Genomic DNA, 461373 nt, shown 5'->3' on the forward strand with positions numbered 1-461373 from the left:
CACTGTCCTGATATTTCATATCCGAAATACCTCGGCCAGCGCCCACACGAATTACTTGGTCAACTTTTTAAAGAGCGTTTGAGCTGTTGCTCAATCAAGGTGGCGTATTCTACATCGTTCCGCCGCCCTGTCAACCGTTAATCTGAAGAATTTTAAAACTCATTTTCTTCAGTACTTTCAAACAGTTGCCTTTCGAATCCGGAGCGGCCTGAGTGGCTTACCCCTCGAAAGAGATGCGCATTCTACAGACCTCTCAGGATGTGTCAACGATTGGTTCTGATTTTTTTCGTGAAACGTCGAGATTGCTGTTTATGACACCAAAATTCGATAAAGATTCATGTTTCAACAACAACCGATTCTGCAGCAGCGCGCGCTTTTTTCCGCGCTTCCTCCACGGAGGCACCCTTCGCCAACGCGACCCCCATTCGACGGCGTCCTTTCAGCTCGGGTTTGCCAAACAGGCGTAACTGGGTATCCGGTTCGGAAAGTGCCGATTCAAGGCCTGAGTAGGAAACCTCTGCCGAGTCCCCTTCTGGAAGTATCACCGCCGATGCCGACGGTCCGGTCTGACGAATCGAGGGAACCGGCAGCCCCAGGATTGCTCGCGCATGAAGGGCAAATTCAGAGAGGTCCTGAGAAACCAGAGTGACCAGCCCGGTATCATGAGGGCGTGGCGACACCTCAGAGAACCAGACGTTGTCTTCTTTAACGAAAAGCTCTACACCATAGATGCCATATCCCCCAAGATTTTCGACCACAGCCCTGGCCACTTCTGCCGAACGCTCATACGCCAGCGACGCCATTGGCTGAGGTTGCCAGGACTCTCGGTAGTCTCCATCTTCCTGCCTATGCCCTATGGGCTCACAAAAAGACACCCCATCCCGGTGCTTTACGGTCAGCAGGGTAATCTCGTAGTCGAAATCCACGAAACCCTCAACGATCACCCTTCCTTTGCCAGCGCGCCCGCCAGACTGGGCATATTCCCACGCCGCTTCAATATCATCTTCGGTCTTGACGGTACTTTGTCCTTTGCCCGAGGAGCTCATCACCGGCTTTACTACGAGTGGCAGTCCTATTTCCTTCACGGCTGCAAGGTATTCCTCCCGAGAACCGGCAAAGCGGTATGGTGAGGTTGGCAGTCCCAGCTCTTCAGCCGCAAGTCGCCGGATTCCCTCACGGTTCATTGTAAGATTCACCGCCCTGGCCGTTGGGATAACGTGATAACCCTCTTCTTCCAGCTTAACCAGCTCCGGCGTGGCAATGGCTTCAATCTCCGGAACAATCAGATCCGGTTTTTCCTGCTCGATAACGCGGCGCAGGCTGACGCCATCGAGCATGTCGATGACGTGGCTCCGGTGAGCCACTTGCATGGCAGGTGCATCTGCATACCGGTCCACGGCAATCACCTCAACGCCGTAGCGCTGCAACTCGATGACCACTTCTTTTCCAAGCTCACCGGATCCGCAAAACAGAACCCTGAAGGCGTTGCCTTTGAGGGGTGTACCAATTCGAACTGAGTCAGTCATGATCTGCCCGCACCTATATTAGCCGTGAATCAGGGATTTCTTTTCGCGCTCCGCCACCTTTCGTAGCACTTCGCGGCGTTCTTCATTATCCATCCGGGTCCACCGGGTGATTTCGTCTCCACTCCGATGACAGCCAACACAGACATCATCTTCATCAAGTGCACAAATGCTCACGCAGGGCGAGCGCACTTTGTCAGAGACACTCATCTCTTCGGCTCGCATGGCTTGAGCTCATCGGCATAGCGTGCTGCATTTTGCACATAGTGCTGCGCACTCATTTCCAGCATCTTCTTCTGGTCGTCATTAAGGTCCCGCTTAATCTTGCCGGGAGAGCCAACAACCATGGAGCCATCCGGAACTTCCATCCCCTCCGGAATCAGAGCATTAGCACCAATCAGACAATGCTTACCGATCTTCGCGCCATTAAGGATCACCGCGTTGATACCAATCAGGGAATAATCGCCAATCTCGCAACCGTGAAGCATTACCTTGTGACCAACAGTTACGCCCTTTCCGAGAGTTAGCGGCATACCCGGGTCTGTATGCAGAACGGAACCGTCCTGAATATTCGTGTCTGGCCCTATCGTGATTAACTCATTATCACCGCGAATAACGGCGTTGAACCAGACACTGGCATTTTCCATGAGCCTTACCCGGCCTATCACCGACGCATTGTCGGCCACGAAGTGCCCCTCCCCCTCCAATTCCGGCGTCCGGTCATTCAACTGGTAAAACATTTCAGCCTCCCTCAGGCGGTTCAAGCAGGTCAATTCCGGCATCGTACACAGCGTTCAGGAAATCAACCAGAACCACTGCCGACAGCCCCCAGATCTCGTAGCGCTCCCACCGATAGCAGGGCACGTAAAACGTATGGTTTAGGAAATTCAGAGCGTCCGTGCGCTCTCGTCGATCCTCAAGAAAAAAAGAGAGAGGTACCCGAAATACGCTTTCAATCTCGTGAGGATTGGGCTCCAAAGGATGATCCCCGGGGATAACGCCCACGTAAGGAGTAACAAGAATTCCGTAACGGGACATTACCTGGCTGAGAGGCGCAATAATCTGCACCTGGTCTGGCGGAAGCCCTATTTCTTCGTGGGTTTCACGCAGCGCGGTCGCTGCCAGAGACGGGTCTCCGGGATCACGTTTCCCCCCAGGGTACGCCACCTGCCCCCGATGAGTGCTCAAATTTTCGGACCTGAGCGTAAAGATCATTTCGGGATTTCGGTGATCATCGGTTACCGGAACCAGTATACCGGCCTCGGGATAATCCAGCGCCAGCTGCCGCGGCGCATAGCCGGCGAGGCGCTCGGCAAGTAAATCACGCAATGTTCATCTCCACGGTACATCCGGAGGTTGGATGAGACAGAGGCAGCCGGGATCGTTAAACTGACTACCACACCAATTTTAGTATACGGGGAAAATCATGAAGTACTGCAGCACATGCGGCCAGCCGGTTGAACAGCGCATCCCCGAAGGCGATAACCGTCACCGCTATGTCTGTGTCAGCTGCGATACCATACATTACCAGAACCCGCGCATTGTCGCCGGCACGGTCCCCGTGTGGGAGGGCCAGATACTCCTGTGCCGAAGAGCTATCGAACCGCGCTATGGCTACTGGACACTACCCGCGGGATTTATGGAGAACGCAGAAACCACCATTGAGGCGGCTGAGCGTGAAACTATGGAAGAGGCCCTGGCTGAAGTACATATCGAGGGACTCTACTCCATCATCGACGTTCCACACATCAATCAGGTTCACATGTTCTACCGAGCCACCCTCAAAGATGGTCAATTCGGCGCCGGGGAAGAGTCACTGGAATCGAAGCTGTTCGGGCTGGATGAGATCCCCTGGGAGGAGATCTCCTTTCCAACCGTCAAGCGGACCCTGGAACTGTTCCTGTCCGACTATCGGAGTGATTCTTTCGGTGTTCACGTGAGCGACATTCGCCACCCCATGGCAAATGACCGAAAATAAAGCCGCCGACTACAGCTCCTCCATTCGATAGACTTCGTAAGCAGGCTCCTCGTAGGGGTGAGCCTGCTTAAGCGCTGCGAGGGCATCCTGTATCACCTCATCGGCACAAACCAGCTCAACCCTGTACTCATCCACCGCTTCAATCTCACCGGCTTTGCCGAGAAATGGATCACTTCCTTCAAGCGGACGAAACTGCCCCCGTCCGAGACATTGCCAGGCACAACAATCGTAATCACCTATACGACCAGCTCCGGCATCGAACAATGCCTGCTTGGTCTGCTCAACGTGAGTTTCCGGAACGAAATAACACATCTTGTACATCGAAAACCCTCCCTCGGATCGGATATTTTTTGTACAGATTAATAGCTTAGACACTTACCCACAGAATCTGTGGATAACTCTGGGGAAAGTTTTTGGGAACACGTCTCCAAACCCCGTAATCACTGCACTTTCGTTAAATTGGCGACAAAATCACCTGATTCATTTATTATATATTTTTCAATAACTTACATCTTATGCGCAAAAGTTGAACCGAATTCCCGGTCTTTGTTCACAGAACAAACAGGCAGGCACCGGAAATGTGCATAAAAATACTGAGTCAAGGGAATTTTTGCCATTTTCGCCGATTTTTTCCCTTGAAAAATGCCCAGAAACGGAGCAAGCAATAAAAAAGCCGGCTTTGGAGTAAACACTCGTATTGAGCGTATCCAAAACCGGCTCGTTCCTGGCGGGGGGAAATTAACCGAACCAGCGTCTCGCATTGCGGAACATGCGAATCCAGGAACCATCTTCTTGCCAGTCTGACGGGCGCCAGGAGTGCTGAACTGCCCGGAACACACGCTCCGGATGCGGCATCATGATCGTGACCCTGCCGTCGCGGGTCGTAACCCCGGTAATCCCGGCTTCCGATCCATTCGGGTTGTAAGGGTAACGAACCGTTGCCTGACCCCGGTTATCCACGAAGCGCAGAGCCACGAGCTCACTCTCAGAGAGCGCCTCCGCCGAGGTACCACTGGCGAATTCAACCCTCCCCTCGCCGTGGGCAACGGCGATCGGCATACGAGACCCGGCCATGCCATCCATGAACGCAGACGGCGATGGCATCACTTCAACCATGGCCAGCCGCGCTTCGAACTGCTCGGATTGGTTGCGCACGAAACGAGGCCAGCCTTCGCTGCCTGGGATCAGTTCGTGCAGGTTTGAGAGCATCTGACAGCCATTGCACACCCCCAGCGCCAACGTGTCCTGGCGATTGAAGAATTCCGCAAACTGGTCCCTGACTCGGTCGCTGAACAAAATCGATTTGGCCCACCCCTCACCGGCGCCCAGAACGTCACCGTAGGAGAAACCGCCACAGGCGACCAGACTATTAAAGCCATCCAGCGTAACCCGGCCAGAGAGCAGGTCGCTCATATGCACGTCAACAGAATCGAAACCGGCGCGATCAAATGCAGCCGCCATTTCAACCTGGCCATTCACGCCCTGCTCCCGCAGGACCGCAACCTTTGGACGGGCTCCCTTATTGATATAGGGGGCAGCCACATCTTCATTGATATCGTAGGAAAGCTTAGCGTGAAGACCGGGATCCTCTGCATCAAGCAGATTATCGAATTCCTCACGGGCGCAATCAGCGTTATCCCGGAGAGACTGAACGCGGTAACTGGTTTCAGCCCACAGGCGCTGAAGCTCCACGCGAGATTCGTCCACCACCGTGCCGCCTTCGAAGGTGAGGCGAAGGCTGTCAGTGTCATTCGGGCTACCGATCACACTGATATAGTCTCCAAGGCCCGCGGCAGAGAACTGCTGCAAGACAAAACCAGTGTCTTCCCTGCGCACCTGAATAACGGCACCCAACTCTTCGTTAAACAGTTCCCTGGCAAACTGGCTGCGATCTTCGGCCAGGCCATCCAGCTTGATATCAACACCGCAACGGCCGGCAAAGCACATTTCAGCGAGCGTGACGAACAGGCCACCGTCCGAACGGTCATGATAGGCCAGCAGTTTACCGTCGGTGTTCAGACCCTGAACGACCGCGAAGAAAGCCTTGACGTCCTCCGGGTCATCCAGGTCTGGCGCCACGGCACCGACCTGACGGTACACCTGAGCCAGAGCCGAACCACCCAGGCGGTTCTGGCCCGCGGCGAGATCCACCAGGATCAGGTCGGTCTCGCCAGCATCTTTAACCAGTTGGGGAGTCAACGTTCTGGCAACATCAGTTACCGGCGCAAAGCCGCTGACGATCAATGAAAGCGGTGCAGTTACGCTCTTCTGTTCGCCGCTGTCTTCTTCCCACATGGTCTTCATGGACATGGAGTCCTTGCCCACGGGGATCGTGATTCCAAGCTCCGGGCACAATTCCATGCCTACGGCGCGAACGGTCTCATAGAGATTTTCATCTTCGCCCGGGTGGCCAGCAGCGGCCATCCAGTTTGCAGAGAGGCGGATATCAGACAATTTGCCGATCGGCGCCGCGGCCATATTGGTAATCACTTCACCCACAGCCATACGACCGGACGCGGGCGCATCAATCGTCGCGACCGGCGTGCGCTCGCCCATGGCCATCGCTTCACCAGTGCGAACATCGAAGGAGGTGGAAGTCACAGCCACATCAGCAACCGGAACCTGCCAGGGCCCAACCATCTGATCCCGCGCAACCAGGCCGGTAATGGTCCGGTCACCGATGGTGATCAAAAAGCTCTTGGAGCCAACGGACGGCAGACGCAGAACGCGGCGAATGGCGTCATCCAGATCGATTTTGGTGGAGTCGAAAATGGGCTTCGTGAACGAAGCGCGGCTGACACTCCGGTGCATGCGTGGCGGTTTGCCGAACAGCACTTCCATCGGCAGATCAACCGGCTTGTCGTCGAAGTAGGAATCGCCCAATTCAAGGTGGTGGGTTTCCGTTGCCTCACCAATCACTGCATAGGGGCAACGTTCGCGGCGGCAAAGGGCATCAAACCGTTCCAGATTCTCCGGAGCGACTGCCATCACATACCGTTCCTGGGATTCGTTACACCAGATCTCCAGCGGCGACATCCCAGGCTCATCACTGGGGATATCGCGAAGTTCGAATTTGCCGCCGCGGCCTCCATCTTTTACGAGCTCCGGCATGGCATTGGAGAGACCACCGGCCCCAACATCGTGGATAAACGCGATGGGGTTCTCGTCACCCATCTGCCAGCAACGGTCGATCACTTCCTGGCACCGACGCTCCATCTCCGGGTTGTCCCGCTGAACAGAGGCAAAATCCAGGTTTTCATTACTGGAACCCGAGTCCATGGATGACGCAGCGCCACCGCCGAGACCAATCAGCATGGAAGGCCCACCCAACACGATAAGCTTGGCGCCAACCGGTATATTGCCCTTTTCTACGTGGTCCTCACGAATGTTGCCAAGACCACCGGCAATCATGATCGGCTTGTGGTAACCGCGAACCTCTTCGCCCGCGGCACCCGGCACTCTCTCTTCAAAGGTGCGGAAATAGCCGGCCAGGTTGGGACGACCAAATTCGTTATTGAATGCGGCACCGCCAATGGGGCCTTCGATCATAATGTCGAGCGGGGAAGCAATCCGCTCTGGTTTGCCATAGTTGATTTCCCATGGCTGGGGGTCGTCCGGCAGGTTCAGGTTCGACACCGTGAAACCCGTCAGGCCGGCCTTGGGCTTTGAACCCCGACCAGTGGCACCTTCGTCGCGGATTTCGCCGCCAGAACCTGTTGCGGCACCGGCCGCAGGGGCAATCGCTGTCGGGTGGTTGTGCGTCTCCACCTTCATCAGAATGTGAATATCTTCTTCGTTGTAACCGTAGACACCCGTCTCCGGATCCGGGAAGAAGCGGCCACCGCGGCTGCCTCGGATAACAGATGCGTTATCCTTGTATGCCGAGAGGACACCCTCGCTGTTCATTTCAAACGTGTTGCGGATCATGGCGAACAGGGACTTTTCCTGGCCCTCGCCGTCAATATCCCAGGACGCGTTGAATATCTTGTGCCGGCAGTGCTCAGAGTTCGCCTGTGCGAACATCATAAGCTCCACGTCGGTCGGATCCCGCTCAAGATCGGTGAAGGACTTCACCAGGTAGTCAATTTCATCTTCGGCGAGCGCCAGACCCAGGCGCGAGTTCGCCTCAACCAGGGCATCACGCCCACCCGCCAGAACGGGGACCCGCCCGAGGAGACGCGGCTCTTCATGACTGAATAGCAGTTCGGCACCGCCCATTTCATGGAATACTTTCTGGGTCATGCGGTCATGAAGCAAGGCTGCGATTTTTTCGCGCTGCTCCAGGCCAAGCTTACGGCCAGAACGAATATAGAAAGCCGTGCCACGTTCGATCCGATGTATCTGACGGAGTCCGCAGTTCCGGGCGATGTCCGTTGCCTTACTGGACCAGGGTGACAGCGTCCCCGGGCGCGGCACGACCAGGAAAAGCACCCCATCCGGGTCTTCCTCCGGCACGCTGGGACCGTACGTCAGTAGCCGGTCGAGTATAGCCTGCTCTGCGTCAGAGAGGTCTGCCTCCAGATCGACAAAGTGCATGAACTCTGCATAAACGTGCTCGACTTCAGGCACGATATCCTGAATCCGGGAATGCAATTTGCGGGAGCGGAATGGCGAGAGCGCGGGTGCGCCGCGAAGTTCAAGCATGATATCAACCTGTATCGCGCGAAACGGGGAAGTCTGGGTGCAATTTGAAAGGCCGCCATGATACTCGAAAGCGGGGTCAGGATACAGCGCTTGAAGCGTTAATCCCTGACCGTACAATTGACATTGTTTTGCATATTAATTAACCAGATTTATTGACCAGACATCCGACACCAAGGATCATTGACCGTGTGGAAGGGAATTCCACGCTCAGGATAGAAAGGGGTGCGGGGCCGCCAGCGACTCTGCAACCAGATGATCCAGCCGTGACGGAGATCAGGGATCTTGCCTAGAATACTTGCTGCTCTTAAAAGCGCATCCGCCAAGACGGTTGTCGTGCTTGGCACCGCCCTAATACTGACAGGATGCTCACAACCCAGCACTCTCCAGGAAATCCGGGACGAGGGTGTGCTGCATGTGATCACCCGCTCGGCTCCCTCTATCTATGTGGAAAGCGAGGACGAACCCACCGGTTACGACTATGAGCTGGCAAAGCTGTTTGCCAACGAGCTGGGCGTAAAGCTCCGCATTCGCGTCGCCGATGACAATACTGAAATCCTGTCGGTGCTGGAAAAAAACTACGCCCACTTGGGCATGCTGGGGCTCTCCAGACAGCCGGACACGACCGATCAGTACCACACCGTGGCTACCGGCATTACCGCACAGTCGATACTGGTTTATAACCGGGATGTGGAACGCCCGGATTCACTGAAAGACCTCGCCGGAAAATCCCTTCACGTGGTGGCTAACAGCAACCATGAGCATCGCCTCAACGAAGCCCGAGAGGAAATCGCGGAGCTTCAGTGGCAAGTGCATCCCGGGCTCGACGCTGCTGGCATTCTGTCCCGGGTCGAAAGCGGTGAGTTCCCCTACGGAATGGTTTCCTCTAACGAACTCGACCTCAACCACGTGTTTTACCCAATGGTAAAAGAGGCATTTACCGTTGGAGAACCTGGCGAGCTGGCCTGGTTTTTCCCGTCGACGCAGGATGGATCCCTGGCAAAAGCTGCCCGGCAGTTCCTGGACACTCTCGAGGCCGACGGCACTCTGGCCCAGATTGCCGAGCGCTTCTATGGCCATCTGGACCGGCTCAATTACGTCGGCGCGCGCACCTTCATGCACCATGTTGAAAACCGCTTACCCAAATACGAGTCCTTGTTTCGCAACTATGCCACGGACTTCAATATGGACTGGAGGTTGCTCGCGGCCATCGGTTATCAGGAGTCCCACTGGAGGCCCAATGCGGTATCTCCCACCGGGGTCCGTGGCCTGATGATGCTAACCCGGAACACGGCCAGCCACATTGGTATCAACAACCGCCTGGATGCCGAGGAAAGCATCCAGGGCGGCGCCAAGTATTTCCGGATCGTGCATGAGAAAATCCCGGAAAGAATCCCCGAACCGGACCGCACCTGGTTCGCCCTCGCCTCTTACAACGTGGGTTTCGGGCACCTTGAAGATGCCCGCCGCCTTACAGAAGGTGCTGGAAAGGACCCCGACCGGTGGATGGATGTGAAGGAGTTCCTGCCACTGCTGGCTCAAAAGGAATGGTATACCAAGACCCGCTTCGGCTACGCCCGGGGCCATGAACCGGTGATCTACGTTCAGAATATTCGACGCTACTATGATGTTCTGGCGCGGCTCAACGAACCGACCACTCCTGCGCAAGATCAAGAAGAGCAGATCGTGCAAATGGAAGAAAGCCAGACACCTGGGATCCTTGCAGACGAACTGCGGTCGGACGAAAAGCTCCGGGCCGGCCTTCCGGCAGAGCTCGGCATGATCCCGCCGACCCTCTGAAGTACCCGACCTGAGAAAGATTAGTTGGAGCGAACTTCAAGGGCCCTTTCCACCTGACTGGCGGAATATCCCCGACGATTCAGAAAACGCGCCTGACGCATTTTTTCGTCCCAGTCTTTACTGAGATCCGTCAAGCCGAACCGTTTATCCCTGATGCCGATAGCCCGCTGACACCAGTCCTCCTCGGTCATGTCGTCGACACACTTCGGCGTCTTATGCACCCCGCGTTGCTGGAGTTCGCCCAGAATCCGCAGCGGCCCGTAACCAAGATCCATTCTCTGACGAGCATAGACGTCGGCAAACCGGTCATCGTCAAGCCACCCCTCTTGCTCATAATCATCCAGAACGGCGTCAATAATGTCCCCCGACACCTTTCTTTGGCGGAGTTTCAGGCTCAGCTCAAGGCGGCTGTGCTCCCGTCTGGCCAGCAATCTGAGCGCCGTTGCCCGGGCCTTGTATTCCTGATCGTCCTGATTTTCCTGATTTGCCATACAGACCCTTTCCGCACACGCACACAAAACGCTAGACTAGCCGCGAATTTTTCCAACTGGCCAGCACCTCAGGCTGACCAGTCAAACTACCCGGCACCCCGAACCGGAGGCCGATGGCCGGTGGCGGTCCAACTTTGCCCGACACCGTGAACTGGTTTCAACACCCAAGGATACTCTTATGGCCGCGTTCATCCAGAAACTGTTCAAATCCCGCAAGACAACCGAGGTAGCTCCGAAACACCGCAAAGCCACCCAGCCCGAGCCTGCCGAACAGGAAGATACCCGGGCCAGCCAGAGAGAGGAACAGCTCGCAACACTGGAAGGCTCGCCGTCGCAGAGTGTCCTGGCCAAACTCGCCGTTGAAGGGGTCACAGCGGATATCCGACAGACCGCCGCCGGCAGATTGACCGACGACGCCAGTCTTCAGGAAGTACAGAAACAGGCCAAAGGCCGAGATAAAGGGGTCTATCAAACCGTCAAATCAGCCCTTCAGCAACGCCGTGAAGAACTGGCGCGACTGGAAAGCATTAGCCAGACCATTGCCACTCTGACCCGTCACGCTCAGGACCAGGCGAAAAGCGACGACACCAAGCTTTACGAGGCCCGGCTTGATGCCCTGCTGAAGCAATGGGCAGAGGTGGAAGAGCACGCCACACCGGAACAGGCGCAGGCGTTCCTGGAAGCGGTACACCAGTGCAAAGAGCGGATCGCTGCCCTGCAATCCGCTGCGGAAGATGAAAAACGCCAGCGAGAGCAACGGCTGCAACGCAAGGAAACCCTCGACCTGCTGACCCGCACACTTGATGAACTCAAGGCCCAACCGCCAGAGACCCTGCCCTCTTTAGCCTCTCTGGATGCGCTGCAGAAGACCCAGGAAAACCGCTGGCTGGAAGCAACCCGGGATACTGCAGTTGAAAAGCAGGAGCAGAAGTCCTACGAGACCGCCATGCTGGCACTGCGCAATTACCTCAGCTCTGTCCGTCGGATTACCCAGGACCGGGACACCATCGTCGAACTCGGCGCACTGCTTGACGGTGAAGGCGATGCCACCGACGACCAGCGCGAACAGGCGAAAACCCTGATTGCCGAGATCAACTGGCCGGAAGGCTATCCTATCCCTGCTCAGTTGGAGCCATTGCGGAAGCTGGCCGGCAAGCGAAAGGCACCAACCGAGCCCCGTGTTGATCAGGATCAGCAGAAAGCCCTGGCAAATCGCCTGGAAACCGACCTTAACAAACTGGAAGAGGCCCTTGAGGCGAAGCAGCTGAAAGAATCCAGGCAACTTTTCAAGACCGCCCAGCAGCACTTCCGGGATCTGGATCAGCGCCACGCCAAACCCTATCAGGCCCGAATGCAACTGCTTAACGGACAATTGAGGGAGCTCTCGGACTGGCAGGGCTTTGCTACCGAACCGAAGCAGATTGCCCTGTGTGAGCAAATGGAATACCTCGCAGACCAACCCATGGACCCTGAAGCCAAAGCAGAGCGGATCAAGGAATTGCAGAACGAGTGGCGGGATCTGGGCGGCTCTTCCGACCGCAGCCTCTGGTCTCGCTTCAAGGCTGCCTCCGACAAGGCCTATGAGCCCTGCAAAGCCTACTTTTCTGCGAAATCCGGCCTGAAACAGGCCAACCTGGAGAAGCGGTCTGCCATTTGCGAGCAACTCGAGAGCTTCCTGAACAACGCAGACTGGTCGTCGATCGATTGGAAAGCCGCCGAGCGCATCCACCAGACCGCCCGCCAGGAGTGGAAAGAAGCCTGGCCGGTGGAATTCCGGGACAATCGTGCCGTTCAGAAGCGCTTCGATGAGCTGCTTAAGAGACTGGAAGCGCCGCTGGATGAGGAACGCCGGAAAAACGAAAAACTGAAACAGGCGATCGTGGAAAAAGCCGAAACACTGGTTGACCACGAACCGCTTCAGGAGGCCATGAATCAGGCCAAGGCCCTGCAAGGGGACTGGCAAGCCATCGGAATTACCCGTCATCGGGAAGACCGGAAACTGTGGCAGGCTTTCCGCAAGGCGTGCGACCAGATCTTCGCCCGCCGCGATGCCGAGCGCACTGAACAGCAGCAGGCTTCCCGGGCCGCCGACGAGTCCGCACAAGCGGGCCTGGAGCAAGTCTCAGGGGTATCCGAAGACAGTGATGAGCAGGCAATAACTGTGGCGCTGGCGACGCTCCGGGAGATCGACGGGTCCACCCTGTCCAGGGGAGTCAGAGATCAGGTCCAGAAGGAAAAACAGCGGCTGAATCAGATTCTTTCTACCCTGAAGCTTCGGGCAAAAATGGCGTCCTGGCAGTCTCTGGTGACCACGGCCACAACCGGCGAAACCGCCAGTGATTCAGTGCCGCAACACTGGAACGCGCTGACAGGGAACTCAGACTCCAGTGATCCGGTCGAGCTAGTGATCCGAGCGGAAATACTGTGTGGTGTCCCGTCTCCCGAGGCCGACCAGCAGCGCCGCATGGAAATCCAGGTCCAGCGCCTGGCCGATGGCATGGGTTCCGCGGACAGCAGCAACGATCAAACGCAGGACGTGGAAAAACTGCTCGCGGACTGGTGCCTGGGCGGAATCGGCAAAGACGCGGACATCGAACTGGCTGAGCGCCTGAATAAGGCTCTTTCCAACCTGAACCAGACCTGAAGCACCCGACGGTTTAATCCCGCTGATGCTTTCTGACGAACTCCCTGGCTTCTTTCACAGCGGCCAGGGATTTCTGTTTCATTCCCTTGAGCTCCTCGTCCGCCAGATAAAACATCATATCGATTGAGTGACGATAATACCGCGTGGGCAGGCGGTTGAGGGCCACGCACATCACGTCGGTGAGATAGTCCATTGTGTCCGACTCCTCCCGCGTTGCCTCAATGGCATCCACCACCAGCCGCTCGTAAAAATTGTCGATCGCATCTCGCAGAGACATGGCTTTCGCCTCCTGAATTCGTCTGCGGTTTCTAACACCATAGAAGCCGCGCCCCTCCTTGTCATGGTTCATGAGCAATTTCGCCAATGCGATTGGCAGCCCCCGTCATTACCTCCCGCAACTGCAAACGGCTATGGTTATGTCATCGGTTAATCAATCCCGAAAATAATGTGACCAGAGGACAAGCAATGACCACCGAGGCATATATCTTCGATGCAGTCCGCACCCCCAGAGGGCGCGGAAAGAAAGACGGATCACTTCACAGCGTCAAACCCATCACGCTGTTGACCACGGTGCTCCATGCGCTGCAGGAGAGAAACAGCCTGGACACCGCCCAGGTGGATGACATTGTGATGGGCTGCGTAACCGCGGTGGGCGATCAGGGTGCGGATATCGCCAAAACGGCGGCTCTGGCGGCCGATTGGGACGAAAAAGTGGCGGGCGTTACTCTTAACCGTTTCTGCGCCTCCGGGCTCGAAGCCGTCAACCTGGCCGCCATGAAAGTACGCTCCGGGTGGGAAGACATGGTGGTTGCCGGTGGCGTGGAAGCCATGTCTCGAGTGCCTATGGGCTCCGACGGCGGTGCCTGGGCCACGGACCCTGAGACCAACCTGCATACCGGTTTCATGCCCCAGGGGATCGGCGCGGACCTGATTGCCACACTCGAGGGATTCAGCCGTGAAGATGTCGATGGTTTTGCGGTGAAATCCCAGCAGAAAGCCGCCAATGCCTGGCAGAACGGCTACTTCGGAAAATCCATCATTCCAGTCACAGACCAGAACGGTGTGGTGATCCTGGATCGTGATGAGCATGTGCGTGGCAACACCAGCCTGGAGAGCCTGTCTAGCCTGAAGCCCTCCTTCCAGATGATGGGAGAAATGGGCTTCGACGGTGTCGCCCGGGAGAAATACCACTACGTGGAGAAGATCAACCACGTTCACCATGCCGGTAACTCCTCCGGCATTGTCGACGGCGCCACCGCCATGCTGATCGGCAGCGAGGCCAAGGGCAAGGCCATGGGGCTGACGCCGCGTGCCCGCATCATCGCCACGGCCGTGACCAGCACAGACCCCACCATCATGCTCACCGGCCCAGCCCCTGCAGCCCGCAAGGCACTGGAAAAGGCGGGCATGACCGCCGACCAGATCGATCTGTTTGAAGTGAACGAAGCCTTCGCCTCTGTGGTTATGCGCTTCCAGCGGGAACTCTCCGTTCCCGACGAAAAAGTGAACGTCAACGGCGGTGCTATCGCCATGGGCCACCCGCTGGGCGCCACCGGCGCCATGATTCTGGGCACTCTGCTGGATGAGCTGGAGCGGCGTGAACTGCGCTACGGCCTGGCCACGCTATGCGTTGGTGGTGGCATGGGCATTGCCACCATCATTGAGCGCGTCTGAACCCGTCCACTTTTCAAGGAGAACCGATTATGAGTGCCATCCGCTACGAACTGGGTTCAGATCAGATCCTGACCCTCACCATCGATATGCCCGGCCAGTCCGCCAACACCATGAATGCTGCTTTCCGGGACGCCCTTTCGGAAACTGCCGCAAAAGTGAAAGGGGATCTGGACAACATCCGCGGGGTGATTATTGCCTCTGCCAAAAAGACCTTTTTCGCGGGCGGCGACCTGAAAGAACTGCACAAGGTCACCCGGGATGACGCCCAAACCTTTGAAGATATGGTCAACGGCCTGAAAGCCCACATGCGCTTCCTGGAAACCACCGGAAAACCGGTGGTTGCTGCCATCAACGGCTCCGCCCTGGGCGGCGGCCTGGAGATCGCCTTGGCCTGCCACCACCGAATCGCCATCGACGATGACAGCATTCAGCTGGGGCTGCCGGAAGTGACACTGGGCCTGCTGCCCGGCGGGGGCGGCACGCAACGACTGCCCCGAATGATTGGTCTGGAGGCAGCCTTCCCGTTCCTGATGGAAGGCAAAAAGGTGGATCCGAAAGCCGCCCTCAAGGCCGGCATTGTCGACGAATTGGCCGATTCTGCCGAAGACATGATCACCAGGGCCCGGGCATTTATCGATGCCAACCCCAAATGTCAGCAGCCGTGGGACCAGAAAGGCTTCAAGTTTCCCGGCGGCGCCCCTCACCATCCCGCCATGGCCCAGAAACTGGCAATCGCCCCGGCCATGCTGAAACAGAAAACCAGAGGCTGTTATCCAGCCCCGGAGCGCATCCTTTCCGCTGCAGTCGAAGGTGCCCAGGTGGATTTCGACAACGGTAGCCAGATCGAAACCCGGTATTTTGCCGAACTGGTAATTGGCCAGGTCGCCAAAAACATGACTGGCACCTTCTGGTTCCAGTTGAACACCATCAAGGCGGGCGGCAGCCGGCCCGATGGCGTCGAGAAAGAAACCTTCCGCAAGGTGGGTGTGCTCGGGGCCGGCATGATGGGCGCGGGTATCGCCTATTCCACGGCGACACGCGGTATCGACGTGGTGTTGAAAGACGTCTCCGTGGAAAATGCCGAAAAAGGCAAAAGCTACTCCGAGAAGCTATTGGCCAAGAAGGTCAGCCGCGGCCGCATGACCGAAGAGCAGAAAGCAGACATCCTGAGCCGCATTAAGGCCACCGATTCCGCGGACGATCTGGAAGGCTGTGATCTGGTGATCGAGGCGGTGTTCGAGGACAGTGGACTGAAGGCAAAAGTTACCCAGGAAGCAGAGCCCAAGCTGGCGGCAAACGGGATTTTCGCGTCTAACACCTCGACTATCCCCATCACCCAACTCGCCGAGGCCTCAGCAAAAGCCGAGAACTTCATTGGCCTGCATTTCTTTTCACCTGTCGACAAAATGCAACTGGTGGAAATCATCGTTGGCGAAAAAACCTCGGATGAAACTCTGGCGCGCTCGTTTGACTACGTTCAGCAGATCGGAAAGATTCCGGTGGTGGTCAACGACAGTCGAGGGTTCTTCACCTCGCGGGTCTTTGGGACCTTCGTCAACGAGGGCATCTGCATGCTTGGTGAAGGCATGCATCCCTCCAGCATTGAAAATGCGGGATTGCTCGCAGGCATGCCTGTAGGGCCGCTCGCCATTTCCGACGAAGTCAGCATGACCCTGATGCAGCACATCCGTGACCAGAGCAAAAAGGACACCGAAGCCTCTGGCGGCACCTGGAACGCCCACCCGGCGGAAGCGGTCATTGATGCGATGGTCAACGAGCACGGCCGCAAGGGCAAGGCCGCGGGCGCCGGTTTCTACGACTATCCCGCCAACGGCAAGAAACACCTTTGGCCGGAACTGGAAAGCCTGTTTGTAGATACCGACAAGGCAAGGACTGTTGAACTGCAGGAGCTGAAGGACCGGATCCTGTTTATCCAGGCCATCGAAACGGTCCGGTGCCTGGAGGAAGGGGTGCTACGCACGGTGGAGGATGCCAACATCGGCAGCATCTTCGGCATCGGTTACGCACCCTGGACCGGTGGCGCCATCCAGTTTATCAACCAGTACGGGGTAAGAGCGTTCACGGAACGGGCAGCGGAGCTCGCCAAGACCTACGGCGAACGTTTTGCGCCCCCCAAAATGCTGCAGGAAAAGGCGGAATCGAACACACCGTTCTCCTGATCGAGCCCTGTTGACTCAGTGCCGGGCGGGATGCACTCCCTCCCGGCACCCACGTCTTGCGTAAGTGCCCTGCACAGTCGACGCTCATCCGGTTACCAACCTGGCGCCTTCATGGACAGATTGTCACGAACCGATACGCCCTGCCTATGGCATCAGGGGTAGTGCTTGCCTACAATAAATTTAATCGCTCACGGGTAGATTAACCCAGATATCACTGGTTTCTCCCCCACACCGTCAGGTAAGCATTTATGACCATCGCGGAAAGAATTATGGCTCGTCGCTCTCCGGCCGGATCTGGTCGGTCCGGGGTGTGCAAGGCAATGACTGTCGCATTGCTGCTTTCGACGCCACTGGGGCTGCATGCCACGGTTGACACCCCAGCTGTTTACGAGCCGGTTGCGCCGACGATCGATCAGGCGCGAGCAAACATCCTGATTGCTCGTCAGCTACAGTTCACCCACTTCCGAGACCTCGGGATCAGCGACGAACTGTCCGGCGATGTATTCGATGCTTATCTTGACTACCTGGACGGGCAACGGATCTATTTGTCGCAGGACGACATTGCCAAATTTGACAAGATCCGGACCCAATTGGGCTCGGCTCTGAAAACCGGCCAACTTCAGCCGGGCTTTGATATCTACAATCTGGTTCAGCAGCGGATCATCGAGCGCCTCCAGTTCGCCCTGGAAACCATCGACAACGGCATAGATTCACTGGATTTCTCGGCCAATGAGAGCATTCTGGTCGATCGCTCAGAAGCGGACTGGGAAGCCAACGCCAAGGCCCTGGACGATCTATGGGTAAAACGCATCAAAAATGCGGTGTTGGCGCAGCGCCTGAACGGTACCGATGATGAGGCCATTCTTGAAACCCTGCGCCGCCGCTATGAAGGACAGCTCAAACGCGCCTATCAGGCCCGCAGCGAAGATGCGTTCCAGGCCTACATGAATGCGTTTACCGGCATGTGGGACCCGCACACATCTTACTTTTCACCGCGCACCTCCGAAAACTTCAACATCAACATGAGCCTTTCCCTGGAAGGTATCGGTGCGGTTCTTCAGTCAGATAACGAATACACCAAGGTGGTTCGGCTGGTACCCGGCGGGCCAGCCTCGAAGCAAGGCCAGCTTGAGCCCGCTGATCGAATTGTCTCGGTGGCCCAGGAAGACGAAAAACCGGTGAATGTGATCGGTTGGCGCCTGGACGAAGTGGTGGACCTGATTCGTGGGCCACGGAACTCAACCGTTACCCTGGAAGTCATTCCGGCCAACGCGTCCGATGAGACCATTACCGAGACCATCGCCATCAAGCGCGATGAGGTAAAACTGGAAGAACAGAGCGCCAGCAAGAACACCATCCGCCTGGAGCGCGGCAGCAAGGAATACACCATTGGCGTGATTACCATTCCCACGTTTTATGCTGATTTCCAGGCCATGCAGGCCGGTGACCCGAACTACAAGAGCACCACTCGGGACGTCCGCAACCTGATCACGGAGCTCGAAGCCGACGGCGTCGACGGCCTGGTGATGGATCTCCGAAATAATGGTGGTGGTGCACTGCACGAAGCCAATGATCTGGTCGGTCTGTTTATCGACAAAGGTCCCACCGTTCAGATTCGCAACGCCAACAACGATGTGCAGGTACTGAATGACGAGGACCCTTCGGTCGCCTACGACGGGCCGCTGGTGGTACTCACAAACCGTATGAGCGCGTCAGCGTCTGAAATTTTCGCCGGAGCCATTCAGGACTATGGCCGCGGGCTGGTGGTCGGTTCACAAACCTTCGGCAAGGGTACGGTCCAGGCGGTGCGTCCCCTGAATCACGGCCAACTCAAGATTACCCAATCAAAATTCTATCGGGTCTCCGGCGGCTCAACCCAGCACAAGGGGGTGATTCCAGACATCGAGATTCCGTCCCGTATCGACAAGACCCGCATTGGTGAAGATGCCCTGGATCACGCCCTGCCCTGGGATCAGATCGAAGCCGTCCCGCACACCCGCTACTTCGATTTCAGCGGGATCATTGATGAGCTTCGCAAGCGTCACGAAGAGCGGTTCTCAACCAACGCCGAATTCAGCCTGTTGCAGCAGGAGATAGACTTCCTGACCAAACAGCGCGCCACAGACAGTGTCAGCCTGAACCTGGAAGAACGTCGCGCCCAGCACGAACAGATCGAACGCACTCGGCTGACCATCGCGAACGCCAGACGTGAACTGAAAGGGCAGTCGCCATTCGACTCCCTGGAAGACCTTGAGGACTGGCAGGACCAACAGGCGGCTGATCTGGATTCCACCGACGAAGAACTGGATTTCGTGATCCGTGAGGGTGGGCATATCATGGCGGACATGCTGGACCTCGATAACCGCATGGCGTCTATCCTGGATCCACAACAATTCGCGGCACAGGCTCCAGCCTCAGCCGTAACCCGATAAACGGACTGATTAAAGCCCCATGACTGAGAAGGACGCCAGCGGCCAGGATAGCCGCCAGAGAGCCAGAATGCTGCAGGACATGCTGCTGGACGCTCTCCATGCCATGCGCTCGCTGGAAGAAGTCGAAGGATTGGAAAAACCGGCGACCCGGGAACGGACGCCGGAGGGTCTGATCGATCGCTTGGCCGGCCTGACCGGCTCTGCGCTTCGCTTCGGGGTCAAAGCTACCGATACCTCCCTTCGGGTTGGTCGGGCGCTGATCAACTCTCAGGATCAGTTGCGGGCGATGCTCACAGCAGGCCAGTCTCTAAAGGACATCCGGGAAGTCGCCGGACTAACCTTGTCAGAGATGAGCGAGGCCCTGAACCTGCGAGACAAGTCGGTTCTGGAAGCTATTGAGAACGGCACCTCCACCCTTTCGTTCGAGCTGATTCTCCGACTCGCTGCCCTCATTGCCCGAAACGATCCCATTCCTTTCATCATGCGCACCACGCGCAACTACAATCCCGAAGTCTGGCAGATTCTGAACGACTGGGGCGTGGCACGACTGCCCCTGCAGTTTGAGCGAGAACGGGAATTCATCAACATCTTTCGCCGGCATGACGACGCCCGCACGCTCTCGGATGAAGGTTTCCGGAAAGTGCTGGAGTTCACCCGCCAGAGCTTTGAGATGTCCCTGCACTTTATTGAGGAGCAGGAACAGCAGGTGGCCGAGCTTCGGGCTGCCTACGAAGAAAAGCATCCTGACGCGAACACACCGCCTGACAAGCCTGCCGCCAGAAAGTAACAGCCGGAACTTACTCCGCCGTCAACCAAATAACGCCCGCATACCGGTAATATTCGGGTTATGCACCACCCCCTTTTCGGTGACGATGGCGTCAATCAGGCTGGCCGGTGTCACATCGAAGACCGGATTGAACACGTTGACGCCTTCCGGCGCCAGCCCAATGCCGCGTATCTCCCGGATTTCAACACTCTCGCGCTCCTCAATGGGGACATCCGCCCCTGACGCCATGGCCATATCCACCGTGCTCGAGGGCGCGACTACCATAAAGCCCACATTGTGATGGCGAGCCAGAACCGCCAGGCTGTAGGTGCCGATCTTGTTAACCACATCGCCATTGGCGGTGATCCGATCCGCGCCGACGATCACCCAGCGCACGTCTTTAAGGGCCATGATTGTAGCAGCGGCACCATCAGCATTCAGCGTGACAGGAATGCCCTCCCGGGACAGCTCCCAGGCCGTCAGTCGGCTGCCCTGAAGCCAGGGTCGGGTTTCATCGGCATAAACTTCTTTCAGCAGTTTTTTCTCGTTCAGCCGACGAACAACGCCCAAAGCTGTGCCATAACCCCCGGTAGCAAGGGCGCCGGTGTTGCAATGCGTTAGCACCGAAAGGGGTTTCGTTGCTCCGATAACTGCAAGAGCATGGTCCGCCATGGCAAAATTGGCTGCCAGGTCTTCCTCATGGATCGCCTCGGCCTCCCGGGCCAGCCGTTTTACCGCCTCGTTCAGAGAGTGACAGGCGTGAAACACCCGCTCCATGCGCTGCAGTGCCCAGAACAGGTTCACCGCCGTCGGCCTTGATGCTGCAAGCTCTCGGATGGCTTGCTTGATTTCTGCCTTCCAGTCGCCACCACCGGCGTGCCTCGCTGCCAGGGCCACGCCGTAAGCTGCGCTGATACCGATTGCAGGCGCGCCCCGAACCACCATATCCCGGATACTCTCCGATACTCCGGCCGCTCCTTCCAGCGTTATCCAATGCTCCTCTCCTGGCAGCAAGCGTTGGTCAAGCAGCTCAAGACTGCCGCCATGCCAACGTATTGCAACGGTGCCAATGCCACGTTCAGAAGAGGGGTTCGGGGTTGTTGCCATAGAAAACTGCTCCGGTTTTTCAGCGCTGAAAACTGTGATTATAACGGTTATACTTCCGGGCTACATTTTCAAGGTGCGGCAGCTCCGCGCCAAGCGCTGCAAGGCAGGATTAATGACGGCAGACACCATCACAGCGGCCGATATTCGCATCAACGCACGCTGGCTGATTCCAATTGAGCCGGCTGGCACGGTGCTTGAGAATCACGCAGTCATTATCCAGGGCAAGCGCCTTGCTGCAGTGATCCCCCAAGAACAGGCGGACCGGACGTTCCGAACCCGTGAAACCGTCGACCTTCCGCACCATGTTGTCATGCCTGGCCTGATCAATATGCACGGCCACGCGGCTATGACGCTGTTTCGCGGCATGGCGGATGATCTCCCGCTAATGACCTGGCTGAATGATCACATCTGGCCCGCCGAAGGTCGCTTTATCAGCGAACAGTTCATCGCCGATGGCACCCAACTGGCGATGGCCGAAATGCTGCGAACCGGAACCACCACGTTTTCGGATATGTATTTCTTCCCGGAAATTGCAGCTCAGATGGCGCACGATGCGGGCATTCGCGCGCAAATCTGTTTTCCGCTGCTTGACTTCCCGACACCCTGGGGTGCCGGCCCGGACGAGTATCTGAGCAAGGGTGCCGACTTTATAGACACCTGGAAAACCGATGGCTACATCATGCCGGCCATTGGCCCCCACGCACCCTACACCGTGTCCGACGGGCCGATGATTGAAGCCGTCCGACTGTCGGAAAAGACCGGCGCGGCCATCCAGATACACCTGCACGAAACCGCATTCGAAGTGGCCGAGGCTACTGAAAAGCTGGGGCAACGGCCGACTGCCCGACTGGCGGATCTCGGCTTGCTTCGCCCAGAGACCCAGTGCGTACACATGACCCAGATTGATGGCAGCGATATCAGTTTGCTTAAACAAACGGGCGCCCATGTCATCCACTGCCCGGAATCGAATCTGAAGCTGGCCAGCGGCCTTTGTCCGGTGCAGGAACTCCTTGATAACGGGGTAAACGTCGCCATTGGCACCGATGGCGCCGCCAGCAACAACGACCTCGATCTGTTCGGGGAACTCCGGACCGCCGCCATGATGGCCAAGGTTGTGGCCAATGATGCCTCGGCGCTATCGGCACACAGGGCCCTCGAGATGGCCACCATCAACGGAGCAAAGGCCCTGAGGCGGGACCATGAGCTGGGTTCTCTGGTCGAGGGCAAACTGGCGGACATCATTGCCGTTGATCTGAGCGACCCGTTTTTACAGCCGGTCTACGACCCGGCCTCGCACCTGGTCTACAGTAACCATGGTCGATCAGTAAGCCACAGCTGGATTAACGGCGTACCACAAGTACAGGATGGCCGGCTTACCCGCATTGACGTTGCCGATCTCATGCTTCGAGTTGAGGACTGGGCCGGGCGAATCCGTACAAAGGCTGACTAACCGATTTCCTATTGATTCACCAGGCAGAACCAACCATGACAAACCAGAACGTAGACCGGAACGAGATCGCCAAATTCGAAGCCCTGGCCAGCCGCTGGTGGGACCCTTCAAGCGAATTCAAGCCGCTGCACGATATCAACCCGCTGCGCCTGAACTACATTGACGAAAGAGTTTCACTGGCCGGAAAACGGGCTCTGGATGTAGGCTGCGGTGGCGGCCTCCTGTCAGAGGGCATGGCCCAGCGTGGGGCCCATGTTACCGGCATCGACATGGGCGAGGCCCCCCTCTCGGTCGCGCGGCTGCACGGCATGGAGAGCGGCGTGAACGTAGATTATCGGCAGATCACCGTCGAGGAGCTGGTACAGGACAGCGGGCATGCCGGCCAATACGATGTCGTTACCTGCCTGGAAATGCTGGAGCATGTGCCGGATCCGGCATCGGTAATCAGGGCCTGTGCCGCCATGCTGAAACCCGGCGGTCATCTGTTTGTCTCAACTATCAACCGCAACCCCAAGTCGTTCCTGTTTGCGATTGTCGGGGCGGAATATGTTCTCCGGTTGCTGCCCAAGGGCACCCATGAATGGAAGAAATTTATCCGGCCTTCGGAAATGTCCGACCACCTGCGCCACGCGGGGCTGGATGTCCGGGAACTGACCGGGATGACCTACAACCCGATTACCAAGGTCTACAAACTGGGCCGGGACGTAGACGTCAATTACCTGATGCACGCCAGGGATATCCGTGAAGCCTGAAAACACTCAACAAACCTCGGCGGTCCTGTTTGACCTGGACGGGACGCTGATCGACACGGCGCCGGACTTTATCCGGTGCCTGAACCAGTTGCGGGAACAGCACGGACTGCCTGCCCTGCCCCCCGAGCATATTCGACGTTCGGTCTCAAACGGCGCTCGCGCCATGATCCGGGTCGGCTTCGACCTGGAGCCTGAACATCCGGAGTACCTGGAGAAGCACACCGCGTTCCTCGACCTCTACGAGGCCGGCGTGGCGGTAGAAACCAGCCTGTTTGAAGGCATGGACGAGCTCCTCAAAGCGCTTGAGGCGCGAGGTATTCCGTGGGGCATTGTCACCAACAAGCCTGCCCGATTCGCGGTTCCGCTAATCGAAGCCCTGGACCTGGCAGATCGGTGTGGGGCGCTGGTGTGCCCTGATCATGTCGCTCAGCGCAAACCTCATCCCGAAGCCCTTTTGCTCGCCTGCCAGCAGATGGGGACCGAGCCCGGTTCAGGGATCTATGTAGGCGACCACGAACGGGACATCGAGGCCGGCCGCAATGCCGGCATGAAGACCATCGCGGTCCGCTACGGTTATATCGAGCAGCCGGAAGCCATTGACCTGTGGCAAGCGGATCTCATTGCAGACACCGTCACGGACCTGGCAAAGCTGTTACAATAGCGCATCAAATTTAGGACCCGGTGTTCAGCCGGTAACAGCCTGACACGGAGACAGGTTATGCATGATTACCAAGCGCCCGCCGATCTTCTGAAAGACCGTATCGTTATGGTGACGGGTGCCGGCAGCGGCATTGGCCGGGCAGCGGCGAAGGCCTATGCCGCCCACGGTGCGACCGTCGTACTGGTTGGCCGAACTGTCAGCAAGCTGGAAACGGTTTACGACGAAATCGAGGCCGCCGGTCACCCGAAGCCCGCCATCGTACCCATGAACTTTGAGGGTGCGGCGGTGAAGGATTACGAAGAGCTGGCCATGACTCTCGAAGACAACTTCGGCCAGCTCGATGGTTTGCTTCACAACGCGGCTATCCTGGGCGATCGCAGCCCGGTGGAGTTGTATGACCCGGAAACCTGGAACAAAGTCATGCATGTAAATGCAACGGCTCCATTCCTGCTCAGCCGGGCCATGATCCCCCTTTTGCGAAAATCCGATGATGCTTCGGTGATTTTCACATCGTCTGGTGTTGGCCGGAAGGCGAAAGCCTACTGGGGTGCCTACGCAGTGTCCAAGTTCGCCGTCGAGGGCCTGAGCCAGTTGCTATCCGAAGAACTGGATGACGAGCGTCACAATGTCCGGGTAAACAGTCTGAACCCCGGCGCCACCCGTACCAATATGAGAGCCCACGCCTACCCGGCGGAGAACCCACAGCAGAATCCGGCACCGGAAGACCTGATGCCGATATACCTGTATCTCATGGGCAAGGACAGTCAGGGCGTTAACGGCCAGAAACTGGACGCACAGCCGAAATAATGGAACTGCTTTTCTACACAACATCCCAGTGCCATTTGTGCGAACTGGCAGAAGCCCTGCTTGTAAATACGCCCATGCCGGAGCCGATCCCGGTAGACGTTGTGGACATTGCCCAGTCCGAAGAGCTGGTGGAACGCTACGGCACCCGGATACCGGTGCTTAGACGCAACGATACCGGTGCGGAACTGGACTGGCCTTTTACCAGGGATGAATTACTCACATTCCTGCAATGAGGATTGCCTGACATGCTGATGGTTATTTCCCCTGCCAAAACGCTGGACTACGAAAGCCCGCTGGCGACCAACACGTATACCCAGCCGGAGTTCCTCGAGGATGCCTGCGAGCTGGTCGACCAGCTCAAGGGGCTGGAGCCGCATCAGATCAGCAATCTGATGAGCATCAGCGACAAGCTGGGCCAACTGAACGCTGAGCGCTTCAGAAACTGGCACACACCGTTTACCCCGGAAAATGCCCGCCAGGCTGTACTGGCATTCAAGGGCGATGTTTACACAGGGCTGGACGCCGAAAGCTTCAGCGAGGCCGATTTCGAGTTTGCCCAGCAACACCTGCGCATGCTGTCGGGCCTCTACGGGGTTCTGAAACCGCTGGACCTGATGCAACCCTATCGTCTGGAAATGGGTACCCGGTTCGAGAATGACCGTGGCAAGGACCTCTACGCATTCTGGGGCAACAAGATAACTGACGAGATCAACCGGCTGCTGGCAGACGACGACGGCGTACTGGTAAACCTTGCCTCCAATGAGTATTTCAAAAGCGTAAAGAAGAAAGACCTTGAAGGTCGGTTGATTACCCCCCAATTCAAGGACTGGAAGAATGGTCAGTACAAGATGATCAGCTTCTACGCCAAGAAAGCCCGCGGCCTGATGTGTCGGTTTGCCATCGAGAACCGCATTACCCAAGCCGACGACCTCAAGGGGTTTAACCTCGAAGGCTATTACTTCAGCGAAGACCAATCCGATAAGAACAACTGGGTTTTCCTGCGGGATGAACAGTAATCCACGTTGATATCGGAGTAAGCAATGAACGAAGCAGTGTTTTCCCAGATCGCCATGCTGGTGTTTCTGACCGGCCTGATTGTCTGGATGGGTATCATCGTCTGGGATCTGGCCAAGAAATCCCAGGCCGGAAGGTTCGGCACCATCGCCCTGTTTACGGTGCTGGGCGCAGGCGTTGTGGGCTTTATTATCAAAACCGTACTCGTAGAGATCTTGCAAATATGAAAGACAAGGACCAGCCCTGATGTGGTTTCGCAACGCCCGCGTATTTCGATTTACCAAACCGTTTGATATCTCCGCCGAAGAGCTCGAGGAAAAACTGCAGGCCGATGCCTTCAAACCCTGTGGGCCCCAGGAAACCAGCCGCCAGGGCTGGGCACCGCCGCTGGGCAAGCATGGAGAACAACTGGTGCACAGCGCCAACGGCTATCATCTGATCGCTCTGCGCAAGGAAGAGAAGATTCTTCCGGGACCGGTGGTAAAGGAAGCCGTTGAAGAGAAAGCCGAAGCGATCGAATTCGAGCAGGGCCGTAAGGTCCGACGCAAAGAAAAGGATGAAATCAAGGAACAGGTGATGCTGGAGATGCTGCCCCAGGCCTTCTCCAAAAACCGTCGCTGCTTCGCCTATCTCGCACCACAGGACGGCGTTCTGGTGGTGGATGCCGGCTCCGCCAAACAGGCTGAAGATCTGGCCTCCACTCTGCGCAAAAGCCTGGGTTCATTACCGGTTCGTCCGCCCGCCGTGGAACAGGCGCCCGCCTTCACCTTTACCGGCTGGCTGAACGAATCCATCGATCTGCCTGCCAAGGTGGTTCTGGGCAGTGAATGCGAGCTGAAAGATCCGTCGGAAGATGGTGGGGTTGTGCGCTGCAAAGGCCTGGATCTGAAAGCCGATGAGATCCGCAATCATCTGGATGCAGGAATGCAGGTGACCAAGCTGTCCCTGACCTGGGACGACAACGTCTCCTTCGTGCTGGATGAAGAACTGGGCATTCGTCGACTGAAATTCGGCGAAACACTTCAGGACCAGCTGGACGATGTCGATGTGGATGACGCCGTTGCCAAGTTTGATGCGGCGTTCACGCTGATGACCCTGGAGCTGTCTCGACTGATTCCGGGACTCCTCGAAGCGTTGGGCGGTGAAGATCGCTCAGCGATTGTCGAAGAATAAAGCCGTGAACACGGGATCAGATGAAACGTTCATCTGACCCCGTCCTGGCCCAACCCCCTCAGTGAGCGCTCTTTCCCAACCGCTCTCGCTGCCAGTCTTTTTCCGGTTCGTTCAGAACCAGCCGCAGATCCATCACTTCCTCCTCGGTATTAAACTTGACCTCAAACCCCAGATGCTCTGCCAGCTGCAACATAGGACGATTGTCCGGCAGCACGTTGCCAACCATTTCCACGGTGCCACGGGCCCGGCAATAATCGATCATCTTCTGCATCAGGGCTACGCCGAGGCCCTCCCCTTTCATTTTGTCGTGCACCATGACCGCAAACTCGCATTGCAGGTTGTCAGCGTCGGTCCAGGTGCGCACGGTTCCCAGGGTCTCCTCCCCTTCGCCGTCTTCCCGGGGCGCATTGGCAATAAAGACCATCTCCCGGTCGTAATCGATCTGCACCATCTGGGCAACGTCTTCCCGTGAGAAATGCTTGCGATACTGGAAAAAGCGGTAACGAATGGATTCCGGTGACTGCAACTCATGGAACGCCCGGTGGGCAGGCTCGTCCTCGGCCAATACCGGTCGAATGATGACCCGGCGGCCGGATTTCGGCAGAACAATCCATTCCTCCAGTTCCCGCGGGTATGGCTGAATGATCGGCCGGCCCGGCTTGTCGGCCAGATTGATAGCGATATTCACCGCCACGGCGCCCTGCTCGTTGAACAGCAAGGGCGATATCTCCAGCCCCTGAATCTCCGGGATGTCGATCACAATCTGGGAGAGAGTCACCAGGGTCTCGGATACCGCCCGGATATCCTCCTCCGGCTTCAGGCTATGCTCTTTCAGCAGCTTGTACATGTAGGTACGGCGCAGAAGCTCTCGGGCCAGCACCATGTTCAACGGCGGCAGTGCTATCTGCCGATCAGTCATGACGTTTATCTGAGCACCTGCGGCGCCACATACGACCAACGGACCAAACAGTGAGTCACGGGTAATGCCAACGCTGAACTCAATGCCCCCGACATGCTGATAGGAACGTTGAACTGCAAACCCGAGGAAGCCACTGTCCGGGAAGTGGCTCTTGTATTCCTCCATCAGGTAGCGGCAGGAATCCATGATCGCTGCTTCGCTGTTGAGCTTCTGTACCGTGCCTTTGTAACGACGCTGGGTCGGACTCAGATTCAGGAAAGGATGGCAGGCCTGCTCATGAATAATGGTTATGTCGATGGGGCGGCGTTCAACCGCAAACACCTCCAGAACCTCTTCCATGTCGTCGCAATACATGGTGTCGATGGTGTTGATACCATAGTCCCGCACCAGATCCCGGGCTTCCCGGTTCGATAGATGATAGCGACCTGAGCGCAACGCCCTGCTGACCACGTGACGGGTGTGGGTCCGATCTGCGAAGTGATCAGTAAAGGACTCAGGGGTTTCGGTCAGTAACCGCTGAACCCGCTGGTGACGAACATGCTGCATGAACGCCATAACGGCTTTTTCGGGATTGAAGAACGATGGCAGCCCGGCCCGGTAAAACTCTTCCCGGGCATCCATGACCGTACTCTGGCCGAGCCAACAGGTGAATACGTTCAGGCGGGTTCCTTTCGAAGCCTGCACGACGGCGTCTGCAATCTGGAGGCTGTCCTCTGTCAGGCTCGGCGCATACATCACCAGAACGTTCGCTACTTCCGGATCCTTGGCCAGAATCTTGATGGCCTTGCCATACAACTCCGGCGAGGCATCGTAGTTAAGGTCAATGGGGTTCTTGCGAGTCCAGTATGGTGGCAGCAGCTCAGCCAGGGCCCCGATACTGGAATTCGACAGCTCCGCCAGTTCACCGCCCAGGTCAGCCAGCCGATCGACAGCCAACACACCCGGGCCAACCCCATTGGCCATGATCGCCAGAGTTTCACGGCGCAAGGGACGCATGCGGGTCAAAGTCTCGAGCGCATCAAACATTTGGCCAAGACCGTCCACCCGAAGCACACCGGCCCGCTGGAGCATGGCGTCGTAGATCGGATCACTGCGTTTCAGACCATCGGGCAGATCGTGGGGAAACCACTCCGATTCCGGGACCCGACCAGACTTCACCGCAATCACCGGTTTGGTGCGGGATGCCACCCGAACCGCCGACATGAAACGCCGGGCATTGGGGATGTTCTCGATATGCAGAAGAATCGCACGGGTCTGGGTGTCCTGCGCCAGATAATCAATCAGGTCGTCGTGATCGATATCCATGCCATCGCCCAGGGTCAGAAAGTAGGAAAACCCCACACCCCGGGCGAACGCCCAATCTATGACTGAGCTGGCAATAGTGCCGGACTGGCCGACGAAGGCAACCCGGCCCGGAATGGCGCCCATATGGGCGTAGGTGGCGTTCAGGCTACGGGCCGGAACCATCAGACCGATCGTATTGGGGCCAAGCACCCTGATGCCGGTTTCCCGGGCGGCCTCGCGCACGGAATACATCAGGGGCTGGCCGGTTTTACTGTGAGTACGGGACATACCCCCGGTCATAACGATGGCGGTGCGTACCCCGGCTTCCCCCAGCCGCTTGATGGTCTTGGCCACGGTATCCGGCGGCGTACAGATAATTGCCAGGTCCGGGGAAAACTCCATTTTCGAGACTTTCTTGACGCAGGGTACCCCGTGCACGTTGTCGTAATCGTTCTGGTTCACGACCAGCAACCGCCCCGGATAACCGCCCCCCATAAGGTTCCGCAATACCATGCCGCCAAGGTTGTCTGCCCGCTCCGATGCACCGATCACCGCAATGGATGCGGGGTTGAACAGGCTCTCCAGATACCGGGTGCTCAAGCTGACTCTCCTTTGTGAGTGGCCGGCAGGCCGTTAAGGAAATAAACGTAATAAAACAGGTTACTTATGAGTGTAACTCTTATCTTAGGCCTTGATCCCGCGATGTGAAATGACTATCGCCCCTATAAGACCAAAGAAACACGGCATCGTGCAGTTTTCCCTGATAAGCTTGAAGAAAATATAAGCATATTGAAGGCAGTCCGAGACGTATGACCACGGCATTCTTTTCCCACGATGACTTCATGAAACACAACATGGGGCCGGAGCATCCGGAAAGCCCTGAGCGGCTGGCAGCCATCATCAGTTACCTGGCTGATACCGGCCTGGACCAGAAACTCGACTGGGTCCGGCCGGAAGAGATTACCCGCGACCAGCTACTGACAGTGCACCCTGAAAAATATTTGCACCAGCTCGACCTCATGCAACCGACCCGGGGTCGCGTGTTCACCGATCCGGATACTGCCATGATGCCGGACACCCTCCGGGCTGCCCGTCTGGCGGCAGGCGCCAACGTCCAGGCCGTGGATATGGTGATGAGCAGCCAGGTAACCAACGCCTTTGTTTGCGCCAGGCCGCCCGGTCATCATGCCGAGCGAGCGAAATCCATGGGATTCTGCTTCTACAACAACGTCGCCCTGGCCGCCATGCGCGCCCTCACCTTCCATCACCTTGAGCGGGTCGCGATCATCGATTTCGACGTGCACCAGGGTAACGGCACCGTGGATATTGTCGGTGGTGACGAGCGAATCCTGATGTGTTCCAGCTTCCAGCATCCCTTCTACCCGCACTCCCACGTTCACCGGCAGGCCGACAACATCGTGAACATTCCGATCGAGGCGAACTGTTCGTCGGAAGAGTATCGGAAGCAGGTGGAAACAGGCTGGCTGAAACGGCTAAACGATTTCAAACCTCAATTGATCCTGATTTCTGCAGGTTTTGATGCCCACAAGCTGGATCCAATGGCGGAACTGAACCTTGATACCGAGGATTACCGCTGGCTGACGGAAATGATTGCGGGTGTCGCCCACGAGCATAGCAACGACCGCATCATTTCAACGCTGGAAGGGGGATACCACCTGAGGGCCCTGGCGGAAAGCGTGAATGCCCACCTGGAAGTGCTCGACTCGGTTTACTGAAGCCGATTACCCCCTGGGTTCGCCGCCATAGCCGTTGGCCTGCTGTAGCTCCGGACGATCACCCGCCCTCTGCAGGCGGATATTGGTACGGCGGTTATCCGCCGGTCGGTTGGATACCGGGTACTGGTCGCCGTGGGCCCGAACGGTGATCATGTTTTCATCGATACCGCGTGCCTTGAGGTAGTCGGCCACGACGTTGGCCCGATCCTCGGAAAGTGCGCGGTTGTCGATACGGCTGCCAATACTGTCGCTGTGACCATCCACGAAAATCCTCTCAACGGTGGAATCGGCGTTCACATAGCTCACGATGTTGTCCAGCAACTGCCTGTCGGCGTCTGAAAGCTGAGTGCTGCCGCTGGCAAACGGGACCCGCGAACGCTGGATCTGGTCAAAATTCACCGGCAACAGGTTGGACGTGCAGCGCTGATAACGCTGGTACTCGCCAGCAAAATTGATATTGGACACCTGCACCCGCACCGGACGGCCATCAAACCAGGATTCCCGGGTAACCGTCGGGCGCATGCCATCCAGCAGGCCGTGGGCAACAACAAATGCCTGGCGGGTATCCAGAGAGACCTGACGGCGATCATCAGACACATTGACCGTGCCCAGGGGCTTCGGCGCCACACCTGGCCGCCAGGCCGGTGCTTCAACCACGAGACTGCCCCGCCCTGGTCGCATCAGTGCGGAATCAGACTCCAGGAAAAAACTCAGATTTTCACCAGCGCGGTGATTGAACACTGCCCGCCCATAGCCGGGAACCTCGTGCACCAGACGACACTCGAATACTGACTCGGCTAGATACCACTGACTGTTCTCAATGCCGGCGCCATAGCTGGCAGCTTGCCCGGCTGCCGGCAAAAGCATGACAGGAAGACTGGCAACCAGTACTGTTTTCAGAAGTTTTCCAGGGCGGAATCCCATAGTGCTTGCCATCAGTGTCCGGGAGTTAACATATTCTGACTGTTTAACGGCCTTCGTCCGCGTTTCTTTAGCCACCAACCTGAAAACAATCGCCGGCACCTTCTGGTATAATTCGCCAAATTTTTCGGGGCGCTATCCACCAAGCCCTTATAGCTCGCCTCGCCACAGGTATTGCGGACAACTGCCATGACAGAAAAGCTTACTCTCACCCGGCCCGACGACTGGCATCTTCACGTTCGGGACGGCGACATTCTCAGGGACGTGGTACCAGCCACGGCAGCCTGCTTTGGTCGCGCCATCATCATGCCCAACCTGGTGCCACCGGTGACAACCGCGGCTGATGCCAACGCCTATCGGGAGCGAATTCTCGCGGCCGCCCATGACACCGCATTCGAGCCATTGATGACCCTGTATCTGACCGAGAGCATGACACCTGAAACCATCCGGGATGCCAAAGCCGCCGGTGTTGTCGCCGCCAAGCTTTACCCGGCAGGTGCAACGACCAACTCCGATTCCGGGGTGAAGGATATCCGCAATATTTACCCGGTTCTGGAGGCCATGGCTGACTGCGGCATGCTGCTGCTGGTGCACGGCGAAGTTACCGATGCCGATATCGACATCTTTGACCGGGAAAAGGTATTTCTGGAGCGCGTCCTGGCCCCCACCCTTGAAGCTTTCCCGAATCTCAAGGTTGTGTTGGAACATATCACGACGGCCGATTCCGCAGAGTTTGTCCGGCAGCACTCCGGAGACAACCTCGGTGCCACCCTGACACCACAGCATCTGATATATAACCGTAACCATATGCTGGTCGGCGGCGTTCGCCCGCACCTTTACTGCCTGCCAATCCTCAAGCGCAACCGTCATCAACAGGCGCTGAGAGACGCGGTAGCCAGCGGCGACAAGCGCTTTTTCCTGGGCACGGATTCAGCCCCCCATGCCAAGGATCGCAAGGAAGCCGCCTGCGGTTGTGCCGGATGCTACTCTGCCTATGGCGCCATCGGCCTGTATGCAGACATTTTCGAAGAGCTTGGCATTCTGGACAAACTCGAAGCGTTCGCGAGTTTCAACGGTGCTGATTTCTATGGTCTGCCGCGGAATACCGATACCATCACCCTGGTTCGCGAACCCTGGACCATGCCGGCAGAGCTGCCTCTGTCTGACGGAACCATCGTGCCTCTCAAGGCCGGTGAAACCGTTCACTGGAAGCTGGCGTAAACCTGACTTATTCCTTCTCACACACGGCCAAGACCGGAGCTTGAGTGACTGACGAAAACAAACCACCGCACCCCATGTCCCGCCGCTTCCGCGGGTTTCTGCCTGTTGTAGTCGACGTGGAAACCGCCGGATTCAACCCCGAGCGGGATGCACTGCTGGAAGTGGCGGCGGTCATACTGACCATGGACGACGACGGCTGGGTGCGGCGAGCGGAGACCCATGTACAGCAGATTGATCCCTTCGAAGGCGCCAATCTGGAGCAATCCGCCCTTGATTTCACCGGCATCGACCCGTGGAATCCGGAGCGAGAGGCGGTACCCGAGCTGGAAGGACTCAGCGAAATTTTCAGCCCCATCCGTAAAGCGGTGAAAAACCACGACTGCAAGCGGGCCGTTCTGGTGGGCCATAACGCCACCTTTGACCACAATTTTATCTTTGCAGCGGCGCTTCGGGCCGACATCCGGCGCAACCCGTTCCACCCTTTCTCGACCTTCGATACGGCGACTCTGGCCGGCCTGGCCTATGGCCATACCGTTCTGGCCCAGGCCTGCAAGCTCGCAGGCATTCCGTTCAACAACAAGGAAGCACACTCCGCAGCCTATGACGCGGAAAAAACCGCGGACCTGTTCTGCGGCATTGTGAATCGGTGGAAGGAGCTGGGCGGCTTTCCGCCTCCGGTGATCCCCGAAGAGACCGAGTAACCGTCATAAAAAACCCGCCGCAGCGGGTTTTTTTAGTTGTGCGCCAGACATAAGTGTGAAAGTCACGCCTGGCACTCAGCTGACTTTAAACCGGGACAGCGAATCTTTGAGCTGATGAGACAACTCCGCCAAGTCACCACTGGCTTCGGATATCTGGGCCATGGCCTGTTTGGTCTCAAAGGACTTTTCAGCAATTGTAGATACGTTGCGCGTTACTTCTTCGGCCGTGGCTGATTGCTCTTCGGATGCCGTAGCAATCTGCTCGGCCATACCGGACATCCGGGCGACCTCGTCCACTGCCTCGCGAAGCTGCAATACAACGGCTTCTGCCCGCTCGGAAATACCGCTGGCCTGGGCACTGCAGCGGGTAACCACCTTTGAAGCACGCTCCGACGAATTGACCAGAGTTTCGATGGAACTACTTATCTCCTCGGTAGCCTTCTGGCTATTCTGGGCCAGGCTGCGCACCTCATCCGCAACCACCGCGAAGCCCCGGCCCTGTTCACCGGCCCGTGCCGCTTCAATGGCGGCATTCAGAGCCAGCAAGTTAGTCTGGTCGGCGATGGACTTTATCGAATCCAGAACCCTGGTAATGGATTCCATATTCTTTCGCAAATCCTCGATGCCGGCCTCTGCTTCCTCCAGTTCCCTGGCCATAGCACGGGTGTCAGCAGCGGAGGATTCCACCTCGGTGGCGCTGCGGCTGACCGCCTCATCAGTGCGCCGGGCACCGGCTGCCGATTCTGAGGTATTCTGGGACACCTCGCTGATGGCGGAGGACATTTCCTCAATGGCCGACGCCACCTGCTCAGTCTGCTCTGCCTGCTGATTCACACTGTCCAGAGTCTGCAAGGTAGTGCCGGACAACTGTTCCGATGCACTGGCCTGGCGCTGGGACGCTTCTTCAACCTTGAAGATCACTTCTTTCAGGTCCGACACCATCTTGAGCATGGAGCCGTATACGCCCGTGGCCCTGTCACTGTCGGACGAATCAATGACCAGGTTACCCGCAGCCACCTGTTCCGCCAGTGCCTGCAATTCGGCCGGGTCTTTGCCGAGGGGTTTCATGACCCGCGCCGCGGTCCAGACTGCCACGGCCACCACAGCCAAGATCACGATAGCAATGGCTATCGCCGCCAGAGTCCACATTTCACGCACCGGCGCCAAGGCCTCGTCTTCGCTGATCTCCGCCACCAGCGCCCAGTTCAGCCCGCCTACGGTAACTGGCCTGTGGGCGGAAAACACTGGCTCGCCACGGTAGGACGCAACCACGCCTTCACCGGAATTCCCAGCCAGAGCTTCATCCACCGATGTCGAACTAATGCGCCCATTCTCCGGGTCGGCAAAGGAAGCGACAACACTGCGGTTTTCCGAATCCAGGTAGGAGTCTGACCGCATCAGGTTATCCGGCCCCACCAGATAGGCATCCCCGGTTTCGCCCATGCCATCTCGTTCCATCATGATGTTGTTCAGGCTGTCGATGGGGAACTGGAAGGCCAGCACGGCCAGCCGCTCATCTTTTTCGGAATATATGGGGGTTGCCACAAATCCGGCGGGCGCGCCATAGGACGGTACATACCGAGTAAAATCAACAAAAGTCGGAGCAGTATCCTGTCCGTCAGACATCGCCTGTCGATAAGCTGCCGCCAGGCCAGAATCCGCGTAGGGACCGTCTTTCAGGGAGGTAGCAAAATCCACCTCTTTGGCTACGGAATAGATAACATGGCCTGTATCGGCATCAATGAGATAAATATCGTAGTAGCCGAAAGCCTCCTGAAACTCCTTGAACGAGGTGTGCCACTGTTTGTGAAGCGTGTTATAAAACTGCGCGATATGGACGTCAGCCGATACCAATTCGTCTTTCTGCCCCACAGGATTTGGGTTGTCCACGATGTAACCCATCTGCAGAGCCAGGCTGTTTTTGCTGAGGGATGCAACGAAGTCCGAGGCTGAACGTCCGTTAGCACCACCATTTTGCTGCAAGGGTGGCAAAAAATTCTGCTGATAATAAGCCTCGACGTTGTCTCGTAAGGTCGATTGCTCCGCTTTTACCAGTTTTTCATAATTTTGAAATGCCAAACCAAATCCCTGGGCCGCAGTTCGGGTCCCGCGATTATTGGCCATGGCTTTCAGCTGCCGGGAAATAGTGCTGAGATAATCTTCAACACTATGCTGCTTATTGGTAGCCGCAATAGAGAGTTGTTGCAGCGCCTGTTCCGTCAGGCTCTGTCGGGCAATTTCGGCGTTAAAAAACGAGATGGCAATGACGGGAAGCAGGCCAACCAGCAGCAAAGTCAGCAAAAGACGTTTCTTGAGAGTCATCAATAGCCCTTCTTTTATATTGTTCTTACGCTAACCATCGGCCATCGGCACGTTTACTTTAGCCCAGAAGAACTCATAAAAGAGGCGAATCTCGTTCAATCAATTAATATGGAGGGGGAAGTAACTCCCCCTCCCACTCGATTCAGGGGCTACCACGTTACCAGTAGATGCCCCGCATGATGGCGGCGAAAGCCACCTGCTCGCTCGACACCTTCGGCTTCTCCCCGGAACGGCTACCGGCGGCTGACGGTGAATCCGGGAACATCCGGTAACCGGTGTTCATGACGATCTCGGCCATCTTGGGCGCCAGGGCATGAAGCACCTGAGCAAAGATACCCAAGCGGGTAGCAATTCGCTTCGGCCGGTAGACGATGGCATCAGCAACCATGGTCGCAGCCTCGTCTGGCGTTAGCGTAGGAACAGAATCGTAGATCTTGGTTGGCGCAATCATCGGTGTTTTCACCAGAGGCATGTTAATGGTGGTGAAAGTGACATTGCGGTCTGACCATTCCGAAGCGGCGCAGCGGCTGAAGGCATCCAATGCGGACTTGGAGGCCACGTAAGCCGAGAACCTGGGGGCGTTGGTCAACACGCCGATGGACGAGATGTTGACGACGTGACCGCGGCGATTCTCCAGCATCTTGGGCGCAAAACCCATGATCAGACGAACGGAACCAAAATAGTTCAGCTGCATGGTGCGCTCGAAATCGTGAAAGCGGTCGAAAGACAGATCCAGTGAGCGGCGAATGGAACGCCCGGCGTTGTTGACCAGCACATCGACCTGGCCATGGTTATCCAGCACGGTCTTCACGAACTCGTCGCAGGCCTCCATATCGGAAAAATCGCAGGGATAGGCATGCACGCTTGCGCCCCGGGACTCCAGCTCTGCGGTTACTTCTTTCAGGCGCTCGAGCTTGCGGGCGCCGATCACAAGGATCGCGCCGGCGTCTGCCAGTTTCTGGGCAGTTGCCAGACCAATGCCCGAAGTAGCGCCGGTAACAACACAAACCCGACCTTCAACCGTGCCCTTGAGCGTGCGGTCCTTGAACAGGTCAGGATCCAGATTACGCTCCCAGTAGTCCCAGATCACCGGCGCGTAGTCCGGCAAACGGGGCACTTCGATGCCGGTGTCTTTCAGAACACGCTCGGTTTCACGTGCGTCGAACCGGGTCGGGTAGTTGATGAACGACATCACGGACGGCGGAATGCCCATGTCATCAAGAATGGCAGAGGTTAGCCGCTTCACCGGCGGCAGATTCTTCAGGCTCTGGCGAATAAACGGCGGGATAAAGCCGAACATACGGGAGTCGATCCGCATCCCCATTCTGGGTGCGTGCCCTGCCTCGCTGAAGATATTGAGAATTTCGCCAACCTTGTACGGATCGGTATCCACCAAATGGAAACACTTGCCGTCTTCACCTTCCAGATGGGCAATGTGATCCATGGCGTTAACCACGAAATCCACCGGAACAATGTTCAAACGCCCGCCCTCGACACCAATGGTCGGTACCCACTGGGGCAGCGCATGGCGAATTTTCTGGATCATCTTGAAGAAGTAATAAGGGCCATCCACCTTGTCCATTTCACCGGTGGCGGTATGACCAATAACCATGCCCGGGCGGTATATACGATAAGGAACCTTACATTCCTCGCGGACCACCTTTTCAGATTCATGCTTGGTCCGCAGGTACGGATGGTCCAGCTTCTCGGCTTCCTCAAACATGTCCTCGCGGAAAATGCCCTTGAACAAACCGGCAGCCGCAATGGAAGAAACGTGATGGAAGTGCTTGGCGCCCATGGCCTCCGCAGCGTTTACAGCGGCCCGGGTGCCTTCAATGTTGGTGGCCTGCTGGGCTTCTTCATCCGCCCCCATGTCATACACGGCGGCCAGGTGGAAGAAGTGGTCGATTTTCCCCTTCAGGGCCTTCATTGTCTTGGCGTCGATACCCAGGTTTTTGCTGGTGAGATCGCCTATGACGGCCTTCACCTGGGTTTCATCCGCGCCCCAGCGCTCACGCAATTTGTCCAGCTTATCCTGGGATTGTTCACGCACCAGTACGTGGACAGTACCGCCACGTGCCAGAAGCTTCTCCACGAGAAAACGGCCAATAAATCCGGTGCCACCCGTCAGGAAATAATTCATCGATCTTCCACCCTGCTTGTTGCTCTGTTGTTGTCTATCCATGCCGGCACCCATACGACTAAAGTCTTAGAGTTTTCCGGAAACGCCGGCATTGTACTTAATTGCAACCTTCATGTATCGAACTTTTTTAGAGCTTTTACTCTGTAAGCCTTTGTTTTGCATAGAGCTATTACTCTAAATTTACGATCTCACAGGCTGCACATGCCTGTCCGGTTCGCCGACACAATGATTTTGAGACTAGCACAGGAATTGCCCCGTGCATGCCCAATTTCCGGATTACCACAAAGCAATGAAAGCACCCGCCAGCAATGACATAATCGGGAACTTATCGCGCCTTTTGGCATCTCTTCTTTTCACAGGAAAACCGACCCCCGGAATCCAGACTATGCAGAAAGACAACCCCAACGCGGAACGCTACATTTCCATCGCCCGAGCTTGCCTGAAAGCCATCAACGACACGGCTGACAATGCGGGTTCACGGGAACAGAAGATTCAGGCGGTCTACGAGGCGATCGACCAGGCCTTCCAGGCCGAGTTCGCGGATTATCGCCAGTCCGTCGCCATCATGGCCACGGTTCTCGAGCGTATTGCCTCGGGCCAGCTGGACAGTGAGAAAGCCGCCGACCTGGCACGTAAAACACTTGACCAGCAGCCTGAAAGCACCCGCAACGCGCTGATGCACTGATGCACTGACACGCAAACTCTTTTCCGGATCACAGTGAGCCTATGAACACACGTACCGCCAGGAAGAACTCAATGCCGAACCCGATATCACGTCTGTTTTCCCTGCTTACACTTGTGCTGTTCAGCACCCTTGCTCTTGCTGCTCAGATTCCGGAGAAGAGTCCTAATGATGATAATCAGTACCGCTTCATCGAACTGAACAACGGTCTGAAGGTCATTCTGGTGTCTGATCAGGATGCCGATAAGGCGGCTGCCTCAATGAACGTTGCTGTTGGTAGCGGGGATGACCCGGCCGATCGGGAAGGCCTCTCCCACTTTCTGGAGCACATGCTGTTCCTGGGGACGGAAAAATACCCCGATCCAGGCGAATACCAGCAGTTCATCAAGAGCCACGGTGGCCAACACAATGCATTCACCGCGTTCCAGGACACCAACTACTTCTTCGATGTTCAGGCCGAGTTTCTGGAACCCGCCCTGGACAGGTTCGCACAGCAGTTCTCCGCGCCCTTGTTTACCGCCGAACTGGTGGACCGCGAGCGCAACGCCGTGCACTCGGAGTTCAGCGCCAAGCAGAAAGAAGATGGGCGCCGATTCTATTCCGTTAAAAAGGCTGTCAGTAACCCGGACCACGCCTTCAACCAGTTTGCCGTGGGCAACCTCAGCACCCTGGAGAACACGGAAGAGAATCCCCTCAGGCCAGACCTGATTGAGTTCTGGAAGCAGCACTACTCCTCCAACATCATGAGCCTGGCGGTTTACGGGCCACAAACCCTGGACGAACTGGAATCTATGGTACAGGGCCGTTTCGATGCCATCGAAAACCGCAACCTTGAAACCAAACGCCACGTTGCCAGACTGTATAGCCCGGATGATCTTCCAGCCAAGGTCACGGCGGAAGCACTCAAGGATGTTCGAAGCCTTTCGCTTACCTTCCCCATTCCGTCCCAGGAAGAGAACTATCGCACCAAGCCCGCCAGCTACGTGGCCAACCTGCTCGGCCACGAAGGGCCGGGCAGTCTGTTTGATGTGTTGAAACGGGCCGGTCTGGCGGAGAGCCTTTCCGCAGGCCTTGGCATGGACACCGGCGAGAACGCCACGCTGGAAATCAGCATCTCGCTGACCCCGGAAGGGCTGGCCCGCCACGAGGACATTCTGCCCCTGGTGTTTGATTACATCGAAAAGATTCGCCAGAAAGGGATCAGCGAGCAGCGTTTCCTGGAAATGCAGAACCTGGCACGCATTGATTTCCGATTCCGCGAGCAGGGTAATCCTCTGCACGAGGCCATGCGCCTTTCTCGCTACCTGCAGGACTATCCCCCGGAAGACGTTCTGCGGGCGCCCTGGCTGGTTGAGCGCTTTGCGCCGGAGCAGTACCGCGACATTCTGGACAGGCTGACGCCGGATAACCTCCTAGCCTTCGTTCTGGCACCGGAACCAGAACTGGAGAATCCGAATCGCACCGACTGGTATGACGCCGCCTGGACACGGGAAACTCTCGATCCAGAAGCGCTCAGGGCACAGACTCTGCCGGAGCTCGCTTCTCAACTGCGCCTGCCACCGGAGAACCCGTTCGTGCCGGAAGATCTGGCAATGGTATCCGGACAAACCATGGACCAGCCGACAAGGCTTGGCGCTCTCGAGGGAATGGATGTCTGGTTCGCCCGGGATACCCGGTTTGATACCCCGAAAGCCAACGTATTTGTAGGCCTACGAACGCCAGCCGCCCGCGCTTCGGCCCGCAGCTACGTGCTCACCCAGCTCCTGGTCGACGCCATCAACACCAACCTGAATGCCTGGGCCTACTCCGCCAGCCTGGCGGGTCTGGATTACAGCGTTTATCCCCATCTCCGCGGTATCACGGTTCGTGTTGGCGGCTATAACGACAAACTCCATACCCTGATGAACCGGATACTGCTTCAGGTGGCAGTACCGGAACTGACAGAGCAACGCTTCGAGATTGCCCGGCAACAGATGATCGACGGCCTGCAGAACAAGGCCAAGGATCGCCCGGTGGAACAGACCTCGGAGTTCGTACAGACGTCCCTGATCGAAGGCGCCTGGCCCACAGACGACAAGCTGAAGGCCGCCCGGGAAGTTACCTTTGATGAACTGCAGTCCTTCTCGGAAGCCCTGCTCTCACAAGTCGATCCGGTTATGTTGGCCCACGGCAATCTCACCGAAGCGTCGGCTCTCAACCTGGCACGGCAGATCGACGCCATTGTTCTGGGCGACAGCGAACTGACCCGGGTAGAGCGCAGCCAGGTACGCCAGTTGCCAGCCAATGAAACCCGGGTTTCCATCGCAGTAGACCACCCGGACACGGGTTATACGCTGTACATGCAGGGCGATAACACCAGCTTTGAAGAACGGGCCCGTTTCCGTCTGCTAGCCCAGATCATCAGCAGCCCCTTCTATGAAGAGATTCGTACCAACCGCCAGTTGGGCTACATCGTATACGCGACGGCTTTTGAAATGCTGGAAACGCCCGCCCTCGGGTTTGTTGTGCAATCGCCGTCTGCCACCCGTGCGGACATCGACCAGGCGGTTCAGGAATTCTCGAACAGCTTCGAAGAAACCCTTTCAGCGTTGCCAGCGGAACGTCTTGAGCGGGAAAAGCAGGCCGTCATCAGCAAACTGCTTGAAAGAGACCGGCAACTCGGCGAGATTTCCAGTCGCTACTGGCGAGAGATTGATCGTGGCATGGACAGTTTCGATTCGCGCCAGCGGCTGGCTAACGCGGTACAACGAGTCAGCCAGCAGGCACTGCTCGAGACGTTCCGAAAAGCGGTTCTGGAACGGGCCCAGAGCCTGCAGGTTGTTACTGGCGGCGATGGCCTGGAGGCGAGCAGGGCTCTGGGCAGGCTGACGGAACTGCCACCGGTGCCCGCCAGCTGAGAGCGTTAGCAGGTCCGCAAAAAACGAGCCCAGTCCTCGGGCTCGTCAACATCCCAGCGGGGCTCGAGTAAAAAATAGCTGAGCCCCGAAGCGTCCAGGCGCTCACAGGTTTGAGCGAGAACATCCGGCGTACCCCAGGCGATGTTATCAAGCATCCCCTCAGCCACTTTTGAAGCACCGATCAGAACATAGCCGCCATCGTCAGAAGGGCCGAGCACTACGTCATAATCCTTCAGGCAGGCAACCGCATTGCGAGCATAATCCGGATCTACCGATGGACAATCACTGCCCACCACCAAGGCCCGATCATAACTCCCAAGAGACTGGCTCAGAGCGAGATGCATCCGCTGTCCAAGCGTACTACCCTCCTGGACTCCCTCTACCAGGCCGGCGCCGTGCAGCTCTTCAATGATCGCGGCAGCTTCGCCGGGGCGATCATCCCTCGGTCTATCCCACCAGAATTCCACCGGATAGCCGGTCGCACACAGGTTATCCAGCACCGCCAGAGTGAGTCGAACGTGGGCTTCAAGTGCACCCACCGGACCGAGTTCAGGCATTAACCGGGTTTTGACCCGACCGGCCTCCGGCCATTTGGCAAACTGAAGAAATACCGCCGAGGGAGACTTACTTTGAGGCATTGCGAACGTCCGATCGATAGGTTTGTGCCAGAGACTCCGGCGATTCACCACGCCAGTATCGCCAGCGCAGCTGCCACATCAATAAAATAGTTCGCCAGGCACCGTGTTTCTGCCAGCGGCGGCTATCGGTAACAACTGGCTCATTTATACAGAACGGGCGGGATACCAGGCAAAGCCGACGTGAGAATTCCACATCTTCCATCAACGGCATGGGGTGAAAACCACCCAATGCCTCAAAGGCATCCCGACGTACAAACATGGCCTGATCACCGGTGCAGATACCGGTCAGCCGGGAGCGCTGATTCATGAACCAGCCAATGACCCGGAACAACGGCCGCTCCCCACTCAGCCGCACATCGAACCGGCCCCAGGCGTGGCGCGAACGGACGAAATCTGCGAAGTGCTCAAGGGTATTGTCCGGCAGACGAGTATCCGCATGCAGAAAGAGCAGGAGATCACCTTTTGCCGCCGCTGCACCGGCGTTCATTTGAACTGCCCGGCCCTTCTCTGACACAACAACCCTGTCGCAAAGAGGCCGGGCCAGCTCAACCGTCCGATCACTGCTGCCGCCATCAACGACAATCACCTCATGCCCCCTGGCACGAATCGGTTGCAAGGCGCGCAGGGTATCGGTAACGCCCGCCGCCTCCATCCACACAGGAACAATCACGCTTAACGAGAAAGGGTCTGGCAAAACAAACTCCGTGACAATCACCGAAACCGGGCCGCACCTTGAGCCTCAGGGCTTAGCCCGCTATCATACCGCCCTTCTCGCGATAATGCCCCCGTAGCTCATCTGGATAGAGCGTCCCCCTCCTAAGGGGAAGGTAGCAGGTTCGAGTCCTGCCGGGGGTACCATTCCCAGCTTCAACTACCCTCCGCCTCTCATGTTCACCCGGATTAAAGCACGCTAAACTGCCCCTCCCTCCTGAGATCTGGACTCCTGAATGGCACGCTTCACTGAAATCGGCACCGCAACGATCCCTGGCAAGGGAACCCAGTTACGCCTGTTACAGCGCAATGATGAATTTTCCATCAAGATCGCCGGCACCACCGGTGAATTGATGAACAGTCGCATCCACGGTTCGGAAGATGCCCTTGCCACGCTGGCATGCGAACGGATTGCCGATCAGCCCGCCCCCCGAGTACTGATTGGCGGGCTGGGCATGGGCTTCACATTGGCGGCAGCGTTGGCCGCTCTCGGAGATGATGCACAGGTTACGGTGGCCGAACTGGTTCCCGAGGTGGAAGCCTGGAATCGGGGCCCTCTGGGCTCTGCCGCAGGCAACCCTTTGCAAGATCCACGAGCCCGGGTACATATTGGGGATGTGGCCGAATTGCTCAGAAACGGCAGCGGTGAATGGGATGCCATTCTGCTGGATGTGGATAACGGCCCCGAAGGCCTGACCCGCAAAGAAAACAACTGGATCTACAGCCCGGACGGCATTGCGGCAGCCCAGAAGTCCCTCCGCCCTGACGGCATTCTCGCCTATTGGTCTGCCGGTCCTGAGCACGCGTTTACCGAGAGGCTCAGGCGCGCAGGCTTTTCCGTTGAGCCAATCACCGTAAGGGCCCTGCGCCCCGGCAAAGGCGCCCGTCATGTCATCTGGCTGGCCTGGTAATTCCTGATAAAGGCGGCGCGGACCTGCCCTAGCTCAAATTGAGTTTGGCATCTTTGTTATACACTTATTCCAAACCCAAAAGCGCCCGGGAGGCACCCAATGTCCAAGCCGATCATGACAACTGCCCTTTTATGCTCCGTCCTTTCCATGCCACTGCTGGCTCAACCACAGACGGAAGACCCGGAGGCACTGGTGACCGAAGCACGGTCACTGGTGAAAGCCTACGGTGGCTCCCTGAAGCAGGCGCTTCAGGCCGCAATCAAGGAAGGTGGCCTTACCAACGGTATTGGCGTCTGCAAAACCGTGGCGCCGGAAATTGCCGAGCGTAACAGCAAGGGCGCGTGGACCATCACCCGGACCAGTCTGAAAGTCCGAAACCCGAATAATACCCCGACAGGCTGGCAGGAGATCCAGCTCCTTGCCATGGATCAGCAGCCGGTGAGAAACGGCGACCCCGTGGAAATCTGGCAGGTATCCGAAGCGTCGGGGCAACCGTCCTTTCAGTATTTGAGGGCGATTCCAACCCAAAAGCTTTGCCTAGGCTGTCACGGCAAGTCCATTGCCCCGGAAGTTAAGGCAAAGCTGGCTGAACTCTATCCCGAAGACAAGGCAACCGGGTTTTCAGAGGGTGATCTCCGTGGCGCATTCGTTGTAACGCGGCAAGTTCCCGTAAAATAACCGGATCAATCATTTCCTTCGCCAATTGAGAACAGGTATGTCACTGAAATACAGAATCATCCCGGTCACACCTTTCCAGCAGAACTGCTCGCTGATCTGGTGCGAGGAAACCCACAAAGCCGCCGTTGTGGATCCCGGCGGGGATCTCGATCGGATCCGCGCTGCCGTGAATGAGGAAAATGTCACTGTGGAGAAGATTCTGCTGACCCATGCCCACATTGACCATGCCGGCGGCACCGCCGAACTCTCTAAGGCGTTAGGCATTCCGGTGGAGGGGCCCCACAAGGAAGACAATTTCTGGATCGTCGGCCTGCCCCAGCAGGCCCAGATGTTCGGGTTTCCGACACCGGAGGTCTTCACACCGGATCGCTGGCTGGAAGACGGGCAACAGGTCACCGTGGGCAATCAGACCCTTGAGGTGCTCCACTGCCCCGGGCACACGCCTGGCCATGTCGTTTTTTTCCACAGGGAGTCAGGTCTGGCGCTGGTGGGTGATGTGCTGTTCCACGGTTCTATCGGTCGCACGGATTTTCCGAAGGGCGACCACGCAACACTGATCCGCTCCATCCGCGAACAACTGTTCCCACTGGGAGACGAGGTTAAGTTCATTCCGGGGCACGGTCCGATGTCCACATTTGGTCAGGAGCGAGCCACTAACCCATTTGTCTCCGACCACCGTGGCTGAGCATCCCGCCAGCCCCGCTACGCCCTTCTAATGACGGCGATCCTGGCTTACCCGGAACTGTTCGATGGTTTTCCTCAGATTCTCAGCCATGGCCAGCAAGTCTCCGGCGATTCTGGCTGTTTCCTTCGCATCCCCGGACGTCTGTTCTGCTGAGCGGCTGATTTCGATCACGTTGTGATTGATGGATTCGGAGACATCGCTCTGCTCGTTGGCTGCGCTCTCCATTTCCTGATTGAGATCGGTAATCTGGCGCACGGCAGCGGCAATGGACTGCAGTTCCGACTCCACGGTCAGAATCGCTGAAACCTGATGCTCTGCCATCTCAGAAGCGTGGCGCATGGTGGCCACACAATCGACAACCTCACCCTTCAGGCCGTTGATGGTGTTCCTGATTTCCTCCGTGGAATCCTGGGTTCTTGAGGCAAGTGCCCTTACCTCATCGGCGACGACCGAAAAGCCGCGCCCCTGCTCACCGGCCCGCGCAGCTTCAATGGCGGCGTTGAGGGCCAACAGGTTGGTCTGGTCGGCAATATTGGAGATCACCTCCAGCATGTCCGACATCTGACTGGTGCGCTGATCCAGCTGTTCAATCCGCTGCGCGCCACTCTGGACTTCACTATTCAATGCCTCGATACCTTCAACCGCATTGCGGGCAAGGCTTTCACCCTTGCTGGCGGATTGTGCGGTATCTGCGGATTTGCGAGTGGTGTGGATGGCATTTTCCCGGACCTGAACCGCAGAGGCGGCCATCTCTGTGGTGGCACTGGCCACCTGATCCGTGTTGTCACGCTGGGCAAGCACTTCCCGCTCTGTAGTGTCAGCTTTCCCCGCAATGCTTCTGGCCGCCTGCTCAACCTGTTCGGCGTTGTCCATGACGGTATTCATGCTCTCGCGGATCTTCGCCATCATCCGGTTAAAGGCTCGGGAGACGGAACCGATTTCGTCGTTGCGGGTAACCTCCAGCTCAATGGTCAGATCGGAATTGCTGGAAATCTCGTCCATTCGGTCATGGAGTCTTCTCAGACGAGAAAAGACAAGCCGGGTCAGTGCCGCAGCGGTAAGGAAAAAAACTGCGGCGAAGATAGCCACCTGAATGCCGCCACTGGTCAGCAACTGTTGCTGCAAACGGGCATCGCTTTCAGCCAGGGAATAGTCCACTCGGATGGCACCCAGCACATCCCCTTCACTGGCCTGATGGCAGCCCAGACAGTTTACGCCCTGGTAATCCGCCCTTGCGATCACCGGCTCGATCAGCGTATATACCCGACCTTTTTCGTTATTGGAATACGATTCCACGCGCTCACCGGACAGCGCTTTCTCATCCAGGGGCTCCCTTTTCTGCTCCGATGCGGTGCCGGCTCCAAAGGTGCGGTTCAGATGGTCACTGCGAATCACCCGCACATCCAGAACATCCTCAGGCGCCATCACCTTATCCCGAAGTACGTCACGATTGCCGATAGTGCCGGTGACCATCATGGTGTTCAGCCCGTCGAAATAGGACTTGGCCAACCCATCCACATATTTGTGGCTGTACTCTTCGAGATGATCGCGCTGTGAATTTGCGCTGTAGAGCACCGTGAACACGAGAACCAGGGAAAAAGCTGCAGCCAGTGCAGCAAGTAACAGAAAACGAATGGAGTAGTGTTTTTTCATGATGACCCGGCAGAAGGGCCGCTGAGGCCGCGGCATAACGATTGGTTTAACTGTTCACAATGACGGCTAACTGCCGCCAAACTTTATAGATATGCGTCAAACATTTCCTGACCTAGATCAGATCCGAGCAACGTCGACCGTATTTCGCGGAAGCAACTCCGTTGAAGGCCAGCACGGAGTTGGCCTGAAATCTGCACAGATCGGATACAAGATTCATCATTCAATATACTGACTGTTCGGACACCGCCCGCCGGTTGCTCGAAGGAGGAAAACCATCCATGTCCCTACTGACCTCTCTGATCCGGGCCAGCACCCAGTTCCAGCAGGCCATGGAAAAGCGTCAGACACCCGCCGGCAGCCCGGATGCCGCAGCTACCGGGGCCCAGGCGAAGACAGTGGAAACCGAGCCAGCCGCAGGCGACGACCGCTTCACCCCCTCGGAAAACAGTCAGGCCGACCCTGGACAATTGAAAGCCCGCCGGCTGGCCATGGCAGATTACAAACAAACCGTAGGGCAGGATCTTGCCTTTGTTCGGGAGACCTTGCGGCACAAACTTGCCGAATACAATCTGCATCCAGCAACCGCTCTGAACGTGAGCAAGACTGATAACGGCAGCGTTGCAGTAGAAGGGAAAATCGCGGACAACACCCGGGCCCAGATTGAGAAAGACCTGAACGTGAACAAAAACTTCAAGGAAGCGTTCAATCGTCTCAGCGTTAACGAGCCGACGCTGCACTTTATGGATAATGCGCTCAAGCTGAACCAGGCCTACGGCGTTAACAACCCGCTACTGGACACGCTGATCAGCGAGAACCAGCAATTCAATGGTCTGCAGGACCTGGTGCACCGTTACGACACCATGCGGCGCTCGGTCAGTGCCGAGCAAATGGAAGCAGCGGGGAATAGCCGGGCGTACGCCTTCAACCTTAACGCCCGGGCCTGACATCAGGGCAAATAACGCCGATCAAACCTCGAACGGCGCCGGATCTCCTTTACCAACCCGGGTAACCACCGGCGCATCCCCGGTAAAGTCCACCACCGTGGTAGCTTCCATGCCGCAGAATCCTCCATCAATAATCAGATCCAGCTCATGTTCCAGAGTATCCCGGATTTCGTAGGGATCTGTCATGGGATCCGTCTCGCCCGGCAGGATCAGGGTACTGCTCATGATTGGCTCACCAAGCTCACCCAACAACTCTTGCACAATCGCGTTATCCGGCACGCGAACGCCCACTGAACGCCGCTTCGGATGAAGCAGTCGCCGAGGCACCTCACTGGTAGCATCCAGAATGAACGTGTAAGGCCCTGGAGTGAAGTTCTTCAGCAACCGGTACTGGGTATTGTCCACCTTGGCATATACCCCGATGTCCGAAAGGTCCCGGCACACCAGCGTAAAATTATGCTTGTCATCCAACCTGCGAATCCGCTTGATCCGATCCGCCGCCTGCTTGTCACCCAGATGGCAGCCAATGGCATAGGCTGAATCCGTGGGATACACGATCACCCCGCCACGACGCAGAATATCCACCGCCTGATTGATCAGACGCTTCTGTGGCGTCTCCGGATGAATCTGGAAAAACTGACTCATTAACCCTCTCCCTGTGCGGTCCGCGCCGCCATCGCCGGATCCTTCTTGGATCCGCCCATACAATTCGGAGACTCCGGCGCCGACTGACCGGTCGCCTCCCACTCTTCCGGTGAGTATAGGTGCAACGCCAGCGCATGAACCGGCCCCGCCAGTTCCTCGGCAAGCACCTTATAAATCGCCTGGTGCCTTCGCACTCTCATCTGCCCCTCAAACTCCGGCGACACCAGAGTCACCTTGAAATGGGTTTCAGAGTTCGGCGGCACACTGTGCTTGTGGCTCTCGTTCTCCACCTGAAGAACACGCGCATCGAAGGCGTCGTTCAGCTTGGTTTCAATTGCATTCTGGATTTTCATGTTTCAATACTCCTGCCTCCGCGTTTGAACTGGAGAGGCGAATAGCACGTTGTCAGAAGCGGGTGTGGCGATGGCTTTCCCAAAAGTGTGCGTTGCCAGGGATGGCAACGCCAAGCCCCCATGGAAGGGTTCACGGCGTCTTTTGGGAAAGCCATCGCCACAGCCGCCTCCCCTACACCGATCAGTCTACTACACATACCAGGCACCACCCGAACCTTGACAGCATAAAGCCAAAGCGCCACATTCCCATCCCGATTCCAAAACGCCCAAACCCCATGCACCTGTACATCGCCGAAAAACCAAGCCTCGGCCGCGCTATCGCCGCCGCCTTGCCTGGACCTCACCAGAAAGGCCAGGGCTGGATACGCTGTGGCAATGGCGAAAACGCTGCCACCGTAAGCTGGTGCATCGGCCACCTTCTCGAACCTGCAGAGCCCGCACGCTATAACCCGGCGTGGAAAAAATGGCGCCAGGAAGACCTGCCCATGTTTCCCGAACAATGGGAAGTCATGCCCAAGGACAGCGTGCGGCAGCAGCTCAAGGTGCTGGAATCCCTGATCCGCCAAGCCCAGACCATTATTCATGCCGGCGACCCGGACCGCGAAGGCCAGTTGCTGGTGGACGAGGTTATCCGATATTTCGGCACCAGCGCACCAGTGCAGCGCATTCTGATCAACGATCTGACGCCGGCGGCCGTGGCCAGGGCCATCCAGAGCCCCAAAGACAACCGGGAATTCCGTCGGCTTTCCCATTCAGCACTGGCCCGGCAACGGGCGGACTGGCTGTATGGCATCAACCTGACCCGCTTCTATACGCTCAGTTACCAGCAGCAAGGGGAACAAGGCGTCTATTCGGTTGGCCGGGTCCAAACCCCGGTACTCGGCCTTGTGGTTGAGCGTGACAACACCATCGAAAACTTCCAGCCCAAGCCCTATTACCGGATTGAAGCCCGATTCAAGGCTCAGGAGGAGGAAGCCGACCAGCGAACCTTCACCGCCCGCTGGATACCCAACGAGCAGTTCCACGACTATCTGGATGACGAGAATCGCCTGCTAAGCCAGGAAATCGCTGAACAGATTGCCGACAACGTCCGGAGTCGACCCGGCACCATCACGGAGTCCCGTTTTCGGGACCGATCGGAAGTTCCACCGCTACCGCTTTCTCTATCAGCCTTGCAGATCGAGGCTGGCAGACTGTTCCGGATGGGCGCCAAAGAAGTGCTGGATACCGCTCAGAACCTGTACGAGCGTCACCAGCTCATTACCTACCCGCGGTCCGACTGCCGGTACTTACCGGAAGGCCATTACGCCCAGCGGGAACAGGTGGTAAGGGCCATTGCCCGGGTGGCACCGCCTCTTGAGGAGGCCTGTAGCAGCGCAGACCTGGACCGCAGGACTCCCGCGTGGAACGACAAACAAGTCGACGCTCACCACGCCATTATCCCAACCAGCCGCCCCACGGCCAACGGCAAACTCAGCGCAGCGGAAGAAAAGATCTACGGCCTGATCAGCCGCTACTACCTGATGCAGTTCGCGCCAGATGCCGTCCACCGGGAAGGCAAATTGACGGTACGAGTGTCAGAACACCAGTTCCGCGCGACGGAAACCGCCATCCTGGTGCCTGGCTGGAAAACGCTGGAACTTAAACTCCGGGAAGGACGCAACGAGCCGGACAAGACACCTCTGCCGAGGCTGGAAAAAGGTGAACCGATATTCTGCGAAGAGAGCAGCCTTACAGAGCGGAAAACCCAGCCGCCCCAGCATTTCACCGATGCGACCCTGCTCTCGGCGATGACCAATATTGCCCGCTTTGTAACCGATACCGAACTTCGCAAAACCCTGCGCGAAACCGATGGCCTGGGCACCGAGGCGACCCGCGCGGCCATCATCGACACCCTGTTCAAGCGGGATTATCTTTACCGAGACAGTCGACACATCCGGGCCACCGACAAAGCCAAGGCATTAATCAGCGCCCTTCCCGAATCAGTCAGCAAACCGGATCGTACCGCTGTGTGGGAAGCAAACCTGGAAAGCATTCGCCGCGGAGAGGGTGACCCGAGAAAGTTCCTGGACACCCTGAAAGATGAAATTCGAGGCTTTCTGGACCGGCCCCAGGGCCAGCCGGCCCAAGACTCCGAACACAGCGGGACAGCTCCATCGGAGACATTGCCCCATTGCCCTAAATGCCGGGCACCGATGCTGGAACGAGACGGCAAGTTCGGCCGATTCTATGCCTGCACCCGCTACCCGGATTGCCGGGGCACCCGACCACTGGAAGAGGCCAGCCCCCAGGACGGCACCAGCCAGAAGCCCATTCCCTGCCCCCATTGTTTCTCGCCCCTGGTGCGGCGAAAAGGCAAAAAAGGCTGGTTCTGGGGCTGCAGTAATTTCCCCGGCTGCCGACAAACACTGGACGACGACAACGGAAAGCCTGCAGTCCGTTTACGCAAGTCTACATAACGATACTGAACGCAGATCCACATTTTGTGATAATTGCTTGATATAGCAGAGTAGTCCGCCAAAAGCTCTGCTCCATAACAGGCAAGAGAGCAACACTCCGGGAGAGGCTTAATGCGCATTGCTTTGCTTGAAGATGAAACCGAACAGGCACAGCACATCCAGTCGATTCTGTCTGAGCGCGGGCATCACTGCGACAGCTTCCCTACCGGCCAGAATTTCCTGAGCGCGGTTCTGCATCGCAGCTATGACCTGCTTATTATGGACTGGCAGATTCCGGACATGACTGGCATAGACGTTCTCGAGAGCGTTCGAGCCCAGTTGAACTGGCCAATTCCAGTCGTCTTTCTCACCCAGCGTGACAGCGAGGCAGACATTGTTCGCGCTCTGGACGCCGGCGCTGACGACTACCTGGCCAAACCCGCCCGAGCAGCGGAACTGGTCGCGCGCATCAACGCCCTGGCAAGGCGTTCCAATCCTGACAGCGAGAAGGAAGTGCTCCGCTATGGACCGTTTGAAATCAACACGCAGCAGCGAGTCATTGCGCTTCATGGTGAGGAACTGACACTGACCGACAAAGACTTTGACCTGACCCTGTTTCTGTTCCAGAACCAGGGTCGGCTGCTGACTCGCGAAATGCTACTTGAGCGCGTATGGGGTCTGGCGAGGGACATTAACACCCGCACTGTGGACACCCACATGAGCCGCCTTCGACGTCGCCTGGGCCTGAATCCTGAAAATGGCTTCCGAATCAAGACGATCTACCAGCGGGGCTACCGCCTGGAAGCCATGAAGGCACAGGAACAAGCGTTTGACGCCCACGAACCCGCCAGGGCGGCCAATGACTGACAGCCCAGCTCCGCGATTGCCTGTACTGCTGCTGATGCTGGCGCTGCTTGTTTGCGCAGTACCTGCGGCTGCGGAACTGTCAGTGACGCAAGGTTCTGCCGGGTATTCCGACGCCTCCTCCACCAACCCGGCGCCGGAGTGGATCTATACGTTGCGCCCTGGGGAGAGCTTTTCGGAGGTGGCCAGCGACCTGCTCGCTCCGAACTATCCGGCCAGTCGCCTGCTGCAGTACAACAAGATTGGCAACGGCGCCACACTGGGTACCGGCGACAGCGTTCGCATTCCACTGACCTGGCTGAAGCGCCAGCCGCAACCGGCGCGAGCGACATCGGTAACCGGAACCGTGCAGCTGATTTCCGGAAATACCGGCCGGAAAACGCCCCTTGGTGAAAACACCCTTGTTCGTGTCGGTGATGAAATTCTGTCAGCGTCCGGAACCGCCACCGTAGAACTGGCAGACGGCTCGGAAGTGCGAATTTCTCCGAATTCACGACTGATCTTCAACCGCCTGACCCAGTATGGCAAAGCCGGAATGGTGGATACTCGGCTCCGTCTCGACAGGGGCGAGATCCATACCCGGGTGAAGCCAGTCATGGAAGGTGGCGCCCGATTCGAGATTGAAACGCCGTCGGCAGTCGCCGCCGTTCGCGGAACCGCGTTTGCGCTCCAGACGTCTACGGAGGGCACCAGGCTGCAAGTAACCGAAGGCGAAGTGGACTTCGGAGCACCCGGCAAGACCCGCCGCATTCCAGCGGGTTTCGGTGCGAGCCTGTCCACCACCGACAATGACGCACTCAGCATTCGCCGCCTGCCGCCAGCGCCGGCGCTCGATCCACTTCCCCCGACGCTGACCCAACTGCCGACCACGATGACCTGGCAGGAAAGCCGTGCGCCCATGCATCGGGTAGATATTTTCGAAAGCGATACCGGCCGCTGGGTGGAAAGCCGCAAACTTACAGGTAATAGCTTTGATATCGGGCGACTTGATAACGGCAGCTATGAGGTTCACCTGGCGGCGCTCGACAGCCGCGGTACCGCAGGCATGCCCCATGTCGTCCCGGTGGAGGTTGATCTTCAGGCCAGGATCGCCACCCTGGTATCTCCCGAAGATGGCGACACGGTGAACGACGACATGCCAGAGTTCCGCTGGCAGCTTGAGGGCGACAACGAAGTGGCTCGAGTAGAGATTGCCGAGGACAAGAACTTTCGGAACCTGATCGCCACGAGCGAATGGGCGCCGGAATCGGCAGCCCTGCCCTCGCGTCCTCTTGGGCCTGGCAAATATTACTGGCGCGTCGTTACCGAAGCAGGTGGCAACTCAGTCGCTACCACCCAGCCGCGAGAGCTTGTGGTCAATGGCAGCCTGCCACCGGTTCGAATTATCAGCGTTAACTACATCGACAGCCAGGTAAGGGTGTTCTGGGAGAAGGTGAACACGGCGACAGACTACCGGCTGCAGCTCTCGGAGGAGCCTGGCTTCAACAACATCATCAAGGAAGCAACGTTGCCTGATACCACGGCAGCCTTGCGTCTGATTCCCGGAAGACGGTATTTTGTGCGCCTGAAAGCTCTTTCTGATGGTCCTTTGCAAAGCCGCTGGGGACCCGGGAGGGAATTGTACCTGGAATAATCCGTTGATCGACCGAACCACACAGCAGGGCTCATGAACCGGGATTGGCTGCCAATTAAAACGACCCCTTGGACTCTGGGCCTGATACTGCTGGCACTGCTTCTGCTCATCCAGACAACCGAACTGCCTCAGCGCCTTGATTACTGGCTATACGACCAGGCTATTACCTCAAACCCTCTGGAAGCTTCGGATGAGGTAGTGTTGGTTACCATTGACGAACTCAGTCTCAACCGACTGGGCCGCTGGCCCTGGCCCCGCAACCTGCACGCCGAGCTCATCGGCAAGCTCGAACAGGCAGGCGCAAAAGCCATTGTCTTCGACATCCTGTTTGCGGAACCGTCGCCCGATGACCAGCAACTGGCAGAACAGATGCGCAGTCACGGCAACGTAATCCTGCCGGTGTTCCTGTCTCCCCCTACATCCCAGTACCTTTTAAGTGAACAACTGCCTGTCGGAAAGCTGTCTTCAGCGGCTGCAGGGCTTGGCCATGCCCACGTGGAACTGGACAGCGACGGCGTCGCCCGCGGGCTGTACTTGTTCAATGGCCTGGGCCGCCAACTTTGGCCCAGCCTTGCCCTGGCTGCTAACGGGGTCGGGCCGCAAAGTTCACAGACGAACGAAACTCCTTCCTATGTAAATGTTCGGGATCAGTATCGCGCCGTTCCTCTGATCGGTGGCGCTGGCTCTCTGCAGGCATACTCCTTCGCACAGGTGCTGACGCAACCACCTGCACCCGAACGCTTCAGAGGCAAAACGGTCTTTATCGGCGCCACGGCCGCCGGCTTCGGAGACATACTGCCCACTCCCTTCTCTGGCCTGAGCCGTCCGATGTCCGGTGTTGAGTTTCACGCCAACGTGTTTTCAGCCCAAACCCAGGGACTTCTGATTCGACCGGCGCCGAAGTGGGCCTCGGCCCTATTGGCTATAGCAACCATCCTGATACTCGCGCTGGCCCTGCCTCCGATGCGCCCGGCACGCACTCTGCTGGCCTGTGCAACCGCCCTGGTCGGACTGGCCAGCTTTTATCTGTTCATGCTTCTGGCGATGAGATGGTGGGTCCCCCTGGCGGACGCTATGCTGGCTCCTCTTTTGGCCTTTCCGGTATCCAGCGGCCTCCGCCTGGCCATGACCAATCGTTTTCTGAACCGGCAGCTGGACGACCTGGCCAGAGGCCCCCAGGTTGCCCTGCCAGCGCCTTCGGGAAGGAACCCAACGCAGCTGCTTGAGCACTTCCAGTCACTGTTCCGTCCTACTGGATGGCTTTTGGCCAAGGAAACAGAGATCCTCTCCGCCCAGGGTTTGTCGCGGGCCGATATTCCGGATGACCTGACCACCGGCCATTGGTTCCACGACAGCAACCGCAGCTGGATTCAGCTCCTGCGCGCCGGTACACGCTATCAGCTGGGTCTGATACTGCCCAATGACCTCGGACGCGAAGCCATACAGCGCTACCTGCGCAGACTTCATCTTGATCAACCTGCGCAATCTGATTCAGTCTCAAGACCCAACGAAAACATTTCAGCCCGAATAGAACGGGTTCGCCTCGCCACGGATCGACTGAATCATATGCAGCAGTTTATCCGCAGAAGCTTTGAGCGCATGCCCGACGGCATCATCGTGACCGATGAGCTGGGTGTTATCCGCTTTGCCAACGGCCATATTGAGGAGTGGTTCCTGGAACCCATGCCTAGCCTCGGAGGCCTGCCTCTGGTAAGACTACTCGAGGGACATGACCCTCGGGAAACGCCCCCCTGGCATGAAACCGTTTCCGATACCCTGACTCTGCAGCAGAGCCGAACCGTAGACCTGAGAATCCGCGACAAGGATTTCCTGATTCATTTCGCTCCGTTTTCACTACCCGACAGCGACCAGCAGGGCATCATAGCCAATATTTCCGACATATCAGAACTTCGGGAGCAGCAGCGCCAGCATCGTGAAGCCATCGACTTTATTTCCCACGACGTACGCTCACCACTGGTTTCACAGCTTGCTCTGATTGAACAGCTGAAGCGTGACCCCAGCGACATTGAACAGGAACAACTCGACCAACTGGGGCGGCTGGCCCGAAGAAGCTATCATCTGGCCGAGGAATTCGTTCAGCTGGCGCGGGCGGAGCAGTTAACAGAAACCCGGTTCTACGAATGCGAATTTCTGGCCATTGTTGAAAACGCGCGGGACAGCGTCAGTGAGCAGGCCGTCGAGAAGCAGATACAGCTGCAGTTACAGGGCACTGAAGACCTGTGGTTGAAGGGCAATGCGGAGCTTCTGGAACGGGCCGTTATCAACCTGCTTACCAATGCAGTTCAATACAGCCCGAATGGATCAGATGTCAGTATTCAGGTATTCCGCGCCGGCCACCAAGCGTGCTTGACCATCGCGGATGAGGGCACAGGAATCGATCCAGAGGAACTGCCGCACCTATTTGATCGCTACCGGCGTCAAAAAAGCACTGAATTGGCCGGAGTGCGTGGCACCGGGCTCGGTCTTTCCTTTGTAAAAACCGTCGTAGAAAAACACAAAGGGGAAATATCGGTGTCATCGCAACCAGGCGAAGGCTCTGCTTTCACCCTCAAACTTCCGATTGCAGACCCAATGGTCTGAGACCTCAAACTCCAGACACTCGATGCACTGCCTCAGGAGCGGATGGATTTGCTTACGACATCGGAAGGCTCACTGATCAGCCCATTGGTGTCCTGAACCTGAATGGTGAAATACCAGGTACCGGCCTCCAGTCCACTTACTTCGTAAGACATTTCCGCTTCGGCCTGGGCATTGGTGACGACAACTTTTTCACTCAATTCGTCAGCGTCCTGGCCGTAACGAATCACATATCGGTCGAGTTCACCCATCGGGATGCTCTCGCCGTTCACTCGAGTCAGTGGAGCGCTCCAGCTCAATACTGCGGATCGCTCAGGAGATGACATCACTCCACTGGAACCAGCTTGTGTACTCGCAGACTCGGAAGACCCACCACCGCCACACCCTGTGAGCAGCGCTCCCAGGACAAACGCGGCGCCCCATGCTTTCGCCACTTTTATGACGTACTTCATAAGCAAAAATCACCAATTTTTCGTCTAATTTTTTAAATTTTATAAAACGGGGCGAATTATCGATGTGAAACATGTCATCCCCCTAGTTAAAAAATTGTCAATTTCTCGTCAGGGACTCGTAATGAAGTAAGGGGAGTTACTGATTAGACGGGCAAAAATTTGCCTGAGAAGCCGATAGCAGCGGGCGGTACTGTAAAAAAGTCTAAGCTGGGAAAGGTGACAGGAGTGACTTACAAAACAAAAAGGTCCGCAATTGCGGACCTTTTTTTCAAGAATGGTAGCGGGGAGCGGACGCGACTGAGCGTTTGCGGCGCCGACACTGCGGCACGCAGTGCTTAAAAACAGTCGGCGACTCAAAAGCCCCGCCTAAAAACAATAAAGCCCGCAAAAAGCGGGCTTTATTTTAATAATGGTAGCGGGGGCAGGATTCGAACCTACGACCTTCGGGTTATGAGCCCGACGAGCTACCAGACTGCTCCACCCCGCATTAAAACTGGTTGTTTACCGGGACACCCCGATCAACGTGCGCGTATATTAAGGATTCGATCTGACGCTGTCAATCCATATCTTCAAAAAGATCGGTTCGGTACTGCAGTTGTTCAGGCTCTGGACTGATATCCTCGCGATAAACTCCGACCTGCTCGATAACGTCCTGAACCGGCCGGAAAGAACGCCGGTGTTCAGAAGTTGCACCGAGGCGTCGCAAGGCTTCCAGGTGGATGGGTGTCGGGTACCCCTTGTGCTGCGCGAGGCCAAATCCCGGAAAGCGTGTCTCCAGCGCCTCCATCTCCCGGTCACGGGTGACCTTGGCAATGATGGAAGCTGCGCTAATGGCTTCTACCCGGCTATCGCCCTTGATGACCGGCTCTGACGGCCAGCGCCACTTTGGGCAGCGGTTACCATCCACCAGCACGTATTCGGGAACGATTGCCAGCCCGGCAACTGCACGTTCCATGGCCAGCATTGTGGCCTGATAGATATTCAGCCTGTCGATCTCATGAGCCTCGCAGCGACCTATGCTCCAGGCTTTGGCATGCGCAAGAATCTGCTCATAGAGGGCGCTACGGCGTTTTTCAGTAAGCTTCTTCGAGTCAGCCAGGCCAGCGATCGGTCGATCCGGATCCAGAATCACCGCAGCAGTAACGACGGCCCCGATCAGTGGGCCCCGACCAACCTCATCCACACCGGCCAGGAGGGAGCCCGTGTAACGACATTCGAAAGGTGGCAAAGGAGTCTTGGGCATCAGCGGGCACCCTGCTCTATCAGGTCTGAAATCGCCTGGGCAGCTTTTTCATCGGCACCCTGCTTCAGAGTATGGTGCAACTCGGTAAAGGCCTCCTTGAGCCGCACCCTCTCCTTTGTGTTTTCCAGGCGCTCAAGCACTGCTGTGCCCAGGCTTTCCGCTGTGGCGTCGTCCTGGAGCAGTTCCGGCACCAGTTGGCGCTTGGCAAGCAAATTGGGCAATGCGACGTGAGGCACCTTCACCAGCTTCGATAACAGGGCATAGCTGAATCCGCTAAGTCGGTAACCTACAACCATCGGCTTTTTCAGTAGCATCGCTTCAAGAGTCGCAGTTCCTGAAGCCAGTAGAACGACGTCGGAGGCGGCCATCACGTCTCTGGATCGGCCTCGCACAATTGTGACCGGCAGTTTCACCTCGAGCGCATCGACCAGATCGCGCACCTGCTTCTCACGGTCCCGATTCACACATGGAATCACCAACTGAAGATCCGGGCGCCTTTCCTGGATCCAGCGAGAGGCTTCCAGGAACAAGGTTCCTAGCCTGTCCACCTCCCCTGCCCGACTGCCGGGAAGAACCGCTAACACAGCCGCATCGGCATCTATACCAAGCGACGCCCTCATTTTGAGGGTATCCGGCTCCATGGGAATGCGATCCGCCAGGGGATGACCCACAAACGCCACAGGCACGTGATGCTCCTCGTAAAACCTGGCTTCGAAGGGGAACAGAGTCAGCATCAAGTTGACCGATTTGGCGATCTTGAAGATTCGCTTCTGCCGCCAAGCCCAGACTGAAGGACTGACATAATGGACAGAAAGAATACCAGCCTCGCGGCAGCGCCGTTCGATAGCCAGAGTGAAATCCGGGGAATCGATACCTATGACCACATCCGGAGGGGTGGTGAAGAAATACTCCAGCAGTCGAGCCCGGATGCTGAACAGCTCACGGATTCGCCCCAGGACTTCCACCAACCCCATTACCGACAGGCGCTCTATCGGCACCAGGGAATGAAAACCTTCGGCAACCATCTCCTCACCACCAATTCCCACGAATCGGGCATGAGGGTAGCGTTGACGGAGCGAGCGGATCAGACCGGCACCAAGGATATCCCCCGATGCCTCGCCCGCAATGATTCCGAATGTGATTTTACGATCGCTGATGGTCGCGTGAGAAAGATCAGTCACCGACAGGCTCCTGCCGGGTTAGCGGATGATGCCGCGGTGTGCTCCACGCAGGGAGTCAATGAGGGGCCGTATTTCCGGAATATCGGAATAGGATTTCTCGAGCTCTTCGACGGCCTGTTCCGTGGTCAGCCCCTGACGGTAGATGACCTTGTAAGCTCGGCGCAAAGCCAGCAAAACGTCTTTACTGAAACCACGGCGTTTGAGGCCCTCAACGTTCATACCATGCGGCTCGGCTGACTGGCCACTTGCCATCACATAAGCGGGAATGTCTTTGAGTACGATGCTGCCACCGGCCGCCATGCTGTGAGCACCAATATGGCAGAATTGGTGCACCATGGTGCCGCCACCCAGAATCGCAAAATCACCGACCGACACATGGCCCGCCAGGGTCGCACAATTGGCCAGAATGGTGTTGTCGCCAACAATACAGTCATGGGCGACATGCACGTAGGCCATCAAAAGGTTGCCGCTGCCAATACGGGTTTCACCGCGGTCCTGGACCGTGCCTCGGTGAATAGTGCAATTCTCCCGAATGACGTTATTGTCACCAATCACCAGTGTTGTGGGCTCGCCCGCGTATTTCTTGTCCTGGCACTCTTCGCCGATACTGGAAAACTGAAAAATGCGGTTGTTTCGACCGATAACGGTAGGCCCCTTAACAACCACGTGGGACAGGATCTCGGTGCCCTCGCCAACTTCCACATTCGGGCCAATGTAACTCCAGGGCCCAACCGTGACGTCGTCCCCGAGCCTGGCTGACGGGTCTACAATCGCCTGAGGATGGACACCCGACCAGTCATTTGTCGCCATCAAACTTCTCTCTCAGCGGTCAGAATCTCTGCCACGCAAACGACTTCACCGTCGACCAGGGCGCGACACTCGAATTTGTAAATACCCCGTTTACCGGAGATGAGTTCCGACTCCATACACAGTTGATCCCCCGGCAAAACCGGGCGTTTGAATCGGGCTTTACTTGAGCCGGCGAGGTATTGTACCACGCCGTCAGAAGGTTTCCGGCCCACGGTCACAAAACCGAGAATGCCCGAGAGCTGTGCCATGGCTTCGATAATTAACACACCCGGCATGATCGGGTTGTTCGGGAAATGGCCCTGGAAGAACGACTCGTTAAACGAAATATTCTTGTAGCCCTTGATCGATTTTCCCTTTTCGACCTCCGTTACACGATCCACCAGCAAAAACGGGTATCGGTGCGGCAGGTATTCCAAAATTTCGTCGATGTTCATCATGTTGATCGGCCTCAGCCCTCTAATTTCTTTTCCAGTTCTTTTACCCGTCGAGCCAGAGCATCGAGCTGCCGGAAGCGGACAGCATTCTTGCGCCACTGACGATTGCTATCGGCGCTGGTGCCGGATGAATAGACCCCAGGCTCACGAATGTCACCCGTTACCAGAGTCATACCAGTCAGATGAACCTGATCGGCAATGTCCAGATGGCCGGCGACGCCAGAGGCGCCACCGAACACGCAGTGCCGCCCGATGCGGGTACTTCCGGCAATGCCAACCATGGCAGCCATGGCGCTGTGATCTCCGATGCTTACGTTATGGGCAATCTGGATCAGGTTATCGAGCTTTACCCCGTTTCCAATCACAGTATCGTCCAATGCCCCGCGATCAATGGTGGTGTTGGCACCCACTTCCACATCATTCCCGATAACAACCCGACCGAGCTGTGCGATACGGTGCCATACGCCCTTCTCATTGGCGAAACCAAAACCGTCGGAGCCGATGACGGCACCGCTGAGTATGTGGCAACGCTCGCCAATTATCACGTCGTGAGCCAGAGTCACCCTTGGCCGAATCAGGGTCCCAGCCCCAACCCGGGAGCGAGCCCCAATAACCGAACCGGCTCCTACAACAACTTTTTCGCCAATAACTACCCCGGCTTCCACCACCACGTTCGGACCGATACTGGCGTCGTCAGCAATGGTAGCGGACGGATCGACCACCGCAGTCGCATGGACGCCGGGCGAAGCAACAGGGGCGGGATCAAACCAGTGGCTCAGTTGAGCATATCCGAGGTAGGGGTTGTCCAGTAAAAGGACGTTGGTCGGAGCATCTTTCGCCGAGGCCGGCGACGCAATAACGGCCGAGGCACGTGTATCAGCAAGATATTTGCCATAGGACGGATTGGCCAGAAAGCTGATCTGTCCGGGGCCGGCAGTATGTAACGTCGCCAGACCCGATACCTTTACATCAGGATCACCCCGTAGCTCCGCACCCAGGGCATTGGCAATATCCCCAAGGCGATAGGACCTTTCTGTCATTGCGAGCTCCCAAGCAACGATCAGGGCACCGGGGTGCCCATCACAGATTAACGATTCAGTTTTTCTAGAAGCTGAGAGGTCAGATTCATTTCCGGCTTTACATAAACTACAGCTTCGCTTGGCAGGATCAGATCAAGGTTATTCTCCTCGAGAAGCTCCTTGACCGCTGCGTCCACCTCGGGACGAGCCTGCTCCAGAAACGCCTGCTTGCGCTGATTCACCGTTGAATCCAGCCGTTGCTTCAGGAAGTTGAACTCTTTTACCTTTTCCTGAAACTCGCCTGCCAGCTTATTGCGCTCACTCTCGTTCATCATGGCGCCGTCCTTTTCGAGGCGCTCCTGGAGTTTGCGGGCCTCTTCCTGAGCTTCACGCACGCGGGCTTCATCTCCTGCAAAATCCTTCTGGAGTGACTCGCTGAAGATCTTGGCGTCATCAGACGAAAACAGCGCCTGACGCAAATCGACAACACCAATTCGGGTTTCGGCCATCGCCGGGAATGAAAACGCCATGATCACAGCAGCGAACATCAACACAAATCGGGACATTGGTTTTCTCCTGGTTTTCATCCGTAGATTGTTATTATCCATGCTTTAGAAGGTCTGGCCCAGTGAGAACTGGAACACCTGGGTGTCGTCGCCAGCCTTGTCGTTCAGAGGGTAGGCGAGACTGAATGCCAAAGGACCAACTGCCGTGATCCATTGGAAGCCCACACCCGCTGCCATCCTGATTTCGCTCAGTTCCGGATCGAAGCCTCTTGCCGTGTCAAAGACCTGGCCGGCATCCAGGAAAAATGCGGTTCGCATTGAGCGGGTATCGCCGGCAAACGGCGTCGGGAAAATCAGCTCCAGGCCCCCCTCGGTCAGCAGGTTGCCCCCAAAAGGATCAGGATCCGACAGGTCGTTCACGTTATTGGTTGCCCTGAGGCCCAGGGAGTTGGCTTCATAACCACGAACCGAACCATAGCCGCCCGTATAGAAATGCTCGTAAAACGGCATCTGGGTGAAATCGCCGTAGCCATCCCCGTAACCAATCTCAGACCTGGCTCGGAAGACCCATCGATTGTTGTCAGTCACCGGATAGTAGAAATCGGTTTTATGGGTGGCCTTATAGAAGGTCAGGTCACTACCCGGTACCGCTACATCCAATGACAGCGAGTGGCTATAACCATCGGTCGGCAACACGCCACGGTTCAGTGTACTGCGGCGCCAGCTTCCGAACAGGAAGAAGTTGGTGAAGGAGTCACCCTCTTCCTCAATAAACTCACTCACCTCCTGTGAGGTGAAAAGGCCTTCCTTCAGGTTTGACTGGGTCACACCGGCGCCGAAGTTCAGACGGGTGATACTGTCTGTGGGATAGCCGAAGGTTACGCGGCCACCATACTCGTCCAGAAGGAATGAGGAAATATCTTCCTCTTCATAATCAGTCTCACGGGCAAACAGACTGAAGCCGCGACTGACGCCATCAACGGTGTAATAGGGATCAAGGTAAGAAACGTTGGCGCTCTTGATCGCATCACTGACATTGACGCCAAAAGAAACCCGTTTGCCGGTACCAAAGAAGTTGTTCTCGGAGACATTGGCACCAAGAATCACACCGGAATCCTGGGAAAACCCGATAGAGGCGGACAGACTACCGGTTGGCTGCTCCTCAACGGCATAGTTTACATCGACCAGATCGTCGGTGCCGGGCACTGGCACGGTATCCACGTTCACGGTCTGGAAGAAGCCAAGACGCTCAAGCTTGGTCTTGGAGAATTCGATTCGGTCGGAGGAGGCCACGCCGCCCTCCATCTGCGTCATTTCCTGGCGAAGCACATCATCACGGGTCGACACGTTGCCGTCGAAATTAATCCTGCGCACATAGGCCCGCTTGCCGGGCTCCACAAAGAAGGTGACTGCAGCCGTGTTGTTCTCGCCGGGCTCGGGAACAGCGTTGACGTTGGCAAAGGCATAGCCCTCACGCCCGAGCCGGAATGCCAGGGATTCGGAAATTGCCGTCATACGGGACCGGGAGAACACGTCGCCTTCCTCAACCGGAATCAACGACCGCAGCTCCTCTTCCCCCACGATGAGATCACCACGCAGGTTGATCTCTGAAATGGTGTATTGGGGGCCCTCATTCAAGGCAATCGCAATGAAGACTTTTTGCTTGTCCGGGGAAATGGAAACCTGACTGGATTCCACGTTGAAATCGAGATACCCACGGTCAAGATAGAACGACCGCAACGATTCCAGATCGCCACTGAGCCGCTCTCTGGCGTACTTGTCCGAGTTGGTGAGGGAATTCCACCAACTCGTGGTCTGCAGCTCGAACAGTTCCTGCAGTTGCTCGTCGCTGAAGTCCTTGTTGCCGATCAGGTTGATATGGTGAATCGCAGCGACCGAGCCCTCGTTGATATCCAGACGAATCGCAACGCGGTTTCTCGGCAGCTCCTCGGCTGTTGCCTTTACCCGGGCATTGTAGCGCCCCTGGGCAATGTAGGAGCGCAGAATTTCCAGCTCAAGACGCTCAAGGGTTGCGCGCCGAAACACCTGCCCTTCCTGAAGCCCGGCACCCGCCAGCGCGTCCATCAACATCTCGGTTTCAATGTTCTTGTTGCCCTCAATCTCGATGTCACTGATAGAGGGACGCTCGCGAACCGTCAGGATGAGTACGCCGGCATCCCGGCTGGCCTCAATGTCGGTAAAAAGGCCGGTCCGGAACAGCGATTTGATCGCATCCGCCAGCCCGGTCTCGTCCACCTGCTCACCAATATTGACAGGGAATGCGGAAAATACCGTACCCGCAGATACCCTCTGCAAGCCTTCCACCTCAATATCCGCAACCGTGAACTGATCAGCAAGGGCTGGCTTCAGGCCGGACACGGCCACAGCGAGGCCAACGGCTACACCTAGAAGAGAACGTCTCATTCAAATATTTCGCCTGGTTAATGCGCGTAAGGAGCTCGCAATTCTCACAACCGCATCAGGTCGTTGTAAAGAGCAAACACCATTAATGTGAGGATCATTGCCATACCAATTCGTAATCCAAACGCCTGAGCCTGCTCGGAAAGCGGCTTCCCGCGGAGGGCTTCGATGGTGTAATAAACGATATGACCACCATCTAGCACCGGCACAGGCAAAAGATTCAGGATGCCCAGACTCACGCTGAGATAGGCAAGAAAACGCACGAAGTCTTCGAATCCGGAACTGACACTGGCTTCAGCAACCCGGGCAATGGTGATGGGCCCACTGAGATTGGTAGGCGACAGCAGGCCGGTGACCATCTTCTTGATGGCCACCAGCGTCAGACGGGTATCTGCCCAGGTTTCGCTGAGAGCGACCGGAACCGCAGCAAACGGACCATAGCTGACATCGCGGAGCACCTCTTCCGGCCAGGAAATGGTCTCCACACCGGCACCGACAAATCCGATTGATTCGCCGTTTTCTTCTGTCCTGGCTTCCGGCGTCACGTTTACGGATTGTTCCGTGCCATTGCGCTCAATGGTTACCTGAAGCGTCTGCTCCGGGGCATTGCGGATGAACTCTACCAACTCAAACCAGCTGCTGATCGGCTCTCCGTTGACGGCCGCAATGCGGTCCCCGGGCTGCAACCCGGCGGCCTGCGCGCGGCCACCATCTGAAATCTGCCCCAATACGGGCGGAACAGCGGGGCGCCATGGCGTAATGCCGAACTCGGCTAACGGATTGGGTGTATCATCACTCAGGCCCCAACCGGAAAGCTCGCCGCTGACAGTCCCGCGCGCGCCATTTTCCGATACCTCCATGGAAATCAGACCCTGCTCACCGGTCCGCTCCAGAATACGCATATTCACGTCACGCCAGGAACTGACCCGATGGCCGTCCACAGCGTGAATCTCCATGCCTTCCTGCAGCCCTACCCGCTCGGCCACACTCTCACCGGCAATCTGCCCGACAATAGGCGCAACATGGGTAACGCCGACCACGCTCAACAGCCAATAAGCAAAAATAGCGAAAATAAAGTTTGCTACAGGACCGGCCGCCGCAATGGCAATACGCTGACCAGGCGGCTTGGAGGTGAACGCCTGGTCTCTTAATTCCTCTGGTACCGGCCCTTCGCGCTCATCCAGCATTTTTACATAACCGCCCAGTGGAATGGCGGCAACCGCAAACTCGGTCCCATGCTTGTCGTACCAGGAAAACATCGGTTTCCCGAAACCCACAGAGAAGCGAAGCACTTTCACGCCGCAACGCCGGGCAACCCAGAAATGACCGTATTCGTGAAGGGTCACCAGGATGCCCAGGGTAAGCGCAAGTGCGAGGACGGTTTCAATAATCTGCATAGCGTTCCTGATTGAATGGCTTCAGCCGGGCAGCATTCTGCTGCGACTATCAGACAGTTAACAGACCTATCTGTTCCCGTGCACGAGCCCGTGCTTCTTTATCCTTGGCAAAAATAACGTCAAAGCTGTCGGCCGGCTCGACGGCGGTCGCAACCAGCGTTCGCTCTATGATAACGGGGATATCCGAAAAACACAGGGTACCCTCCAGAAAAGCGGCGACAGCCACTTCATTGGCGGCATTCAGAACCGCCGGCGCTGTGCCTCCCGCCTCAAAGGCTTCGGCCGCGAGGCGCAGGCAGGGGAAACGCACCAGATCCGGCCGCTCGAAGTGAAAGCGGCCGATGGCGAACAGATCCAAGGGCGCAACGCCCGCGTCAATACGCTCCGGCCAGGCCAGACCATTGGCAATCGGCGTTCGCATATCCGGGCTGCCAAGCTGGGCCAATACGGAGCCGTCGGCATATTCAACCATGGAGTGAATAATGCTCTCCGGGTGAACATGCACCTCTACTTTCTGAGGCGTTGTATTGAACAACCAGCAGGCCTCAATCAGCTCCAGACCTTTGTTCATCAAGGTCGCAGAATCCACGGAAATCTTCTGCCCCATTGACCAATTGGGGTGGGCACAGGCCTGGGCGGGCGTTACCGACCGAAGATCGTCAGCGGAGTGCTCCCGGAAGGGGCCACCAGAGGCTGTCAGCAAAATTCGCGTGATACCGGCACCGGCGGGATCCCGTATCTTATCCGCAGGCATACACTGGAAAATCGCGTTGTGTTCGGAATCGATCGGCAGCAGTTCTGCCCCGGCCTCGGCCACGGCATCCATGAACAATCTACCTGACATCACCAAAGCTTCTTTATTGGCCAGCAATACCCGCTTCCCTGCCCGCACCGCCGAGAGCGTCGGCGACAGACCCGCCGCCCCGACAATAGCGGCCATTACGGTATCAACGGCCGGGGCCGACGCGACCTCGCACAACCCATCCAGGCCGGCAAGCACCCGGGTCTCTGGCAGATCTGCCAACAACTCTGAGAGAACAGTGGCGGCCTCGGGATCGGCCATAACCGCCACCTCAGGACGGAATTCACGGCACAGCACTGCGAGCTCTTCAGCGCGAGTACTGGCCGTTAGCGCGAAGACCGAGAACCGCTCAGGGTGGCGCCGAACAACATCAAGGGTGTTTAGACCGATGGAGCCGGTAGCCCCAAGAACACTGATAGAGCGGGTTACCATAATCACCAGTGCCCGGTTGTCAGCCAACCCAGTTGGGTAATGATCAATGCAAAAACCGGAATGGCCGCCGTCAGGCTGTCGATCCGGTCCATAATACCGCCATGACCCGGAAGCATCTGGCTACTGTCCTTGATGCCACGGTGCCGCTTTAGCATGCTTTCCAGCAGATCGCCCAGCACCGAAACCAGGCCGGTAGCGAGACTTGCAACGATCAAGAGCAGTGTCTGGCCCGGGCCTGCCGAAGCCAGGAAGCTGACCATCAGGGCAAAAGCTCCCACGGCCACCAAGCCACCCCAGACACCCGCCCAGGACTTGCCTGGGCTGACCCGGGGCGCGAGCTTCGCTTTACCAAAGGCCCGACCTGCGAAGTAAGCGCCAATATCGGCGACCCAGACCACACAGAACACGTAGAGGATTAGCAGCAAGTTATTGCTGCTGTCCCCAAACTGGAAGCCACCCGTGCGCAAATGATTCAGCCCCACCCAGGCAGGCACCAACACGAACAGCCCCATCACCGCTCTTGCAGGCAGACTGCCCCATTTTTCAGAGCCGGCGGGATAGCTGCGTACCAGAAGAAAGCAGACGCACCACCAGAGTAGCGACAGCCAGAGCACTGCTACAAACGGGACGTTTAGCAGACCGTAAAGAATTAACGCGGTGGCCAGAGCGTAGCCAATCCTGCCGGCAGGCTTCCCAATGCCGGACATGTTCGCCCACTCCCAGGCGCCCACGGTGATAATGGCCCCTGTGAAGAGCGCAAACCCCAGGGGCGGGAGAAAGAAGATCCCGCCAATGGCGATAGGAGCGAGGATCAGTGCGGTGATAATTCGGGTTTTTAACACGGTTAACGTCGCTATCGTTCGTTATTGTTGTAGAGCTTTGGCCGCTATCTGATCATCTGTCTGGCCAAAACGACGCTGTCGACCGGCATATTCCTGTAGGGCCTTTAACATCTCTTCCTGCTGGAAATCAGGCCAGTACACCGGAGAAAAGTAAAGCTCTGTGTAAGCCAGGTGCCACAGCATGAAATTACTGATCCTCTGCTCGCCGGCAGTACGAATCATCAGGTCCGGCACCGGCAGGTCACCAATGCTGAGGTGCTGCTGAATCAGGTCATCGGTAATATCAGAGGGGGACAACTGCCCCGTCCGAACCTGCTCCGCAACCTTGCGCGTGGCCTGAGTGATATCCCAGTGACCGCCATAATTGGCCGCAATCACCAGCGTCATACGGGAATTATTACGGGTCAGCTCTTCAGCCACTTCCATATGTTCACGAAGCGCAGAGCTGAAGGCAGATCGGTCACCAATGATTCGCAGACGGATATCGTTCCGATGGAGCTTGCGCACCTCGCGTTCCAAGGCGAACAGGAAGAGCTTCATCAGCGCCGACACTTCGTCCTTCGGGCGACGCCAGTTTTCACTGGAAAAAGCAAACAGGGTGAGAACTTCCACCCCTTCACGGGCACAGGTTTCGACAACCGCCCTGACCGCATCCACACCGGCCTTGTGGCCCGCCACTCCTTTAAGACGACGGGCCTTGGCCCACCGGTTATTCCCGTCCATGATGATGGCCACATGCCGGGGCCGGCCGTCTGCCGACACCGGAATCTCTGCGGATACAGTTCCCGTCATGAAATCCCCTGTGCGGCCGAAGCGCTTGAGTGCTGCGGCCTTTCAATTCGCTTGCAAGTGAGCCCGGACGGTTAAACCGCCATCAGGTCCTCTTCTTTAGCCTTGAGCATCTTCTCGACTTCCGCAATGTGGCGGTCAGTCAGCTTCTGGATCTCATCCTCGCCCTTGCGCTCGTCGTCTTCGGTAATTTCCTTCTCCTTCAACAGATCCTTGATCATGCTGTTGGCATCACGACGGGCATTGCGGATGGAAACACGACCGTGCTCGGCATCGGCTTTTGCCTGCTTGACCATTTCCTTCCGGGTTTCTTCAGTCAGCATGGGCATTGGAATGCGAATGATATCGCCACTGGTAGCGGGGTTCAGGCCCAAGTCCGACGCCATGATAGCCTTCTCAATGGTCGGCATCAGATTTTTCTCCCAGGGGGAGACGGTCAGAGTCCGGTTGTCTTCGACATTAACACTTGCCACCTGCTTCAGCGGCGTCTCCTGACCATAGTAGTTCACCGTGACACTATCCAGGATAGAGGGGTGGGCCCGGCCGGTGCGAATCTTGTTGAACGCAGAGTTCAGAGACTCCAGGCTCTTTTTCATTTTCTTTTCGGCTTCTGCTTTAATGTCGTTGATCACTTCAGCATCCTCAATTCGTTCGTCATGTCATTCGGTAATGGGTCCCCACAACCCGATGGGACCGGGACAGCGATTTATTCGATCAGTGTACCTTCTTTCTCGCCGGTTACGATCCGAGTCAGCGCGCCTGCACGGTTCATGTCGAATACCCTCAGCGGCATGCCATGATCACGGGCCAGACAGATGGCTGTCAGATCCATTACGCCAAGTTTCTTGTCCAGAACCTCATCATAGGTGAGGTAATCGTATTTCTCTGCACTGCTGTCGAGGTGCGGGTCCGCTGAGTATACGCCATCCACCTTGGTAGCCTTGAGCACGGCATCAGCCTCAATCTCAATACCACGCAGGCAAGCAGCGGAATCGGTCGTGAAGAAGGGGTTACCAGTACCGGCGCAGAAAATCACTACATCGCCATCCTTGAGATCACGTACCGCACGGCGGCGGTCATAGTGCTCTACGATCCCGCTCATCGGGATTGCCGACATCACACGGGTCCGGATATTGGAACGCTCCAGGGCATCACGCATGGCAAGGCCGTTCATGACGGTGGCCAGCATACCCATGTGATCACCCGTCACCCGGTCCATACCAGCAGCATTCAGGGCTGCTCCGCGAAACAGGTTACCGCCGCCAATCACCAGACCAACCTGCACGCCGATACCAATCAGCGCACCGATTTCCAGTGCCATGCGGTCAAGAACTTTGGGATCAATACCGAAATCGTGCTCTCCCATCAGGGCCTCACCACTGAGTTTGAGCAGAACACGCTTGTATCTGGGCTGGGTTTTCGATGATGTCGGCATGATGATCCCCTTGTCGTCTGTTGGCTGCTATCCGGCGTGATACCCGTTGCAGGCTTGTATCTGACATACTCCTCATAAAAAGGGGGATCTCAGATACAAGCCCGCCACGAGAGCCGGGAATTCCCGACTAACGTGGCAGACTCAGGTGATGCAGTGGCTGAATGCCGGCTGCATCAAACGAAGGATCAGGCCTTGCCTGTGCCAGCTGCAGCAGCAACCTCAGCGGCAAAGTCCACTTCTTCCTTCTCAATGCCTTCGCCCACTTCCAGACGAACAAAACCAACCAGTTCACCACCGTTGGACTTGATCAGCTCGCCCACGGTCTGGTCCGGGTTCTTGACGAAAGGCTGCTCAACAAGGCTGTTCTCCTTGAGGAACTTCTTGATGCGGCCACCCATCATCTTCTCGACGATCTCGGCAGGCTTGCCTTCCATATCCGGCTGGGCCTTGATGACTTCTTTTTCTCTTTCCAGCTCTTCCGCTGGCATATCTTCCGGCTTGCCAACGCGCGGGTTGACGGCAGCAGCGTGCATGGCGATGTCACGAGCGACTTCAGAATCGCCAGCAGTCAGGGCGACAACCGAAGCAATCTTATTGTTGCTGTGGACATAGCCTCCAACAACCGGACCTTCAACCTTGAGGATGCGACGAACAGTGATGTTCTCGCCGATCTTCTGAACCAGCGCTTCACGCTTGGCTTCCAGATCGCCTTCCATCAGCTTGGCCACGTCGGTTTCGCCATTTTCAAAGGCAACGTTCAGGACGTCGTTGGCAAAGTTCAGGAAGTTGTCATCACGAGCAACGAAGTCGGTCTCGGAGTTCACTTCCAGAATGTAAGCAACGGTGTTGTCATCAGAAATCTTGATCAGTGAAGCACCTTCAGCGGCAGTACGGCCGGCCTTCTTGGCAGCCTTCAGACCGGAAGACTTACGCAGCTCTTCGATCGCAGCGTCGACACTGCCTTCGGCTTCCACGAGTGCCTTCTTGCATTCCATCATGCCAAGGCCGGTACGCTCACGCAGCTCTTTGACCATTGCAGCGGTAATTGCAGCCATGTTCAATCCTCTCAAATGTTCCGAATTCGGTGGGACGGTATGCCCGAGGCAACCCCGGACACACCTTACAACTCAAACGTGAAGATAAAGCGTCACTCAGCGGCTGGAGCAGCGCCTTCAGCGTCTTCGCTGACTTCAACAAACTCGTCAGCGCCGGCACCGGCAGACTGGGCTGCTTCCATGCAGGTGTCAGCAACGGCTTTCACGTAAATCTGGATCGCGCGAATGGCGTCATCGTTGCCCGGGATCACGTAATCAACACCGTCCGGATCGCTGTTAGTATCTACAACACCGATGACGGGAATGCCCAGCTTGTTCGCTTCCTTGATGGCGATACGCTCGTGATCAACGTCGATCACGAACATGGCGTCCGGCAGGCCGCCCATATCCTTGATACCACCGATGGAGCGCTCAAGGCGGTCCATTTCACGGGTACGATCCAGTGCTTCTTTCTTGGTCAGCTTGTCAAAAGTACCGTCCTGGCTCTGAGCTTCCAGGTCACGGTAGCGACGAATAGACTGACGAATGGTCTTGTAGTTGGTCAGCATGCCACCGAGCCAGCGGTGGTTAACGAACGGCTGACCGGCACGCTCGGCTTCTTCCTTGATGATCTTGGCCGCGGCACGCTTGGTACCAACGAACAGGATCTTGTTCTTGTTCTCTGCCAGCTGCTGAACGAACGTCAACGCGTCGTTCATGGCAGGAACAGTCTGCTCAAGGTTGATGATATGAATCTTGTTACGGGCGCCGAAGATGAACTTCGACATTTTCGGATTCCAGTAGCGGGTCTGGTGACCGAAGTGAGCACCTGCCTTCAGCAGGTCACGCATATTTACCTGAGCCATGATAGTTACCTTTTTAGCTTCGGGTTAGTCCTCCACGTATCCGATTATCCCAACCTGGCTCCTTGAAAAGCAGGAGCAGGCACCCTGGGATAACGTGCCGACACGTGTGTGAATTTGCTGGATTCGTTTCCAGCGGGCGCGTTTATACCATATTCGGGCCGACAAACGCCATTATTTTTGACGACCAGCTTCCTTGTACCCGGGCAGCAGGCCCCTTAAAATGCCGGTTTGATACAAATCAACGGGAAGCCCAATGCAGGTATCGATCAAGACTCCGGAAGAAATCGAAAAGATGCGCGTCGCTGGCCGCCTGGCAGCCGAAGTTCTCGAGATGATCGGCAATCACGTCAAGCCCGGCGTCTCAACCGAAGAACTCGACCGGATTTGCCACGACTACATTGTTAACGAGCAGAAGTGCATTCCGGCACCTCTCAACTACAAGGGATTTCCGAAGTCTATCTGCACCTCGGTCAACCACGTTATCTGCCACGGTATCCCGTCTGAGAAGAAAATCCTCAAAGATGGAGACATCCTTAATATCGATGTCACCGTAATAAAAGATGGCTACCACGGCGATACCAGCAAGATGTGGATCGTCGGCAAGCCGAAACCGGGTACAGAACGGCTGATTCAGATCACTCAGGAGTGCCTATATAAAGGTATCGAGTTGGTGAAGCCGGGAACCCGGCTGGGCGATATCGGGCACGTGATTCAGCAGCATGCCGAGAAGCACCGTTATTCTGTGGTTCGTGATTATTGTGGACATGGTATCGGTGCGGTGTTTCATGAGGAGCCGCAGGTGATGCATTACGGCAAACCCGGTACCGGCCTGGAGTTGCAGGAAGGCATGACCTTTACTATCGAGCCGATGATTAACCAGGGCAAGTACCAGACCAAGCTTCTGCCGGATGGCTGGACGGTCGTTACCAAGGACCACAAGCTCTCTGCGCAGTGGGAGCACACCATCCTTGTGACAGCGGACGGCCACGAGGTTTTAACCAAGCGAAAGGAAGAGTCCTTCTAAGTGGACCAAAGCGAGCTGGAATCCCGCATCAGTAACGACCCCTCTCCGGTTACGGCGGCCAGGGAACTCTTGAAGGGCCGGTACAACGCCGATGCCGAGGCCTTCCGGCAGGGCGCAGACGTTCGCGCCCTTGTCCGCTCCAGGGCCGACACTGTCGACACCGTTCTCAGACTGATCTGGAACCGTTACCCCTTTGCCGACTCACCAGACATTGCCCTGATCGCAGTCGGCGGCTACGGACGGGGAGAGTTGCACCCCCACTCCGACATTGATTTGCTTATCCTGACCCGCAACGGTATCGAAGACAGCTGGCACGAAGACCTTGGTGCCTTTGTTACCCTGTTGTGGGACCTCAGGCTGGATATCGGCCACAGCGTACGGAGCATCGAAGAGAGCAAGACGGCCGCCCGTGAAGACATCACCATACTGACCAATCTGCTGGAAACCCGCACAATCGCCGGGCCGGATGAATTGCGGTCGGGCCTGAGTGAGCAGGTGTACTCCGATGATGTCAGCACCGATCGCGACTACTTCATAGCCAAACGCGAAGAGCAGCAGCAGCGACATCAGAAATACGGCGACACCGAGTACAACCTTGAACCAAACGTCAAAGGCTCCCCGGGCGCCCTGCGGGACATCCAGACCATTGGATGGATTACCAAGCGACATTTCGGACTGCAGAACATCGCTGATCTGACCCGCTTCAGCATTCTTACAGAGGAAGAACATCAGATTCTGTTCCAGGGTGAAACCTTCCTCTGGCAGTTGCGATATGGCCTGCAGTTGCTCGCTGACCGGAATGAGAACCGGCTACTGTTCGATCATCAGCGGGCCCTGGCCCAGATGCTCGGCTACAGGGACGAGGGCAAGCGGCTTGGCGTCGAATTGATGATGCAGGCTTACTATCGTACGGTCCTGGCACTCGCCGAGCTGGCGGACGTGATTCTGCAGTATTACGACGAGGCGATTCTTGGCAGCGCGTCGGAAGACGCGATCCAGCCTATCAACAAGCGTTTCCAGATTCGCAACTACTACATTGAAGCGGTCAACAACCAGGTCTTCGCCTACGCGCCCTACGCCATCATGGAAATCTTCGTGCTGATGGCGCAGCACCCGGAGATCAAGGGCATCCGGGCCACAACAATCCGGTCGCTTCGGGCCCACCGGCATTTGATCGATGACGCGTTCCGCTCCGATCTGGCCGTGACCACCCTGTTTATGGAGCTGCTCAGAACGCCCCATTCACTGGATCAGACTCTGTCTGCCATGAAGAAGTACAACGTGCTTGGGCGCTACCTCCCGGAGTTTGGCCAGATCATTGGTCAGATGCAGCACGACCTCTTCCACATTTACACCGTGGATGCCCATACCATGCGGGTCATCCGCAACATGGTAAGGCTTGGTGGCGCGGAAGCCCGAACCGAGTATCCGCTGGCATCGCGCCTGATCCACAGGCTGCCAAAACTGGAAACGCTCTATATCGCGGGCATCTACCATGATGTCGCCAAAGGCCGGGGCGGCGATCATTCGGAACTGGGCGCCATAGACGCCGAAGCTTTCTGCCAACGACACCACCTCAGCGAGCGGGACACCCAGCTGATTTCGTGGCTGGTGGAGAACCACTTGCTAATGTCTATGACGGCCCAGCGCAAAGACATTTCCGATCCAGACATTATCCACGACTTCGCCCAGGCAGTGCCCAGCCAGGCGCACCTTGATTACCTGTATGTGCTGACCGTGTGCGACATCAGTGCAACCAACCCGAAGCTCTGGAACACCTGGCGCGCGTCGCTCTTGCGCCAGCTTTACATTGAGGCCAAACGGGCCTTGCGTCGTGGCACGGAAACCCCCATTGACCGGCAGGAATGGGTTCGCGCCACCCAGTCGGAAGCGCGCGAGATCCTGCACGCCCAGAACATGGCCGATGAACAGATCGACCCCATCTGGGACACTGTGGACGAAGACTATTTCCTCCAGGACTCTACCGTTGATATTGCCTGGCAGACCGCTGCCATTATCCGCCATGGCGACAATCCCGACCCACTGGTGCTTATTCGCGACACCCGGGGCGGCCCCACGGACGGCTACTCACAGATCATTATTTACATGAAAGACCGGGTTGCCCTGTTTGCTGCAACGACTGCGGTCCTTGAGCAACTGAACCTGAACATCGTGGACGCCCGGATCAGTTCCAGCGAAGGTCCTTACTCAATCAGCTCTTACGTAGTTCTGGATGAGCAGGGACAGCCTCTGGGCATCGACCCCGCGCGCAAGGAGAGAGTGCGCTTGCGCCTGATCGAGGAGCTCGATGACCCAGACGACTATCCGGACATCATCCACCGGCGCACACCACGGCAACTGAAGCATTTCGCCTTCCCGACGGAAGTGACCTTCTCTAACGACACCATCAATCAGCGCACCGTGATGGAAGTGATCACCCCCGACCGCCCCGGCCTGCTGGCGCGAGTCGGCCAGGTCTTGCTGGAGCATCGGGTGCGCCTGAGTAACGCCAAGATTGCCACCCTGGGCGAGCGAGTAGAGGACGTTTTCTTTGTCACCGACGAGCAAGGCGAGCCCATTCGGGACCCGGCCGTGTGCCAGGCCCTGCAGCAAGATCTCTGTAAAATGCTGGACGACATTCAATGAATCCGAATCTGGACAGACTCCACCCCTACCCGTTTGAAAAGCTGGCCAAACTGAAGGCCGGCATTGGCGTGCCTGATCACCTCCGGCCAATTTCTCTTGGTATTGGAGAACCGAAACACCCTTCGCCGGAATTCGTCAAACAGGTCATTGCGAATAATCTGGACAAACTTGCCAATTACCCGACAACCCGAGGCACGGACGAACTCCGTGAAGCCATCAGCGGTTGGGCGACCCGCCGATTCAATCTGAAATCCGGCAGCCTCAGCCCGGCGAGGAATATCGTACCCGTAAACGGCACGCGCGAAGCGATCTTTTCCCTGGTTCAGGCTGTGGTGGATGCCAGCAAGCCCGCCACCGTGGTCAGCCCCAACCCGTTTTATCAGGTCTATGAAGGTGCCGCCTTCCTGGCCGGCGCCAACCCGGTATACCTTCCCTGCGACGGTTCCAATGGCTTTATTCCCGACTTTGATTCGGTGCCGGAATCCATCTGGCAGGAATGTCAGGTACTGTTCCTGTGCTCACCAGGCAACCCCAGTGGTGCGGTGATCCCCCGGGAAACGCTGGCCAGGGTGATTACCCTCGCCGACAAATACGACTTTATTGTGGCCTCTGACGAATGCTACTCCGAGCTTTATCCGGACGAAGGCAGCCCCCCGGAAGGTTTGCTACAAACCTGCGCCGCCATTGGCCGTGATGACTACGCCCGCTGCGTGGTCTTCCACAGCCTTTCCAAGCGCAGCAACCTGCCCGGCCTGAGATCAGGTTTTGTTGCCGGTGACGCCAGCATTCTTGAAGGCTACCTGAAGTACCGCACATACCACGGCTGTGCCATGCCCATCCACAACCAACTGGCCAGTATTGCCGCCTGGAGTGATGAGGACCACGTTCGGGAGAATCGTGCAGCCTACCGCGCCAAGTTCGAGGCAATAGTGCCCATTCTCCGGGAAGTCATGAATGTAGATTTCCCGGACGCCGGATTCTACCTTTGGCCGGAAACCCCGATGGACGATGAAACCTTTGCCCGGGATCTGTCCGCCCAGCAAAATGTTCACGTTCTTCCGGGGCGCTACCTATCCAGAACGGTCGACGGTCATAATCCCGGGGAAAACCGAGTCAGGATGGCCCTGGTTGCACCGCTGGAAGAATGCGTTGAGGCAGCGGAACGCATTGTTGAATTTGTTAAGGCGAACAAGCCATGAAACTGTACGGCATCAAAAACTGCGACACCGTCAAGAAGGCCCGGAAGTGGCTGGACGAACAAGGTATCGACTACCAGTTCCACGATTTCAAGAAGGACGGTCTGGGCGACGAGCTGCTGTCCCGCTGGGAAAAGTCGTTAGGCTGGGAAGCCCTCATCAACCGCCGTGGCACCACCTGGCGCAAACTTCCCGAGGACGTTCGTGATACCATTAGCGCCCAAAGCGCTCACGCGATCATGCTGGACAATCCATCGATCATTAAGCGCCCCGTCGTAGAAAGCGGCGATGACGTGCGCGTGGGTTTCAGTGCAGACGAATGGGCTGCATGGCTGACCTGAACCTCAGGTAAACCAGATTCTAACTTTAACTCTGGAGTCAGAAAGCCCGCACTTCTGACCCCACATTCAGAACAGGAGCAACCATCAGATGAGCTTTGCATTCGGTATCGGTATCGGCACCCAGAACAACCAGGGCGAGTGGCTGGAAGTGTTTTACCAGCAGCCGGTCATGACACCCGATAACACCCTGATGGACGTCATCTCCAACGCCCTTGACTACAAGGGTGGCAACCAGGCGATCAGCGCGACCGCCGAGCAGCTCGGCCAACTCGCCAACGCCCTGCGTCAGATCGGCCAGACAGGCCAGGCATCACTGGCGGACAAAGCCGCCGCCAGCAAGCGTCCGGTGGTTGTCACCGTGCTCGAAACAGATGACACCGCCTCCAGCACGCCCGAGGTTTACCTCAAGCTTCATCTGATTTCCCATCGCATGGCGAAACCCCATGGTTTGAAGCTAGACGGTATTTTTGGCCTGCTGCCAAACCTGGCCTGGACCAACGAAGGCGCGATCGACCTGAACGAGCTTTCCGATCGCCAGCTTCAGGCGCGCCTGGAAGGCCGTACGCTGGAAGTCAAATCCGTGGATAAATTCCCGCAGATGACCGATTACGTGGTACCGAAAGGTGTCCGCATTGCCGATACCGCGCGGGTCCGCCTTGGCGCCTATGTAGGTGAAGGCACCACAGTCATGCACGAAGGCTTTATCAACTTCAACGCTGGCACCGAAGGCACCAGCATGATCGAGGGCCGTATTTCCGCCGGCGTCATGGTTGGCAAGGGTTCTGATCTGGGCGGTGGCTGCTCTACCATGGGTACCCTTTCCGGTGGTGGCAACATCATCATTGCCGTCGGCGAAAACTGCCTGATCGGTGCCAACGCCGGTATCGGCATCCCGCTGGGCGACCGTTGCAAGGTTGAGGCCGGGCTGTATATTACCGCTGGCACCAAGGTCGCCCTGCTCGACGACAACAACGAGCTGGTTGAGGTGATCAAAGCCCGCGATCTGGCCAACCAGACAGACCTGCTTTTCCGCCGTAACAGCCAGACTGGCGCAGTGGAGTGCAAAACCAACAAGTCCGCCATCGAGCTGAATGAAGAGCTGCATGCAAACAACTGATTCCCCGACCCTCGAACTTGCCGTTGACCTGATCCGCCGGCCGTCCGTCACTCCCGACGATGCCGGCTGCCAGGAGTTAATGATGTCTCGGCTGGCGCCTCTGGGCTTCACCGGCGAGAATCTGCGCTTTGGCGATACCGATAACCTCTGGGCCCGGAAGGGTTCCGAGGGGCCGGTGCTGGCCTTTGCTGGCCATACCGACGTTGTTCCGACCGGACCGGAGAAGAACTGGTCGCATCCGCCCTTTGATCCTGTGATCAGGGACGGCTATCTCCTCGGCCGTGGCGCTGCGGACATGAAGGGCAGCCTGGCTGCCTTCATAACCGCGTGCGAACGTTTCGTTGCCAGCTACCCGGACCATCGGGGCTCCATTGCTCTGCTGATCACCAGTGACGAAGAGGGGCCAGCCCAGCACGGCACGGTCAAAGTGGTGGAAACCCTCGAAGCCAGGAACGAGAAGATCGACTGGTGCCTGATTGGCGAACCCTCCAGCACCCATGAAGTGGGTGATGTGATCAAGAACGGGCGCCGTGGCTCTCTGCATGGTTATCTGACAGTGCACGGCGTGCAGGGCCATGTTGCCTATCCGCATCTGGCCGAGAACCCGGTTCACTCGGTGGCTCCCGCCATGGATGCACTGGCAAAGGAGTTCTGGGATAACGGCAACGACTTCTTCCCGCCAACCACTTTCCAGATCACCAAACTGGAAGCTGGCACCGGCAGTAACATTATTCCCGGGGAATGCCTGGTGCACTTCAACTTCCGCTATTGCACGGAAAACACAGCAGAAAGTCTGGAGGAACGGGTGGTAGCCATCCTGGACCGCCACAACCTGAAATACGATCTGCAGTGGCACCTCAGTGGCCGTCCGTTCCTGACCGACAAGGGCGCACTCGTGTCTGCCAGCCAGAGCGCCATTCGCACGGTGACAGGCCGGGAAACCGAGCTTTCAACCTCCGGCGGCACGTCGGATGGCCGCTTTATTGCGCCCACGGGCGCACAGGTGGTCGAACTTGGCCCCATCAACGCAACAATTCACAAAGTGGATGAGTGCGTAAAGGCCGAGGATCTCAACACCCTGTCAGACATCTACGAGCAGATTCTGATCGAACTTCTGGCCTAGAGTTCGAAATCGGAAGCCAACAAAAAGGGTCAGATGAAGGCTTCATCTGACCCTTTTTCATGCACCGCTTTCAGTAATGAGGCGGAGGCGTTTCTTCCTGTTCCGACTTGATATTGCACGGAGAAACACCCTTGAGCTGTTTATGCAGCAATCGCTTGGCCTCCCATAGTTCGCGGATATCCATTTCCTGCTTGGCCACCTGCTCGCTCAGGGTATTGATAACGTCATCCTGAAAGGCCAGCCGTGTCTCCAGCTCGTCCAGTCGGGTTTCCAGATCGTTCTGGCTCATCGGGTATTGGTACTCCCCTGTGTAGTTCTCTCTAGAATGTGATCGATGACACTGCTTATTCCGTTGCTTGGTCAGCGCTCGGGATAATCTGGTATCATGCCGCTTTTGCCCGCCAGCGCTCCCGTTTTCCGGGGTACTGTCGGTTTTCACCGGCCGGATGTGCGATTTTACCCGATATCCGGTTTTTATCGTTAGCGTTACAAGAATGGAGAAATTTCAGTCAATGCGTAATCCATCCAAAGCGATCCTTTTTGCTCTCATGATCGCCATTCCCGCGCCTTTGGTGCTTGCCCTGCTGCTGTCTTTCACACCGGAGCCACTGCGCCTGATCGCTGCAGGCCAACTTGTAGAGGCCCTGGGTAGCAATCGTGGCATCGCCGCCTACATTATCTCGCTGATCGTTTTCGGCATTGCGGGCTTCCTGGCGATTGCGCTCTCAGTCAAGAAACCGTCTGAACAGCGCAGCACGTCCCGGCCGAACAACCGTGCACCCAGCCAGAACCACAATGACGATGATGATGGCTATGACGAAAGCAGCCCTGAGGGTGATGAGGAAGGCACGGTCAAGTGGTTCAACGTCAAGAAAGGCTTTGGCTTTATTGTGCGCGACAGTGGCGATGAGGTTTTCGTACACTTTCGTGCGATCCGCGGCCGTGGTCGCCGGGTTCTGCGCCAGGGCCAACTGGTTCGCTTCAATGTTGTGGAGGCAGACAAAGGTCTTCAGGCCGACAACGTGTCCATCCTGAGCGAGTAATCGCCCACTGAAAACGAAGAGGCAGCCCTTGGGCTGCCTCTTTCAGTTCCAGACGACCTGTTGCTCGCCCCGGTGGTCAAGGCGCCACCACTTTTCATCCTCTACCGGCTCGCCCTCTTTCCAGTCTCCCGGACTACAGCGAATCTCGGTATCCATGGCACGCCAGGCGCTGCGCGCGCAGTCCAGATCACTGTTCCAGGGAACCCTGGGGCCTTCAATAACCAATGAGGTAAAACGTTTTCCGAAAGCTCCCGGATAAAGGGATATCCGCAGCCTTTCGCCCTCGTAGCGGGCCACGCCCTTGATCACTCTCGTTACCTCACCATCATCCAGTTCCAGTTCGTCCAGATGGTTCTCAAGCCACCCCGAAACCGCTCCTGGCCCCAGATCACGAATGTAAATTTCCAGATCCTGCACCCACTGAATCTCCGTCCTGCTGATTACAATGAAGCACATAGTGAACCGGCCCAGGCCGCGCTGCAACCCAGCGCTCCAGTTCCCGCCGCAAATCTTCAGCACACAACTGACGCAACGTGCCCGCAGCCTTACGCTCATGCCAGGCCACTTCTGCTGCAACATGATGGAGCTGGATCTCGCCGAGCGACGCCTCGATATCATCGAGCGGCTCCTTCCGGGCCAACGCCACCAGGGACTGACGCCTCAAAGTGTCTGCCTGCCCTGCCAGGGCCAACGCCTCGGCCGGCCCTCTTCGCGCAAAGAGATTAAGCCTCGCGGCCGCCCGTTCCAGCCACTGAAGCATTCCTCCGGGCGTACTCACGCAACGACTTCTGCGAGAGGCGGCAAACCGGATCACAGAGCGAGAAATCTGGACATTCCATTGCTTCTCGATTGCCGGCTGATGCGCGGTCAGAATGGCCTGACGCTGAACCACGCTTGAAACCGGCATATCAAAGATGTCCAGGGTTCGGCCAAGACGATGCTGAAGTGAGGCGGCTGTACTGCTTTCGATGGGCTCATCAGGACCCAGCAGAAGAATTGGCCCAGCCCATTGCAGTACGAGCGCTGACGCTAGCCCATCAGGAAGATCCATCAGGGCAATCAGGTCCGCAGGCGAGGTATTGTCCAGCACCAGTACCGGCCAGCGTGAACCACCCTCTCCGAGACCGCCCTGCACTGAGCGCTTGGGCAAAACCGAAAGATCACTGGCCATGATCTCCGCTTCACGCCTGAGATCCAACTCGACATAATCCTGTTCCAGTGCCGGAAGCAGCGATTGCAGCCAGGCGGTCTTGCCCGCTCCGCGCTCGCCACGCACCCAAATCATGGCTAACGGAGACGCCGCCAGACTGATAGCGACATCCTCAGCCAGGTCAACCCATGCGGAATCAGTCACTACCACGGGCGCTCTCTGGACTTCATCAATCGGCGCCGGCTCCCGCTCCTCGGAAGGATCTGGCCAGCGTGGAACCAACTCAAAAACCGCCACATAGGCTTTTTCTTGTAGCCGCTCCGCGTGGCGCACCAGTGCCTCCAGCAGTTGCGACCATCCAAGCCATGGCGAATCGCTGGTTTCCCGGGCCGCCGCGAACCAGTACATCAGCTGGGAAGATAATTGCCCCTCGCCACCAACTTCCGTCACAATCGGTTGTTCACACTGAATGGTGCGGATGAGCTCGTCCATATCCACTCCGCAGCCCCGCAGAAAGCGGGTTATAGCGGGTTCGGAATCCAGCAGGGCAAGCAGGTAGTCTTCAACGGTAATCACAGAGCCACCGCGACGCTCAACGCTTTCGCGGGCTCGTAACAAAGCGGTCTGGCACTGGGGATCCAGGCATCCTTGCCAATCGTCCATCAAACTTCTCCATGTTCTGAGTGCATCATCCTGATGCGAAAGCTCTTTTGCAGAGCCTTATTGTAACACCTTCCGGCCCTTATGGCGGCCTGCTACTGACCTCACCAGCTGCCTGTGTTCTCCATGCTGGCCCAGGGTTCTTTGGGCGGCAACGCCTCGCCTTTCTGCAGAAGTTCGATAGAAATGTTATCCGGGGTTCGGATAAAGGCCATATAGCCATCCCTCGGAGGTCGGTTGATCGTGACGCCATTGGCCTTCAGGTGTTCACACAGCCCGTAGATATCATCAACGCGGTAGGCCAGATGGCCGAAATTACGCCCGCCCGTGTATTCCTCCGGATCCCAGTTGTAGGTGAGTTCGATCATCGGCGCCCTGTCTTCTCGGGCACGTGCTTCGTCTTCCGGCGCGGCCAGAAACACCAGGGTGAATCGGCCTTTGTCGCTACTCTTGCGACTGACCTCAACCATTCCCAGCAGGTCGCAAAAGAAATGGAGGGTCTCGTCCAGGTTACTCACCCGGATCATGGTGTGAAGATATTGCATGAAGCCTCCTTCAGAACTGTATTGATCATCGTGCCTTGCGGACAGTTTACGGTATTCTGGCTATATGGATGCAAAAACAGCGCATTACTCTACTTCAGAGCTGACCACGCCAGCGGTCAGGCACCTTGCCTGGCTGTGCCGGGCACCTCAGCTGCTGCAGTCACCACTGACGTTTGAGCCGAGCCGCTATCTCCCTGACGATATTGCAGAACAACTTCAGGCCTGGGATCGAAACCCGGAAATAGCGCCTGCGCTGCTGAGAGAGACACCCCAGAAGCGACTCGGATTCTATTTCGAGCGGCTTTACCGGGTATTACTGGAAGACCTGCTGGGCTGGGATGTTCTGCTTCAGAATCGACAAATCCAGTCTCACGGTCGAACCATCGGCGAGCTGGATTTCGTGGTTCACAATCGCTCTGAAGATCGAATTGAGCACCACGAAATTGCCATCAAATACTACCTGGGGGTTCTGGAGCAAAGCGGGCGAACGCTGTGGTATGGCCCGAACGCCAAAGACCGGCTCGATCTGAAAACAGACCGGATGTTGCGCATGCAAAGCCAGCGAACCGCCTTGCCCGAAGCCCGGGCATTGCTGGCAGACGCTGGAATTGCAGAACCTGTCATTCCCCGGATTTTCATGCCGGGGTACCTGTTTTACCCGGCCGAGACTCAGGTTTTCGTTCCAGAGTCCGTGCCAGCCAGTCACCTGCGCGGCCAGTGGCGTTATCTCTCACAGATTGAGCCATCGGACCTTCCTGGCTGGGTGGTGTTGAACAAGCCCCACTGGATTGGCCCGTGGCGCCAGAAAGAGCCGCCGGCAACTGATGCCGTGACTGCCGCGCTTAATACCATCCAGCGCCACAGCATTCCGCTCTTGTTCGCGAAACTCGAACAGGATTCGGTCAGCGGCCTCTGGCAGGAAACCCATCGCATATTTGTAGTGCCGGACAGCTGGCCACAGTGAACGATCAGCGATCAATCAGCCCTGTTGCCCACCGAGGCAAGTTCTCCTGCAAGGAACGCCACTGCCCATCCTCCCAGACCGCAACGCGCACGTAGGGCTGATCAAGGCGGGAGTTATCGACCAGGTGCAATTCGTCCGCCAGACCGATGCATTGACGAAGATTCGCCAGAGTTCTTGGAATCCTCGACTCAATCTTGGCTTCAGGGACATTATGGCCGCCGGCCGTTACCCGGGACGCCACCCGCGCCTTGTTCAGAGATGGCAGTTCCAGGTGGAAGTAAAACAGCCGCACCCGAAATCCAGCGGCTTTGGCAGCTCCGACAAAATCCACTTTCGAAGGATGGGAAAAGACGGTTTCGAAGCAGAACGTCTGACGCTCCTCAAGCAGCCGGAGCCTTTCCCTTTCGGCAATCAGCGCCGCTTCATAACTGTGCTTTTCAGGCGCGTCTGGCCACACGCTGCGGGCAATGTTGTCGGCGTTTACCAGGGGAATCTTGCGGCGAGCCAGAAACCGCTCGTAGAAGGTTGTCTTCCCCGCCCCATTACCGCCAATTAGCAGCCAGAGCTCAGGCTGCGTTGTCACGGTCACTCAATGCCTCAAAACGCCCGTTGCGAAACTGGCCGACTTCGCGGCTGCCATCCGGATATATGGCCTCCAGATAGCCGGGCTTCTCTCCTGACGCCTGATACACCGTGCGTCCCCGGCTGATAGAGCGCTCCAGTTCACCGCTCTCCCTGGCCTGGTCGACCTCGGCCCAGAGGTCATCGCTGGAAACCGACTCGGCCACCACCGGCTCGACCCTTACCTGGCGAATACCCTGGAGAATGGCTATCAGGTCTTCTGCACTCACCTCACCAGCAACAGCACGCCCTATCTCGGCCCAGTACTCAATCTGCTTGGGTGTCGAGCGCCGATGGACTGCGCCCTCAGCAGCGGCGTGGCGGACCAGCGTGTCGTCAAGACGGACAGCGGTTGTCATGGTGACCTCCAGAGAAGATATCTATTCAGCGACCCAAATTATCGCATTTGTTGCAAACTGCTACAACTGATCTGAAACGTTGCAATGGCACGGTCCGGGCTAAAAGGTTGACCAACACCGGATTCTGCTGCACCCTAATCTGGTTTCATTATGCAACCGGAGAATACAAGTGAGCGAATACAAGAATCGAGCTGTTGTGCTCAAACAGCGCCCACAGGGTGAAATTCAGCAAGGCGATCTGGTGTTGGAAGAGCGCCCCGTGCGTTCCCCCAACGAAGGTGAGGTGGTTGCCCAGGTGCTCTGGCTTTCGCTGGACCCTTACATGCGTCCCCGCATGAACGATGCCAAAGGTTACATGGATCCCATCGGCATTGACGAGCCCATTGTCGGTGAGAGCGTTGCACGGGTGGTGGAATCACGTTCAGACGACCTGAAGGTCGGCGACCTGGTGACTTGCTATTCCGGCTGGCAGGAATACGTTACCTTTCCTGCCGATACTCCAATGGTGTACAAGATTCAGCAACGCGACAACGTTCCCCTGCAAGCCTACCTCGGCGTTGCCGGCATGCCTGGGCGCACTGGTTATTGCGGCCTGATGTACGTAGGCAAACCGAAAGCCGGCGAAACCGTGGTTGTCTCGGCAGCCTCCGGCCCGGTAGGCACCGTGGTCGGACAAACGGCAAAATCAGAGGGTTGTCGAGTGGTCGGCGTTGCAGGCGGGCCGGAAAAGTGCAGTTTCGTGGTCAACGAACTGGGCTTTGACGCCTGTGTCGATTACAAAGCGGGCAATCTGGAAGCGGATCTGAAATCAGCCTGCCCCGATGGTATCGACATCTACTTTGAAAACGTGGGCGGCGCTGTCACGCGGGCGGTTGCTCCGCTATTGAACGACGGTGCCAGGGTGCCTATCTGCGGTTTTGTCTCTGCCTACAATGCAAAAGATATGGCCAGCGTGGAGACTCCCTTCCACGTGCTTGGGGCACTTGATCCGTCTCCCGAGCATCGCTTTTTTCTCGTGACCGAGTGGCAAGACCAGCATCAGGAAATCACAGACATCCTGGCCTCACGGGTTGCCTCTGGTGAACTGAAGTACCGGGAGACCGTGGCCGAAGGCCTGGAAAATGCCGTTGATGCTTTCAAGGGCATGCTCAAGGGCCAGAACTTCGGCAAGCAGCTGGTTCACATCGCAGACTGACTGCAATACCTGAGGCGCGAGTGGGCTGTTTGAATCAGTCGGCGATTTTCAGGAGCACCTTCCCGGTGTTCCTGTTTTCGGCCACATAGGCCATCGCGTCTTCCACCTCTTCTATCGGCCAGGTGCTATCAATCAGAGGCTCAATCTGGCCAGCTGCGAGCAACGGCCAGACATGCCGGAAGAGCGCCTGCATCACCTCGCCCTTGTCCTCGACCGTGCGTGAGCGAAGGGTGGAACCGATCAGGCGCTGGCGCTTGATCAGCATCAGGCCCAGATCCACTTCGGCCATCCGTCCCCCCATCAGCCCGATCAATACAATCCGGCCATCGACATTCAGAATCCGCTGGTCTTCGGCAATGTAACTGCCGCCAACCGGGTCCAGAACCATGTCGACGCCACCCCAGCCCGTAACGGCATCGACAAAGGAACCCTCATTCCGGTTCCAGACACCGCTGGCTCCCAGATTGCGGCAGATTTCCAGTTTGGCGCTATCACCGGCGGTGGCAAAGACCGGGTTTCCAAAGGCGGTCGCCAATTGGATGACCGCGGTTCCAAGCCCACTGCCACCTGCATGCAGAAGCACCCGCTCGCCCGGTTTCAAGGCCGCTTCGTGATAGAGATTCAGCCAGGCCGTCGCGAATACTTCCGGTATGGCCGCGGCTTTCTCCAGAGATAATCCTTTGGGGACTGGCAGTACCTGCACCGCGGGCACCACCACGCGGGTGGCGTAACCGCCGCCGGTCAGCAGGGCGCAGACTTCATCGCCGGGCTTGAATTGGGTGACATCCGATCCAACTGAGGCTATCCGACCACTGACCTCCAGCCCCAGAATGTCAGACGCTCCCGGCGGGGGTGGATAAACGCCCGCCCTCTGCATCAGGTCCGCACGGTTAATGGCTGTCCAGACCACCTCGATTTCGACGTGATCCGCCGGGGGCTCCCCCGGCCCTTCCCAGGAATCCCAGCTGAGGTTGCCCCCGGTTACCTTGATTGCTTTGATCATGTATGACGTCTCGGCCTTGCTCATATGGGCACAGGATACCCTATGTTTTTCGAGCATTGCACAAATGACGCCTACAGATTATCAGTTGGTAATTTCAAGGTTCGATAGCCATACGCTCTGGTAAGGTTTCAGGGTAATCGAGCCGGACAGATCATCAATGGTCATTCCGGAAATCAGGTCCTGCCAATGATCGGTACCAATCAGATTGATGTCGCTCAGGGCTACCTGCTGCACCTCGTTACTGATGTTGTGAATACAGAAGATGGACTGATCCCTGCGCATACTCTGGCGCCAGAAACCGAACAGCTGAAGCCCAAGATGAAGGGTGAACTGGGTGGCGTTCGGATGAAACGCAGGCTGTTTACGCCGAATGGCGATCAGCCGTTTTAGCTCCTGGAACGCCTTGCTGTGATGGCTCAGGGGATCCGCGAGCTTCTGCTCCAGATCATCCAGTTGCCACTGGCTGCGGTTAATAGATCGAAGCCGACCGGTGTGCTCCACCCGCTCCAGATCGTTCTCGGTCGCCAGTAGACTGTGGATGTAGAACGCCGGGATCCCCTCCAGCGCAAGCATCACAGTGTGAGCGCAGACGAAGCGCTGCAGTTGCCAGTGATCCCGGCCCGACTCCGCCGTGCCCTGAAGTGCATCGTACAGGGCAATATTGATTTCGTAGGGCTGGTCCCTGCCATCCGGCGTGCGCCGGTAAGATACCTTGCCGCCGAAAGAGTCCATGGTGTTGATCAGCCGCTGCTTCTCTTCCTCCGTCAGCAGACCATCCGTCGGTCGCATACCGACGCCATCGTGGGACGCAATAAAGTTCAGATAGGTGGTCCCCATCTGCGCCGGCGGCATGCTCATCAGCCAGGTTTTCAGATGCTTGCAGTCACCGGTAACCAGGGTATTGATTAGCAGGGGCGGCAGGGAAAAGTTATAGATGACATGGGCTTCGTTGGCGTTGCCGAAATAGGTGAGGTTTTCCCGGTTGGGCACGTTGGTCTCGGTAATCACCACCGCATCCGGGCTGTGATGCTCAATCAGCAGGCGGAGGATCTTGATCAGCTCATGGGTTTGCTGCAAATGGATACAGGGCGTGCCCGGTTCCTTCCAGAGAAAGGCGACGGCATCGAGCCGGAAAATGATAATGCCACGTTCCAGGTAGCGCCTGATGATGGCAGCGAACTCAATGAGCACCTTGGGGTTGGCAAAATTCAGATCGACCTGATCTTCACTGAAGGTGCACCAGACATACCGCTCGCCATCATCGGTCTGAACCGGGTTCAGGAGTGGCGAGGTTCGGGGGCGCACAACCGCACTCAGATCATCCCTTGGATTACCCTCGAAGAAATAGTCCTTGCCCGGGTCGACCCGTTTGCGGAAATTCTCGAACCAGCGGCTGCGGGCCGACATATGGTTGATCACCAGGTCCGCCATCAGCTTGTAATCCCGGGCGATGCCCTCGATATCTTCCCAGTTTCCGTGGGACTCGTTCACCGCCAGATAGTCCATTACCGAGAAACCGTCGTCGGAGCTGTAGGGGAAAAACGGCAGTATATGCACCGACGAGACAGAATCTGACAGGCAGTCGCCCAGGAAACGATGCAGTGTCTGCAGCGGCTTTTCTTCCGCCCTCTGAACCGTGTCGGCATAGGTGATCAGCACCACATCTGATTGGTCCCAGTTGTTCTGGTGCGCGGGCGGCGGAGCCTGATTAGGCTCCAGCTCCATGGTCGTCAGCAGCTGCTCAGCCAGGACGACACAGTCAACCTCCGGATATACCACCTCCAGCATGGAAACCAGCTTCGCTTTCAGAGCCTGGGTCATGGCCGGAATTCCTCATTATCCAGCTCCACTGCCTCCAGCAACTGCTCCTTGATGTCCGGAATAGCACTTGTGACCCGGTTCCAGCTGGGAATGAAGGGCGTATCCATCGGATTATCCAGGAAATAGGCGCCAGCCCGCATCACATTCTGGGCAAACAGCTCTACCGCCTTCTCTTCCTTGTGCCGATCAAAGTTCAGACCGTTAATGATGGCGTCGTTCTGGTAGGTCTCGACGAAATCCAGGGCAATCCGGAAATAGGTGGCCTTGATGGTCCGGAATTTCTCGCTGGAGAAGATCTCACCGTTGGTCGCCAGTTTGCGGAACAGGGCCTTGGCAATGTCCATACTCATCTTCGAAAGGCCCTTGCTGGCATCCTCCGGCGACAACTCCTGATGTTTGTGATCATAAACATCCGCGATATCCACCTGGCAAAGGCGGTTGGTGGCGTAGTTGCGCTTCATCTCCGACAGCACGCCGATCTCCAGCCCCCAGTCGCTGGGAATACGCAGATCATTGATCACATCAGTACGGAAGGAGAACTCCCCGGCCAGGGGGTAGCGGTAACTGTCCAGGTAATCCAGGAAATCGTTGGGGCCGCAGACTTTCTTGAGGGCACGAATCAGAGGCGTCACCAACAGTCGGCTAACCCGACCGTTCATTTTTCCGTCGGCCACTCTGGCGTAATAGCCCTTACAGAACATGTAGTTGAAGCCGGGGTTGGCGACCGGATAGATAAGCCGGGCGACCAGATCCCGGGAGTAAGTGAGAATGTCGCAGTCATGCAGCGCGACAGACTTACTGACACCGGATGCCAGCACATAACCAAAGCAATACCAGACATTCCGGCCCTTGCCCATTTCTGTCGGTGCCAGGTTTTGCTCACGAAGCTTCAGGTCGATGTTCCTGAGGCGGGGGCCATCATTCCAGAGTACCCGGAAGTTCTGGGGCAGTCCGGAGAAGTATTCCAGCGCGTGGCGATATTGCTCCTCGTTGGCTCGGTCCAGACCAATGACCACCTGCTCAAGATAAGGCACCTTGCCCAATTCGTGCACAATGTTTTTCAAGGCCGGGCCTTCAAGCTCAGAGTACAGCGAAGGCAGCACCAGTGACATGGGCCGTGCCTTGCGAAAGCTCATCAGCTCCGCTTCCAGGTCCTCCACCGGACGACGAACAAGGTTGTGGAGGGTCGTGATAATGCCATTCTGGTAAAAGTCGCCCATGGCGGCTCTCCTTCTATATGCCCGTACTCAAACAGGTCAGTACCCATACTCAAACAGAAGATTGAGTACACACTCATTCCAGCCTTCGGGGCCGGGCTTGAGGGAACGCATGGCGTGCCTTGCCGAAGGCAACCGCACCTGTTCGCTTTTTACGCCCCGGATCACCACCGGAATATCCGCCGATTCCAGCATCTGCTGATCGTTGGGGCTGTCACCCAGGGCGATGGCCAACACTGGCTCATCGCCATGCTGCTCCCGGCATTGCTCTCTGTATTTGTTTAGCAAGAACCGGGCCCCATCGGCCTTATCGAAAATACCCATGGCATGCAGGAAACGTCCGCCCGGCACCAGCCGTAGCTGCTCGGAACCGAGAGCCACCTCAAATTGCGCCAGCTCCTCCTCTGTGCCCTGCCAGACCAATGGCTCGGTCCCAAGCCGGTCTTTGGCACGTTCAGCTGCCGCCCGATCCAGCCCAGTCTCCGCCGCCAGTTCGTCAGCGGACATATCAGCAAAGCCCTTGAACCGGGCCCCCTTCGTCCTTTGGGCGCCAAGCACCTCAAGAACCCGATCCCTAGTTGCACCAAAATTCACCACTTCTTCCACGGCATTGCCCAGGACGCGGGCCGGAATAACCACCGCTGCACCGTTTTCGACAATGAATGGATCGGTGTTTCCAAGTTCTTTCCGCAGTGCCCGGATTTCCGGCATGGTTTTGCTGGAGTTAAGTACCAGGGGAATATTCGCCGCCCGAAGCCTGTCCAGCGCTTGGCTCGCCGCCTGCCACCGGTAATCGTCGTGGTCTAGCAAGGTGCCATCGAGATCGGAAAAGATGATCAAATGGGGTCTGGCCATGGCCGGTCTCCGTTAGGCCTCGCGAAACTGCGGAAGGTCGAGGGAATGGTCCTCGGCCACGTTGATCAGAACATCAGCCCTGCCCGGCATTTCAGCGAGGCAGGCACGGGTAACCCGCTCATAGTGCATAACGAAGCGGCCGACTTCTTCGTCGGTCATAATGCGCAACTCCTGTGCACCATCATGGGGCCCGCCACTTTTTGGTGCATTACGGATTTTATTTGCCAGCTTTTGCTCCTGGAGTCGACGCCACTCAAGAACACACTCCATGGAGGGAGCCTTCAACATGATCAGAAAATCGATTTCATCAAAAAATTTCCGGTACTCCCCTTTCAACTGATCATTAACATAGCTGCGCCAGACACCGTCCGGGTCCTCGCTCTCCTCCAGGCGATTCATCGGCTGGGCAAGCGCACTGTCTTGCTCCGGTCGCGCATCCAGGCACCACCCCTCCAGAAGAATGACCTCCGCCCTTCCCCCGAAGACAGGCCACTGATCCCGGGGAACCCGGTCGTCCCGGGACTTGTCGAAGGCAGGAATCGGTGTGGCTTCTTCAGGCGCTGCACTGCGCAAACGGTGCAAGACCTGCCGCCCGAGCGCCACGTCGTGTGTTCCAGGCACACCACGAGTTATAAACAACGGGTGCACCCGTTCGGCAAGGTCCTGGCGCTCGGCTCTGGTAAGGTAAATGTCATCCAGGGAAAAGTTGGCCGCTGACCGGTTGCGGTGGCGAAGCAGAATTTCCCGTAAAAAGAGCGTCAACGTAGACTTACCCGTACCCTGGGCTCCGTGAATACCAACCACAATGGGTTGCTTTTCCGTATCATGGAGCGCACAGATTCGGTCTGCGAGCGGCAGAATGGTCTTTTCCACCGTTTCGGCGTAGGCGTCGGGAAGGCCCTCCTGTTGAATCAGGGCACTGACGGTTTGTTCTAGCGAGCGATCAGACACGTTGGACTTCCGGTTTAATGGATGACTGAAAAGAGATGGCAGCAGAATTCATACCAATGGGAGTATAGGCGTTTTATGAGTGGCAACGATTTTCGAGTGGAGCATCGCTACCTTGAGCTCCCGGACAGCTTTTATACCCGGGTTCAGCCCTCGCCTTTGAAAGACGCAAAGATGGTGTGTTTCAACCACAAGCTCGCCGAACAGATGGGCTTCCGCGCCGACTCCGAATCCGACTGGACCGGGGTGGGCGCAGGCTCTGAATTACTCGAGGGCATGGACCCGGTAGCCATGAAATACACCGGCCACCAGTTCGGCGCCTACAATCCGGAACTCGGCGACGGTCGTGGCCTGCTGCTATGGGAAACCCTTGGCCCCGATGGAAGACGATGGGACTGGCACCTCAAAGGTGCAGGTATGACCCCCTACTCCCGTTTCGGCGATGGCCGGGCCGTACTTCGCTCCACCATTCGCGAATACCTTTGCAGCGAAGCCGTGCATGGCCTGGGCATTCCCACCACCCGGGCCCTGTTCATGGTAAGCGCCAAAGATCCGGTGCGCCGGGAATCCATCGAGACAGCCGCGGCACTCGTGCGAGTAGCCCAAAGCCATATTCGTTTCGGACACTTTGAGTTCGCCGCTCATCACGAAGGACCTGAAACCGTCAAAACGCTCATCGAGCATGTGATATCGCTGCACTTCCCCCATCTGATCAACCTGCCGGATGACGAGCGATACACCCGCTGGTTTGAAGAAGTGGTTGAGCGCACCGCCCGCATGATCGCCGACTGGCAGGCGGTGGGCTTCTGCCACGGCGTGATGAACAGCGACAATATGTCGATTATCGGCGACACCTTTGACTATGGTCCCTTCGCATTCCTTGATGATTTCGATGCCGGCTACATAAGCAATCACACCGACCAGGGCGGGCGCTACGCCTACAACCGTCAGCCGCAAGTCGGGTTTGAGAATTGCCGTTACCTGGCCACAGCACTGCTGCCGGTAATGGAGGAAGACGACGTGCGCCGTGGCCTGCGCCGCTATGAAGTGGCTTACAACGAACGCTTTCTCCAGAACATGCGGGACAAGCTTGGCCTGGTCATTGAGGATGAAGCAGACCTCAGCCTGATCATGGATACCTTCAGCATGATGCACGAGCACCATGTCGACTTCACCGCCTTCTTCCGGGCGCTGTCCAATCTTTACAACCATGGCCATGGGCCGGTGCGAGACCTGTTCGTGGATCGCAGCGTGGCGGATCAGTGGCTGGACCGCTATGAAGAACGACTCCTGAACGAAACCCGCGCTCACGATGAGCGGGAGTACGCCATGCGCCGCGTGAACCCGAAGTATGTGCTGAGGAATTACCTGGCCCAGCAGGTCATCCAGGAAGCCCAGAACGGGGACTACGAACCGATGAAGGCACTACTGAAGGTTCTTGAGCGGCCCTATGACGAGCAACCGGAGAGCGAGGCTTACGCGGCATTGCCGCCTGATTGGGGCAAGCATCTGAATATCAGCTGTTCAAGCTGACGGAGCTTCGCCAGCAAACAAAAAAAGGGCCGGACGATTTACTCGTCCGGCCCTTTTGTTTTTTCGGCAGCCTACCGAGATCAGACCGCCTTGGCAGCGATGATCTTCTCGTGCCATTCGGCAGGACCTGTCTGGTGCACAGAAGAGCCGCGTGAATCAACGGCAACTGTGACCGGCATGTCCTCGACCTCAAACTCGTAAATGGCTTCCATACCCAGTTCCGGGAAGGCGACCACTTCCGCATTCTTTATGGCTTTGGACACCAGATAGGCGGAGCCGCCCACGGCCATCAGGTATACCGCACCGAACTCCTTGATGGCGTCGATGGCCACCTGACCCCGCTCGGCTTTACCAATCATGCCGGTAAGGCCGGTTTTCTCGAGCATGGTGTGGGTAAACTTGTCCATTCGGGTGGCGGTCGTCGGGCCTGCAGGACCAACCACCTCTTCACGCACCGGATCAACCGGGCCCACGTAATAAATGAACCGCCCTTTCAGATCGACCGGCAGCTCCTCGCCTTTCTCGATCATGTCCACCATTTTCTTGTGGGCAGCATCGCGGCCGGTCAGCATCTTGCCGGACAGCAGAACGGTTTCGCCCGGCTGCCAGTCCTTCACGTCTTCCGGGGTCACCGTATCGAGGTTCACGCGACGCACGTTGTCGCCCACTTCCCAGGTAATTTCCGGCCAGTCTTCCAGGCGCGGCGGCGTCTGCAAGGACGGTCCTGTGCCATCCAGGGTGAAATGCGCGTGACGGGTGGCAGCACAGTTTGGAATGATGGCAACCGGCTTATTGGCTGCGTGGGTCGGATAATCCTTGACCTTGACGTCCAGAACGGTGGTCAGACCGCCCAGCCCCTGGGCACCGATACCCAGATCGTTCACCTTGTCGAACAGCTCAAGACGCAGTTCCTCGGCTCTGTTCGACGCACCGCGCTCTTTCAGGTCGTGGATGTCGATCGGATCCAGCAGGGATTCCTTGGCCATTTCCATCGCCTTTTCGGCGGTGCCGCCAATACCAATGCCCAGCATGCCCGGCGGGCACCAGCCAGCCCCCATCTGAGGGACCATCTTAAGAACCCAGTCTACAACCGAATCGGACGGGTTCAGCATGGCAAATTTGGACTTGGCCTCTGAACCGCCGCCTTTGGCAGCAACGTGCACTTCAACCGTATCGCCCGGAACCATCTTGTAGTGGATGATGGCAGGCGTGTTGTCACCGGTGTTCTTTCGCTTGCCGTCCGGGTCATCCAGGATAGAGGCGCGCAGCACGTTGTCTGGATGGGTATAGGCGCGACGCACCCCTTCGTTGATCACATCATCCAGGGCCAGCTCGCAGTCCCACTGGACATTCATACCGATGTTAACGAATACCGTCACAATGCCAGTGTCCTGACACAGGGGTCGATGCCCTTCCGCACACATGCGCGAGTTGATCAGGATCTGGGCCATGGCGTCTTTGGCCGCCTGGGACTCTTCCTTCTGGTAGGCCTCATACACACCATCAATGAAATCTTTCGGGTGGTAGTAGGAAATGAACTGCAGCGCGTCCGCTACGCTTTCAATCAGGTCGTCCTGGCGGATTACGGTGGTCATAGGCGCCTCATCAGCTTGATATCGTTGTCGTGTCATCGAGAATCGGGAGGCGAGAGTTTACCAGAAAATCGGTTTGGCGAGTGATTCGACAGATGGCGAAGCCAGGATTAAAACTCGTGAAAAACGCCTTCAGAAAAAGGTATCATCCTAACCAAACTAGAATAACACCGCAGGAGACACCGTGACTGACCTTGTCCTCACCGAAATCAAAGATCGGATTCTCGTCGTTCGGCTGAACCGGCCGGAACGCAAGAACGCCCTCACCCACGCCATGTACACCGCCATGGGCGACGCCCTGGAACAGGCCCGGGATAATACCAACATCCGGTGCGTCCTCTTCACCGGCACAAGCGAGTGTTTCACCGCTGGCAACGATCTGGGCGAATTTGCCGCAGGCCTACCCGGTGATTTCGAACAAACGCCCGTCGGTCGCTTCCTTCTGCTGCTGGCCAGTGCAACCAAACCCGTGGTGGCGTCTGTCAATGGCGCAGCGGTAGGCATTGGCACCACCATGCTGCTGCATTGCGACATGGTATTCACCGGCAACAACACAGCGTTCCAGATGCCCTTTGCCAGCCTCGGCCTCTGCCCCGAGGGAGGTTCAAGCCTTCTGCTACCCTCCTGGATCGGCCGGGTGCGCACCGCCGAACTGCTGATGCTTGGCGGCGCCTTCTCTGCTGGTGAGGCCTTTCGGCTTGGCCTGATCAACCGGGTTTGCGAGCCTGAGCAGACGGAAGCCAATGCATTGGAGGCCTGCCAGCGGCTGGCTGAAAAAGCCCCGGCAGCGATTCGGGCCACGAAGGCAATGTTGAACCGGCCAACCATGGAGGCACTTCGTGAAACAATGCTCGAAGAGGGACAGCTGTTTGCAGAGCGCCTGAAATCTCCCGAGGCCGCCGAAGCCTTCCGGGCCTTCATGCAAAAACGCTCACCCGATTTCTCAAGCTTCGAATAAACCTCGACTGCGCCTCAATTTCCCGGTTGCCGCACCTCGACAAACCGTTATCCGGCAACTATTTTTCTCAAAGGCCGAACTCCAACCGTGCGGGGAGGATTCAATCCAGAAGAATCACACTTTTGGCTGATCAACACTTGCCATACTGTCGCTATAGTCATAGATACAGAAATTGGCTTACAGCGCTGGCTACAATTTCAGACAACAGTTTAAGCAGAACAGGCCACTGACAACGGGCTTACCGGATCAGACCGGCCCCGTCAGCTGCCGAACATAACGACACAACAACAGGAAAAGGTTTCACCCATGTTCAAGAAAACTCTAATAAGTCTTGCCGTGGCGTCTTCCGTTGGACTTACAGGCTGCTTTGACAGCGGCGCGACGGGGGCGAATGCTGATCCGGACTACCAGATTACTGATACGACGATTGATACATCAATCGTGCGCCCCATCTACGATCCCAACCCGATTGCCGCAGAGCCAAAGTTCCCGATCAATGCGGACCTGATCCTGTTGCTGGGTGCCACCCAGAGCGCCAACTATGACTTCACAGGGCTCTCTGGCGGCACTTCTCCTGCCGACGATGCGGTTAACGATCTGTCCGGTTTCTCTACGTCCGGTGCGTTCACCCTGAAATTTGACGGCTCGTTGAATGCTATGTCCGTTCAGGCCGGAGCCACCGTATTCCTGCTGCCACTGAATGTGAACGATGCCATTGAGGGCGCACCGGGCGCTCTGCCCAACACCAACCCCTCAAGCATTGATCAAGCGGACCCTTTCGATCTGGCTTCGATCCCCAATTTCCGTGCTGATGTGGTAAGCATTGACGGTGGCAGCAATAACGCGATCAGAATCGTTCCCCTGGAGCCGCTTGCGGAGGGCCAGAAATATCTTGTTGTTGCTACCAACAACATCGTTGGCGCTGACGGACAGCCGATAGAGCGGTCCGTACAGGACGTCAACCTGGCGGAGGGTGTCCTGGGCAACCCGGCCCTCGCCAACGTCAAGTCGATACTCCAGGCGTCCGACGCGCTGGCGAATGGCTTCCTCGCCCAAGCGATTCCACAGAACACCCCCGAATCCGCTCTGGCATATACCTTCACTACGAATTCCGATACCGATGTGTTGCGTGCAATGATGGCCCCTGTGGCATTCGGCACTGACCTGGGTCAGAAGATCGGTTTCACTGCTCAGCTAAAAGCCGTCAGGGATAACTACCCAGAACTGAATTTCTCCGAGCTGACAACCCAGTTAGGAGAAATTGCAGAGCTGGCAGCAAAACTCGGCGCCGGAGAGATTGATCCTGCAACGCTGACTGCTCAGGAATTGGCCGCCATCACAGCACTTTCCAATGTGCAGGATGTGTTGACTGCCGATGGCACTCAAACCCCGGAGACCACCCTGGGAAACGCTATTGCAGCTGAAGTCGGAGACACGATTCACCTTCCGGTACCGCGGCCTTCCTTCTTCTATCCGAAGACAGAAGCAGCAGATCTAGCCACGATCCAGGGGCTTGCGCTGCAGGATCCGACAAACACCATCGTTCAGGCAGCCGCTCAGGTTCAGGTCCATCAGGGCGCGATCAAGTTGCCCTATTTCCAAGAGCTTCCGGGTGAGACAGGAGCCGGTATCGTCAACGGTAGCTGGTCAGGTAACACCAGTATGGAAGCCGGACTAAACGAGACCCTGACTCCAGGAGACTCGATCTTCGCCTTCCTCCGCGACATCGACGGAACACTGAACGTGAATGGTTATTTCCCATTCCCGCAGAAAAATGCGGAGACGACCGTGCCTGTCGTTGTATTCAACCCCTCGGTCGATTCGCGACCAGTAGCATGCGCGGATCAGGACGGATCAGATGGTTTCAAACCTAACGGCGTAACCATCTTCCAGCATGGCATTACGGTAGATCGAAGTGTCTCAATGCTTCCGGCCATCTTGCTCGCGCAAAGCGCTTGCCAGACTGTCGTGGCCATCGATCAGCCTCTGCACGGACTTGCTGGAGCGAGTGTAGGCAGCGTTGCTGGTCTGTCGGAGCTGGACGAAGCGACTCTGACTGAAACCGTTCAGACCACCATTCAGGGCCTTGAGGCTCAGAACAACCCGGCTCTGGCACCAGTTATTGCTCAGTTGAATGCTCTGATTTCCGCAGACTACATTGGCGAGCGTCACTTCGGATACACAGCCAATGCATCTTTGCAGCCGGTAGAAGCTCCTTTGGCTGACATTTCCTCCGGTAGCCTGTTTATCAACCCACTCAATATGATGAACAGTCGTGACAACCTACGTCAGGGTGTCGTTGATCTCTTGAACGTCGCAGCATCAATCCAAACCTTCGACATTAATGGTGACTATCAGCCAGGAGATCTTGTTGGGCCGGGAATCAATGTAAACTTCATTGGGCACTCCCTCGGGGGCATCTCAGGAACCGTTTTTGCCTCTCTGGCAAACGACGCGACCCTGAACGCTACTCTCAACGGCACCTACGCGCAGGCCGGAGCGCCGCTTGATAGCTTTACGTTCCCATCGCTTGGCTCAGTTGTGCTCCACAACACGAGCGGTCAGGTCACTCGCCTGATCGAGAACTCACCGGCGTTCTCCGGCCAGGTTCTTGGCGGTCTGGCAAATGCTGGCGTGATGCAGGGAACCTCTGATTTCGAGAGCTTCTTCTACGTCTTCCAGTCAATCTCAGATGCTGGCGACCCGGTGAACTTTGCGAAAGGCCTTGGTGCTTCGACGAACAACCTTCTGGTCACAGAAGTTGTTGGTGACACCACTGTCCCCAACGAAGCTAACGTCAATCCGCTCAGCCCGGCCTTCTCTGCACCGCTGACAGGCACCGAGCCTCTGATGGCTCTGCTTGATCTAGGTGCTGGCGGCAGCAACCTCGCTGATGGTGCTGACCTGAACTTGCTTCAGGCGGGCGACACCTCAGGCTCACCCACCCCAGTGGCTGTGTTCTTCGATGGCAGCAACCCTTGCACAACTGCCAATCACGGAACCTTTGTCGCACCAATCGTTCCGAATGAAGCGTGCGGAGGTGTAGCAGACACCAGCGCTGCATTCAGCGTAATGGTGACCCAGACAGCCCGAGCATTGAGCGGTCAGTCGGTACCTGCAACGCCGAGCAGTATTGATGCTCTGGGAACCAGTCCGACTCTGGCAAACGCACTTGATCAGGACGAGCAGCAAGCTCCGTAAACCCCGATCAGTCAAGCGTTAGAACCAAGCCCCGGCAATGCCGGGGCTTTTTTTTGGAGATCTCACACTGGTACACGAAATTGAGTTTCCACCGTCAGTTTTCCTGAGCGGACATCGGAAGCTGCATCGGACAAGACAATGCGCCAAAAACGGTGGCCTACTGCCTTGCATAGGGCGACAGCTGGAGAGATATGAGCTGGTGCTGATGAACGAGTTGATGAATCGCAGCGCGGGCTCAGACTCGCTATCTTGGGACTATTAGCAAAACCATGACTGACAAAAAAGGGCCGCACTCTCAGGAGTACGGCCCTTTCAATTTAAACCACATCTTTAGTCTGTAGAGATCACTGTTTCTCCCTGCGGCAACAGATTCGCCTGAATGTCTTCTTCAGTGAAAAACAGCTGACGGTAATCCTTGTTGGAATACTGCTCACTCTGATCACTGAAGTACGGTGACATCGAGTCCGTAGACTGCGAATAACTCACCAAACCATAGGCTTCCGGCCCATTATCGGTAAATTCCAACCCGAAGTGCCAGCTGGTACCTCTGGCCATTAACCAGCCATCAATACCACCAGTACCGTCAGAAAGCCCCGCAGTATTCTCGATGGTTGACGGTGCAATCCGTGGGAAGCGGGTATCTTCCAGGAACGGATCTCTAATAACACCAATCGCATTGAACGCGCCATCAATATTGCCGTCACCACCGTGCCAGGGGATTGGCTGAGTCAGGAACACGGGTGTCCCGCCGGAACCAGGAACAACCCCGCCGGAAGCGCGGTAATATTGCAGATCTCCCAACGCATCAGTCGGTACAATACCCTGAGACTGCAAAGCCGTCACACCATCGGCAAGCGCCAGAAGCATGGTATCGGTCGCTGTCCCTGCATTCTCTTCGGATGGATCCGCAGGTGTGCCCACGGGGTCAGCCGGACTGAACGGAGTGGTGAGGTCAGACTCAAGGTCTTCAATATAGTTGGCCATGAACACCCGGAAGATATGAGCACCTACGCTATCCCGGTTATAGAGACCATCCCAATTGCTCAGAGACTGACACCAGGAAGACAGATCGACGCCGTTCACGGTGTTGCTTCCAATGGCAGTGCAGCGCTGCAGAAGCTCCGGCAAGAACTGCTCTGCATACCAGGCCCGGTTGTTCCAGATGACACCAATCAGTTCTTCAGCACTGAACTTGCCGTCCTGGCCAGCCGGAAGCGGCGCGTCCGGGAAGCCTGGGTCCATCAAATTTTGGAGCATCTTGATACCGAGGCGAGTACGAGCATTAATGGGCGCTTTCTCATCACCAAACAACGGCGAGAAGCCCGTCAAAAACTCGTCCGGATTGGTTGACCAGTAGCTGCTGTTGGAGTTCTGCACCCAATCCGATCTCACAAGTTTTGGCTTCTGATCATAAGTCGTCAGCGGACCACATGCGGCCTCGACCCAGTCCTCCTGGGACAGGCGGCCATCCAATAGCGTCACGCCCTGGTCAAACAGACCGGCATAGGCGTCGCTGCTTGCCCTTCTCAGATTAACGAGCGCAATGGCTTTCTCGGAGAGGTTCGGTACCGAACTGCTGTCGATGTAGAACGCGTTACCCTGATCATCCGCGTAGGTGGTGTTGGTCCAGAGGGTTGAGCCGCAATTCTGGAAAACACTCTGGAACTCTTCAAGGTTGCTGGCTCGACTCATGCCCAACCAGGTGTCCAGAAGCCCCCCAGTGTTGGCATTGGCGTCACGATAGGTGTGGGCCACCATTGAGGAGGTGTTCAGCGCACCGTTGTCGCCCCAGGCTGGTAGCTGACCACTCACAGCATTCGCAGCAATCATTGGTCCGTACTCGGAGAAGTAGAAAGTTCTCTCCAGTACAACTGTCTGAGGCCCCAGATCGACCTCGATCTGATAAGTCTCGGTGGTGATCGGCTTCTCAACCCCGTCTTTCACGTAGGTCAGATTATCTCCATCCTTGAGCACCAGCTCATACCAGGTAAAGCGACGACTGGTCGTCACCGTGTGGGACCAGGCAAGATTCTCGTTGAAGTTGATCAAAGGAATTGCTGTGCCCAGCAGGCCAGCGCCATGAACATTCAGGTAACCCGGCACGGTCATCTGAACCTCATAGAGTCGCCGATGCCCTGTGTAAGGGAAGTGTGGGTTTGCCAACAGAGCGCCACGGCCCTGCTCGGTCAACTCGCTACCAATACCCCAGGCATTGCTGGCGAGGCCCATATCCGCGAAATTCGTCTGTGATTTCGCGCCAGCCTCTGCAGTTGCCACAACGTTCTTGAGAAGCTTGTTAACTTCCTCAGCATTGGTCACCGAGTTTACCGGTGTCGGAGCCGGAGTCTCTCCTGGAGGAACTGCAAGGAAAACCGCCCCCGTGGCGAACAGGGCACCACTGGCGTACTGGCCAACAATGCGATAGTGGGCCAGCAGATCCACCGGCGTTATCGGTTTCACCCAGTCCTGATCCGCACATTCTGCAGGGAACTGGGAGGCATCGGTTTCGTTAACGTACCGGTTATACCCCTCTGTGAAGCCCTCAATCAGAGCACGGCTCTCCGGGCTCAGAGTCGGGAACTCCGCTTCAGCACCGGCATATATCTGTTGGGCCTTGTAACTGAAGTCATTAACGACATTGATACCGACGCCAAATCCTGCATCGGGTCCTGGCCCAAAATACTTGGCCCTTTCGCTTCGGGCTTTTACAACCGCCTCGGCCAGCATACAGACATTATCCTGCGCTTGAGCATAGCCGTGCCCGAACGCGGCGGATTTCAGGTCGTCAGCAACAATGTGGGGAACACCGCCAGTAGTTCGACGAATGGTCGCTTCTAGCTGACCATCCGCCGGAAAGAGATTGGGATCCACCTCAGTCTGTGAGGATCCAGATGAGTCGTTGTCGCTGTCAAAACAACCCGCCAGCAAAGTACTGCCAAGCAGGGCGACAGTGAGACTGAGGGCATGCCTGCCACTCGGCGTTTTCCTGAGATTCATAGTGTTTTCCTTGTATTTGTTCACTACGCTTTCACCATTTCCGGTGACACTTATAAAATTAGCAGAGCCCTCCTTTTCAGCCAGACGAAACTGAACACTTATTCACGTTATTTTCTTCTAAAGAAACTGATCGTTATCAGCCCCAGGCATTTTTCCGATTCGGGACGTTTCCGAAGGCGTTTTTTCAAACTTGATCGGGAACCCGATCTGCGGCTGTTGGGTGCCATCTCCCCTATCAACTCCGATTACCATGTCCCTCGCTTTGAGCTGGGGATGCTCGGCGGCCTCGGAAATGGTCAATACCGGCTCCACGCAGGCATCCTGATCAGCAAAAATCTCCTGCCACTCCGCCAGAGGTTTCTCAGCAATCTTGTCTTTCAGAACCGCTTTCAGGTGTTGTTGATGCTCAGGATTCTGGCTCATGGCGAGGCTGGTTACGTCAGAAATCCCCAGCGTGTGGAACAGGCGGGAAGCGAACTGGGGTTCGAGACTGCCAACCGAAAGCCAGCGGCCGTCGCGCGTCTGGTAGTAGTCGTAAAAGGAGCCACCGTTTAGCAACGCGCGTTCCGACTTCTGCTCCTGACCACCGGCCAGACAGGCCGCTCCGGCCATGGCGTTCAGCGCAAAGGCGGCATCGGTCATGCTGATATCAACAAACTGCCCTTCGCCGGTCTGCTGTCGGTGTATTACGGCAGCCAGGATGCCCATAACGGCGTGGTGCGAACCGCCAGCTACATCCGCAATCTGAATACCCATGGGTGGCGGTCCGCTGTCGGCTCGGCCACAGTGGCTGCTGACGCCCGCCAGGGAGAGATAATTGATGTCGTGGCCCGCGCGGTCCTTGTAGGGGCCGGTCTGGCCGTAACCGGTGATGGAGCAATAGATAAGGCCCGGGTTCTCAGCCTTCAGAGCTTCGTAGCCTATGCCAAGCCGATCCATCACCCCGGGGCGAAACTGCTCCAAGACAACATCGAACTCTTTGACCAGCTCCAGAACTTTCTCCCGGCTGCCCTTCTCTTTGAGGTTGAGCGCGAGAGACTTTTTGCCACGGTTCAGAAAACCGTGAGCCGTGCTCACGCCAGCATCGTGGGGTGGCATTACCCGGGTCAGATCCACTCGGTCCGGTGCTTCCACTCGCAATACATCCGCCCCCATATCCGCCAGCAGCATGGTGGCGTAGGGGCCGGGCAACAAGGTACTGAAATCCAGAATCTTAAGCGAAGTCAGAGGACCCGCCATGATGATCTCCTTTTTATTATCAGGGTTGTCCGAATAGCATTCGTTTCCTTCATGCTGCCCGGTTTTGCCAATGGGGCCAACTGCCGGTTCCGTCATTCCGATTGGCCGTTTCTACCAGTCCGCCCGAACGGCTTCGGTTGCATTGTTCGGCCGGGGTTTTATGATGGGTTTCGTTTTTATGGAATGGCGAGCGTGATGTCCGATCTGACGGTTTCGAAGCACTTTGTTCAGGCTGCCCTTGTGGGTGCCGAGAGACTTGGTTTTGATACCCGCGAAATGCTCCAGGAAGCAGGAATCTCTCCCGATCTGTTACGCATTGAGATGGCCCGGGTTAGCAGCGATCAGTTCAACCATCTGATGCAGGTGCTCTGGAACCGCATGGGAGATGAGTTCATGGGGCTTGGGCCCAGACGGGCCCGAACAGGTACTTTCGCTACCATGTGCGCGCTGGTGATTGATTGCCCCAATCTGGAATCGGTGTATCGTCAGGCCTTCCAGTTTTCCCGCCTGTTTGAACCCATGGTGTCGATGGAACTGGAGGTTGGCGAAGACAAGGCTCAACTGGTGACCCGGATGGAAGGTGAAATCAACGATCCAAACTTTTTCCTGCGGGAAAGCATCCTGGTGATCTGGCACCGTCTGGGCAGTTGGCTGATTGGGCAACCCATCGAGCTGGAGAAGGCCGAGTTCGATTACCCCAGGCCGGCCCATGGCGACGAGTACCGGCACATTTTTCATTGCCCCCTGGAGTTTGAGTCCGACAAGATCGCTCTCACCTTCGACAAGCGCTTCCTGTCGGCGCCGGTCATCCGTGACAAGCCGGAGATGCGACAGTTCCTGAAGACCTCCCCAGCAGACCTGCTCTCCCGCCCAGACGAGAGCAATACCTTCACGGGGCGCATCCGGGCGTTGATCGGTAGGGACTTCTCCAAGCAGCTGCCGGATTTTGAATGGATTGCTGCGGAACTACACACCAGCCCGCAGACACTGCGCCGCCGGCTGAAGCAGGAAAACACCTCGTTCCAGGAAATCAAGGATCTGTTGCGCCGGGATATGGCAATTTACTACCTGAGCCGACAGGAGCTTCCTATTAACGACATAGCCGCCAAGGTCGGTTTCACCGAGCCATCAACCTTCCACCGGGCCTTCAAAAAGTGGACGGGAGTGACGCCCGGCGCATACCGGGAGGGCGAGCGCGGCAACCTATCCGACTGAGTCAGGTTTCCGAAGGTGCCTGAAGCCTGCGAATCAGTTCTCCCAGTGTCTCTGCAATTTCCTGAGCCCTTTCCCGGTTCGCCGCCAGCTGAAGCAGGCGAGAACCGTCCCTGGGATCGTAGACCCAGCAGGTTGAAACAGCCGCCTCGCAACGCCATTCAACCATGGGATTGATGCCAAACACCGACATCGGCTCCGTGCTTCGCAGTATCCGGCCGTCCTCGGCGCGCTTGATTTCCTGAATCTGTATCTCGTCTCCCTGTGTTCCAATGCGGTATTCCGCATCCGCCGGTCGATCGAGCCGCACCACCGCCTGATCACGGCGCCAGCCCGCCAGTTCGAGCAGACTGTTGATATGAAGGGTCAAAGCCTCGCGATCTGAATTTGCCAGATATAGCTTGCGCAAGGACTCAATACGGCCTTCACCCGCAGGCTCAATGACCGCAACCTGTTCACTTTCACCGGCTGCCTGGGGCGCCAGGGCGTTCTGCTTTCTCGTCTTTTCAATAGAGGTGATGAGCTGCAGGGATTCCTGATAATGGGCACCCTCGGCGCCGGCGCGGCTCACATAGGTTTCAAGAGCAGATTGGGCTTCGTTCAGGTGGGAAGACTGCAACATCACCCGGCCCCGGTAAAAGAAGTAATCGGCTGGTTTTTCCCCTTCCAGTTGCTGCAAGCGGTTCAGATACTCGGCAGCCTCGCCCCAGTTCTCGGCAACAACGGCCTCCTGGGTAGCCAGCATCAACCTGCGGGTTTCGTGCTCCGGCGCGAGTGCCAGCGCCGGCCCCGCCAGGAGCAAGGAAGCCAGAACGGCTCCCAACGCAAAACAGCGACCTGTCCCAAATAATACTGCCATGGCATCTACTCCTGCTCGTTATCTGCACCGATCGCCTGTTCCTCTGGATCAGGCAGGTCGTCGTCCCCGGTATGACGAAATTCTTCAGTGTCGTCTACTTCAGCCTGGTCCATTATCCCCTTCGGCAATTCCTTTTTCACCCGAACACCCAGCTCAACAAAGCGGTTCGCCTGAGAGATCAGATTGCCACGCCCCCGAGTCAGCGTATTCATGGCTGAGTCGTAGGTTCCCTGAGCGGTATGCAACTGAGTTCCCAGGCGTTCCATCGCCTCCACAAATACTCTGAGCTTGTCATAAACCGCGCTGGCCCGCTCTGCGATTTGCCGGGCGTTCTGGCTCTGCCGCTCGTACCGCCAGATGTTTTCAATGGTTCGCAGTGTTGCCAGTAGCGTAGTTGGAGTTACCACAATAATCTTTCGCTCAAAGGCTTCTGCGAAAAGGTTCTCGTCCTGCTGAAATGCTGCCACAAAAGCAGGTTCTATCGGCATGAACAGTAGCACGAAATCCGGGGAATGGAGGCCGTGGAGCTGGCTATAATCCTTTTCGCTGAGAGTGCGGATGTGATTTCTCACGGCCTCAACGTGTTGCTTGAGAGCCTCCTCTTTGACCACGGAATCCTCGTCCTCCGTCACCCACTGCTGGTAGGCCACCAGTGAGACCTTGGAATCGATAATCAGGTTGCGGCTGTCCGGCAGATGCACAATGACATCCGGTCGATAGAGCTGGTTGTCGCTGTCTCGATAGCTGCCCTGGGTATCATATTCCACCCCCTTACGAAGACCGGACTTTTCCAGTACCCGCTCGAGGATCAGCTCGCCCCAGTTGCCCTGAATCTTCTTGTCGCCTTTCAGAGCCCGGGTCAGATTGGAGGCTTCTTCGGTTATCTGACGGTTCAGATCCTGCAGTGATTTGATCTCGCTGCGCAGAGCCTGACGATCGCGGGTTTCAGTGGTATAGACGTCCTCAACCCGCTTGCGGAAGTCCTGCAGCTGGTCCCTGAACGGATTGAGCAAGGTATCAAGGCTGGTGCGGGTCTGCTGGCTGAAACGCTCGCTCTTCTGCTCAAAAATTTTGTTGGCAAGATTTTCGAACTCCTGCTTCAACGCATCACGGTTGCGCTCAAGCAGCTCCAGCTTTTCATTGGCCGATCGGCGCTCATTATCAATAGTCACTTCCTGCTCCCGGAGCGAAACACGGGCCTCGCCCAGCGCCCCGGAAAGCTCATCCGCCTTTGCCTGTAGACTCTGACGCTCACTTTCCATCTGCGCCAGGCGCTCTTTCCGGCTCTCCAGGTCCGACTCAAGCCCGGCCAGCTGGTTCTCGAGGCTTGCGGCATGCTGCCGCCAATGCTCGACGTCCTGTTCAAGCCGACTATTCCTGCCCCAAAGCGCTTTCAGAATTAACAGAAGAATTAATACAACCATCAATCCCGCCATCAGATCAGGTCGGGACAAGATCAGTTCTGTGATGGCTTCAGGCACCTGGTACTACTCCTGTTGAGGGTCTTTGTTTGTTTGATTGAATGGTCGGCCATTCTCTGTTGCAGCACAGTCTACCCCACGAAAGAAACCTTTTGCCCGGTGCACCGTCAATCTGATTGGCGCTGTCCAGAGGGACCACGACTGTTTGGCAATAATTTAAAGCCCAGGCATCTATCTCTGGACGACCAACGTAATATCGTCTAAAAGGGTAAAATGTTCACCCGCCAGATGGTTATTACCCTTTGTTAACCACTGGCCGGGCCGGAACCAGATCAGAAACGGATAACAGATCATGCTTAAAGAACTGTGGCGAAAACTGGAGGCGGAGTTTCTGCACAATGACTGCGCTGGCCAGCAGAGTCAGACAGGCTTGTTCGGCACGCGCTCGACCGGTAATAAGGAAGCATTCAGGATCCTCCCGCACATCACCCACACAGGCGAGTTTCACCTGGAGCGCCTCACCAGCCTCCTGAAAGCCCGGTACGGAAAGAGTGTCGGGATACCCTCCAGCAGGACTGAAAGTGACGAGGAAATTCGGGATCTGATCAGCTTCGCCGCTCGCATTCAGGACCAGGATGTACAGCGCGAGCTGCTGCTTTTCTACCTCAATTGTTCCCCGGTTATTCAGGAATACCTGCGTGCTGAGACTGTTCTTGGTGAAGGGAATTTTCTGTCACGGTAAACACTACCGCCCCTTAACCATCTGTAAATCAACCACACAGGTTGTATGCTGTATACTCCCCTTCCGTATTTGTTCGGTTTCACTCGCTCAGACCGTCATCGCCATCTAAACTCGGTGTGACAGGCTGCCAGCTCAGGGGTTATTCATGGGTTTGAAATGTTTTCGGGCTGGACTGCCTAAACTTTCCTTCACCGCACTCGCAGGCATTTTGCTGCTTACGGGGTGCTCTGCAGACCGCTATTTCATGGTTCCCAAAAGCGACCTCAATGAGCTCCAGGGATCCGTCAAGAGTCAACGTGCGACTCTCGTCACCATGGAAGAAAACGCAGCGGCTCGACACGAGCAAGCCATCTCCCATAACCGATCATCGACTCAAACCATCCTGGACGCTATTGCTACCCAGGTAGAGAAACCCGCATGCCCGCCAGTACAGGTCCAGAAGCAATGCCCCGCGACGGACACCTCGAAAGGTCGCGCAGATCGCCTCAAGGGAAAGGTTATTGTCGGTGAGGTTGAAAACTTCTATCTCGCCGGCCCCGGACTGATCTACAAGGCTCGAATCGACAGCGGTGCAGAAACCTCCTCAATCGACGCACGCAACATCACTCGGTTTGAGCGGGACGGCAATAATTGGGTACGCTTTGATGTACCTGTTCCAGGTGCCGACAAGTTCTTGACTCTGGAGAAAGAAATTTCCCGCCGCGTTCGCGTTATCCAGGCCAGTGCGGAAGAAGCAGAGCGCCGTGTCGTCGTTGAGCTTCAGTTTTTTATTGGCGATCATCAGCAAGTGGCGGAGTTTACACTTGCCGACAGAACCAACCTGACCTATGAAGTCTTGATCGGCCGCAATATTTTGCGTGACGTGATGCTGGTCGATGTCGGCAAGGAGTACGCCACCGAGTTACCTGAGTCCATCCGCAACAGCAACGGGAACGAATCGTGACCACCCGATCGCGCCTACCTTTTTACATCGCCGTCTTGCTCCTGATCACAGCGGGCATTTCACTGGCTGTCTGGAGACATATTGAACTCGGCATTCCCTGGCTGACCGGCGAGCAACGTCCTGTCTGGATGGTCGAGGCCCGGATTGATTTCGACGCCGGCGACAGCTCGGTGCTTGCCAGCCTCAATGTACCCGAGCAGCCGCCGGGCTTCCGCATCCTGACCGAACAGGCGGCGTCACCTGGCTACGGCTTCTCTATCATCGATAGCTCCGGCAGCCGCCGGGCGGAATGGAGTAAACGGGAAGTCTCGGGGCCGCAAACCCTCTATTTCAAAGCCCAGTTTATTCCGGATCCAAACGCACAGCCGGAAATACCGACCCGGGAACCGAAAACTCCGAGGACCTTTTGGGAAGAACCTGAAGCCACAGCCGTTCAGGAAATACTCGACCAGGCCAAGGCCCGCTCGAGTACTCCGGAGAGCATGACCCGGGAGCTGATCCGGTTAATGCAGCCAGACACCCGAACCCAGAACACCACTATGCTGGTGTCGGAAGAGAACTACCTTGACCTGCTGGTCGATATGCTCAACCACAGTGGTATCGCCGCCAGAATAGCCGACGGTCTAAGGCTCGAGGATGCCCGCCGGAGGCAGCAGCTAATGCCGTACCTGCAGATCTACAACGGCAGCCAGTGGCTCACCTTCAATCCCAAAACTGCTGAGCAGGGAGTGCCAGAGGATCTCTTGCTGTGGCGCCAGGGCTCTGCCTCATTACTTGACGTGGTGGGCGGGGAAAACTCTGAAGTCAGCTTCTCCATGCTTCGGCAAACCGTTCCCGCCCTGCAACTGGCGACCATGGAATCCGCCTCCAACGGCCTGGGCTTCCTGAGCTTTTATGAACTGCCCATCGAAGAGCAAAGCATGTTTCGAATGCTGTTGCTGTTGCCCCTTGGTGCGCTCATGGTGGCTTTCATGCGGATTGTCATCGGCATCCGTACCTCAGGCACCTTTATGCCCGTGCTGATCGCCGTGGCGTTCGTCCAGACGACCCTGGTGCCAGGCTTGATCGCTTTCCTGTCAGTAGTGTCCATCGGTCTGCTCATGCGCGGCTATCTGTCCAGCCTCAACCTGCTGCTGGTGTCTCGGATATCCGCCCTGATCATCCTGGTTATTTTTATCACGGCGGGTCTGAGCATCATCGGCTACCAGATGGGATTCAACACCGGCATGACGGTCACATTTTTCCCGATGGTCATCATTGCCTGGACCATTGAACGCATGTCCATCCTCTGGGAAGAAGAAGGAGCGCACGAGGTCATGGTCCAGGGTGCCGGCAGCCTGTTTGTGGCCATTTGTGCCTACCTGCTGATGAGCGCGCCACTGGCCGGCCATCTCACCTTCAACTTCCCGGAACTGCACCTTGTCATCCTGGGGCTGATCCTCCTGATGGGCCAGTACACCGGCTACAAGCTCAGCGAGCTAAGGCGCTTTACGCCAATGAAGGCCTACGACTGACATGGACTGGATATCACCGCGATCGCTCAAGAGGCTGGGGATGCTCAACATGAACCGGCGCAATGTTGATTACATTGCCCGGTACAATGAACGATCGTCCTACCCTCTGGTGGATAACAAACTTAAGACCAAACTGGTGGTTGCCGAATACGGCGTAAGAACCCCGAAACTGCTTCAGGTTGTTCGACAGCAGCATGAAATATCGCACTTCCGGGAAATGGCTGACCACCTTGAAGGGTTTGCCATCAAGCCGGCCAAAGGCTCTGGCGGCAAAGGCATTACCGTTATTACCGGGCGGGATGGTGAGGAGTACATCAAAGCTTCCGGTTCGCGCGTGGACTCTTCATTCCTGGAACGTCATCTGACTAATATTCTGGCCGGGCTCTACTCACTCGCCGGCACTCCGGATGTGGCAATCGTGGAAAACCTGGTGGAGTCCGCTCCATCACTGGCAAAGTATTCCCACCAGGGTGTGCCTGACATCCGAATCATCGTCTTTCAGGGTTACCCCGTGATGGCCATGCTGAGACTGGCCACAACCGCATCAGATGGTAAGGCAAACCTTCACCAGGGTGCTGTGGGCGTTGGTCTGGACATCGGTTCTGGACGAGGCCTGAACGCCGTTCAGTTCAACCGCCCGATTACCCTGCACCCTGACACCGGCCTGGCTCTGGAAAACATCCAGATTGAAGCCTGGGACGAGATGCTGGAGATGGCTTCCCGATGCTACGAGGCAACCGGCCTCGGCTACATGGGAGTTGATCTGGTGGTGGATGCCAACGAAGGGCCACTGCTGCTGGAATTGAACGCCCGCCCCGGGCTGGCAATCCAGATGGCAAATGGTCGCGGTCTTCTGCCCCGACTGCGCGCCATCGAGTCGCTTAAGCGGCCACACTTCACGCCGCTGGAGCGCTCCCGTTTCGCCATGGAAACGTTCGCCAGTTCCTGAGTTTTCACCGGGCATAAAAAAACCGGGGTCGAAACCCCGGTTCTTCATTTCACAGCACTCTTAGGTGAGCTCGCCCCTGGCAAGCAAAAGTTTACGCTCATGACTCAGGCCCTTCAGAAGGCCCCAGGTCATAATCAAGAGAACGACTGTGAATGGCAGACCGGCACTGATAGCAGTCGCCTGAATAGCGCCAAGCGCATCCTCACCGCCGCCAAAGATCAAGGCGGCAGCAATCGCACCCTCAGCAACTACCCAGAACACACGCTGAGCGGTCGGTGCATCGGTCTTGCCCCCGGCAGTAATGCTGTCGATTACCAGCGAACCGGAATCTGAAGATGTTACGAAGAACACCAGCACCAGAATGATACCCACGAAGGAAATGATCCCGGTCAGCGGCAGGTTCGCAAACATCTGGAACATGGCCAGGGAGACATCTGTAAGGCCATTTTCAGCCAGCGCGCCGATACCGTTCTGAATCTGCTCCAGAGCAGAGCCACCAAATGCGCTCATCCAAACCACGGTAATAACAGTCGGTACAATAAGCACGGCAGTTACAAACTCACGCACAGTGCGGCCCTTGGACACCCGGGCGATAAACATGCCAACGAACGGTGACCAGGAAATCCACCATGCCCAATAGAAGACAGTCCAGCCCTGGAACCAGGCTTCGTCTTCACGACCAAAGGGATTACTCAACTGCAGGACGTTACCAACGTAGCTGGAGGAGGTTACCCAAAGGGTTTCAAGCACGGTCATGGTGGGACCAGCAAAAATAACGAAGAACAGAAGGAGACCAGCGAGGCCCATATTGAGGTTACTCAACACTTTCACGCCGCCGTCAAGGCCTCGAAGCACCGAAATCAACGCAAGCGCGGTAACACCAACGATGATAGCCATCTGAACGTTCGTACCGCCGCCGGTGTCGAACAGGTAGTTCAAGCCGGAAGCCGCCTGCTGCGCACCGAACCCGAGAGAAGTCGCCAGGCCGAAAATCGTAGCCACAACGGCGAGGATATCAATGATGTGACCAGGCCAGCCCCACACCTTGTCTTTAAGCAGTGGGAAGAACGCTGAGCGAATGGTCAGGGGCATGTTCTTGTTGTAGGCAAAAAACGCCAGAGAAAGCGCAACGACCGCATAAATGGCCCACGGATGAAGACCCCAATGGTACATGGTTGCACCCATTGCAAGGTTGCTCGCTTCGGCAGTGTTCGCCTCAACGTTGAACGGCGTCTCATACCAACCGGTGTAGTAGGCCACTGGCTCTGCCACGGCCCAGAACATAAGGCCGATACCCATACCCGCTGCAAAGAGCATGGAAAACCATGACATGGTTGAAAATTCAGGCTTCGCGTCCTGACCTCCAATACGGATTTTACCGAAGGGCAGGAAGATCAGGGCCAGGCACACCACAACAAAGATGTTGGCACTGATCAGGAAAAACCAGTCAAACGTCGCGATGATGTCCCATTTTGCACCATCGAGCAGCTCTTTGGCCTGCCCGGGGAACATCAAGGTTCCTATCACGAACGCAACAACCAGTATCGCCGTAATCGGAAATACCGGTGCGTGGAGATCCAGCCCGAACGGTGTGATATTGTCCTGGCCGGCCACGTAGTCCGTCGAATATTCGTCTTTAACTACCTCGCCCACGTTATGGCGCCTCCTGAGTTGATAAGTCGTTTATTCAGAATCGGAGTTCAAACATTACAAGAGCGTTATCATAATGTTTTGAGTTCAAAACATCAAAAGTACGATCATTTTAGCCGCCTTGATATTTATCATAGACCATGATTGACAACGGACCAGCCAAAGTCCGGACCAATCGCGGCAGAATCCCACGTCGTACGACTAAACTCTTCTTTACTTACCGCGCCGGTCGAGCCGGTTTTGCGAGACAATCAGAGGACTCCATGGAAAAAACAAAGACATTTCCGCTTCGCTATACGGCCTATGCGCTAAGCCTTGTCGGCTTTCTCGTTTCCCTTGGACTGGCCCTGATTCTGGATGCAGGCTACGTATTCCCGCTGATATTCGGCGCTTTCGCAGGCCTTGGCACCTACGATCTGGTACAGCGAAAGCACACCGTCAGCCGAAATTATCCCATCATGGCCAACTTCCGGTACCTGCTTGAATCGGTTGGGCCCGAGATCCGGCAATATTTCATCCAGTCAGACACAGAAGAGCGCCCTTTCTCGCGTGAACAGCGCACAATCGTGTATCAGCGCGCCAAAAATGTTCTCGACAAGCGCCCTTTCGGCTCCCAGCTCGGTATGTACGATGAAGGTTTCGAGTGGATGAACCATTCGCTCGCCCCCACCCGTCTTAGCAGCAGCGATTTCCGAATTCTGATCGGCAGAAACTGTGACAAACCCTACAACGCAAGCGTGTTCAACATCTCCGCTATGAGTTTCGGCTCACTCTCTGCCAACGCCATTCTCAGCCTGAACACCGGCGCCAGGCAGGGTGGTTTCTATCACGATACCGGAGAGGGTTCGATTTCCCGCTACCACCGTCAACCGGGCGGTGACCTGGTCTGGGAGATCGGTTCCGGGTATTTCGGCTGCCGGCACGAAGATGGTTCTTTCAACGAAGAAATGTTTCGCCAGAATGCTGCTCTTGATCAGGTCAAAATGATAGAACTCAAACTATCTCAGGGCGCCAAACCCGGTCACGGCGGGATTCTGCCAGGCGCCAAGGTAACGCCTGAGATCGCCGAAGCAAGAGGCGTTTCTGTTGGCGAGGATTGCGTCTCTCCTGCCAGTCATTCGGCATTCTCAACCCCTATAGAGATGCTGGAGTTCATTGACCGGCTGCGAAAGTTGTCAGGCGGTAAACCCGTAGGATTCAAGCTCGCCATTGGCCACCCCTGGGAATGGTTCGCCATTGTCAAAGCCATGCTGGAAACCGGACGGAAACCGGACTTTATCGTTGTCGACGGCGGCGAAGGCGGCACTGGCGCCGCACCCCTGGAGTTTATCAATCGGCTGGGGATGCCGATGACGGAAGCGCTTTTGCTGGTCCACAACACCCTTGTAGGCACCAACCTTCGGGAAGACATCGCCATTGGAGCCGCAGGCAAGATCACCTCGGCCTTTAATATCGCCCGGACCCTGGCCCTTGGCGCCGACTGGTGCAACGCAGCCCGCGGCTATATGTTTGCGTTGGGCTGCATACAGGCGCTCAACTGCCACACCGGGCGTTGCCCAAGCGGCGTGGCGACGCAGGACCCCAGGCGAGGCAACAAGCTCGACGTGGAGCACAAGAGCCAGAGGGTATACAACTACCACAAGAACACCCTGGACGCCCTGCAGAACCTGCTGGAGGCCTCAGGCCTCAGGCATCCATCCGAACTTGGCCCGGAGCACATCGTGCGGCGGGTATCCAAAACCGAAGTGCACTCTTACATGGACCTGTTTCCCTTCCTGGAACCGGGCGCGCTTCTGGAGGGAAAAACCAACCTGACTGTGTTCGACAAATACTGGGAGTTCGCCCGAGCGGATACCTTTGAGCCACCTGAATTTATCCTGAAACTTCGGGAGACCAAGCTACGCTAAAAAACGGACATCAAATTCGTCATCGGATGTTTATTTTTTGCATGAGCTCGTGTAGACTTCGCTCCCGCTAAGCCACTGAGAATACTCTCAAGTTTCCTGGTGGCGAAGAGCGAATCGGGGCGTAGCGCAGCTTGGTAGCGCACTTGCATGGGGTGCAAGGGGTCGTAGGTTCAAATCCTACCGTCCCGACCAGATTCCGACGAAAAGCCCGGGCCGAAAGGTCTGGGCTTTTTGTTTAGGGATACCTAACTGGCAAACCAACCGGTGAACTCAATCTTTCCGCGGGCAATCCGCAGCAAGCCTTTGCGTTCAAACTCCTTCAGAAGCCGGCTAACCACTTCCCTGGCGGTTCCCAACTCCACGGCAAGTTCTTGATGGGTAATCGTGATCACCCCCTGCCCGACCCTGGCCTCAAGCCACTGAAACAGTCGCTCATCCATGCGTCTGAACGCAACTTCTTCCACCAGTAACATCAGGTCATTCAAGCGGCGTCCGTAGGATTCCATGATGCCAAGCCTGAAATCAGCAGACTGGTCCATCAGCCGGTCAAACAACCCCCTGGGCACCATAAACACTTCGGCATCATCCTCAACCACTGCTTCTGCGCGAAAGCCATCGCCTGTCATCAGACACCCGATAGACAGTGTGCAAATGTCATCAGCCCCCATCCGATACAGCACGATGCTGTGACCGGAAAGGCCGGTCATCTGGACCTTCACGGTTCCATTCAGCACCAGAGGGAGTCCCTGACAGGGATCCCCGGCCCGGAAGAGAATGCTTCCATGCTCAAAGTGAAGAGGCTGCAGGCCGCTCAGGGCTTCTCTGCGAAGAGGCTCAGGCAATGTTTCAAGAATGCTGTGTTGCAACATCGGCTTTTCCATAGGTCATTAAATTAGCTTACCCGGCGGCCGGCCCTGTGTGACTTTATCACTGAACCTTCAGCGAACAGACGCTAAAGTCCGTCCTGTCATCGCATATCAAGCAAGGAGAAAGGATCATGAGCATCAATATGGGATCTGCGGACCGTATCATTCGCGCCATTGTCGGCATTGTACTGCTGGCCCTCGTATTTGTGGGCCCGCAAACAGCCTGGGGCTGGATTGGCATAGTGCCTCTGGCAACTGCTTTGGTAGGCAACTGCCCAGCCTATTCTTTGCTGGGCATAAAGACATGCAAGAAGCAGTAACCGTGCAGGCATAAAAAAACCGGGGCAGCTTCTCGCTATCCCGGTTTTTCTTCAAAGCTTCGGAAGCGCTATTTGACCGGCGCGTTGAGAACCTCGAGCACCTCTTCCAGCTCTGTAATCATCTGCCGGATCAGCTGCTTGTACTGGGAGGTATCGTCTTTCACCTCATGACTGCTCAGCTTCTGCTTCGCGCCACCGATAGTGTAACCCTGGTCATAGAGAAGGCTACGAATCTGGCGGATGGTAATAACATCCGCCCGCTGATAATAGCGGCGGTTGCCCCGACGCTTTACCGGCGACAGCTGCGGAAACTCCTGCTCCCAATACCGCAACACGTGTGCTTTCACCGCACACAGCTCCGCTACCTCACCGATGGTGAAATAACGCTTCCCCGGAATCGTGGGAAGTTCGTTGTTATGACTGGGTTCCAGCATACGCTTCCACTTTTTGCTTTAGTTTTTGTCCCGGGCGAAACGTAACGACACGCCTTGCACTGATTGGAATCTCTTCACCCGTTTTCGGGTTCCGTCCCGGCCGCTGTTTTTTGTCCCGCAGATCGAAGTTACCGAAACCCGACAGCTTCACCTGCTCGTTGTGGCTGAGAGCGCCTCTGATCTCATCGAAAAAAGCTTCCACCATTTCCTTGGCTTCGCGTTTGTTCAGGCCCAATTCCTCGTACAACCGCTCTGCCATTTCCGCTTTCGTCAAAGCCGCCATCTCTCAACTCCTCAGTGTTGCCCCCAGCTCTTCTTTCAATGCGTCGATGACACCGTTGAAGAGCGAATGCACTTCATCCTCGTTCAGTGTACGTTCGGGGTGCTGCCAGAACAGGCTCAGGGCCAAGCTTCGGTTACCCTCACCCAGGCTCTCACCTTCATAGACATCGAACGCACGCAACGCTGTCAGCTGCTCACCGGCATGCTTTCTAGCTACAAGCTCCACATCGGCGAACGCTACCTCGCTTCCGATAATAATAGCCAAATCCCGACGAACTTCAGGGAATTTTGAAATTTCTTTGAAATTAGGCACATATCCGGTAACGATTGAATTCAAGAATAGCTCAAACATCAGGATCGTGCCATTAAGTTCAAGATTTTTCTGAACTTGTGGGTGCAGAGTCCCCAGCCAGCCCACATGCTCGCCGTCACGCATCAGCTCCGCAGTCTGTCCCGGATGCAAGGCGGGGTGTTTGCTACCCACGAAGTGGACTTCAATACCCAACAATCGGAACAGACGCTCCAAATCTCCTTTTACATCAAAGAAATCCGCCGTTCTGCGACCGTTTGCCCAATTTTCAGGATACTGATTTCCAACCACCACACCGGCCAGCATGGGCTGCTGATCGATCCGCTCACCCTCCTGGAGGAAACGCAGGCCAGTTTCGAACAGTCGGATACGCGGCTGCTGACGGTTCTGGTTGTAGGCCACGGTTTTCAGCAAGCCACTCCAGAGGCTGGTGCGCATCACCGAAAGGTCAGAGGAAATCGGATTAGCGAGCGGAATGCCCTGCCGTTCAGGATCAACCAGTTGCTGTACTTTCGGATCGACAAAACTGTAGGTCACCGCTTCCTGGTAACCATTATCCACGAAGAAGTTGCGGATGGCCGATACCGGGCGAACAGCCTCCTGCTCCGGTCGCAGACCGAGCGAGCCAGTCGGCTCTGTTACGGGCAGATTGTTGTAGCCGTAGATCCGACCTACTTCTTCGATCAGGTCTTCTTCAATGGAGATGTCCGGGCGGAAACTGGGCACACTGACACGCCAGCCGTCTTTCAGGAGTTTTTCCACCCGCAGGCCGAGGCGGGTCAGGATCTCCTCAACGGTGGTTCGATCGATTTCCATACCCAGAACATCGTTAAGTCTGCGAACACGCAGGTCGACAACCCGGTCCTCGGGGATATCCCCATCGCTGGCAACTTCAACGACTTCGCCCGGCTCGCCACCAACAATCTCCATCAGCAGCTTGGTGGCACGTTCCATGGCGTCGCGTGCCAACTTGTAGTCAACGCCGCGCTCGAACCGGTGCGATGCGTCTGTGTGCAGGCCATAGTGACGGGCCTTGCCCGCCAGCGTAATCGGGTCGAAGTAAGCGGATTCCAGCACCAGATCCCGCGTTTTCGGACTGACTCCGGAATGCTCACCGCCCATGACACCGGCGATGGCGATCGGCTTATCATGATCCGCGATTACCAGGGTGCCCTGGGTCAACTCAACTTCCTGGCCATCCAGCAGAACCAGTTTTTCGCCAATCCGCGCCATTCGGACGACAATCCCGCCCTGAATTTCATCACGGTCAAAGGCGTGCATGGGCTGGCCAAGCTCCAGCATGACGTAATTGGTGACATCCACAGCGGCATCAATGGAGCGAATACCCGAGCGGCGCAGCTTCTCCTGCATCCACAATGGCGATTCCGCCTGCAGGTTCACATTGCGAAGAATACGACCAAGATACCGCGGGCAACCCGCCGGCGCTTCCACCCGAATATCAGGCACTTCAGAGTGCACTGATTCCACAGGCTCAATCGCCGGGCTGTTGACCAGCATACTGTTCAGAACACCCACTTCCCTGGCGATGCCCTTGATTGACAGGCAGTCGGCGCGATTCGGAGTGAGATCCACATCGATGGTGACATCGTTGAGCTTCAGATAATCCGCCACGCCCTGCCCCACCGGTGCGTCCGCCGGGAGCTCCATCAGGCCATCGTGGTTTTCGGAGAGGCCAAGCTCAGACTCGGAACAAAGCATCCCCTCGGACGGCTGGCCACGAAGCTTGGCTTTCTTGATTTTGAAATTACCGGGCAGGACAGCACCAACCACCGCAAAAGGCACCTTCATCCCTTCACGGACATTGGGAGCGCCACAGACCACCTGAACCTCAGAGGAGCCATCGCTGACCTGGCATACCCGCAGTTTGTCTGCGTCGGGATGTGGCTGGACCGACTGGACTTCACCAACGATCACACCACTAAACTGACCGGCCACTGGCTCGAAACCGTCCACTTCCAGACCGGCCATGGTGATCTGGTCCATTAATTCCTGGGTATCGATTTGCGGATTAACCCACTCGCGCAGCCACTGTTCACTGAATTTCATGGTTATTGCCTTGTCCTGATGCGGTTTTGCCTGTTTGGTTGGATGCCTTGATCTTGCCTGTTAACGAAACTGTCGCAGGAAGCGCAGATCGTTCTCGAAGAACATACGCAGATCGTTCACGCCATAACGAAGCATGGCCAGGCGCTCTACACCAAGGCCGAATGCAAAGCCACGGTATTCCTCGGCATCGATTCCGCAATACTCAAACACCTTGGGATGCACCATTCCGCAACCCATGACTTCCAACCACTTAATGCTGCCGTCGGCTTCGCGCCCCCATTCGATGTCCACTTCCGCAGAGGGCTCGGTAAAGGGGAAATACGATGGCCGGAAGCGAACCTGAAGGTCCCGCTCAAAGAACACTCGCAGAAATTCTTCAACAGTGCTTTTAAGATCCGCAAAGCTGACGTTTTTCTCAACCAGTAACCCTTCCACCTGGTGAAACATGGGGGTGTGCGTCATATCCGAATCACAGCGGTAAACCCGACCCGGGCAGATCATCCGGAATGGGGGTTTGCCCGCTTCCATAGTGCGAATCTGTACCGGCGAGGTGTGTGTCCGCAACAGTGTGCCCGGGTTGAAATAGAAAGTGTCGTGCATCGCACGGGCCGGGTGATGGCCCGGAATATTCAGGGCCTCGAAGTTGTGGTAGTCGTCTTCGATCTCGGGGCCCTGTTCGACGGTATAACCGGCCCGGGCGAAGAAATGCTCGATTCGCTGCAGGGTTCGGGTAACCGGGTGCAACCCACCCAGGTCCTGGCCACGGCCGGGCAACGTCACATCAATGGATTCGCTGGCGAGTTTCTGCTCGATGGCGGCACGTTCGAGATCGCTTCGCCGGGCATTGATGGCTTCTTCGACCTGCCCCTTGGCTTCATTGATTTTCTGGCCGGCGGCAGGGCGCTCCTCAGCAGAAAGCTTGCCTAGAGTTTTCGCCTGCTGGGTGATCGCCCCCTTCTTGCCAAGATACTCAACACGAATTTGATCAAGTGCCTGCAGGCTGCCGGCGCTATCAACCGCTGCCAGACCGTCCTGAACCAGTTGCTCCAGGTTTTCCATTGACCCTGCTCCAAACCAGAAATGGAAGTGCTTAAAACGTAACTTCAAAAACAAAAATAGGGGAAGAGCGTGCCCTTCCCCTATCAGGAGGCGCCGTCATGAAGTCATGGGGCGCCCATATCGATCAGCAATCGATGAAAGAGCTAAGCAATCACAGGGACGCTTTGGCCTTCTCAACAACAGCGGCAAACGCCTGCTGCTCGTTCATAGCCAGATCGGCCAGAACCTTACGATCGATTTCAACGTTAGCCTTTTTCAGACCAGCGATCAGACGGCTGTAAGACAGACCGTTGGCGCGGGCACCAGCATTGATACGGGCAATCCACAGAGCGCGGAAAGCACGCTTGCGATTACGACGGTCACGATAAGCGTATTGACCGGCTTTGATAACCGCTTGCTTGGCTACACGGAATACCCGGCTACGAGCGCCGTAGTAACCTTTGGCCTGATTGAGAATCTTTTTGTGACGACGGCGTGCGACCACACCACGTTTTACACGAGCCATACTTTAATCCTTCTACCTGTACTTTCTAAGGAATGATGCGCAGCTGGATCAGCCCGCGGTCATACGCTTGATAGATGCAACATCTGACTTGGCGATGAGCTTGGTGCCGCGCAGCTGACGCTTACGCTTCGGGCTCTTCTTGGTCAGGATGTGACTGGTGAAGGACTGCTTGTGCTTGAAGCCAGTGGCGGTTTTCTTGAACCGCTTTGTAGCTCCGCTTTTGGTTTTCATCTTAGGCATTTTTAAAACTCCGCATTCTATTTTTAAATAAACAATAATGTGCCCCTGAACGACAAATCCCCCGCATGCGCGGGGGACAAGCACCCGATCAGGTTCACTTCTTCTTGCGGGGCGCCACTACCATGGTCATCTGCCGGCCTTCCATCTTCGGCCGCATCTCTACCTGGGCAAGCTCTTCAATGTCCGTTTCAATGCGCTGCATGAGCTGCATACCAATTTCCTGGTGTGCCATCTCACGGCCACGGAAACGGATCGTGATTTTGCCGCGGTCCCCGTTTTCAAGGAAACGTACCAGGTTGCGTAGTTTGACCTGATAATCCCCTTCTTCAGTTCCTGGACGGAACTTAAGCTCTTTGACCTGCGTCTGCTTCTGTTTCTTCTTGGCAGCCGCCTTGGCCTTCTTCTCGTCGAAGATTTTCTTGCCGTAGTCCATTATCTTACAGACGATCGGATCGGAATCCGTAACCTGGACCAGGTCAAGAGATGCCTCTTCAGCTTGCTTGAGGGCATCCTCAATTGGTACTACACCGACCTGATTGCCTTCTGCGTCAATCAGTCGGACTTCGGTTGCGTCAATATTCTCATTGATCGGCGCCTTTGGTGTACGCCCACCCCGATTCGCTCGCTGTTTAATAATTAGATCTCCGTCTTTGTTTTGCCCTTACGCTCAACATCTTTCTGCAAAAGTTGCTCAAACGCTTCAAGCGATAGTGTTCCCAAATCTTCACCTTTGCGGGTTCTCACCGCAACAGCGTTGTTGTCGACTTCTTTATCGCCGACAACGACAAGATAGGGAACCTTGTTAAGAGTATGCTCGCGGATTTTAAAGCCGATCTTCTCGTTTCTCAAGTCAGCATTAACCCTATAACCCAAAGAATCCCACTTTTTCGCAAGATTCTGACAATAATCACGCTGATTATCGGTAATATTGAGGATAGCCACTTGAGTTGGGGCAAGCCAGGTCGGGAATGCACCTTCGTATTCCTCGATCAGGATACCAATAAAACGCTCGAAGGAACCCAACACCGCCCGGTGCAGCATAACCGGCGTTTTCCGCTCGGAGTTATCGGCAACATACTGTGCACCCAGGCGACCCGGCATCGAAAAATCTACCTGAATAGTGCCACACTGCCACACCCGTCCGATACAGTCTTTAAGAGAGAACTCAATCTTGGGCCCGTAGAAGGCACCTTCGCCCGGCAGCAATTCCCAGTCTACCCCTTCACGATTCAGCGCTTCTTCCAGGGCCGCTTCCGCCTTGTCCCAGACCTCATCGGAGCCAACCCGTTTTTCCGGACGGGTCGAGAGTTTGTACAAAATTTCGGTGAACCCGAAGTCTACGTAGATTTCGTGCAGCATCTCGATAAATGCTGACACTTCCTGCTGGATAGCGTCTTCTTCGCAGAAGATATGGGCGTCATCCTGGGTAAAGCCACGAACGCGCATCAGTCCGTGCAGCGCTCCGGAAGCCTCATTCCGGTGGCAGGAACCGAATTCCGCCAGTCTCAGAGGCAAATCCTTGTAACTTTTCAGGCCCTGATTGAATACCTGCACATGGCAGGGACAGTTCATAGGCTTGATGGCGTAGTCGTGCTTCTCCGACTCAGTGGTGAACATGTCATCCTTGAACTTGTCCCAATGCCCAGACTTCTCCCACAGGGTCCGCGACACCACCTGCGGCGTCTTGATTTCCTTATAGCCATGCTCCTGCTGCTTGCGGCGCATGTACTGTTCAACTTCCTGGTAAAGGGACCAGCCATCCGGGTGCCAGAACACCATACCCGGCGCCTCTTCCTGCATATGGAACAGACCAAGCTTTTTGCCAACCTTGCGGTGGTCCCGCTTTTCGGCTTCTTCCAGACGATTCAGATAGGCCTTGAGATCCTTCTTGTTACCCCAGGCGGTACCGTACACACGCTGAAGCTGCTCGTTGCTAGTGTCGCCGCGCCAGTAAGCGCCAGCCACCTTGGTCAGCTTAAAAGCTTTCAGCTTGCCAGTGCTTGGAACGTGGGGACCGCGGCAAAGATCAATAAAGTCGCCCTGGCTGTAGAAAGACAGATCTTCTTCCCCGGGAATGTCCTCGATAATACGGACCTTGTATTCTTCGCCCATTTCTTCAAAAAGCTTGATCGCCTCATCACGGGACATGATGGAACGTGAAACCGGGAGATCCTGCTTGGAGAGCTCTTCCATGCGCTTCTCGATCCGCGCGAGATCCTCATTGGTGAACGGGCGGTCGTACTTGAAGTCGTAGTAGAAGCCATTGTCGATAACCGGGCCAATAGTGACCTGCGCTCCGGGAAACAGTTCTTGTACAGCCATCGCCATCAGGTGGGCCGTGGAATGACGGATAACATCAACGCCCTCTTCATCACGCTCGGTGACGATAGCCAGCTCGGCGTCATTCTCGATGCGATAGCTGGTGTCCACGAGCTGGCCATCAACCTTCCCGGCAAGGGCGGCTTTGGCAAGACCAGCGCCAATATCAGCGGCGACGTCATGAACGGTTACGGGTTCAGCAAAACTACGATGGCTGCCATCGGGCAGGGTTACGACGGGCATGAAAGACTCCTGTTGGTTACTCAGCGGTGATCTATACCAGAGACCACATGGTGACGGCACGGCGCGATACAAACCGCGGGCCGATTCGAGCGGAAGTCTAACAGAAAAAAACCCGGCAGGTTAATGCCGGGTTTTTACGGACAGACGCAGCATCAGGCCGGCTGGCCGGCAGCCTCCTCCCTGGCCCGCCGACGCAACTGACCAAAGGCCAGAAGCCCCAGTAAAGCCAGAGCCGGAATAAACATCAGCTCCTTCGGCGGCCGCTCCAGGTCAACCTGCACAGCATCGATAGTCCAGCCAAACTGGATGCCGGCATCCTCTGCCGGGCTGCCGAAACCCACGAAGTCCACCGCCATCTTTTCGCCATCCGGGCTTAGCTCAAGGCCAGCGTCCATCAGGCGTTGCTCGGGCGTTTCGCCAGCAGGAATCTCAAGCCTTACGTAGGTCGTCACCTCGTCGCCGTCGATGGTCATCCCGGAGGCCTTCAACACAATCGGTTTGTCAGCTGGCACGTCCTGAACATACTCCATGATCTCTGCACCTGGCCGGTCTGCCGTAGGCGGGTAGACCATATCCCACCAGAAGCCGGGCCGGAACATTGTGAAGGTAATCAGCAACAACAACAGCGACTCCCACTTGTAGCTCTTGGTAAACCAGAAACCCTGGGTGGCCGCGGAAAAGACCAGCATCGCAGTCACCGCGCTGAAGATCGTTACCAGGAGGTCAAACCAGCCAGTCAGGCCAATCAGCAACAACTGGGTATTAAAAATAAACATGAACGGAAGGATCGCCGTTCGGATGTCGTAGGTGAAGCCCTGAATACCCGTTCGTATGGGATCTGCTCCGGATATTGCAGCGGCCGCATAAGCCGCCAGCCCCACGGGCGGCGTGTCGTCCGCCAGAATACCGAAGTAGAACACAAACAGGTGTACGGCAATCAGCGGAACGATCAGCCCATTCTGAGCCCCCAGGGTAACGATTACCGGCGCCATCAGGGTGGACACAACGATGTAGTTGGCGGTGGTGGGCAAACCCATGCCGAGGATCAGACTGATGATGGCCGTGAAGATCAGCATCAACAACAGGTTGCCGCCAGACAGGAACTCGACAAACTCGGTCATCACCAGGCCGATACCGGTCAGGGTAACCGTACCCACCACGATGCCAGCGGTGGCGGTTGCCACGCCAATACCCACCATGTTGCGGGCGCCAGTGGCGAGCGAATGCGCAAGATCGAACACCCCGTCTTTGAACGCGCTGAGGAAGTTGCCGTGCTTATAGAAAAAGGCCTTGAGCGGTCGTTGTGTAACGACAATAAAAATCATGAACAGCGTAGCCCAGAACGCCGACAGTTGGGGCGAGAAACGCTCTACAGTAAGGCACCATACCAGCACCACAACGGGCAGAAGGAAGTAGAGTCCGGTCTTTACAGTCGGGCCAACCGGCGGCAGTTCCCCCATGTCGCTTTCAGGATCGTCTTCCTCGAGTTCAGGGAATCGGGTGGCATAGCCGACCAGGCCGACATAGATCAGCACAAGCAAAGGCGCCAACACCCAGATCGCCGCTTCACCAAAAAGCGTTTTCGTCCAGCCAACCCCGTAATACACCACGAGAGTTAGCACACTCAGGCCAATCAGGATAACGACCCAGTTCAGCATCCGCTGGGCAAGAGTCGGCTTATTAAGACGTTCGATACCCTGCATGTTCAGTTTGCAGGCCTCAAGGTGCACGATATAGATCAGTGCCACATAGGAGATCATCGCCGGCAGGATGGCGTGCTTAATGACCTCAAGGTAGGAGATGCCTACATATTCGACCATCAGGAAAGCAGCTGCGCCCATGATTGGGGGAGTCAGCTGACCGTTGGTGGATGCGGCTACTTCCACTGCGCCGGCCTTGGTGGCCGGAAAACCAACTCGCTTCATCAGCGGAATGGTGAACGTGCCGGTAGTCACAACATTGGCGATGGAAGAACCGGAAATAACGCCGCTTAAACCACTGGAAACCACTGCAGCCTTGGCGGGACCACCACGCATGTGCCCCAGCATGGCGTAGGCGACTTTGATAAAGTAATTGCCGGCGCCGGCACGCTCTAGCAGCGCACCAAACAACACAAACAGGAACACGAAGCTCGTGGAAACACCGAGCGCAACACCAAACACACCCTCGGTACCCAGCCACTGGTGCGACGCAAGTTTACTGAGACTTACGCCTTTGTGGGCAATCACATCCGGCATATAAGGGCCGGCAATCGAATACGTGATAAAAACAGCGGCGACGATGGTCAGTGGCAGACCCAGTGCGCGACGGGTCGCCTCCAACAACAGCACGAGTCCAACCAGCGCAACCCAAAGATCCTGGGTGATAGGAGCTCCGGGGCGTGTCGAAAGCTCTTCGTAGAAAACGTAAAGGTACGAGGCGCAGAAAGCGGCAACAAGCGCCAGAATCCAGTCGTAGATGGGCACGATATTCACGTGCCGTCCCTTGATCATGGGGAAGGCAGAAAACGCCAGGAAAACCGCAAACGCGAGATGGATAGAACGCGCTTCCGTGGAATTGAAGATAGCAAAGTTGAAGATATAGGGGAGCGGTGACGCAATCCAGAGCTGAAACAGTGACCAAATCAGGGGAACGATAAACAGAATAACCGCGGCATACCCAGTGGTAGCCCTGCCCCCGGTTTCAGTCTGCAGGATCTGGTCTACATTACTGCTACCACCAGCACCAGCTCCGTTAGCCGGATCGCTCGTCGCCATAAATTAATCCCGTACGTAAAAGATGATTCTCTGAAAGGACGACACAGCGGGCCGAAGCCCACTGTGTCGGAGTGCAGACAGCTCAGTCGATCAGGCCGGCTTCCTTGTAGTACTTGGCAGCACCCGGGTGCAGAGGCGCACTCAGGGCATCAGAGACCATTTCTTCCTTGTTCAGGTTGGCAAACGCAGGATGCAGACGCTTGAAGCTGTCGAAGTTCTCGAAAACAGCCTTCACAACCGCGTAGACAACATCGTCGGGCACATCTGTGGATGATACGAAGGTTGCCGCAACACCGAAGGTAGTGACGTCATTGTCACTGCCACGGTACATGCCGCCAGGAATAACCGCCTTACGATAGTACGGGTTATCGTCGATCAGCGTCTTGGTGGCAGCGTTATCAACATCGACCAGAACACTGTCACAGGAAGTCGTCGCTTCCTTGATGGCACCGGAGGGGTGGCCAACAGTGTAGAAGAAGGCATCAATGTTGCCGTCACACAGAGCCTGGGATTGCTCTGCAGCCTTGATTTCGGCAGCCAGAGAGAATTTGTCCAGCGTCCAGCCCATCTCATCCATCAAGACTTCAGCCGTGGCGCGCTGGCCAGAACCCGGGTTACCAACAGATACCCGCTTGCCTTCCAGGTCTTCAAAGGTCTTGATCCCTGAGCCCTTGCTGGCAACAACGGTGAACGGTTCCGGGTGCAGGGAAAACACCGCGCGAAGGTCCTTGTTGGCGCCATCATCCTTGAACTGACTGGTACCGTTATAGGCGTGGTACTGCCAGTCAGACTGGGCCACGGCCAGATCAAGCTCGCCCTGGCGAATGGCATTCAGGTTGTAGACGGAACCACCAGTACTCTCAACAGAGCAGCGGATACCATGTTCTTTACGGTCCATGTTCACCAGACGACAGATCGCACCGCCGGCAGGATAATAAACGCCGGTTACACCGCCAGTGCCGATGGTGACAAAGCGCTGCTCCTGAGCGGAAACGGAGGTTGAAGCAGCACCCAGGCTGACTGCGGCAGCGACAGCAAATGCGGAGGCTTTCAGTTTCAGTGTCATGTGAGTTCTTCCTTTTTTCTGTTCATTGTAATTCGGCGCCCGCCTCGAGGGCGGGCAAGACATACGGTCACCGTAAAACATAGACCACTTCACACCATAAATAAAGTATGGATTAGCTCGCTAACCGGTTGACCAGACAACAAAAAAGCCCGCAGAGCGGGCTTTTTTTCAGGTTGATGCGAATGTTATTTCGCAGCTCGCGCCTTGGCAAGCATCTGATCCGGCCGCAACAGGAACCGCGCCAGCGCCGGCAACAGCCAGATCGCTCCCACCATGTTCCAGAGGAACATGAAGAACAGCAGGAAGCCCATGTCGGCCTGGAACTTGATGGGCGAGAATATCCAGGTAACAACACCCAGGCCCAGAGTCACACCGGTAAACATAACCGCCTTGCCGGTCGAACGCAGGGTCTCATAGTAGGCCTCCTGGAGGGTTTTGCCCTCAAGCAGGTATTTCTCCAGCTTACTGTAGATATAGATACCGTAGTCGACACCGATACCAACACCCAGGGCAATAACCGGAAGAGTGGCCACTTTGATACCAATGCCGGATACCGCCATGATCGCCTCACACAGGATCGAAGTCAGACCCAGCGGTATAACAATACACAGCACCGCCCGGATCGAGCGGAAGGTCACGAAGCACAGCAAACTAACCACGCCGTAGACCAGCATCAGCATTTTGTCCTTGGCGCCGGAAATAACCTCGTTGGTCGCCGACTCTACGCCCGCGTTACCCGCAGCCAGCAGGAACCTGTGCTCATCGGTGCTGTTCTTTTCGGCAAACTCTTCAACCCGCTCAACAACGGTCTCCAGAGTTTCCGCCTTGTGGTCTTCGAGGAAGACCAGCACTGGCGTCAGGCTGCAGTCGGTATTAATCAGCCCGGCAGGCGCCTCACGAATGGAGGCATTGATGATAGTCTGGTTGCGGGAGATCTCATACCATTTCCAGTTACCTTCGTTTAGGGCCTTGGTCACCATCTTGGAGACATCCGCCAACGATACCGAAGACTGCACGCCCGGCGTATTCTGCAGCTCCCATTGAAGAGTATCCATAGCCCGCAGCACGTTGTACTGGGTGCACTGCTCTTCAGGCGTTTTGACCATCACCACCAATACATCAGCACTGGTTGAGTAGTTGTCGATGATATAGGCGTTGTCTTTATTGTAACGGGAATCCGCTCGCAGCTCAGGCGCGCCCTGGTCGAGGTCGCCAATCTTGAGGTTTTGCTTGTAGTAGAGACCAAGCCCGAGGCCAATCACAGCGATCAGCAGCGAGATCGGTGCCACACCGGGATGAGAGAAGTAGGACAGTACTCGCCATTTCCGGTCCTGCTTCTCACCGTGGTTCTGAACGTGGCGGATGCCACCTTTGGAAATCCCGATGTAAGACATGATCAGCACATGCAGTACGAGATTGGTGAGGATAACAAACGCCACACCAATACCCGCGGCAACCGCCAGATCGCGGATAACATCGATCTCGATAAAGAACAGAGTCAGGAAACCGAAGGCGTCCGAGATCAGGGCCAACATGCCAGGTATATACAGGGCCCGGAATGCCAGACGGGCAGCCGTCACGGCGTCGAAGCCCTTGGCTGCCTCAACAGCCATCGCATTTACAATCTGCACACCGTGACTGATGCCGATGGCGAATACCAGGAATGGCACCAGAACCGAATACGGATCCAGGCCATAGCCCAGAAGCCGAAGCGTGCCCAGCTGCAGGAACACGGCGATGATCGAGGTGAATACGGGAACCAGGGTTCCGGTAATGGAACGTGAATACCAGAACAGCAGAAGCGTGGTCAGCAGAATGGTGATCCCCGCAAACCACGCGATGGAGCCAATACCCTCAATCAGATCGCCCACCTTTTTGGCGAATCCGACAATGTGAATCTTGATGTTCGGATTTTGCTCTTCGTACTTTTCGCGAATCTTTTCTTCAAGCTGACGGGAAAAGTCACCGTAATCCAGAGCCTCACCGGTTTCCGGATTCTTTTCGTAGAGCGGCGCGTAAACGATCGTCGAATTAAAGTTATCAGAGATCAGGCGCCCCACTTCATTCGAACGCAGAACGTTCTGGCGAAGCTGCTCGAGGCTCTCCCGGGAGCCGTCATAGCCGTCCGGTATGACAGTGCCACCCTGGAAACCCTGCTCGGTAACCTCAACCCAGCGGACGTTCGACGTCCAGAGAGATTTCAAACCGGAGCGATCAACGCCGTTGAGATAGAAAACCTCGTCGGTGATCTGCTTCAGGGTTTCCATGTATTCCTGGGTAAAAATATCGCCCTCTTTCGACTCAACGGCGATACGAACGAAGTTACCCAGATTCTCCAGGTCGTCCCGGTGATCAAGCATATTTACGATGTACGGGTGCTCGAGCGGAATCATGCGCTCGAAACTGGCATCGGGCTGAATCTTGACGGCGTTGTACCCGAGGAACAGCGTCAAAATGGCAAAGGCAATGAGAATAACTGCCCGATTGTTGAAAATCAGCCTCTCGAGAAAGGGTTCCGCCTTGGGCGTGGTCAGATAGTGCTCGCCCTTGTCATGCTTAGGGTTGGACATTCAAAAGCCCCTCTATTGTTCGTTCGGTTGTTGCCACATCAGGGCGTTATTGAAGGTTTCTTCCACGGGCGTCTGTAATCTTTACGCCACCTTCGCCGACAATCAGCAAATCAGTTCCTGAAATAGGCACCGCGCTCATGACGCCTTCACGATCACTGCGGAAATGCTCGCGGAAGGTTTCTGCGCCATTGGTGCTCATCAGCACGGCACCGCCGTTACCAACCAGGGTGATGCGACCATCATTGGCAACCACGCCATCGTTGAGTGTCGCGCCGGCTGAATTGGGAACCATCCGCCAGCTCTTGCCCAGATCCGAGGAAAACAGCATGTTGCCGCGGAGGCCGAAGGCGAGAATCTCGTTCACCTGGCCTGTACCGATCACACCGAACAGGGAGCCTTCATAAGGTGCCTCGCGGCGCTCAAAGGACTCACCACCGTCTACAGAGACATGTATCTGACCGGCTTCACCAACCACAACCAGAGCACCGCCCGTGATCCGGGTAATGCCGTTGAGATGGAAGTTCTGCCGGTTATCAATTCGAGGTGCCCAGTCTTTCCAGGTCTCACCGCCGTCCATTGTACGCAGGAACATGCCGTAGGCGCCTACCACAAAACCACGGTCCTCATTTTCAAACCAGACATCCAACAACGGGTTGACCGGACCGATATCCATATCCGCCTGGATATTCTCAAGGGCGAAGTAGAGGTCATCCAGTGCCCATTCGAGGTCTTCTTTTTCTTCCTCGGGCGCTTCTTCAATCCGCTCTTCCATGGCGGCGATCTGTTCTTCCCGGCTCTCAATGGCCAGTTCCATGGCCCGAATGCCGTCAATCTGAAGATTCCAGGTAGCTCCGGCGTCGGCAGTGTGGAGAACAACCCCACTGTGACCCACGGCCCAACCATGGGTGTCTGAGCCAAATTCGATCGCCGTAAGGGTCACAGAAACAGGAACTTCACCCTGGGCCCAGGTTTTCCCCTCATCATCGGAGTAAATGATATGACCGCGCTCTCCGACTGCCACGATACGATCCCCGACCCGGGTCGCATCGGTGAGAAGATTTTCCGGAGCCAGATCGGTCGGCCGGGCCGGGGTTTCGATGATATCTGCAAGCGCAAACGCTGCAGGGGCAGACCAGACCATGGAAAGTCCAAGGCAGGCAGCGCCCAGAGTCTTGCACATCAACCTTTTAGCCATTCAGATTGCCTATTATGTTGTATTGAACTGTGTCTCTGACCGGCAAAGCCGGGAATAACTGTGAACATACCGGCAACCTTACGATTGCCGGTATGTCGGGTCGCCACTTCCTGTGGGCGGAGGACGCATCCCTCGGCCAACAGCGCGTTAGCGAACACTCCTGCGGCGCAGGGAGGACGGCGAGAAGTAGCGCTTGTTCGGGACCTCGTCGGTGAACACGCGGGTATTTGCCTCTTCTGTGTCCAAACCGAGCACATGATAACGACGGGCCTGAAGGTCATGATAGACGTCAAGAACCGTCCACACACCCGGAAGTTCATAATAATTTTTAGGCAGTCCCATGGTTACACGCCAAAGTTCGCCGCGGCCGTCGTACTGATCCAGCAGAACGGTGTTCCAGCTGTCCTCGTCAATATAGAACCGGCGCTTGCCGTAGATATGGCGCTCACCGTCTTTCAGTGTGGCTTCAACCACGTGCACGCGGTGAAGCTCCCAGCGGGTGAGATCGGGATTCAGATGGGAAATCCCCAGGATTTCCTCGTAGGGTGTGCCCTTCTCGCCAATCCGGTAGTTGTTATACGGAATGTAGACTTCCCGCTTGCCTTCGTAATTCCAGTTATAACGGTCCAGGGCCCCGTTAAAGATATCGGTATCGTCTGCAGTACGCAGGTTGTCAGCCGCAGCAATCGGGGAATCGTAACCAAGGTTCGGCGCCCGGCGTACCCGGCGCTGCCCGGCATTGTAGCCCCAGCCATTCCGCGGATTAATGATCTGATTCAGCGTCTCGTGAACCAGAATGGCACCACCGGCCAGACGTGGTGGTGACTGGGTAAACGACAGGTAGTAGAAAATCACGTTATCCAGATCTTCTTCACCGCCTTCCGGGTTGTAAAAGTTGAAGAAGGCTTCCTGTTGGGAGGTAACCAGCGAATAGTCACCATTGGTCTGCACAGCCACCTCACTTGACCGACGGGTTATCGACACACCGCGCCAGCGGGTCAGGTGATTCCAGACCGCCTGCCAGGCTTTCTGCTCATCGTTGCCATGCAGGATGGGGAAAGGATAGCCGCCAAAGGCGCCATCCAGGCCTGCACCCTGCCCAACAATTTCTGCGCTCACTGCGTTCTCACGGGTATTTTCCGCCACCCAATCAGGGATCGCGTGGGTACGACGAGATTGGTACACAGGCACGCGGAAGGTTGTCGGGTAGGTCTCCAGCATCGCCCTCACGCCATCGGTCAGGTACTCATCGTACTGTTCCATGTTGGCAGGCGTGATGGTGAACAGGACCTCGTCATCCGGGAACGGATTGATATGATGCTGCCCGCTGCCCTCATAGCCGGGAGGCGGTTCGGTCAGCCCTCCGGTCCAGGCCGGAATGGTGCCGGCGCTGTTGCCGGCCTTGGGCGAGCCAAAGGGTGTCAACTCCTGGCCCAGACGGGCCGCTTCACTGGCGGAAACCGCCGCCCACGCAGGCGCTGATGCCACGGAGAGAGCCAGCAGGCCGCCGAGAATCGCATTTTTGTTATACATCATTGTGAAACCTTAAGTGCGTCTGGAAGCCTCTGCGGAGGCTTTTTTATTGTCGTCTGATGGAATTACAGACCTTATTCCAGATTACCCGATCCCAGACTAAAGTCTATCGACCGAAAGTGCGATTTTGTATCTGACTTCAATCGGCAAGGCTCTTGTGCACCACCTCATATACGTCCCGGGACAATCCGGATTTGTCGCGAATACGCTCCAGGGCAGATTTCATCTGAGCGCTGTACGCGGGCGCAAACTTCCTCCACCGGGTGAGCGGCGTCACCAGGCGCGCAGCAATCTGCGGGTTGCTGTCGTCCAGGCGGCAGACCTGATCCGCCAGGAATTGGTAACCAGAACCGTCAGGCTTGTGGAAAGCAGCCAGATTCTGACCCGCAAACGCACCAATCACAGAGCGAATCTTGTTGGGGTTTTTCCAGTCAAAGGCCGGATGCTCCAGAAGTTTATGGATGTCCGGGAGCTGCCCGGCCTGGTCACTGGCCGCCTGCACAGAGAACCACTGCTCAACAACCTGTGGGTCATCATGGAACCGATTATAGAAGTCGTCCAGCGCCTGCTGGCGATCAGCCTCAAAACCTGAATTGACCAGTGCCCGCATGGCACCCATCCGATCGGTCATATTGTCAGCAGCGTTCAACTGGCTGACTGCCAGCCCTCGCCCCTCCGAATCATTGATCATCAGCAACCAGGCCAAGGCGGTATTGCGCAGGCTACGACGGGCAATGGCCTCCGGTGTCACCTCGTAGGGGCCACTGCCCTGATGACGCTCGTAGCAGTCCAGTAGCTCGCCTCTCAGGGCACCAGCCAGATGCCGGAGTACGGATTCGCGAGCCCTGTGGATAGCCGGAACATCGGCCTTATCCGTCAGCTCAATCAGGTAAGCCTCAGACGGAAGTTGCAGCATTTTCGCCACCAGGGCCTGGTCCAGATCGGTGTCAGAAATCAGCATTCGATAGGCCTCGACCAGTCTCGGCTCGATTTCTGCCTCATCGGACGCACCAACCAGCGACAGAATGACATCTACCGCCAGTCTCTGACCCGCATCCCAGCGATTGAACCCGTCCGGATCGTGACTCATCAGGAAGAGCAACTGTTCGCGGGTCCAGTCATAGCGGACCCGAACCGGAGCTGAGAAGTTCCGCAACAGTGACGGAACCGGCCTGGATTCGATTCCATGGAATTCAAACGAATGCACCGCTTCGGTCAGCTCAAGCACCCGCTCCGTCGGAGCATTCGCCTCACCCGACTCAAGCTGAAGCGGCAGGGGCCGGCCATCCTGTCCCAGCAGACCAAGCGCAAACGGAATATGCTGCGGCTTTTTGCTGGTCTGTCCCGGGGTATCCGGAATGCTCTGCTCTACGGTAAGGCGATAAACGCCTTTCCCGGCGTCAAATTCATCCGACACGCTAAGCACCGGCGTGCCGGCCTGCTCGTACCAGAGGCGGAACTGGCTCAGATCGCGACCGGAAGCATCCTCCATGGCTTTTACAAAATCATCGGTCGTTACCGCCTGGCCATCGTGACGCTCAAAATACAGGTCGCTACCCTTGCGGAACATGTCCGGCCCCAGCAGGGTGTGGATCATGCGCACGACTTCTGCGCCCTTCTCGTAAATGGTCAGGGTGTAGAAGTTGGAGATTTCCATGTAGGAAGCTGGCCGGACCGGATGTGCCATGGGGCCACCGTCTTCAGCAAACTGAGCGGTACGCAGCAGCGTCACATCCTCAATCCGCTTCACCGTCGGGGACCCCATATCCGCCGAGAACTGGGAATCACGGAATACGGTGAAGCCTTCTTTCAGGCTGAGCTGGAACCAGTCCCGGCAGGTAACCCGGTTACCCGACCAGTTGTGAAAGTACTCGTGAGCAACGATGGCTTCGATGCGCTGGAACGCCATATCCGTAGCGGTTTCCTGGCTGGCCAACACACAGGAGGAGTTGAAGATGTTGAGCCCCTTGTTCTCCATGGCGCCCATGTTGAAGTCATCCACGGCCACAATCATGAAGATATCGAGGTCGTACTCACGACCATAGACTTCCTCATCCCAGCGCATGGACCGTTTCAGGGAGTCCATGGCGTGATCGCACTTCTCGGCATTACGGGGCTCAACATACATGCGCAGATCGATGTCGCGGCCCGAACACGTGGAAAAAGTGTCGCGCTTTTCCACCAGATCTCCGGCCACCAGGGCAAAGAGGTAGCAGGGCTTGGGGAACGGGTCTTCCCAGGTGACAAAATGCCGGCCGTTTTCCAACTCGCCTTCTTCCACGTCGTTGCCATTGGAGAGGAGCACCGGATAGGCGTCCTTGTTGGCTTCGATGCGAGTACGGAAACGTGCCATTACGTCCGGACGGTCCGGGAAGAACGTGATGCAGCGGAATCCTTCAGCCTCGCACTGGGTGCAGAACATGCCGGATGATTTATACAGACCTTCCAGACGGGTATTGTTCTGGGGCTCTATCCAGGTGACGACCGTCAAAGTGAATTGTTCCGGCACCGAGCGAACCACCAACTGGTCGCCCCGATCCTCATAATCACCCGCAGCCAGCTCTGCGCCGTTCAGAGCGACGGATTCGAGCGTCAGGCTGTCACCATCGAGCTCCAGAGGCGCCGCCGTCTCGTCAGATTCCGGGTTCCGGCGAAGCTCAAGCGTGCTGTGCACCCGCGCCCCGTCTTCGAAAAGCTCAAACCTCAGATCTACAGTGTCGACCAAATAGGCAGGTACCTTGTAATCGCTGAGATAAATGCTTTGTGGCTGGCTGGTACGCATGGATTTTCTCCAGAGTTCGCGGCCTGCGGGCGCAAACTTCACCACCCGCAGACATGAAAAGATTGGCCGGTAAAGGCGCTGTCAGGCGCCCATGACCCGGAAACGGACTTCATAACCGGTGAATTTCCGAATGTTGATCACACCGGTATCCAGGATAAGGTACTGCCCCTTTATACCTTCCAGAACGCCTTCCACTTCTGGCGTTTTGTCGAGGTTATGGGTTTTGATCTTTTCTGGCCAGACCTGGACGGGATAGCTCAAACCGAGCCCCTGCTCGTCGACTTCACGGATCGAGTCCTGCCCATGGGTCTCTCTGAGCGCCTCAAGGTCTTCTGTGATCAGCCCAAGCATGCGCCGCCGCTCTTCCACCAGGTCCAGCTCAGGAACATCGCCCTTGAGCATCGCCCGCCAGTTGGTCCGGTCGGCGACGTGAGCCTTACAGGCAACTTCTACCAATCCGGCAATGTACCGCGTCGCAACACGAACCATCGGGATAGCGTCTACCGCTCCCTGGTCGATCCAGCGTGTCGGTACCTGAGACGCCCGGGTAATCCCCACTTTCAGGCCGGACGAATTGGCCAGATATACCACGTGCTCAACCATGCAATGGGTTTCACCCCACTCGGGCTCACGGCAGGTGCCAAGATGATAGTGGCACTTCTCTGGACTCATGATGCAACTGTCACAAGCCGCCAGTTTTCGAAAGCAGGGATAACAAAAGCCCTGATTGAAGCTCTTGTTGGTCTTCCGGTCACAGTGGATGCATCGGATAACGCCGTCGAAATTCAGACGCAACGGTCTGCCAATCAAATCGTTCAGAGGAATGCGGGTATCGCCGACAGCAATGGAATAAGCCACCGGGTCGCCCGCCTCTGCCGGCATTTTGCGAAGCCGGCCTGTTAAATCAATCAGCTCACTCAAGACTTGACCTCGACAAACTGGTCCGGGTCCATGTCGCCTCTACCCTGCTTGCGCTGAACCGAGGGGTCGCAGGCGGTGCCGGCCTTGCTGCCCCTGTCGAGGTAGCCGGTACGCTCCTCTTCAGGAATGTTGTGCAGATTCTCGTAATAGATCACTGCCTCCAGGCTGATTTCACGCTGTTCGGGCGTCAGCTTTCGGCCATCGGGCCATTTGCCGAGTTCAATCGACTGCCGGAGACTCCGGTAAACATTGGGATCCAGTCGCTCGATCAGTTCTTCGTAGGTCATCCCGCTCTCCTGAAAAAACGTTCATTAAAAATGTGGCGGAACCGTTTGACAGCATCAAACGATAATGATTATCATTACTTCACCAAATGACGACGGTCGTATCATTTGGTCTCTCTCATCAGGAGCTAAAAGCTCTTTTAACGCCCCGCCTCTGGCGGGGCTTTTTTATGCGTCCCGCCTGCGTCTTACGGGCAAAACCACCGCAAGGGCCAGTCCGGCAACAAATCCACCCAGGTGCGCTTCATTGGCCATACGCCCGAGCCCAATCATTTCAGGGAGGGGCGTAAATCCGATCACCATCCACGCAACGGCAAAGGTAACCAGTGCAGGCGGAAACTGGAACCTCGGTGCGGATCGCTGACTGAGCCAGCAATAGCCCAGAATCCCATAAACCACTCCAGATAGCCCACCGAAAAGAGGCCCGGAAACGAAATACTGCAGGCCGTTCGAGATCAGACTCGTGATTACAAAAAGAGCAATTAACCGGGCCCGGCCATCAAACCACTCGATCTGGCTGCCCAGAAACCAGAGCATCACGGAATTGAAAATTATGTGGGTCCAGCTGAAGTGCAGAAAATCCGGTGTCAGCAGCCGCCAGATCTGGCCACTGGTCAGCGTTGCGGTTAAAGCTTCGATACGACCGGCCATGGTGCTCCAGTCATAATCCCGGGGGTCAATCATCATTAGGCTGGCTGCCAGCTCATTCTGGCCCATGGCGGTAAGCCAGACCATGGCCACAGCAAATACAATGATCCCGAGCACTAGCGGCGCATGACGTGGTGAAGGCTGCCAGCGCCCGCCAACAAACACCGGCGACCGGTTCTGGCGATCCACCGCGTCCCTGATTTCAGGTTCCGCCATGAAGCGGTCCAGGGCGGAAAGCACGGGTTCGGCGTGGGCAGGGTCCTCCAGCCAGAGCACCTGAAATTCCCCCTCTTCCGTAATGCGGTGGGTCACACCCTGTCCGTTCAGCCAACGGCTGAAGCTGGCCAGGTTCACCGTGGTTTCCAACTGCTTGACTCGGTACACCGCTTACTCCGCCTCGGAAATGATTCAGCCGCGATGCTCGGTTTAGCGCGCAACGCTGTCTTCGCTGGTGGGATAGTCCGGCTGCTCCGGCCGTTCCACATCTACCCAGACAAATTTGTTCCTGGAAAGTGCCCGCTCACCATCCATCCGATAAGCCACCAGCCGCCCGTATTTCACCGCACTGTAGTCAATGCAGGCAACATTGGACTTGAGCGGCGCTGGCTCACCTTCCATCCAGTAATGGCCAACAAACACGGGCGGCGCATCCAGGGGATAGCTGATCAACTGTTTGCGCTCGTCGTCTGTCAGTACCCGGCTTGCCACTTCCGGTGGCAGCGGATCTGGCTGGAATACGACATCGGCATAGGTCTGGGGATCGTCGGCCCAGAACTTGGTTCGGAAAAACTCACGCACATAGCCATCACGGCCGGTGATGCTTACTCCCTCGGGAAGCCTGAGATCTGTTCCCCGCAGCAGGGTATCCATGACCTGGCCGGCAAACGACTCAATGGCGGCCGAAGCGTGCAGGAAATCCTCGTCGATGCAGGCACCGCCCTGCGTCTGCTTGAATTTTTCGATCAGATCACCGTCCCAGCAGGCGTGGACAACGCGGAAGTCCTCGTCGTCAATGAACAGCGGTATGGTGTAGAACCACTCGAGAAACTCATTCCACTCGTAGGGGTGCGCCTCGAATTGTTCCAGCGTCTCCCGGATCAGACGGTCGTGACGCGCGTTGTGCTCACGCAGAAAAGTTTTGCCACTACCGGGGCGGGCCCTCGTGCAATAACCCAGGGCATTGTACTCATGATTGCCCATGACAATGCGGGCAGAACCATGTTCCACCATGTCCCGCACCAGGTGCAGCGCCTCGCGGATGCGTGGTCCGCGATCAATAATGTCGCCTATGAAGATCGCCTGACGACGCGGATGCTGGTATACCCCGTTGATCTTGCGGTACCCCATCTGGTCCAGCAATCTGGCCAGGGTATTGGCACAGCCGTGAATATCGCCAATGATGTCGTAACCGCGGCTTGCGGTCGCTTTGCTTGCAGCCATGATCAACTCGCTGATATTTCACTAGCCCAGCCAAGCTTGTCACGGCAGGTGGCGTAGAAATTATGGTCTGTGGGGTGAATCAACCGGATCTTAAACGGCTTCTTGGTAATGCGGATGATATCGCCGGGCGCACAGGCAATATTCATCTGGCCGTCAAAGCTGATTTGCGGATAGGTTTCATTGGTCTCCCCGATCACCAGTTTGATCTCACTCTTGCCATCGACAACGATCGGCCGGCTACTGAGAGTGTGGGGAAACATAGGCACCAGAACAATGGCATCCAGCTTGGGGTGCATGATCGGGCCACCAGCGGACAGCGAATAGGCGGTGGATCCGGTCGGTGTCGAGACGATCAGGCCATCCGAGCGCTGGCTGTAGACAAAATGACCATCTATGAACAGATCGAAGCCGATCATACGGGTGGATTTGCCCGGATGCAGCACTACGTCGTTCAGGGCAGTACCAAACCCCAGGGGCTGGCCGTTGCGCTCGACGTTGCCATCCAGTAGAAACCGGGTCTCTTCCATGTATTCGCCTTCCAGAACCTTGCCCAGACGTTCCTCAAGATCGGAAGGGGAAATGTCGGTCAGAAAGCCCAGACGGCCACGATTGACACCAAGCAGGGGAATCTTGGACTTGGCCAGCTCACGGGCAGCGCCCAGAAGGCTGCCATCACCGCCCACAACAATGACCAGATCACAGATCTCGCCCAGCAGTTTTTTGCTGGCCACCTGCAGGCCATGCCCGGGCAGCATGCTGGCTGTGTCTTCCTCAAGAATGACGTGGTAGTTGTTGGCGATCAGGTACTGTTTGAGCTGGCGCAGTGACTCAACCACTTTTACGCTGCCCATTCGGCCAATCACACCAATGTTCCTGAACTGATCCATGAAGTTTCCTGTGGTGTCGGAATGCGGCGGGGACAAACGAAACCGTTACCCCGGTGACAATCTGGCGTACAGTTTAACGAAAGTCACCCCGATACTGAAAAAGTTCCGGCCTCAGGCCTGGTGTTTCTCGCAACGATCGTCAATGCCCGGACGGAATTCCGCTGGCTGGCTGATCCGCAAAATGGGCTCACCACAACGATTGCCATCGTCGTCTTCATGGCTACAGACGGGGTTTTCATAATGCTCCAGCCATTCCCTATAGGCGGGCTCATTCATACCACAGCGTTCTGCAGCGTAGGCCGTGGGATTATTAAAGTAGGTTTCAATATCTTTGAAGGGCAGCGTCAAATGGCCGACGCCGGGTTGATAGGCAACCAGGAATACCGACTGGCGCTTCAGGTGGTCCATTATGGAGTCTTCCGGCGGCTCGCGATTGCGTAGCTCGTGATTTTCCTCCTCAAGGGCAACGATTTTCTCGTCCCTCAACTCCAGCTCCCGCTGGCGCCGCTCCAGCTGCTCTCTGAGCAGCAGGAGCTCAGCACCCGCGTTTGAATCCTCGCGCTGTTTCTCCTCACCCACAGCGGCCATCTGCTCCTGCATGGCGAGGTACTGCTCGTTTCGCTCCGACAGTCGCTTTTTAAGCTGCTCATTGCTCAGGCGTTGCCGTTCGTATTTCTGCTCAAGATCCGCAAGATCACCGCGCAATCCCTGAATCTCCAGGCGATGCTCTCGCTGTATATCCGACAAGGCATCCCGGTGAACACTTTGAAGAGTCTTGATCCGCAGGCGCTGCTCCCGGATCAGCTGCGCCAAGCGGGAACGATCCGCCGCTGCCGCAGCTTCTTCACGATCTGACGAATCCTCGGCCTGCGCGCTCAGAACCGGAATGTTCTCTTCCTGAACCGGCTCCATCTTTCGGAATTTGAGACTGTTGGCCTCAACCGCTTTGCGAATAGCCTGGAAATGGTTATTCCCGGGTGTCATGTCCGGGTCCCACAGATCCTCCTTGAACTTGGGATCCGGGCACTGGCTGCGGCAAACCAGTCGGATCGCACCACCGCCCATGTCCGGCCCTTTGGCGCCTTGTCTGGCCAAGTCCTCAATAGGCACATTCCAATGGCTGTCGGCCCGGCCTTCTTCATCGAACCAAATCCGAAAGAAAACCAGTGCCTGGACCCGAAGGTCGCCACTCAGCTCAACCAGAACAGCCCTGACATCGGTTTCAGCGAGATCGGACAGCCCCACATAGCCATCCAGGAAGGCCCCGAATTCATTGGCCCGCATCTCGCGTGCCACCTGATTCCCTTCCACAAAAAATACCGCCGAATAACCATCGGTTGCCTGGTCGGCAGACACCATTGCACGTTCTCCACAGTTCAACGACTCGACACCACACGACAGAATCCCGAAAGATGTTCCATCAGATCGCGATGCCAACCTCATCAACCCAGGCCTTCCGGAGCCAGGGCGAAGAGGCAAGCTGACAGACTCAAAGCTATTAGTCTAGCCAGACAATCGTGTCTGCACAGGGAAAAACTGCAACGATTTGTGATCGTTTTTGCGCTTAGAGTTCTGCCGCCAGGCGACTACCCTGATCGATCGCTCGCTTGGCATCCAGTTCCGCAGCCACATCCGAACCGCCAATCAGGTGCACCGGCAGGCCAGCGGCTTCGAGATCGCTCTGCAGTTCACGCAACGGCTCCTGCCCCGCGCAGACGATAATGGTATCCACTGGCAGCACCCGATCTTCGCCCTGATCCGCACCTTTCGGCGTGACCGTTACATGAAGCCCCTCATCATCAATTTTACGGTAGGTCACACCGGGCACCATCTGAACCTGACGGTTCTTCAGGGAGGTACGGTGAATCCAGCCGGTGGTCTTGCCCAGATTCTTACCCACTTTCGAGGCTTTACGCTGAAGCAGGTAGACTTCGCGGGCAGGTTCCGGCACTTCGGGTTCAACACCCTGAATGCCACCCCGGTGCTCAACACTCAGATCCACACCCCACTCACGCATGAAGTGCTCGGTGTCCATGGCGGCCGACGTGCCCTTGTGGACGATAAACTCGGAGACATCGAACCCGATACCGCCGGCACCGATCACGGCCACTTTCTGGCCGACCGGCTTGCGCTCCAGAAGCGCATCCAGATAACCGATCACTTTCGGATGATCGATCCCCTCGATTTCCGGCGTACGTGGCTTGACGCCCGTTGCCAGGATCACTTCATCAAAGCCACCGGCTTTGAGATCGTCAGCGCTGACACGAGTGTTCAGACGCACGTCCACCTGGTGTTTGTCCAGCATCACCCGGAAATAACGGAGGGTTTCATAGAATTCTTCTTTGCCCGGAATAAGCTTGGCAACATTGAACTGGCCACCAATCTCGCTACCGGCATCGAACAGGGTAACCTTGTGGCCCCGCTCAGCTGCGACCGACGCAAATGCCAGGCCGGCCGGGCCAGCGCCAACCACCGCAATGGACTTGGGCGCAGCGGTTTTCACATAGCTCAGCTCGGTCTCGTGACAGGCACGAGGATTAACCAGACATGACGTCAGTTTGCCGCTGAAGGTGTGATCCAGGCAGGCCTGGTTACAACCGATGCAGGTGTTAATCTCATCGGCCCGATCTTCTGCCGCTTTCAGAACCAGATCGGCATCCGCCAGGAACGGGCGGGCCATGGACACCATATCGGCATCGCCTTCCGCCAGAATCTTCTCGGCCACGTCCGGCATGTTAATCCGGTTGGTGGTGACCAGCGGAATGCCTACCTCACCCTTCAGGCGCGCTGTCACCTTGGTAAAGGCGCCACGGGGAACCGACGTTGCAATGGTGGGCACACGAGCCTCATGCCAGCCGATGCCAGTGTTGATGATGGTCGCACCCGCCTTCTCGATTTCCTTGGCCAGGTGAACAACCTCTTCCCAGGTGCTGCCGTCTTCAATCAGATCCAGCATGGACAGTCGATAGATCAGGATAAAGTTCTCACCCACCTGTTCACGTACCCGGCGTACAATCTCGATAGGCAGGCGGATACGGTTTTCATAACTGCCGCCCCAGCGATCAGTCCGATGGTTGGTATGGGAAACGATAAACTGGTTGATGAAGTAGCCTTCCGAGCCCATGACTTCAACACCGTCATAGCCGGCACGCTGTGCCAGTGCGGCGCAATCCGCGTAGTCCTGGATCTGCTTTTCAATGCCCGCTTCGTCCAGCTCCCTGGGCTTGAACGGGTTGATTGGCGCCTGGATGGCTGAAGGTGCAACCAACTCCGGAGAGTAGGCGTAACGGCCAGCATGAAGGATCTGCATACAGATCTTGCCATCGGCTTCATGCACCGCGTCAGTGATGATCCTGTGCTTTTCAGACTCTTCTTCGGTGGTCATCTTGGCGGCGTGCTGGAATACCCCACCTTCAACATTAGGCGCAATACCACCGGTAACAATCAGGCCTGCACCACCACGGGCGCGTTCTGCATAGAAGGCCGCCAGGCGGTCGAATCCGTTTTTGGCCTCTTCAAGCCCCGTGTGCATGGACCCCATCAGGGTGCGGTTACGCAGCTTGGTAAAGCCAAGGTCCAGCGGCTCAAGCAGGTTTGGGTATTTGGCAACGCCTGGAGTCGTGCTCGCAGTCATGTATTGTCTCCTCATCGTGATCTTCGTCGGGACTCCCACCATGGTCAGGGCCCGTTCATTGTTGAGCCTTAAACTACTCGCGACGCTTGTCATCGACAATATCCATGGATAACATTTTATTATCTTTACACGACATGTCAGACAATGACTTCAATGAGCGACCAGCGATCCATCCCGCCAAAAAGCCGAAACTCACTTGGAGACATCAGTGTTCTCTACGTGTCTGCGCTCTTGCGGGCGGCCGAGGCCGAAGGCGCCAACAGCACAGAACTGGCATCCCGTTTCCAGCTTGACGATCAGACACTGACTTCGCCGGAAGCGCGTATCAGCATTCCACGATTCATGCGCCTGGGGCATGCAGCGATCAGCGAGACTGGCAACCCGGCCCTGGGCTTGAGGATGGGGGCATTATCTCGCCCTGTCGACGCTGGCATTGCCGGGCTCGCCGGAGAGACTGCCCACACGGCCGGGGCGGCAATCAGCACGCTAATTCGCTACGCCTTGCTGACCAGCCGCAACAGCCGAGGCATCCCCATGGTTTGGCCGGACACCCGACAGGCCCGGTTCTACTCGATCCGCCCTTACAACGACTTCAACTATTTCGTAGTGGATTCTGTTCTCGCTGCCTGGACCCAATTTCTCCGAACCGTGACCGGCCGCTATGACGTTCTGGAGAGAGTCACCATTGAGTACCGGTCCATCGGACAGGATGACTTATTCGAAAGCTGGTTCCGCTGCCCGGTGCAGTTCGGAGCGGCGAAAAACAGCCTCTCAGTGCGGCAGGATATCTGGGAGAGCACGAGCCAGCAGGCCCAGCCGGCCATGCATGAAAAGCTCACGGAGCTGTGCGAGCGCGAACTGCAGCAGATCCGACGAGGATGGACAACGGGAGACCGGGTAAAGAACCTGCTCACACCACTGTTCCGGGGCGAAACGCCTAGCCTGGAAACCATTGCAATGAAACTGGGGGTGGCGCCGTGGACACTGCAGAGACAACTGGCTGCAGAGGGAACCGGTTTCAGGGAACTGATGGATGAAACGCGGAAACAATTGGCGCGGGATTATATTCGCGAGACGGAGACATCACTGGCCGAAATTGCCTGGCTTTTGGGGTTTGCCAACCCTGCCGCCTTTCACAAAGCTTATCGGCGGTGGTTCAGCCTGAGCCCGGGAGAACACCGAAAGCGAACCCGGCATTCCTGACATCAGAGCTCCATAGCGTCATCCCGGCCGTCATCGTCTTCGAATTCTTCAAACTGGCTTTCAATCAACTCTTCTTCGTAATCTCGCATAGCGGCTACCCTGTTCTTGAGTTTTCAGGAACAGACTAGATCGTCTGAATGACATTACGATGACACACAGCTGGTTTTGGCAGATGTAAAACGAGCTCAGAAATTCTTGGGGCGACAAAGGATACAAAAGAGGGGCAAAAATGGCGGAGCGGACGGGACTCGAACCCGCGACCCCCGGCGTGACAGGCCGGTATTCTAACCAACTGAACTACCGCTCCGTGCGGGTCATCACAACTGGCCTCTGGGAGGCCTGGCAATCAGCGGTGTGAATGCTCTGTGACAACGAGGGCGCATTATAAAGAGGCGCCCCGTTATGTCAACGCTTTTTCTCAAAAAAATTGAGAAAAAGCGTCCTGTTACATGGCATCGACCATCGCATCCTTGCCCTGCGCGGTTTTGCGGTATTCGATCGGCGTCATACCGGACCAGCGCTTGAATGCGCGATAGAAGGTGCTGGGCTCAGAGAAGCCCGTGAGGTAGACAATTTCATCAATGGATTCATCGGTGGTTGCCAGCAGCTGACGGGCCAGACGATAGCGGAAATCCGCGAGCACCTGATTGAAACTGGTCTCGGCCTCCGTCAAGCGCGTGCGCAGGGTTCTCGGCTTGATGCCAAGACGCTCAGCTACGGCATCCAGGGTGACCTCCCCACTATCGAGGAGTTCTGCCACAATCCGCTCCACCTGACCAACGATATCCTTTTTCTCCAGCCGGGCGACCTGTTCGCTGGCGAACCGCTCATGCAGATCCAGTAGCTCCGGCTCTGCATGAGGTGAGGCATGGGATAGCAGTTTTGCCGGGAAATAGAGCCGATTTTCCGGCGCCCCAAAAGTGACTTCGCATCCGAGCACCTCGCGCACATGGTCCTGGCCCTCAGTCCGCTCGTGCTCGAACTCAATGCGTGAGGGGTAGAAGTTGCCATCGGTGATCGAGCGGAAAAAGGTAATCAATCCCAGCACGAAGCATTCATTGAAATGCTTTAGTCTGCGGACATCATCGGACGCCGCATCCAGCACCATGCAGGCATCGTCACCCTCTATGAAGAAATCGGTGTTCGCTGCGTCGCTGAGCAGGCGCTGATAGTTCTGAGCCCGCCGCAGACCCTCTCCGAAGGTGGGACTGCTCAGAAAGAGATACTCCAGCACCTGCCCCTTGTACGCAGGCAGTAGTTGCCCTAGGTGCAGGCCTACATCCGGATCGCCGGAAACGTCCTCAACAGCCTGCCAGAAGTACATCTGGGCACTGTGGGGAGTCCGGAGCTGCTCGGTGTAAACGTAATTTTCATCCACACCCAGGCGGCTGAAGATGGCATTGGTATTGATTCCCTTCTTTTTCATCGCCTCATAGATCAGGCGCAACATCACTCCCGCGTCACGAAGTTCCTGCATAAGATTCCGCTTTTTATTGGTTTACTGCTGTGGCCTTCCCGACAGCCACTGTGGCGCGCCGGGTCAATGCCTGATCTGGAGGGCTTTGACAGACTCCAGAGGTTTGTCAGACTCAAGGGGCCTACGAACCGCACCCTGTTAGACAATCGTCTTACTAGTAGAGCATATCAGGCCACAGTCGCCGAGTTGTACCAAAATGTAAAAAAATGCATACCCTTTGCTTCAAAGCGTTCAACCAAGGTCATGCCGGGATTGATGGTCCGGGCTGTGAAGGAGAATACCGATGTCAGAGACCCTCGTTTACCGCAACACACCGCCCGCCTTGTTACCGATGTATGGCAGAACGCTGCTGCCAAAGCAGAAGCAAACCGGCGGCGATATCAGCATCCCGAATCTTTCAGCGAGCCTGCTCGGTGTCAGTACCTCCGGGGAGAACCTGAAGCGCTATCAGCAGGTCTGCGGATTCGTGGCTCGCAGTCACCTGCCAGTCACCTGGCCCCACGTGCTCGCCTTTCCTTTGCACTTGAAACTGCTCACCGAAAAAGACTTTCCCCTGCCGCTTCTGGGCCTCGTACACCTGAGAAACACGATTACCCAGCACCGGGCTATCGGCACCGGGGAAAACCTCGATCTGCAGGTAAGACTCAGCAATACCGTGAAGAGCGAACGGGGCGTGGAATTCGATCTGATTACGGAGGCACGCTCTGCGGGCAGGCTGGTCTGGGAAGAAGCAAGTACAACGCTGTTCCGGCAAACGGATGGTGAGAGCAAATCTTCCGGTAAAAAAGCGCCGCCGAAGCTGGAGCGTTATCCGAACACAGAGAATCTGAAGGCACCCGAGTCCATCGGCCGGCAGTATGCCCGCGTATCCGGTGACAGCAACCCGATCCACATGCATGCCCTGAGCGCCAAGGTATTCGGTTTTCCACGGGCAATCGCCCATGGCATGTGGACAAAAGCCCACGCACTCGCGCTACTGGAGCAGCAGGAAGGCTGGCAAAGCGGCGCTCTTCGCGTCAGCTGTCAGTTCAAGAAACCGCTGTTTCTGCCCGGCACGGCCCAGCTGAACTGGCAAACGGGAGAAAAGGGCTGGGACTATCAGGTATTGAACGCGAAAGGTGATGCGCCCCATTTGACCGGCCGCATTGACTGGCTTTAGGACGACTCACCATCCGGTGTACAGGTATTACTCTTGGCGCCGGCAACAGGCAGAGTAAAGTAGAAACAGGCGCCACCATCTTCCGGTCGCTCGAAACCAATGTCGCCACCCTGGGCCTGTATCAGGGAGCGGCAGGTTGAGAGACCAATCCCCATACCCTCGTCCTTGGTCGTGAAGAACGGCAGAAACAGCTTCTCTTCAGCATCTTCCGATAAGCCCATGCCATGGTCCCGCACCTGGATTCGCACGCAGGTGTCACCCTGGACGCTCGCGGTCACCTCGACGGGCGCGCTGGAATCGATACTGCTGGTCGCTTCAAGGGCATTACGGATCAGGTTGAGGGCTACCTGCTGCACCTGGACCGGGTCGGCCAGAACATCCGGAATGTCTTCAGGCACAGACAGCTCAATGGCGCCCTTGTTGTTGCGCATATCCACTTCGGCAAACTGCCGGGTATCTTCCAGCAACGCAGGCACTGACAGCACTTCCTTGCCCGTGGCCGGCTTTTTCATGAATCGACGAATACGGCGAATGATTTCGCTGGCGCGATGGGACTGGGCCTCAATCTTGTCCAGAGTCTGCTGGAGCAGCCCCATATCCGCGTCTTCTTTTGCCATCATACGCTTGGCGACGCGGGCATAATTGGTGATTGCGGTCAACGGCTGGTTCACCTCATGGGCAACGCCGGCAGCCATTTCGCCCATTGTGGTCAGGCGGGAGGTATGGGCCAACTGGTCACGCTGCTCCTGAACCAGCTGCCGGGCATCCTCCAGCGCCTTTTCGTTGTTCAGTTCGGCGGTGATATCACGGAACACGACAACCGCACCATGGAGTTCGTCAGAGTCCAGTTTCGGGGTCGAACGGTACTCCGCAGGAAAGCCGGTTCCGTCGGCCCGCAACATTCGGATATCCCGCTGGTTCTCGGCCACTCCCTGCTGACAGGTTGCCTTAACAGGTATGCCGTCCGGATTGTCCGCGGCGGTCGCGAAATGGGTTTTGAAAAAATCACGACCAATAAGCTCTTCCACCGGGCAGCCAACAATCGATGCCGCCGCAGGATTGGCAAATTCGATAATGCCGTTCTCATCGAGGCCGTAGATGCCTTCGCTGATGGAATTGAGAATCCGGGCCTGGTCGCTCTGCAGCTCACGATTGCGGGCCTGCAGCTCCCGTTCAAGGCGAATCACGCTGGCGTGGGTTTTCACCCTGGCGATCACTTCCTGAGACTGGAAGGGCTTGGAAATGTAGTCGGCGCCTCCAAGGGAGAAGCCTTTCACCTTCGCCTGCAGGTCATCCAGCGCAGACAGAAAAACAACGGCACAGTCTGCCGTCTGGAGGTCCGCCTTGAGGCGCTCACAGACCTCATAGCCATCCATCTCCGGCATCATGATGTCCAGGAGGATCACTTCGGGCTGATGACGGTGGGCAAGGTCGAGGGCCTTTTCGCCTTCGTTGGCAATGAGCAGCCGGTAACCTTTGTCTTTCAGGGTCTCATAGAGGACTTTGAGGTTCTGCGGATTGTCATCCACGAGCAGAACCGTCACCTCCGAGTTCTCGCTGACAGCTTCAGTCATAAATGTCGGGCCGGTTAAAAAAGTAACCGTATGATGCCGCCGGGATCACCCTGCGTCGATAAGGTCCTTTACGGACAGGACCATACGAACGAGATGTGCCAGGGAGTGGGTACCCATCTTGTGCATAACGCGGGAACGGTGGATCTCCACTGTGCGCTGGCTTATCTCCAGCTCAATGGCAATCACCTTGTTGGCCTGGCCGGCGATCATCCGGTCCATGATTTCGTGTTCCCGGGGGGTCAGACTCTTGATGCGGCGGATGATCTCCTGCTTCTCATCAAGGGACTTGCGCTGCTCCAGGTCCTGCTTGAGTGCCGCCTCGATTTTCTCCAGCAGCGCCTCCTCACGGTATGGCTTCTGGATGAAGTCCACCGCGCCCTCTTTCATGGCGTCAACGGCCATGGGCACATCACCGTGACCGGTCACAAAGATGATCGGGAGGATGGAGTGCTTTTCATTCAGCTTTTTCTGGAGCTCCATACCGTCCATGCCTGGCATGCGGATATCCAGCACAATGCAGCCGGCCATCTTGTCGGAATAGTCCTTCAGGAAAGCGGTTGCACTCTCATAGGTCTTGACCGGCTTGCCGTCAGATTTCAGCAGCAGCTCCAGGGAATCGCGGACTGCTTCATCGTCCTCTACAACGTACACGGTTTGCTGGATATCAGTCATGGGTGTGTTCTCTCCTGTCCGTTTTCTTATGATCGCCGGTCAGTGAATTGACGGGTCTTTATGGTCGTCACGAGCATGTTCCTGGCGCTCATGTTCCCGCATTTTCTCAAGTCGTTGCTGGATAATGCCAAAAACGCTCTGCTTCGGGTACCTGCCTTTGTCATCGGCCTTGCCCGCAGGCTTCCCGAGCAGCAGGGTTATGGCCTCCTCAACACGGGCAACCGCGTACACCGCAAACTGGCCTCCGCGTACTGCCTTTACCACTTCGCTGTCGAGCATCAGGTTCTGCACATTGGTGGTTGGCACAATGACACCCTGGGTGCCCGACAGCCCGCCCTTGAGCTGGCAGGTCGTGAAAAAGCCTTCCACTTTTTCATTCACACCTCCGATGGGCTGAACTTCGCCAAACTGATTGACCGACCCGGTGATCGCCAGATCCTGTCGGACCGGAATTCCGGAAAGGGACGAGATCAGCGCGCAGAGCTCTGCCAGCGAGGCACTGTCACCGTCCACTTCGCCATAGTTCTGCTCGAAGGTCAGACTCGCCGACAGATGCATCGGATCATTGACCGCAAAATGAGAGGCGAGCCAGGAGCTCAGGATCATCACACCCTTGGAGTGCAGATTGCCACCGAGCTTTACATCACGCTCAATATCCATCACCGCGCCATCTCCATAATAGCAGGTCGCGGTGACACGGTTGGAAAGGCCAAACTCAAACCCGCCTGTGGACAGAACCGACAGCGCATTAACCTGGCCAACACACGTACCACTGGTAGTTACGAGCGTCGTGCCGTCACGGATGGAATCGTAGAACTGATCACGGATCCGGCTATCCCGGTATTTGGCGCTTTCCAGAGCGCGCTCCACATGAATATCCTGAATCAGCTTCGCACCGGCCTGCCGGGCCCAGAAATCCGACTCCCGCAACAGATTGGCGATATCCGCGGCATGCAGGGACAGTCGATCCTGGTGTTCGGCCATACGGGCGCTGTGTTCAATCACCCGGGCAACCGCCTTGTTCGAACAGTGCAGCAACTTCTTCTCACTTACCAGGCTGGCAATGAACTTGGCATAGAGCAGCTGGCTGTCATCCGAACGGTACATTTCGTTCTCAAAATCCGCCGTCACGCGGAACAGTTCGGCAAACTCGGAATCGTATTCCTGCAGCAACATCCAGGTTTCACGATCACCAAACAAGACAATCTTGACATCCAGGGGAACCGATTCCGGTTCAATTGAGATGGTTCCGGATAGCGTCAGTTCCCGTTCGAGGGAGTTTATCTGGATGGACTTCGAGCGCAGGGCACGTTTGAGCCCGTCCCAGACAAACGGCTGTTCCAGAACCTTGATAGCGTCCATCAACAGATAGCCACCATTTGCGCGGTGCAGACTGCCCGGGCGGATCAGGGAGAAATCCGTGAACACCGTGCCCTTGTAGGTGACGTTTTCCACATAGCCAAACAGGTTGTGGTAGGTGGGGTTGTCCTCCACCACCATCGGCACCTCATTGGTTTTCTGGTGCACCAGCACATTAACCAGATACCGGCGCGGCATCTTTTTGTCCAGGGAGGCATAGGCAATCGCTGCCTGTTCCTCATTATCGTCGAGAAATATCTCCAGGTTCTCTACAAGGTCTTCCCGAACCGCTTCAAAGTAGGCGACAACATCCGGCAAATCCTTGTATTTCTCAATCAGCTCATCAATCTGGTGGCCAGAAATACCCTCAAGGGTCTCCTGGTTCAGGGCCTGCTGTTTATCGGCGTACTCCTGCTCCCAGTCCGCCAGTTTGCGCAGGGCCTGACGGAGCTTTTTTTCAAGCTTATTGATGGCATCTTCAAACTTATCGCGCTGCTCCTCCGTCAGGGCCTGGAAAGACTCCGCGGTATGGGGCTCATCACCATTCATGGCAACCAGCCGGTAACCACCGGGCGTGGTCACCGTCAGGCTGACTTTTTTGCGCTTGGCCTGTGCTGCCACTTTCTCCAGCTCGTCTTCCTGCTTCTTGCCATATTCGTTCTTCAGCTGTTCCGAACGTTCCAGGAAACTGTCACTGTCAAAGGTCTGGGGAATCACCTTTACCAGACGGCTCATCAGCTTTTCCATATCCTGCTTTAGCTGGGTGCCCTTTCCTGCAGGCAGCTGCAACAGCTTCGGAATACGCGGTTCCTCGAAGTTAGCCACATAGCACCAGTCATGGCTCTGCTGATCCGTATCCAGATGGTGCTCCAGGTAACGCAACATCATGGTGCGCTTACCCAGGCCATTTCGGCCAACGGCATAGACGTTGTAACCGCCATGGGGCATCGCCAGAGCAAAACGCACAGCTTCCTGGGCGCGGTTCTGGCCGACGATTTCAGCCAGGGGCTCCAGTTGCTTGGTGGTTTTGAACGGCAGATCTTTCAGAACACAGGCTTTGTAAAGCTGGTGCAGAGACAGTGACTTCAAGGTTTGGTCCTGTAACGGTTGACACATTGGCCGGTCATTGTAGATTCTGCGGTCGGCTCTGTCGCGTTCAGCACGAAGATTTCTGGAGTTGCGCACAGTGCGCAGGATTTTGTTAGGTAGTTCACATTTCTGCCGCTGTTCATTTTTCAGCCAGTCGTTCCGGAACTACACTTCATCTCCCAACTATAAATACAATGCACGCAACGGACGCCAGCGTATGACCAGTGATTCCGCAGAACGCAGAATCAAGGATCGGTACCCCGCCTCCTGCCTGAGAGTCCAGCTCCGGGAGCGTGGCTTATTGGCTCGTGGCAAGCAGGCCACGCCGGTTACCTGCCTCGATCTTAACCGCTACGGTATGGCTGTACTCTGCCCCAGGCCGGTGGAACCGGGAGCGCGCCTGTTGATGGACTTTGACGGTAAATACATCAGCGAATCGCGGGTATGCGCCAGGGTGGTGGAGTGCCAGCCCTACCAGACCGGTTATCGTGTCAGCGTCCAGTTCAGCTATTGTCTGGACAAGAAGGGCTATTCACGAACTGTCGACAATGCCCTGTCGCGCATTGAAGGCTTCTACAACCGGTTTGCCAGCTGAACCGGCCTCAGCCTCACACCAGTCCGGCGTCAAGACTGGCCGCGACATACATCCCAAGCTCCCGGCACTGATCTTCAAACTCATCCCGATATTCACCCCGGCAGATCAGAGGTTCCTGGATCAGCTTCCAGCGTAGCCCGGTGGTAATGCTTTCAATCGCCCGATTGGTGCCCGTGCCGTCATGGCCTGCGCGGATGTAATAGGCAAAGGGCAACCCCTGGGTTTTCTCAAGGCAGGGATAGTAGCTGCGATCGAAGAAGTCCTTCAAAGCACCACTCATATACCCGAGGTTCTCAGTGGTGCCCAGAATAATGGCGTCGCAGGACAGAACGTCATCGGGACCGGCGTCCAAAGGTGCCAGAACGGTTACTTCAACGTTTTCGATGTCTTCGTGGCGGGCACCCTCCTCCACAGCTTCTCGAAGGCGGAGGGTGTTCTGGGAGGGGGCATGGGCAACAATCAAAAGCTTCTTCATGTCATCCATACATCCTCCCTAAATCAAGCTTAGAGCAACTCGCCGTTGGCTTCTGCGGGCTCTTCTTTAGCGTCTTTCTTCGGTTCAGGCTTGGGCATCAGCTTGTCGCGAACCTTGGCTTCGATCTCGTTAGCAATATCCATGTTTTCTTCCAGGAACTTGCAGGCATTCGCCTTACCCTGGCCGATCTTGTCACCGTTATAGGCGTACCAGGCTCCGGATTTGTCGACAAAGCCTTCCTTAACACCCATATCCAGCACTTCCGCCATGTGGTAGATGCCCTTGCCGTACATGATCTGAAACTCGGCCTGCTTGAACGGCGGGGATACTTTGTTCTTGACCACTTTAACGCGGGTCTCGTTCCCGACCACTTCATCACCGTCTTTCACGGCACCGATGCGGCGGATATCAAGGCGAACAGAGGAGTAGAATTTCAGCGCGTTACCACCGGTCGTGGTTTCGGGCGAGCCAAACATAACACCGATCTTCATACGGATCTGGTTGATGAAGATCATCAGGCAGTTGGCGTGTTTGACGTTACCGGTCAGCTTACGAAGCGCCTGTGACATCAGTCGCGCCTGCAGACCGACGTGACTATCGCCCATTTCACCCTCAATTTCCGCTTTCGGCGTCAGGGCCGCCACGGAATCAACGATGATAACGTCGACCGCATTGGAGCGAACCAGCATATCGGAAATTTCCAGGGCCTGTTCACCGGTATCCGGCTGGGAAACCAGCAGATCGTCCACATTGACGCCGAGCTTCTCGGCGTATACCGGGTCGAGGGCGTGTTCGGCATCCACAAACGCACAGGTTTTGCCGGCTTTCTGGGCCTCTGCGATCACCTGCAGGGTGAGCGTCGTCTTACCGGAACTCTCCGGACCGTAGATTTCGCAGATTCGACCATAAGGAAGACCACCAATGCCCAGGGCAACGTCCAGGCCCAGGGAACCGGTAGAGACCGCAGGAATGGCTTCACGGGGCTGATCGCCCATTTTCATTACAGCGCCCTTGCCGAACTGGCGCTCGATCTGACCAAGTGCTGCGCTCAATGCTTTCTTGCGGTTGTCTTCCATCAGTGCAAACCCTCTGTCGCCTGGGCCGCCGGTGCTCAGAAAAAGACCGACAGCAAATAGTGGATCGGGAATTCGTACAGCTTAAAACAGCCAATTCCCTGTATATTTGAACAGTATTAAAACATAACCCGGAGGGCAGACCAACCCCTTCGGATGTGAAAGCCGTCAGAGTTCGCTCACAAACTCGTTAACTCCCTGAATGGCAAAGAGAACGGCTTGCCGACGAACCTGCTCACGGTCGCCCTCGAAGTGTTTTACCACCGCCACGGTGGAAGCAGGGCTACTGCCCCAGGCAAACCAGACGGTGCCCACAGGCTTGTCATCACTCCCGCCTCCGGGCCCCGCGACACCACTAATGGCCACAGCGACGTCTGCATCGGTTGCCACCAGAGCACCGGCAACCATTTCCCGCACCACTGGCTCGCTGACCGCACCGTGTTCATCCAGCGATGTCCGGGTCACTCCCAGCAACCCCTGCTTGGCTTCATTGCTGTAAGTCACCAGCCCGCCAAGGACATAAGCAGAGGATCCGGCCCGGTCAGTCAGTACCTTGGCAACCCAGCCGCCAGTACAACTTTCCGCCGTCACTACGGTACGGCCGGTTCGCAACAGTCGTTCACCGAGTCGATTGCCTGCCTCTTCCAAATCCTGATCGCTGGCCAGCATAATGACCTCCTTCGTTTCATCGCGGCGGTTATTTTCTTACAATTCACGCCTTCATCCAAAGCAAGGCTACCGGACCCGTTCATGTCAGCAGCTCAAACCGATCTTTCAAAGCACACCCCCATGATGCAGCAGTACCTGAAGATCAAGGGCCAGCACCCCAATGAACTGGTGTTCTACCGCATGGGGGATTTCTACGAGCTTTTTTACGAAGATGCCAAGAAAGCGGCCGAGCTGATGGATATCACCCTCACCGCCCGGGGCCAGTCCGGCGGCAACCCGATCCCCATGGCGGGCATCCCCTATCACTCCTCTGAGGGCTACATTGCCCGGCTGGTTCGGGCAGGTCAATCCATCGCCATCTGTGAACAGATCGGAGACCCAGCCACCAGCAAGGGACCGGTTGAGCGCCAAGTGGTCCGGATTGTCACACCGGGCACCCTCAGTGACGATGCCTACCTGGAGGATCGCCGGGACAACCTGCTGGTCGCGATCTACAACCACCGGGAACAGTTCGGTTTTGCCTCGCTCGATATCTCCAGCGGCCGTTTTGCGGTCTCGGAACTGGAGAACCTGGAAGCCCTGCAGGGCGAACTCCAGCGGCTGCGCCCAGCGGAAATTCTGATCAGCGAGGACTTTCCCTATCAGGAAGTACTGGAGGGCTTCACCGGAATTCGTCGGCAGGGCCCATGGCTGTTCGAATCCGATACTGCTCGCCGTGTGATCACCCAGCAGCTTCAGGTGAGAGATCTGACCGGTTTTGGCTGTGAAGACCTTAACCTGGCCGTCTGCGCCGCCGGCTGCCTGTTGCAATACGCGAAGGAGACCCAGCGCACCGCCCTGCCCCATATTCGTAAATTGACCCGCGAGCGTCGTGATGAGGCGGTGATTCTGGATGCCGCCAGCCGCCGCAACCTGGAGATCGACACCAACCTGATGGGCGGGCACCAGTACACCCTGGCCTGGGTGATGGACCGCACCGCAACCTCCATGGGTGGCCGGGAGCTGCGGCGCTGGCTGAACCGCCCACTGCGGGATGTGGAGATCGTCCGTCAGCGCCAACAGGCGGTTTCGGCGCTCCTCGACGGATTTCATTACGAGCCGGTACACGACCTGCTAAAAGCCGTTGGTGATATTGAGCGGGTACTGGCACGGGTCGCCCTGCGTTCAGCGCGCCCACGGGACCTGGCCCGGCTTCGGGATGCCTTCCAGGCCTTGCCGGATCTTCAGGAAACCCTGAAGCCGGTCAACTCCCACCACATCGTCAAGCTGGCGACCATCATTGGCGAATACCCGGAACTGGCGGACCTGCTGGAACGCGCCATCATCGACAATCCTCCGGTCGTGATTCGCGAAGGCGGCGTCATCCAGGAAGGGTTTGACGAGGAACTGGACGAGCTTCGCAATATCAGCGAGAACGCAGGCCAGTATCTGTTGGATGTGGAAACCCGGGAACGGGAGCGCACCGGCATCAGCACCCTGAAAGTTGGTTACAACCGGGTCCACGGTTATTACATCGAAATCAGCCGGGCCCAGTCGGACCAGGCACCGGTGGATTACATTCGCCGGCAGACCCTGAAGAACGCTGAGCGATTCATTACACCGGAACTCAAGGAGTTTGAGGACAAGGCCCTGAGTGCCAAGAGCCGGGCTCTGGCCCGTGAGAAAGGCCTGTACGATGAAGTCCTGGAAACCGTCGCCGGACAACTCGCGCCACTCCAGGATGCCGCCCAGGCGCTGGCAGAGCTGGACGTACTGAGCAACTTTGCCGAGCGCGCCACTTCCTTGCGTTTTTCAGCGCCGGAGTTCAGCGAATCCCCTGGCTTTGATATCGAAGAAGGCCGCCACCCGGTGGTTGAACAATTGCTGGATGAGCCCTTTGTACCCAACGATCTGCTGATGGACACCCAGCGGCGCATGCTGGTAATTACCGGCCCGAACATGGGCGGTAAATCAACCTACATGCGTCAGGCCGCACTGATTGCGCTGCTCGCCTACACCGGCAGTTTTGTGCCAGCCAACCGCGCAGTGATCGGCCCCGTAGACCGGATTTTCACCCGAATGGGCTCCTCGGACGATATCGCCGGCGGCCGCTCCACCTTCATGGTGGAAATGACCGAAACCGCCAACATCCTGCACAACGCCACCGAGCACAGCCTGGTGCTGATGGACGAGGTCGGCCGCGGCACCAGCACCTTTGATGGCCTGTCGCTGGCCTGGGCCACCGCCGAGCATTTGGCCCGGGAAATCCGCTGCTACACGTTGTTTGCTACCCACTATTTCGAACTCACCCAGCTAGCAGACGATCTCCAGCATGCCGTCAACGTGCACCTCACAGCCACCGAACACGATGACAGCATCGTGTTCCTTCACAATGTACATGATGGCCCGGCAAGCCAAAGCTATGGGCTTCAGGTGGCCAAACTGGCGGGCGTGCCCCAGGATGTGATCCGTAACGCCAAAACCCAGCTTTCCCATCTGGAAGGCAGTGCCTCGCCGGCAGCGCCGGCAACTGCGGCTGGTGATCGGAACAACGATACGCCCCGGGCCAAACCGGCAACGCAGGCCAAAGAACCCATCTACCAGGGCGATATGTTCGCCAGCCTGGAACCCAGTGCCGTAGAAGAGACCCTAAAAGAGATGGATCTGGATGGACTGACACCCCGGGATGCCATGAATCAGCTTTACGAACTTAAGGCGCTGATGAAGAAATAGCGGAAAATTGATCTGTGTAATAAGGTTATAGCAGCCCAACGCTTGCGGCTGTGCGGGTCGCTCCCTACAATATCGCGCACTAAAATATAACGGTGGCGCCCGAAGGCGCTCCTGATGAGACTGACCGACCACTGGACCAGGGATCTGACTATGGCGTTTATCGTTACTGATAACTGCATCAAGTGTAAGTACACAGACTGCGTGGAAGTCTGTCCGGTAGACTGCTTCTACGAGGGACCGAACTTTCTGGTAATCGACCCGGACGAATGTATCGACTGCGCCCTGTGCGAGCCAGAGTGCCCGGCCGAAGCCATTTTCTCGGAAGACGAGCTGCCGGCCGATCAGGTCCAGTTTGTGGAGCTGAATGCCGATCTGGCCGCCAAATGGCCGAACATCACCGAAAAGAAAGATCCGCTGCCGGACGCTGAAGAGTGGGATGGCAAGCCGAACAAGCTTCAGTATCTGGAAAAGTAAGCATCCGGAACTGGAATAGAAAAAGGGAAGCCGAGGCTTCCCTTTTTCTTTGCCTGAATTTCCGCGATTGCGTCAGGTGCTGGCCAGCTTGGCGCCCATGGCCACGAAAAACCCTCCCGTCAGGCCGTTCAGCGTTCGCTTCACACGCGCATTCACGCCAAGGCTCCGGAAGGTAACCACCACCCAGGCCAGACCGCACTGCCAGAGCATTGCCAACAGGAAATGTACGCCGGCCAGCATCAGAGACTGTTGAAAGGCGTTTCCGGCCGGATCCACGAACTGTGGTAGCAGGGCCATATAGAACAGCGCGGTTTTCGGATTCAGAACGTTGGACAACAATCCCTCTCGGAAAGAAGCAGACATCGCTACCTTCCGGCGTACAACCCTTTCCTCTTTTGCCGCGGGCGCGTCGCCACGGCGAAGGGCCTGGCGCAACGAACCGATGCCCAGCCACACCAGGTAACAGGCACCGGCCCATTTCAGGGCGGAAAATGCCCAGGCCGTTTCCACCAATAGAAGGGAAATGCCCAGAGCCGAAAGCGTGGCATGAATGAAAAGGCCGCTGCAGATGCCAACACTGGTCACGCAACCATCCCGCAAACCACCCCGGCCGGTATTACGCATTACCAAAAGGGTATCAACACCCGGCGTGATGGTGAGCAGGGTAATGGCGACGAGATAGGCCCAGAACAGATCCGATATCAAAATCACACTCTCTCAAACTCTTGAAACAAACGCACCAGGGGCCCGAGCCGCAACCGAAAACTCAGGCCTCTTGCTGGAGAATCTTGCGCGCAGCGGCGGATTTATAAAACGGTGCAAGCCGCCGGCGAATCAGGGCCTCAACATAGCCCTCTTCACGCAATACGTCTATAACCGGAATTGCGTAGGCATCAATTTCTGCCATGACAACCTCACGGCTTACCCCCATATCGCCCAGCAAATCCGTGAGCGGGCGCTCGCCATACTTTACGAACAGGTGGGAAACCACTGCCCGGGCACATTCCTCAAAGTATCCGGTCTTGCGGAACTGCAGCCAGAACTCATATCCGAGCACAACAAATTCCTGCAGTTCCACGTCGCCAAGGCCTTCATGTAACTCGGCAATGGTGCGATCCTCCAGCGACACCCAGGCGGCCATCACGCTGTCCCGCAGTTCGTCGTCAGACAGGGCACTATGCAGAAACTGCTCACTACGGCTGATCAAACCGGGCAGGCTGTCGGACAGCCAGGCCTTCAGGCGCCTCTCAAAGGTTTCGTCCAGACCCGGCACCGCCCTGTTGGCCATTCGCTTGCCGAATTTCATCATAGAGCCAACGCCCGGCACGGACTTGGTAATCAGGTTATCTTCGTACATATAGTTCACCAAACCGTGGTAAACCACATTGGACACCAGCTCCTGATAAACGGGGTGTGCCATGATCTCGCTGATCACCCGCTCCCGCTGCTGCCGAAGTTCCAGAGCCTCCTCCAGAAAGCCCGTCGCCTGTTCGCGAGTGATGATCTCGCCCAGGGTGGTCTGTGCCTGCACATTGGCATTGAGCACTTCGGTTGCCATTTCCGCGGCCAGCTCCGGAATGCCCGCATCCAGCTCCATATCCATGACGATACGCTGGATGACACCCATCACCTGTTCTTCCGAGGTGATCCGGTTCAGGGTTATCTCACCGGCATAACCCCATAGCTCATCCAGCTCCTGCTCCAGAAACCTGCGCAGCTTTGCACCCTTGAGCGAGGCCAGCTCATGCTTAACGTGCTGCTCCAGCAGCTGGTTGGCGAGATCCGTTTTGCCTTTGGTCATGGCATCAGTTGTCCTGTTGTTGAAATGAAACACACTGACCAGAGGCTAACATGAAGTACAGGTGGGCAGGTTTGCCAAAACTACAGGTAGAGGGATGCGGCCGGGCCAGTCCGGCTCACCCCCGGACCCAGGAGGGAGTTACTGAAAATCATTGAAGGCGTGGGGCTCTGCGGCCAGCGCCAGGCAAAGACTGCCAGGGCCGACATAGATACTGCTGGTGATCCCCATCTGTGAAAGCAGTAATTCCACACCATGACTCTCGCAGGCATCCCGCAGGCGGTTGAGCCCGGGCAGATCCTCGATCTCTGTCCAGGTCAGGCCACAGGAGAGGCTGACATAAGGGGTCAGGAGTCCGGCTTCAACGCGGGCTGTGGCATAATTCATTACCTTTTCCACCGCCACATCGAAACTGCGGGTTTTGGCAGCCGGTTGGCCCCCAGCACCCTGTCCGAAGATCACCGGGGTGATGTTCAGTGTTTTGCCAAGAAAGGCCACCAGCGCCGAAACACTTTTATCACCGCGACGTCGTGCCCGCTCACGGATGTAGTGCAGGTCCCGGGGAATGACGCAGGTGTAAATCCTGTCGCTGAAGGCCTCCACCTCATGGCGGAGGGCATTCTTGGAGACTTTCTGATCGATCAGCTTCAGGGTGTGAGCTGCCAGTAAGCCCTGGCCGGCGAAGATCTGCTTGCTGTCGATCACCCGCATGAAGAACCGCCCATCGCGGCCAGCGGCTTCCCGGGCACCTTCATAATTCGCCAGCACACTGTTCATCGCTTCCGTGGCGTTCTGGAAAATCAGGCTTCGGGTTTTCGTGACAGTCTCGCAGATAGCAACATCAAACTGGGTAACGATCTTCTCCATGAACAGATCGTGGATCTGTTCGGCGGTGAACGCACGGGTTTCTGCATGATGCCCCTTCTGTAGCAGGCCACTCTGGTAGAACTCCTGGGTTCGAACCGGATCATGCTTGTCTATGTAAGTCTGGCCATCAATTACAGCGGTTACCGGAAGGATGAACAGGTCGTGCTTGCGGCTGAAATCGTAAGGTAAGTCGCACGCGGAATCGACGATCAAACCAACTCGCATGGTGGGCCTCCAGCTCCAGGCAGCTTCTCGACCGGAAGCCCCCTTTATTGTCGTTATTCTTTATGCCGCACAGTTTTACACACCGCGATCAGAATTTCAGCAACCCGCCCCTATCATGCTGCCGATGTCATATCCAGCTCACGAAGATTCTGCTTGAGCAGCTCGCGGTTGTCCTGCTGCCAGGGGTGAAAGCCTTTGCGGAAATAGGCCAGGAATTCTGGCAGACACTTGCGAAGCACTCCGGGTCTGCCCCAGAGAAAATTAAGCCCGCCAACCCAGGTGCGAAGACTCCAGAGCTTGCCATCGGCTTTTAGCAGGCTACAGGTGTTCAGAAAGGTGAACTTGAAAAAATTCCAGGTGACAAACAGGAAAACGATCCGGCGCAGCCGTTCGTTACCGACGCACTCACGATAAACATCAAAGGCAACGGATTTGTGTTCGGTTTCCTCTATGGCGTGCCAGCGCCAGAGCTTTGCCATGGCCGGGGTGACCCCTTCCATCCACTCGGGATGACTCAGAATGGCGTTAGCCAGAACGGCGGTGTAGTGCTCGGCGCCGCAGGTACCTGCCAGTTGCCGGCTTGGTGGCAGTTTACCAACCCACTCCATGTGTTTCTGGAACCGGCGATCCAGGGCATCAATATCGTAACGTCTGGCCTTCAGAGCCTCGTTGTAGTCCTTATGCTCCCGGCTGTGCAGAGCTTCCTGGCCAATAAAGCCGCGAATCTCCGCTTTCAGCTTGGGATCTTGAATCTGGTCCCGATAGAGCCGAACGGCGTTAATGAATTGCTGCTCGCCGTCAGGGAACTGCAGGGAAAGTGCATTAAAGAATGCTGTCCGAAAAGCATCATTGCCATGCCAGAGCGTTTTCAGGTCTTCACTGACATCAAACCGCAGATGCCTCGGCTCGACGGACACACCCTCGGGCGTGGAGCTGATGGTCATGACTGCCTCCTGTTTTTGTAGTGTTGTTATCAGTAATGAACAGCGGACAAAAAATCACCAGTCAAAGGAGTTTAAACCCGAAAACCTCGCGGAAGGAATACCTCAAGGGGAAATATTGGACAAATTGTCACGAAATGACATTCTGTCAACGACTGCGCTTGGAAGAAGAATACAAACGTAAAAAAGGGAGGCACGAGGCCTCCCAAGGACACACAGGGGATCAACGCCTTCCGGTGCAGAGCCGAAAGACGCAGGTTTAGTGCTCTTCGGCGGCTTTCACACCCGGCGCTTCCGGGTCGGCGGTGAAGCCAAGCAATTTGGTACGTTCAATCAGGAAATAGAGGACGGCGCCGGTGGCCAGGCCCCAGCCTGCACCATAGACCGCCAGAACAACGCCCATGGTTCCGGCGATTCCACGCTCGGTGTTATTCTCCAGCTGCTCCAGCCCCACCATCAGGCAGATATAGCCGGTCAGCAGCAGGGTCAGTGACAGGGCAATGGGCAGCACCGGCTGGAAGAAGCTCACCAGCGGCAGAACAAACAGGGCGACAAAGCCGGTAATCCAGAAGGTACCACCGCCACTGTAGATAGAATCCATGGCATTGCGGCCATACTTGTAACGCTCGGCCATGGTCGCCGTGACTGCTGTCCAGATGGGTCCCGCCAGCCCCGGATAAGGCGCGAAGAAAGCGTGACCACCATTGCGGATAGCGGTTACCAGGTGCACCCGGTCAATGCTGTTGTCGATGTCTTCGTCTTTGCGCAGATGATCAACACGATTCATCAGGGATTGGCCGACCACGATGTCACCAAAGGCGATGACATAAGCGATCACAGCGGTCGGAATGGCATACAGGAATACGCTGCTGTCCGGGAAACCGACGGTGAACGGCAGGTAGTTCCACAGCTCATCAAACGCGGGTTTGGTGATGCCCCACTCCACATTGGGCACCTCGTATTCGCCAGTGGCAAAGCCAACCAGGATAGCAACCACCATACCCGGCACCATGCCGTAGTTGGCGATCTTGCGGGCGATGGAATTACTTTCCACGAAGCCTTTGAACGATACCGAGAACATCAGGTACAGGCACACCAGACCGCCGATGATCAGGGAGATCGGTGTATTGGCCAGGCGACCGCCCGCTTCGATCTCACCCATCAGGGCGGCAATACCGGCGCCGATGATAATCCCGCCTTTCATGGAACGGGGGATCAGCTCCACCAACTTGCTACCCAGGCGGGTAATGCCCAGAACCAGGAAAATGATGAACACCAGGAACTGCAGGGCGAACAGGGCCTGAATGGCTTCGGGGCCGGGCTCGTAGTCACTCAGGAACAGCAGGACAACCGGAATACCCGGCGTAATCCAGCCTGGCACCAGGGGCACACCCAGCAGTGCCGGCAGCATGAAACCGATACCACAGATCACCACGTAGGCCAGAGCCACGTCGTAGGGCACACCGAGGTATTTCTCAAGAAGGGGAATCATGGCCAGGCTGACCACAAACATGATCAGGGCCTGCACCATCTCGGCAAATTCCCAGCGGTAATGGACAAACGGCAGACGAACCTTGAAGGGACCGGCCGGCCAGTACGGCTGCTCTTCCCCGTTCTTTCGGTGAAACATTTGCATAAAAAGGTCTCCGGGCTCACGCGGCGCGTGTGCCTGACAGCGTTGTTCTTCTGGTTAAAGCCGGCTGCGCCGGAGCGGCGCAGCCGATCGGGGGATCAGTCCAGTTCTTTGGCCTGGTCCCTCAGCACGAACTTCTGGATCTTGCCCGTGGAAGTCTTGGGCAGCTCCGAGAAGACGATGGTCTTGGGCACCTTGAACCGGGCCAGGTGCTCGCGGCAGAAGTTGATGATCTCTTCCTCGCTGACCTGTCCCGCTTCCGGCTTGAGAGTCACGAAGGCACAGGGGGTTTCGCCCCACTTCTCGTCCGGCCGGGCAACAACAGCCGCCTCGAGCACAGCCGGATGGCGGTACAGGGTATCCTCGACCTCAATGGTGGAGATGTTTTCACCACCCGAAATGATGATGTCCTTCAGGCGATCCTTGATCTCCATGTAACCGTCTTCGTGCCATACTGCCAGGTCACCGGTATGGAACCATCCGCCCCGGAAAGCCTCTTCGGTAGCCTTGGGGTTTTTCAGGTAACCCTTCATCACGGTATTACCGCGCAGGAAGATTTCACCAATGGTTTTGCCGTCTTTCGGCACCGCTTCCATGGTGTTCGGATCGCCGACCATGGTGCCTGCCAGGGTGTGATAGCGAACGCCCTGGCGAGCCTTCTTGCGGGCGCGATCGTGCAACGGAAGCGCATCCCATTCGGTCTTCCAGGCGCAGACCGTTACCGGACCATAGACTTCGGTCAGGCCGTATACGTGGGTCACCTGGATTCCCATCTCTTCGATGGCACCGATAACCTGTGCGGGGGGCGCCGCGCCGGCTGTCATGGATTTCACTTCGTGATCGATACCCGCCTTGGCGGATTCCGGCACGTTCAGCAGCGCGTTGAGAACAATCGGAGCGCCGCACATATGGGTAACCTGATGGTCGCGGATCAACTGCAGGATCTTCTCCGGGTCAACCCGGCGCAGGCAGACGTGGGTTCCTGCCATGGCGGTGATGGTCCAGGGAAAGCACCAGCCGTTGCAGTGGAACATCGGTAAGGTCCACAGGTACACGGGGTGCATGTCCATGGACCAGACTGCCTGGTTGCCGATGGCATTGATGTAGGCGCCACGATGGTGGTAAACGACGCCCTTCGGGTTCCCGGTCGTGCCGGATGTGTAGTTCAGGGAGATGGCATCCCACTCGTTGTCGGGGAAGCTCCACTGGAACTCCGGATCCCCCTCCTGCAGGAAGGCCTCGTAATCCAGATCGCTGACCTGAACGCCCTCGCCGTACTCGGGATCGTCCACATCAATCACCAGTGGTTTGGTGTCCAGCCGGCTTACGGCGTCTTTGATCACCTCTCCGAATTCCCGGTCGGCAATTACAACCTTGGCCTCACCGTGTTCCAGCATGAAGGCAATGGCCTCGGCATCGAGGCGAACATTCAGGGTGTTTAGCACAGCGCCGATCATCGGAATCCCGAAGTGGGATTCCACCATGGCGGGGATATTCGGCAGCATAACGGCGACGGTATCACCGCTTCCGATGCCGCGCCCTTTCAGAGCCGACGCCAGGCGGCGGCAGCGTTCGTAGGTCTGCGCCCAGTTGTAACGAATCGCCCCGTGAATCACCGCTGGGTACTCCGGGTAAACCGTAGCGGTACGTTCGATAAAATCGACGGGGGATTGAACGGCATAGTTGGCGTCAACGGGCGCCAGGCCCTGATCAAATATCGAGGTCATTGCGTGGTCCTCTTCAGTGCTGTTGTTCTTATGGTGTATTCAGGAATATCGCTAAACTGGCTATACTTCGGGCTGGCCAAAATAGTATTTGATAGAATAAATACTAGAAATTACACCAACGTATTATAGTTAATATACTATACCTATAAGCCATGAACGATTTTCCCCCTTCAAGTGTATTTAGTTTGCACGACGCCGACCCGCAACCCGGATTGATTCTGGATGAGGCGGGCACCGTCCTGGAGGGGAACCCTGCCGCCAGGGATCTGTGCCAGGTTGCCGGCCTGACGTCGTCCGAAAAGCTCCTGCCAGTCAACGCCCAGGCACTGGTGAGCTCTTCCCTGGAGCAGAGCCGGGCTATTGAAAACGTAGAATCCCGGATCCCCTCGGATCTTGCCAAGACCATCTTGATGTGGACTTTCATCCCGGATGTTGGAACCTCAAGGGTTCTGGCTCGCGCACGAGACGCCACGCAAGATGTTCTGACCCAGGAAGAGGCCACCCGCTCCAACCGTCTTTACCGGCTGATCACTGAAAACACCACCGACCTCATTTCCCGCCACGCTCCGGACGGACGCTTTATCGATGCCACACCCGCGTCATGGCGGTTGCTGGGCTACTGGCCGGAAGAATTGCGGGGCAAGCCGCTTGAAGAGGTCTTTCGCGGCAATCATGTCACCCAGAAACTCGCAGAAACCCGCAATCTGCTCCGGGACGACGGCTACGCCACCATGACCCTCGAAATCATCCACCGGGATGGATCCCGCCGCTGGTTCGAGATTGCCAGCCGGGCCATCCGGGAAACCTACACCGGCGCCGTGATTGAGGTCATCAGTGTATCTCGGGATATCACCGCCCGCGTGGAATCCGAGGAGAACAACCGCAGGCTGGCCGACGAACTTGCCCATACCGCCAGGCTCGCCACTCTCGGGGAGCTTGCCTCCAGCATCGCACATGAAATGAACCAGCCACTGGCCACCATTGTGAACTTCGCCAGTGCCAGCCAGCGCTACCTGAAAGGCGCGCGAACCAACCCTGAATGCCTGGATCGCGTGGATGATGGCCTGCAGAAAATTGTTCATCATGCCAACCGCGCATCGGAAGTGATCAAGCGCCTGCGGGCATTTTTGCGTAAAGGCCAGAAACGCACCGCACCGCTTGCACTGAACGACGTCGTAGGCAACGTCGCCCGGCTTTGTCAGTGGGAGGCCGAGAAGAACAACGTGCAGATCCGCGAGAGACTGGCCTGCTGCGCGCCGGTTATCACCGCCGATCCGGTGCTGCTGGAACAGGTGTTGATCAATCTGATCCGCAACGGCATTGAAGCCACTATCGAGGCCCGTGGCAAAGAAACTCAGGACGCACCTTCGCAGATCGTGATAGCCACCTGCATCAACGATCAGAACGAAACCCTGATTGAAGTGACCGATGAAGGCCCGGGCCTGGACGACCAGGGCATTCGCCAGATGTTCCAGCCGTTTTATACCAGCAAGCCCCAGGGGCTGGGCCTTGGCCTGTCCATGAGTCGTTCAATCATTGAAGGCTTTGGTGGCTTCCTGGATGCCCGTCCGGCCGCAACCGGTGGCCTGTCCCTGATCTGCCGGTTCCCGGCAAGCCAGAGCCAAAAGCACAGAACCGCAAATACGGAGAAGCAGCCCGATGAGTGACCACTCTGCCCCGGAAGCCACCACCGTCTATGTTGTTGACGACGACGCCGGAATGCTGGAATCCACCCAATGGTTGCTGGAATCGGTCGGCCTGAACGTGGAAGCCTACAGCGACGGCCGGAAATTTTTAGACGCCGTCGGCAACAAGCAGGCGGGCTGCGTGGTTCTGGATGTGAGGATGCCTGGGCTCGGCGGCCTGAACGTCCAGGAGGAGCTTCAGAAACGAGGCCTGGACCTGCCCATCATATTTGTCTCTGGCCATGCCGATGTGCCCATCGTGGTCAGGGCGTTCAAATCCGGCGCTTTCGATTTTATCGAAAAGCCTTTCAACGAACAGCTGCTACTGGACAGCGTTCAACAGGCCCTTCAGGAACACCAACAGTCCGACACACAGCTATACGGGGATGAGGTAACCGAAGCCCTGCTGGCAACCCTCACCCGGCGCGAGCGGGACGTTTTTCTGCCATTGGCCAAAGGCTACACCAGCCGGGAAATCGCCGACCAGTTGAATGTCAGTGTAAAGACGATTGATCTGTACAGGGCGCGGGTGATGAAACGCCTGGGTGCGAATCGGCTGCCGGATGTCACCGGCACAGCCATTGCCGCCGGGCTGCTCAACCCGCTGGATCTGCGTGGCGAAAAGAGCTGAACGTCCCTAGCCTGCCTCGGCCTGGACATCATGCGCCAGGACCCCAAGCCTTTGCACGGCTTGCTCGATACGCTGACTCCAGGGATTGGCGCTGTTCAGTCTCAGGCAATTCTCGTATTTATCGGCGGTTGAAAACATCAGCCCCGGAGCCACGTTGATGTCCTCCGCCCTGGCCCTCTGGTAAACCTCTGTGCCGGAGACACCGTCCGGCAGCTGCACCCAGAGTACGAACCCGCCCTGGGGTCGACTCACAGCCGTACCTTCAGGAAATGCCCGGGCCACGGCTGTGCGCATTCGTTCGGTGGACTCACGATAGTGCTGACGAGCTGACCTGAGATAGCGATCGTAACCGCCCTGCTCCAGAAAATGCGCCACCGCCATCTGGGGAATCGAAGACGTGGCCAGGTTGACGAAATACTTGTGTTGCCGGGCACTGGCCATGTAACGACCGGGCACCATCCAGCCAAGCCTCAGGCCCGGGGAAATGGTTTTCGAAAAGGAGCTGCAGTAAATCACGTTATCGGCCCGGTCAAAGGCCTTGGCCGGGCGCGGCCGATCTCCGGCGTGGTGCAGATCCCCGTAGATATCGTCCTCGATCAGCGGAACAGCGGCTGCCGCCAGCATGGAGACCAGCTGCTTCTTGCGCTCGTCGGACATTCGCGCACCCATGGGATTGCTGTGATTGGTCACCACCACACAGGCTTTCAGGGGCCACTGTTCCAGTGCAAGCTGCAAGCCCTCGAGGCTCAAGCCCTCGGAGGGATGCGTCGGGATTTCAATGACCTTCAACCCGACCACTTCCAGAGCCTGAAGAATGCCGGGAAAAGACGGCGATTCCACCGCCACAATGTCACCGGGCTGGGTCACCGCCCGCAGCGCCAGAATGATCGCCTCCTGGGCACCGTTGGTGGCGAGCACGTCATCCGGCGTTACCGGCACCCCCAGGGTCGCCATCCGCTGGGCGATCTGCCGCCGGAACGATTCCTTGCCCGGAAAGGCATAGTCCAGCGTCTCCAGGCCCCGTCGTGCAGCCCACAGCGTGCTGTGCTGGATCTGCCGGAGCGGCAGGTAATCCGGGTGGGGAATCGCCGTGGCCAGCGGCACCATGCGCTTCTGCTCGTCAGCACAAAGATCCAGGGTCATTTCCCGGGCACTCACCGGTACCGGGCGGCTGCGGTGCCGGCGCATGACCGGCTCGGGGGCATCCACGGTCGGCAGCCTTACGAAGTGGCCACTGCGCTCCCGGGCCTGCAGAAAGCCCCGGGCTTCCAGTGTCTGGTGCGCTTGCAGGATCGTCGAAATGCTCACGCCGAACTGCCGGCTCAGCATTCGTACGCCCGGTAATCGATCACCGTCGCGGTAGACACCGTCTCGAATCAACTCCTGAAGCTGATCCGCCACCTGATTGTAAAGAATGCCCATTCCACGTCCCTCGTCTGCCTGCCCTTCGGGAGATACCACTCTATTGCACCAGATGCTGCGACTCTCCATGCAGTACAGATACTGTCGAATATGACCGGCACAGATCCCCAAAACTACACTCTGTACCGGTTCAAAATGAGGTTATCTGAATCTGTTATGGCAGTCAGTTCATTTCCTACAATAAGTTCAACACTGGAAGGTGCTTTCAGATCAGGCGATATAACCCAAAGGAGAAAAGACCATGACACAGCCCCTCTACCAGGTTGACGCATTTACCAGCATGATTTTCGGTGGCAACCCGGCGGCGGTCATGCCCCTGGAGCAATGGCTACCAGACAATGTGATGCTCTCGCTTGCCATGGAGAACAACCTCTCCGAAACGGCCTTTTTCGTGCGTCTTTCGGACGACGAGGACGCCGATTTTCATATCCGCTGGTTTACTCCGGGCACAGAGGTGCCGCTGTGCGGTCATGCCACCCTGGCCAGCGCCTGGGTTATCTTCAACAAGCTTGGCTGGAAGCAGGAGCAAATCCGCTTTCACTCCAAAAGCGGCCCACTCTCCGTCCGGCAAACCGATGATGGCTGGCTGGTCCTGGATTTCCCGAATCTCGCCTTCGAGGAGCAGCCCACGCCGGCACTCATTCGGGAAGCCCTGGAAGGTGCACCTGATTCAGCATTCTTCGTTCCAAACGACACCAATTACATGGTGGTTCTGGAAAATGAAACCGCTGTTCGGTCTGCTCAACCGGATCTGCGCAAACTCAAACTGCTGGGCAACCAGGGGCTGATCATCACCGCACCCGGAACAGACTGCGATTTCGTCAGCCGATATTTCGCCCCCGGTGCGGGCATTGATGAAGACCCGGTTACCGGCTCCATTCACAGCGTTCTGGTGCCCTACTGGTCGGAAAAGCTGGGCAAGACGCGGCTCGACGCCCGGCAAGTTTCAGCCCGGGGCGGTGTGTTGCGCTGCGAACTGAAAGGCGACCGGGTCGACATCGCCGGCCAGGCTGCATTCTACATGGAAGGCTCCGTCTACCTGTCCTGAGACTGGTATACTGCCCGCCGTTTTCTTTCCAACGGCGGGTAGCATGGCGACAGCTTCAGCATCAGAGTACGACGTAATCATCCTCGGCGCCGGCGCGGCGGGCCTGATGTGTGCGGCAACCGCAGGCTATCGCGGCCGCAGGGTGCTGGTACTGGATCACGCCAACAAGCCGGGTAAAAAAATCCTGATGTCCGGCGGCGGGCGCTGCAACTTCACCAACCTGAACAGCACACCCGCCAACTTCCTGTCGGACAACCCGCACTACTGCATTTCCGCACTCAAGCGCTATACGCCCCAGGATTTTCTGGAACTGGTCGACCGCCATGGCATTGAGCATGAGGAGAAAGCCCCTGGCCAGTTGTTCTGCAAGGACAGCGCCAAGGACATCCTCAACATGCTGCTGACCGAATGTGAGTGGGCCGGTGCGGAAGTGAGAATGAAGACAGCGGTCGATCGCATTTCCGAGACCGACACCGGCTACTGCCTGCGCGTCGGATCCGGCGATCTCACCTGCGAATCTCTGGTGATCGCAACCGGGGGCCTGTCGATTCCCACTATGGGCGCCACCGCATTTGGCTACAGGGTAGCCGAGCAGTTCGGCCTGGAAATACTTCCTACCCGCGCGGGCCTGGTGCCCTTTACCCTGCAGCCGGAGTTGAAAGAGCAGCTCGCGCCTTTGTCCGGCGTCAGTTGCCCTGTCGATGTGCAATGCCATGACCAACACTTCCGGGAGCCCATGCTGGTCACCCATCGCGGGCTCAGTGGCCCGGCCATGCTCCAGATCTCCAGCTTCTGGGAGCCAGGTGACAGCCTGGCCATCAATCTGCTGCCAGCCTGCAAGATCAAGGACGACCTTTTGAACCTGCGGAAAGCCCGGCCACAATCCACCGTTGGGCACTACCTGGCCCAGCACCTGCCAAAACGGTTTGCCCAGGCCTTTAACGAACTCAACGGCTGGACCGGCCCGTTGCAAGGCTACAAGAACAGCGATATTGAACAGGTTGCCGACGTTCTGGGCCAATGGTCGATCAAGCCAGCTGGAACCGAAGGCTACCGAACGGCAGAGGTCACCCTTGGTGGCGTCGATACGCGCCAGCTCTCATCCAAGACCATGGCGGTGCTGGAACGTCCAAACCTGTATTTTATAGGTGAGGTGGTGGACGTAACCGGCCACCTTGGCGGCCATAACTTCCAGTGGGCATGGGCATCGGGTGTGGCCGCCGGCAACAGCGCCTGACAGTTCATCCGACTCCACAATCCTGCCTTAGAACTGGTAACCTGTGTCTATATATTGGCCTTGCCGGAGAACACGACAGACAGGGGGAACGGATGCTCCAGAATATCAATGGCACCGCTAGTAACGCCCTTGTCGTCGAGGGCGGCGCCATGCGCGGCATCTTCGCCGCGGGTGTACTTGATGCCTTTCTCGAGAAGCGGTACCAGCCTTTCACGGAAGCCTGGGGCGTCTCCGCCGGCTCAACCAACCTGATTGGTTACCTCTGCGGCCATCACGGCCGGAATCATAGAGTGATTACCGACCATGCCTGTCGGCCGGAGTTTATTAACTGGGGCCGTTTCTTCCAGGGCGGGCATTTGTGCGATGTTCACTGGCTCTGGCATCAGTCCTACCAGGAAGTGCCACTTGATCTGGACCACTACTTGTCTGGCACCACCAAACTCTGGGTGGCAACCACTTCGGTGATGACCGGTGAGGCCCGGTATTTTCCCGTCGACGACCAGAACATCCACGACGTGCTCACCGCCTCCTGCTCCATTCCCCTGGCCTACCGTGACTACCCGAGAGTCGACAACGAGCCCATGAGTGATGGTGGAATTGCCGATTCCATTCCGGTTGCGGAGGCCTATCGCCGAGGTGCACGGGATATCACCGTCGTGCTTTCACGGCCGCTGGGCTACGAGAAAAAGCCGTTGGCGTTTCCGGCGCTCACCAAGCGTATGTTTCGGGAGCAACCGGGACTTGCCAAGGCGCTAATCCATCGAGGCGAAAGATACAACGAGACGTTGGAATTCATTCGAAATCCGCCGGACGACTGCCGGCTTCGGATTATCGCGCCACCGGAGGATTTTCCTGTGAGCCGGTTGACGACAGATCTGAACAAGCTTGACCTGGGGTATCAGCAAGGCCACCGCGCAGCGATGGCCTATCTGGCTGAAGTGTCCAAAGAAGTAGCCTAGCGAAGCACCACCAGAGGCTTTCTGGCGGTTTCAAGCATCCTGGTAGTGGTACTGCCCACCAGGAACTGGCGGATGCGGGAGTGCCCGTAGGCGCCCATAACCAGTATGTCGATATCATGCTCTTCCTGGTAAGCGTGCAATGTGGGCTCCACATCACCGGCGCGGATCGCCACAGTGATGTCAGATTCCAGCCCTGCCAGCATTTTCTCGGCTTTCTTGAGCTGCTCCCAGCGGTCATTGGTATCCGGTCCAACCATCACCAGATGCAACGGCATACCTTTCAGAACGGGACTGCCAGCCAGTAATTCAACGCCCTTGAATGCCGTGGCGCTGCCATCAAAGGCGAGCATGGCGCTGCGGGGCTCGGTATACTCGTCCGGTACCAGGAGAATCGGGCGGTGCATGCTGCGAATCACCGTTTCCAGCTGGCTGCCAATGTGGGTGTCACGCTCGGAACTGGTCTCTCCGTGCAGACCCATCACCAGCAGGCGGGTCTGATTCTCCAGCGCCAACAGTGACTCGGTGAGGTCGCCGTGACGCTGACGCTGGACCACCTCTCCGACACCAGCTTCGCTGACCCGTTTCTGTGCCTCGTCCAGCATGTGATGGCCGTGCTCCAGGGCCAACTTGGCGCGCTTGCGATCCAGCTCTGCCAGATCTTCAAGCAGCTGCTCACGACTGCCGAGGCCAATACTTCCTGCGAGATCCGGCTCCGCCGGGTAGCGCTCCTCATCAAGCACGTGCAGCAGCATCATCGGCGTTTCCATATGCTTGCTGGCCCAGGCGGCGTAGTCGCATACCGCCGGGGCGGCCTGCGAGCCATCAATACAGGCAACTACTCGTAACATCTCAACCTCGCCTTCGTGATCCTTGTGATTGTTATTTTGGCTGCGATTACTGTTGGATTCCTTGGTCTGTGTCATGTCAGTGCCCCATCAGCTGGTCAACGGCGTCTGGCTTGTCATGCACACCAAAGCGGTCAACGATTGTGGCACTGGCTTCATTCAGCCCGATCACCTCAACTTCCGAGCCTTCACGGCGGAACTTGATCACGGCCTTGTCCAGGGCACCCACTGCGGTGATATCCCAGAAATGCGCGCGACTCAGGTCGATCACCACATTATCGACTGCTTCCTTGAAATCAAAGGATTCCATGAATTTTTCCGAGGAGCTGAAGAACACCTGGCCGACAACCCGGTAAGTGCGGGTATCAGTGGTTTCGTCCAGCTCGGAGGTCACCAACATGTAGTGGCCCACCTTGTTGGCAAAGAACAAAGCCGCCAGCAGCACGCCGGCCAGCACACCGAAGGCCAGGTTATGGGTGGCAACTACAACAATAACGGTTACCAGCATCACGATGTTGGTGGAAAGCGGATGCTCACGCAGATTGCGGATGGAATCCCAGGAGAAGGTCCCAATCGACACCATGATCATCACCGCTACGAGGGCCGCCATGGGGATCTGGACCAGCACGCTGTCCAATAGCAGCACCATGACCAGCAGGAAGAGACCAGCCGTGAGGGTGGAAAGCCGGGTCCGGCCGCCGGACTTCACGTTGATAATAGACTGGCCGATCATGGCACAACCGGCCATTCCACCGATCAGGCCGGAGCCTATGTTGGCAATGCCCTGCCCTTTACACTCACGGTTACGGTCACTGGTAGTGTCCGTCAGGTCGTCCACGATGGTCGCTGTCATCATGGATTCCAGAAGACCCACGATTGCCAGCGGAATGGAATACGGCAGGATGATCATCAATGTCTCGAGGTTCAGCGGCACGTCCGGCCACAGGAACACCGGCAGGGTATCGGGAAGATCACCCATATCGCCGACTGTCCGGATATCCATTCCGGTAACCACGGCAACTGCCGTCAGAACGACGATACACACCAGAGGCGAAGGCAGAACCTTGCCCACAACGGGCAGCAAGGGAAACAGATAGATAATACCCAGGCCCGCGGCTGTCATCGCGTAAACATGCCAGGTAACGTTGGTCAGCTCCGGCAACTGGGCCATGAAAATGAGGATGGCGAGGGCGTTCACGAAACCGGTCACCACCGAGCGTGACACGAAGCGCATCAGGCTGCCGAGCTTGAGGTAGCCTGCAACCAGTTGCAGAACACCGGTCATCAAGGTCGCTGCCAGCAGATACTGCAAGCCATGCTCTTTAACGAGCGTCACCATGAGTACCGCCATGGCGGCTGTTGCGGCGGAAATCATACCCGGGCGCCCGCCCACGAAGGCGATGATCACGGCAATACAGAAAGAGGCGTAAAGTCCCACTTTGGGATCGACACCGGCAATGATGGAGAAAGCAATGGCTTCCGGAATCAACGCCAGAGCCACTACAATGCCGGCGAGCACATCGCCACGAATGTTTGAAAGCCAGTTGGCTTTTAAGGAATTCACCATAATTTCGTGTTTCCAGCTTGCTACGAATTCAAAGGTCGCGAAGCTTATCAGCCCCCTTACAGGAAAGTAAGGTGGCTAGCGGTATCTTCTTAGACGCCTAACGACCCTTCGTCTGTACTGCTATCATCAGAACATTCATTGGTTAACAGGAGCTTGCACCACCCCCATGGACGACGTTGCTTCCCAGTTTCTGGCTGGAAATGAGACCACCCTGAACCTCGCCGTTGCGCTTCTCCTTGGCGCCATAATTGGCCTCCAGCGGGGCTGGGATGCCCGGGAACAGAAATCCGGTGAGCGGATTGCCGGCATACGCACCTTTGCTCTGGTGGGCCTGCTTGGCGGGATCTCCGCGGTGTTGGCGCAGGAAATCACCGAATGGGCGTTTCCCGTACTGTTGGTCAGCGTGGTAGCCATGGCCATCGTGGCCTACAGCGAACGGCTGGAGCATATCCGCAACTTCAGCATCACCGGCATGGTTGGCATGGTGCTGACCTTCTGCTTCGGCGCAGTAGCGGTAGCAGTAGACCCGGTCATCGCCACCGCCGCGGCGGTTGTGACGGCAATCATTCTGGACAACAAGCAAGAGATTCACGGCTGGGTCAACAAACTGAAGGACCATGAGCTCGATGCCGCGCTCAAGCTGCTGCTGATTTCCGTGGTCATGCTGCCGCTGCTGCCAAACGAAAAGATGGGCCCTGGCGGGGTTCTGAACCCCAGGGAAATCTGGTGGATGGTGGTGATGATCGCCTCCATTTCCTTTGTCGGCTATTTCGCCATACGGGTGGCCGGCACCCGCAAGGGAATCCTGTTTACTAGCCTGTTCGCCGGGTTGAGCTCATCCACCGCCCTCACACTGCATTTCGCCCGCCAGGCGTCGAAAAATCCGCAGCTCAATGCCCAGTTTGCCACGGGGATCCTGATTGCCTGCGGCACCATGTTCCCGCGTATTCTGGTGTATTGTCTGGTCATCAGTCCGAATTTGCTGCCCAGCCTGATCTGGCCAGTCGTCATTATGACCATCCTTCTCTATGCACCGGCGCTCGTTATCTGGAGAAAAAACGATCGGCAACTGGAAGTCAGTCAGCCAGCACTCAACCAGAACCCGCTGGATCTTACCTCGGCCCTGGTTTTCGGTGCGCTACTGACGGCCATCCTTCTGCTGGGTGAGTTTCTGGGAAACTGGCTGGGCGACGCCGGCATCTACGCTCTTGCGGCAACTTCGGGCGTGGCGGATGTAGACGCCATCACCCTCTCCCTGACCCGGATGTCCAACAACAACCTGGCCATGGGCACGGCCGTGATCGGCATTGTGATCGCTGCGGCCACCAACAACTTGGTGAAATCAGCGCTGGCCGGGTTTGTTGGCAACCGCCAGACCGGGTTGCTGGTCGGTATCCCCATGGTGCTCTCTCTGGTAGCCGGGCTGTTGGTCGCCTGGCTGCAATAATGCCTTACCTGGCACGCCGGAACGTCAGGTTGTAACGGTACCCGCCGGTCAGCGGGTGCTCACCGGCCTTGAGGGTCAACACACCGTGGTAGCGCATCCGCGAGGGGCCACCCCAAACCACGACATCACCATGCCCGAGTGGCACCCGAATGGGACGCTCGCTGCGCTTCAGACCACCGAACTGGAACACCATGGGCAAGCCGAGTGAGACCGACACGATCGGCTGAGTAAAATCCTGCTCATCCTTATCCTGATGCAGCCCCATTTTTGCCCCCGGCTGGTATCGGTTGATCAGGCAGGCGTCTGGCTCGAACCCTTCAAAACCTGCGGTTTCGGCAGCGCTTCTGGCCAGTTCCCGGAAAGCCGCTGGCATCGCAGGCCACGCTCGGCCGGATTCCGGATCTTCCTCCTGATACCGGTAACCTCGGCTATCGGTAACCCAGCCCAATTTCCCACAACAGCTCATGCCGGCAGACATGGCGTGGCCACCGGGGGTTCTCATGTGCCTGAAAGGGGCCTCTGACGTAACCATGCCAATATCTTCCAGGAGCGATTCAGCATCGGCGAGCGCGAACTGTCGCAGCACCACAGCGCCATCCATCAGATGCTCCGTAGTCTGTTCTGGTGGCTGATCACCAAACAGGTCCTGAGTCATAAGTCTTCCCCACCAAATAAGCGGCAACGTACTAAGCTACGAAAAGTTTGAAAAGGTCGATGAAAGCCTGTTCATGAAGCCGGACTGAAAAACACGTATATTCTATGGGCTGATTCATTCCTGTTAAGGACTTATTAATGCTGTTTGCAATCATAATTGGCGGTCTGATTGGCTACGCCTTTGGCAAATTCCCGGGCTTTCTGATAGGTGCGGCGATTGGCGCCTTTCTCTTGAACCTTCTCAAGCGCCGCCTGATTGGCAAGCTCCAGAGCATCCAGTCGGGCTTTATTGACTCGGTCTTTGCGGTGATGGGCGCCCTGTGCAAGGCAGACGGCGTGATATCCAGGGATGAAATCCAGATGGCCGAAGCCATGTTTGTGCGCTTCCGCCTGAATGAAGACCAGAAGGCGAACGCCAAAGCCGCCTTCAACCGGGGCAAGGAGCCAGACTTCGATCTGGATGCCGAACTGAACCGGTTCCTCCAGGCCAGTGGTCGCCAGCCGGCGTTTCTGCAGATGTTCCTGCAGGTTCAGGTATCGGCCGTGGCTGCGGATGGCAAAGTGCATCCGGCCGAACACGAAATGCTGGTGAAAATCGCCCGTGGACTGGGGCTGCCGGAGAGCCAGGTGGACCAGCTGGAAGCCATGCTACGTGGTGCCCATACCAATCGGGCCGGCGGTGGCCAGCCCTCCTCCGCGGATCAGATCAGCGATGCCTACAAGGTTCTTGGCGTATCGCCTTCAGCCAGTGATGAAGAGCTCAAGAAGGCCTACCGTAAGCTGATGAGCGAGAACCACCCGGATAAACTCGCGGGCCGGGGATTACCCGAGAGCATGAGGGAAATGGCGGAGGAACGCACCCGCGAAATCAGTCATGCCTACGATGTAATCAAGGAAGCCCGGAAAAAGTCCGCGTAAGACCTGTCTCCCAATAGCGTTACCGGATCAGAACCAGCGGGGCACCCGCATCCGGTAGCGCTCAAAATCTTCCCCGAATTTGATCGCCAACGCCTTCTCTTCCTCACGGGCCTGGCGGGTAATCACCAGCACACCTGCCACCAGGCACACCAGGGAAAACACACTGGGCAGGGCCAGGAAAAACCCGAACTGCCCTGTCATCACTGCCAGGAACACCGGGTTTCGGGAGCGACCGAAAGGCCCGTGTGTTAGCAGCTTGCGCTGATCCTTGCGAGGGTCAATGCCGGAGCGCCAGTCGTCATGCATGAAGGCCTGCAGGTAATTCACGGCAATGAACGAGGCTAACAGTAAAAGCATGCCAAGTAGTAAAACCGGCCAGAAATAGAGCGAATCAAAAACCCCCAGCCCCCCATCTATGTCCGCAAATATCCGCACCACGCAAATGCCCAGAATGAGCGCCCGAAACACATTGAAGATATGTCGATGCCACCAGGGCGCACTTCCCCGCTCACCATAGTTGATGTGCGAAAAATGCATACGCTGATAAAGACCGAGGCTTCGGCCAGCAAACTGCAGACCGATCATCAGGAAGAAAATGCCGAGAAAGTGGCGTACAAGGAGTTCAATAGAGTCCATCGGGATCGCTTACAACGGATTAAGACCAACAGCTTATTACCTGTAAAGGTCTGTGAAAAGAGCCCTTGCCGGGACTTCGAACGGCCAAACCCCAACCTACCTAAAATGACATGTCATCACGTTTTTAAATGAATTAGAGTATTTGGATAATTTTCCCGGAGATTCTTTATGGCCATCCCTGAAGCCCCGCAGTCTTGCCATGTATTCCGTAACGACGCTATGGGGCGGGATGACGCCACTGCACTGGCCGAAAAAATCCGCCGCCGGGATATATCGATTACAGAACTTACCCGGGCCGCCATCGCGCGGGCACGAGCCGCCGAGCCTCTGATCCATGGTGTAGCCTCGGAGAACTATAACGACGCCATCCACACAGCCTCAGTACTGGATGCGACAGAGGAAACCGTTGCCCTACCCTTGTTCCGGGGCGTTCCAACCTACGTCAAAGACAATACCAACGTGGAAGGACTGGCCACTTGCCATGGTTCCCTCGCGGTGCCCGAGGCCACGGCAGCCGATACCAGCCCGTTCGCCAGACAAATGCTGGCCCAAGGTTTCCTGTGTCTGGGCAAAAGTACCCTGCCGGAGTTCGGATTCAACGCTACCACTGAACCTGCCCATGGGCCGGCTACACGCAACCCGTGGAATCTGGCCTATTCATCGGGCGCCTCCTCGGGTGGTTCAGCGGCGCTGGTAGCCGCTGGTGTGGTTCCTGTTGCCCATGCCAATGACGGCGGCGGCTCCATCCGCATTCCGGCCGCCTGCTGCGGTCTGGTAGGCCTGAAACCCACGAGAGGACGGTTGATAGACAACGAGGCAGCCGCTTCCCTGCCCATCAACATTATCAGTGAAGGCGTGGTGACTCGCTCGGTGCGGGATACCGCCAACTTCTTCGACCAGGCCGAGAGTTATTATCGGAATCCAAAGCTGCCGCCGGTTGGCAAAATCGAGGGCCCGTCGGGGCAACCCCTGAGAATCGGTCTGGTACTGGACTCCATCAATGGCCACAAAACCGATGACATCACCCGCCAGACTGTCGAAGAAACCGCGCTCAGACTGGAAAAACTGGGATACCGCATCGAGCCTGTTCCCGTTCCGGTGCACAGCGCTTTCCCAGATGATTTCGCCCTCTACTGGGCACTGCTTGCCTTCGGCATCAGGGCCAACGGCAGAAAACTGCTCCACCCGGACTTCGACAAGCACCGGACAGACGGCCTGACCAACGGGCTGGACAAGATGTTCCGGCGACAGTTCTGGCGACTGCCCACCGCGCTCTGGCGGCTCAAACGGTCATGGCACGACTACGCCCACGCCATGGCCGGCTTTGATGCGGTGCTCACGCCTGTGCTTGGCCATACAACACCTACCCTTGGCCACCTCAGCCCCGATGTGCCCTTCGAAACCCTGTTCGAGCGGCTGCGCCACTATGTCAGCTTCACCCCGCTGGCCAATGCCACTGGCGCACCGGCAATTTCGATACCCATGGGGCACACGCCCGATCAGCTGCCGGTGGCCGTCCAGTTCATGGGGCGTCACGGAGGTGAGCGCACGCTCCTGAATATTGCCTACACCCTGGAAGCTGAGCATCCCTGGCCACTGATATGCGATTTCTATCAGCAAAACACGACCCAAGAAGACCACAACTTAGCGAATACACCGGCCAACAGCATCTGAAGTTGGACACTTATAAAAACAGATGTCATATTCTTTAGGAAGCTCAGGGATCACCTGAACTCTATAGCAAACCGAGACCCAGGGCCGTTCGTATTTCAATTAAAGGGACAACTCATTGAGCCCGGCCATGCGTGACAGTGAAGTTCTTGTGACCCATCACAAGGCACTGATGGAGTTGAGCCATAACACCAGCTTTATCGAGATGCCGCGCCCCCAGAAACTGGCAGCCCTCATGGAGCTGTGTACCCGCCTGTTGAGTCTAAAACGAGCGAGTGTCTGGCTATTTCCTCCGGAACGAGATCGAATCACTTGCGAGTGGCTGCACGACAAACAGCAGCCCAACCGCAATAGCTGCATGGCGGACAATGGCGCAGAATTCAACCTGTACCGTTCGGACCACCCCGAATACTTCCGCGCGATCACGGAAGAACGGGTCATTGCCGTGGACGATGCCCGCAATGATATCCGCACCCGTTCATTCACCAGCGACTATTTGTCTGTTCAGAATATCCATTCCATGCTGGATGCGCCGATTTTCGACGGCGAACAACTCAGCGGAGTTATTTGCCTCGAGTCGGATGTATGCAGGGAGTGGTCTGTCCCGGATATCTCACTGGCTGTTGCGATCGCTGACACCATCAGCCTGATCAATACCCACGAAGCGTGGCTGAGATCCAAACGCGCCCTGGAGTACGTGCGCCACTATGATTCCCTCACCGGTCTTGCCAACATCGACTCCCTCCGCGACCGGATAGAGCATCTGGTGGGCAAGATCAAACGTCGCGGCACCGGCAGCCTGGCACTGCTCTGGATCGACGTGGATCGCCTGAAAACCATCAACGACGGCCTGGGCCCCCAAGCCGGCGATCAGGTCATTGCCGACATCGGCCAGCGGCTTAAAGAGATCCAGTTGGCAGGCAAGGATTTTCTGGCCCGGATTGGAGGGGACGAATTTGCTCTGGTGATCCGCAACTACACCCTGCCCAGCTTCCTTGATGAAGTAACCCAGGAAATCCAAACCCGGATCCGCCAGCCGATCAGGGTATCCGACCAGGACCTGAACGTCAGTGCCAGTATGGGCATCTGCCACTTCCCCGGTGACTGTCATGAACCCGAGGAACTTCTTCGAGGCGCCGAAGCCGCCATGTACCATGCCAAAAGGCAGGGCCGGGACCGTTCGACCCTGTTCGATTCGGAAATCCAGATGACAGCGCGCTCCCGATTTGCGCTGGAAAACGAACTGCGGGAAACCCTCAAAACCAATGGCCTGGATGTCTTCTACCAGCCAATCATGGACCGCACGGGAACACAGCTGGAAAGCGCAGAGGCACTGGTTCGCTGGCAGCATCCGCAGCGCGGCTGGCTTTCTCCGATTGAATTTCTCGACGTGGCCCGCAGCGCCGGGCTCATGTATGAACTGGGAGCCTGTGTACTCAAAAACGTCTGCGCACACTGGCGTGGGGCAAGAGACCGGAACATTCCATTGCCTACCATCTCCGTCAACCTCTCAGCCGAGCAGGTATTGGTCCCCGAATTGCCGGAGCTGGTAAAGGAGATCTGCAATAACCAGGATATGCCGGTCAGTGCCCTACAGTTTGAAGTGACGGAAGACTCGATCCAGGGCGATTTCAGCGTGATCGGTCGGGTTCTGGAACAGCTGGTGGAGTCTGGCGCCGAGCTTGCCATTGATGATTTCGGCACCGGTTACTCATCGCTGTCCCGGCTCAAAAGCCTGCCCTTCTCCCGGATCAAGATCGATCGATCATTCATCAAAAATCTGCCGGATGATGAAGACGATTGCGCCATTACCCTATCAATCATTGGTCTGGCCAGGGGGCTTGGCCTGTCGGTCGTTGCGGAAGGGGTAGAAACTGGCGCCCATGAGGCCTGGCTTTTCGAAAAAGGCTGCGACTACCTTCAGGGATACCGTTACAGCAAACCGCTCCCGTACACGGAATTTATCAGCCGCTATTTTACTGGTTGATCCGTCAACTCAAACCCTGGAAATACCGACAACACCTCAAGAAAGCTCGCTTCGGGTAAGGCATTGATTGTCATTGACTCACCCGAACCGGGGTGCCGGAAGGCCATGCGCGTGGCCGCCAGCATCAAACGCCCCTGCCCGAAACGTTCGGCAAAATAACGGTTGTGTCGGCCCCGTCCGTGATTGGCATCGCCAATAATCGGGTGGTTGATATGCTTCATGTGCCTGCGTAGCTGATGCTTCCGACCTGTTTTCGGGCACAATTCGACAACGGCGTAGCGACTGCTCGGGTATTTTTCGATCTTTACGGGTATCTCGGTAGTCGCCAGTGTGCGGTAGTAAGTGAGAGCGTCCCGCACCGGCTGTTCCTCACCCTTCAGGCGTCGGTCCTCCGGTTCCTCTCTTAGGGGATAATCAATCCCCCCTTGCTCCGGCGGCCAGCCGCGCACCATGGCCAGGTAGGTTTTTGCCACCTCGCCGGCCATCATCGCCATACCCAGCGTGCGGGCCGTATCGCTGTCCCTGGCAAACACCAGGATACCGGAGGTCGGACGGTCCAGGCGGTGCACCGGATAAACGTGCTGCCCCCCGTTAAGAGCCCGGGCATATTGCAGAGCAAACTCGGTTTCATGTTTGTCGATGGGGCTCCGGTGAACCAGCAGCCCCGCCGGTTTGTGGACCACAAGAAGGTGATCGTCCCGGTATAGAACCCTAAGAGGATTGCTCATCACACGCCTGTCACAAAAAATTCATAAACTGATGAAAATAAAGTCTCATGGTTTTAGTTGTCATGCCGACATACCAATGACCACATACTAAAAACCGCCACACAAGATCTGTCACCCTCAACCTTCTCGGGAAATATCAATGAGCTGGTATTCCAAAAGTATTCTTAACCGGGTTCTCCTGATTGTCCTCACAGCGAACCTGATTGTTGCTGCCGTGGCTGTCATTTACCTGAACTTCTCGCTGAAAGTCAAAGATGACTTCAATGATCTCGTCAGCACCAGGATGGTCAGCGCGCTCGAAGCCCAGGATGTGCTCTCTGACTTCAAAACACAGGTTCAGGAGTGGAAAAACGTCCTCATCCGGGGATCAGACCCGGATCAGCTGGAAAAATACTGGAATCGGTTCCAGGAACGCGAGGCATCGATTCAGAGTCAGCTTGATGACCTGATTCCCCGCATCCAGGAGCCCGAGGCAAAAACCCTGATGTCTGATTTCAAACAGGCCCACCGGACAATGGGACGGGCCTACCGTGAAGGGTTCAAGGCATTCAGCCGCTCCGGCTTTGATCCGAACGCGGGCGATGCCGCGGTACAGGGTATCGACCGGGAGCCCGCCAGACTGATTGAAGATGCCGCAACCGCGGTTCGGGAAGACAGCCTTGCCAGGGCCGAAACCCTGAACACGGTGGTCACCGAGCGCAGCTGGATGGTGGCAGGTCTTCTGATCGCCGCCATCGTCCTTGGCACCATCGCCCTGATCATGATTCTGCTGTCGGGTGTGGTCCGGCCGGCGCAGAAACTCACCTCACAGATCTCCCGTCTGGGCGAAGGCGACCTATCCGATCCGGTCACGATGCAACGCGCTGACGAACTGGGGCAACTCGCCGATGCCGCCCGAAGACTGCACCGTTTCCTCGGCGATACCGGTACCCAACTGAGCGAGAACGCCCGACAACTGAACGATACCGGTGAGTTGATCCGCCAGAACGCCGATAGCGTGGTCAGCCAGTCCGACCTGGCCCACCAGCGCATCGAACAGATTGCCACAGCCATGAACGAAATGTCCGCTACCGCCGAAGACGTGGCCAGTCACGCAGCGTCGGTGGCCACCGAAGTCGGTCAGACGTCGGATGAAACCGCTACGGCCGATTCGCAGATCAACAAAGCGGTAGACAGCATGCGCCGGCTCACCGACCAGATCCGGAACTCGGCCGACATCGTCAATCAGCTTGCCAGTGATGGTAAGAAGGTCGGCGACGTCATGCAGGTTATCCGGGAGATCGCGGACCAGACCAACTTGCTGGCGCTGAACGCCGCCATCGAGGCGGCCCGGGCAGGCGACGCCGGTCGCGGCTTTGCCGTGGTTGCCGATGAAGTCCGCAATCTGGCAGCCAAAACCCAGGAAGCAACCGTAGAGATCGACCAGATTATCGGTGCTATCAGTGGGGCCTCGCGGGATGCCACCGAATTCATGCAGGCCTCCGGCGTTGTGGCTCAGGAAAGCAGTGAGGCGGTTGAAGCGGTGCGTGCCACCCTGGCGGAGATCAACCGACGGATGGGCAGCATCAATGATGCGACAACGCAAGTAGCCACCGCAGCCGAAGAGCAGACCAGTGTCTGTGAAGACATCAACCGCAATGTCACGGATGTGGCTGAAACCTCAGAGGCCATGCACCAAGTGGCTGAGAACAACCTGCGCACCGTGCCCGAACTCGAGGCCATGGCAACCCGGGCGCAGGAACTGGCAAACCGCATCAAGCATTAGGCACTAAGCGCTACGGAACCGGCTGGTCAGCCTCCCGAAGGTCTGGCCAGCCCGATTACCCAGCACCAGCAAAGCTGGCGTAAGCAACAACGTCAGCACGGTCGCAAACGCCAGTCCGCCGGCGATGGCACTGGACAGCTGGGTCCACCACTGGGTTGACGGTGCGCCCAGGCCCAGCGAGGGCGTCAACAGGTCCACATTCACCCCCAGAACCATGGGCGTGAGGCCCAGCACGGTTGTGATTGCTGTGAGCAGAACAGGCCGCAGACGCAGGCAACCGGTCTCCAGGGCGGCCTCATAGGCCTCAATACCGTCCTTGCGCATCTGGTTGTAGGTATCGATCAGAATGATGTTGTTGTTCACCACAATGCCAGCCAGCGCAATCGTACCCATGCCTACCATTACAATGCCGAACGACTGACCGTTCACCAACAGGCCCAGCAATACTCCGGCCGTCGATAGCACAATCGCAGAGAGAATCAGGAAAGTCTGGTACAGCGAATTGAACTGGGTCACCAGTATCAGCAGCATCAGCCCGATGGCCACCAGAAAGGCTGTGGCAAGGAAGTTGGATGCCTGCTGCTGGTCTTCATTTTCACCGGCAAACTTCAGCGAAATGCCCGCCGGCGGCTCCGGCATTTCTGCCTGCAGTGATCGCAGCAACTCATCCACGCGACGGCCCTCGGCCAAATCAGACTTGATGGTGACCGTACGCTGGCCATCCACCCGGACAATACTGTTGGTTTTGTCGCCGGGTCGAAGATCGACAAATTCCGACAGGGGAACCTGGCCGCGGGGAGTGTGAATGGTTTGCCGCTGAAGATGGTCCAGTTCCCGCCAGTTGTTGGGCACCCGCACCACAATGTCGACCTCATCCCGCACGTCTTCCGGGCGGTAGGTGGCGAGCCTCAAACCGTTTGTCACCAGACGCACGGCACTGCCGATACCCAGAATATCGGTCCCGAAGCGTGCTGCGGCTTCCCGGTCCACCTGCAGCCGCCACTCGATGCCCGGAAGACTGCGGTCGTCCTCAATGTCCACGAAGCCACCGAGCTCCCGCATGCGATCTTTGATTTCGTCCACGTAGCCATTGAGACTGTTCGCCTCCCGGCTGCTCACCTGGAGCTCTATCGGTTTGCCTTCTGCGGGCCCACCCTCCTGCTTGCGGAATTCCAGTTCAATGCCCGGAATATCGGACGTCATGTCGCGGAAGTCCTCCAGAATCGCACTCGCCGGGCGCCGGGTGAACCAGTCGGTAAACTGGAACTGGAGAACGCCGATCACATCCGGCGCCAGCTGCGAGCTGGCCTGGACCATCGAGCGGGCGTAAAGGGCCTTCACCTCGGGCATGCCACGAAGCCGCTGTTCCACCTCACGGACAATCGCATCCCGCTCCCACACCGAAAGATCGCCCCTCGCCCTCACCTGAACCTGGGCCGAATCCGGTTCCACACTGGGGAAGAACTCAACCCCATGGTTGAAGCGGGCATAGGCGGCATAAATCACTGCGATCACACAGAGCACGCCAATCAACGTCAGCCCCGGTGACCTTAGCAGCAGTGCCAATACCCGCCTATAGCCCTGCATCAGGCGGCCCGACGAGTGGCCCTGCCGCGCCCGCCGCCCCCCACTGGTACTCCCCAATACGGGCAGAAACACCAGCGCCATGGCGAGGGAAGCAATCAGGCAGATGATGACGGTCAGCGGCAGGAACTTCATGAACTCCCCAACCACGCCGGGCCAGAACAGCAGCGGCACAAACACCGCCAGCGTGGTTGCGGTCGAAGCAATAATGGGCCAGGCCATGCGACTGGCGGCCTCGGCCCAGGCATGCTTTACCGTCTGCCCCTCCGACAGGTTCCGGTCCGCCAGCTCAGACACCACAATGGCACCATCTACCAGCATGCCCGCCACCAGAATCAGACTGAACAGCACCACGATATTGAGTGTGAGCCCCATGCTCCAGATCACCAGGATGCCGGTGAGGAAGGCACCGGGAATGGTCAGCCCCACCATAACCGCCGAACGCGGCCCCATGGCGGCGATCACCACAATCAGAACCAGCACGATGGCAGTGAGTACGTTGTTCAGTAGATCACTGAGGATATCCCGCACTTCTTCGGACTGATCCATGATGTAGCGTACTTCCAGGGAGTCCGGCAGCTCCGGTCTGGCCTGCTCAATCAACTCACGAACCTGGGCTATGGTCTCAATGATGTTGGCACCCGAGCGTTTGGACACTTCCAACACCAGCGCAGGCTCACCATTGATGCGGGCAAAGCCGGTGGGATCTTTGAAGGTGCGCTGGAGCATGGCGACGTCGCCAAACGTGACCACCGTGTCACCATCCACCTTGACTGGCATGGACATCACATCTTCGACAGTCTCGATGACTCCGGGCACCTTCAGCGCCATGCGACCATTGCCAGTATCCAGAGAACCTGCCGCCACCAGTTGGTTGTTGCGGGTCACCAGGGAAGCCAACTGATCAAAATCAATGCCGTAGCTTTCCAACACCTGGGGATCCACCACGATTTCCAGCAGGTCTTCACGATCGCCACCAATCTCCACCTCCAGGACTTCCGGAATGGATTCAATGGCATCCTGGAACCGTCGGGCGATGGTTATCAGCTCCCGCTCTGACAAGGGGCCGGACAGTCCCACGGACAGCACCGGGAACAGGGACACGTTGATTTCGTTTACTCTGGGTTCATCCGCCTCCTGGGGCAGCTTGGTGCGGGCGGTATCCACTTTCTCCCGCACGTCCTGAAGCGCCTTGTCCGGATCAAACCCGGCATCAAACTCCAGCATCACCGAGGCATGCCCTTCCGAGGCTGTACCGCGCATTTCCTTGATGCCCTCAAGCGAACGCAGCTCCTGCTCCATGGGCCGCACCAACAGACGCTCGGCGTCCTCCGGGCTGATACCATCCAGGGTCATGGAGACATAAATCATCGGAATGGTGACGTCGGGGTTGGCTTCCTTCGGGATAGTCTGAAAGGCGGCAATCCCGCCGAGAATGAGGAACAACAACGTCAGCAACGTGGTCCGGCTTCGATCAATGGCGGCAAAGATCAGTGTGCGCATGCGGTCTAGCCCCTGTCTTCGGCGACGTCGACCGGCACAACCTGTTCCCCGGTACTCACGAAACCACCACCCCGGGTAATCAGGCGGATTTCATCCGGCAACCCAGTGACCCAGGCGCCCTCGGTAGAGACGCTCAGGAGTTTCACATTACCGAACTCCACACGGTTCTCACCGTTCACATATTTCACACCGGGGCGACCGTCATCACCGAGCGACAGGTACGCGGGTGAGATAAACATCGCTTTTACCTCCGGCAATGCTACCCGCAGGCTGGCGCTGCCACCGGCCACCCGTTTGCGATCCGGGTTCTCCACCGCGATCTCCACCGCAAAACTCCGGGTTTCGGGCGAGGCAGCGCTGGCCACAAAGGTCACCACGCCAGAAAGACGACTGCCATCCAGCAAGTCCACACGAACCGCCTGGCCGGGTGCCACGTCACCGACCGATTGCTGGGGAATCTGCGCGGTGGCCTTAAGGCGATCCACCCTCACCAGCTGAAACAGGGGTGATCCCACCTGCACCAGATCGCCGGTATCCACCGATTTGCTGTTGATGATGCCGTCAAAAGGCGCCTCTGGGGTGAGATGGCTGACTGACTGCCGTACACCGGTCAGCTCCGCTTCAGCGGCAGCAAGCTCACTTTCCAGGCTCAGAATCTGGGATTCCGAGGCGAGGTTATTGGCGCGGAGCCGACGCGCAGCCACCAGGTCCGCTTCCAGTTTCCGAACCCGGGACTGCCAGCGCAAAACCGCAGCACTCCGCCCTTCATCGGATATCGTAAGCAGCTTCTGTCCCTGCCGGACCTGCTCACCGAGACTCACAGCCAGGGATTCCACCCGGCCGGGCACCTGGGAACTCAGCATCACCGAACTCCAGGGTTCCAATTGGCCCTGCAGCATCAGACCCGGCTCATGAAGCCGTGCCGTCAGGGTTTCCACCTGCACCATTGTGAGCTGACCATCGACGCTATCCTCGCGCTCCGGAGCCTCGTCACTGGCCACCTTCACCTCGCCAGTCGCCATCCAGACCACCAGCGCGATCACGATCAGAAGTGACAGTCCAAGAGAACCCCATTTTGCTTTCGTCATTGAATGCTCACTGTTCCTGAAGCGAAGGGTGACATAAAAAACCGGCAAATAACGGTTGCATCCGGCTAAAAACGTGGGGTAGATTCTACACAGAATCTTTTTACGAATTCAGAGCAGACTGTCGATTTTATGAATCTCAACGCAGTGATTGTCCTTGTGAAGCTCGTCCTGGTGGTCGTGGTACCGTCCGGGGGCTTCTGTGTGGACAAGCGGGTGAGATAGCGACAAACCTGACAAAACACCAGAAACCCCCGGCACCGAAAGGTCCCGGGGGTTTCTTTTTTTACGGCAAAAGAAAAGGGAAAAACGACCATGAACGGCGCACAGCACATTCTTGAAGCGTTCCACCGCCACAACATCAGCACGGTTTTCGGGTATCCGGGCGGCTGCATCATGCCGCTTTACGACGCGCTTGTGGACGATGTGGGCGTGGAGCACGTGCTGTGTCGCCATGAACAGGGCTGCGCCCTGGCGGCAGACGGCTACGCCCGGGCCAGTGGCAATCTGGGCGTCTGCATTGCCACGTCGGGCCCAGGCGCCACCAACCTGATCACCGGCGTTGCCAACGCCCACCGGGATTCCATTCCCATGCTGGTCATCACGGGCCAGGTCCCTTCGGGCCTGATCGGCACCGACGCCTTCCAGGAAACCGACGTACTGGGCATGACCCTGGGCATCGTTAAACACAGCTACCTGATCGACGATGCGAACAGCCTGCCCGCCATCATGGAAGAGGCGATTGAACTGGCCGAGAGCGGTCGTCCCGGACCGGTCTGGATTGATATCCCCAAAAACCTGTTGCTGACCGAAGTGGCCGAAGCGCCCTGCCCCCAACCTGAGCCCCGTGAAACAGCCGCTCCAGACCTGACGCAAGCCTTGGCCATGTTACGCGACGCCCGCAAGCCCCTGCTCTACAGCGGCGGCGGCATCAGCCTGGCCCACGCCGAGGACTGCTTCCGGGCCTTTGCCGAATCCTCCGCACTGCCTGCGGTTGTCACGCTGAAGGGCATTGGCAACCCCGGCAAACACAACCCTTACAACCTGGGCATGCTGGGAATGCACGGCTCCCGAGCCGCCAACAAGGCTGTAGACGAGTGCGACCTGTTACTGGTCATCGGCGCCCGTCTGGACGATCGGGCCACAGGCAAACTGGATGGCTTCGCCGCCAACGCCAGGATGATCCACATCGATGCCGACGCCGCCGAAATCAATAAACTGCGCGACGCCGATCTGGCCATCCGTGGTGATCTGAACAACATCCTGAAATCACTGGCGGATGCATTGCAGACTGACCCACTGGCCATCAGTGATTGGCAGAAACAGTGCCGCACCTGGTACACCACCGGTGGCTTCCACGCTGCCGACAATGAAGAGCCCCTGGCGCCGATCACCGGCCCGGCCTTCATCCGCCAGCTCTCCCGGATTGCCCCGGACGACACCGTGATCGCCTGCGACGTTGGCCAGCACCAGATGTGGGTGGCCCAGCACTACGAGTTCGACCACCCGCGCCACCACCTCACCAGTGGCGGCCTCGGCACCATGGGCTTCGGCCTGCCCGCCGCCATCGGCGCCCAGTTTGCGGATCGCAACAGCACCGTCATCAACGTGACCGGTGATGGCTCGTTCATGATGAACGCCCAGGAACTGGCCACCATCCGCCGCTACAACCTGCCGGTAAAACTGATCGTCATGGACAACCAGTGCCTTGGCATGGTCCGCCAGCAACAGGAACTGTTCTACAACAACCGGGAAAGCCAGATAAATCTGGACGACAACCCCGACTTCGTGGCCATGGCCCGCGCCTTCGACATCCCGGCCCTGCATATCGAACGCACCGACCAGATCCGCCGCGGCATCGAAACCATCCTGGCCTACAACGGGCCGATGCTGCTGCACGTGGCCATCAGCCGGGAAGAAAACGTCTGGCCCATCGTCAAACCCGGCGCCAGCAACACAGACATGATCGACGAAACCGCCCGCACCGCCAAAGCCAGCAAGGAGCAAGTTGCATGAACCCGCAAAGCCAACCTTCGACACCCAGCTACACCATCAACTGCCGCATGACCCACGAAGCCGCCGCCCTGGAGCGACTCTGCCAGGTGGTCCGCATCCGCGGGTTCCGGATTGCCACCATGGCGGTTGAAACCGCCGGCGAGCATTTGAACATTGCACTCACCCTGGAAGGCACGCGGCCGATTGCCATGTTGCAGTCGCAACTGGAGAAGCTGCATACGGTTGCCGAGGTTGCCCTCGCGGCTGGATCTTTGGCCCGGTCTCGTTCGGCCTAAGTTCGGAGTTGTGATCCGTTCGGCCTGAGATTTGGCGGGCAGAGTCTTTTCGTAGCCTTCGGTCTGGCGGGCAGGTACGCGGGTGGCGGTATTTTTTCTTCGGGGAAAAGAACTCGCTGCGCTCAGACACCTTTTCCCTGTCAGAAAAAATACCCCCACCCCCTACCGACGGGCAACAACATATGTCCAAAGAACAAGACACCAAAAAGTCTTTAACTTGGTGAACCCGTCTTGCACGTCGGCGCGGGGTGGTAGGTGGATTTTTCGCCGGAAAAAGATGTCTGAGCGCAGCGAGTTGCTTTTTCCAAGAAAAACTCCACCTGCCACCCCGCAAGCCCGCCCCTCAACCAAAAGGCTACAAAGGCGGGCCCCTCCGAAGTTTCTGGCGAAATGGTTACCAGGCTTTGTAAGGCAGGAACTTCCCGTTCATGGTAACCACAACGCGGTCGCCCTTCGGATTCTCTTCCTTCTCGATGTCCATGGTGAAATCGATCGCACTCATGATGCCGTCGCCGAATTTCTCATGGATCAGTTCTTTCATGGTATCGCCGTACACACCCACCACCTCGTACAAACGATAGATCAGCGGATCCTGCGGAACGGCACCGTCCCAGGCTTTCTTGGGGCATACCTGCAGGGCCTCTGCCACCGGCTTATCAAGACCGAGGATTTCGCACAGGGCGAAGGCCTTGTCTTCGGTGAGGCTGTTCATACCCAGGGCCGCTGAGGTGGTGAATACCGGAGACATGCCGATGGTTTCGGCGATGGATTCCCAGGTTATGCCCTTGGACACTTTGGCTTCCAGGATTTTTGCGGTCATCAGTTCTTTGTTCATCATGGCTGTTTCCTCTATTTGCTCCAGATTTCAGGCATTCACCGCGCGAGCGGCAGTTTCAGATTCGGATTCGGTATCAGATTCGGCAGACGCTGGTGTTGACCGGGCAGCACCTTTGGCGGGTTCGACGATTTTCGGGGTACCGTCTTTTTCCGGCAGAGCCGAGCCGCTTCGGTTGACCAGGAAGTCCACCAGGTAGTCCCGGGTCTTGTGGTAGGCCGGGTTCTGGAAGATGGTGGCCCGGGCCCGCGGGTGCGGAATGTCCACCTTCACGCTTTCGGCGATGCGGGCGTTGGGGCCGTTGGACATCAGAAAGATGCGGTCGGAGAGCAGGATGGCTTCGTCCACATCGTGGGTAATCATGAACACGGTCTGGCGGGTTTCTTCCCAGATTTTCACCAGCTCGTCCTGAATCACACCGCGGGTAAGGGCGTCCAGCGCACCGAAGGGTTCGTCCAGCAGCAGCAGTTCCGGCTGGGTGGCGAAGGCCCGGGCGATACTCACCCGTTGACGCATGCCACCGGATAGCTGGGACGGCTTGCGGTTGAGGGCGTGATCCAGACCCACCATCTTCAGGTAGCGTTCGCTGTGCTCTTTTACCTTTTCCTTGGACCACTCGGGCCAGCGGGCGCGCACGGCAAACACGATGTTGTTCAGCGTGGTTTTCCAGGGCAGCAGGCTGTAGTTCTGGAACACCACGCCGCGCTCAAGGCCGGGGCCTTTGATTTCCTTGCCATTCATCACCACGTTGCCGGCGCTGGCCTCATCCAGGCCTGCCAGCACATTCAGGATGGTGGATTTACCGCAACCGGAGTGGCCGATGATGCAGACGAATTCGCCTTTCTCCAGGGCAAAGCGGATATCCTCAAAGACGGTCAGTTCACCGCCCTGGCCGTCCGGGTAGACTTTGGACAGACCATCTACTTCCAGAAATGGTTTACTCATAACAGGTCTCCATTCGGAGGGTTGAGGCCGGCACCGGTAACCGGTGCCGGGCCGCTCATTCTTTGTATTCCACCAGTTTCTGGGCCTTGCCCAGGGCCAGGTCGAGCAGCATGCCTACCACCCCGATCATCAGGATGGAGAAGATCACACTGGCCAGATCCAGGTTGTTCCATTCGTTCCACACGTAGTAGCCAATGCCAGTGCCGCCCACGAGCATCTCCGCGGCCACGATGACCAGCCAGGCGATGCCGATGGAGATTCGCATACCGGTCAGAATGGTGGGTGCGGCGGCCGGCAGGATCACGGTAATAGCGGTGCGCAGGGGCCCGAGTTCGTGGGTGCGGGCCACATTGACCCAGTCCTGCCTCACGTTGGCCACGCCAAAGGCGGTATTCAGCAACATCGGCCAGATCGAGCAGATGAAGATCACGAAGATGGCCGAGGCATCCGAGTCCTGGATGATGAACAGGGCCAGGGGCATCCAGGCCAGCGGCGAGATCGGCCGCAGCACCTGGATGTACGGGTTCAGGGCCTTGTACATCAGCGGCGACATGCCGATCAGGAAGCCGACAGGCAAGGCGATCGCCATGGCCGCCAGGTAGCCAGTCAGTACCCGGTACACCGAATAGGCCAACTGGATGCCGATACCCTTGTCGTTGGCGCCGGCGTCATAGAACGGATCAGACAACTCCGCCCAGGCCAGCTTGATCACCGCCGAGGGTGGCGGCACTCGGGATTCCTGCTCCACACCACCCATCAGCATTTCGTATTCGGTCAGTCCTGTCTGGGCCTCCGGGGGCTGGGTTGCCATTTCCCAGAGCCCCAGGGCCAGAATCAGGAACGACACCGACAGCAGTGCTGCCCGGACGTTCAGGGAAGCCATGGTTACACCCTCCCGATGTCGAAGCTGCGTGCGTACTCTTCGGCACGGTCAGAATCGAACGTCTTGCCCATGATGGTGTGAGTCTTGTAGGTCTTGTCCGGGGCGGTATAACCCAGTTCTTCCATGATCTTGCCAGTCTCGCTCGCCAGGTAGACCTGCTCGGCAATGCCCTTGTAGTCCACATCACCCTCGATATAACCCCAGCGCTTCATCTGGGTGAGGATCCACACGCCCATGGAGTGCCACGGGAACGGGTCGAAATCGATACGGTCCGGTACATCTTTCACCTCGCCAAGGCCATCGGCGTAGTAGCCGGTCAGCACCTGCTGAATCACCGGTACCGGCTGGTTCAGATAGTTCTTCGGCGCGATGGCCTCAGAGATTTCCTTACGGTTATCCGGATTGTTCGAGTACTGCGTCGCGTCGATGATGGCGCGCAATAGGGCGCCGTAGGTGTTCGGGTTCTGGGTGGCGAACTGCTTGCTACAGGCAAAAGCGCAGCATGGGTGGCCTTCCCAGATGTCTTTGGTCAGCATGTGGATGAAGCCGACCTTCTCCCACACGGCACGCTGGTTGAACGGGTCCGGAGACAGGTAGCCATCGAGGTTACCGGCACGCAGGTTGGCAACCATCTCGGGTGGCGGAACCACACGGATCTGCACGTCCTTGTCCGGGTCGATACCGTTCTCGGCCAGGTAGTAGCGCAACAGGAAGTTGTGCATGGAGTATTCGAATGGCACGCCAAACTTGAAGCCTTTCCACTGTTTGGGGTCGCGCTTATCCTTGTGGTCGACGTGCAGCACGATGGCCTGGCCGTTGATGTTCTCAACCGCCGGCATGATGAACGGCTCCGGTGTGGAGCCCGCGCCCATGGTCATGGCCAGAGGCATGGGGGTGAGCATGTGTGAGGCGTCGTATTCGCCGGCCAGGGACTTGTCCCGGGCCACCGCCCAACCTGCGGTCTTGGTGACAGTGACATCCAGGCCATAACGCTCATAAAAACCCATGGGATGAGCCATGATGATAGGCGTGGCGCAGGTAATCGGCACGAAACCAACATTCAGCTTGGTCTTCTCAAGCTTGCCCAGCGACTCCTTCACTGCGGCCTTGGCCTTCTCCATTGGAAACACACTGCCCAGAACGGCAGCCGCGGTGCCCGCGCCCATCATTTTCATGAAGGCCCGCCGGCCGTGCTCGTTGTGACCGAACACAGAGCGCACCACCGCGCCTTCGATGGCGCGATCCATCATCGCTTCGGAATCCAGAGGCTCGTCAGCGACTGCCTGCTGGCCGGCGGAGGGCTTGAGATCGAGGGAAATGGACGGGGTACTGTCGCCGGGTTTGCACTCCGGGCAGCCACAGGTCTTGGCATGAATCAGGGACTTGTCACCGTCAAACGGATTTCCAAGGCTTTTCGTGGTCATGGCGCACTCTCCTGGGTTTGGGGCCTAAGTAACGGGTTATTTCTGCACTCTTTCGGTGCAACAAAGGTGCGACTCGAACTCGTGATAAAAATAGCTCGGGTCGGCTTCGCGTTCTGAAGGAGGTATCGCAGGGTTTGTGCCAAGTGCGATTATTTTTTTAACCGCTTGTTTTTATTGAATTGAAACCAACGAGCCTGGAAATAGATTGGCTACGACATTTCGTAATATACGATTCTTCGTAGCCTGGACTGCGATTTTTCGTAGTTGGCACAGGGTTTGTTTCTCATTTCGTGTACAGACCCAGGACATCGCCATGAACCCAGACGCTCTTATTGCTGCCGAAACCAAAACCAACTGGATTGATCACCTGCCGGAAGCCGCATTGTTGGTAGACGCAGGCCGGGATCTGATTCTATCGGCCAACAGCGCCATGGGCAGGATGATCGGCACAGACCGGCAGTCACTCACGGGAGCCCCCTGCACCCATCTCTTCACAGACCAGCGGCCACAGCTGATTGCCTTCACGGAGGAGACCTTGTATCGAAGCCATGGCTGGAGCCGGGACTTCTTCCTTCAGCACCGGGACGGCCACACCTTGGAACTGGAGATTTCCTCGTCTCGGGTGGGCGAGGCGGAATCCCAGAATGTCCTGTTATTGCTTCGTGACCGCCGCCAGTTGCGTACCCTCCGAGAGCGCCACGATGCCAACCACTATCACCGGGGCGGCTTGCTTGAGTGGCGTCGGGTTGAAGAGCTTTTCAAGGACATGGAGCGGGAGAACCAGTTAATCCTTCATGCGGTCGGGGAAGGCATCTACGGGGTGGATGCCGAGGGGCGAGGCACCTTCGCAAATCCCGCTGCGGAGCGCATGCTGGGATGGCGAATCGACGAACTCATGGGGCGGGTCCTGCATCGCGTGGTGCATCACTCCCACGCGGATGGCAGCCTATACCCCCTCAAGGACTGCCCAATCTACGCCGCCTTCCGCGACGCCAGCGTTAAGCGCGTTGGCGAGGACTGGTTCTGGCGCAAGGACGGCAGCGGCTTTCCCGTGGAATACACCAGCACACCGATTCTGGATAACGGACATCCCGTGGGTGCCGTTGTCGTGTTCCGGGATATTTCGGCACGCCAGGAAGCCCAGAAAGAATTGCAGGCAGCGCTGGAGGAGGTGGAAACCCTCAAACATCGGCTGGAAATGGAGAATGCCTATCTGCAGGAGGAGCTCAGCGCCGAGTATCATTTTCACGAGATCTTCGGCCAGAGCGAGGCGATCAAAGCTATCGTGCGGCGTATCGGCATGGTGGCGCCCACGGATGCCAACGTACTGATCACCGGTGAATCCGGGACAGGCAAGGAGCTGATTGCCCGCGCCATCCATCAGTCCAGCAGCCGGCGCGACCGACCCCTGATTCGGGTGAACTGTGCAGCCATCCCCAAAGACCTGTTCGAGAGCGAGTTCTTCGGCCATATCAAAGGTGCTTTCACCGGCGCCGTCAGTGACCGTGTGGGCCGATTCGAACTCTCCGATGGCGGCACACTCTTCCTGGACGAAGTCGGTGAAATCCCGCTGGAACTTCAGGGCAAACTGCTCCGGGTACTCCAGGATCAGCAATTCGAACGTGTGGGCGAAAACAACACCCGGGCGGTGGATGTTCGCGTGATTGCCGCCACCAACCGGGACTTGAAATCGGAAGTTCAGGAGAAAACCTTCCGGGAAGACCTCTACTTCCGACTAAATGTTTTCCCGATTGAATCCGTGCCTTTGCGCCGGCGTCTGGAGGATATTCCCATCCTCGCCCAGGAGTTTCTGAACCGGGCCTGCCAGAAGTTCAACCGGCCCCTGCTCGCACTGAAAGAGCGCGACGTCGAAACCCTGAGAGCTTATCACTGGCCCGGCAACGTGCGGGAGTTGGAGAACGTGATCGAGCGACAGGTGATCACGTCAGACGGCCGACTGGATCTGGACCTGCCGGGGCCGGAATCCGCAGCCCGAACCACCCCTGCAGAAGTAGCCCCAGCGAGACATTACAGCGGTGACTTGATGACAGAACATGAGCTGCGGGAGCTGGAGAAACAGAACCTCACCCGGGCCCTGACCATGAGTAGTGGCCGGGTCTTCGGTGATGACGGCGCGGCCGCCATGCTGGGCATCAAACCGACCACCCTCACTTCCCGATTGAAAAAACTGAAGATAGACCCGCAGGCTTATAGGAGATCCGGGATCTGAGCGGTTAACACTTGCGGTAAACCGAGGGGGGACGTTCAGTCTTCCTCCAGCCCGACAATACCATTGCGGATGGCATAGCGAACCAGAGAAGCGATATCTCGTATTCCGAGCCGATCCATGATCTGTGCTCGATGCGCGTCGATGGTTTTGCTGCTCAGGCCGAGCTCGTAAGCCACTTCCTTGGTGCCCTTTCCCAACGCAATCAGCCTGAGAATCTCGCGCTGGCGCTGAGTCAGAGGGGCTCTTTTTTCTCCAGATTGATCGAACTCTTGATTCGGATCCAACACAGTATCCAGGACATCTTTGGAAACTTTGGGGCTCATGTAGCGATGTCCCGCGGACACTGACTGGAGTGCCAGTTCAAGCTCTACTTCGGCCGCATCCTTCAGCAGATAGGCCGATGCCCCCGCCCGAAGAGCCCTCAACACGAAGTCGCGAGAGGCGTGCATGGAAAGGACAATCACAGCGAGCTCCGGGAAACGGGATTTCACCTCTGGAAGCATTTCCAACCCGGACACCCTGCCCATGGCGATATCAGTTATGAGGATATCTGGCCTGTACTCTTCAACCAGGGAAAGGCCTTCACTGCCATCGCTACCTTCTGCAACAACCTCATAGTCCGGCAAGCATTCGATCAGCGCCTTAAGACCGGCACGCACAAGATGGTGATCATCAATTAGAACAATCCTCTTCATCATGCCACCCACTCTGTCTGATTAAGAGGCAGACGCACCCGAATGTTTGTTCCCTGCTCGGAAGAGGATTCAACGCGAATTTTTCCCCCCGCAAGCTGTACCCGCTCCTTCATGAACGCCAGACCTAACCTTGCCGAATTCTTGTCAGGCTCAAAGCCTTTCCCGTCGTCACTCACTTCAATGACAAGCTGGCTCTCACTACAGTCCATATGCACTTCCACATTCCTCGCCCTGGAGTGCCGCGCGGCATTCGTGAATGCTTCCTGAATGACCCTGAACGCAATGATATCAATAGGTGACTTCACTTGGGAGACGCCCTCACCCGCTTCAACAGACCAAGTCAGCTGCGCCTCGTCCAGTATCCGAGAGGCTTGCCACTGAACCGCTGCAAGCAGGCCCAGCTCTTCCAGCTGCGGGGGCCTTAGCATCAAGGACAGATCTCTGACTTTTTCGATCGAATCCGAAGCAATATCGACGATCGTATCGATCTTCTCCAACACACTCGGTTCAGTTGCCTTCCGTTTAAGCCAACCGGCCGATAGTCGTATCGCTGTGAGACTCTGGCCAATTTCATCATGAAGCGCCTGGGCGATGACTTTGCGTTCAAGCTCCAGATCACTGACAGACCTATTTGCAAGGCTCGTTAGCCGTTTGTTGGCATCTATCAAGGCTTCCCTGATCTTTTCTCGCTCCGAGACGTCACTGATCAGAATCTGTATGCAAACCTGCCCCTCCAGCTGCACCGATCTTGCAGCGAACTGCCCGTGGAACGTCTTTCCATCCAGTGTCCTGAACTTAAGCCGCGCAATCCGGTTAACGCCTTCCTGATTTTTGGTCTGATTGATCAAAAGGTGATGAGAGTCATCAACTTGCTCCTCGATCAGCTCAACGATCGAAAGGTTTTCAAGGTCGCCACTTGAGCGTGCTCCGAAGATCACCGCTGCGGCAGGGTTAGCAAAAACAATAGTCTCTTCCTGGCAAACCAGGACAGCATCTGGCAATACTTCCACCAGTTTCCGATACTGCCTTTCCCTTTCCTGAAGCCTGGCTTCAGCCTGATAACGTTCAGTCAGATCGACACAGGTCCCTACCCAAAGACTCTCGCTTTCCTCATCCTCAAAGTATTCGCCCCGAACCAAAAGGTCCCGCATCCCAAGGGACTCGAGATCTACCCTGAGGTGATATTCCACGCTATTGCGTTGTGCAGGGTTATCAAAAAGACCCACAAACCTCTCATACGCCTCAAAATGGGCAAGGTCTGCCAGTTTTCGGGTGGGGACCAACTGATCTGCAATCTCGGGGAACCCCAGGATTCTGGCAGCTCCCTCCGAGAAGAAGACTTGATGACTGTTGGGCCAATATTCCCAATGACCAATCTGACCAACGCGCTGGGCTGCTTTGAGATGATGGAGGGCTTTTCGCCTTTCCACGCCTGCCAGACGCCAGGCTGTCTCATCGTTGCATAACATCAGGACAGCCGGCTGGTCCTGAAAAACAGTGGGCAGAGCCTGGGTTCTAACGATCAGCTTTTCTCCAGCTGCACTGCAGTGTTCAAGAATAAGCCCTTCCCTTGACGGCTCGTCCGATCTGATCAGCTCTTCCGCGGAGGGGACGATTAATTGCACCCTCTTACCCTCCAGCTCTTCCTTCAAGTACCCATAGAGCGCTAATGCCGCAGCGTTAGCTTCGCGAATCGTAAGCCGTTCCCGATCAATCACCAGGGCCGGCACTGGATTGGAGCTGAAGAGCTCTCGATAGCTTCTCTCAGACCGGCGAGACTCGACCTCTGCAACCTGAACTCTGTTGACGAGTCTTTTAAGCAGAACGGAAAGTAACAAACCGGTAACGATGACAAACGCCACGCCCTTTCCTGAAGAAATTAGCCCGAAATTGTCGTTGCTAAGGTAGGGAGTAACTTCTATTAAAAACCAGTCACTTACGAAGATCCAGAGAATGCTGAGTGTTACGTACAGGGCGACGGTTTTGAAAACTAAAAACGCACTGTTGTAGGATTTTGCCATAGGTTCCTCCGAGATCCACAAGGCTCAACGCCTAAGCGGACATGACTCCTTCAAACTCGGGAAACTACTGAAGATTTCTGTGAAGGACAGCTCCCCTTCAACAAGAAGACTAGCAGGTTGGGGCGCAGATATGCGAACGGTAAGACTCATCGACTATAGCAAGAGGCAGCCGGAAAACGAGAACCCTCAACAGGTAACTTTCGTGTGCACTGAACATTCGAAGCTGGAAGCGAACGAGAGGGCCTCCGACACTGGCAATGGGCGACTGAAAAAATAGCCCTGAGCGACATCGCATCCCAGTTCAGCCAGTTTCTTGGCAACGGCCTCCGATTCAATACCTTCAGCGACAACTCTGCGCCCAAACCGTTTGGATAGGGCGATAATGGACTCAACAATCACCTCGTCCTCTGGCTGTTGCTCCATATCCATAACAAACGATTTGTCGATTTTGATCTCGTCCAGCGGCAGCTTCCGGAAATAACTAAGAGAAGAAAATCCGGTACCAAAATCATCCAGCGCCATTGAAACACCCAATTGCTTGCACTGCCGAACCACTCTCGCGGCGGCGTCCTGGTCACCCCATGCGGTCGTCTCAAGAATTTCAAGCGTCAACCGACCACGAAGCACCGTGGGGTAACGGGAAAGGAGCGCGTCCATATCTTGCAAAAAACGCTCACCGAGGAAATGCGCCGGCGACAGATTCACACTAAGCCCATAACCACCTCCCTGTTTCTGAAAGAGGTTCAGTAGCTCCATGCCAGCATGCAACACATAGTTGCCCAGTTGCTCCTCTAACGGAGTGGCTTCGATGAGCGGCAGGAATTGGTCTGGTGTTAATCGACCTCTTTCAGGATGATTCCAGCGGATCAGACCTTCAAACCCCTCCACGGTCCGTTCTTCAAGATTGATCTTGGGCTGAAGAAAAAGTTCGAATTCCCGGTTATCGAGCGCTCGCTCAATTTCCCTCAAAAATGCGCTGCGCTCCTCAATGACGCGAAACTTCTTAAAATCGAAAACTCTATGGCGGCCGCGCCCTTCTTCCTTCGCCTGGTAAAGTGCCTGTTCTGCATGACGCAACAGAGTTTCGGAGTCCGAGGGGTCATCCGGATAAACAGATACACCCATGCTGGCTGAAATCCTGGCGTTACCCTTCACGCCATCGACAGGCTGACCAAAGGCATCCATAACCCGTTGATAAAAGGCAGGCGCATCAGTGTCTTTGAGTACGATCACAAATTCATCGCCACCCGCCGCCGCAACAATATCCTCTTTCCTGACCGATTGGCGTAATCGGGAGGCTATCTGGCACAAAACCCTATCACCTGCCTCCTCGCCATGGCTCTGATTGAACTTCGCGAAATCGTCCAGATCCAACCAGCAAACCGATACGCTACCGCCTCGTAGACTGGCTGCCTGAATCTCCCTTGCAACCAGACGGTTGAGTACCCGTCGGTCCTGAGAATTAGCGGCGGATGCCGGCGCTGAATCAGGATCCGTTTCTGCCTGTAACGCAAACCTTTCGACCCGCAGCGCCATACTCTCCAATACTGAAAGTGCCGGCTGGATCAGTGGGGACAATTCATGGAAAAGCGCTTGAGGATAGCCATCTGATCGCCCTTCCAAAACAATCATTCCCGTCAGGGCGCCGTCCCTGTGGATCGGAAACGAGAACATCTCCGAAAAATGCTCTTCATCAAGCAAAGCCGAGAGTTCACCCACTGGGATACGACGCCTTCCGACACGCTCCCAAAAACCGTAATCATCGCTACCTCTGGGCGGCAACTGTCTGGCCAGCACAGTAACCTGCCCTTTTGTGCCAACTTCCGAAGTGTCAACAATAAATCCGCCGGAACTACGAGTCAGCGAAACCAGTTGCCCCAAAATGGTAGAGAGCTTCTCGTCATCTGACACTCGTCGGGCCATCTGACGTTGACAGGTTCGCACCGATCTTTTCAGTTCAGCCTGATCCAGCAGTCCTTCCACCCGACCGGTGTCCGCCTCCAGCTCATGTTCAACCAGATACGCAAGATCCCGCAAAAACTCAATATCCTGGCTTTTCAATGAACGAGGCTTGGTATCGATGATACAGAGTGTGCCTACTTTCAGACCGCCGGGCTCACGGACAGGCGCGCCTGCGTAAAACCGGATACAAGGTTCTCCTACGACCATGGGATTGGACGAAAACCTCGGATCATTACTGGCATCTTCAACAACAAATACATCGTCCTGACGAATAGCATGCGCGCAAAAGGCGTGTTCTCTGCAGGTAGCATCAAGCTCGACTCCCTGTCGGGACTTGAACCATTGGCGATGCTCGTCAATCAACGAAATCAGTGCAATCGGAGCGTCAAAGGTGTCGCGCACGATTCGGGTGAGCCGATCGAACCGCTCTTCCGGAGCTGTGTCCAGTATCCGCAACCGTCTCAGCCGTTTCAGCCGATACTTTTCATAGAGCATTGCTGTATTGATTGCATTCATGATTTAGGTGCCTGTTCGCCGAATCCTTCCCGAATGAGAAAATCGACTGAACAGGGGATAGTAGGCAGTGGGCGAACAGAGAGGAATAGGAACTTTGCTTTCCCAGACTAGGGAAAAACCCTACATTCAGGGTGTTAGCCCCGCATGCCTCAGGGCAAAGGCAGCGCCCAGCCAGGCCAGCATGACGAGCGGCAAGTATCGACCCACCAGGTATATCCGCCATTCCCACCAACGGCTCTGGGTACCCAACACCGTCCGGATCTTCTCGCGCGGAATAAACCAGCAGAACATAGCGGCCCCCAACACCCCGGAAAAGATAATCACATTACCGCCGGCCACCCGGTCGATCACATCCAGCACCGGCTCCCCGGCAATGTTCCATTCCAGCGGCGTGAAACTCAGTGCGGAGGCTGTGCCCAACACCAGCATGACCAGGGTAACCAGACTCACGGCCTTGCCATTGCTCAGCCGAAGCTCCTCCGCCACCGCAGCAATCATCACCTTCAGGCCGGCCAGGCTGGAACTGAACGCTGCCATGAAGAAAAGGCTGAAAAACAGTGTGCCCACCCAGTAACCACCGACCATGTCCTCAAACACCAGGGGCATGGTCACAAAGGCCAGCTGGCTGCCCTCCGTCGGCTCCATACCCAGACTGAACACAAACGGAAAGATCATCCAGCCCGCCAATAGCGCCACACTGGTCTCGGTGCCTGCAACAACCAGACAGGCCCTGGGCACATGGGTCTGCCGGGGTATAAAGCTGCCGTAGGTCACCAGATATCCCTGACCAATCGCCAGAGAGTAGAAGGCCTGCCCGAAGGCAAACGCCCAGAGCTTGCCATCCGTCAAACGACTCCAGTCCACCTGGAAAAAGAAATCCTTGGTCTGCTCCCAGCCCGGCGTGCGGCTAGCAAAGATCACCAGCCCGATCATCACAACAAGCAAAACCGGCATGAGAATCTTCGACATCAACTCAATGGCGGATACATCCTTGGCCAGGATAATCGCGCCAACCAGGGTCACGGCGAAGAAATACCAGAGGGAGTTGTAGCCAGCGGTAAAATCGTCAAACACTTGGAGGCTGTCTGTCGTTGCACCGACTGCATAGCCAAGCGTCCAACCAGTAACCACAAGGTAATAGCTGGTAATGGCCATGGTAATCAGCACCACAAACCAGCCATACACCACCCCGAAGCGATTCACCTGCCGGTAGGTCTGAACGGTGCTGCCCTTGGAAAGCCGGCCGGCAGACACTTCGAGAATCATAATGGGCAAAACCACCACAACCAGCGCCAACAGATAAGCCACCACAAAGGCGCCACCGCCGTTCTCCCCCACCATGTACGGAAACCGCCACAGGTTCCCCAGCCCCACCGCCGCCGCGGCCATGGAGGCCACAAACGCAGGCTCGGAACTCCACTGTTTGCGGGATTCCTCAATAAACTCGTGGCGCTTTCGCACGGGGGGTCTCCAATGCCGGGGACTTTCAATGCATTGAAGGCTAGCAAATCATGGGTTGGGCCGCATGACTGATATCAACTTGGGGTTTCTGGGATTAACAGAACTTTAGCCTTGGGGGAGTGGCCGGCGATGGGGGTACCTTTTCTTCTGGGAAAAACAACTCGCTTCGCTCAGACATTTTTTCCCGCCAGAAAAGATACCCCCACCACCGTCCTTCGGACTAAGGAATGCACTTCTTCAAAAAAGAGAAAGCAAGATTTTGAAAATCGCGATATCTCGAGAGTATCTCGGCGCGGGGTGACCGGTGGATTTTCCGCCGGAAAAAGATGTCTGAGCGAAGCGAGTTGCTTTTTCCAAGAAAAATCCACCGGCCACCCCGCAGGCCCGCCCCTAAACAAGCAGGCTACAACGAGGACCAGTCTGACAAATCAGATCAACTCAATAGCAACAGCAGTCCCCTCGCCACCACCAATACACAGCGAAGCCACACCACGCTTCAGGCCACGCTGCTTCAGGGCATTGATCAGGGTAACGATGATCCGCGAACCGGAAGAGCCGATCGGGTGACCGAGGGCGCAGGCGCCGCCGTGGACGTTGACCTTGTCAGCCGGCAATTTCAGCTCGTTGATGGCCGCCAGGGTAACCACGGCGAAGGCTTCGTTGATCTCGAAGAGATCCACGTCGTCCACGGTCCAGCCGGCTTTCTTGAGCACCTTCTCGATGGCGCCGATGGGCGCCAGGGTGAACTCCGCAGGCAGGCGTGCGTGGGTGGCGTGGGCCACGATGCGGGCTTGCGGCGTCAGGCCGCGGGCGTCGGCTTCGGCGGCGGAGGCCAGCACCAATGCGGAGGCACCGTCGCTGATGGAGCTGGAGTTGGCCGCAGTCACGGAACCGTCTTTGGCGAAGGCCGGCTTCAGGTGCGGGATTTTCTCCGGTTTGGCATTCCCCGGCTGCTCGTCGGTATCGACTTCAGTGTCGCCACCACGGCCAGAAACAGTTACCGGAACAATCTCGTCACGGAACCAGCCGTTTTCGATGGCGGCCAGGGATTTCTGCAGGGAACCGATGGCGAATTCGTCCATGGCCTGGCGGCTGATGTCGTATTTGTCAGCGGTACGCTGGGCGAAGACGCCCATCAGGCCGCCTTCGTAGGCGTCTTCCAGGCCATCCAGGAACATACTGTCCATTACCTGGCCATGGCCCATGCGCATACCGGCGCGGGCTTTGGGCAGGAGATACGGCGCCTGGCTCATGTTTTCCATGCCGCCGGCGATCATGATGTTGTTGGTGCCAGCCTTGATCTGGTCGTGGGCCATGATCACGGCCTGCATGCCGGAGCCGCACATCTTGTTGATGGTGGTGCAGCCGGAGCTGTCCGGAATGCCGGAGGCGCGCGAGGCCTGGCGGGCCGGAGCCTGGCCCAGGCCAGCGGGCAGTACGCAGCCCATGATCACTTCCTGGACATCCGCCGGCTGAAGGCCGGAGCGTTCAATGGCGGCCTTGATGGAGATGGCGCCCAGGTCCGGCGAGCGCACGGAGCTGAGGGCGCCCATCATGCCGCCCATCGGGGTACGGGCTGATCCTGCGATGACTACGTCGTTGTTGCTCATGGTTTTCCTCACTTAATCAGGCTTTGCCCAGCACAGAGCGGGCAATAATTTCTTTCATGACTTCCGAGGTGCCGCCATAAATGCGCTGTACCCGCGCGTCGATGAAGGCCCGGGAAATCGGGTATTCGGTGGTGTAACCGTACCCGCCAAACAGCTGCAGGCAGCCATCGGCTACGCGGCACTGCATTTCGGTGGCGCTGTACTTGGCCATGGAGGCGGTCGGCGCATCGAGTTCGCCGAGGTCGTATTGGTCGATGCACTGGTCCACGAACGCCTTGTTCACACGGTAGTCGGTTTCCATGCGGGCGATCTCGAAACGGGTGTTTTGCAGTTGGGCCAGTTTCTGGCCGAACAGTTCCCGTTCCTGGGCGTAGGCGATGGTCAAGTCCAGGGAGCCACGGGCGGCAGCTACGCCGAGGGCACCGATCACCAGACGTTCCCGGGGCAGTTCCTTCATCAGGTAAACAAAACCCTGCCCCTCTTCACCGAGGAGTGCGGACGCCGGTATGCGCATGTCGGAGAAGAACAGCTCGGAGGTATCCCCGGAATGCTGGCCGATCTTGTCCAGGTTGCGGCCTTTGCTATAGCCCGGCAATGACGTATCCACCAGGAACAGGCTAATGCCGCGGGCACCGGCTTTCGGGTCGGTTTTCGCGGCGACGATGACCATGTCTGCGTGCTGGCCGTTGGTGATGAAAGTCTTGGAACCGTTCAGGATGTACTCATCGCCATCCTTGACCGCACTGGTGCGGATGGCCTGCAGATCACTGCCGGCGCCGGGCTCGGTCATGGCGATGGCGCCAACAGCCTCACCAGAGACCAGCTTGGGCAGCCACTGTTGCCGTTGTTCTTCATTACCCATATGGCTCAGATAGGGAGCAACAATGTCCGAATGCACCATCACGTTGGTCGACAGCGCGCCGAATCCCATGCGGGCAAGCTCCTCACCCACCACCACAGAGAACTGGAAAGGCGCGCCAATGCCGCCCCACTCTTCGGGCACATCCACACACAGCATCCCGGCGTTGCCCAGAGTATTCCAGAGCTCGCGAGGCACCAGCCCGGACTTCTCCCAGGCTTCGTAGTGGGGCGTCACTTCTTTTTCCAGGACCTTGATAACGGAATCCCGGAACATCGCCAGTTCTTCTTTATCAACAGACACGGTCATGTATGTCTCCTGCAACTGAATGCTTTACTTGGGCGCCATGCGAAGCGCGCAGTCCAGACGAATCACTTCGCCATTGAGAATCGGGTTGCGCACCATCTGGTCCACCATCATGCCGAACTCTTCCGGCTTGCCGAGGCGCTTCGGGAACGGCAGCGTGGCTGCCAGGCTTTCCTGAACTTCGTCGGGCATACCCGCCATCATGGGCGTCATGAACAGGCCTGGTGCAATCGTATTTACACGGATGCCCTCGCGAGCCAGCTCACGGGCCGACTGCAGGGTTAGCGATACCACACCGCCCTTGGAGGCACTGTAGGCCGCCTGGCCAATCTGGCCCTCGTAGGCGGCCACCGATGCTGTATTGATGATCACACCGCGTTCACCATCAGCGTTGGGTTCGCGCTGGGCCATATCCGCTGCCGCCAGGCGCAGGATGTTAAAGGTACCAATCAGGTTGACCTGAATAACCTTGCTGAAGTTCTCCAGGGGCATCACACCCTCACGGCCCAGAATCTTCGAGGCCGTGGCAATACCAGCACAGTTCACAGCAATACCGCAGGGGCCATGAGCCTCCCGGGCGGCATTAATGGCCGCTTCGGCGCTGTCCGGGGAACTGACATCGCATTTCAGGAAGATGCCGCCGATATCCGCGGCCACCTTTTCACCCTGCTCTTGCTGAAGATCAAGAACAGCGACCTTGCAGCCGGCAGCGGCCAGTGCGCGCGCCGCACCCTCGCCCAGTCCGGAAGCACCGCCTGTTACAATGGCTGCCACATTTTTGAATTCCATCGTTCACTCCCCTTTTCAGGATTCTGTTTGTTAAAAATCGGACCCTAAAACTACTTTACGTTTACGTAAACTTTATCTAACCTAAGTCTAAAAAGGAAATCCCAATGGACATTAAACAGACATACAGCATCAGCGAGCTCGCCAAAGAGTTCGACGTGACAACCCGGAGCATCCGTTTCTACGAAGATCAGGAACTGCTCAAGCCTACTCGGCGCGGGCAGACACGGATCTTTAGTTCAAAGGATCGTGTGCGTCTGAAGCTTATTCTTCGGGGCAAGCGTATGGGCTTTTCCCTGGCAGAAACCAAAGAGCTGTTCGACCTTTGGGACGAAACCCTCAGCGGCAACGAAAAACAGCTGCTCAAGATGCTAACCATTCTGGACAACAAACGGGCGCAACTCGAACAGCAGAAAAACGACATTGCCCAGGCAGAAATGGAAATGGATACAGCCGAAGCCCGGTGCCGAGAAGCCCTGACCGAGCTGCAGAAGAAAAAGAAACAGCAGACCCCGGCAAACGAAGAAGCCAGGCAGACCGCTGAAAACTAATGAATGACAGAAATCAAAGGTAGCCAACGATGAAATCACAATACTCAGAGCTCAACTTCGGCCTTGGTGAAACCCTCGACATGCTCCGCGAGCAGATCAACGGTTTCGCCGCTTCCGAAATCGCACCGCGCGCCGAGGAAATCGACCGCAACAACGAGTTCCCCATGGACCTGTGGCGGAAAATGGGCGACATGGGCCTGCTGGGTATTACCGTGAGCGAAGAATACGGCGGCTCCGACATGGGCTACCTGGCGCACGTCATCGCCATGGAAGAAATTAGCCGTGCTTCCGCCTCCGTTGGCCTCTCCTACGGTGCCCACTCAAACCTGTGTGTGAACCAGATTCACCGCAACGGCACCGAAGAACAGAAACAGAAATACCTGCCGAAGCTCGTCAGTGGCGAGCACATTGGCGCCCTGGCCATGTCCGAGCCCAACGCCGGCTCCGACGTCATCTCCATGAAACTGACCGCCAAAGACGCCGGTGACCACTACGTCCTCAACGGCAACAAAATGTGGATTACCAACGGCCCGGATGCGAACACCTACGTCATCTACGCCAAAACCGACACCTCCGCCGGCTCCAAGGGCGTGACCGCCTTCATCGTAGAGCGTGACGCCCCGGGCTTCAGCCGCCACCAGAAACTCGACAAACTCGGCATGCGCGGCTCCAACACCTGCGAACTGGTGTTCCAGGACTGCAAAGTACCCAAGGAAAACGTCCTGGGCGGCGTGGGCAACGGCGCCAAAGTCCTGATGAGCGGCCTCGACTACGAACGCCTCGTCCTCTCCGGCGGCCCGCTGGGCATCATGCAAGCAGCCATGGACGTGGTCGTTCCCTACATCCGCGAGCGCAAACAGTTCGGCCAGGCCATCGGCGAATTCGAACTGGTACAGGGCAAAGTCGCCGACATGTACACCTGGATGAACACCGCCAAATCCTACGTCTACATGGTCGCCATGTCTGCCGACCGCGGCGCGGAAACCACCCGTAAAGACGCCGCCGGCGCGATCCTCTACTCCGCCGAAATGGCCACCAAAATCGCCCTGGACGCCATCCAGCTGCTCGGCGGCAATGGCTACATCAACGAATACCCGACAGGCCGCCTGCTACGCGACGCCAAGCTGTATGAAATCGGTGCCGGAACGTCCGAAATCCGCCGAATGCTGATCGGCCGAGAGCTGTACCTGAACAAGTAAAACGCAGCTTCAAGCCAGGGGCCGTCCTTGGCCAGAAAACCAGGGACGGCCAGCACCCAAAGCACGACGAGGGACTGGTGGGGTGTCTTTCCGGGAATGTCTGTGGCCAGGGATGGCCACAGCCAAGCGCACAGGGATGTGCTCGTAGCGGTTCCCGGAAAGATTCCCTGCCAGTCCCGCCGCCCCGAACCTCGAGGCCCGAAAAAATGACAATACTTCAAAGCAAGATTAATCCCAGGTCCGAAGAGTTCCAGGCCAACCAGGAATCCATGGCCCAGGCCGTAGCCGACCTGCGCGACAAAGTGTCCACCATCCAGCAAGGCGGCGGCCCCTCCTACCAGGAGCGCCACATCGCCCGTGGCAAACTGCTCCCCAGAGAGCGCATCAACCGCCTCCTGGACGACGGCTCCCCGTTCCTGGAAATCGGCCAGTTCGCCGCCTACAACGTCTATGATGAAGAAGTCCCCGCTGCAGGCGTGATCGCTGGCGTGGGCCGCGTCTCTGGCACCGAATGCATGATCATCGCCAACGACGCCACCGTAAAAGGCGGCAGCTACTACCCCCTGACGGTGAAAAAACACCTGCGCGCTCAGGAAATCGCCCTGCAGAACCGCCTGCCGTGCATCTACCTGGTCGACTCCGGCGGTGCCAACCTGCCCCGCCAGGACGAAGTCTTCCCGGATCGCGACCACTTCGGCCGCATCTTCTATAACCAGGCCCGCATGTCTGCCGACGACATCCCCCAGATCGCCGTTGTTATGGGCCTGTGCACCGCCGGTGGCGCCTACGTACCCGCCATGGCCGACGAATCCATCATCGTCCGCAACCAGGGCACCATCTTCCTGGCCGGCCCGCCGCTGGTAAAAGCTGCCACCGGTGAAGTGGTCAGCGCTGAAGACCTCGGGGGCGCCGACGTCCACTGTAAAATTTCCGGTGTTGCCGACCATTACGCCGAGAACGACGCCCACGCACTGGAAATCGCCCGGCGCAGCGTCTCCAACCTGAACCGTCGCAAGCCAACGGATGTGGAGATTCGCAAACCCAAGGCTCCGTTGTTCGACGCCGAAGAGATCTACGGCATCGTTGGCACCGACCTGCGCAAGCAGTTCGACGTGCGTGACGTCATCGCCCGCATTGTCGACGGTTCGGAATTCGACGAATTCAAACGCTACTACGGACAGACCCTGGTCACCGGCTTTGCCCATATCCATGGCTACCCGGTTGGCATCATCGCCAACAACGGCATCCTGTTCGGCGAGTCTGCCCAGAAAGGCGCGCACTTTGTGGAACTTTGCTGCCAGCGCAACATCCCGCTGCTGTTCCTGCAGAACATTACCGGCTTCATGGTCGGCCAGAAATACGAGTCTGAAGGCATCGCCAAGCACGGCGCCAAGATGGTTATGGCCGTGGCCTGTGCCAACGTCCCCAAGATCACCGTACTGATCGGTGGCTCATTTGGGGCGGGCAACTACGGCATGTGCGGCCGCGCCTACAGCCCCGACTTCCTGTGGATGTGGCCAAATGCCCGCATCTCCGTCATGGGCGGCGAGCAGGCCGCCGGCGTTATGGCCACCGTTCGCCGCGAGGGTATGGAGCGGAAGGGCCAGGAATGGAGCGCCGAGGAAGAGGCTGAGTTCAAGAAGCCGATCATCGACACCTACGAACACCAGGGCCACCCCTACTACGCCAGTGCTCGTCTCTGGGACGACGGCGTCATCGACCCAGCCCAGACCCGGGAAGTGGTTGCCCTGAGCCTGTCTGCCACCCTTAACCGACCCGCCAAGCCCACACGCTTTGGCGTGTTCCGGATGTAATCGGGGAGACTGACATGACAGACAACGAATCCGCAGTCCTGCTCAGACACCGGTCAGAAGGCATTGCCGAGGTGGTTCTCAACCGCCCGGACAAGCGCAACGCCTTTGACGACCTGATCATCCAGCAGCTGATCCGCACCCTCACCGAGGTGAATGCCGACAACAGCGTGAAGGTCGTTATCCTGCGCTCCGAAGGCAAACACTTCTCTGCCGGGGCCGACCTTGGCTGGATGCGCCGCATGGCCGAGAACACCCGCCAGGAAAACCTGGACGATTCCCGGGAACTGGCGCGGCTAATGAACGTACTCAACCACCTCTCCAAGCCGGTAATCGGCCTGGTACAGGGCGCTGCCTTCGGCGGCGCGGTCGGCCTTGCCGCCTGCTGCGACATCGTCATTGCCAGCGAGAAATCCAGCTTTTGCCTCAGTGAAGTGAAGCTGGGCCTGATTCCGGCGGTGATCAGCCCCTACGTGGTGCGCGCCATCGGCGAGCGCCAGGCCCGGCGGTACTTCATCTCCGCTGAAGTGTTCACCGCAAAGCAGGCTCAGGAGTACGGCCTTGTGCACATCGTTTGTGACGATGTTGAGGCTATGGAAGACCGCTGCAACGACATGCTCCAGCAACTGGCCATGAACGGGCCCGAGGCCATGAAAGCCGCCAAGGACCTGGTATTCGCCGTCAGCCACAAGCCCATCAACGACGACGTGATTGACGACACTGCACACCGCATCGCGGATATCCGGGTGGGTGAAGAAGGGCAGGAAGGGCTTAGCGCCTTCCTGAACAAGCGCAAGGCCAACTGGGTTCCGGAGGAAAAATAACAATGTTCAGCAAAATACTGATCGCCAACCGGGGCGAAATCGCCTGCCGGATCATACAAACCGCCCACCGCATGGGCATTCGCGTCGTCGCCGTTTATTCAGAGGCCGACGCCAATGCACGGCACGTGGCCATGGCCGACGAAGCCTTCCACATCGGCCCCGCGCCCAGCTCTGAGAGCTACCTGCGGGCTGAAAAGATCATCGAGATTGCCAAAAAGAGTGGCGCTCAGGCCGTTCATCCGGGCTACGGTTTTCTCTCGGAAAACACCGGGTTTGCCGAAGCCTGTGAAGCCAACAATATTGTCTTTATTGGCCCGCCCTCCTCGGCCATTGCCGCGATGGGTTCCAAATCTGCAGCCAAGGCCATCATGGAAGAAGCCGGCGTACCCCTGGTGCCCGGCTACCACGGCGACGACCAGTCCGCCGAAACCCTTCGCGCCGAGGCCGAAAAATGCGGCTTCCCGCTTCTACTCAAGGCCGTCGCCGGGGGCGGCGGCAAGGGCATGCGCGTGGTCCAGAATATGGGCGAGTTCGACGATGCCCTCGCTGCCGCCAAACGGGAAGCCCAGAACGCCTTCGGCAACCCGGACATGCTGATCGAACGCTATCTGACCCAGCCACGGCACGTGGAGATTCAGGTCTTTTGCGACAAGGATGGCAAGGGCGTGTATCTGGCCGAGCGGGACTGCTCCGTGCAGCGCCGCCACCAGAAAGTCCTGGAAGAAGCTCCGGCCCCGGGCCTGAGCGAGGAAACCCGCAAAGCCATGGGTGAGGCGGCCGTAAAAGCCGCTCAGGCCATCAATTACGTGGGTGCCGGCACCGTTGAATTCCTGTACGACGTGGATGGCTCCTTCTTCTTCATGGAAATGAACACCCGTTTGCAGGTGGAGCATCCGGTTACCGAAATGGTCACCGGCCAGGATCTGGTGGAATGGCAGCTGAAAGTGGCCTGGGGCGAGCCCCTGCCGCTGGAGCAGTCCCAGGTGAAAACCCGGGGCCACGCCCTGGAAGCGCGGATCTACGCCGAAGACCCGGACCAGGACTTCCTGCCGGCCACCGGCAACCTGCGCTACCTGAGCACCCCGGATGAAAGCGCCCACGTACGTGTGGACACCGGTGTTACCGAAGGCGACGACATCAGCATCCATTACGACCCGATGATCGCCAAGCTGATCGTGTGGGACGAAACCCGGGACCAGGCCATCAACCGCATGGTCCAGGCCCTTGAGCACTACCGTATCGCGGGCGTTAAGACCAACATTCGGTTCCTGCATGCCCTGGCCGACGCACAGCCGTTCCGGGAAGCGGACCTGACCACCGGTTTCATTGAGGATCACCGGGAATTGCTGTTCCCGAAATCCAGGCTGGATACCCACAAGGCCCTGGTACTGGCTGCCGGCTTTGTTCTGGAGCAGCGTAAATCCCGGGAAGTGGTCAGCACCGATCCCTGGTCACCGTTCGGCCGTCAGAACAGCTGGCGTATGAACTCGGAGTTTGCCCAGCCGCTGCAACTGCAAGTGGGCGAAGAGATTCACGACCTGAAGGTGCTGGAGCGCGACGACCGCTATCAGGTCTTCGTTGGCGACAGCGTCTACAACCTTACTGCCCGCCTGGATGACGACTACCTGCAGGCGGTCATCAACGGCCACCGCATCAGCATCCACGGCAACCTGCACAACGACCAGCTGGTGCTGTTCTACGAAGGCGACACCTTCAACTGCACCGTGTACAAGGAAAGCTACGGCTTCGAGGAAATGGCCGGCGAAGGCAGCCTGGCGGCGCCCATGAACGGCGCCATCGTGGCCGTGCAGACCAAGGTCGGCGACAAGGTCACCGCCGGCCAGAGCCTGGTGATCATGGAAGCCATGAAGATGGAGCACGCCATCAAGGCCCCGGCTGACGGCGTGGTCACTGAAATCTTCTTCGCCGAGGGCGACCAGGTTTCCGAAGGTGCTGAGCTGATTGCCATTGAAGTGAACGAAGAGGAGGCAGGCTGATGGCCTTTCCCAAACAGGTTCGCCTGGTTGAGATGAGCCCCCGGGACGGACTCCAGAACGAGCCCGGCCCGGTGATCGCCACCGCCATCAAGACCGGACTGATCGACCGCCTGGCAGACAGCGGCCTGAGCCACATTGAGGCCGCCAGCTTTGTATCCCCGAAATGGGTGCCACAGATGGGTGACGCCGCCGAGGTTATGGCCGGCATCAACCGCAAGGCTGGCGTTTGCTACTCCGCCCTCACCCCGAACCTGAAAGGGTTTGAGGGCGCACTGGCTGCGAAGGTCGGCGAAGTGGCTGTCTTCGGCGCCGCGTCCGAGTCCTTCACCAAAAAGAACATCAACTGCACCATCGCCGAAAGCCTCGAGCGCTTCGCCCCGGTGGTCGAGGAAGCCCGCAAACACGGCATCCCCGTGCGCGGTTACGTTTCCACCGTCATGGGCTGTCCGTACGAAGGCGATATCGCCCCAGAACAGGTGGCCACCGTGGCCAAGGCTCTGTATGACATGGGCTGCCATGAAATCTCACTGGGCGACACCATTGGCGTCGGCACCCCGATCAAAGCCAAACGCATGCTCGAAGCCGTCGCCGCCCATGTTCCCATGGACAAGCTGGCTGCGCACTTCCACGACACCTATGGCCAGGCCCTGGCCAACCTGTATGCGGTGCTGGAAGAAGGTGTCAGCGTTATCGATGCCTCCGTCGCTGGCCTCGGCGGCTGCCCTTACGCCAAGGGTGCCTCGGGCAACGTAGCCACCGAAGACGTGCTATACCTGCTTAACGGGTTGGGCATAAAAACCGGTGTCGATCTCGACAAGCTGGTGGCAACCGGCGACTGGATCTGCAATCAGCTGAACCGTCACAACGGTTCCAAAGTCGGCCAGGCACTGGGCGGTAACTGTTAAAACCAGGAGTAGTCATGAGCAATAAAAACGTAGTCGCCCTGGATCTCCCCATCCCTGAGATCAGCGAGATGCCAGAAGACACCCAGAAGTACTTCCAGATCTGCCAGGAAAAACTGGGCATGATCCCGAACGTACTTACCGCCTACAGCCAGAACCTCAAGCAACTGGACGGCTTCACCCGCCTCTACAACGAGCTCATGCTCGGTGAAGGGGAACTCTCCAAACTGGAGCGGGAAATGGTGGCCGTGGTGGTCTCCTCAGAAAACAAATGCTTCTACTGTCTGGTTGCCCACGGCGCCGCCGTGCGGGTACTGAGCGGCGATCCGCAGCTGGGGGAGCACATGGTGATGAACTACCGCAGCGCCAAACTCGACAAGCGCCAACGGGCCATGCTGGATTTTGCATCCCACCTCACCCGCTCGCCGGCCACCGTCACCGAAGACGACATGCAGGCGCTTCGGGATGCCGGTCTCAGCGACCGTGGCATTTGGGATCTCAGCAACCTGGTCGGTTTCTACAACATGTCCAATCGCGTGGCGATTGCCAGCGATATGCAACCTAACCCCGAATACCACAGTCAGAGTCGCTAGCAGGCGAACCACCCTGCTCGCCCTCGAATACAAAAACAATGGAGGCAGAGATATGAGCAAGACTCTACCAAGCTATACCAGCGGAACCGCCGAAGCGCCCCTGTTGGGCATGACCATCGGCGATATGCTCGACCGCACTGCAGAAAAATATCCGGACACCGAAGCCCTGGTGTGCCTGCACCAGGACATTCGCTGGACCTACAAGGAATTTGTTGAAAAGGTGGATGAAGCGGCCCGGGCCTTCATGGCCATCGGCGTGAAACGCGGAGACCGGGTGGGTATCTGGTCACCCAACCGCTATGAGTGGACGGTGACCCAGTTTGCCACCGCAAAGGTTGGCGCCATCCTCGTCAACATCAATCCGGCCTACGGCGTGCATGAGCTGCAATACGCACTGAACCTGGCGGGCATTACCGTTCTGGTCACTGCAGACAGCTTCAAGGCCTCCAACTACCGTGAGATGATCTACGAGCTGGCTCCCGAGCTGAAACGCAGCGCGCCGGGCAAGCTCAAGGCCGACCACGTGCCCGAGCTGCGCTCCGTGATCAACGTGCACGAAGACAAGCACGACGGCATGTGGACCTGGAAAGAGTTCGTCGGCTTCGCCAGCGATGTGTCCGAAGCGGACCTGGAAAAGCGCCAGGGCGAGTTGCAGTTTGATGATCCCATCAACATCCAGTTCACCTCCGGCACCACCGGCAATCCGAAGGGCGCCACCCTGACTCACCACAACATCCTGAACAACGGCTATTTTGTGGCCGAGAGCCAGCTGTTCACCGAGAAGGATCGTCTTGTTATCCCGGTCCCGCTCTACCATTGCTTCGGTATGGTCATGGGCAATCTTGGCTGTATTACCCACGGCTCCACCATGATCTACCCGGATGAAGGCTTTGAGCCCAAGTCTGTACTGCAGGCAGTGCATCAGGAGAAGGCCACCGCCCTTTATGGCGTGCCGACCATGTTCATTGCGGAGCTCGCAGATCCGGATTTTGAAACCTATGACCTTTCCACTCTGCGCACCGGCATCATGGCCGGCTCCATCTGCCCGGCAGAGGTGATGAAGAAGGTCAACGGCAAGATGAACATGAAAGAGGTTCAGATCGCCTACGGCATGACCGAAACCAGCCCGGTTTCCACCCAGACCAGCTCCCTGGATCCGTTCGAGAAGCAGGTCACTACCGTGGGCCGCACCCAGCCGCACCTGGAAACCAAGATCGTCGATCCAGGCACGGGCAATGTGGTTCCGCGTGGGGAAATTGGCGAGCTGTGCACCCGTGGCTACAGCGTGATGCTGAAGTACTGGAACAACGAAGAGAAAACCCGCGAAGCCATCGACAGCGCCGGCTGGATGCACACCGGCGACCTGGCCACCATGGACGAAGAGGGCTACGTCCAGATCGTTGGCCGCATCAAGGATATGGTCATCCGCGGTGGCGAGAACATCTACCCGAAGGAAATCGAAGAGTTCCTCTACACCCACCCGGCCATCGAAGAAGTGCAGGTAACCGGCATTCCCGACGACAAATACGGAGAAGAGCTGATTGCCTGGGTGAAGCTGGCACCAGAAGCAGCACCAGTCACCGGAGAGGACCTGCAGGCCTTCTGCAAGGGCAAGATCGCCCACTTCAAGATCCCGAAGAACTACAAGTTCGTGGATGAATTCCCGATGACCGTTACCGGGAAGATCCAGAAGTTCAAAATGCGGGAGATTTCTATTGAGGAGATGGGCCTGAAGAAGTAATCGCTTCCCTGATTCTTCACCCTCAAACCCCGGCTTTTGGCCGGGGTTTGTTTTTGCTGGGCGCTGACCCGGCGATTGCCGGCTAGCACCAGCCACGCAAGTGCATTGCCTCTTCAATCCGCTTGAGCCCATTAATCCACGCGCCCAGCCGGACCGATTTGAGCTGGTGTTCGGCTGCTGTGCTCACGGCCTCCCGGTAGCCCCTCGCCAACCGCTCCTGTCGCAGGCGGTTGATGGTTTCGATATCCCAGTAATTATCGGAAAGACCCTGACTGCGCTCCATCTGGCACAGCTGCACGCTACCGGCATTGGCCAACACATCCGGAACAATTATCACGCCTTTATCCAGTAACATCGCATCGGCTTTTAACGTGACTGGTGCATTCGCGGCCTCCACCACCATTCGGGCCTGAATCCGGTCGGCGTTGTCCGCGGTGATAACCCCCTGAACCGACGCCGGTACCAACACATCGCAATCACATTCCAGCATCGCTTCGCTGGTTATCGGTTCGCTGCCTGCAAAGTTCGAAACTTTTCCGGTGGATTTCTTGTGTGCCAACAGGGCCGGAATATCTAGCCCCTCGTTCAAATAGACGCCGCCCTGGCTATCGCACACCGCCACAACATTACAGCCGGCTTCGTAAAACATGGTCGCCGCCACCGACCCGACCTGGCCAAATCCCTGGATCGCCACACGGGCATTACCGATGTCGAACTCCGCCTGTATGGCAGCTTCCCTGAACACATCGAAAACTCCGCTCCCGGTCGCCTCAAAGCCCCCGAGCGAACCACCGAGGATAGGCGGCTTGTCATTCACTGCCGCTGGCTCGTGGTAACCGGTAACAGACTCGTATTCGTCAAGCATCCAGCTCATGGTTTTCAGATCTGTGCCAATGTCCGCACCGGGTACATCGTACGCCTGCCCTCTCGGGCGCAGGTTTCGGATGTAGGCTCGGCAAAGCGACTCCAATTCCCGTTCACTCAACGTACGCGGGTCGGCGACGATTCCGCCCTTGCCGCCCCCGGCGGGAATTCGGCCAGCCGCGTGTTTGATCGACATGATCAAGGCGAGGGATTTCACCTCGTCCAGGTCGAGATCGGGGGAAACGCGCGTCCCATCCCGGCTCGGTCCCAGGGCATCGTTATAGCGGACACGGTGGGCATCAAACACCCGGAAACTGCCGTCGTCCATCTTCATGGGAATACGGAAGCTCACCACGCGCCCGGGTTCAGCAAGAAATTCAATCACATTGGGGTCAATCCTGCCGAGACGGCCAGCCTCACGAAGAATCTGTCCACTTTCATCCAGAAAATCATAATCCATGGCGTTCCCCTCCACAGTTTGAGTCGGACATTGCTCACTGCCCGGCCACAAGGCCCGACAGAAAACCTTCTGACTATCAACATAGCAGGCGCGATGGAAGACGGTACCTGACTCAAAGCTTGCCAGCTCCCCCTCACCATGCTTCACTGCCCAGATTCGCAATATGGAACAATCAATCGCGGAGTCTGAAGCCTTTATTCAACGCTTTCGCCAGGGCGGGTAATACTTCAAGGGAGCCAACGCTATGGAGCGCCAAGACGCAGATCCTGCGCTCAAGCCGGCATTGATGCAGTTTGATATGGCACTGGCGGAATTCGCCCGCGCCCGTCGCTCCGATCCCCAAGCCTCCAGCCTCGGGCTTCTGGAACGGACGCGAATGCTAATGACCATCCCGGGCGGGTTCGACGCCCTCTACCGGCGGGTACGCTCGCTCGAATCCGCCGGCATTTTCGGTACCAGCGACTGGGCCCAACCGGCCCTCCTGCAACCCGCTCTGGCCAAGTTCTCCCTGCGAGAGGCTGGCGCCGTCACCACCATCGTCGAAGCGATCAGCGAGCTGCGCATGCTTGCCGTCACCCGTGGCAAATATTTCCATCCGGGCATTTCAGCGGAGCAGGCTCGCCATTATCTCACCCAGGTGATGGCCCTTAACCTCGACCTGCTATCTGGCCAGCTCACAGAAGCCGACCGGGAACGCCCAAAGCAGCTCGGGACCATCGTTCAGGAGCTCTACCAGTATCTGATCTCCCATCTTGGTTATGAAAGTCTTCTGGACAGCCTGGTGGCGGAAGTCTGGCGGTTGCTGGACCAGGGCCCGGTACAGGTCGACAGTATCCGCGAGATGATCGTGCAGATCGCCAAGTGCCTCTACGATCCCGACATCAAGACCGGACGCAATGCCAATGCAACCCGGCTTGTGAAGGCCCTGTTCGCACCCACACCCGCCAGCGCCGAGGACCCGGGCCTGGCCATCTACGAGCAACGCCTGAAGGACATGGACGACGTAGCGCTTTCATCTGAAGCCAGCTACTTTGCCCGAAGCATGTTCGACACTGGCCTGGCCTCCCCCTACCACGCAGTGATGCTCCGATTCCTGCGCGCCACCGGCCAGGACGATCTGATACCTAATACACTGGGGCTGACCATGACCGGCCTGGACGATCTCTACTGTTACACCGAGCTCGTTCATACCTTGATTGACGAAGCCATCTACCCGGAAACCAGCCAGGCCGTGTACGGCCTTACCATGATGCTGGAGCGCGGGTCGCTGTTTACGCCCTCTGTTGCCCAGGCCCTGTGGCGGCATATCAAGCTCCGGCCATCTCCGGAGACTGAACAAACCCTCAGAGAGGCGTTTGGTGAAGCCCGGCCACCCAGAGTTTTCCTGCTGGCAGGCGTTCTCAATCTGCTGGGCCAACCCCTGGGCGTTGGCCAGGGCAACAACCCCACCTGCCAGTCAGCCATTGGCCTGTCGATGTGGGCCTCCAACGAGGCCGATTATCTGCTTCAGGTATTAACGTGGGCAGCCCGGGACAACGAAGTGCTGAGCCGCTTCGAGGGCCAGGAGGTTTCATCCAGAGATCTGGAGCCCGGGCTGGTGAAAGGAACACCGGTGGATGTGGACCCGGTATCGTTGATTCTCATCCCCCACCTGGATCGCATCTATGGCGAGATGTGGCGCCGCTGTGAAAACCGCGATGACGACGCCCACCGCTGGATCAACCCTGAATTCTATGGCTGGTGGGTCAGTCACGGCTTCCGCGTGGTGGCCGATATAAAAACCGGTGAGGTGCAGGACTACGAGAACTTTATCCGGCATTTTTACGCCAGCTATCACCCCTTCTATAACGGCAACATGCCAGTCATACATGCCCAACCGGCCGGGATTGCCGTTACCGACAGCGCTGCGCGCTTTGTTGGCCGCCACGCCATCAACATATTGCGGGTCGCTTTGAGCCCGAGCAATGAGATGCGAGTTTATTTCTTCAACCCCAACAACGACAGCGGCCAGAACTGGGGTCAGGGGATTACCTGCTCAACCCACGGCAATGGCGAAGTACGCGGCGAAGCGTCCCTGCCCGTTGCCGAATTCACCTCCCGCCTATATGCCTTCCACTATGACACCCTGGAGCTTGGCGACCTCTCAGAGATACCCGATGAAGAGATCGCCCGGGTGATGGACCTGGGCTACGGAAGTTGGGCGGCTCCGAGCGACGCCTAGCCTGGGGAAAGGCATCGGCGAAGCAACCCTAATAGCTTTCAGACTTGCCGGATACCGGCGTCAGCGGCTCCCCTTCCTCGTTCTGCAGCTGGTAGTCATAGGCGGCCTGCAGACCGGTATCTTCCTCACTCTCTTCCTCAGGCTCATATTCCAGATAGCGCGGGTAAAGCGGCGAAAGCATGGCCACGACAACGCCAATCACGCAGAACGTGGCAAACGCGTCCGCATAGCCAACCCCGCCAACCAGCATACCAACCACCGGCGAGCCTGCCGCCTGGCCAAGGGATACTGCCATGAACGGCAGTACAGGCCCCATGGAGAGCCGCCCGGGCAGCAGACGAATGCCGGTCATCAGATACAGCCCGGTCAAGCTCATGTACGACAGACCAAAAACCAGCGCGGAAAAAGCCGAAATGATCAGGTTGTCCGGGCTGGCTGCAAGCAACGCCAGGCTCGCTGCCAACATCATCAGCATCAGGGCCTGGGTAACCGGAGGGTTGTTGCGATCGGCCAGATCGGCCACCACCGCGCCGCCCAGACCGGCGACACCAACCCCTAACCAGAGCCAACCGGTGGCATCGGATGGCATGGCGCCCAGGTTAACCACAAGATCAGGCGCGAAAATCCAGTAGGCAGCGGACACAAAGCCCATCATGAATGCGAACACCGAGAGCCTGAGCAGGCGCCACCACTGATCCGCACTGATGGGCTGCACCGGTGCGGCATTGGAGGGCACGACGCGGGAAACAGACGGAATGAAGAACCAGGTGGCAATGACCCCGACCACCGCCAGCACCGCAAAGGAGGCGTAGGCGTAGCGCCAGGCGCCGGCCAGGAACAGAATCGTCGGCACAGCGATCACCACACCAATACTCGTACCTGCGTTCATCACCGAGCTGACCCGACCATGCATCGAACGCCTCACCAACGCCTGCATGGCTGCCGTAAGTGCCGGCATCATCAGGCCCGTGCAGATGCCGCAGGCGACAACCCCAACCCCAAGCGAAACAGCCCCTACGGCCTGACTGATCAACGCCAGACCGACGACACCAAAAATACCGGAAGCCATCGCCGTGTTGCGGGCGCCAAGCCGGTCCGCAGAAAGCGGCGCAACCAGGGTAGCGAATACGAAACTGATCAGCGGCAGCGCACCGATCACACCAATCACATCCGGCGCCAACTCAAGATCAGCCCGGATTGGGGGAACAAACAGGCCGAAGGCAAAACGCGCGAGCCCGTAGCTGATGGCAATCAGCGCTGCGCCCAGGAGTGCAAATGACGTGCTCGAAGGAAACTTCATCCCGCTGTGCTCCTTGCGCTGTGCATCCCCTCAGCGTAGACATGCAAACGAGGTTTTTAAAGCACCGAGCATCTTTGGCGACTCACTCGAAAGGTGTCTATCGAAACATCAGATTTGAATTCCAAAAACCCGCTGGGTTACGCTGGATACAAAACGAGCAGCATGGTAGTGAACCGCTATGGCACAGCCCCTGGAAACACCCCGAGAACCAAACTCCACCGTAGCGCCCCTGAATCCGGAGAATGTGGCCCTGCTCAAACAGGAAGGATTGTCGCTCAAGCCACTGGACCCTATCGGCGTTGAAATCTATGGCGCCGACGTACGAACCCAATTGTCAGAGCCAGCTATCAAGGCGCTGGAGGAAGAAATGGCAAATCGCGGGTTTATTGTCTTCAAACACCAGGCAGGCCTCTCCCCTGAAGAACTGATCAATGCCTGCAAATGGTGGGGCGGGCGCGAGATCCACTCTACGCATGGTGTTCATCCTGCAACGCCTGGCCGCAACCGGCACATCTTCCGCTGCTCCAACGATGGCCGCCAGGGCATCCTCGGCGTTGGCCCCCAGTGGCACAACGACGGCAGTTTCGAAGCCGCCACCTTCTCCCACAGCGCCTACTACATGGCGCGGGCCCCAGAGCACGGAGGCGGTACCCACTTCGCGCACCAGGGCGCCGCGTTTGATGCACTCCCGCCGGAGAAACAGGACTTCTGGGAACGGCTGGTGTCGGTAAACTCCGCATCCAGTGTGACCCATCCTGTGGTTCACACCCACCCGATTTCCGGCCGCAAAAGTGTTTGGTTGCATCTGGGCATGACCGGCGCCATCATCGAACGCCTGCCGGAAGACGGGCTGACCCTCGACCAGCTGAAAACCCTGCCCGCCCCCGCCGACAGCTTCCGTTTGCTGAATGAAGCTGCCATGAAAGAGCTGTTCAACGATTACAACGACCTGTTGAACGACTCCTTCAAGGATGGCTACGGCATTCGCTACGAATACGATACCGGCGATCTGCTGTTTATCGACAACTGGGCCGTTGCGCACCGCGCTTCGCCAGAGGCTCATCTTCCAGCAGAGCAACAAGGCCTGCGCATTATGGACCGCGTAACCATCAAGGCACCGCGGAACCTCGCGCCACATTTCGGGCTGCCACAGTACATCAACATGGCAGGCCCTCACCCGTTCAACAAAGACGGCGTATGGCAGGCCGGTGGTGTGGGCTTTCGCTGGAAAGACGACATCCGCATGCAGAACTGATTAACCCGTTTTTCATGCGGCCATGCGTCACTGCACAGGCTGACAACCGCGAACAGCGAGAGAAATATTCGTTGCCGCCTTGATCTGATCGTAGTATTTGGCGGCCGTTTTCACACCCATGTCCGCGTAGTTCCCCGCACTGGGGCTGATCAGCGTGCCTAGCTGGGCCCAGGCGGCAGCCGATTGCCGGTCGCTCTCATAAGCTGAGAATGCCTGGTAGATTTCGTTGCAGGTAATGCCATCTCCATCCATGGTCGCGGACGAGACGTGAGAGGAAGTCTGACACCCCGTCAAAGCCCCAACCGCCAACAAAAATCCAAGGCTCTTATACTTCATTGATCAGGTCTCCCGGGCCGCAATGGCCTCTTTTCGAAAATATGGATAGCATGGTCTTATACATTTCAGTCCGATGCCAGGGCCGCTGGTCTTAATTGAAAGATGTATTGAAAATCCCTCGCCGCAAACTAAGCTAGTCTTGTCTTTTCATTCGTTTGAGCATGCCCATGAAAGCGTGTTTTCATGCATTTGTCGCCATCGCGCTGTCAATCCTGCTTCTCTGGAGTCCTGCCCGAACTGGCCACGCTGAAACCGTCCTGCATGTCGCCTACGAAGATAAAACCCAATTCCCCTATTACATGGGCGACACTCAAAAGGTTCTGGACAGACCCGGCGCTGCGGTGGAACTGGTAAAACTGCTAGAAGAGCGAATACCGGATTTGAAGATCAAATTCAGCCGCTACCCTTGGAAACGCTGCCTTGCCATGCTCAACACCGGCCAGGTGGATGGAATATTCAATGCATCCTACAACGATGCCCGCACCCGCATTGGCGAGTACCCACGGAAGAATGGGCAGGTGGACCCCTCACGCCGCCTGACCACTATAAGCTACCATCTATACGCCCTGCCAAATGCTGAGCTGGCCTGGAACGGCGCGGCCTTCGAGGACCCGGACCTGGAGATTGGAGCGCCACTGGGTTATTCCATCGTGAATGATCTGGAGAAGCTTGGCGTCTCGGTAATGAAGGTCCGCAGTTCCGCGCAAAGCCTCCAACTGCTGGTCGCAAAGCGGGTAGACGCTGTCGCCCTCCAGTCGGTCACGGCAGATTTTCTGTTGAGCAACAATCCTGGTCCATTAGCCGACATTGTCCGGATCGACCCGCCCCTGAAAACCAAACCCTACTACCTGATGCTGTCCCGGCAGTTCAAAGAGGCCAACCCGGAGCTTGCCGAGCAAATATGGAACGCCCTTGGCGAACTGAGAAAGGAAAAACTTGAAGCGCTGGCCCGGCCCTACTCATCAGAACCGGGCTAGTCGGCTTTCCGCATCTGATTGAGACGCGTCAAAACTACCGCAGCGATGGCGAGGATCAGGATGGCAATGGTCTCAAAGAGAATATTCTCGGGCGCCATATTCTTTTCGGGAGCATCCATGGGGTTTGCCTTATTGTTTTTGGGTCAGCTCTTTGGCAAGTCTAGTTAAGTTATTCTTCCATGCCGACCCAATACATCACTCTGCGCTTTCAGAATGAGCCAGCCCGTAGTCGATCGCCGCACACACCGCCGCGGCCTGCGCGGCATTGCATTGTTCGGGGGTTACACGGGGGCTGTCGGGATAAACCTCGGTGGTGGTCCGGTAAGGAGCGCGGGTCATGCCAGCGCACAGACCCCACTGCGAGAGCGGATACTGGATCACGCCCCGGGCGACCACCGGTGAACCGAAGATCTCACCACTCTCATCAGCCGGCGCAATGTGCGTAATCTGTTCCACTGCCTTGATCAGTGCCTGCTGGAAGTCCGGCTGGGGGTTTTCGCTGTCGTCGACCACATAGAAGCCATCGGGAATCCCGGCCGGCTCGAACGGCTTGCCGTCGCGGGCGGCCAGCGCCGGGCGGAACTCCGACTCGTCCGTATCGGTGGTTTCGTGAAGATCCACATGAATCAGCGCGAGATCACAAACAGGCGCCACCAGCCGCATGAGCGCAGCCGACTCCCCGGCCGGGCTGTCCTCGTGGAACGAGCGGTTGGGGTCGATTGCGTTACGGTTCCAGCGATGAATACGCTCGTACGCCCAGGGGCTGACGCAAGGCGCAACCAGCAGATTCACGCGCCCGGCATAATCCGCCGCGTGCTTATCGAGAAACTCAAGCGCGCCATGAACGCCGCTGGTCTCGTAACCGTGAACGCCGCCCGTGATCAGCACCACCGGCAGATCGTCTTTCCAGTCGCGGCTGCGAATCGCCATCAGCGGATAATAATCCGGGCCGTAATCCAGCCCGCCGTATTCTTCCACATCAAACCGCGTGCCAAGGCGCTCGATCACGCTCAACACCTCCGCCTCGTAACTGCGCTGACGGGTCTGCCGTGACAACCATTCGGCCCGCTCTGCCTCGCCCCAGGGAGTGCCGGGGGTGCCGATTGGATAGGGTGTTGAAGCGGTGTTCATAGCAGCGCTCCGTTAACGATCGCCCGCAGCTCCTGACGGATTGGGTAGGTGGACGACGGAATCAGTTGCGTCATGAAAATCATCACCAGCTCCTCTACGGGATCGACAAAAAAGTTAGTGCTCGCAAGGCCACCCCAACCGTACTCACCAACCGATCCGTTGGTCTGGGATTTGGCGACGTCAGTTTTTACAGAAAAACCCAGACCAAAGCCAGTCCCGGCAAAAGGTGTCTCGCTGAATGCACCGACAGACAGGCCCGGTAGATCCTGATTGCCGGGCAGATGGTTACGACACATGAATTCCAGAGTTTTTCGACCAATAATTCGCCGCCCCCGGAACTCGCCACCCTGACACAGGGCCTGGGCGAAGTGGAAATAATCGTCGATGGTGGAAACCAGCCCGCCACCGCCGGACATGAACTGGGGCTTACGCCGAAAGGGAGATGTCTCGGGGTCATCCTGGAGCGTGAACTGATCACCGGCCTGGTACTGATAGCAGGCAGCGAAGCGGTCAAGCTGATCATCCCGAACGTGGAAGCCGGTGTCAGGCATATCCAGAGGCTCAAAAATATGCTCCCGCAGATACTCATCAAACGGCTTACCGGACAGCAACTGCACCAGATACCCCAGCACATCCGTGCTGACCGAATAATTCCAGGCTGTGCCCGGGGAAAACTCCAGAGGCAGCTCTGCGAGGCGATCGACCAGGGCTTCCAGCGCCATGCTCCGGCTGCCATCCAGCTTAAGCTCGCGGTAGGCCGCGTCAACGTTGGTGCGCTGCATGAATCCGTAAGTCAGGCCTGACATATGCGTAAACAGGTCGCGGATCGTCATGGTGCTGGATGCAGGCGTGGTCAGGAAGTTCGGATAAACCCCGCTTTTATAAATCCGCTGGTGTCTCCAGGCAGGAATATATTTGTGCACGGGATCATCCAGTAAAAACCGCCCCTGCTCATAAAGCTGCATCATGGCGATAGACGTGATCGGCTTGGTCATGGAATAGATGCGGAACACCGTATCCCGGCGGACCGGCTTGTTGCGTTCCACGTCCATCAGCCCCTGGGCTTTCACATAGGCAATCTCCCCTCGCCGGGCGACCAGTGTCAGCGCGCCGGGTAGCTTCCCGGGCTGGAGATAGCAACGGTCAAGGTGACGTTCAATATTTGGAAGATGATCCGTCGACAGGCCAGCAACCTGTGTGTGTTCCGTCATAGCACGGGCACCTCTTCAAGCGCCTCATCCCAGGCCGCTCTGCTCGCCGTGAAAAGGTGCGCCGTTGGCTTTATGGAGACTTCAGTGTCCAGACACCCTGCTGGAACCACGAGCAAACCTTCAAGCTGAGTGCTTGGCAGTGCTGAACCACACAGCTTACAAAAACTCTTGCTATGGCGGGTGCCTGGAAGCGTAAAGGACGTCACGGCATCGTTACCGGCCAGCCAGGTTAATTTGGCGGATTGTGAAAACAGATTTGCTGCATGAGCAGAACCCGTATCTTTTTGGCAGTGCTGGCAATGGCACAAGTAAAAGTTCTCGAAATCGCCTTCTATATCAAATTTCACGGTGCCGCAAAGGCAGGAACCAGAATGAACAGTCATCGGTTTTTCTCTATCGCCTCTTACTGAGAAACCCACAACATCGCGAACAGGTAGCCCAGCAGTAAATATTATTTTCGTGACCGAAGTGCTGCACCATAGGCCAGTGTCGCCCAATGGCGCATTTCTGATGAGTCTTCCAGTGCCTCTTCTGGTGCCAGGTAGTACGACATTCCCACCATTTTCTGCCCCTTCGGATACATGAACTGGGATAACCCCCGTTCTTCGAAACGGCTGACTGACTCAGAGTCGACTTTCAGGTAGAGCATGTCATCGGCGACAAGGCCGATCATTACATCATCGTGGTAGATGCCATAGCCACCGAACATCTTTTTGGCGCGAATTTCACCGAATTCAGAAAAAACTTCTTTAAGGTATTCAACGTATTCGCTCATGGCCATGGGCTCTCTTCAGGCTTTTTCAGTTCTACCCCCGGACATACTATGCGAGATCGTGTTTCTCCGACCATATCCTTAGGTCATCAAGAATCTTCAGCGCGCTGCGGCCAAACTCCGTCAACTCATAAGTCACCGCGAACGGCCGGTCATTGATGACCTTTCTCACCACCATCTCCCGCGACTCAAGGTCCTTGAGACGCTGATCGATCATCTTCTTGCTGGCACCGCCAAGCATGCGGGCAAGGTCGTTGAAGCGCACCGGACCGTCTTTCAGGTGGTAAATGATGGAGCCAGTCCATTTTCCGCCAATGATGCGCATGCCCCTCTCGATGGCGCAGGGTTCCATGCAGGCATTGAAAACTTTTTTTCGGCCGTAGTGGTCTGTTTCTACGCGACTTTCCATCTGTTCTCCAGCAACTGGAAGCAGGTTACTAAAAGTATACTAATTGAACACCATTTACAGGTAACCATAGTATACCAGGATTACTTTCGTTACTAATCAGGGAGGTTCTGATGAGCAATATCCTCATTATCAATGCGCACCACTACTATTCTTTCGCGGAAGGCAAACTCAACGGAACTCTGGTCCAGATGGCCGACGAGTTGCTCACTGCCCAGGGGCATAAAACGAAAATCGTGGAAGTCGATAAAGGCTGGGACGTAGAACAAGAGCTGGAAAACCACCAGTGGGCAGACATCATCCTGCTGCAAACCCCGGTTAACTGGATGGGCGTGCCCTGGAGCTTCAAGAAGTACATGGACGAAGTGTACACCGCCGGTATGGGCGGCGCGTTGTGCAACGGCGATGGCCGCACCGAAGAAGCACCCAAGGCAAATTATGGCAATGGCGGCACGCTGCAGGGCAAAAAATACCTGCTCTCACTCACCTTCAATGCCCCCGAAGAAGCCTTCAATAATCCTGATGAGTATCTCTTCCGCGGCGGAAGCGTAGACGACCTGCTCTTCCCCATGCACATGAATTTCCGCTTCTTCGGCATGGAGGGCCTGGACACCTTCGCCTGCTACGACGTGATGAAAAACCCGCAAGTAGAGTCGGATTTCCAGCACTTTCGAACTCATATTGAGGTGCAAATTCCGGGCGAACGGAGCACATCATGACCGATACACATCAGGTACATTGCGACTGCGGCACAGTGGAAGTCACCATGACCGGAGCCCCCAAAGTCCATGCGTTCTGCCACTGCGAGGATTGCCGGGAGCTACTTCAGGTCCCCTATCACTCTGTGCTGGCATGGGAAGCGGATCAGGTTTCGGTTACGAGGGGTGAGTCGAGTGTAAAAACGTTCCAGCACCCTTCCAAGCGGATGACACGCGTGTTTTGTCGTGATTGTGGGGAGGTGCTCTACAACACCAACGCTAAGGGCTGGAGGCTGGTTTCACAGCTTCTGGTGCTCAAGACCAACGGGAATACACTTCCAGAGTCTTATCAGCCAAACGGACATTTCTTCTACGACCGCCGAATCATCGACATTGATGATAAATTGCCAAAACGATGAAAGCTGAACGGTTTAGGTATAAAGCGGGCCATCACCGCATGGCCCGGACATCCTCGATATCCACCGGCCTTGAGAGTAGGGATTTATACCAGACAAGATCCTCCTTCAGCATCAACGGAAGCTCAAGGCCGAGTACGAGCATGGTCTCGTATTGAGAAAAATCGATGTTTAACGCAACCCAGGTTCTATTTTGCGCATCGAAGATTTGTGCACCGTCCGCGTTACCTACCTCCACTTTGACACCCTCATATTTGAACTGGACGTAGGTCAGGTCCCAACCCTCTTCCTGGCGGTGGGCAGCCGCTTTGGATATAAACTGATGCCCTGCCTGGACCACAGACGAAAAGTGCTCCCCAGGGACAAAGAGATCAATGTCATGGAGATCGCGCTGAGAGCCATATCCCCTTGCGGCGAGTCCTCCACAAATGAGGAAGGGAATATTCCTGTCTCTCAGTAGCGACACTATCCACTTGGCTGCTGATTGATGCACGCCTTCTCCTTCACGTGAGTATAGCTGGACGATTGCCCTGATTGGCAGGATGCTTCGATTCCGCCCAATGCATCTGATAGTGTAACCGGCCTTTCAATCACTGTTCATCGGAACTTTGGCATGGCCCCCTCCAAGCACCACCCGTGGTTTCCGCTACTCATTTTCCTGGGCGCAGCCTTTACCTTCAGTGTGACAATGATCGGCACCACCATGCCGACGCCGCTCTACCCCATCTACCAGGACAGATTCGGCTTTTCCGATCTGATGATCACCATCATCTTTGCTGCCTATGCCGGGGGCGTGATTGCCGCTCTGGTGCTGACAGGGCGCTGGTCCGATCAGATAGGCCGCCGGCCACTGCTGTTCGCGGGCCTGGCTTGCTCCATCATCAGCGACCTGGTGTTCTGGCAGGCCAATGGCCTGGGAATGATCCTCACCGGCCGGGTATTGTCCGGGCTGTCCGCGGGGATATTTACCGGCACGGCCACGGTGGCTGTCCTTGAACTGGCTCCACCCCACTGGCGGGACAAAGCAACCTTCTTTGCCACGGCGGCAAACATGGGCGGGCTGGGCCTCGGACCCATGCTTGCCGGTGCCCTATCCGAGTATCTGCCCTGGCCGCTACACCTGACCTTTTTGGTGCACTCCGCCATGGCCCTGCTGGCCGTGTGCTGCATTTGGGCAGCGCCGGAGACCGTCTCAAAACCCGCTCGTCCAAAACTGACCATCCAGCGCCTGAGCGTGCCACCGGAAGCTCGCGGCGTGTTCATTCCCGCCGCCATTGCCGGTTTTGCCGGCTTCGCCATGTGCGGCTTCTTCACATCCATCGCCCCGGCGATGATGGGCAAGGTCCTGGGCTATGACAACCGGTTGCTGATCGGCGTTGTTGCCGGCAGCATTTTCATCGCCTCAACCATTGGCCAGTTCCTGCAGGGCGCCCTGTCGCTCAGGCTGCGCCTTCCTCTGGGCTGCGTGTCTCTGATGCTTGGAGTAATCCCAATAGCACTGGGCATCTATACTCAATCCCTCGCCCTGTTCATAACCGGGGCCGTGATTGCCGGCATAGGCCAGGGTATTTCATTCCGGGCCGGCATGGGCGCAATCGCCTCGGCCAGCCCGGCTACGGAGAAGGCCGCAGTAACGTCCGCCTTCTTTGTTGTGGCCTATACCGCGATCTCTGTGCCGGTGATCGGCCTGGGCTTGATGGCAACCGTGACCAGCCTGACGAAGACCGGAATCAGTTTCGCCGCTGTTATGGGGTCACTGGCGGCGCTGGCATTGGTACTGTTGATTCGGCGGGCACGGGCAGAGGCGCGATGAGACCGGATATTTACCAAGCAGTGACGCAGGGCGAATCGGATGGGACGAAAAATTACCACTACAGTTGGGGCATTCTCACGCCATCCCATTACTATTATGCGTCAGGTGATATTCTCCGTTAGATACTCGAGGTGCTTGCCATCGGTACCGCAACAACCACCAAGAATTTTCAAGCCGAAATCTCGGTTCAACTTCGCCATGAGCCCTCCCCACTCTTCAACAGATTCGGATCTTAGCTCTGCTGAACCTTCCAGCTCGTCATGGCTAAGGGAGGAGGCGTTTGCCTGTATACCAATCAGCCGTTCAAATAATTTTTCAGAGAGCGTATCTGGATCAAGAAATGACGGGTAGGAGCAGTTAACAAAATATCCAAGCGGTTTACTCATGATCTTGGCATCGACATATTCAATTGCCCTCTGAATTTCTGTTCCATCCAGGACGGTACCATCGGAACCGATCACGAAACTTATGATGTAAGGTAATCCCGTAGCTTCCATTGCAAGAGCAATTCCAGCTGCCTCCTCTACTGAAGGCAGCGTGACTGCAATAAGAAAATCCACACCCGAGTCTGCTAGCTGATCGATCTGCCATTTGTGGAACTCGCTCGCCTCATTCAGTGACAAGCCTTCCTCAGGCAGATAACAATCGTTTTTACAGCCAATCAGACCACCAATTTTAACGGGCACTTTCCTGGATTCTTCGACAACTAATTCTTTCAGGAACTTTGCGGCGTCAACGTTAATGCTCTGTCGCTGATTTGAGGCTTGCACTCTCTCCCTGTTTGCCCGCCAAGTAGGTGTACAAAGCAATATTGGCCGGTTATTGGCCTCAGCGATGCCGAGATATTCCCGGTACAGGCTCTCCAGCTCCGCTCTACCATCGTTGCTATAAATCAATGGGGCGTGAACTAAACTCTGGTCGAGTTCTACCTTTCCGCTACGACGGAGCCTTTCGATAATGGCAGCCTCGGCGAGGATAAAGCGATGGTTTTCTAGAAGCTCTTTCATCTGAAATTCTCGGAGGAACTCGTTTGTTAACCTTGCCAACAGGGGCGTGAGGGGCATCCCTGCTTGCCTGGCCTTGTTATTTGACAGGCTATCACGTAGCTACCCCACCTACCGCCTCAGATCTGACGGGCCGCCCTGAACGCGAGGGCTGCTGACTCCCCAGGGCACCAACACGGTGAGTACCCCATCACATCCTTCGACTGCCTTCTCGATAACCTCACGGCCGTCGGTTGCCCCCGGTAAGATGGAGATTTTGCGACGTACCGGAGCGCTAACGTAGGTGCGTCCGACAACAGCCACTGGTTATGCTTTACCGGCCTGAATCCACCGTCAAAACTATTGCTTCACCAATCTCAGTAATCGCCTCATTCCTCTCTGAGAAAGAAGCTTCTGTTTGCGTAAGATATAGGGCTACAACGATGGGCTGGCGTTCCGGTGGCCAATTTATGGCCGTTATAGATCGCGATCCGAAACCTCCAGCCCCAGTTCGATCTGCAACAATCCAGCCTTCCGGAACAGCAGCCCGAAAAAGTCCATCTGCGACTTGGTTTCTCTTAAGCCAGTCATGTAGTTGATCTCTGGACTTTCCAGATAACACGTCGCCCAACAGCAAATTCTGAAGACTTTTCACCATCGCATTTGGAGTTGTTGTATCCCTATTATCGCCTGGTACCGCCGCATTAAGTTCCGTCTCCCAGCGATCAAGACGGGTTATATCATCGCCCAAGTCCCTTGCGAACGATGTTACTTTTTCCGGTCCACCCAGAGCTCGCAAAACCAAGTTTGCGGCCGTGTTGTCGCTCATCGTCAGAGCAGCCTCACAAAGATCCGAAAGGGTCATAGCTTGACCGCCAGCGTATTTCTCCGTGATGGGAGAGTAGGTCACGAGATCTGACTCTGAAAAACTCACCGTTCTTTCGAGACTCTCCTGCCCCGCATCGACCCGGTGAAGCAGGGCCGCACAAGCAAGCGTTTTAAACGTACTGGACATTGCGAATCGCTGATCAGCTTGATACTCCCATCGCTGACCGGATTCCAAATCATAGGCAGCAAAGCCCACTTGAGCCTCTATCTCACCAGCGATTCTCGCCACAGTTTGAATCAAGGAACTATGGCCGTCAGCAGATGCGATTGATGCCAAAAAGCTAAGAAAAATAGCTAAAGGAAACTTTAGTAACGCCGTCACTGGTTCAATTCTCATAAATTTCTCAGCACTTGGTTCGAACTGCATAACGTTTCAGCTCAGCCGCGGGCAGCCCTCGAAGCGGGTTGGCCGTCGGCTGGAGCGCTTTGTTGGCTGGCACGCCAGCTACTTAGGTGGATTCGCTGGCGGAAGTGCTCCGACATACTCCTGTAGATCGATGAGCGGCTGCTGGCTCACCTCGAGGGATCCGTCGCGTGGTCGATCGAGATCGACCACGAGGGTGATAACCGCACCAAGGAGGGCGATCAGCACGATGGTAGTGAGGGGGCTGCGCCGCTGGATCAAGCCTGCGTTGTAGCCCACCATCCCCAGCGTCAGCATCGAGCCGCAGAAGAGGAGAAGGATGATCGTTTCCGGTACGCGTGCGTAGATGCCCGCCGTTACCCGCGTCTCGTTAAGGTCGATCGTCTCGTTCAGTGAGTCAATGAACAGGGCCAGGACGTCAGATTCGGGTGTGGCGCGGGCCAACTCCTCGGCGACTGACCAGAGCTTCTCTTGGAGCTCGACCGATCGAGCTATTTTCACTCGGACTTCTGCCAGATCGTCGGTCGCGATGCGCAGGGGAACGTACTCGCGGAGCAGCTCCCGGATCTCGCTCGAGGCCGGCTCTGGCAGGTAGCCGGCCCTGAGGTAAGTGGTACCTATGGAATTCGCCTCTGCCAGCACGAGCCCGCGGCGCGTGTCGAAGCGATCGGATGCCATCCCCATCGCGACCGCGAGCAGAAACGCCATAAGGGCCAGGAGCGAGCCCACGATCATGCCCGTGGGGCCCTCCTTCTCGTCTTGCGTGCGCTCCTGCCACCAATACCCGTAGCGGTAACCAACCTCGATAACGGTCAGCGCGACAATGGCGAACGCTACGAAGACGCCACCGATCGGCAGTGAATCAAGTATCTGCTGGAAACTCATCGTCCCTCACGCTTCGGTAGTGGCCAGGTTCGCGAGATGTCGCGAATAGCCGTTATATCGGGCATGGAATAGTCCTTGTGTCATGCTGCCCAACGCCGCCAACATGCGCAGTTTTGTAGTGGAGGCCAAGCCGCAACGGAAAAGCTGTCGCCGTGATTGGACTTGTTAGCAATTGTACTTTGTTGATAAGAATGTACTAGGGAGCTACTTCTTCTTATCCATTTGTTCCTTTAATCCTGCAAAGGGATTATAGGTTGCTGGAGCTTGCTCGCTTTTTTTACTACTGCCATAACGCACGAGATTTTCGAATTTGGAGTGCTCCTCATCGTGGCAATACAGGCATAAGAGTTCCCAATTACTGCCATCCGGCGGATTGTTATCATGGTTGTGATCGACATGATGAACGGTTAACTCTGGTAGATTCTTGCCAGAAAACTCCCGCGCACAGCGACCACAAATATGGGGAAATAGCTTCAGCGCCTGCTCTCGATAGCCAGTATCTCGCTTGGCGTTGTATTTCAGCTGTTCGGCGCGAACTTGGTCGAAGGTAGATTTTTTATTCATAGCGAAACCTGAATCCTTCTTGTTTTCTTACATCTAAGCTGCCTGTAGAGAATAGCTAAAACTCATGTTCTTTCGTTAATGCTGATTAAAGCTAACAGGAACTTACCCGAAAATCGGCACTGCTTTTCGTAATATCTCATGTAATAACAAAACGTTCCGCATTATTGCGGGCTACCCAAAAAACCGAAACGCCCGCTAGCCAGGTGTAGCCGACCAGCCCGATAAACATGTAACCGGAGTTATTGGTGAAAACGGAAGACAGGCCGATGATCAGGAAAACAGCCAACACGCCAAGAAAACTGATTGCGGTGACACCCAAAGAACAAGCAGTGCAGTGGTAATTCAGTGAACAGTATGGGTGACAGGTCTGTTCCAGGACCATGGCCCGGCTATAGCCGGGCCTGTCGCTGTGCTTGCAGCTTAAGCGCTCGTCTTCATGATCATGTGATCGATCACATGCTTGTGTTCACGCTGGGGGCTGAACATGACGATCTCCGCGTCCTTATCAACCTTTACGTTGTGCCCCCGGGGCCAGAAAAAGAGATCATTTTCGTTGACCGTTTCCTGCTTACCGGCTGCATCGGTGGTGGTGAGCTGGCCGCGCACGACAAAACCCCAGTGCGGACACTGGCACATATCTCCTTCCAGCCCCTGAAACAGCGGCGTGGTATCCACGCCCGACGCCAGCGTAAAGTACTCGCCGCTGATCTTGCCCAGGCCGGCAGCATCGCCGAAGTCCATTCGTTGGCGAATCACCGCGCCCGGAATCTCCATCCTGACTTCCACATCGTCTTTGGCTACACGCATAATTGTTGCTCCAGAGTATGCATGGATGCATGTATGGAGTAGTACGCCTGTCGCTGCATCCCTTTCTGGCGACAGACGCCCAGCGCCAACATCACGCGCGGCTATGGAATAACTTCTACATTACGCCGAATACCGCACGGCGAATAGCGAATAAATATGTCGTATTTCTCGACAGTCCGCGCCAACGTTGGTTCGTCCGTTCCTAGGAGTTTTGAGAGATGCTTTCTTGCCCGGGGATGTTTTTCAGCAGCTCGGCATTGGTGGGGTACTTCTCCAGCAGCTCAACCAGCTTTTTAGTGCCCGCCAGCGGTTTGAGACCGCTAAGCGCCCGGCGCAGTGCCCCTATCTTGTCCAGATCTCTAGGGTCTAACAGCAGCTCTTCACGGCGCGTACTGCTTTTGGCAATGTCCAGCGCGGGGAAGATGCGCTGATTCGCCACCTCTCTCGATAACACCAGCTCCATGTTCCCGGTGCCTTTAAATTCCTCAAAGATAAGCTGGTCCATCCGGCTGCCGGTATCCACCAAAACGGTGGCCAGAATGGTCAGCGAACCGCCATTCTCAAGGTTTCGTGCCGCTCCAAACAACCTCCGCGGGACCTCCATCGCTCGCGCATCCATCCCACCCGACATGGTACGACCACTGCTCTTTCGCTCCGCATTATGCACCCGCGAAAGCCGGGTGAGAGAGTCAATCACAATCATGACGTTCTCACCCTCGCCCGCTTGTTGGCGGGCGGTATCAAGAAGCTCATTGGCAACGCGAACGTGATGCGCATAGCTTTCATCAGAAGACGAAGCGTGTACCTCAGCCGGGACGCTACGCTTGAAATCGGTGACCTCCTCCGGTCGCTCATCGATCAATAACGCATATAGTTTAATCTCCGGATACGCCTTTCCCACCGCCTGGCAAATATGTTTCAAAATCGTCGATTTTCCAGACCCCGGCGGCGCAACGATCAAACCTCGCTGGCCCATGCCAATCGGCGTGATCAAATCCATCGCGCGCACCGTGAGTTGGTCTGAACCTGACTCCAGGCGAATCCCCGGCGCCGGGTTGATAGCCACAGCATTTAAAAAACGTTTTTGTGGATCAGCCTCGCTTTCAACCTCACCTTCAACCATAGCTTCGGCTTCCGCAGCCACTGGTTTAGGTTCTTTTTTTCGTGTTCCGGTTAAACCTAGTGTCTTTCTCGTCATGGTTGTTTGATAGCTCTTTTTTTAATAGATATTTTTTCGACAAAGGCAGCCCAGTGCAAAAAACCAGGGTGCACAAAATAAGTCTGTCGCGGTTTTTGGTCCCGGTTTTTGATGTCTCTATCTGCCTAACGCCCGCAATCACGCGCTTGTCGCGTGGATTGCATAGTTATGCCACCTGGACCAAAATATACCAATTATTGGTACTAGCGAGGTGGCATCATGCAAAAGAACACCAGCATCACTTTAGGACAACATTTTGATGCGTTCATTGCAGAACAGCTCAAAACTGGCCGATACAGCTCAACCAGCGAGGTCGTTCGTGCCGCATTGCGCCTGCTTGAAGAGTCTGAAACCCGCCTGACTACACTTCGTAAATTGCTTAAGGAAGGCGAGGAAAGTGGTTTCGAAGACTACTCCTATGACTCGTTTATTCGTGAACTGGACAACGAAGGGCGCTGATGCCAAGTTTCAAGCTTTCCAGGAAGGCCAAAGCTGACCTCAAATCTATTGCCCTAAACACGGAGCGTGAATGGGGTCGAGATCAACGAAACCACTATGTTCTCCAGTTCGATCAATGCTTCCACCTTCTGGCTGACAATCCGAACTTGGGGCAAGCTTGTGATGAGATAAGTCCAGGCTACCGACATTACCCTCAGGGGAGCCACATCATATTCTATCGGCTAGCCACCGAGGTTATTGTTGAAATTATCCGCATCCTGCACAAACGCATGTTGCCTGAGGGGCATCTGCTTTAGGGCATAACATTTGTATATGAGTCCCTATGACCATTTTCCCCAAGACTCATGTCTCCATTCAACAATCCCCAAAAGCTGGGCAGAAAATCCTTTTGGGTCAATAACTTCGAATGGTTTTTAGCTCTGTGGATCCAAGCAATAATGATCACGGTGATCGTTCTTTGCTACCACCCGGTCTTCGTGGTTTCCACAACCAGCCTGTCCGGCGGCACTGAGGACTGGTATCGTCTGCTTCCCAATTTAGTCCGGCACTGGAGACTCACTGTGAAAAGTTGGTTATTTCTGGGCATTGCCATTGTTGCAGAGGTGGTGGCAACCAGCGGGCTTAAAGCCAGTGAAGGGTTTACCAAGCTCTGGCCCAGCCTGCTGGTGATTGCGGGCTATGCCGTGGCCTTTTACTTCCTCTCGATCACACTGAAGGAAATCCCGGTGGGCGTGGCCTATGCCATCTGGGCGGGGATGGGCGTTGTACTGGTAGCACTTATCGGCTGGCTGATTTACGGGCAGGCTCTGGATGCCGCCACTGTGATTGGTATGGCGTTGATCATCACCGGTGTTGCGGTGATCAATCTGTTTTCCAAGTCAGTCGCTCACTAATCTGTCGGCAAAAACGGAGCTCCTACAGATGCATCTACCTTTCTGGCTGACCACCGCCCTGCTCTTCCCGGTACTATTGTACCAAGGCAAACAGGCCCGCCGCACAACCCCCAGGCTGCCGGAAGCCGGAGGCTCCCCGTCTGGTCAATATGGCGAAGGCACTCCGGCCAGGCGAATCCTGGTGATTGGCGAATCCACGGCGGCCAGTGTCGGTGTTGAAACCCACAATCAGGGCCTTGCCAGTCAGTTGGCGCGGCAGGTTTACGAACGTACGGGCCACACCATTGCCTGGCACACCTTCGGGATCAATGGCATTCGGCTTGGGGCGCTGATTCGCGAGCTGGAAACCGCCGAATTGCCAGCTGCGGATGTGGTGTTGTTAAGCATGGGGGTGAACGACACCACGGGCTTCACACCACGTTTTCGTTTCCGCCGGCAGTTGCGGGCATTGCGCCAATTACTGGCATCCCGGTATCCGGGGCCTGTTCTGCTTCTTAGCGTGCCGCCCATGCATCTGTTTACGGCCCTGCCCTCACCGCTCCGGCACGTAATGGGGTGGCGGGCCCGGCAGCTGGATAAGCTCTATATCCGCCTTGCACAGCAGTTTCCCAAAGACTTCAAGCACCTGAAGTACCCAGTGGTCACGGATCCGGCGCTGCTTGCCAGTGACGGTTATCATCCTGGCAAGCAGGGCTACCAGTACATTGCTGAGGCACTGGCAGACAAGGCTATCCCTGAACAACTTTTCAGTAGCGAAAGCCAGGCCAACTGATATAGTAATCAGATCCAGCCAAATCCCGTTCTGGTGGTAGTAGGGAGAAGCGTGCAGACAGGAAGCGCGTTTTACTGCTGTCAGCCTAACCTGCCAAATCCGATCTCCTCTGAGTCAGCCCGAAGGGCGATGGCTTAACGGCCTTGCCGGTCACTCACTAACTCGATAGTGCTGCAGGGTCTCTGTCATTGAGGAGTGATGAGATGAAAACTGCTCTTTGTCTGTTTCGATCCAACCTTTCCGTTATTACGTTGGCCTGGCTTGGTTTTGCCAATGCAACCATCGCTGCCGACCTGCAGGTTTTCACTGGAGTCCCGGTCGCCGTCGGTAACGGCACCGTACGCGTGGAAGTCACGACAAACGGGATGAACGAACCTGAATCTGTGTCTGTCATTATGACCAAAGAGGCACTTCAGGGACTGCCTGCTGTTCAGGGCGAGAAAATGTTCTGGGAGTTTTCATTGCCCATGCCGGACACCGGCCCGCAAACGGGCTACGATCACGTTGTCCTTGACTGGAACCCTGCTGGCCATATCCCGGAAGGGGTTTACAACGTCCCCCATTTTGACGTGCACTTCTACCTGATCAGCGACGGTGAACGTGAAGCCATCACCTTCCATGGCGAAGGCCGTGAACTGGCCATGGCGGCACCAGACCCACAACTCGTTCCGGCGGGGTATGTCATCCCCCCGGATGCGGCCGTGGACAAGATGGGAATGCACGGCCTGGACCCTGCGGGACATGAATTCCATGGCCAACCGTTCAGCCACAACTTCATCTACGGCTATTACAAAGGCGAGCTGATGTTCGTTGAGCCGATGGTATCGCTGGCCTTTCTGGAGTCGCTTCCGGAGATGACCTCACCGGTAAAGCAACCACAGCGGTATAGCTACCCTGCATGGTACCCGGCAACCTACCGGGTTGGGTTTGATGCCGGGAAGGGTGAGTACACCATCGCACTCCAGAACCTGGCCAGGTTTGAATAAGTGTGCCTCAGGGTGCGAGCTTCCGCTTTAGCGCCCTGGAAACCGACAGAGGCAGGCTGGGCAGTGAGCGCAGCATCCACGGTAGTATCCGGCGTTTCACCCCGCTCAGTGATTCCGGGATCACGGCTTCAATGAGGTGTGGTCCCGGCATTCTCTGGGCGTATTCCAGGGCTTTTGCCATTTCCTCGGCGGTGTGCACCCGCACGCCGTGAACACCCATGCCGTTGGCCATTTCCGCGAAGTTGATCACCGGGCCGCGCAGGTCCAGCTGGGATTTGGCTTTCTCACCGGCCTCTTCCGCGCCTACGCGCTCCAGTTCGATGTTCAGTACGGAGTAGGACGCGTTGTTGAAGATGATGGAGGTCACGTTCAGCTGTTCCCGGGCCATGGTCCACAAGGCCTGGATGGTGTACATGGCGGTGCCGTCACCGATCAGGGCGATAACCGGCCGGTCCGGGCAGGCCACGGCGGCACCTACAGCGTTGGGCAGGCCTTGGCCGATGGCGCCGCCGGTAAGGGTGATCATGTCGTGGCGGGGTGCGCCGGCCGTCATTACCGAGAGCATCAGGCTGGAGGTGATGCCTTCGTCCACGATGATGGCATTCTCCGGCATCAGTTCGCCCACCGCCTTGCAGACTTTCTCGGCGGTCAGCTTGCCCCGTGGCCGTCCCGGTCGTTTCTCCGGCTGTAGCTTCGGCTGCGCCTGGCTGGCACCCACGGCGTCATTGAGTTTTTTGAGGCTGGCCAGAATATCCTGGTCGGAGGCGGCAAGGGTGTGTACCTGGCAGGTATCCGGTACCAGGTAGCTCTTCTTTCCGGGGTAGGCGAAGAAGGAAACCGGCGCTTTCGAATCCACCAGGATCAGTTGCTCTACATCGGTAAGCTGCACCGTGGCCAGTTCCGCCAGGTAGGCCAGGCGTTCAATGTAGGGCAGCCCGGCGCCCCGCTCAATGCGGGTGGGGAAGGTTTCCGCCAGCAGGGTCACGCCGCTGTGTGCGGCCAGTTTGGCGGCCGCCAGCATGCTGGGTTCACGCAGGGAATGACCGCCCATCAGCAGGGCGGTTTTCTTGCCGGAGCGGATCGCCTGGGCAATGGCTTCCACTGTGGCATCGTCTGCCGGCTCAGGTGTCGGCGGTGCCATGGGCGCGCTGGGCAAACCGCCCTCCCCCCAGGACACATCCGCCGGCAGTATAAGTGTGGCTACCTGCCCGGGCGCTGTGCGGGCAGCCGCAATGGCTTCGGCGGCGTCCTGGCAGAGGGTTTCCGTGCTCTTGGCGGTGCGCACAAACCCCGGGGAAACGTTACGGGCCACGGTCTCGATATCCGACTGTAGCTGGGCATCGTATTTCACGTGGTAGGTGGCGTGGTCGCCCACAATGTTCAGCACCGGCACCTTGCCCTTGCGGGCGTTGTGAAGGTTGGCCAGGCCGTTGCCCAGTCCACAACCGAGGTGCAACAGGGTGGCGGCGGGTTTGTCGGCCATGCGGGCATAGCCGTCTGCGGCGCCGGTGGCCACACCCTCGAACAGGGCAAGAACAGCCCGCATCTTGGGCTCGTCATCCAGGGCGGCCACAAAGTGCATTTCACTGGTGCCGGGGTTGCTGAAGCAGACCTCAACACCGGCATCTACCAGGGTTCTCATCAGGGCTTGTGCGCCGTTTGTCATTGTTGTTCTCCAGCTTTTGTAAATTCGAGTCTTCGGTTGATTAACTTGCCCATGGGGTTCAGCCTCCGGCCACGATGGCGCGCACCGCCGCCCGGGCCGTCATGATGCACCCCGGCAGGAAGGTGCCTTCCAGGGAACGTTTGCCGTTCGCACCACCGCCACCAAAGCCTGCCGCCTCGCCCACGCAATAAAGGCCGCCAACAGGCTGCCCCTGGGCGTTGAGGACGCGGCTCTGCAGATCGGTTTGCAGGCCCCCCAGGCTTTTGCGAGTAATCAGCTGCATGCGGATGGCGATGAAGGGGCCCGCACCGGATTTCTGCAGCGGAGCCGGTTTGCAGGTACGCAGGCGGTCCGGCTTCCATTCCCGGGCATGCTGTATCATTCGGATCTGGGGATCATCATGAAGGCTGGTGCCCGCCGCGAAGTTGGCATCAAACGCATCGGCGGTGGCCTTGAGCGTTGCCGGGTTGATGTCGTTGGAGCAGGTGAGCGCATTCATCTTGCCGGCCAGCTCAGTAAGGCTGTCCGCCACCAGGAAATCCCGGCTTTCATGCTGCATCTGTCGCACCAGGGCGTGGTTGCCCAGCAACAGTTCTTTCACGAACTGGGGGAACTGTTTGTCCCGGATGCGGGCGTTGTGCTCGGCGCCGGAGATGGCAAATTCCTTGGCGGCAATGCGCCAGTTCAGCAGGTGCCAGGTCCAGGGCTTTTCCTGTTCCGCCACCCGCTGGCAAAGCCAGTGGGTATCGAAGCCGGTCACCAGGGGTTCCGGGCCAATCCGTTCACCCCGATGGTTCAGCCACAGGGCCGATTTGCAGGGAATGGTTGAAAGACCATGGCCAGGAAAGTGGGGGTACGGATGCGGGAAGCCGGCCGCGTAGTTCCACATTTCGCCGGCGTGGGTGATCCGGCCTCCGAGGGTGTCCGCCACCCAGTGATGAATGCGGCCATCGGCATAGGGGTGGGCACCGTTCAACATCCGGGTGGGTTGCGGGCGATCCACCGGCCAGTTGGCCCGGCATTCCTTGTGGCTGCCGTTGATACCGCCGGTGGCCATTACTACTGCGGCGGCTGAAAAACGGACTTCTTCACCGGTGGCTTCATTGACAGCCAGGGCCCCACTCACTTTTCCCGCTTCGTGGTCCAGTTCAGTAATGCGATGCTGGTGCAGGAGGGTGAGCTTGCCGCTGGTGTTCTCCCGGTGCAGCGCCGTCATCAGGGATCGGACCAGTTCCCGGGCGGTGCCCCAGACCACATGGTAACGAGGCAAACGGTTGCCATCGCCGAAACGGCCACGCTCAACCCAGTTCACCGCCGGCAGGAATTTTATGCCTTCGTTGCTAAGCCAGTCGTAAACCTCGGAGCGTGAATGCTCCACATAATACCGGGCCCATTGCAGGGGCAATTCATCGTCGGGCGCCAGCTCGCCAAAGCTGAGCCAGTCGTCCAGGGCAACCTCCGGTGTGTCGGCAATCTTCATGCGCTTCTGAAGTGGCGTGCCCACCAGCATCATGCCACCAAAGGCCCACAGTGCCAGGCCTCCCATCCGTTCTTCGGTATCCCGGTCTGCCAGGACAACGGACTTGCCGGCGCGCAGGCCTTCCAGAGCTGCGACAATACCAGCCAGCCCGCCGCCGACCACCAGGATATCTGAGGTAATTTCCTTGGCCATATCGCATCCGACCTGATCGCAATGAGTTGTCAGCTTTAAAGATATACCGGTACCATGGCTTTAAAATTGACTTCAGAGGCCAACAAAATTGACTCTAGAGGCCACGGTTTCCATTGGCTGGGTCAACACCGTGATTGGTGCTGCAGAGAGGCTGTCGGTAACGGCTGACCAACTGCTGGCCGCGGCGGGTATTCCGCACTCCGCCTGCGAACTGGAACGCTGGCCGATTGACGACATTACCCGGCTCTGGCACGCCGCCGAGCGCTGCACCGGCGACCCGGGCTTTGGCCTGAAAGTAGGTGCAGAGTTCTCCCCGATGAGTATCAGTGGCGTCGGGTTTGCGCTGCAGTCGGCGGCCACCCTGCGAGAGGCCATCGTGATGGTGCAGCGTTTCCAGCGGCTGATCTCCGATGGCGGGCGATTCCAGGTTGTCGCCGGCAACGCTGCCACCTGGCTGGTCTACCATCCCAGGCAGGGCCGGCTGGCATTCAGCCCGCATCAGATTGAGGCGGTGCTGGCCTCGGTGGTTGGCTTCGGGAGTTGGGTTACGGGAACACGGATGCAACCGGCCCGGGTACAATTCAGCCAACCGCGGCTGGGGCCGTTGGCGGGGTACCAGACCGTGTTCAACTGCCAGGTGGAGTTTGAGCAGGCGTTCAGCGGAGTACTGATCGACAATAGCGTTCTGGACCAGCCCCTGCCCCAGGCCGACCCTCAGCTTGCGCAAGTGCACGAGCGCTACACAACCGCTCGCCTCGCCGCGCTTTCCATCAACAGTGCCTCGGTGCCGGAAATACGCAGATGGCTCACCGCCCGAATCGGCCCGGTTCTGCCCCGCCGGGCAGACGCAGCGGAAGCCCTGGGCATCAGCGAACGCAGCCTGGCCCGGCGGCTCCGTGAACAGGGCCAGACCTTCGATGGACTGGTTGACGACGTACGTCGCGAAAAAGCCCTGCAGGCGGTCGCCGATTCCAACTCTTCCCTCCCCGAAATCGCGGAAGCGCTGGGGTTTGCCGAGGTAAGCACCTTTTACCGCGCATTCCGGCGCTGGACGGGCATGCCACCGGTGCGTTGGCGCAAGCAGCACAGCTCGGCTTGAGCGAGATGTGTTATTTGGGCGACTCGGCTGTTCCCGGCTGCCCGGACAACTGAAGCTGGTCTCGCCCGCCTTTTTTGGCGAGATACAGAGCTTCATCGGTCGAGTTAATAAGATCATCCGGGTTGCAGCCATGCTCCGGCGCGGTTGCCAACCCGGAAGAAAAACGAACAACCAACTGCAGGTCGCCAAGGGTCAGCTCCATGGGGCTGTTCTTTCGGCGCCATTCGGTCATTCGCTGGTGTGCATCGGCCATTGAAAGCCCCGGCATCATAATCAGGAATTCCTCACCACCCCACCGGCAGACCACATCCTCCTTGCGCATGCCATGACACAGCAGCCGACTGAACTCCACGAGCACCCGATCGCCTGCGGCATGGCCATGCTCGTCGTTAAGCTGTTTGAAGTGATCAAGATCCACCATCATCAGAGTAACCGGGTAGTGCTCCCGCTGCGCCCTGCTCAGCTCGCGGTTGAGGCTCTCAAGAAGGTAGCGTCGGTTAAATAGATTGGTCAGGGGATCGCGGATGGCCTCTTCCTGAAGCTGCTGCTGAAGGCGGCGATTCTCAGCCAGCTGGAGCTCCAGGGACTCGTTGGTCTTTTTGAGCGCCATCTCGGCATTGCGCCGGGCGGTTATATCCCGGGAGATGCCGCAGATATACACCGTGCTGCCATCCTTGCCCAAAAGCGGTGAAATACTGGTTTCAAAGATGGTAAGCGGCGCCGAATCGAAGCCTTCGGTGGTTTCTTCGTAACGGATCATGTGGCCGGCTTCTATTGCCCGGGCGTAGTTGTCGGCTATTCGCTGATTCAACTCGGGGTCCGGAACGATTTCGTCCAGGAACCGCCCACAGAGCATCTCATCAGTCTGTTGCATGAACCTGTCCATAGCTTCGTTGCAATAGACAAGGCGATACCGTTCGCCCTCCAGCCGCAAAAGAAAAACGTGATCAGACATGGTATCGAGCATGCCCGTAAGCAGATGAATGTCGGCTGGCTCAACTTCGTTTACCGTTGATGTCACAGTGTAAGATCCGTTTTTTTGCTGAGACTGATTAACGCCTGACTATAGCCCAACCTGCCACACCGGGTAATAGCCAGACTGCAATTTCATGTTGAGCAACCGCGAACCAACAAGTAACCTGCTGATCAGACACCAGAGCCTGAGGCACCATGAAGCCTGACTCCCATCAGCTCCCAGACAACGCCATTGGCGCGACGAGTTCGCAGTCGCCCTCAGACACCCCTGAGCACATTGCTGAGCTGATTCACCGTGTGGCTCGGAAAGACCGCCAGGCTTTCGCCCTTCTCTACCAGGCAACTGCTCCGAAACTTCTCGGCACCGTGTTGCGTATCCTCAGAGACAGAGGATGGGCAGACGATGTTATCCAGGACAGTTACCTCAAGATCTGGCAGAAAGCAGAGCAATTTCAGGATGGCAAATCCTCGCCTATCACCTGGCTGGTTTCGATTGCCCGTAACAGTGCAATTGACGAGCTGCGCAAACACCCTGCCGGACGTACCACGAACAGCGACGAGCTGGATGAAATGCCGGGCAGACAGTCAACGGCTCAGGAACAGCTGGAAGACCAGCAGGCGGCTAATACACTGAATCACTGCATCGACCAACTGGAGAAAGACCGACAGGACATGGTACGGCTCGCCTACCTCAATGGCTGGTCCCGGGAAGAGCTGGCAAGCCAGTTCGAGCAGCCGGTCAATACGGTGAAAACCTGGCTGCACCGCGCCCTGAAACAGATCAAAAGGTGCCTGGAATCATGACGGAACGCGACGACCTGGACATGCTGGTTGCAGAGTTCGTTCTGGGCACCTTACCGGCCCCGGAGCGGGAGTATGTTGAAAGCCGGCGTATTGAGGACCCGGAGGTAGATGCGCTGATTCTGCAATGGGAAGAGCGGTTGGGCAGGCTGGCTGAAGAAACCGAGCCCGTTCAGCCCTCACCGGCGCTGTTCGCAAAAATCGAGAAGGCTCTGGACCGCGTGGAATCGACGCCTCGCGAGGCTGCCGAAACGTCCAACGTGGTTGCTCTGCGCAGCCAGCTTAACCGCTGGCGCTGGAGCACGGCGATTGCCTCGGCGGCCGCCCTGGTTCTCGTAGCTATTCTGGCGTTCCAGCCACAGCCCGAGCCACAAGCCCAGTCGTTTGTAGCGGTTTTCCAGAACAACGATGAACAGCCGGCCTTCCTGCTCACGGTGGACCTGAAGGAGCAACGGCTCAATATCAGGCCGGTAACTGCCGAGCCAAGACCCGGAAAATCCTATCAGTTGTGGATCAAGGCAGACGAGCTGGGACCAAACCCACGTTCGGTGGGCGTTCTGGGCAACGACTTCAGACTTGATGAGGGGGCGCTGAGAAGTTATGACCCGGCCCTGCTCAAGGAAGCCACGTTCGGCATCAGCGTCGAACCCGAAGGTGGTTCACCCACTGGCCAGCCCACCGGGCCGGCGATTCACGGTTACCTCTACCCCACCGACGGTAATGATCAGTAGGCGTGGCCACAAAAAAATCACCGGTGCCTGAAACTTTGCGCATCCGCTCCCGTAGCTGCAGTTAACCCGTCCAATAACAAACGAACGGACGGGAAACACTGAGACTTAGGAGAACGCAATGACCAAGCACGCAAAAACATCTGCACTTCTGGCCGCCCTGGTTTCTGGCGCTTTGGCAACTGGTTCTGCATTGGCAGCTGAGCATAAAGCCGGTGTCTGGACCAATGATCAGTCCGTTGCCAACGGCGTTGTATCCGCAAGGAAGGTGGTTGCCGAGCAGAATGGCTGGTTGGTGGTTCATCGCACCGACGAATCCATGAAGCCCGGCCCTGTCGTTGCTCATGCGCCTTTGCGCAAAGGCATGAATATGGACGTCGCGGCTATCCTGACCGAGGACGTGCAATCCGGTGACATGCTGATGCTGATGGTTCACAGCGAAGATGGCGGCATGAAAACGGGTATTTTCGAGTACACCCTGGGCGCCAAGGAAGACGGCCCGATCAAGAAGGATGGCAAGCTGGTGATGTCGACCATCACAGCACAATAACCGCTGGTGTTATTGTCGGCTGCTGAGCTGAATGGCGGATGCAGCCGGCAACTCAAACCGCTTTCTTCATCCTCGGCTACCCTTACTTTCCATCTCCTTTGACCCCCAACCGGTCCAGATACAGGTGAAGCTCTGCCTCACTCATATCCACGTACTCAAGCACCCGGCCATACAGCATGGCTGTCGGCACATTACGGCCGTTCAGCTCATGCTGGGTTTCCTGCAGAACGTAAAGGATGATGCGTTCGGTGCGGGTGAGGCCGTCGCGAACGTCGGGAATGACTTCAAGGAGGGCATGGCGATCGTCGGAAAATTCCATCAGGTACTCAGAGTGAAGCTGCTGTCTGGTACATGGTAGCAGGCCGGCAGCGAAGCCCACAGGGGCAACGCTGCCTCCTCGCAACGGATCAGATCTGCTTGTAGACCACCTCGGAAAGACGGCTGCGGTTGCCATCGGTGTCCAGGGTGCGGATCGCGAAGTACCAGGTGCCTTCGGTTAGCTCGTCTACCAGCAACTCGTCAACGGAGGCATCGCCGATCGCCAGGCTCTGGTCCAGGTTTTCGGCGCTGGAGCCATAGACCACCTCGAAACCTGCGATTTCACCCATGGCCAGGCTCTCGCCATTCTCGCGGGTCAGAGGCGCGGTCCAGCTCAACAGCGCAGAGTTTGCCGGGAGGGTTTCCTCTGGAGTGGTTTCCGTGGTGGTCTCGGTATCTGTTCCGGTGTCCGCTACGGTTTCATCCATGGTGTTGTCCACCGATGAATCAGGCCCGGTAGTACCGGCAACCTGCTCTTGTGTCGAATCTGTGGAGGTATCAGTCGACGTGTCAGTGCCTGTATCCGTTGAACTGTCAGTAGTGCTGCCAGAATCAGTTCCGGCGGTTGCGTCACCACCTGCGATTTCGTCGGTGGTCTCACCGGAGTCGACAACACCGGTATCGCTCTCTTCATTTACATCAGCAATGGTTTTAAAGCGCTGGACGTTGCGGTACTCAACCACCACCAGTTTCTGGCTGATGACGCTTGAATCCACCACATTCTGAAGTTCGGAAGACTGCAGTGCCGCTGCACTGACAAGGTCCGCCAGCGCCACGTTGGTACCGTCGCCCATGACGCTGATCTGGCCGGTGGCACTGACCTGCGAGGTGACGTCGCTCAGAACATCGGAAATGGAATCCCACTGGGCGCTGTCGTTCACGAGCGCCAGGAATGCCGCATTGGCAATCGCCACCTGAATGGCGTCAGCCGTTACGCCGGTCATACCATCCAGATTGGTCAGGTCCGGCGGAGTCAGGCGCAGAGCGCCAGCCGGAAGGCCGAACCAGTTTTCAACAGTAGTGTAGGCACTGGAGATCGCGCCCGGTGAAAGACCTTCTGAGCTGCGCTCCGCCAGGGTAACCGCCAGATGAGTCAGCGGAGTGAGGTTAACGGTTTCCATGCGCAGATCACCCGCGCCCAACAGGCTGAAGTTGCTGTCCAGGGGCATGGTCTGGCCGAAAGCCACCGGCTCACTGCCAGCCTGATCGCACTGGGGCGCAACGTCGCAAATCATGCGGGTGCCGCCATCGGCTGAGAGCTCAACCAGGGCCCAGCCTTCGGCTTTGCCGCGAAGCTGCCACTCGTAACTGCCATCGTCTGCCGTCAGTACTGGCTTCGCTGCCTGGCGCTGGGGCGCGTAATAGCCATCCTTATCGGAAATCAGGCGATTGGCAACAACCAGCCCCTGTTGGATAACGCCCTTGATCGCTGCGCCGGCAATCTGAACTGTCGGCTCGGCCGTGGCCGGAGCCTGCGCGGTCGTGGTGATTTCTTCACTCGAAATGTCCAGACCGCAGCCCGAAAGCAAAACGACCGCAGGTAACATCAGCAGTCCTTGCTTCGTTAGTTTTTTGCTGCAATATGACATCGATTCACACCAATTGTTTGACGAATTTGAGCGAATCTTACAGCGGCAATTTTTGGTTATATGCGGCGTAGTTCCGAATTTCCAGGAGCAAGCCCGTCAGGAAATTGACGCTTACGGAGGGATACATGTTGTGATGGAAGGTTACAGCTAAAAGCCCGGACTGAGGAGCATAAGGCATTGTTTTACTGTGTTTTTACGCATCACGCTCAAATTCCGGCTCTGCGCCGGGAACGACGTGCGCGGTGCCTGATTACAAATTTAAACGTTGGTAAAGCGAGAGCGGTTTCACAGTTTTCCGGAGGCCGCTCCCGGATAACGCAGATTCACTGACTTTACGGAAAGTGCCGAGCGGCCCGGGGATTCAAATGCCCAGCCTGTCCCGCAATGCATAGTACCAGGCGCCCATAGCCGTCAAAGGCACCCGGAGGGCCCGCCCACCCGGGAACGGGTAGTGTGGCATGCTGGCGAAAGCGTCAAACCTTTCCGCCTGACCCTGGATCGCGAGGGCCAATGCCTTGCCAGCCACATGAGTGAAGGTGACGCCATGGCCGGAGCAGCCCTGGGAATAGAACACATTCTCGTGCAAACGGCCGAGCTGGGGCAGGCGTGACAGGGTTAGAAGGAAATTGCCGGTCCAGGCGTAATCAATCTTGACGCTCGCCAGTTCCGGGAAGGTTTTCAACATTTTCGGGCGAATCAGGCGCTCGATGTCGGCCGGATCACGAGCGCCGTAGACGACACCGCCACCGTATATCAGCCGGTTGTCGCCAGACAGGCGAAAGTAATCCAGAAGATAGTTGCAATCCTCCACACAGTTATCCTCCGGCAGCAGCTTTTTGGCAAGCACGTCATCCAGTGGCTCGGTGGCAATAATTTGTGAACCGCACGGCATAGATTTGGCCCCAAGCTCCGGCACCAGACCACCAAGGTAGGCGTTGCCCGCCAGAACCACATACTGGGCCCTGACTTCGCCCTGTTCGGTTTTGACGGTTGCCGTTTGCCCCGGGAGAATTTCTGTTACGGCCGAGTGCTCGTGAATAACGCCGCCACGGGATTCCAGTGCCGCCGCCTCGCCCAGAGCCAGGTTAAGCGGGTGGATATGGCCACCGGTATGGTCGATGGCACCCCCAACATATCGCTCCGTGCCAACGCGCTTGCCAATGGCAGCCCTATCGAGCAACTCAAGCTTTTCATAGCCGAATCGCTGCCACAACGCCCGCTGGCCCTCCAGATGCTTCAGTTGCTTCGGATTAAGTGCGGCAAAAATACCACCCTCTTTCAGGTCGCACCGAATGCCGTAACTCTTCACCCGCTGGCGAATGATCTGGCTGCCCTCAAAGGCCATCTCAGACAGCAGTTTCAGGTGGTCTTGAGAGGTCTGTCGTTCGATGCTGTCCAGATCCCGGCTGAAGCTGTTAACGATCTGGCCGCCATTGCGCCCCGAAGCACCCCAGCCGACCGTCGCGGCCTCCAGAACCACCACACGGAAACCGGCTTCCGCCAGAAACAGTGCTGTCGAAAGGCCGGTATAGCCGGCACCGACGACGCATACATCGGCCTCGCAAGATCCTCGCAGCGCCGGGCGCACAGGGGCCGAATTGGCGGAGGCTGCGTAATACGAGGGAACCGGGGGATACTCGATCATTATGTGACGCCAGAAAAGGTGATAGAGACGTTCAGGATCCGGCGGCAATGCTGCGCGCCGCAGAAAGTCTATGCCAGCGCAGGGCGTTCGGAAAGACACGTTCTTATACCTATATCGCGGGCGGCGCCTGGGGATAAAAGTGCTGCTATGATTGCTCAACTCTACAGCCTGCGAGGCGTCCATGAATCAACCCGTCAGCTCTTCCACACCGACCAGCCAGAGCGAATGGCAGGCCCTGGCCACAAACCTCACTCTGGAGGGCCGCGCCTATCTGAACGGCGCCTATCAATGGGCTGCCAACGGCGAGACGTTTACCTCGGTCAGCCCGATTGACGGGCGCGAGCTGGCCTCTATTGCCAGTTGCGATCAGAGCGATGCCGACCAGACCGTTATGGCTGCCCGCTCCGCCTTTGAAGCGGGCATCTGGAGCCAGCTGGCACCGGCAAAACGCAAGGCGGTGCTGCTCCGGTTCGCTGAGCTTATCGAAGCCCACGGCGACGAGCTTGCCCTGCTGGAAACCCTGGACATGGGTAAGCCCATCAACCACGCCAGGACCGTCGATGTAACGGCCACCGCCCGGGCAATCCGCTGGACCGCTGAAGCCATCGACAAGGTTTACGGTGAACTTGCCCCCACACCCCACAACCAGATTGGCATGATCTCCCGGGAGCCCATGGGTGTTGTGGCTGCCATCGTGCCCTGGAACTTTCCAATGATCATGGCGGCCTGGAAAATCGCCCCGGCCCTGGCTACCGGTAACTCGGTGATCCTCAAACCTTCCGAGAAATCACCCCTGAGCGCTATTCGACTGGCCGCCCTGGCCGAGGAAGCAGGCGTTCCCCCCGGCGTTTTCAATGTGCTGCCGGGCTTCGGCCACACGGTGGGCAAGGCTCTGGCCCTGCACATGGACGTGGACTGCCTGGTGTTTACCGGCTCCACGAATGTGGCCAAACAGCTGATGATCTATGCCGGCCAATCCAATATGAAACGGGTGTGGCTGGAGGCCGGCGGCAAGAGCCCCAACATTGTCTTCGCCGATGCGCCAGACCTGAAGAAAGCCGCTGCCGAGGCGGCGAGTGCCATTGCCTTCAATCAGGGCGAAGTGTGCACTGCCGGCAGTCGCCTGCTGGTCGAGAACAGCATTCGTGCCGAGTTTGTAAGACTGATATGCGAGGCCATGAAAACCTGGCGGCCCGGCCATCCGCTGGACCCGGCGACTACCTGTGGCGCGATCGTGGATCAGGCCCAGCTTGATCGGATCATCGACTACATTGGCATCGGTCAGTCCGAGGGGGCGACCCTGGTGGAAGGTGGGCAGCGGATTCTGGAAAACACGGGCGGCCTGTTTGTTCAGCCCACGGTGTTTGACGGGGTGAATAACCAGATGCGCATTGCCTCGGAGGAAATCTTCGGGCCGGTGCTTTCTGTCATCGGCTTCGATACCGCAGACGAAGCCGTCGCCATTGCCAACGATTCCATCTACGGTCTGGCTGCAGCCGTGTGGACCTCAAATATCAATACCGCCCACAAGGTGGCCAAGGCCCTGCGAGCCGGCAGCGTGTGGATTAACCACTATGACGGCGGTGATATGACCGCACCCTTCGGTGGCTTCAAGCAGTCCGGTAATGGTCGCGACAAGTCTGTGCACGCCTTCGACAAGTACACGGAATTGAAGGCCACCTGGCTGGTGCTGGAGTAGTTCGGCACAGTCCGGCAAACGAAAAACGGCGCCTTCAAGGCGCCGTTTTTTATCCCGGAATTGATCAGACCGTGTGCAGGTACCAGAGATATTCGAGATCGGAGATGGTCATCTCGAATTCATTCAGCTCATGCTCCTTGCAGGCCACAAACACATCCAGAAACTGACTGCCGAGATAATCGGCCATCACCTTCGACTGGCCCAGTTCCCGCAGGGCATCCCTCAGGTTATTCACCAGCGACGCCTCGTGCTGCTCATGGGCATTACCAACTGTGACCGGCGGTGGCTCGATCCTGTTGGAGATCCCGTAATGAATGCCCGCCAGCACGGCGGCCATCAGAAGATACGGGTTGGCATCGGCACCCGCTACCCGGTGTTCAATACGCAGGGCTTCGGGATCACCGCCCGGCAGCCGGAGTGAGGCAGTACGGTTGTCGACGCCCCACGTGGCAGCGCTGGGAACGTAATACTCCGGACTGAACCGCCGGTAGGAATTGATGTTCGGGCAGAACAACGCCATGGCATCGTTCATGGTGGCCACCAGCCCGCCCACAGCCCAGCGCAGCATGTCGTTGGGCTGCTCTGCTTCCCCGGCGAACACGTTACGACCCTCGCCGTCCACCAGGCTCACGTGCAGGTGCATGCCGCTGCCGGCCTGGTTATGGTAGGGCTTGGCCATGAACGTGGTGTCCATTTCATGGTCGTAAGCCATGTTCTTGATCAGCCGCTTGAGCAGGGTTGCGTGATCACAAGCCTGCACAGCGTCGTCGACATAGTGCAGGTTGACTTCAAACTGCCCGGGTGCCGACTCGGCTACCAGCGCATCTGCCGGCAGTTCCTGCTCGTGGGCCGCATCCAGCACATCCGCCAGGAATTCCGCGTACTCGTCCAGGTCATCAATGGAATAGGCTTGCGTGCCCGCCGGGCGCTTGCCAGAGATGGGTGACTTGGGTGGCTGAGGGCGACCGGCGAGGTTTTCCTGGTCGATCAGGTAAAACTCCAGCTCAAAGGCCGCCACGGGAGTTAGCCCCAGTTCCTCGAAGCGCTTGACGATGTCCTGCAATACCACCCTTGGATCCGCGAAAAACGGTGTCTCACGGTCCAGCTCATACATGGTCAGCAGCAGTTGCGCGGTGGGACGTTTCTGCCAGGGTTCCATGGTGAGAGTATTCTCGATAGGCAGGCACACACGGTCTGCCTCGCCGATATCCAGACCCAGCCCGGTTTCTTCCACCGTGGTGCCCTGGATGTTCAGGGCAAAGATGGAAGCCGGCATGGCCACGCCACGCTCAAAGACCTTCGCCAGCGCAGACGGATCCACCCGCTTGCCGCGAACAATGCCATTCATATCCGGGATCAGCAGATCAACAAACTGCAGTTCGGGGTGTGCCTGAAGGAACGAGTCGGCACTCGTAGAACCAGAAGCCATAGGGAAAGCCTTACACAACGCAAACAGGCCTGGTGCCGAGGAGCCGGCGCAGGGGTTTAAACACTCCTTTATCCCGGTTTCCCGGGTGTTTGGCAAGATAAGCAAATGCACTGATTCGTGGAGTAAAATTTTTATAGCGCAACCCTGCATCTCATGATACATATCGCGAGAATTCGGCAGGTTCCCCACCGCCGTTTCCAGGACAAGCCTTAAAGGAGTCAAAAGGCGGCACCCCTTGCCAACTGCGGCCACCCTCAGCAGACCTGCACAACACTGCGTGCGTCCTGCACGTTTTGTATTAATCCCTTTTGAGTGAGGGACATCATCCAATGTTGAAGTTGTGTAAGCCACAGGCGCTGGCCGCCTCTGTTGCGTTGTCTCTGTGTGCCTCCTCCGCGTTTGCAGCTGAGGAAGTGCGTGTCTACAACTGGTCCGATTACATCGCTGAGGACACCCTGGCGAAGTTCACGGAAGAAACCGGCATCAAGGTCATCTACGACGTTTACGACAGTAACGAGATCCTCGAAGCTGCCCTACTTTCCGGTCGTTCCGGCTACGATCTTGTTGTGCCATCCAACCACTACGTGGCCAAGCAGATTTCTGCCAACGCCTTCGTGGCGCTGGACCACAGCAAGTTGCCGAACATGAGCAACCTGAACCCGGATCTGATGGACGACCTTGAAAAGGTTGACCCGGGTAGCCAGTTCGCCCTGCCCTATCTCTGGGGCACCAACGGCTATGGCTACAACGAGGGCCGCATCCTTGAGATCCTGGGTGACAACGCCCCCACCGATTCCTGGGCCCTTGTATTCGATCCTGAAGTCACCGGCAAACTTGCCGCCGGCGGCTGCGGTATTGCCATGCTGGATTCGGGTGAAGAGATGGTGCGGGCCGCCATGGCCTATATCGGCCTGGACCCGAACAGCAACAACGCCGACGACATCAAGAAAGGTGGTGAGGTGATCAAGGCCATTCGCCCCAACATCACCTACTTCCACTCGTCCCGTTATATTGGCGACCTGGCCAACGGTGATCTGTGTGTGGCTGCCGGTTACTCCGGCGACATCCTGCAGGCCGCTGCCCGCGCCGAGGAAGCCGAGAACGGCAACGTGATCCGCTACACCATTCCCAAAGAGGGTGCGGTGCTGTGGTTCGACATGATGACCATCCCGGCCGGCGCGCCGAATGTGGAGAACGCCCACAAGCTGATGAACTTCCTGATGCGTCCGGAGATCATCGCGGACGTGACCAACTACGTGTGGTACGCCAACCCGAACAAGCCGGCCAACGAATTTGTTGATCCGGAGATTCTGGGCGACACCAGCATCTACCCCACGGATGAAGTGATGAAGAAGCTGTACATCATGGAAGGCCGGCCTCAGGACGCACAGCGTCTGATGACCCGCACCTGGACCAACGTGAAGTCTGGTCGCTAAGCGGTGGAAAACGTCAACAACACCTCCGCGCAAGCGGAGGTGTTACTCAGCATTCGGGGCATTTCCAAAAGCTTTGATGGCACGCTGGCCGTGGACAATGTGAACCTGGACATCCACAAGGGCGAGATTTTCGCCCTGCTGGGTGGTTCCGGTTCCGGCAAGTCCACCCTGCTGCGCATGCTCGCTGGTTTTGAAACGCCCAACAACGGCACCATCGTGCTCGACGGCCAGGACGTTACCAGCCTGCCCCCGTTCCTGCGCCCGACCAACATGATGTTCCAGTCCTACGCCCTGTTCCCGCACATGACAGTGGAGCAGAACATTGCCATGGGTCTGAAACAGGACAAGCTGCCCAAGAGCGAAATTCGCGACCGTGTGGCCGCCATGCTTAAGCTGGTCAAGATGGAACCCTATGCCCGGCGCAAGCCCCAGCAACTGTCTGGTGGTCAGCAACAACGCGTTGCCCTGGCCCGCTCACTGGCCAAGCGTCCCAAGCTGCTGTTGCTGGACGAGCCCATGGGTGCCCTGGACAAGAAGCTGCGCACTGAAATGCAGCTGGAACTGGTGGAAATCCTGGAAAACGTGGGCGCCACCTGCCTGATGGTGACCCATGACCAGGAAGAAGCCATGACCATGGCCAGCCGGATAGCGATCATGGCCCAGGGCCGCATTGCCCAGATCGGCTCGCCGATCGACATCTACGAAAGCCCGAACAGCCGCATGACTGCGGAGTTCATTGGCTCGGTGAACATTTTCGAGGCCCACATCCGGGAAGACGAGGCTGACAGCGTTACGTTGACCAGCGACCTGCTGGACGCCCCAGTATTTATAGATCGCGGCGTGACCACCCCGGCGGAAAGCACCGCAACACTTGTGGCCCTGCGTCCGGAGAAGATCTATCTCACCTCTGACAAACCAGACGGCGAGCACAACTGGAGCTGCGGTACAGTGGACAATATTGCCTACCTGGGCGACATCACGTCCTACTACGTGAAGCTGGCCAGCGGCAAACGTGTTCAGGCCACCATGGCGAACGTCGAACGCCGTGGTGAGCGGCCAACCTGGGGCGACAGGGTATTCGTATCCTGGGAAGCCTCCAGCCCCATCCTGCTCTGGAATTGAGCCAATGAGACGGAAACTTTTACCCGCCACTCTGACCGAGCCGGTGCGTTCAGTCCTGTTCAATCGCCGGGTGGTGTTCGGTATCCCGTTCCTGTGGTTGCTGCTGTTCTTCCTCCTGCCTTTTGCGCTGGTGCTGAAGATCAGCCTGACCTCGGCGGTGATGGCCATTCCCCCTTACGAGCCCGTATTCCGGTGGGTGGACAACACCCTCTCGGTGATGGTGAATATTGGCAACTACCTGTTCCTGCTTTCGGACAGCCTCTATTTCGCTGCCTATTGGGGGTCGGTGAAAACGGCGTTCCTGGCCACCGTTGTGTGCCTGCTAATTGGCTACCCCATGGCCTACGCCATGGCGCGGGCGCCGAAGCACTGGCAACTGGTGCTGCTGTTGATGGTGATGCTGCCGTCCTGGACCTCGTTCCTGATCCGTGTCTATGCGTGGATGGGCATCCTTGGCAATCAGGGGCTGCTGAACAGTTTTCTGATGTGGCTGGGTCTGATTGACCAGCCCCTGAAAATGCTGAACACCAACTTCGCGGTGGTGCTGGGCATTGTTTACGCCTACCTGCCATTCATGGTGCTGCCCATCTACACCAACCTGGTGAAACTGGACGTGCGGCTGCTGGAAGCGGCATCAGACCTGGGCTGCCGCAGCCTGACCACCTTCTGGGCCATTACCCTGCCACTGTCGAAGGCCGGTATTCTGGCGGGCTCCATGCTGGTGTTTATCCCGGCGGTGGGAGAATTCGTAATTCCGGAACTACTGGGAGGGCCGGATACGCTGATGATCGGCAAGGTGTTGTGGGAGGAGTTCTTCAACAACCGCGACTGGCCGGTGGCATCGGCCCTGGCGATTGCCATGCTGTTACTTTTGCTGGTGCCCATTTTGCTGTTCCATCGGTTCCAGGCCCGGGAGATGGAAAAGCGTGGTTAAGCCCCGTTCGATCAGTTTCTCGAAGGTCATGCTGGTTCTCGGCCTGTTGTTCCTGTATCTGCCGATGTTCGTGCTGATCGTGTATTCATTCAATGCGTCCCGGCTGGTGTCGGTGTGGGCCGGTTTCTCGACGCACTGGTATGGCGAGCTGTTCCGGGATGAGCAGATTCTGTCGGCGGTGTGGATGAGCCTGCGGATTGCCTTCTACTCCGCCAGCATGGCGGTGTGTCTGGGCACGCTGTGTGCGTTCGCGATCACCCGGTTCAAGAAGATGCGCGGGCGCACTCTGCTGGTCAGCATGATTACCGCGCCGCTGGTTATGCCGGAGGTGATCACGGGCCTGTCGCTACTGCTGTTGTTCGTGCAAATGGCCCAGACCATCGGCTGGCCGGTGGACCGTGGCATGGCGACCATCTGGATCGCCCACACCACCTTCTGCAGTGCCTATGTGGCGGTGGTGGTGTCGGCCCGGTTGCAGGAAGTGGACCGCTCCATCGAGGAGGCGGCCATGGATCTGGGCTGCACGCCCCTGAAAACCTTCTTTGTCATCACCTTGCCGGTGATTGCACCGGCGCTGGTGTCGGGCTGGCTGCTGGCGTTTACCCTGTCCCTGGATGATCTGGTTATTGCCAGCTTCGTTTCCGGGCCGGGTGCGACAACGCTGCCGATGGTTGTGTTTTCCTCCGTGCGGATGGGGGTTTCGCCGAAGATCAATGCGCTGGCCACACTGATCATTTTGGCCGTCTCGCTGATTGCGTTTATCGCCTGGTACCTGATGCGCCGCGCCGAACGGAAGCGCCTGCAAACACCGGACGCCTAGCGTGCTTAGGCCACGCCTGTGGCCTTACAGCGCGTCGGGAAAGGCGGAAACAAGGTAATCAACCAGCGCCCGGACTTTGGGAGTGACGAACTTGCGGGTTGGATAGACGGCGTAAACGCCAAGCTCGGTGGAACGGTAGTCAAGCATCAGTTCCACCAGCCGCCCGGCTTCCAGGTCTTTATGTACCAGAAAACCGGGCTGCAGAACGATGCCCTGCCCGGCCACGGCGGCGGCGCAGCAGGTTTCACCGTTATTGGCGTACATCCATGGCCTCACGCGGACACTGGTGGCGCCGTCGGGGCCTTCAAAGGGCCAGTCGTTGCCGGTGGTGAAGTTGCTATAGCCGATGATCCTGTGGCTGGCCAGATCTACCGGCTTAACAGGGGAACCATAGTTGGCAATGTAATCCGGCGAGGCACAGGCAATGAGCCGGGTAGAGGTGATCCGTCGGCTGACCAGCGTGGAGCTTTGCAGGGTGGCAATGCGGATGGCCATATCAAAGCCTTCCTCAACAATGTCCACCAGCCGGTCTGATAGATCGATCGACAGCTCCACGTCCGGGTAGCGGGCGTGGAATTCTCCCCACAAAGGCGCCAGGTGGCTGATCCCGAAGCTGACCGGCGCGTTCACCCTGAGCGTGCCCCGTGCGACATCATTGCGGGAAGTAATTTCCGCCTCTGCCTCCTCAACGCCAGCCAGTAACTCCCGGCACCGGACATAGAACACTTCGCCCTCCCCCGTCAGCGACAGGCGGCGGGTGGTCCGCTGCAGCAGCCGAACCCCGAGACGACTTTCCAGTTCGCTGACATAACGCGAGACAGCGGCCTTGGACATCCCCAGATTCTCCGACGCAGCCACGAAGCTTCCAGCCTCAACCACGGTGCAGAACGTCTGCATCTCCAGCAATCGATCCATTGTCTCAAATTCCGGAACAGTTAATTCATTAAAGCTACGTTTATCCCGTTTATTGATATTTGTAAAGTATTCGCATGTTCGAAACACACCTAAGGAGATTCATCATGAACAACGCATTCCTGAACAAACTGATCGCCACTGACGCAGGCTGGGGCGCTTTGGCCCTCCGGATCCCTGTCGGTATCATTTTCGCCGCCCATGGTGCCCAGAAACTGTTCGGCTGGTTTGGCGGCTATGGGCTGGAAGGTACAGGACAATGGATGGATTCCATCGGGCTGAGTCCCGGCTACCTGATGGCCCTGTTAGCCGGCGGTGCGGAATTCTTTGGTGGCCTGGCTCTGATCATCGGCCTGCTGGTTCGCCCTGCCAGCGCGGTACTGGCATTCGCCATGCTGATCGCTATTTTCAGCGTTCATATCGGCAACGGCCTGTTCATGAGCAACAATGGGTACGAGTTTGGCCTGGCTTTGCTCGCCGTATCCGTATCCCTGGTGTTCAGCGGCGCAGGCCGCGCGTCCATTGATCGCGCGATTGCAGCCAGATAACACCACCGCAACCCGGAGGAGCAATCATGAGTCTGTTTGTTTCCCACGGCGCTCCCACCTTCGCACTGGAGCCGGGCCTGGCTGGCCCGGCCCTGACGGAGCTGGGCAAACGCCTTATCACGCCCGAAGCTGTGCTGGTGGTTTCACCCCACTGGATGACGCCGGAAATCCGGGTAGGCGTTTCCGGAACACCCGAGACTATTCACGATTTTCGCGGTTTTCCAGCCGAACTCTATGATCTTGAGTATCCGGCATCCGGACACCCGGACCTGGCGCGCACCGCCCTGTCGTTGCTGGAAGCTGGGGGCTGGAGCGCCAGAGCAGACGGGACCCGGGGGCTGGATCACGGGGCCTGGGTTCCCCTGATGCACCTTTTCCCCGATCACTCGGTTCCGGTGTTTCAGGTCTCAATGCCCGCCAATCTTGACCCTGCGTCTGCCTGGCATCTGGGTCAGACATTGCAGCCGCTCGAACATGAGGGTGTGCTCATCGTAGGATCGGGAAGCCTTACCCATAATCTGTATGAAGTTCGGTGGGGTGACGAGAACACCTCCGTCTATGCGCAGGAGTTCACCGACTGGGTTCGTGCAAAAGTGAAAGCCGGCGATCACCAACAGCTGATCGCAACGCTGGAGAAAGCCCCACACGCTCAACGGGCGCATCCCACCACCGAGCATTTCCTGCCTCTGTTGGTGGCTGCCGGTGCGGCCGGAGAGCAGCAACCCGGCGTGCTGATTGATGGCGGGATCGAACACGGTGTTCTGGCCATGGATGCCTTTGTTTTTCAGCATTCGGCCTGAACTGCCAGCGAACTAGGCCGCCGGTTGGCGGCGGTCCCGAACAGACTGGATCCATTTGTAAAATACCGGGACCAGCAATGTGCCCAGGACCGTGGCGGCAACCATGCCACTGAGAACGGTGATACCAAGGCTCACCCGACTTGCCGCCCCGGCGCCGCTGGCAAAGACCAGCGGTAGTACGCCAAGCACAAACGACAGTGCGGTCATCAACACCGCCCGAAACCGCAGTACCGCCGCTTTCTGGGCCGCCTCCGCGGTGGACAAGCCAGACTGGCGCAACTGCATCGCGAACTCCACAATCAGAATGGCCGTTTTGGTGGAGAGCCCGATCAGCAGTACCAGGCCCACCTGGGCGTAAATATTGTTCGCCAGCCCCACCAACCAGAGCCCGGCCATGGCGCCGGCAAGGGCCAATGGCACGGCACCGAGCACCGCCACCGGAAGGGTCCAGCTTTCGTATTGAGCCACCAGGAACAGGTACACGAACACCAGAGCCAGCAGGAAGATCACTGCCGCCAGGTTACCCGCCTGTATTTCCTGCAGACTCTGACCCGCCCAGCTGAATTCATACCCTTGCGGCAGGCTCTGTGACAGCTCTTCCATGGCCGCTATGGCATCGCCACTGGCAAAGCCGGCTGCCGCCTCCCCGGAGATGGTTACCGAGCGCTTCAGGTTGAAATGCTGGATGCTTGAAGGCCCGAGCACAGGCTTGAGCGAGGCCAGCGTCGTCAGCGGTACCATGTCGCCATCCCGGTTGCGGACAAAGTAATAAGAGAGGTCCTCTGGGCGCTGCCGGAACTCGCCTTCGGCCTGCAGAAGCACTCGATAATTCTTGCCGAACCGGGTGAAGTCATTCACGTAGAGCGAGCCGAGCTGGGTTTGCAGGGTAGAGAAGATATCGGAGAGCTCAATACCCAGAGCCTTGGCCTTGTTCCTCTCGACTTCCAGCAGGTACTGCGGAATGTTCGCGCGGTAGGTGCTGTATACCCGGGAAAGCGCTTCACGCTGGTTGGCCTCGTAGATGAGGCCATTCATAACCTGCGCCAGCTCCGAGACGTCCCTGCCCTGATTATCCTGAAGGCGGAAGTCGAAGCCGGAAGAGGTTCCCAGCCCTGGAATTGGTGGCGGGTTGAAAACCATCACCTGTGCCTCGGGGATGGTCCAGAGCCTGGAATACAGCCGTGGAATCACCGCGCCGAGGCCAAGACTGGCCTCTTCCCTCTCTTCCCAGTCTTTGAGCATGACAATCCCAAGGCCGTTGTTCGTGTTAGCCCCTCCCAGTAATGAGAACCCCGACACCGTAATGAAATCAGTCACTGCCGGATCCTCTAGAACCATGCCGGTTACTTTGCCGAGCACGGCTTCGGTGCGCTCCAGGGAAGCAGCATCGGGCAACTGCACATCCACAAACAGGAAGCCCTGATCTTCCGGCGGCACGAATGCCGAGGGCACTGATTTGAACAGGCCAGCTCCGGCAAACAGGATCACCACCAGGGTCACTCCAACCAGCGCCCCTTTGCGCAGGAGTTGCACCACAAGCTTCGAGTAACCACTGGTTGTCCGTGTGATCAGCACCTCGAAAGGTCGCAGCCAGCCAATGGCCTTGTCGCCGCTTCTGCCAAGCAGCGCAACGCACAGGGCCGGGCTCAGGGTGAGCGCGTTGATTGAGGAGATGATCACCGCCACCGAAATGGTGACCGAAAACTGCTGGTATAACTTGCCGGTTATTCCGGGCATGAACGCAACTGGCACGAACACGGCCAGCAATACCAGCGTGGTGGCAATTACCGGCCCCGTGACTTCCGCCATCGCCTTGGTGACCGCCTCGCGTATCGGCAGCTTCTCCTCGACAAGGATGCGCTCTACGTTCTCGATAACCACGATGGCGTCATCCACCACAATGCCGATCGCCAGAACCAGCCCGAACAGCGTGATGGTATTGATGGAGTAGCCAAGCACCGACATAACTGCAAAGGTGCCAATGAGAGAGACCGGGATGGCAATACTGGGAATCAACGTGGCCCGCCAGTTCTGCAGGAACAGGAACACCACCAGGATCACCAGGCCGACAGCCTGGAACAGGGTAACGATGACTTCACTGATGGAGCGGCTGATGAATTCCGTGGTGTCGTACAGTACGGTGTGTTTCACGCCCTCCGGAAAACTGACAGAGGCTTCTTCAACCAGCGTTTTTACCCGCTCAGCCACCTCCAGCGCATTGGCGTCGGGAAGTTGGTAAATCACCAGGAATGCCGTGTCCTGGTTGTTCAGTTTCGCGGTCGACGTATAGGAGCGTGAACCCAGTTCGATACGCCCAACGTCCCTGAGGCGCACAAAGCCGCCATCCGGCCTTGAGCGGAGAATGGTCTGGGCAAACTCTTCAGGATCTGACAGCCGTTCCCGGGTCTGGATACTGTAGACAAACTGTTGGCCCTCGGGCACTGGCGGCTGGCCGAGTTTGCCCGCCGCGACAATCTGATTCTGCTCACGAAGCGCAGCTGCGACCTCTGTGACAGTCACATCCAGTGAGGCCATCCGGCGGGGGTCCAGCCAGACTCGCATACTGTAGTCCTTTGCTCCCATCACTTCCGCCGACCCGACCCCCGGCACTCGACCAAGGGCTTCGACAAGGTTGTTGGAGGCATAGTTGCTGAGAAACACGCCATCCAGATCCGGTCGCTCGGAGGTCAGGTTGATACCCAGCAGCATGTTTCCGGCCTGTTTGCTGACCACCACACCTTGCCTCCGGACTTCGTCGGGCAAAAACGGTTCTGCCAGGGCAACTCGGTTCTGGACGTTTACCTGAGCAATGTCTGTATCGGTCCCGCTCTCGAAGGTAATCGTGATCTTGGCTGTGCCATCACTGGAGGCCGTGGACTCGATGTAAATCATGCCCTCCACCCCGTTCAGCTGCTGCTCTACCGGCCGGATAACCGCCTCCTCCACCACCTGGGAGCTGGCCCCGGGGAGCGAGGCGTTCACCTGGATCTGGGGCGGAGCCATGTCCGGATACATGTTGACCGGTAGAATGCGTAACGCCAGTAGCCCGGCCAGGGTAATCAGGATGGAAACAACAAACGCGAACTTCGGTCGATGGATAAAAACCCGGCTGATCATTGGCTCGCCTCACCCGTCTGGATGAGCGCTCCTGTTTGCGGATCAATCTGCTTTTGAACAGCACTGACCGTGACCCCGGGCCGGACTTTCTGCAGGCCTTCCACAATCACCCGATCACCGGTTTCCAGCCCCGAATTGACCACCAGCAGCGCTCCTTCCCGGGCACCGGTCTGGATAAAGCGCTGGGCAACCTGATTCTGGTCATCAACTGCCAGAACAAACTTTCCTTCAATGGTCTCCTGAACCGCTACCTGAGGGACAAGCACCCGGGCCTCGCCTGACTGCCCCTCAACCCGGAGTGTTACATAGAGGCCTGGCACGAGTACCGCATCAGGATTGGGGAAGACCGCTCGCATCGCAACGGTGCCTGTGCTGGCGTCCGTTTGCACATCGGCGAAATCCAGTACACCCGCCTGCTCATAGCGTTCGCCATCTGGCAGCGTCAGATAAAGCCCCAAAGACTTCGAAAACGCCTCGGCGGATTCAGTGCCCCTCCGGCGGAAGCTGACAAAATCAGCTTCGTTAACCTGGAATTCGACGTAGACAGGGTCCGTCACCAGAACCGATGTTATGGGCCCGGTGGCGGGACTTACCACAGCGCCCACGTCGTAGTTCAGCCGCCCAATCCAGCCATCAAAAGGGGCCCGTATTTCTGCATACTCCAGATTGGTATCCGCTTTCTGAACTGTCGCCTGAGCGGCCTGCAGGCGGCTTTCCGCAGCACTGAACCGGTCTTTGAGTTTGTCCAGGTCCGCGGCAGACAGGAAGCCTTTTCCCGACACTTCCTCTCCGCGCTTGAGGTTTCGGGTTGCGGAATCCAGTTCAGCGCGGGCGGCGGCCAGTTCAGCATCCGCCTGCTGAAGATCAGCGCTCGCGCGAGTGTCCTCAAGCCTGATCAGGAGTTCGCCCTGGCTGACTCTCGCCCCCTCGGTGAAAAGAATCTCCCGGATTTCCGCTTCAATGCGCGGCGTGATATCGGCTTTGGCAGAAGCAGCCGTTCTGGCAACAAACTCCCGAGAAGGCCGGATTTCGGTGGCATCAAGCACCACCACAGAGACGGCGACGGGGTTGGTTTGTTTTATTTCCTGAGGCTCAGAGCAGCCTGTCTGGGCAATTGAGGCCCAAACCAGAAGGAGAACTGCCCCATTCTTCAAACCTGCTTTCCATCTCGCCAAAAACAGCATTATGTCTTCTCCCTGAATAAATGGTTCCCAGCCGGAATAGCAAACACCCGCACTTAGATTAGACAACACCCTTATGGCAGGCCATTGAAGATTCAATTTTTCTCAACCCGGATAAAGCCGGTCTTGTCCGGTTTCGGGAAACCAATAGATGACGTTAAAAGTTTGCTATATTTGGTCTAGATAAAGCCGGAACGGGGTAAAACCGTTCCATCCATGGACGCCTTACAAATGGACCTGCCAATGACACTGCCGATTCACCTTCGTCCCTTACTCATGATTGTCTTTGCTGCTTTGTTTCTTGGTGGTTGCGCCTCATCAGGCCCGGAGGTGAAAAGTATCAGTAAAGCTCCGGACGTTTCCGATGCGCCCAGAAATCTGCTGGTGTTGGCAATCAGTCCGAAAGAAAGCAGCAGGACTCTGATGGAATCCGCGCTTGTATCCCAGCTCCGTTCCGACGGATTCGAGGCTGAACCCTACGGCCCGGCACCCTCCCTTCCGTGGGAAGATTCAGCCGCACTGAAGGAGAAAGTAATAGAGCGCTTGCAAACACAGACTGCCGATGGTGTTTTAACCGTCTCACTAGTTAGAAAAAATCGTCAGATTGAGTATGTGCCCAACCAGGTTGTCTATAACCCAGTAACCACACATATTGGTGCTCTTGCTTCCGTCACCTATATGGAAACCATGACAATTCCGGACCATTACGAGGAATCCACCGAATACATTCTGAGGACAACACTGTTCGATACGGACTCTGGCAAGGCGATCTGGCAAATGTTTTCCAGCACCATTGATCCCAACTCGCTCGAACAGGCGGCCCGGGAGTTTGCCCGCGTAGCCGTGCGAGAGCTTCAAAAATCTTTCACTGAATGAGACAACACATGACCATCCGCAAGACCGCGAATTTTGCTGCCGTAATGCTGGGAGTGTCCCTGGCGGGATGCTCCTTTCAGGACACGCTGTCGCTGGGGGTCGAGGATCCCTGCGCTTCACTGAAAGGAATCATTGCTGACTATCCATCGGGGTTCGAACAATACCGGGGCGGTGCAAACAGCCTCCGCTCGGTTACTGTCTACAACGCAAAGGAACAGCTGATACGGGGAGACTGCGAAATCTGGAGCTGGGCGAATGACGATAGCGCCTATGTCTGCTCCGGCAATACTCCCAACGACGAAGTTGCCACCACAAGGTACAACACAGCCGTAAACTGGATGGGACAGTGCCTCGGAGATAGCTGGACAAGCCAGGAAGGCGAGAGGACTCGGGATGGCGAGAATGCGGGTATGATGACCAGATTCAGCTCTTCAGAAAAGGGCACACCGAATGTGTCGGTTCACAGGGTGGCTTTCCGCGGGGATTCCGCAGTTTATGTTTATGTTGGAACACCCAGTCGTCTGGCTGAGCTGTAGCCGACTAACCGCAAGCCTGCCATAAAACGCAAAAGGGCCACCGTGAGAGGTGGCCCTTTTGGTTTTGAGGGGCAGAAAACGTTTCAGCCCAAATTCTTCTTCACAAACTTCTGGATCTCACCCACGATCCCGCTGCGGAATGCCAGAACGGTGAGCACGAAGATGCCACCAAGAATCGGATCCACCCAATCACGCAGCGCACCCTGAGACAGCTGGTACTCGATATTCACCACAAAGGTGGCGCCGACCACCGGGCCGAGCAGTGTTCCCATACCGCCCACCAGAGTCATCAGGATAACCTCGCCCGACATATGCCAGTGGGCATCGTTCAGGGAGGCCAACTGGAAGACTACGGACTTCATTGAGCCGGCAAGCCCTGCCAGTGCTGCTGAAATCACGAATGCCAACACCTTGTAGCGGTCCACGTTGTAACCCAGGGAGACGGCACGGGGTTCGTTCTGCTTGATGGCCTTCAGCACCTGGCCGAACGGACTACCGACAATACGCTGCACCAACAGGTAGCAGGCGATGAACACCGCCAGAACAAAGTAATACATGTTCAGGTTGTCTTCGAGATTGATGAAGCCCAACAACTCGCCGCGGGGAATGCCGTGCATACCGTCTTCACCGCCCGTGAACTCGGACTGGACGAAGAAGAAGAAGACAAGCTGCGCAAGCGCCAGGGTGACCATCGCGAAGTAGATGCCTTGGCGACGAATTGACAGCAAGGCAAAGCCTGTGCCGAGCACCGTGGCCGCCAGTGTACCGGCGATGATGCCCATCTCCGTGCTGAGCCCGCTGTAATTACTGAGCAGGTACCCGGTGGTATAGCCACCTGTGGCCAGGAAAGCTGCATGGCCGAATGACAGCAGGCCGGTGAACCCGAACAAGAGGTTGAACGCCACCGCAAAAAGCGCGAAACACAGGATCTTCATCAGGAAGACCGGATAGATCATGAACGGTGCAGCGAGCAGAATGAGCAGCAGCACACCATTCAGAATCAGTTTCTTTCGGTCCTGAGCAGCCTGTTCCTGAACGATAGCCTTGTGAATGTCGGCGGAATTGACTGGCTGATTCATGTTTATGCCTCCTTACCGAACAAGCCACTGGGCCGGAACATCAGAACCAGAACCATGACGAGGAAGATGACCGCCGAGGACGCCGGCGGGTAGAAGGTTTTGGTGAGCCCTTCAATTACACCCATGAGAATACCGGTGATAATGGCGCCGCCGATGGAGCCCATGCCGCCGATAACCACCACTGCAAACACAGTAATCAGGGTGGCCGAACCCATGACCGGTGTTACTGAATAGATCGGCGCGGCCAGAACACCGGCGAACGCCGCCAATGCCACACCAAACCCGTAGGTCAGGCTGATCAGCAGGGGCACGTTAATGCCAAAACCCTGCATTAACTCGGAATCCTCGGTGCCGGCCCGCAGGTACGCCCCCAGCTTGGTTTTTTCAATCACGAACCAAGTTGCAAAGCAGACCACCAGTGCCGCTACGATGACCCACGCCCGGTAATACGGCATGAACATGAAGCCGAGGTTTACGCCGCCCTTGAACACGTCCGGCATGGTGTAACGAAGGCCGGAAACCCCGAACCAGTTCACCAGTACACCCGAGATGATCAGCGCGACACCGAACGTCAGCAGCAGGCTGTAAATGTGATCCTGCCCCGCGATACGACGCAGCAGAAAATATTCAATGGCGACACCGAAGGCACCAACCAGAAGTGGCGCTAACAATAAGGCGGCCCAGTAGTTCACGCCCAGATAGTCGAACATCAGGACGGTGGCCATAGCACCGAGCATATACATGGCGCCATGGGCGAAATTGATGATCTTCAGCAGGCCGAAGATGACCGCGAGCCCAAGGCTCAGAAGGGCGTAAAAGGCGCCGTTGATTATTCCGATCAGGAGCTGGCCGGATAGCACAGCTAAAGGGACGCCGAAAATCATGGACATTGGGCTAACTCCAGAAGCAGCACAGGGATTGTTTTTTGGCTTTGTTCTTTTCCGTTTTCATGGGTTCGCCCTGCCCTGTTGCAGGACGAACCCAAAACGGTCGCTTTTAGTTATTGACCAGCTTGCACTTGCTCTCGGAGAGCGGACGGTAGGACTCTTCGGCCGGGATGGTCCGCAGGATCTTGTACAGATCCCACTCGTTCTTGGACTCGGCCGGGGTCTTCACCTCCGCCAGGTACATATCATGCACCATGCGGCCATCAACACGGATCTTGCCGTTCTTGGCAAACATGTCGTTGATCGGGGTATCCATCATCTGCTTACGGACAGTCTGGGCATCGTCAGAACCGGTCGCTTCAACGGCTTTCAGGTACTGCATGGCACTTGAGTAGATACCTGCATGAACCATGGTCGGACGAACACCGGTTTCTTCCATGAAGCGATCAGACCATTCGCGGGTATCGTCGTTCATATCCCAGTACCAACCGGTGGTCAGCTGGATGCCCTGAGCGGTTTCGGCGCCCAACGCGTGAACGTCGGTCAGGAACAGCAGCAGCGCTGCCAGAGTCTGACCGGACTGGGTTACACCGAACTCACTGGCGGTGGTGATGGCGTTGGTGGTATCGGCGCCTGCGTTTGCCAGACCGATAACATCAGCACCGGAAGCCTGTGCCTGCAGAATAAAGGATGAGAAATCCTGGGTCGGGAACGGATGACGTACAGCGCCGACAATTTCACCGCCGTTCGCTTCAACAACGCGTGTTACATCGCCTTCCAGTGCATGGCCGAAAGCGTAATCGGCAGTCAGCATGTACCAGGTTTTGCCACCTTCTTTTACAACCGCACTGGCAGTGCCGTTAGCCAACGGGTAGGTGTCGTAAACATAGTGGATGTGGTTGGGGGTACAGTGCTCGTTGGTGATGCTGGAAGCCGCTGAACCGGAGATGATACCGAGGCGATCGTTTTCTTCCAGGATCTTGCTCACGGCGATGGAAACAGAGGAAGCCACCATACCGGCTACGAGGTCTACATCCTCGTTCTCAACCCAGCGACGAACGGTGCTGGAGGAGGTATCCGGGCTGTTACGGTCATCGGCACTGACCACTTCGATCTTGGCACCGTTTACCTGCCCGCCAAAATCGGCGATGGCCATTTCCAGGGCCTTCAGGCCATTTGGTCCTGCCAGGTCACGGTAGGTGCCGGACATGTCCGCCAGATAACCGATCTTGACCGTATCGTTGGAAATGGCCGCCTGGGCTCCGCTTGCCATCATGGCTGATGCAACGGCTGATGTCAGAAGCTTTTTCATCATTGTCATTGTTGTATCTCCGCTACTGTCTTGCGTTGGTTCGGGTTGTTATTACTTTTCTTGCTTTCGTCCTATCCGGGATCAGACCCCCAAATAGCCATCCAGCACCGACTGCTTTGCACTCAGTTCGTTGGCGCTGACTTCTTCCACAATCTGACCGTGCTCAACAACGTAATGACGGTCGGCTAACGGTGCTGCGAAGTGGAAATTCTGTTCGACCAGGACAATGGTCAGACCCTTGTTTTTCAGGGCAATGAGGACCTCTCCCAGCTTTTCTACAATAACCGGCGCCAGGCCCTCGGTGATCTCGTCCAGCAACAGCATATTGGCGCCGGTGCGCAGGATGCGCGCCATGGCCAGCATCTGCTGCTCGCCACCCGACAGCTTGGTGCCCTGGCTGAAGCGACGTTCATAGAGATTGGGGAACATGTTGTAGATTTCTTCCAGACTCATGCCGCCGCTTCGCACGACCGGTGGTAGTGTCAGGTTTTCCTGAACACTGAGTGAGGAAAAAATGCCCCGATGTTCGGGGCAATACCCGACACCCAACCTGGCAATGTGGTGAGGCGCACACGACATGGTCTCCTCACCGTTAATCATGATGGAGCCGGTTCGACGGCCAACCATATTCATGATGGCTTTGAGGGTTGTGCTCCGGCCTGCGCCATTGCGGCCCAGCAAAGTCACCAGTTCCCCGCGGTTCACCACCAGGTCGATGCCGTGAAGAATATGGGATTCGCCGTAGAAGGCGTGCAGCCCAGAGAGACGGAGCTGCTCGTACTCGCGATTGGAATTCGTGCTCATTGGGCTGCCTCCGCCTGATCACTGTCGGCGGTGGTTCCGCGCTCTCCACTACCAGCGCTACCCATATAGACCTCGCGAACCCGTGGATCGGCGGACACCGCAGCGTAGTCGCCTTCAGTCAGAACGGCGCCCTGGGCCAGGACGGTGATGCGATCACACAGTTTGCTGACCACGCTGAGGTTGTGTTCAACCATCAGCACGGTTCGTCCCTCGGCGGCCTTGCGAACCAGTTCCACAACGCGATCAACATCTTCCGAACCCATGCCCTGAGTCGGCTCGTCCAGCAAAAGGAGTTGGGGTTCCATGGCAAGTGTGGTCGCCAGTTCCAGCGCCCGTTTGCGCCCGTAAGCCAACTCAACGGTGGTGGTGTTGGCGAACTCAGCCAGACCCACGGCATCCAGAAGCTCCATGCTGCGCTGGTTGAGCTTGTGCAGGGAATTACCGGATTTCCAGAAACTGAATGAGTTTCCCTCAAACGTCTGCAGGGCGACCCGGATATTCTCCAGCGCGGTCATATGCGGGAAAACGGCCGAAATCTGAAACGAGCGGACAATCCCCTGGCGGGCGATGGCGGCGGACTTCATGGTGGTGATGTCCTGACCCTTGAACAGGATATGGCCACGGGTCGGGATCAGGAATTTGGTGAGCAGATTGAAGACCGTGGTCTTGCCGGCACCATTGGGGCCGATCAGGGCGTGAATATGGCCTTTCTGAACCTTCAGGTTCACGTCGTCGACCGCAACAAAGCCCTTGAATTCTTTGACAAGGTTACGGGTCTCCAGAACGAACTGTTCACTCATGAGCCAATCTACCTTTGTTATTTTTGTGCGTTTTATCTGTCTACCAGATTAGATTGACGTATACGTAAACGTCAACACTTAATTGCAGTTTTTAAGTACACACTCGCTACGCAAAAAGTCGTATAGAAGGTCTACTACCTGATCCTGCTTTTCCAGGTGGGGGGAGTGCCCGGCGTCCTCTAGAGAGACCCCGCGGGCGTTTTGCCCGATACCTGCAACAATGTCCGTCACCTGCTCAGGCACCCCGTATTCGTCGCTCTCCCCCTGAATGATAATAGTCGGACATTCGATCGCCGCCAGCCAGCGAGTGAAATCCATCGCCGCATGAAACCCTTCATCTCGCCAGACTGTCTGCCAGGCATTAAAAAGGTCGTCGGTCCGGTTGCCGTGATAGCGGGCCAGGCGATCCCGGATATCCGTCTCCCGATAGCGAACGGCCATCTCCTCTATGCCCGCCAGAGTGAGATGATCCGCGTAGATATGCGCTGCCATGGTCGCCAGCGCCTTCACACGACCACCCATGGCACCTGCAGCCACAAGCGCAATGGAACCGCCGTCGCTGTGCCCTATCAGCACAACATCTCTGATCTCGAGCTTATCGAGCAACCGGGGCAACCATTGATGACCGGCAACCTCAAGGTAGTCGTATGGGCGCGGGAGCTCTTCGTCAGAAGAATGGCCGTAGCCCTGACGGTTGTAGATCAGCGCATCGCAGCCGGTGGCTTTCGCCAGCTTTTCCGGGAACTTCCGCCACAGGGCAATGCTGCCAAGGGATTCATGCAGGAAAACCAGTACCGGCCCTTTCGGCTCCTCGTGCTGTATCCGCCTGACTTCCAGCTCAATACCATCACCCACCGGCACCATCATGTCACGAATCTGCATGGCGTTACCGGCTTGGAGGGATTGAGTATGTCATCGTGGAATGGGCCACAGGGTCTTCAGCGCCTTCGGAATAGACGAACACCTCACCCACACCCATCGTACGACCAACTTTCAGCATGGTGGCACGGGCCCAGATGGGCTGATGGGCCACCGGCTTGCGGAGGAAATTGATATTGAGGTTGGTGGTTACCGCCAGCGGCACCAGACCGATCTTGCTCAGCAGCGCCGCGTACAGGGTGACGTCCGCCAGCCCCATCATGGCCGGCCCGGAGACGGTTCCCCCGGGCCTGAGATGCGCCTCATCCACGTCCAGCTTCATTTCCGCCCAGCCATCCCCGAGCTTCTGCAGGGTGCCGTAGGCTTCCCCCTGCGGAAACTGTTCATCAAGGAAAGCCTGCAGCTCTTCAAACGTAATGATCATGCGCCGGTTTCTTCCTTGGCCTGATTACGCAGAACGAACCGCTGGATTTTTCCACTGGGTGTCTTGGGCAGCTCATCAACAAGCTCGATTTCCCGCGGGAAGGCGTGGGTAGAGAGTCTGCGACGCACCAGTTCCTGAAGTTCATCTTTCAGGGCCTGCTCGTCTCCAAGAGCGTAATCGCCCTTGATCACCACATAAGCTTTGATGATGGAACCGCGCTTTTCATCCGGCTTGCCGACAACACCTGATTCCGCCACCGCGGCATGCTCGAGCAGCGTGCTCTCGACGTCTGCCGGGCCCACCCGGTAGCCGGCCGTGGTGATAATGTCATCATCCCGGCCACTGAAGGAGAAGTTGCCATTGCCGTGGTTGATAACCATATCGCCGGTAAGGTAATAGCCGTTCACGAACGGGTCCTTTTCACCCCAGGTGTAACCGTCAAAGTGGAAAAGCGGGGAGGCGCTCACATCGACAGCCAGCTGGCCGACCTCGCCCTCGCCTACCACCTCGTTTTTCTCGTTCAGGGCGACAACCTTATGACCAGGGGAAGCGAAGCCCATGGACCCTTCGCGAACCGGATGCTCGAGACCGTGGAAGTTGCAGCAGGTCATCCCGGTTTCGGTCTGGCCGTAGTGGTCTTTCACCGGGCAGAAGTGACGGTTGCGAATCCAGTTCACCACTTCCGGGTTCAGAGGTTCGCCGGCACTGCTGGCGACCCGTAGACCGAGGTTCTCGCCTTCCGGCAGCACGTGATCGTTGGCCTTCAGCAGGCGGTACGCCGTGGGCGCCGCCGCCAGGTTGGTGATCTTGTACTTCCGGATCATGTCGTAGGTGGATTCCGGGGTAAAACCACCCGGGTTGAAGTGTGTCGCGTGGCCCATCAGCAGAGGCCCAACCACGGCATAGTAGAGCCCGTAAGCCCAACCGGGATCGGCTACGTTCCAGAACTTGTCGCCGTCCTGCAGATCGATGGCGTACTTCATGTAGACATAGAACGCCAACAGCGCCTTGGCGGGAACGGCAACGCCCTTGGATTTACCCACGGTTCCGGAGGTGAACATCTGAAGGAACGGATCGTCGCCGGTGATCATGACAGGCTCAAACTCGCTGGACTGGGCCGCGAGGGTTTCCTGGAAGTCGGGTATGTCTGCACCAATCTCACTGGCGTTGACACCAACAACCGGCGGACACACTTTCACGTCGTTCAACTTGGGATAGTTTTCCGGATTGGTCACCACCAGCTTGGTGCTGGCCCGCTCAAAACGGTATTCAATCGCCCCGGAACCAAAGGCCGTGAACAAGGGTTGATACACGGCGCCGGCGCGCAGGGTACCTGCGATAACGATTAGAAGCTCCGGCGTGCGCGGCAGGAGTGCAGCCACCCTGTCGCCCTTCCCGATGCCCTTGGATTTCAGATAATTGGCGAAACGCGCAGAGGCCTCTTTCAGCTCGGCGAAGGTCAGAGTGCCGTCACCGCCATCCTCTGTTTCGTAGTAAAGAGCAACCCGACTGGGATCATCCGCCCATTTGTCGCAGATTTCGTGGCACACGTTGAGCCCGCTATCCAGACGTCCATCCAGGATGTCCGCTTCCAGAGCAGCAGGATCGAAGTTGTTGTAAACGTCGGTATATTCCGGAAGGCTCATTCTCAACTCCTGTTGTTTTTATCATTGAAAGCACGGATCAAGGTTTAGCACAGGCTTCACTTTACGTAAAGGTAAACTTTAGACCAAAAAGGAAGAAATCTGCCTGGTTTTATGAGGAGGGAAAACGGGCGCAGCAGGCATGCCGCGCCCGATAAAGGGATCGAGAGAGGAACTCAGGATTGAGGGGTGATTTTTCCGGAATGGCGGCTGGACAGAATGTGGTGCAATGATCCGCACTCAACCATGGGATCATCGCAGTTGACCACAATATTGGAGCGGGCAATGACATAGCCCTTGCCCGTGATAGTGTTCTTGATCACCTGGTATTCACCCGCTTCCTCAACCGAAGTAAATTCACCGATAAAGCCGGTCTCTCGCAGGGATACGGTTTCGAGCCTGTCACCCGGCCTGATATTGCCTTCGTAGTTCATCAACGCCAGGCGGGCCGATGTGCCGGTGCCCGTTGTACTCCGGCAGATCACACCGGGATGCACATAGGTTGCGGACCGTGACCGGTAATAACCCTCAGCCACATGCTCCACAGGCCCCATGAAGTGGAGGAACGGCAACGGCCCGACATCGCCAAGGGTGTAATGGGAAAAGCCCCGCTCGGCCTGGATGGCCTCGACAATGGCATGGGCGGTTTCCGCCAGTTTACGCTCTTCGCCCAGGGTCAGGTCGAAGCCCATGCTGGCCGCATCAACCAGTGCGTAAAAGCCGCCACTGTAGGCAACACTGTAGGTAACCTCACCCAACGAGGGCACATCGATACTAGCCTTGTAGGTATGGATGTAACTGGGTAGACCTTCGCAGGTGATGGCTTCCACCACCCCATCCCGCACGGTCGCCTCGATCTGAACCAGGCCAGCGGGTGATTCGAGTATAAAACTCTGCTTGCCCTCCTGTTTGGGAACAATGCCCGATTCCAGTACTGCGGTGGCCGTGCAGATGGTGTTGGAGCCGGAGTAGATCGGGTAACCCATCACCTCCATGATAATGTAACCGGCGGCGGCCCGCGGATCGGTCGGCGGCACCAGCAAATCCACGGACATCTCCGGCACACCGTAGGGCTCTTCCAGCAGCAGCCGGCGCAGCCCATCGGCGTCGTCACGCAGGTACTCCATCTGCGCCCGAACGGTATCACCCGGCAACGGATCAATGCCGCCAGTCACAATCCGGCTGACATCACCGCCGGCATGGGTATCCATCAACTGAATCGTCAGTTCGGGCTTCATCAAGCGCTCTCCAGTGACCAGGATTGGCCGTGTTCTTCCCATTGTGAGTCGGGAACGATCACGATCTTGCCGAGATAATTGCTGCCCCGGTTCATAAAGTACTCCTCTGCCCGGTGCAGATCAGAGAGCCTGAAAGCACCGTGCAGAACTGGCTTCAACTGCCCTCCCCGGATCCAGGCCATCAGTTGTTCCGCCTCTTCCCGGGTGCCGTGGGATACGCCGAAGATCTGTACCTGGTAGAGGTATATCCGGGTCCAGAGGATTTCGCTGATGTTGCCGCCACTGGCCCCGGCAATACTCAGGCGCGGGTAAGTGCTGCGGGCGTTCATATCGAAGATCATGGTGTCGATGAACACATCGGTCATCTCACCGCCGACCAGGTCCATGACCGCATCGATGGGTTTGCCACCGGTTTCCGCTTTCACACGATCCACAAAGCTGTCCATATCGGAGCGATCCAGCACCGCCTCGGCGCCCAGTTCCAACAGTGCTGCCGCTTTGTCCTGTTTACTGAGAGCATAGGGAATAGCCCCCATAATTCGGCAAAGCTGGATCAGGGCCGTGCCAACGCCCCCGCTCGCGCCGGTCACCAGGACCCTCTCTCCGGCCTTGATGTTGGCCGAGGTAAGCATGTGCATGGCGGTCTGGTAGGAACACATGCCCATGGACGCCACTTCGGCATCCGCCAGTTCGGCATTGGGTATGTGATGGAACTGGTCAGCCGGCAGCGCTACGTATTCCGCGTAACCGCCGTCGGCACCGTGGCCGTAGTAATCGGGCGTGAGATTGATGTCTCGGCGGTCATTGGCGTAGATGTTGAAATCCAGAAGACCCCGTTCTCCAATGCGGGACCGATCCACACCATCACCAACGGCAACCACACGACCGGCGATATCCGCCCCCTGAATCCTGGGAAAAACCAGCGTGGGCTTTCCGCCCATCTGGAAGGATGTCATTTCGCCCTTTTTGGTGGGGTAAAGCCCTTCCCGCGCCTTGCGGTCGGTGTTGTTCTTGGCCGTTGCCGTGACCTGGACAAGCACCTCTCCCGGCCCGGGTGAAGGCACGGACACATCCTGGTACTCCAGTTTATCGACATCACCGTGACCGGTCAGAACCATGGCTTTCATGGTGTTCGGGATCATGGGCTGACGATCCTCCCTGTTTGCTGAATTTGGGCCATCCAATGAGAATAGGTGACTTTCCAGGGTGTGTCAGTGCGTATTGCGGGTATCCATTATCAGACTACCGGGCAATCACCTTATAGACAGGACGAAGCTTGGGGATCTGCTTGAGCACCACCTGGATGACGGTCATCAGAGGTACTGCCAGAAGCACGCCTACCGGCCCCCAGAGCCAGCCCCAGAAGAAAATCGAGACAAAGATAATCACCGGGTTGATCGCCATCCGAAAGCCGTGAATCCAGGGCTCGATGAAGAACCCGACCAGCGTGGTCAAACCGAGGAACCCCAGCGGAGCAATTGCCATCATCCAGAACTCATCAAGACTGATGGCGGAGACAATCGTCAGCATGGAGATAGAGAGAATAACCCCCAGGTAGGGAATGAACCGGGCAAGCCCGGCGACCAGTCCCCACACAGCCGGATCCGGCAGCCCGACGGCCCAGCAGATCAGGCCCGTTGTGGTGCCGACGGCCAGGTTACTCAGGCTGAGAACGCCCAGGTACTGGGCAATCTGATGCTGAGAATCGTGGGTAATCCGAAGCACGGTTTTCCGCTGATCAATGGGCAACTGACGGACAAAGTTCTTGATCAGACGATCACCGCTCACCAACAGGAAATAGGTCAATGCCAGTGCCAAAGCCAGGCCAGCGATGCCGTTCCGGGCTTTGGTCATCAACTGGTTGCGCCAGGAATCCGTCTGCAGAACAACCGTCGTCGGCTGTTGCCGTTCTGACTCCGAGAGTTCCTCAACGGACTTTTCAACCTGTTCCGCAGACTCCGAGACTCTGGCGATCTGGCGACTGATTTCGCTCTCGCCCACCAGCAGCCTCGATATCCCCTGGGGCACTTCCTCAACCCACTTCAGGGCTGGAGTCGCAACTGCCAGGGTTATTCCGACGATTCCAGCCAGAACCAACAGCACGAAAACCAGAGAGCTGATCATCCGGGGAATCCGCCACTTAACGTATGCCTTCTTGACCAGAGGCGAGAGCAGCAGGCTCGTCATTAGCGCGAGAATGATCGGCAGGACGATCTGGTGAGCCACGTACAGGGTGTACAGGATGCCCAGACCGAACAACCCGTAAATTGGCGTAGCAAGATCCGATGAAATCAGCAGGCGCTTGTTCTCACCCGCCGGTTCCTTATTTGTGGATTGGTCGTCCATGATGAGCCCTGCATACCGTGGAAATAAACTGGCCTGGTAAATCCAGGGCAGTGTTCAAAACGGTCAGTCTACCTTCACCACTGCGCGGGCGCATCCGGGCGAGGGTTACGCGGGGTTCACTTGAAGCAAAAACCGAAGTTTCGACGACGAAATGTAAGCTCGGCACTTCGATCTATTTGACGGATTCCAGCCCTTCCCTAGTTTATCGGCTCAGGATGATTGACGACACAGCGGAAGCCCGTTCCTGACGCCGATACAGGCTCACCCGCCCGCATAAACACTGTCCCTGCTCCCCCCATGCTATCTCCGTGACCTCCCCAATCCCTTACGGTTTTTTCTGGCCTGTCTGGATTGGCCGGCTTCTCGGGCCCACTGGGGTTATCTCTGGGAGCTTGCTCGTAGTAATCCTCCTGAAACCAATCCTGCGTCCACTCAGCGACATTCCCAGTCATGTCGTAGAGGCCCAATGGATTCGGAGGGTAGCTACCTACCGGCCGACGCTCGAATTTGACAGAGGAGTGCATCAGAGTATTGCCAGAGGGGGGAATCGACGGGTCCACGTACTCTGTGGGGCGCCGCAAGTATGGATCTTTTTGCACTTCACCGGAGTCTGTCGCGTAGGCTACCTTACGCCCTCGGCTTCTGGCCGCATACTCCCATTGCGCCTCAGTCGGTAGCGCAAAGGGCAACCCAGTCTCCTGAGCTAACCAATTACAATAGCCTTCGGCCTCTCCATAATTGGGCACTCTGGCAGGCTTGTTTCGGAAGTAAGGTGACAAAAGATCGTCAGTTGGCGAGGTAACATATCGTTGTTTGAACGGTGATTCCTCATATTGAGAAAGCCGCCCTGTAGCTTCGTAATACACCCTCATTTGGCCCCAAGAAGTTTCGTAGCGTGAGATTGAATAGCTATCGACCTTTACCTCAATTACTGGGCGACTATGATCGACCAAAGTTACGTAGGCAGAACCATCGGGGCGACCCACGTCTCCGAGCTCAAATTCACCGCCTTCAACAAAAACCTGATTCTCGATAGCTTTTCCCACAATCCGGGATACAGAGCTATCACCATCAGCACCATCAAGACCACCACATGCCACCAAGAAAGTCGGCATTATGGTCAGGCCAATCACCCTCAACCGTTCAATTCTCAACATCCACTAGGTTTCCTTAACCAATCCTACAAATACGACAAACACTAAAAGGATCCATTCTTACCGGCCTGTCAGCGACGGCTACCTGGTCCTTCAAGCCTCGAATGAAGAGACGCTGATCCGATTTGTTCTTGCCTATGAAGTCAAACAGTCGGTCGAGGTTATTTTCGAACTCGTCCAGCCGGGCTACGCCTTGCGGGTTCATTCGTAACACCGTTTCCTCGAAATCACGCCATCCCTGAAACGAATTCAGAATCAAACTCACGGCTTGTATTTTAATATCGTCATCACTCCAGATATCGGGCGTTAGCCACCAGTCATAAAGAATATTGTCCAGAATTGCGCCTTTGACCTCTGGCGGAGAATGCAGAAAGACCGAGCTTTCTTTAGCTGTAATGTCTTGGACTACATTCTCTGCTATTTCGCTGCCCTGTTGTTCTCGATAGCGGTCAACAAAAACGGCATGAATATAATCCACAACGCCGTCCACCAAAGTGTCCGCAAATCCTTGGGCCACTTCCAATGCCGTAAGCCCCCGAGCCAGAGCGAACAAGCTCATACGCCGATACCAATCAAACGCCTCTGTGTCAGGATCGAAAAGCTCAAGATATCGAAAATCCACATCCATCAGAGCGTTATAAACGAAGTGAAGCATCCGCAATATTTTCTGAGTTTCGATCTCCAGCAAGAAACTCCCCGACGCACCAGCACCGAAAACAAGCCCCGCATGAACATTGATGTAAAACTTTCCAGTGGCGCGACTGAATTCCAGCCGAACGTCAAGCTCAGCACCTCCACCTAATGCACCCTCAACTTTCTCTCCAATGACACAAAGCCTGTCCCATTGTCTCTCCTCAGTTAATACATCCTTCCAGCGCAGCTCACCTGAAACCTCACAACCACCGCGAACCCCGGCAAACACACCCGCGTCCAAGCCAGCCCCTTGCCTATGTTTTCGGGCGGCTATGCCCTTGAGTTTCGGAAAGCCATCGCTGGTGGACACCTCAACATTGGCAGCCATGAGCGCAGAGGCACCGGCAAACCCGGTCAGCGAGGCGTTGATCGCTGCTTGGAAATGCCCCAGCGATGCAACTCTTCGCTCGCCATCCCAGCCGCCAACACGGTATGGAATCCGGATTTCCGAGCGGTTGTTTACCGGAAACGCCTGCTCTACACCAACCTTGCCCTGAGCCAGCGCATACTGCGCTTCCGCCTTCGCCTGGAAATGCACTTTTCCCTTGTGCGGATCAAATTCACCCGAAGCTGCCGCGCCGGCAGCAAAGCGCATGTACTGTGCCTCTGCGGAGGCATCAAACCCGGTTTCGTCGACCGTTTCCCGCCTGGTTTGCGCGTCTCCCCAGATGGACCAGGATGCCTCATCGTAAAACTTGTTCAACGTCGTCATAAGCGCGCCATTTTTATCCGGCTCCCAGAGGGTTGCGTTGAACTTGATGTTAAGTTCGCTCCGGATAGCATCCCGTAGCTTCACCGGATCAACGCCGTTCTCGGTTAACCAACCCTTGCTGCGCTCCCTGTCTCGCGATGCCATCGAATACCGGCGAGGGTGGTTCGCGATCTTGTCAGATCGCACGAAAGTGACGTGTTTATTGCCAGCCAACCGCTTTATCTCAGTAATTGGTGGGATGGATTGCATGTCGTTGGTCAGTACTGAGCGCGCCTCAAGTTCGTCTATCAGCCGTTCTTTCTCCTCCTGCACTTCCGACAGCAACCGCCCTTCGCCTTCAGTCACGCCCAGTTCAGAGTCGGTCTCGCCCTCATCGAGCCCGTCAAGCTTGCCGTAGAATTCAGTGATGGGACCACAAACGAATTCCTCTTCTTCGACCCAATCCGCCAATTCCGCCTCAGTCAGAAGAATCAGTTCGTCAGCCCCGGTTACATGGACAACTTCCACGATTTCTTCGGAACAGGAAGGCTCCTGAGCAACAGATCCCACTTCGCAGCTGGAGAATTCCGCCTCGTTCGCCGCAGGCAGCTTGAGCGGCTGTCCCGGGAAGATACGATCCGGGTTCTCAATTTCAGGATTCAGCCGCATCAGACTGCTCAGGGTGGTTTGATGCCGTTGTGCAATCGCACTGAGGGTGTCGCCGGAGCGAACGATGTATTCAGAATTCATCAGGCAACTCCGTATGCCAAATGGTGATCCACTGCTTTCAGACGTGCGCCAGCCGAGAGCTCAGAGTCAGACAGAATGGTGCGGATTTCGGCAAGCTTGATCCGCTCCCCGTGAACCACGGCCAGCTCGGCGTAACGGCTAACCTCCTTTTCGGTTCGAAAACCCAGCGCGGTTGCCTCATTGATCCATTGCTCCAACCGTGTTCGATCCTTGATGTCGAGAAAGCGGCCCAACTTATCGACGAATTCATGCCTGGCGCTCTGTGACAGCACCACTACATGATTCTCAGTAAGCAGAAACCAGCCTTCATCAACGGCTTTTCTGAAGTGTTGCGAGCCATCTGAATCGAACCGGGATAGCTCTCCGTCCGGCTGGAAGGCCAGCCACTCTCTGACTGGCCCACTAAAGCGAGCGCGTTCCTGCTCATTCAGTGCAGACATCAGCCACGTGAGCTGCTTGGGTGCGTAATAGCGCAAGTAGGAGAATCCCCCATCCGGCATCTGCACACTGAGCAAACTGCGCAAATGGTCCGCCACAAGGGGGAGGCTTTGATCCGATAGAAGGATAATGGCTTTATCCTGCCACTCCGATTGGGCCCGCCAAAGCCGTGTACCCTCGGAGGGTTTGACCAGGCAAGGGGTTACCTCCATAGCCGCTTCATGTGGTGTGCCCAAGAACAGATATTCCAGTTGGGGCTGATCATCATGCTCGTAGGTGAAGCGCGGTGCATCAAACAATGCACCGTCGAAAAGAATGTAGGCCTTCGCCCTGGTTGTTTCATCCAGCCCTATCATGCAGTCACACCCTCGCATGAACAGGATGAGAGGGCGCAGGTGCCATCCGACTTGCGCCCGCATTGCTTGACCAGTGCAACATCGTTCCTGGCCGCCGTTTTCAGGGCCTGCACCGAACTTGGAGTCGGACCTGCTAAAGCCCGGGTGTCGGTTTCCGCAAGCTGTGCCGGTTTATTCGTATCGGCAATTTCACTCAGGCTGGCCGGAAGCGCCGGATCTTGGGCCAACACTCCACTCCCACTCCCTGGCCCGCCACCAGAATTCATGCGCACCGAAGGTCCTGAAACCGTCACACCACTGGGATCCAGCTTTAGAAAGCTACCACCGGCCTTGAGCGTGAGTTCGGCTCCCGCCTCAATCACGACTTTCATGCCTGCCTTGTGGTGGATCTCGGTGCCGGCTTCTACGAGCTGATTTTTGCCCTGTCTGCTGTGAAGACTGCCACCGATGGAGAGGCTGTAATTGCTTCCGATCGACTCACGCTGTTCGCCATCGACTGTGCGGTGCTCATTGCCTTTTACATGACTGAAATCGTGGTTCTCCACAGTTCGGTGACTGTCGTTTCGGATCACCTCGGTCCGGTCATTCTCGGTGAGCTGGTCCAGGTCTTTCTGGGCGTGGACGTAGATCTGTTCCTGATCGGCCTCATCCTCAAACCGCAGTTCGTTGCTGCCCTCGCCCTTGTGGGTTTTGGTTTTCAGGGTGGTGCGGGTTTTGTGCTCCGGTAGCCCATAGGGAGGTGTGTTGGTGATGTGATGGGTGCGGCCGGTGATGATGGGTTGATCAGGGTCGCCGTCCAGGAAAGAGACAATCACTTCATGGCCGATTCTTGGCATGGCCATGAAGCCATACTGGCCGCCGGCCCAGCCCTGGCTGACTCGGAGCCAGGCGCTGCTGTGTTGGTCATTCTTTGAGTAACGGTCCCAGGGGAAACGGACTTTTACCCGGCCATATTCATCGCAGTGAATCTCTTCACCTTCCGGACCGGTGACAATCGCGATTTGCGGGCCGTCCATCAGCGGGCGGTCCTGCGTATGGGGGCGCCAGGTCAGGTCTGCAGGTATGGCATTGAACTTGTTGTGGTACGTGGTAGGTTCGCTGCCACCCTCCTCTTCCAGTGCCTGGGGCTGGGTGCCGGTGTGGGTGATCGACGTTAACAGCCAGTCCCGATTCAGACTTTCACTGTCGTGTTCGGCAAGTTCCACTTTCGCACCGGCGCTGAAATCCGGTCGGTTGCTCTCACCGGATGCGGTACTGGCGTCGTTGCGCAGGGACTGGAGTCTGGCTTCGGTAAAAGGCTGGCCACTGGCGTCGGCCTTGAACCGGCCGGGGTAGTCGTAGTGCTGGTAGTCTTCCCGGTGCTTCAGATCGCCAGAAGCATGCTCATGCATCAGGGCATAGGCGGGATTTCTGAAGGTGTAATCCTTCATGGCCACGGAGGCCACCCGCACCCGCTCTTCGTAGCGAAAGCGATACACCGCCGGGCGCTGGGTGCTGCCGCCTGCTTTGCTGTTGTACTCAGCGGGTGGCAATCTCGGCGCATCGCCATGGTGATCGGCGATGCTCAGAGCCGGTTGGGTGTCTCCGTCCACGCTCCCGTGTTCATACCTGTAATGCCAACCCTCTTCAGCCGCGAGGCGTTCGAGGAAGGCCAGGTCGCTTTCTCGATGCTGAACACAATACTCCCGCTGCTCCGGGGTGCGTTTCAGATCGAAAACCGAGTCGATAATGCCGCGCTCTTCCAGCAAGGTACGCACGATGGTATCGCTGCTTTGGGTCTGAAAAATCCGGCTGTTGTGCATCAGCCCCAGACGCCAGAGCGGCGACTGGATATTCAGTTCGTAACGGGTGCGCCGATGACCAGCATCGCCTCGAACGAATTCGTTGACCACACCCGTGAAACGCCTTAGCGGCACGCCGTCCTGCCAGACAACGAGATCCACCGGTTGCTCCAGGATCTCCGCGGCCTGAATCGATGGGTCGGTACTGGCCAGCTCAAGATGACTCTGAAACACCTCGGAAAGGCGCTCTGTCAGTGTGAAGCCAACCACTGAAAATAGATCAGAGGGGAGTCCGCCAACACGGGCGGTAAACTGCAATCCACTTGCCTGGGGCATATCTTCAATCCCTGAAGGTATGGTTTCTATCATCGTTTATTGCAGGGCTTTGTATCGCAACCAGATCCTTGGTCACATCGCCTGCAAAATCAGTTGAGAAAGTTACCAGTAGTCTACAGGAGAATCAATGAACTGTGTCTCCGACCGTAAACTGTACCACCCGATTCAATGACCATCAGACACCAGTGTGCCGTAGATTACTGACAACTGTGAGCTTCCGGTTTACTCTTCAGGATGAGAGAGGGTAACGTGCGATAATCTATCGGAAAATAACCACTGCAGCACTCCAATCCACAGGGCTTCTGAACACAAGGGCGATCCCGCGAAACTATGGCGTCTGAAGAAGAAAAAGGGAAAGTTGAGATCAGCATATTCAAGCGGTTTGCAGCCGCAGCAGGTTTAAATTGTGAATATGTTGAAAAGCAATCGCCCGAGGATGGAAAACCCGATCTGAAATGCCTGATCGATGGCGAAGTCATCTTTTTCGAGTTGACGGAAGCTTGCTCAGAAGACGTCGCCAAGGCAATCGCGAATCCCCGCAGTATGAACGACCCGGGATTGGCTCGCGCTATTGACTACACCTCCGAAACTTACAAAAAGAAGATAGCCAAGCGGTACGCTGTGAGCGAACCAATCGAACTCCTTATCTACAACGTCGGCCGAACGCTGCTTTCGGATGATGTGTTGATCGACAATATCCGCGCCATATCAGACAAGAACAAGGGGCCATTCAGAAAGGTTTGGTATTTCGGGGAACACGTGAGCGAGCTCTGAGAGGAGGGCGCGGCGAAGAACCACGCCCGCTCTGACTTACTCGGGCTTGTAAAGCCGCTGGATGCTGGAGAAGTCCAGGCTGCCATTGCCCTGTCCGGCGTGAAGCTGGAACAGGTTGCGAGCCAGAGAACCCATGGGGATGGAGGCCTGGTTTTTGACGGCGTTGTCGAACGCCAGCCCCAGATCCTTTGTCATCAGATTGACCAGGAAGCCGCCCTCGTAGTTACGGGACGCGGGTACGCCTTCCATTACCCCGGGCCACGGGTTGTAGACGTTCAACGCCCAGTTGCCACCGGAACTCTGCTTCATGATTTCCGAAAGCACTGCCGGATCCAGCCCATTCTTCACACCCAATGCCAGCGCTTCACTGGTTCCGGACATAAGGATGGCCAGGAGCATGTTGTTGCAGATCTTGGCCACCTGACCGGAACCATGGTCACCGGCGTGGAAGATGTTCTTGCCCATCGCATCTAGGATCGGCTTGGCCTTGTTGAAGGCTTCTTCCGAGCCGCCACAAATGAACGTCAGCGTACCAGCCTTGGCACCACCCACGCCGCCGGAGACTGGCGCATCCAGGAACGGGATGTCCTTGGCTCGTGCCACTTCGGCCACGCCGCGTGCTGTTTCAGGCGCAATGGTGGAGGAGTCGATAACCAGGGTACCAGCCGGCAGTTTGGCCAGCAGGCCATCGTCACCCAGGTAGACCGCTTCCACGTGTTGCCCAGCAGGCAGCATGGTGATGACACATTCAGCGCCATTGGCGGCTTCGTGGGCCGTGTCTGCCGTTTTTGCGCCTTCGGACACCAGCGCAGCTACAGCATCTTTGGACAGGTCGAATACGGTGACCTCGTGGCCCGCTTTCACCAGGTTACTGGCCATGGGGCCGCCCATGTTACCGAGGCCTATAAAGGTAATTGTTGCCATGTTCATTCTCCTTGTTCTTATATTTCGGGTGTTTGTCGGATTACGCTTTGCTAATCCGACCTACGATTTGGTTACGCTTCGGGTAGGTCGGATTAGCGAAGCGTAATCCGACAACCAGGCCAGCCATCATTTAAAGAAATCGTCAATCCAGGCGCTGTCCATTTCGGCAAGGGACGCATACCGCCAGCGGGGCTGCTGGTCCTTGTCGATCAGAAGCGCTCGGATGCCCTCCGCGAACTCACCCTTGGTCAGGCACTTGGTGGAGAGCACCAATTCCTTGTCGAGAACTTCCTTGAGGCTGTCGTGTTTGCAACCGTGCAGATGGCGCCAGACCAGAGCCAGGGAGGTCGGCGAGGCGCTAGCAAGGGAACGAGTCGCCTTCGCCACCCATCCGTCGCCACCGGACAGCTCTTTCAGCTGGTTAACCGTTGCTTCCAGGGAGTCGGCATCGGTAACCCGGTTGATCTCATCGAAATGAGTGCGAACCGGTGATGCCGGCATGGCATCGGCGCTCTCACGCTCGTATTGGCGAAGCACGCTACCAACCACCGCATGGGCGTCCTCACCCTGCCAATCGCGCTTGCATAGCTCAGCCACAACCTCGGCCTTCAGCTCGTGCCGAATGAATCGGTCCGCAAGGCCAGTGAAGATCGCATCGGCACCGTTGAGTCGGGCACCGGTCAGGCCCAGAAAAAGACCGGTGCGACCGGGGGTCCGATTGAGGAACCAGCCGGCGGCCACGTCTGGGTAGAGGCCGATGGTGATCTCGGGCATGGCTAGTTTCGAGGCTTCCGTGACCACCCGGTGGGAGGCCCCCTCCATAATGCCCATGCCGCCTCCCATCACAATACCGTGCCCCCAGCACACAATCGGTTTCGGGAAGGTATGGATCAGGTAATCCAGTTCATATTCCTCATTGAAGAATGCTTCGCCTTCACTGGCGCCCTGAGGCTCGGTCATGCTGCGATACAAGGCGACGATGTCGCCGCCGGCGCAGAACGCCTTGTCGCCCTCGGATTCCAGCCAGACGGCCTGGATAGCAGGATCTTCCGCCCAGCGCTTCAGTTGCGGCGTCAGCAACCGAATCATCTCCAGAGACAACGAATTCAGCGTTTTGGGCGTATTCAGCCTGGCCACGGCGATCAGCGCGCCACCGCCGGTTTTCCACTCTTCAAAGATAATGGGTTGATCACTCATAACAGGTCCTTGGGCCAGCTTGCTTCGGGCCGGCTTCAGCGGTTTTTCCATTCCGGCTTGCGCTTGTCGAGAAACGCGTTCACGCCTTCTTTCTGGTCTTCGGTGGAGAACAGCTCAACAAACAGCTCCCGCTCCATGCGCCAGCTGTCGTCGTGGCTGCGGCCATCGCGGGCGCTCATCACCAGGGTCTTGCAACGGGCGGTGGACGACGGGCTCTGCTGGCAGGCCATTTCAGCCAGTTCGAGGGCCTTATCAAGGCTCTTTCCGGTTGGCACCACCTCTTCAACCAGGCCGATTCGCAATGCGGTATCGGCTTTCACCCGCTCTCCGCAAAGAATCATCCGCTTGGCCCAGCCCTCGCCTACCAGCCAGGGCAGGTTCTGGGTGCCGCCGGCACAGGGCAGCAGGCCCACGCCTGCCTCGGGCAATGCCATCTGTGCATGCTCCTCGGCAATTCGGATGTCGCAGGCCATGGCGCACTCGAGGCCGCCCCCCATCGCATAGCCGTTAACCGCGGCGATGGATACACCGCGGAAACGACCCAGCGTGGAGAACGCCTCGCCAAACAGCTGCGCCATCTCATTGGCCCGGGCTTTATCGCCATCGGCGAAAGTTTTCAGGTCAGCACCGGCGGAATAGAACTTTTCGCCCTGCCCCGTCATGACCAGGGCAAAGATATCCCGGTCTTCGTTCAGCTCCTTGATGATGTTCGTCAGGGCAATCAGTGAATCCTTGGTCCAGGTGTTGGCCGGCGGATTGTTGATGGTCAGTACCGCGATGTGTCCGCGTTTTTCGAGTTGGATAAGATCGCTCATGGGGATCTCCTTATTGAATCGCTTCAGCCACGCCGTCATCGAGCAGGCGACGGGCCACAATCAGACGCATGATTTCGTTAGTGCCTTCCAGGATCTGGTGCACTCGCAGGTCGCGCAGGTAGCGCTCAAGCGGGTATTCGCGAATATAGCCATAACCACCGTGCAGTTGCAGCGCTTCGTTGACCACCTCGAAACAGGCATCGGTGGCGAAACGCTTGGCCATGGCACAGTGCAGAGTTGCTTCCGGATCGGCGTTGTCGAGCTTGAAGGCACCCAGACGAACCATCTGCCTGGCTGCGACCAGATTGGTGGCCATATCGGCCAGTTTGAACTGCAAAGCCTGGAAAGCCGCCAGCGGTTTACCGAACTGTTCACGTTCGTGCATATAGTTGCGAGCGCGCAGCAGCGCGGCCTGGGCGCCACCGAGGGAACAGGTGGCGATATTCAGGCGACCTCCATCGAGACCCTTCATGGCGATGGCAAACCCGTCGCCTTCTTCCCCGACACGGTTACTGGCCGGAATGCGGACATTCTCGAGGCTGATCATCCGCGTTGGCTGGCTGTGCCAGCCCATTTTCTCTTCGTTCTTGCCGTAGGAAACGCCATCGGCATCCGCGGGAATCACGAAGGTGGAAATACCCTTGTAACCGGAATCCGGCGCTCCGGTCCGGGCCATCAACACCAGGATGTCGGTCGCTCCGGCGCCAGAGATAAATACTTTACTGCCATTGATCACATAGCTGTCACCATCGCGCACCGCCTTGGTACGAAGGCTGGCCGCATCTGAGCCGGCACCTGGCTCGGTCAGGCAGTAGGAGGCAAGCCACTCGCCGCTGGCCAGCTTCGGCACGATTTCCTGTTTGAGATCGTCCGAGGCAAAACTGGCTACCATCCAGGTGGCCATGTTGTGGATAGTGATAAACGCAGCGGTGGAAGGACACGCCGCTGCGAGTTCTTCCACAATCACCGAGGTGTCCAGCCGGGACAGACCCATGCCGCCAAGCGCTTCGGGGGTGTACATACCCATGAAGCCCATCTCGCCGGCTTCCTTCATCATATCGACCGGAAAGATATGCTCGTCATCCCACTTCGCGGCGTGGGGCGCCATGGATTTTTCCGCAAACGCCCGCGCTGCCTCGCGAAACGCCAGCTGATCTTCGGAGAGGTTAAAGTCCATCGTTACGCTCCAGATAGATAGGGCTTGGCATTGGGTGGGAAAAACAAGGGGCCGGAAACGGGTTCCGGCCCAAATACCCCACCTTCAACGCAATTAACGCAACTGGATAGAGAAGTTGGCTTCTGTGCTGGTCGCTTCGCTGGAGAACCAGCGGGAGGTAACCGTTTTGGTTTCGGTGTAGAAGCGAACCGCCTGCTTGCCGTAGGCATGCTGATCACCGTAGAAGGAACCCTTCCAGCCGGTGAACGAGAAGAACGGCAGGGGCACTGGAATGGGGATGTTCACACCCACCTGGCCTACGTCAATCTCATGCTGGAAGCGACGCGCGGCACCACCGGAACTGGTGAAAATGGAGACACCGTTGCCATACGGGCTCTTGTTAACCAGATCGATAGCATCACCGAGCGTGTCTGTTTCCACGCAGGACAGCACCGGACCAAAGATTTCTTCGTTATAGATGTCCATCTCGGTGGTTACACCGGAGAACAGCGTCGGACCAACCCAGTTGCCATCCGGTAAACCGTCTACCGTGCAACCGCGGCCGTCCAGCAGCAGATTGGCGCCCTGGGCTTCACCGGTCGCAATCAGGGATTCGATACGGTCTTTCGCCTTGGCGGAGATAATAGGGCCATAACTGGCACCGGAATCGTTCCAGGCACCGGGGCGTACCTTCGCCATGGCGTCTTTCAGCTCTGGAATCCACTGTTGGGCTTCGCCCACGAATACTGCCACGGAGATTGCCATGCAACGCTGTCCGGCAGCACCTACGGAGGCACCGACGAGGGCGTTGAGCACTTGCTGTTTGTCGGCGTCCGGCATGATCACCATGTGGTTCTTGGCACCGGCAAAACTCTGTACACGTTTCATGTTGCGGGTGCCGGTTTCGTAGATGTAACGGCCCACCGGTACAGAACCAACGAAAGAGACCGCTTTTATGGCGGGATCGGTCAGAAGGACATCAACCTGTTCCTTGCCACCGTGGACCACCTGCAGGACGCCCTTGGGAGCACCAGCTTCTTCAAACAACTCGGCAAGGCGCGTCGGGGTCAGCGGATCCTGCTCGGACGGCTTGAGGATAAAGGTGTTACCGCAGGCAATGGCCATCGGGAACATCCACAACGGAATCATGGCCGGGAAGTTGAACGGGGTGATACCGGCGCAAACGCCCAATGGCTGGATCCAGGAGTGGGTGTCTACTTCACGGGCCACGTTTTCAACGGTCTCGCCCATCATCATGGAGGCAACGTTGGCCGCGTGCTCGACCACTTCAATGCCGCGCCAGACATCGCCCTTCGCATCGTCAAAGGTCTTGCCGGTTTCCTGGGCCAGGATTTCGGCGATCTCGTCATGATGCTCTTTCAGAAGGGCCTGGTATCGAAGCATCACACGAGCACGCTCGGAAACTGGCACTTCTTTCCAGGTCTTGAACATTTCGCCAGCGCTTTCGATGGCCTTGCGCATTTCCGCGTCCGTGGTGCACGGAGCCTTGGCGATCACTTCGTTGGTGGCGGGGTTGGTGACGTCGATCCATTCACTGGTTTGGCTATCGACAAACTCACCTGCGAGATACAGCGGTACATTTTTCATGTTGATGTCCCTGTTTGTTGTTGTGCGGGAAGCCGGCCGGAACCATGGGATTGCGGCCACGTTTCATCAAAGGCTAGCACGGGATCGCCAAAAGGGGTGATTGACTAAATTTCGCCCGTGATGGACTATCTTTCGATAAAGCTCAAACAAACAAGACCAGAAATGACCCAAACCTCTCAATGGCCGGTGCCCAAAGACAGCATTCGCTATGTGGTGCCTGAACCGATCATTCGACTACTCGCGAGCCACCCACTCACCCGGGACCTATACCCTCTGGCATTCGGCCACTACCGCCGCGCCGTCGGCCACCATATGCACCGGGAGCACCATCGCGACAATCTTTTGATCTACTGCACAGAAGGCCGGGCATTTCTGAACGTTGGCGGCGAGCCCTATACCGTGGAGGCTGGCGATCTGCTGCTTCTGCCAGCCGGAGCCAATCATCGCTATACCGCCGACCCGGAGAATCCCTGGACCATCCACTGGGTGCACTACACCGGTCCCTTGGCAGAAGACTTTCGCAATTACATGGGCTTCGACGGCCCGAACCGTATCCGCCACCTAGGACGTCAACCTCGCCTCCTGGTGGACTTCAATGGCCTGCTGTCGGTGCGACAGACCGGCTTTCGGGCCCGCGGCCTGATCCACGCCGCCAACCGGCTTCGGCAATTAATGGCGGCGGTTCCGATCAACGCAGACGAGACAGGCCACGAGCGGCAGGCGGAACTGGAGACCATCCACAACTATATGCGGGAGCACCTGGATGAGCGTATCAGCCTGGAGCAACTCGCAGATCTTGCTGGCCTCTCACCTGCTCATTTTGCGACCCGCTATCGTGAACAGACTGGCACCTCTCCGATCCAGCATTTCCTTCACCTGAAGGTGGAACGGGCCTGCCAGATGCTGGACACCAGCAGCCTGAGTTTTGCTGACATAAGCCGGCGGCTGGGCTACGACGACGCTTACTATTTTTCCAGGCTTTTTAAAAAGGTAATGGGCCAGTCACCCCGGGATTACCGGCATACCGCCCGACACTGACCCGTCACCGGGGGCCAGATTAGGACCTGCCGCTTTCTACGACTTTTGTTGCAGGAGTCGAGGGGTTAGGCTTGGTGTATCGAATGACAAGAAGAGTGAGTGCATGGCCATGTACACCATTGAAATTGATGAAACCTTTGACGTGCCCCGACGGCGGGTTTTTGCGCTGTTCGCCGACCACTACCGTTTCGGAAAACTGCTGGGGGCGCCAGTCAAGCGTATCAAGGACAGTGATCAGGCCGATCCCAACGGCATTGGTTCTGTTCGCAAGATCGGTATCGGGCCCGTTGGCCTGGAAGAAACCGTGACCAACTTCGAGCCAGATTCATTGATCGAGTACACCATCACCAGCATGAGCCCGATCCGCAATCATCTCGGGCGTATCCGATTTGAGGACACGCCGGAAGGTCAGACCAGAGTAAACTACACCATCACTTTTGAAGATATCGTGCCGTTCACCGGGAAGGTGGTCAGCAGCGCCCTGGAGCAGGGCATTCGCCGCGGGATCAAACGGGTACCCAGGCTGGCCTGAAAATCGGCAACAACAAATCGTTACTTGATGAATATCAGAGAATTGACCTGAGGCAATAGTTGGCTTTTGTCAATTTTGTAATCTCCGCGCAGCTTGCAATATCCGGCCATTCCGGCCGGATCAAACTGTATTCTGCGGGAGACCGAAATGGCAGCCGAGCCGATTGTCCTGTTCGATGACGGACACCACAAATGCCTGATGTTCGATTCCCTGGTAACCGGCGAGGGCGTCCAGTCCAACCAGTTCCTGATTGTCGATGGCAAACATGAAGCACTGATTGATCCGGGCGGAGACCTGACCTACACCCCACTGTCTGTGGCGGCATCACGCTACATGAACATCCGCGACATGGACTACGTGTTCGCCTCTCACCAGGACCCGGACATCATCGGTGCCATCGACCGCTGGATCGTTCATACCCGCGCGAAGATCGTAACCTCGAAACTCTGGGCAAGGTTTCTTCCGCATCTGGTTTCCAGCTACGTGACCAACCAGCTCAGCGGCAGCGTTTACGACCGCATCGTTAGCGTTCCGGATGCCGGCGCCAATGTGAAATTCGGGGAATCCTATCTGCAATGCCTGCCAGCCCACTTCATGCACTCCGTGGGCAACCTGCAGTTCTATGACCCGGTCTCGAAAATCTTGTTCTCAGGTGACCTTGGAGCCTCTATGGGCGGCGAGGACGATCACCTGCCAGTGAAGGATTTCGACAAGCACATACCCAGCATGATTGGCTTCCACCGCCGATATATCGCCTCAAGGAAGGTGTGTCAGCTGTGGGCGAATATGATCCGGGAGATGGATGTGGCTGCGATTGTTCCCCAGCACGGAAAGCGTTTCGAGGGGCCGGTGATGGTCGATCGCTTCCTGAACTGGGTCAGCGACATGGAATGCGGCATCGACCTGATGACCCAGGATAACTACCGGCGCCCGGTCGATTACGTTTAATTGCCAGAAGACAGACACCGCGACCGGGAAAATTGTTTCTCCGGTCCGGTGGTCGGCTCCAGCGCTGATAAAAACTGCTGCGCCGAGGGCTGGCCACCGTCAACCGCCGCCAGACGGATCAGGCAAAGCCCCTCAACCGTGGCGCCCCGGTCGTACAACCTCTTGCCCAGCCACCAGCGGGCATCGCTGTTACCCGCTTCTGCAGCTCGTCGATACCAGAAAATGGCCTCACCTTTGTCCGTGACGGTCCCCAAGCCCGCTTCATAGGCCATGGCTACTTCGACCATGCTGATCGAATCACCTGTCTCGGCCGCCCGAAGATACCACTGGAAGGCTTTCTCCTGGCTCTTTTCAACACCCTGCCCCTGAGCATACATGTTCGCCACATTTAGCATGCCCTGGCGACTGCCTTCTTCAGCCAGCTCAAGGTACTGCTCGAACGCGGATTCATACTGGCCCATTTTGTAGACCACATAGGCATTGAGACCCCGGATCATATCCCGTGCCACCTGATCCTGATCGCCGGTTTCGTTGCCCGCAGCCCTGGCAACCGAACAGGACAGCAGCAGGCACAGAGCGAGCGCCCGGACTGCCATTCGCGTTAGTCGTTGTCTGTTCATTCTGTCCTCGACCACCTTGAAGGTTTTCCCTCAACGCTAGCACCCGTCTGCCGGGAGGTCTGTGCATCAAAAGTGCTGTCCTGCTGGCACCTTGGTATCGGCGGATCGTGAAAACCATCCCGGAACAGGGACCAAATAAGCCTGTCCCAAACCGGTAATGTTGAGTAAAATCCGGCCTTTTACAAAGAACCAAGGGGCAGTGCAGATGGGCAGAGCCTACCAGAATCGCAAAGAGTCCATGGCCAAGACGGCTGCGGCAAAAACCAAGGTCTACAGCAAGTACGGCCGTGAGATTTACATGAGTGCCAAGTCCGGAGGCCCTGATCCCCAGGCCAACCTATCCCTGCGCGGACTGATCGAGCGAGCCAAGAAAGACCAGGTGCCTTCCCACGTGATCGAGAAGGCCATCGATAAGGCCAAGGGTGGCGCCGGTGAAGACTATGCTGCAGCTCGCTACGAAGGCTACGGACCGGGCAACTGCATGGTGATCGTGGACTGCCTGACCGATAACCCGAACCGCACATTCGGCGACGTGCGCCTGGCATTCACCAAGACCAAGTGCAAGATCGGCACGCCCGGCGCCGTGTCTCACATGTTCGACCATAGCGCTATTTTCGCGTTCAAGGGTGAAGACGAAGAAGCCGTACTGGAAGCGCTGATGGAAGCGGATGTCGATGTCACCGACATCGAGAATGAAGATGGCCTGATTACCGTGTTCACACCAAATACCGAATACGCCAAGGCTCGCCAGGCCCTGGTGGACGCAATCGAAGACATCGATTTTGAAGTGGATGAAATCCAGTTCCTGCCCAAAACCTCCACGCCGGTAGAGGGCGACGACATACCCATGTTCGAGAAATTCCTGGACATGCTGAACGAACTGGACGACGTGCAGAACGTGTTCCACAACGCAGAACTCCCAGAGCAGTAAACATCCCGGCCTCCGGCCGTGCAGGAAGACAGCACTATGCAACAAAACGCTCCGACAAGCCGCAGAGCGCGTGTGGTGGTCCTGAAAACAGGCACGACCTATCCCGACATTCGGGCAAAGTTTGGCGACTTTGACGAATGGTTTCTGCGCGGACTGTCAGACGATCTGGATATCACCGTTGCCAACGCCGAGGCCGGCGAACTGCCGGGAAACCCGGAGGACTGGGATGGCATTGTGGTGACAGGCTCGCCTGCCATGGTCAGCGACCGGGCAGAATGGAGTGAGAACGCAGGGCGTTGGCTGGCGGAAGCGGTTAAGAACGAAATTCCGGTACTGGGTGTCTGCTACGGGCATCAGTTACTGGCCCATGCAATGGGCGGGGAAGCGGGCTACCACCCGGATGGCCGGGAAACCGGCACCCACGAGGTTGAACTCCTCCCCGAAGCCGCCTCGGATGCCCTGTTCCGGGAGCTACCGGAAACGTTTCCGGCCCAGTTGACGCACCGGCAATCCGTGCTGCGCCTGCCCGAGGGCGCAGTGTTGCTGGGACGCAACCGGTTCGAGCCCCATCAGGCGTTCCGAATCGGCACCTGCGCCTGGGGCGTGCAGTTCCATCCGGAATTCACAGACGCAATCATGAGTGCCTATCTGAAAGTACAGGCGCCGGATCTAACCCGGGAAGGACTTGATGCGGATGCCCTGATCACCGGTGTGAAGCCAGCGCCGGATGCGTCCTCGCTGCTTCCCCGTTTCAGCAGGTTCGTGCAGGATCGGATCCGATAAACGGCGGGCCGGCCGTTACTGTCAGTCGAGGATGTAGGCAGTTTTTTCCAGCGCCTGCTCTTCTTCATCGATGAAGCGGAACTCATTCCAGCCAATGCGCACCATATCGTTGCTGTTGAGGCGCTGCCGATCAGCAACCCGCAGTTCGTTCACAAAGGTGCCATTGGTGCTGTTGCTGTCGGTGATGTAGTAATCCACCGTCCCTTCCAGATAGGCATTAGGGACCGCTTCTATCAGCGCATGCTGACCGCTCACAGAAATCTCATCGATCTGGATGTCGTTGTCCGGGCGCCGGCCAATGCGGGTTTCCGGTCGGCCGAGTTCAAAGGTGTTAACAACAACGTTATCCACCAGTTGCGAAAGCGAAGCCATGTCAGTTTCCTCAATACTCCAACGTCAGTAATACCACAGACACATTGTCACCGGCCTCATTTGCCAGGCCGGCATCAATCAGTGCCTGAACCGTGCGTTCCATGCCGTCACTTTCCTTCAGGATTTCAAGCCACCGGGATTCCGGAACAGATTCGGTTAATCCATCGGAACACAGCAACAGCACACCCCCCTCATCAAGGCCTTCACGCCGATAACTGGGTTCCGCCTGCTCTATCGCTCCCACAGCCCTGGTCAGAACATTCCGGAACGGCACATTGGGCACATCAGCCTCGGTAATGCTGCCGTCTTCCAACATGTTCTGGACGACGGTGTCGTCCCGCGTCAGACACACCGCCCGACTACCGCGCAGGCAGTAACACCGGGAATCGCCGATATGAGCAATATGCGCCTGGTTGCCACTTACCCAGACTACGACCAGTGTGGTGCCCATCTTTTCAAGTCTCGGATCCCCGGAACGGCGGCTTACTATCCGCTCATTGGCCAGTACGAAAGCCCTCTGCAGGTGTTCCTGAATGACTTTATCTGTAGCTTCGGACGCAGCTCTGGCAATTTCCGGCTCAAGGGATTCGATAACGGCGTCAACCGCAAGACGGCTGGCAACCTCACCGCCCTGATGGCCGCCCATGCCGTCGGCAACCACCAGCAACGCCTGATCACCGGAATCATTGACCCGCCAGTCGACAACGTCCTGGTTCGACTCCCGGACGGCCCCTCGATGACTTTGGCCGGCAACGTGATATCGCATCAGGACACCTCCTGGCCCGCTTCGCGAACGGCGAGACGACGCACAGCCTCGGCCATGGTTGCTGCGCTGGCGAAACGCTTGTCCGGTTCGCGCTGGATGGCCTTGTTGATCAGTCGGACCACACCGTTGGGCAAATCGGCATTGAATTCGCGGACGCTGCGCGGGCGTTTGTTGAGAATCTGGTAGGTCAGGTTCGCCAGGGTATCGCCCTGATAGGGCGTTTCGCCGCTCACCAGCTTGTAAAGCGTCACGCCCAGACTGTAAATATCGGAGGCGCCAGCCACCTTCTGGCCCTTCAACTGTTCCGGCGACATATACAGCGGGCTGCCCATCACCGCGCCGGTGCGCGTTCGCGAGTCGTCGGAGATCTTGGCAATACCGAAATCTGTGATCTTTATATCGCCGGTGTCGGGATTAAAGATGATATTCCCGGGCTTGATATCGCGATGGACGATTTTCTGGCTGTGGGCGTAGGCCAATGCGTCCGCCACCCGGGCAACGATATCCAGCACCCTGGGCAGGGGCAGTAACCGGCCGGCTCTGCCGAATTCACTGAGCGGGCGCCCCCTGGCATAGTCCATGGCAATGTAGGCGAGGTCTGCCTCCTCGCCAACGTCATACACAGTGACGATAGCCGGGTGATTCAGGCGCCCGGCGGCTTCTGCTTCCCGGAAGAATCGCTCCTTGAGGTCCTGAAGCTGGCCATCGTCGAACGCCTGGTAGCTCAGGGTCTTGATAGCAACGGTTCGGGCAATCTTCGGATCCTTGCCCAGATAGACCACACCCATGGCGCCGCGGCCAATCTCCCGCTCGATCTCGTACCGCCCTAGAGTCGGACGGCTCACCGACGGCTCCGGCATCAGCAGGGTACGGGTATTGTCGAAACTGCCGGCCTGCATCAACGAGCTATCCGGAGCCAGCTTCTCCAGTGCTGAGAGTCTTGAGGCAGTATCCCGGAAACCCTTCTTGCGTTCCTGGATACCGCGGTAGGTGCTGACTGCCTTGTCATACTGGCGCTTGCGTTCCTGCTGGATGGCGATGTCGTAGCGCAGTTCGAGCTCGCCCTCACATTCGGGGCATCGATTGAGCGCCTCAAGGGCATCGTCGGTGTGCCCCTGCTGTAGAAACACCTTGGCCAGTTTCAGCCGCGCATCACGGACATTATCTGTCAGAGCGCGGATGTGTTTTCGCGGCTGCAGCCAGAACAGCATCACCACATAACCGACCACCAGCAGGGTGAGCACCACTCCAAACGGCACCCAGGCATTGCGATAGAACATCAGGGCCGCCTGTATCACCACGAGAGAGCCACCGAGCAACAAGGTCACCGGCAGGGAAACCGCGGCGCCCATCGCGGGAATGGCCAGCACCAGATAAAGTGCTGCAATGGCGAGCCCTGCGGTAACTGCCATATCAGACCAGAGCGGCTCCGAAAGGCCCCGGTCGGCCATTGCCGGCCCAAACGCCTCCTGAGGGACAATCGCAGCCGGGGTAGCGCCCTCTGGTACACCGAGAATGCTGAACAGCGCCCGGTCGGCCCAGCCAATGAGGGCAAGCTGGTCTCCCGTCAGGGCAAACACAACGGCCAGCACGAGAACAACAGCCCGCAGACTGAACAGGTGCGGTATGAAAGAGAGTATGGCGTTCACAGGCAACTTTGTTATAAATGATTGATCTGACTAGTTTAGAAAGCGTTGCGGTACTGCGATACAACCACCGGGGTGTTTTTTGTAAGTGTTTGTTTACCTGAGAGAGAGGTCACGTATAGTTATTTCGTCGTTTACCTCAGGGATGATGGAAATATACACATGACAATAAAGCTACTGATTTTTCTGCTGTTGCTCACTCTGGCTGGCATCGGCCTTTACCATACCCAGAAGCCACTGCCTCCGGGCATCAGCTACCGGGGAGCCTCAGTACCGTTGGAGGAACCGGTCCTGCTGACGGATGTCACCCGCCACTATCAGGATGGCCGCGATGAGAGAGATCATGAAATTTTCGACGAGGTGTTCAGGCTGATCGGGCAGGCCGACGAGTTCATTCTCATCGACATGTTCCTGTTTAACAGCACCGGGCCAGAGGATATCGCCCACCGCCCATTGGCGAGGCAGCTGACCGAAACCCTGCTGGCCCGGAAAGCGGAGAAACCTGAGCTGTCGATTACCGTTATCTCCGACCCTCTGAACACCATGTATGGCGGCACTGCCTCACCCTGGTTTGAAGCCCTGCGCACTGGTGGCATTTCAGTTGTCGAGACGGCACTTCGCCCGCTACGGGACAGTAATCCGACCTGGTCTTCGATCTGGCGCCTATGTTGTCAGTGGTTTGGAAACGACCCGGACGGCGGATGGCTCGACAACGCCCTGGGCACAAAGCCCGTCACCATTCGAAGCTATCTCGCACTGCTGAATTTCAAGGCCAACCATCGCAAGCTTGTGGTCGTGGATGAGGCGGGTTCCCTGAGAGCTATTGTTACCTCTGCCAACCCCCACGATGGCAGCAGCCGGCACAGCAACCTGGGGCTGAGCTTCAAGGGGCCGGCGGTGATTGATTTGCTGAAAAGCGAGCGGGCCGTTCTCGCCATGTCAGGAGCGGACACCAAGCTGATCGATGAACGGATCAGCCAGGCTTCCGAAGTCACCGCGGAAGCCGACAAACCCGAAAGGTCCCGGGTCGCGGTGCTGACCGAATCGGCAATTCTGGACCAGGCACTGGCCATGATTGCCGAGGCCTCTGCTGGCGATCAGCTGGACCTGGCCATGTTCTATCTTTCCCATCGCGACATTGTCCAAGCCTTGATGGGCGCGGCCAAACGGGGTGCGGCGCTGCGCGTTCTGCTTGATGCCAACAACGAAGCCTTCGGCCATCAGAAGAGTGGCATTCCGAACCGACAAGTCGCCATGGAACTGGTTCGTGCGGGCATTCCTGTCCGTTGGTGTAATACCCTGGGAGAGCAATGTCACAGTAAGCTGCTGATGTTGGTGAAAGAAAGCGGGGCGACAGAACTGCTCCTGGGTTCGGCCAATTTTACCCGGCGCAATCTTGACGATCTGAATCTCGAAACCGATGTCTGGGTGTCGGTGGCGGACCAGTCGCCGGTTGCCACCAGGGCCCGGCGATTCTTTGACCGGCAGTGGCAAAACGGTCCTGGTGACGATCCGGTGATGAGTCTGCCCTACGAGCGTTGGGCCGACGAATCCGGACTTCGCTACTGGCGCTACCGGATTATGGAGGCGACCGGCCTGTCGACCTTCTGAACAGAAAAGGACAAGAGCCATGACAACGCCCGTGCATGCGCGCCCAATTGCAGATCGTATCCACTGGCTGATGGAACTCAGCAAGGCCCACGCAGTCAGTTTCTGCAGCCCTGAAAACCACCTGGCAAGACAGCGCTATCTGGCGGAGCATAATACCCAGATCATTGCCATGAAGTGCATGGACGGTCGCATTCACCTGCCCTACGTGACCCAGACGCCCCTTGGCGTCATTCATCCATTCAGGAACCTAGGCGGCATTTTTGAGCTCGGCTGGCCCTACCTCGGCGATATGCTGGCCGATACGGTTCAACAGGCGGTAAGCCACGGACGGCGGGTGCTGATCATCATCACCTACCACTATTCAAAAGGAGCGCGGGAGCGGGGCTGTGCTGGCTTTGACTGCGACCGTGAGGCCGCCATGAGTCACGCCTTCCAGATCCGGAACCAGGTGGAAAAGCTGTTTGGGACCGGACACCAAACGGTCTATCCACTGGTGTGTGGTTTTGAGAGTGATGAGGATGCGCTGGTTCTGCATGGCAGTCCCGAGCGAACGCTGGACCTGTCCAAGGTGCCGGTGTCGAGGCTTAGCGACATGACCTCCGAAATCGCCGCTCTTTGCCCGGATATGCCAGGCCCCGTTCAACGCGATCTGCTACCCCTCGTCGAGGGCAATATCCGGCACATCAACGAGATTCGCCAGGTCGATCGGGAACTGAACATAGAGCACCGGGAGTGGGTAATCTGCCTTGGCAGGGGGTTTGACTTTCTGCATGCGCCGAACGTGGCCCTGATCATTGGTCCCTACAGCCCGGATCTGTCTCATCCGATCCGTCAGGCCGCAGGGATTATCAAAAAGAATATGGACAGCGGCCGGATTCCGGACGATGGTTTCCTGCTGCTGTGCTCTGCGCCATACCAGGAACCGGGTACCCAGAAGGCCCGGGCGGAACTGAAATCTGCGTTCCTGGCAGACTTCGGCGCCACCGTTATCCAGGAGGCCTTTCCTGACCTTGCGAGCAGAATGGTCACACGCTCGGCTATACTTCATTGGCCCGAGCGAAAGCTCGAAGTGCGTAGATCCTGAATATTTCGTATGTTGAGGGAACGCATAAGACTGTTCTATCGTCGGGATAATGCAACGTGACTGAACACATCTGCTACTTCGGAAGTAGCCAACAACAGGAGTGACCCATGTCAGGCATTCGCAAGCACCTGAGATACGTTTCTTTTTTCATGGCCATGATGATGGCCCTGGGCTCCGTCTGGTCAGCCACCGCAACCGCCGGCATGGTTGGAACCGGCGAGATGATCGGGCAACAACAGGTTCAGCTGGATCGACAGGAGCTGATCAGCATGCTCGACAGGCAGGATGTCCAGGCCAAGCTGGCAGACCTGGGCGTCAGCCAGGACCAGGTCAAGGAACGCATCCAGAACCTCACGCCCGCGGAACTCGCGGATTTCGAACGTCAGCTTGCCGAGGCTCCTGCAGGGCAGGATGTGGTCGGCATCATTGTGTTGTTCCTGCTGGTATTCATTATTACCGATATGCTCTGTGCTACTAACGTCTTCCCGTTCGTGAACTGCGTTCGATAGCGGAGGCAGTGACCGTCATTTTTCCCACACTAAAAGCGACATCCAGCAGGCTGATCCTGATATTACTGGTCAGCCTGCTGGCCGGCTGTGCCAGTGCTCCCAAATGGCCAATGCCGGGAGCAAACCAAGTCTCGCGGCCTGACCGGGTTATTCTGGACGATGTGCCCTTCTATCCCCAGGAAAGGTACCAGTGCGGGCCTGCCTCATTGGCCATGATGCTCAACAGCCAGGGGCTGCAAACCGACCCGGAAATCCTGAAAGAGCTCGTCTATATTCCCGGCCGTGAGGGATCGCTGCAGATCGAAATGGTGGCCGCCGCCCGGGCCCACGGCATGCTGGCTTATCCTCTGGAGAAAGAACTTGAAAGCCTGCTTAGCGAGGTTGCCTCGGGCAATCCTGTGCTGGTGATGCAGAACCTTAGGTTTGGCTGGTGGCCGCAGTGGCACTTTGCGGTTGTCGTCGGCTATGACGCCGGGGAGCGAGACCTGATTCTCCATACCGATACCCGCAAGCGTGAAGCGATCAATCTGGAAGTTTTCACCAATACCTGGGGGCGGGCCGACAACTGGGCCGTCACTATTTTGCCACCGGATCGGGTTCCAGCTACCGCAGTACCGCTTCGTTTTCTGCAATCCGCCCATGACCTCGAGACAACCGGGCGAACCACAGCCGCAGGCATTGCTTATAAGACTGCCGAGATGACCTGGCCGGACCAAGCAGCGGCCACTATGGCCAGAGGCAACCTTGCCTGGCAGTTGGGCCGCCAAAGCGAGGCAACGGGGCATTTTCTGCGCACGGTGAAACGTTTTCCGGAATTCGCCGAGGGCTGGAACAACCTTGCTTTCGCACTGCAGGCGACCGACTGCGCAAACACTGCAGCCCAGGCGGCGAGGTGTGCCGCAGCCCTGGCACCGGATCGCTTCGGTGAATCGGAATTGCTCAAACACGAAGGCACCAAATCCGCAGAACAGTGCCCTGCACTGCCCGAGTGCCCAAGGTAAGAACCCTAGGCAGGCTTCCGGAACAGCGCCACATCTTTTCTCGGTATTTCCAGGTGCCAGCCAAACCGGTTGGCGAGCAGCTTGAAGGTGAATTCCCGGTAGAACACCACATGGGTCGGGTCACGGCGATAATGCCAGTTGTTGAACCGGTCATCGTCGGTCTGAAAGCAGGTCATGACACCCAGCCAGCCGCCTGGCCTGAGCATCCCGTCAAGATCCCTGAAGACGCCGGCAGGAGCGTAGAGATGCTCCACCACTTCGGTGCAGGTGATGAAGTCGTAGGTTTGATCCAGAACGTCTGCAGAGGGATAAAAGTAGGGATCGTAGAGACTGACAGCCATGCCTTCCGCCTCAAGCATTTGCGCCAGTGCCGGGCCTGGCCCGCATCCGAAATCCAGCCCGCTGGCGCCCGTTGGCAGACGCTCAAGCAGAGGTTCCGTCAGTTTCGAGAGGAATCTCCGATAACCTGGATCAGACGGGTCGTTATCATGCAGTTGATAGATTTCCTGCTCCTGCTCGGGCGGTAACCGGCAGGACGCATCCATCACCGTGGCTTCGCAGACATCACATCGAAGGTAACGCTGGGCCTTCACCACCCGGAAATCCAAGAGGCTGCCCTGCTCGCATACCGGACAAAGACTCACGCTTTCACCTCGGATCAAGTCCCGCGGCCGCCCTCATCCGGTTGTCGAGCTCCCGGGCGTCAATCTGATCGGACGCTATTATCTCTGCCCGGCTATAGGCTTGCGGTTCACCCTGAATGACAGTCAGGGCACCATCAACAACATTGAGCGCCCGCCAGCCATCGACGGTGTGGACCACAGCCTTGAAGCGAACAAAAGCCGAGTCCATGGCCATCACCAGCAATGCGTTCTCATCGAGTATCAGTTCCGGATGGATCCGCCAGCCGACACTGAAGTGCCCCTGTCCCTGATTGGTGATCTGCTGCCAGGGTTCGTCATTGATCGAGGGTGCCGGAGAGGCGGTCTTTTGATGGTGGTGATGGTGAGCATCCGGATCGGTCACTGGTAGGGCATCTGACTCGCCGTCCAACCAGCCTGGTGCCAGCTGCCCAAACCGCGTGTGGTGAATCGCGCGCTTGGCAGGATCCAGTTGTGCGGCCCACTCGTCAAAACGAATCAATTGCTCTGGCGTGCAAAGATCGGTCTTGTTGGCAACGAGAATATCAGCCGCAGCCACCTGGTCACGGAACTGCACATTGCCGAGCACCTTCGGCTCTTCGAGCCTCCGGGGGTCCACCAGACAGATCACCGGGCCAATGGCGAGTACATCCCGGTAGTGCTCGCTGGTCAGGGTTTCCAGAATCTGGGAGGGGTGGCCGAGCCCGGTCGGTTCAATCAGCAGTCGATCCGGCTTTGCCTTGTGAATCAGCTGGTTGAGACCTATTTGCATCGGCAGGCCGGCAACGCAGCACATGCAGCCCCCGGGTATTTCCTTGATGAAGGCGCCTTCCGTTTGCAGCATGGCGCCATCAATGCCCACCTCGCCGAATTCGTTGACCAGAACCGCCCAGACCTCGTTTTCCGGTTTGCTTTTCAGAAGATCCAGAATGGCGGTGGTTTTACCCACACCCAGAAAACCAAGAATAAGGCTGGTAGGAATAGGTTGCGTCATGGCGCCGGAGGCACTCCTTTGAGAATCAAAATGTTATAGTATAACAATTTAGCCGCCAGGACGATCCTGCTTCAGGAACAGTCCGACGGCCTTATCCGATAGCAGGGCATGAGCAAGTGCCGGATAGGGCAGATAGTGAACAAACAGGGTGGCGAGGGTGACGGCATCCATGCCGGCATCCAGGAACATCCAGGCCCCAAAAGCGACGAACAGGGCACCCAGAAAACCGCCATAGATCCACAGCGCCCGTGAACGCTCCTCCGGCATCGGCAAACGCTCAAGGGTTCGTGCGATTGAGAAGCTCATGTAGACGGCAATAAGGGCAGCAATGACCAGTGACGCCAGCAACCCGGTAAATCCGATCAGATACCGGAACAGGTAGTTGGTCAGGAAGAACAGGGCGATGCAGGTAACGGCAACAATGGTGATGCGTGTCTTTTCCATGGCGGCTCAGGGTTTGTTGGTTTTATGGATAGGCGCAAAGAATGGCAGAGACGCCCGGAAAGAACCACCCCTGCTGCGACCGGGGTTCCAGACTGATATGATGCCCGACATTCTCACTGGCAACCGGACACCCGATGACCACTGGCAATTCCACCCGGCTCAACAAATACATCAGCGAAAGCGGCATGTGCTCCCGCAGGGAGGCCGATCGCTATATCGAGCAAGGCAACGTCTACATCAACGGTAAAAGGGCCGCTGTAGGCGACCAGGTGCTTCCGGGAGACACGGTCAAGGTGAACGGCCAGGTGATCGAGCCACGGGCTGAAGAAGACCTCGTTTTCATTGCACTGAACAAACCGGTAGGAATTGTCAGCACCACGGACAGCGCCGAGAAACACAATATCCAGCGCTTTGTCGGTCACAGCGAACGTATCTTCCCGATCGGACGCCTGGACAAGGACTCCCAGGGCCTCATCTTCATGACCAGCAACGGCGACCTGGTCAACAAGATCCTGCGGGCGGGCAACAACCACGAAAAGGAATACCTGGTTACGGTCGACAAGCCCGTCACCCGGGAATTCGTCGAGGGGATGGCCAATGGTGTCCCGATCCTGGGCACGGTGACGAAAAAGTGCAAAGTGTCGCGGGAGTCACGATTTGTCTTCCGGATCACTCTGGTTCAGGGGCTCAATCGCCAGATCCGTCGGATGTGCGAGTATTTTGGCTACGAGGTTACCAAACTCGAACGTATTCGGATCATGAACGTGAGTCTGAAAGGGCTTGCGGTAGGCCAGTGGCGGGATCTGAACGAGAAAGAGCTGGCCGGGCTGTTCGATGCCATCCGGGATTCGTCTTCCGAGGCACCGTCCAACTCTGGCAAGCCGGCAAAAAAGAAGCCCGGGGCCAAGGCCAAACCACAACCCAATCGCAAGCCTGGCTCTGCATCCGCACCAGGCAAACCCGGCGGCGCTCGGCGGCCCGGCCCGAAAGGCAAGCCCGCGCCTGGCAAAAAGCCTGCCTCGGGCAAACGGCCCAAAGGCGGTAAGCCAAGGCAGAAGAGCGTTAAACGTTAGGCCGGGTTTGCAACCGGCCGCGTCGGACTACTTTTTGACCCACTTGCCGCCCATTTGCACATACTGGCCAGACGGAGTCTTCTCAATGGCCTTTTTGCCCGCAACGGTCTCCACCTGGGTTACCGGGATGTTGTGTTTCTCGGCGATACGCTTGTACTCATCCCGACGGGCGCTGTTAATGGCTTCCACCACTTCCTTCGCCTGCCCTTCGACGCGCACCACCTCCAGATAACCTGTCGGCGTTTCCCCAACCAGCCCCTGCTGCTTGACCGAGTCCAATTTCTGTTTGGCCTCATCCAACCCCATGGCAAGCACAGAGGCACTGATACCGAACGCCAGAACCAGCGCAAACATCTGCATCAATCGTTTCATCTTCAACCCCTTAAATTTCCGGACACAGTCAGAACAGGCCCTGCTCGCTGAACAGGTCATCCACTTCCTTATCCACTTTGACGTAGATTTCGTGTTGGATTTTCACGTTCAGATTGACCGTAATCGGCTCCTTCGGTGCTGCCATCTGCACTGTGGGTGTGCAGGCAACCATTGCCAGCGGCAGCATCGTTATCATCAGTGTTCTTGCCAAAGGCGACCTCTCAGGCCGCCCTGGCCGCAAGGGTTTTCTCATGGTGCTGTCTCCTCACCGGATTCCTGCAGCAACTCCCGGACACGTTTGGTCACGGCCTCATTAACCCTGCCACTCAACTGCAGACTGGTCAGCAGCGCGGGAATGTCTTCTTCAAGATTGACATTGAGTACCACCGGCTGCCCACCCCTGAGTTCAGGGTTCTTACCTTCAAGGCGAAGGCCAAGGGTTAACTTACCCTGTTCATCGTAGTCTATCGTGCTGTTGAGCACTGAATAGTGAAAGTTTTGCAACGCCTGAACCACAACGTCCATGGCCTGGTTGCCACCCAGCATCGCCTGGAGTTTGTCCGCCGGCAGTTGCAAACGGCCACCCGGATCGATTGCTGTGACACTTCCCTCACTTACCTGCACACCGTCTCTACTGATACCGAGAGGGATGCGCCCGCGAAGCAGTCCGCTCCCTGCCAGCCCCTCCGCCGGATACACCTCCACTAGACGACTGAGGGAAACATCCTGGACCTCCACAGGGATCCGGCCAGAGCCATCTTTCAACTCGTACACCCCAGGGGGAATCCTGAGAGAACCCTCAAGGAACCGGGCTCTGGCCTGCTGAACCTCCAGGCTGCCCGCCAGCAGTTCTGTCACCGGCGCGTTGTAATCCCCGGAGAAACGAACCGAGCTGACCGGAATTCCGGGATTGATCTCGCCAACGGTCATGTCCCTGAAACTGGCGGTGACCTGCGAATTATCGAACGATCCCCGAACCTGACCGGTGAGTCCGGACACCGCGGTGCGGTTGTAGACACCCTCGACGTCCGCCAGTTCAGCACGGCCACTGGCCTCAAGTTCACCACCCGCGCCGGTAGAGAATTCCATCGACAAACGGGCATTACCAGAATCGACCGTCAGAAGATCCGGCCAACCGGCCAGGGTGTCTGCCAGGGCCCGAACGCCCTGTTTACCGTCGATAACAGAATCGATGGCAACCGAAACGCCGCCATCGGGATTAAGCTGGATGTCGAGATCGGCCGTGAGGCCGGACGCAGAGACCAGCGTTCCCTGGACCCTGAGATCAGCCAGACGGCCAGCTGCCCTACCCTCGAAGGTCCATGCCTGCGGCAGCAGTTGTGGATGCTCAACACGCGCGGCGTCGACCCTTATATCGCCATCAAAGGTGATGCGCTCCGCCCAGGAGCCGGACGCGCCGTAGTCCAAGGTAACGGTGGAATTGCTGAGATCTGTCCGAAGCGTGTTGAGCTTCAACCGCTGCTCCGCCCCGGTAAACGTCAGGTAATCCGTCACAATCAGGGAGGAAGGGGCAAATTCGATGGTCGTGGAACCACTGTTGGCCGTCACAGAGGGCCTGATATCAGCCTGGTTTCCGGTGACTTCCCAGCCACCGGACCGGATATCCGGCAATGCCATACTTATCGAGCCCTGCTCAACGGCGAAGGTCCAGCCTGCGACCGCCAGAGGCCAGGCCACCAGTGCCAGGCCAACGGCCCCAAGAAACCCGTAGCCTATGCGTTCAGGCTGTACAGACCCTTTACCGGGCAAAACGACACTCCTGTCGACTCAGTTTACTCACCACGCCAGGTCACGCTGTAAAGATCGTGCCGGCGGTCCTGCAGGTTTTTTACGGTACCACTGTTGCGAGCGGTGATCAGCACTTCCGGGCGGAGATCAGCAAAGGCAACGGTCTCCACGTTGGGTTCCGTGTCGGCGGCGATGCCATCCCGGGCAAACGGAAAGTCGCAGGGCGTCAGGATGCAGCTCTGGCCATACTGGATTTCCATGTTCGGCACGTTCGGCAGGTTACCGACGTTCCCAGAAAGCACCACGTAGACCTGGTTCTCAACAGCTCTGGCCTGGCAACAATAGCGAACCCGCAGGTAGCTTTGCCGTTCGTCAGTGCAGAAAGGCACGAAGATGATTTGCACGCCCTGGTCCACCAGGTGGCGGGTCAATTCCGGGAACTCCGCGTCATAGCAGATCAGCACACCAATGGTGCCGCAGTCCGTCTCGATGGCGCTGACCCGGTTGCCGCCCTGAACGTTCCACCAGAACGCCTCGTTCGGCGTTGGGTGGATCTTGGGCTGGCTGAATACCTGGCCATCTCTCAGAAACACATACGCCATGTTCCGAATGGTGCCGTCTTCCTCACGGACGGGCGTGGAGCCGGCCACAATATTGATGTTGTGGCGCAGGGCCAGATCCCGCATCAGCTCACGATAGCGCTCCGCGTAATGGGTGACTGCCGCGAAGGTTTCTGCGGGGCTGCCCTTTCGGGCCTCAATGGAAAGCAGTTGCAGGGTGAACAGCTCCGGAAACACCACAAAATCGCCCTTGTAGGTGGAAACAACATCCACGAAATAGCGGACTATCTCGCTGAATTCGTCGAACGACCCTACCGGACGCTGCTGATACTGAACGGTGCCGATTCGCACGGTATCGCGCATGCGGTGACCGTAGCGTTTCCTGCGACCGTTGCTCTCGGACTGGGGTACTTTTGGATTACGCCAGACCAGATGAATGCCATAGCCCATGGAGTCGTGATCGGCGTCAAGATAATGCGGAATGATGCCATGCACCTCGAAACCCTGATGAAGCTGGAAGGACAGCACCGGATCCTTCTGTTCCTTGCTTCGGATGGCTTCGACGTAGTCTTCAACGCTGCTGTATTTCTTCAGCCGCTGGCGCAGGCTCGGCAAGCGCCCGGCAAATACCACACCTTGCAGATCCAGGGCCTGGCATAACTGCTTCCGTTCGTTGTACAGCCGCTCCCCGATCCGGTAACCACGGCACTCCGGATCAACACAGACTTCCATGCCGTACAGCCAGTCACCCTCCGGATCATGGCGTGAGGCGTAGCCGTTGCCGGTGATGGAGGTCCAGTCGTGGGCGGACAAAGCAATCTCTTCGGCAATCCGGAACGTGGCACAGTAACCCACCACGGTATCGCCCAGCATGGCGACAAACTGGCCATCGCGAAAGGTATTGATCTGCCCGGTCAATGGCCCCTTGGTGTAGCCATACATGCCAGTGCCTTCGTAAACGCGGCGGCTGAGCTGGATGATTCCAGGGATGTCCGCCAGTGTGGCATTGCGAACGTACAGGCGTTGATCAGGATCGGAAAACGGGGGACACATAGACACCTCAAGAAAGGCGTTGATTTGCTTCTATCTTTGGTGGGCTGACGGTGTTTCGTCAAGACAAATCGGCTAACCGCCGGTGCGCAGGGGGAAGCGCTCAATCACAGAATATACCGAACCGGTGGGACCAGGTTTGCTTTCGAAAAGGACAAATTCAGTAACTTGAAACTGGCCGAACCGGGAGTCACCATATTCAACCAACAACGGTTCAACCGAACCCGCCTTGCGTTTGAAACGAGCCAGGGTGATATGCGGCCGAAACACCCGACGTTCAGCGCCAAAACCGAGTGTCTCCATACGCACCCCGAGAGCCTTGTTAAGAGCAGCGACCGGCGCCTCCGGCTGAACACCAGCCCACAGATTCTTCGGCCTCTCGGACTGACCGAAACAACCGACGCCGGCAACGTCGAGCAGGAAGGGCTCTGACTTGATGTCACGGGCTGAACCGGCCAAGGCTTCAAGATCTTCCTGGCTCACCATTCCCAAAAACAGGAGCGTGATGTGCAATTGCCCGGCACTCTGCCATTTGGCGCCCGGGACCGCTGACCTGACCTTCAGCAACCGGTCTGTGATCTCAGACGGAACCTCCAGCCCGAAGAAAAGCCGTGGCACTGCCCTATTCCTCGTAGATCATCTTGCGCACCATGCCGCCATCTGCCACAAAATTCTGACCGGTGATAAACGAGGCCTCAGGCGATATCAGGTAAGCCGCCAACGAGGCGATATCCCCAGGCTGCCCTACCCTGCCCGCCGGATGCTGCAAGTGATCGGTTTCTGAGAGCGGTTCAACCGGTTCCGGGTCGCCCTGCCAGGCCCGGGTATCGATCCAGCCGGGGCTGATGCAGTTAACGCGGACATTGGGCCCCAGGCTCACAGCAAGGGCATGAGTGAGTGCCACAATGCCACCCTTGGTAGCGGCGTATGCCTCGGTATCTGGCTCGGATTGAAGCGCCCTTGTGGAGGCCATGTTAACGACAGCGCCTTTCGTTTTTCGAAGGTGCGGCACCGAGTGCTTGGTGACCAGAAACGGCCCGGTCAGATTCACGTCCAGCCGACGCTGCCATTGCTCAAGACTCAGCTCCTCAACCGGGCCGGTATCTGGGTTGGCAATTCCGGCATTGTTTATGACAGCGTCCAGGCGGCCGCCCCAGCGGAGGGTCTCGGCAACGATGTGCGCCACATCGGTTTCCGATGCCACATCGCCGGGCAGGAAACGCAATTCGTGCTCCGCACCGGCGGCCATACGCTCTCCGACGGCCCTGTCGGTGTCACAGAACGCCACCTTCCAGCCAGCATCGGCCAGGTGAAGCACAATGCCCCGGCCGATGCCTTTGGCGCCGCCGGTTATCAATGCGACGCGATCGGTTTGATTCAAAACAACCTCCGTTATGGCCGAATGGACGGCTTACTCAACCTTGGGTGTGGGCCGGACAAGAATCTCGTTTACATCTACGTGTGCCGGCTGCGCCACGGCATACATGACCGCGTTGGCAATGTCTTCCGGCTTGAGTGCATGCCCGGGACGCTCATCGAAGAAGGGCGTATCCACCATGCCCGGTTCGATCAGGGTAACGCGAATACCGGAGCCCCGAAGTTCCTCACGGACACCGTAGCCAATGGCCGATACCGCCCACTTGGTTGCACTGTACATGGAGCCGGGAATGGTGGCACGGCCTGCCGCAGAGCCAGTGAGCAGCAAGTGGCCCTTGCTCTCCCTCAGCGCTGGCATGCAGTGCTGAAGGGTAAGGCCGACACCATATATATTGGTAAGGATCATATCCTTCCAGACGTCCGGGTCAGCGCCGCTGAATCCGCCCGGCTCACCACCGCGCCCGGCGTTAGCAAACACCGCATCGATTCGGCCGAAAGTTTTCAGGGCCTGGCCGACCATGTTCTTCTGGTCATCACCGCTCTGAACGTCGCACTGAACCGTCAGTACCTTTTCTTCGCCACCCAGCTCCTGCTGAAGGCCTTTGAGTTTGTCTTCGGACCGTGCAGCCAGTACCAGACGATACCCCTGTTTCGCTGCCGCTCGCGCTGTTTCCGCGCCAATACCTGATGACGCGCCGGTAATCAGCATTACAGGTTGATCTGCCATAGGATTTTTCTCCTGTTGCTTGGAAAGTGTGGTTAGGGCTACGCCCGCTGACAACAGATCGATCAGTCAGTAGATCTGCAGCAGGATAAGAGCGACGATGGCCAGGGCCAACAGAAACCAGCGGGCGTAGTGGTCGGGGCGGTCCTCGTGGTCGCTGGCAGCGCGGCTAAAACTGCTGCCTGAAGTCTGCTCATATTCGGAGACCAGTTGCCGCGCCCGGTAGAGATCCTCATCATCGACATGCACGTTGCTGAAGCCCGCGGCACCGATCTCGCCCATAGCACCCTGGAGGTAATGGCCTCCGACATGGGCTTCAATACCGTTGGCTTCCAACAGACCAGCCACAATGTGGGCTTCGGTTATGTCTTTGGCCCGATAGGCAATTTGCAACACGCGACTCCTTCTGTGACCGTTCCGGGCAGAACCGGGACAAATCTGCGAGTATCATCTGAAGGATAGTTCGACCTGCCCGGTGGGGCCACTAACATACGGATCGACCATGCTCTGGATTATTCTTGCCATCATCGTGTTCATTGTTGCCGCAACCCTGCTTCTGTTCCGGCTTGAGGATCTGTCTCATCTGGACCGGGATGATTACCCGGTAAAAGACGCAACACCGAGCGAGGCCAACCGGGAAGTGCTGGGTCGCATTCGCGAACTGGGACAATCCTCGAAAGGCCTGCGCGGCAAGGCGCGGCTGATGGCGCTGCGAAAACACATGGACGGACTCAGTGAAGGCATTGAACTGACCTCGGAACTGCGGCATTGCGAGTCACCCCGCGGTGAATGGGTCCTCGCTCCCGGCTGCGATACCCGCCGCCGCATTCTGTACATTCATGGCGGCGCCTGGGCGGCTGGCAGCCCAAGAAGCCATCGGGCGATTACCGACCGTTTATCACAAATAACCAGAGCGGCCGTGTTCGCGGTGGACTACAGGTTGATGCCGGAAAACCGGTTTATGGACGGCGTCCGGGATTGCCGGCAAGCCTATACCTGGCTTCTCAAACATGGCCCCAAGGGTGCCGAGCCGGCTGATTTCATGGTGGTCGCGGGGGATTCTGCCGGCGGCAGTCACACTCTGGGATTGGTCGCCTGGATTCGGGATAACGGCCTGCGCCAGGCTGACGCCGCCATCGCTTTTTCGCCTTCCACCGATCTGACCCTCACCGCGCCGAGCAACCGCAACAACATCGGTACCGACCCCCTGCTCGGACCTGTGTTCGGCGGCTTGTCGAAAATCCCCCTGCCGGTCATATGGTGGGCCACTCTCGCGGCATTCCGTGTCTCACCCACCAGCCCTGTCGCCTCGCCATTACGCGGGAACCTGAAGGATCTGCCCCCAACGCTGATCCAGGCCAGCGACACCGAGATGCTGCTGGACAACGCCCGGCGTTACGCGGCACGAGCCGAAGCAGCAGGCTCTCCGGTTACCCTGCACACCTGGCCGGGCATGGTGCACGTATGGCAGATATTCGTGCCGCTGCTTCCCGAAGCGGAAGCGGCTTTCGAAGACATCAGGGGCTTCCTGGAGCAACTGGAGTCCCAGGGCGGCGCACAGGCTTCGGCTTAAACCTGGACCTTTCCCCGCAACGCCTTGGTTTTACCCTTTTTGGTTTTCTTGTCCACACGCTTGCGCTGTGAGGAGCGGGTCGGTTTGGTGGGACGACGAGCCTTGCGGGGTTTTACGGCCTCCTGGATCAGCTCTTTCAGCCGCTCCAGCGCATCTTCCTTGTTCAATTCCAGAGTTCGGAAGGATTGCGCCTTGATGATCAGCACGCCCTCCTTGCTGATGCGCTGGTCATTGAGGGACATCAGCCGTTCCTTGTAGAAAGGCGGTAACGAGGAGTGAGGGATATCGAAGCGCAGGTGCACAGCGGAGGCGACTTTATTGACGTTCTGGCCACCGGCACCCTGGGCCCGGATCTGGGTGATTTCGATCTCCCAGTCGGCAAGTTCAACAGCGTTGGATAGTTTCAGCATCTGCTAAGGTTAACAGAATACAGAACCGTAGGCTTTCAGCACCGGGATTTGCGCGAGGAACAACCAGTTACCATGTGCGGACGATTCACCTTTTATACCCCACCTGACACCCTGATCCTCGAGTTTTTTCCTGAGGGCATGGAGGTGGACGGGCATTTTGATCCCAGCTACAACATCCCTCCAGGTGTCGGCATCCCCATGATCCGGACGAGCATGAACGGCAGCCTGATCATGGCGCACTCCCACTGGGGGTTCCGGCCGGCCTGGGCGGATCAGAAAGCGCCGGCACCGATCAATGCCCGTGCAGAAACAGCAGCCACATCAAAATACTTCCGGGACGCCTTTGCCCACCATCGCTGCCTCATTCCTGCCAATGGCTGGTACGAATGGCAGCAGACGGAACACGGCAAGGAACCTCACTACATAACGCCAACGGATTCCGGGAAGTATCCGGCGATTTTCTTCGCCGGCCTCTGGACCCCCAGGGAAGGTGATGAAACCACGGCTTGCACTATCATCACCGAACCGGCCAGTGCGCACCTGAAACATATCCACGAACGCCAGCCTGTTGTGCTTGATCCAACCTGCCTGAGGGACTGGCTGAATCCGGAAATCACCGACCGGACACAGTTGCGGTCGGTGACCCATCGTCTGGATCCTGAACAGCTGAAAGCCATTCCGGTTTCCGCGGAAGTGAATAACCCGAGGCACAACACGCCGGACCTGATTCTGGAGGCTTCACGCCTGTAGTAGTCGGTTAATACCCGCCTCACCATCGTCGCTGCTACTGTTTCCAGACCTGGCAAGACAATCACAAGGAGACAGCCATGAGCGGGAAGAAGATTCTGATGATCACCGGTGACTTCACCGAAGATTACGAAACCATGGTGCCGTTCCAGGCACTGCAGGCCGTTGGACACACGGTTCACGCTGTATGCCCCGACAAGAAAGCCGGCGACACGGTTGCCACAGCCATTCATGATTTCGAGGGTGACCAGACCTACACCGAAAAACCGGGGCACCGGTTCACCCTGAACGCGGATTTTGACGGGCTGGACCCGGCAAACTACGACGCGCTGGTAGTGCCCGGCGGCCGCGCGCCCGAGTACCTGCGACTTAACAAGGATGTACAGAATCTGGTTCGCCACTTCTTCGAAACCAACAAGCCGGTGGCGGCGATCTGCCACGGCGCCCAACTGTTGGCCGCAGCGGGAGTTCTGGAGGGGCGCAAATGCTCGGCCTATCCGGCCTGCCAGCCGGAGGTGGAACTGGCCGGCGGTACGTTCGCCGGTATCGAGGTTGATCAGGCGGTCACCGATGCTAATCTGGTAACAGCGCCTGCGTGGCCTGCGCATCCGGCCTGGCTGGCGCAGTTTTTCAAGCTGCTGGATCAGTAATGCACCAGGGGCCGGCCCTCCGGCCCCGTAACGCTCTCAGGGAGGCCCGCATGTGCAAGCTCTTCATTAACGCCGATCCGGAGCTTTGGGTCAGCCGGACCCACTCCCTGCGAATTGATGGCATGGTGACCAGTGTGCGAATGGAAAACGCCTTCTGGCAGGTACTGGCAGAGCTGGCAGAACGGGATGGCATGAACCTGCCCCAGATGATCACCCGGCTTTACCACGAATCCATTGATGCCGGCCACGACCTCGGCAACTTCACGTCCTTCCTTCGAGTTTGTGCGCTCCGCTATCTTGAGCTCCAGCTGAGCGGCGACGTTCCCCGGGATACCCGGGTTCCAATTGCCTCGCTTGATGCAGACCGCATCCTTGCCAGCCCATCCGGTGAGCCGGCAACACCAGAGGTGGTAACCAAAGCCAGGCACTGATTTCGAGGGGCCTGTCAGCGCTGGCGTCCGTGGCCCGCCTGCTTTGCCTTGATATCCCGAGTGTCAGCGGTTTCTACAACCTCCTGCAGATTGCGCCTCGGAGCCGCCGGCAAATCTGTCGCCGGGTAACCCAGCCTGAGCAGAATCTGCGGGAAACCCGAGCGGCCGAGAAGGTGTTGGAGTTTCGGCCGAAGCACTGCAACCTGAATGGGCTGGTTCAGATAGGAAGCCTGCAGCCCCTGCCCCAGGGACCGGAGCAAAACCCGCTCCAGCGCCTGCCCGGCCTTCAGCCAGTCTTCTACGCCGTCCCCGGCCGTTCCCAGTGCAGCAATCACCGGTGATTCATCCGCCAGTTGCCGATCCTTGGCACCAACACCGTTCCCCATATCGAAAGTACGCACCACCAGCTGGGCCACGGGCGCGACCATACCGGGAACCGTCAAACCGTCGCCCTTGCGGCGGGGGTGCATCCAGGCGGCCAGCTCCCGTCGCCAGCTCGGGTTGGACCACTGGGCAGCGTCACCTTCTGCGACCAGCTCAGCCACCTGATGGCGGGCATGTTCCGATTCCAGAACCTGGAACCATGCCCCTTCGGTCTCTGCAGACCCCTCCAGGATATTCAGCACATCGGAGGGCACCTGTTTTGGCTCAAACCGCTTGCGATAGGTGCGTCGCCTGGCAATCGCCCGGAACAGTTCGGTTTGCCGGTCCTCCGCCCCGGAGACCGGTGTAAACAAGACGTTCGCAAGCAGATCCTCGTCGTCCAGGTCCGGCAAAAGCAGGCATTCGGTATTGAACCCTGCATGGGCGGCCGCAATCCGAAGATTAAACAGGGCACACCCGCAACTGATGGTCAGTTCCCGGTCGTCGGGGTCGTTGACCGGTAAGGCCCGTAGCCGGTCTGCAAACAGGGAAATCCCGTTGTCGCCCAGTTCAAAGCGCCAAGGCTGGGTATTGTGACTGGACGGTGCCAATGTTGCACTTTCGAGGATGGCCGCAAGAGTGTCTCGCGGTATGGGGGTATTGCGTGTTCCTTCGCTCATTTCAGCTCTCCCGAGAGGTCTCGTGACAGACTATTCCTGCGTAAGAGGAAAAGATAGCCGGCGACCACCCCTGGATGCGCTGAGCCGTATCAACAAAATCTCACGATCCGTAACCTGACAACAGCGAGCCCGACTATTACAGTGAAGGTTGGTGATACTTGCACGGGGCTTAGAATGCGTTATTCCTTGCGGAACCTCTTATTTCTGGCGTTCCTGGCGCTTGCGCTGGGCGGCTGCGCCAGCAGTGGCAATCTGCAGCCGGATTCTTCCCCGGAGCTACAGCCGCTGCCCACTGAGGCCCCAAGGTCAGCGTCAGCTTCAGAAAAGGCACAAAAGCTCTGGCAGGTGTTCGAGCGCTACAGGGGCACGCCCTATGAGTATGGCGGCACATCCCCCAATGGCTTCGATTGCTCCGGATTCATTCTGACCGCCTACCGGGAAGGCCTGGGCAAACGATTGCCCCGAACCACAACGCAGATGCTTGCAAGCGGGGACGTTGTTCACCCGGGCGAAATCAAGCCGGGTGATGTGGTTTTCTTCCAGATTGGTGGCAAGGAGCAGCACGCCGGTATCTACATGGGCGGGGACCGTTTTATCCACGCTTCCTCGTCAACCGGCGTTACCTTGTCCTCGATCAGCGGCTATTACTGGAAGGGGCGCCTGACCCAGGCGCGCCGCTTTGACTGAGACCAACAGGTCGCTCTGACTCAGCCTTTTTTCCGGCGCACGTAAAGAACTTTGTGCACTCGAGCCACAAGTTCGCCGGATTCATCAACAATCTCTACGTCCCATTCGGGCAGCATTTTATCTCCGTCCGCCGTAGCGGTCCGGATTTCGTCTAACCGCTCATCGGTCAATTCAAAACGGGCCATCACCTTGCCTTTGCCGGGGCGGATAAAGTCGATACTCGCGGATTTATCCCACACGATATAGTCGGTGCCCAGGCGCCGCATCAGCAGCAGCATGTACATGGGATCGACCATGCTATAGAGCGAGCCGCCAAAGTGAGTACCCACGTAATTGGTGTTATACCAGTGCTGGCCCATTTCCACCCGGGCCGAGCTGAAGTCTTCTGCGATATCGGTTACCCGGATACCCGCTCCGAGATAGGGTGCAAAGGTAGACAGGAAACGGCGCATGGCCCCGGCACTGGCAAACCAGCGGCGTACAGTGGCGTTCATCAAACATCCTCGGTCGTAGAAATGACTGCAAATTTTGATAGCACACTATCTTGCTACCCGGCGCGCACTGATGAAAGAAATTCATACGAGCGTTTGAATATTACAGACCACTGAACGTGAGGTGTAGGGCGATAGCCGCCATCATAACGCCAATGACACCGTCGATAATCCGCCAGGCCAGCGGCCGGGAGAGGATGGGCGCCAGCGCCGAGCCGCCCCAGGCAAGCAGACCGAACCAGAGAATCGAGGCACTGCTTGCACCGGCCACAAAGGTTGTCGCGTCCTCTTGCTGGGCTCCGACAGCCGGGATCAACAGCAGCGTATCCAGATAGACCTGCGGATTGAGCAGGGTGACCGCCAGTGTCGTGAACACCACGGCTTTAAGGCTTCGTTTCGTTACCTCACCCGCTTCAAGAGCCGCCCTGCCGCGGCTGGCGCGGACAAAGGACTGGATCGCAAGCCAGCCCAGGAAGGCCACCCCGAGCCAGCGGAGAACCTGCAACGCCTCAGGCATGGCCATCAGGGCGGCACTGATGCCGAACATGCCCAGGGTAAAGAGGGTGACATCCGCCACAATGCACAGCCCGGCTGACCACCAATGATGTTCCCGGCGGATTGCCTGGCTCAGCAGATAGGCGTTTTGCGCACCGATTGCCACGATGATGCCGCCACACACTATCAATCCGGTCAGGTAACTCTCAAGCACGTTGGTCTCTCCTCAATGAATAACGCAAGGTTACCGCCTTCCATCTATACTTGAAATTCATACTCATAATGCTGCATCAGTTTTACTTATGATTGATTATAAATTGCTTGAAGCGCTTGCGACGGTTATTGAGTGCGGAGGGTTCGAACGCGCCGGCCTGGCTCTCGGGCTGAGCCAGTCAGCCATTTCCCAGCGCATTCGCACCCTTGAAATCCGTCTCGGGCAACCTGTTCTGGTGCGCAGCCCGGCACTCAAGGCAACCCCGGCTGGCCAGCGGCTGCTCAACCACGTTCAGCAGGTGCAATTGCTGGAGCGAGATCTGACCAAGTCCATTCCGGCGCTCTCGGAACCCACGGCGAGACTGCGCATCGCGCTGAATGCCGACAGCCTGGCCACCTGGTGGGCGGCCGCGGTAGGCAATTTCTGCGCGGAGGAAACCCTGCTGCTGGATCTTGTGGTCGAGGACCAGGACATTGGCCTTCGCAGGATGCGCGAAGGGGATGTGGCTGCCTGCCTGTGCAGCAGCTCCCAGCCTGTTGCTGGTGCCCGATGCGTGCCCATTGGCACCATGTCCTACATGCCACTGGCAACTCCGGACTATGTTCAACGCTATTTCGGGAAGGGCCTCAGCGAAACGAGCCTGCAGAATGCCCCGGCTATCGTTTTCGGGCCGAATGACCAGCTGCAACACCGGTTCCTGGCCCAGTGCGGCTACCACGGCACCTTCCCCCACCACCTTTGCCCTTCCTCCGAAGGTTTCGTAAAACTGGCGCTTGCCGGTATGGGCTACGGTATGATTCCGGAAATGCAGGCCCGCCCGGAGATTACTGCGGGACGGCTGGTGAGCATCGCGCCTGAACAAACCCTGGAAGTGCAGCTATACTGGCACTTCTGGCGCCACGGCGGAGGCGTGATGGACCGCCTGACCAACGCTCTGCGATCTGCCGCCATGCTTCATTCAAGCGCCTGAACAGAGGAGAACCAAGATCAAACTGAAGCACCTTGTGGCCGTCTACGGCACATTGAAACGAGGCCGAAACAACAGTCATATTCTGCGAGGCGCCCGGTTTGTCGGAACCGACTGGATGCCTGAGTTGAGTCTTTACCATCTGGGCCCCTACCCCGGTGCCATCGAGGAGCCTTCCCCGGGCGTTCGCGTGGAGGTTTATGCAGTAACGGATCCGATGCTGAAGGTGCTGGACGAACTGGAAGACTACGTCCCTGAACGCCCGCAACATAGCCTTTATATTCGCCAGACAATGGACACCCGCCACGGGCCTGCCTGGGTGTATATTTACAATCGGCCGGTTAAAACCATCCAGTGGCTGCGCTCCGGGAGCTGGTAGACCAGCTCACACCCCCTCACGCAAAAGGACACCAGATTGGACCTGACAACGCCTGCCCTGCTCTTTCCGGCTATTTCACTTCTGTTGCTGGCTTATACCAACCGGTTTCTGGTTTTGGCACAGCTGATACGCCAGCTCAAGCAGATGGACACCGAGGAAGACCACGCACTGATCGCCCGTCAGATCGGTATGCTGCGCAAACGGATTGTTCTGACCAAACGAATGCAGACCTATGGGGTGCTCAGTTTCTTCCTGTGTACGGTTTCCATGTTCCTGCTCTTCCTCGGGACAAACCTGCCAGGCGTGGTGGCGTTCGGCGCCAGTCTGGTACTGCTGTCTTTCTCGCTGCTGTATTCACTGTATGAAATCCAGATCTCAACCAATGCCATCAACGTTGAGTTGGCCAGCTTTGAGGCGCGCAAGAGTGCCGGTCGGGAAGATGTCGACTATTCATGAGGCCGGTTTGGGCCGGGATCGACAATCCTGACACCAAACCAGCGTGGAAACCGGAGCAGGCAATACAAGGCAATCATGTCGTAGAGGGCATGCCAGATCATGACCAACGTCAGACTCTCCGAGAGTACATAGGCAGCGCCCAGTATTAACCCGAGACCGGTTGCCACCAGAAAATAAGTAAACGATACGTAGTGCACCAGCCCGAACAGCACAGATGCTGCCAACACGGCCGTCACCGGGTCCGTATGGGCCATCAGCCACCCCTGGATTGCGCCGCGGAACAGAAGCTCTTCGCCAACACCGGCCAACAGGGATAGCAGGACCAACACGGCCGGGGAGTAGCTGGAGGCAAAGTCGTACAGGCCCTGCATCTGGCGTTCGAGGTTTTCAGGGAACAAGCCGGGCACGCGTGTCAGCAGTAGCAGCATGCCATAGGTGGCCACTGCGCCGACGACGCCGTAGAGCAGGCTTGGCCACAGGCCCGGACCGACGAGCAGCACCGGAATTCCGAATAGCTGTATGGCCGCTAATCCGATAACGCCAATGCCGCCCTGGAATAACAGCGCGGCATTGGGGGAGATACCGGATTTTCGTCGTTTACCCAACGCCATTTACTGATCGAACAACGGCTTCACCGGAAACAGCGCATCGTATTGCGGCGCCTGCTTCTGGGCTTTGGCCTGGAAGGATTTCATCATGTCCGTCGGGCGGAACATGCCGGCCTGCCAGGTGGCCATGTACTTCAGGCTGTCTTCCACGCTGTGGTCGCGACTGTAGTTGAGCATTTCCTTGCAGCCGGTTACAGCCAGTGGGGAGTTCGCAGCAATCTGGCCGGCAATGGCCATAACCTCGGCCAGCATGGATTCCTGGTCGGCGTAGACGGCGTTCACGAAGCCCAGATTCTGCGCCTCTGTGGCCGAAAATTTGCGGCCGGTGTAGGCCAGTTCACGAACCACACCTTCAGGCATCAGTTTGGGAAGGCGCTGGAGCGTACCAACGTCGGCGGTCATTCCCAGCTCGGTTTCCTTGATGGTGAAGTAGGCGTCTTCCGTGCAATAACGACTGTCAGCGGCACACACCAGATCCAGAGCACCACCGATACAGCCACCGTGGATGGCGGCCAGCACGGGAAGCCGGATTTTTTCCAGGGAGGTCAGCGTATCCTGCAACTGCAGCACAACCCTGCGAAGGTTTTCCGCCATGCGACCGGGGTCCCCGTTCATGGGCACGGCTTTGGGATCGCTGAACACGCCAAGATCCATTCCGGCAGAAAAATGCTTGCCTGTGGAGGAAATGACGATCACGCGGGCGTCGGTGTTGGCTTCAATATCCTGCATGCAACGGGGCAACTCAAGCCAGAACGCCTTGTTCATGGTGTTCAGAGCCTCAGGGCGGCTGAACTGGACGTGGGCGATATGGTCTTTGACCTCAATCGAAAAACTCTCGTAACTGGACAACTCAGACAAGACAGCACTCCTTATGTGTATGTCGCAAACCGGCTCATTAGCGGTCGCCCCGGCTAATGGTTTCTCAACTCTGCTACCTTCGTATTATGGCGGACAGAAAGACGACACGTTAACCCGAAAAGGCCTGGTATGGAATTCACCTTCCTCGGCACCTCAGCCGGAACACCCACAAAATCACGCAATGTGACCGGTCTGGCACTGAGTCACGGCGGACCAAAACACTGGTACCTGATTGACTGCGGAGAAGGCACCCAGCACCAGTTATTGAGAACGCACCATTCCGTGATGCAACTGCAGGCTATATTTATCACTCACATCCATGGCGACCACACGTTTGGGCTGCCAGGCCTACTCACCAGTGCCTCAATGCTCGGTCGTACCGCACCTCTGTACCTGATTGCGCCCAGACCGGTAAAAACCTTCATAGAGGCGGCCATCGGTAACAGTGACTCCAGCCTCAGTTTCGAATTGAGATTCGTCGATTCCGAAGCAGAGGGTCTCCACTGGGAAGACGACGCACTCTCGGTTACGGCAGTAGCCCTTTCCCATCGAGTCTCCTGCCGGGCCTTTGTATTTACAGAAAAAAATCTGGAACGTCAGTTGCTCCGCGACAAGCTTGAATCCAATGGGATTGAGGCCGGTCCGGCGTGGGGTCGTTTGCAACAGGGCCGCGACGTGGTAATGGAAGACGGACGCCTTGCCCGTTGCGATGACTACACCCGAGTTGCTAGAAAACCGCGCAAAGTCATCGTCGCCGGTGACAACGATCAGCCTGACCTGCTTCTGGAAGCGAGCACTGGTGTTCAGGTGGTGATTCATGAGGCAACCTACACTCAGGAAGTCTCTGAACGGGTCGGCCCCTGGCCACAGCACAGCTCCGCCGCGCAGGTAGCCCGCTTCGCCGAGGCCGCCGGTGTCCCGAATCTCGTGCTTACTCATTTCAGTTCCCGTTACCAGCTCAATCCGGATGCCTATCCATACATTGGCGAGATCGAATCCGAAGCCAGGGGCTTCTATCGGGGAAACCTGTATCTGGCAAAAGACTTTGCCTGCTATGAGCTTGGCAAGGATCTGATGCTGAGACCTTCTGAGCGTCTATAATGCCGTCGTGGCTTTTGGAAGCGTCGGATATTGCATGTGTCGCTTTTATCGATTCACTTTTCGTTTGGTGAAATACGAATTACACTGCTCTCAGGGATGAAACTGAACACCGATTCACTTTTCACTGCTCAGGAAGGCGGTCAATGCCCCCGCTCAACGCGAACCATTCCAGACTCAGCAAGGACGCGATTGTCGTTACGCCAGGCCTGATTCCTTGTGGCTGTGTCATCGACAACGCGGTTCTGGACAAGAATAAAAAAGTGCTGCGCTTCGGACTGAAGGATTTTTCTTCGCCTGCGGTCCTCGACCAGTTGTCATCGTCTGCCGCTGCACAGGCGGACCTGCATGTTTTCCTCGATAACGAGAGTGAAAAACAGCACCTTCATTTCAAGGGCGCGGTCAATGCCGGCCGCGGTAACAGCATTTCTCTCGAAATAACGGGAACAGCCACTGCGTTGCAACGCGACGTTGATCTTCTGTTTCAGCAGACGGGCAGCGGCAGGCCCAAGGAGACGACGCCGGACCCTTCCCTGAAACAGCTCTACCACCAGCATTGCCGCAGGCTTCTGGAACAGTTACTTCCGGAATTCATGGAAGGTACATTCGAGGGCATTGAAGCCGACCTGGAGCAGGCCGCCGAGCTGCGCGAAATCACGCGACTCAAGGATATGCGCTTCATATTCCAGAGTCGCCAGCAACGCATGCTCCAGGACTTCCAGGCCCAGTTCCAGGCCAATCAGGCGACCCTTGAGCCCGCCACGGAGTCCCGGGGCAGCAGCAAGGAGCTGCATCTGCTGCAACAGCATGAGTTCGAGGACTGGCTGGACTTACAGGCCATTGCCACGGGAATCAGCAAAGCAAATACCGGGGCAACCTTCCTGGTCAACCAGTTTCTGAACCAGATCTTCCGGCAGGACGTCAACGATGACAACAACCCACTGACACCCCGGGCGCTGTGTGTTTGCCTGCAATACATGGTCGATCATCTGGGCATTGCGCGGGAGCACCGCCTGACCATTTACCGGGCCTGGGAACATGCTCTGGGCAGGCTCTGGCCGGCGGCAATACGCTCCCTGATCAATGACTGCCGGCGGGCCGGACTTGAAGCCCTGGATATCACCGAATTGCCGGCAAACTGGTCGCTCAGGGAATACCCATCAGATGACACAAGTTCGACAACTGAAAACGATGAAGGGACTCTGGAAACCGGCGACACAGGACAAGCGCCATCAGAAAAGCCATCGGCCGGCCGCTCCCTGTTCCAATTGATGGCATTGGAAGCAAGTCCCTATTCCGAACTCGCCGACTGGGAGGAGCCCAATCCAAAGCTTTCGGAGAATCTCCGTTCCCGGCGCCGCGAGCTTCTGGACCGGTTGCACGACGACGAATCAGATATGGCAGAACTGCTCCGCGAACTGGCTGACTCGGATTCCGACCTGGCCGGCTCCCTGGATCGCACGGCCGTGGAGAAGGCCAACCTGGTAGACCGGTTGTTCGCGCCGCTGAAGACACACGAAGAGCTCTCCGGTTCGCTTCGCCACCAACTGCAAAAACTTCGGTTGCCGGTATTTGAAACGCTGGTGGACACACCGGACTTTCTGAACACCGAAGACCACCCTGCCCGGGACATTATCAACGACCTCATGCAGATCTGTCTCGCTGAGAGGGCCTCAAGCAAGAAGCTGGAGGCGACGGTTGCCGATATCGTCGTGGAACTGACAGAGACCGAGGTGTCGGATCCGGACCTGCTGGAAAGTCTGGGCCAACGGCTGAAACAGCTTGTCGAACGACAGGATCAGTCGTTTATCCGGAATTCGGAGCGACTGGCAAAAACCCTTGAAGGCAAAGAGCGTCTGCGCAGGACTCGGCACGAAGCCCAGCAACAGCTAAACACGCTACTGGGCGGCAGACAGGTTCCAGAAGTCCTGATCCGCCTGCTCCAGGCGGGTTGGGAGCAGCTGATTGTTCTGACAATGCTACGGGAAGGCCCAGAGAGTCAGCATTGTGAGGAGCTTTATGATGTGGTGGCGCAGCTCCAGGCCTGGCTGTCTCCGGCCGGCAGCTCCGAGGAGCTGGAGTTTGAACGAGAGCTGGAAAGCAGCGTGTTGCTGCAGTTCATCGAGAGGGAGCTCAGAACGGCCGGTGATGCCTCCCGCATCCGACCGGTTCTGGACGAACTATCCGGAATTCTTCAGGGCCACGATGAGGTAGAAATCGCCTGGGTGGAGGATTACGGCGACGCCAATGAGACACCGCTCTTACTGCCTCCGGAGCTTGAAGGCAGCCGCTGGGTCTCAAGGGCGAAAGAGATTGCCGTCGGCGACTGGGTCGAGATCCGGCTCGACAGCGGCGAAACGCGCCGGTTGCGACTGGTGTGGGGTGGCGAGGACTCACTCCGGTTTGTCTTCCTCTCGCCCAAAGGCATGAGTGAAGTCAGTTACGGTTTCCCGGAGTTCGTCCAGAAACTCGCCGAGGGCGAAGCCTGGCTTGTTGAGGACGGCGACATCCCGTTCCTTGATCAAAGCCTGTTCAGCATTGTGGAAGATGTCTACCGGAAACTGAATTTCCAGGCTACCCATGATGCCCTGACTGGCTGCATGCACCGCCATGATTTCGAGAAACAAGTTTATCAGCTTCTCAACAGAGCTGAACCAGATTCAGGGGACGCCGCCGCTGCTCTGATGGTTCTGGACATTGATGAGTTCAGCGTCATCAACGCTTCCTATGGCGCGGAAGCAGGCGATGCCCTGTTACAACACGTCGCCGGACTGCTAAGTGACAAATGTCGGTCCCGATTCCCCGAATCCCACATCGGGCGGATCAGTGGCAACGAGTTTGCCGCACTCATAAATGGCATTAGCACGGAAGACTGCCTGGACTTCGCCGAATCCCTCCGCCGAAACGTCGAGCAGCAGGTTTTCCAGCATGGGCCAGCGGAGTACCGGGCAACGGTCAGCATCAGTATCCGGCCTGTATTGGGGGATGAGAGCTCCCCCGGCGACCTTCTCAACCAGGCCAGCCTGTCGCTGAAGAGTGCCAAAAAACAGGGTGGCAACCGGATTGATTTAACCAGGGGGAACCGTAACCAGTCAGAGATTGGCACGCCACATTGGGTTACGGAAATTGACCGGACCATCCGCGATGGCAGCCTCTACCTTCGGGCCCAGCCCATCGTCGCGCTCGAGCCGCAAGCCGGGGAAGGTACGATGTATGAGCTTTTGCTGGGCCTTAAGGACAGCTCAGGCAGGGAGATTTCGCCCCAGGGTTACATCGAGGCTGCCGAACAATTCAAACGTAGCACGCGGGTAGACCTGTGGGTCGTTTCCGAAGTGCTGGCCTGGATGCGCAAGAACCCTGCGGCGCTGGACAAAATCGCCACCCTCAACGTCAATCTCTCGGGTTCGTCACTGAGTGATGACAGTTTCATGCTCGGCCTGGAGTCAAACCTGAGATCCAACCGGGAACTCGCCCGCAAACTTTGTTTCGAGGTAACGGAGACGTCAGCCGTGGCCAACCTTCACTTTGCCTCCGATTTCATGCGTGAAATGAAACGCCTGAACTGCCGGTTTGCACTTGATGACTTTGGAACCGGCCTGTCTTCCTATGCCTATATACAGAAGCTGCCGGTAGACTTCGTGAAGATTGACGGCGTATTCGTCCGGGACATGGCGACCAACCTGACAAACTACGCGATGGTGCGCTCAATCAACGAGCTTTGCCATTTCCTGGACCTTCAGACCATTGCCGAATATGTGGAAGATATGGAAATCATGGACACCCTGAAGGAGATCCAGGTGGACTACGCCCAGGGCTTCGCCATTGCCAAGCCGCGCAGGTTGGACAGCCTTGGAACCGGGAATTCCATCACCCCGGTTTATGCCTATAAGAAATAGCTTTGCTTTTCACAGCGGCAGGAGTACAGTGGGCCTCGTTGGAAAGATTTAGCAAAGCATTTCATCAATAAGACCGCTCAGTTGTAACAAGTAGCACGTCCTGTTTTTGATCACGCCAGTTTTTTGTTTCCGCATACCGCCGATCAGGCATCACGAAGATGATCTGACGGCACATTAAAAGATTGAAATCAGGAAAGAATACTATGTCTACAGTTACCGGCAACGTTAAGTTTTTCAACGAAGCAAAAGGTTTTGGCTTTATCACTCGCGAAAGCGGCCCGGACGTTTTTGTTCACTACAGCGCTATTCAGGGCGGCGGTTTCAAGACTCTGGCTGAAGGCCAGCAGGTCGAGTTCACCGTTACCCAGGGCCAGAAAGGTCCCCAGGCGGAAAACGTTGTCGCTCTTTAATTTTTAAAGAGACGCTCTGCAAATAGCAGACGGCACGTGAAAAAAGGCAGCTTCGGCTGCCTTTTTTCGTTGTTGGCCCCCTGCCGAACCTACAGAATGCCTTCCACCGGGATCGTCTCGGTATTTTTTATCTCCCGCAACGCAAAATTTGAGTTCACCTGGGCAATGCCCTGCAGGGTGAAGATCTTTTCGTTCAGGAACCGATCGTAACTGGCCATATCCGGCACAACGACCCTGAGCACGAAATCGGCATTGCCGGTTACCGCGAAACACTGGAGTACCTCAGGGTAGCTGCTCACCTGCTGCTCAATCTCCGCAGTGCTATCGATGGTATGCCGCTGAAGTGACAGATTGACGAGCACGCACAGCCCCTGACCAATGCGTTCCGGATCCACTCTTGCGCTGTACCCCTGAATCACACCGCTTTCCTCAAGTGTCCGCACCCGACGCCAGCAAGCGGCCGGTGACAACCCCACCTGTTCTGCCAGTAACTGATTGCTGATGCGCCCATCCTGCTGCAGTACGGAGAGGATTTTCCGATCCAGCTTGTCCAGCTCTACCTGTTTCATTTGGTAACACCTGACTTTTATCAAAGGTTCTTTCGCCCTATTGTTATTTATCAAACATCCTTTCGCAAACTCTCGAAACCCTTACCCAATAAGCAAGCACCTTTTGCGGACTTACCTCTAGAATTTTGGTCATAAAATCGACAAAAAGGAGGGCACCATGTCCGCCGATACCCCACAACTCGACGATTACAAACTCGAAGACCGTTACCTGAGGGAATCCGGCCGGGTTTTTCTCACCGGCACACAGGCCCTGGTCCGAATCCCGCTAATGCAGGCAGCCCTGGATCGCAAACAAGGCCTGAACACCGCCGGTCTGGTCAGTGGCTACCGGGGCTCACCCCTCGGTGCAGTTGACCAGGCGCTCTGGCAGGCCAAGGACCTGCTCGACGAGAACCGGATCGATTTTGTCCCCGCCATTAACGAGGATCTTGCCGCGACCATTATGCTGGGTACCCAGCAGGTGGAAACCGATGAAGACCGTCAGGTAGAGGGCGTATTTGGCCTCTGGTATGGCAAGGGTCCGGGCGTGGATCGCGCCGGCGACGCCCTGAAACACGGCACCACCTATGGATCCTCCCCCCATGGCGGTGTGCTGGTGGTGGCGGGCGACGACCACGGCTGCGTGTCATCGTCCATGCCCCACCAGTCCGATGTGGCATTCATGAGCTTCTTCATGCCCACCATTAACCCGGCCAACATCGCCGAGTACCTGGAGTTCGGGCTCTGGGGTTATGCCCTGTCCCGCTACAGCGGCTGCTGGGTCGGTTTCAAGGCGATCTCGGAAACCGTGGAAAGCGCGGCCTCTGTGGATATTCCGCCAGCACCGGATTTTGTTACCCCGGACGATTTCACCGCACCGGAGGGCGGTCTCCACTACCGCTGGCCGGATCTGCCCGGACCGCAGCTGGAAACCCGGATCGAATACAAGCTTGCGGCTGTTCAGGCCTTTGCCCGTGCCAATCGCATTGACCGGTGCCTGTTCGACAACAAGGAAGCCCGCTTCGGCATTGTCACTACCGGCAAGGGCCACCTTGACCTGCTCGAAGCCCTGGATCTTCTCGGCCTTGATGAAGACAAGGCCCGGGACATGGGGCTGGATATCTACAAGGTGGGCATGGTCTGGCCCCTGGAGCGTCGAGGCATCCTGGACTTCGTGCACGGCAAGGAAGAAGTCCTGGTGATTGAAGAAAAGCGCGGCATCATCGAGAGCCAGATCAAGGAATACATGTCCGAGCCAGATCGCCCTGGCGAGGTACTGATCACCGGCAAACAGGATGAGCTGGGCCGACCGCTGATCCCCTATGTCGGCGAGCTCAGCCCCAAGCTGGTTGCGGGCTTCCTGGCCGCCCGTCTGGGCAGATTTTTCTCGTTGGATTTCAGCGAGCGCATGGCTGAAATCAGTGCAGTGACCACCGCCCAGGATCCGGGCGGCGTCAAACGCATGCCCTACTTCTGCTCTGGCTGCCCCCACAACACTTCCACCAAGGTCCCGGAGGGCAGCAAGGCCCTGGCCGGCATTGGCTGCCACTTCATGGCATCCTGGATGGGCCGGAACACCGAATCCCTGATCCAGATGGGTGGCGAGGGCGTCAACTGGATCGGTAAGAGCCGATACACGGGCAATCCCCACGTATTCCAGAATCTGGGCGAAGGCACCTACTTCCATTCAGGTTCCATGGCAATTCGCCAGGCGGTAGCGGCAGGTATCAACATTACCTACAAGATCCTGTTCAACGATGCCGTGGCCATGACCGGCGGTCAGCCTGTGGACGGGCAGATCACCGTCGACAGGATTGCCCAGCAAATGGCCGCAGAAGGGGTGAATCGGGTTGTTGTGCTCAGCGATGAGCCCGAGAAATACGATGGCCATCATGACCTGTTCCCCAAGGGGGTTACCTTCCACGATCGGTCTGAGCTTGACCAGGTGCAGCGCGAATTGCGTGACATCCCCGGCTGTACCGTGCTGATCTACGATCAGACCTGTGCCGCAGAGAAGCGCCGCCGTCGCAAGCGCAAGCAGTTCCCGGATCCGGCAAAGCGGGCTTTTATCAACCATCACGTCTGTGAAGGCTGTGGCGACTGTTCGGTACAGTCCAACTGCCTCTCGGTTGTGCCCCGCAAGACCGAGCTGGGCCGCAAGCGGAAGATCGACCAGTCCTCCTGCAACAAGGACTTCTCCTGTGTTAACGGATTCTGTCCCAGCTTCGTGACCATTGAAGGCGGTCAGTTGCGCAAATCCCGGGGCGTTGACACCGGCTCCGTACTCAGCCGCAAGCTGGCTGACATTCCAGCCCCCAGGTTGCCGGAAATGACCGGCTCCTACGACCTGCTCGTGGGCGGTGTTGGTGGCACGGGCGTTGTTACTGTCGGTGCACTGATCACTATGGCGGCCCACCTGGAATCACGCGGTGCCTCGGTACTCGATTTCATGGGATTCGCCCAGAAAGGCGGCACGGTGCTGAGCTATGTTCGTATGGCACCGTCCCCGGACAAGCTCCACCAGGTGCGGATCAGCAACGGTCAGGCCGATGCGGTTATCGCCTGTGACCTGGTAGTGGCGTCCTCCCAGAAAGCCCTGAGCGTGCTGAGACCAAATTACACCCGCATTGTCGCCAATGAAGCGGAACTGCCCACTGCCGATTATGTGCTTTTCCGCGACGCAGATATGAAGGCCGACAAGCGCCTTGGCCTTCTGCAGAACGCCGTTGGGAAAGATCACTTTGATCAGTTGGACGCCAATGGCATTGCCGAGAAACTGATGGGTGACACAGTATTCTCCAACGTCATGATGCTCGGATTCGCCTGGCAGAAGGGCTTGCTACCTCTCTCAGAGGCGGCGCTGATGAAGGCCATTGAGTTGAATGGCGTCGCCATCGATCGGAACAAGGAAGCCTTCGGATGGGGCCGGTTGGCTGCAGTGGACCTGAAGGCAGTCACGGATCTGCTGGACGACAATAAGGCGCAGGTTGTTGAAATCAAGCCCGAACCAACCCTTGATGAGCTGATCAACACCCGTCACAAGCATCTGGTCAACTACCAGAATCAACGCTGGGCCGACCAATACCGTGACAGCGTTGCGGTGGTCCGGAAGGCCGAGGAGGCCCTCGGTGAAACCAATCTTCTGCTGACCCGCGCTGTGGCCCAGCAGCTCTACCGGTTCATGGCCTACAAGGACGAGTACGAAGTGGCCCGGCTGTTTGCTGAAACCGACTTTATGAAAGAGGTTCATGAAACCTTCGAGGGAGACTTCAAGGTTCACTTCCACCTGGCCCCGCCCCTGCTTAGCGGAGAGACCGATGGCCAGGGTCGCCCGAAAAAGCGCCGGTTCGGCCCCTGGATGTTCCGGGCCTTCCGACTGCTGGCGAAACTTCGCGGCCTGCGCGGAACCGCGATGGATCCGTTCAGCTACTCCGCAGACCGCAAGCTGGACCGCGCCTTGCTGAAGGACTACCAGAACCTGGTTGCGCGAATTGGCCGTGAACTCAATGCCAGCAACTACGAGACCTTCCTGCAGCTTGCCGAGCTGCCCGCTGATGTCCGGGGCTACGGCCCGGTCAGGGAACAGGCGGCAGAGAGCATTCGTGAAAAGCAGACTCAACTGATCAAGGCGCTGGATACCGGTCGCCCGACTTTGATCCGCACCCAACAAGCTGACGAGGAGGCCAATCATGTTTGAAGCACTCCAGTCCCTGCCACAGGATCCGATCCTGCAGCTGATGCAGACCTTCCGTGAGGACGACCGACCGGACAAGGTGGACCTGGGCATCGGTGTCTACAAGGATGACGCCGGCAATACACCCATCATGACCGCCGTTCACGAAGCCGAGCGTCGCCTGCTTGAAGGTGAAACCACCAAGAGCTACGTGGGGCCTGCCGGTTCCGCCGGCTTCAACAGCGCCATGGCCGAGCTGATCCTGGGCAGCAACAGCCCGCTGGTCCGAGACGGCCGTGTATCGGTCATCCAGACTCCGGGCGGCTGCGGCGCCCTGCGCATGGCGGCCGAGTTTCTTCGACTGTGCAAATCGGACACAACCGTCTGGGTGAGCACGCCCACCTGGGCCAACCACCTGCCGCTTCTTGGTGGCGCCGGCCTGACCATTCGCGAATATCCGTACCTCAATCCACAGACGCTGCAGGTAGACTTCGGCGCCATGCTGGAAAGCCTTGAACAGGCAGCTCCGGGCGATGTGGTGCTACTTCACGGATGCTGCCACAACCCCTCGGGCGCCGACCTGAGTCTGGACCAATGGCTGGAAGTGACCAGCCTGATCCAGCGCAAGGGCCTGCTGCCGTTCGTGGACATGGCCTACCAGGGACTAGGAGAAGGCCTGGACGCGGATGCGGCCGGCCTGAGGCATCTGGCCGGCGCGGTACCGGAAATGCTGGTCGCAGCCTCGTGCTCCAAGAACTTTGGGCTCTACCGGGAGCGCACCGGCGCCCTCGCCCTGATTTCAGGAACGGCAACCGTGAATGCGGCCGCCACCAGCCAGCTGCTGAGCGTCATCCGGTCCCATTACTCAATGCCGCCGGCCCATGGTGCCTCAATTGTTGAGACCATCCTTGGCGATGACGACCTGCGAGCCCAGTGGCAAAAGGAGCTTGGCGGCATGTGCGAGCGCATTATGCACCTGCGTCACGCCTTTGCAGACGCGCTCGCGCCGGTGGGCGACTTCGACTTCATCGCCCGTCAGCGAGGCATGTTCTCGTTCCTGGGGATCAGCCCGGAGCAGGTTGGACTGTTACGGAAGGAACACGGGATCTACATGCTGGGGAGCAGCCGCGTAAACGTCGCCGGCCTGAACGACCGCGTCTTGCCACAAGTGGCGTCAGCCCTGCGCGAGGTTCTCGGCAAGTAATTACTTTTGAGAAAACAACCATTAATCCGACAAAAACAATTAGCCGGAGAGAAGAATGAGTGAGAGTACCCAACCCCACCAGCAGGCCAACAACCTCTGGTCCTCACGGATGGCCTTTATCCTGGCTGCTGCGGGCTCCGCAGTAGGCCTCGGGAACATCTGGAAGTTTCCCTATATTACCGGAGAGAACGGCGGCGGCGCCTTCGTTCTGATCTACTTAGCCTGTATCTTCCTGATCGGTGTTCCTGTACTGATTGCCGAGACCATGATCGGTCGCCGGGGTGGTCAGAGCCCTGTGGCCACCATGCGCACCCTGACCAAAACCGAAGGCACCGCCAGGGGATGGAGAGCCATCGGCTGGAATGGCGTTATTGCGTCCTTCCTGGTGCTGTCTTTCTACGCCGTGATTGGCGGCTGGGCGCTGGTCTATATCGGAAAAGCCGCAACCGGACTGTTTACCGGTGCGGATGCCGAGGCCATTGGTGGCCAGTTCGGCGGGCTGTTGGCCAATCCCTGGGAACTGCTGATGTGGCACTCCGTCTTCATGGCCATCGTCGTGTTCATTGTTGGCCGGGGCATTCGCTCCGGGCTTGAGAAAGCCGTAAACATGCTGATGCCACTGTTGTTCGTGCTGTTGGTTGCGATGGTGATCTATGCCATGAACAGTGGCAGCTTCGGCCGGGCCGTAAGCTTCATGTTCTCGCCGGACTTCAGCAAGCTTACCACCGCCGGTGTACTGACCGCCCTGGGGCACGCGGCCTTTACCCTGAGCATCGGTATTGGCGTTCTGATGGCCTACGGTTCGTACCTGCCAAAAACCGTAAACATTGCGCGGACCGCCATGACCATTGCTGTCGTGGACACCAGTGTTGCCCTTCTCGCGGGGCTGGCCATCTTTCCGCTGGTATTTGCCAATGGTCTTGAGCCAGGCGCAGGCCCCGGCCTGATCTTCGTCACCCTGCCACTGGCGTTTGGTCAGATGAGTGGTGGCGCTCTGTTCGGCACCATTTTCTTTGCCCTGCTACTGGTAGCAGCCATCACCTCGGCCATTTCCATGCTGGAACCGGTGGTGGAATGGCTGGAAGAGCACAAAGGCGTCAGCCGGGCGAAAAGCGCGCTTGGTGGTGGACTCGCGATCTGGTTTATCGGTATCGGTACTGTGCTGTCCTTCAACGTCTGGGACAGCGTGCACCCGCTTGGCTTTATCCCGTTCTTCGAGGGCAAGACGGTATTTGACCTGCTCGACTTCCTGGTCTCCAACCTTATGATGCCCCTCGGCGGACTGGCCATTGCGCTGTTTGCCGGATGGGCAATGAAACGTGAGGGCCTACCGGCCGATATTGGCCTGCAAGGAAGCAGCTACACGGCCTTCATGTTCATACTGCGTTATCTAACGCCTGCCGGTATCGCCGTGGTGTTCCTTTACAATCTGGTATGACGGCCACCAGCAGTCTCCGACCGCAAAAGCCCGGTGAACTTCACCGGGCTTTTTTTGACATACCCAAAAGGGTACTGCCAATCTGAATGCAGAAGAACTGACCAATGTTCTGCGTCTCAAGCGGAAAAGGAGAACTCTCATGTACAGCAAGATCCTAGTTCCAGTGGACCTCGCCCATACGGATAAAATGGTGAAGGCGCTCAATACCTCCATAGATATTGCCAAGCATTACAAGGCTACCCTCTGCTACGTCAGTGTCACCAACAGCACGCCTGGAGCGGCCGCCCACAACCCTAAAGAACTCCGGGAGAAACTGGCCGTCTTCGCGGAGGAACAGGGGAAATCCCACGGCATCAGTACGGACAGCATCGTCATGGAGACCGCCGATACGGCAGTGGAACTTGAAGACAAGTTGCTTGAGGCTATTAAAACCACAGGTGCAGACCTGGTGGTGATGGCTTCTCATCCGCCGGGAATCGGCGACAAGCTCCACATTCTCCACTCCAACGGCGCCAATATCGTCAGACACAGTGATATTTCGGTCTTCGTTGTGCGGTAAAAAAAGCTATCGGTCGACAGGCACTGCAACCCGTATCCGGTCGTTCCTCACCGGAAAAGCATCATCGATAGTCAGCGCCAGAGGCTCACCTCCGAATGCCGCCTGCTCCGGCAGCCCTCGCTGGGCGTGAACGTGCAGGTGGGGCTCTGAACTGTTGCCGGAGTTGCCCATTTCTCCCAGAAAACCACCGACATCCACCCGATCGCCCGTAGAGACCGAGACGCTGCCTTTCCTAAGATGGGCTAAAATCACTAAGAACTGGCCACAATTGATCGCCACATAATTTCCCGCCATGTGTTCCCGATCCATCACTGGAACCGGCATATCCTCCCGGCCATCGACAACTTTCGCGATCTCGCCATCGCAGGGCGCCAACACCGGGGTGCCGAACGTTGTAAAACGAGCCGGATCGGCGGGCAGCCAGCCACTCTTGTGAATACCCAGAGGAGAAATGCGGAAAATATCCATAGCCCGACTTTGCCCCTGCCAGGGTCTGAAACGCTCAACCGCTGTATCCAGTGTTTTCAGGTGCACATTCACCATGGCGTTTGACCCGCCATGGGCCACCAGATAGGTGCCAGGTCCGAACGGCGGTGCGATGTCGACAGTTTCAACCGCCGGCAAACTCCGCCCCTGATAGGCCATATACGCCATGTACCCGCCAAGACAGCCAAGCCCGAACCCAAGGAGGACGAGTAAGGTCTGCCCGGCTGAGATGCGCCAGAAGCCGTTACCCTTGAACCGCCCCTGCCACAGATGTAACACCATAATGAGCGCGAAAACCCCGTAATAGATATACGGCACCCAGTAGGGGGGCATGGTCCAGAGGGCGGCCAGACCGAGACCAATGAGCACTGCTGCAACCGAAAGTGCCTGCACGCCAAGTGCAACCAATCCCCGGACTGGAAACAGTAACAGCCAAACCAGAAGGAGAACCGGTAAAACGATCTGGGTAAGCAATGTTATCAGGGACATCAGTCACCGCTCGCAGTCACATTGGATCGGGGAAATTCCAACTTGGTCACTTCGGCAATGAAGAAGGGAAAATAATCCTCCGTGGCAAAGAAATTCCCGGCTTCCACACGGGTCGGCAAGACAAATCCTTCAAATTCTCGAAACTCTGACAAATATCCGCCGAAAGGCTGCAAGCGATGGACTTTTTCCGAATTCGCATTGCTCCAGCGGTCGAAACTTACCTGCAGGGGACGACCGTCTTCGGCCACAACAACATCCACCGACTGCTCCATACCCTCGTAGCGGACACTCACCCGGGCCGTATTTACATCGACAAGCTTCCACGCAACGCCCGGGCCTGGCAGCAGCGCGGCTGGCGTCCAGAACACCGCCTCGGCCACATACCGGCCGAATGCCGAGCGGGTGTGGTCCCGGTCGCCACCCATCCGGGCCACCGGCAGCAATCCCATCAGCCAGAACCGCGTCCACTGCCCGGTGTCTGAGCCGGAACCCCGGAGGGCGCCGCGGCTGGCGCTCATTTTCCAGATAAAGCCTTCGGGCATGGCCAGCATCTGGGTGGCCTGCATGTCCATGTAGTCGGGCAATTCCCGATTGCCCATGCCGAATTTTCCGGTCATTGATATCCGGGCGACAGTATAAAGCGGTGTACCGGGCTGAATGGTGTATCGAAAATACCGCCGGGCGGGCTCCGGCAGGCCCTCAAGGAGAGAAAGATCGAACCGTTCCGGTGAAGCCGGCTGCAGAGCCGCCAACTCCGCCATGGCGGCTTGGTCCGCATTGTGGTCGGCCTGCCGCCAGAACCACAGAGCTAAAGTGACCGCAACCAACAGAATCAACAGGATCAGGAAAAAGATTTTCATGTAAGCTATGCTCCGTAGCAGTCATTGTCCCTGCCCTGTCCGCATCCAGTCTTGTTCCAGATCAATGAACGTGGCTGGCCGACTCACTGTCCGTCTGTAAGGTTTTATGAAAGTACCGAAGAGATTACAACCACTAGTCGATGACGGCATGGTGGACGAAGTGCTCTACCAGCTTATGAGCGGCAAGGAAGCGCAGGTTTATGTGGTGCGCTGTGGCGGCCAGACACGTTGCGCCAAGGTCTTCAAGGAAGCCTCCAAGCGAAGCTTCAAGCAAGCGGTGGAATACCAGGAAGGCCGTAAGGTCCGGAACAGCCGGCGGGCCCGGGCCATGAGCAAGAAAACCAAATACGGCCAGAAAGAACAGGAAGATGCCTGGCTCAACGCCGAGGTGGATGCCCTCTACCGGCTTGCCGCCGCGGGCGTCCGGGTTCCCGAACCTCTGGGCTTTGTGGACGGTGTACTGCTGATGGAGCTGGTGGCGGACGAAGATGGCAAGGCCGCGCCCAGGCTGGATGATGTCATCCTTTCCCCGGAACAGGCCCGTGACTTCCACGGCCAGGTCATCCGTGAGGTGGTCCGGATGTTGAGCGCCGGTCTGATCCATGGGGATCTGTCAGAATTCAATGTTCTGGTCGATACCAACGGACCGGTCATCATTGATCTTCCGCAGGCAGTCAATGCGTCCGGCAATAACAATGCAGAACGCATGCTCGAACGCGACGTCGACAATATGCGCCGCTATTTTGGCCGATTCGCGCCGGAGCTGTTGAACACTGATTATGGCAAGGAGATCTGGGCACTCTACGAATCCGGCGACCTGCACCCGGACAGCAAACTCACCGGCTGTTTCCAGCACGATGATACCTCCGCCAACGTTGACGAACTGATGGAAATCATCGATGCGGCAAAAGAAGAAGAGTGGGAGCGGCAGGAACGAATGAGGGACGACGAGGAGGACTGAAGGACTGGCCGGTGCTGATCAGCTGGCAGGCGTCGTTTTCTGTTCGCTGGCCATTGCTGACATCACCTCCTGTTCCCTGGGCCCGGGCAGAACACCTGTCAACCAGGCTTCGATGACCGGCTCACCGTGCTGGTTCGAGAGCACCGCTTCGGCCCGGGCCCGGTTCCGCTCATCCACATCGGTGATCGTGAACACGCAGGTGATGGTGTCGCCGAAATACACCGGCCGGAGGAAGCGAAAGTTCATTCCGGACGCCAGCCAGCCTATCTGCCCGCCCACTTCCGTGATCATTCCACCAACCAGCAGACCATGGCATATCTTGCCCTGCAGGTTCTTGGCTTGCGCGAAGTCGTCGCTGTAGTGGACCGGATTCTGATCGCGACTGATCTCACCAAAGGACAGGGTCTCATCCTCGGTGAACGTTCGTGACAGGGTAAACGAATCCCCGGCTTTCAGGCCGGCAATGGCTCTCTTTCGGATATCGGACATGGTCTCGGTTCCCGATTGATCAGCCGGTTACAGGTACCGACCGCCAGACCCTATGGCGACCACAATCAGCCCGAGGATCAGATTGATACCTACAAGTCGGCGAATTTTTCCCACCTGAACGCCGCCAGCCTGCGGATCCTTGTCTGCCACCGCCTGCTTGAGCCGGCGGAAAGGCGCAAAATAAACATGGAAGTAGAGCAGCATCATCACCAGGCCAAGAGTCTGCATGGCGTGAATGTGCCAGCCAGCACCGGCCATACCGCCAAACACACTGAAAATCATCCAGTAGCCAGTGACCAGTATCAGCAGAACTGACAGCCACACCCACCGGAAGAAGCGCTCAAGCGTCCTGGACCAGAGAACGCCACGCTGAGAGGCTTCCACAACCTCAACCACCGCCGGGCGCATCGCCATGTAGGCGAAGAACATGCCGCCAACCCAGATCACCGCTGAAAGAACGTGCAGTGCAATTGCCAGACTCATAAAACTACCCCTTGATGTGGCCTTCAGATGATTTCCAGTTCTACCCGATTACGGCCGCCGGTCTTACCGCGGTATAGGGCGTCGTCCGCTCGACTGACCGCCGCACTCAGGTCTTCGCCAGCCCGCAGTTCGCTCACCCCGATACTGATCGTAACCTTGGCATCAGCGCCGACAATGGCACTCCAGTCCCTGGCCCCAAACGCCTTGCGTATCCGCTCGGCACTTGCCTGGGCTCTTGAGGAATCTGTATCAGGAAGGATGATCAGAAACTCCTCACCGCCCCATCTACTGATCAGATCCTGAGCCCTCAGTTCCTCACGAATCACATCGGCAACGAAGCCCAGCACCCTGTCACCGGTTTCGTGGCCGTAGGCGTCATTGATAGCCTTAAAGTGATCGACATCCAGCAGAAGAAAACCAACCGGATGGCCACTGCGCTTGAATCGGGCCAGCTCCTTTTCAGCGAGGTAGGTCATGTGCCGCCGATTGAACAGCCCGGTCAGTGAATCCGTTGTTGCCATTTCCCGGAGCTTGCGCTGAGCTGTCACTACCATTCTTAGGTAGTAGGAAGCCAGGTAGCTGAACATAGCGAAGACCACACTCAAATTGAAAAGATGGACAATGTTCAGCGCTGTCTGGGGTATAGGCTGCAGGGGATCCAAATACCACATCAAAGCATCCAGCGCGACGTAGTAACTCCAGAGAGCCAGCAGGGCGTAGACAGCCCATCTCCGGGACGCAGAAACACAGATCGCCGGTATAAAGATCAACAGGTAATAATGGAAGCCGCTCTCCCAGCCAATAAGAACGATACCAAGCCCGGCATGACCAAGCACCTCTGCCCAGATCAGTGCAACCGCAATACTGTTCCTGTGGTATTTGAGCGCGTAATAGGCCCCGGCATACATGGCCACGCTGACCACGTTCACCCATGCCAGAATAGGCGAACCCAGGGCGTGGAAGAGAAAGAAAAAAATGACATCCACAGTTCCGGCAATCTGGGCGCATCGCATCGCGAGTCGCCAGAACTGGGGCCTGCGCTCTCTGGCAGGCTCATAATTCATTGGGGTATTCGCACTGTTCATTTCGGCAGCATTCCTTTGTAAGGGCACAAGAATACCCGTTAATCCGGAATCCTGCTTCATGCCAATGTAAACAATTGGAAATTATCCCGGCATCACCAGGGCAGCTCCTCACCATTGCTATGCCAGAAAGAGCCCGTGTTCTCAACGGTCAGACCATCAATACGCTCAGCCAGCCCTTTCGCCGATTCCTCCGGGGTGATCAGGCCACCAAAATTCACCATGCGGGTTTGAACATAGCCGGGATGCAGTTGGGCCACAGCAATGCCGCGAGGCTTCAGATCCATCGCAAGGGACTTGCCAAAGGCATTGAGCGCTGCTTTGGAGGCGCGGTACCCGTAGCGGCCACCGGAGTCGTTATCTGCGATAGAACCCATGCGGCTGGTGATATTGGCGATTTTTCCACCAGAGGGGATCTGGTCAACCAACGCCTCAGCCACCCTGAGCGGAGCGTAAGTGTTGATTTCCATCTGGGTACGGATGGAATCAAAATCGATACTGCCGAGCTTCTCGTCCTGCAGCAGGCCGGCATTGTTGATCAGCAGATCAATGCGTTCGCCTTTCAGGCTGGCCGCAAGTTTGCCCACACCCTCATCGGTCGTCAGGTCAACGCCGTCGATGATACGCGCGGCAATCTCTTTAAGCTCTGACGAGGCTTCCCGACAGACCCCGATCACGGCGCAGCCGCGGCCCGCATACAGCCGGACAAGTTCCAAACCAATGCCCCGGTTTGCCCCGGTGATCACTATGACGGAATTCTTCGACATATCAGCCTCCTCGACGATCAGTAAAGTTCATGGAGCTTCACATCCCATGCGCTCAAGAGCAATCAACAATACGGAATCGACCTGCTTGCAAATGCTATTTTTCTGTAAGATAACGGGTAATTTAATCGATGGTCGCTCGGAGCAGCATGTCAGCAGCACTTGTTTTCGCAGTATTCGCAGTGACCCTGATCGCAGCAACGGTTTTCTACCTCTTCTTCTACCGCACTTGGCGGCGAGAACGGGAACTTAAAGCACCTTTTCCGGCTCTCTGGCGGCAACACCTTGATTCGAACGTGCCGCTTTACCGAAAACTTCCGGAACCACTGAAGCGGGCGTTGGAGCAGCGAGTGCAGCTCTTTGTCTCTGAAAAGGAGTTTTACGGCTGTGACGGCTTTGAGGTGGATGACACCGTCAGAGTCACCATTGCCGGCCACGCCTGCCTGCTGATTCTTGCCCGCCCGTATTCGGATTTTGATGAGGTAAGTAGCATTCTGGTCTATCCCGATGCCTATCATGTCAGAGACATTGAAAGCGACGGACTGGTTGTCAGCGAGAGTCATGAAATTCGGGCCGGCGAAGCTTCAAGCCGGGGCCAGGTGGTGCTGGCCTGGAAGGAATGCGAGGAAGCAGCCGGAAAACCACATAGCGGCCACAACGTAATGCTCCATGAGTTCGCCCACCAACTGGATTATCTGGACGGCACCGCGGACGGCGCGCCACCCCTGGAAGGCGAACAGGCCAGGCACTGGCAGATCTCAATGACCCGCGCCTACGAACATCTGAGACATTCTCTGCATCACCACCACAAGCCATGGCTTGATCCCTATGGCGCCACCGAGCCGGCCGAATTCTTCGCGGTGCTGACCGAGGCATTTTTCCAGCAACCAGGCCATCTCAAGCATGAGCAGCCCGAAGTTTACAAGGCCCTGCAAGGGTATTATCGGCTGGACCCGACAACGCTCTGGCAGGATGCCTGACGGTTGTGAGAGACCGATGTGTGGTTCACTATGTAGGAAAGCGGATCAGTTGGAGGAAGTGCAAATGCCAGCCATAGGATGGATCTTTATAATTGTCGCCCTGGCCTTGATAGTGGGCAGCCTGATGATACTGCGTGACAGTGCACACAGCATGAAAATCTCCGATGAAAAAATGAAGAAGATTCAGGCCCGCAAAGCGGAGATCGAGGCCGAGGAGAGCGCTGAAGACAAGGAATGGTAGCCCGGCCAGCGTAATGACCTGAACCGGGCAGATGCGCTCAGTGCCCGCTATGGTCCATTACCTTGCCTGAGTGTTCAATACTCTGGCTTTTCATCATCTCGCCGTCCAGCGATTCAACCGTAAGCTCAACCTGCATATCTTCCGCGCCTTCAAAACTCAGAGTCAACGGAATGCGCTCACCCTCGCGCAACGGGCTTTTCAGTTTTTCCAGCATCAGGTGAAAGCTGTGGGGTTTCAACTCCACGGTAGTACCCGCCGGGATTGGAAGTCCGCCTTTAACTGGCGCCATTCGCATCACACCATCGTGCATGCTGGTCTCGTGAATCGACACGCTACCTGCCCTGGGGGTTGTGGCACCAACCAGGGTAATATCACTGCTGCCGCTGTTAGAGATACTCATATACCCCACCCCCATGGGCGTACCAGGCGGTGTCGGTCGGCTCCACGGATGATCAACCTTGACCGGGCCATGGCTGTAATCATGGGCAATAGCTGTCGGGGCAACCAGGGCCAATGCCAGCACCAATACGCTCAGGCAGTACTTCATGTCCAGTGTTCCTTGTCGATGATGTAGGGATACAGGATAGAAAGACCGCTCCGCGGATCCAAGCTTTTCAGTGCGACGAATGGTCGCAGATGAACCTGCGGAGCCCCAGCTCAAGTTCCCTTATAGGCAAACGCAGTCATCAATGGAACTAAATGCCACCAAATGTGACAACAGGGTAACACCGTCCCCATGAACCCCTGGCTCCGGGCGGCGTAAACTCGTTTTGATCCATAATGGCTAATCCGAGAGAGGAGCTTTCAAATGAACGTGATGTCTGTACTCAACCAGGTAATGAAACAGGCGCAGGGCGGTCAAGGCCAGGGTGGCGGCATGGACGTCAACAAGATGGTGAACAGCCTTGGCAGCCAGCTCAAGGGCGGCCAGGGGTCCGGTTCAGGCATCGACGTAAAGAGCCTCCTGGGCGGCGGAGCCCTCGGCATGATGCTGGGTTCAAAACGCGGCCGGAAGATGGGCGGCAAAGCCCTGAAATACGGTGCCCTCGCTGGCGTGGGTGTATTGGCGTGGAAAGCCTATCAGAACTACCAGACCAACGGTCAGAATCCGGCGCAGCCGGCAGCGGCCCAACAAGGCCAACCACTGGAGCAACTGCAGGGACAGGCGCAGGAACAAAGGGGACTGGAAATACTCCAGGCCATGATCATGGCAGCCCGCGCTGACGGCCACATAGACGCCAACGAACGCGCGCTGCTTACCCAGGAGATTGAAAAACTGGGACCGGATGACGAACTCCACGCCTGGATCCAGCGGCAGTTCGACGCCCCGCTGGATGCATCTGCCCTGGCCCGCAATGCCGACTCGCCACAGGCAAGCCGGGAAATCTACATCGTCAGCGCAGTCATGATTGATGAGCAGAACCCCATGGAACGGGCGTGGCTGGATCAACTGGCCAGCGCCCTGCAACTCGACCCGAGCCTTGCCAGGGAGCTCGAGCAACAGATCCAGAATGCTACAACGGGGTAAAAGTCAGGCTTTCTTGACGAATTCCGATTTCAGTTTCATGGCGCCAATACCGTCGATCTTGCAGTCGATATCGTGATCGCCTTCAACCAGGCGGATACTCTTTACTTTGGTGCCCACTTTAACCACGGAACTGGAGCCCTTGACCTTCAGATCCTTGATAACAGTCACTGAATCGCCATCCTGAAGTTCATTGCCGTTGGCGTCGCGAATCATCTTCGCGGCGTCCGCCGCCGCAGCCTCCGCCTCAGACCACTCATGCCCGCACTCGGGGCATACCAGTTGAACGCCGTCCTCATAGGTGTACTCGGAACTGCACTGCGGGCATGGCGGAAGCTGTGACATTATCATTTCCTGTTCATTGAATGTGCGCGGGATTATACCATCAACGCCCGGGCGACACCCTCGCGAGAACCCTGGGATCTTCCGACAGAGGCAAGGCAATGATCGCTCCCTCATTCGACGACGGAAAAATCCCGGTCAGCCCCGTAATATTCACCTGATGCGACACCATAATGACCGGCGCCCCTTCCTCCAACTGATTCACCAGAGTAATCGTCTGCCGCGTCTGAGTCGGCCCGCCTCCACGATTCCGGAAAAAAGAATTCAGCGACGGCCACTCCGTCACCTCACCCATGTCCATGCCCGATGCGGTATCCATACAGCGACACCACTGACTGCTGAACACCCGCGCCTCGGTAATGCCATGGTCTGCCAGAAACGGCTTCCACGCGCGAGCCTGCTCCCGCCCGGTATCGTTCAGATTCCGCTGGGTGCTGCAATCGTTGATATCAAAGTTCCCTGGATCTCCGGTCCCCGGCGCCAATGCATGGCGAAGCATCAGAACAGCCCGTCCGTCTCTCAGAGCCTCCCAGGCTTCTTCGTTGTTATCGGCGGCGGAAACGCTGAAACACATGGCGACCGCCAGAAATGCGGTTAGGATAGATCTGGCAAGCATAGTTGTTACCTCCTGAAAAAAATCCTATGAAGCTGTGCAATGCGCGGATGAACTGACGATGTCCGATTGAGGCATTGGGAGAGCCCTTCCAAAAATGTTGAAGGCCAGGGATGGCCTGAAACAAGCGCACATGGGCGAAGCAAACGTTAATGAAGCGAAGCTTCATGTGCGGCTGAGCGACAGCAATCTGTGATTGCTGGCCGGACCCCGAAGGGGTGCTCGTAGCGGTTTTTGGAAGGGCTCTCCCAATGCCTCCAGCACCAACCTCGAAGGCTTACCAAGAGATACGCGGACAATATCTATCAGGCTCATATAAACAAAAGGTAAACTCCCAACAGAACCAAGCCGTAAGAAGGAACTACCATGCCAATCTGGGTCGACGCCGACGCCTGCCCCGTCCCAATCCGGGAAATCATCTGCCGCGCCGCCACCCGCTGGCAAATAGACACGACCTTCATCGCCAACCACGCCATCACCCTGCCACCGAGCCCTTACATCAAGCGCCGACAGGTCCCCCAGGGCTTCGATGTAGCCGACAACGAAATCATGGACCAGATGAACAAGGGCGATCTCGTCATCACGCAGGATATCCCCCTGGCAGCCGAAGCCATTGAAAAAGGCGCTGACGTCTTCAACCCCCGCGGCCAGGCCTTCACCAAAGAGAATATTCGCCAGCGTCTGGCCATGCGGAACTTTATGGAAGAAATGCGAAACGCTGGCCAGGTCACCGGAGGACCAGCCCCCTTCAGCCAGACCGACCGTAAGGAATTTGCCGACAAGCTTGACCGCTGGCTACAAAGAAACGCACGCAGTTGATAATGATTCTATTTTAAAACCCAGGCAGATCCGCTACCCTTCCGGCCTTATTGATTGCAGGCTCAACGAGGGCCTGCCTGATTCACGGGAGAGAAGCGGAGTATGTCCTCACACAGCCACCAAACCACCAGCAGCTTTGCTGCCCTGGCCCGCCTGCTGAGATACGCCCGGGGATATCGCCGACAGATCATCGCCGCCACCACCTGCTCTATCATCAACAAACTCTTCGATATCGCCCCGGAAATCCTGATCGGTGTGGCCATCGATGTGGTCGTCAACCAGGAAGAGAGCTTTGTGGCTGGCCTCGGCTTTGAAACCGCTCAGGAACAGATCACCATTCTGGCCGTACTCACCTTTTTCATCTGGGCCGGCGAATCCCTGTTCGAATACCTGTTCCAGATTCTCTGGCGCAACCTCGCCCAGCGGCTCCAGTCGGACCTTCGGCAGGATGCCTACGAACATGCCCAGCGCCTCGACATGAGTTTCTTCGAGGCCCGCAGCTCCGGCCAGCTGGTGGCCACCATGAACGACGACGTGAACCAGCTCGAGCGCTTCCTCGACGGCGGCGCCAACGCCATGATTCAGGTGCTGGTAACCGTGGTTGCCGTCGGCGCCGTATTCTTCGTGCTCTCGCCGCTCATTGCCCTGCTCGCATTCACCCCCATTCCCCTGATTATCTGGGGCGCCTTCTACTTCCAGCGCAAAGCGGGGCCGCTCTACGCCGACGTTCGCGAAAAAGTGGGTGACCTGTCCAGCCGGCTGGCCAACAATCTGGGCGGCATCGCCACCATCAAGAGCTTTACCGCTGAACAGCGAGAGGCAAAGCGTCTGAAAGAAAGCAGTGAAGCCTACGTGGAGGCTAATCGCCGGGCCATTCGCATCAGCTCCGCCTTTATCCCGGTGATCCGGATGGCCATTCTTGCCGGCTTCCTGGCTACCTTTACGGTCGGCGGCATGATGGCCCTCGAAGGAAGCCTGAATGTGGGCGCCTATGGCGTGCTGGTATTTCTTACCCAGCGCCTGCTCTGGCCCCTGACCGGGCTTGCCGAAGTGATTGACCTGTTCGAGCGCGCCATGGCCAGCACTCGTCGGATTCTGGACCTGCTGGCCGAACCCGTGCACGTGCGGGACGAGGGTGGCAAGGCACTGGCAGAACCGGTGAAAGGCGATGTTGAGCTGGACAAAGTAAGCTTTCACTATCCCTCAAGCGGCGCGGGCATAAGGGATATCAGCCTTAACGTGTCAGCCGGTAATACCCTCGCGCTGGTCGGCGCTACCGGCTCCGGCAAATCGACTCTGATCAAGTTGCTGCTCCGGTTCTACGACCCGAGCAACGGCGAAATCCGAATCGATGGCCAACCCATTCGGGATCTCAGCTTGCAATCCCTGCGCGGCGCCATTGGGCTGGTGAGCCAGGATGTTTATCTGTTCGAAGGCACCATTCGGGAAAACCTCGCATATGGGAATCCGGCTGCCACCGATGCCGAGATAATTGATGCAGCGAAAACCGCGGAAGCCTGGTCGTTTATCGAAGCCCTGCCCGAGGGCATGAATACACCGGTGGGTGAACGGGGCGTTAGACTGTCCGGGGGACAACGCCAGCGACTGTCCCTCGCCCGCGCCCTGCTGAAAAACCCGCCGATACTGGTGCTTGATGAAGCCACCAGTGCCGTGGACAACGAAACAGAAGCCGCCATCCAGCGGTCACTGAAGCGTATCGGCCATAACCGGACCGTGATCATGATTGCCCATCGGCTCTCCACCATCGTTGATGCCGACTCCATCGCGGTCATCGAAGGCGGCAAAGTGCTAGAACAGGGAACTCACCGGGAGCTGCTCGACCAGGACGGCGCTTACGCCAACCAATGGCGGGTGCAGACCGGGCAAATACAGGCAGCCATTTAACGCAATATATATTGATAGTGATTCGCATTTAAATTATTCTGCAGGCCCTCAGCATTTCGGGAGCCTGCATGCCTGTTTTCTTCGACGTCTCCAATCTTGATGTCCGCATTGGCGACACCACCATACTTCAGAACCTGAACCTCGGTTTCGTTGAGGGTGAGGTAACAGCCCTGCTCGGGCATAACGGCTCCGGCAAGTCCACCCTGCTCAAGGTGCTTGCCCGTCAGCTTGCACCCTCAACCGGCAATGTCCGGCTTCTGGGCAAATCCTTCCGGAGCAGGGGTGCACGGGAATTTGCCCGCAATGTGGGTTACCTGCCCCAGCATCCGCCGGGAACCGACGGTTTGACGGTTCGCGAGCTGGTTGCCCTGGGGCGCTACCCCTGGCGCGGACCGCTGGGACGCTATAACGAGGAAGACCACCGGCTGATCACCCGGGCCATTGAGGACACCGGACTCGGCCAGTTCCAGCATCGCTCTGTCGACACGCTCTCCGGTGGTGAACGTCAGCGCGCGTGGATTGCCATGCTGCTGGCCCAGCAAACACGATGCCTGCTGCTGGATGAGCCCATATCCGCCCTGGATGTGAAACATCAGGTGGAAACCCTGCGTCTGGTCCATCGTCTCGCCGAGCAACGGGATCTTACGGTTGTCGTGGTGCTGCACGATGTGGATCTGGCGGCCCGGTTCTGCGACCGTCTGGTCGCCCTGAAATCCGGGCAACTGGTTGCCGATGGCAGCCCCCGGGAAATCATGGATTCCGGCATCCTGGAATCCATTTATGGCGTGCCCATGGGCGTGATGGAGCGCGCGCCCGGACAGTGGGTGTCCTATGTTCACTAGGTCTGAACGCTGCTGGCGATACGGCGCGGCGCTGCTGTTGAGTCTGCTGCCGGTCTTTGCCGGTGCTGCAAGCTGGCAGCATGAACAGGGCATCCTGACCCTGGACAAGACTCCGGAACGGGTGATCGCTCTCAACTGGGCCGCCACCGAGGCGCTCTTGTTACTCGGTGTCACGCCCATCGGCGTTGCTGATCGGGATGGCTATAACGTCTGGGTCAGGGAACCGGAACTTCCAGAGGGAGTCGCCAACATTGGCACCCGGGTAGCGCCGAGCCTCGAAGCCATTGCCGAGCTTAAACCGGATCTGATCGTTACCAGCTCAGAGATGGCTCCCGCCGCCAACCTGCTGGAGCGCATTGCGCCCACCTACGTTGTCAGCGTCTACAAGCAAGGCTCCCGACCTTTCGAAAAGGCCAGCGACATGCTCATAACCCTTGGTGAGATGCTGAACCGGGAGGAGCGTGCAAAAGCCGTTCTTGAAGGCATCGACCAGACCCTCCTAACCCAACGGCGACGTCTTGAGAACGCCGGCCTCACGGACCGGCCGGTGGCGTTGGTGAACTTTCTGGACGACCGCCATGTTCGTGTTTACGCACCCAATGGTCTTTTCCAGAGCGCCCTGGACGCCCTTGACCTGGAGAACGCCTGGCCCCACCCCGGGAATTACTGGGGGTTCTCGGTCGTCGGGCTTGAAGCCCTTGCGCCCTACCAGGACAGCCGCATCGTTGTCATTTCTCCGACCCTGCCCGGGTTGTCTGACACCCTGGCAAAAAGCCCTTTCTGGACCTACCTGCCACCGGTTCAGCGCGATCAAATATATCAGATCGATCCGGTCTGGCCGTTCGGCGGGGTCTTCCCGGTCAAGCGGCTGGCGACGCTACTCGCCGATGGCCTGCTGGAAGGAGGTTCAGACAATGTACGCTGAATCCGCAAGCAGCCCGGTCGCTCAGCCATCCCTGCCAGCAAGGTTGCCAGTGGCTGCAGCGCTGATCTGGTGTGGTGCATTTCTCGCGAGCGCGGCACCCTGGCTTGGTCAGCTCAACCCGGGCGCGCTCATCGCCGCCTTCTGGACGTTTGAAGGCAGCGATTACGCTTCGGTACTGGCCCATTACAGCTGGGCCCCCCGGGTCGCCATTGCGGTCCTCATTGGCTTTGGTCTTGGCCTCGCCGGCGCCGTTACCCAACAGATCCTTGGTAACCCTCTCGCCTCGCCCACAACCCTGGGCGTGGAAGCCGGCGGCCAGTTCGGGGTAACAGTAGCGACCATGTTCTTTCCCGGGTTGCTGGCGTTCAGTCCGGATGTGGTGGCGGTTTCCGGCGGGTTGCTGGCGATCGGACTGGTTATCGCGCTGACCTGGCGCCTGGGCTTTTCACCGGTCACCGTGATACTGGCCGGTCTTGTCGTCACCTTTTTCCTGGGCGCCGTCAATATGGCGTTCCTGTTACTCAAGGGCGAATGGCTGGGCAATCTATTCATCTGGGGAGCGGGCTCGCTGGTCCAGAATAACTGGCAACCGTTTATGGAACTCTGGCCCCGGGTACTGGTGCTGGGCATGTTAATGGTCCTGTTGATGCGCCCGCTTCAGGTCATGCAACTCGGGCAGACCTCCGCTCGATCCCTCGGTGCCAAGGTCGGTCTGATTCGGGTGCTGGCGCTATTTCTGGTGGTCCTGATGAGTGCCACCGTCGTCAGCCGGGTCGGTGTCGTGGCCTTTATCGGTCTTGCGGCACCGGTGCTGGCGAGACTGCTGGGTGCTCGCACCCTTTCTGAGCGGCTGATCTGGAGCAGCCTCCTGGGCGCGGGTCTGCTGTTGCTGGCAGATACCCTCGCCCATTGGGCATCCACCTGGGGCGACGGATCACTGGTGCCAACCGGCACGACCACCGCCCTGATTGGCGGGCCGATTATCCTGCTGGCCCTGCAGGGTTTGAAGAACACCCACCACATGCCGGGACAGGATGACAGCCCCGGCGGTTTTCTGCCGAAAAGACGCTCCACGCCTGTGATTGGCGGTGCCATTGCCGCGCTGCTTCTGCTCACGATCGGCATCTCCATGGGTTGGTCTCCCGGGCTCAATGAGTGGAGCTGGACCCCGATCGCCCAATGGAACGACGCCTGGGTCTGGCGCGGCCCCAGATTAATGGCTGCCATTCTTGCCGGCGTGGCCCTGGGCCTTGCGGGAACACTGATCCAGCGCATGACAGGCAATCCCATGGCCAGCCCGGAAATGCTCGGCATCAGCGGTGGCGCGGCGGTGGTCATGGTTCTGATCGTTCTGTTCGGTGCCGATATTGGCCGGGCAGGACAGCTGGGAGCGGCCACCCTGGGTGCTGCCGCTGCGCTGGGGTTGCTGATTATGCTTGCCCGCAAGCACCGGTTTGCCGGCAACCAGCTTCTCCTGGGTGGACTTGCTCTTTATGTGTTCATGGATGCGGGACTTCGCCTGGTCATGGCTTCTGGCGGTACGGTAGCTTCACAACTGCTCAACTGGATGTACGGTTCAACCTGGCTGGTTTCGGAGACCGAAGCACTGGGTCTGCTGGCGCTCACTGTGCTGATTTCGGCCGGACTGTTAGTGATAATCCGCCCCTTGAGTATTCTTCCCCTGGGCGAAACATCGGCCAGCTCACTGGGCTTGCCGGTGAAGAAAGTACGCCTGGTGTTGCTTCTATTAGCAGCGTTGCTGACCGCTTCGGCGACGGTCGTGATAGGCCCGCTAAGTTTTGTAGGTCTTATTGCTCCCCATCTGGCAAGAGTTCTGGGCCAGCAAACCGTTGGCCGACAGCTCGTTGTTGCTGCCCTCGCAGGCGGTTTGTTGCTCGGAGTCGCCGACTACCTGTCCAGAATCGTGGTTTACCCCAACCAACTGCCGGCCGGACTGCTGGCCGCTCTGGTCGGCGGCCTGTATTTCCTCTGGGGGTTGAGCCACCATGGCAGAGCCTGACCGCAACCCCGCGGTCGGCCCGTGGGCTCGGGAATACAGCCTTCTCCTGAGCCAGTCAGGACTGGATGGGGAATCGGTTGTGAACGAGGCGCTGCAAGCGTCGGCCGATGCCCGACCCGGCCTCTTCTCCCTGGCCCAGTGCCTTGAACAGCCATCGCTGCTGGCCCGCCAGGTTGCCACCGACTACCCAGATAGCGCCGGACCACGAGCCCTGCGCGCCTTTCTTTCTGTCCTGCAGCAAGATCTGGCCCTCAGCGTCATTGCGCCTCTGACCCTTAGGCTATTCCGTGACGGCCAAACGCCTCTACCTGATGCCAATCGGATATTCCTGGCCCCCGCGAACAAACAGACACAGGCCGCATCGCGATGGTTTCAGGTGCCGGGAGGGGACCAGGTTGATGAAGAGACCTTTGTCCGGTCGGCAGGAGAGATGACAGTTGAATGGTACCCGGTCTTCCGGCGCCAGTTGGGCGTCAGTCCCGGCGCTTACTGGAGCAGTATGGGGCTGGGATTGGGAGCGCCGTTCTCAGCCGTGTGGAACCGGGCCGAACCGCAAGCACTTTGCCAGTTGGCGCAAGGCTGGTTGGAGCAGTTTCAGAACGACGCACACCACTTTATCGACTGGATCCCGGCCGTGTTTGGTAAGCAGGCCGCTGCACTCCCCCAACGCAAGGGGTGCTGCCTGAAATACCTTCTTCCAGAGGGCGGCTACTGCGGTACCTGTGGCGTACATCGCAAGGAGCGACTCGCTGCACTCATGTCCCAAGAGCGGACGACAACGCCAGGCCAATGGCAACCAGGCCGATAAGCACACCGGCCCCTGCCGCCAGTTTCAAACCCTCAATCATTTCCTGTTCGGGTGCCATTCCCTTTCCTCCCGTTTGACGTTTAACAACTAATCCTCACATTAATGCGAATGGTTTTTATTTGCAATAGCCCATCGATGATCCGTACTTTATCGGCAGCCCTATACTCTTGGTAGCGGGGCCGCGCCTCGGCGAAGCCCGCTTCAACTGCTACTCTGAGTGTTCTAATGGCACCGGTAAGAACGGAGGGTCCAATGGGTATCTTCAAACATCTTTTGCTGACAGGCAGCTTAATGCTGGTTGCCGTTTCCAGCATGGCAGACCAGACCTTTTCCTCCGATAAGTCGGATTTTCGCCTGGAGACCGTGGCACAGGATCTCGAACACCCCTGGAGCCTGGCATTTATGCCGGATGGCTCCATGCTGGTGACAGAACGGGAAGGAAAGCTGCGAATAATACGGAACGGCTCGTTAGTGACTGACCCCATCAGTGGAGTACCCGAGCTCGTCGTATCCGGCCAGGGCGGCCTGCTGGACGTTATTCTGCACCCGGACTTTGAGCAGAATCAGGTGCTGTTCCTGAGCTACGCCCACCGAAACCGGGAAGGCATGACCACACGTGTTGCTCGCGCCCGGCTGGAAGGCGACCGCCTTACGGGTGTTGATGTTGTTTTTGAAGCCCTGCCCCGCTCCAACACAAGTCGGCACTTCGCCGGTCGAATGGAATTCGACCGGGACGGCAACCTCTACATCGCAGTGGGAGACCGCGGCGAGATGGACCGGGCCCAGGACAATGGTGATGATGCCGGTGGCGTTCACCGGATTACGACTGACGGCGGTCCCGCGCCCGGCAATCCTTTCCTCGACACCAGCGGCGTTAACGATACCTTCTATACAACCGGTAACCGCAATATCCAGGGCATGACGATCCACCCGGAAACGGGCGAAATATGGAGCCACGAACATGGTCCCCGGGGTGGCGACGAAATCAACATCATCCGGGCAGGAACCGATTACGGATGGCCGACAATTACCTTCGGCATCCACTATTCTGGCCTGCCCATCACTGACGAGACCGAAAAGGAAGGCATGGCCCAGCCACTTCATTACTGGGATCCGTCCATTGCGCCATCTGGCATGGCGTTTTATACCGGTGACCTATTCCCGGAATGGCAGGGGGATCTGTTCGTGGGAGCACTCAAAATGCGCAAGCTGGTTCGCCTGCGCATTCAGGGCGGAGAAGTAACAGAAGAGGAAGATCTGCTGACCGATCTCGGCGAGCGTATTCGTGACGTACGCATGGGCCCTGACGGCGCCCTGTGGTTACTGACAGATTCACCAAGGGGCAAGGTCTATCGGATGGTACCGCTTCAGTGAGGATCGTTGGTTCGTTCAGTCTTTTCAAACTGTGGCAGCTCGTCGGTAATCTCGAACCAGTCGGATTTTGAGCCCACAAACACATGTTGGGCCGGCCCCTTGCCCAGGGGTTCGTTGATACAGCCAACCCGCAGGCGCAGTATGCCGGGAATGGCGTCAACACGGCTGTAAAGCTGGCTGCCGCAACGGCTGCAGAAGCCCCGGTACTTGCCGGGACGCGATTCGAACTCGGTAATCTTGTCTTCGCCGGTTACGAACCGGAACCTCACCTTCTGCACCGGCGCGCTGGCCGAGAACGCGCTACCGTGGGCGCGCCGGCACTGGCTGCAGTGGCATAGGGCAACCGGGCCGATAGGGCCATCGTATTCAAAACAGATATCGCCACATAGGCAACGACCGGTGTACATGGTACGGGCCTCACTGGTTCGGCTCAGAGGTTGATTCAGGCGCGATGATACCCGGCGGCCACTTGAAGAACCAGTCTGCCGGCACCACTTTAAGAACACACTACTCGCTAAGGAGGACATTATGTCATTCAGCGCACTTCCGAAGATCGGCATGGGAACCTTCCGGCTCAAGGGCAACGACGCCCGTGATGCCGTCAAGAGCGCCCTGTCCCTGGGCTACCGCCATATCGATACTGCCCAGATGTATGGAAACGAAGCGGAAGTTGGTGATGGCATTACCTCCAGTGGTATTCCGCGCCGGGAAATTTTCCTGACCACCAAAATCTGGCACGACCAGCTGCACGCCAGCGATCTGATCAACAGCCTCCATGACAGCCTCGCACGGCTCAAAACCGACCATGTGGATCTGGCGCTGATCCACTGGCCATCGCCCGGTGACGAAGTGCCCATGAAGGAGTATCTCGGCGCCCTGAGGGATGCCCAGCGCGAGGGTCTGGCAGAGCACATCGGCATTTCGAACTTTACCTGTGCCCAGATGGATGAGGCGAAAGCCATACTGGGCGACACGCCCATCTTCACCAATCAGGTAGAAGTGCATCCGTTCCTGGCCAACCGCAAGGTGGTGGAACATGCCCAGAAGCTCGGCATTACCGTGACCGGCTATATGCCGCTGGCAGTCGGTAAGGTGATGGAGGACGAAACACTGCAGCGCATTGCCGCTGAGCGAAACCTGACGCCGGCCCAGGTGGCCATTGCCTGGGTGGCATCGAGAGGCGTTGTGCCGATTCCCTCCTCAACACGGCCCGGCCACCAGAAGGCTAACCTGGAGGCGCTGGAGGTTGAGTTGAGCGAGGAGGAAATCCGCGCCATCGATGCACTGGACCGCAACGAACGCATCGCTAATCCGGATTTTGCGCCGTCCTGGGACTGAGCCAGAAGCCGGCTCCAACCAGCAAGAGCGTAGCCACCGGGGTGACAAGCAACCACCAGGTCTGAAGCACCCATAAGAGGGCGGCACTGAACAGACTCCACAACACCAGAAGCGGCAGGTAAAGCCAGCGCCAAGTCTTGGTCATGAGTGCCAAGGCCAGCGCGCCGGCCGCAGCAGTAGTGCCGGGCGCTAAGCCGAACAGAGCGACCGCATGCCACTGGCCTGAATCAGCTATCGCTAACCAAGGCAATCCACAGACGGCAATCAGCCAGAGTACGGCAAACTCCCCAACCGAAAACCTGCTGTTATGAATGCCGCCGGCAAATACGGCAGCTGCAAGCAACAGGCCCTGAGCCACAAAGGCCCAACCAAACCACGCCGCCGGCCAGCTAATGGGGCCGAAATAGCCAACCAGAAACCCGTAACCGCTGACAATCCAGGCGAGCGCCATCAGACCGACCGCCAAACGCCGTGCCGCTATGTTTTGCCTCAGAATCAACTGCGGTATAAAAATGGCAGTAATCACCGCCAGCAACTGCCAGGGCCAGAGATCCTGGTTGATCCGAACAAACAGCCGCAGAAAAACCTGTGGCCCGAACATCACGAAATCCTGAAGCGAGTAGCTCAGCCAGTCAGCCCCACTCACAGCGACCTCACGTAATCCGCCATTCGCTGGCGCTGATCGGCATCAGGCAACTTGCCGTAAAGCGCCCCCATGTTTTCCTTCATGTGCTCGACCTTACTGGTCGCCGGAATGGCACAGGTCACCGCCGGATGGGAAATAATGTACTTGAGGAAAAACTCCGCCCAGTTGCCAACACCAGCTTCCCCGGCCCAATCGGGAAGCGGCTCCGACTGGAACCGACGGAACAGCGAACCACCCTGGAATGGACGATTGACAATTACCCCGATTCCGCGCTCCTCCGCCATTGGCAGCAACCGGTCCTCAACCTCCCGGTCCAGAACGTTGTAGGTCAGCTGCACGAAATCCAGCGGCTCCCGCTCCATGATCTGTGCAAACTCCCGATGCCGTCGACCATGAGACGTGGTGATGCCGATATACCGAACCTCACCGTTGGCCTTCATCTGCTTGAGGGTTTCAAGATGCCCCTGCCAACCCAACAGATTGTGCACCTGCAACAAATCGAACTGATCAACACCCCAACGCCTGCTCGAACGCGCCGCCTCCGCCCGGGTCTCTGATTCATCGCCGGTCCAGATCTTGGTAGCTGCAAAAATCCGGTCGTGGCCGTCCAGAGCGTTCAGCGCCTCGCCCATTACATCTGCAGCACTGCCATACATCGGCGAGCCATCGACCACCGTGCCGCCGAGCTCGAAAAAGGTTTTCAGAACCTCAATGCGCTGGGCGATTAATTGTTCGTCACCACCAACGTTGAAGGTGATCCAGGTGCCCATGCCGATTGCAGGGGTGGATTCGTCTGTGCCGGGAATCCGGCGCATGATGGGAGATAACGCAGTGCTTCCCGATGTGTTTGCGAACAGAACCGGAGATTTCAAAGCGAGCCCGGCAAGCCCCGCAGTGATGAGAAACTGTCTTCTACTGAACCTGTCAGCCATGCCTCCATTCCCTCCGCAACGAATTTCCGTGCGAATAGCACAAGGTGCCAAAGCATGGGCGGGTCATCCCTTTGACAGACCGTGGAGGGCCAGGGATGGCCCGACCGAGCCTACATGGAAGTATTTACGGCGTGTCTGGCAAAGGGATGACCCGCCCATGCGACTACTCGAGAGCTGACAGTCTTCGTCGCAGGTCAGTTCCCGTAGTGGGCATCAAGATATTTCAGAATACGGGCAGACTCGAACAGGCCTTCCCCGGTGTTGGGGTCTTCAAGATAGGGCACCTGAACCCGCTTGTGCACCTGGAAAAACGCATCCCGCTTGCCACCGGGAATCGGCGTATAGGGCCCCGGCTTGATGCGCTGCTTCGCCGGCCCGATCTCTGTCCAGTGCTCCTTGCCCAGGTTGTGCAAGGTATACGGAATTTCCAGCTCACACAGCCGCTCACGCACCAGACGTGAAAACGGACTGCCCTCGAAACTCCAGAGGTGCAATGGCTGCTCCGGCCGCTTGCCCTGGCTGACCCTCAGCCCCCGCATGGCGCTGGTTACCGAGGCTACAGAGCCCAGGACCGGCTGCCAGACCCGACCACGATAGTAGGACGGCACCGACCGGCCGGCATATTGCCGGAACAGATACTCGATGATTTCCTCGGATTCGTACATGACCGTGCCCGTGTTCTGGTCCGCCAGCAAGGGGAACTGTTGCCGGCCTCCCAGCGCCTCCGCCTGGGCCCGGAACACCGACCCGCCTTTCGGGCAGGGTCTGATTTCGACATCGAGGTTAAGGGCGGTCAGGGTTTCACGAACGCGACGGCAGTACGGACAGCCCTCCATGTCGTAGAGCACGATCGGCTTGTCCGGCTGTGGCACGTTTTTGACCACCAGGCAACCGCGCCACGCAGTGAGCGACGATGTCGCGACCGAGCCCAGCACGTGGACGTTATGAGACAGCATTTTCGACATAAACAAACCTTTTGTTGGAGACCACGCCATTATCACGCAATCTGACGATTTTCCATTGGCTCACGGGTACCCATGATGTGATCAAACCAGGGTTTGGTCACGCACCAGTTGGCGTTGGGGTTCGGCCCCATATGGTGATCATAGTGCCAGGGCAGGTTCTCCCTCGCCCAGTCAGGATCCAGATGTGAGCGCTTATGTACCCGGTAGTAATTCCAGGCGCTGTAGTAGAGGGTACCCACAAAAAAGGGTGCGACGGGCAGCAACGGGGTGACTGCTGCTGCCCCCGCAACCAGGGCAGCCACCTCCTTGGTCTGGGCGTTCCAGGTCAGGGGCGGTTCGCGATAGTCGTCATCCAGGAAGCCATTTCGGCGTACATTGCGGTGATGATCATGCCAGTGAAACGACCAGAAACTCGCCCGGTTCCGGCCCAGGTGATGAAGAATGTGTTTATGGAATACCCATTCCACGCCATTGGCTGCCAAAAGCCCCAGTGGAATACCAATCATGGTGCCCTCCTTTTGTTGTTTTCGGAACACTTGGTTACACATTCATCAGGAAACGCCCTTTTAGCCGCGAATTCCATGACTCAAATGCCGGAAAAAGCACCCATAAATCCGATAACAAAGTCATTGACACCCCGAAGGTTAATTTTTATCCACCTAACTCCATGATTCGAAAGGGCACTTACATCGCGTCACAAAAGTTCAATACAAACAACGACACTACTGCCATTTTTTAACGTCATGTAGAGCTTTTCTGCATAGTACAAACCGCCCGGATGGGCTATTGTTGATCTATAGGAACTCACTGGATAGCGATCATGGTAGCCCCGGGTATGCGGCGTTCTGAAAGTAGAGAAAAAACAGGTTCTGGAATCAGACGGTCTCTTTTGGTATCCCTCGCGGCCCTTGCCGTGATTACCACCCCGTCCGTTGTGGTCGCCGAAAATGACGATTCCGGTTTCTCGGGAAATCGCCTCTGGACGAACGAGCTTCAGGATTACGCGCTCCAGTCCCTCCATAATGAAGATGCCATGAGCATGGCCGCCATTCCGCTGAATGGGCCCGGCATTAATCAGTACATCAATGCCGATGCGCTGATGAGCCCCGGTTCCATCATGAAACTGGTGACAACCTTTGCGGCCCTCGAGGTTCTCGGCCCTAATCACCACTGGGATACCGATTTCCTGACCGACGGTGTTATGGCCGGCGACACCCTCAAAGGCAATCTCTATATCCGTTTTGGCGGCGACCCCAAGCTCACCATCGAACGGCTCTGGACTACGCTCGGCGAGCTGCGCAGTATGGGGATTACAAGAATTGAAGGCGACTTGATTCTCGATGGCACCTACTTTGAAGCGGACGGTGGTTTTCCGACCTTTGAAGATAACGGCGACAACCCCCACGCGCCATTCCTGGTAGAACCTTCCGCCTACCTGACAAACCTTAACCTTATGCACTTCCAGGTGCGCGCCGACGAGCGTGGCACCCAGGCCTGGAGCACACCTTCCCTGGGCGAAATTGTCATCGACAACCGCGTGGTTGCCACCGCCGAGGGCCCCTGCCCGTCGCGCAGAAGTTTCGAATGGGAACCCATTGTTCATGAAGACCATCGGGTGACTGTCCGGGTAACCGGCGAGCTGCCCCAGGGCTGCCGAACCACCACCTACCTGTCGCTGCTGCCCCATGAACAGTACAGCGCCTCATTGATTCGCTCGTTGCTGGCTGACCTCGGGGTCGTGGTCTCAGGCGGCGACCTCAATGGGGTTACACCGGAAGATGCTCGGTTGGTGATGAAAACCACCTCACCGGATCTGGTGACCATGGTGAGGGATATCAACAAATGGAGCAGCAACGTCATGGCTCGCCAGCTGCTGCTCACCATTGGTGCGGAGAACCGTCTGGAAGATGAGAACGATGATCGGGTTGCCGGCATTCGGGTGATCTATGACTGGCTCGAAGACAAAGGCATCAACACCGCCGGCATGGTGATCGACAATGGCGCCGGCCTCACCCGACATGGCCGCATCACCGCCCGCCAGGGCGCACAGATCCTGCAACATGCCTGGAACAGCGCTTATTCGGCGGACCTGATGGCTTCCATGCCTATTATTGCGATGGATGGAACCATGGCGCGCCGCCTTCGCAATACCGGCATGGATGGTGAAGGGCGCATCAAGACGGGTTACTTGGAAAACGTCAGGTCGATCGCCGGCTTCACCCGAGATTCAAATAATACAACCTGGGCCGTAGTTGGGATGGTAAATAACGATCCAGCCTGGAACGGCCAGGCCGTGCTGGACAGGATTCTGTATTCGCTGCATTTCCGGCCGCCGACCGGGACTGCCATTTCACATGCCGCTTCCGGTACCTCTGAAACCAGTATTCAATAAAAAGGCCGGCTGAAACAGCCGGCCCAACCCTCATGCTTTGAGCAAAGAAACAGTGCTTCGGCTACTAGTCGACTGTATAAATCACCTTGTCGATCACATGAATAACGCCGTTGGACGCCTCAACCTGGGCTTCGGTGACGTTGCTGCCCTCGATAACCAGAGCGTTGTTTTGTATATCAACGTTCAAGGTGGTGCCAGCCAGGTTCGCTACCGTACCGCCGTTCGAAGCGTATGCCGTGAGAGAGTCTACCTTAGTGCCGATAATATGTTGGCTTAGAACGGTTGACAGATTGTCGTCCGCAAGCAACTGTTCTGCCGTGAGATTCAGTTCCGCTAACAACGTTGCAAAAGCGGCATCTGTTGGCGCGAACACGGTCAAAGTCGCATTTTCATTCGAAGCTGCAGCTAGCAAATTGGAAGCGCCATCAGTCTGGAGTGCAGCTAGTAGCGTTGTGAACTCAGCTTCTTCAGCTCCTGCTAGCGAAGTCACAATACCCGCAATCGTTGAACCTGTATCACTGAGATCGCTCGGCGGGGGAAGAAGCACTTTGTCGATAATGTGAATAACACCATTAGTCGCGTCTACATCAGGACCCGTTACTCTAGAGGTGTTTACGTACAACACGTCTTCACCACTTTCCTGCGAAATTGAAAGCGCGACGTTTTCACCGTTCACTGTTGGAACCAGGTTTTGTGGGACCGGACTTTGAGCGACGCCAATAGCAGCGTCTGCCTTCACTTCACCCACTGACGTTGCGAGAACGTGGTAAGGCAGAACCGCATTTAATAATGCTGTGTTGCCTAACAATGTTGGCGCGTCGACGCCCAAGTCAGCTAACAGAGCTTGAAATGCAGCGTCTGTCGGCGCGAACACGGTCAACTCGTCATCTCCGCCGAGCAGTTCCGCAATAGATGGATCTGCTGCAAGGACCGCAGATTCCAGTATCGTCGTATTTTCATTTTCGACGGCGATTTCCAAAATAGTTTGCGTTGCAGCATCTGCTGAGTCGTTATCATCGTCATCAAGCCAACACCCGGATAGCATGACAGTGCCCGCTAGAACCATTGGTAAAGCGTATTTTGTATTCATTGTTTCTGTTCCCCACTTGTAGAGGTTGATTACCAGGATTTAAATGGTTCGAACCTGCACAAACTCAGTCCGTGAATCATGCGTCAATGCATTTACGGGGAGTCAGAAAGAACGGATTTGCATCTTTTAACATTTAAGCTTACAGCTGTACTCAATCAGCCAAGTCTGCGCATGGTGAACTCCGTCATCTTCCCGGCAAGCGGCGCGATGAAGGTCACCAGAGGGAAGGCAACGGCCCAGGCGACCACAAAAGCCGGTCCCCACCGGTAATGGAACTCACTGTCGATGCCCGTATTGATGAAGGTGATCACCCCGGACATCAGCAGTGACATGATTCCGGACATGTAAAAGCCGAAAATCAGCTGGCGTAGACGTGAAAGTCTCATATTGCTCATGACTTCTCCTCAACGGTGCTCCAGCGTTTCTCGGAGCGGCATCTGAAAGGCGTGATATGTCGTACACTCATATCAATCAAACCTAGAATGATAGTGAGCTTGCAATCTTTTTTCGATACGCCTTTTTACCAAGACAGGTGAGCCATGGATACTGCTCTGTTCAGGACGCCCGGCCTTTTCAAACCGTTTATTCTCATTCTGGTACTGGCGTTTGGTCTGGTTGGCTGCAGTTCGACCAAGCTCGCTTATCGATACGCGGACTGGGGCATTGTGTGGTGGGTTGAGGACTACGTTACGCTCACGGCCGACCAGAAACAGCAGCTCAACAACGATATTGAGCACTTGCGGCAATGGCATTGCAGTGCCGAGCTGCCCCGTTATCAAGCCTGGCTGGATGAACTCGAGGCTGACGTATCCAACAACCTGCCCGATCAAGCTACTGTCGAATACCACCAGCAGCAGCTTTTCAGTTTCTTCCCAAGCCTTCTTGAACGGGCAACACCGGTCGCGGCAAATCTTCTCTCAAGCCTGAGCGACGAACAGGTGCGTGAGCTGGCAGACAACATGGTGCAAAGCCAGCAGGAAATGGAAAATGAGTTCCTGGCCGATTCCCCGCAGGCGACAGCGAAAGCCCGGGCCGAGAGAACAGCTGAGCGGGTTGGGCGTTGGCTGGGTGAGTTGAACGGTGAGCAGCGTGACATCGTTCGGCAATGGTCGGCCAATCGGGGCGCTCAGACCGAAATCTGGCTGCAGGGTCGCAGGAACTGGCAACTGGCGCTACTGGAAGTATTGAAAAGACGAGACGAGCCGACGTTCGAGGCAGAACTGGAATACCTGATTCTGAATTCCGAGGAAGTGCGGGGCAATGCCTACAAAGCCATGATGGCGGAGAGTCGCGTTGCCATGTCCTCGCTGATGCATGATCTGATTATGGCGGGAGACGAAACGACCCTGACCCATCTGCAGAATCGGGCGGTCGAGCTCAACAACGACTTTGAAGCACTGACCTGTTCACCGGCCTGATATTCCAGACGGATTGACCCAGGGGGCAGGTGAAGACTCTCATCTGCCCCCTGGGCGAACGCTGGATTCCCCTCAGACTGTCAGGTAACCACCGTCAGCATTGATGCAGGCGCCTGTCGTATAGCTGGAGGCGTCAGAGACCAGGTACAGAACTGTACCTGCCATTTCACTCGGATCCGCCACCCGCTTCATGGGGATGTGGGCCATGGCCTGCTTCTTGATAGCTTCGTTAGTGGTCAGGGCGCTGGCGAACTTGGTATCGGTCAGCCCTGGCAGCAGCGCATTCACGCGAACTTTCTGCTGACCCAGCTCCATGGCAAAGGATTTGGTCATGGAAATCACGGCGGCCTTCGTCACCGAGTAAATGCCCTGATAGTGACCCGGATTTACACCGTTCACGGATGCCACGTTCACAATTGAGCCGCCACCGGCTTTCTTCATGATCTGGGCGCCACGGGCGCACATGAAGAAATAGCCCCGGATATTCACATCCACGGTCTTGTTAAACGCCCCCAGGTCGGTGTCCTCGATCGGGCCGAAATAGGGGTTGGCAGCGGCGTTGTTCACCAGAATGTCCAGCTTGCCGTGGGTCTGTTCAATATGCCCCCAGATACTCTCAATCTGATCCATATCACCGATGTGGCAGGCGTAGGCTTCGGCGCTGCCGCCGGCCTCCCGGATACTGCTGGCAACGGCTTCGCAACCATCAATCTTGCGGCTACTGACGATTACGTGGGCGCCGTACTCGGCCAGGGTCCGGGCAATGCTCTCGCCGATGCCACGGCTGGCACCAGTAATCAGGGCAACCTTGCCAGTCAGATCAAACAGGTTCTTGCTGCTCATTCGTTCACCTCAATTCACTATCGGAATGTCACCAGGGCGGGGTCATCCGCTTCCAGGTGGCTGTAGTTATTAAAAACGGCCAGACTGCGCCGGGGGCCGGAGTAGAGGACCCGCGACACGCTGGTGTTGGCAATCACCTCATTCAGGCCGAGTGCCCGGGTGTCATCCAGCCCAAGCAGATACTGAGTGATCACGGAAATCGGTCCGCCAGAGGTCGCCACCAGCACGTCTCCGCCATCGGCGTAGTCAATCATCTCCTCGAACGCAGCCAGAACCCGGGCCTTGAAGTCCGGCCAGCTTTCCTCGTACTCATGGTCATACTCGCCTGACGCCCAGCGGTGCACAGCGTGCACAAAGGCCTCCTGAAACGCTTTGGCTGGTTTGGGGAACGCCTTGAGATCCCGCGCCATCACCGCACGGTCGCTCCACTCCGGGCGGTACCGTGCCACCACAGTGGTGTGGTCAAACTCATTGAAACCGGGAACCACCTGCATATCCGGCAGTTTTGTCCCGTAGCCGGTGGCGATGGCTTCAACGGTTTCCCGGTGGCGCTCCAGATCGCCCCCGAAAATCGCCGCCGGTTCCACCTTGCCTGCCAGCCAGCGGCCAAGCACCCTGCCCTGTTCCCAGCCGGTGGGCGAGAGTTGATCGTAGTTCTCCTTGCCGAAACTGGCCTGGCCGTGACGAACCAGATAAATCGTCGCCATTACAGGGAGCTCTCCGCGATCAGGCGCTGGCAGCGCTTCTCCAGGTAATTGGCGGCATGGCCAAATGCTGCGAAACGCTTGTCTTTGGTCTGGCCATGGTAGAACCGGTAATAGATCTGCTGGATGATGACTGCCAGCCGGAACAGACCGTAGATCTCGTAGAAGTCGAAGTTGTCGACCTTGAAGCCGGACTGCTCCATGTAATACGCCACCACCTCCTTGCGGGTGAGCATGCCTGGTCGATGGGTCGGCTGCCGGCGCAGCATCTGGAACGGGCCTTCATCATCGGCTTCAATCCAGTAAGCCAGGCTGTTACCCAGATCCATCAGGGGATCACCGATGGTGGCCATCTCCCAGTCCAGCACACCGATTACCTCGAACGGGTTGTCCGGGTTCAGTACCACATTGTCGAAGCGGAAATCGTTGTGGATCACCACCTGGGCAATGTCTTCGGGCATCTTCTCGTTCAGCCAGCCCATCACCTGCTCGAAGTCGCCCACATCGTCGGTGCGGGCTTTGCGGAAGCGGTCACTCCAGCCGCCAATCTGGCGCTGCACGTAACCTTCACCCTTGCCCAGTTTGTCCAGGCCTGCCGCTTTGGCATCGACGCGGTGAAGATCCACCAACTTGTCGATCACGTTCAGGCAAAGCTTTCGCGTATCGGCTTCACTGAGCTCGAAATCCTTCGGAAAGTCCTGGCGAAGGATGATGCCCTTCAACCGCTCCATCACGTAGAAATCGCAACCCAGCACATCGTGATCGTCGCAGATGGCGATAATGTTGGGCACGTAGGGATAGACCGGCTTGAGCGCCCGCATGACCCTGGCCTCGCGCAGCATGTCGTGAGCGGACTTGGCGATCTTGCCTAACGGCGGCCGGCGCAAAACGTATGACCGCTCGCCGTAATCCACCTGATAGGTCAGGTTCGAGGCGCCACCCGGATACTGACGAATTTCTGGCTGGCCTTGCAGGTCGGGAATCGCCTGTTTCATGAACCGGTCTACGGCGCTGGTGTCCAGCTCCTCGCCTTCGCGGATGTCCACGGCCTGGTCAATCTGGGTCATTCAGGACTCTCCTCTTGAATCTTCAGTTTCAGACAGCGCCTTCAGGCCTTGCTGCCACCCATCTTGCTCATCCAGCGCTTGCTTTCCTGATGCATCAGCCAGTCAAAAGCCTTGGGCGCGTGGCGCTTGAGCATCCACATACGGCGCTCCTTGGCATGGGGCAACACCCAGAAGCTCTTGTTGTTCACCGACCGGAAAATATCCTCGGCCACATCCTCGGCGGTCACCGTGGACCGCTTCATCAGCTTGTTCACATTCTGCTGAATGCCGGGAATATCTGAGCGCATGCTGCTGGTCAGATTGGTCTGGAAAAACGCCGGGCATACGCAGCTCACATGGATACCGGCATCCCGAAGCTCCTGACTCAGGGTCTCGGACAGAGCAATCACCCCGGCCTTGGTCACATTGTAGCTATCCATCAAAGGCGCCAGCATCAGCCCGGCCATGGAGGCCACATTCACGAATGCCCCGGAGCCCTGCTGCTTGAACTGCGGCGTGAAAGCCTTACAGCCGCGAACCACACCCAGCACGTTGATATCGAGAATCCACTCCCAATCCGCCATGGTGGTATCTTCAATGGAACCGGCAGAGGCAACGCCAGCGTTGTTCACCACCACGTCAACGCCACCCCATTTCTTCACGAGATCATCCCGGACCTTCTCGAAATCGGTCAGGCGTCGAACATCGCATTCGACGAAATAGCCTTCGCCTCCGGCCGCATTAATCTCTTTTTCGACGCCAACACCCTGCTCCGGGTTAATGTCGCCGATGCAGACTTTGGCGCCTTCTTTGGCATAACGCAGTGCTATGGCGCGGCCAAGTCCGCTCGCGCCTCCGGTTATGAATACTCTCTGAGTCATCAATGCTTCCCCGCTGTTATCTTGCTAAAAACTGAAACCAACTCCGAAGTACGACGGATTTGGCGGAAGGGTGTTTCTGAAACTGTGCGGAGCCATGGATGGCGGAGCCCAAGCGTCACAGGGACGTGCCGCAAGGAGCGTGTTTCAGAAACACCCTTCCGCCGAATCCAGACTCCCGATTCAGGTTCTTAATTTTTATATTTACGCAGCTCAAGACGGGCCACCATAGCCCGATGCACCTCATCCGGGCCATCCGCCAGGCGTAAAACACGGGCATAGGCAAACAGCTGCGTCAGCGGGAAGTCGTCATCACTGACCCCGGCACCACCGTGAATCTGAATGGCCTGATCCACAATGGTTTGCAGCATGGACGGAATCACCGCCTTGATCATGGAGACTTCCTGAAGCGCCCCCATGATGCCCTTGGTATCCAGTGCCCAGGCGCATTTCAGCGTAAGCAGACGGGCCTGCTCAATGGCCATACGGGCATTGGCTATGATGTCCGGGTTACCGCCCAGCTTGGCGATCGGTCGCCCGAAAGCCTCACGGGTGGTGGCTCGCTTGATCAGAATCTCCAGTGTACGCTCCGCCGCGCCGATCGCCCGCATGCAGTGGTGCACTCGGCCCGGCCCAAGGCGCCCCTGGGCGATCTCGAACCCGCGGCCCGGCCCGGCGATGAATGCACTCTTGGGCAGGCGGACGTTGTCGAACAGCACTTCGCCATGACCATAGGGTTCGTCGTATTCACCGAATACCGGGAGCATGCGCTCAATCTTCACGCCTGGGGTGTCCAGCGGCACCAGCACCATGGAATGACGGCGATGCTTGTGCGCATCCGGATCCGTCAGACCCATGAAGATGGCAACCCTGCAGTCGGGATGCCCGATACCGGTGCTCCACCACTTGCGACCGTTCAGAACCACTTCGTCGCCTTCGACAATGGCGGTTGCTTCCATGTTAGTGGCATCAGACGAGGCCACAGCAGGCTCGGTCATGCAGAAGGCAGAGCGGATCTCGCCGCTGAGCAGCCGTGGCAGCCACTCGGCTTTCTGCTCTTCAGAGCCATAGTGGATCAGCACTTCCATATTGCCGGTGTCTGGAGCATTGCAGTTGAAGATCTCAGGCGCAATAAAGCTGCGCCCGGTTTCCTCGGCAATCAGGGCATAGTCGGAGTTCAGCAGACCACAGCCGTATTTTTCGTCCGGGAAGAACATGTTCCAAAGACCCTGGGCTTTGGCTTTTTCCTTCAGCTCCCGGATGATCGGCAGCACAACCCAACGGTTATCCAGGGAGGCGAGCTCCTTGTGGTACTGTTCTTCGATGGGAAAAATCTCATCCTTCATGAACTGTTTCACGCGGTTGAGATAATCCTGTCCTTTCTCGGAAATATTGAAATCCATCGCCGTCTCCTCGCTAACGGTTGCACAGTGGCGTGCACGGAATAATCACGTTGAGACCAGTCTAGGGATGACTAAACTATTACGCGACTGAATTATTCTTATCGTTTAGTATTAACCAAACTTATTCCAAATATCTAAAGAATGGATCCCGCTCATGGCTCTCAACCGCCTGGACCTGAACCTGTTGCACGTATTTGACACCATCTACCGGGAAGGCAGCCTGACCCGCGCGGCCAGGGCACTGCATCTGACACAGCCTGCGGTCAGTCATTCGCTTTCCCGGCTCCGGGACCATTTTGATGATCCGCTGTTTACCCGCCAGGGCAATCAGATGGTGCCAACGCCATTGGCCCGACGGTTCCTCGAGTCCATGCGGCCGGGCCTCACCCAGATCCAGGGCGCCGTAAACCAGTTTCATGCTTTCGATCCGGCCACCCAGCGCAAGACCTATTCGCTCGGGTTGCGGGATATCCTGGAATCCACCTTCCTGCCCCGCCTGATGGCGCGTCTGGACGCCTACCCGGAACTGGAGATCGTCAGCCAGCGGATCGCGCGGCGTGACATGGAGACGCAACTGGCCGCCGGCAAACTGGATTTTGCCGTGGATGTGTTATTGCCCGTGAGCAACCAGACTTCCCATGAACTGCTGCGGCGCGACCGCCTGGTGGTTCTGGCCCGGGAAGGACATCCGCTGGCAACAGAGGCTCTGGATATGGAAGGGTATCTGTCCGCGAAACACGTGCTGGTATCTTCAAGAACCGAGGGCCCCGGAATTGAAGACTTTGAGCTGTCGAGGCTGGGCGTACAGCGCAGTATCCGGCTAAGGTGCCAGCATTATTACGCCGCTTGCAGAGTTGTGGAGGACACCGATCTGCTGCTGACCATGCCGGAAGCTTACGCTCGCATCATTGCGGAGCGAGCCAACATTCGGATCATGGACCCGCCCGCAAACCTGCCATCCATCGACGTGCACCTGTATTGGCACAAGGCTTACGAGAGAGAACCGGCGCTGATCTGGTTCCGGGAGCAGTTGAAGGCTATCAGTTGAGCCTCAGTAGGCACCAACCACCATAAGGAAACCGAAAAATCCAATAGCGGTGATACCCAGGGCGGCGACTACGATCCCAAGTCCCCACCAGACGGCGGCGCCATCGGATATTTCCACATCATGCCCCCTCAGGGTTCGGTAGAAAGCCCAGGGGCCGAGTACAAACGCACCGACTACCGCGAACACCAGCCCAACGCTGATGCCGGCAAAGGTCCAGGTAGCCAGAACCATGGCGCGGTCTTTGACCTGGTCGGTGACGCCATGGTGCTCGAGAAATTTCTTGCAGAAGAACCAGATCAGGGCGAACAGGATGATGACAAAAACCAGTCCGCCGACAATGGTGATCATTCGGTATAGCAAGGTGTTGTTCCTGTCAGTCTAGAGGCCGCTCAGGCCGGAAACTCGGGCTCCGGAAGACATTCAAACCCCGGTTTGGCAAACAGATAGCCCTGGTAGAGATTAATTCCCTGGGAACGCAACCAGAAATATTCTTCCTTGGTTTCGACGCCCTCAGCGATTATCTGGCCGCCAAGCTGGGTCATCATGGTAATGATGCCGGCAACAACGGCCTGCTTGTTCGGCTCCCGATCGATATCGCGGATCAGTGCCATATCCAGCTTCAAGAGATTTGGCGGGCTGGCCATCATGATGTTGTAACGCGAGAAGCCAGCACCAAAATCATCAATGGCGGTGCTGAACCCCATCTCCTGGTACGCCTCAATGATCGACACGAGGTGGTCGACAGACGTGGACGTCAGTTGTTCGTCCTCGGTAAGCTCGAAAATGATTTTGCGGGTATCAAAGTTGTAGGTTTTCGCAGCGGCAAGCGTAGTACGAATACAGTACTCGGCTTTGTATACCGCATTGGGCATGAAGTTAATGCTGAGCATTGTCTCCATTTTCAGCCTGGCGGCAAGCTTGACCGCCTTGACGCGACAAACCTGATCAAATGCATAGCGGTTGCGCTCATTCACCTTCGAGAGAACGCTCATGGCACCCTCTCCTCCGGTGCCCCTTACGAGGGCCTCGTAGGCGTAAACAGATTTGTTAAGAACGTCAACAATGGGCTGGAATGCGAAGGTAAAGGAAAAATCCAACCCCTCTCCACAGGCGCATTGCTCGCAATGAGACTCGTCAAACAGTACTGCGGGTTGGTTCACTTCAACTCCTGAATTCACTTCTGGCGGTTTTGCTCTGTTTATAAGGCATATTTTTAACCCAATATAGCTGCGATCCCCTCCCTGGTAAAACGACTTTCTGGTTAAAGCATGTCAAACGGTGGCATCCCCTGTTTACATGACTAAACTGGGGTTTGTCGTTTATACGTGTCTGTCCACAAAAGGAGTTTCCCGAATGGCCCAATCTACCCGCATAGCTGTAACCCCGGGCGACGGCATAGGCCCAGAGGTGGTGGCCGAGGCTGTGCGCTGCCTCGAGACCCTGCGCGCCAAACACGGACTGGAACTCGAGTGGACACGGTTTCCATGGCCATCCCACGCCTGGCACGAGGAGCATGGCGAATCCATGCCAACGGATGCCCTGGCGCAGTTACAGAAGTACGATGCCATCCTGTTGGGCGCCCTTGGCGATCCCGGCCCTGTGGACGATCCGGACCGATACCTGCTGCCGGACAGCATTTCACTGGCGCCCCTGCTGGACATGCGGAAAGGGTTCGACCAGTGGGTCTGCGAACGTCCGGCCCGGCTTCTGCCCGGCGCCCGCCAGTACCTGGCAGATGAGCGCGCCAAGGACATCGACATGCTGGTGATTCGGGAAAACTCCGAGGGTGAGTACGTCAGCCAGGGTGGCCGCTTGCGCAAGGGCACGCCGGATGAAGTGGCCACCCAGATGGAAGTATTTACACGCAAGGCAACCGATCGGATCATCCGTTACGGGTTTGAACAGGCCCGAAATCGTGCCGCAGACCGGGTTACGGAGGGCCGCACACGGACATTCCGGACGCTGGATGGCAGAACCTGTGAAAGCCAGGTGTGCCTGGTGACAAAGCGCAACGCACTGCGCTACTGGGGGGATATGTACACCGAGGCCTTTGACGAGATCAGCAAAGAATACCCGGATGTAGCCACACACCATGAGCTGGTGGACGCCGCCTGCATGAAGTTCGTGCAAAGCCCCTGGGCATTTGACGTGGTGGTCGCGAGCAACCTTCAAGGGGACATTCTGACAGACCTCGCTGCGGTGCTGTCAGGGGGGATGGGCGTGGCGCCCTCCTGCAACCTGAACCCGACGGATCCGGAGATGCCCTCTATGTTCGAACCTACCCATGGCAGCGCGCCGGACATTGCCGGCCAGGGCCTGGCCGATCCCACCGCCATGCTCTTTACCGCTGCCCGCATGCTCGAGTGGCTGGGCCGCAAAGACCCTGCCATTGCCGCGGCTGGCAAGGAGCTGTTCGATGCAGTTGCCGCAGACCTTGCAGAAAACTCCGGTACCAGGAGAGGTACTCAGGAAATTGGCTCAGCGATCTGCCAACGACTGTCCCAATGAAACCGGGTTACTGGTCGGCCATGACGAATTCAAGCCGGCCAGGCGCCACCCGCACATCAACAGGCATCATTCCGAACATGCGCTGGGCGAAATCTGTTTCGTCCAGCCGGTACACCGGCATGGTCTCGAGCATCTGGGCAACAAGCCGCATCACCGTATCGGTCACGGGCTTCAGATCCCCTTTGAAGAACGGCGATTCGATACTGCTTTCAAGAAGCTGCAATCGCCTTATGAAGATGGCTTTCTCCGAACTGTCGTAAACTGGCGCTCCCTCTACCTTCAAGGCAATATCAACGGGCAGCTTGGCCATCAATGCATTCAGGGCCACCTGCCCCCTCAGGTCGATCACTGCCACGTCCCGGCCATCGGGCCCAAGGGTAATGTCGGCGTCGTCCAGACTCAGGCTCAGCGGCGAACCGCTGTTCAACTGGTTGCGATCAAATTCGCTCACCACATCCCGTAGATGGTTCTCCAACTCACCTTCAGAAATCGAATAGGGCGACAGACTGGCACAGCCGCTGGAGAGCATCAGCATCAGAACCAGGAGCGCACGAAAGACATACAGCGGCGTACTATTCATTTTCAGCCCGGGCCTCAACATGAGGCGTCAGATTGTCATCAAAAACCACACGCAACAAAATGGGCCTACAGCAGACCTGACAATCCTCGACATACTCCTGTTCCGGAACTGACGGGTCGACGCTGATATCCAGCGTCTCCCAGCAGTACGGGCACTGAATCAATACCGAGTCCAGGGCTGACATGGCATCACCTCAGAACTGTTGCTTGGCCATCCACGGGATGACGCGATCAAACGCCTCTTCCAGTTTCTCGCAGGTTGTGGAGAAGCTAATGCGCACGGCGTTTGTGCACCCTTCACCGAAGGCATCACCGGGCACCATACAGACGCCAGTCTCTTTCAGCATCCGCAGGGCGAGATCCGAACCATCGACATGGGGCGGAAGGTCCGGGAACGCAAAAAAAGCACCGCCGGGCTTGTAACCGGTCATATAGGGCGTCTGATCCACCAGCTCGACCACCTTATCCCGACGTTCACGGTAGATATCTACCATATCGCGAACGCACTGCTGGTCACCGGTCAGTGCTGCGACGCCGGCAAACTGGGACGGCGTATTAGCCACGGAGGTGGTGAACATGTGGAAGCGACGCAGAGATTTGATGGCCGCCTGGCTGGCAATCACCCAGCCAACCCTCAGGCCCGCCATGCTGTAGGTTTTTGAAAAACTGCTGATGCACATGATGTTGTCCAGATCCATCGAGCAATTCAACACGCTGGCGAAGTCTTCGTCATCAAAGATCAGATGGTCGTAGACTTCATCGGCATACACCTGAATCCCCCGATAGGCGCATTCCTCCAGGATGGTTTCCACGGTGCTTCGCGGGTACACGGCACCTGTCGGGTTGTTGGGATTGTTCAGGATCAGCGCAAACGTCCTGGGCCCCATGGCCTTGATGACCTCATCAGGATCCAACTGGTGGTTGTTCTCTGCCCGGGTCTGCACAAACTTTACTTCACCGCCGTTCATACGAATCAGGGGCGCATAAAGCAAAAACGACGGGTCGGTCACGATAAACTGGCGCCCGGGCGCAGAGGTGGCGGAAATAGCCAGGTACATGGCCTCTGTGGCGCCACTGGTGATCAGGATATTGTCCCTGGTCAGCTTCCGGTTATAACGCTTACCGTAGTAGTCACGCAGGGCCACCAGCAGTTCCGGCAGTCCCGCATCCATGGTGTAGCCGGTCTGTCCCGCATTGAGCGCATCAATGTAGGCGTCAATAACATGCTTTGGTGTCGGCAGATCCGGCTGACCGATGGAAAGATGAATGACATCCTTCATGGTGGCCGCCATGTTCACCATGCGCCGGATACCAGGAACCGGAACCGCCTGCATCGCAGGGTTCCAACTGGCCTTCGTTTTCCGGTACTTCACTCTACGCGGTTTGGTCTGGCCAGTTTCTTTGTTGGCGGCTTCTGCCATAAACACCTCCTGCAAACGGGGCAAATAGAATCTACCCCTGCAGGTTAGTCAGTATGGCAGGCCTCTACAAGACAAAAAATCATATAGATAATGTACGTGAAAGTACCGCCATCACCGCTGTCAGAGCAAAATCTGTTGCCACACAAGTTGACCCGACAGTGCCTGCCGACCAGACTGTGAATACCCTCTACGGGCGACAACCAGTCACACATCGTCACTCATCACAAAAGGCGGAGGCTCAATGACTCAGCACAGCAAACCTGTTGTTACCGTTCTCACCGCGCCGGGAGAGCAGGAACCGCCGGGAATGGACGCACTCAGGGCCCGCGCCGATGTGCGTTTTGCCTGTGACGAACCAACCCTTCGCGACACCCTGCCGGGCACCGACATCATGATGGTGACGGACTTTCGCACAGAGGCCCTGGCGGCCGCGTGGCACACGGCAGACAAGCTGAAATGGATCCACGCCACCAGTGCCGGCGTTGATGCCCTGATGTTCCCGGATCTGATCAAGGACAATGTAACCGTCACCAATGCCAGGGGCATTTTCGACCGTACCATTGCAGAATATGTGCTTTGCACCATCCTGATGTTCGCCAAGGATTTCCCGAACTCCATCCGGCTGCAGATAAAGCACCAGTGGAAGCACCGGGACACAGAGCGGGCAGAGGGCAAGCAGGTTCTGGTTGTCGGTGCGGGCTCCATCGGCCGGCAGATCGGCCGCCTGGTCGGCGCCGCCGGGTTGAACGCCCACGGCATTGCGCGCAAGCCGAGAAAAGAGGATCCCGATTTCGTGGCGGTGCACGGCAATGACGATCTGTATGAGCAGCTAGGCCACGCGGACTTCGTGGTAATTGCCGCCCCCCTGACACCCCAGACCGAGGGCCTGTTTGATGAGAAAGCCTTCAAGGCCATGAAAAAGTCCGCCCGCCTGATCAACATTGGTCGCGGCCCGATCGTCAAAACCAATGATTTGATTACGGCGCTCAGGAATGGCGAGATTGCCGGCGCAGGACTCGATGTCTTCGAAGAGGAACCGCTGGCAGAAGATCATCCGCTCTGGGACATGGAGAATGTCACCATGACCGCCCATATGGCCGGCGACTTCATCGGCTGGAAACGCGCACTGACGGATCAGTTCCTAGAGAACTTCGACCGCTGGCACAAGGGTGACGAGCTGTTCAATTTGGTCGACAAGGAATTGGGTTACGCTGGAAGCAAATAACCGTGTCTGGCACTCATCCAAAAACAAAACGGGAGCCAAAAGGCTCCCGTTTTATATTCGAACCATCAAAACCAATCAGCTACCAGACAAGGACTGATCCGATGGATCAATCTCCATCTGCTGGATCGCAATCACCGCCTGAGTGCGGTTCCGCACCCCAAGCTTCCGGAACACGGCTGTGATATGGGCCTTGATGGTGGCTTCGGAGACATCCAGATCGTAGGCGATCTGTTTGTTCAGAAGGCCCTCGGCCAGCATACCCAGTACCCGGAACTGTTGCGGCGTCAGCGACGCCAGTTTCTCGGAAAAGTCGGTCGCGTCCGAATGCATCCGCTCGATCTTGTCGGCAACACCCTCTGGCAACCAGACATCCCCTTCCAGGACGGCCTGAATCGCCTCCGTGATGGTGGGCAGCGGCGCCGACTTCGGAATGAAGCCAGAAGCGCCGTAGTCAATCGAGCGGCGCATGACCTGCAGTTCCTCGGATCCTGACACAACCACCACCGGCAGCCCCGGGTATTGCCCGCGCATGAACACGAGCCCGGAGAAGCCGTGGGCGCCCGGCATATTGAGATCCAGGAGAACCAGATCCGCATCCGGGTGCGACTCTACCGCCGCCTGCAGTGCCTTGATGCTGTCGACTTCCACCGTCTCGGCATCCGGCACCGCCTGACTGACCGCCTGCTTCAATGCTGCGCGAAACAGCGGGTGATCATCAGCGACGATAATTGTTTGTGCCATTCAACAGATTCCTTACAGGTACATGGCCTGGTAACTCACAGGCGTTACTGGTTCGCACGACCGCTGATCAGGTCATCGACTACACCTGGATCCGCCAGCGTAGACGTATCACCCAACTGATCATGCTCGTTAGCGGCAATCTTACGCAAAATACGCCGCATAATCTTGCCAGAACGCGTTTTGGGCAGTCCAGGGGCCCACTGGATCACATCGGGAGAGGCAATAGGACCAATTTCCTTGCGAACCCACTGGACGAGCTCTTTCTTCAGCTCGTCAGAAGGTTCCTGTCCATGGACCAGCGTTACGTAGACATAGATGCCCTGACCCTTGATGTCATGCGGATAGCCAACAACGGCAGCTTCTGCGACCTTCTCATGGGAGACAAGCGCGCTTTCCACTTCGGCGGTACCCAGACGGTGGCCTGAAACGTTCAGAACGTCGTCGACACGACCTGTGATCCAGTAGTACCCGTCTTCATCGCGACGGGCACCGTCACCGGTAAAGTACATGCCCTTGTAAGTGCTGAAATAGGTCTGCACGAAGCGCTCATGATCACCGTAGATAGTGCGCATCTGGCCCGGCCAGCTATCCAGGATGACGAGGTTACCCTCGGTCTTACCTTCGAGGATATTGCCATCGTTGTCTACCAGTGCCGGCTGGACACCGAAGAACGGAACAGTCGCGGAACCAGGTTTCAGGTCGATCGCACCAGGCAGCGGAGAAATCAGAATACCGCCGGTCTCGGTCTGCCACCAGGTATCCACGATGGGGCACTTGCTGTTTCCGATGACCCGGTGGTACCACTCCCAGGCTTCCGGGTTGATAGGCTCGCCTACGGAGCCCAGCAGCTTCAGGCTGTCGCGGGTGGTGCCGTTCATGCAGGACTCGCCTTCCGCCATCAGGGCACGAATCGCGGTGGGAGCAGTGTAAAGGATGTTGACCTTGTGCTTGTCTACAACCTGCCCCATGCGGGAGCTGTCCGGGTAGTTGGGCACGCCCTCGAACAAAACGGTGACGGCACCATTGGCCAGCGGGCCGTACAGGATGTAGCTATGGCCTGTCACCCAGCCGAAATCAGCAGTACACCAGTACACATCACCATCGTGGTAATCAAATATGTACTCGTGGGTCATGGATGTGTAGACCATGTACCCACCAGTGGTATGCAACACGCCCTTCGGCGCACCAGTCGAGCCAGAGGTGTACAGCATGAACAACGGATCTTCCGCGTTCATGGGCTCAGGCGCGCAGTCTGTCGAGGCAGACTTCATCAGGTCTTCATAACGTGCGTCACGGGCATCATTCCAGGGCACTTCGGAATTGCCGGTACGGGTAACCACCACCACCTTCTCAACACTGGCGGCGTCTTCATTCTTGAGGGCCGCATCCACGTTCTTTTTCAACGGAATCTTGCGACCGCCACGAACACCTTCATCCGCGGTCACCACGAAACGGGATTTGCCGTTCACAATCCGGGCACCGAGGGCTTCCGGAGAGAAACCGCCGAAGACCACAGAGTGAATCGCACCGATACGAGCGCAAGCCAGCATGGCGACGGCAGTCTCGACAATCATCGGCATGTAGATCGTTACAACATCCCCCTTCTTCACGCCCAGACCTTTCAGGACGTTGGCGAACTTACTGGTTTCCTCGTGCAGTTCGCGATAGGTGACATTGCGGGAATCGGCAGGATCATCACCTTCAAAGATGATGGCTGTCTGGTCGCCACGCTTATCCAGATGACGGTCCAGACAGTTGGCAGAGGCGTTCAACTGGCCATCTTCGAACCACTTGATGGACAGGTTGTTGTAATCGTAGCTCGTGTTTTTGACCTTGGTGTAGGGTTTGATCCACTCAAGGCGCTTGCCGTGCTCACCCCAGAAAGTATCCGGGTCTTCAACTGACTGACGATACATTTTCTCATACTGTTCCCGGTTCAGAAGGGCCTGTTTGGCCACCTCCGGGCTTACCGGATATACCTGTTTATCAGTCATTGTGCTCCCCCTTTAGTCAGAGTCTGTTGTCATTGTCGGTTTTGGAATTCAGACGTTGAGGCCTCTCCGGCCCAGTAGACGGATAGTGGTAGTTCACCATGCTAGCCACCACACAATGAATTAGACTAACGTCCTAATCCGCCTGAACTTTTAGCCAAAAAAGGTCGGTAACCTGCAAGAAAACAACGGTAAATTGCACCGAACGAGAAGCTTTCTTAAGGATAGTCCGGTTAGAGCCGATGGCAAACCGGGAAGGGGGACGGCCGCGCAGAAGAAGGCCCGGTCTCCGCGACCGGGCCCCTGAAAATCACGCTGCCTTTTTGCGGGCCTTGGCAGAGCGCAGGCTATAAACCTTGCGCTCCTTGAGGGCATAGCGGTTAAGCCCTGCCAGGTGTATCTTGCGCAGATAGACCGACCAATCGATCTGGCGGGCGTCCACCGGAAACAGCACCTTGTCCAGCTCGCCCATTCTAGAAGCCAGGGCCAACAGGTCGTCGTTCCGGAAGATGTAGTCCGGCGCGGTGTAGAAACCAAAGATGGTTGCCAGAGAGCGGGTAGTGTCCAGATTCCGGAGCACTTTCAACTCGCGATTCTGGCCCAGCATGCGCAAAACCTTCCCGGTAATGCTCAGGGGAATGCGCACCCCGCCTACAACGGCATCGAAGAGCCGGCGATTAACCGCGATAAAGGGTTTGGTTGGTTGCCGGTAGAACAGCTGATCGTACTCTGCAAAGTTGGCTTTGGATTCCGCCATAAGGTGATCGATGAACTGCCCCAGGGAAACCGGGTTGGAGCTGCCACTGCAGCACTGGTAAATGCGGTGACGCGGAGCATCCGCAACGGCTTCTGCAGCCGCCAGGATGATGGCGTTGGCCACCAGATCCACGGGGATAACATCAATAACGCCGGCGCGCTTGCCCGGGAACAACGTGACCTTTTCACGGGCGTAGGCGAGGATAATGGCGTCTGCCACCTTCACACCCTCAATCCAGCCTGGCGCGGGCTCCTCAAGTGCACTTTCGATAATTGATGGACGCACAATTGTCAGCGCGCGCCCGGACAGAGCCTTAAGCAGAAGTTGCTCACCCAGCCACTTGGTAAAGGTGTAGGTATCGCTCCAGCCGTAATGATTGGCTTCACGAATACCGAGATCCACCAGCTTCTTTTCAAGCATTTTTCCGGAGTAGCGAGAGCGCACGTCCGCAATCTTATCTTCCAGCAGCCGGACCAGCTCCTCGATCTCGTAATAGCCTTCCGTGCTGCGAGGGATGGATTCGCCCGCCGGCTTGATCACAGTCTCTGTAATCTGGCCGGAATTCATGCCGTTTACATAACAGGTCGAAACCTGAAGAACTGCCAGGGCCTTATTCTGCCGGGCAAGCTCAGCGACGTTTTCGAGGCAACGGGTGTTGATCGCAAGCGCTTTGTCGAGCTCTTCACGAAAATTCACACTGGCTGCGGAATTGATGACTACATCAATGCCACCGGCCAGCTTGCGGAAACGGTCACCGGACAGACCAAACAACGGCTCGGTCACTTCTCCGGTGACACAATGCACACGCTCTTCGATGAAGGTTTCGAAAGCGTCGTTGTCGTCCTGACGCAGCCGATCAAAAACCGACGAGGTGGCGATTTCCTCAAAAAAACGCTCCCGTGCATTCGGGTGGCGTTTGTTACCACGGATCAGCAGATGAATGCCGCCGATGTCAGGGACGGCGCGAATGAGCTTTTCCAGAACCACCTTTCCGAGAAAACCGGTGGTACCAGTAATCAGAACATGCTTTCCCCGGAGCCGCTCAAGTACTTTTGACGACGCTTCGGGATTCAGCTGCTGTGTTGCCATGGGAGAACTCCTTCTCATTTCAATTCGTTGTCGGCGCACACCTGCCAACAAAAAGAAAGTTTGCGAATCAGGTACAACGGACCTACTGCATATTGCGGGCCACGATTCAGGTTTATGCTCAATCCTTGCACAACTTCGGTGACAGAGCGGTGACACACAGCAAAGTTACGCTACAAAAAGTGCTAATAAAATGACGGAAAAGAAGGTAGGTTTTTCTGCCTATCAGGAGCCGCCCTGATCATTGCCCGACAGAGACCGAAGAAGCTGATCAAGGGAAATATCCGCCGGCTGCTCCTTCAAAACACGCACCAGGCGATCCTGCTCGCCAAAGCTGATGCGATCGTAAAAAGGCTCGCGGAGCACCGCGTGCGCCGGCTCAGGGGGCTTTAGCTCCCTCGTGGGAGGCGAAATCTGGTCCGCCAACTCACGGAGATGGATGGCCAGATGATTCTTGCGTTCCGAGCTGAGATCCTCCCACTGGAAAGATCCCAAGCCGGTTTGGACAATCTCGATGGCATCGCTGTCCAGCGTGCTCCCCAGCAGTGCAAAAAGGCGGGTGAATGCCTCATAACGCAGCAGCGGATCGACCGGCGCCTGACTGAACACGGCCTCAATCTCACCGACGGCCTTCAAGCATTGATCTTTGAGCGCCGGTGCTTCGTTTTCGGTTTGCGACTCCGACTTGGCCAACGTTTTGAGCGGGTTCGCGGATTCTCTCTTGGACACCTTGTGCCAGTATGCCGCAATACCTGCCTTACGCCGGGGCAACTGGGACAGCCGCACATCCAACATGTCTGCAAGGGTGTGAAACTGGCGGCATGAGGGGTCCGAGACCGGCAGAAGCGCAACGGGCTTCTGGTTAAGGACCGACTGGCGAAGGGTCTCGTCCCGCCAGATCCCGCCCATATAATGGAGCGAGATTCCAAGGTGGCGCTGAGCAGCGGCATCCAGACGCTGGAACACAGACCGAGCCTGACTGGCACCCTGGGCCATATTCACCAAAATACTTGGGATCCGATTGTAACCCCTGCGTCGCAGAACCTTGATCAGCGAGAAGGCGTCAGTCAGGGAGGCGGGGTCCGGGGTCACGACCATACAGGCCAGCTCTGTTGCAGCAATCATGTGCAGCCCGGCGGCCTGCAGACCGGCAGCGGTATCGGTAATGACGTAATCGTAACGGTTTTCCAGGTTATAAAGTGCCCGCAGTATACGGAGGCTTTCAGTCGGCCCCATGTCCATGCATTCCTGGACACCGGATGCCCCCGGCACAATGTGCAGGCCGTAATCGGTCTCGAGAATGGTGTCCTCCAGGCGACATTCTCCGGCCATCACATTGGCGAGGGTCTTTCTCGGATACAGGCCAACCATGATACTGACGTTGGCCAGATCGGTGTCACCATCCAGCAACAGAACCCGGTTATCCTGCCTCGCCAGTGTCAGCGCAAGATTCAGGGCGACCGAGGTCTTACCCACCCCTCCCTTGCCGCCTGTAATGGCGATCGTGCGAGGTTGGTTCGGATTGTGCTTGACAGGTTCTCTGGCGTTCATCACCGCTAATCTAGGTCCCTGATTTTTCGGTTTCGGATAGTTTAACCTGTAAAAATTCTACACATATCACGAATTAGATAATATATTGCTTAAAAAAAGATCAATAAGTATTTAATAACGACGCATTATTGTCTAAGCTCGATTCAAACAATAAGAGTGAACGCTCCGTCAGATACTGACTTTTTTCATCGCACGGCAGGTAAGCCTATGCACATTGCGCCTGATTTACAGCTACCGAGCCTCCCGGAAGTCACTTTGCGGGCGCTCGATGCTTGTCATCAGGACGAGAACTACCGAAAAATCAGCGAGATCGTCTCCGCCGATACGGCTCTGGTTGCCCGTATACTGGCGCTGGCCAATTCCGCCCTATACGGTCCCTCTACCCCAATCCGCTCCGTTGACCAGGCACTCCTGAGACTCGGCACCCGGCGTTTTCACACGCTGGTTCTGACCGCAGCCCTGCGACAACTGCTGTTCGAGCTGGGCGGAGACGAATGGCAGCAACTACGAGACTTCTGGCGGCACTCACTGACCACCGCTCTGACCGCCCGGGCCCTGGCAACGCTCACCCGCTACCCTGAGCCTGATGAAGCCTTCATGCTGGGCATGCTTCACAACATTGGTGAGCTGATCGCTATTAAAACGCCAGCCACCGAGGCGAAGCAACACTATCTTGACCACCAGTCGGACATTGCCGCCGAACTCGTGGCTTCCTGGGGCCTCGGGCCCATGGCGGCCGATGCCATGCGCTATCAGCAGGCGCTGCCCTCGGAACTCAGGGATGCCGGGCATCTGGTAAAACTGATCAGCCTGGCTACCCGGCTGGCTCTCTCCGATGCCGCGGGCATTGCGGCGGCGGGCACGATGTTCGGGCTGAACGAGGAACTGACCCGTGAGATCAACCGCCGTATTGGCCATGAAGTCTCGGGTATGGCCGCCTCTCTGGGGATTCCATTGGACGAGGAGTACTGCGGTGAGAGTGCGTCCCGGCAGCTCAAACAGACCATTCTCCGCCAGGCCATGGCGAATCAGGCCCTCAACCTTGCCGACCTCACCGGCGAAACCGAGGACGTCCTCGCAGAAACCGTCAACAGCCTCACCCTGATCACCGGCCTCCCGGCACTCTGCTTTGGACACACAGGCGACAACCTCGTGCTCCTGTCCGGGACCATTGGCGACATCCCCGAACTTGCAGTAACCGCCAAGCCCGGCGGCAGCGTCCTCACGGAAGCTTTCATTTCCGGTCTGCCAGTCAGCCTTGGCGAGCGTTCGCCTACCGTGCTCGACCGCCAGTTGCTGTCGTTGCTACACACGCCATCCATGCTGGCTGTGCCCGTTAACAGTGGTGGCAATTGCCCTGGCGTGTTCGCTCTTGGCACCGACAACGAACACCTGCCGACAACCCTTGAACTGGCTGGAATCTTTACCGGTCAGCTGTCTACCGTGCTGGCAAACCGAACGCCCGCCGCAACGGGCACAGAAGGACTGGATCAGGAAATAGCCCGCGACCGGCTGCGCAAACAGGTACACGAGGTCAGTAACCCGCTGACTATCATCAGACAGTACATTTACCAACTGCGCGGCAAGCTCGACGATGCCGATGTCCACCAGGATCTGGACGTGATCCGCGATGAACTGGACCGCGCCGGTAATCTTTTACTGCAAATGAGCCATACTGACACCACGGAACAGGGTGACGACGGAGTTGAACTCAATACCGAACTGGAAAGTCTGGCGCGCATCCTTGAAGATAGTCTGTTCAGCTCCGAAAACCGCAACCTCAAGTTATCGCTGTGCAGCGAACCAACACAGGTTAGGGCCGGCACCACCAGGATTCGCCAGGTTGTTATCAACCTGGTTCGAAACGCTGCGGAAAGCCTTCCGGACTCTGGTGGCAAGGTTGAATTACGGACGTCTTCCCCGGTGTGGCAGAATCATCGCACTTGGGTGGAGCTTGAGATTACAGATACAGGTAGCGGAATACCCAGTGATATCAGGGACACCTTGTTTTCACCGGCGAAAACCACAAAAGGAGAAGGCCACAGCGGTTTGGGCCTGAGCATTGTGAAACAGCTTGTTGATGACATGGAGGGCATCATTGCTTGTCGCACGGGGCAGGAAGGCACCACCTTCAGGATTCTGCTACCGGCGGCCAGCCACAAAAAGAACGAGACCGACTGACGCAGAAACGACGGATATAGACCGATGGCACCTGAACATACTGATCAGCCTTTCAGTCACGGGTTAACGGCACGAATACTGGTTGCAGATGACGAGCCTCGCCTGCTGAATACACTGGCTTCGCTGCTGCGCAGCCGGGGTTATGAGGTTGCGGAAGCTCACGGCGGCCGAAAAGCCTGCGAGCTGATTGACCAGCAAACGTTCGACCTTGCCCTGCTGGATCTCCGGATGCCCGAAGTCAGCGGTTTCGACGTCATGGCACACCTTGCCAGCGGGCAACCGGATTGTGGCGTGATTGTGGTCAGCGGCGAAAGCTCATTCAGCGCCGTGAGCCGGGCCCTGCGCAGAGGCGCCCTGGACTACATCCGTAAACCCTTTGACCCTGAAGAGTTGCTGGCCACAGTCGAGAGCGTTATCGGGAAAAAATCACTTCTTGAAGCCCACGAACACATCCAGATGCGGCTGGAGAAATCCGAGGCCCTTCACCGATACATCGTCAACAGCTCCCCAGACATCGTGTTCATGCTCGATAAAGACGGACACTTTTGCTTTGTAAACAGCAAAGTCGAGAGCCTGCTCGGATATCAGCCATCGGAACTTTGCGGCCAGCACTTCCGGCACATTCTTGACGACCGGGACGTGACCCGCGGGACCCTGGCCCTGAAAGGCCCCAACATCACCGCAGACAACCCGAGAACCCTGGAAGTTCGCCTGAAAACCCGTGGCAGCCGCCGGGCCACCCGACACTTCGAGATAACCGCCTTTCCCATCGATCCGCAAACCTGGCCCCACTCCGGGACGACACAGGGAGACGGCAATGGCAACGGCGCAACTTATTATGGAACCGCCCGTGACGTCACCGAACGGAAAGAGGCCGAAGCCTTCATCAACTTCCAGGCCTACCATGACTTGCTGACACGACTGCCGAACCGGGCACTTTTCAAGGATCGTCTTGAGCTAGCAATTACCCACGCCAACCGCGGCGGCCAGAAACTCGCCGTGATGTTCCTGGATCTGGATCGGTTCAAGGTCATCAACGATACCCTCGGGCACGCCATGGGTGATCGTCTGCTTCAGGCGGTCACACATCGTCTTGAGAAGTGCCTGCGTAAAGGCGACACCCTGTCCCGATTCGGTGGCGATGAATTCACGCTGCTTCTGCCATCCATCCATAATCACGAGGATGCGAGGCAAATCGCGAAAAAGCTTATCGACGCACTCAAAGCACCCTTCCAGTTGGGCGACCACGAAGTATTCGTCGGTGTAAGTATTGGCATCTCTATCTTCCCGGAAGCCGGCGAGTCCATGGATCAGTTGATACAAAACGCCGATATCGCGATGTACCACGTCAAGGGCAAAGGCAAGGACGGTTACCGCTTCTACTCCGACAGCATGAGCATCGATACCGCCAATCGGCTTAACCTGGAACGGGATCTGCGCCTGGCCCTGGAGCGGGACGAACTACGGGTTTTCTATCAGCCTCAGGTGTGCTCCACAACAAACCGTATAGTCGGACTTGAAGCGCTCGTTCGCTGGCAACATCCCGAGCGAGGATTGCTCTACCCAAGGGATTTCCTCCCCCTGGCAGAAGAAACCAAATTGATTGGCCAACTGAGCGAGCGGGTTCTTGACCAGGCCTGCGAAGATGTCGGCTGCTGGATTCGCGACGGCCATTCCGACCTGCGGCTCGCAGTAAACCTGTCACCCAGCCAGGTCGAACACCCACGGTTTGTGGAAACCCTGATGCAGCAGGTAAAAACCCACAACTTCCCGGCCGGCAATCTCGAAATAGAGATTACCGAAAACGTGATCATGAACGATCTTGAGCAGATCTCCCAGAAACTCCGGGAACTGGCCGCTCTAGGTGTCCGGATAGCGATTGACGATTTTGGCACCGGCTATTCGTCGCTGAATTACCTCCACCGCCTCCCGATCCATACCCTCAAGGTCGACCAGTCTTTCGTCAAAGCCATTCGCAGCGGAGACGACGGTGCGTGTATCGTCAATGCCATCGTTGCCATGGCTCACGGACTGAAGCTGGAGATTGTTGCCGAAGGCGTGGAGACCGACGAGCAGCTTGAATATCTGCGAGGCCTGGGCTGCCATCAGGTCCAGGGCTTCTTCTACGGTCCGGCGAGACCTGCGGTCGAAATTTCCAAAACCCTGGGAACCGGCCGGACCAGAACCACAGCCAGAGCCGCTTCATTCTGATAGGCGATTATTTATTGTCTGACACTCCTATATAAAACCGCGATCTGGTTTGCAAAGTATTGCAGTACGTTACTTTGTGTATCCGGAAATGCGCATTACTGCACATATTTCTCCCACCCTGTTCTCTAAGCTCAAATCCATAGGCGCTGATCACCGGAATGTCCGACATTCTCGGACCAATAACGACAAAAACGGCGACGGCATCCAAGGAACAAGAACAGGCAGCAGTCATCATGCGCGACAAGTACAAGTATATTGGTCCCGTCTACGATTTCCTGAGCAATCTCTACAGCGGCAAGAATATACACCGCTGCAAAACCGCAATGCTGGATGTTGAAACCGTCCGGCCCGGGGACAGGATTCTGTTCGCCGGCGTCGGCCATGGCCGGGATGCCATCCGAGCTGCTGAACTGGGCGCAGAGGTGACCGTGGTGGATTTGTCCGAAACCATGCTGCGGAAGTTTGCCGAGGCTCAGGAAAAAGAGGCACCACAACTCACAATCCGGCGCATCCACAGTGACATCATGAAAGTGGATGAATTCGAGCAGTACGACATGGTCGTGGCCAATTTCTTCCTCAACGTGTTCGATGAAGACATGATGGTCCGGGTCCTCGAGCACCTGATACGGCTGGGCAAGGCCGACGCCCGGGTCGTTGTTGGCGACTTTTCCTACCCGACTGGCAACCTGCTTTCCAGAATGTTCAAGAAGCTTTACTGGTACATGGCGGTCTTCATTTTCTGGCTATTCGCCAACAATGCCTTCCACAAAATCTACAACTACCCCGAGCACATGCAGCGGCTGGGCCTTCAGGTCACGGACAAGAAGCACTTCAAGCTTCTGAACATGAACTGCTACTGGTCCATTCTCGGACGCAAGCAGGCCTGAGCACTTCGCTAGAGAGTCACCCAACAAAAACAAACAGGGAGCAGCAGCATGTCGGATCAGATACTCGCACTGGACAGGGTTGGCGCGCTGGAGAGCGGCTCTTTTACATTTACCGAGCGTGTCGATTTCCTGAAGAAATACGGCACCCATTCCCAGTCGTTTTCAACACTCCAACCGGGCATGCAGTATTTCGACGTACCGGGTATGGGGTACATCGCCTACATGCGCAAATGGGGCGCCACCTTCGTGCTCTCGGATCCTGTCTGTGCCCCGAAAGACTTTGGCAACCTGCTCGAGAGCTTTCACCAGCACTTTCCGAACGCCAGTTACATCCAGGTCTCCAAACCGGTGGTTGATTTCCTGCACCTGCGCTTTGGTCTCTACGGCACCCAGTTTGGCAGCGAATCCCGCATCGATCTGGGCCGCTGGTCACTCAGCGGGAAGAAAAAACAGATCCTGCGAACCGCGCTGAACCAGGCGGAAAAAAGCGGTATTACTGTCAAAGAACGTTTCAGTGACGATCACACCCGTGAAATATCCGAAGCCTGGATTCGAACCCGCAAATGCAAGAGCAATGAAATCCGCTTTCTGATCCGCCCCATGGAAATGGACTATCGAGAGAACGAAAGGCATTTCTACGCCTATCAGGATGGTAAGGCAGTAGGGTTTATCTATTTCGACCCGATTTATCGCAACAACGAGATCATCAGCTATGTGCCCAACATCTCCCGGGCCAACGCCGATTTCCGCCAGGGGATTTTCTATACCCTGATGGCACATGCGATGGACGTTTTCAAGGCGGAAGGAGTACCCTATCTCGATCTCGGGCTGATTCCCCTGTCACTGGATTCCGCAACGGAGCATCAGGAGAGCAGGCTGTTGAAGAGTCTGCTGCACGGCCTCTATGAGAAGGGCAACTTCCTTTACAACTTCAAAGGCCTGGAATTCACCAAATCACGTTTTCGGGGGGAGAAGTTCAAGACGTACTGCTGTCACAAACGGTCGATTCCGGCGCTGGAGTTTCTCGCCATGTTCAAGCTGACCCGGTTGCTGTAGCCCCCAGGGGTTCTCCCGGCCAGTGTTCGCTTACCCGATTGACCTCCAGGCCCAGGCCCGCCATGAAGGACGCGATGCCCTTCGGTGCCGGCCCCGAAAACAGCGCAGCGCTCACAGGTTGTTTCCCTGCGCCGGCAACTGCGCCTTGAGCAACATCAAGCCGCCCGGTCTGTTCCAGCAGCCAGGCTACCCGTCGGGCAATGGCCTCACCCGAGTCCACCCAGAAACGAACCGACGGCAGACTCGCCTTCAGACTATCCAGTAACAGTGGATAATGAGTGCAACCAAGTACCACGGTGTCCACACCAGCCTCTTGAAAAGGCCTCATCGCCTCATTGAGCTCGGCAAGCGGAACCTCGATTCCTGAAACCAGGTCTTCTGCCCAGCGCACCAGCCCCGGATGGCCAATACGTTCAATCCTGCAATCGCCAGCGAATTCCTCGACCAGCCTGTCGAGATAAGACCTGCGAACCGTTGCCGGTGTCGCCAGCAGCCCCATTCGCCGATTTACGGTTTTTGCTGCCGCCGGTTTGATGGCCGGCACCACCCCCACAACCGGGACCGCCGTCATCGCCCGTAAATGCGGCAGAACCACGGTACTGGCGGTATTGCAGGCCACCACGATGGCGTCTGACGGGTAGAGCTCGAGCGCTCTGGTGATCAGACCGCAACAACGGTCGATCACAACCGCCTCGGATTTGTCGCCATAGGGGAAGCCTGCGTTGTCTGCCAGATAGACGATCTCCAATCCCGGCAGTTGCCGGTGAATACAGGCCGCAACGCTCAGACCACCGACACCGGAGTCAAACACCAGAACCCTTGGAGGCGTCTGCCCGCTCAAACCGGAATACCTCCCCGGGAAATCTCGTTCTCCATGGCCCGGATCAGCCGGCCCGAAATCGTGGATTCCGGCGGCACCGGTGGCGTATCGCCCGGCAGGAACCAGTCGGCATCGGCAAGCTCGTCTTCCTGCAGAACAAGCTCTCCTCCGGCGTAATCGGCGAAGAAGCCGACCATAAGCTGATGGGGAAATGGCCAGGGTTGCGAGGCGTGGTAGCGGATGTTGGTGACGTCCAGCCCGGTCTCCTCTTTCACTTCACGGTGCACAGCGCCTTCCAGACTTTCCCCCGGCTCAACAAACCCGGCAATCAGGCTGTAAAAATGCCTTTTGACCCGGGAGGACCTTGCAAGCAGGAGCCGATCGTCCCGGCGAATGACCACAATCACGCAGGGAGCCAGCCTCGGGTACCAGGGAATTCCGCAAGGGTCGCACCATTTGGCCCTCTCACGGGGATGAAAGCCGGTTCGCTCGCCGCAGCGACCGCAATACTGATGGTCACGCCACCATTGCCAGACCTGGAATCCAGTACTGAGCATATCCGCAGGCGCATCGCCAACCATCAGCAATGCATCCCTCAGGGAAATCAGTTCCCCGCTGGCTACGCCAGAGTCGGGCAACTCAGTCACGAAAACGTCTCGCCCGTCGTAACTGCCCAGAGACACTGAATCCGGCAATCCGTCCCGGAAAAGATTGCTGTCGCCAGAATGCAGCCAACCGGAATCAGGCTTGACCACATCTGATCCCGACAGCGCGAGAACCAGATCGCCTTTTTCCGGCTGCCGGGTCGTCCAGCCGGGTATCCACTGAGTCATTGCGACCACCATTTGATGCGTCAACGGGGTGATTAAGAGATCAACCAGAAATGTACCACATTGCTGCACCGGCCAAGAATGAAAGCGCCGACTTTCCGCTCTGTACTCAACCAAGTAAACTTGGCACCTGTTTCTTCAACGGAGTTGCACTTTATGCGTCTTTACCAGGGCATTCGCAGCCTGATCCTGACCCTTTTTCGCAAGATACTGTTTATCTGGGTCCGGACTGATGTCAGCGGCAACAGCGTTGAAGCCCTCGCCCTCGATCCCGACAAACCGGTTTGCTACGTGCTGCAATACAGCTCGCTCTCGAGCCGTCTGGTTCTGGAGCAGGAAGTTATCCGGGCCGGACTGCCAGGCGCCACTGAAGCCCTTCCGGTGAAAAACGGCCCGTCCCACTCCTTCTTTTTTCTTTACCGCCGGATTGGGGGTTTTTTCAGAGGACGTCAGGCTCCGGCGCCCACGAACGAATTTCAGGCACTGGTGCACTACGGTCTTGAGCATCCAGACCAGGATGTCCAGATTGTTCCGGTGTCACTCTTCTGGGGCCGATCTCCAGACAAGGAAAAGTCCCTGGTAAAGCTGCTGCTGTCTGACACATGGTCCATTGCTGGCCGGCTTCAGAAGTTCCTGATCATCATGGTTCACGGTCGCAATACCTATGTACAGTTCAACCAGCCGCTCTCACTGAAACAGGTGATCGACGAATACCGGCACAGCGAGGAGCGCGCCAACCGCAAGCTGGCGAGGATACTGAGAACCCATTTCCGCCGGGTTCGCCAGGCCGTGCTGGGGCCGGATCTATCCCATCGCCGCACCCTGGTGGCGGGTCTGGTACGGACCCAGGCGGTCAAGGAAGCCATCCGGGAGACGGCGGCACGAGACGACATACCGCCGGAGAAAGTCCGTGCCAAAGCCTATAAATATGCCGATGAGATTGCGGCGAGCATGTCCGTTGTCACTATTCGCTTTATGGAAGTGGTGTTGTCATGGCTCTGGAACCGGATCTACAACGGCATTGCCATCAACAATGTCCAGGTCGTGAAGGAGGTGGCGCAGGATAATGCCGTGGTTTACGTGCCCTGCCACCGGTCCCACATCGACTACCTGCTGCTGTCCTACGTACTCTACAAGAACGGTCTGATGCCGCCCCACATCGCCGCTGGTATCAATCTCAACATGCCCGTAGTCGGACCGATCCTGCGCCGCGGCGGAGCGTTCTTCATGCGCCGCAGTTTCAGGGACAACCCGCTCTACGCCACCGTGTTCAATGAATACATGCACGTGATGTTCTCGCGGGGCTATTCCATGGAGTACTTCGTTGAGGGCGGCCGCAGCAGGACAGGCCGCATGCTGCAGCCCCGCCCGGGCATGCTGGCAATGACCGTGCGCAGTTTCCTGCGTGACCATCGCAAACCCATCGTATTCGTGCCCGTGTACATCGGCTATGAAAAGGTTATGGAAGGTCGCTCCTATCTGGGCGAACTGCGCGGCAAGAAAAAGGAAAAAGAAAGCGTATTCGGGCTGGCTAAAACTGTCCGTAAGCTCAGCAACTCCTTCGGTCGCGTTTCAGTCAACTTTGGCGAAGCCATTCATTTGTCCGAGGTTCTCGACGATGTTCACAGCAGTTGGCGCGACGAGGCCTACGACGCCGAGTATCGCCCAAAGTGGCTCAACAGCGCGGTTTCAGAGCTGTCATTCCGGGTAGCGTCGAACATCAACGCGTCGGTTGCCGTTAACCCGATCGGCATGACCGCAACCGTTCTGCTGGGTACCGAGCGACTGGCGATGGATGAGGGCCAGCTGATCCGACTGATGGATCAATACGCTGCCCTGCTCAAGGCGTTCCCCTATGCGGAAACGGTGACGCTGCCTGAGGGCTCTGGCAAGGACTGGGTCGACTACTGCGAGGGCATGGGCCTGATCAGCCGGCAGCCGCAAAAGCTCGGCGACATCATTGCCCTGGAAGGCAGCAACGCGATTCTGATGACCTACTACAGGAACAACATCCAGCACCTGTTCGCGCTGCCCTCACTGATTGCCAGCCTCTTTGAAAACAAAGATTCGCTGGGGCGGGACAAGATCGTGTTCCTCGCAAGCGTGGCCTACCCCTACCTGCAATCCGAGCTGTTCCTGAAGTACCAGCCGGATGAAGCCAAAAACGTGATCAATCAGTGGATTGATGTTCTTATTGAGCAGGGCCTGCTGAAGCCGCTGGATGATGACCGGATCCGTCGACCGGAAGAAGGCACCGAGGCAATGCTGAGGCTCCGGGTTCTGTCCCGCTTTATCATCCAGACCGTCGAGCGCTACCACATTGCCCTGGGCATTCTCCGCAAGTACGGCTCAGGAAAGATCAGTGCCGCCGAACTGGAAGAGCAGAGTGCACTGCTGGCCGAACGCATGTCCATCCTGTTTGGCCTCAACGCACCGGAATTCTTTGACAAGAGCCTGTTCCGGAATTTCATTGCCAATATGCAGAACAACGGTGTCATCACGACCGACGACAACGGCTTGCTGTGCTATGGAGAAGGACTGGATGAGGTGGCGGACGATGCCCGCCTGGTGCTGAGTGTCGAAAAGCGACAGGCGATCCAGCAGGTCACCATGATGGGCGCGTGAGAGCCCTCACTGGGATGGCAGCGCCCTGATAGAGTAGACATCGTACCGGCTGCTTTTCCCTTCTATGCGAGTGGTCGGCTCCGGCCCGTCAATCACAGGCGCCTTGCGGGGCCGCTTGACCACAACCCGGTAACGGGCACGTTCAAGAGCACCCGCGAGCAACTGTCCCGAATCCTCGTCGTCCCCCACAATGGTGCGGAAGACCTGCATTTCCTTTTTCACCAGAGCCGACTTGTCCCTGTGGGGGAACATCGGGTCCAGATAGACAATATCGGCGGCCTCGGTATCAGGTTGCGCCAGCCAGTCAATACTGCTGCCCTCCAGCAATCGCATGCGCTCGACAATGGCCGCGCAATCCACGTTCAGGGCGGCCCGCGCCAGACCGTCTGCCAATAAGGCATGGATCACCGGATTACGCTCGAACAGCGTAACCTGGCAACCAAGGCTGGCAAGGACAAAGGCATCCTGGCCCAGTCCCGCGGTAGCATCAACCACATGGAGCGTGGCACGGGTTTTCTGCAGGCCGACCGCCTTGGCCACCAGCTGGCCAGCGCCACCACCATGTTCGCGACGGTAACCCATCTTGCCGGTAACAAATTCCGCACGCACCGGTCCGGGCGCACCCTTGCCGGTCACCTGCAGACCAAGCCCCTGCTCATCAAGAAACAACAAAACCGGGAAGTCGCGGACATCTCTGGGACGTACCACACCCAGATTATCCAGACCCAGTGATTCAGCAAGAGCCTCTGCCTGGAATCGGTCTCCTAGCGCGCTGCGGGCAACGGCGACCGTGTTCAGGTAAAGGGCAGACGATTCGCCAGAGAAGGAGTCAGACATCAGACCAGAATATCAATGCCGGCCAGGCTAGCATCGCCGCCAGCTTCTTGTCCGGCGGCGGCTACAGACGCAAATGTAGAAAGAGCCCTGGCGGCTGGCAGGGACACTTCGTCCGCACGGAATCGCTCCAGACGGATGTCTTCGGCGGCACGACGGGCCTCAACACGCCGTTCGAGAGTTTCGATAGCATTACGGTCACTGACAATGCTCTGACTGCCATCAGCAAGGTCACGGCGAGCGGACTCGGGTGATTTTTCCGGCGTTGACGCGGGCGCACGGGCCGCATCACTGCGCTCCCGGACCAGGCTGTTGTTACCAGTCTGAAAATTGAAATTGTTACCCGGATTAATTCCGCCAATCATGTTCGGATACCGCTGGCCGGATGACAGGAAAACGTGAGATGGAAGTATGGAAGATTATTGCGTGGAAGAAAAGACGGCTGGTTACTTTTCGCCCAGACCGGTTTGCCCGGATTAATACAGACAGGCATGGTGACTATCGACCAGGCAGTTTTTTCCAGGTCACTTCATCCCTGATATACACCGGCTGCGCCTGCTCCGCTGGCACCGTCTTTCCCTGCTCATAGGCAATCGCCGCCAGACGCGCAACCCAGGCTGCGCGGAGCACCAGAGTCTCGTCGATGGTATCGATTCGCTCTGATACCTCCGCCGGCATGGTGGACCGATAATGCCAACCCTGCCCTGCTCCGCACCAACGAGCAGCGCCTGCGGGCAGCGTTACCGCCTCCGGCGGACAGACCTGCTCTGGCGCCAGCGCCGCCGGCAGTCCTGCCCGGGCGGCAAAACAACCCCAATAAACCTCACCCATACGGGCATCAAAAGCCACCGCAATACCCGTGTCCTCGGGGGCATCCAAAGCTTCAATAGCCCCCAGGGCAACCGCCTCCAGTGACGAGACGGGCACCACCGGGATATCCAACCCCCAGGCAAGGCCCTGCACGACACCGGTTGCGATTCTCACACCGGTGAAAGAGCCCGGGCCGCAGGCAAACGCCAGGACATCCAGCTCCGCCGGGGCCAGGTTTTTCTCTACCAGCAGTTCCCGCACCATTGGCATCAGCAGCCTGGTGTGGCCTCTGGGAGCAAGCTCAAAGCGTTCGGAGATTTCGCCATCAACAAGAAGGGCTGCCGAGCAGCCCTCTGATGACGTATCCAGTGCCAACAGTTTCACCGGTGTGAAAACCTCAGGTCAGGATGCGAATAATTTACTTGAGTTCAGACAGGATCTGGTCGCGAATGCTGTCCAGACTGCCAACGCCTTCCACGCGCACATATTTCGGTGCCGCTGAAGAGTCTTTTGACGCCCAACCCTGGTAGTAGCCGACCAGAGGTGCGGTCTGATCGTGATAGATTTTCAGACGCTTGCGAACCGTCTCTTCCTTGTCGTCCTCACGCTGAACCAGCGGTTCGCCGGTTTCATCATCCTTGCCCTCTACTTTGGGCGGATCGTATTTCACGTGATAGATGCGACCGCTGCCCTCATGCACCCGGCGGCCGGACAGACGACTGACGATTTCCTCGTCATCGACAGCAATTTCCACCACGTAGTCGATAGCAATCCCCTGGTCTTTCAAGGCCTCGGCCTGAGGGATGGTCCGGGGGAAGCCGTCCAGCAGGAAACCGTTCTTGCAGTCCGGCTGTTGGATGCGCTCTTCGATCAGCGCAATGATGATGTCGTCAGACACCAGCCCGCCGGTCGCCATGACTTCCTTAACCTGCTTGCCCAGCTCAGACTCGGCTTTCACCGCCGCCCGCAACATGTCACCGGTGGAAATCTGGGGAATATCAAACCGTTCAGTTATGAACTGGGCCTGAGTTCCCTTGCCGGCGCCCGGTGCGCCTAACATGATGATTCGCATAACGCTGTGCTCCCGTTTTAGTCATTATCATTTGAAAAGCTGTGGCAAAAACTCGTGCCTTTGCGACAGCCTCTCCTGTACGGAACAGGTGTCAGCCAGAATCGGCGAAGGCGCATTATACGAAGTCAGCCACGTCAGAGAAAGTCGACCTCCGTATCATGCACCGGAAGCGCGCATTTCCCAGCGAAAAACGACAGGGTGTCAGGATGACAGGGAGTTGGCCAGTGCGTCCAGATCCGGAGCCACCCGATCCAGTTCCGCATTCAGTTCTTCCACTACTTCCGGCCGTAGTGACAGGCCTAACAGCAAAGCCGGTACGTCATCGGGGTTGAATTCATCGCCGATACCGCGATCCTTCAACAGAGCATTGGCCAGCTGCACCATCAACACATAGTTCTCGTGCTCGCCATGGTAACCAGACTGCTGATGAACACCGGCCGCCTTGACCACCGGATCCGGCAGTTGCCACAAACGGTGCAGTATTCCGCCAATGGCGCCATGGCCCACCGACAGGATTTCCTGGCCATTGCCCTGCCCGAACACCTGCTGCTCAAGAGAGTGCATGCTGGCTTCGGGATTGGCCTCGCGAAGCTCATTGAGTTCATCGAATTCTGCCGGGAAAAGATGCCCGACCAGCAAAAGACCGAAGTTGTGCAACAGCCCGCACAGATAACCCAGCCCTTTCTCGGCGCCGCATCGTGGCGCAATGATCTGGCACAGGAATGCGCAATACAGCGAGTGGCGCCAGAAATTATCCATACCCAGAATCCCTTGGTGGGGCACTTCAAAGGCGCGAACAGAGGCAATACCCAGTGCAATGTGGGCCACACGGTCAAAGCCCAGCACACGGGTGACCGCTTCCTGGACTGAATTGATCTGGCCGGGATAATTGAACAGGGCAGACCGGGCATAGCGCATGATCTGGGCGGTCAGGCTCGGGTCAAACTCGATCAACTCGGCAAGTTCCCGGGCGGTGGCGTCGGTATTGGCGGTCAGCCGCAGAATACGCAGCGCCAGGGCCGGCATTGGTGGCAGGCGATAGAGTTTCTGGAGCTTGTCGGCAACTTCCTCGAGCGTTAGTGCCTCGCGGCTGCCGTTGCCCTGTCCCCGGATAACCAGGTGTCCTTCCCTGGCGCCTGCAAGCGACAGCCTCAGTGATCGGCCATCCATTTCTAGCAGGGAATGATCGGTGCCACTGGAGAACACCGCCTGATCCGCCTGCATCACATCCGCATCAACGATTACGGGCAGTTCGTAAGCCTGCCCGATGGGCGGTGTGAAGCCGGGATCGCAATCGCCGAACAGGCGCATGGTCTGGCGGGCGGTGAGTGGCTGCAGACGGCGACCGGTCAAGTGGTGGACCGCATCCGGGTCAAGGGAACTGTCGAACTTGTGCACAGCCATAACGACACCGGTAATATCGATCAGGAGGGTCGCCTGAATAAAGGCGTCCTGCGACAAACCCGAAGCAATAACCGCCGCATCCAGGCTGGTCACTTGATCAATCGGCAATTCCCGATAGCTGATGCCCTTGCGGGCAAGAAAACGTTCCAATCGTGCAGCCAGCGCCACAGCTTACTCCCTTTGTTCTCGTCAGTGGCCAGGCGACCCGGCCTTTGTCACGGCACTTCTTTTGGGCACTGTCATCAGCGCACTTTGATCAGCCAGTGTTACGCATGCCCGCGGCGATGCCCGCCATGGTAACTTTCAGGGCCCGCTCTACCAATTCCGGCACCTCACCCTTGCCCTCGCTTTCGCGATCCCGCCGGAGCAGTTCGGCCTGGAGGTAGTGCAACGGATCGGTGTAGGGAGTGCGCACGCGCATGGAGTGCGCAAACACTGGCTCCCCCTCAAGCAGCTCATTTTGCTCCTTTAGCTCAAGAAGCCGCTCAATACACCCCCGTAGCCGAGTTCGGAGACTCTCCCCAAGGGCTTTTAGCTGGTCATCGTCCAGCAGCGTTTGCTCATAATAGCTGGCGATACGCAGATCTGCTTTGGCCAGCACCATCTCCAACATGTCCACGTAGGTGCGGAAGAACGACCAGCCCTGCATCATCTCTCTTAACACGGGAAGCCGGTTATCCCGGGCGGCCTCCTCAAGCGCAACATCACTACCCAGCCAGCTCGGCAGCATCAGCCGCATCTGGGTCCAGGCAAAAATCCAGGGAATGGCCCGCAGGCTTTCAACCCCACCAGTGGCCTTTCTCCGGGCCGGTCGGCTACCGAGTGCCAGTTTACCCAGGGCCTGCTCGGGTGTGACCTGGCGGAAATAGGGTACGAAATCCGGGTTCTCCCTGACCACATCACGGTAGGCTTTCAGGGACCGCTCGGTGAGCCAGTCCATAGTTTCCCGCCAGCTGTCCTGCGGCTTGGGTGGAGGTGCCAGCGTAGCTTCAATAACCGCGGTGGTGTAGAGCGTCAGGCTCTGAACCGCCAGCCTGGGCAAACCAAACTTGAATCGGATCATTTCTCCCTGCTCGGTGATCCTGAAACTGCCGTTCACCGAGCCCGGCGGCTGGGACAGGATTGCCCGGTTAGCAGGTCCGCCACCACGGCCTACGGTGCCACCGCGGCCGTGGAACAGGGTCAGATGTACACCGTACTGCCGGGCAACCTGGGTCAGTTTCTCCTGGGCCTGATACTGGGCCCAGGCTGCCATCAGCTGGCCGGCGTCCTTGGAGGAATCCGAGTAGCCGATCATCACTTCCTGTCGGCCCTGGCAATACTCCCGATACCACTCGACCTCGTACAGGGCCGACATGCTGTCCGGCGCTCCACGCAGATCATCCAGGGTTTCGAACAGGGGGACGACCCGCATCGGGAACTTCATCCCTGATTCCCGCAACAGCAGAATTACACTCAATACGTCAGAGGGTTTGCTGGCCATGGAAATCACGTAGGAACCCAGGGCTTCCGGGGTTTGTTGCGCAACTACTTCGCAGGTTGCCAGCACCTCGCCGACCGATTCGGAAGGCTGCCAATTTCGGGGGACCAGTGGACGTCGGCCCTGGAGCTCTCGCACCAGAAACGCCTGGCGCTCCTGCTCGGACCAGGACAGATAATCCCCCAACCCCAGATAATCGACCATCTCTGCGACAGCCTCGGCGTGGCGGCTCGCTTCCTGGCGGATGTCCAGCCGGATCAGAGGCAGGCCAAAGGTGTGCGCTCGGCGGATGGTATCCAGCAGCGGCCCGTTGGCTATATCCTCCAGACCGCACTCAACCAGCGACCGGTAGCAGAGCTCCAGAGGGCCGGTGAAATCCTCGTTCTCAAACAGAATCCCGCTGGCGTCAGCTGTCTCGCCGTTGACGCTCGCCTCGGCCCAGTCGCGGGTTTTGATCAGCCGTTCTCGGAGCTCGGCAAGGACATGGCGATAGGGTTCCCGGGAATCGCCAGCGACGGCTTTGAGCTCGTCGCTCGCCTGCCACATGGACAGTTCCGCCCGCAGCGCCTGAATATCCCGAAGATAGAGATCCGCGGCCATCCAGCGGCCGAGCAGGAAGACCCGGCGGGTGACCTTATGGGTAACATTCGGATTACCATCACGATCACCGCCCATCCAGGAAGCAATCCGGATGGGTGAGGCCTGCAAGGGTAGCCCCTTGCCGGTGGCGTCCTGCAGCGAGGTATCAAGGCTCCTCAGAAACTGTGGCAACGCCTCCCAAAGACTGTTCTCGATAACCGCAAAACCCCACTTGGCCTCGTCCACTGCGGTTGGTCGCTCGTGCCGGATCTCATCAGTGTGCCAAGCTTCTGATACCAGCTGGGACAGGCGGTTAACAATTTCCTCCCGTTCGGCAGGCATCAGGTCGTCATGGTCAAGCCGTGCCAGGCAATCCGACATTTCGTCGTATTTCATGATCAGGGTACGGCGGGCCACTTCGGTGGGGTGGGCCGTCAGCACGAACTCAATGCGCAGATCCGCCACCCGCTGATGCAGCTCCTCCGGCGTAACATCGCCCTGCTTGAGTCGCTCAAACACCTCACCCAGTGATTCGACCATCAGATCAGACTGGTGACCCCGTTTGCGACGGATGCCATGGTATTGCTCGGCAAGGTTCGCCAGGTTCAGGAACTGGTTAAACGCCCGGGTTACCGGAAGCAGCTCATCATCGCTCAGCTTGCCCAGAAGGTTTACCAGCCGCTGGCCGGAGCCGCTTTCCTGGCGACGATCGGCCTTCGCGGCCGCACGAATTTCCTCAATCAACTCATAACAATCCTGCCCGGGATATCGCCGTATGCTATGGCCCAGCAATTCGCCCAGCATTCTTACGTTTTCTCGGAGTTCTGGATGTAGCTCAGTCACATTGGCGTCCTTTTGAATTGACGGAGGCGAAGTAAACTTACGATACTAAGGAACAGTCGAGAAAGTCTATTGGCGATTCAAGCCTGTAGCTGCAAGGAGTTAACATGAAGGTCACTGATTTGCCCAAACACTGGGAAAAGCAAAAAGAGTCCGTGGAACGCACACACGATTACAATCTGCGTCTGCCGCTGGAAGATGCTGCGCGATTGGCCGCACTGGCGGAGCTTTACCCGGACCGCAGTGAGAGCGACATTCTGAACGATATGATTGGCGCGGCCCTGGACGATCTGGTTCGCCAGAGCCCGCTGAAAGACAGGCTGGAAGGGAAAGACAAGTAATCCGTGACGGGCAGTATGCTGCCCGTCAGGCTACTGATTCCAGCTGACGAGCCTTGAGGCGCTGGATGTGCTTCTGGCTCAGGCTGACGAACTTCGGAGTCAGGCCCTGATCTTCGTAGATCTCGAAACCATCCTCGTCATATGCCACCACCCTGGTGCCCTGAACATACGGAAAACTGGTCTCCATTTCGTCCAATGCTGCAGAAATCAGATCCCGCATCAGGTCCTGAGATGACTTCATCGGGTAAAGCGCTGCGAGCTTTTCGAGGCGCTTGTGATGCTGGTCAGACAACGCTGTGAAATAAGCGTCTCGGGTAAGCCGACCACGTGCATGCTTGTCCCAGTAGTTGACCAGATCTTTGATTTTCATGGTGCCTTCACTCCTGCATCTTATTGATGGCGCACGGCGCACGAAAACTGTGCGTCCGTTATCGGAAGTGTAGACGAAGCCGTCTGTCCGGGGGCGAGAAAATTGGTAACGGATTGTACTTACCGATCCAGCCTTCTCAGTCCCCGTTTCCTCCCCGCTCCACGCCTTTCACCGTCTGCCAGACGGCATCCAGCGCTTCCAGCGATTCTTCGTCCATGTCGCGTCCCTCCCGCTCAAGCACACGTTCTATCGCCCGGAAGCGGGCATCGAACTTGTGGTTGGTTCGATTGAGGGCCTGCTCAGGATTAACCTTCATGAACCGTGCCAGGTTCACACACACAAACAGGAGATCGCCCAGCTCATCCTCGACGGCATCCGGGTCGCCGGCGCCGGTTTGCGCAGCATCCCAGGCCTCTTTTAGCTCCTCGATTTCCTCATGGAGTTTATCGAAAACCGGGCCAATATCAGGCCAGTCAAAGCCGTGGCGGGCCGCCCGCTTCTGCAGTTTCTCGGCCCTTGCCATGGCTGGCAGAGTGCGGGCAATGCCATCAAGGCGGCTTACCGATGCGCTGGCCTCCGATGTGGGTTTCAGGGCCCGCTCCTCGGCCTTGATGCGCTCCCAGCTTTCCTTGATCCATGTCTCGTCAGGCCGGTTATCCGGGTCAATGCGGCTTTCCAGAGTACCCTCCGGAAAGACGTGGGGGTGCCGGCGCACCAGTTTGCGCACCAGATGATCGACCACCCCATCAAAATCGAAATGGCCATCTTCCCGACCAAGCTGGGCATAGAAAATCACCTGGAACAGCAAGTCTCCCAGCTCGTCTTTCAGGTGCGGGTAATCCTCACGCTCGATGGCATCGGCGACTTCATAGGCTTCCTCCAGCGTGTGCGGCACGATGGTCTTGTAGGATTGTCTGGTATCCCAGGGGCAACCGGTATGCGGATCCCGGAGCCGGGCCATAAGGGTTTTCAGATCGTCGATGGTGTAGCTCATCCGCGTTTACGCCTTACATCAATGATATTGGGCAGGTTACGGATCTGCGCCAGCAACCGCGCCAGCTGCTCCAGGCTGGAAATCTCTACGGTCACAGTCATGGTGGCCGTGTTCTCGTCCTTGTTGCTGAGGGTATTGAGCGACAGTACATCACTCTTGGAGGCTGAAAGCACCTGTGTGATATCCCTCAGCAGTCCCGACCGGTCATAGGCTTCAATCTCGACATCAACCGGATAAACCGCCGCCGGTCGACCACCCCAGCTCACCTCGATGATCCGGTTGGGCTCGAACTCGCGAAGGTTCAGGAACGTCAGGCAGTCCTGACGATGCACCGTAACGCCCCGGCCAACTGTGATGTAGCCACCAATAGCGTCTCCGGGAAGAGGCTTACAGCATTTCGCCACCTGTGTCTTGAGTTTGCCCACCCCCAGGATCTGGATATCCGATTCGGTATCGTAGGGCTTGCGGCGCTGGGCGCTGAGTTTCAGATCCAGCTGTTCGGTTTTGGGCTCCAGCATCTGCTGGGCCACATTGGCCACATGGGTCGGGCGCAGATCGCCGGCACCCGTAGCGGCAAACATGTCCTCCGCACTGTGGTAATTGACCTTCCGCGCAAGCTCACCAAGATCCACATCGTACAGGGACAGTCGCTTGAATTCGTCTTCGAGGATTGCACGGCCGTCGGTAATGTTGCGGCCACGATCCTGCTGTTTGAACCAGTGCGTAACCTTGGCCCGGGCGCGGGACGTCTGGATGTAACCAAGACTGGGATTCAGCCAATCCCGGCTGGGAGCCGGGTTATTGGACGTCAGGATAAACACCTGATCGCCGGTTTTCAGCGGATAGGTCAGCGGCACAATCCGGCTGTTCACCCGAGCCCCACGGCAGGCATGGCCGATCTCGGTGTGAACCCGATAGGCGAAATCCACCGGCGTTGCCCCCTGGGGCAGATCCACGACATGACCCTCTGGCGTGAAGACATAGACCCGGTCTGAAGCCACATCGGATTTCAGGTGGTCGGCCAGTCCGGACAAGTCGCCAAGCTCTTCCTGCCACTCCAGCACCTGACGCAGCCAGTTGATCTTGGCATCGTAACCTGCGGATTTGTTGCCTTTGTCCATGCCCTTGTACAACCAGTGGGCACAGACGCCCAGCTCCGCCTCCTCGTGCATCTTGTGGGTACGGATCTGTACTTCCATGACCTTGCCCTCGGGGCCGATCACCGCCGTGTGCAGGGACTGGTAACCGTTTTCCTTCGGGTTGGCGATGTAGTCGTCGAACTCGTTCGGAATGTGTCGCCACAACGTGTGGACAATGCCCAGGGCGGCGTAACAGTCGCGCACCTCCGGTACCAGGATACGCACGGCGCGAACATCGTAGACCTGCGAAAAATCGATGCCCTTACGCCGCATTTTCCGCCAGATGCTGTAGATGTGTTTGGCGCGACCGGACAGTTCACCCTCAATGCCATAGGCTTTGAGTTCGGTGTGCAGGGTCTCGATCACCCGCTTGATGTAGCCGTCACGATCGAGGCGCTTTTCATCCAGCAGTTTGGCGATTTTCTTGTACGCGGAGCTATGCAGATAGCGGAAGGACAGATCTTCCAGTTCCCACTTGATGTGACCGATGCCAAGTCGATGGGCCAGCGGCGCATAGATATCAAACACTTCCCGGGCCACACGCATGCGCTTTTCTTCCGGGGCATCCTTGACCGCGCGAATGGCACAGGTCCGCTCGGCCAACTTGATCAGGGCAACCCGAACATCGTCAATCATGGTGACGAGCATCTTGCGGACGTTGTCCAACTGGCCTTCACTCTGGCCCAGGACGTTCCCTTTCAGCGGGTGATGGATGGACGAAATAGCCGCCATCTGCTGCACACCATTGATCAGGCCTGCCACCTCGTCGCCAAACTCCTTGCGGATATTATCGAGCGGAACACGCTCTTCACGCACCGCCCGGTAAAGAATTCCCGCCACCAGGCTGGCCTGATCCAGATGCAGCTCTGACAGAACCTGAGCCATCTCGATACCAATCCGGAAGCTGCTGGAGCCCGGCGCCCACTGCCGGTCCTGCCGAAACGCCTGGAGATCAATCTCGGCTGCCTTTTCGCAGGCTTGCCGGAACTGCTCCGGGTCTTCCAGGTGTGTCTGCGAGGCTATCTGCTGTACCCAGCCCTCGATATCCACCTGGCCGTCGCCGGTCATTGCGTAGTCTTCGCGAACTTTTACCATATCGGTCTTGTTTTCACCTGATGGTTTCCGCAGCCATCCCTGACTGCCCACAACATCGTCAGTCGGAATCCCGTTCGAACAACGCGATGGATTCCACATGAGTGGTGTGGGGGAACATGTCCATCACACCTGCGCGCACCAGGCGATAGCCGTTGCGCACCATAACACCCGCATCCCGCGCGAGGGTCGCCGGGTTACAGGAGACATAGACTATCTTCCCGGCCCCGAAAGCGGTGAGGTACTTGCAGATTTCCTCGGCACCGGAGCGCGGCGGATCAATAAGAATCTTGTCGAACCCTTCCTTCGCCCAGCTCTGGCCAGTGAAATCCCCGTGCAGATCGGCGCCGTGAAAAGCGACATTGTCCAGACCATTTAGTTCCGCGTTTTCCCGGCCACGTACGACCATGGCCTCGTCGCCTTCCACGCCGACAACCTGTCCACCTCTTCGGGCCAGCGGCAGCGTAAAGTTGCCCAAACCACAGAAGAGATCCAGGACACGCTCACCGGGCTGCACATCCAGCCATTCCACAGCCCTGTGTACCATTGCGCGGTTAATGCCTGCATTGACCTGGGTAAAGTCCATGGGATGAAATTTCATGGTCAGGTCGAATTCATCCAGCCTGTAGCTCAGTCGTTCATCATCCCGACCAGATGATTCGGGCCAGATCCGATGCACGGTGTCGGGCCCTTTCGGCTGCAGGTAGATATGCAAATCATGGGCCTGACCAAAAGCAATCAACTTCTCCCGGTCACCGGCCGACAGATCATCCATATTCCGAAACACCATCACTGCCACATCATCGCCACAGGCAACCTCTACCTGTGGGATTCTGCTGTAGGCGTCCAGGTCATGCAGCAGGTTGCGCAGGGGCTGTATACGATCGCCAATACGGGGATCCAGCACCACACAGCGATCAATGTCGGTCAGGAAACTGTTGCGCTTCTCGCGGAATCCAACCAGAACAGATTCCCTGGCCTTGACGTAACGAACCCCGAGACGCGCCTTACGGCGATACCCCAGGCTCTTCTCCGAACGCAGTGGCTCAATCCACTCCTCGGGCTCAATACCCCCGAAATGGGCAAAATGCTCTCGCAGGGTGTTCTCCTTGAACGCGATCTGGGCATCGCCACCCATATGCTGAAGGCTACAGCCCCCGCACAGGTCGGCGAACTCGCAGGGTGGCGTTTGCCGATCCGGCGCAGCTTCCAGAACCTGTTCGGTGCGCAATTCGTCGAACTTGCTCCGGCTCGACACCACTTTCGCCATCACCGTTTCGCCCGGCAAGGCTCCATCCACAAACTGGGTTTTGCCATCCTGACGGGCGATACCCCGGCCGTCGTGGCTCAGGGTTTCAATCTCACAGCGCACGGGCTCTTTTGGAAGAACCTTCCTGCGTCGTCTGCTCATACTCGGGTCTCTTGGTAAAATCGTGTTCAGGCGCCGGGGAACACACCGGTGGAAAGATAGCGGTCGCCGCGGTCACAGATAATGGCCACGATGATGGCGTTTTCAACCTGTTGGGACAGTTTGAGCGCGGCTGCGATCGAACCGCCGGAGGATACGCCACAGAAAATGCCCTCTTCGGAAGCCAGGGCTCTCATGGTGGTCTCGGCTTCTTCCTGGCCTACATCCAGCACCTGATCGACGCGGGCGGCATCGTAGATTTTCGGCAGGTAGGCTTCAGGCCAGCGCCGGATCCCGGGGATCGAGGCGCCTTCTTTTGGCTGCAGCCCGATGATACGGATATCCGGATTGCGTTCCTTGAGGTAGCGGGACACACCCATAATGGTGCCGGTCGTGCCCATGGAGCTGACAAAATGAGTAACACGCCCGCCGGTCTGCTCCCAGATTTCCGGGCCGGTGGTACGGTAGTGCGCCAGGGGGTTGTCCTGGTTGCTGAACTGGTCCAGCACGGTACCTTTGCCTTCCGCCTGCATCTTGAGGGCCAGGTCACGGGCCGTTTCCATGCCTTCTTCCCTGGTGACCGTGACAATCTCCGCACCATAGGCGCGCATGGATGCCCGGCGCTCCTCACTCATGTTCGCGGGCATAATGAGCACCATGCGGTACCCCTTGATCGCCGCCGCCATGGCCAGAGCGATGCCGGTATTGCCGCTGGTCGCCTCAATCAGCGTATCGCCTGGCTTGATGTCGCCCCGGCGCTCCGCTTCCTGGATCATGCTGATGGCCGGGCGATCCTTCACCGAGCCGGCGGGGTTGTTGCCCTCCAGCTTGGCCAGAATCACGTTACTCGTCTCACCGGGGAGACGCTGCAGGCGAACCAGAGGAGTGTGCCCGACATAATCTTCAATGGTGGGAAAATGCATATGATAACCCTGTGGTACACTTTTGGCTTCGCATGATACGCGTTATCGCCCCGGTCTCCCAATACAGCTTCTCGCTATATCCATGACCGGCGGCTATATCCGCCACGGGATATTTCGGTACTGTCGGGACTGATACCACAGTTATCCCGTTCCGGATCAGCTATTCTTAACACGGACGTTTTCCGCTCTGCAGTGCGGACGAAAGCAATAATTCAGGAACACGGTATGCGACGTTGGGGCATTCGCAAGAAAGTTTTGGTGGTAACCCTGGTTCCCACCCTGCTGACCACCCTGATGCTGGGGCTGTTCTTCACCTACAGCTGGGTAAACAATATAGAGAGCCTGCTGAAGGATCGGGGCGAATCACTCTCACGTCAGCTCGCAGCCGGCTCCGAGTATGGCCTTTTTACTGCCAACCGAAGCCTGCTCAGCAGCCTCTCCAATGCCCTTCTGGAAGAACAGGACGTGCGCTCCATTACGTTCTTTGGCAGTGACGGCTCGCGGCTGCTTCACACCGGGCCGGGAAGCTCCGAGACCGTGCAGTCCGAGGAACTCACCGCCGAGCACGCAACCCGGATATCCCGTGAAAACAGCACCCGTTTTGTCACCCCCGTCTTTCTTCAGGATCTGATGATCGAGAGCATGCTCGACCCGGATGCCCGACAGTCCATGTCGAATCTGCGCGAGCCTCTGGGCTGGGTGGTTGTGGAGATGTCCCATATCCGCACCGAAAAGGAGACGTACAAGGCCCTGCTGATTTCTCTGCTACTGATTCTCGGCGGCGTCATTCTCAGCATGGCCATTGCCATGAGGCTGAGTCGCGCGTTCACCAACCCGGTGTTCGAATTGAACGAAGCTGTTGCCAAACTCAAGGAAGGCAAGCTGGATACCCGGGTCTTTACCGGCGCCGGCCCGGAGTTCGAACAGCTGGAGTCCGGACTCAATGCCATGGCCGAAGAACTCAGCAAGGCCCAGGCGGAAATGCAGCAGAACATCGACCAGGCAACCGAAGATCTGCGGGAGACCCTGGAGACCATCGAAATCCAGAACATTGAGCTGGATTTCGCCCGGAAGGAGGCGCTGGAGGCCAGCCGGATAAAGTCGGAGTTCCTGGCCAACATGTCCCACGAAATCCGCACTCCGCTGAACGGCATCATCGGCTTTACCGAACTGCTCCTGAAGAGCCCCCTGCCAAGGCAGCAACGGGACCATCTGAGCACCATAAGGAAATCCTCGGAGATCCTGCTCACCATCATCAACGACATCCTGGACTTCTCGAAGATCGAGGCCGGCAAGCTGATCCTGGACCGCGTGCCCTTCCAGTTGCGGGATATCGTTGAGGAAGTGATGGTAATGCTTGCGCCGGCCGCCCATGCCAAGAATCTGGATCTGGTACCACTGGTCTACAACGATGTGCCAGATAACATCATGGGTGACCCCCTAAGGGTCAAACAGGTGATTACCAACCTGGTCAACAACGCCATCAAGTTTACTCAGACCGGAGAGGTGGTCCTGCGGGCTAGCCTGGAAGAGGAAGAGACTGATATCAACCGGGTTACTCTGCGCCTGAGCATCACGGATTCCGGCGTGGGCCTCTCCCGGGCCCAGCAGCAATCCCTGTTCAACGCCTTCAGCCAGGCCGACGCCTCTACTGCACGGCAGTACGGTGGCACCGGCCTCGGACTGGCCATCTCGAAGCGTCTGGTGGAAGAGATGGGTGGCAAGATCGGGCTTGAGAGCGAACTGGGCAAGGGCTCAACCTTCTGGTTCACCCTCACCTCGGAGCTTGCAACCAGCGGGGAAGCCATCGCCCCCAGGGATGCCCTGCGTGGAGAACGGGCGATCTACCTGGAACAGCAGAAAACCACAGGGCTGGCTGTGGAACACCTGTTACGAGACTGGGGCATGGTGGTCGACCGGGTAGCCTCACCCGGCGCTCTGCAGGAGCAGATTGAGGAAGCCCAGAAGAGCCAGGCTGGTTACGCCGCGGCCATTGTCGGCATTACCCGGCATCTGCTGAACTCCAGCCAGTACTGCGGTCTTGTCCGCACCCTGGAGATCGAAAGGGATTGCCGGACACTGTTGCTGACGCCCACCCTCGAAACCCACGACACACCGCTATCGGGGCTTGCCAGCGGTCATCTCACCAAACCGGTGTGCCGCGATTCCCTCTACGACGAGCTTCTGCTGTTGGTGCACGGCATCAATTCCAGCGGACGGGTTCCCGAGTACGAGATTTCCGCCGACCGCGTAACCACCGCCAATGTTCCTCGGGTACTGGCCGTGGATGACAACGACGCCAACCTGAAGCTGGTGATGACCCTGTTGGAAGACTGTCAACTGGACGCCGAAGGCGCTTCCAGCGGCTTTGAAGCCCTGAGCAAGGCCAGACAGAACCCCTTCGACCTGGTCTTCATGGATCTGCAGATGCCCGGCATGGACGGCGTGGAAACCACCGCAAGGTTGCGGGAGATGGATACCGGCAATCACCGAACTCCAATCATTGCCCTGACTGCCCATGCCCTCGCTGACGAGCAGGAACGACTGACCAAGCAGGGCTTCGATGGCTACATGCCCAAACCCATCAGCAGTGGTCAGCTAACTGAAATCATCCATGAGTACACCGGTTACATCTGCCCGAAGAGCAGCAACGACGGCCGGCTTCCCGTACCGGAAGTCCGCGACACCCGCAGGGCCCTTCGGCCGTCAACGCGCAGAATGCAGCAGGACTGCGTCAGCGTCGAGGAAAGCATTCAGCTGGCCGCCGGGAAGGCCGACCTGGCCGAAGAGCTGTTCAGCATGCTCCTGGAACAGGTCCATGTGGATCGAGAGCGGGTGCCGGAACTCTGGGCCAGCGACAATATTGACGAGGTGCTGGAGTGCGTTCACAAACTCCATGGCGCTACCCGCTACTGCGGCGTACCGGAACTTCGGGCCGCAGCCAACCATCTGGAAACCGCGATCAAGTGCTCCGCCCCGGACCTGGAACACCATAAAGACCAGTTGCTGTCGGCTATGGAGCGCCTGCAGATCTGGAGCGACCAGACCGACTGGCAACAGCTGTTCCGTAAACGCCACGAGGCCGCCGAAACGACGTGACGACGCCTCGGATCAGGTCCGCACCCGGGCCTGATCAACAATGGCCTTCATATCCCGGACCGCTTCTTTCAGGCCGGTAAAAACCGCGCGGGCAATAATGGCATGACCAATGTTCAATTCGTTGATCCCATGGATCGCTGCCACCCGCTCGGTGTTGTGATAATGCAGGCCGTGGCCGGCATTCACGATCAACCCTTTCTTGCGGGCATAGGCAACCGCATCGACAATCGTTTTAAATGCGGCGTTTTCCGCCTCTGGCGTGTCGGCCTCGGCATACTCACCCGTGTGCAGTTCCACTACCGGCGCACCACAGCGCACCGCCGCATCGATCTGGGCAGTATCCGGGTCAATAAATAATGACACTTCCGCACCAATACGGGCGAGGCGCTCACAGGCTTTGGCCACCCGAGATTCCTGACCCTCGACATCCAGTCCGCCTTCGGTAGTCAGTTCCTCACGCTTTTCCGGCACCAGACAGACACATTCCGGACGGACCTGCTCGGCAAACGCCAGCATGGCATCAGTGACCGCCATTTCCAGATTCATCTTGGTCTGCAGCACTTCTTTGAGTAAAAGCACATCCCGATCCTGAATATGACGCCGGTCTTCCCTGGGATGGATCGTGATGCCATCTGCACCGGCCTCCTCGGCCATCAGCGCTGCCTGAACCGGGTCCGGATACCGTGTCCCCCTCGCCTGACGGAGGGTGGCAACGTGATCAATATTGACGCCAAGCAGTACTCTAGGATTCATGAGATTCTCCCCGAAGGTGAGTGAAAAGGCTGCGACTGTTCAGAGGGCGCCCCTGCAGAAGATAATCGATCAGTACCCGCATGACCCGTTTCGACAGCCGCCGACAGCTGTCCGATTGCAGGTCCTCGCGGGCCAGATCCAGTAAAACATTCCCCGGCAGATTGCGCAGACGCACACCGGGCGACAGCCCGGAGACAATACCCTGCTCCGGATCATAACAATACTCCCGGGCAGGCTCGACGGATTGCCCGGTATCGGTGGCAAGATCCCAGGCAAAGTCGTAACCCAGGGCGGAAGCAAAGGCGAGCTCGAACCGCCGCAGAACCGGCTCCACATCCGCAGTGTCAGCCAAATGCATGATTGCATCTATGTAGGCCGCAAATAGGGTCGGATGGGGATCGGCAGCGGGCAGAATCCGCTGCAACAGTTCGTTCAGGTAAAGACCGCTGTACAGGGAAACTGTCCGGGTCAGTGTCGGGCCGGTTCGCACATCGACCTGGGTCAGGGTTTTCAGATCGCCCCGACCGGCCCAGTCCATCACAAGGGGCTGGAAGGGCTGCAGCTGAGCTTTCAGAGGGCTTTTGGCGCTGTTAGCTCCCCGGGCGATGACGGTCATCCGGCCATGGTTCAGGGAAAAGAGATCCACCATGAGGCTGGTTTCTCGCCATGGCCGGCGGTGAAGGACATAAGCGGGCTCCTGCAGTTCAGGCCCCTTCATAGCCGCCTCAGAGGTCGTTCATGCCCAGGCTCTTCAGGGCCCGGTCGCTATCAGCCCAACCGCGCTTCACCTTTACCCAGAGCCTCAGCATGATCTTGCTGTCGAACATACGCTCCATATCCGTGCGCGCCTCCTGACCAATTCGGCGCATCCGCTCGCCCTTTTCGCCGATGATGATCTTCTTCTGACCTTCACGCTCGACCAGGATCAGAGCGGAAATATGCAGAGTTTTGCCCTCCCGCTTGAACTCCTCGATCTCCACCGCCACGGAGTATGGCAACTCGGCTCCCAACTGGCGGGTAATTTTTTCCCGGACGATCTCCGACGCCATGAAACGCTCACTGCGATCGGTGATCTGGTCGTCCGGGTAGAAATGAATACTCTCTGGCAGGAAACGCCCCACGGCCTCTTCCAGAGGCTCGAGATTAGTCTCTTTCAGGGCAGAAAGCGGAATGATTTCGGCAAACTCACGCTTTTTCGAGAGCATATCCAGGTGCGGCAGCAGGCTTTCCCGCTTTTCGATCTTGTCGACCTTGTTTACAGCCAGGATCACAGGGCATTTCAGGCGGCTGAGTTTTTCCAGCACCATCTCATCCGCGGTCGTCCACGCCAGTTGGTCCACCACGAACACCACCACATCGACATCAATCAGCGCCGACGTGGCCGCCTTGTTCATGTAACGGTTAATGGCCCGAGGCTCTTCCTCGTGCATGCCCGGCGTGTCCACATAGATCGCCTGCACCGGTCCCACAGTCTTGATACCAAGCACCTGATGGCGTGTGGTCTGCGGCTTGCGGGAGGTGATACTGAGTTTCTGGCCAAGAATATGATTCAGCAGCGTGGATTTACCCACGTTCGGACGGCCGACGATGGCCACGAAACCGCAGCGGCTGTCCGGGTTTTCCGGACGGGTGATATCGTTCATTACTGATTCTCCACGCCCAGTTCTTTCAGGGCGTTACGGGCTGCCTGCTGCTCGGCCACCCGGCGGCTGCTGCCGGTTCCGGTGGTTTTTCGATCCAGCGAGGGCAACGCACAGGATACATGGAATGTCTGGTTGTGGGCTTCGCCATCTACGGAAATAACGTCGTAGCGGGGCAGCGGAAACTGGCGGGACTGAAGGTATTCCTGCAAACGGGTCTTCGGGTCTTTCTGGGTATCCTGAAGGTCAAGCTTCTCCAGCCGATGCTCGAACCAGCGCAACACCTGCTCCCGGCAAGTGTGAAAATCACTGTCCAGGTAGATCGCACCAATGATGGACTCCACCGCGTCGGCCAGGATGGATTCCCGACGGAAGCCGCCGCTTTTAAGTTCACCGGACCCCAGCCGCAGGTAGCTGCCGAGCTGGAATTCGCGGCCAATCTCTGCGAGCGTCACGCCCTTCACCATCCGGGCCCGCAGACGGCTCAACTGTCCTTCACGGGCTTTTTCAAAGTGCAGAAACAAATACTCGGCAATAACCATGTTCACAATGGAATCACCGAGAAATTCGAGGCGCTCGTTATTCTGGTTTCCGTAACTCCGGTGAGTGAGTGCCAGCAGAAGCCGCTCCGGCGATTTGAACTGATAGCCGATGCGCCGCTGTAACTGATCCAGATCCGGTTGTGAACTCACTTGCCCTTCATCTCATATTTGTGCTTGAAGTGAACCACCGTATCCACATTACTGAACAGGTTGTTGCGCACTTCGTAATCTACATTGATGACGACCAGATCGCCGTCTTTATCGACAGAAATATTCTTGGCATCAAACCCCCGGACATTGTTCACACTGAGCCGTTTGTTGATCAGTGTGCGAACCTGGGCCGGCCCCATCTTTGAGAGGCCCTCTGTGCCATCGAGGCTTTCCAGAGCTTCCTGAATGGTGATGTCATCCAGATAGGCGGGGCCCAGCTTGATTACCAGCGTCAGCAGGCCACCAAAAAACAGAACCATCACCATCATGGTCAATGCCGAGGCACCACGCTGACGGCCCATGCCGGAAAGATTGTTTTTCTTCATTATAACTGCGCTCCAGATAGTCCGAGTTACTCGATTCCGCCTACACGATCAAAGGATGGCAGACTGGTAAGGGATTGCCAGTGCATCCAGATAGCAAAGGCCTTGCCCACCACCAGCTCGTCCGGGACCGTGCCCCAGTAGCGGCTGTCGTTACTGTTGTCGCGATTGTCACCCATGACGAAATAATGACCCTCGGGCACCAGCCACTCGCCCTCACCGCTACCGCCGGGCCGACCCATGGTCAGGAAAATGTCGTGCTCTACTTCACCGAGATCCTCGCGGCGCAGCTCCATCGGCGGTAACCGCGCGATAAACCGGGTTTCCACCCGATCGCCATTGATGAACAGCTGCTTGTCACGGTAGCGGATATGGTCGCCGGGCAAACCGATCACCCGTTTGATGTAGTTGGTCTGGCCGTCCTCCGGGTAGCGGAAGACCATCACATCGCCGCGCTGGGGATCGCCGACCGGAATCACTTTGGTACCGGCAACCGGCAGCCTGAATCCGTAGGCGTATTTGTTCACCAGAATGAAATCGCCGACTTCCAGCGTCGGCAACATGGAGCCCGACGGGATCTGGAACGGTTCAACCAGGAAGGAGCGCAGCACCAGCACAATGGCCAGCACCGGAAAAAACGATCGGCTGAGGTCGACCAGGTAGGGCTCTTTTGGCTCCTCCGATTCCGCTGGGGAGCCTTCATCCACTGCGTCGCCGGTGCCGCTGGCCCGGTAGGCGGCAAGACGGCGCTCACGAAGAAACAGCTTGTCCGCCAGCCAGATCAGACCCGTTGCGAAGGTCAGTACCACCAGTACCAGGGGAAAATCGATATCCATCCAGGAGGCCTTTTATTTATCCACTTTCAGTACGGCAAGAAACGCTTCCTGAGGCACCTCGACATTACCCAGCTGCTTCATACGCTTTTTACCTTCTTTCTGCTTCTGCAGCAGTTTCTTCTTCCGGCTGACATCACCACCGTAGCACTTGGCGGTTACGTTCTTGCGCAGCGCCTTCACGGTGACCCGCGAGACCACCTGGTTACCAATGGCGGCCTGAATGGCAATATCGAACATCTGCCGCGGAATCAATTCTTTCATCTTTTCGATCAGCTGTCGGCCTTTGTAATTGGCCTGTTCCTTGTGCACGATCAGGGCCAGTGCATCAACGCGCTCGCCATTGATCAGCACGTCCAGCCGCACCAGATTGGCGGTCTGGAATCGGGTAAAGTGGTAATCCAGAGAGGCGAAGCCGCGGCTGGCCGACTTGATGCGATCGAAGAAGTCCATCACCACCTCGGCCATCGGGAGCTCATAGGTGAGCTGAACCTGGGTCGTCATGAAATGCATGTTCTTCTGGACGCCACGCTTTTCCTCGCACAGGGCTATTACGTTACCGATATGCTCCTGGGGCACCAGGATATTTGCTTCAACAATCGGCTCACGCATTTCCTCAATGGAACCAATATCCGGAAGCCGGGACGGATTGTCTACCGACAGGGTCTCACCCTGTTTGGTAACCACCTCATAGATCACCGTTGGCGCCGTGGTGATCAGGTCGATGTCGTATTCACGTTCCAGCCGCTCCTGGATAATTTCCATGTGCAGCATGCCGAGGAAACCGCAGCGGAAACCGAAGCCAAGAGCATCGGAGCTCTCTGGCTCAAAAAACAGGGAGGCATCGTTCAGGGTGAGTTTTTCCAGGGCATCCCGGAAATCGTTGTAGTCGTCGGCGCTGACCGGGAACAAACCGGCATAGACCTGGGGCTTTACTTTCTTGAACCCCGGCAGCATGGGCGTCTGGTCGGCGAACTTCTGGTGCACGATGGTATCGCCCACAGGAGCCCCGTGAATGTCCTTGATACCAGCCACCACGAAGCCGACATCGCCTGATTCCAGCATGTCGGTGTCTTTTGGCTTGGGGTTGAAAATACCGACCTTATCGGCATTCCAGGCCCGCCCGGTAGACTTGATGACGATCTTGTCGCCCTTTTTCAGGGTTCCCTCGGTCACCCTCACGAGTGAGACGACACCCAGATAATTGTCGAACCAGGAATCGATGATCAGAGCCTGCAGAGGCGCGCTGCGATCGCCCTTCGGTGGCGGGATCTTCTTGATCAGATCCTCCAGTACATCCTCCACGCCCAGGCCACTCTTGGCGCTACAGCGGACCGCATCAGACGCTTCAATGCCAATGATGTCCTCGATTTCCGCCGCTACCCGTTCCGGTTCGGCCTGTGGGAGGTCCATCTTGTTCAGAACCGGCACTACTTCGAGGCCCTGCTCAATGGCGGTGTAGCAGTTGGCCACAGACTGGGCTTCAACACCCTGCCCGGCGTCCACCACCAGCAGGGCTCCCTCGCAGGCATAGAGCGAGCGCGAAACCTCGTAGGAAAAATCCACGTGGCCCGGTGTATCGATAAAGTTCAGTTTGTATTCCTGCCCGTCACGGGCGGTGTAATTCAGCGTGACACTCTGGGCCTTGATGGTAATCCCTCGCTCACGCTCGAGATCCATGGAGTCCAGGACCTGCTCAGCCATTTCACGGTCGGTCAGGCCGCCGCAAACCTGGATAAAACGGTCTGCCAGCGTGGATTTACCATGGTCGATGTGGGCGATGATGGAAAAGTTACGGATTCGGCTCAGTTCAGTCACAGACAATGAATACTCAGTTAAGACGAAGGATTGAGCCCGGAGGGGCCGCTACCCGGATCCGGGAACGGCGTGATTTTACCGGTTACCGGCCGCCATTGCCATGATCAGGAAATCAGCGGCCTTTCGTACTGCCGGATAAGGAAACCAATGAGCGCATCCTCGTCCAGCGGATAGCTGAACAGGTTGCCCTGGCACTGGGCGCAGCCGTGGGTTTTCAGGAAGCTCAGCTGCTGTGGGGTTTCCACACCCTCCGCGACCACCGTGAGGTGGAGCTTGCGGGCCAGGGCAATCACTGCGGATGCAACATCCGTGGCACTGACATTGTAGGGAATGTCGCGAATGAACCGATGATCGATCTTGATCACATCCAGCGGGAGCTGCTGCAAAGCAACCAGTGAACAGGAGCCGGTGCCAAAATCATCAAGGATCAGGCAGACACCCAGATCATGGAGTGACACCAACAACTCCCGGAGCATCCGCGGATCTTCATTGAGCAATTCCGCAGGCATCTCCAGTTCCAGACGCTCAGGCGAGACGCCGGTCTCGGTGATGACCTGGCGGATCATATCCAGGAAGCCGGAATCGGTAAGCTGGCGAACGGACAGATTCACCGCCATTTTCAGGGACTCGAAACCGGCCCGCTCCAGCGCCTGCACTTGGATACAGGCCTGCCTCAGGGCCCATTCTCCCAGGCGCACGATCAGGCCGGTTTCCTCGGCAAGGCCGATGAACTGCTGGGCTGAGACCAGCCCTTTCTCGGGATGATGCCAGCGCAGGAACGCCTCAACCCCGATGACCCGTTCGCTGGCCAGATCAATCTTCGGTTGGTAGTGCAGGACGAAGCGATCGCCCTCCAGGGCCGTCGCCAACTCCTCCTGCTGCAAAAGCCGCCGGGCCGCCTTGATATTCATGGCAGGCGTAAAGAACTGGAACGTATTTCGGCCCAGCTCTTTGGCACGATACATGGCGAGATCGGCATATTTCATCAGGGTCCCGGCATCCTCACTGTCGTGCGGAATCATGGTAATACCGATACTGACCGTGATACCGACTTCGTGATCATTAAGTCGGATCCGCTGGCACAGACTACGCAGGATCGTCTCTGCCACCTTGCCGGCAGCATCCGAGTCATTGATCCGCGACAACAGGACCACAAACTCATCGCCTCCGAGCCTGGCAACCGAATCCTCTTCACGGACACAACCCACCAGCCACTGGGCCACCTGGCGCAGAAGTTCGTCCCCGGAATCGTGGCCCAGGGTATCGTTGATCCGCTTGAACCCGTCCAGATCCAGGAACATGAGAGCGGCCGGCTCACCGCTTCGACGGCTGCGGCTAACCACATGATTGAGCCGGTCCCGGAACAGTTGCCGGTTCGCCAGCCCGGTGAGCGGATCGTAGAATGCCAGCCGGTGCAGTTCAGATTGGGCAGCTTTCAGCTGGGTCAGATCCCGCAGGCTGAGCACGACGCCATTGACGCCAGGCACCGACAACATAGCCGTAAAGGTGCCCTCCATATCACGCCACTGCCCCTCGGCATCGCGAATACGGACCCGGATAACCGGCATCTGTTTGCCCGGCGACTGCACGGAATCGTCAAAGCCTTTCTGCAACTGAGGCCAGTCGTCGCCATGAACCAACTCTTCAAAGTCCAGAGCCTGAACCTGGTCCGGCTCAAAGCCAAGAATATCGAGGCTGGATGGACTGGCATACAGAGCTTGTCCGGCACGATCCATCACCAGAGTGACGTTCGCAGCGCCCTCGGTAATTGCCCGATAGCGACCGGCGCTGATTTGCGCCATCAGTCGTGACCGAATTAATGCCAGCACGAACAGGAACAGCAAGCCGCTGATTACCAGGCCGCTACCCAGAACGATCGGAGGCCGGGGATCCGAGGCCAGAAAATCAAACGCGGGCGTCGAGCGGGTCTGCAACAGCCATTCACGACCACCGTGGCTGATAGTCTGGCTCAACTGGAAACTGAATTCGTTATCAAGGGAACCCAGGTTGGAGCCGTACATAAGGTTCTGCCGTTCCACGACTCCAGCATCGTAGATCCGGACATCAAGAAACGGTGAGATCAGGCCAACAATACCGTCAATCAGGTTATTCATCCGGAACGCGCTGAACACGTAGCCCGCCAGCATCATACGACGCTCGGCCCGGATTTCGGGCACTTCCCCGCCCTGGTAGACGGGGTAATACATCAGAAAACTGGCCTGATCTTCACCCAGCTCTTCCTGAACCAGAACCACCTTGGCAGTCACCGTGGGGACGGCATCATCGCGGGCCCGCTCCATGGCCCGGCGATGTATCGGGTCGCTGAAGGCATCATAGCCAAGGGCCCGACGATTTCGCTCAGTGCCTGGTTCCAGGTAAACCATGGGATAGTAGTAGGGCCCGCTGCCCAGCGGGTTTACCAGGTAATTGTGCACCCCCTCGGCTCGCACAGAGGCAATATGATCGGCCATCTGCCGGACACCGATCCGGCGCACATAACCAATACCCTGGATGCCCGGGTAATAACGGTTGATATCAACTTTGTCGACGTATTCGCGCCATTGGTCACGGGAAACATTTCCGGCCACCGCAAACAGGCCAGCGCTGCCGGCAAGCACCTGTTCGTAGTTCAGCAAGCGTTCTTCAATGGCGGATTTGAGCTGCAAAGACTGCGTGCGGAAACGGGCTTCTGTTCGGTCTTCAACAAGCCGTATGGACACTTGCCAAAGCAATAAAGTAACAGCAACAGCAACCGCGAAAATCAGCCACGCAACCCAGGCGTTTCGAAATTCCAGTAACTTGCGAAGAGAGAGTTCCTGTCTGTTCATCATCGGGCTGGTCCGTTCCATGGCCACTCATTTTTATTAACCCGCCGAGTATAACAAAAGCCCCCGCAGGTGTCGTTTCCGTCACCTGCGGGGGCTTTTGGATCCAATAGTTCGGTTCAGCGGACCAGTATCAGGGCTTCATTACCAGGTATAGCGCCCGCCCCTGGCGAACCACCCGGACTGATACCGCCTTACCCTCAGGCAGCGATTGCACAGCCTCGCGGAACTCCTGGACTGACGTCACTTTCTGGCGGTTGATTTCTGTTATCACGTCCCCCGCCCGGATGCCGGCCTCAGACGCGGCGCCTCGGGCCACGTTATTGACCACAACGCCGCCTTCAACACCCATGGTGTCAGCCATATCCGCGGGCAAGGGCTCGACCATCATGCCCAGAGGCGCAGAGGCCGGACCACCACTGTCACTGGAGGGCGCAGCAGCTTGCTGGCTTCCCTCCTCGGGAAGGCGGCCAATTTCAACCTGAAGCTCGATTTCCTCGCCACCACGAAGCACTTTCAGTTCGGCGGTTTCACCTACCGGCGTGCGGCCAACCATTGGCGGCAAGTCAGAGGAAAGCCGCACCTCGTCGCCATCATAGCTTAGGACGATATCCCCCGCCTGCAGACCGGCTTCCTGCGCTGGCGAATCTGCCATCACTTCGGCAACCAATGCACCGCGGGGCCTTTTGAGACCAAAGGATTCGGCCAGATCACGGTTCACTTCCTGGATCAGCACCCCGAGCCAGCCACGGGACACCGAGCCCTTGTCGCGCAACTGACGGAACACATTCATGGCATCGTCGATGGGAATGGCAAAGGAGACCCCCATGAAACCACCTGAGCGGGTGTAGATCTGGGAATTGATGCCCACCACCTCGCCTTCCAGGTTAAACAGAGGCCCACCCGAGTTGCCTGGGTTGATCGCCACATCGGTCTGTATGAAGGGCACGTAGTTTTCCGATGGCAGCGAGCGACCCAGAGCACTTACGATGCCGGCGGTTACCGTGTAATCAAACCCGAACGGGGAGCCAATCGCAAAGACCCATTCACCGACTTTCAGATCACGGGACCGACCTACTTTTACCACCGGCAGGTCATCACCGTTTTCAATCTTAAGTACTGCCATGTCGGAGCGGGGATCGGTTCCAACCAGAGTGGCAGGCAGTTCGCGCCGGTCATTAAGGCGCACAATGATCTCATCAGCACCCTCAACCACGTGATTGTTGGTCAGAACGTAGCCGTCCGAGGATACGATAAACCCGGAGCCCATGGAGCGGCGGGGCTGCGAGTTGCCCGGACCACCACCAAACGGAGACTGGGGGCCGCGGAAGAAATCCTGGAAGAACTCTGGAAGCTGTTCCAGCTGACGCTCATCAAACGGCATTCCGGGAGAGCCGGAATTGCCACGTCTGGGCTCGGTGGTTGTACTGATGTTCACCACAGCTCCGGCGTTGTCCTCAACCAGCTCGGTAAAATCAGGCAAACTTCGTGCTGAACTGGCCTGACTCCAGCCGACCAACACCATGGCGGACAGCAGAATCAGCAAAGCGGCCGGCATCCTTCCGGGTATGACATTACGTGACGATTGGGCAACTGCTGTTGCACTCGACATTTTGTACCCCCTGTTGCTCTAACATCTAGACGTAGTTTTGGGTTCACCCCCAACGATTTTCAACTTACAAAACCGTAGGGTTCAAAGACAGTCTTCAGAGGCTATCCGGCTTACCCGGACCAGACGGGGCTCATACACTTTGCCGCCGGCGTCTTGCAGTTTGTGTCCTGCCAAAAAACCCAGAGCCAGGCCGGCGATCGCGGCCAGTATCGCAGCGCCATCACTCCCTCCGGACATCTGGTGCCCAAGCATACTTGCGACGACCATGAAGATCAGTGGGACGGCGTAAACCAGTATGGACGCCCCCAGCAACGCCTGTTCATCAATGCCGATGGTCACTTCATCCCCGACCTGGGCATTGACCGAGTTAGTCACCAGAATCTGGTTGGCGCGACCACTGGAGGCCGCCGCCAGGACTTTCTGGCCGCAGCCATTGCGGGCGGCACAACTCTGACAGGCGCTGGTTCGAATCGTCTGGACCCAGACCTTGTCGCCCTTCAGCGCAACAACTTTTCCGGTTTCGGTAATCACGATTCATCCACACCCAGGGCCAGCGAGTCTTCAATACGAACCGATTCGGCAACCTGGCGGGCGGTCTGCGGGGGCAGCTCACCCACGACAGTGATTAGAAAGGTGTCCTCCCCTTCTTTCACTTGATGCATATAAACCGTGGTGGCGCCGATCAGGGAGGCGCCCGTGGGCATCGTAACCGGGCCAGCAGGCTCAACGAAGACCGAGAAAGCAGCCAGGCCGTCGGAGAAGGCAACGGCCTGCCCCTTACCGGAGCGGGGTGTCGCTGCAGGGACAAACCCTTCCGGACGCCAGCCAAGCTGCCACCCGTTCATTCGTTGGACCACGGATGCCGTCGAGATCGGCTCATCCAGCGTTCTGGAGATCTCCCGGCCCTGGGTGCGAATCTCGAATTCGCTGTCGGGAATGTCCTCGCCGATGTGCAGGCTGGTGAACTGGAACTGCTCGAGCACCTCGCCCTCGGCGTTTCGGACATGACTCTTGACCAGAAGCCCGGAGGATTTCTCCAGCCAGAGCCGATGACTATAGCGGAAGGGGTCTTTAGCACTGAGTGCCACCGAAACCACATCGTAACCCGCGACCCGATCCTCACCTTTCATTTCCGCCCGGTACCATCGGCTGACGGGCATCAGCTGGCTGGTGAATGCTTCGGCAAACGGCCCCGAGGGAATCACCTGATCGAGCTTTACACGACCTGTTTCAGGAAGCACGCAGACCACGTTCACGCCCTTGCGAACGATTTCGCCGCTCCCGCCGTCCTGCAGTACCAGCCGTTCCTCAACAACACCATCATTGTAGCGATGCGCAATCTGCATGGAGTGCACACTCTCACCGCGGGCGTAAACGAACACACCGCGATAGGAGGTCATGTTCAGCGCCGGTCCGAGCCTTTCAAGCCAGGCGGCTGCCTCATCTTCGTCCGCAGCAGCCGGAAGCGGTCCGGCAAGCGTCAGCAGAAGACCCACGAGCATCGTCACCGCACGGCTTCGGGCAACATTAATGAAGGCTTGAGGCATGATTACACTCGCTCCGCGATTCAGTAGCCAGCACCGTTGGCGCTGACCAGTCGGGCATAGCCGACGGCGCCCCGCCCGGCCCCAACGCTGTTGTGTTGCGCATGTTCCAGCAGGTAGCGACTCATGTATTCCCACTGTTCCTCATCCAGACCCTGCAAGGCGATCTCCCTGACCGGCTGTTCCTGAACAGGCGTTTCCGGTGCGGCCGCAGTTACTGGCTGAACCGGACCGGCGCCGGATGAATCCCAGCCGGCGCCGGCACCAAATCCTACCAACAGCGCCATAGCAACCATGGCGGCCGCCGGCCAGTGCCATCGACCCGCCTTATTGCCCTCAACAAAAGACTCCTGCCGTGCTGTCGTAGAGCCGCGGCCATCAAGCAGTTCACGGACGGCAACACTGACGTCCATACCATGGGCCGGCGAGTGACCATCATGCATAAGGTCCCGCACGTCCTGCCAACGCTGCCACTGCGCCCGAACTTCGTCCTGGCTATCGTGTGAAAGCAGGCGACGTACCGAAAGTTCGTCAGCTTCGTCGTCCATCATGGCGGACAGTGTTTCTCTGAGACGATCATCCATGGGATGCAACCTCAATTACGTCACCGAGTGATTGAGTAAAGGTCCAAGATGCCGATCAACCGCATCCCGGGCTCTGAATATTCGCGAACGGACAGTACCGATCGGGCACTCAAGAATGCCCGCGATATCCTCATAGCTGAGGCCATCGTATTCCCTGAGCAGAAAGGCAGAGCGCAGTTCTTCTGGAAGCTGGGCAATCGCCTTGTTCAGTTCTTTCTGGAGCTGCTCACGTTGCAGGAGCCGTTCAGGCGACGCGGTATCCCGGAGCCGAGAACCGTCATCGAAATTCTCCGCTTCCGCTGAGTCGGCACTGCCTTGCGGCCGACGCCCGCGCGATTCCAGATAGTTCTTCGCAGTATTAACCGCGATCCGGTACAGCCATGTATAGAAGGCACTGTCTCCCCGGAAACGTTCGATCGCCCTGAACGCCTTTACAAAGGTTTCCTGGGTCAGATCCATGACTTCCTGGCTGTCGTAGACGTACCGACTAATGATAGACGCGACCCTGGACTGGTATTTGACCACCAGAAGATCAAAGGCGGCGCGATCGCCATTGCGGACCTTGCGTACCAACTGCAGGTCCGTCTGGCTATCCGAGTGGTCGCCTTGTCGTTTCTCTGTATCAGGAGTCATGGACTGGTTGCCGGGGTTCCCTGATTTGATGGCCAGCTGTCCGGCCTGTACCAAGTTTCGCTGCGTCATTGATGCTATCCGGCGTCCGTTCATGAAACGGGCTAGACCACCAGTCAGGCGGCTCACCCTGTCAGGCCAAATAGACAGCAAGCGTAAAGTTTAGTTCAATACACGTCCACATTATGGCCTGCGATAACGACCCGATGCCACAGTCCTTCGAATACGACGTTCTCATTATCGGCAGCGGTGCTGCCGGTCTCACCGTCGCCCTCAATCTGCCAGAGCATCTGAAGGTCTGCGTGGTGAGCAAGGCGCAGATCAGCAGCGGTGCCACCCTTTGGGCGCAAGGGGGAATTGCCGCGGTTCTGGATGATCAGGATTCCACCGAGAACCACATTACTGACACCCTGAACGCCGGGGCCGGCCTGTGTCATGAGGACGCGGTGCGTTTCACCGTCGAACACGGCAAGGAAAGCATCGACTGGCTGATCGATTCCGGCGTCGATTTTACCCGGGACCGCGATGCCCAATACCACCTGACGCGAGAAGGCGGCCACAGCCACCGGCGCATTATTCACGCAGCCGATGCCACCGGCCATGCGGTTTCGACGACTCTGACATCCCAGGCAGAGGCACGATCAAACATCGAACTCATGTCCGGCCGGGTAGCGGTGGATCTGATCACCAACCGCAAACTGTCCCTGCCGGGAAACCGATGCGTCGGCGCCTACATCCTGAATCTTGAAGACAACCACGTGGAGCTTTTTCGGGCACGATTCACGGTGATTGCCACCGGTGGCGCATCCAAGGCCTACCGCTACACAACCAACCCGGACGGCGCCTCCGGAGACGGGATTGCCATGGCATGGCGGGCCGGCTGCCGGGTCGCGAACATGGAGTTCAACCAGTTCCACCCTACGTGCCTGTATCATCCCCACGCTAAATCCTTCCTGATCACGGAAGCAGTACGTGGAGAGGGCGGTCTTCTGAAACTGCCTGATGGGTCGCGGTTCATGGACCGCTTTGACGAGCGCGGCGAACTGGCACCGCGGGATATCGTTGCCCGGGCCATTGACCATGAAATGAAGCGACTGGGTGCTGATCATCTGTATCTGGACATCAGCCACAAGCCCGCCGATTTTATCAAGCACCACTTTCCCACTATCTACGAGAAGTGCCTGGGCTTTGGCATCGATATCACGCGCGAGCCCATTCCCGTGGTTCCGGCCGCTCACTATACCTGTGGCGGCATCATGAGTGACGAGCGGGCCAGAACTGATGTCAATCAGCTCTATGTGGTGGGCGAGGCAGCCTTCACGGGACTCCATGGTGCCAATCGCATGGCCAGCAATTCCCTGCTCGAGTGCCTCGTGTATGGGCGCGCGGCCGCGGCGGATATTACCCGTCGGGAAGCCGACATTCCGCCACCGCCGGAAGCCCCGGACTGGGACGAGAGCCAGGTCCGGGATTCTGATGAAGACGTTGTTATCTCCCACAACTGGGACGAGCTGCGACATTTCATGTGGGACTACGTGGGCATTGTGCGGACCACCAAGCGCCTCCAGCGGGCGAAGCACAGGGTGGACCTGCTGTCTGCCGAGATCGGGGAGTTCTATAGCAATTACCGTGTGACCAACGATCTGCTCGAACTTCGCAATCTGGTCACCGTATCCGACCTGATCATATGCTCGGCACTGCAACGCAGGGAAAGCCGTGGACTGCATTACACACTGGATTATCCGGGACTGCTCAATGAGGTCCGTGATACCGTACTGGTTCCCACGACCTACCGAACGCTCGCACCCTGAACGAAGACCGATTCTTTAAAACGATTCAATGGTAACCACTATGTCAGAGACACCTGCATCGTCCGAAAAAGCAGAATTCAACCGCCTGTGGTGGCACAGCCGTCGCGGGATGCTTGAGTTGGACAACCTCCTGATTCCATTCATGGAAGAGGCCTACCGCGATCTCGACGCCGAGGACCAGGCCCGTTACAAAAAGCTGCTCACCTGCGAGGACAATGACATGTTCGAGTGGTTTATGCAGCGCAGCCGGCCGGCAGATCCGGACCTCCAACGCATGGTCGACATCATTCTCAAACGTGTCCAGCCGGATTGAGCTAACGCTCACCCCCTCCCTGCTGGTTGGCGCCCTGGCGGTGCTCCCCTGGCTGCTCTTGCTGGGCTTCCTGTTGATTGCGGCGCTGGCCGGCAAAGTCTGGTTACTCCTTGCAGCACCGATTGCACTGGCAGGCGTCACCTTTCAGTATCGGTCCAACGGATTACTGCTGGGCGACAGTTCTGTGCACGGCCTTCTGATTGAACAGGGAAAGATGTACGCCAAAACCGGAGACAACCGGCAGGTTCAGGTGCTTCCGCAGGCGTCCAGTCGAATCTGGTCCGGGCTGGCGCTCTTGAAACTGCGCCCGGCCGGCACCAGATTCCAGTCTTACACCACAATACTGTTGGCACCTATACCCGGCAGGCCGGGTAACGTTCCGGCAGACGATTTCCGTCGCCTGAGAGTATGGCTCAGACTGGGCCGATCCGGGCGACCATCCACCTGATTCACCGATCTGGAGCACGCCATGACCGACACAGACTCCCCTGTATCAGCCGTTGCAGACTATCCCCTGCCCGACAGCGGCTGGGCGGTTCTCGACGACCGGGTGGTTGTGCGCATCAGCGGCCCTGGCACCGACAAATTTCTCCAGGGCCAGTTCAGCCAGAACCTGGACGAGGTTATCCCTGGCCGCTCTCCCAGAGCCGCGGCCGCGACCCCCAAGGGCCGCGCCTACTGCCTTACCCGCATGGTTCGGGAAGGAAACGACATCCTGATGGATTTTGCCTCCGAGCTCGCTGACGACATCATCAGCCACTTGCGCAAATACCTGATGCTGTTTCGCGGGACCACCATGGAGGTTGTGCAGGAGGCCAGCATTATCGGATTCCTGGGCAACCCGTTGGCTGAAAGCCTGGCCGGTGACGTTCTGGACAGTCTTAAGGAACCCGGCGAGTCGATCGCACTCCGTAACGGCACCCTGGTAAAGACCCAACCTACAGCCGAGGGCATGGCCCGCTTTGAATTCTGGCAGACTGAAGAGGGTGAACTAGCGCTTCCTGCCAGCGACCGGATGTCCGTGACAGACTGGCACGCTTCCGAGATTGCTGCGGGTGTGGCCTCTCTCACGGCTGCCACACAGGAGTCCTTCGTGCCACAGATGCTGAACTGGCAGCATGTGGACGGCGTGCATTTCAAGAAAGGATGCTACACCGGGCAAGAAGTGATCGCCCGAATGCATTTTCTCGGGCAACTGAAGAAAAGCCTGTTCCGATTCCGGATTGAACAGTCCGAAGACCTGCCCGCTCCTGGAAGCGCGCTCATTGCGGGCGAACGGTCAGTGGGGGAAGTGGTAAACGTAGTAGAATATCGCGACGGCAGCATAGAGCTGCTCGCTGTTGTGCGTCACGATGCAGCCGAAAAAAACCTGCATCCGGATGGCCTGCCAGAGGTGGTGCTGGTGCCAATGCCATTGCCCTACTCGGTGCCCGAAAGGGAAAAAAGCGCACAATCAGATACATAAGTTGACAGGCAAACGCGCCAGAATTTGCTATTTTGCTATGCAGTAGCTCACATATTGGATTGTTCGGGTAGTGGCTCAGGCATTATTGCCATTCTTCGAAATCTTTAAGCGGACCTTTACTGACCATGTCGAATATTGTTGAAACCATCAAAGCCGATCTCAACGCAGCCATCGAAAATGACAAACTGGTGCTCCCCACCCTTCCGGAGGTAGCCCTTCAGGTCCGAGACATTGCGCAATCCGAGGATTCTTCAATAGCCGACCTGGTCAAGGTCATCAGCAATGACACAGCCCTGTCCGCGCGTATCATCCGGGTGACCAACAGCCCGCTGTTCCGTGGCAGCCGCGCCATTGAGAACCTTAACATGGCGGTAAGCCGACTGGGCATGGCCTACACCAGCAACCTGGCCATGGGCCTGGCGATGGAACAGATGTTCCAGGCCACGTCCGACATGATCGACAAGCGCATGCGGGCGACTTGGCAGACCAGCACTGAAGTGGCCGGTGTCTGCCATGTGCTGGCGCAACACTACACCAAACTCAAGCCGGACCAGGCCACCCTCGCAGGCCTGGTGCATCTGATCGGCGTGCTGCCGATCCTGCGCTATGTGGAAGACCAGGATATCCAGATCAGCAGCATCATGCTGGACAATGTGGTTGATGAGCTGCATCCGAAGATCGGAGCGACCATCCTGAAGAAGTGGGATTTCCCGAAGGAGCTTCAGAACGTTCCCCTGGAATATGCCAACTTCAACCGGCAGGTGCCGGCGGCCGACTATGCGGACCTGGTGATGGTGGCCAATCTGCAGCTGGTTGCGGGGTCAGAGCACCCCTGGAACGAGATGGACTGGACGAAGATTTCGGCGTTTGATCGTCTTGGGTTGGATCCGAATATCGACATGAGCGAGGAAGAGGATCTGAACGCTCAGATGGAAGCGGCTATGGCGCTGCTTCAATAATACCTGCCGCAGTCCCTTGGCCCCTTCGCTTTTGGGGGCTGGTGCGGGGGTGGCAGTTTTCTCCCTCGGGAAAAAATTGCCATCCCCACACCGATCAAAAATTGGAAGGGCGTTCCTGACCTGTCCTTTCAGCTCTTCTTGTATCTCTCGATCAACTCAGATTTGCTTGGCAGCGCCCAGTTAACCGTGGGCTTTCCCTGCTGTTGCAACCAGTCGTTCGCCTTTGAAAAGTGCTTGCAACCGAAGAAGCCACGGTAAGCACTCAGGGGTGACGGGTGTGGACCATCGAGGACCAGGTGTTTGGTGCGGTCGATGTGCTGGCCTTTCTTTTTGGCGTAGCTGCCCCAGAGCAGGAATACCACGCCTTCCCGTTCGCGGTTGATGGTTTCGATGACTTTGTCGGTAAAGGCTTCCCAGCCTTTGCCCTGGTGGGCGCCGGCCTGGCCCTGAACGACGGTCAGAACGCTGTTGAGCAGCAACACGCCCTGCTCAGCCCAGGGTTGCAGGCAGCCGTGGTCCGGGGGAGCGATTCCCAGGTCGTCCTGGATTTCTTTGAAGATGTTCACCAGCGAGGGTGGGATAGCCACGTTCGGGCGTACGGAGAAGCACAGGCCGTGGGCCTGGCCCGGGCCGTGGTAGGGGTCTTGCCCGAGAATGACCACTCTTACGTTATCCAGTGGCGTGCTGTTGAGGGCATTGAAGCAGTGTTGGCTCGCAGGGAACAGGACTTTGCCGGCCTGTTCCTCGGCGGCGAGGAATTCCGCCAGGCCCTGCATGTAGGGCTGGCGGAATTCTTCTGAGAGATGCTCTTTCCAGCCCCGATCGGGCCTGAGCTGGCTGGCCAGTACCTCAACCGGGCTCATGGATCAGCCCTCGTCTTTCCGGCTGTCGGCCTTGTGCTCGGGGCGCATGGCCGGGAACAGGATAACGTCGCGGATTGATGCCGAGTTGGTCAGCAGCATGGCCAGCCGGTCGATACCGATACCTTCACCGGCGGTGGGCGGCAGGCCGTATTCCAGGGCCATCACGTAGTCTTCATCGTAGAACATGGCCTCGTCGTCACCGGCGTCTTTCTCGGCCACCTGAGCCTGGAAGCGCTCCGCCTGGTCTTCTGCGTCGTTCAGCTCTGAGAAGCCGTTGGCGATTTCGCGACCACCCACGAAGAACTCAAAGCGTTCAGTGACGAACGGGTTGCTGTCCTTGCAGCGGGCCAGAGGCGACACTTCTTTGGGGTACTCGGTGATAAACGTCGGCTGCATCAGGCGATGTTCGGCCGTCGCCTCAAAGATCTCGATCTGGACCTTGCCCAGCCCCCATCCATCCTTGAGATGAATACCAAGGTCTTTCGCCACCTGCCGGGCACTAGAGTCGTCCGCCAGCTGTTCAGGCTTGATGTCCGGGTTGTAGCGCAGGATGGCGTCGACCACCGTCAGGCGCTCGAAGGTCTTGCCAAAATCGTACTCGATGGTTTCTTCGCTGCCGTCCGCCAGGGCGCGGGTGTTCACGACCGTGGTTGAACCCAGGACCTTCTGGGTGATGGTGCGCAGCATGTCCTCTGTGAGGTCCATCAGGTCGTTGTAATCCGCGTAAGCCTGGTAAAACTCGACCATGGTGAATTCCGGATTATGACGGGTGGAAAGCCCTTCATTGCGGAAGTTGCGGTTGATCTCGAACACCCGCTCAAAGCCGCCAACCACCAGGCGTTTCAGGAACAGCTCCGGCGCAATGCGCAGGTACATGTCGATACCCAGGGCGTTGTGATGGGTCACGAAGGGGCGCGCTGTGGCACCGCCCGGGATCACCTGAAGCATCGGGGTTTCCACTTCCATGAAGTCCCGGTCGGTGAAGTACTGACGCATGGCGCTGATGATCTTCGAGCGCGCATGGAACACCCGACGGCTGTCCTCGTTGACCATCAGATCGACATAGCGATGACGGTAACGGGCTTCCGTGTCAGTCAGGCCCTTGTGCTTTTCGGGAAGCGGGCGCAGGGACTTGGTGAGCAACACATACTCATCCATCGTCACGTACAGGTCACCCTTGCCCGACTTGGACAGGGTGCCACGCACACCCACGATGTCACCCAGATCCCAGTGCTTGGTGTCTTTCTGGACATCCTTGGACGCATAGATCTGAATCCGGCCGGTCATGTCCTGAACCACTTTGAACGCCTTGCGGTCGAGCATCATGCGGCCGGCAATGGCCACCTTGATACCGAGGGACTCCAGCTCTTCCTTGGTTTTGTCACCGTATTTCGCCTGCAGTTCGGCGGCGGTGGCGTCACGACGGAAGTCGTTCGGGAAGGCGTTGCCCTGGTCGCGCATCTCTGACAGTTTGGCGCGGCGCTCGGCAATCAGCTTGTTGTCCTCATGCTGTGCGGCATTCTGAGTTTGATCAGTCATTTTGGCTCACTAGGAATCGGGTTGTCCGGGTTAGCGTGGCAAAGGCGCCGGTTAAAGCGCCATCTTCAGGCTGGCTTCGATGAACTTGTCAATGTCACCGTCCAGCACCGACTGGGTATTACTGGTTTCAACCTTGGTGCGCAGGTCCTTGATACGGCTGTCATCCAGAACGTAGGAGCGGATCTGGCTACCCCAACCGATATCGGCCTTGGCGTCCTCCGCCTTCTGTTTCTCGGCGTTGCGCTCCTGCATCTCACGCTCAAACAGCTTCGCCTTGAGCTGTTTCATGGCCTGGTCCTTGTTCTGGTGCTGGCTTCGGCCAGCCTGACAGGCCACGACAATGCCGGTGGGGTTGTGAGTCAGACGCACCGCCGACTCGGTCCGGTTTACGTGCTGACCACCGGCGCCGGAGGCACGGTACACATCCACCCGCAGATCCGCCGGATTGATCTCAATTTCGAAGCTGTCATCCACTTCCGGTGACACAAACACGGAAGAGAACGAAGTATGCCGACGGTTGCCGGAATCGAACGGCGATTTACGCACCAGCCGGTGAACGCCGGTTTCGGTACGCAGCCAGCCATAGGCGTAGTCGCCCTGGATGTGAATGGTGGCGCTCTTGATGCCAGCCACTTCACCTTCCATCAGCTCGACAATCTCGGCCTTGAAGCCCCGACGCTCAGCCCAGCGCAGGTACATACGCAGGAGCATGTTGGCCCAGTCCTGGGCTTCGGTGCCACCGGAGCCGGCCTGAATATCCAGGTAGGCGTTGTTGGCGTCCATTTCGCCGGAGAACATGCGGCGGAATTCGAGCTTCTCGAGCTCTTTATCAAGGCTCTCAAGATCTGACTCGATCTCCGCGACGGTGCCCTCATCCTCTTCTTCTGCGGCAATATCCAGCAGGCCCTCGGCGTCTTCCAGGCCGGAGGTGAGGTTGTCGATGGTCTTGACGATCAGTTCAAGATCCGCGCGCTCTTTGCCCAGAGCCTGAGCCCGCTCCGGGTCGTCCCAGACGCTTGGCTGTTCCAGTTCGCGCTCAACTTCGATCAGTCGTTCACTACGCTGATCGTAGTCAAAGATACCCCCTAAGCGCTTCAGTGCGCTCACGAAGCTCTTTAATCTTCGTCACAATGGGATTAATTTCCATGAAACCCTTACTCGCTCTTGAAAATGGAGAGTAAAAACAGAGGCGGGATTCTACCGGAAATCCGTTCGTAAATCAGCCTGCGGGTTTCCGCGAATCAGGCAAGCGGCTCAAGGTAATCCACGAGAAGCTGGAGATTGGTCCGCCCACGGAAGGTATTGGCATCCGGCTTGTAAACAACCCGGGCCCCGGTGCGGGTGTAGTCGGGCACTTCCGGGCCGGTGTTGAAGGCTATGCCGTCGATAATTCCGCCGCCCTCGACCGGTTGTAGTACCAGTTTCAGGTGGTTCTCCCCAACGATTCGCTGGCTCACCACCCGGAATTCGCCGTCGAACAGCGGCTCCGGGAAATGTTGACCCCAGGGACCGGCCCGCTTGAGCAGTGCTGCGGTATCCAGGGAAAGCTCATTTGGCCCAAGAGGTCCGTCGGTGGTGATCGCGGCTTCCAGGTCTTCCGCCGACAGCGTGTCGCGAACGGCGTGATCGAAGGCTTCGGAGAAGGCATCCAGATCGGCTTTAGCGAGGGTCATGCCGGCGGCCATGGCGTGGCCACCAAACTTTTTCATGATGCCGGGGTGGCGAGAATCCACCACCGCGAGCACATCCCGGATATGCAAACCCGGAATAGAGCGGGCAGAGCCCTTGATGTCTTCGCCATTGTCATCCGGGGCAAAAGCAATGGTGGGTCTGTGGGTCTGCTCTCGAATTCGGGCCGCGAGGATGCCGATGACTCCCTGATGCCAGTCAGGATCAAACAGGGCGAGCCCCCAGGGCAGCCCCTCAAGATCCAGAGACATGGAGGCCAGCAGGTCCTGTGCCTGGGCTTTCATATCCTTCTCGATGGTCCGGCGTTCCCGGTTGAAGGTATCCAGCTCCCGGGCCAGCCGACGAGCCTCGTCTGGGCTGTCTGCCAGCAGGCAGGCAATTCCGATACTCATGTCGTCAAGCCGCCCCGCGGCGTTAAGGCGGGGGCCAACCACAAATCCAAGGTCGGTTGAGCTGAGCGCCGTATGGTCGCGGCCTGCAATTTCCAGCAGGGCAAGGATTCCCGGACGGGCCTCGCCCTGACGTATCCGACGCAGGCCCTGCTCCACGAAGATCCGGTTGTTATGATCGAGGGGCACAACATCGGCCACTGTGCCGAGCGCCACCAGGTCCAGCAAACTCCCCAGATTGGGTTCGGGATCAGGCAGGCGATTGGTTTCCCGGAGCTGCTTGCGCAACGCCGTGAGGACGTAAAACATCACGCCAACACCGGCGGCGTTCTTGCTCAGAAAGGGACACCCCGGTTGATTGGGGTTGACGATGGCATCGGCATCCGGGAGCTCTTCGCCGGCCAGGTGGTGATCCGTCACCACCACCCTCACGCCAAGTTCCTTGGCCGCTCGAACGCCCTCAACAGCGGATATGCCGTTATCGACGGTGACCATCAGATCGGGGAGCTGACCTTCGTCGCGCAGGCGTTCAATAATGCCCGGCGTCAGGCCATAGCCATCAGCAAACCGGCTGGGGACGCGAAAATCGATGCTCTGAAGACCGAGCATTGAAAGGCCAAGCATGGCGACGGCCGTGCTGGTGGCGCCATCGGCATCAAAATCCCCGAGCACAAGCACCCGCTGTTGCTGCTCGATAGCTTCCGCAAGAAGTTCGACAGCCCGGTCGATACCCCGAAGTGACATGGGCGAGGCCAGGTGTTTCAGGGTGTAGCTGAGCTGTTCATCGGAAGTTACGCCACGGGCGGCGTAAAGGCGGCGAAGCAAGGGAGGCAGGTTTTGCCCCCAGTCCGGGAATGTCTCGGGCTGGGGGCGACGCAGGATCTTTTTTGGTGTCATACCCGATCAGGCGTTTTTCCAGTGCTTGGCAATAAACTCCTGCACACCGGCGATATTGTTATCCAGCACCGTGTAGCGCTCTTCCCGCTCAAACAGGTCGGCCATATGGGCCGGTAGCGGAGGCTTCACACTCAGGCCGGACTCGGCCACGGCATCCGGGAACTTGGCCGGGTGTGCGGTACCCAGGGTGATCATCGGTACCGCCGGATCACGGCGACAGTTGCGCGCAGCGCGAACCCCGATGGCGGTGTGAGGATCCAGAAGATACTCGTTCTGTTCGTAAATCTCACGGATGGTATCGCAGGTGGCTTTGTCATCCACCGCGTCGCTGTCGAACAACTTGCGTGCGTGCTTCCAGCGGTAATCCTCAATGCTGACCGGGCCTTTGGCAGCGTTCTCCAGCAGGGTTTTCACCGCCAGCCCGTCACGGCCGTGCAGATCAAACAACAGACGCTCGAAATTGCTCGACACCATGATATCCATACTCGGAGACAGGGTGTGCTCCAGCTGGTGCTGTTCGTATTTGTTGCCACTCATGAACCGATGCAGGATATCGTTGCGGTTGGTGGCAATGACCAGCTGTGAGATCGGCAGGCCCATCTTCTTGGCCAGATAGCCGGCAAAGATATCGCCGAAGTTCCCTGTGGGTACTGAAAACGCCATGCTGCGATCCGGGCCACCGAGGGCCAGGGAGGCGTGGAAGTAGTAAACAATTTGGGCCATGATCCGGGCCCAGTTGATGGAGTTCACGGCTGCCAGCTGGGTTTTGCCACCCAGGAATGACTGGTTGCCGAAGCTCTCCTTCACCATGCGCTGACAATCGTCGAAGTTGCCACGCACCGCAATGTTGTGGATGTTGTCACCCTGGACGGTGGTCATCTGGCGGCGCTGGACTTCGGATACACGCTGGTGCGGATGCAGAATGAAAATATCCACATGCTCACACCGGCGACAGCCTTCAATGGCGGCCGAGCCGGTATCACCGGAGGTCGCCCCCATGATAACCACGTGCTGCTTGCGCTTCTCCAGAACATAGTCCAGAAGCCGCCCCAACAGCTGCAGGGCGAAGTCCTTGAAGGCCAGGGTCGGGCCGCGGAACAACTCCATCACCCATTCGTTGGTATCCAGCTGAACCAGTGGAGCCACTGCCTGGTGGGTGAAGACCGAATAGGTCTCGTCCAGCATCTTGCGGAAATCGTCTGCGGGCACAGCGTCATCGACAAACGGGTGCATGACCTTGAATGCCAGCTCACTGTAGGAAAGCCCGCGCCAGCTTCGGATTTCCTCCAGACTGAAATGTGGCAGGGATTCGGGGACGTAGAGTCCGCCGTCCGTCGCCAGCCCGGTCAGCAAAACATCCTCAAAGCCCAGTGCGGGCGCTTCACCCCGCGTACTGATGTATCTCACGTTCGTACCTGTCAGTTGAAGTTTTCAGCGCGGATGCGGACAACCTGGCCATCGGTATCGGACAGGGCTTCCAGCTCTTCAATCGCACGGTTGATCTGCCGTTCCTGAACGGTGTGGGTCAGGATGATCACAGGAATACGACCGTCTTTCAGCTCGGATTCCTTCTGCATGATCGACTCAATATTGATGCCATGCTCGCTCAGGATGGAGGCAATCTTTGCCAGCACACCCGGACGATCCAGTGCGGTAATGCGCAGGTAGTAGGCAGACTGGATGTCTTCCATGGACAGCACATCCAGGTCTTCCATGGCATCCGGTGAGAAGCCAAGGTATGGCACACGGAGATTGCTTTCTGTCGCCACGGCACGGGCAACATCAACGATATCCGCGATGACAGCCGACGCTGTTGCCTCATCGCCTGCGCCAGGGCCGTAGTACATGGTCTGGCCAACGGCATCGCCATCCACCAGGATCGCATTGAGCACGCCATCAACCTGGGCAATCAGGTGGCTCTGGGGCACGAGGGTCGGGTGAACGCGAAGTTCAATGCCATCATCCCGACGACGGGCAATGCCCAGGTGCTTGATGCGATAGCCCAATAGCTCGGCGTGGGCAATATCGTAAGGGGTAATCTTTGATATGCCTTCGGTGAAGCCTTTCTCAAATTGCAGGGGCACACCAAATCCAGCGGATGCCAGAATGGTCAGTTTGTGGGCGGCGTCAATGCCCTCCACATCAAAGGTCGGATCTGCTTCAGCGTAACCCAGGTCCTGGGCTTCCTTGAGAACTTCGGAAAATTCCCGGCCGGCACGCATTTCGGTCAGAATGTAGTTCCCGGTACCGTTGATAATGCCGGCAATCCAGTCAATGCGGTTTGCCGCCATACCTTCACGTACGGCCTTGATGACCGGAATACCACCGGCAACACCCGCCTCGTAGGCCACCACAACGCCGGCTTTTTCGGCCGCTTCGAAAATTTCATTGCCGTGGACAGCGATCAGGGCCTTGTTGGCAGTAACCACATGCTTGCCGTTGCGGATAGCCGCCAGCACCAACTCCCGCGCGGCGTCATAGCCACCAATGAGCTCGACCACGATATCAACGCCGGGATCGTTCACCACGTCATAAATGTCGGTACTGAAGGGCACATCCCCGAGGTCCATATCCTCGCGGGCCCGTCGACTGGCAATCCGGGTAATCCGGATATTGCACCCGGCCCGGCCGGCAATCAGCCTGGCGTTGCGGGTCAAGACATTAAAGGTACCGCCGCCGACGGTTCCCAATCCGCAGATTCCGACACTGACGTCTTTCAAACTCTCACCTCTGATCCCGAAGGGGTGCTGATGAATTATAATAGGCGGGCATAGTATACCGATTCAGGCCTCACTGAATAAGCCCTGAATCGGATCCATCGAAAATACCGTGTAATGCAGCCCGGACGACTGGTCCGGGAGGTTCTCAGAGCAGCCCGAGCCCCTCGGCCAGACGCTGCGCCGGGACGTAGCCGCGAACCATGTTGCCGTCCTCCAGCACAATGGCCGGTGTGCCGGTTACGCCAACCCGACCACCCAGCTCAAACTGCTCGCGCACCGGGTTGTCACAGCTAGCATCGGCCACTTTACGGCCGGCCTTGGCCGCATCCATAGCAGCCTGCTGATCGTCAGCACACCAGACCGACTCGTACTTTCTGAAAGAAGCTGTATTGGGCCCGGACCGGGGAAATGCATAGTAATTGACAGTAATGCCATAGTCGTTGAGCTGCGGCACCTCGTCATGCAATTTCCGGCAGTAAGGACAGTCGATATCAGTAAATACACTCACGACGGCCTTTTCGTTTTCCGCCGGGAAGCTGATCACGCCATTGGCATCAAAACCCGCCATCATCTCGCGACGGGCCTCAGTGCGGGCTGCTTCCGTGACATTGGCAATGCCCTGATCGGTAACCTTCAGAAGATCGCCCGTCATCAGATACTGACCATCCTCGGTCGCGTAAATGGTGTCGCCGTTGTTACTCTGGACTTCGTAGAGCCCCTTGGCCTCGGACTCCTTTACCGACATCACCTGAAGGCCCGGGACGGCCTGGGTCAGGCGCTCGGAAATCCGGTCTTCGACTTCACCGGCACTGACATTCGCCATAACGAGTGAACCGAAACCGAAGGCAAACGCCACAACCGCATGTTTAATATTCATTCTGACAAACAACCTTTTTCAGAGAGCAATTAAATAACCCGGGCAGTATTGACACAGGCCGGGAATCAATTCAATGCGACAAGTACATAATAGGAAAGTTCACCTCCGCCAGCGCAAGCCGCCGGTTCATCAACCCCTGGGATGGTGGGCCTGATGTAGCGACTGGAGCCGCTGACGAGCTACATGGGTATAAATCTGGGTCGTTGACAGGTCCGAGTGACCCAGCAGCATCTGGACAACCCGAAGATCCGCGCCATGGTTTAGAAGGTGCGTGGCAAAGGCATGTCTCAGGGTGTGGGGTGACAAGTGCTTCCGGATTCCAACCCGCACGGCATAGCGCCGGATCCGATGCCAAAACGTCTGACGGGTCATCGCCGCCGCCCGATTGCCCGGGAACAGCGCATCGCAGGAGCGACCTTTCAGAAGCTCCGGCCGGCCCTCCTTCATGTACTGCAGTAGCCAGTCCACCGCCTCCTCCCCAAGAGGCACGAGCCGCTCCTTGTCACCCTTGCCGGTGATCCTAACCACACCCTGGCGCAGGTTTACCTGATCAACCCGAAGTTCTGTCAGCTCAGAGACCCGCAACCCACAGCCATAGAGGATCTCCAGCATGGCCTTGTCCCGGAGCTCAATGGCAACACCTGGATCGGGCTCGGAAAGCAGCGCATCCACCTCTTCTTCCGTCAGCGAATCCGGAAGACGTCGAGGCAACCTCGGGCTGTCAATTCGCAGGGTAGGGTCCTCAGAGATCAACCCTTCGCGCAGAAGAAACCGGTAAAACCGTCGAAGGCCGGACAGCCGCCTGGCCGCCGTGGAGCTCTTGATTCCTTCTGCCAGCCCCCGCGACATCCAGGCCAAAAGGTCGGCTCGGCGAACCTCGGTCAACGCGGGCTTGCCGGGCTGGCTCTCCAGCCACTCCGCCAATCGCAACAAATCACTCCGGTAGGCCTGCCGTGTCTTCTCGCCCAACCCGTCTTCCAGCCAGATGGCATCAACAAACCGGACAATGACTGTTTCATTTTCCGTTTTCATGGCAGGTTCCCAGACTTCGAACGTCTCACGACAAGCATACCGGAACGCCAGACACAAAAAAGGCAGCCCGGGGCTGCCTTTTTCTGCCTGCTGTTCAGCGCTCTGCTGATCAGCCCAGCTTTTCCTTGATACGAGCCGCCTTGCCAGACAGGTCGCGCAGGTAGTAAAGCTTGGCCTGGCGAACATCGCCACGACGCTTCACGCTGATGCTGTCGATGAGCTTGGAGAAGCTCTGGAAAGTACGCTCAACACCAACACCGTAAGAGATCTTACGCACGGTGAAAGAGGAGTTCATGCCACGGTTACGCTTGCCGATGACGACACCCTCGAACGCCTGCAGACGCTCACGGTTACCCTCGGTTACGCGAACCTGAACGACCACGGTATCGCCCGGCGCAAACGCAGGGATTTCCTTGGTCATCTGTTCTGCTTCAAGTTGACTGATGATGTTGTTCTTGCCGCTCATCGTAATGCTCCTGATACCCAATCTGTTAATGCCCTGATCATTCAGAGGCACCCGGTTCGTTCAAAATCTCTTCCAGCAGCTCACGCTCTTCGTCCGTAAACACCCGCTTTCCCAGCAGGTCGGGGCGTCGCTCCCGGGTTCGCCTCAGCGACTGCTTTAGCCGCCAACGCCGGATCTGATCATGGTGACCGCCCAATAAAACATCCGGCACCGCCTGACCTTCGTAAACTTCGGGCCGGGTGTAGTGCGGACAATCCAGCAAACCGTCAGCGAAAGAATCCTGCTCTGCCGACTGCGCATGACCCAGCGCTCCGGGGATGAGGCGTGTAACCGCATCGATAACAGCCATCGCTGCCAATTCGCCACCGGAAAGCACAAAATCACCCAGTGACACTTCCCGATCGACTTCCGTCGCTATCAGGCGCTCATCAACACCCTCGTACCGGCCCGCCACCAGAATCAGCTCCTGCTCTGCAGCAAGCGACTCGACGACAGACTGATTCAGCGACTCACCCTGAGGCGAGAGGTAAACCACACAGGGGTTTCCGGGTGCTGCTTCCCGTGCTGCATGGATCGCGTCCCTCAGGGGCTGAATTTTCATCAGCATACCCGGACCGCCACCATAGGGCCGATCATCTACCGTGCGATGCCGGTCGTGGGTAAACTCACGGGGATTCCAGCTCCGGAAAGTCAAAAGACCATCCCGGACTGCCCTTCCCGTAATCCCGTAGTCCGTTACCGCACCGAACATTTCCGGGAACAGACTGACTGCGCCAATCCACACCCGTCAGAACTCCGGATCCCAGTCCACCACCATGCGTTTTGAATCCAGATCAACGCTCTGAATCACTTCGCCAGGCAGATAAGGAATCAGACGCTCACGCTGATCGATGGAACCTGCTGTCGCCTGCACCACCAGAACATCGTTGGATCCGGTTTCCATAAGATGGTGCACTTTACCAAGGCACTCATCATCGACCGTATACACATCAAGGCTTTCCAGCTGAAACCAGTAAAACTCCCCTTCTGGGAGCGCTGGCAACTCAGCCTTAGAAACCCTGACTTCGGCACCGCAGTATGTGTGGGCCAGATCACGGTCATTAATGCCTTTCAGCCTGACGACGATCCCCTGCCCCTGGCGGCGACCCTCCTCAAGCTTGGCCGGAATACGTTTTCCATCCAGATCAAGCGTCCAATCGGAATAGTTCAGTATTCCTTCCTTGGGATCCGTGTAAGAGAAGACTTTCAGCCACCCCTTGACCCCAAACACCGAGGTAATGCGGCCGATCACAGTTTCCTGCGAATTCTGTGTCATGCCATAAACCCCGGTGTCAGTACTGTCTTACCCAGCAGCCTTCAGCAGCTGTGCAACGCGCTCGCTGGTCTGCGCGCCTTGACCGAGCCAGAAATCGACACGATCACGATCAACGCGAAGACTCTCTTCCTGACCACGGGCAACCGGGTTGAAGAAACCTACACGCTCAATGAAACGACCGTCGCGAGATTTGCGGCTGTCGGTGACTGTCAGATGGTAGAACGGGCGCTTCTTGGAGCCGCCACGAGCCAAACGGATAATTACCATTTAACCAATATCCTGTTCTGTTGAACGAACTTTGTACGATTCACGCCTGCTGAACACCAGCTGACGCGAAGACCCATACTCGAAAGGGGCGCTATTCTATGCTAAAAAAGCGCCAAAGAAAACAGCAAAACCAGTTGTTTCCCCGTTTTCCATGTAAGGCTTTTTACATACGGCCAAACGGAGGCATTCCGCCTCCTCCACCGCCGCCCGGGGGCATCATGCCACCCATGCCGCGCATCATATTAGCCATACCGCCTTTCTTGCCAAACTTTTTCATCATCTTCTGCATTTGCTTGTGCTGCTTCAGCAGACGATTCACATCCTGGATCTGGGTTCCAGACCCCGTGGCGATCCGGCGCTTGCGGGAATTGTTGATCACATCCGGGTACCGGCGCTCCTTGGGCGTCATCGAGCAAATGATGGCTTCCATCTGCCCCATGGACTTGTCGTTAACCTGCTGCTGCGCCACCTGGGCCATCTGACCCATGCCCGGCAGCTTGTCTAGCAGGCCACCGATGCCACCCATGCTCTTCATCTGCTGCAGCTGGTCGCGAAAATCCTCCAGGTCAAAGCTCTTACCCTTCTTGATTTTCTTGGTGAGCTTCTGGGCCTTCTTCTGGTCCAGCTTGCGCTCCGCCTCTTCGATCAGCGAGAGCACATCCCCCATACCCAGGATCCGGGACGCGACCCGATCCGGATAGAACGGCTCAAGGGCATCGGACTTTTCACCCACACCCAGGAACTTGATCGGCTTGCCGGTAATATGGCGAACGGACAGGGCGGCACCGCCACGGGCATCGCCATCGGTCTTGGTCAGGACCACGCCCGTCAGAGGCAGGGCATCGTTAAACGCTTTGGCGGTGTTGGCCGCATCCTGACCGGTCATGGCGTCGACCACGAACAGAGTCTCGACCGGATTGACCGCCTTATGCAGCCTGCCGATCTCGCCCATCATCTGCTCATCGACGTGCAGCCGACCGGCGGTATCAAGAATCACCACATCAATGTGCTTTTTCCTGGCTGCCGCGATCGCTCCCTCGGCGATGTGCACGGGATCCTGATCGGCGCTGCTCGGGAAGAACTCGACACCCACCTCGCCAGCAAGGGTTTCCAACTGGCGAATCGCGGCAGGACGATAGACGTCAGCGCTAACCACCAGCACGGATTTCTTCTGCCGCTCCTTGAGGAAGCGCGAGAGCTTGGCGACCGTCGTTGTCTTACCTGCACCCTGGAGACCAGCCATCATAATCACTGCCGGCGGCTGAACGTTCAGGTTGAGGGACTCATTGCCCTCTCCCATGACCCGCTCCAGCTCCTGCTGGACAACTTTTACAAAGACCTGACCCGGCGTCAGACTACGCTGCACCTCCTGGCCAATGGCACGTGTGCGGACACCCTCAACAAAGTCCTTCACTACCGGCAGGGCGACATCCGCCTCCAGCAGTGCCATGCGCACTTCCCGGAGAGTGTCCTTTATATTGTCATCAGTGAGACGCGCCTGGCCGGAAATCTTGCGCAGACTGCCGGAAAGTCGGTCTTGGAGGTTCTCAAACATGTTGCTCTTCCGTACCCCGGATAAATTGAGTGCGTGAATCCACAGAGCCTGCGACGACTCCTTGATTCCAGTTGCATAATCGCGACATTATAACCAGACTATCGCCCTGAAACGACCAGCCCGGTCAAATCGGCTAAAACCAGCGCCGATCCCCAGTCAGAACAGTGGTTAATAAGGAAGTCATGGGAACGCTGATTCTCGCGGTCACCTCTCTTTTTCTTTACAGCGTCGGTACCGCGCTGCAGGCCCTGCATTTCAGGGGCCGGGTTCAGAGCAACATTGCCATTACCACCCTGATTGGCGTTCTCGCCCTGACCAGCCACGGGCTGCTTATTGGCCAGACGGTCCACCATGACGGCGGCTTCGATTTCAGCTTTTTCAAAAGCTCGGTTCTGATTTCCTGGCTGATCGTCTTCCTGTTATTGGGCCTCAACCTCAAAAAGCCAGTGCAGAGCCTGTTCCTGGGCGTGTATCCGCTGGCCGGCCTCACCATTATCCTTGCCCTGGTTACCCATGGACCTTCGAGACTGGTGTCGGAACAAAGCTACGGCATGCTCTCCCACATTGCACTGTCGGTGACAGCCTACAGCCTCTTCACCCTTGCGGCCATCCAGGCGGTTCTTCTTTATTTTCAGAATCGCCAACTGAAGCACAACTACAACAGCCTGCTGGTTCGTAATCTGCCGCCATTGCAGACCATGGAATCGCTACTGTTTGAAATGGTCTGGGCCGGCGTCGTGATGCTGATTCTGGCAATCGTGACCGGCGCCCTCTTTATAGAGGATCTTTTTGCGCAGAACCTCGCTCACAAAACCCTGTTCTCCATTCTCTCCCTGCTGGTTTTCGTGGCGCTCCTGATTGGCCGTTACACAAAGGGCTGGCGCGGGATTACCGCGAGCCGATGGACCCTCGCAGGCTGCGCACTTCTGATGCTGGCATTCTACGGCAGCAAGTTTGTGCTGGAGCTGATCTTCCAGCGCGGCGGCTAACGCCAGAGACCCCGGTATTCTCTTGACACAACGCTGGCCAAAACCCTATTTTCGCTACTTGTCAGCAATATAAGGACACCTCTTTTGAACGAAACATCGCTTACTGCGCTGTTTATTCTTCTGGTCGGACTGATCATGCTCTCCGGTTTCTTCTCAAGCTCCGAAACCGGGATGATGTCACTCAACCGATATCGCCTCAAACACATGGCCAAAACCGGCCATAAAGGTGCCAAGCGCGCCCAGGGCTTGCTCCAACGCACTGACCAGCTGATCGGCGTCATCCTTATCGGCAACAACTTTGTCAACATCTTTGCTTCGTCGATCGCGACCGTTATCGCGATACGCGTCTGGGGCGATGCCGGCATCGCGATCGCCACCATCCTGCTGACCATCGTCATTCTGATCTTCGCAGAAGTCACCCCGAAAACCCTGGCGGCGCTGTTTCCGGAGAAAATCGCATTTCCCGCCAGCTACATACTTGGCCCCCTACTGAAGATCCTCTATCCGATTGTCTGGGCCGTAAACCTGTTCACCGGCGGCATACTTAAGCTTCTGGGCGTTTCCGCCGCCGATGCTGCCAACGACCACCTGAGTCGCGAAGAACTCCGAACACTGGTGAACGAGGCCGGAGCCCTGATTCCCGCCAAGCACAAGGACATGCTTGTCAGCATTCTGGATCTGGAAAAAGTAACCGTGAATGACATCATGGTGCCCCGCAACGAGGTGGTAGGTATCGATCTGGAGGACGACACCGACACGATCCTGCGCCAACTGCGCAGCAGCCAGCACACCCGGCTTCCGGTTTATAAGGGCGACATCAATAACATTCAGGGCATACTGCACCTGCGCAGCGCGTCGAAACTGCTTCAGCAGGATGAAATCAACAAGGCCATGATCATGCAGCTTTGCCAGGAACCCTATTTCATTCCGGAAAGCACGCCTCTGAACACCCAGCTGATCAACTTCCAGAAGGGACGTCGCAGGTTTGGTGTGGTTGTAGACGAATATGGTGACGTTCTGGGCCTGGCCACCCTCGAGGACATACTTGAAGAAATTGTCGGCGACTTCACAACGGATTATGCTGCCACCAGCCCGGACATCATCCCCCAGGATAACGGTACCTTTATTATTGATGGCACCTCTGCGGTGCGCACCATCAATAAGACGCTGGGCTGGAAACTCCCCACTGACGGGCCGAAAACCCTCAATGGTCTGATTACAGAAACCCTTGAGAACATCCCCGATACCAACGTCTGCCTGAAAGTGGACGGTCATCGGGTAGAGGTACTGCAAATCAAGGACAACGTTGTGAAAGCAGCCATTGTGCACCCGAAAAAACGCAAAAAGCGTTCACTTTCACTAAAACAATAGCCCTCAAGTTCCCCCTCCGATTGGCGCTATAGACCCTTCGGTTATAGCGCCTCCCTTTCTTGAAAGATCAAAATGTAACCGACAGCTTGACCCCCGTTGATCCCCCACCAACACTGAAGGAGCGTGCGAAACAAAAACAATCACAAGGAATACGTCCATGAGTCTGACACACACGTTTGGCCTGCTCGCCCATCCTGACCAGGAGTGGGAGGCGATTCGCAATGAATCCGAGTCCGTCACGAAACTATACGCAGGTCACATTCTGTTATTGGCACTGATTCCCGCCGTTGCCGGCTTCTTCGGAACAACCCAGGTAGGCTGGCAGATTGGTGACGGCCAGATTACAAAGCTGTCGATGACCAGCGCGCTGCAGCTATCGGTGCTCTTTTATGGGGCCATGCTTGCCGGGATCTTTGTGCTGGGCAAGTTCATCGATTTCTTTGCGGCTACTTATGACGCGGTTGAGAGAACTCCCAGAGGTGTGGCCCTGGCCGCCTACACGGCGACCCCCATCTTCCTGATCGGAGTCATAGCCGCTTATCCGAATATCTGGGTGAATATGCTGGCAGGCCTGGTGGCCGTTGCCTACGCTGTTTACCTGCTGTATGAAGGCCTCCCTATCCTGATGAAGATACCGGCGGACAAGGGCTTCATGTTCGCCTCTGCAGTCCTTACGGTCGGCCTGGTCATGTTTGTCGCATTGCTGGCCATCAGCGTCGTCATCTGGAGCATGGGTATAGGCCCGGTTTATGTGAGCTGAACGCAAATTCTTCGGCAAGTCAGTGATCTGCATAAGGGTGCCTTCCAGGCACCCTATGTTTTTTTGAATTTGATCCCACGTTAGCGTTTGGTCATGTTAACTTTGGGCAAAATGCGGTAAATTTAACCAATAACGAGAATTCAAGGATTACAAGCTCGGTCATGTATCCGGTTGAGGCGTAAACAGGAGTCTGCCATGAACAAGCAGTCCGGCATACATTATCTCCGTGAGCACAGGGAAGCCGGAAGCAACAGGCCGGTTCCTGCGGAGGTCACCCGCATCCGGGACACCGTTGTCGCCGGACTTGGTGATTTGCTGCAGGGCGCCTTCGACGCCGTCGACGATTCACTGTTCGAATTGGCTAACAATGCCCGCAGTAATAATGAACAGAACCGGTATTTCGAAGCGATGCGTGAAATACGCATCAAACGGAAGGGTGTAGAGCGGCATTTTCAGAACACCGTTGCCCAGTACTTTGCTAATCCCCCTCATACCGGCCCACTCCAGGAAGAAAATCTGAGCAAGCAGGCCAGCGCAGACACCCTCGCCCTGGTCGGCAATGACGACCTTGAAGAGCAGGTTGCGCTCAACGCTATGATCACCAAGGCGAAAGCACACTTTCAGGGGCCGCTGCTTCAACTTCAGACCCGTTTCAGCCAGGTGTATCCGGAAGCTACCGACGAATCACCGGTGAATCCCATGGCGCCGGAACACCTGTGCAGCGCGTTCACTGAGGCCATACAGGCTCTGGAAATCCAGATTCGCGAACGCCTGATTCTGCTAAAACAGTTTGACCGTTACGTTGTCTCCAACCTGGGCATGCTTCTGGACGAAGCCAACCGCATACTGATCCAGGCCGGCATCATTCCGAACTTCCGTTATCACGGCAAAGCCGGGCAGCAGCATGACGCCTCCAAGGCCGAGTCGGCAGATACATCAAACGAGGAAAGAGCGCCGGACGCTTCAGCAACAGAACAGATTGGCCAGGCCGGAAGCAGTAGTGCGGTTTTTGATCAGATCAGAACGATGCTGTCGCTTCAGCGGGCCAACGCGGGCATACCTCCCCGCGCCTCAGACCCGAACGTACGGGTAGTGGGTGACTCCGAGTTGGCGAGTCTTCTGAATTCCTTGCCGCTGTCTGGCGCCCGACAGGACCAGAGTAACCTGAGTGCTGGCGAACCGATCAGCGTTGATCTGCGTCAGCTGGTTCAGCAGCTCCTTTCCCAGACCGATACCGGAGATGGCCGAAAACCGGCTCTTAACGAGGTTGATGAAGACCTCATCAACCTCGTCTCCATGCTATTTGAGTTCATTCTCGACGATTACAACCTGTCAGCTCCTGTTCAGGTATTGATAAGCCGGCTGCAGATTCCAATCCTGAAAGTGGTTATCCGGGACAAGAGTTTCTTCAGTCAGGCTACGCATCCGGCCAGACGCCTTCTGAACTCCCTGGCAAGGGCGGGCATCGGCTGGAGCAGCAGCGACGAAAAAGCCAAAGACAAACTCTACGGACAGATACACAACATTGTGCAAAGGATTCTCAACGAATTTGACGGCGACGTTGCGCTGTTTGAAACCCTGAATCAGGAATTCGAACAGTTTCTCGAAAGGGAGAACCGAAAGGCATCACTGGTGGAGCAGAGAACCCGTGAATCAGAGCGGGGTCGAATCAAGTCCCAGACAGCCCAGCAGACCGTCGACAACCTTCTGAAGCAAAAAATCTCCCGTTACAAACTGCCGGAATCCATCCACGACATCCTGATGAATGGCTGGAGCCGTGTGATGTTTCTTGCCTATCTCAGGGACGATGTGGAACACCGATGGAACGCGACCGTCAAGGTTGTCGACGATCTTATCTGGTGCCTGCACCCTCATCAGGAAGACGACGAAAGAGATCAGTGGGTACGCGTAGTGCCGGGCCTGCTTAAGACACTGCGATCAGGGCTGGAAGAAGTGTCCTATAACTCTTCCAGACTGGATGAAATGATGGGCCAGCTCAAGCATCAGCTGGCCGAGGCATTCCGGACCAATGCTGCAATCGAAGCGCTTCAGGATTCGCCTGAGGAGCCGGCGGAAGAAGAGGAAATTGCCACCGTTCACCAAACGGCCGTTGAACGCCAGCAGGAGCTCGAAGAGGCGGCTATCTCTGAGTTTGTTGCCCAGATCGACAGTATCGAAATCGGCAACTGGGTAGAGTTCCGTCTCGTCAATGGTGCCAATTTCCGGTGCAAGCTATCCGCCATCATTGAAGAAGCAGACTGCTTTGTTTTTGTGAACCGGATGGGGCTGAAGGTTATTGAGAAAACCCGGATTGAATTGGCCCATGAAATGCGCCGTGGCCGGCTGACCCTGCTTGAGCAGGGGGCATTGATTGATCGGGCCCTGGATGCAGTCGTTGGTACCCTGCGGAGCAAGACTGCCTGACGCCAATGCCTGAAAAAAGCAGTCCCAATGCCCTGCCGGCCGCCTACCGGCTGGGGGTGGCAGTATCTTTGGCCCTTTTCCTTCACACGCTCCTGCTTTCAGGCATCCCTACTCCAATGGAAGAACAGACGGCCACTCACAGAGAGAGTGTCCGTTTTGAGCTTGTGGCTCCAAGTTCACGTGACACCGTCGCTAACCGGCCCGAGAACCCCAGCCCAAGCCTCAGCTCACCCAGGATCCCACCTTTTGAGGTTGATCCTCTGAGACCCGATTCCCGCCCCGAACCGGATATCACCACCAACCGTCAGCCGGAAACCTCGCCATCGAGTAAGCAAACGAATGCAAGTGCACCGGAAAGCAAAGCTGCACAGCCAAGCACTAGCGCCCCGGCTGGAGCAGAACCAGTGCAGTCTTCGGAGAACCCGGAACAGAGCATTACACGGATAACGGAGTCACCGGCTGAACTGGACCCTTATGTGGTCAAGCTGGCCACCCACCTGGCCCATCAGCTGGAAGAGCTGAAAGTGCCGGCAATGAGGGATTTGACCGAAACAGTGGCCATGGAAGTGGAACTGCAACTGCTCGGGAATGGCGCCCTGACACGGGCAAGGGTGCTGAAATCGACAGGCATCAGGAGAATTGACGAGGCTGCTTACCGGGCTGCCCTAGCGGCGAGCCCCTACCCCCAACCACCGAAAGATGGCGGAAGCCCGAACCGTTTCGAGGTCGAACTGCTGTTCACCCCGAAACGGCTCTGACCGGCAGTGATCAGGCTTCGGCCTGCTTCGCGGCCTCTTTGACAAGTTTGGCCAACTCACCGCTCTCGGACATCTCCAGAACGATGTCACAACCGCCCACGAGCTCACCATTGATATAGAGCTGGGGGTAGGTCGGCCAGCTGGAATATACCTTCAGAGCCTCACGAAGCTCCTGGTTATCCAGGATATTTACGAAGGCAAAGCGCTCGCCGCACGCCATCACTGCCTGCACAGTTTTAGCAGAAAAACCACACTGGGGCGCCTGGGGGCTGCCCTTCATGTACAGAATGATCGGATTCTCATCGAGCTGGCTTTTAATGGTTTCATTGATGTCCATGAACATTCACCTCTGTTGGAACAGTCTTGCCACACGGCAATTTTCTTGGCGTTATTGTACACGGGTGCCGAACCCCTAACCAAACACCTTGATTTGACCTGGGGCAACGCCCGCAGTTCCAGCCGGGTAACGTCGTTGTCATACCTGCTCCGAAGGGCTAGACTTGATGCCCCATTTTTTTCAGCCAACGTTCAGGCAATCCCGCCAGCAGCGGGGTTCGTTGAGATAAGGGCCATTGCATGGCGGCAAGACATTTTCTGACATTGAATGACATGACAACCACCGAGCTGGAAAGCCTGGTAGATCATGCCACGGCATTGCGCAACGAATGGCGACAAGGCAAGGTTCGGGACTCCCTGAAAAACCGGGTGCTTGCGATGATCTTCGAGAAATCATCCACGCGAACCAGGGTTTCTTTTGAAGCCGGCATGGCCCAGCTCGGCGGCTCCGCAATGTTCCTGTCGCCAAAGGATACCCAGCTCGGCCGCGGCGAGCCTATTGAAGACTCTGCGATCGTCATCTCCAGCATGGTAGACGCGGTGATGATCCGCACCTTTGCCCATGAGACCGTTGAGCGCTTCGCCACTGCATCCCGGGTGCCGGTGATCAATGCCCTGACCGATGACTTTCATCCCTGCCAGCTGCTGGCCGACATGCAGACGTACCGCGAGCACCGCGGCAGCATTCGCGGCGCCACCGTGGCCTGGATCGGCGATGGGAACAACATGTGCCACTCGTACATCAACGCCGCCGCCCAGTTTGATTTCAACCTGAACATTGCCTGCCCCGAAGGCTACGAACCGGCCGAGTCACTGATCAAGGGCCACGAAGACCGGGTCAACGTGGTCCGGGATCCGGCAGAGGCGGCCCGCAACGCCCAGCTTCTGGTCACAGATGTCTGGGCTTCCATGGGTCAGGAAGACGAACAGAAAGCCCGTGAAAAAGCATTCAGTGGCTATCAGATCAACCCGGAACTGCTCTCTATAGCCGATAAAGATGCGCTCTTCATGCATTGCCTCCCGGCTCACCGTGGCGAGGAAATCTCGGCGGACATGATGGAACATCCCGCCTCCGTGGTCTGGGACGAGGCCGAAAACCGCCTGCATGCACAGAAGGCCCTGCTTGAATTTCTCATCCTGAACCGGCTGGATTGACTTCATGAGCACAACCGCGCAATCTCCGGCAGACTGGCTGCTTGAGGTCAACAACCTGTCCTGTGGCTACGGCGGGGATTCCGTGGTGAAGGATGTCAGTTTTGCCCTGAGTCATGGCGACATCGGTTGCCTCCTCGGTCCCAGCGGCTGCGGCAAGAGCACCATACTGCGCGCCCTGGCCGGCTTTCTCCCGCTGACCGGTGGCGAAATCTGTCTGCAGTCACAGGCCATCAGCCTGCCCGGACGCACCCTGCCCCCCGAAAAACGGCGGATCGGCATGGTGTTTCAGGATTACGCCCTGTTTCCGCACCTGAGCATCGCCGACAACGTGGGGTTCGGCCTGCGTAACCTGAACAAGGCGGAGAAACGGCAGAAGGTCATGGAACTACTGAATGTCGTGCACCTGCAGGACCTGGCCGACAACTACCCGCACGAACTGTCCGGGGGCCAACAGCAACGGGTTGCTCTGGCCCGCGCCCTGGCACCCGAGCCCACCCTGATCCTGCTGGATGAGCCGTTTTCCAACCTGGATGCGGATCTGCGCCGACGGCTGAGCCTGGATGTACGCGAAATCCTCAAGACCCTGGGCATCAGCGCCATTCTGGTCACCCATGACCAGCAGGAAGCGTTTGCCATGTGCGATCAGGTCGCGGTGTTGCGGGACGGCAGTATCCAGCAGTGGGACGTGCCCTATAACCTTTACCATGAACCGGCGAATCGTTTCGTTGCCAGCTTCGTGGGCCAGGGTGGGTTCATCCCCGGCACGGCCCTGGGGCCGGACACCATTGAGTCCGAACTTGGGGTGATTCATGGTAACCGGGCCTACAAATGGGAGCCAGGCACCCTGGTAGACGTCCTGATCCGCCCTGATGACATCGTTCATGACCCCGACTCGGATCTGCAACCAAAAGTGGTTGAAAAAACCTTTGCCGGCACTTCAACCCTCTACCGTTTCCGGTGCTCCGAAGACACGGAGTTCGAGGCCCTGTTCCGCAGCCATCTGGACTTCAATCTGGGTGAACATGTGCCGGTGCGGGTGGAGGCGGATCACCTGATTGCCTTCGAGCGTACCGCCTGATTCAGGACCCTAGTTGTTGCACACGCGCTCAACTGCATCCAGCCAGCCAGCGTAAAGCGATTCTCGCAAAGCCGGGCGCATTTCCGGATGGAACTGCCGCTCACATTCCCAAAGCCCGGAAATCTGTTCAAGGCTTTCAAAAACACCTGTCTGGAGTCCAGCGAGGTAGGCCGCCCCAAGAGCGGTTGTTTCTGTAACCTTGGGCCGGTCAACGGTGACATTCAGTATGTCGGTCAGAAACTGCATGACCCAGTCGTTCACCACCATACCGCCATCTACCCTCAGCGATTCAAGCCGGGCACCATCGTTCTGTATCGCACGAACCAGATCCTTGGTCTGATAGCAGACCGACTGCAGACCGGCGGTAACGATCTCGCCAATTCCCGTATCCCTGGTCAGGCCCATGATGGCACCGCGGGCATGAGGGTCCCAATGAGGTGCCCCCAAACCGGTAAATGCCGGGACCAGATATACCGGGTTGTCCACTCCGACGGCTTCCGCATGGGCCGAAGATTCGTTGGCGTGAGCGATCAACTTGAGCCCATCCCTCAGCCACTGCATGGCAGCACCGGCAACAAAAATACTACCCTCCACCGCATAACAGGGCTTACCGTTCAGGCGATAAGCCATGGTGGTCAGCAGCCGGTTTTCGGACCGGACGGCCTCATCGCCGGTGTTGAGGATAAGGAAACAGCCGGTGCCGTAGGTGCTCTTGGCCATGCCCGGGCGAAAGCAGGCCTGCCCCACCAGAGCGGCGTGCTGATCGCCTGCAATCCCGGCAATCATGACCGGACCACCCAGCCACCGCGCCTCGGCGGTGCCATAATCGGCGGCGCTGTCCAGAACCTCCGGCAGCAGGGCCCGGGGCACACGAAACAGGGAAAGAAGGTCGTCGTCCCAGTCCTGGTCATGGATATTGAAAAGCGAGGTGCGTGACGCATTGGTGGCGTCGGTGCAGTGAGATTTACCGTCGGTCAGATTCCATAGCAGCCAGCTATCCACGGTCCCGAAAGCCAGCTCACCAGATTCGGCGCGGCCGCGGGCGCCCTCCACGTTATCCAGGATCCAGGATATCTTGGTAGCCGAGAAGTAGGGATCAATCAACAGCCCGGTGCGCTCTACAACCATGTCCTCATGGCCGTCAGATTTCAGCTTGGTACACCAGGAGGCGGTTCGACGGTCCTGCCAGACAATGGCGTGGTAGATCGGCTCACCGGTTGACCTGTCCCAGATCACAGTCGTCTCACGCTGATTGGTGATGCCAATGCCCGCCAGTTCCGAGGCCTCGATGTTCGCCTTCGCAAGAGCGCCGCGGCACACTGCCAGAGTGCTGTCCCAGATTTCCCGGGCATCATGTTCTACCCAGCCGTCTTTCGGGAAATACTGGTGAAACTCCTGCTGGTCGGTTGCAACGCTGTTTCCCGTTTGGTCGAAAACAATGGCACGGGAACTGGTTGTTCCCTGGTCGATGGCGAGCAGATAACGGGTCATGGACGGCCTCCTGTTGTTTCCTGAGATTCTAACAGCAGAGTGGCCGGTAAAGGGTGATCGATACGGAATTTGGGACCGGGCATAAAAAAAGGGCCGGAAAACCGGCCCTCAAATGACGAATGAAACAAGGAAAGTTCGTAAGAACTACAACCTCAAAAGTCATCCCTTACGTTTTTGATTATTTACCGGGCAGCAAAAAACTTCAGTAGTCCTTGTGTAGCCGCTTTGTTACATCAGGTGAGGCGATGAGTCCTGTTTCACACAATTGAGTCCACAGGCTTTTTCCTGGGCCAGACCAGACTGAATTTCGCGCCGCCAAGCGTGTCGCTCCGGCTGACGAACGCGTGCCCCCCATGCCAGTAGAGAATCCGCCGGACAATAGACAAACCGAGGCCGTAGCCGCCCGAAGTTCGGGTACGACTGTCGTCCAGACGGGCAAACGCGGTAAATACTTTCTCCCAGTCTCCCTCGGGAATCCCGGGGCCATCGTCTTCAACGTCAATGCGGCAGTTGTCCTCATCAAAATGACAACTCACCAGCACCTTGCCAGCGGCGTAGCGACCGGCGTTGCCCACCAGATTCTGGATCGCCCGATGCAGGTAGCGAGGCTCGATATCCGACAACGTCCAACGCTCCGAAGCCTCATCAATATTACCTTCAATACTCAACTCGGGCCGAACCATCTGCTGCTCTGAAACCACCTGGCGGACAATGTCGGTGACCGAGGTCTCCAGAAGGGAGAATACCGGGCCACCCTGCTCCAAACGGGCATAGGTCAGGATCTCGTCGATCAGCTCGTCCAACTCCTGTATATCGCCATCAATGCCGTCCAGCTGCCTCTGAAGCGCGGCCTGATCCTGGCAGTCCTCGATCATCTGGACACCAAAGCGGATCCGGGCCACCGGGGTACGCAATTCGTGAGAAACGGCATGAATCATTTCCCGCTGCACCTGCACCAGGCGCTGTATGTGTTCGGCCATCCCGTTGAATGACGAGGCCAAACGGGTCACCATCGTCCCTTCGCCAGTCTGGACCCGGGCGCCCATTTCACCACGAGCAATTCGGACCGCTACCGACTCCACGGTTCTGAGATTACTGTCGACCTCCCGGAGCGCGAGGAACAGGGCAACAGCAAGCACCCCACCCAGCACCAGTGCCAGCAGCAGAACCACCGGCCAGGCCCAGGCGTTAAACGCAGCCGGCATATCGATCCGGTACAGCTCACCATCAGATAGCTGAACGATAACCCGGCCGCAGCCGTCCGATTCGTCGGTATAAAAGGCAAGGCCACGCTCGGCAACCTGGTCCAGAACGTCAGGGTCCGGCAGCAGGCCGACATCGTCCAGGGAGTGGACGTCAACATTAAGGGATCTGGCCATCTGAGAGGCAACATTGAGACGGTCACCCGTCGAGGCCGAATCAAGGTGCCACCGGAAGATCAACCCAATGGTTTCTGATACGTCCCGGTAGGGCTCATTCAGACGCAGCTGTAAAACCTCTCCGGAGAGCCCGGTTACCAGAACCCGGTACCCCACGTCACTCTCAATACCCACCACCTGGCCATAACCAAGTCGCTCCAGGGCCACCGGGGACAGGTTGAACCGGGAAGCCGCACCCATTCGGAGATCCACCGTCGAAGTCAGCCAATGGTATTGCTGTACCGGTGCCGGAGCGGCGGCCAGCCAGCGCATAAGGGGCTCGGGAAAGCGTTCGTGCCAGAACTGCGAGCGTACCGTATTGATACCGGTGAACAGCAGGACACAAAACAGGACAACCAGCGCGGTCAGGCCGGCGAGGCGGGCATACAGCTTGAGGAAGAACTTCAGGGACATGGTACCAACCCTGGCATGGAACACCGGTGTGCGAGTGCATGGCACACCGGCTCCAGAGACTGAATCGTCAGGCTTCCTTTACGAACAGGTAGCCTTTACTGCGAACGGTCTTGATGCGCCGCGGATGGATGGGGTCATCACCTATTTTGGGGCGAATCCGCGACACGCGAACATCAATGGAACGGTCCTGGCCATCGTATTCAATGCCGCGTAAAGCGGTGAAAATTTCTTCACGACTTAGCACACGGCCGGCGTTGCTGGCGAGTAACCAGAGCAAATCGAACTCAGCACTGGTCAGGTCGATGCTTTCTTCATTCAGCCAGGCTTCGCGCATGGAGCGATCAACGACCAGGTCGTTGAACTGAAGACGCACCGGTTCTTCACCGCCTGCATCGTCACCTGCCCCCTGGCCAGTCTCGGTGATCCGACGCAGCATGGCGCGAATACGTGCCAGCAATACCCTGGGTTTGACCGGCTTGCCGATGTAGTCGTCCGCACCCATTTCCAGGCCGAGAACCTGGTCCAAATCATCGGTGCGGGCAGTGAGCATGATGATCGGGCCGGAATAGAAAGGACGCACCCGACGGCAAATGGACAACCCGTCTTCACCCGGCAACATCAGATCCAGCACCACCAGATCCGGCTGCTCGTTGCGGATCCGCTCTACCGCGGGGCCGCCATGGGTTTCCAGGGAGACAGTCAACCCGTTGCTTTCAAGATATTCGCGGGTTAACTCTGCCAACCGCTCGTCGTCCTCGACAATCAGAATTCGCCAACTTTCGTTTGTCTGTTCCACGCCATCCATCTCTGGTTTTGTTATTCCGGTTTCAGGTCATTCTGTGTACCTGACAATACAGGCAACCTGCTGTAACAGCAATTATACATGCTATTCAGAAATATACATGGAACCGCTGCTTCGTTACACCCTGTGACACGGGTCCCGCACGCGTCAATCCATTCCCCAGTGTCACAGACACGTCACCTCGTGGTCACCCATGTGTCATACCGGCTTCATAGGCTTGTCGGGGAATGGAAACAAAAGAGACGACGCCATGACCACACAAACCGCAAAAGCCCGCCGCAGCGCCCGTCGCCTGAAAACCGACATGACCCGGTGCCCGAAACAGGTGGAGGCAGCCCAGCGACTGCGTTACCGGGTGTTTTCGGAAGAGTATGGCAGCGACCTGGGCGCAGAGACGCCAGGCATCGACGCCGACGAGTTCGACACCGTGTGTGACCACCTGATCGTAACCGACCTGGATTCCGGCGAGCTGGTAGCGACCACGCGAATCCTGCATCAGGCAGACGCGGCAGCCGTTGGCGGCTTTTACTCGGCAGGCGAGTTTGATTTGAGTGCCCTGGAACATCTCCCTGGCACCATCGCCGAACTGGGTCGCACCTGCGTTCACCCGGACTACCGCAACGGCGCGACCATCAGCCTGCTCTGGTCGGCAGTGGCCGAATACCTGGTTGAACGCGGCGTTGACTACATGATCGGCTGCGCGAGCATCGGCATGTCTGACGGAGGGCTGAAGGCCTGGCGCATCGCCCGCCATCTCCAGAAAGAGTACCTGGCCGACCCGGCTTTTCTGGTCAAACCGCTCCGGGCAATGCCGCATCTGACCCACACACGGGACAATGATCGCCCGGTGGACGTCCCCGCCCTGATCCGTGCCTACATGCGCCTGGGCGCCCGGGTCTGCGGTGAACCCTGCTGGGATCCGGATTTCCGTTGTGCCGACCTGCTGGTCGTGCTGGAGGTCAGCAAACTGGCCGGCCGCTACAGCCGGCACTTCATGCGCACGGCGTCCTGAAACCGGGAGTCTGGGAGATGAGCTGGCTGAGACTCTGCGTTCGAATCACTGCCTTTATGGCTTTTCTGGCAGCCACCACGATGCTGGCCGCCGGTTTGCGGATCACTGAAGTGGTTACCCGCAAAGCCATTGATCGGACACCCTGGGCCAGATTCTGTTTCCGGTGGGCCTGCCGGTGCCTAGGGCTGCATATACACCAGCATGGCTCACCGTCAGACGATACCGTCCTGTTCGTCAGCAACCATATCAGCTGGTCAGATATTCCGATTCTGGGGAGCCTGGCACCGATCCGGTTCCTTTCGAAAGCCGAGGTTGGCCAGTGGCCGGTCATAGGCTGGCTGGCACGACAGGCCGGCACGCTTTTCATCCGGCGCGGGGGTGGCCAGGCCCGCCGCGTCCGGGACCAGATTATCGAGAATTTGCAGGCTGGAGAGAATGTCCTGGTCTACCCGGAAGGAACCACCAGCGCAGGTCTGACCGTATTACCGTTCCACGGCCTGTTGCTCAAGGCCGCACCGGAAAGCAAGACACCAGTCCAGCCCGTCACCATCGCCTATCGCCGAGACGGGCGCCCCGATCATCTGGCCCCCTTCATTGGAGACGATGAGTTCCACAGCCATCTACTGCGGATGATCAGACAGCCCTCTGCCCGGGTCGACGTTGTCTTCCACGCACCGATGTATCCTTCGGATCAGGCCCCAACCGGTGAGTTGGCCGCCCGCCTGCGAGAAGCCGTTCTCGACGGCCTGACGCGGATATACAGCGGCGAATACGACGAGCCGGTGACAGATCTCCTCAGAACAGAGGATGGCCCTGAGCTACCTCATCTTCCGTCGCTTCACGGCGGCCAACGATCTCCAGATCAAAGTACAGGGTAAAGCCCGCCAGCGGGTGATTGGCATCCACCTTCACCAGATTGCCGTCGATCCCGACAACCTGCACGATCTGAGCCTCATCGCCGGTGTTGGTCTGGAATTTCATGCCAATCTGCAGGTTCTCGATGCCTTCAAACAGTGAGCGCGGCACCTTGCGCACCAACTCCGGCTTGTGCTCCCCATACGCCATGGCCGGCGGCACCGTTACCTCCAGGCAATCTCCCACATTGCGGTCTTTCACCGCCTGCTGAATCCCTTCAATAATCTCGGGGCTGCCGTAGACAAAATGCAGGGGCTCACTGCCTTCGGAAGTATCAACCAGCTCGCCGATCTTGTTTTTCAGTACGTAGTGAACGGTAAAAACGTCGGGTCTTGCTTGTGAAGCTGTCATCAGGTTTTCGAGTTTCCTGTATCCGGTGGTGATTCGAGCTGCTGCAGGCCATGAATAACCAGTCGCTGATCCAGCTTGTCCCGCAATCCTGAAGGGTTGCTCAGACCCATGCGCTCAAGCAGGGCCCCATAACGGCCTTCGTCGTCCCGGGCCCGGAGGGCCTGTAACAGAGTGGCCAGTTTACCACGACGAGTGGCCGTTGCGGCCTTGAGTCCCTTAAGGGCTTTCCCCAACGCCAGCTCCTCATCGGTAAAATCCCTGCCAAACGGGAACGGCGGGAACAGGCTGGCATCTCCCGCTGCCGCAACGGCACGCCGGATTGCCTGCGGGGTGTTGTTACACCAGTCGGCAGGCAGCTTGAACGCAGGATCCACCTTGCCTGCCTTCTGGGCTTTCTTCAGAAGCTCCTGCTGGAAACGGGAGTCTGCGATGCGGATCAGCCGCAGGAATACCTGCTCATCTGACTGCCCCCTCAGGTCGGCAATTCCGTATTCGGTAATCACAATATCCCGCAGGTGCCGGGGAATGGTGCAATGCCCATAGTTGAAGACAATATTGGAGAGTACCTTGCCGTGGGATGAGCGCGTGCTACGCAGAGACAATATGGAACGGGCGCCCGGCAACTCGTGAGCCATGGCAACAAAGTTGTACTGGCCACCCACACCACTCACTACCCGTCCGTCGTCCAGGCCATCCGATACCCCGGCGCCGTTGAGGGTGTACATCATTGCCGAATTGATAAAGCGGCCATGAACGCGCTGTGCGGCTTTCAGCTTCTGGTCGCCAAACGGGTGATCGTACAAGTGGTTGATAAAATTCACGCTGGTCATGCAGATTTTGGCACGCTGCTCGTCGGTCAGCTCTCTGAGGTACTGGTAGAACTGCTCGGGACCAACGTAGAAACCACCGTGCATGGCAATGCCGCCAGTCAGCCGCTCCCCGAGAGCCAGGGTTTCGATAGCCTGCCGGGCCTCCGGATTGTCCAGATCACCCTCGACCGACTGATCACCAATACGCAACCGGCCGCCCTTGAACTCGACAGCCTCTTTGAAGACGCCATGCTGGACCAGCCAATGAACATCCTTTGCCCGCAACGGGCTATCAATCAGCTTTTCGCGGCGCAGGACATCGAGGGTTGCGAGAGACACCTCGCTGGAAATATCGCCCCGGTTAATCAGCGCTTGCAGCCCGGCGTGATCGTATACCTCACGGGTAAGGATGCCTTCCTGCATCAGGTACAGAAAACCATCCACCATCATCTCACTACAGCCATAAAGCCCTTCCTCGAAGGGCCCGGTGCCACCATCCTGGCCAACGACAGGGAAATGCTGATCAACCTTGAGATGGTCAAACACCTGCCGCCAGGCATCGTTGTGACTGTGTCGGAGGATGGCGCTGTGGACCAGGGCTGCGCCCAGTGAGCCGATGCCAACCTGGAGCGTACCGCCGTCCTTCAGGAGGGTACTGGCGTAGAATCCGATCAGGTGGTCTTCCGGGCTGACCGACATCTGGGGCGCTGAGAACAGCGGATAGTCTCCCGAAGGCTGATCGAGCAAGACATCGAACCGGTCCGCCTCAATGGCGGCGTGGTGCCCGAACCACGGAAGGTTCTGATTCATCTCGGCCACCAGCGCAACCGGTGTGCCAGCGGCTTCCCGCTCCCGCAATAAAGGAATCAGGTCCAGAGTCAGGTCGGGATTGCAACTCAGACTGACTTGCCCGGGCTGCCCATGGGCGTCGCCCGGAGACACCATCTGGGCGACCACATTGACCCCCACGGCCATAAGATCGCGAACGGCATGGGTGTAGTTGGTACAAACGTAATGCCGCTGCTGGGAACGATTGTTCAGGTAACTGCCTGCCTTGAAGAAAAACTCCGAGACCTGGACATTCTTCGGGAGGCGATTGGCTGATACATCCCGGGCATAGGCCAGTTCGGGAATTCGACCATAGAGCCGCTCTACAAATGGCCCCATGAAGCGTTTCTCGAGCGAGGAGCCTCCCTTTGGCGCCAGCAGCGAGAGTGCCGTCACAATGTGCAGACGGATTTCCGGATCGTCCTTGGCCCGCTGGTACAACGCATTGACAAAACGGACCGGTTTGCCAAGCCCAAGCGGCAAACCAAGTGTGATTTCCTTGCCAACTCGGCGAATCACCTCATCAACACAGGCGTTCACGTCGTTCGATAACTGCCCTCTATCACCCGCCATTACCAAGCTCCTTATCGGCTAATCAGCATGCTAGCGGGGATGATCACACGAGGATCGGACACAGACAATGCGCCAGATCATGATTCTGCGGTTTGAAGGTCTTGAGGGATTCAGGAGGTGTGTGAAAGTTTCAGAAGTTCCACTTCAGATTCAGGCAGGCGCCCTCGTTCAGAAGTGCAATGCCATGGTCGGCCTGAGCCGGATCCGACGCATAATGTTTGCCGGAATGTTTCGTACGGGTCAGCGTAAGGCTCAGCAGGCGGGAACCGATCTCGGTGAATGCCTCGGAACTGTCGCCTTCGAAATCGCCGGAAACCTGTTCCTGCATCTCGAAGATCTGCTCACTGGTTGTCGTGCTTTCGACTTGCTCGAATACGCGCTCGGATGCTTCGGCGCGAACGACAAATGCAACGAGATTGAGAGCGAGCAATGCGACAAAGATGCGAATAATCATGACACTGCCTGAGACCTCTTTTCCGACACGGGAGTCTACGGATACCTTAGGCTTAAGTCTAATGATTAAGGGCCGGAAAGATGTGAATCTGCACACAAAGGCGCCGACTTTTTGTCACGAGATCACGATGTTTTTGTCAATTTATGATCCCTGATATTTCAGAACGTAACGGCGCCCCCGGTCAGTGCCACGCGACCGGGGGTTTAGACCGCGAATCCAGCGGCTTCAGGGGCAGGGATAGGTGAATTCCTGGTGGATAACCTCAATGGCCTCCAGTACTTCAGGGGTCAAGGTGACTCGCGCGGATCCGATGTTCTCCCGCAACTGCTCCATGGACGTCGCACCAATGATATTACTGGTCACGAAGTTGCGACTGTTCACATAAGCCAGCGCCATCTGGACCGGAGTCAATCCGCTTTCCCGGGCCAGCTCAACGTATGCCCGGGTGGCATTCATACCACGACCACTGGTGTAACGGCTAAAACGCTCGTACAGCGTCATTCTGGCTTTTTCCGGCCACTTGCCGCCCAGATATTTGCCAGACAACATGCCGAACGCCAGCGGCGAATAGGCCAGCAAACCGGCCTGCTCCCGATGGGCGATTTCCGCCATCCCCACCTCGAATGAGCGATTCAGGAGATTATAGGGATTCTGGATACTGGCCACGCGGGGCCAGCCCTTCTCACCGGCCAGACGGAGATACTCCATGGTGCCCCATGGTGTTTCATTGGACAGCCCGATGTGCCGGACCTTACCCGACTGCACCAGTTCATCCATCGCCTCCAGTGTTTCCTCGATGGGTGTGAAGGACTCTTCCGGGTTGTGCTCGTAACCGAGCTTGCCGAAAAAGTTCGTGCTCCGATCCGGCCAGTGCACCTGGTAAAGATCGATGTAATCGGTCTGCAGGCGTTTCAGACTGGCGTCGCAGGCTTCCAGAATGTGATCGCGGGTCAGACGCGGACCATTGCGCAGGTACTTCAGACCATTCCCCGGCCCTGCAACTTTGGAAGCAATTACCAGGTCGTCGCGCTTGCCTCTGCTGGCAAGCCAGTTCCCCAGATAAGTTTCGGTCAGTCCCTGGGTTTCCGCCCTTGGCGGCACCGGGTACATCTCGGCGGCATCGATAAAGTTGATACCTTCATTTACGGCGTAATCCAACTGCTCAAATGCTTCCCTTTCAGTGTTCTGCTCGCCCCAGGTCATGGTGCCCAGGCAAATCAGGGTTACATCTAAATCCGTCTTTCCAAGCTTTCTCGTTTGCATATCGTCTCCGATTCGGTTCGGTTAACGGGTAAAGGGAATGTCACGGGAGTGTCGTATAACTGTCATGCCAGCTTTTCATAGTAGAGGCATGTCAAAGGAAGCACAGGAAACACCGTGACCGAAACCATGCAGGCCAACCGGCGCCAACAACACATTACCATTGTTTCGGAGACCTTTCCGCCGGAAATCAATGGGGTGGCGAACACGCTCAGGCATCTTTGCCAGGGACTGATGCAGCGTGGGCACCGGGTGACGGTTATACGGCCACGACAGCAACATGAGCGCAAAGGCAACTTCGCCAGCGCCGGCGAGGCCCTGTTCACCCGTGAGCATGTGGTGACCGGATTGCCTCTACCCGGCTACGCGGACCTGCGCTTTGGCCTGGCCCGGACCAGTCACCTGAAAAAGCTCCTGGCCACCGACCGTCCTGATGCCCTCTACATTGCCACCCAGGGTCCACTGGGTGTCGCCGCCACATCAGCGGCACGCCAGATGGGCATTCCGGTGAGCTCCGGTTTCCACACCAACTTCCACAGCTACAGTCGGTATTACGGCGTCGGCATGCTGGAACGATTGCTGTGCCTCTATGGCCGCTGGTTCCATAACCGCACCGCCATCACCCTGGTACCAACCCGAAAAATGCAACAGACGACGCGGGCCATGGGCATTCCGGCAACCGGGCTCTGGAGTCGGGGCGTGGACTGTCATCGATTCACTCCCCACAAGCGGGACAGCGCGTTACGCGAATCCTGGGGGCTACAGCCCAACGACCGAGCCATTCTGTACGTAGGCCGGCTTGCACCGGAGAAGAACCTGCGAATGGCGGTTGGCTGCTTCGAGCGGATCCGGGGGCTCCACCCCCAGGCCAGGTTCATCCTGGTTGGCGACGGCCCGCTTCGGCGTCAGCTTGCTGAACGTCACCCGGATTACGTGTTCTGCGGCACCCGGCGTGGTGACGACCTGGCCCGACATTTTGCCTCAGGTGATCTGTTCCTGTTCCCGAGCAAGACCGATACCTTTGGCAACGTGGTACTGGAGGCCATGGCCAGCGGCCTGGGTGTTGTCAGCTTTGACGACGCTGCAGCAGCCGAACACATCCGCCACGAGGAAAACGGCATGAAAGTGCCCCTGGATCAGGACGAGGCTTACGTCGACAGCGCCCTTCGACTGGCCGATCAACCGACCCTGCTGAACCGGATCAGGGCCCAGGCAAGGCTGGACGCCCTGGAACAGAGCTGGAATTCGCAGATCGAACAGTTTGAACAACTGGTTTTCAATCAAACCGCAAAGGCCGGATACCATGCCGTCAACAAGCAAAGCGTCTCGCTTCTTTGAACTGGCAGACCAGCGGGAAGTCGCTTTCTGCCACTCTATCAACCGCGCTGTTCGTTTCCGGCCGGCCCTAGGCTATTTCCGACTGGCAAGCCGACTTGGCGACGGCTGGTTCTGGTACGCACTGATTCTGTCCACCCCCTTTCTCTATCCGCAATCGGGCCCCGGCCTGGCCCTGCTCATGGCGTTGACGGGGCTCACCTGTACCGTCAGCTACAAGCTGCTCAAACGCTGGCTTATCCGGGAACGACCGTTTATATCCTTCCCGGCCATAAACTGCGGCACACCGCCCCTGGACCGCTACAGTTTTCCCTCCGGCCACACACTGCACGCGGCCTGCTTTCAGGTTATGCTCACCATCGCCGAACCCGCGCTGGCGCTGATCGTGCTCCCATTTACCCTCAGTGTTGCCGCATCACGGGTGGTTCTGGGCCTGCACTACCCCAGCGACGTGGCCGCAGGCGCCTTGATCGGTGGGCTGATGGGTTACGTAGCCATGAGCTGGCTGCACTCCGATTTCGTGACCACATTTGCCGGATCTATCTGAACACTAATCAAACAGGCGCAACTGGGTAACCGGGGCGTCATCATTGCGAAAACGCACGCCCAGACCCAGCAGCCGCACCGGACGCTCCCGGTTGGTCACCAGTTCTGCAAGCAGCGGCAGATAATCTTCCAGTGCGGGCTCTTTGACCTGTTCCCGGACCCGTTCCAGAGTATGGGTTGAAAAATCACTGTAGCGGATCTTTATAAAAAGCTTGTGGATCGGTTTCCGACGGGCCTTGCGTGACAGGCGAAGGTTGAGATCCGCAACCAGAGAGGCCATGACGGTCTCGCAGGCGGCCATGTCCGGCAAATCCTGGGAAAAGGTTCGTTCCACGCTGACCGACTTGGCAATCCGCGACACCACGACAGCCCTGTCATCCCGCCCGTGGGCCATCTCATGGAGGCGATAGCCCTGCTTGCCGAAACGCTCTATCAACACATCGGCCCCAAGCGCCTGCATGTCCCCGCAGGTCTTGACCCCCAGCGCATGCAGTTTCGAGGCGGTCACCTGCCCTACTCCAAACAGCTTCTCAACCGGCAATCTCTGGACGAACTCCTCGACGTCCTCCGGTCGAATCACGAACAACCCGTCCGGTTTTTCCCAGTCGCTGGCGATCTTGGCGAGGAACTTGTTCGGCGCAACCCCGGCGGAAATGGTAATGCCGACTTCCTGGCGCACCCGCTCACGAAGGTGGCGCGCCATAAGGGTGGCACTGCCTTTGTGATCGGACACATCAGAGACGTCCAGAAAAGCCTCATCCAGAGAGAGCGGCTCCACCAGGTCTGTCAGTTCCCGCAGGATCGCCATCACCTGCTGTGAGACCGCCCGATATCGGCCCATGTCCGTCGGCACCGTCACCAGCCCCGGGCACAGCCGACGCGCCTCGCTACCTGGCATCGCCGACCGCACACCGTAGGCCCTGGCCTTGTAATTACAGGTGGTCACCACGCCCCGACCGCCATCGCCACCCACCGCCAGCGGCACATCCCGGAGGCTGGGATCGTCCCGCATCTCCACGGCCGCGTAGAAGCAGTCACAATCCACATGGATGATCTTGCGTTGTGGCATAATCAGGGGGCTCGCGTCGACTTTCTGTACATTTATACAGCCTTGTATCTTAAGCTAACATGCAGAGAATGTCAGGAACCCTAATAACCGGCGCATCAACCATTACGAGGCCATCATGAACAACCCGATTCCTGAAGCAGAACGCACCGAAATTGAAGCCGCAGCCTTCCGTCGCCTGGTCAAACACCTGCGTGAAAACACTGATGTGCAGAACATCGACCTGATGAACCTGGCGGGGTTCTGCCGCAACTGCCTGTCTAAATGGTATCGGGCAGAGGCGGATGAGCGGGGTTTCGAGATTTCTGACCCCCAGGCCCGTGAGGCAATCTACGGCATGCCGTATGAGGACTGGAAGGCGCTCTATCAGTCAGGCCCCAAGCAGGAACACAAATAATGAGCGTCAACGATGCCGTAAGGATTCACCTGGCATCCCTGGACGCTGGCCACGCCAGCTTCAAAGATTCCCTGGCACTGATCGAACAGCACTTCGAGTACCAGCCGTGCGGCTTTCGCAACGGCCCGCTGGTAAATGCAGAAGGCGAGAACGCCGGGTCCTGTCGGATCTTTGGTCTGGGCCAGTACTGCAACCTAAGCGAAGTGGACACGCTCAAACTGTTTGCCGAGCACTATCAGCAGGTTCTGGGCGACCCGACTGGCGAGAGCCATGGCAACATCCGCCAGTTCATCAGCACCGGATGGTCAGGCATCCGATTCGAAGGCGTGCCACTCCGGCAGCGCCCGAACCCAACCGACAACATGACCAGGGAAGAGACTCCTTCATGAGCGATACCGCCACCTCCGGGGTAAAACAGGGTTTTCAGCTAAAAAGCGCCAGCGTGTCCATGACAGCCCTGGAGCTCTACTACTTTGACGACGGCGAGTTCGAAGAAGTTCTGCGGGACAAGATCAGCCAGGCACCCGGGTTCTTCAAGGACATTCCGCTGATCATCAGTCTGGAGAAATACCAGGGTCTGGACAGCGAACTGGATTTTTTCAAGATCATCGGTACCTGTCGGCGCAACAACATCCACGTGATTGGCGTGCGCGGTGGTACCGACGACCAGCGCCGCCTCGCCCGCGGCGCTGCACTGGCATTGCTGCCAGGCAACGGCCAGCGCGATCGCACCCATGAAGCGGAACAGGCGGCCGCGGAAGAGGCAGAAACCGCTGTTGTTGCTGCCTCGACGGGCACTGCCGGCGACCCGCCCCCGGCCAAGATCGTCTCCCAGCCGGTGCGTTCCGGCCAACAAGTCCACGCACCGGAAGGTGACCTGGTTATTCTGGCGCCCGTGCAGGCCGGTGCCGAGGTGCTTGCGGCAGGCAACATCCATGTCTATGGCCCCCTGCGGGGCCGGGCGCTGGCCGGCATCCATGGCGCAGAATCCGCACGAATTTTCTGCCAATCCCTGGAAGCGGAGCTTGTGTCCATCGCGGGACACTATAAAATCTCCGAAGATCTTCAGGACAATGGCTGGAAAAGCGCTGTGCAAATCCAGCTCAGGGACGACCTGCTGGTGGTAACGCCACTGGACAAGGCCTGATATTGGAGTTGAATACAATAACTTGACCGGATAATTCGGCAGACACGACGAATCCACCGAGAAACAGGAACAGAACCTTGGCTAGAATTATTGTCGTTACCTCAGGAAAGGGCGGCGTTGGCAAAACCACCACCAGCGCCTCGATCAGCACCGGCCTTGCCAAACGGGGCCATAAGACAGTAGTCATCGATTTTGATGTGGGCCTGCGCAACCTGGACCTGATCATGAACTGCGAGCGTCGCGTGGTGTACGACTTCGTAAACGTGATCCAGGGCGAAGCCTCCCTGAACCAGGCCCTGATCCGCGACAAGCGGGTCGATACCCTCTATATCCTTCCGGCCTCCCAGACCCGGGAAAAGGAAGCACTGACCAAAGATGGCGTCGAGAAGGTCATCAACGAGCTTTCCGAGACGTTCGATTACATCGTCTGCGACTCCCCCGCCGGTATTGAGCATGGCGCCCTGATGGCACTGTATTACGCTGATGAGGCGATTGTGGTCACCAACCCCGAAGTGTCCTCGGTCCGGGATTCCGACCGCATTCTGGGCATTCTGCAGAGCAAGTCCCGCCGTGCCGAAATGGGCCAGGATCCGGTCAAGGAACACCTGCTTCTGACCCGCTACAACCCGTCCCGGGTAGAAAAAGGCGAGATGCTATCCGTGGCAGATGTGGAGGAAATCCTTGCGATTCCGCTGCTGGGTGTCATACCCGAAAGCCAGATTGTACTGAATGCGTCAAACCAGGGCTTGCCCGTTATCCTCGAAGAGGACAGCGATGCCGGCCAGGCCTATGAAGACGCAGTCGCGCGCCTGCTGGGTGAGGAACGGGAACACCGTTTCATGACCTCCCAGAAGAAAGGTTTCTTCTCACGGATGTTCAAGGGGGGCTAAGGGATGAGTTTCCTCGATTATTTCAAGGGCAAGAAAAACAAATCCGCAAGCGTTGCCAAAGAGCGCCTGCAGATCATCGTCGCCCACGAGCGTGGCCAGCGCGAGCAGCCGGATTATCTGCCCCAG

Annotated in this window: 419 protein-coding genes and 4 tRNA genes (1 of these 423 only partly in view); 170 read left to right on the plus strand and 253 right to left on the minus strand. The window is 57.3% G+C overall.

Annotated features, from left to right (window positions below; translation table 11 throughout):
* Positions 1-335: 335 nt before the first annotated feature.
* The 4 genes from purT to FMN52_RS05725 are packed head-to-tail and all read right to left on the minus strand — an operon-like array spanning position 336 to position 2852.
* A complete protein-coding gene (purT, locus tag FMN52_RS05710) occupies positions 336-1526 on the minus strand; it encodes a formate-dependent phosphoribosylglycinamide formyltransferase (protein ID WP_148607691.1) in 1191 nt (396 codons plus the stop codon).
* An 18-nt stretch (positions 1527-1544) separates the two neighbouring features.
* Positions 1545-1733, minus strand: a complete 189-nt coding sequence (locus FMN52_RS05715; RefSeq protein WP_148608243.1) for a DUF1289 domain-containing protein — start codon at positions 1731-1733, stop codon at positions 1545-1547.
* A complete protein-coding gene (locus tag FMN52_RS05720) occupies positions 1730-2263 on the minus strand; it encodes a gamma carbonic anhydrase family protein (protein WP_148607692.1) in 534 nt (177 codons plus the stop codon). The genes FMN52_RS05715 and FMN52_RS05720 overlap by 4 nt, the downstream gene beginning before the upstream one ends.
* 1 nt (position 2264) lies before the next feature.
* A complete protein-coding gene (locus FMN52_RS05725) occupies positions 2265-2852 on the minus strand; it encodes a CoA pyrophosphatase (RefSeq protein WP_148607693.1) in 588 nt (195 codons plus the stop codon).
* 97 nt (positions 2853-2949) lie between these two features.
* Here FMN52_RS05725 and FMN52_RS05730 point away from each other — a divergent pair, with 97 nt between their 5' ends.
* The gene (locus tag FMN52_RS05730; RefSeq protein WP_148607694.1) at positions 2950-3501 is read left to right on the plus strand and encodes an NUDIX hydrolase; all 552 of its coding nucleotides are present in this window, start codon (positions 2950-2952) and stop codon (positions 3499-3501) included.
* Positions 3502-3510: 9 nt separating this feature from the next.
* Here the strand turns inward: FMN52_RS05730 and FMN52_RS05735 are convergent, their stop codons facing one another.
* Positions 3511-3822, minus strand: a complete 312-nt coding sequence (locus FMN52_RS05735; RefSeq protein WP_148607695.1) for a YqfO family protein — start codon at positions 3820-3822, stop codon at positions 3511-3513.
* Positions 3823-4239: 417 nt separating this feature from the next.
* Entirely contained in the window at positions 4240-8145 is a 3906-nt protein-coding gene (gene purL, locus FMN52_RS05740; protein ID WP_148607696.1) for a phosphoribosylformylglycinamidine synthase, read from the minus strand.
* Positions 8146-8427: 282 nt separating this feature from the next.
* Here purL and mltF point away from each other — a divergent pair, with 282 nt between their 5' ends.
* A complete protein-coding gene (gene mltF, locus FMN52_RS05745; RefSeq protein WP_148607697.1) occupies positions 8428-9942 on the plus strand; it encodes a membrane-bound lytic murein transglycosylase MltF in 1515 nt (504 codons plus the stop codon).
* Positions 9943-9962: 20 nt separating this feature from the next.
* Here the strand turns inward: mltF and FMN52_RS05750 are convergent, their stop codons facing one another.
* Positions 9963-10433, minus strand: coding sequence for a regulatory protein RecX (locus FMN52_RS05750; RefSeq protein WP_148607698.1), 471 nt, complete (start codon positions 10431-10433; stop codon positions 9963-9965).
* Between the two features lie 178 nt (positions 10434-10611).
* Between FMN52_RS05750 and FMN52_RS05755 the strand changes: the two genes are divergently transcribed.
* On the plus strand, positions 10612-13077 hold the full coding sequence (locus tag FMN52_RS05755; RefSeq protein ID WP_148607699.1) for a DUF349 domain-containing protein: 2466 nt from the start codon (positions 10612-10614) through the stop codon (positions 13075-13077).
* Positions 13078-13090: 13 nt separating this feature from the next.
* Here FMN52_RS05755 and FMN52_RS05760 read toward each other — a convergent pair whose 3' ends face one another.
* A complete protein-coding gene (locus tag FMN52_RS05760) occupies positions 13091-13354 on the minus strand; it encodes a late competence development ComFB family protein (RefSeq protein ID WP_148608244.1) in 264 nt (87 codons plus the stop codon).
* Between the two features lie 188 nt (positions 13355-13542).
* Here FMN52_RS05760 and FMN52_RS05765 point away from each other — a divergent pair, with 188 nt between their 5' ends.
* The 4 genes from FMN52_RS05765 (at position 13543) to FMN52_RS05780 (ending at position 20150) form a co-directional block, all read left to right on the plus strand.
* Positions 13543-14751 (plus strand): acetyl-CoA C-acetyltransferase, encoded by a 1209-nt coding sequence (locus FMN52_RS05765; protein ID WP_148607700.1) that lies wholly within the window; start codon positions 13543-13545, stop codon positions 14749-14751.
* Positions 14752-14780: 29 nt separating this feature from the next.
* Positions 14781-16931 carry a 3-hydroxyacyl-CoA dehydrogenase NAD-binding domain-containing protein gene (locus tag FMN52_RS05770; protein WP_148607701.1) on the plus strand — a complete coding sequence of 717 codons (2151 nt, stop codon included), beginning with the start codon at positions 14781-14783 and terminating at the stop codon, positions 16929-16931.
* Positions 16932-17179: 248 nt separating this feature from the next.
* Positions 17180-19363 carry a carboxy terminal-processing peptidase gene (locus FMN52_RS05775; RefSeq protein ID WP_148607702.1) on the plus strand — a complete coding sequence of 728 codons (2184 nt, stop codon included), beginning with the start codon at positions 17180-17182 and terminating at the stop codon, positions 19361-19363.
* A 19-nt stretch (positions 19364-19382) separates the two neighbouring features.
* On the plus strand, positions 19383-20150 hold the full coding sequence (locus FMN52_RS05780) for an XRE family transcriptional regulator (protein WP_148607703.1): 768 nt from the start codon (positions 19383-19385) through the stop codon (positions 20148-20150).
* A 21-nt stretch (positions 20151-20171) separates the two neighbouring features.
* Here the strand turns inward: FMN52_RS05780 and mtnA are convergent, their stop codons facing one another.
* Entirely contained in the window at positions 20172-21236 is a 1065-nt protein-coding gene (gene mtnA / locus FMN52_RS05785) for an S-methyl-5-thioribose-1-phosphate isomerase (RefSeq protein WP_148607704.1), read from the minus strand.
* A 112-nt stretch (positions 21237-21348) separates the two neighbouring features.
* Here mtnA and FMN52_RS05790 point away from each other — a divergent pair, with 112 nt between their 5' ends.
* From FMN52_RS05790 to rdgC, 8 genes are read left to right on the plus strand one after another with little or no spacing between them, the layout of a single operon-like run.
* A complete protein-coding gene (locus FMN52_RS05790) occupies positions 21349-22686 on the plus strand; it encodes a TRZ/ATZ family hydrolase (protein WP_148607705.1) in 1338 nt (445 codons plus the stop codon).
* 35 nt (positions 22687-22721) lie between these two features.
* Positions 22722-23438, plus strand: coding sequence for a bifunctional 2-polyprenyl-6-hydroxyphenol methylase/3-demethylubiquinol 3-O-methyltransferase UbiG (gene ubiG, locus FMN52_RS05795; RefSeq protein ID WP_148607706.1), 717 nt, complete (start codon positions 22722-22724; stop codon positions 23436-23438).
* Entirely contained in the window at positions 23428-24099 is a 672-nt protein-coding gene (gph, locus tag FMN52_RS05800) for a phosphoglycolate phosphatase (protein WP_148607707.1), read from the plus strand. Before ubiG ends, gph begins: the two co-directional genes overlap by 11 nt.
* Positions 24100-24156: 57 nt before the next feature.
* Positions 24157-24906 (plus strand): YciK family oxidoreductase, encoded by a 750-nt coding sequence (locus tag FMN52_RS05805; RefSeq protein ID WP_008171450.1) that lies wholly within the window; start codon positions 24157-24159, stop codon positions 24904-24906.
* Entirely contained in the window at positions 24906-25139 is a 234-nt protein-coding gene (locus FMN52_RS05810) for a glutaredoxin family protein (protein WP_064227467.1), read from the plus strand. The genes FMN52_RS05805 and FMN52_RS05810 overlap by 1 nt, the downstream gene beginning before the upstream one ends.
* A gap of 12 nt (positions 25140-25151) precedes the next feature.
* A complete protein-coding gene (gene yaaA / locus FMN52_RS05815; protein WP_148607708.1) occupies positions 25152-25922 on the plus strand; it encodes a peroxide stress protein YaaA in 771 nt (256 codons plus the stop codon).
* A 24-nt stretch (positions 25923-25946) separates the two neighbouring features.
* Positions 25947-26147, plus strand: a complete 201-nt coding sequence (locus tag FMN52_RS05820) for a DUF2788 domain-containing protein (RefSeq protein WP_148607709.1) — start codon at positions 25947-25949, stop codon at positions 26145-26147.
* A 19-nt stretch (positions 26148-26166) separates the two neighbouring features.
* Positions 26167-27093 (plus strand): recombination-associated protein RdgC, encoded by a 927-nt coding sequence (gene rdgC / locus FMN52_RS05825; protein WP_148607710.1) that lies wholly within the window; start codon positions 26167-26169, stop codon positions 27091-27093.
* 58 nt (positions 27094-27151) lie between these two features.
* On the opposite strand, the gene FMN52_RS05830 is transcribed toward rdgC, so the two are convergent.
* Complete coding sequence (locus FMN52_RS05830) at positions 27152-29896, minus strand: GNAT family N-acetyltransferase (protein WP_148607711.1); 2745 nt, start codon at positions 29894-29896, stop codon at positions 27152-27154.
* A 209-nt stretch (positions 29897-30105) separates the two neighbouring features.
* On the opposite strand from FMN52_RS05830, the gene FMN52_RS05835 reads away from it, so the two are divergent.
* A complete protein-coding gene (locus FMN52_RS05835) occupies positions 30106-31032 on the plus strand; it encodes a histone deacetylase family protein (RefSeq protein WP_148607712.1) in 927 nt (308 codons plus the stop codon).
* A gap of 6 nt (positions 31033-31038) precedes the next feature.
* Here FMN52_RS05835 and FMN52_RS05840 read toward each other — a convergent pair whose 3' ends face one another.
* Positions 31039-31956: an OmpA family protein gene (locus tag FMN52_RS05840; RefSeq protein ID WP_148608245.1), complete on the minus strand. Its 918-nt coding sequence runs from the start codon at positions 31954-31956 to the stop codon at positions 31039-31041.
* A 186-nt stretch (positions 31957-32142) separates the two neighbouring features.
* Between FMN52_RS05840 and pyrC the strand changes: the two genes are divergently transcribed.
* Complete coding sequence (gene pyrC / locus FMN52_RS05845; protein WP_148607713.1) at positions 32143-33174, plus strand: dihydroorotase; 1032 nt, start codon at positions 32143-32145, stop codon at positions 33172-33174.
* Positions 33175-33218: 44 nt separating this feature from the next.
* On the plus strand, positions 33219-33875 hold the full coding sequence (rnt, locus tag FMN52_RS05850; protein WP_148607714.1) for a ribonuclease T: 657 nt from the start codon (positions 33219-33221) through the stop codon (positions 33873-33875).
* 75 nt (positions 33876-33950) lie between these two features.
* Here rnt and FMN52_RS05855 read toward each other — a convergent pair whose 3' ends face one another.
* On the minus strand, positions 33951-36197 hold the full coding sequence (locus FMN52_RS05855) for a methyl-accepting chemotaxis protein (RefSeq protein ID WP_148607715.1): 2247 nt from the start codon (positions 36195-36197) through the stop codon (positions 33951-33953).
* 157 nt (positions 36198-36354) lie between these two features.
* Positions 36355-38340 (minus strand): SDR family oxidoreductase, encoded by a 1986-nt coding sequence (locus tag FMN52_RS05860; protein ID WP_148608246.1) that lies wholly within the window; start codon positions 38338-38340, stop codon positions 36355-36357.
* 385 nt (positions 38341-38725) lie between these two features.
* Here FMN52_RS05860 and FMN52_RS05865 point away from each other — a divergent pair, with 385 nt between their 5' ends.
* Both FMN52_RS05865 and FMN52_RS05870 read left to right on the plus strand, forming a co-directional pair.
* Positions 38726-39025 carry a hypothetical protein gene (locus tag FMN52_RS05865; protein ID WP_148607716.1) on the plus strand — a complete coding sequence of 100 codons (300 nt, stop codon included), beginning with the start codon at positions 38726-38728 and terminating at the stop codon, positions 39023-39025.
* A 71-nt stretch (positions 39026-39096) separates the two neighbouring features.
* A complete protein-coding gene (locus FMN52_RS05870; protein WP_148607717.1) occupies positions 39097-41919 on the plus strand; it encodes an insulinase family protein in 2823 nt (940 codons plus the stop codon).
* Positions 41920-41924: 5 nt separating this feature from the next.
* Here FMN52_RS05870 and FMN52_RS05875 read toward each other — a convergent pair whose 3' ends face one another.
* On the minus strand, positions 41925-42557 hold the full coding sequence (locus FMN52_RS05875) for a TIGR04282 family arsenosugar biosynthesis glycosyltransferase (RefSeq protein ID WP_148607718.1): 633 nt from the start codon (positions 42555-42557) through the stop codon (positions 41925-41927).
* Positions 42544-43251 (minus strand): TIGR04283 family arsenosugar biosynthesis glycosyltransferase, encoded by a 708-nt coding sequence (locus tag FMN52_RS05880; protein ID WP_148607719.1) that lies wholly within the window; start codon positions 43249-43251, stop codon positions 42544-42546. The genes FMN52_RS05875 and FMN52_RS05880 overlap by 14 nt, the downstream gene beginning before the upstream one ends.
* A gap of 87 nt (positions 43252-43338) precedes the next feature.
* On the opposite strand from FMN52_RS05880, the gene FMN52_RS05885 reads away from it, so the two are divergent.
* The 4 genes from FMN52_RS05885 (at position 43339) to FMN52_RS05900 (ending at position 45542) form a co-directional block, all read left to right on the plus strand.
* Positions 43339-43415: transfer RNA gene (locus FMN52_RS05885), tRNA-Arg, on the plus strand.
* Positions 43416-43504: 89 nt separating this feature from the next.
* Entirely contained in the window at positions 43505-44179 is a 675-nt protein-coding gene (locus tag FMN52_RS05890) for a hypothetical protein (protein WP_148607720.1), read from the plus strand.
* A gap of 99 nt (positions 44180-44278) precedes the next feature.
* On the plus strand, positions 44279-44857 hold the full coding sequence (locus tag FMN52_RS05895) for a DUF3365 domain-containing protein (protein WP_148607721.1): 579 nt from the start codon (positions 44279-44281) through the stop codon (positions 44855-44857).
* A 37-nt stretch (positions 44858-44894) separates the two neighbouring features.
* Positions 44895-45542, plus strand: a complete 648-nt coding sequence (locus tag FMN52_RS05900; protein ID WP_148607722.1) for an MBL fold metallo-hydrolase — start codon at positions 44895-44897, stop codon at positions 45540-45542.
* Between the two features lie 27 nt (positions 45543-45569).
* Here the strand turns inward: FMN52_RS05900 and FMN52_RS05905 are convergent, their stop codons facing one another.
* A complete protein-coding gene (locus FMN52_RS05905; RefSeq protein WP_148607723.1) occupies positions 45570-47195 on the minus strand; it encodes a methyl-accepting chemotaxis protein in 1626 nt (541 codons plus the stop codon).
* Between the two features lie 278 nt (positions 47196-47473).
* On the opposite strand from FMN52_RS05905, the gene FMN52_RS05910 reads away from it, so the two are divergent.
* On the plus strand, positions 47474-48139 hold the full coding sequence (locus FMN52_RS05910; RefSeq protein WP_148607724.1) for a hypothetical protein: 666 nt from the start codon (positions 47474-47476) through the stop codon (positions 48137-48139).
* 21 nt (positions 48140-48160) lie between these two features.
* On the opposite strand, the gene FMN52_RS05915 is transcribed toward FMN52_RS05910, so the two are convergent.
* Together FMN52_RS05915 and FMN52_RS05920 are read right to left on the minus strand one after the other, a co-directional pair.
* Entirely contained in the window at positions 48161-48784 is a 624-nt protein-coding gene (locus FMN52_RS05915) for an L-threonylcarbamoyladenylate synthase (protein WP_148607725.1), read from the minus strand.
* Positions 48784-49137 (minus strand): BolA/IbaG family iron-sulfur metabolism protein, encoded by a 354-nt coding sequence (locus FMN52_RS05920; RefSeq protein WP_148607726.1) that lies wholly within the window; start codon positions 49135-49137, stop codon positions 48784-48786. The genes FMN52_RS05915 and FMN52_RS05920 overlap by 1 nt, the downstream gene beginning before the upstream one ends.
* A 275-nt stretch (positions 49138-49412) precedes the next feature.
* On the opposite strand from FMN52_RS05920, the gene FMN52_RS05925 reads away from it, so the two are divergent.
* From FMN52_RS05925 to FMN52_RS05940, 4 genes are all read left to right on the plus strand, one after another.
* Complete coding sequence (locus FMN52_RS05925) at positions 49413-51596, plus strand: DNA topoisomerase III (protein WP_148607727.1); 2184 nt, start codon at positions 49413-49415, stop codon at positions 51594-51596.
* Between the two features lie 111 nt (positions 51597-51707).
* The gene (locus FMN52_RS05930; protein ID WP_148607728.1) at positions 51708-52442 is read left to right on the plus strand and encodes a response regulator transcription factor; all 735 of its coding nucleotides are present in this window, start codon (positions 51708-51710) and stop codon (positions 52440-52442) included.
* Positions 52435-54072 carry a FecR domain-containing protein gene (locus FMN52_RS05935; RefSeq protein ID WP_148607729.1) on the plus strand — a complete coding sequence of 546 codons (1638 nt, stop codon included), beginning with the start codon at positions 52435-52437 and terminating at the stop codon, positions 54070-54072. Before FMN52_RS05930 ends, FMN52_RS05935 begins: the two co-directional genes overlap by 8 nt.
* A 33-nt stretch (positions 54073-54105) precedes the next feature.
* Positions 54106-56673, plus strand: coding sequence for a CHASE2 domain-containing protein (locus tag FMN52_RS05940; protein WP_148607730.1), 2568 nt, complete (start codon positions 54106-54108; stop codon positions 56671-56673).
* 32 nt (positions 56674-56705) lie between these two features.
* Here FMN52_RS05940 and FMN52_RS05945 read toward each other — a convergent pair whose 3' ends face one another.
* The 17 genes from FMN52_RS05945 to rpsB form a co-directional block, all read right to left on the minus strand.
* On the minus strand, positions 56706-57122 hold the full coding sequence (locus tag FMN52_RS05945; RefSeq protein WP_240339404.1) for a fibronectin type III domain-containing protein: 417 nt from the start codon (positions 57120-57122) through the stop codon (positions 56706-56708).
* 410 nt (positions 57123-57532) lie between these two features.
* Positions 57533-57609: transfer RNA gene (locus FMN52_RS05950), tRNA-Met, on the minus strand.
* A gap of 69 nt (positions 57610-57678) precedes the next feature.
* Complete coding sequence (gene rnhB / locus FMN52_RS05955) at positions 57679-58365, minus strand: ribonuclease HII (RefSeq protein WP_148607736.1); 687 nt, start codon at positions 58363-58365, stop codon at positions 57679-57681.
* Positions 58365-59546, minus strand: coding sequence for a lipid-A-disaccharide synthase (lpxB, locus tag FMN52_RS05960; RefSeq protein ID WP_148607737.1), 1182 nt, complete (start codon positions 59544-59546; stop codon positions 58365-58367). Before lpxB ends, rnhB begins: the two co-directional genes overlap by 1 nt.
* An 18-nt stretch (positions 59547-59564) precedes the next feature.
* Positions 59565-60356, minus strand: coding sequence for an acyl-ACP--UDP-N-acetylglucosamine O-acyltransferase (gene lpxA, locus FMN52_RS05965; RefSeq protein ID WP_148607738.1), 792 nt, complete (start codon positions 60354-60356; stop codon positions 59565-59567).
* Positions 60356-60793 carry a 3-hydroxyacyl-ACP dehydratase FabZ gene (fabZ, locus tag FMN52_RS05970; RefSeq protein ID WP_008170365.1) on the minus strand — a complete coding sequence of 146 codons (438 nt, stop codon included), beginning with the start codon at positions 60791-60793 and terminating at the stop codon, positions 60356-60358. Before fabZ ends, lpxA begins: the two co-directional genes overlap by 1 nt.
* Before the next feature lie 11 nt (positions 60794-60804).
* Positions 60805-61830: a UDP-3-O-(3-hydroxymyristoyl)glucosamine N-acyltransferase gene (gene lpxD / locus FMN52_RS05975; protein ID WP_148607739.1), complete on the minus strand. Its 1026-nt coding sequence runs from the start codon at positions 61828-61830 to the stop codon at positions 60805-60807.
* 47 nt (positions 61831-61877) lie between these two features.
* Complete coding sequence (locus tag FMN52_RS05980) at positions 61878-62375, minus strand: OmpH family outer membrane protein (protein ID WP_148607740.1); 498 nt, start codon at positions 62373-62375, stop codon at positions 61878-61880.
* A gap of 45 nt (positions 62376-62420) precedes the next feature.
* On the minus strand, positions 62421-64739 hold the full coding sequence (bamA, locus tag FMN52_RS05985; protein WP_148607741.1) for an outer membrane protein assembly factor BamA: 2319 nt from the start codon (positions 64737-64739) through the stop codon (positions 62421-62423).
* A 44-nt stretch (positions 64740-64783) separates the two neighbouring features.
* Positions 64784-66133: an RIP metalloprotease RseP gene (gene rseP, locus FMN52_RS05990; RefSeq protein WP_148607743.1), complete on the minus strand. Its 1350-nt coding sequence runs from the start codon at positions 66131-66133 to the stop codon at positions 64784-64786.
* Positions 66134-66182: 49 nt separating this feature from the next.
* Positions 66183-67370: a 1-deoxy-D-xylulose-5-phosphate reductoisomerase gene (gene ispC, locus FMN52_RS05995; protein ID WP_240339424.1), complete on the minus strand. Its 1188-nt coding sequence runs from the start codon at positions 67368-67370 to the stop codon at positions 66183-66185.
* A complete protein-coding gene (locus FMN52_RS06000) occupies positions 67370-68209 on the minus strand; it encodes a phosphatidate cytidylyltransferase (protein WP_148607747.1) in 840 nt (279 codons plus the stop codon). The genes ispC and FMN52_RS06000 overlap by 1 nt, the downstream gene beginning before the upstream one ends.
* A 21-nt stretch (positions 68210-68230) precedes the next feature.
* Positions 68231-69001, minus strand: a complete 771-nt coding sequence (gene uppS, locus FMN52_RS06005; protein ID WP_148607748.1) for a polyprenyl diphosphate synthase — start codon at positions 68999-69001, stop codon at positions 68231-68233.
* A 71-nt stretch (positions 69002-69072) separates the two neighbouring features.
* Complete coding sequence (gene frr, locus FMN52_RS06010; RefSeq protein ID WP_148607750.1) at positions 69073-69630, minus strand: ribosome recycling factor; 558 nt, start codon at positions 69628-69630, stop codon at positions 69073-69075.
* Between the two features lie 74 nt (positions 69631-69704).
* Complete coding sequence (pyrH, locus tag FMN52_RS06015) at positions 69705-70433, minus strand: UMP kinase (RefSeq protein WP_008170379.1); 729 nt, start codon at positions 70431-70433, stop codon at positions 69705-69707.
* Between the two features lie 185 nt (positions 70434-70618).
* Positions 70619-71488: a translation elongation factor Ts gene (gene tsf, locus FMN52_RS06020; RefSeq protein ID WP_148607752.1), complete on the minus strand. Its 870-nt coding sequence runs from the start codon at positions 71486-71488 to the stop codon at positions 70619-70621.
* A gap of 92 nt (positions 71489-71580) precedes the next feature.
* On the minus strand, positions 71581-72333 hold the full coding sequence (gene rpsB / locus FMN52_RS06025) for a 30S ribosomal protein S2 (RefSeq protein ID WP_148607753.1): 753 nt from the start codon (positions 72331-72333) through the stop codon (positions 71581-71583).
* A 253-nt stretch (positions 72334-72586) separates the two neighbouring features.
* Here rpsB and map point away from each other — a divergent pair, with 253 nt between their 5' ends.
* The 6 genes from map (at position 72587) to dapE (ending at position 79780) form a co-directional block, all read left to right on the plus strand.
* Positions 72587-73357, plus strand: a complete 771-nt coding sequence (gene map, locus FMN52_RS06030) for a type I methionyl aminopeptidase (RefSeq protein WP_148607755.1) — start codon at positions 72587-72589, stop codon at positions 73355-73357.
* Positions 73358-76003: a [protein-PII] uridylyltransferase gene (locus tag FMN52_RS06035; protein WP_148607757.1), complete on the plus strand. Its 2646-nt coding sequence runs from the start codon at positions 73358-73360 to the stop codon at positions 76001-76003.
* Positions 76000-77202 carry a succinyldiaminopimelate transaminase gene (dapC, locus tag FMN52_RS06040; RefSeq protein WP_148607758.1) on the plus strand — a complete coding sequence of 401 codons (1203 nt, stop codon included), beginning with the start codon at positions 76000-76002 and terminating at the stop codon, positions 77200-77202. Before FMN52_RS06035 ends, dapC begins: the two co-directional genes overlap by 4 nt.
* Positions 77199-77540 (plus strand): ArsC family reductase, encoded by a 342-nt coding sequence (locus FMN52_RS06045; RefSeq protein ID WP_148607760.1) that lies wholly within the window; start codon positions 77199-77201, stop codon positions 77538-77540. Before dapC ends, FMN52_RS06045 begins: the two co-directional genes overlap by 4 nt.
* 88 nt (positions 77541-77628) lie before the next feature.
* Entirely contained in the window at positions 77629-78657 is a 1029-nt protein-coding gene (gene dapD / locus FMN52_RS06050) for a 2,3,4,5-tetrahydropyridine-2,6-dicarboxylate N-succinyltransferase (RefSeq protein WP_148607761.1), read from the plus strand.
* Positions 78644-79780 (plus strand): succinyl-diaminopimelate desuccinylase, encoded by a 1137-nt coding sequence (gene dapE / locus FMN52_RS06055; RefSeq protein ID WP_148607762.1) that lies wholly within the window; start codon positions 78644-78646, stop codon positions 79778-79780. The genes dapD and dapE overlap by 14 nt, the downstream gene beginning before the upstream one ends.
* 70 nt (positions 79781-79850) lie before the next feature.
* Here dapE and FMN52_RS06060 read toward each other — a convergent pair whose 3' ends face one another.
* Positions 79851-80069, minus strand: coding sequence for a SlyX family protein (locus FMN52_RS06060; protein ID WP_148607763.1), 219 nt, complete (start codon positions 80067-80069; stop codon positions 79851-79853).
* 223 nt (positions 80070-80292) lie between these two features.
* Between FMN52_RS06060 and FMN52_RS20090 the strand changes: the two genes are divergently transcribed.
* Positions 80293-80823, plus strand: coding sequence for a cold shock domain-containing protein (locus tag FMN52_RS20090; protein ID WP_148607765.1), 531 nt, complete (start codon positions 80293-80295; stop codon positions 80821-80823).
* Positions 80824-80865: 42 nt separating this feature from the next.
* Here the strand turns inward: FMN52_RS20090 and FMN52_RS06070 are convergent, their stop codons facing one another.
* The 3 genes from FMN52_RS06070 to FMN52_RS06080 form a co-directional block, all read right to left on the minus strand.
* On the minus strand, positions 80866-81240 hold the full coding sequence (locus FMN52_RS06070; RefSeq protein WP_148607766.1) for a hypothetical protein: 375 nt from the start codon (positions 81238-81240) through the stop codon (positions 80866-80868).
* Positions 81212-82636: a hypothetical protein gene (locus FMN52_RS06075; RefSeq protein ID WP_148607768.1), complete on the minus strand. Its 1425-nt coding sequence runs from the start codon at positions 82634-82636 to the stop codon at positions 81212-81214. The genes FMN52_RS06070 and FMN52_RS06075 overlap by 29 nt, the downstream gene beginning before the upstream one ends.
* A 101-nt stretch (positions 82637-82737) precedes the next feature.
* The gene (locus FMN52_RS06080; RefSeq protein WP_148607769.1) at positions 82738-83178 is read right to left on the minus strand and encodes a VOC family protein; all 441 of its coding nucleotides are present in this window, start codon (positions 83176-83178) and stop codon (positions 82738-82740) included.
* Between the two features lie 64 nt (positions 83179-83242).
* Here FMN52_RS06080 and FMN52_RS06085 point away from each other — a divergent pair, with 64 nt between their 5' ends.
* The gene (locus FMN52_RS06085; RefSeq protein WP_148607770.1) at positions 83243-84142 is read left to right on the plus strand and encodes a DUF1853 family protein; all 900 of its coding nucleotides are present in this window, start codon (positions 83243-83245) and stop codon (positions 84140-84142) included.
* A gap of 4 nt (positions 84143-84146) precedes the next feature.
* Here the strand turns inward: FMN52_RS06085 and FMN52_RS06090 are convergent, their stop codons facing one another.
* Positions 84147-84725: an AAA family ATPase gene (locus tag FMN52_RS06090; protein ID WP_240339405.1), complete on the minus strand. Its 579-nt coding sequence runs from the start codon at positions 84723-84725 to the stop codon at positions 84147-84149.
* Positions 84709-85122, minus strand: a complete 414-nt coding sequence (locus tag FMN52_RS06095) for a hypothetical protein (RefSeq protein WP_148607773.1) — start codon at positions 85120-85122, stop codon at positions 84709-84711. The genes FMN52_RS06090 and FMN52_RS06095 overlap by 17 nt, the downstream gene beginning before the upstream one ends.
* 169 nt (positions 85123-85291) lie before the next feature.
* Between FMN52_RS06095 and FMN52_RS06100 the strand changes: the two genes are divergently transcribed.
* A complete protein-coding gene (locus tag FMN52_RS06100; RefSeq protein WP_148607774.1) occupies positions 85292-86317 on the plus strand; it encodes an NADP-dependent oxidoreductase in 1026 nt (341 codons plus the stop codon).
* Between the two features lie 34 nt (positions 86318-86351).
* Here the strand turns inward: FMN52_RS06100 and FMN52_RS06105 are convergent, their stop codons facing one another.
* From FMN52_RS06105 to FMN52_RS06125, 5 genes are all read right to left on the minus strand, one after another.
* Positions 86352-87320: an NAD(P)H-quinone oxidoreductase gene (locus FMN52_RS06105; RefSeq protein WP_148607776.1), complete on the minus strand. Its 969-nt coding sequence runs from the start codon at positions 87318-87320 to the stop codon at positions 86352-86354.
* 81 nt (positions 87321-87401) lie between these two features.
* Entirely contained in the window at positions 87402-89141 is a 1740-nt protein-coding gene (locus FMN52_RS06110; protein WP_148607777.1) for a sugar phosphorylase, read from the minus strand.
* A complete protein-coding gene (locus FMN52_RS06115) occupies positions 89138-90361 on the minus strand; it encodes a glycosyl transferase (protein WP_148607779.1) in 1224 nt (407 codons plus the stop codon). The genes FMN52_RS06110 and FMN52_RS06115 overlap by 4 nt, the downstream gene beginning before the upstream one ends.
* A gap of 36 nt (positions 90362-90397) precedes the next feature.
* Entirely contained in the window at positions 90398-91213 is an 816-nt protein-coding gene (locus FMN52_RS06120; RefSeq protein WP_148607780.1) for an HAD-IIB family hydrolase, read from the minus strand.
* A 12-nt stretch (positions 91214-91225) separates the two neighbouring features.
* Complete coding sequence (locus tag FMN52_RS06125; protein ID WP_148607781.1) at positions 91226-92164, minus strand: hypothetical protein; 939 nt, start codon at positions 92162-92164, stop codon at positions 91226-91228.
* A 75-nt stretch (positions 92165-92239) separates the two neighbouring features.
* Between FMN52_RS06125 and FMN52_RS06130 the strand changes: the two genes are divergently transcribed.
* Positions 92240-93694: a protein adenylyltransferase SelO gene (locus FMN52_RS06130; protein WP_148607782.1), complete on the plus strand. Its 1455-nt coding sequence runs from the start codon at positions 92240-92242 to the stop codon at positions 93692-93694.
* Positions 93695-93774: 80 nt separating this feature from the next.
* Here the strand turns inward: FMN52_RS06130 and FMN52_RS06135 are convergent, their stop codons facing one another.
* A complete protein-coding gene (locus tag FMN52_RS06135; RefSeq protein WP_148607784.1) occupies positions 93775-95289 on the minus strand; it encodes a fumarate hydratase in 1515 nt (504 codons plus the stop codon).
* 181 nt (positions 95290-95470) lie between these two features.
* On the opposite strand from FMN52_RS06135, the gene FMN52_RS06140 reads away from it, so the two are divergent.
* On the plus strand, positions 95471-96244 hold the full coding sequence (locus tag FMN52_RS06140; RefSeq protein ID WP_148607786.1) for an enoyl-CoA hydratase: 774 nt from the start codon (positions 95471-95473) through the stop codon (positions 96242-96244).
* A 306-nt stretch (positions 96245-96550) separates the two neighbouring features.
* Positions 96551-99445 (plus strand): MECDP-synthase, encoded by a 2895-nt coding sequence (locus tag FMN52_RS06145; RefSeq protein WP_148607788.1) that lies wholly within the window; start codon positions 96551-96553, stop codon positions 99443-99445.
* A gap of 330 nt (positions 99446-99775) precedes the next feature.
* On the opposite strand, the gene FMN52_RS06150 is transcribed toward FMN52_RS06145, so the two are convergent.
* Complete coding sequence (locus FMN52_RS06150; RefSeq protein WP_148607790.1) at positions 99776-102442, minus strand: penicillin acylase family protein; 2667 nt, start codon at positions 102440-102442, stop codon at positions 99776-99778.
* Positions 102443-102559: 117 nt separating this feature from the next.
* On the minus strand, positions 102560-103681 hold the full coding sequence (locus FMN52_RS06155; RefSeq protein ID WP_162851859.1) for a CaiB/BaiF CoA-transferase family protein: 1122 nt from the start codon (positions 103679-103681) through the stop codon (positions 102560-102562).
* A gap of 195 nt (positions 103682-103876) precedes the next feature.
* Here FMN52_RS06155 and FMN52_RS06160 point away from each other — a divergent pair, with 195 nt between their 5' ends.
* The gene (locus FMN52_RS06160) at positions 103877-104896 is read left to right on the plus strand and encodes an AraC family transcriptional regulator (RefSeq protein WP_148607794.1); all 1020 of its coding nucleotides are present in this window, start codon (positions 103877-103879) and stop codon (positions 104894-104896) included.
* A gap of 1 nt (position 104897) precedes the next feature.
* Here FMN52_RS06160 and FMN52_RS06165 read toward each other — a convergent pair whose 3' ends face one another.
* Both FMN52_RS06165 and rmuC read right to left on the minus strand, forming a co-directional pair.
* Positions 104898-105752 (minus strand): hypothetical protein, encoded by an 855-nt coding sequence (locus FMN52_RS06165; protein ID WP_148607796.1) that lies wholly within the window; start codon positions 105750-105752, stop codon positions 104898-104900.
* 5 nt (positions 105753-105757) lie between these two features.
* Positions 105758-107233: a DNA recombination protein RmuC gene (rmuC, locus tag FMN52_RS06170; protein ID WP_148607798.1), complete on the minus strand. Its 1476-nt coding sequence runs from the start codon at positions 107231-107233 to the stop codon at positions 105758-105760.
* 292 nt (positions 107234-107525) lie between these two features.
* Between rmuC and FMN52_RS06175 the strand changes: the two genes are divergently transcribed.
* From FMN52_RS06175 to FMN52_RS06190, 4 genes are all read left to right on the plus strand, one after another.
* Positions 107526-107915, plus strand: a complete 390-nt coding sequence (locus FMN52_RS06175) for a hypothetical protein (RefSeq protein ID WP_148607800.1) — start codon at positions 107526-107528, stop codon at positions 107913-107915.
* A gap of 145 nt (positions 107916-108060) precedes the next feature.
* Positions 108061-108858: a RimK/LysX family protein gene (locus tag FMN52_RS06180; RefSeq protein WP_148607802.1), complete on the plus strand. Its 798-nt coding sequence runs from the start codon at positions 108061-108063 to the stop codon at positions 108856-108858.
* Complete coding sequence (locus FMN52_RS06185) at positions 108855-110372, plus strand: inactive transglutaminase family protein (RefSeq protein ID WP_148607803.1); 1518 nt, start codon at positions 108855-108857, stop codon at positions 110370-110372. Before FMN52_RS06180 ends, FMN52_RS06185 begins: the two co-directional genes overlap by 4 nt.
* Position 110373: 1 nt before the next feature.
* A complete protein-coding gene (locus FMN52_RS06190) occupies positions 110374-111321 on the plus strand; it encodes an alpha-L-glutamate ligase-like protein (RefSeq protein WP_148607805.1) in 948 nt (315 codons plus the stop codon).
* Positions 111322-111381: 60 nt separating this feature from the next.
* Here FMN52_RS06190 and FMN52_RS06195 read toward each other — a convergent pair whose 3' ends face one another.
* On the minus strand, positions 111382-112974 hold the full coding sequence (locus tag FMN52_RS06195) for a BCCT family transporter (protein WP_148607807.1): 1593 nt from the start codon (positions 112972-112974) through the stop codon (positions 111382-111384).
* A gap of 260 nt (positions 112975-113234) precedes the next feature.
* Here FMN52_RS06195 and FMN52_RS06200 point away from each other — a divergent pair, with 260 nt between their 5' ends.
* Complete coding sequence (locus FMN52_RS06200; protein WP_148607809.1) at positions 113235-114878, plus strand: FMN-binding glutamate synthase family protein; 1644 nt, start codon at positions 113235-113237, stop codon at positions 114876-114878.
* A 115-nt stretch (positions 114879-114993) separates the two neighbouring features.
* Positions 114994-115070, plus strand: a tRNA-Pro gene (locus FMN52_RS06205).
* A gap of 53 nt (positions 115071-115123) precedes the next feature.
* On the opposite strand, the gene FMN52_RS06210 is transcribed toward FMN52_RS06205, so the two are convergent.
* Complete coding sequence (locus FMN52_RS06210) at positions 115124-115747, minus strand: Crp/Fnr family transcriptional regulator (protein WP_148607810.1); 624 nt, start codon at positions 115745-115747, stop codon at positions 115124-115126.
* 128 nt (positions 115748-115875) lie between these two features.
* Here FMN52_RS06210 and FMN52_RS06215 point away from each other — a divergent pair, with 128 nt between their 5' ends.
* Positions 115876-116064 (plus strand): DUF2892 domain-containing protein, encoded by a 189-nt coding sequence (locus tag FMN52_RS06215; RefSeq protein WP_064227376.1) that lies wholly within the window; start codon positions 115876-115878, stop codon positions 116062-116064.
* Between the two features lie 68 nt (positions 116065-116132).
* Here the strand turns inward: FMN52_RS06215 and FMN52_RS06220 are convergent, their stop codons facing one another.
* From FMN52_RS06220 to FMN52_RS06320, 21 genes are all read right to left on the minus strand, one after another.
* Positions 116133-116498: a MerR family transcriptional regulator gene (locus FMN52_RS06220; RefSeq protein WP_008170477.1), complete on the minus strand. Its 366-nt coding sequence runs from the start codon at positions 116496-116498 to the stop codon at positions 116133-116135.
* On the minus strand, positions 116479-116781 hold the full coding sequence (ihfA, locus tag FMN52_RS06225) for an integration host factor subunit alpha (RefSeq protein WP_007151838.1): 303 nt from the start codon (positions 116779-116781) through the stop codon (positions 116479-116481). The genes FMN52_RS06220 and ihfA overlap by 20 nt, the downstream gene beginning before the upstream one ends.
* A gap of 3 nt (positions 116782-116784) precedes the next feature.
* The gene (gene pheT / locus FMN52_RS06230) at positions 116785-119157 is read right to left on the minus strand and encodes a phenylalanine--tRNA ligase subunit beta (protein WP_148607811.1); all 2373 of its coding nucleotides are present in this window, start codon (positions 119155-119157) and stop codon (positions 116785-116787) included.
* Positions 119158-119217: 60 nt separating this feature from the next.
* Entirely contained in the window at positions 119218-120216 is a 999-nt protein-coding gene (gene pheS, locus FMN52_RS06235; protein WP_148607813.1) for a phenylalanine--tRNA ligase subunit alpha, read from the minus strand.
* A gap of 151 nt (positions 120217-120367) precedes the next feature.
* A complete protein-coding gene (rplT, locus tag FMN52_RS06240; RefSeq protein ID WP_008170485.1) occupies positions 120368-120721 on the minus strand; it encodes a 50S ribosomal protein L20 in 354 nt (117 codons plus the stop codon).
* Between the two features lie 48 nt (positions 120722-120769).
* Positions 120770-120961, minus strand: a complete 192-nt coding sequence (gene rpmI, locus FMN52_RS06245) for a 50S ribosomal protein L35 (RefSeq protein WP_088828864.1) — start codon at positions 120959-120961, stop codon at positions 120770-120772.
* Between the two features lie 94 nt (positions 120962-121055).
* Positions 121056-121595 (minus strand): translation initiation factor IF-3, encoded by a 540-nt coding sequence (gene infC / locus FMN52_RS06250; protein WP_197694046.1) that lies wholly within the window; start codon positions 121593-121595, stop codon positions 121056-121058.
* A gap of 2 nt (positions 121596-121597) precedes the next feature.
* On the minus strand, positions 121598-123523 hold the full coding sequence (gene thrS, locus FMN52_RS06255; protein ID WP_148607815.1) for a threonine--tRNA ligase: 1926 nt from the start codon (positions 123521-123523) through the stop codon (positions 121598-121600).
* A gap of 152 nt (positions 123524-123675) precedes the next feature.
* Positions 123676-126279, minus strand: coding sequence for a TRAP transporter permease (locus FMN52_RS06260; RefSeq protein ID WP_148607817.1), 2604 nt, complete (start codon positions 126277-126279; stop codon positions 123676-123678).
* Between the two features lie 82 nt (positions 126280-126361).
* On the minus strand, positions 126362-127345 hold the full coding sequence (locus FMN52_RS06265) for a TAXI family TRAP transporter solute-binding subunit (RefSeq protein ID WP_148607819.1): 984 nt from the start codon (positions 127343-127345) through the stop codon (positions 126362-126364).
* Between the two features lie 185 nt (positions 127346-127530).
* Positions 127531-129915 carry an MMPL family transporter gene (locus FMN52_RS06270; RefSeq protein ID WP_148607821.1) on the minus strand — a complete coding sequence of 795 codons (2385 nt, stop codon included), beginning with the start codon at positions 129913-129915 and terminating at the stop codon, positions 127531-127533.
* A 46-nt stretch (positions 129916-129961) separates the two neighbouring features.
* Positions 129962-131110 carry a YCF48-related protein gene (locus FMN52_RS06275; protein WP_240339406.1) on the minus strand — a complete coding sequence of 383 codons (1149 nt, stop codon included), beginning with the start codon at positions 131108-131110 and terminating at the stop codon, positions 129962-129964.
* 147 nt (positions 131111-131257) lie between these two features.
* Positions 131258-132646 (minus strand): DUF1329 domain-containing protein, encoded by a 1389-nt coding sequence (locus tag FMN52_RS06280; protein ID WP_148607823.1) that lies wholly within the window; start codon positions 132644-132646, stop codon positions 131258-131260.
* Positions 132647-132782: 136 nt separating this feature from the next.
* Positions 132783-135425 carry an aminopeptidase N gene (gene pepN, locus FMN52_RS06285; RefSeq protein ID WP_148607824.1) on the minus strand — a complete coding sequence of 881 codons (2643 nt, stop codon included), beginning with the start codon at positions 135423-135425 and terminating at the stop codon, positions 132783-132785.
* Between the two features lie 81 nt (positions 135426-135506).
* Complete coding sequence (locus tag FMN52_RS06290; protein ID WP_148607826.1) at positions 135507-136346, minus strand: DUF2797 domain-containing protein; 840 nt, start codon at positions 136344-136346, stop codon at positions 135507-135509.
* Positions 136343-136633, minus strand: a complete 291-nt coding sequence (locus FMN52_RS06295) for a DUF1315 family protein (RefSeq protein WP_148607828.1) — start codon at positions 136631-136633, stop codon at positions 136343-136345. The genes FMN52_RS06290 and FMN52_RS06295 overlap by 4 nt, the downstream gene beginning before the upstream one ends.
* Positions 136634-136798: 165 nt before the next feature.
* Positions 136799-137662 (minus strand): rhomboid family intramembrane serine protease, encoded by an 864-nt coding sequence (locus FMN52_RS06300; protein WP_148607830.1) that lies wholly within the window; start codon positions 137660-137662, stop codon positions 136799-136801.
* 42 nt (positions 137663-137704) lie between these two features.
* A complete protein-coding gene (locus tag FMN52_RS06305; RefSeq protein WP_148607832.1) occupies positions 137705-138718 on the minus strand; it encodes a metallophosphoesterase in 1014 nt (337 codons plus the stop codon).
* A 2-nt stretch (positions 138719-138720) separates the two neighbouring features.
* Positions 138721-139605, minus strand: a complete 885-nt coding sequence (locus FMN52_RS06310; RefSeq protein WP_064227361.1) for an NAD(+) kinase — start codon at positions 139603-139605, stop codon at positions 138721-138723.
* 111 nt (positions 139606-139716) lie between these two features.
* Positions 139717-140964 carry a DNA repair protein gene (locus tag FMN52_RS06315; protein ID WP_148607834.1) on the minus strand — a complete coding sequence of 416 codons (1248 nt, stop codon included), beginning with the start codon at positions 140962-140964 and terminating at the stop codon, positions 139717-139719.
* A 205-nt stretch (positions 140965-141169) separates the two neighbouring features.
* On the minus strand, positions 141170-143239 hold the full coding sequence (locus tag FMN52_RS06320) for an NADPH-dependent 2,4-dienoyl-CoA reductase (RefSeq protein ID WP_148607836.1): 2070 nt from the start codon (positions 143237-143239) through the stop codon (positions 141170-141172).
* Between the two features lie 153 nt (positions 143240-143392).
* On the opposite strand from FMN52_RS06320, the gene FMN52_RS06325 reads away from it, so the two are divergent.
* Complete coding sequence (locus tag FMN52_RS06325) at positions 143393-144442, plus strand: AraC family transcriptional regulator (protein ID WP_148607838.1); 1050 nt, start codon at positions 143393-143395, stop codon at positions 144440-144442.
* A 230-nt stretch (positions 144443-144672) separates the two neighbouring features.
* Here FMN52_RS06325 and FMN52_RS06330 read toward each other — a convergent pair.
* Together FMN52_RS06330 and FMN52_RS06335 are read right to left on the minus strand one after the other, a co-directional pair.
* Positions 144673-144749: transfer RNA gene (locus tag FMN52_RS06330), tRNA-Asp, on the minus strand.
* Positions 144750-144887: 138 nt separating this feature from the next.
* Positions 144888-145919: an AraC family transcriptional regulator gene (locus FMN52_RS06335; RefSeq protein WP_148607840.1), complete on the minus strand. Its 1032-nt coding sequence runs from the start codon at positions 145917-145919 to the stop codon at positions 144888-144890.
* Positions 145920-146202: 283 nt separating this feature from the next.
* Between FMN52_RS06335 and FMN52_RS06340 the strand changes: the two genes are divergently transcribed.
* Positions 146203-147078 carry a MaoC/PaaZ C-terminal domain-containing protein gene (locus FMN52_RS06340; RefSeq protein ID WP_148607841.1) on the plus strand — a complete coding sequence of 292 codons (876 nt, stop codon included), beginning with the start codon at positions 146203-146205 and terminating at the stop codon, positions 147076-147078.
* Here the strand turns inward: FMN52_RS06340 and FMN52_RS06345 are convergent.
* The 3 genes from FMN52_RS06345 to FMN52_RS06355 are packed head-to-tail and all read right to left on the minus strand — an operon-like array spanning position 147075 to position 151772.
* The gene (locus tag FMN52_RS06345; protein WP_148607843.1) at positions 147075-148652 is read right to left on the minus strand and encodes a response regulator; all 1578 of its coding nucleotides are present in this window, start codon (positions 148650-148652) and stop codon (positions 147075-147077) included. The genes FMN52_RS06340 and FMN52_RS06345 overlap by 4 nt on opposite strands.
* A gap of 45 nt (positions 148653-148697) precedes the next feature.
* Complete coding sequence (gene fixJ / locus FMN52_RS06350; RefSeq protein WP_008170525.1) at positions 148698-149324, minus strand: response regulator FixJ; 627 nt, start codon at positions 149322-149324, stop codon at positions 148698-148700.
* Between the two features lie 39 nt (positions 149325-149363).
* Positions 149364-151772 carry an ATP-binding protein gene (locus FMN52_RS06355; protein ID WP_148607845.1) on the minus strand — a complete coding sequence of 803 codons (2409 nt, stop codon included), beginning with the start codon at positions 151770-151772 and terminating at the stop codon, positions 149364-149366.
* A gap of 217 nt (positions 151773-151989) precedes the next feature.
* On the opposite strand from FMN52_RS06355, the gene FMN52_RS06360 reads away from it, so the two are divergent.
* Positions 151990-152367, plus strand: a complete 378-nt coding sequence (locus tag FMN52_RS06360) for a PilZ domain-containing protein (RefSeq protein WP_148607847.1) — start codon at positions 151990-151992, stop codon at positions 152365-152367.
* A 13-nt stretch (positions 152368-152380) separates the two neighbouring features.
* On the opposite strand, the gene FMN52_RS06365 is transcribed toward FMN52_RS06360, so the two are convergent.
* The 3 genes from FMN52_RS06365 to pncC all read right to left on the minus strand — a co-directional run bounded on the left by FMN52_RS06365 (position 152381) and on the right by pncC (position 154584).
* On the minus strand, positions 152381-152851 hold the full coding sequence (locus FMN52_RS06365) for a flavodoxin family protein (RefSeq protein ID WP_205424910.1): 471 nt from the start codon (positions 152849-152851) through the stop codon (positions 152381-152383).
* A 20-nt stretch (positions 152852-152871) separates the two neighbouring features.
* Complete coding sequence (recA, locus tag FMN52_RS06370) at positions 152872-153918, minus strand: recombinase RecA (protein WP_148607848.1); 1047 nt, start codon at positions 153916-153918, stop codon at positions 152872-152874.
* A gap of 165 nt (positions 153919-154083) precedes the next feature.
* A complete protein-coding gene (gene pncC / locus FMN52_RS06375; RefSeq protein ID WP_148607849.1) occupies positions 154084-154584 on the minus strand; it encodes a nicotinamide-nucleotide amidase in 501 nt (166 codons plus the stop codon).
* An 81-nt stretch (positions 154585-154665) separates the two neighbouring features.
* Between pncC and mutS the strand changes: the two genes are divergently transcribed.
* Together mutS and fdxA are read left to right on the plus strand one after the other, a co-directional pair.
* Positions 154666-157296: a DNA mismatch repair protein MutS gene (gene mutS, locus FMN52_RS06380; protein WP_148607850.1), complete on the plus strand. Its 2631-nt coding sequence runs from the start codon at positions 154666-154668 to the stop codon at positions 157294-157296.
* 150 nt (positions 157297-157446) lie between these two features.
* Positions 157447-157770, plus strand: a complete 324-nt coding sequence (fdxA, locus tag FMN52_RS06385; RefSeq protein ID WP_008170541.1) for a ferredoxin FdxA — start codon at positions 157447-157449, stop codon at positions 157768-157770.
* A gap of 72 nt (positions 157771-157842) precedes the next feature.
* Here fdxA and FMN52_RS06390 read toward each other — a convergent pair whose 3' ends face one another.
* From FMN52_RS06390 to FMN52_RS06415, 6 genes are all read right to left on the minus strand, one after another.
* Positions 157843-158481: a LysE family translocator gene (locus FMN52_RS06390; protein ID WP_148607851.1), complete on the minus strand. Its 639-nt coding sequence runs from the start codon at positions 158479-158481 to the stop codon at positions 157843-157845.
* 55 nt (positions 158482-158536) lie between these two features.
* Positions 158537-159571: a hypothetical protein gene (locus FMN52_RS06395; protein WP_148607852.1), complete on the minus strand. Its 1035-nt coding sequence runs from the start codon at positions 159569-159571 to the stop codon at positions 158537-158539.
* A 138-nt stretch (positions 159572-159709) separates the two neighbouring features.
* Entirely contained in the window at positions 159710-160660 is a 951-nt protein-coding gene (locus tag FMN52_RS06400) for a DegV family protein (RefSeq protein WP_148607853.1), read from the minus strand.
* A gap of 113 nt (positions 160661-160773) precedes the next feature.
* Complete coding sequence (locus tag FMN52_RS06405; RefSeq protein WP_148607854.1) at positions 160774-161604, minus strand: metal-dependent hydrolase; 831 nt, start codon at positions 161602-161604, stop codon at positions 160774-160776.
* Positions 161605-161860: 256 nt separating this feature from the next.
* Positions 161861-163237, minus strand: coding sequence for a solute carrier family 23 protein (locus FMN52_RS06410; protein WP_148607855.1), 1377 nt, complete (start codon positions 163235-163237; stop codon positions 161861-161863).
* 95 nt (positions 163238-163332) lie between these two features.
* Positions 163333-164961, minus strand: a complete 1629-nt coding sequence (locus FMN52_RS06415; RefSeq protein ID WP_148607856.1) for an acyl-CoA synthetase — start codon at positions 164959-164961, stop codon at positions 163333-163335.
* Between the two features lie 152 nt (positions 164962-165113).
* Here FMN52_RS06415 and FMN52_RS06420 point away from each other — a divergent pair, with 152 nt between their 5' ends.
* Both FMN52_RS06420 and FMN52_RS06425 read left to right on the plus strand, forming a co-directional pair.
* Positions 165114-166628: a PAS domain S-box protein gene (locus FMN52_RS06420; RefSeq protein ID WP_148607857.1), complete on the plus strand. Its 1515-nt coding sequence runs from the start codon at positions 165114-165116 to the stop codon at positions 166626-166628.
* Positions 166621-167277 (plus strand): response regulator, encoded by a 657-nt coding sequence (locus tag FMN52_RS06425; protein ID WP_148607858.1) that lies wholly within the window; start codon positions 166621-166623, stop codon positions 167275-167277. The genes FMN52_RS06420 and FMN52_RS06425 overlap by 8 nt, the downstream gene beginning before the upstream one ends.
* Before the next feature lie 6 nt (positions 167278-167283).
* Here FMN52_RS06425 and FMN52_RS06430 read toward each other — a convergent pair whose 3' ends face one another.
* A complete protein-coding gene (locus FMN52_RS06430) occupies positions 167284-168699 on the minus strand; it encodes a PLP-dependent aminotransferase family protein (RefSeq protein WP_148607859.1) in 1416 nt (471 codons plus the stop codon).
* Between the two features lie 241 nt (positions 168700-168940).
* On the opposite strand from FMN52_RS06430, the gene FMN52_RS06435 reads away from it, so the two are divergent.
* The 3 genes from FMN52_RS06435 (at position 168941) to FMN52_RS06445 (ending at position 171943) form a co-directional block, all read left to right on the plus strand.
* Positions 168941-169747, plus strand: coding sequence for a PhzF family phenazine biosynthesis protein (locus tag FMN52_RS06435; protein ID WP_148607860.1), 807 nt, complete (start codon positions 168941-168943; stop codon positions 169745-169747).
* A 43-nt stretch (positions 169748-169790) separates the two neighbouring features.
* Positions 169791-170984 (plus strand): NAD(P)/FAD-dependent oxidoreductase, encoded by a 1194-nt coding sequence (locus tag FMN52_RS06440; protein ID WP_148607861.1) that lies wholly within the window; start codon positions 169791-169793, stop codon positions 170982-170984.
* Positions 170985-171076: 92 nt separating this feature from the next.
* The gene (locus tag FMN52_RS06445) at positions 171077-171943 is read left to right on the plus strand and encodes a patatin family protein (RefSeq protein ID WP_148607862.1); all 867 of its coding nucleotides are present in this window, start codon (positions 171077-171079) and stop codon (positions 171941-171943) included.
* Here FMN52_RS06445 and FMN52_RS06450 read toward each other — a convergent pair.
* A complete protein-coding gene (locus FMN52_RS06450; RefSeq protein WP_240339425.1) occupies positions 171940-172791 on the minus strand; it encodes a universal stress protein in 852 nt (283 codons plus the stop codon). The genes FMN52_RS06445 and FMN52_RS06450 overlap by 4 nt on opposite strands.
* Before the next feature lie 76 nt (positions 172792-172867).
* On the minus strand, positions 172868-174355 hold the full coding sequence (locus tag FMN52_RS06455; RefSeq protein ID WP_148607864.1) for a SulP family inorganic anion transporter: 1488 nt from the start codon (positions 174353-174355) through the stop codon (positions 172868-172870).
* A 166-nt stretch (positions 174356-174521) separates the two neighbouring features.
* On the opposite strand from FMN52_RS06455, the gene FMN52_RS06460 reads away from it, so the two are divergent.
* The gene (locus tag FMN52_RS06460; protein WP_148607865.1) at positions 174522-175802 is read left to right on the plus strand and encodes an MgtC/SapB family protein; all 1281 of its coding nucleotides are present in this window, start codon (positions 174522-174524) and stop codon (positions 175800-175802) included.
* Positions 175803-175806: 4 nt separating this feature from the next.
* Here FMN52_RS06460 and alkB read toward each other — a convergent pair whose 3' ends face one another.
* Positions 175807-176457 (minus strand): DNA oxidative demethylase AlkB, encoded by a 651-nt coding sequence (gene alkB / locus FMN52_RS06465; RefSeq protein WP_148607866.1) that lies wholly within the window; start codon positions 176455-176457, stop codon positions 175807-175809.
* Positions 176458-176594: 137 nt separating this feature from the next.
* On the opposite strand from alkB, the gene djlA reads away from it, so the two are divergent.
* Positions 176595-177374, plus strand: coding sequence for a co-chaperone DjlA (gene djlA, locus FMN52_RS06470; protein WP_148607867.1), 780 nt, complete (start codon positions 176595-176597; stop codon positions 177372-177374).
* Between the two features lie 27 nt (positions 177375-177401).
* On the opposite strand, the gene FMN52_RS06475 is transcribed toward djlA, so the two are convergent.
* Positions 177402-178010: a methyltransferase gene (locus FMN52_RS06475; RefSeq protein WP_148607868.1), complete on the minus strand. Its 609-nt coding sequence runs from the start codon at positions 178008-178010 to the stop codon at positions 177402-177404.
* Positions 178011-178178: 168 nt separating this feature from the next.
* Here FMN52_RS06475 and FMN52_RS06480 point away from each other — a divergent pair, with 168 nt between their 5' ends.
* Both FMN52_RS06480 and FMN52_RS06485 read left to right on the plus strand, forming a co-directional pair.
* Positions 178179-179684 (plus strand): amidase, encoded by a 1506-nt coding sequence (locus FMN52_RS06480; RefSeq protein ID WP_148607869.1) that lies wholly within the window; start codon positions 178179-178181, stop codon positions 179682-179684.
* Between the two features lie 127 nt (positions 179685-179811).
* Positions 179812-181668, plus strand: coding sequence for an EAL domain-containing protein (locus FMN52_RS06485; protein WP_148607870.1), 1857 nt, complete (start codon positions 179812-179814; stop codon positions 181666-181668).
* Here the strand turns inward: FMN52_RS06485 and FMN52_RS06490 are convergent.
* Positions 181653-182396 (minus strand): pseudouridine synthase, encoded by a 744-nt coding sequence (locus FMN52_RS06490; RefSeq protein WP_148607871.1) that lies wholly within the window; start codon positions 182394-182396, stop codon positions 181653-181655. The two genes, FMN52_RS06485 and FMN52_RS06490, sit on opposite strands and share 16 nt — an antisense overlap.
* A 139-nt stretch (positions 182397-182535) precedes the next feature.
* Here FMN52_RS06490 and FMN52_RS06495 point away from each other — a divergent pair, with 139 nt between their 5' ends.
* Positions 182536-184161 (plus strand): methyl-accepting chemotaxis protein, encoded by a 1626-nt coding sequence (locus FMN52_RS06495; RefSeq protein ID WP_148607872.1) that lies wholly within the window; start codon positions 182536-182538, stop codon positions 184159-184161.
* Between the two features lie 3 nt (positions 184162-184164).
* Here FMN52_RS06495 and FMN52_RS06500 read toward each other — a convergent pair whose 3' ends face one another.
* Entirely contained in the window at positions 184165-187248 is a 3084-nt protein-coding gene (locus tag FMN52_RS06500; protein ID WP_148607873.1) for an efflux RND transporter permease subunit, read from the minus strand.
* Positions 187249-187253: 5 nt separating this feature from the next.
* Positions 187254-188336 carry an efflux RND transporter periplasmic adaptor subunit gene (locus FMN52_RS06505; RefSeq protein WP_148607874.1) on the minus strand — a complete coding sequence of 361 codons (1083 nt, stop codon included), beginning with the start codon at positions 188334-188336 and terminating at the stop codon, positions 187254-187256.
* A 312-nt stretch (positions 188337-188648) separates the two neighbouring features.
* On the opposite strand from FMN52_RS06505, the gene ilvG reads away from it, so the two are divergent.
* On the plus strand, positions 188649-190349 hold the full coding sequence (ilvG, locus tag FMN52_RS06510) for an acetolactate synthase 2 catalytic subunit (protein WP_148607875.1): 1701 nt from the start codon (positions 188649-188651) through the stop codon (positions 190347-190349).
* A complete protein-coding gene (locus FMN52_RS06515; protein ID WP_148607876.1) occupies positions 190346-190624 on the plus strand; it encodes an ACT domain-containing protein in 279 nt (92 codons plus the stop codon). The genes ilvG and FMN52_RS06515 overlap by 4 nt, the downstream gene beginning before the upstream one ends.
* Before the next feature lie 394 nt (positions 190625-191018).
* Here the strand turns inward: FMN52_RS06515 and cynS are convergent, their stop codons facing one another.
* From cynS to FMN52_RS06535, 4 genes are read right to left on the minus strand one after another with little or no spacing between them, the layout of a single operon-like run.
* Entirely contained in the window at positions 191019-191462 is a 444-nt protein-coding gene (cynS, locus tag FMN52_RS06520) for a cyanase (protein ID WP_148607877.1), read from the minus strand.
* A 27-nt stretch (positions 191463-191489) separates the two neighbouring features.
* The gene (locus FMN52_RS06525; protein ID WP_148607878.1) at positions 191490-192404 is read right to left on the minus strand and encodes an ABC transporter ATP-binding protein; all 915 of its coding nucleotides are present in this window, start codon (positions 192402-192404) and stop codon (positions 191490-191492) included.
* A 55-nt stretch (positions 192405-192459) separates the two neighbouring features.
* A complete protein-coding gene (gene ntrB, locus FMN52_RS06530; RefSeq protein WP_008170590.1) occupies positions 192460-193287 on the minus strand; it encodes a nitrate ABC transporter permease in 828 nt (275 codons plus the stop codon).
* Positions 193288-193289: 2 nt separating this feature from the next.
* Positions 193290-194711: a CmpA/NrtA family ABC transporter substrate-binding protein gene (locus FMN52_RS06535; RefSeq protein ID WP_148607879.1), complete on the minus strand. Its 1422-nt coding sequence runs from the start codon at positions 194709-194711 to the stop codon at positions 193290-193292.
* Positions 194712-195024: 313 nt separating this feature from the next.
* On the opposite strand from FMN52_RS06535, the gene FMN52_RS06540 reads away from it, so the two are divergent.
* Positions 195025-196941: a sigma 54-interacting transcriptional regulator gene (locus FMN52_RS06540; protein ID WP_148607880.1), complete on the plus strand. Its 1917-nt coding sequence runs from the start codon at positions 195025-195027 to the stop codon at positions 196939-196941.
* A 35-nt stretch (positions 196942-196976) separates the two neighbouring features.
* Here the strand turns inward: FMN52_RS06540 and FMN52_RS06545 are convergent, their stop codons facing one another.
* The 7 genes from FMN52_RS06545 to FMN52_RS06575 all read right to left on the minus strand — a co-directional run bounded on the left by FMN52_RS06545 (position 196977) and on the right by FMN52_RS06575 (position 207160).
* A complete protein-coding gene (locus tag FMN52_RS06545) occupies positions 196977-197639 on the minus strand; it encodes a response regulator transcription factor (RefSeq protein ID WP_148607881.1) in 663 nt (220 codons plus the stop codon).
* Positions 197636-199657: a PAS domain S-box protein gene (locus FMN52_RS06550; RefSeq protein ID WP_148607882.1), complete on the minus strand. Its 2022-nt coding sequence runs from the start codon at positions 199655-199657 to the stop codon at positions 197636-197638. The genes FMN52_RS06545 and FMN52_RS06550 overlap by 4 nt, the downstream gene beginning before the upstream one ends.
* A gap of 186 nt (positions 199658-199843) precedes the next feature.
* Positions 199844-201640 carry a bifunctional diguanylate cyclase/phosphodiesterase gene (locus FMN52_RS06555; protein WP_240339407.1) on the minus strand — a complete coding sequence of 599 codons (1797 nt, stop codon included), beginning with the start codon at positions 201638-201640 and terminating at the stop codon, positions 199844-199846.
* Between the two features lie 621 nt (positions 201641-202261).
* Positions 202262-203596 (minus strand): sodium-dependent transporter, encoded by a 1335-nt coding sequence (locus tag FMN52_RS06560; RefSeq protein WP_148607884.1) that lies wholly within the window; start codon positions 203594-203596, stop codon positions 202262-202264.
* A 428-nt stretch (positions 203597-204024) separates the two neighbouring features.
* A complete protein-coding gene (locus tag FMN52_RS06565) occupies positions 204025-205206 on the minus strand; it encodes an acetyl-CoA C-acyltransferase (RefSeq protein WP_148607885.1) in 1182 nt (393 codons plus the stop codon).
* A 16-nt stretch (positions 205207-205222) separates the two neighbouring features.
* Complete coding sequence (locus FMN52_RS06570) at positions 205223-206374, minus strand: acyl-CoA dehydrogenase family protein (RefSeq protein WP_148607886.1); 1152 nt, start codon at positions 206372-206374, stop codon at positions 205223-205225.
* 24 nt (positions 206375-206398) lie between these two features.
* The gene (locus FMN52_RS06575; protein ID WP_148607887.1) at positions 206399-207160 is read right to left on the minus strand and encodes an SDR family NAD(P)-dependent oxidoreductase; all 762 of its coding nucleotides are present in this window, start codon (positions 207158-207160) and stop codon (positions 206399-206401) included.
* 104 nt (positions 207161-207264) lie between these two features.
* Here FMN52_RS06575 and FMN52_RS06580 point away from each other — a divergent pair, with 104 nt between their 5' ends.
* The 8 genes from FMN52_RS06580 (at position 207265) to FMN52_RS06615 (ending at position 216775) form a co-directional block, all read left to right on the plus strand.
* Entirely contained in the window at positions 207265-207708 is a 444-nt protein-coding gene (locus FMN52_RS06580) for a MerR family DNA-binding transcriptional regulator (RefSeq protein ID WP_148607888.1), read from the plus strand.
* 29 nt (positions 207709-207737) lie between these two features.
* Positions 207738-208907: an isovaleryl-CoA dehydrogenase gene (locus tag FMN52_RS06585; RefSeq protein WP_148607889.1), complete on the plus strand. Its 1170-nt coding sequence runs from the start codon at positions 207738-207740 to the stop codon at positions 208905-208907.
* Between the two features lie 206 nt (positions 208908-209113).
* A complete protein-coding gene (locus FMN52_RS06590) occupies positions 209114-210721 on the plus strand; it encodes a carboxyl transferase domain-containing protein (RefSeq protein ID WP_148607890.1) in 1608 nt (535 codons plus the stop codon).
* 14 nt (positions 210722-210735) lie between these two features.
* Positions 210736-211542 (plus strand): enoyl-CoA hydratase-related protein, encoded by an 807-nt coding sequence (locus tag FMN52_RS06595; protein ID WP_148607891.1) that lies wholly within the window; start codon positions 210736-210738, stop codon positions 211540-211542.
* Between the two features lie 2 nt (positions 211543-211544).
* Positions 211545-213539, plus strand: a complete 1995-nt coding sequence (locus FMN52_RS06600) for an acetyl/propionyl/methylcrotonyl-CoA carboxylase subunit alpha (RefSeq protein WP_148607892.1) — start codon at positions 211545-211547, stop codon at positions 213537-213539.
* Positions 213539-214444 carry a hydroxymethylglutaryl-CoA lyase gene (locus FMN52_RS06605; protein WP_148607893.1) on the plus strand — a complete coding sequence of 302 codons (906 nt, stop codon included), beginning with the start codon at positions 213539-213541 and terminating at the stop codon, positions 214442-214444. Before FMN52_RS06600 ends, FMN52_RS06605 begins: the two co-directional genes overlap by 1 nt.
* Before the next feature lie 14 nt (positions 214445-214458).
* A complete protein-coding gene (locus FMN52_RS06610; protein ID WP_148607894.1) occupies positions 214459-215034 on the plus strand; it encodes a peroxidase-related enzyme in 576 nt (191 codons plus the stop codon).
* A 52-nt stretch (positions 215035-215086) separates the two neighbouring features.
* Positions 215087-216775 (plus strand): AMP-binding protein, encoded by a 1689-nt coding sequence (locus FMN52_RS06615; protein ID WP_148607895.1) that lies wholly within the window; start codon positions 215087-215089, stop codon positions 216773-216775.
* Positions 216776-216857: 82 nt separating this feature from the next.
* Here the strand turns inward: FMN52_RS06615 and FMN52_RS06620 are convergent, their stop codons facing one another.
* Positions 216858-218099, minus strand: a complete 1242-nt coding sequence (locus FMN52_RS06620) for a Glu/Leu/Phe/Val dehydrogenase (protein ID WP_148607896.1) — start codon at positions 218097-218099, stop codon at positions 216858-216860.
* A gap of 244 nt (positions 218100-218343) precedes the next feature.
* On the opposite strand from FMN52_RS06620, the gene FMN52_RS06630 reads away from it, so the two are divergent.
* Complete coding sequence (locus FMN52_RS06630) at positions 218344-220320, plus strand: hypothetical protein (protein WP_148607897.1); 1977 nt, start codon at positions 218344-218346, stop codon at positions 220318-220320.
* Positions 220321-220348: 28 nt separating this feature from the next.
* On the opposite strand, the gene FMN52_RS06635 is transcribed toward FMN52_RS06630, so the two are convergent.
* On the minus strand, positions 220349-221620 hold the full coding sequence (locus FMN52_RS06635; protein ID WP_148607898.1) for an MFS transporter: 1272 nt from the start codon (positions 221618-221620) through the stop codon (positions 220349-220351).
* 178 nt (positions 221621-221798) lie between these two features.
* Between FMN52_RS06635 and FMN52_RS06640 the strand changes: the two genes are divergently transcribed.
* Positions 221799-222875 carry a TauD/TfdA family dioxygenase gene (locus tag FMN52_RS06640; protein ID WP_148607899.1) on the plus strand — a complete coding sequence of 359 codons (1077 nt, stop codon included), beginning with the start codon at positions 221799-221801 and terminating at the stop codon, positions 222873-222875.
* 27 nt (positions 222876-222902) lie between these two features.
* On the opposite strand, the gene FMN52_RS06645 is transcribed toward FMN52_RS06640, so the two are convergent.
* Positions 222903-223211, minus strand: a complete 309-nt coding sequence (locus FMN52_RS06645; protein WP_148607900.1) for a hypothetical protein — start codon at positions 223209-223211, stop codon at positions 222903-222905.
* Positions 223212-223378: 167 nt separating this feature from the next.
* Between FMN52_RS06645 and FMN52_RS06650 the strand changes: the two genes are divergently transcribed.
* Positions 223379-224188: a transporter substrate-binding domain-containing protein gene (locus FMN52_RS06650; RefSeq protein ID WP_240339408.1), complete on the plus strand. Its 810-nt coding sequence runs from the start codon at positions 223379-223381 to the stop codon at positions 224186-224188.
* On the opposite strand, the gene FMN52_RS20095 is transcribed toward FMN52_RS06650, so the two are convergent.
* From FMN52_RS20095 to FMN52_RS06675, 6 genes are all read right to left on the minus strand, one after another.
* Positions 224185-224307, minus strand: a complete 123-nt coding sequence (locus tag FMN52_RS20095) for a hypothetical protein (RefSeq protein ID WP_275898168.1) — start codon at positions 224305-224307, stop codon at positions 224185-224187. The genes FMN52_RS06650 and FMN52_RS20095 overlap by 4 nt on opposite strands.
* A 76-nt stretch (positions 224308-224383) precedes the next feature.
* Positions 224384-225319, minus strand: a complete 936-nt coding sequence (locus tag FMN52_RS06655) for a M14 family metallocarboxypeptidase (protein ID WP_148607902.1) — start codon at positions 225317-225319, stop codon at positions 224384-224386.
* Entirely contained in the window at positions 225316-226530 is a 1215-nt protein-coding gene (locus FMN52_RS06660; protein WP_148607903.1) for a serine hydrolase domain-containing protein, read from the minus strand. The genes FMN52_RS06655 and FMN52_RS06660 overlap by 4 nt, the downstream gene beginning before the upstream one ends.
* The gene (locus FMN52_RS06665; protein WP_148607904.1) at positions 226527-226913 is read right to left on the minus strand and encodes a GFA family protein; all 387 of its coding nucleotides are present in this window, start codon (positions 226911-226913) and stop codon (positions 226527-226529) included. Before FMN52_RS06665 ends, FMN52_RS06660 begins: the two co-directional genes overlap by 4 nt.
* 68 nt (positions 226914-226981) lie before the next feature.
* Complete coding sequence (locus FMN52_RS06670) at positions 226982-227311, minus strand: TfoX/Sxy family protein (RefSeq protein ID WP_205424911.1); 330 nt, start codon at positions 227309-227311, stop codon at positions 226982-226984.
* Between the two features lie 40 nt (positions 227312-227351).
* Positions 227352-227711 (minus strand): helix-turn-helix domain-containing protein, encoded by a 360-nt coding sequence (locus FMN52_RS06675; RefSeq protein ID WP_148607905.1) that lies wholly within the window; start codon positions 227709-227711, stop codon positions 227352-227354.
* A gap of 110 nt (positions 227712-227821) precedes the next feature.
* Here FMN52_RS06675 and FMN52_RS06680 point away from each other — a divergent pair, with 110 nt between their 5' ends.
* Both FMN52_RS06680 and FMN52_RS06685 read left to right on the plus strand, forming a co-directional pair.
* A complete protein-coding gene (locus tag FMN52_RS06680; protein WP_148607906.1) occupies positions 227822-228427 on the plus strand; it encodes an NAD(P)H-dependent oxidoreductase in 606 nt (201 codons plus the stop codon).
* Positions 228424-228825, plus strand: a complete 402-nt coding sequence (locus FMN52_RS06685; RefSeq protein WP_148607907.1) for a GFA family protein — start codon at positions 228424-228426, stop codon at positions 228823-228825. Before FMN52_RS06680 ends, FMN52_RS06685 begins: the two co-directional genes overlap by 4 nt.
* Before the next feature lie 31 nt (positions 228826-228856).
* On the opposite strand, the gene FMN52_RS06690 is transcribed toward FMN52_RS06685, so the two are convergent.
* Positions 228857-229315: a hypothetical protein gene (locus tag FMN52_RS06690; protein WP_148607908.1), complete on the minus strand. Its 459-nt coding sequence runs from the start codon at positions 229313-229315 to the stop codon at positions 228857-228859.
* Between the two features lie 120 nt (positions 229316-229435).
* Here FMN52_RS06690 and FMN52_RS06695 point away from each other — a divergent pair, with 120 nt between their 5' ends.
* Entirely contained in the window at positions 229436-230635 is a 1200-nt protein-coding gene (locus FMN52_RS06695) for an MFS transporter (RefSeq protein ID WP_148607909.1), read from the plus strand.
* A 101-nt stretch (positions 230636-230736) separates the two neighbouring features.
* Here FMN52_RS06695 and FMN52_RS06700 read toward each other — a convergent pair whose 3' ends face one another.
* The 6 genes from FMN52_RS06700 to rho form a co-directional block, all read right to left on the minus strand.
* On the minus strand, positions 230737-231642 hold the full coding sequence (locus FMN52_RS06700) for a homocysteine S-methyltransferase family protein (RefSeq protein ID WP_162525026.1): 906 nt from the start codon (positions 231640-231642) through the stop codon (positions 230737-230739).
* Positions 231643-231952: 310 nt separating this feature from the next.
* On the minus strand, positions 231953-232873 hold the full coding sequence (gene bla, locus FMN52_RS06710) for a class A beta-lactamase (protein ID WP_240339409.1): 921 nt from the start codon (positions 232871-232873) through the stop codon (positions 231953-231955).
* A 78-nt stretch (positions 232874-232951) separates the two neighbouring features.
* The gene (locus tag FMN52_RS06715; protein WP_148607912.1) at positions 232952-233755 is read right to left on the minus strand and encodes a hypothetical protein; all 804 of its coding nucleotides are present in this window, start codon (positions 233753-233755) and stop codon (positions 232952-232954) included.
* A gap of 204 nt (positions 233756-233959) precedes the next feature.
* On the minus strand, positions 233960-234319 hold the full coding sequence (locus tag FMN52_RS06720; RefSeq protein WP_148607913.1) for a YajD family HNH nuclease: 360 nt from the start codon (positions 234317-234319) through the stop codon (positions 233960-233962).
* A 420-nt stretch (positions 234320-234739) separates the two neighbouring features.
* Entirely contained in the window at positions 234740-235126 is a 387-nt protein-coding gene (locus FMN52_RS06730; RefSeq protein WP_148607914.1) for a cupin domain-containing protein, read from the minus strand.
* 202 nt (positions 235127-235328) lie between these two features.
* The gene (rho, locus tag FMN52_RS06735; protein WP_148607915.1) at positions 235329-236324 is read right to left on the minus strand and encodes a transcription termination factor Rho; all 996 of its coding nucleotides are present in this window, start codon (positions 236322-236324) and stop codon (positions 235329-235331) included.
* Positions 236325-236543: 219 nt separating this feature from the next.
* On the opposite strand from rho, the gene FMN52_RS06740 reads away from it, so the two are divergent.
* From FMN52_RS06740 to FMN52_RS06760, 5 genes are all read left to right on the plus strand, one after another.
* Positions 236544-236783, plus strand: coding sequence for a type II toxin-antitoxin system ParD family antitoxin (locus tag FMN52_RS06740; RefSeq protein WP_148607916.1), 240 nt, complete (start codon positions 236544-236546; stop codon positions 236781-236783).
* Positions 236783-237079, plus strand: a complete 297-nt coding sequence (locus FMN52_RS06745) for a type II toxin-antitoxin system RelE/ParE family toxin (RefSeq protein WP_148607917.1) — start codon at positions 236783-236785, stop codon at positions 237077-237079. Before FMN52_RS06740 ends, FMN52_RS06745 begins: the two co-directional genes overlap by 1 nt.
* A 264-nt stretch (positions 237080-237343) precedes the next feature.
* Positions 237344-237676: an SMR family transporter gene (locus FMN52_RS06750; RefSeq protein ID WP_148607918.1), complete on the plus strand. Its 333-nt coding sequence runs from the start codon at positions 237344-237346 to the stop codon at positions 237674-237676.
* 28 nt (positions 237677-237704) lie between these two features.
* Entirely contained in the window at positions 237705-238448 is a 744-nt protein-coding gene (locus tag FMN52_RS06755; RefSeq protein ID WP_148607919.1) for an SGNH/GDSL hydrolase family protein, read from the plus strand.
* A gap of 203 nt (positions 238449-238651) precedes the next feature.
* Positions 238652-239434 (plus strand): DUF5602 domain-containing protein, encoded by a 783-nt coding sequence (locus tag FMN52_RS06760; RefSeq protein ID WP_148607920.1) that lies wholly within the window; start codon positions 238652-238654, stop codon positions 239432-239434.
* Positions 239435-239441: 7 nt separating this feature from the next.
* Here FMN52_RS06760 and FMN52_RS06765 read toward each other — a convergent pair whose 3' ends face one another.
* Positions 239442-241100 (minus strand): acetolactate synthase large subunit, encoded by a 1659-nt coding sequence (locus FMN52_RS06765; protein ID WP_148607921.1) that lies wholly within the window; start codon positions 241098-241100, stop codon positions 239442-239444.
* Between the two features lie 58 nt (positions 241101-241158).
* Positions 241159-242772, minus strand: coding sequence for an FAD-dependent oxidoreductase (locus FMN52_RS06770; protein WP_148607922.1), 1614 nt, complete (start codon positions 242770-242772; stop codon positions 241159-241161).
* An 88-nt stretch (positions 242773-242860) separates the two neighbouring features.
* Here FMN52_RS06770 and FMN52_RS06775 point away from each other — a divergent pair, with 88 nt between their 5' ends.
* A complete protein-coding gene (locus FMN52_RS06775; RefSeq protein ID WP_148607923.1) occupies positions 242861-243871 on the plus strand; it encodes an AraC family transcriptional regulator in 1011 nt (336 codons plus the stop codon).
* A 10-nt stretch (positions 243872-243881) separates the two neighbouring features.
* Here the strand turns inward: FMN52_RS06775 and FMN52_RS06780 are convergent, their stop codons facing one another.
* Positions 243882-244892, minus strand: a complete 1011-nt coding sequence (locus tag FMN52_RS06780; protein ID WP_148607924.1) for a GGDEF domain-containing protein — start codon at positions 244890-244892, stop codon at positions 243882-243884.
* Between the two features lie 149 nt (positions 244893-245041).
* Here FMN52_RS06780 and FMN52_RS06785 point away from each other — a divergent pair, with 149 nt between their 5' ends.
* The 3 genes from FMN52_RS06785 to FMN52_RS06795 all read left to right on the plus strand — a co-directional run bounded on the left by FMN52_RS06785 (position 245042) and on the right by FMN52_RS06795 (position 246925).
* On the plus strand, positions 245042-245650 hold the full coding sequence (locus FMN52_RS06785) for a sigma-70 family RNA polymerase sigma factor (protein ID WP_148607925.1): 609 nt from the start codon (positions 245042-245044) through the stop codon (positions 245648-245650).
* Positions 245647-246378, plus strand: a complete 732-nt coding sequence (locus tag FMN52_RS06790; RefSeq protein ID WP_148607926.1) for an anti-sigma factor — start codon at positions 245647-245649, stop codon at positions 246376-246378. Before FMN52_RS06785 ends, FMN52_RS06790 begins: the two co-directional genes overlap by 4 nt.
* Before the next feature lie 118 nt (positions 246379-246496).
* The gene (locus tag FMN52_RS06795) at positions 246497-246925 is read left to right on the plus strand and encodes a hypothetical protein (RefSeq protein WP_148607927.1); all 429 of its coding nucleotides are present in this window, start codon (positions 246497-246499) and stop codon (positions 246923-246925) included.
* Positions 246926-247007: 82 nt separating this feature from the next.
* Here FMN52_RS06795 and FMN52_RS06800 read toward each other — a convergent pair whose 3' ends face one another.
* The 3 genes from FMN52_RS06800 to FMN52_RS06810 form a co-directional block, all read right to left on the minus strand.
* On the minus strand, positions 247008-247244 hold the full coding sequence (locus FMN52_RS06800) for a hypothetical protein (RefSeq protein ID WP_148607928.1): 237 nt from the start codon (positions 247242-247244) through the stop codon (positions 247008-247010).
* 88 nt (positions 247245-247332) lie between these two features.
* Positions 247333-248790 carry a fibronectin type III domain-containing protein gene (locus FMN52_RS06805; RefSeq protein ID WP_148607929.1) on the minus strand — a complete coding sequence of 486 codons (1458 nt, stop codon included), beginning with the start codon at positions 248788-248790 and terminating at the stop codon, positions 247333-247335.
* Positions 248791-249193: 403 nt separating this feature from the next.
* Positions 249194-250477 (minus strand): FAD-binding oxidoreductase, encoded by a 1284-nt coding sequence (locus tag FMN52_RS06810; RefSeq protein ID WP_148607930.1) that lies wholly within the window; start codon positions 250475-250477, stop codon positions 249194-249196.
* Positions 250478-250658: 181 nt separating this feature from the next.
* Here FMN52_RS06810 and FMN52_RS06815 point away from each other — a divergent pair, with 181 nt between their 5' ends.
* Positions 250659-252176, plus strand: coding sequence for an aldehyde dehydrogenase (locus tag FMN52_RS06815; RefSeq protein WP_148607931.1), 1518 nt, complete (start codon positions 250659-250661; stop codon positions 252174-252176).
* Between the two features lie 64 nt (positions 252177-252240).
* Here FMN52_RS06815 and FMN52_RS06820 read toward each other — a convergent pair whose 3' ends face one another.
* Complete coding sequence (locus tag FMN52_RS06820; RefSeq protein ID WP_148607932.1) at positions 252241-253605, minus strand: glutamine synthetase family protein; 1365 nt, start codon at positions 253603-253605, stop codon at positions 252241-252243.
* A 329-nt stretch (positions 253606-253934) separates the two neighbouring features.
* Here FMN52_RS06820 and FMN52_RS06825 point away from each other — a divergent pair, with 329 nt between their 5' ends.
* The 4 genes from FMN52_RS06825 to FMN52_RS06840 are packed head-to-tail and all read left to right on the plus strand — an operon-like array spanning position 253935 to position 257917.
* Positions 253935-255041, plus strand: a complete 1107-nt coding sequence (locus tag FMN52_RS06825; protein ID WP_148607933.1) for a polyamine ABC transporter substrate-binding protein — start codon at positions 253935-253937, stop codon at positions 255039-255041.
* A 3-nt stretch (positions 255042-255044) separates the two neighbouring features.
* Positions 255045-256163 carry a polyamine ABC transporter ATP-binding protein gene (potA, locus tag FMN52_RS06830; RefSeq protein WP_148607934.1) on the plus strand — a complete coding sequence of 373 codons (1119 nt, stop codon included), beginning with the start codon at positions 255045-255047 and terminating at the stop codon, positions 256161-256163.
* Positions 256164-256167: 4 nt separating this feature from the next.
* A complete protein-coding gene (locus FMN52_RS06835; protein ID WP_148607935.1) occupies positions 256168-257097 on the plus strand; it encodes an ABC transporter permease subunit in 930 nt (309 codons plus the stop codon).
* Positions 257098-257125: 28 nt separating this feature from the next.
* Complete coding sequence (locus FMN52_RS06840; RefSeq protein WP_205424919.1) at positions 257126-257917, plus strand: ABC transporter permease subunit; 792 nt, start codon at positions 257126-257128, stop codon at positions 257915-257917.
* A 24-nt stretch (positions 257918-257941) separates the two neighbouring features.
* Here the strand turns inward: FMN52_RS06840 and FMN52_RS06845 are convergent, their stop codons facing one another.
* Positions 257942-258832 (minus strand): LysR family transcriptional regulator, encoded by an 891-nt coding sequence (locus FMN52_RS06845; RefSeq protein ID WP_148607937.1) that lies wholly within the window; start codon positions 258830-258832, stop codon positions 257942-257944.
* Positions 258833-258936: 104 nt separating this feature from the next.
* On the opposite strand from FMN52_RS06845, the gene FMN52_RS06850 reads away from it, so the two are divergent.
* A complete protein-coding gene (locus tag FMN52_RS06850; RefSeq protein ID WP_014576415.1) occupies positions 258937-259377 on the plus strand; it encodes a DoxX family protein in 441 nt (146 codons plus the stop codon).
* A gap of 26 nt (positions 259378-259403) precedes the next feature.
* Positions 259404-260177, plus strand: a complete 774-nt coding sequence (locus FMN52_RS06855) for a class III extradiol ring-cleavage dioxygenase (RefSeq protein WP_148607938.1) — start codon at positions 259404-259406, stop codon at positions 260175-260177.
* 12 nt (positions 260178-260189) lie between these two features.
* Here the strand turns inward: FMN52_RS06855 and FMN52_RS06860 are convergent, their stop codons facing one another.
* Together FMN52_RS06860 and FMN52_RS06865 are read right to left on the minus strand one after the other, a co-directional pair.
* The gene (locus FMN52_RS06860) at positions 260190-263294 is read right to left on the minus strand and encodes a multidrug efflux RND transporter permease subunit (protein ID WP_148607939.1); all 3105 of its coding nucleotides are present in this window, start codon (positions 263292-263294) and stop codon (positions 260190-260192) included.
* The gene (locus FMN52_RS06865) at positions 263291-264448 is read right to left on the minus strand and encodes an efflux RND transporter periplasmic adaptor subunit (RefSeq protein WP_240339410.1); all 1158 of its coding nucleotides are present in this window, start codon (positions 264446-264448) and stop codon (positions 263291-263293) included. Before FMN52_RS06865 ends, FMN52_RS06860 begins: the two co-directional genes overlap by 4 nt.
* A gap of 258 nt (positions 264449-264706) precedes the next feature.
* Here FMN52_RS06865 and FMN52_RS06870 point away from each other — a divergent pair, with 258 nt between their 5' ends.
* Both FMN52_RS06870 and FMN52_RS06875 read left to right on the plus strand, forming a co-directional pair.
* Positions 264707-265351: a hypothetical protein gene (locus FMN52_RS06870; RefSeq protein ID WP_162525027.1), complete on the plus strand. Its 645-nt coding sequence runs from the start codon at positions 264707-264709 to the stop codon at positions 265349-265351.
* 8 nt (positions 265352-265359) lie between these two features.
* The gene (locus FMN52_RS06875) at positions 265360-265887 is read left to right on the plus strand and encodes a hypothetical protein (protein ID WP_148607942.1); all 528 of its coding nucleotides are present in this window, start codon (positions 265360-265362) and stop codon (positions 265885-265887) included.
* An 83-nt stretch (positions 265888-265970) separates the two neighbouring features.
* Here the strand turns inward: FMN52_RS06875 and FMN52_RS06880 are convergent, their stop codons facing one another.
* The 15 genes from FMN52_RS06880 to tssI all read right to left on the minus strand — a co-directional run bounded on the left by FMN52_RS06880 (position 265971) and on the right by tssI (position 283498).
* Positions 265971-266966, minus strand: coding sequence for a branched-chain amino acid ABC transporter permease (locus FMN52_RS06880; protein ID WP_148607943.1), 996 nt, complete (start codon positions 266964-266966; stop codon positions 265971-265973).
* Between the two features lie 2 nt (positions 266967-266968).
* Positions 266969-267856 (minus strand): branched-chain amino acid ABC transporter permease, encoded by an 888-nt coding sequence (locus FMN52_RS06885; protein ID WP_148607944.1) that lies wholly within the window; start codon positions 267854-267856, stop codon positions 266969-266971.
* Positions 267857-267962: 106 nt separating this feature from the next.
* Positions 267963-269174, minus strand: a complete 1212-nt coding sequence (locus FMN52_RS06890; protein WP_148607945.1) for an ABC transporter substrate-binding protein — start codon at positions 269172-269174, stop codon at positions 267963-267965.
* A 72-nt stretch (positions 269175-269246) separates the two neighbouring features.
* Positions 269247-269969, minus strand: a complete 723-nt coding sequence (locus tag FMN52_RS06895) for an ABC transporter ATP-binding protein (protein ID WP_148607946.1) — start codon at positions 269967-269969, stop codon at positions 269247-269249.
* Complete coding sequence (locus FMN52_RS06900; RefSeq protein WP_148607947.1) at positions 269966-270769, minus strand: ABC transporter ATP-binding protein; 804 nt, start codon at positions 270767-270769, stop codon at positions 269966-269968. The genes FMN52_RS06895 and FMN52_RS06900 overlap by 4 nt, the downstream gene beginning before the upstream one ends.
* A gap of 78 nt (positions 270770-270847) precedes the next feature.
* Positions 270848-271651: an alpha/beta hydrolase gene (locus tag FMN52_RS06905; RefSeq protein WP_148607948.1), complete on the minus strand. Its 804-nt coding sequence runs from the start codon at positions 271649-271651 to the stop codon at positions 270848-270850.
* Between the two features lie 4 nt (positions 271652-271655).
* Positions 271656-272072 carry a PaaI family thioesterase gene (locus FMN52_RS06910; RefSeq protein ID WP_148607949.1) on the minus strand — a complete coding sequence of 139 codons (417 nt, stop codon included), beginning with the start codon at positions 272070-272072 and terminating at the stop codon, positions 271656-271658.
* On the minus strand, positions 272069-273718 hold the full coding sequence (locus FMN52_RS06915) for an AMP-binding protein (RefSeq protein ID WP_148607950.1): 1650 nt from the start codon (positions 273716-273718) through the stop codon (positions 272069-272071). The genes FMN52_RS06910 and FMN52_RS06915 overlap by 4 nt, the downstream gene beginning before the upstream one ends.
* Before the next feature lie 173 nt (positions 273719-273891).
* Positions 273892-274953: a proline racemase family protein gene (locus FMN52_RS06920; RefSeq protein WP_148607951.1), complete on the minus strand. Its 1062-nt coding sequence runs from the start codon at positions 274951-274953 to the stop codon at positions 273892-273894.
* On the minus strand, positions 274953-276095 hold the full coding sequence (locus FMN52_RS06925) for a zinc-binding dehydrogenase (protein ID WP_148607952.1): 1143 nt from the start codon (positions 276093-276095) through the stop codon (positions 274953-274955). Before FMN52_RS06925 ends, FMN52_RS06920 begins: the two co-directional genes overlap by 1 nt.
* A gap of 100 nt (positions 276096-276195) precedes the next feature.
* The gene (locus FMN52_RS06930) at positions 276196-277299 is read right to left on the minus strand and encodes an AI-2E family transporter (protein WP_148607953.1); all 1104 of its coding nucleotides are present in this window, start codon (positions 277297-277299) and stop codon (positions 276196-276198) included.
* Between the two features lie 197 nt (positions 277300-277496).
* Complete coding sequence (locus FMN52_RS06935) at positions 277497-278456, minus strand: SUMF1/EgtB/PvdO family nonheme iron enzyme (RefSeq protein ID WP_148607954.1); 960 nt, start codon at positions 278454-278456, stop codon at positions 277497-277499.
* 13 nt (positions 278457-278469) lie between these two features.
* Positions 278470-280587 carry a LysM domain-containing protein gene (locus FMN52_RS06940; RefSeq protein WP_148607955.1) on the minus strand — a complete coding sequence of 706 codons (2118 nt, stop codon included), beginning with the start codon at positions 280585-280587 and terminating at the stop codon, positions 278470-278472.
* A complete protein-coding gene (locus tag FMN52_RS06945) occupies positions 280587-281381 on the minus strand; it encodes a DUF4123 domain-containing protein (protein ID WP_148607956.1) in 795 nt (264 codons plus the stop codon). Before FMN52_RS06945 ends, FMN52_RS06940 begins: the two co-directional genes overlap by 1 nt.
* Entirely contained in the window at positions 281378-283498 is a 2121-nt protein-coding gene (gene tssI, locus FMN52_RS06950) for a type VI secretion system tip protein TssI/VgrG (protein ID WP_148607957.1), read from the minus strand. The genes FMN52_RS06945 and tssI overlap by 4 nt, the downstream gene beginning before the upstream one ends.
* 330 nt (positions 283499-283828) lie before the next feature.
* Here tssI and FMN52_RS06955 point away from each other — a divergent pair, with 330 nt between their 5' ends.
* Positions 283829-284272, plus strand: coding sequence for a hypothetical protein (locus FMN52_RS06955; protein WP_088557830.1), 444 nt, complete (start codon positions 283829-283831; stop codon positions 284270-284272).
* Between the two features lie 36 nt (positions 284273-284308).
* Here FMN52_RS06955 and mmsB read toward each other — a convergent pair whose 3' ends face one another.
* From mmsB to FMN52_RS06980, 5 genes are all read right to left on the minus strand, one after another.
* A complete protein-coding gene (mmsB, locus tag FMN52_RS06960) occupies positions 284309-285196 on the minus strand; it encodes a 3-hydroxyisobutyrate dehydrogenase (protein WP_148607958.1) in 888 nt (295 codons plus the stop codon).
* 126 nt (positions 285197-285322) lie between these two features.
* A complete protein-coding gene (locus FMN52_RS06965) occupies positions 285323-286393 on the minus strand; it encodes an enoyl-CoA hydratase/isomerase family protein (protein ID WP_148607959.1) in 1071 nt (356 codons plus the stop codon).
* Positions 286394-286428: 35 nt separating this feature from the next.
* Positions 286429-287208 carry an enoyl-CoA hydratase gene (locus FMN52_RS06970; RefSeq protein ID WP_148607960.1) on the minus strand — a complete coding sequence of 260 codons (780 nt, stop codon included), beginning with the start codon at positions 287206-287208 and terminating at the stop codon, positions 286429-286431.
* A 10-nt stretch (positions 287209-287218) separates the two neighbouring features.
* Positions 287219-288385, minus strand: a complete 1167-nt coding sequence (locus tag FMN52_RS06975; RefSeq protein WP_148607961.1) for an acyl-CoA dehydrogenase family protein — start codon at positions 288383-288385, stop codon at positions 287219-287221.
* A 93-nt stretch (positions 288386-288478) separates the two neighbouring features.
* On the minus strand, positions 288479-289972 hold the full coding sequence (locus FMN52_RS06980; protein ID WP_148607962.1) for a CoA-acylating methylmalonate-semialdehyde dehydrogenase: 1494 nt from the start codon (positions 289970-289972) through the stop codon (positions 288479-288481).
* A 162-nt stretch (positions 289973-290134) separates the two neighbouring features.
* Here FMN52_RS06980 and FMN52_RS06985 point away from each other — a divergent pair, with 162 nt between their 5' ends.
* From FMN52_RS06985 to FMN52_RS06995, 3 genes are all read left to right on the plus strand, one after another.
* A complete protein-coding gene (locus tag FMN52_RS06985; protein ID WP_148607963.1) occupies positions 290135-291010 on the plus strand; it encodes an AraC family transcriptional regulator in 876 nt (291 codons plus the stop codon).
* A 103-nt stretch (positions 291011-291113) separates the two neighbouring features.
* Positions 291114-291542: an SRPBCC family protein gene (locus FMN52_RS06990; RefSeq protein WP_148607964.1), complete on the plus strand. Its 429-nt coding sequence runs from the start codon at positions 291114-291116 to the stop codon at positions 291540-291542.
* 147 nt (positions 291543-291689) lie between these two features.
* Positions 291690-292490: an MBL fold metallo-hydrolase gene (locus FMN52_RS06995; RefSeq protein WP_148607965.1), complete on the plus strand. Its 801-nt coding sequence runs from the start codon at positions 291690-291692 to the stop codon at positions 292488-292490.
* On the opposite strand, the gene FMN52_RS07000 is transcribed toward FMN52_RS06995, so the two are convergent.
* A complete protein-coding gene (locus tag FMN52_RS07000; protein WP_240339411.1) occupies positions 292487-293110 on the minus strand; it encodes a tetratricopeptide repeat protein in 624 nt (207 codons plus the stop codon). The two genes, FMN52_RS06995 and FMN52_RS07000, sit on opposite strands and share 4 nt — an antisense overlap.
* A 205-nt stretch (positions 293111-293315) precedes the next feature.
* Here FMN52_RS07000 and FMN52_RS07005 point away from each other — a divergent pair, with 205 nt between their 5' ends.
* Both FMN52_RS07005 and FMN52_RS07010 read left to right on the plus strand, forming a co-directional pair.
* Complete coding sequence (locus FMN52_RS07005) at positions 293316-294041, plus strand: YebC/PmpR family DNA-binding transcriptional regulator (RefSeq protein ID WP_148607966.1); 726 nt, start codon at positions 293316-293318, stop codon at positions 294039-294041.
* Between the two features lie 36 nt (positions 294042-294077).
* On the plus strand, positions 294078-294824 hold the full coding sequence (locus FMN52_RS07010; protein ID WP_148607967.1) for a glutamine amidotransferase: 747 nt from the start codon (positions 294078-294080) through the stop codon (positions 294822-294824).
* A gap of 21 nt (positions 294825-294845) precedes the next feature.
* Here the strand turns inward: FMN52_RS07010 and FMN52_RS07015 are convergent, their stop codons facing one another.
* From FMN52_RS07015 to FMN52_RS07025, 3 genes are read right to left on the minus strand one after another with little or no spacing between them, the layout of a single operon-like run.
* A complete protein-coding gene (locus FMN52_RS07015; protein WP_064227218.1) occupies positions 294846-295196 on the minus strand; it encodes an FHA domain-containing protein in 351 nt (116 codons plus the stop codon).
* A 10-nt stretch (positions 295197-295206) separates the two neighbouring features.
* Positions 295207-295962, minus strand: a complete 756-nt coding sequence (locus tag FMN52_RS07020; RefSeq protein WP_148607968.1) for a protein phosphatase 2C domain-containing protein — start codon at positions 295960-295962, stop codon at positions 295207-295209.
* Complete coding sequence (locus FMN52_RS07025; RefSeq protein WP_148607969.1) at positions 295962-297611, minus strand: serine/threonine-protein kinase; 1650 nt, start codon at positions 297609-297611, stop codon at positions 295962-295964. The genes FMN52_RS07020 and FMN52_RS07025 overlap by 1 nt, the downstream gene beginning before the upstream one ends.
* 159 nt (positions 297612-297770) lie before the next feature.
* On the opposite strand from FMN52_RS07025, the gene FMN52_RS07030 reads away from it, so the two are divergent.
* The 4 genes from FMN52_RS07030 (at position 297771) to FMN52_RS07045 (ending at position 301813) form a co-directional block, all read left to right on the plus strand.
* Positions 297771-299219, plus strand: coding sequence for a phospholipase D family protein (locus FMN52_RS07030; protein WP_148607970.1), 1449 nt, complete (start codon positions 297771-297773; stop codon positions 299217-299219).
* A 19-nt stretch (positions 299220-299238) separates the two neighbouring features.
* Positions 299239-300303, plus strand: a complete 1065-nt coding sequence (locus tag FMN52_RS07035; protein WP_148607971.1) for a carboxysome shell carbonic anhydrase domain-containg protein — start codon at positions 299239-299241, stop codon at positions 300301-300303.
* Between the two features lie 107 nt (positions 300304-300410).
* Positions 300411-300812 (plus strand): PA2779 family protein, encoded by a 402-nt coding sequence (locus tag FMN52_RS07040; protein ID WP_148607972.1) that lies wholly within the window; start codon positions 300411-300413, stop codon positions 300810-300812.
* A gap of 8 nt (positions 300813-300820) precedes the next feature.
* The gene (locus FMN52_RS07045) at positions 300821-301813 is read left to right on the plus strand and encodes a PA2778 family cysteine peptidase (RefSeq protein ID WP_240339412.1); all 993 of its coding nucleotides are present in this window, start codon (positions 300821-300823) and stop codon (positions 301811-301813) included.
* A 5-nt stretch (positions 301814-301818) separates the two neighbouring features.
* Here the strand turns inward: FMN52_RS07045 and FMN52_RS07050 are convergent, their stop codons facing one another.
* The 3 genes from FMN52_RS07050 to FMN52_RS07060 all read right to left on the minus strand — a co-directional run bounded on the left by FMN52_RS07050 (position 301819) and on the right by FMN52_RS07060 (position 303892).
* A complete protein-coding gene (locus FMN52_RS07050; RefSeq protein ID WP_240339427.1) occupies positions 301819-302358 on the minus strand; it encodes a class I SAM-dependent methyltransferase in 540 nt (179 codons plus the stop codon).
* A gap of 103 nt (positions 302359-302461) precedes the next feature.
* On the minus strand, positions 302462-303448 hold the full coding sequence (locus FMN52_RS07055; RefSeq protein WP_148607973.1) for a GTP-binding protein: 987 nt from the start codon (positions 303446-303448) through the stop codon (positions 302462-302464).
* Positions 303449-303496: 48 nt separating this feature from the next.
* The gene (locus FMN52_RS07060; RefSeq protein ID WP_148607974.1) at positions 303497-303892 is read right to left on the minus strand and encodes a hypothetical protein; all 396 of its coding nucleotides are present in this window, start codon (positions 303890-303892) and stop codon (positions 303497-303499) included.
* 134 nt (positions 303893-304026) lie between these two features.
* On the opposite strand from FMN52_RS07060, the gene rluF reads away from it, so the two are divergent.
* Positions 304027-304965 carry a 23S rRNA pseudouridine(2604) synthase RluF gene (rluF, locus tag FMN52_RS07065; protein ID WP_148607975.1) on the plus strand — a complete coding sequence of 313 codons (939 nt, stop codon included), beginning with the start codon at positions 304027-304029 and terminating at the stop codon, positions 304963-304965.
* Positions 304966-304992: 27 nt separating this feature from the next.
* On the opposite strand, the gene FMN52_RS07070 is transcribed toward rluF, so the two are convergent.
* The 8 genes from FMN52_RS07070 to FMN52_RS07105 all read right to left on the minus strand — a co-directional run bounded on the left by FMN52_RS07070 (position 304993) and on the right by FMN52_RS07105 (position 311193).
* Positions 304993-305337: a YdbL family protein gene (locus FMN52_RS07070; RefSeq protein WP_148607976.1), complete on the minus strand. Its 345-nt coding sequence runs from the start codon at positions 305335-305337 to the stop codon at positions 304993-304995.
* 28 nt (positions 305338-305365) lie between these two features.
* Complete coding sequence (locus FMN52_RS07075) at positions 305366-305533, minus strand: YnbE family lipoprotein (RefSeq protein WP_205424913.1); 168 nt, start codon at positions 305531-305533, stop codon at positions 305366-305368.
* A 53-nt stretch (positions 305534-305586) separates the two neighbouring features.
* On the minus strand, positions 305587-307107 hold the full coding sequence (locus FMN52_RS07080) for a YdbH domain-containing protein (protein WP_240339413.1): 1521 nt from the start codon (positions 307105-307107) through the stop codon (positions 305587-305589).
* A gap of 23 nt (positions 307108-307130) precedes the next feature.
* The gene (locus tag FMN52_RS07085; protein WP_148607977.1) at positions 307131-308699 is read right to left on the minus strand and encodes a bifunctional GNAT family N-acetyltransferase/carbon-nitrogen hydrolase family protein; all 1569 of its coding nucleotides are present in this window, start codon (positions 308697-308699) and stop codon (positions 307131-307133) included.
* Positions 308700-308771: 72 nt separating this feature from the next.
* Positions 308772-309314, minus strand: a complete 543-nt coding sequence (thpR, locus tag FMN52_RS07090) for an RNA 2',3'-cyclic phosphodiesterase (RefSeq protein WP_148607978.1) — start codon at positions 309312-309314, stop codon at positions 308772-308774.
* A gap of 4 nt (positions 309315-309318) precedes the next feature.
* A complete protein-coding gene (locus FMN52_RS07095; protein ID WP_148607979.1) occupies positions 309319-310077 on the minus strand; it encodes an SDR family oxidoreductase in 759 nt (252 codons plus the stop codon).
* A 30-nt stretch (positions 310078-310107) separates the two neighbouring features.
* Positions 310108-310800: an SDR family oxidoreductase gene (locus tag FMN52_RS07100; protein WP_148607980.1), complete on the minus strand. Its 693-nt coding sequence runs from the start codon at positions 310798-310800 to the stop codon at positions 310108-310110.
* Between the two features lie 66 nt (positions 310801-310866).
* Complete coding sequence (locus FMN52_RS07105) at positions 310867-311193, minus strand: DUF2007 domain-containing protein (RefSeq protein WP_240339414.1); 327 nt, start codon at positions 311191-311193, stop codon at positions 310867-310869.
* 106 nt (positions 311194-311299) lie between these two features.
* Between FMN52_RS07105 and FMN52_RS07110 the strand changes: the two genes are divergently transcribed.
* Positions 311300-312370 carry an alpha/beta hydrolase gene (locus FMN52_RS07110; RefSeq protein WP_148607981.1) on the plus strand — a complete coding sequence of 357 codons (1071 nt, stop codon included), beginning with the start codon at positions 311300-311302 and terminating at the stop codon, positions 312368-312370.
* On the opposite strand, the gene arfB is transcribed toward FMN52_RS07110, so the two are convergent.
* On the minus strand, positions 312367-312780 hold the full coding sequence (gene arfB / locus FMN52_RS07115; RefSeq protein WP_008175998.1) for an alternative ribosome rescue aminoacyl-tRNA hydrolase ArfB: 414 nt from the start codon (positions 312778-312780) through the stop codon (positions 312367-312369). The two genes, FMN52_RS07110 and arfB, sit on opposite strands and share 4 nt — an antisense overlap.
* A gap of 72 nt (positions 312781-312852) precedes the next feature.
* Here arfB and FMN52_RS07120 point away from each other — a divergent pair, with 72 nt between their 5' ends.
* The 3 genes from FMN52_RS07120 to FMN52_RS07130 all read left to right on the plus strand — a co-directional run bounded on the left by FMN52_RS07120 (position 312853) and on the right by FMN52_RS07130 (position 314608).
* Positions 312853-313530 (plus strand): SOS response-associated peptidase, encoded by a 678-nt coding sequence (locus FMN52_RS07120; protein ID WP_148607982.1) that lies wholly within the window; start codon positions 312853-312855, stop codon positions 313528-313530.
* A gap of 77 nt (positions 313531-313607) precedes the next feature.
* Positions 313608-314177: a DJ-1/PfpI family protein gene (locus FMN52_RS07125; protein ID WP_148607983.1), complete on the plus strand. Its 570-nt coding sequence runs from the start codon at positions 313608-313610 to the stop codon at positions 314175-314177.
* A 50-nt stretch (positions 314178-314227) separates the two neighbouring features.
* On the plus strand, positions 314228-314608 hold the full coding sequence (locus tag FMN52_RS07130) for a ribbon-helix-helix domain-containing protein (protein WP_148607984.1): 381 nt from the start codon (positions 314228-314230) through the stop codon (positions 314606-314608).
* A gap of 14 nt (positions 314609-314622) precedes the next feature.
* Here the strand turns inward: FMN52_RS07130 and FMN52_RS07135 are convergent, their stop codons facing one another.
* Positions 314623-315651, minus strand: coding sequence for a nitroreductase family protein (locus tag FMN52_RS07135; RefSeq protein WP_148607985.1), 1029 nt, complete (start codon positions 315649-315651; stop codon positions 314623-314625).
* Positions 315652-315825: 174 nt separating this feature from the next.
* Between FMN52_RS07135 and FMN52_RS07140 the strand changes: the two genes are divergently transcribed.
* Positions 315826-316338: a C40 family peptidase gene (locus FMN52_RS07140; protein ID WP_148607986.1), complete on the plus strand. Its 513-nt coding sequence runs from the start codon at positions 315826-315828 to the stop codon at positions 316336-316338.
* Positions 316339-316358: 20 nt separating this feature from the next.
* On the opposite strand, the gene FMN52_RS07145 is transcribed toward FMN52_RS07140, so the two are convergent.
* Both FMN52_RS07145 and FMN52_RS07150 read right to left on the minus strand, forming a co-directional pair.
* Positions 316359-316832, minus strand: coding sequence for a DUF4442 domain-containing protein (locus tag FMN52_RS07145; RefSeq protein ID WP_148607987.1), 474 nt, complete (start codon positions 316830-316832; stop codon positions 316359-316361).
* A 100-nt stretch (positions 316833-316932) separates the two neighbouring features.
* A complete protein-coding gene (locus FMN52_RS07150; RefSeq protein ID WP_148607988.1) occupies positions 316933-317538 on the minus strand; it encodes a LysE/ArgO family amino acid transporter in 606 nt (201 codons plus the stop codon).
* Between the two features lie 88 nt (positions 317539-317626).
* On the opposite strand from FMN52_RS07150, the gene FMN52_RS07155 reads away from it, so the two are divergent.
* Genes FMN52_RS07155 through FMN52_RS07165 form a run of 3 tightly spaced genes read left to right on the plus strand, consistent with a single transcriptional unit; the run spans position 317627 to position 319340 of the window.
* Positions 317627-318508 carry a LysR family transcriptional regulator ArgP gene (locus FMN52_RS07155; protein ID WP_148607989.1) on the plus strand — a complete coding sequence of 294 codons (882 nt, stop codon included), beginning with the start codon at positions 317627-317629 and terminating at the stop codon, positions 318506-318508.
* Between the two features lie 34 nt (positions 318509-318542).
* A complete protein-coding gene (locus FMN52_RS07160; protein WP_240339415.1) occupies positions 318543-318884 on the plus strand; it encodes a gamma-glutamylcyclotransferase family protein in 342 nt (113 codons plus the stop codon).
* A 36-nt stretch (positions 318885-318920) separates the two neighbouring features.
* A complete protein-coding gene (locus FMN52_RS07165) occupies positions 318921-319340 on the plus strand; it encodes a DUF2721 domain-containing protein (RefSeq protein WP_148607991.1) in 420 nt (139 codons plus the stop codon).
* Here FMN52_RS07165 and FMN52_RS07170 read toward each other — a convergent pair.
* Together FMN52_RS07170 and FMN52_RS07175 are read right to left on the minus strand one after the other, a co-directional pair.
* Positions 319331-319951: a type II CAAX endopeptidase family protein gene (locus FMN52_RS07170; protein WP_205424914.1), complete on the minus strand. Its 621-nt coding sequence runs from the start codon at positions 319949-319951 to the stop codon at positions 319331-319333. The genes FMN52_RS07165 and FMN52_RS07170 overlap by 10 nt on opposite strands.
* The gene (locus FMN52_RS07175) at positions 319952-320797 is read right to left on the minus strand and encodes a crotonase/enoyl-CoA hydratase family protein (RefSeq protein WP_240339428.1); all 846 of its coding nucleotides are present in this window, start codon (positions 320795-320797) and stop codon (positions 319952-319954) included.
* Positions 320798-320935: 138 nt separating this feature from the next.
* Between FMN52_RS07175 and FMN52_RS07180 the strand changes: the two genes are divergently transcribed.
* From FMN52_RS07180 to FMN52_RS07190, 3 genes are all read left to right on the plus strand, one after another.
* The gene (locus tag FMN52_RS07180) at positions 320936-321907 is read left to right on the plus strand and encodes a ribonuclease Z (RefSeq protein WP_148607993.1); all 972 of its coding nucleotides are present in this window, start codon (positions 320936-320938) and stop codon (positions 321905-321907) included.
* 143 nt (positions 321908-322050) lie between these two features.
* Positions 322051-325800 carry a DUF1631 family protein gene (locus FMN52_RS07185; RefSeq protein WP_148607994.1) on the plus strand — a complete coding sequence of 1250 codons (3750 nt, stop codon included), beginning with the start codon at positions 322051-322053 and terminating at the stop codon, positions 325798-325800.
* Between the two features lie 203 nt (positions 325801-326003).
* On the plus strand, positions 326004-326210 hold the full coding sequence (locus FMN52_RS07190) for a cold-shock protein (protein WP_008176018.1): 207 nt from the start codon (positions 326004-326006) through the stop codon (positions 326208-326210).
* A gap of 89 nt (positions 326211-326299) precedes the next feature.
* Here FMN52_RS07190 and FMN52_RS07195 read toward each other — a convergent pair whose 3' ends face one another.
* Positions 326300-326779 carry an Lrp/AsnC family transcriptional regulator gene (locus tag FMN52_RS07195; RefSeq protein ID WP_148607995.1) on the minus strand — a complete coding sequence of 160 codons (480 nt, stop codon included), beginning with the start codon at positions 326777-326779 and terminating at the stop codon, positions 326300-326302.
* Positions 326780-326936: 157 nt separating this feature from the next.
* Between FMN52_RS07195 and FMN52_RS07200 the strand changes: the two genes are divergently transcribed.
* The 4 genes from FMN52_RS07200 (at position 326937) to FMN52_RS07215 (ending at position 333632) form a co-directional block, all read left to right on the plus strand.
* Positions 326937-330455, plus strand: a complete 3519-nt coding sequence (locus tag FMN52_RS07200; RefSeq protein ID WP_148607996.1) for an indolepyruvate ferredoxin oxidoreductase family protein — start codon at positions 326937-326939, stop codon at positions 330453-330455.
* The gene (locus tag FMN52_RS07205) at positions 330448-331635 is read left to right on the plus strand and encodes an amino acid aminotransferase (protein WP_148607997.1); all 1188 of its coding nucleotides are present in this window, start codon (positions 330448-330450) and stop codon (positions 331633-331635) included. Before FMN52_RS07200 ends, FMN52_RS07205 begins: the two co-directional genes overlap by 8 nt.
* A gap of 55 nt (positions 331636-331690) precedes the next feature.
* Positions 331691-333073, plus strand: coding sequence for a sodium-dependent transporter (locus tag FMN52_RS07210; protein ID WP_148607998.1), 1383 nt, complete (start codon positions 331691-331693; stop codon positions 333071-333073).
* Between the two features lie 139 nt (positions 333074-333212).
* On the plus strand, positions 333213-333632 hold the full coding sequence (locus FMN52_RS07215) for a universal stress protein (protein ID WP_088829004.1): 420 nt from the start codon (positions 333213-333215) through the stop codon (positions 333630-333632).
* Between the two features lie 6 nt (positions 333633-333638).
* On the opposite strand, the gene FMN52_RS07220 is transcribed toward FMN52_RS07215, so the two are convergent.
* Both FMN52_RS07220 and FMN52_RS07225 read right to left on the minus strand, forming a co-directional pair.
* On the minus strand, positions 333639-334607 hold the full coding sequence (locus tag FMN52_RS07220; protein WP_148607999.1) for a M23 family metallopeptidase: 969 nt from the start codon (positions 334605-334607) through the stop codon (positions 333639-333641).
* Entirely contained in the window at positions 334607-335467 is an 861-nt protein-coding gene (locus tag FMN52_RS07225; RefSeq protein WP_148608000.1) for a DUF6544 family protein, read from the minus strand. The genes FMN52_RS07220 and FMN52_RS07225 overlap by 1 nt, the downstream gene beginning before the upstream one ends.
* Positions 335468-335573: 106 nt before the next feature.
* Here FMN52_RS07225 and FMN52_RS07230 point away from each other — a divergent pair, with 106 nt between their 5' ends.
* The gene (locus FMN52_RS07230; RefSeq protein ID WP_148608001.1) at positions 335574-336428 is read left to right on the plus strand and encodes a PA4780 family RIO1-like protein kinase; all 855 of its coding nucleotides are present in this window, start codon (positions 335574-335576) and stop codon (positions 336426-336428) included.
* Between the two features lie 18 nt (positions 336429-336446).
* Here the strand turns inward: FMN52_RS07230 and FMN52_RS07235 are convergent, their stop codons facing one another.
* From FMN52_RS07235 to FMN52_RS07250, 4 genes are all read right to left on the minus strand, one after another.
* Positions 336447-336917 (minus strand): MaoC family dehydratase, encoded by a 471-nt coding sequence (locus FMN52_RS07235; RefSeq protein ID WP_148608002.1) that lies wholly within the window; start codon positions 336915-336917, stop codon positions 336447-336449.
* Positions 336918-336944: 27 nt separating this feature from the next.
* A complete protein-coding gene (locus FMN52_RS07240; protein ID WP_148608003.1) occupies positions 336945-337400 on the minus strand; it encodes a CopD family protein in 456 nt (151 codons plus the stop codon).
* A 23-nt stretch (positions 337401-337423) separates the two neighbouring features.
* Complete coding sequence (locus FMN52_RS07245; protein WP_148608004.1) at positions 337424-338485, minus strand: diguanylate cyclase; 1062 nt, start codon at positions 338483-338485, stop codon at positions 337424-337426.
* Positions 338486-338577: 92 nt separating this feature from the next.
* Positions 338578-339249, minus strand: a complete 672-nt coding sequence (locus tag FMN52_RS07250) for an SDR family oxidoreductase (RefSeq protein ID WP_148608005.1) — start codon at positions 339247-339249, stop codon at positions 338578-338580.
* A 146-nt stretch (positions 339250-339395) separates the two neighbouring features.
* Between FMN52_RS07250 and FMN52_RS07255 the strand changes: the two genes are divergently transcribed.
* Together FMN52_RS07255 and FMN52_RS07260 are read left to right on the plus strand one after the other, a co-directional pair.
* Positions 339396-340226: a M90 family metallopeptidase gene (locus FMN52_RS07255; protein ID WP_148608006.1), complete on the plus strand. Its 831-nt coding sequence runs from the start codon at positions 339396-339398 to the stop codon at positions 340224-340226.
* Positions 340227-340290: 64 nt separating this feature from the next.
* The gene (locus tag FMN52_RS07260; RefSeq protein WP_148608007.1) at positions 340291-340467 is read left to right on the plus strand and encodes a DUF2897 family protein; all 177 of its coding nucleotides are present in this window, start codon (positions 340291-340293) and stop codon (positions 340465-340467) included.
* 37 nt (positions 340468-340504) lie between these two features.
* On the opposite strand, the gene FMN52_RS07265 is transcribed toward FMN52_RS07260, so the two are convergent.
* The gene (locus tag FMN52_RS07265) at positions 340505-341014 is read right to left on the minus strand and encodes a copper chaperone PCu(A)C (RefSeq protein WP_148608008.1); all 510 of its coding nucleotides are present in this window, start codon (positions 341012-341014) and stop codon (positions 340505-340507) included.
* Between the two features lie 261 nt (positions 341015-341275).
* On the opposite strand from FMN52_RS07265, the gene FMN52_RS07270 reads away from it, so the two are divergent.
* On the plus strand, positions 341276-341995 hold the full coding sequence (locus FMN52_RS07270) for a tellurite resistance TerB family protein (RefSeq protein WP_148608009.1): 720 nt from the start codon (positions 341276-341278) through the stop codon (positions 341993-341995).
* Between the two features lie 3 nt (positions 341996-341998).
* Here the strand turns inward: FMN52_RS07270 and FMN52_RS07275 are convergent, their stop codons facing one another.
* Both FMN52_RS07275 and FMN52_RS07280 read right to left on the minus strand, forming a co-directional pair.
* Positions 341999-342337 (minus strand): zinc ribbon domain-containing protein YjdM, encoded by a 339-nt coding sequence (locus tag FMN52_RS07275; protein WP_148608010.1) that lies wholly within the window; start codon positions 342335-342337, stop codon positions 341999-342001.
* A gap of 40 nt (positions 342338-342377) precedes the next feature.
* Positions 342378-342950 carry a histidine phosphatase family protein gene (locus FMN52_RS07280; protein WP_148608011.1) on the minus strand — a complete coding sequence of 191 codons (573 nt, stop codon included), beginning with the start codon at positions 342948-342950 and terminating at the stop codon, positions 342378-342380.
* A gap of 363 nt (positions 342951-343313) precedes the next feature.
* On the opposite strand from FMN52_RS07280, the gene FMN52_RS07285 reads away from it, so the two are divergent.
* The 7 genes from FMN52_RS07285 to FMN52_RS07315 all read left to right on the plus strand — a co-directional run bounded on the left by FMN52_RS07285 (position 343314) and on the right by FMN52_RS07315 (position 351640).
* The gene (locus tag FMN52_RS07285; protein ID WP_148608012.1) at positions 343314-343766 is read left to right on the plus strand and encodes a YaiI/YqxD family protein; all 453 of its coding nucleotides are present in this window, start codon (positions 343314-343316) and stop codon (positions 343764-343766) included.
* Between the two features lie 102 nt (positions 343767-343868).
* Positions 343869-345671 (plus strand): ABC transporter ATP-binding protein, encoded by a 1803-nt coding sequence (locus FMN52_RS07290; RefSeq protein WP_148608013.1) that lies wholly within the window; start codon positions 343869-343871, stop codon positions 345669-345671.
* Positions 345672-345739: 68 nt separating this feature from the next.
* Positions 345740-346513 carry an ATP-binding cassette domain-containing protein gene (locus FMN52_RS07295; RefSeq protein ID WP_148608014.1) on the plus strand — a complete coding sequence of 258 codons (774 nt, stop codon included), beginning with the start codon at positions 345740-345742 and terminating at the stop codon, positions 346511-346513.
* Positions 346503-347438, plus strand: a complete 936-nt coding sequence (locus FMN52_RS07300) for an ABC transporter substrate-binding protein (protein WP_148608015.1) — start codon at positions 346503-346505, stop codon at positions 347436-347438. Before FMN52_RS07295 ends, FMN52_RS07300 begins: the two co-directional genes overlap by 11 nt.
* Positions 347428-349458, plus strand: coding sequence for a Fe(3+)-hydroxamate ABC transporter permease FhuB (gene fhuB / locus FMN52_RS07305; protein WP_148608016.1), 2031 nt, complete (start codon positions 347428-347430; stop codon positions 349456-349458). Before FMN52_RS07300 ends, fhuB begins: the two co-directional genes overlap by 11 nt.
* The gene (locus FMN52_RS07310; RefSeq protein WP_148608017.1) at positions 349445-350266 is read left to right on the plus strand and encodes a (2Fe-2S)-binding protein; all 822 of its coding nucleotides are present in this window, start codon (positions 349445-349447) and stop codon (positions 350264-350266) included. The genes fhuB and FMN52_RS07310 overlap by 14 nt, the downstream gene beginning before the upstream one ends.
* A 252-nt stretch (positions 350267-350518) precedes the next feature.
* The gene (locus FMN52_RS07315) at positions 350519-351640 is read left to right on the plus strand and encodes a PQQ-dependent sugar dehydrogenase (RefSeq protein WP_148608018.1); all 1122 of its coding nucleotides are present in this window, start codon (positions 350519-350521) and stop codon (positions 351638-351640) included.
* Here FMN52_RS07315 and FMN52_RS07320 read toward each other — a convergent pair.
* On the minus strand, positions 351634-352047 hold the full coding sequence (locus FMN52_RS07320; RefSeq protein WP_062785475.1) for a GFA family protein: 414 nt from the start codon (positions 352045-352047) through the stop codon (positions 351634-351636). The two genes, FMN52_RS07315 and FMN52_RS07320, sit on opposite strands and share 7 nt — an antisense overlap.
* A gap of 121 nt (positions 352048-352168) precedes the next feature.
* Here FMN52_RS07320 and dkgB point away from each other — a divergent pair, with 121 nt between their 5' ends.
* Positions 352169-352978 carry a 2,5-didehydrogluconate reductase DkgB gene (gene dkgB, locus FMN52_RS07325; protein ID WP_148608019.1) on the plus strand — a complete coding sequence of 270 codons (810 nt, stop codon included), beginning with the start codon at positions 352169-352171 and terminating at the stop codon, positions 352976-352978.
* Here the strand turns inward: dkgB and FMN52_RS07330 are convergent.
* The 4 genes from FMN52_RS07330 to FMN52_RS07345 form a co-directional block, all read right to left on the minus strand.
* The gene (locus FMN52_RS07330) at positions 352947-353624 is read right to left on the minus strand and encodes a hypothetical protein (RefSeq protein ID WP_148608020.1); all 678 of its coding nucleotides are present in this window, start codon (positions 353622-353624) and stop codon (positions 352947-352949) included. The genes dkgB and FMN52_RS07330 overlap by 32 nt on opposite strands.
* Positions 353621-354556, minus strand: a complete 936-nt coding sequence (locus tag FMN52_RS07335; RefSeq protein WP_240339416.1) for an aldo/keto reductase — start codon at positions 354554-354556, stop codon at positions 353621-353623. The genes FMN52_RS07330 and FMN52_RS07335 overlap by 4 nt, the downstream gene beginning before the upstream one ends.
* 194 nt (positions 354557-354750) lie before the next feature.
* Positions 354751-355521 carry a glutathione S-transferase N-terminal domain-containing protein gene (locus FMN52_RS07340; protein WP_148608021.1) on the minus strand — a complete coding sequence of 257 codons (771 nt, stop codon included), beginning with the start codon at positions 355519-355521 and terminating at the stop codon, positions 354751-354753.
* Positions 355522-355553: 32 nt separating this feature from the next.
* On the minus strand, positions 355554-356027 hold the full coding sequence (locus FMN52_RS07345) for a hypothetical protein (protein ID WP_148608022.1): 474 nt from the start codon (positions 356025-356027) through the stop codon (positions 355554-355556).
* A 329-nt stretch (positions 356028-356356) separates the two neighbouring features.
* Here FMN52_RS07345 and dacB point away from each other — a divergent pair, with 329 nt between their 5' ends.
* Positions 356357-357913, plus strand: coding sequence for a D-alanyl-D-alanine carboxypeptidase/D-alanyl-D-alanine-endopeptidase (gene dacB, locus FMN52_RS07350; RefSeq protein WP_240339417.1), 1557 nt, complete (start codon positions 356357-356359; stop codon positions 357911-357913).
* Between the two features lie 64 nt (positions 357914-357977).
* On the opposite strand, the gene FMN52_RS07355 is transcribed toward dacB, so the two are convergent.
* Together FMN52_RS07355 and FMN52_RS07360 are read right to left on the minus strand one after the other, a co-directional pair.
* Complete coding sequence (locus FMN52_RS07355) at positions 357978-359003, minus strand: fasciclin domain-containing protein (RefSeq protein WP_148608024.1); 1026 nt, start codon at positions 359001-359003, stop codon at positions 357978-357980.
* A gap of 155 nt (positions 359004-359158) precedes the next feature.
* Entirely contained in the window at positions 359159-359398 is a 240-nt protein-coding gene (locus FMN52_RS07360; protein ID WP_148608025.1) for a DUF2798 domain-containing protein, read from the minus strand.
* 144 nt (positions 359399-359542) lie between these two features.
* Between FMN52_RS07360 and FMN52_RS07365 the strand changes: the two genes are divergently transcribed.
* A complete protein-coding gene (locus FMN52_RS07365; protein ID WP_148608026.1) occupies positions 359543-360421 on the plus strand; it encodes a DUF6279 family lipoprotein in 879 nt (292 codons plus the stop codon).
* A 72-nt stretch (positions 360422-360493) separates the two neighbouring features.
* On the opposite strand, the gene FMN52_RS07370 is transcribed toward FMN52_RS07365, so the two are convergent.
* The 5 genes from FMN52_RS07370 to FMN52_RS07390 all read right to left on the minus strand — a co-directional run bounded on the left by FMN52_RS07370 (position 360494) and on the right by FMN52_RS07390 (position 365295).
* Positions 360494-361264: an SDR family oxidoreductase gene (locus FMN52_RS07370; RefSeq protein WP_148608027.1), complete on the minus strand. Its 771-nt coding sequence runs from the start codon at positions 361262-361264 to the stop codon at positions 360494-360496.
* A 17-nt stretch (positions 361265-361281) separates the two neighbouring features.
* A complete protein-coding gene (locus FMN52_RS07375) occupies positions 361282-361971 on the minus strand; it encodes a histidine phosphatase family protein (RefSeq protein ID WP_148608028.1) in 690 nt (229 codons plus the stop codon).
* The gene (locus FMN52_RS07380; protein ID WP_148608029.1) at positions 361971-363035 is read right to left on the minus strand and encodes a phosphotransferase family protein; all 1065 of its coding nucleotides are present in this window, start codon (positions 363033-363035) and stop codon (positions 361971-361973) included. The genes FMN52_RS07375 and FMN52_RS07380 overlap by 1 nt, the downstream gene beginning before the upstream one ends.
* Before the next feature lie 41 nt (positions 363036-363076).
* Positions 363077-363895, minus strand: coding sequence for an SDR family oxidoreductase (locus FMN52_RS07385; RefSeq protein ID WP_008176103.1), 819 nt, complete (start codon positions 363893-363895; stop codon positions 363077-363079).
* Positions 363896-364083: 188 nt separating this feature from the next.
* Positions 364084-365295 (minus strand): acyl-CoA dehydrogenase family protein, encoded by a 1212-nt coding sequence (locus FMN52_RS07390; RefSeq protein WP_148608030.1) that lies wholly within the window; start codon positions 365293-365295, stop codon positions 364084-364086.
* A 154-nt stretch (positions 365296-365449) separates the two neighbouring features.
* Here FMN52_RS07390 and FMN52_RS07395 point away from each other — a divergent pair, with 154 nt between their 5' ends.
* A complete protein-coding gene (locus FMN52_RS07395) occupies positions 365450-366343 on the plus strand; it encodes a LysR family transcriptional regulator (protein ID WP_148608031.1) in 894 nt (297 codons plus the stop codon).
* 3 nt (positions 366344-366346) lie between these two features.
* On the opposite strand, the gene FMN52_RS07400 is transcribed toward FMN52_RS07395, so the two are convergent.
* Together FMN52_RS07400 and FMN52_RS07405 are read right to left on the minus strand one after the other, a co-directional pair.
* A complete protein-coding gene (locus FMN52_RS07400; protein ID WP_240339418.1) occupies positions 366347-366703 on the minus strand; it encodes a hypothetical protein in 357 nt (118 codons plus the stop codon).
* 29 nt (positions 366704-366732) lie between these two features.
* The gene (locus tag FMN52_RS07405; RefSeq protein WP_205424915.1) at positions 366733-367503 is read right to left on the minus strand and encodes an EAL domain-containing protein; all 771 of its coding nucleotides are present in this window, start codon (positions 367501-367503) and stop codon (positions 366733-366735) included.
* A gap of 193 nt (positions 367504-367696) precedes the next feature.
* On the opposite strand from FMN52_RS07405, the gene FMN52_RS07410 reads away from it, so the two are divergent.
* Entirely contained in the window at positions 367697-368851 is a 1155-nt protein-coding gene (locus tag FMN52_RS07410) for an isocitrate/isopropylmalate dehydrogenase family protein (RefSeq protein WP_148608032.1), read from the plus strand.
* A gap of 7 nt (positions 368852-368858) precedes the next feature.
* On the opposite strand, the gene FMN52_RS07415 is transcribed toward FMN52_RS07410, so the two are convergent.
* From FMN52_RS07415 to FMN52_RS07425, 3 genes are read right to left on the minus strand one after another with little or no spacing between them, the layout of a single operon-like run.
* Positions 368859-369431 (minus strand): DUF1439 domain-containing protein, encoded by a 573-nt coding sequence (locus FMN52_RS07415; protein WP_148608033.1) that lies wholly within the window; start codon positions 369429-369431, stop codon positions 368859-368861.
* Complete coding sequence (locus FMN52_RS07420; RefSeq protein ID WP_069184151.1) at positions 369424-369615, minus strand: CPXCG motif-containing cysteine-rich protein; 192 nt, start codon at positions 369613-369615, stop codon at positions 369424-369426. The genes FMN52_RS07415 and FMN52_RS07420 overlap by 8 nt, the downstream gene beginning before the upstream one ends.
* A gap of 9 nt (positions 369616-369624) precedes the next feature.
* Complete coding sequence (locus FMN52_RS07425; RefSeq protein WP_148608034.1) at positions 369625-370851, minus strand: pyridoxal phosphate-dependent aminotransferase; 1227 nt, start codon at positions 370849-370851, stop codon at positions 369625-369627.
* Positions 370852-371092: 241 nt separating this feature from the next.
* Between FMN52_RS07425 and FMN52_RS07430 the strand changes: the two genes are divergently transcribed.
* Positions 371093-372076, plus strand: a complete 984-nt coding sequence (locus FMN52_RS07430) for a D-2-hydroxyacid dehydrogenase (RefSeq protein ID WP_148608035.1) — start codon at positions 371093-371095, stop codon at positions 372074-372076.
* Positions 372077-372151: 75 nt separating this feature from the next.
* Here the strand turns inward: FMN52_RS07430 and FMN52_RS07435 are convergent, their stop codons facing one another.
* From FMN52_RS07435 to FMN52_RS07450, 4 genes are all read right to left on the minus strand, one after another.
* Positions 372152-372817: a response regulator transcription factor gene (locus FMN52_RS07435; RefSeq protein WP_064227147.1), complete on the minus strand. Its 666-nt coding sequence runs from the start codon at positions 372815-372817 to the stop codon at positions 372152-372154.
* A 44-nt stretch (positions 372818-372861) separates the two neighbouring features.
* Positions 372862-374811, minus strand: coding sequence for an acetate--CoA ligase (gene acs, locus FMN52_RS07440; protein ID WP_148608036.1), 1950 nt, complete (start codon positions 374809-374811; stop codon positions 372862-372864).
* A 307-nt stretch (positions 374812-375118) separates the two neighbouring features.
* Positions 375119-376654 (minus strand): fatty acyl-CoA reductase, encoded by a 1536-nt coding sequence (locus FMN52_RS07445; protein WP_148608037.1) that lies wholly within the window; start codon positions 376652-376654, stop codon positions 375119-375121.
* Positions 376655-376876: 222 nt separating this feature from the next.
* Complete coding sequence (locus tag FMN52_RS07450; RefSeq protein WP_148608038.1) at positions 376877-378202, minus strand: AAA family ATPase; 1326 nt, start codon at positions 378200-378202, stop codon at positions 376877-376879.
* A gap of 207 nt (positions 378203-378409) precedes the next feature.
* Between FMN52_RS07450 and FMN52_RS07455 the strand changes: the two genes are divergently transcribed.
* From FMN52_RS07455 to FMN52_RS07470, 4 genes are all read left to right on the plus strand, one after another.
* Positions 378410-380383: an HDOD domain-containing protein gene (locus FMN52_RS07455; RefSeq protein WP_148608039.1), complete on the plus strand. Its 1974-nt coding sequence runs from the start codon at positions 378410-378412 to the stop codon at positions 380381-380383.
* 24 nt (positions 380384-380407) lie between these two features.
* Positions 380408-382594, plus strand: a complete 2187-nt coding sequence (locus FMN52_RS07460) for an EAL domain-containing protein (RefSeq protein WP_148608040.1) — start codon at positions 380408-380410, stop codon at positions 382592-382594.
* A 233-nt stretch (positions 382595-382827) separates the two neighbouring features.
* The gene (locus tag FMN52_RS07465) at positions 382828-383481 is read left to right on the plus strand and encodes a class I SAM-dependent methyltransferase (RefSeq protein ID WP_148608262.1); all 654 of its coding nucleotides are present in this window, start codon (positions 382828-382830) and stop codon (positions 383479-383481) included.
* A 48-nt stretch (positions 383482-383529) separates the two neighbouring features.
* Complete coding sequence (locus FMN52_RS07470) at positions 383530-384537, plus strand: DUF2156 domain-containing protein (protein ID WP_148608041.1); 1008 nt, start codon at positions 383530-383532, stop codon at positions 384535-384537.
* Here FMN52_RS07470 and murI read toward each other — a convergent pair.
* Positions 384515-385378, minus strand: a complete 864-nt coding sequence (murI, locus tag FMN52_RS07475; RefSeq protein WP_148608042.1) for a glutamate racemase — start codon at positions 385376-385378, stop codon at positions 384515-384517. The genes FMN52_RS07470 and murI overlap by 23 nt on opposite strands.
* A complete protein-coding gene (nudC, locus tag FMN52_RS07480) occupies positions 385375-386190 on the minus strand; it encodes an NAD(+) diphosphatase (RefSeq protein ID WP_148608043.1) in 816 nt (271 codons plus the stop codon). Before nudC ends, murI begins: the two co-directional genes overlap by 4 nt.
* Before the next feature lie 153 nt (positions 386191-386343).
* Here nudC and plsB point away from each other — a divergent pair, with 153 nt between their 5' ends.
* Positions 386344-388812: a glycerol-3-phosphate 1-O-acyltransferase PlsB gene (gene plsB / locus FMN52_RS07485; RefSeq protein WP_148608044.1), complete on the plus strand. Its 2469-nt coding sequence runs from the start codon at positions 386344-386346 to the stop codon at positions 388810-388812.
* A 6-nt stretch (positions 388813-388818) separates the two neighbouring features.
* Here the strand turns inward: plsB and FMN52_RS07490 are convergent, their stop codons facing one another.
* From FMN52_RS07490 to ppc, 6 genes are all read right to left on the minus strand, one after another.
* Positions 388819-389649: a class I SAM-dependent methyltransferase gene (locus tag FMN52_RS07490; protein ID WP_148608045.1), complete on the minus strand. Its 831-nt coding sequence runs from the start codon at positions 389647-389649 to the stop codon at positions 388819-388821.
* Positions 389649-390011, minus strand: coding sequence for a UDP pyrophosphate phosphatase (locus tag FMN52_RS07495; RefSeq protein ID WP_148608046.1), 363 nt, complete (start codon positions 390009-390011; stop codon positions 389649-389651). Before FMN52_RS07495 ends, FMN52_RS07490 begins: the two co-directional genes overlap by 1 nt.
* 133 nt (positions 390012-390144) lie before the next feature.
* Positions 390145-390840 (minus strand): tRNA (adenosine(37)-N6)-threonylcarbamoyltransferase complex dimerization subunit type 1 TsaB, encoded by a 696-nt coding sequence (gene tsaB / locus FMN52_RS07500; RefSeq protein WP_148608047.1) that lies wholly within the window; start codon positions 390838-390840, stop codon positions 390145-390147.
* Positions 390841-390874: 34 nt separating this feature from the next.
* Complete coding sequence (gene adk, locus FMN52_RS07505) at positions 390875-391528, minus strand: adenylate kinase (RefSeq protein WP_148608048.1); 654 nt, start codon at positions 391526-391528, stop codon at positions 390875-390877.
* Positions 391529-391729: 201 nt separating this feature from the next.
* Entirely contained in the window at positions 391730-393100 is a 1371-nt protein-coding gene (locus FMN52_RS07510) for an HDOD domain-containing protein (RefSeq protein ID WP_148608049.1), read from the minus strand.
* Between the two features lie 88 nt (positions 393101-393188).
* A complete protein-coding gene (ppc, locus tag FMN52_RS07515; protein ID WP_148608050.1) occupies positions 393189-395834 on the minus strand; it encodes a phosphoenolpyruvate carboxylase in 2646 nt (881 codons plus the stop codon).
* A gap of 104 nt (positions 395835-395938) precedes the next feature.
* Between ppc and FMN52_RS07520 the strand changes: the two genes are divergently transcribed.
* On the plus strand, positions 395939-396172 hold the full coding sequence (locus tag FMN52_RS07520) for a hypothetical protein (RefSeq protein WP_148608051.1): 234 nt from the start codon (positions 395939-395941) through the stop codon (positions 396170-396172).
* A gap of 25 nt (positions 396173-396197) precedes the next feature.
* On the opposite strand, the gene FMN52_RS07525 is transcribed toward FMN52_RS07520, so the two are convergent.
* The 5 genes from FMN52_RS07525 to cysM form a co-directional block, all read right to left on the minus strand.
* Complete coding sequence (locus tag FMN52_RS07525; RefSeq protein WP_148608052.1) at positions 396198-396542, minus strand: pilin assembly protein; 345 nt, start codon at positions 396540-396542, stop codon at positions 396198-396200.
* A gap of 136 nt (positions 396543-396678) precedes the next feature.
* The gene (gene mazG, locus FMN52_RS07530) at positions 396679-397536 is read right to left on the minus strand and encodes a nucleoside triphosphate pyrophosphohydrolase (protein ID WP_148608053.1); all 858 of its coding nucleotides are present in this window, start codon (positions 397534-397536) and stop codon (positions 396679-396681) included.
* On the minus strand, positions 397533-399770 hold the full coding sequence (gene relA, locus FMN52_RS07535; RefSeq protein ID WP_148608054.1) for a GTP diphosphokinase: 2238 nt from the start codon (positions 399768-399770) through the stop codon (positions 397533-397535). The genes mazG and relA overlap by 4 nt, the downstream gene beginning before the upstream one ends.
* Positions 399771-399828: 58 nt before the next feature.
* Positions 399829-401178: a 23S rRNA (uracil(1939)-C(5))-methyltransferase RlmD gene (gene rlmD / locus FMN52_RS07540; RefSeq protein WP_148608055.1), complete on the minus strand. Its 1350-nt coding sequence runs from the start codon at positions 401176-401178 to the stop codon at positions 399829-399831.
* Between the two features lie 26 nt (positions 401179-401204).
* The gene (gene cysM, locus FMN52_RS07545; protein WP_014576290.1) at positions 401205-402098 is read right to left on the minus strand and encodes a cysteine synthase CysM; all 894 of its coding nucleotides are present in this window, start codon (positions 402096-402098) and stop codon (positions 401205-401207) included.
* 225 nt (positions 402099-402323) lie between these two features.
* On the opposite strand from cysM, the gene FMN52_RS07550 reads away from it, so the two are divergent.
* Positions 402324-405197: an ATP-binding protein gene (locus FMN52_RS07550; protein WP_148608056.1), complete on the plus strand. Its 2874-nt coding sequence runs from the start codon at positions 402324-402326 to the stop codon at positions 405195-405197.
* A gap of 12 nt (positions 405198-405209) precedes the next feature.
* Here FMN52_RS07550 and pdxJ read toward each other — a convergent pair whose 3' ends face one another.
* The 13 genes from pdxJ to rpoE all read right to left on the minus strand — a co-directional run bounded on the left by pdxJ (position 405210) and on the right by rpoE (position 418583).
* Positions 405210-405950, minus strand: coding sequence for a pyridoxine 5'-phosphate synthase (gene pdxJ, locus FMN52_RS07555; protein WP_148608057.1), 741 nt, complete (start codon positions 405948-405950; stop codon positions 405210-405212).
* Positions 405940-406668, minus strand: coding sequence for a DNA repair protein RecO (gene recO, locus FMN52_RS07560; protein WP_148608058.1), 729 nt, complete (start codon positions 406666-406668; stop codon positions 405940-405942). The genes pdxJ and recO overlap by 11 nt, the downstream gene beginning before the upstream one ends.
* Positions 406669-406675: 7 nt before the next feature.
* The gene (era, locus tag FMN52_RS07565; RefSeq protein WP_148608059.1) at positions 406676-407593 is read right to left on the minus strand and encodes a GTPase Era; all 918 of its coding nucleotides are present in this window, start codon (positions 407591-407593) and stop codon (positions 406676-406678) included.
* Complete coding sequence (gene rnc / locus FMN52_RS07570) at positions 407593-408282, minus strand: ribonuclease III (RefSeq protein ID WP_148608060.1); 690 nt, start codon at positions 408280-408282, stop codon at positions 407593-407595. The genes era and rnc overlap by 1 nt, the downstream gene beginning before the upstream one ends.
* Positions 408279-408668, minus strand: coding sequence for a DUF4845 domain-containing protein (locus FMN52_RS07575; protein ID WP_148608061.1), 390 nt, complete (start codon positions 408666-408668; stop codon positions 408279-408281). Before FMN52_RS07575 ends, rnc begins: the two co-directional genes overlap by 4 nt.
* 26 nt (positions 408669-408694) lie before the next feature.
* Positions 408695-409501: a signal peptidase I gene (lepB, locus tag FMN52_RS07580; protein WP_148608062.1), complete on the minus strand. Its 807-nt coding sequence runs from the start codon at positions 409499-409501 to the stop codon at positions 408695-408697.
* A 12-nt stretch (positions 409502-409513) separates the two neighbouring features.
* A complete protein-coding gene (gene lepA / locus FMN52_RS07585) occupies positions 409514-411316 on the minus strand; it encodes a translation elongation factor 4 (RefSeq protein ID WP_148608063.1) in 1803 nt (600 codons plus the stop codon).
* 104 nt (positions 411317-411420) lie between these two features.
* Complete coding sequence (locus FMN52_RS07590; RefSeq protein ID WP_148608064.1) at positions 411421-414147, minus strand: EAL domain-containing protein; 2727 nt, start codon at positions 414145-414147, stop codon at positions 411421-411423.
* Between the two features lie 127 nt (positions 414148-414274).
* The gene (locus FMN52_RS07595) at positions 414275-415699 is read right to left on the minus strand and encodes a DegQ family serine endoprotease (RefSeq protein ID WP_148608263.1); all 1425 of its coding nucleotides are present in this window, start codon (positions 415697-415699) and stop codon (positions 414275-414277) included.
* A gap of 135 nt (positions 415700-415834) precedes the next feature.
* Complete coding sequence (locus tag FMN52_RS07600; protein ID WP_148608065.1) at positions 415835-416284, minus strand: SoxR reducing system RseC family protein; 450 nt, start codon at positions 416282-416284, stop codon at positions 415835-415837.
* Complete coding sequence (locus FMN52_RS07605; protein WP_148608264.1) at positions 416281-417255, minus strand: MucB/RseB C-terminal domain-containing protein; 975 nt, start codon at positions 417253-417255, stop codon at positions 416281-416283. The genes FMN52_RS07600 and FMN52_RS07605 overlap by 4 nt, the downstream gene beginning before the upstream one ends.
* Positions 417256-417320: 65 nt before the next feature.
* The gene (locus FMN52_RS07610) at positions 417321-417881 is read right to left on the minus strand and encodes a sigma-E factor negative regulatory protein (RefSeq protein WP_148608066.1); all 561 of its coding nucleotides are present in this window, start codon (positions 417879-417881) and stop codon (positions 417321-417323) included.
* 15 nt (positions 417882-417896) lie between these two features.
* Positions 417897-418583: an RNA polymerase sigma factor RpoE gene (rpoE, locus tag FMN52_RS07615; RefSeq protein ID WP_148608067.1), complete on the minus strand. Its 687-nt coding sequence runs from the start codon at positions 418581-418583 to the stop codon at positions 417897-417899.
* A gap of 134 nt (positions 418584-418717) precedes the next feature.
* Between rpoE and nadB the strand changes: the two genes are divergently transcribed.
* From nadB to FMN52_RS07640, 5 genes are all read left to right on the plus strand, one after another.
* On the plus strand, positions 418718-420322 hold the full coding sequence (nadB, locus tag FMN52_RS07620; RefSeq protein ID WP_205424916.1) for an L-aspartate oxidase: 1605 nt from the start codon (positions 418718-418720) through the stop codon (positions 420320-420322).
* Between the two features lie 40 nt (positions 420323-420362).
* Positions 420363-420635 (plus strand): succinate dehydrogenase assembly factor 2, encoded by a 273-nt coding sequence (locus FMN52_RS07625; RefSeq protein ID WP_104322080.1) that lies wholly within the window; start codon positions 420363-420365, stop codon positions 420633-420635.
* Entirely contained in the window at positions 420619-421083 is a 465-nt protein-coding gene (locus tag FMN52_RS07630; protein ID WP_148608069.1) for a hypothetical protein, read from the plus strand. The genes FMN52_RS07625 and FMN52_RS07630 overlap by 17 nt, the downstream gene beginning before the upstream one ends.
* A gap of 21 nt (positions 421084-421104) precedes the next feature.
* A complete protein-coding gene (locus FMN52_RS07635; protein WP_148608070.1) occupies positions 421105-422100 on the plus strand; it encodes a folate-binding protein YgfZ in 996 nt (331 codons plus the stop codon).
* Positions 422101-422225: 125 nt separating this feature from the next.
* Positions 422226-423059, plus strand: coding sequence for an HDOD domain-containing protein (locus tag FMN52_RS07640; protein ID WP_148608071.1), 834 nt, complete (start codon positions 422226-422228; stop codon positions 423057-423059).
* A 128-nt stretch (positions 423060-423187) separates the two neighbouring features.
* Here FMN52_RS07640 and ung read toward each other — a convergent pair whose 3' ends face one another.
* The 13 genes from ung to ffh form a co-directional block, all read right to left on the minus strand.
* Positions 423188-423922, minus strand: a complete 735-nt coding sequence (gene ung / locus FMN52_RS07645) for a uracil-DNA glycosylase (protein ID WP_148608072.1) — start codon at positions 423920-423922, stop codon at positions 423188-423190.
* 3 nt (positions 423923-423925) lie between these two features.
* On the minus strand, positions 423926-425461 hold the full coding sequence (gene lysS, locus FMN52_RS07650; protein ID WP_148608073.1) for a lysine--tRNA ligase: 1536 nt from the start codon (positions 425459-425461) through the stop codon (positions 423926-423928).
* A 51-nt stretch (positions 425462-425512) separates the two neighbouring features.
* A protein-coding gene (gene prfB / locus FMN52_RS07655; RefSeq protein WP_148608074.1) for a peptide chain release factor 2 occupies positions 425513-426608 on the minus strand; the annotation gives its coding sequence in 2 pieces (ribosomal slippage) (positions 425513-426535 and positions 426537-426608; 1095 coding nt in all).
* A gap of 94 nt (positions 426609-426702) precedes the next feature.
* Entirely contained in the window at positions 426703-428436 is a 1734-nt protein-coding gene (recJ, locus tag FMN52_RS07660) for a single-stranded-DNA-specific exonuclease RecJ (RefSeq protein ID WP_148608075.1), read from the minus strand.
* A 6-nt stretch (positions 428437-428442) separates the two neighbouring features.
* On the minus strand, positions 428443-429843 hold the full coding sequence (thrC, locus tag FMN52_RS07665; RefSeq protein WP_148608076.1) for a threonine synthase: 1401 nt from the start codon (positions 429841-429843) through the stop codon (positions 428443-428445).
* An 11-nt stretch (positions 429844-429854) separates the two neighbouring features.
* The gene (locus tag FMN52_RS07670) at positions 429855-431156 is read right to left on the minus strand and encodes a homoserine dehydrogenase (RefSeq protein ID WP_148608077.1); all 1302 of its coding nucleotides are present in this window, start codon (positions 431154-431156) and stop codon (positions 429855-429857) included.
* Between the two features lie 145 nt (positions 431157-431301).
* Complete coding sequence (locus FMN52_RS07675) at positions 431302-432033, minus strand: DsbC family protein (RefSeq protein WP_148608078.1); 732 nt, start codon at positions 432031-432033, stop codon at positions 431302-431304.
* Between the two features lie 129 nt (positions 432034-432162).
* Entirely contained in the window at positions 432163-433065 is a 903-nt protein-coding gene (xerD, locus tag FMN52_RS07680; protein ID WP_148608079.1) for a site-specific tyrosine recombinase XerD, read from the minus strand.
* Between the two features lie 109 nt (positions 433066-433174).
* The gene (gene rplS / locus FMN52_RS07685; protein WP_048495327.1) at positions 433175-433531 is read right to left on the minus strand and encodes a 50S ribosomal protein L19; all 357 of its coding nucleotides are present in this window, start codon (positions 433529-433531) and stop codon (positions 433175-433177) included.
* Positions 433532-433568: 37 nt separating this feature from the next.
* Positions 433569-434315, minus strand: coding sequence for a tRNA (guanosine(37)-N1)-methyltransferase TrmD (gene trmD / locus FMN52_RS07690; protein WP_148608080.1), 747 nt, complete (start codon positions 434313-434315; stop codon positions 433569-433571).
* A gap of 3 nt (positions 434316-434318) precedes the next feature.
* Positions 434319-434846: a ribosome maturation factor RimM gene (gene rimM / locus FMN52_RS07695; RefSeq protein ID WP_148608081.1), complete on the minus strand. Its 528-nt coding sequence runs from the start codon at positions 434844-434846 to the stop codon at positions 434319-434321.
* A gap of 27 nt (positions 434847-434873) precedes the next feature.
* Positions 434874-435113: a 30S ribosomal protein S16 gene (rpsP, locus tag FMN52_RS07700; RefSeq protein WP_148608082.1), complete on the minus strand. Its 240-nt coding sequence runs from the start codon at positions 435111-435113 to the stop codon at positions 434874-434876.
* A 163-nt stretch (positions 435114-435276) separates the two neighbouring features.
* Positions 435277-436668, minus strand: coding sequence for a signal recognition particle protein (ffh, locus tag FMN52_RS07705; protein WP_148608083.1), 1392 nt, complete (start codon positions 436666-436668; stop codon positions 435277-435279).
* Positions 436669-436850: 182 nt separating this feature from the next.
* Between ffh and ccsA the strand changes: the two genes are divergently transcribed.
* The 5 genes from ccsA (at position 436851) to FMN52_RS19990 (ending at position 442970) form a co-directional block, all read left to right on the plus strand.
* Entirely contained in the window at positions 436851-437657 is an 807-nt protein-coding gene (ccsA, locus tag FMN52_RS07710) for a cytochrome c biogenesis protein CcsA (protein WP_008176250.1), read from the plus strand.
* An 84-nt stretch (positions 437658-437741) separates the two neighbouring features.
* Positions 437742-439028 carry an HlyC/CorC family transporter gene (locus FMN52_RS07715; protein WP_148608084.1) on the plus strand — a complete coding sequence of 429 codons (1287 nt, stop codon included), beginning with the start codon at positions 437742-437744 and terminating at the stop codon, positions 439026-439028.
* A gap of 157 nt (positions 439029-439185) precedes the next feature.
* On the plus strand, positions 439186-439788 hold the full coding sequence (locus FMN52_RS07720) for a Yip1 family protein (protein ID WP_064227100.1): 603 nt from the start codon (positions 439186-439188) through the stop codon (positions 439786-439788).
* Positions 439789-439983: 195 nt separating this feature from the next.
* Complete coding sequence (locus FMN52_RS07725; RefSeq protein ID WP_148608085.1) at positions 439984-442212, plus strand: DUF1631 domain-containing protein; 2229 nt, start codon at positions 439984-439986, stop codon at positions 442210-442212.
* A gap of 404 nt (positions 442213-442616) precedes the next feature.
* Positions 442617-442970 carry an energy transducer TonB gene (locus tag FMN52_RS19990; protein ID WP_240339420.1) on the plus strand — a complete coding sequence of 118 codons (354 nt, stop codon included), beginning with the start codon at positions 442617-442619 and terminating at the stop codon, positions 442968-442970.
* Positions 442971-442980: 10 nt separating this feature from the next.
* On the opposite strand, the gene grxD is transcribed toward FMN52_RS19990, so the two are convergent.
* A complete protein-coding gene (gene grxD, locus FMN52_RS07735; protein ID WP_148608087.1) occupies positions 442981-443307 on the minus strand; it encodes a Grx4 family monothiol glutaredoxin in 327 nt (108 codons plus the stop codon).
* Between the two features lie 239 nt (positions 443308-443546).
* Between grxD and argF the strand changes: the two genes are divergently transcribed.
* Both argF and FMN52_RS07745 read left to right on the plus strand, forming a co-directional pair.
* Entirely contained in the window at positions 443547-444461 is a 915-nt protein-coding gene (gene argF, locus FMN52_RS07740) for an ornithine carbamoyltransferase (protein ID WP_148608088.1), read from the plus strand.
* Positions 444462-444465: 4 nt separating this feature from the next.
* On the plus strand, positions 444466-445539 hold the full coding sequence (locus tag FMN52_RS07745) for an ABC transporter ATP-binding protein (protein WP_148608089.1): 1074 nt from the start codon (positions 444466-444468) through the stop codon (positions 445537-445539).
* 9 nt (positions 445540-445548) lie between these two features.
* Here the strand turns inward: FMN52_RS07745 and glpK are convergent, their stop codons facing one another.
* From glpK to FMN52_RS07760, 3 genes are all read right to left on the minus strand, one after another.
* Positions 445549-447030 (minus strand): glycerol kinase GlpK, encoded by a 1482-nt coding sequence (glpK, locus tag FMN52_RS07750; RefSeq protein ID WP_148608090.1) that lies wholly within the window; start codon positions 447028-447030, stop codon positions 445549-445551.
* 257 nt (positions 447031-447287) lie between these two features.
* Entirely contained in the window at positions 447288-448907 is a 1620-nt protein-coding gene (locus FMN52_RS07755) for an ATP-binding protein (protein WP_346341306.1), read from the minus strand.
* 22 nt (positions 448908-448929) lie between these two features.
* A complete protein-coding gene (locus FMN52_RS07760) occupies positions 448930-449667 on the minus strand; it encodes a response regulator (RefSeq protein ID WP_148608091.1) in 738 nt (245 codons plus the stop codon).
* 247 nt (positions 449668-449914) lie between these two features.
* On the opposite strand from FMN52_RS07760, the gene FMN52_RS07765 reads away from it, so the two are divergent.
* Positions 449915-450676 (plus strand): GNAT family N-acyltransferase, encoded by a 762-nt coding sequence (locus tag FMN52_RS07765; RefSeq protein WP_148608092.1) that lies wholly within the window; start codon positions 449915-449917, stop codon positions 450674-450676.
* Between the two features lie 17 nt (positions 450677-450693).
* Positions 450694-451554: a lysophospholipid acyltransferase family protein gene (locus FMN52_RS07770; RefSeq protein WP_148608093.1), complete on the plus strand. Its 861-nt coding sequence runs from the start codon at positions 450694-450696 to the stop codon at positions 451552-451554.
* Here the strand turns inward: FMN52_RS07770 and FMN52_RS07775 are convergent.
* From FMN52_RS07775 to FMN52_RS07790, 4 genes are all read right to left on the minus strand, one after another.
* Positions 451472-451942 (minus strand): peptidylprolyl isomerase, encoded by a 471-nt coding sequence (locus tag FMN52_RS07775; protein ID WP_148608094.1) that lies wholly within the window; start codon positions 451940-451942, stop codon positions 451472-451474. The two genes, FMN52_RS07770 and FMN52_RS07775, sit on opposite strands and share 83 nt — an antisense overlap.
* Positions 451942-454152 (minus strand): acetyl-CoA hydrolase/transferase C-terminal domain-containing protein, encoded by a 2211-nt coding sequence (locus FMN52_RS07780; RefSeq protein ID WP_148608095.1) that lies wholly within the window; start codon positions 454150-454152, stop codon positions 451942-451944. Before FMN52_RS07780 ends, FMN52_RS07775 begins: the two co-directional genes overlap by 1 nt.
* 130 nt (positions 454153-454282) lie before the next feature.
* Positions 454283-454606 carry a hypothetical protein gene (locus FMN52_RS07785; RefSeq protein WP_148608096.1) on the minus strand — a complete coding sequence of 108 codons (324 nt, stop codon included), beginning with the start codon at positions 454604-454606 and terminating at the stop codon, positions 454283-454285.
* A 225-nt stretch (positions 454607-454831) separates the two neighbouring features.
* Positions 454832-455869: an NADP(H)-dependent aldo-keto reductase gene (locus tag FMN52_RS07790; RefSeq protein ID WP_148608097.1), complete on the minus strand. Its 1038-nt coding sequence runs from the start codon at positions 455867-455869 to the stop codon at positions 454832-454834.
* A gap of 126 nt (positions 455870-455995) precedes the next feature.
* On the opposite strand from FMN52_RS07790, the gene FMN52_RS07795 reads away from it, so the two are divergent.
* Together FMN52_RS07795 and FMN52_RS07800 are read left to right on the plus strand one after the other, a co-directional pair.
* A complete protein-coding gene (locus FMN52_RS07795; RefSeq protein ID WP_148608266.1) occupies positions 455996-457204 on the plus strand; it encodes a glycosyltransferase family 1 protein in 1209 nt (402 codons plus the stop codon).
* Positions 457170-457748: a phosphatase PAP2 family protein gene (locus FMN52_RS07800; protein ID WP_148608098.1), complete on the plus strand. Its 579-nt coding sequence runs from the start codon at positions 457170-457172 to the stop codon at positions 457746-457748. The genes FMN52_RS07795 and FMN52_RS07800 overlap by 35 nt, the downstream gene beginning before the upstream one ends.
* Positions 457749-457751: 3 nt before the next feature.
* Here the strand turns inward: FMN52_RS07800 and dinB are convergent, their stop codons facing one another.
* Positions 457752-458816, minus strand: coding sequence for a DNA polymerase IV (gene dinB, locus FMN52_RS07805; RefSeq protein ID WP_148608099.1), 1065 nt, complete (start codon positions 458814-458816; stop codon positions 457752-457754).
* Between the two features lie 115 nt (positions 458817-458931).
* Between dinB and FMN52_RS07810 the strand changes: the two genes are divergently transcribed.
* From FMN52_RS07810 to minE, 5 genes are all read left to right on the plus strand, one after another.
* Complete coding sequence (locus FMN52_RS07810; RefSeq protein WP_148608100.1) at positions 458932-459210, plus strand: DUF1244 domain-containing protein; 279 nt, start codon at positions 458932-458934, stop codon at positions 459208-459210.
* Positions 459210-459599 carry a HopJ type III effector protein gene (locus FMN52_RS07815; protein ID WP_148608101.1) on the plus strand — a complete coding sequence of 130 codons (390 nt, stop codon included), beginning with the start codon at positions 459210-459212 and terminating at the stop codon, positions 459597-459599. The genes FMN52_RS07810 and FMN52_RS07815 overlap by 1 nt, the downstream gene beginning before the upstream one ends.
* Entirely contained in the window at positions 459596-460357 is a 762-nt protein-coding gene (gene minC, locus FMN52_RS07820) for a septum site-determining protein MinC (RefSeq protein ID WP_148608102.1), read from the plus strand. The genes FMN52_RS07815 and minC overlap by 4 nt, the downstream gene beginning before the upstream one ends.
* A gap of 77 nt (positions 460358-460434) precedes the next feature.
* Positions 460435-461247, plus strand: a complete 813-nt coding sequence (minD, locus tag FMN52_RS07825) for a septum site-determining protein MinD (RefSeq protein WP_064227084.1) — start codon at positions 460435-460437, stop codon at positions 461245-461247.
* Between the two features lie 3 nt (positions 461248-461250).
* Positions 461251-461373: the beginning of a cell division topological specificity factor MinE gene (gene minE / locus FMN52_RS07830; RefSeq protein WP_064227083.1), read on the plus strand. 129 nt of this gene lie beyond the right edge of the window; only the first 123 of its 252 coding nucleotides appear in the window; it begins with the start codon at positions 461251-461253; the stop codon falls past the right edge of the window.

It is taken from the genome of Marinobacter sp. BW6, from assembly GCF_008107725.1.
Taxonomy (GTDB): domain Bacteria; phylum Pseudomonadota; class Gammaproteobacteria; order Pseudomonadales; family Oleiphilaceae; genus Marinobacter.

Bases quoted from the DNA above. Each gene is read 5' to 3' on its own strand.
- recA (WP_148607848.1), bottom strand. From the start codon at position 153,918: ATGGAAGACAACCGCAAGAAAGCATTGAGCGCAGCACTTGGTCAGATC.
- FMN52_RS06095 (WP_148607773.1), bottom strand. From the start codon at position 85,122: ATGACAACCGCTGTCCGTCTTGACGACACGCTGGTCCGCCACGCCGCT.
- fixJ (WP_008170525.1), bottom strand. From the start codon at position 149,324: ATGACTGATATCCAGCAAACCGTGTACGTTGTAGAGGACGATGAAGCA.
- FMN52_RS07170 (WP_205424914.1), bottom strand. From the start codon at position 319,951: ATGGCGTTGGGTAAACGACGAAAATCCGGTATCTCCCCCAATGCCGCG.
- rseP (WP_148607743.1), bottom strand. From the start codon at position 66,133: ATGCAGATTATTGAAACCGTCCTCGCACTTGCGCTTACCCTGGGCATC.
- FMN52_RS07780 (WP_148608095.1), bottom strand. From the start codon at position 454,152: ATGGCGGGTGATAGAGGGCAGTTATCGAACGACGTGAACGCCTGTGTT.
- era (WP_148608059.1), bottom strand. From the start codon at position 407,593: ATGAACGATATCACCCGTCCGGAAAACCCGGACAGCCGCTGCGGTTTC.
- FMN52_RS06365 (WP_205424910.1), bottom strand. From the start codon at position 152,851: ATGGATGACATGAAGAAGCTTTTGATTGTTGCCCATGCCCCCTCCCAG.
- FMN52_RS07445 (WP_148608037.1), bottom strand. From the start codon at position 376,654: ATGGCAACACAGCAGCTGAATCCCGAAGCGTCGTCAAAAGTACTTGAG.
- ung (WP_148608072.1), bottom strand. From the start codon at position 423,922: ATGAGCCCGGTTGAGGTACTGGCCAGCCAGCTCAGGCCCGATCGGGGC.
- FMN52_RS06480 (WP_148607869.1), top strand. From the start codon at position 178,179: ATGGCCATCCCTGAAGCCCCGCAGTCTTGCCATGTATTCCGTAACGAC.
- thrS (WP_148607815.1), bottom strand. From the start codon at position 123,523: ATGCCCGTCGTAACCCTGCCCGATGGCAGCCATCGTAGTTTTGCTGAA.
- FMN52_RS06130 (WP_148607782.1), top strand. From the start codon at position 92,240: ATGAGTGGCAACGATTTTCGAGTGGAGCATCGCTACCTTGAGCTCCCG.
- FMN52_RS07110 (WP_148607981.1), top strand. From the start codon at position 311,300: ATGCTCTGGATTATTCTTGCCATCATCGTGTTCATTGTTGCCGCAACC.
- FMN52_RS06440 (WP_148607861.1), top strand. From the start codon at position 169,791: ATGGCGACAGCTTCAGCATCAGAGTACGACGTAATCATCCTCGGCGCC.
- pyrC (WP_148607713.1), top strand. From the start codon at position 32,143: ATGACAGAAAAGCTTACTCTCACCCGGCCCGACGACTGGCATCTTCAC.
- arfB (WP_008175998.1), bottom strand. From the start codon at position 312,780: ATGCTGAAACTATCCAACGCTGTTGAACTTGCCGACTGGGAGATCGAA.
- FMN52_RS07135 (WP_148607985.1), bottom strand. From the start codon at position 315,651: ATGAGCGAAGGAACACGCAATACCCCCATACCGCGAGACACTCTTGCG.
- rimM (WP_148608081.1), bottom strand. From the start codon at position 434,846: ATGACACAGAATTCGCAGGAAACTGTGATCGGCCGCATTACCTCGGTG.
- FMN52_RS05860 (WP_148608246.1), bottom strand. From the start codon at position 38,340: ATGAATTATTTCCTGACGGGTGGCACCGGATTTATTGGCCGTTTTCTC.
- FMN52_RS06115 (WP_148607779.1), bottom strand. From the start codon at position 90,361: ATGGGCGACTTTTACCAGAATGGCATTATCACGACCCTCCACAACCTT.
- FMN52_RS07465 (WP_148608262.1), top strand. From the start codon at position 382,828: ATGCGCGACAAGTACAAGTATATTGGTCCCGTCTACGATTTCCTGAGC.
- FMN52_RS06675 (WP_148607905.1), bottom strand. From the start codon at position 227,711: ATGGAAAGTCGCGTAGAAACAGACCACTACGGCCGAAAAAAAGTTTTC.
- FMN52_RS06620 (WP_148607896.1), bottom strand. From the start codon at position 218,099: ATGGATTATGATTTTCTGGATGAAAGTGGACAGATTCTTCGTGAGGCT.
- FMN52_RS07220 (WP_148607999.1), bottom strand. From the start codon at position 334,607: ATGTCCCTGATAACATTGCTTACCCAGATCGTTTTACCGGTTCTCCTT.
- FMN52_RS07205 (WP_148607997.1), top strand. From the start codon at position 330,448: ATGTTTGAAGCACTCCAGTCCCTGCCACAGGATCCGATCCTGCAGCTG.
- FMN52_RS07225 (WP_148608000.1), bottom strand. From the start codon at position 335,467: ATGAAAATCTTTTTCCTGATCCTGTTGATTCTGTTGGTTGCGGTCACT.
- cysM (WP_014576290.1), bottom strand. From the start codon at position 402,098: ATGCATTTTCCCACCATTGAAGATTATGTCGGGCACACTCCTCTGGTT.
- rdgC (WP_148607710.1), top strand. From the start codon at position 26,167: ATGTGGTTTCGCAACGCCCGCGTATTTCGATTTACCAAACCGTTTGAT.
- FMN52_RS07590 (WP_148608064.1), bottom strand. From the start codon at position 414,147: ATGATGAACAGACAGGAACTCTCTCTTCGCAAGTTACTGGAATTTCGA.
- FMN52_RS05925 (WP_148607727.1), top strand. From the start codon at position 49,413: ATGCACCTGTACATCGCCGAAAAACCAAGCCTCGGCCGCGCTATCGCC.
- FMN52_RS07550 (WP_148608056.1), top strand. From the start codon at position 402,324: ATGCGACGTTGGGGCATTCGCAAGAAAGTTTTGGTGGTAACCCTGGTT.
- FMN52_RS06295 (WP_148607828.1), bottom strand. From the start codon at position 136,633: ATGACCTACGAAGAACTGATCGAGCGACTGGATCCCAATGTTTACCGG.
- uppS (WP_148607748.1), bottom strand. From the start codon at position 69,001: ATGACGGGAACTGTATCCGCAGAGATTCCGGTGTCGGCAGACGGCCGG.
- FMN52_RS06875 (WP_148607942.1), top strand. From the start codon at position 265,360: ATGACCATCCGCAAGACCGCGAATTTTGCTGCCGTAATGCTGGGAGTG.
- dacB (WP_240339417.1), top strand. From the start codon at position 356,357: ATGCGGCGTTCTGAAAGTAGAGAAAAAACAGGTTCTGGAATCAGACGG.
- FMN52_RS07030 (WP_148607970.1), top strand. From the start codon at position 297,771: ATGACAATAAAGCTACTGATTTTTCTGCTGTTGCTCACTCTGGCTGGC.
- FMN52_RS05790 (WP_148607705.1), top strand. From the start codon at position 21,349: ATGACGGCAGACACCATCACAGCGGCCGATATTCGCATCAACGCACGC.
- FMN52_RS07605 (WP_148608264.1), bottom strand. From the start codon at position 417,255: ATGCTCGTGGGTCTTCTGCTGACGCTTGCCGGACCGCTTCCGGCTGCT.
- mutS (WP_148607850.1), top strand. From the start codon at position 154,666: ATGTCAGCAGCTCAAACCGATCTTTCAAAGCACACCCCCATGATGCAG.
- rluF (WP_148607975.1), top strand. From the start codon at position 304,027: ATGACCACTGGCAATTCCACCCGGCTCAACAAATACATCAGCGAAAGC.
- FMN52_RS06915 (WP_148607950.1), bottom strand. From the start codon at position 273,718: ATGAGCCTTCCGGAATATACCGACGTTTACAACAACTTCGATCCTGCT.
- FMN52_RS07635 (WP_148608070.1), top strand. From the start codon at position 421,105: ATGACCGACACAGACTCCCCTGTATCAGCCGTTGCAGACTATCCCCTG.
- FMN52_RS07395 (WP_148608031.1), top strand. From the start codon at position 365,450: ATGGCTCTCAACCGCCTGGACCTGAACCTGTTGCACGTATTTGACACC.
- FMN52_RS07020 (WP_148607968.1), bottom strand. From the start codon at position 295,962: ATGCGATATCACGTTGCCGGCCAAAGTCATCGAGGGGCCGTCCGGGAG.
- FMN52_RS05865 (WP_148607716.1), top strand. From the start codon at position 38,726: ATGCAGAAAGACAACCCCAACGCGGAACGCTACATTTCCATCGCCCGA.
- FMN52_RS06085 (WP_148607770.1), top strand. From the start codon at position 83,243: ATGGATGCAAAAACAGCGCATTACTCTACTTCAGAGCTGACCACGCCA.
- FMN52_RS05875 (WP_148607718.1), bottom strand. From the start codon at position 42,557: ATGCCTCAAAGTAAGTCTCCCTCGGCGGTATTTCTTCAGTTTGCCAAA.
- FMN52_RS05730 (WP_148607694.1), top strand. From the start codon at position 2,950: ATGAAGTACTGCAGCACATGCGGCCAGCCGGTTGAACAGCGCATCCCC.
- FMN52_RS07200 (WP_148607996.1), top strand. From the start codon at position 326,937: ATGTCCGCCGATACCCCACAACTCGACGATTACAAACTCGAAGACCGT.
- FMN52_RS06835 (WP_148607935.1), top strand. From the start codon at position 256,168: ATGAGACGGAAACTTTTACCCGCCACTCTGACCGAGCCGGTGCGTTCA.
- FMN52_RS06585 (WP_148607889.1), top strand. From the start codon at position 207,738: ATGAAATCACAATACTCAGAGCTCAACTTCGGCCTTGGTGAAACCCTC.
- purL (WP_148607696.1), bottom strand. From the start codon at position 8,145: ATGCTTGAACTTCGCGGCGCACCCGCGCTCTCGCCATTCCGCTCCCGC.
- FMN52_RS06505 (WP_148607874.1), bottom strand. From the start codon at position 188,336: ATGACGAAAGCAAAATGGGGTTCTCTTGGACTGTCACTTCTGATCGTG.
- FMN52_RS07235 (WP_148608002.1), bottom strand. From the start codon at position 336,917: ATGTCCGATATCCGAAAGAGAGCCATTGCCGGCCTGAAAGCCGGGGAT.
- nadB (WP_205424916.1), top strand. From the start codon at position 418,718: ATGCCACAGTCCTTCGAATACGACGTTCTCATTATCGGCAGCGGTGCT.
- FMN52_RS07450 (WP_148608038.1), bottom strand. From the start codon at position 378,202: ATGAACGCCAGAGAACCTGTCAAGCACAATCCGAACCAACCTCGCACG.
- FMN52_RS06715 (WP_148607912.1), bottom strand. From the start codon at position 233,755: ATGAGTTTCCAGCAGATACTTGATTCACTGCCGATCGGTGGCGTCTTC.
- FMN52_RS06800 (WP_148607928.1), bottom strand. From the start codon at position 247,244: ATGGAATTTTCCGACGATCGCCATGCCCTCCTTGAAGTCATTCCCGAC.
- FMN52_RS06910 (WP_148607949.1), bottom strand. From the start codon at position 272,072: ATGATCATTACGTTTGAAGAGCTGCAGGCTTTCCTTGATGAACAGTTT.
- FMN52_RS06970 (WP_148607960.1), bottom strand. From the start codon at position 287,208: ATGAGCGATCTTATCCAACTCGAAAAACGCGGACACATCGCGGTACTG.
- FMN52_RS06400 (WP_148607853.1), bottom strand. From the start codon at position 160,660: ATGCGAGTTGGTTTGATCGTCGATTCCGCGTGCGACTTACCTTACGAT.
- FMN52_RS05805 (WP_008171450.1), top strand. From the start codon at position 24,157: ATGCATGATTACCAAGCGCCCGCCGATCTTCTGAAAGACCGTATCGTT.
- FMN52_RS05760 (WP_148608244.1), bottom strand. From the start codon at position 13,354: ATGTCTCTGCGAGATGCGATCGACAATTTTTACGAGCGGCTGGTGGTG.
- mazG (WP_148608053.1), bottom strand. From the start codon at position 397,536: ATGAGCTACACCATCGACGATCTGAAAACCCTTATGGCCCGGCTCCGG.
- FMN52_RS05820 (WP_148607709.1), top strand. From the start codon at position 25,947: ATGAACGAAGCAGTGTTTTCCCAGATCGCCATGCTGGTGTTTCTGACC.
- FMN52_RS05735 (WP_148607695.1), bottom strand. From the start codon at position 3,822: ATGTACAAGATGTGTTATTTCGTTCCGGAAACTCACGTTGAGCAGACC.
- FMN52_RS07055 (WP_148607973.1), bottom strand. From the start codon at position 303,448: ATGACGCAACCTATTCCTACCAGCCTTATTCTTGGTTTTCTGGGTGTG.
- acs (WP_148608036.1), bottom strand. From the start codon at position 374,811: ATGACTGATAAACAGGTATATCCGGTAAGCCCGGAGGTGGCCAAACAG.
- FMN52_RS06180 (WP_148607802.1), top strand. From the start codon at position 108,061: ATGGGTTTGAAATGTTTTCGGGCTGGACTGCCTAAACTTTCCTTCACC.
- FMN52_RS07470 (WP_148608041.1), top strand. From the start codon at position 383,530: ATGTCGGATCAGATACTCGCACTGGACAGGGTTGGCGCGCTGGAGAGC.
- FMN52_RS06895 (WP_148607946.1), bottom strand. From the start codon at position 269,969: ATGAGCACGAATTCCAATCGCGAGTACGAGCAGCTCCGTCTCTCTGGG.
- FMN52_RS06610 (WP_148607894.1), top strand. From the start codon at position 214,459: ATGAGCAATAAAAACGTAGTCGCCCTGGATCTCCCCATCCCTGAGATC.
- FMN52_RS07295 (WP_148608014.1), top strand. From the start codon at position 345,740: ATGCCTGTTTTCTTCGACGTCTCCAATCTTGATGTCCGCATTGGCGAC.
- FMN52_RS06905 (WP_148607948.1), bottom strand. From the start codon at position 271,651: ATGCAGATTCGTGACATGATGGTGCCGGTGGGTGATGGTATTGAGCTG.
- FMN52_RS05915 (WP_148607725.1), bottom strand. From the start codon at position 48,784: ATGAGTCAGTTTTTCCAGATTCATCCGGAGACGCCACAGAAGCGTCTG.
- FMN52_RS06550 (WP_148607882.1), bottom strand. From the start codon at position 199,657: ATGGCAAAATCCTACAACAGTGCGTTTTTAGTTTTCAAAACCGTCGCC.
- FMN52_RS06920 (WP_148607951.1), bottom strand. From the start codon at position 274,953: ATGAAGCCCGAACTGACGATTCAGTTGATGGATACCCATGCCGGCGGT.
- FMN52_RS07245 (WP_148608004.1), bottom strand. From the start codon at position 338,485: ATGAACAGTGCGAATACCCCAATGAATTATGAGCCTGCCAGAGAGCGC.
- FMN52_RS05895 (WP_148607721.1), top strand. From the start codon at position 44,279: ATGTCCAAGCCGATCATGACAACTGCCCTTTTATGCTCCGTCCTTTCC.
- FMN52_RS05910 (WP_148607724.1), top strand. From the start codon at position 47,474: ATGTCCCTACTGACCTCTCTGATCCGGGCCAGCACCCAGTTCCAGCAG.
- FMN52_RS06080 (WP_148607769.1), bottom strand. From the start codon at position 83,178: ATGCAATATCTTCACACCATGATCCGGGTGAGTAACCTGGACGAGACC.
- djlA (WP_148607867.1), top strand. From the start codon at position 176,595: ATGCTGTTTGCAATCATAATTGGCGGTCTGATTGGCTACGCCTTTGGC.
- FMN52_RS06075 (WP_148607768.1), bottom strand. From the start codon at position 82,636: ATGGACGATTGGCAAGGATGCCTGGATCCCCAGTGCCAGACCGCTTTG.
- FMN52_RS05775 (WP_148607702.1), top strand. From the start codon at position 17,180: ATGACCATCGCGGAAAGAATTATGGCTCGTCGCTCTCCGGCCGGATCT.
- FMN52_RS05770 (WP_148607701.1), top strand. From the start codon at position 14,781: ATGAGTGCCATCCGCTACGAACTGGGTTCAGATCAGATCCTGACCCTC.
- FMN52_RS07100 (WP_148607980.1), bottom strand. From the start codon at position 310,800: ATGGCAGATCAACCTGTAATGCTGATTACCGGCGCGTCATCAGGTATT.
- FMN52_RS06935 (WP_148607954.1), bottom strand. From the start codon at position 278,456: ATGTTGAGAATTGAACGGTTGAGGGTGATTGGCCTGACCATAATGCCG.
- FMN52_RS07000 (WP_240339411.1), bottom strand. From the start codon at position 293,110: ATGAACAGACAACGACTAACGCGAATGGCAGTCCGGGCGCTCGCTCTG.
- pyrH (WP_008170379.1), bottom strand. From the start codon at position 70,433: ATGCCGACATCATCGAAAACCCAGCCCAGATACAAGCGTGTTCTGCTC.
- plsB (WP_148608044.1), top strand. From the start codon at position 386,344: ATGCGTCTTTACCAGGGCATTCGCAGCCTGATCCTGACCCTTTTTCGC.
- FMN52_RS05840 (WP_148608245.1), bottom strand. From the start codon at position 31,956: ATGGGATTCCGCCCTGGAAAACTTCTGAAAACAGTACTGGTTGCCAGT.
- FMN52_RS07155 (WP_148607989.1), top strand. From the start codon at position 317,627: ATGATTGATTATAAATTGCTTGAAGCGCTTGCGACGGTTATTGAGTGC.
- FMN52_RS05750 (WP_148607698.1), bottom strand. From the start codon at position 10,433: ATGGCAAATCAGGAAAATCAGGACGATCAGGAATACAAGGCCCGGGCA.
- FMN52_RS07270 (WP_148608009.1), top strand. From the start codon at position 341,276: ATGAACGTGATGTCTGTACTCAACCAGGTAATGAAACAGGCGCAGGGC.
- FMN52_RS06280 (WP_148607823.1), bottom strand. From the start codon at position 132,646: ATGATGTATAACAAAAATGCGATTCTCGGCGGCCTGCTGGCTCTCTCC.
- FMN52_RS06740 (WP_148607916.1), top strand. From the start codon at position 236,544: ATGCAAAAGAACACCAGCATCACTTTAGGACAACATTTTGATGCGTTC.
- FMN52_RS07125 (WP_148607983.1), top strand. From the start codon at position 313,608: ATGAGCGGGAAGAAGATTCTGATGATCACCGGTGACTTCACCGAAGAT.
- FMN52_RS07435 (WP_064227147.1), bottom strand. From the start codon at position 372,817: ATGGCACAAACAATTATCGTCGCTGATGATCACCCGCTGTTTCGCGCA.
- FMN52_RS05980 (WP_148607740.1), bottom strand. From the start codon at position 62,375: ATGTCCCGATTTGTGTTGATGTTCGCTGCTGTGATCATGGCGTTTTCA.
- FMN52_RS06545 (WP_148607881.1), bottom strand. From the start codon at position 197,639: ATGATGAAGAGGATTGTTCTAATTGATGATCACCATCTTGTGCGTGCC.
- grxD (WP_148608087.1), bottom strand. From the start codon at position 443,307: ATGGACATCAATGAAACCATTAAAAGCCAGCTCGATGAGAATCCGATC.
- FMN52_RS05870 (WP_148607717.1), top strand. From the start codon at position 39,097: ATGCCGAACCCGATATCACGTCTGTTTTCCCTGCTTACACTTGTGCTG.
- FMN52_RS07430 (WP_148608035.1), top strand. From the start codon at position 371,093: ATGACTCAGCACAGCAAACCTGTTGTTACCGTTCTCACCGCGCCGGGA.
- FMN52_RS06345 (WP_148607843.1), bottom strand. From the start codon at position 148,652: ATGACTGAAGCTGTCAGCGAGAACTCGGAGGTGACGGTTCTGCTCGTG.
- FMN52_RS07340 (WP_148608021.1), bottom strand. From the start codon at position 355,521: ATGTCGAAAATGCTGTCTCATAACGTCCACGTGCTGGGCTCGGTCGCG.
- FMN52_RS07240 (WP_148608003.1), bottom strand. From the start codon at position 337,400: ATGAGTCTGGCAATTGCACTGCACGTTCTTTCAGCGGTGATCTGGGTT.
- FMN52_RS06145 (WP_148607788.1), top strand. From the start codon at position 96,551: ATGTTCAAGAAAACTCTAATAAGTCTTGCCGTGGCGTCTTCCGTTGGA.
- FMN52_RS06045 (WP_148607760.1), top strand. From the start codon at position 77,199: ATGAAACTGTACGGCATCAAAAACTGCGACACCGTCAAGAAGGCCCGG.
- FMN52_RS06630 (WP_148607897.1), top strand. From the start codon at position 218,344: ATGGAGCGCCAAGACGCAGATCCTGCGCTCAAGCCGGCATTGATGCAG.
- FMN52_RS06150 (WP_148607790.1), bottom strand. From the start codon at position 102,442: ATGAATCTCAGGAAAACGCCGAGTGGCAGGCATGCCCTCAGTCTCACT.
- dinB (WP_148608099.1), bottom strand. From the start codon at position 458,816: ATGCCACAACGCAAGATCATCCATGTGGATTGTGACTGCTTCTACGCG.
- FMN52_RS06450 (WP_240339425.1), bottom strand. From the start codon at position 172,791: ATGTTACGAGTAGTTGCCTGTATTGATGGCTCGCAGGCCGCCCCGGCG.
- FMN52_RS06600 (WP_148607892.1), top strand. From the start codon at position 211,545: ATGTTCAGCAAAATACTGATCGCCAACCGGGGCGAAATCGCCTGCCGG.
- fhuB (WP_148608016.1), top strand. From the start codon at position 347,428: ATGTACGCTGAATCCGCAAGCAGCCCGGTCGCTCAGCCATCCCTGCCA.
- rplT (WP_008170485.1), bottom strand. From the start codon at position 120,721: ATGGCTCGTGTAAAACGTGGTGTGGTCGCACGCCGTCGTCACAAAAAG.
- adk (WP_148608048.1), bottom strand. From the start codon at position 391,528: ATGCGAATCATCATGTTAGGCGCACCGGGCGCCGGCAAGGGAACTCAG.
- FMN52_RS07015 (WP_064227218.1), bottom strand. From the start codon at position 295,196: ATGGCTTCGCTTTCGCAACTGGTGGATAACGTTGTTGTTAACACCTTT.
- FMN52_RS06570 (WP_148607886.1), bottom strand. From the start codon at position 206,374: ATGACCGTGTCTGTTGATAAAGAAGAACTGGCGATGTTCCGGGATTCC.
- FMN52_RS06650 (WP_240339408.1), top strand. From the start codon at position 223,379: ATGAAAGCGTGTTTTCATGCATTTGTCGCCATCGCGCTGTCAATCCTG.
- lepB (WP_148608062.1), bottom strand. From the start codon at position 409,501: ATGGATATCGATTTTCCCCTGGTACTGGTGGTACTGACCTTCGCAACG.
- FMN52_RS06995 (WP_148607965.1), top strand. From the start codon at position 291,690: ATGGCAGCCGAGCCGATTGTCCTGTTCGATGACGGACACCACAAATGC.
- FMN52_RS07415 (WP_148608033.1), bottom strand. From the start codon at position 369,431: ATGAATAGTACGCCGCTGTATGTCTTTCGTGCGCTCCTGGTTCTGATG.
- FMN52_RS06975 (WP_148607961.1), bottom strand. From the start codon at position 288,385: ATGGACTTTAACCTCTCCGAAGATCAGCTGGCGTTTCGCGAGGCAGCG.
- cynS (WP_148607877.1), bottom strand. From the start codon at position 191,462: ATGATGAACAAAGAACTGATGACCGCAAAAATCCTGGAAGCCAAAGTG.
- FMN52_RS06795 (WP_148607927.1), top strand. From the start codon at position 246,497: ATGACCAAGCACGCAAAAACATCTGCACTTCTGGCCGCCCTGGTTTCT.
- rpsP (WP_148608082.1), bottom strand. From the start codon at position 435,113: ATGGTAATTATCCGTTTGGCTCGTGGCGGCTCCAAGAAGCGCCCGTTC.
- FMN52_RS05755 (WP_148607699.1), top strand. From the start codon at position 10,612: ATGGCCGCGTTCATCCAGAAACTGTTCAAATCCCGCAAGACAACCGAG.
- FMN52_RS07595 (WP_148608263.1), bottom strand. From the start codon at position 415,699: ATGCCGGCCGCTTTGCTGATTCTGCTGTCCGCCATGGTGTTGGTCGGC.
- lpxA (WP_148607738.1), bottom strand. From the start codon at position 60,356: ATGGCGACAAATGACTGGTCGGGTGTCCATCCTCAGGCGATTGTAGAC.
- FMN52_RS07070 (WP_148607976.1), bottom strand. From the start codon at position 305,337: ATGAAACGATTGATGCAGATGTTTGCGCTGGTTCTGGCGTTCGGTATC.
- FMN52_RS06565 (WP_148607885.1), bottom strand. From the start codon at position 205,206: ATGAGCAACAACGACGTAGTCATCGCAGGATCAGCCCGTACCCCGATG.
- FMN52_RS06320 (WP_148607836.1), bottom strand. From the start codon at position 143,239: ATGACTGCGAGCACGACTCCAGGCGTTGCCAAATACCCAAACCTGCTT.
- FMN52_RS06590 (WP_148607890.1), top strand. From the start codon at position 209,114: ATGACAATACTTCAAAGCAAGATTAATCCCAGGTCCGAAGAGTTCCAG.
- FMN52_RS06575 (WP_148607887.1), bottom strand. From the start codon at position 207,160: ATGGAATTCAAAAATGTGGCAGCCATTGTAACAGGCGGTGCTTCCGGA.
- rho (WP_148607915.1), bottom strand. From the start codon at position 236,324: ATGACGAGAAAGACACTAGGTTTAACCGGAACACGAAAAAAAGAACCT.
- FMN52_RS07335 (WP_240339416.1), bottom strand. From the start codon at position 354,556: ATGGCTGACAGGTTCAGTAGAAGACAGTTTCTCATCACTGCGGGGCTT.
- FMN52_RS07745 (WP_148608089.1), top strand. From the start codon at position 444,466: ATGAGCACAACCGCGCAATCTCCGGCAGACTGGCTGCTTGAGGTCAAC.
- bamA (WP_148607741.1), bottom strand. From the start codon at position 64,739: ATGAGACGTTCTCTTCTAGGTGTAGCCGTTGGCCTCGCTGTGGCCGTG.
- FMN52_RS07455 (WP_148608039.1), top strand. From the start codon at position 378,410: ATGCACATTGCGCCTGATTTACAGCTACCGAGCCTCCCGGAAGTCACT.
- FMN52_RS05900 (WP_148607722.1), top strand. From the start codon at position 44,895: ATGTCACTGAAATACAGAATCATCCCGGTCACACCTTTCCAGCAGAAC.
- FMN52_RS06670 (WP_205424911.1), bottom strand. From the start codon at position 227,311: ATGGCCATGAGCGAATACGTTGAATACCTTAAAGAAGTTTTTTCTGAA.
- minC (WP_148608102.1), top strand. From the start codon at position 459,596: ATGAGCGATACCGCCACCTCCGGGGTAAAACAGGGTTTTCAGCTAAAA.
- FMN52_RS07345 (WP_148608022.1), bottom strand. From the start codon at position 356,027: ATGATTGGTATTCCACTGGGGCTTTTGGCAGCCAATGGCGTGGAATGG.
- FMN52_RS05945 (WP_240339404.1), bottom strand. From the start codon at position 57,122: ATGAAGTACGTCATAAAAGTGGCGAAAGCATGGGGCGCCGCGTTTGTC.
- FMN52_RS06535 (WP_148607879.1), bottom strand. From the start codon at position 194,711: ATGACCACGAAAAGCCTTGGAAATCCGTTTGACGGTGACAAGTCCCTG.
- FMN52_RS06120 (WP_148607780.1), bottom strand. From the start codon at position 91,213: ATGGCCAGACCCCATTTGATCATCTTTTCCGATCTCGATGGCACCTTG.
- purT (WP_148607691.1), bottom strand. From the start codon at position 1,526: ATGACTGACTCAGTTCGAATTGGTACACCCCTCAAAGGCAACGCCTTC.
- FMN52_RS07360 (WP_148608025.1), bottom strand. From the start codon at position 359,398: ATGAGCAATATGAGACTTTCACGTCTACGCCAGCTGATTTTCGGCTTT.
- FMN52_RS05780 (WP_148607703.1), top strand. From the start codon at position 19,383: ATGACTGAGAAGGACGCCAGCGGCCAGGATAGCCGCCAGAGAGCCAGA.
- xerD (WP_148608079.1), bottom strand. From the start codon at position 433,065: ATGAAAACGGAAAATGAAACAGTCATTGTCCGGTTTGTTGATGCCATC.
- FMN52_RS06900 (WP_148607947.1), bottom strand. From the start codon at position 270,769: ATGAGTGAACAGTTCGTTCTGGAGACCCGTAACCTTGTCAAAGAATTC.
- FMN52_RS06685 (WP_148607907.1), top strand. From the start codon at position 228,424: ATGACCGATACACATCAGGTACATTGCGACTGCGGCACAGTGGAAGTC.
- FMN52_RS07640 (WP_148608071.1), top strand. From the start codon at position 422,226: ATGTCGAATATTGTTGAAACCATCAAAGCCGATCTCAACGCAGCCATC.
- FMN52_RS06930 (WP_148607953.1), bottom strand. From the start codon at position 277,299: ATGGACGACCAATCCACAAATAAGGAACCGGCGGGTGAGAACAAGCGC.
- rpmI (WP_088828864.1), bottom strand. From the start codon at position 120,961: ATGCCTAAGATGAAAACCAAAAGCGGAGCTACAAAGCGGTTCAAGAAA.
- FMN52_RS06445 (WP_148607862.1), top strand. From the start codon at position 171,077: ATGCTCCAGAATATCAATGGCACCGCTAGTAACGCCCTTGTCGTCGAG.
- FMN52_RS06660 (WP_148607903.1), bottom strand. From the start codon at position 226,530: ATGACGGAACACACACAGGTTGCTGGCCTGTCGACGGATCATCTTCCA.
- FMN52_RS06460 (WP_148607865.1), top strand. From the start codon at position 174,522: ATGGACGACGTTGCTTCCCAGTTTCTGGCTGGAAATGAGACCACCCTG.
- FMN52_RS06925 (WP_148607952.1), bottom strand. From the start codon at position 276,095: ATGATCCCGAACACCATGAAAGCCATGGTTCTGACCGGTCACGGTGAT.
- FMN52_RS06990 (WP_148607964.1), top strand. From the start codon at position 291,114: ATGGCCATGTACACCATTGAAATTGATGAAACCTTTGACGTGCCCCGA.
- FMN52_RS07495 (WP_148608046.1), bottom strand. From the start codon at position 390,011: ATGATTGGCGGAATTAATCCGGGTAACAATTTCAATTTTCAGACTGGT.
- FMN52_RS06110 (WP_148607777.1), bottom strand. From the start codon at position 89,141: ATGACCCAGGCTCTGAAAGCGAAGCTGGTTTCCATGCTGGAGGTGGTA.
- alkB (WP_148607866.1), bottom strand. From the start codon at position 176,457: ATGACTCAGGACCTGTTTGGTGATCAGCCACCAGAACAGACTACGGAG.
- FMN52_RS06315 (WP_148607834.1), bottom strand. From the start codon at position 140,964: ATGGTGTCTGCCGACCAGGCAACCGATGGTTATTCGGCGGTATTTTTT.
- FMN52_RS07785 (WP_148608096.1), bottom strand. From the start codon at position 454,606: ATGATTATTCGCATCTTTGTCGCATTGCTCGCTCTCAATCTCGTTGCA.
- FMN52_RS06770 (WP_148607922.1), bottom strand. From the start codon at position 242,772: ATGGCCAAGGAAATTACCTCAGATATCCTGGTGGTCGGCGGCGGGCTG.
- FMN52_RS06425 (WP_148607858.1), top strand. From the start codon at position 166,621: ATGAGTGACCACTCTGCCCCGGAAGCCACCACCGTCTATGTTGTTGAC.
- FMN52_RS06820 (WP_148607932.1), bottom strand. From the start codon at position 253,605: ATGGCTTCTGGTTCTACGAGTGCCGACTCGTTCCTTCAGGCACACCCC.
- FMN52_RS05920 (WP_148607726.1), bottom strand. From the start codon at position 49,137: ATGAAAATCCAGAATGCAATTGAAACCAAGCTGAACGACGCCTTCGAT.
- FMN52_RS07810 (WP_148608100.1), top strand. From the start codon at position 458,932: ATGAACAACCCGATTCCTGAAGCAGAACGCACCGAAATTGAAGCCGCA.
- FMN52_RS06845 (WP_148607937.1), bottom strand. From the start codon at position 258,832: ATGGATCGATTGCTGGAGATGCAGACGTTCTGCACCGTGGTTGAGGCT.
- FMN52_RS06580 (WP_148607888.1), top strand. From the start codon at position 207,265: ATGGACATTAAACAGACATACAGCATCAGCGAGCTCGCCAAAGAGTTC.
- ntrB (WP_008170590.1), bottom strand. From the start codon at position 193,287: ATGGCTTCCCTGAACGTCCGGGCAGCACTGCTGTCGGTGTCGTTCCTG.
- ccsA (WP_008176250.1), top strand. From the start codon at position 436,851: ATGGGAACGCTGATTCTCGCGGTCACCTCTCTTTTTCTTTACAGCGTC.
- FMN52_RS07215 (WP_088829004.1), top strand. From the start codon at position 333,213: ATGTACAGCAAGATCCTAGTTCCAGTGGACCTCGCCCATACGGATAAA.
- FMN52_RS06410 (WP_148607855.1), bottom strand. From the start codon at position 163,237: ATGCAAATGTTTCACCGAAAGAACGGGGAAGAGCAGCCGTACTGGCCG.
- FMN52_RS06305 (WP_148607832.1), bottom strand. From the start codon at position 138,718: ATGGCTGCAAGCAAAGCGACCGCAAGCCGCGGTTACGACATCATTGGC.
- FMN52_RS06335 (WP_148607840.1), bottom strand. From the start codon at position 145,919: ATGCAGGAACTTCGTGACGCGGGAGTGATGTTGCGCCTGATCTATGAG.
- FMN52_RS07315 (WP_148608018.1), top strand. From the start codon at position 350,519: ATGGGTATCTTCAAACATCTTTTGCTGACAGGCAGCTTAATGCTGGTT.
- pncC (WP_148607849.1), bottom strand. From the start codon at position 154,584: ATGCTGGCCAGCGATCAGGATTTGGAAGAGGCAGGCAATCGACTCGGT.
- FMN52_RS07285 (WP_148608012.1), top strand. From the start codon at position 343,314: ATGCCAATCTGGGTCGACGCCGACGCCTGCCCCGTCCCAATCCGGGAA.
- FMN52_RS06475 (WP_148607868.1), bottom strand. From the start codon at position 178,010: ATGGACTCTATTGAACTCCTTGTACGCCACTTTCTCGGCATTTTCTTC.
- FMN52_RS07385 (WP_008176103.1), bottom strand. From the start codon at position 363,895: ATGACTCAGAGAGTATTCATAACCGGAGGCGCGAGCGGACTTGGCCGC.
- FMN52_RS06840 (WP_205424919.1), top strand. From the start codon at position 257,126: ATGCTGGTTCTCGGCCTGTTGTTCCTGTATCTGCCGATGTTCGTGCTG.
- FMN52_RS06495 (WP_148607872.1), top strand. From the start codon at position 182,536: ATGAGCTGGTATTCCAAAAGTATTCTTAACCGGGTTCTCCTGATTGTC.
- FMN52_RS06165 (WP_148607796.1), bottom strand. From the start codon at position 105,752: ATGGCAGTATTATTTGGGACAGGTCGCTGTTTTGCGTTGGGAGCCGTT.
- rplS (WP_048495327.1), bottom strand. From the start codon at position 433,531: ATGAGCGGCAAGAACAACATCATCAGTCAACTTGAAGCAGAACAGATG.
- FMN52_RS07725 (WP_148608085.1), top strand. From the start codon at position 439,984: ATGAACAAGCAGTCCGGCATACATTATCTCCGTGAGCACAGGGAAGCC.
- FMN52_RS06850 (WP_014576415.1), top strand. From the start codon at position 258,937: ATGAACAACGCATTCCTGAACAAACTGATCGCCACTGACGCAGGCTGG.
- FMN52_RS06215 (WP_064227376.1), top strand. From the start codon at position 115,876: ATGAGCATCAATATGGGATCTGCGGACCGTATCATTCGCGCCATTGTC.
- FMN52_RS06430 (WP_148607859.1), bottom strand. From the start codon at position 168,699: ATGGGCATTCTTTACAATCAGGTGGCGGATCAGCTTCAGGAGTTGATT.
- rpoE (WP_148608067.1), bottom strand. From the start codon at position 418,583: ATGACGCAGCGAAACTTGGTACAGGCCGGACAGCTGGCCATCAAATCA.
- FMN52_RS05835 (WP_148607712.1), top strand. From the start codon at position 30,106: ATGACCACGGCATTCTTTTCCCACGATGACTTCATGAAACACAACATG.
- FMN52_RS06340 (WP_148607841.1), top strand. From the start codon at position 146,203: ATGTCAGAGACCCTCGTTTACCGCAACACACCGCCCGCCTTGTTACCG.
- pheT (WP_148607811.1), bottom strand. From the start codon at position 119,157: ATGAAATTCAGTGAACAGTGGCTGCGCGAGTGGGTTAATCCGCAAATC.
- FMN52_RS06790 (WP_148607926.1), top strand. From the start codon at position 245,647: ATGACGGAACGCGACGACCTGGACATGCTGGTTGCAGAGTTCGTTCTG.
- dapE (WP_148607762.1), top strand. From the start codon at position 78,644: ATGCAAACAACTGATTCCCCGACCCTCGAACTTGCCGTTGACCTGATC.
- FMN52_RS06760 (WP_148607920.1), top strand. From the start codon at position 238,652: ATGAAAACTGCTCTTTGTCTGTTTCGATCCAACCTTTCCGTTATTACG.
- map (WP_148607755.1), top strand. From the start codon at position 72,587: ATGCAGGTATCGATCAAGACTCCGGAAGAAATCGAAAAGATGCGCGTC.
- FMN52_RS05890 (WP_148607720.1), top strand. From the start codon at position 43,505: ATGGCACGCTTCACTGAAATCGGCACCGCAACGATCCCTGGCAAGGGA.
- FMN52_RS06175 (WP_148607800.1), top strand. From the start codon at position 107,526: ATGCTTAAAGAACTGTGGCGAAAACTGGAGGCGGAGTTTCTGCACAAT.
- pheS (WP_148607813.1), bottom strand. From the start codon at position 120,216: ATGGAAAACCTGGAGCAACTGGTTCAGGACGGTCTGGCAGCGGTTGAT.
- FMN52_RS06220 (WP_008170477.1), bottom strand. From the start codon at position 116,498: ATGCTGGAACCCAGTCATAACAACGAACTTCCCACGATTCCGGGGAAG.
- FMN52_RS07760 (WP_148608091.1), bottom strand. From the start codon at position 449,667: ATGGATGGCGTGGAACAGACAAACGAAAGTTGGCGAATTCTGATTGTC.
- FMN52_RS06485 (WP_148607870.1), top strand. From the start codon at position 179,812: ATGCGTGACAGTGAAGTTCTTGTGACCCATCACAAGGCACTGATGGAG.
- FMN52_RS07130 (WP_148607984.1), top strand. From the start codon at position 314,228: ATGTGCAAGCTCTTCATTAACGCCGATCCGGAGCTTTGGGTCAGCCGG.
- FMN52_RS07255 (WP_148608006.1), top strand. From the start codon at position 339,396: ATGTCAGCAGCACTTGTTTTCGCAGTATTCGCAGTGACCCTGATCGCA.
- dapD (WP_148607761.1), top strand. From the start codon at position 77,629: ATGAGCTTTGCATTCGGTATCGGTATCGGCACCCAGAACAACCAGGGC.
- FMN52_RS06985 (WP_148607963.1), top strand. From the start codon at position 290,135: ATGACCCAAACCTCTCAATGGCCGGTGCCCAAAGACAGCATTCGCTAT.
- FMN52_RS07575 (WP_148608061.1), bottom strand. From the start codon at position 408,668: ATGAAGAAAAACAATCTTTCCGGCATGGGCCGTCAGCGTGGTGCCTCG.
- FMN52_RS06880 (WP_148607943.1), bottom strand. From the start codon at position 266,966: ATGAATCAGCCAGTCAATTCCGCCGACATTCACAAGGCTATCGTTCAG.
- FMN52_RS07320 (WP_062785475.1), bottom strand. From the start codon at position 352,047: ATGTACACCGGTCGTTGCCTATGTGGCGATATCTGTTTTGAATACGAT.
- FMN52_RS07675 (WP_148608078.1), bottom strand. From the start codon at position 432,033: ATGAATATTAAACATGCGGTTGTGGCGTTTGCCTTCGGTTTCGGTTCA.
- FMN52_RS07290 (WP_148608013.1), top strand. From the start codon at position 343,869: ATGTCCTCACACAGCCACCAAACCACCAGCAGCTTTGCTGCCCTGGCC.
- FMN52_RS06275 (WP_240339406.1), bottom strand. From the start codon at position 131,110: ATGGCTAAAAGGTTGATGTGCAAGACTCTGGGCGCTGCCTGCCTTGGA.
- FMN52_RS07010 (WP_148607967.1), top strand. From the start codon at position 294,078: ATGCAACAAAACGCTCCGACAAGCCGCAGAGCGCGTGTGGTGGTCCTG.
- FMN52_RS06455 (WP_148607864.1), bottom strand. From the start codon at position 174,355: ATGGTGAATTCCTTAAAAGCCAACTGGCTTTCAAACATTCGTGGCGAT.
- FMN52_RS07280 (WP_148608011.1), bottom strand. From the start codon at position 342,950: ATGCTTGCCAGATCTATCCTAACCGCATTTCTGGCGGTCGCCATGTGT.
- FMN52_RS05940 (WP_148607730.1), top strand. From the start codon at position 54,106: ATGAACCGGGATTGGCTGCCAATTAAAACGACCCCTTGGACTCTGGGC.
- FMN52_RS07795 (WP_148608266.1), top strand. From the start codon at position 455,996: ATGCAGGCCAACCGGCGCCAACAACACATTACCATTGTTTCGGAGACC.
- FMN52_RS07520 (WP_148608051.1), top strand. From the start codon at position 395,939: ATGAAGGTCACTGATTTGCCCAAACACTGGGAAAAGCAAAAAGAGTCC.
- FMN52_RS06665 (WP_148607904.1), bottom strand. From the start codon at position 226,913: ATGACTGTTCATTCTGGTTCCTGCCTTTGCGGCACCGTGAAATTTGAT.
- FMN52_RS06435 (WP_148607860.1), top strand. From the start codon at position 168,941: ATGACACAGCCCCTCTACCAGGTTGACGCATTTACCAGCATGATTTTC.
- FMN52_RS06645 (WP_148607900.1), bottom strand. From the start codon at position 223,211: ATGAAGTATAAGAGCCTTGGATTTTTGTTGGCGGTTGGGGCTTTGACG.
- FMN52_RS06755 (WP_148607919.1), top strand. From the start codon at position 237,705: ATGCATCTACCTTTCTGGCTGACCACCGCCCTGCTCTTCCCGGTACTA.
- FMN52_RS05930 (WP_148607728.1), top strand. From the start codon at position 51,708: ATGCGCATTGCTTTGCTTGAAGATGAAACCGAACAGGCACAGCACATC.
- FMN52_RS06695 (WP_148607909.1), top strand. From the start codon at position 229,436: ATGGCCCCCTCCAAGCACCACCCGTGGTTTCCGCTACTCATTTTCCTG.
- FMN52_RS06265 (WP_148607819.1), bottom strand. From the start codon at position 127,345: ATGACACTGAAACTGAAAGCCTCCGCATTTGCTGTCGCTGCCGCAGTC.
- FMN52_RS06525 (WP_148607878.1), bottom strand. From the start codon at position 192,404: ATGAGTAAACCATTTCTGGAAGTAGATGGTCTGTCCAAAGTCTACCCG.
- FMN52_RS07035 (WP_148607971.1), top strand. From the start codon at position 299,239: ATGACAACGCCCGTGCATGCGCGCCCAATTGCAGATCGTATCCACTGG.
- FMN52_RS06805 (WP_148607929.1), bottom strand. From the start codon at position 248,790: ATGTTACCTGCGGTCGTTTTGCTTTCGGGCTGCGGTCTGGACATTTCG.
- FMN52_RS20090 (WP_148607765.1), top strand. From the start codon at position 80,293: ATGCGTAATCCATCCAAAGCGATCCTTTTTGCTCTCATGATCGCCATT.
- FMN52_RS06210 (WP_148607810.1), bottom strand. From the start codon at position 115,747: ATGTTGCAACACAGCATTCTTGAAACATTGCCTGAGCCTCTTCGCAGA.
- FMN52_RS06885 (WP_148607944.1), bottom strand. From the start codon at position 267,856: ATGTCCATGATTTTCGGCGTCCCTTTAGCTGTGCTATCCGGCCAGCTC.
- FMN52_RS06595 (WP_148607891.1), top strand. From the start codon at position 210,736: ATGACAGACAACGAATCCGCAGTCCTGCTCAGACACCGGTCAGAAGGC.
- FMN52_RS06420 (WP_148607857.1), top strand. From the start codon at position 165,114: ATGAACGATTTTCCCCCTTCAAGTGTATTTAGTTTGCACGACGCCGAC.
- FMN52_RS06870 (WP_162525027.1), top strand. From the start codon at position 264,707: ATGGACCTGCCAATGACACTGCCGATTCACCTTCGTCCCTTACTCATG.
- pdxJ (WP_148608057.1), bottom strand. From the start codon at position 405,950: ATGAATCCTAGAGTACTGCTTGGCGTCAATATTGATCACGTTGCCACC.
- FMN52_RS06500 (WP_148607873.1), bottom strand. From the start codon at position 187,248: ATGCGCACACTGATCTTTGCCGCCATTGATCGAAGCCGGACCACGTTG.
- FMN52_RS07490 (WP_148608045.1), bottom strand. From the start codon at position 389,649: ATGTCTGACTCCTTCTCTGGCGAATCGTCTGCCCTTTACCTGAACACG.
- FMN52_RS06955 (WP_088557830.1), top strand. From the start codon at position 283,829: ATGGCGTCTGAAGAAGAAAAAGGGAAAGTTGAGATCAGCATATTCAAG.
- FMN52_RS06515 (WP_148607876.1), top strand. From the start codon at position 190,346: ATGAACCCGCAAAGCCAACCTTCGACACCCAGCTACACCATCAACTGC.
- FMN52_RS06405 (WP_148607854.1), bottom strand. From the start codon at position 161,604: ATGACCATCAGCTCCACGCCCGAGGGTGTGTCCGTCGAGCCGAGGCAT.
- FMN52_RS06815 (WP_148607931.1), top strand. From the start codon at position 250,659: ATGAATCAACCCGTCAGCTCTTCCACACCGACCAGCCAGAGCGAATGG.
- FMN52_RS05935 (WP_148607729.1), top strand. From the start codon at position 52,435: ATGACTGACAGCCCAGCTCCGCGATTGCCTGTACTGCTGCTGATGCTG.
- FMN52_RS06190 (WP_148607805.1), top strand. From the start codon at position 110,374: ATGGACTGGATATCACCGCGATCGCTCAAGAGGCTGGGGATGCTCAAC.
- FMN52_RS07625 (WP_104322080.1), top strand. From the start codon at position 420,363: ATGTCAGAGACACCTGCATCGTCCGAAAAAGCAGAATTCAACCGCCTG.
- FMN52_RS06325 (WP_148607838.1), top strand. From the start codon at position 143,393: ATGAGCGACCAGCGATCCATCCCGCCAAAAAGCCGAAACTCACTTGGA.
- FMN52_RS06745 (WP_148607917.1), top strand. From the start codon at position 236,783: ATGCCAAGTTTCAAGCTTTCCAGGAAGGCCAAAGCTGACCTCAAATCT.
- FMN52_RS07140 (WP_148607986.1), top strand. From the start codon at position 315,826: ATGCGTTATTCCTTGCGGAACCTCTTATTTCTGGCGTTCCTGGCGCTT.
- bla (WP_240339409.1), bottom strand. From the start codon at position 232,873: ATGCAGTTCGAACCAAGTGCTGAGAAATTTATGAGAATTGAACCAGTG.
- FMN52_RS07260 (WP_148608007.1), top strand. From the start codon at position 340,291: ATGCCAGCCATAGGATGGATCTTTATAATTGTCGCCCTGGCCTTGATA.
- FMN52_RS07195 (WP_148607995.1), bottom strand. From the start codon at position 326,779: ATGAAACAGGTAGAGCTGGACAAGCTGGATCGGAAAATCCTCTCCGTA.
- dkgB (WP_148608019.1), top strand. From the start codon at position 352,169: ATGTCATTCAGCGCACTTCCGAAGATCGGCATGGGAACCTTCCGGCTC.
- FMN52_RS05720 (WP_148607692.1), bottom strand. From the start codon at position 2,263: ATGTTTTACCAGTTGAATGACCGGACGCCGGAATTGGAGGGGGAGGGG.
- FMN52_RS07790 (WP_148608097.1), bottom strand. From the start codon at position 455,869: ATGCAAACGAGAAAGCTTGGAAAGACGGATTTAGATGTAACCCTGATT.
- FMN52_RS06945 (WP_148607956.1), bottom strand. From the start codon at position 281,381: ATGATAGGGCTGGATGAAACAACCAGGGCGAAGGCCTACATTCTTTTC.
- FMN52_RS06260 (WP_148607817.1), bottom strand. From the start codon at position 126,279: ATGGCGACGAGCGATCCGGCTAACGGAGCTGGTGCTGGTGGTAGCAGT.
- nudC (WP_148608043.1), bottom strand. From the start codon at position 386,190: ATGACTCAGTGGATACCCGGCTGGACGACCCGGCAGCCGGAAAAAGGC.
- FMN52_RS06395 (WP_148607852.1), bottom strand. From the start codon at position 159,571: ATGACCAAAGGCAAAACGGATCTCGCCAACCAGCTGCTGGAGCAGCAC.
- ihfA (WP_007151838.1), bottom strand. From the start codon at position 116,781: ATGGCGGCTTTGACGAAAGCGGAAATGGCAGAGCGGTTGTACGAGGAA.
- FMN52_RS06700 (WP_162525026.1), bottom strand. From the start codon at position 231,642: ATGAAAGAGCTTCTAGAAAACCATCGCTTTATCCTCGCCGAGGCTGCC.
- FMN52_RS07380 (WP_148608029.1), bottom strand. From the start codon at position 363,035: ATGACCCAGATTGACCAGGCCGTGGACATCCGCGAAGGCGAGGAGCTG.
- tsf (WP_148607752.1), bottom strand. From the start codon at position 71,488: ATGGCTGCAATTACCGCTGCAATGGTCAAAGAGCTGCGTGAGCGTACC.
- FMN52_RS07800 (WP_148608098.1), top strand. From the start codon at position 457,170: ATGCCGTCAACAAGCAAAGCGTCTCGCTTCTTTGAACTGGCAGACCAG.
- FMN52_RS07120 (WP_148607982.1), top strand. From the start codon at position 312,853: ATGTGCGGACGATTCACCTTTTATACCCCACCTGACACCCTGATCCTC.
- FMN52_RS07040 (WP_148607972.1), top strand. From the start codon at position 300,411: ATGTCAGGCATTCGCAAGCACCTGAGATACGTTTCTTTTTTCATGGCC.
- FMN52_RS07420 (WP_069184151.1), bottom strand. From the start codon at position 369,615: ATGTCAGCCCTGGACTCGGTATTGATTCAGTGCCCGTACTGCTGGGAG.
- rpsB (WP_148607753.1), bottom strand. From the start codon at position 72,333: ATGGCTCAGGTAAATATGCGTGACCTGCTGAAGGCAGGTGCTCACTTC.
- FMN52_RS07410 (WP_148608032.1), top strand. From the start codon at position 367,697: ATGGCCCAATCTACCCGCATAGCTGTAACCCCGGGCGACGGCATAGGC.
- FMN52_RS07250 (WP_148608005.1), bottom strand. From the start codon at position 339,249: ATGTCGAAGAATTCCGTCATAGTGATCACCGGGGCAAACCGGGGCATT.
- lpxD (WP_148607739.1), bottom strand. From the start codon at position 61,830: ATGACAGAAAGGTCCTATCGCCTTGGGGATATTGCCAATGCCCTGGGT.
- FMN52_RS06200 (WP_148607809.1), top strand. From the start codon at position 113,235: ATGGAAAAAACAAAGACATTTCCGCTTCGCTATACGGCCTATGCGCTA.
- mtnA (WP_148607704.1), bottom strand. From the start codon at position 21,236: ATGGCAACAACCCCGAACCCCTCTTCTGAACGTGGCATTGGCACCGTT.
- FMN52_RS06940 (WP_148607955.1), bottom strand. From the start codon at position 280,587: ATGAATTCTGAATACATCGTTCGCTCCGGCGACACCCTCAGTGCGATT.
- fdxA (WP_008170541.1), top strand. From the start codon at position 157,447: ATGGCGTTTATCGTTACTGATAACTGCATCAAGTGTAAGTACACAGAC.
- pepN (WP_148607824.1), bottom strand. From the start codon at position 135,425: ATGCGTACCAGCCAGCCACAAAGCATTTATCTCAGCGATTACAAGGTA.
- FMN52_RS06720 (WP_148607913.1), bottom strand. From the start codon at position 234,319: ATGAATAAAAAATCTACCTTCGACCAAGTTCGCGCCGAACAGCTGAAA.
- FMN52_RS07005 (WP_148607966.1), top strand. From the start codon at position 293,316: ATGGGCAGAGCCTACCAGAATCGCAAAGAGTCCATGGCCAAGACGGCT.
- recJ (WP_148608075.1), bottom strand. From the start codon at position 428,436: ATGACACCAAAAAAGATCCTGCGTCGCCCCCAGCCCGAGACATTCCCG.
- rlmD (WP_148608055.1), bottom strand. From the start codon at position 401,178: ATGAGCAGACGACGCAGGAAGGTTCTTCCAAAAGAGCCCGTGCGCTGT.
- FMN52_RS07185 (WP_148607994.1), top strand. From the start codon at position 322,051: ATGCCCCCGCTCAACGCGAACCATTCCAGACTCAGCAAGGACGCGATT.
- FMN52_RS07145 (WP_148607987.1), bottom strand. From the start codon at position 316,832: ATGAACGCCACTGTACGCCGCTGGTTTGCCAGTGCCGGGGCCATGCGC.
- FMN52_RS06490 (WP_148607871.1), bottom strand. From the start codon at position 182,396: ATGAGCAATCCTCTTAGGGTTCTATACCGGGACGATCACCTTCTTGTG.
- FMN52_RS06810 (WP_148607930.1), bottom strand. From the start codon at position 250,477: ATGATCGAGTATCCCCCGGTTCCCTCGTATTACGCAGCCTCCGCCAAT.
- dapC (WP_148607758.1), top strand. From the start codon at position 76,000: ATGAATCCGAATCTGGACAGACTCCACCCCTACCCGTTTGAAAAGCTG.
- FMN52_RS06060 (WP_148607763.1), bottom strand. From the start codon at position 80,069: ATGAGCCAGAACGATCTGGAAACCCGACTGGACGAGCTGGAGACACGG.
- FMN52_RS07085 (WP_148607977.1), bottom strand. From the start codon at position 308,699: ATGTGTCCCCCGTTTTCCGATCCTGATCAACGCCTGTACGTTCGCAAT.
- FMN52_RS07610 (WP_148608066.1), bottom strand. From the start codon at position 417,881: ATGGATGATCGTCTCAGAGAAACACTGTCCGCCATGATGGACGACGAA.
- relA (WP_148608054.1), bottom strand. From the start codon at position 399,770: ATGGTAAAAGTTCGCGAAGACTACGCAATGACCGGCGACGGCCAGGTG.
- FMN52_RS05715 (WP_148608243.1), bottom strand. From the start codon at position 1,733: ATGAGTGTCTCTGACAAAGTGCGCTCGCCCTGCGTGAGCATTTGTGCA.
- mmsB (WP_148607958.1), bottom strand. From the start codon at position 285,196: ATGGCAACAATTACCTTTATAGGCCTCGGTAACATGGGCGGCCCCATG.
- FMN52_RS06635 (WP_148607898.1), bottom strand. From the start codon at position 221,620: ATGAAGTTTCCTTCGAGCACGTCATTTGCACTCCTGGGCGCAGCGCTG.
- lysS (WP_148608073.1), bottom strand. From the start codon at position 425,461: ATGACTGATCAAACTCAGAATGCCGCACAGCATGAGGACAACAAGCTG.
- FMN52_RS20095 (WP_275898168.1), bottom strand. From the start codon at position 224,307: ATGGATGCTCCCGAAAAGAATATGGCGCCCGAGAATATTCTCTTTGAG.
- FMN52_RS06615 (WP_148607895.1), top strand. From the start codon at position 215,087: ATGAGCAAGACTCTACCAAGCTATACCAGCGGAACCGCCGAAGCGCCC.
- FMN52_RS06855 (WP_148607938.1), top strand. From the start codon at position 259,404: ATGAGTCTGTTTGTTTCCCACGGCGCTCCCACCTTCGCACTGGAGCCG.
- FMN52_RS05765 (WP_148607700.1), top strand. From the start codon at position 13,543: ATGACCACCGAGGCATATATCTTCGATGCAGTCCGCACCCCCAGAGGG.
- FMN52_RS05810 (WP_064227467.1), top strand. From the start codon at position 24,906: ATGGAACTGCTTTTCTACACAACATCCCAGTGCCATTTGTGCGAACTG.
- tssI (WP_148607957.1), bottom strand. From the start codon at position 283,498: ATGCCCCAGGCAAGTGGATTGCAGTTTACCGCCCGTGTTGGCGGACTC.
- FMN52_RS06605 (WP_148607893.1), top strand. From the start codon at position 213,539: ATGGCCTTTCCCAAACAGGTTCGCCTGGTTGAGATGAGCCCCCGGGAC.
- ffh (WP_148608083.1), bottom strand. From the start codon at position 436,668: ATGTTTGAGAACCTCCAAGACCGACTTTCCGGCAGTCTGCGCAAGATT.
- FMN52_RS07180 (WP_148607993.1), top strand. From the start codon at position 320,936: ATGGAATTCACCTTCCTCGGCACCTCAGCCGGAACACCCACAAAATCA.
- FMN52_RS07075 (WP_205424913.1), bottom strand. From the start codon at position 305,533: ATGATAACGATGCTGCCGCTGGCAATGGTTGCCTGCACACCCACAGTG.
- FMN52_RS06825 (WP_148607933.1), top strand. From the start codon at position 253,935: ATGTTGAAGTTGTGTAAGCCACAGGCGCTGGCCGCCTCTGTTGCGTTG.
- FMN52_RS06360 (WP_148607847.1), top strand. From the start codon at position 151,990: ATGACCAGTGATTCCGCAGAACGCAGAATCAAGGATCGGTACCCCGCC.
- FMN52_RS06890 (WP_148607945.1), bottom strand. From the start codon at position 269,174: ATGACAATGATGAAAAAGCTTCTGACATCAGCCGTTGCATCAGCCATG.
- FMN52_RS07365 (WP_148608026.1), top strand. From the start codon at position 359,543: ATGGATACTGCTCTGTTCAGGACGCCCGGCCTTTTCAAACCGTTTATT.
- FMN52_RS07375 (WP_148608028.1), bottom strand. From the start codon at position 361,971: ATGGCGACGATTTATCTGGTTCGTCACGGCCAGGCCAGTTTCGGCAAG.
- FMN52_RS05855 (WP_148607715.1), bottom strand. From the start codon at position 36,197: ATGACTCTCAAGAAACGTCTTTTGCTGACTTTGCTGCTGGTTGGCCTG.
- FMN52_RS06640 (WP_148607899.1), top strand. From the start codon at position 221,799: ATGGCACAGCCCCTGGAAACACCCCGAGAACCAAACTCCACCGTAGCG.
- FMN52_RS07355 (WP_148608024.1), bottom strand. From the start codon at position 359,003: ATGAATACAAAATACGCTTTACCAATGGTTCTAGCGGGCACTGTCATG.
- FMN52_RS07815 (WP_148608101.1), top strand. From the start codon at position 459,210: ATGAGCGTCAACGATGCCGTAAGGATTCACCTGGCATCCCTGGACGCT.
- FMN52_RS07190 (WP_008176018.1), top strand. From the start codon at position 326,004: ATGTCTACAGTTACCGGCAACGTTAAGTTTTTCAACGAAGCAAAAGGT.
- FMN52_RS07460 (WP_148608040.1), top strand. From the start codon at position 380,408: ATGGCACCTGAACATACTGATCAGCCTTTCAGTCACGGGTTAACGGCA.
- fabZ (WP_008170365.1), bottom strand. From the start codon at position 60,793: ATGATGAACATCGACGAAATTTTGGAATACCTGCCGCACCGATACCCG.
- FMN52_RS06980 (WP_148607962.1), bottom strand. From the start codon at position 289,972: ATGAAAAATGTACCGCTGTATCTCGCAGGTGAGTTTGTCGATAGCCAA.
- FMN52_RS06540 (WP_148607880.1), top strand. From the start codon at position 195,025: ATGAACCCAGACGCTCTTATTGCTGCCGAAACCAAAACCAACTGGATT.
- FMN52_RS07720 (WP_064227100.1), top strand. From the start codon at position 439,186: ATGAGTCTGACACACACGTTTGGCCTGCTCGCCCATCCTGACCAGGAG.
- FMN52_RS07390 (WP_148608030.1), bottom strand. From the start codon at position 365,295: ATGGATTTCAATATTTCCGAGAAAGGACAGGATTATCTCAACCGCGTG.
- FMN52_RS06415 (WP_148607856.1), bottom strand. From the start codon at position 164,961: ATGACCTCGATATTTGATCAGGGCCTGGCGCCCGTTGACGCCAACTAT.
- FMN52_RS06155 (WP_162851859.1), bottom strand. From the start codon at position 103,681: ATGGCGGGTCCTCTGACTTCGCTTAAGATTCTGGATTTCAGTACCTTG.
- FMN52_RS06785 (WP_148607925.1), top strand. From the start codon at position 245,042: ATGAAGCCTGACTCCCATCAGCTCCCAGACAACGCCATTGGCGCGACG.
- FMN52_RS07770 (WP_148608093.1), top strand. From the start codon at position 450,694: ATGAGCTGGCTGAGACTCTGCGTTCGAATCACTGCCTTTATGGCTTTT.
- FMN52_RS07210 (WP_148607998.1), top strand. From the start codon at position 331,691: ATGAGTGAGAGTACCCAACCCCACCAGCAGGCCAACAACCTCTGGTCC.
- FMN52_RS07265 (WP_148608008.1), bottom strand. From the start codon at position 341,014: ATGAAGTACTGCCTGAGCGTATTGGTGCTGGCATTGGCCCTGGTTGCC.
- FMN52_RS06680 (WP_148607906.1), top strand. From the start codon at position 227,822: ATGAGCAATATCCTCATTATCAATGCGCACCACTACTATTCTTTCGCG.
- FMN52_RS06270 (WP_148607821.1), bottom strand. From the start codon at position 129,915: ATGTCCAACCCTAAGCATGACAAGGGCGAGCACTATCTGACCACGCCC.
- FMN52_RS06655 (WP_148607902.1), bottom strand. From the start codon at position 225,319: ATGAACACCGCTTCAACACCCTATCCAATCGGCACCCCCGGCACTCCC.
- FMN52_RS06765 (WP_148607921.1), bottom strand. From the start codon at position 241,100: ATGACAAACGGCGCACAAGCCCTGATGAGAACCCTGGTAGATGCCGGT.
- recO (WP_148608058.1), bottom strand. From the start codon at position 406,668: ATGAAGGGGCCTGAACTGCAGGAGCCCGCTTATGTCCTTCACCGCCGG.
- rnhB (WP_148607736.1), bottom strand. From the start codon at position 58,365: ATGCCCAAGACTCCTTTGCCACCTTTCGAATGTCGTTACACGGGCTCC.
- FMN52_RS06160 (WP_148607794.1), top strand. From the start codon at position 103,877: ATGTCCGATCTGACGGTTTCGAAGCACTTTGTTCAGGCTGCCCTTGTG.
- FMN52_RS07230 (WP_148608001.1), top strand. From the start codon at position 335,574: ATGAAAGTACCGAAGAGATTACAACCACTAGTCGATGACGGCATGGTG.
- FMN52_RS06730 (WP_148607914.1), bottom strand. From the start codon at position 235,126: ATGCGTGTAGCCAAAGACGATGTGGAAGTCAGGATGGAGATTCCGGGC.
- ilvG (WP_148607875.1), top strand. From the start codon at position 188,649: ATGAACGGCGCACAGCACATTCTTGAAGCGTTCCACCGCCACAACATC.
- FMN52_RS06105 (WP_148607776.1), bottom strand. From the start codon at position 87,320: ATGATCAAAGCAATCAAGGTAACCGGGGGCAACCTCAGCTGGGATTCC.
- FMN52_RS07525 (WP_148608052.1), bottom strand. From the start codon at position 396,542: ATGAAAATCAAAGATCTGGTCAACTACTGGGACAAGCATGCACGTGGT.
- FMN52_RS07050 (WP_240339427.1), bottom strand. From the start codon at position 302,358: ATGGATGCGTCCTGCCGGTTACCGCCCGAGCAGGAGCAGGAAATCTAT.
- FMN52_RS07425 (WP_148608034.1), bottom strand. From the start codon at position 370,851: ATGGCAGAAGCCGCCAACAAAGAAACTGGCCAGACCAAACCGCGTAGA.
- FMN52_RS07275 (WP_148608010.1), bottom strand. From the start codon at position 342,337: ATGTCACAGCTTCCGCCATGCCCGCAGTGCAGTTCCGAGTACACCTAT.
- FMN52_RS06965 (WP_148607959.1), bottom strand. From the start codon at position 286,393: ATGAGTGATCAACCCATTATCTTTGAAGAGTGGAAAACCGGCGGTGGC.
- FMN52_RS05905 (WP_148607723.1), bottom strand. From the start codon at position 47,195: ATGAAAAAACACTACTCCATTCGTTTTCTGTTACTTGCTGCACTGGCT.
- FMN52_RS07310 (WP_148608017.1), top strand. From the start codon at position 349,445: ATGGCAGAGCCTGACCGCAACCCCGCGGTCGGCCCGTGGGCTCGGGAA.
- yaaA (WP_148607708.1), top strand. From the start codon at position 25,152: ATGCTGATGGTTATTTCCCCTGCCAAAACGCTGGACTACGAAAGCCCG.
- FMN52_RS07370 (WP_148608027.1), bottom strand. From the start codon at position 361,264: ATGAGCAGCAAGAACCTGTTTGATCTGACTGGCAAGGTTGCCCTGATT.
- glpK (WP_148608090.1), bottom strand. From the start codon at position 447,030: ATGACCCGTTATCTGCTCGCCATCGACCAGGGAACAACCAGTTCCCGT.
- FMN52_RS06135 (WP_148607784.1), bottom strand. From the start codon at position 95,289: ATGACCACCGTAATCCGCCAGGACGACCTGATTGAAAGCGTAGCGGAC.
- FMN52_RS07765 (WP_148608092.1), top strand. From the start codon at position 449,915: ATGACCACACAAACCGCAAAAGCCCGCCGCAGCGCCCGTCGCCTGAAA.
- FMN52_RS06310 (WP_064227361.1), bottom strand. From the start codon at position 139,605: ATGGATCAGTTCAGGAACATTGGTGTGATTGGCCGAATGGGCAGCGTA.
- FMN52_RS07300 (WP_148608015.1), top strand. From the start codon at position 346,503: ATGTTCACTAGGTCTGAACGCTGCTGGCGATACGGCGCGGCGCTGCTG.
- ubiG (WP_148607706.1), top strand. From the start codon at position 22,722: ATGACAAACCAGAACGTAGACCGGAACGAGATCGCCAAATTCGAAGCC.
- argF (WP_148608088.1), top strand. From the start codon at position 443,547: ATGGCGGCAAGACATTTTCTGACATTGAATGACATGACAACCACCGAG.
- FMN52_RS07060 (WP_148607974.1), bottom strand. From the start codon at position 303,892: ATGGAAAAGACACGCATCACCATTGTTGCCGTTACCTGCATCGCCCTG.
- FMN52_RS07775 (WP_148608094.1), bottom strand. From the start codon at position 451,942: ATGACAGCTTCACAAGCAAGACCCGACGTTTTTACCGTTCACTACGTA.
- FMN52_RS06860 (WP_148607939.1), bottom strand. From the start codon at position 263,294: ATGATCAGCCGGGTTTTTATCCATCGACCGAAGTTCGCGTTTGTTGTT.